Raw genomic sequence first — 353,354 nt, 5'->3', positions numbered from 1 at the left:
TTGCATGTGTTAGGCACGCCGCCAGCGTTCATCCTGAGCCAGGATCAAACTCTCTAAAAATTGTATTAAGACGAAGTTTCCTTCGTTTTAACCGACTTTAGAGTCTGACGTGTCACTTTGTTTTAACTGGAGTTGTGACTTCCAGCGATTTACCAAGAGTAAAAAACTCTAGAAATTTCAGGTTCGCACTACAACCTTGTTCATATCGAACAAAATTTTAAGCACATCGTTGTTTAATTTACAAGGTACAATCTGCTGTTTTCAAGCATTTTTCAGAACTTTTCGAAGTTCTTAACTGCTTTTCAACAGCTTATTTATTATATCAGACTGTTTTTCATTTGTCAAGAACTTTTTTAAAACTTTTTTCGAAGTTTTTGAGGCAGATCTTTCAAAAATCAAACTTTTCTGACCGCCGTCTCTTTCGAAACAGCTTATTTATTATATCAAACCGAAATCCGTTTGTCAAGAACTTTTTTCGTTCTTTTCAAACCGCTTTTCAGTTCGACCGCCGCGCCTCTCAGCGACAGCCTTAATAGAATACCACAGCAGTCCCCCTCCTGTCAACAAAAATTTTCAGGTTTTTTCATATTTCTTAAAACTTGTCGTTTTCTGTTTCCTCTGTTATAATAAGTATAGAACGCTGCGCATCAAACCGCAGCGTTACTTATACTTACCATAATCATTCTAAAGAGGTGCTTCTCTTGCCGATAAAAATTCCCGACAGCCTGCCGGCGCGTGCGGTTCTCGAGAGCGAAAACATCTTCGTTATGACCGAACACCGCGCGACGACCCAGCGCATTCGTCCGCTCCGCATCGCCATTCTCAATCTGATGCCGCTCAAGATCGTGACCGAGACGCAGATCCTGCGCTGTCTGTCCAACACACCCATTCAGATCGAGGTCGACCTCATCCAGACCAAGACCTATCACTCCAAAAACACGCCCGAGGATCATCTCCTGACGTTCTACAAGACCTTTGACGACATTCGCGACCAGAAATACGACGGCTTTATCATCACCGGCGCACCGGTCGAGCTGATGCCGTTCGAGGAGGTCGAGTACTGGGACGAGCTGGTTGAAATCATGGAATGGACGAAAACGCACGTTCATTCCACGCTGCACATCTGCTGGGGCGCACAGGCCGGTCTGTACCACCATTACGGCATCCAGAAATATCTGCTGCCCGAGAAAATGTCCGGCATTTTCCGCCATCACGTTCTCTACCCGAAGGAGCCGCTCATGCGCGGCTTTGACGACGTGTTCTGTGCGCCGCACTCGCGCCACACCGAAGTCCGCGCCGACGACATCCGCAAGCATTCCGAACTGCGCCTGCTCGCAGAGTCCCACGAGGCCGGTGTTTATATCGTAGAGGCCGTCAACGGCCGGCAGATTTTTATACTCGGCCACGGCGAATACGACTCGGACACGCTGAAAAAGGAATACGAGCGCGACCTCGCGAAGGGTCTGAACCCTGATGTGCCTAAGCACTATTTCCGTAACGATGACCCGTCTGCGGACGTTCTCGTCACCTGGAAAGCGCACGCCCACCTTTTCTACACCAACTGGATCAACTACTACGTCTACCAGACCACTCCTTTCCAACTGGAAAAACTGTAATAAAAAGGCTCTGTTCTGCCGGTTTACACCGCGAACAGAGCCTTTTTTAATTCATTTTCGGGAACAGCTCCTGATCAATGACCGCATCGAGCGTCATGCCGGCATATGCGACCTGCGCGAGGCCGTCGATAAAGCGGGAGACTGCCGCGAGCAGCACGGAGATATTATCCGCCACAAACGGGATGATCTTGTCCAGCTCGAGAGAGCCGTCAACGAGCGTATTGTGCTTGAGGTAGATCTGGCCCGCCTGCTCATAAAAGCCGAATGCGCCGAGCGCACAGAAGCCGTTGCAATAGTCGCAGGCACGGTGCAGCTGCACCTTGTGCTCCTCGGGAGCGCCCTGAAAGAGCGTCACGAAGAATTGGAGCAGACCCATGTTTTCGTCCGGAAGCTGCATCGGGATAAAGCATGCCTCGATCACAACGTCCTTCGCGACCTTGCCCTGTCGCATCGCCTCGCAGCGGAGAATGGTCGGCGCGCCCTCCTGCTGCATGATCTCCGCACGGAAGCCGTTCTGGTTCAGTACGTCATTCATACAGCCTAAAATCTGATTTTGCTGTTCAGTTTTCATTTCTTTTCCCTTTCTTCCATTAACGCAGAATACAGGGTGGGCCAAGTTCAGCCCACCCTGTAATAAAGCGGAATTTTTACTTTACACCGATATCCGTGCGGTAATGCACCTTGTCAAAGTGGATCTTCTTCACATCGGCATAGGCTTTGCGGATAGCCTCATCGAGCGTGGGCGCAGTCGCAGTCACGCCGAGGACACGGCCGCCGTTCGTGACGAGCCTGCCGTCCTTGACAGCGGTGCCTGCGTGGAACACGAACGAATCGGTCACATCGTCCAGACCGGTGATCTCCTTGCCCTTCTCGTAAGCCTTCGGATAGCCGCCGGACGCCATGCAGACGCAGCACGCTGCGTTGTCCGCCCACTTGATGTCGATATCCTCGAGCTTTTCGTCGATGACCGCATTGAAAATATCGAACAGGTCGGTGTCCAGGCGGGACAGGACTGCCTGCGTCTCCGGGTCGCCGAAGCGGGCGTTGTACTCGATGACACGAGGGCCCTTCGGGGTCAGCATCAGACCGAAATACAGCACACCCTTGAACGGACGGCCCTCTTTTTCCATCGCAGCAACGGTCGGCTTGAAGATAGTCTCCATACACTCCGCCGCGATGTCGTCGGTATAGAAGCGGGACGGCGAGAAAGCGCCCATACCGCCGGTGTTCGGGCCTTCGTCATGGTCGTAGGCGCGCTTGTGATCCTGCGCAGACGGCATGGTCTTGAGGTGCTTGCCGTCCACGAACGCGAGAACAGAGACCTCGGGGCCGGTGAGGAACTCCTCGATGACGACGCGCGCACCGGCGCCGCCGAATGCACCGCCGTCGATTGCGTCCTTGACCGCCTCAATGGCTTCTTCCTCGGTCATGGCGACCGTAACACCCTTGCCGAGCGCAAGGCCATCCGCCTTGACAACGATCGGCGCGCCGTTCTTCTTGATGTACTCGATCGCGTCCGCCGAGTTCTCAAAAACAGCGTAGCCTGCGGTCGGGATATTGTATTTCTGCATCAGATCCTTGGCAAAGGACTTGCTGCCCTCGATGATGGCAGCGTTCTTGCGCGGACCGAAGGCGCGGATGCCAGCGGCCTCGAGCGCGTCAACCATGCCGAGCGCGAGCGGATCATCCGGCGCTACCATAACGAGATCCGGCTTGTTCTCCTTCGCGAACGCGACCATGCCGTCGATGTCGGTCGCCTTGATGGCAACGCACTCCGCCTCAGCGGCGATGCCGCCGTTGCCCGGGGCGCACCAGATATGGTCAACCTTGGGGCTTTTTTTCAATGTATGGACGATGGCGTGCTCACGGCCGCCGCCGCCGATAACCAAAACTTTCATTTATTGTTCCTCCGTTTGTAGGTATATGCGCTGTGCGCGGAACATTTCAACGATGAGTGCCACACCGCCGATGGAGATGAGGCTGTTCGCCAGTGTCCAGACGGTGTTGAACAGATAGTCGTTCAGCCAGCCGGGTGCGCTCACGAGCACGAGGATGTAGCCTGCGCTCCAGACTGCCAGCAGTGCCCATTCGGGCAGCGTGCTGTGCTCGATCTTCTGCATCTGCTCTTTCACGCCCAGCAGCAGCATACAGCCGGTGAGCAGCAGCGGCACAAGGCCGATGTAATACAGCGCGATGCGGAGTAGTCCCACCGGGATAACGGCCGGGCCGAGCACGAGCGAGAACACCATCTTGACATCGGCGGCAACGCTCGCGCGCATATACCAGCGCGACACACCTTGCAGCGACAGCGCACCGGCCGAAATGAGCCCGTATGCCAGCATTTGCAGCGCCCAGTTGTCCTTTGCGGCAAAGCTGAGCAGGAATCCGCCCGCCACAGCTAAATAGGCATAATACCCTTTGAGCAGTTTCATTAATGATGGAACAGGCGCATACCGGTGAACGCCATCGTGATGCCGTACTTGTTCGCGGTCTCGATCACGTTGTCGTCGCGGATGGAGCCGCCCGGCTGTACAATGTACTGAACGCCGGACTTGCGTGCGCGCTCTACGTTGTCACCAAACGGGAAGAACGCATCCGAGCCGACGGTAACGCCGGTGTTCTTCGCGATCCACGCCTTTTTCTCCTCTGCGGTGAGCACCTCAGGCTTTACCTTGAAGGTCTTCTGCCATACGCCCTCTGCGAGGACATCCTCGTACTCATCCGAGGTATAAACGTCGATGGCGTTGTCGCGGTCCGGGCGGCGGATGCCGTCAACGAACTGAAGGCCGAGCACCTTCGGATGCTGACGAATGAACCAGTTGTCCGCCTTGCTGCCCGCGAGACGGGTGCAGTGGATACGGCTCTGCTGACCCGCGCCGACACCGATGGTCATGCCGTCCTTGACGTAGCAGACCGAGTTGGACTGGGTGTACTTGAGCGTGATGAGCGCGAGGATCATGTCGTGCTTCGCGCTCTCCGGCAGATCCTTGTTCTCGGTAACGATGTTGTTCAGCAGGCTCTCGCTGATCTCGTAGTTGTTGTAGCCCTGCTCGAAGCGGATGCCGAAAATGTCGCGCTGCTCGATCGGCTTCGGCTCGTAGTCCGGGTCGATCTTGACCACGTTATAGCCGCCCTTGCGCTTGGTTTTCAGGATCTCGAGCGCTTCTGCGGTGAAATCCGGGGCGATGATGCCGTCGGAAACCTCGTGCGCAAGATAGGATGCGGTGTCCGCGTCGCAGATGTCGGACAGCGCCGCCCAGTCGCCGTAGGAGCACAGACGATCCGCGCCGCGTGCGCGGATGTAGGCGCAGGCAATGGGAGACAGCTCCTTGTCGGTATCGACAAAGTACATCTGCTTCTCAATATCGGTCAGCGGCTTTCCGAGCGCCGCGCCGGCCGGAGAAACGTGCTTGAAGGAGGCTGCTGCCGGCATGCCGGTCGCCTTCTTGAGCGCGCGGACGAGCTGCCACGAGTTGAAAGCGTCGCAGAAGTTGATATAACCCGGCTTGCCGTTGAGAACCTCGATGGGGAGCTCGCCCTCGGTCATGAAGATGCGGGCCGGCTTCTGGTTCGGGTTGCAGCCGTACTTTAAGGCTAATTCTTTCATAAATAGTCCTTTCTGCTCATCAGATCGCAGTTATTCTGCGTTCTTGTTGCGGATCTCCTGCTCATATTCGCCGGTCTCGAGGTCGACGTAGCGGACGAAGAGCGAGACCTTGTTCTGCTCGTTGAGGCTGTTCCAGAGCAGGTTGGTGAATTCCTTGATCGGCAGCTCGATGCGGATGCACTTCGGCTCGCCGCGGAACGGCGGCAGCGGATCGCCGTCGCACTGGTAGGTATGGATGAAGTGACCCAGACCGGCAACCGGCTTGTCATACTCGTAGAAAAAGCGCTTGTTCGCGGTGCGGTCCGAGGTGAAGTTCTTGAGGATGGACAGGCTGTAGGAGCCGTCCGGATTGACCACGCCCGAGATGCGGGAGGTGTAGTTGGGTGCATCCGGCTCAAACTGACGGGTGCGGAGCGCCTCAAAGTAGCTCTTGCCCTGCTTGAGGAAATCGACGATGGTGTCGGTCTGGTCACCGTTGGTCACGACGAGCGTGCCGTCATACAGGCGGACCGGATGATAGATGATCAGTGACGGGTCGACCATCTTGGACGGGTCGAACGCCTCGGTGCGGATGCCGTCCTCGGTCTCGGTGAACACGCGGTTGCGGCTGTTCTCCGAGCGGCCCATAATGAAATATGCGATCACATTTTTCTTATTGTCCGGCGTGCGGCCGAGAATGATGCCGCGGCCCGGATATGCATTGCTCATCAGCTCCTGGCCGATGTCAAAAACGTTCTTGCTCATAGCTGTCACTCCTGTCTTGTAACGATGGCGCCGCTGACCGAAAGTCTGCCGGCGCAGAAATCCGACACTGCCTGCGGCAGCAGGATCCATTCCGCATTCTGCATCACGCGCTTCTGAAGGCTCTCCGGGGTGTCTCCCGGCTCAACCTCGACGGCCTTCTGCGCGATGATCGCGCCGCCGTCTACGACCTCGCTGACGAAGTGCACGGTCGCGCCCGTGACCTTGACGCCCTTGGCGAGCGCCGCCTCATGCACGCGCAGGCCGTAAAATCCCTCGCCGCAGAACGACGGGATGAGCGACGGGTGGACATTGATGATGCGGTTTTCATACTTTGCACAAAAGCTGTCGGGCAGCACGGTCATAAAGCCCGCCAGGACGATAAGACCGATCTCCTTTTCGCGCAGCAGCGCGTCGAGCGCCTCGCCGTAGCGCTCCGCCGAGTCGTATTCCTTTCGGCGCAGCACGGCGGTCTCGATGCCTGCCTTCGCCGCCCGCTCGAGCGCGAAGGCGTTCGGATTGGACGAAACGACAAGACGGATGCCGCCGTTTTCGATCTTTCCTGCCGCCTCGGCGTCGATGAGCGCCTGAAGGTTGGTTCCGCCGCCCGAAACCAGAACTGCAATATTAGTCATTTGTATTCTCCAGAATTTTCGCACAGTCGTGCGCGTTTCGATGGGAAACGGGCGGCAAAGCGCCCGTTTTCTCCTGTTATACCAGCTCTACGCCCTTTTCTGCGCCGGCAGTGCACTCGCCGATGACGAACGCCGTCTCGCCCGCAGCGGAGATCGCTGCGACCGCACGGGAAACGTCCTCTGCTGCGACAGCCAGCACCAGACCTGCGCCCATGTTGAACGTATTGTACATATCGCGCTCCGGGATCTTGCCGGTCTTTGCGATCAGGTCGAATACCGGCGGAACCGGAACGGCCTTCTTCTCGATCTTCGCGACGATGCCCTCCGGCAGCATGCGCGGCACGTTCTCATAAAAGCCGCCGCCGGTGATGTGGCTGATGCCCTTGACGTCTACCTTGCCGATGAGCGACTGGATCGCCTTGACGTAGATCTTGGTCGGGGTCAGCAGCTCCTCGCCGAGGCTCTTGCCGAACTCATCGATATAGCGGCGGACCGACTTCTCGTTGATGCCGAGGGTCTTGCGCACGAGGGAATAGCCGTTGGAATGTACGCCCGAGGACGCAACGCCGATCAGCGCATCGCCCGGCTTGATGGTCGTGCCGTCGATCATCTTCTCCTTGTCGACCATGCCGACCGAGAAGCCGGCCATGTCGTACTCGTCTACCGGATAGAAGCCCGGCATCTCGGCGGTCTCGCCGCCGATCAGCGCGCAGCCTGCCTGACGGCAGCCCTCTGCGATGCCCGATACCATCTGCGCGATCTTTGCGGGCTGGTTTTTGCCGACTGCGATATAGTCGAGGAAGAACAGCGGCTGTGCACCGCAGCAGGCGATGTCGTTGACGCACATGGCAACGCAGTCGATGCCGACCGTGTCATGCTTGTCCATCAGGAACGCCAGCTTGAGCTTGGTGCCCACGCCGTCCGTGCCGGAAACCAGAATGGGGTCGGCCATGCCCTTGAACTCCGGGCGGAACAGACCGCCGAAGCCGCCGAGCGTACCCATAACGCCCTTGACGTAGGTGCTCTCGACCATCGGCTTCATCAGCTTGACTGCCTCGTAACCTGCGGTGACGTCTACACCGGCTGCCTTGTAGCTCTCAGAACGGCTCTCACTCATATTTACACACTCACTTTCCAGAAAGTCTTTACTCTTTGCTGCCGAGAGGGATTTCCATCTCGAACATGTTCTTCTCCGCCTCGTCCGGTACCGGGATGGGGTACTCGCCCGAGAAGCACGCATCGCAGAAGCCGAGCTTGCAGCCGACTGCGATCTTGCGGCAGGCCTCGAGCGACAGGAAGCCGAGCGAATCGACGCCGATGATCTCGCGCATCTCTTCTACCGTGCGGTTGTGCGCGAGCAGCTGGCTGCGCTCGGGGATGTCGGTGCCGAAGAAGCAGGGGTGGCGGAACGGGGGCGCAGAAATGCGCATATGGACCTCGGCCGCGCCTGCGTCGCGCAGCAGCTTGACCAGACGGCCGCAGGTCGTGCCGCGAACGATCGAGTCATCGACCATGATGACGCGCTTGCCCTCGATTGCGGTGCGCAGGGCGTTCAGCTTGAGACGCACCGAGCGCTCGCGCTTGTCCTGACCGGGTTGGATAAAGGTACGGGCGATATAGCGGTTCTTGATCAGGCCCACGCCGTACGGGATGCCCGAAAACTTCGCGTAGCCGATCGCCGCCGGGATGCCCGAGTCGGGCACGCCGATGACGACATCTGCGCCGACCGGATGCTCGATGGACAGATACTTGCCGGCCTCCTGACGGGCAAGCTCTACCGACGCGCCGTCGATGATCGAGTCCGGACGGGCGAAATAGATATACTCAAATACGCACGCAGAGGTCTTGCACTTGATGTCGCAGTGCATGCTGCGCAGCTTGCCGTTTTCAACGACACAGACCTCGCCCGGCTCCACGTCGCGGACGAACTTTGCGCCGAGCGCGTCGAGCGCGCAGGTCTCGGAGGCGAATACATAGCAGTCGCCGTCCAGCAGACCGATGCAGAGCGGACGGAAGCCGTGGGGGTCGCGCGCAGCGATCAGCTTGCGCGGGGACATGACCACGAGCGAATACGCGCCCTCGATGCGCTTCATGGTGCTCAGCACGGCCTCCTCGATGGAGGCGCACTTGAGGCGCTCCTTGACGATGGTGTAGACCAGGACCTCGGTATCGTTCGAGGAACGGAAAATGCCGCCGTCCAGCTCGATCTCGCGGCGCAGCTCACCCGCGTTTACGAGGTTGCCGTTGTGCGCAACGGCGAGGTTGCCCTTGACATGGGTGATGGAGATCGGCTGTGCATTCTCGCGGCGCGTGTCGCCGGTCGTAGAGTAGCGGACATGGCCGATCGCCATGGAACCCGGCATCCTGTCGAGCGTTTTCTGGTCGAAAACCGAGCTGACCAGACCAACGTCCTTATGGCAGTGGATCACGCCGTTTTTGTTGACGGCGATGCCGGCTGCCTCCTGACCGCGGTGCTGCAATGCGAACAGCGCGGTGTAGGCGTCGTGTGCGGCGGAGATTTCCTTGCCCTCGGGCGCCGCGATGCCGAATACGCCGCACTCCTCGTGTACCTTGTCAAACGGAGTGCTGCTCTGTCTTTTAATACGATATTTCATAGAATATTTAGCCTTTTCCTGTCCGTGCGCGCGGCTTACTTGCCCATGACGCGCTTCATGATCTCCTGATATGCCTCTTCGACACCGCCCAGATCGCGGCGGAAGCGGTCCTTGTCGAGCTTCTCCTTAGTGGTCTTGTCCCACAGGCGGCAGGTATCCGGGGAGATTTCGTCCGCCAGAACGATCTTGCCGTCGGCGGTCTTGCCGAACTCGAGCTTGAAGTCAACGAGGATAACGTTCAGCGAGTCGAAGTACTGCTTCATGACCTCGTTTACCTTGAACGCCATGGACTTGATGGTCTCGATCTCCTCGCGGGTCGCCGCCTTGAGCGCTACAGCGTGGTAAGCGTTCATCAGCGGATCGCCGAGGTCGTCGTTCTTGTAGGAGAACTCGATGGTCGGCTCGTCGAACACGATACCTTCCTCAACGCCGAAGCGCTTGGCGAAGGAACCGGCGGAAATGTTGCGGATGATGACCTCGAGCGGCACGATGGAGACCTTCTTGACCAGAGTCTCGCGCTCGGAGAGCTGCTCAACGAAATGCGTCGGCACGCCCTGCTTCTCCAGCAGCTGGAACATATGGTTGCTCATGACGTTGTTGATGACGCCCTTGCCGGCGATCGAGCCCTTCTTGAGGCCATTGAATGCGGTCGCGTCGTCCTTGTAGTCTACGATGACCAGATTCGGGTCGTCGGTCGCAAATACCTTCTTGGCCTTGCCTTCGTACAGCTGTTCTTTCTTTTCCATGTCCAATTCCTCCATTTTAATATATGTGTGTTAATTTGAAACTGCTCCGGGACCGGAAGCGCTGCTCCCGGTCAGCGTTTGCAGGTTGTACGCCGCGCCGTCAATGGAAGCGGCGGAGCGCCTTTACCTCGCCGGGGATACGGGTTACGCGAACTGTGCGCGAACCTTTTCGTCCTTTGCGGTCACTTCTGCTGCCATGTCGGCCTTGAAGGCCGTGAGTCTGGCTGCGAGAGCCTCATCCGACAGCGCGATCATCTGCGCCGCGAGGATGGCTGCGTTGTCCGCGCCGTCGATCGCGACCGTTGCGACCGGGATGCCCTTGGGCATCTGCACGATGGAAAGCAGGCTGTCCATGCCGCCCATCACGCTCGTCGCCATCGGAACGCCGATGACCGGGAGCGTGGTGTAGGCTGCGAGAACGCCGCCCAGATGCGCTGCCTTGCCTGCCGCCGCGATGATGACGCCGAAGCCCTCCGCCGCCGCATTCTTCGCAAGCTGCTCTGCGACAGCCGGGGTGCGGTGTGCCGAGCAGATGCGGACCTCGACGGGAATGTCGAAGGACTTCAGGCGATCGACGCATTTTTCCATCACCTTGAGATCGCTGTCCGAGCCCATGACGACCAGAACCTTTTTCATGTGATATTCCTCCTCAAAAACAAATTAGGACACGGAGATATACCCGTGTCCTAAAGATGCTCAATTAGCTGCACCGATGCCAAAAAAATTGCAGTAATCCCCGAAAACGCAGAACTGTGCGATTGCATCTCGCTTTAAGAATACGCTGCCGGTCATGTGCTGCACCTCTTTCCTGAAACTATCGGTGGTGTTACAACAATATTCTATCGAATTAAACCTTGCAATGCAAGGCTTTTACACGTTTTTTCTTTTCTTTGTGCAAATGCCCAAACTTACCCGTTACTTTTCCGGGCTTTCGTGCAGAACGCCCTTTTTATACAGGACGTCCTCCATCTGCCGGACGCGCTCGGTCCACGAGCACTGCTCGCCGTAGGCAAGGCGCTTTTCGACCTTTTCCGGTGCATTTTCGCACGCCGCCTCGTCGCACAGCGCGAGAAATTCGTCCGCATCATGCGCGATATACACCACATCCCTGAAATCCTCGACCTGAAGCGGCTCACGGGTCGAAACGACCGGCTTGCCGGTCGCGAGATACTCATAGAACTTGAGCGGCGAAACGTCCTTGGAAAGCGCGCCCGCCCGGAATACGTTCAGACAGACGTCCATCTGTGCGAGGTAGGCCGGCAGCTCGGGCTGCGGCACGAGTCCGTGGAACACGATATTTTTGTACTGCTTCAGATGCGACAGATCGACGCCGGGCAGCGTGCGGCCGATGAGGAAGATGGTCGCGTCCGGGCGCTCCTTCGCGAGCTTTTCGATGAGCGCGTAGTCGATGCACTCCTGCAGCATGCCGACAAAGCCGTAGACCGGGTGCCCCAGCTCCTTCATGTCCTCCGGACAGGAGAGCGCGTCCTTTTCGGTCTGCACGCGCGAGAAGATCTCGTAGGCCGCGCCGTTCGGGATCATTTTCGTGGTCGGGTTGATCTTTTCGAGCGTCTCCGCGAGACCGACCGCAGTCGCGAACACCTGATCCGCCGGCTTCGCAAGGTCGCGCTCCATGCCGTCCACGACCTCGGGCGTAATGTGGCCCTTGTAGGCGGAATGGCGGTCCACGCAGTCATAGACCAGACTGCTGTGCGGCACCTGCTCGACGATGTCGCAGGAGGACGGCGAATAGCACCACAGCACGGTCTCGTCTCCGAAGCCGTGCTCTCGCATCTTTCTGCGCACGAAAGCCGCCTGACGCTTCTGGTTGAGCCGGTTCACCCAGCGGAACTTGTTGAAGAACGGCAGCACGGGCGGCAGGGCATAGACCGTGATGTTCTCATGCCCCTCGACCTTTTCGCCGGGCTGCCTGTATTTACTGATATAGGCGGAGGCCTTTTTATCCTTGAGCGGCGCGATGATCGACACCGGAGGGTCGAAATACAGCACCTCGCTGTTCCGCAGCCGGCTCATGACGTTCTGCTTGCGCGTCGGCAGCGGATGATAGTTGGTTGTCGAAAGACAAACGACATGGTTTTTCATATCATAACCCCTTTTGGTTGTTTAAGCGCGAAGAAAACACAGACTGCCGGTCAGATATCAGTCCCCGGACAGACGGAGCAGCGCGGCTGCCCCCTTTACGTTTTCCTGTTCCCTGTCGCGCAGCATTTCCGCCGTGCGGTGTACCTCGCTGTCGAGCGCGCCCGAAACGCACTCGTCGATCAGGCGGCACAGCTCGTCCGCTCGGACGGACGAGAGCTGAAGGCAGGTCCGGCTGCCGATATACTTGAGGAAACCGTCCACCTTGATGTCGTAGCTCATGCCGACGACCGGCACGCCCTGCCCTGCCGAGAACATCAGCGAGTGCAGGCGAATGCCCACGACGGTTTTCATGCGCGCGAGAATGCCGATGGTCGTCTCGATCGGCTGGCGGATACGGACCGCGTGCCACGGGCAGTGCAGCAGCGCGCCCACGCGCTCGGCCGGCATGAGGTCGCTCGGGAACTCGATGGGCACGAACACCGGCGTGAGGCCGTGCTTTTCATAGGCATAGTCCGCCGCCGCCGCGATCTCGGGCAGCGCGTCGTCCAGTCCCTTCCAGTTGCGCAGGCCGAAGCCGATATAGCTCCCGTCCGGGTCGATGCCGCACTTTTCGAGCGCGAGATTGACGATCTCGTGCGGCGCTGGCGTCAGGATGATGGTCGGGTCGGCAGACACGCAGATATCCGGATGCACAACGCCCATTTCGCTCAGCAGCGCACGGGAATTGTCGTCGCGCAGCGTGATGCGGTCGACCGAGGCGTCGATGGTCTTTGCGGCCATTTTGCGGTTGGCCGCGCGGTTGATCGGGCCGATGCCGCAGCCGTACATCATGACCTTGCAGCCGCGCTTTTTCGCCGCGCGGAGCGTGTAGCAGTAATACCACAGCGAGCGCGTCGAGGTGACGTCCTGCATGAGCGAGCCGCCGCCGTTGATGTAGAGCGCGGCGCGGCGGAACTTCCGCAGCACGGAAAACACGTTGAATGTATAAACCGCGTTCGTGCGGTAGACCACACGGGTCTCGCGCGGGCGGCGCGACATGACCGTGATGGTGCGCAGCGGATCGAGCTCACGCATCTCCTGCACGATCGCCTCAAGAATGGCGTCGTCGCCCGCGTTGCCGCGTCCGTATGCGCCGCAGATGACGATGCTCTCGCGTTCGTCCTTCGGCCGGTGAAAGCGCGCGATGACATGGCGGTAGTTCGCCTCCTGCCGCTCACACATCTTGTCCTTGGAGAAATCCCGGGACGCCTTGGCGTAGAGCGCCTCCGCGAAGGTATGGCGGAGCGCCGCGTCGTTCGCGAGCCGCGCCATGTATTCCGCGAGCTTTTTGTCGTCTCCGACCGGGAAGATATAGCCGTTCTCGCCCGTGTCGATGAGCTCCGGCATGCCGCCGACGTCCGAGCAGATGGTCGCGCAGCCGGCGCACACGCCCTCGAGAATGGAGTACGGGAAGGTCTCGGACACCGAGGACAGCAGATTGATGTCCATCGCACGGAAAAACGGCATGACGGGCGAAACCCAGCCGCAGAACGTCACGCGCTCGCGCACGCCGAGCTGGTCGCACAGCTTTTTCAGCATATCCGCATCCTCGCCGTCGCCTGCGATGAACAGGCGCAGCTGCGGCGCGGTCTTGAGCGCCTCCGCGAAGCCGCGCACGGTCGTCGCGATGTCCTTGACGGCGGTCAGACGCGCCGCGATGCCGCAGAGCACATCCCCCTCCTCGATCTCCGCGCCGTAGGTCTCGCGGAGGTAGGCTGCACGGTCGAACTCGCCCTCCGGGCGGTTGAATTCCATGCCGTTGTAGATCTTTACGATGCGCTCCGGGTCAAAACCGCGCTCGATGAGCGTGCGCGCCATGCGGTCCGCGACCGGCTGATAGAAGTCGAGAAAGCGCAGCGCGATGGCGTTTGCCGTGCCGAGGGTGTGCTGCTTGAGCGGACTGCCGAGGTAGTCCAGACGGTAGTCCGAATGCACGGTCGTTATGATGGGGATGCGGCGGCTGCGCCGCACCATCGCGCCCATCAGGTTCGCGCGCCCGCCGTGGCAGTGGATGATGTCCGGCTTGAACTCGTCCACCAGATCGCGCATGGTCCGTGCCGCGCGGAACGGATTGTGCCGCTCGATGACGCGCACATCAATGCCCCGTTCTCTCGCCTCGTCCGCGAACGGACCGGCCCGGAACGAGATCAGCATGACGTCGTTTGTCCGGCTCAGTCCGGTTACGGTATTCATAATCTGGGTCTTGGCGCCGCCAACGTCGCCGCCGCCCATCACATGCATCACTCGCAAGTCTGTATCCTCCCAGCTGTATACGTTCAGATGATATCAGTATACCACACTGTCCGGCCAAATGCAAAGAAAAGGAGCCTTCCGCGCGGCCGTCGGCGCAAAGGCTCCCCTGATTTTCGCTGTTTACTTGTCCTTGAGCAGGGTGTTCAGCTCGTCCATAAAAGTATTGATATCCTTGAACTGACGGTAGACAGACGCAAAGCGCACATAGGCCACCTCGTCGACCGAGCGCAGCTGCTCCATGACCAGCTCGCCGATGGTCTTGCTCGAGACCTCGCTCTCGAGCGCACTGAATACGCGCTGCTCGACATTATCCACGATCTGCTCAAGCTGCATGAGCGAAACCGGACGTTTCTCGCACGCCTTGACCAGACCGCCGAGCAGCTTCTGCCGGTCATAGGGCTGCCGCGTGCCGTCGCGCTTGACGAGCATGAGCGGCATGCGTTCTACGGTTTCGTATGTGGTAAACCGCTTGAAACACTTGAGGCATTCGCGCCGGCGCCGGATGCTCGTTCCCTCATCGGTCGGTCGAGAATCAACAACCTTGCTGTCATCATGGCCGCAAAACGGACATTTCATTCGGCTCCACCCCTTCATGATACAATAACCTGTAATACTCTGCGGATATTATACCACCCGTTGTATCTCCATGTCAACAACTGCACTTCAATTTAGGGCAATACCGCATAATTGAACAAGAGTGATTTGCGAGTGAATTTTGCGTACTGACGAGGCACAGTTTTGCGGTAATACTTGATGTATTACCGTGAAACTGCAACAAAGTCAGGGCACAAAATTTCCGCAAAGCACCGCCGCTTTAATTGTGCGGTGTTGCCTTAGTATACAAGCATGCAAAAAGGACACCCGAAGGTGTCCTTTTTTTCATGATTAGATGCGCTTCTTGCGGAACTTCTTGCGGAATACGTTCCACAGGCTGCACGAGAGCAGTACCGAGGACCAGCCGCCTGCGAGGATACCGACGATCAGCGGCAGGGTGAACTGCTTGAGGGACGGTACGCCGAGGATGAATACCATGCCGATGGTGAACAGCGTGGTCAGCGTGGTGTTGATGGTACGGCCCATGGTCTGCCATACGCTGCGCTCTGCGACGGATGCGAAGTCCTCGCGGCGCGCGGTGCGCAGGTTCTCACGAACGCGGTCAAATACGATGATGGATGCGTTGATCGAGTAGCCGAGGATGGTCAGCGCCGCTGCGATGAAGTTGCTGTCGAGCGGAATCTGGAGCCATACATAAACGCTCAGCATGATCAGCAGGTCATGCATCAGGCAGCATACAGCCGCCATGCCGCTCGTCATTTCGAAGCGGAAGGTGATGTACAGCATCATGAGAACGATAGCGAGCACCGAGCAGATAACGGCGGAGCGCTGAAGGTCGGAGCCGATCGATGCGGATACGTCGTTGTTGTTCAGGATGTCGGTATCAGCCAGGCTGTACTTCTCGAGCATCTTGTCGATGACTGCGGCGCGCTGCTCGGAGGTGATGGAGGTCGAGCGGATGAGCACATCCTCGTTGCCGTCGCCGGAGGAGGTGACCGAGGAAGCGTCTACGCCGGTCGCGTCCTTGAACAGGCCGGAAACCTCGGTCTGAACGTCCTGCGTTACCTCGGTGTGCATATTGAACTCCATCTCGGTGCCGCCCGCGAAGTCAATGCTCAGGTTGAACAGGTTCTTGCCGAACGGCAGCAGGATGAGAGCGACAAGACCGGTAACGACGAGCAGTGCGGAGATGCCGCCGAAGATCTTGAAGTTCTTGAGGATCGCAAAGCGCTGCTTGCCTGCCTCGCGGTCGCGCAGGCCGTAAGCCTTCGGGTTGCGGATGCGGAAATCGACCATGCGGTTGAGCAGGAAGTGGGTAACGGTCAGCGCGGTAAACATGGAAACGATAACGCCGATGCCGAGCGTGGTGGCGAAGCCGACGATCGTACCGGTGCCGAGGAAGAACAGCACCGCACACGCGATCAGGGTGGTGATGTTGGAGTCAAGGATCGCGGTGAACGCACGCTTGAAGCCGGAGTCGATCGCGCTCTTGACGGTCTTGCCGTTCTTGAGCTCTTCCTTGACGCGCTCGAAGATGATGACGTTCGCGTCTACCGCCATGCCGATGGACAGGATAATGCCTGCGATGCCCGGCAGGGACAGGTTGACACGTACCAGGCTGAAGATCAGCGCCTCGATCACCATGTAGAAGCACAGAGCGATGGAAGCGACGAGACCCGGGATGCGGTAAACGATCAGCATGAACAGCATGACGAGCACGATGCCGATCGCGCCTGCGATCAGGCTGGTGCGCATTGCGTCAGCGCCGAGCTGCGGGCCGACCGAGCGGAGCTCTACCTGCTTGAGGGAGAACGGGATCTGGCCTGCGTTGATCAGGTCAGCCAGCTCGGATGCGCTGTCGCGGGTGAACGAGCCGGAGATGACGCAGCTGTCGCTGTCGATCTGAGAGGAAACGGACGGAGAGGAGATGACCTGGTTGTCCATGACGATGGCCATGATGTTGGTGCCGTCGGTGCGGGCCGCGATATTGCCGGTCGCCTCAGCGAACTTCTTCTGGCCCTCGGAGGTAAACTGCACCTGAACGTAGTGAACGTCGGTGACCTCGTTGCCGGTCGGACGGCCATAGCCGTAGGTTGCCTTCTTGATGTCCGAGCCGGTCAGCCATTCCTTGCCGTCAGCGTCGATAAAGGTCAGCTGTGCGGTGGTACCGAGGGTCTGGACAGCCTCCTCCGGGTTGGTGATCTGCGGGATCTCGACCGTTACACGGTTGTCGCCGGTCAGGGTGACGGTCGCCTCGGTGAAGCCCTTGTCGGTCAGGCGCTGACGGATGACCTTCTGAACCGAGTTCATGTCGTCCGCGAGATTGGCCTGATTATAGCCGTCCGGGATCTCTGCCTCGTAAACGATACGGGAGCCGCCTACCAGGTCAAGACCCAGACGGATGCCGTTGTCGGTGTCGAGGACGCTCGGGATGATCGCCTTGAGGGACGATGCAGCGGTGGTGTCGGCGGACTGCGCCGTATCAGCCGAACCGGTGGTGGTGTCGGCGGAAGTATCCGTGCTGTCGGATGCTGCCGCGTCAGACTGCGTGTCCGCAGAATCGGACTGGGTGGTCTCTGCATTCCGGAAGGGCATGGTCCAGCCGCCCGGAATGTACACTCCCGTTACCGCCGTAACGCCGAGAAAACAGATCAGCAGCAGTACAGCGATAAAGGAAACTACACTCTTTTTCAATGAAAGTGCCTCCTTAATGGTTTATTCGTAACTGAATAAGTATAGCGCAAAAGCGCAGAAAAGTCAATCACACAGTCGTGCATCCGAGACGGTTTTCCGCCCCGGATGCTGCGGGTTTTACAGATTGATCTCTACCTTGATCTCCTCGCCGGTCAGATAGGGCGCGATCGCCGGGCGAACGCACTCGGAAAGGAACTCATCGACCTGCGACGGGCAGCGGCCGATGTAGGCGGACGGGTCGAGGTGCTCGAGGATCTGCTCGCGCGTCATGCCGAACATCGGGTCGCCTGCGATACGGTCGACCATATCGTTCTCGAGTCCCTCCTCCTTGATGCGCTTGCCGGCCGCCATGGAGTGCTCGCGGATGCGCTCATGCAGCTCCTGACGGTTGCCGCCGCGCTTTACCGCGTCCATCATGATGTTCTCGGTGGCCATGAAGGGCAGCTCGTTCATCACATGCGCCTCGATGACCTTGGGGTAAACGACAAGGCCGGAAACGACGTTGATCATAATGCCGAGGATAGCGTCGACCGCGAGGAACGCTTCGGGAACCGAGATGCGCTTGTTCGCGGAGTCGTCGAGCGTGCGCTCGAACCACTGGGTCGCGGAGGTGAACGCCGGGTTAAGGCTGTCGGTGATAACGTAGCGCGCGAGTGCGCAGATACGCTCGGAGCGCATCGGATTGCGCTTGTACGGCATGGCAGAGGAACCGATCTGGTTCTTCTCGAACGGCTCCTCGACCTCCTTGAGGTGCTGGAGCAGGCGCAGGTCGGTCGCGAACTTGGACGCGGACTCCGCGATGCCGGCGAGGGTCGCGAGGGTCTGCGCGTCGATCTTGCGCGAGTAGGTCTGGCCGGAAACCGGAACGACGCCCGCGAAGCCGAAATCGTCCGCAATGCGCTTCTCGAGCTCCTTGACCTTGCTCTCGTCGCCGTCGAACAGCTCCATGAAGGAGGCCTGCGTGCCGGTCGTGCCCTTGCTGCCGAGCATGCGCAGGTTCTCGATGCGGTATTCGACCTCACCGAGGTCCATCAGCAGCTCGTTCATCCAGAGCGTCGCGCGCTTGCCGACGGTGGTCAGCTGCGCCGGCTGGAAGTGGGTGAAGCCGAGGGTCGGCTGCGCCTTGTGCGCGTCGGCGAACTGCGCGAGCTTGTCCAGAACGGTCGCGAGCTTTTTGCGCACGAGCAGCAGACCCTCGCGGATCTGAATGATGTCGGTGTTGTCGCCGACATACGCGCTCGTCGCACCGAGGTGGATGATGCCTGCGGCCTTGGGCGCGACCTTGCCGAAGGTGTAAACGTGTGCCATAACGTCATGGCGCACCTCCTTCTCGCGCTGACGGGCCACATCATAGTCGATATCGGTGATGTGCGCCTCCATCTCGTCCACCTGTTCCTGGGTGATGGGCAGGCCGAGCGCCATCTCAGCCTTTGCCAACGATACCCACAGGCGGCGCCAGGTCGAGAATTTCATGTCCGAGGAGAAGTTATACAGCATCTCCTTCGAGGCATAGCGCGAAGAAAGCGGGCTTTCGTACACGTTGTTCATGTCTTTTTTCGTCCTTTCCGGTGTAGTTTACTGATTATTCGAGCAAAACAACAGCCTTGTGGCAGTCTGCTTTCAGTTTACCACTTTATCGGTCGATTTTCAAGATTAACCGCCCTTCTTTGCGCTATCTTGTAGCAATAAACAAAGAAACGCCTATACTGTCGAAAAACTTCGTTTTTCCGACAATATGTGTTCTGACTTCGCAGAACACGAGTCGTCCGAAAGTTCCCATGCAGAAACTTTCTCCCTACAGAAGTATCAAAACCGAGGTACACGCCCCCGGTTGCTCTCATTGAATATTTTAAGGATAGAGGCCTGCGGGCTTATGAAATCGCATAGCGATTTCTATTTTATGCGCGCTGACGCGCGGCTGCTGTGCTCTTATAAAGAAACGAAAGCGGCACTCCTTCCGGAGTGCCGCAACAGCATCCTAAATTTTTAGGCGTTCTTGATAAATACTTCCAGACGGTCGAGGCCCTTGTCGATCTCGGTCAGCGAGGTCGCATAGCTCCAGCGGACAAAGCCCGGAGCCGCAAACGCGGTGCACGGTACGGTCGCAACCAGGCCCTTTTCCAGGAACAGCTGCGAAAAGTCCTCGGCGGACTCGATGACCTTGCCGTACATGGTCTTGCCGATAAAGCCGGTCATGTTCATCATGACATAGAACGCGCCCTCCGGCTTGATGCAGGAAACGCCTTCGATCCTGTTCATGCGCTCGACAAGATGGTCGCGGCGCTTCTCGAACGCTTCCTTCATGACCTGCATATCCTCCTGCGGGCCGGTCAGCGCAGTGATGGCCGCGTGCTGAGAGATGGTGCTCGGCGCAGAGGTGGAGTGGCTGAGGTAGTTCGCCATGACCTTGGCCAGCGCGGGGTTGGAGGCCGAATAGCCGATACGCCAGCCGGTCATTGCATAGCTCTTGGATACGCCGTTGACCAGAATGGTGCGGTTTTTCGCGTCCTCACTCAGCGAAGCAAAGGAAACGAACTCGTTGTTGTCGTATACGAGGTTGCAGTAGATCTCGTCCGCGATAACGTAAACGTTGCGGCGGCAGCAGACCTCTGCGATCGCCTCCAGCTCCGCGCGGGTGTAGACCATGCCGGTCGGGTTGGAGGGAGAATTGAGCATGAATACCTTGGTGTTGTCCGTGATGGCGGCGTCAAGCTGCTCTGCGGTGATCTTGAAGTCCGCCTCCTCGGTCGCCGCGACGATGACCGGGACCGCGCCCGCCTGCTTGACCATCTCGGAATAGCTGACCCAGTACGGCGCCGCGATAACGACCTCATCGCCCGGGTTGCACAGCGCCATCAGCGCGATATAGACCGAGTGCTTTGCGCCGGAGGCAACGACGATCTGCGTCGGCTCATAGTCCAGACCGCAGTCCTCCTTCAGACGGTAGCACGCCGCCTTGCGCAGATCCATCAGGCCTGCGGCCGGGGTGTACTTGGTCTGGTTGTTCTCAATAGCCTCGATACCGGCCTGCTTGATGTGCTCCGGGGTCGGGAAATCCGGCTCGCCGGCACCAAAGCCGACAACATCCTTGCCTTCTGCCTTCATCTGCTTGAACAGCGAGTCGATGGCGAGCGTCGTAGACGCCTGTACACCCGCTGCAATTCTGGAAATCGGTTTCAATGCCACTGCTCAGCACTCCCTTATGTCTCTCAAGAAAAATTGTCTTTTGTATTTTTTATTATATGCTTCCCATTGTGATTTTGCAAGTCTGCGCTGCAAAAACTGCAAAAATATTCAGATAGAAAAAACCGCCCTGAGGGCGGTTTTGTTTGTGGAAACAGTCTAAATTCAGGGGCGGCGCGCAGGGTCATGCGCAAAGATGATGAGCGCCGCACCTTTTTCGATCGTCACGGCAAAGCTGCTGCCGGGCGCCGCTTCGTTTGAGATCGAAACCATGCCGGCGCGCGTGACCCGTCCGTTTTCGAGCGGATACTTTGCATTTTCAATCGTAACGCCCGTCAGCACCGCGTCCAGAGGCACAATGGAGAAATACCTGTAAGCTGACGGCATTATGAATTTTTCCCGTCCTCCCTCATGCAAAACGATGCGGTTGCAGCTGTCGAGGATGGTCAGTCGCCCTCCCATCTCTCGCGCCTCCTCGAGCAGCGAGAGATTTGCGAGCATATGGTCGATGCGTCCGCCGGTCGCGCAGACGAGCGTTGCCTCGCGGCAGCCGCGGCGGAACACCTCGCGCAGACAAGACTGCGTGTCGGTGTCGTCCTTCTCCGGCTTCAGGCGGATGACCTCGTCTCCCTCGGTCTCGGGCATGGAGTCGCAGTCCGAGATCATGAAGTCCGGGTGCAGGCCGAGCGCGCGCGCATGGCGCAGACCGCCGTCAGCGCAGGCAATGAGCGCGTCCGGATGCTCCCCGAGGAACGCGCGGATGTAACTGTAGTCTGTTTCGGGCGCGGCTGCAAAGATCAGCGCGTGCCGCCCTTCGTAAGCTCCCATTCCTTCAGATCCTTTACGCTTTCATAGAGTTTGACATAGCTTTCGTGGCGCGTTTTCGCGATCTCGCCGTTTTCGACCGCCGCAAGGATGGCGCAGCCCTTTTCCTTGACATGGGCGCAGCCGGTGAATCTGCACTGGCCGAGATAGGGCGCGAACTCCGGAAAGGCGTATTCCAGATCGCGCGCCAGCACGAGATCCATCTGCTCGGTCTCGAACGAGGAAAAGCCCGGCGTGTCCGCGATATAGCCGCCGCCCTCGATGGGGTGCAGCTCGACATGGCGCGTGGTGTGGCGGCCGCGGCCGATGCGGTCGGAGATCGCGCCGACCTCCGCGCCGAACGAGCTGTCGAGACGGTTGAGCACGCTCGACTTGCCGACGCCCGAGTTGCCTGCGAAGGCGGAGACCTTTCCGCAGATGCGCTCGCGCAGCGCGTCGATGCCCTCGCCCGTCCGCGCGCTCACGCGCAGCACCTCGATGCCGCTCTTCCGGTAGGTCTCATACAGCTCGTCGCCCGCGTCCGCGTCGGTCTTGTTGATCACGACGAGCGGCGTGATCTCCTTGTGTACCGCGATGGCCGTCACCTTGTCGATGAGAAACGGGTCGGTCACGGGAGGCGCGGCGCTCGCGACCGCTACAACAAGGTCGAGGTTCGCGACCGCCGGACGGATGAGGCTGTTTCTGCGCGGCGCGATGCTCATGAGATAGCCCGTCCCGTCCGGCTGCACCTCAAGCTGAACGCGGTCGCCCACGATGGGTTTTCCAACGGTCTTGCGGAATTTTCCGCGCGCCTTGCACTCGATCAGCCCTTCCGGCGTATCCACATAATAAAATCCGCCGATGCCCTTGAGAATAATGCCTTCGGTCAAAAATACGCTTCCTTTCCTCATTCTGCAAGGGACGCAGCCGCGCAGTGTGCGGTGCGTCCCTTTGTGTCGTTTAATTGAAACTGTACGTCTGCGTCGTGGACGAGCCGTCTACGCTCACCGTGACCTCATGGTCGCCGGCCGTAGACTGCACGGTGACGGCGATGCTGCCCTGACTGGTGGACGGAGTGTCGTCATACTGAATGACGCCGTCTACATAGATCACGACATGGGCGGTATCCGCGCTGTCGGGCAGCGCCACCGGAATGGTCGCGCTTCCTTCCGCCGGTGTGGGCGGAAGTTTGCCCGGCGTGTCGTCCTCGCTCGAACCGGTGTTGCCGCCGGTCGTGCTGCTGTCCGGCTTCTGCTCGTCGGCCTTTTTGCCCTTGGAGATCTGGATATTGACCGTCGTGCCCTGATTTACCGAGCTGTTCGCGTCGATCGACTGCCATACGACCGTGCCCTCCGGCTTGTCGCTCTCGACCTGATCGACCGAGCCGAGGCTCAGGCCGCGCTCGGACAGCGCACGCTGCGCCGCCTCCTGCGTCATGCCGGTCAGGCTCGGCACATCGGCAGATTTCTGCTCCTTGCCGAGGCTGATATAGACCGTCAGCGTCTCGCCGCGCGCCAGCTCCGTGCCGGCCTCGGGGTCGGTACGGATGACCTTGCCCTCCTCGACATCGTCGCTGTATTCCTTTTCTTCCTTGAGCTCGATGCCGTGCGCTTCAAGCGATGCCGCGACATAATCGAGCGACTTTCCGGTAAAGTCGACCACCTTGTAGGTATCCTTGACGTTGTCACCGCCGGCCGAGACCGTGACGGTGATGACCGAGCCCTTGATGGCCTGCTGGTCCTCGCCGGGGTCCTGGTCAAGGATCTCTCCGGCCGGACGGTCGGACTCCTGCCGCGAGGGCGCTTCCTTGATCTCGAAGTTGTTCATGACCTCGGAATCGGCGTAAACGTCGTCGATCGTGCGGCCGATGAGGTCGGGAACGTCGATCTTCGCGGATTTGCCGCTGCCGGTGAACATGAGCACCGCAACGACGAGCAGCGAGATGGCCGCGACGACCGCGACGGCCATGCCGGCCGCCATCGCCGGGCGCTCGCTCAGCTTTTCGAAGAAATCCGACGACTCCCGCTCGCGCACAGAGGTGCGGCGGCGCGCCGGAGCCTCCCGGCGTGCGCTGTGCGGTTCACTGCGGCGGCGCGGTGCCGCCGGGATGGCGGCCGTATCCTCTGCTGCCGCATGACGGGCCGCGCGCTGCACCTCCCGTCCGATGACCTGCGTCTCGCCCGAGCTGTCGTCCGAGGCGGTATAATAGAACTGCGTGTCCGGGTCCTCGCGCACGCGCGCAAGGTCGGCGCACAGCTCGTCCGCCGAAGCATAGCGTCTGCTGATGTTCGCGCACATCGCGTGCATGACGATGGCGTCCAGGCCCTTCGGGATGTCCGGGACCAGCTCGCTCGGCATCGGCGGCACGGCGTTGATATGCTGCATGACGATCTGGAGCGCGGTCTCGCCCTCGAACGGGAGCCTGCCGGTCAGCATCTCGTACATGACCACGCCGAGCGAATAAATATCCGTCCGGTAGTCGATCTTGCTGCCCTTGGCCTGCTCGGGCGAGATATAGTGCACCGAGCCGATGGCCTCCTGCACCACGCGCGTCTCCTGCGTCGTCGCGAAGGACGCGATGCCGAAATCGGTCAGCTTCGCGGTGCCGTCGCGCAGGATGATGACGTTCTGCGGCTTGATGTCCTGATGGATGATGCCGCGCGAATGCGCATGAACGAGGGCGCTTGAGATCTGTTCTGCGAAGAAAATACTCTCCTGCCACGACAGGCGGCCCTTCTGCTGCAAATATTCCTTAAGGGTCACGCCCTCGATGAGCTCCATCACGATATAATCCGTGCCGTCCTCGTTTCCGACGTCATAGACCGAAACGATATTGTGATGGCTGAGCTTGGCGACAGCACGGGACTCGATGGCGAAGCGCTTGCGGATGTCGGGGTCCTTGGCGAACTCCTCCTTGAGGATCTTGATCGCCACATATCGTCCGAGTATGGTATCGCGCGCGCGGTAGACTACCGCCATGCCGCCGACGCCGACCACATCGATCAGCTCATAGCGGCCGCCGAGCAGCCTGCCGATATACTTGTCGTTTTCCATGAGGATCACGCCTCCTGTTTCGCGCCGCAGGTAAACAGCGCGACCGTAATATTATCGCGGCCGCCGCCCTCGAGCGCGAGGGTCAGCAGCTCCCGGCCCTTATCTTCGAGCGTGCCTGCGCCCGCAAGCACCTCGGCGATCTTCCCGTCCTCGACCATGCCGGTCAGGCCGTCCGAGCAGAGCAGAAGGATGTCGCCGTCCGCGAGCGTCTGCTCGAACAGGTCGCCATCCACCGTCGCATCCACGCCGACCGCCCGGGTGATCAGATTTTTCTGCGGATGGGAGCGCGCATCGGCTTCGCTGATGCGGCCGAGGCGGCGCATTTCCTCAACGTAGGAATGATCCTCGCTGATCTGGCGCAGCGTTCCGCCGCTCATGATGTACGCGCGGCTGTCGCCGACGTTCATGATGCTCGCGTCCCTGCCCTGCACGAAGGCGCTGACGAGCGTCGTGCCCATGCCGCGGAACTCGGGCTGGCGGCCGGCGAGACCGAACACGGTGTCGTTCGCCCGGTCGAGCGCGCGCCGCAGCGTCTCGTGGCGCGTCATCTCGTCCGCACCGGTCTCGAGCGCCGGCTTTGCCTCCTCGACAAAACACTCCGCCGCAAAGCGGCTCGCGACGTTGCCTGCGTTCGCGCCGCCCATGCCGTCGCACACGAGGACGAGCGCGCTGTCCCTGTCCGGGCACGCTTCGATTCGGTAAATATCCTGATTGGTCGGACGCACGCGCCCCTTATCGGTAATTCCGAAGTATTCCATTGCCTTCTGCCTCCTCAGACACAGGTTATCCTTGCTCCTTCATCTCGCGCCGGCGAAGCTGACCGCAGGCTGCGTCGATGTCCGGGCCGAGCTTTCTGCGCACGGTCGCGGTCACGCCGCGCTTTTCGAGCGCCTGCTGAAAGCGGCGCACGGTCTCCGGCTTCGAGGGCAAGAGCGGACTTTCCTCCACCTCGTTGAGCGGGATGAGGTTGACATGGCCCGGCCGGCCGCGGAGCAGCTTCGCGAGCTTTTCCGCCTGCCACGGCCGGTCGGTCTTGTCCCGTGCCATCATGTACTCGTAGGAAATCCGGCGGCCTGTGGTATCGAAGTAATACCGGCACGCCTGCATCAGCCGTTCCACGGGATAGGCGTCGTTGACCGGCATGATGGACGAACGGGTCTCGTCGTCCGGCGCGTGCAGCGATACCGAAAGCGTGATCTGAAGCTTTTCCTTTGCCAGTGTCTCTATTTTATCAGCAATTCCGCTCGTTGACAAGGATATATGCCGCTGTCCGATGTTAATTCCCTCCGGGCAGCTGACAAGGTGCAGGAATTTCAGCACGTTGTCGTAGTTGTCGAGCGGCTCGCCCGTGCCCATCAGCACGATATTCGAGACTTTTTCGCCGCTGTCCTTCTGCATGAACAGGATCTCGTCCAGGATCTCACCGGCGGAAAGATTGCGCTTTTTGCCGTTCAGGCCGGACGCGCAGAATTTGCAGCCCATGCGGCAGCCGACCTGCGTCGAGACGCAGACCGAAACGCCGTGCTCGTAGTGCATGAGGACGGACTCCACGCAGTCGCCGTCGCGCATGCGCCACAGATACTTTACCGTGCCGTCGACCCTGCTGACCTGCTTGCGCGCGACCTCGGGAACGGTCAGGATGAAGTTCTCCGCGAGCCGCGCGCGCAGCTCCTTGGAGAGATTGCTCATCTCGTCGAAGGACTGAACTCCCTCGTGCAGCCACTTGAAGATCTGTCCTGCGCGGAACGGCTTTTCCCCCATGTCCTTCAAAGCCGATTTTAATTCATCTATCGTTAAACATTTGATTTCTGTCATGGCTCTTTCAATTTCCAATCCGTTTTAATTTCGCAATAAAGAACCCGTCCGTGTCGTGCTCAGGCGGCAGGAGCGTCACCATGCCGTCCTCCCGCCCGCCGCAGACCGGATGCGACCACGGCGCGGGCGCGAACTCCGGATGCGCCGCAAGAAAGGCGCGCACAACGTCCTCATTCTCGCGCCGCAGGATAGTGCAGGTCGAGTAGACGAGCGTACCGCCCTTTTTGACGTACCTCGCGCAGTTTTCCAGAATGGCGCGCTGCAGGGCAGGCAGCTTTGCGATCTCGTCCGGGTCCTTGTAGCGCGTTTCCGGCTTTTTGCGGATGATGCCGAGGCCCGAGCACGGCACGTCGCACAGCACGGTATCCGCGCTCTCCGCCCACTCCGCGCGGAACGCGGAGGCGTCCTGAAGCTCGGTGCGGATGTTCGGCAGACCGAGACGCGCGGCGCCCTCCTGAATGCGCTTCAGCTTGTGCTCGTAGATGTCGCACGAGGTCAGGCTGCCCTTCCCCTGCATTTTCTCCGCCATGGCGAAGCTCTTGCCGCCGGGGGCGGCGCAGCAGTCGAGGACGGCCGTGCCCGGCTTCGGGTCGGCGACGAACGCCGCGAGCGCACTCGCCGCGTCCTGCACGGTGATGCGTCCCTCGCGGAACGCCTCGGTCGCGGCCGCGTCGCCGCCCGTGCACAGCAGGATGTCCGCGAACGCGCGGTGCGGCGTGACCGTCATCCCGGCGCGCTCGAGCTCGGCCTTCGCCTCGTCCGGCGTGGTCTTCATCCTGTTGACGCGCACCGAGACCGGCGTGTCAGCGTTGTCCGCCTGACAGATGCGCTCGGTCAGCTTCTGACCGAACTGCTCGGAGAGCAGGCGCACGAGCCATTCAGGATGGCTGTACCGGAGCGCGTAGTAGCTTTCCTTGTCCGGGCAGTCGAGCCGCGGCAGCGCGTTCTTTTCGACCGCCTCCGCCGCTTTTCGCATGACGGCGTTGGCGAAGGATACGGTGCGGTCGTTCGCGTGGCAGTAGTGCCGCACGAGCGAGACCGTCTCCGCAACCGCCGCGTGCGCCGGGATCTTGTCCATCAGAATGAGCTGATACAGTCCCATGCGCAGACACGCAAGCACGCGCGGCGCGATCTTTTTAAGCCGCAGAGAGGAAAAGCTGCGCAGATACCAGTCGAGCAGCAGCTCGTTCTGCACCGTGCCGTAGGTCAGACGCGCGGCAAGCGCAGCGTCCCGGCCGTCCAGACCGGCGCGGGAGAGATAATGATGCAGCGCGCCGTCCGACCACGCGCCCTCCTCCGCCATGGAAAACAGCGAAAAAGCGGCGACCTCGCGCGGCGTTTTGGGTCTTTTATCGATCATCGCGGTTTCTTCCTCCGAAAATGAGCAGCAGTCGGAGCAGCTGCGCGAGCGATACCGCAAGCGCCGCCACATAGGTCATCGCAGCCGCCGTCAGCGTTTTTTTCGCCATGCCGTACTCGTCCTCATCGAGCATATGCGTCTGTCCGATCGCCGCGAGTGCGCGGCGCGAGGCGTTGATCTCGACCGGCAGCGTCACGAGCTGGAACACGGTCGAAAGTGCGAACGCGATGATGCCGACCTTGATGAGCACGCCGAAGTTCAGCACGAGACCCATCAGAATGAGCGGCATGGCGGCGGTCGCGCCGACCTGCGTCAGCGGAACGATGGCGTTGCGCAGGCGGATGGGCGAATAGCCGACCGCATACTGCACCGCATGGCCCGCCTCATGCGCGGCCACGCCGATGGACGCGACCGAGGTGGACTGATAGACCGACGCGGACAGGCGGATCGTGTTCGTCCGCGGATCAAAATGGTCGGTCAGCTTTCCGGCGACATATTCGATGCTGACGCCCGTCACGCCGTTCGCACGCAGCACGGCCTGAGCCGCCTGCGCGCCGGTCAGCCCCCGGCGGCTCATGACGCGCGAGTAGCGGTTGAACGTGCCGTTGACCTGCGACTGCGCCCAGAACGCGAACAGCACGCACGGCAGTACCAGCACGATATAGTACATATCAATTCCGTAATAACCCATATACGGCATGGAAAAACCTCCCTTGATTGCTGGGATTACTCGCCCAGTCTGCTGCCCTTTTCGACGGCATGGCCGCGCAGGAAATCGGTCGCCTTCATGCGTTTGCCGCCGACGAGCTGAATTTCGGTCAGCGTCAGCGCGCCCTCGCCGCAGGCGACCGTCAGACCCTTTTTCGGGTCGGCCTCGAGCACCGTGCCCGGCTCGCCGCAGCCGTCCGCCGGCTCAGCGGCGTAGACCTTGAGGCGTTCGCCTGCAAGGCTGGTCAGTGCGATCGGCCACGGATTGAGGCCGCGCACCAGACAGTCGAGCTCGCGCGCGGACTTCGACCAGTCAATGACCGCCATCTTCTTGTCGAGCATATGCGCGTAGCAGCTCTCCGCGTCGTTCTGCGGACGCGGTGTGATCTCATCCAGTCTGACGAGCGTTTCGGTCAAAAGTTCCGCGCCCGACTGCGCAAGGCGGTCGAACAGCTCGCCGGCAGTCTCGCGTGCGCCGACCGGCGTCTCGCTCGTCAGCAGCATATCGCCGGTGTCCAGCCCCTCCGCCATCAGCATGGTGGTAACGCCGGCCTTCTCGTCGCCTGCGATGACCGCCCACTGAATCGGCGCCGCGCCGCGCCAGCGCGGCAGGAGCGAGCCGTGGACGTTGATGCAGCCGCGCGGCGGAATGTCGAGCACAGCCTTCGGCAGCAGCTTGCCGTAGGCGACGACGATGATGACCTCGGGAGCAAGCTCGCGCAGACGCGCCTGCTCCTCCTCTTTTTTGAGCGTATCCGGCTGAAAGACCGGGATGCCGTGCGCGAGGGCAAGCTCCTTGACCGGCGGCGCGGTCAGAATCTGCTTGCGGCCCTGCGGCTTGTCCGGCTGCGTGTAGACCGCCGCGACCTCATGTCCGGCGTCCAGAAGCGCCTGAAGGCTCGGTACGGCGAAATCCGGCGTACCCATGAAAACGATCCGCATTACTCTTCCTCACCGTCCTGCATCTGCTCGACATCGACATATTCCTCGACCTTTTCGATGAACAGGTGGCCGTCAAGGTGCTCGGTCTCGTGGCAGAAGCACTGTGCGACGATGCCCTCGCCCTCGCGCTCGAACCAGTTGCCGAAGCGGTCCTGTGCGCGGATCTTCGCCCATGTCGGACGGGTCACATAGCCGTAAACGCCCGGAACAGACAGGCAGCCCTCTACGACGCGCTCCGCGCCGCGCTGCTCGATGACCTCGGGGTTGACCAGCTCGACCATCTCCTCCGGGTCCTTGTTGACGTCGAGGAGCACGACGACGCGGCGCAGGATGCCGACCTGCGGGGCGGCAAGGCCGACGCCGCCCGAGTTTTCCAGCGTCTCGCGCATATCGTCGATCAGTACATGCAGGCGGTCGTCGAACTTTTCGACCGGACGGCAGTGCTTTGCCAGCTGTTCGTCGCCCTTGGTAAGAATTTTGCGAAGTGCCATGATTATTTATCCTCCAAATTCAGCTTTTCTGTGTAAATATTGAGTGTTTTCTGTATAATGTCCCCGTCAAGCTCGGGAAACGGAACGACCGGCTTCGGCTCGCCCCCGCCCACGTGCTTTTCAAACCACGCGACGTCGTGCCATGCGCCGAACTTCCAGCCGGAGCTATGCCAGACGCCCGCATCCTCAAAGCCGAGCCTGTGCTGCATGCCGACGCTTCTCGGGTTCGGCATGGTCACGCAGCTGTAAAGATGGCGAAGGCCCTGCATCTCGAGCAGCTCGATGAGGCAGGCGAGCAGCACCGTGCCGATGCCGCGCCCGTGCGTACCCTGCTTCAGGTAGACAGACAGCTCCGCATCCCAGTCGTACGCCGCGCGCTCACGGATGCGGTGCGCGTAGGCGTAGCCGATGATTCCGCCGTCCTTTTCGCACACGAGATAGGGAAACTGCGCGGCGGTCTCGCGGATGCGGTCGGAAAACGCCGCGTCCGTCGGCACCTCGTACTCAAATGTGATGGTCGTGTCCGTGATGTACGGCGCGTAGATTGCGCAGAGCGCCGCGCCGTCCTCCGCCTTCGCTCTGCGAATAATGAACCTGCTCATGGGTATCGCTCCTTGCCGGGATCAATGAAATAGAAGTCCGGAATCCGATTACAGATCCGGATTGCTGTCTGCGAAAACGGTCACGCCGCGATTGCGGCTGTCGAGCATGAACTCGCGCAGCACGCCCGAGACCAGACTGCGGAACCGCGCGCTGTCTCTCGCGCGCATGGTCAGATGGTAGCGGTAACGCCCCATGACCTTGACGACCTGCGCCGCCGCCGGGCCCAGAACGGGCGCCTTTACGTCCGCATACTGGCCTTCCATCAGGCTGAGCAGGCGGTTTTTGAGCGCGAGCAGGCTTTTCAGCACCTGCTGCTCGACCTCGCCCGCCGCAGTCAGCACCGTAAACGTGCAGACCGGCGGACAGCGCAGCGCCTCGCGCGTTTCCATTTCGCTTTCATAGAATTTTTCGTAGTCCTGCCGCGCCGCGGTCAGAATGACCGGATGGGTCGGGCTGTAGGTCTGAATGACCGCACGGCCGGTGTCGAAGCGCCGTCCGGCACGCCCCACGACCTGCGTGATGAGGGAAAACGTGCGCTCCCTCGCACGGTAATCCTGCGCGTAAAGGCTCTGATCCGCGTCGAGCACGCCGACGAGCGTCACGTTTTCGAAATCCAGTCCCTTCGTGACCATCTGCGTGCCGAGCAGGATGTCCGCTTCGCCGCGCGCAAAGGCGGAAAACAGCTTTTCGTGCGCCCCCTTGGTGTTCATCGTGTCCGCGTCCATGCGCAGCACGCGCGCGTCCGGGAAGCGCTCGTTCAGCTCCTGCTCGACGCGCTGCGTGCCGGGGGTCTCGGTGAACAGCTCCTCGCCGCCGCAGACTGGGCAGGTGCCCGTGATCTTGATGGACGCGCCGCAGTAGTGGCACATCGCGCGGCCCGAGGCCGAATGATAGGTCATGTTCGTCGAGCAGTGCGGGCACTCAGGCACCCAGCCGCACATCGCGCAGCCGATGACCCGGCTGTTGCCGCGGCGGTTGAGGAACAGGATCGCCTGCCGGCCTCGGTCGAGCGTGTCGAGCAGCTCGCGCTCGAGGTCAGCGCCGATGACGCCCGAGCGTCCGGCGCGCGTCTGCCCGCGCATATCCGAGATGAGCACCTCGGGCAGGCCGGCGCCGAGAAAGCGCTCGGTCAGACGGAAGACCGGGTATTTTCCCTGTTTCGCGCCGTAATATGTCTCGACAGACGGCGTTGCCGAGCCGAGCACGAGCAGCGCGTCCGTCTGCACGGCGCGGTATTTCGCGACGTCGCGCGCATGGTAGCGCGGACTCTGCTCGGACTTGTACGCGCCGTCCTGCTCCTCGTCGATGATGATGACGCCGAGGTCGCGCACGGGCGCGAACACCGCAGAGCGCGTGCCGATCACGACGCGCGCACGGCCGGTCTTGATCTTTTTGAAGCTGTCGCAGCGCTCTCCGGCGGACAGCGCAGAGTGCAGCACCGCGACCAGATCGCCGAACTGTGCGGCGAACTGCCGCAGCACCTGCGGCGTCAGTCCGATCTCCGGGACGAGCACGATGGCGCTCTTTCCGGTCTCGAGCGCGTGCGCGATCAGGCGCAGATAGACCTGCGTCTTGCCGCTGCCCGTCACGCCGAACAGCAGCGCGGCCTGCGCCTTCGGCTCATCCATGAGCGCGGCCATGCCGTCATACGCCTCCTGCTGCTGCGCGGAGAGCACGGGCTTCGCCGCGCGCGGCACATCGGAAAAGTCCGGCGCACGCATGCGTTCCTCGTATTTCACACGCAGGATGCCCTTTTTGATCATATCGCGCAGGGCGGCATCGCTCGCGCCCGTCATATAGGACAGCTCCTTCTGGCTCATCCAGATGCCGTCCGCGAGCGCGGACACGACGTCCTGCCGCGCAGCGCTGCGCCGCACCCGGCTCATCGCTTCATCGGACTCCATGTCGAGCGCGAGCATTTTTTCGGTCTTGTCGCCGGTCTTCTGCACGGTGTTGCTGTGGTAGACGAGGATGCCCTCGCCCGCGAGCGCATCGAGCGTGCGCCCTGCGCCCTTTCCGAGGCGTTCGCGTATCTCGGCGAGCGAAAGCGTCTGCCCCGCCGTGTCGAACAGGCGCAGTACCTCGCCTTCCTCGCCCTCGCGCGCGTGCAGCGCCGCCGGGTCTGCATCCGGGGCAAGCGTGTACATCTCGTTCCGCCTGAACCACAGTCCGGCCGGGAGCATGGCGCGCACGCAGTCGAAATAGGTACAGTACAGCCGCTCCCGCATCCACGCGGCGAGCTTCAGCTGCTCCTGCGTCAGCACCGGCTGCTCATCGAGCGCTTCCACGATAGGCTTGAGGCGGTATTCGCCCGTGTCCTCGCGAAAGGCGAGCACAACGCCTTCTGCCCGTTTATTGCCAAAGCCGAACGGCACGAGAACACGGGTGCCGATCTGCACCTGTTCCCGCAGCTCGTTCGGCACACGGTAAGAATATAGCTTGTCGATCGCGTAGGTCGCCGCATCCAGAGCGACAGCACAAATGGTTTCCGCCAAGGATCGTCACGGCCTTTCCTGCTGTTTATAATGGTTTATGCCGCAAAAGGCGGAGCCGGTCACTCCGCCCTTGCAGTCTGTTATCTCCGGCTCATGCCGAGCAGACGGTCGAGGATGAGGTCCGCGAGGTCTGCCTTGCTCATAATGGACGGCTGTTCCCGGTGTCCGTCCGCGAACAGGAGCGTTGCGATGTTGGTGTCCGTGCCGAAGCCGGCACCCTTGTCGCGCAGCGAATTCGCCACGAGCATATCGCAGTTCTTGCGGCGCAGCTTGCTCTCCGCGTTGTCGAGCAGGTTCTGCGTCTCCATCGCGAAGCCGCACAGAAGCTGTCCCGGCCGCTTGTCCGCGCCGAGCGCCGCCAGAATATCCGGGTTCCGCGCAAGGCGGATGTTCAGCTCGCCGTCGCCCTTTTTGAGCTTTTCGTCCGCTGTCGCCGCAGGGCGGTAATCACCGACAGCGGCGGCCTTGATGATAAAGTCCTGCTGCGCGGCGCGGGACAGGACCGCATCGTACATATCGCGCGCCGACCGGATGTCCACGCGGTTAACGCCCTTCGGCGTGTCGAGCGCGGTCGGGCCGGACACGAGCGTGACCTCGGCACCGCGCATTGCCGCGCGGCCCGCGATGGCGTAGCCCATCTTGCCGGTCGAGTGGTTGGACAGAAAACGCACGGGGTCCATCGCCTCCTGCGTCGGCCCTGCGGTGACGAGCACGTGCTTTCCGGCAAGATCCTGCCCGGTCAGCGCCTTTTCGATGCCCCAGAGCAGGGTCTGCGTGTCGGGCAGCTTGCCGCGTCCGCTGTCGCCGCAGGCGAGATGGCCTGCCGCCGGGTCGATGATATGGAAGCCGCGCCCGCGCAGCGTTTCCAGATTGCTCTGCGTCACCGGGTTGTCATACATGCCGGTGTTCATGGCCGGCGCAACAACGACCGGCGCCCTGGTCGCGAGCAGCGTCGTCGTCACCATATCGTCCGCGATGCCGTGCGCCGCCTTGGCGATCACGTTTGCGGTCGCGGGCGCGATGACGAACACGTCCGCCGCTTTGGCGAGCGAGATATGCTCGACCTCCCACGGAAAGCTGCGGTCGAAGGTATCGACGACCGCGCGGCTGCCCGAGAGCGTCTCGAACGTCATGGGCGAAATGAACTGTGCGGCGGACTCGGTCATGAGCACGCGCACCTCCGCGCCGTTCTGATGCAGCTTGCTCGTGAGGTCGGCGGCCTTGTACGCCGCGATGCCTCCCGTCACGCACAGAACGACGGTCTTTCCTGCAAAGCGCATCGCTTAGCGGTCCTCCTCCGGAATATCGCCGTCGTCGAGCTCCTCGTCATCGAACTCGTCCATGCGGCGGCGGGAAACCGTCGTTTCGCCGTCCTCATTCTCCTCGTCGGAGTCCGACGCGCGCTCCTCGTCGTCGAGGTCGTCGTCAACGTCTACCATTGCGGCAGCGATCGGGTTGTTTGCGGTCTTGACCGGCTCTACGCGCGGACCCGGACGGTAAACGATCTCGCCGGCTGCGATCTCATCGAGCGCGAGCTTTACCGCCTTGTCGGTCAGCGGCACGCCGCTCTGCTCTGCCTCGTCGGCAATGTCGCGCGCGCGCTGTGCGGCCAGATTGACCAGCAGATAGCGGTTGCCTACTCGTTTCATCAGTTCCTGCATCGAAGGGTTCAGCATTGTAATCAAATCTCCTTATATTACCCAGTGTATAATTTTATCTGTGATTGCCTGTGTTATCGACGGGAGGCGAGAATGCCCTTGATCTCGTCTACCGCGCGGTCTACCGTGTCGTTTACGACCACATAGTCGAATTTATCCTTCTGCTCCAGCTCGCCCTTTGCGGTCTCGAGACGCTTCTGCACCTTGGCCTCATTCTCGGTGCCGCGGCCGCGCAGGCGGCTTGCCAGCTCCTCGAAGGACGGCGGCGCGATGAATACCATCACGGCATCCGGGCGCTTTTTCTTGATCTGCATCGCGCCCTGCACCTCGATCTCCAGAATAACGTCAAAGCCCTCGTCGAGCTTTTCGTTGACCGGCGCCTCGAGCGTGCCGTAGTAGTTGCCGACATACTGTGCGTGCTCCAGAAACGCGCCCTGCGCGATCCGGTTCTCGAAATCCGCCTTTTCAAGGAAATAATAGTGCACGCCGTTCTGCTCGCCCGGACGGGGCGCGCGCGTCGTCGCGGAGATCGAGAAAAACAGTCGGTCGTCCTCGGCAAGCAGCCGGCCCAGCACCGTACCCTTGCCTGCGCCGGACGGGCCGGTGAAAACATACAGTGTTCCCTTACGCATCCTCTGTTGCTCCTTCCTCGGTGTCGCCGGCGAAGCGCGCGGCGACGGTTTCGGGCTGAAGTGCGCTCAGCACAACATGGTCGCTGTCCATGATGAGCACCGCGCGCGTGCGGCGGCCGTAGGTGCCGTCGATGATCATGCCGCGGTCACGTGCCTCCTGTACGGTACGCTTGACCGGCGCGGAATCCGGGCTGACGATCGCGATGAGACGCGACGCCGCCACCATGTTTCCGAAGCCGATATTGATGAGCTTCACTTCGGTCTGCCCCCTTTTCTCATGCCGCGCCGCGTTTTTCAGGCGGCACAGCCGGTTTGATACGATATTTTATTCGATATTCTGAATCTGCTCGCGAATTTTTTCAATTTCGCTCTTGATGTTCACGACGGTCTGCGCCATCTCGACATCGTTCGCCTTCGAGCCGATGGTGTTCGCCTCGCGGTTCATCTCCTGCACCAGAAAATCCAGCTTGCGGCCGACGGGCTTTACCTCGTTCAGCATGCCGTCGAGCTGATGCAGATGGCTGCGCAGGCGCACGGTCTCCTCGTCCACCGCCGTCTTGTCCGCGTAGATCGCGGCCTCGGTGACGATGCGCGTCTCGTCGATGTCCGTGCTCTCGAGCACCTCGCGCATGCGTGCGAGCAGCTTTTCGCGGTACTCCGCAACGCGCTCGGGCGAGCGCTTCTCGACCTCGCCGACCAGCGTCTCGATGACCGAGGCGCGGTTTCTGACGTCCTCCGCGAGCTTTTCGCCCTCGCGCTCACGCATCTGGTCGAAGCCGTCGCAGGCCTCGGCAAATACGGTCAGAACGTCCTGCGTCAGCTCGTCCGCGTCCTGCTCGATGCGTTCCGAGCCGAGTACATCGGGGAGCTTTGCGAGGCTCATGACGGTCACATCGTCGCGCAGGCCGTACTTTTCGGACAGCTCGCGCAGCGCCGCCAGATAGCGCTCTGCGAGCGCGTGGTTTACCGTGACGGAAAGATCGCCGCCCTCGTCGGTCTCGACGCTGACATAGATCTCGGTCTTGCCGCGTGCGATGCGCGCGGCGGCCGCCTTCTTCACGGCGTCATCCAGAAAGCCGAACTGGCGCGGCGCCTTTACCGTGCAGTCCAGATAGCGGTGGTTGACGGCGCGCAGCTCGACGGTAACGGTGCGTCCATGCAGCACCTGTCGCGCGCGGCCGTAGCCGGTCATACTCTTCATTTTATCTCTTCCCCCTCAGGAAAATCCATGTAATATAAACGCATTTCCATGCGGAACCGTCAAATTTTCGGCAGATACCGCCGCACAAAGCGGATGAACCGCGTCAGAACGGCATCAAAAACGGCAAATCCGATGTTCGCCGCGAACCAGAACGCCGCGAGTGCGAAAAATCCGGGCATTTCCAGCTGCGGAAACACGCCCTTTGATACGAGCGCACCCAGCACGGCGAGCACAAGATTCGCATATGCCAGCTTGAGCGCCATGCGTGCGCCGGGGCGGACGCGGCTCTCGATGAGGTATTTTACAATGGGATACAGGCCGCAGACGGCGATATAGGCCGCCGCGATGCTCTTTCTCGGCACGAGCATGAGCGACAGCGCACTCACCGCCGCATAGACGGTGAGCGAGGTGCGCAGCGCGAAGCTGCGGATGAGCGGCACCGCGGACACGACGCCGGCCGAGATGCACAGCGCAGGCGCTGCCTGCGGAATGAGTCCGCCGATATACAGCAGCACGACGGCAAACCCCGCGAGCAGTCCGCCGCGCGCAATTTCCCGTGTGTTCATATCAGCAGCCGCCTCCTGCGCAGCAGCCGTTCAGACAGGTATTGCAGCAGCAGTTGCAGATGGCGAGCTGAACGCAGAAGTCACAGGCGCTCATCTCCTGCATCGGACGGTAGCCGCCGTAGCCGCCGGTCATGTTGAGGTTGTTCAGCGCGTTGTGGTATTCCGCGTTGCCCGGGTCGAGCTCGCAGGCCTTGATGTAGGCGCGCTGCGCCTCATCATACCAGCCCTTGCGTGCGTAGATCGTACCGGTCAGGAAGAACCACTCGGCGTCGCGGCCGGATGCACGGGTGAGCAGGCTCTCGGCCATGTTGAGGTTGCCCTGATTGATGGCCTGGCGCACCTGCGCATAGAGCGCGGCGTTCGGACCGGCATAGGTCCGCTGGCCGCCGTAGGTCTGACCATTATAGCTCTGACCGGTGCTGCCCGCACCGGCGCCCGTTTTGCCCGAGCGCTCGCTCATGATCGTATCGTAAGCCTCGTTGATCTCCTTCATGCGTGCTTCTGCCAGGTCGGCGAGCGGATTATTGACATAGTTGTCCGGATGATACTTGCGCGCAAGCTCACGATAGGCGCGTTTTACATCGTCATCACTCGTCTGCGGCGTTACACCGAGTACCTTATAGGGATCCATGCTTTCCCCTGCCTCCGTTCGGTTGGTATGTGCCGTCGAGCACCTGTCTCGTCACGGTCGGCATACCAAGAAAAATGATATTGCGGATGATCTCCGCATCGCGCTGCGCATCCAGAAGGTCGAAGGCCGTGCATACGTCGGCGAGCGACCGCTCCAGTGTGCGCTCCAGCGGTTGTTTTATGTCTGTGATGTCAGGCGTTTTCAGCGCGTAGCGCTGAACGAGCGGATTATACGCGCCTGTTTTCATGTCCTCCGGGACGTCCTGCGCCGCGTCGAGCAGGTAAAGCCATCGTCCGGCATGGTAGAACATCTGCCGGAGAACGCGCTCCCGTGCGTCGCCCGTGTGCGGCACGACCGCCGCCGTCATTCGGGCGGAGGCGTCCGCTGCGCGGTCCATCGAAGCGCAGTTTTCGTTTTCGAGTGCGTGCAGCTCGTCGAGCGCCGCGCGGATGTCGCGGTCGGCCTCGGGCAGGCGCGCCCTCGCTTTTTCGTAGCCGCGCCGTCCAAGGCGGCACAGCACGGCGGCGAGCAGGCGCTTTGCGCCCTTTTCGTCCGCAAGATTGTCGCGGAATTTATGATAGCTCAGCAGCACGCTCGCATCCGCCGCGAGCGCGAGCGCGTCATCGGGCGAGGCGCAGACCCGTTTCGTCACCGGGTGCGCATCACAGCGGCGGCGCTCGGTCTGTGCCTTCGGCGTCTCGCCGCTGCCGACGACAAGAGCATAAAAGGTCATGTCATAGCTGAGAAACATTGTATAGAACCGGCCGTACCGTGCGCGGATGGCGTGGCACAGACCGCAGTACACCTGCTGGAAGCGGTCCGCTTCTTTCACCTTCAGCTCGGACTTCACCGGTCGGATAAAGCCAAACATCGCATAACCCTTTCGCGCCGTCTTTTCGACAGCAGAATTTCCGCGAGGAAAGCCATAATTTTCCACTCAGTGTTCATAACAATACTGACCTTCTCGCGGTATCAATTTATTTTACCGAACTTTCGCGCATATGACAAGGGCGAACACGGAAAATTGGCGAAAATTCATAAAAAGTTCAGAGAATTCATGCGGCCGGATGGCTCGTTTCCGTTCGCAGGGCCGCGCACTTTCCCTCTCACAGCACGAAAACCGAGATCATTCTCCCGGTTCCCGCATAATTTCTGTTTGCTCCGCGCTCTTAGGGCAATACCGCATAATTGAACAAGAGCGATTTGCGAGCAAATTTTGCGTTCTGACAAGGCGCGGTTTTGCGGTAATACTTGATGTATTACCGTGAAATCGCAACAAAGTCAGGGCACAAAATTTCCGCAAAGCGCCGCAGCTTTAATTGTGCGGTGTTGCCTTAAAGCTTGTGCGTGATCTCGAACGGGACTTCGCCGTTCTGCTTCATCCTTCTGCTGTAAAAGATCGCGCCGATGATGCCGAGCGCGAACAGCACGCCGCCGACGAGCGCACCGGACGCACCGCCGCCGGCCGCATTGCCGATGGCGTAGCCGATGAAGAACAGCACGAGCGGCAGCATGTAGACGAGCGCCGCAAGGCCGAGCACGCGGCCGGTCTCGCCCTCGATGAGCACGCGGTCGCCGATGCCGGCATCGGTATGGTTGCGCGCGGTGACGTAGAGCGTCTGGGTCTCCAGACCGCCGCAGCCGCCGCACTTGGCGCAGTCATGGCCGCACGCCGAACGGCGCGTTACCTCGACCTCTGCCCTGCCGCCGGGGAGCAGCTTTTTGATGGTTCCCTGTTGGGTCATTTTGATTCAGTCCTTATTTTCACTCTGGTAATTGCTTACTCTGGTTTATATTCTTCCATGATGCGGAACGCTGCGCGGATGCCGTCGACTGCGGCGGACATGATGCCGCCTGCGTAGCCTGCGCCCTCGCCGCAGGGAATGAGTCCGGCGACGCCGAGGCCGAACAGGTCCTCGCCGCGCTTCATGCGTACCGGGGATGAGGTCCGCGTCTCCGGGCCGGTCAGCAGTGCGTCCGCCGCGTCATAGCCGCGGATCTTCCTGCCGAAATACGGCAGGCTGTCGCGCAGCATAGTCTGCGCGAAATCCGGCAGGCTCGCCGCCGCGCGTCCGGGCTCCACGCCGACCGGATAGGTCGGCTCTACCGCGCCGAGACTTTTCGTCGGCCTGTCCGCAAGGAAATCGCCCACGCGCTGACACGGCGCGCGGTACGAGCCCGTCTGCGCATACGCCGCGTGCTCGATCTGACGCTGGAGCGCCACGCCGCCGAAGGGCGTTCCGTTCTCGAAATCCTCGGGGTCTACCGAAACGGCAAGCGCCGCGTTGGCGTTTTTGCCGCTGCGCGCATGATAGCTCATGCCGTTGGTCACGACCGTATTCTGCTCGCTCTGCGCCGCGACGACCACGCCGCCCGGGCACATGCAGAACGAATAGCACGCGCGTCCGTCCGCGCGCCGCGACAGGTTGTATTCTGCCGGCGGCAGCAGCGGATGACCGGCGAATTTTCCGTAAAGCGCCCGATCAAGCTCGCTCTGAAGGTGCTCGATGCGCACGCCGACCGAAAACGCCTTCGGCTCGAAGTAAACGCCGTTTTCATGCAGCGCGAGGAAGGTATCGCGCGCCGAATGACCGACCGCGATGATTGCCCGCTCGCAGGGGATGTCCATGCCGTCCGCGCGGACGGCGGTCAGCGCGCCGTTTTTCAGTGAAACACCGGTCAGCGCCGTGCGGAAATGCACCTCGCCGCCGTTCTTCACGATCTCGCGCCGCATCTCGCGCACGACATCCTTGAGGATGTCCGTGCCGACATGGGGCTTGGCCTTTTTCACGATGTCCGCCGGAGCGCCATGCGCGGCGAGCGTTTCGAGCACGGTCTCGCACAGCGCATCGCCGATGCGCGTGGTCAGCTTGCCGTCCGAGTACGCGCCCGCGCCGCCCTCGCCGAACTGGATATTGCAGTCCGGGTCGAGCGCGCCGCCGCTCCAGAACGTATCTACCGCCCTGTCGCGCTCGTCCATATCGCCGCCGCGCTCGAGTACGATCGGACGGAAGCCGTGCCGGGCGAGCGTGTACGCCGCGAACAGTCCGGCAGGGCCGAGACCCACGACGACCGGACGGTGCGCAAGGCGCTTTTCGCCGTGCGGAACGGCAGGACTTGCATTTTCTTTATAACGCACAGACGGCATCTGCAGCTTTTCCGCAAATGCCTTCTCGTCGCAGGGTGCGTCCAGACGCACCGAATATACGCGGGAGATCTGGCCGCGGCGCGCGTCGATGCTGACGCGGCACACCGCAGCCTCGGTCTCCGAAGATAGCAGTCCGGTCAGACGGCGGGCCCTGTCGAGCGCCGCCGTCTCCGGCTCGTCAAACGGCAGCCGGATGCCGGTCACAAGCAGGCTCATTCGCTGTCCTCCCCGTTCTCGCCGGTCCAGTCAGAGGAACCGCTGTCCGCTCCGCCCGAGCCGTCCCCTGTGATCTGAATTTCCACCTCGATGTCCTCTTCCACGAGCGTCACGTCGCTCGGCAGACCGATGGCCGCCGCGATGCCCTTGACCTTGTGTCTGCCGGTACCGAGCGATACCGAGTCGAACGTCAGGCCGATCGACAGGCTGTCGGTCTCGACCTCCTGCAGCTCGCTCTCGTTGCCGCGCAGCTCGATCTCGACCGAGCTGGTGAGGATCTTGACGCTGTACGGCGTGGTATCCGCCGAGGTATCGTTCGGGGCGAACTTGGAGACCTGCACCTTGCGCGTCGCGATGCCGTCCACGGTTATCGTCACCTTCGCCTTGTCCGGCTGACCGTTTTCGAGCGAAACGCCCTCCGGCAGCTTGTCGCGGATGGACAGCTCGATCGGCACGCCCGTGCGCACGCTGCCCAGATCGATCTCGCCGAGATTGAGCTCCCTGAGGTCGCCGAGGGACGCCTGGTCGCTCGTCACGACCTTGACGCTCTCCGGATTGATGCTGTACTTGACCTGCTGCGCGGTCAGCTTGCCACCGTCCTTGAGCGTGACGGTCAGCGGCAGCGTGTCGATGTTGTACATCGGCACCGTGACCTTGATCTTCTCGGTCTTGCTCGTAATGTGCTGCGAGGTGACGGCCGTGCCGTCCCTGTCATACAGCGTGACCGGACATTCGATATTGGTCAGCGTAGACTCCGCGCCCGTCACATCGATGACCGCGACCGCCTTGGCCACGTTCGCAAGCTCGGCCGCCGGGCCCTGCACCGTGATGGTGCTGACCGGCGAGGATGGCTTGCCGGCGCGGCAGCCGTCCGCCGGGGTGCCCGTGACGTTCACATCGACCGGGATGTCCTTCGTATCCACCTTGTCCACGCGTACATGCACCTTGGACGGGGAGATGTATTCCACCTCGAGTCCGGAGCGGCTGACCGTGACCGAAACCGGCAGGTCATACTCGTTCGCCTCGGTCAGGCCGGAAACATCGACCGACGCCGCGATCTGGCTCGCCTTGATGTCGCCGAGCGTCTTGCTCGGGCCGCGCAGCGTGATCTTTACCGTCGAGTCGGCGCCCTCGATGAGCGAGAGGCCGGTCTGCTGCTGGAGCACCGTCGCGCCGCTGATGCGCACCGGAATGTTGTCGAACGTGCGCGGACGCTCCGGGTTGTCCATGTCCATGACGACCGCCCACAGAACGACCGACAGCAGCAGCGAGAGCAGGCGCAGCGAAATATCATGCTTCTTCAGAATGTTCTTCATTTGCCTGCGCCTCCCTTCCACATATCACGAATCGCGGCAAGTCGGCTCTTTTCCTGCTTTTCGCTGTCGAGCAGCTCATTTTCGAGCAGCTTGCGCAGCATATCGGGGGACAGATGGCGCTTGAGCATGCCGCCGATGGCGACCGAGATCGAGCCGGTCTCCTCGGAGACGACCACGAGCACGCTGTCCGCGCTCTCGCTCATGCCGACCGCCGCGCGGTGGCGCGTGCCGAGATCGCGCGACAGGCTCTGGTTGCCCGAGAGCGGCAGCACGCAGCCTGCGGCGCAGACACGGCCTGCGCGCACGATCATCGCACCGTCATGCAGCGGACTGTTCTTGAAAAAGATGTTTTTGATCAGCTCGGCGGACGGCGCGGCATCGACCATGGTGCCCGTCGAGATGATCTCGCCCAGACGCTCGCGGCGCTCGAACACGATGAGCGCGCCGGTCTTGGTGCGCGACATATCCGCGCAGGCGGAAACGGTCGCGGTGATCATGCTCTCGACCTCGTCCGGTGCGTCTGCCGGCACGATCAGCCGGCTGAAGTTGCCCTTGCCGATCTGCTCGAGCAGACGGCGCAGCTCAGGCTGAAACACGACCACGATCGCGAACAAGCCGACATTGAGCGCCTGCTGGAGCAGCCACGAGATCATGGTCAGATGCAGCATGCTCGCCAGCAGCATAATGCCGACAAGGATGATGATGCCCTTGATCAGGCGCTCTGCGCTCGTGTCCTTGAGCAGCTTCATGATGCGGTAGATAATATACGCAACGATCAGTATATCGATAATATCAATAAAGGATATGGTGCGGAACTGGTTGAACGCGCTGAAAAACGAGTCCAGCACCGTTCTCCAGTTCATCCTCCCGATATCCTGGGAAAACAATGTCTGAAATGTACTCATAAAGTCTCCTGTCCCTTTTATGCCGCTGCCCCTGCGCATAGGAAGGGGCAGTGTTTTGAAAAATCACAGCAGGCCGCTGCGGTTTTCCTTTCTTCGATCCCCGTTCGGCCATACTTATATTATCGTATCACAAATCCTTCTTTCTGTATAGCGCGTTCACAATTTTTTTACCAATTTGAAAGCTTCGGCCGCCTGCTCAGCCTGCCCCGGCGTCGAATAAAAGGAGAAAGACAGACGGACTGTGCCGGTCTCCTCCGTGCCTGCGGTGCGGTGGGCGAGCGGAGCGCAGTGAAGACCGGCGCGCACGGCGATGCCTGCGTCCGCCAGCTGCGCGGCAGCCTGCTCCGCAGGAACGCCCTTGACGCGGACCGAGAGCACGCCGGTCTGCGAGGGATGGCTGAATACCTCGAGCCTTTCGTTCGCCTCGAGCGCCCGGGCAAGCTCGCGCACGAGTTTTCTCTCATGTGCGGCGATGTTCGCCGCGCCGACCGAGCGCACGAAGCGGATACCGGCGGCAAGCCCGGCGATGCCGGGGACGTTGGGCGTGCCGCTCTCCTGCGCGTCCGGCAGAAAATCCGGCTGGTTCATGCTTTCCGACAGGCTGCCCGTGCCGCCTGCCATGAGCGGACGCGAGGCCAGACGGTCATCGAGCGCGAGCAGCAGTCCCGTCCCCATCGGGCCGTACAGCGCCTTGTGACCGGGCATGCACACCGCCGCGAGGCAGGGACAGCGCGAGACATCGAGCTCGAGAACGCCTGCCGACTGCGAGGCGTCCAGAATGAGCGGCACGTCGGCCGCGCTCAGCAGCCGCCCGATCTCGTCGAGCGGACAGACCGCACCGAACACGTTGGAAACATGGTTCAGGATGAACAGCTCCGTCCCTTCCCCGAGCGCCCTTCTGACCTCCTGCACCATGCGCTCCGGCTGCCAGAGCGGCGTGTGCAGCACGGCCGGGTCGATGCCGTGCAGCGCGAGCGGCCGCATGACCGCGTTGTGCTCGAAGCCGCTCACCGCGACCTTCATCCCCGGTCTCGCGAGTGCATGGATGGCGATGTTGAGCGCGTGCGTGGCATTCTGCGTAAATACGACGCGCGACGGGTCGTACAGGCCGAACAGTGCCGCCGCCTGCTCGCGGCAGTCGTACACGAGGTCTCCTGCGCGCTGCGCCGCCGCATAGCTGCCCCTCGCGTACCCGGCGGCGCCTGTGAGCGCACGATGCACCGCTTCCCCGACCGCGCGCGGCTTGACGAGCGTCGTCGCGGCGTTGTCCAGATAGTTCATCCTTTCTCCCCCTCGTATTCTATGCGGCAGGGCACGATCCCCAGCACGCGCAGCCGCGCGAGCGCTTCCCCGGTCTGCCGTGCCTCGATGCGCACCGCCCAGCCGCAGGATTCGGTGCGTGTGTGACGCGGCGGCCTCACTACCTCCGCAGGAATGCCGAGCCGCCCGAGCTGATGCTGCATCCCCGAAGCCTCGGTCTGTCCCCGACAGACCAGCAGAGCAAAATTCATATCAGCGCCTCCCGTTGTCCACAGCCTGTGGATGTTTCCGTGCATTCAGATTTTCCGTGCACGTGAACTTTTCTCTTTCATCTTATGTTGAAAACCGTGTCCGGGTGTGTTATCCTAAAAGCAACGTAAAATATATAAAGAGGTGTCACCCATGCAACTTTCCGACCTTTCTCTGCGTCTGCACGCGCTTTCCGTTCTGCGCGGCGTACTCAGGCTCCCGCTCGTGAACGCATACGCCGAGACGCTTTCCGCCTTTGACCGCTCTGCGGCCGATTTCGCGGACCGCTACGGTGCGCTGTGCGCGGCACGCTTCGCCTGCGGCGATATTCCCCGCTCCTTTCTGAACGCGGTCCACTTTGACGTCAACACGCTGACCGACACGATCGACGCCCCGGCGGATGCGCTGCTTGCCGCCGCGACCCACGACATCGAGGTGCTGAACGGCCTGCTCGCTCTCTCCGGCAGTCAGCTGTGCGAGGCGGCAGCTCTGCATTTTGATGCGGATGCGCTGCGTTCGCTGCCCGATTTCGCGCCGTCCGCCGCGCTTCCGTTCACCACCGGCGCGGAGCTTGCCGGCTACTACCGGAGCGAGGGCTACGGCTTTTTCGCGCAGTCCTCTGCGTTCTCCATGCAGGACGACGGCTCGGCGCTCCCGATCGTCCATCCCGACACCATCCGCCTGCATGACCTGCCGGGCTACGAACGCCAGAAAAAGCAGGTGCTCCAGAATACCCGCGCCTTCCTCGACGGCAAGGACGCGAACAACATCCTGCTCTACGGCGACAAGGGCACCGGCAAATCCTCGACCGTCAAGGCGGTCGCCAACGAGTATGCCGACCGCGGCCTCAAGATCATCCAGATGTCGCCGCGCCATATCACCTGCTTCCCCAAACTGTTCGAGCAGACGCTCCGCTCGCCGTTCCGCTTTATTGTATTCCTCGACGACCTGACCTTTGACCGTGAGGACGACAATTTCGCGGCCCTCAAGGCGTTCATCGAGGGCGGTCTCGCCGGCAAGCCGTCCAACCTTGTCATCTACGCGACCTCCAACCGCCGCCACCTCATCCGCGAAAGCATGGCCGACCGTCAGGGCGACGACGTCCGCGTTCGCGACACGCTCGAAACCGTCACCTCCCTGTCCGACCGCTTCGGTCTCGAGATCACCTTCTCCGTTCCGGACAAGGACGAATATCTGTACATCGTCGAGCAGCTCGCCGACGAGAGCGGTCTTGCGCTCGAGCGGGACGAGCTGCACCTGCTCGCTGAGCGCTTTGCGCTGCGCCGCAACGGCCGTTCGCCGCGCACCGCACGCCAGTTCATCAGCCAGCAGCTCGCCGAGCAGTACGGCAACGCATAAAAAAGGAAAACCGGGGCAATGCGCCTCGGTTTTCGTGCTTTTACAGGGGGAAAGCCTCCGCACGGGAGCTTTCGGACGGCCGTGCTCCGCGCAGGCAAGACACAGATCATCAGGAAAGCGTCGGCTGCGCCGACAAAAAAAGAGAGACTGAAAAGTCTCTCTTTTTTGATGTCTATTAAAGGCCGGTCGGGGTGATCGCCTCGAAGTCCTCGAGCTTGCCGCCGTTCATGAAGCAGTCGATGATCTGCTTGCCGAGCGGATCGAGCTCCGGCGTATCGAACTTTGCCAGCTCCTTGCGGAAGAAATCGGTCAGGATCTTCGCGCCTGCGTCGTAGCCGTCGGTGCCTACGCGGTCCTGCGTATCGACGCGCAGGTACTTGGAGCGGATCTTCTGGCCGTCGATGGTCAGATCCTTCATCGCATAGCCGAGCAGCGGGCAGCGCGCCGGCTCCAGATGCTCTCTGCGGATCTTGGCGCCGCCGTGGCGGGCCAGATACTCACGGGAGATCCATTCAGCCGCGAAGCCGACCTTGTATACGCCGATGTGCTGGTTCGGGATGAGCACATAACGGGTGTTCGGGCTGTCCACGATCTGATGCAGCAGCAGGTTTGCCTGTGCAACGCGCTTGCCGGTCGCGAACGGCCAGTAGGAACCTACGCCCTCGCTCTTGAGCTCATTGCCGGTGACGATGGACGGGTTGTTGAAGCCGCGCGGCGCGATCAGACGCCACAGCCATGCCAGTGCCGGCGGAATGATATGCAGCATGCCCATGATGCCGTAGTTCGGGTTGTCACGGGTGGAGGGAGGCATACGGACGCCGAAGGAGCGTACGTCTACTTCTACCGGCTCCTTGACGATGTTCGGAACGTCCCAGCGCGGAACGATGGCGCGCGGATTGGAGCACGGCTTGCCGTTGGAATCCAGCGTGTGCTCCCAGATCAGCAGGGTCGCGCCCGGATGGCCTTCCATGTTGAAGAAGCACAGCGGCTCCTTCGGCTCGGTGCAGATGCGCTCGTAAACCGGGTCGCAGCCGTAATGGGTTACGCCGTCCATGCGGAGGAACCAGCCGTCCTCGCCGTCGACGAGCACGAGCTTGCCCGACTTGTTCTGAACCGTCGGGTAGCAGGTCGCCATATCGTCGCATACCGGCTCGATCTTACAGGTGGAGCCGATGTGCAGGTAGGTCTTCTCGCCCGTTACCGTGTTGGTGGAGAGGAGGACCTCGCCGTCCGGCTCGCGCGCGATGTCCTGAAGCATCTCGCTCTTGCCGCCGCCCGAGGCGCCCTCGTGCATGATGACCAGCTCGTTCTCATACGGGGTGATCAGACGGCCTGCGGAGGTATGGCAGGTGGTCCAGCCCTCCTGCTCGCCGATGTCGAGCAGAACCGAGTAAACGCCCTTCTTCGCGGACGGACCCGGATAAAGGTTGTAGGAAAATACTTCGTGGCAATCGTCCAGACGGTTGTGGACGACGACCTGCTTGCCCTCGAAATGGGTGTGACGGAACGGGGGCGCAACGTAGATGATGGCGCGCGGCTTGTAGCCCTCGGTCTCCTCAGCGTTGACAAAACCCTGAAGATGTGCCAGCGCGAAGGCGAAGAACGCGCACTGCTTCGGGCAGACGAGCATAGAGCCGTAGCCGTATTCGTTGCCGCCGGAATTGAACGGCATCAGAATGAGCTCCTGCGTCTTGAACCATTCCATGGTCTCCTGACGCAGCTTGTCGAACTTGTAGCCGTAAACGTCAGCAAAGCGCTTTTTGTCGGTCGGCTTGTCGTCCGCGATGCGCATGCAGTCCGGCTCGCGGCGGCGCATGTAGTCCTCGGTGAAGTTAACGGATGCACCGTTCTTGCAGCGGACAACGTCCGCTTCCTTGAACAGACCCTTGCCGGGTACATCAAATACAACGTCGTACACATCAGCATGCTCGGGACCGAATACCATGTCGTACAGCTCTGCCTTGCTGGTCGGCACGGAAACGCCCTTGCAGTTTTCGATCACGTCGGTCAGTTCCTCTGAGAACGTGAATTTCTTGAGCAGCGAGTTCATCAGTATATTCCTCCTTACACACCGGAAGCGCTCTTCCCAAAACAGCTCCCGATGCTGTCCATAGCCTTGGCGGTCAGTACCTAAGGCCCATTGTTGTTCGTATATAGCATACCGCAAAACCCTCGGTCTCGTCAACCGATTTTGCGCAATTTTGCAAGTTCCACTTCAACTTCTTGCAGAATGTACAAAAGTATTCTATATTTCGAGTGCTTTCTTGTCACGGACACTTGTCCGCGGGAATGCGCATCTGCGCACAGCCTCAGCGGACCTTGTATTCCTTCCACACCCGCTCGACCGATACGCATTTTCCGCCGCGCTCGATCTCGAACACCGCGCCCGACACCGCGCAGTCGCCCGGCGCGGTCTTGAAATACTCGGTCAGATCGCCGCGGAACATGGCGATAGACTGCTCGATGCGCACGCCGAGCACGGAATGATACGGGCCGGTCATGCCGAGATCGGTGATATAGCCGGTCCCCTTCGGGTTGACGCGCTCGTCCGCGGTCTGCACATGGGTATGCGTGCCCCAGACGGCGGAAACGCGGCCGTCCAGATAATACCCCATCGCGAGCTTTTCGCTCGTGGCGTTCGCGTGGAACTCGACGAGGGCGACGTCATACCGGCCCTCGTTTTCCTTCAAAATGCGGTCGACGCACAGGAACGGGTTGTCCGGGCCGTATTTCATATCGCAGCGGCCGATCAGGTCGATGACGAGCAGGCGGCTGCCCTGCGGGCCGTCAAAAATGCCCCAGCCCTGCCCCGGGCTCTGCGGCGCGAGGTTGGCCGGACGCAGGATGTCGCTGTGCTCGTCGAGATACGGAACGATCTGCTGCTTGCCGAAGGCATGATTGCCGAGCGTCACCACATCCGCCCCGGCATCAAAGATGTCCTCTGCCTGCCGCGGCAGCACGCCGTTCCCGGCGGCGTTCTCGCCGTTGACGATGACAAAATCCGCGCCGGTATCGCGCTTTATCCTGCGCAGCAGCGCGTGCAGCGCGTCAAGGCCGGCCTCGCCGACGACATCGCCGATGGTTAAAATCTTCATAGATACCTCTTTCTGAAAATATAAAAATAGCTGCTGCAAACTGTGCAGCAGCTATTCCATCCATAAGATTAAGTTCATGCCGCGCGCTTCGTGCGCAGCACGCATAAAATAGAATTTGCAAAGCAAATTCATAATTTCCGGGAGCATGTATCACGGAAATTATACAAGGGACGAAAAAATGTGTCCGCAGGACGCGGTTTTTCGTCAATCCTCGATTGAAACCGTGGTTTCAATCGAAAGCGGCAGCTCAGTCGAACAGGGTAGAAACCGAGGTCTCCTCGTAGATGCGTGCGATCGCCTCGGTGAATACCGGCGCGACGGACAGCACGTTGATGTTGTCGAGCTTCTTCTCGCTCGTCAGCGGAATGGTGTCGAGGATGGTCAGCTCCTTGATCGGGCTCTCCTTGATGCGCTCGATCGCCGGGCCGGACAGAACGCCGTGGCTTGCGCACGCATAGACCTCGGTCGCGCCGCCGCGCTCTACGAGCGCCTCAGCTGCATGCACGAGGGTGCCTGCGGTGTCGATCAGGTCGTCGACCAGAATGCACTTCTTGCCCTTGACGTTGCCGATGATGTTCATGACCTCGGAAACGTTCGCCTTCGGGCGGCGCTTGTCGATGATCGCGAGCGGCATGTCGAGCTTCTGGGTGAACTTGCGCGCACGGGTAACAGAACCCAGATCGGGAGATACGATAACGGTGTCCTCGGTGCCGACGCCGAACTTGCCGGCGATGTACGGGATGAGCACGGACGAGCCGAGCATATTATCCACCGGAATGTCAAAGAAGCCCTGGATCTGCGCTGCGTGCAGGTCCATGGTCAGCACGCGGTCTGCGCCTGCTGCGGTGATGAGGTTCGCTACGAGCTTCGCGGAGATCGGGTCGCGCGCCTTGCTCTTGCGGTCCTGGCGTGCGTAGCCGAAATACGGGATGACCGCGGTGATACGGCCTGCCGAGGCACGCTTGCACGAGTCGATCATGATGAGCAGCTCCATCAGGTTGTTGTTGACCGGGCCGCAGGTGGACTGAACGAGGAATACGTCAGAACCGCGAACGGACTCCGAGATCGAAACCGAGATCTCGCCGTCAGCGAAGGTCGAGATGGTTGCCTTGCCGAGCGGCAGACCCAGAGCGGATGCGATCTGCATCGCAAGCGCAGGATGGGAGTTGCCGGAGAAAATTTTGATATTTTTTCCGTGAGAAATCATTGATTTGCCTCCGTCATAGTATTTTTTATCCGGTGATTTATTTATCTGTATCTGTTATTTCTTTTCATGCGCTGCACGGCGGCGGTCATTCCAGCCGTCGAGCGTGGTCTGACGCGCGCGCGCGACCGCGAGCGCACCGTCCGGTACGTCCTTGGTGACCGTGGTGCCGGCCGCGGTGAACACGCGGTCGCCCAGCTTGACCGGGGAGACCAGATTGGTGTTGCAGCCGATGAAGCAGTCGTCGCCGATGACGGTCTGGTTCTTGACATAGCCGTCGTAGTTGACGACCACCGTGCCGCAGCCGAAGTTAACGCGCTCGCCGACCGTCGCGTCGCCGATATAGGTCAGATGCGAGACCTTGGTGCCGTTGCCGATCGTCGACTTTTTCAGCTCAACGAAGTCGCCGATGCGGCAGCCGTCGCCGACCACGCACTGCGGGCGGATATAGGCGAACGGGCCGACCGTTGCCTTTTCGCCGACCTTCGACTCATAGACCTGCGAGCTGTTGACCGTGGTGCCCGCGCCGATCTCCGCCTTTTCGAGGATGGAGTTCGGGCCGATGACCGCGCCTGCGCCGACCTTGCAGCCGGGGCGGATGTGGCAGCCGGGCAGGATGACCGCGCCGGGCGCGATGTCCGCGTCGGGTGCGATATAGGTGTTCGTGGGATCGAAGATCTGCACGCCCTTTTTGATCAGTCCGAAGTTGATGCGCTGCATCATCGTGACCTGCGCCATGAAGGCCGCAGCGCCGTCGTTGATGGCGTAGATCTTGTTGGTGACGGCGACGCCCTTCTGCGCGCCTGCCGCGACAGCCGCCGCGACCAGACCGTCCAGATCCGCCGCGCCGCTCTCGAGCGCCTTCATGAGCATCTCATAGGTGAACAGCGCCGCGAAGCAGTGCGTATCGCGCGGAACAGGCTGACCCTCCGCGTCAAAGCCCTGCTGCTCGGCTGCGAGCACGCTGACGCCGTAGCCGGTCGTGACATGCGTCTCCGCCAGATGGAAGAGCGCGTCCTCCTCCGCGAGGCCGAACGGCGCCGCGAGCACCAGCACATGACCGCATTCCGGCAGCGCCTTCAGCGAGGCGAAGCGGTTGGTCTCGTCGAGCGCAAGGCTCTCCGCGCCGTCGAGCGCCGGCTCCCGGTCGTCATGTACAAAATAGCACTTTTCCACTGCATCCGGCAGCGCATCCCGCACCGCGTCGCCTGCCGTACCGAACAGCACCGGACGCGCGTAAGCGGAAATGCCGCTTTCGTCAAACAGGCCGCCAACAAGGGCGGCAGTCATATTGTCCATTTCAGAAGTCCTTTCGTTCCATAGGGTCTGTCGACCCGATTTTCCGATGATAACCTTATTATACAACAGGACATGGCAAATTGCATCATCATTTTTTGATAAATTTCCGGTTTTGTTGGGAATATTTTCGTCCGTGCAGATAAAAGGAGCTGTCCGCACTCGGCGGACAGCCCTTCTGTTCCAGTTTTTATCAGTTTTCCGCGATGCGGAGGTCCATCGTATAATGGCCGGTTTTTCCCTCTTCGGGCCAGTAGATCCTGTTCTCGCCCTCGCCTATCACGGTGCAGTTCTCGAATGTGACCTTCTGCGTGATGGTCAGCGAGCCGAGCGTCGCCGTAAAATCCTCGGTGTTCTGGAGCATCTCATCGGTCATCGCGAGCATCGTTTTCTTTTCGTGCGGCAGCGCATAGCCGTAGTACAGCATTTCCTTGACGTCCGTGCCCGTCCCGATGACGACATCATCCGTGTCGATATGCAGCTCGACCGCCGTCACATAGCCGTCCGCGTCGGTCTCCGCCGTGACCTCGGGCGTGTACGTCGCGCTGTCAATCGTGATGATGCCGCCCTCGGAGTCCCAGCCCTGACCGAGACTGCCGTCCGGAAGCATCGAGCGCCCGAGTTCATGGTATTTCAGCACATTATTGCAGTTATCCACATACTGTGCAAAAGTCAGCCGTCCGGTGTTTCGCGGCAGGTCGGCGTACAGGCTGATGCCGACTTCCGCCGCAAGAACGAGCAGCCACGCGAACAGGAACGCCAGCACGCGGTACCATTTCGTCTTGCGCTCGTGCATGACGATATGGCAGCCGTTGTCAATGTCCCACGGCGGCTCGCCTGCCGTGATCGCCTGATAGCTCTTATACAGCCTGTACCAGCTCCAGATGGGAATAACCCAGCCCATGCCCCCGGTGAACACCTGCCACGTGCGGTAAAAGCCGGTACGGATGGCGAGCTTTTCGCCGTTCGGCGTGCGTATCTCCATGCCGAACAGCCACTTTCCGGGCGTTGTTCCCCAGAAATGCAGCAGGAACGGCTCGATAACGACCATGAGCACCACGCCGACCATGATGCTCAGCACATTCAGCATGGCATACAAGCCGCCGATGTTGAGCCGCAGCCCCCACTGCGCCGCAAGGCTCCACAGGAGACCGTACAGCGCGAAGTCGAATTTCCGCGCGAAATACCGCCGCCACGGGAAAGGCGCAGAGAGCGTCTGCATTTCGGGCGCGTCTGCGAAAAACATACTCATAGGAATCCCTCCTTTGCATTCTCTATCCTGCTTCCAGTATAGCAGAACAGGAACACAAAAGATATTGCTGTTTTGCACAGGCATCGCACCCAGTTATTGTAAAAACAGACAAAAACCGCGGCAGATATTCTCCGCCGCGGTTAGACTGTCGAAAAACTGCGATTTCCCGACAGCTTACTTGACCTCTTCGGCCGGGATGCTCTTCAGCAGCTCGCTCGGGCCGCAGCCGGAGCACTTCGCGCAGTCATGCATGCACGCCATCGGGTCATCCGGGTCCTCCTCGCGGCCGATCTCGAGCAGGGTCGGGTCGCCCTGCTTCTCGCCCACGAGGAACTTCGCTACCGCCTCCTCGGCCGGGCCTTCGCAGCCGGGCACGAGCAGCACGCCGATCATCTCGAGCGCGTTGCGGATGGCGAGGCCGAGCGAGCCGCAGATCAGCACATCGATCTGCTCCATGCTCGCGAGCTTGATGAGGTCGGTCGTCGAGGTGCCGCGCACCTCCGCCATGTGCTTGCTGACCGGCTCACGGCCCTCGGTCGTGACGACGAGCACCTGTTTGCAGGAGCCGAGGTTGGCCGCGATCTGACCTTCGTCGAATGCTACGCCGATGTTCATAACAGACCCTCCACGGTCGAAAGCGCGCCGGAAAGTGCGTCCGGCAGCTTCGCGTCCTCGATCTTGCCGGCGTCGACCGCCTCAGCAAGCTTCGGATCGATCGGCAGCTTGGCCAGAACCGGCAGCTCGTAGTGCGCCGCGACCTCGTCTACATGGCTCTCGCCAAAGACGGAAATATGCTTGCCGCAGTCCGGGCACTCCAGATAGCTGTAGTTCTCGACGATGCCGAGCACCGGAATGTTCATCATCTTGGCCATCTTGACCGCCTTGCCGACGATCATGGAGACCAGATCCTGCGGAGAGGTGACGACGATGATGCCGTCTACCGGCAGGGACTGGAATACGGTCAGCGGTACGTCGCCCGTGCCGGGAGGCATGTCGACGAACAGGAAGTCTACGTCCTCCCATACAACGTCCGACCAGAACTGCTTGACGGTCTCCGCGATAATCGGACCGCGGTAGATGACCGGGTCATCCTCGTTCGGCAGAACCAGATTGATCGAGATCATCTGCACGCCGCCCTCGCTGCGTGCCGGGATGATGCCCTCCTCGCAGCCCTCGAGCTTGTCGTGCACGCCGAAGGTCTTGGGGATGGACGGACCGGTAATGTCGGCATCCAGCACGCCGCAGGTGTAGCCCTTGCGCGTCATGCCGACCGCCATCATCGAAGTCAGCAGGCTCTTGCCTACGCCGCCCTTGCCGGAAACAACGCCGATCACCTTGCGGACGGTCGCAGCCTTGTTAGCCGCGACCTTGAGGCTCTTCTCGCCGCCGCAGTTCGACGAACAGCTGTCGCAGTTGTGCGAGCAACCCATATAAAACATCTCCTAACATATCGTTTCTTGCTATGTATCAGTATACCCTATTCCTCTCTTTTTCGCAAGCAGAGCCGCCCCTTTTATTTTTGAAAGCAACGAGAAAGCACCGTCTCGCCGGGGGAAGCGAAAACGGTGCCTGCTCATCCAGTATACAGATTTGAAAAAGGGGGTAAAAAAGAGAAATAAAAAGATCGGTAGGTCGTCAGCTTCATCGGGATTGCGGCTTCCCTTGCTGACAATGTTAGTATACCGCACTCCGCGCCACAATGTGTGAACAGTTTTTGAACAGAGTTTGAAAGATTTGTTTCGGCGGAAAAACGCCCCTCCGGACAGACGAAAACGCTCCGCACCCGGCAGGGGGATGCCGGATCTGCGGAGCGCTTTCGCTGTTCGAAAAAAGAGGGGAAAAGAAAAAGAAAAAAGAATCAAACTTGTCTGTCGATCGGAAGAAGGGGGAACTTCCTTTCGACATATTCAGTATACCGCACTTTCCGCGCCGATGTGTGAACCGTTTTTGAACAGTCTTTGAAAAATTCTTAACAGCGCTGACGCGGCGATCAGAGCACATTTTCCTGCAAACGGACAGAAAAACACCCCGGCTCGCGGGGGAACGAGTTCGGGGCGTTTTCCGTCATTCACAAAATAAAAGGGGGTAAAAAAGAGAAATAAAAAGATCGGTAGGTCGTCAGCTTCGGGATTGCGGCTTCCCTTGCTGACAATGTCAGTATACCGCACTTCGCCCCGTAATGTGTGAACAGTTTTTGAACAGTCTTTGAAAGATTTTTAACGGTTGTGCATCCGGCTCTTGAGCATGCGGATGTCGTCTCCGAAAAAGCGCAGCTGCTTGAATTCGCCGAGCAGGCGCGACGCCACGGCAGGCGAATAGCGCTTTTTCAGCTCGTCGGGCAGCAGATTGGTGTTGACGATCATCGGACGGTGCGCCATCAGGCGGTTGTTGATGAGGTTGTAGAGTGCGGAGACCGTGAACGCGGTGCCCATTTCGGTGCCCATGTCGTCGATGATGAGCAGGTCGGCGCGCTCATACCGCGCCGCGCGCTCCGCCGCCGCCGCGCCGTCGCCGTTGCCGAACTTGATGGTCTCGTAGGCGGCGATGATGTTGATGGCGGTGTCGTAGGCGACCGAAAAGCCGCGCGCCGAGACCGCTTCCGCCACGCAGGTGGAGAGGAAGGTCTTGCCGAGTCCGGTCGAGCCGTACAGCAGCAGATTGGGCGAGTTTTCGCCGAAATTCCGTGCATATGCCTTGCACTCAAACAGATTGACCTTTATGTTTTCCAGCGGTGAGTCGTGCATATTCGGGTCGATCCGCGGCGAGTAATAGCTGAGATTGAACTTTTCAAAATTCTGATCCTCGATGGGAAGAACGGAGGAAAGCTGCTGCTTGAGCAGACGGGCATAGCGGCGCTTGACGCATTCGCAGGTCGCCGCGCCCTCATATCCGGTGTCGCCGCATTTTTCGCACATCGGCCTGTTCGTCAGCCAGTCGGCCGGCAGACCCAGACCGCGCAGCAGGCGCGAACGCTCCTCCTGCAAACCCAGGTTGCGTTCCCGCAGCGACGCGATCGCCTTTTCCGGGTCACTTCCCTGCTCGAGCGCCGCGCGGAGCACCTGAATAGCGGTCGCAGAAAGCTCGCGGTCGATGGCGCGGATACGCGGCTCCCTTGCATAGACGTCCCGGCGGCGCGCCTCCAGCTCGTCCTCATGCGCCTCGCGGTCGCGCTCCAGCTCCCTGCGCGCCGCAGAAAGCAGTTTCCTATCATAAGCCATTCGCTTCCGCCTCCTTCATTCTCCGTCTGATCTCTTCCTTTTGCGCGAGCCATGCCTGCTCCCAGTCCGCGAGCGTACCGCTGTCCGTCGGCTGCGCCTCGGTCTGGCCGACAGCGACCGCCGCCGTGCGGCTCTCCGGCTCGAGCGCCGTGATCTCGCTGATAGTATGTACGCCGCTCTTTTCCCACTGGCGCAGGATGCCGAGCGTATAATCCAGACTGCGATGGCCCTGATGCGCCTCGGTGCGGCGGACAGCCAGCTCGACCGACTCCGCCGGGAAGCCGTGCGCGAGCGCAAAGCGGCAGACGCGCTGCTCCTTGGGGGCCGGCTGCGCCGGGTCCGCGCCGAGCGCACGGTAGAGCGCCTCGATGAACGGCTTTTCGTTGACGCGCCGCGCCAGATACTGCTGCGCGTCCTGCGCGTTGACGATGCCCATGTCCGCCCACTGATAGGTCTCGCGCTTGATGTCGGACAGGCGCACCTCGCCCTTTTCGTTCTTGAGGTAGCTGAGCAGCTCGATGATCGCGCCGCCGTCCAGTCCGAGATGGTCATAGGCGGTCAGCAGGCTGCGCAGCATGCCCTCGGTGAGCGCGCGGCCGAAGGCATTCTCCGCGGCATCGCATACAGCGGAGAACTCGCCGTCCTCGTTTCGTGCGCGGCGAAGCTCGGCTGCTGTGTACTGCGGCGCGGCATTTTCGCTCTTTTCGGTATTTTTCGTCTCGGCAGCCGGCGCGCTCAGATTGTTGAGCGTGAACGCCGCGCGCTCGTAGCGCTCGTCGGATAAATGGAGCGCACGCGCAGCCGTCCGGCCGTCCTCGCTGCCGTGACGCAGGATATAAAGGTAAAGCAGCGCAGCGTCGCCGTCACCGACCGCGATCAGCTTGTCAAGTGTATCGCACCGCGCCACGCGCAGCTCGCCCTCGGGCAGCAGCACAGAGGTCATAGGCTTGTCCTTCCCTTCCGTCGATTTTTCTTTGCATTCCATTATAGCACAGTTCCCCCGTCTTTTGAAAGGGAAACAATTTCATGAGCCGACAGGATATGATAAAATAAAAAGGAAAAGGCTTCAGCACGTTTCGCACTGAAGCCCTTTTTTTATTTCAGACCGGATTACTTGACCTTTTCTTCCGGCTTTACGTCCTTCATGGACAGGTTTACGCGGCCCTTGTCGTCGATCTCCATGACCTTGACCCAGACCATGTCGCCTTCCTTGACAGCGTCCTCGACCTTCTCGATGCGGTGGTCAGCCATCTTGGAAATGTGAACCATGCCGTCCTTGCCCGGCAGCAGGTTGACGAACGCGCCGAAGTTCATCAGGCGAACGACCTTGCCGTAGTAGATCTCGCCCGGCTCCGGCTCCTTGACGATCGCTTCGATCATCTTTCTTGCCTTGTCAGCGTCGGTCGCCTTGACAGCGGCGATGGTGACGGTGCCGTCGTCCTCGATGTCGACCTTTGCGCCGGACTCAGCAACGATGTTCTGGATCACAGAACCGCCCTTGCCGATAACTTCGCGGATCTTGTCCGGGTTGATGTGCATGGTGGTCATCTTCGGAGCCCAGTCGGAAACATCCTCACGCGGCTGCGGGATAGCCTTAAGCATGATCTCGTCCAGAATGCCGTAACGGGCAACGCGGCACTTTTCGAACGCCTGCTTGATGATGTTCGGGGTCAGGCCGTCGACCTTGATGTCGACCTGAATCGCGGTGATGCCCTTCTTGGTACCAGCTACCTTGAAGTCCATGTCGCCGTAGAAGTCCTCAACGCCCTGAATATCGGTGAAGGTGGTCTCCTGACCGCCGTCGGTGATCAGACCGCAGGAAATGCCGGCAACCGGCGCCTTGATCGGAACGCCTGCATCCATCAGAGCCAGCGTGGAACCGCAGACAGAGCCCTGAGAAGTGGAGCCGTTGGAGGAGATGACCTCGGAAACCAGACGCAGAGCGTACGGGAACTCGCTTACCGGCGGGATGACCGGCAGCAGAGCGCGCTCAGCCAGAGCGCCGTGACCGATCTCACGACGGCCGGGGCCGCGGGACGGACGGGTCTCGCCAACAGAGAAGGACGGGAAGTTGTAGTGATGGATATAACGCTTTTCCTTCTCCTCGAAGATGGTGTCGAGCTCCTGTGCATCGCCCAGCGTGCCGAGGGTGCAGAGCGTCAGAACCTGGGTCTGACCGCGGGTGAACATGCCGGAACCGTGAACGCGCGGCAGAACGTGAACCTCAGCAGCCAGCGGACGGACTTCCTCCATGCCGCGGCCGTCGACGCGCTTGCCGTTTGCCAGCCAGCGGCGGACGATCTTCTTCTGAAGCTTGTCTACGCACTCAGCGAGGTTTGCGTCGTGCTCTTCCTTGTACTCGTCGGACAGGGTCGCCTCGAATGCGTCAACGATCTCGCGAACGCCTGCGTCGCGGACGGTCTTGTCGTCGGTATCCATAGCGGCCTCGAACTTGTCGTTGCACTCTGCCTCGAGCTTGTCGAACAGGTCGTGGTCGATGTCGTGATGCTCATACTCGAACTTCGGCTTGCCGATCTCGTCCTTGATGGACTGGATGAACGCGCAGACCTTTTTCAGCTCCTCATGAGCCTCCATGAGGGCGTTAAACATCTCGTCCTCCGGAACTTCCTTCGCGCCGGCCTCGATCATGACGATCTTGTCCTTGGTCGCGCACAGGGTAACATCCATCTCGGAAACCTTGCGCTGCTCGGAGGTCGGGTTGATGACGGTCTTGCCGTCGACGATGCCGACCTGGCAGCCGGCTACAACGTAGTCGAACGGGATGTCGGAGATGGAGACCGCGATGGAAGCGCCCAGCAGAGCGACTACCTCGGGAGAGTTGTCATAATCGTTCTCGAGAACGGTGCAGACGATGGAAACGTCGTTGCGCAGGTCCTTCGGGAACAGCGGACGCATCGGGCGGTCGATCTGACGGGAGGACAGGATCGCCTTCTCGGACGGACGGCCCTCGCGGCGCATGAAGGAGCCGGGGATGCGGCCTACGGCGTACATGCGCTCCTCGAAGTCAACGGAGAGCGGGAAAAAGTCGATGCCGTCGCGCGGCTTTGCGGATGCGGTGGCGGTAACGAGGACTGCGGTCTCGCCGTAGCGGACGAGGCAAGAGCCGTTTGCCAGCTGCGCCATCTTGCCGGTCTCGACGGTCAGCTTGCGGCCGGCGATCTCGGTCTCAAAAACGCGGTAGTTTTTGAAGTCAAAGTGGTTGATATTTGCCATTTTGTTTCCTCCTTTGATTTTTGGAGGGCGGCACCGGCTTTTAGCACTTGAAACAGGAGCGAAGCTGCCCTCGTCCCTCTTTCAAACGCTAAAAAGCAGGTTTATGCCGCCCGGTTGATAAACTTCCTTGGGGAAAGCAGATGCTTTTTTCGCAGGTATAGAAACAGGGGAGCAGACTGCTCCCCTATAAAACGTTTCTTACTTACGGATACCCAGCTTAGCGATCAGAGCGCGGTAGCGGTTGATGTCCTTCTTCTGCAGGTAAGCCAGCATGGAACGGCGCTGACCAACCATCTTCAGCAGGCCGCGGCGGGAGTGGTTGTCCTTCTTGTGTACCTTCAGGTGCTCGGTGAGCTCCTTGATGCGGGCGGTCAGAATTGCAACCTGAACCTCCGGGGAACCGGTGTCGGTAGCGTGGGTGCGGTTTGCCTCGATAACGGCAGTCTTGTCTTCCTTACGGATCATGTTCGTTTTCACCTTTCGAAAATATGATTTTTGTACCCTCAGGCTGGGCCGCGGCTTGGTGAAATGGAGCGATAGGAACGCGTCCGGTTATCCGACAGCTAAGCATGGGGCAACAGTATATATAGGATAACACACCGCATGCCTTTTGTAAAGAGAAATCCGCGTAAAATCTCTATCTTTTCTACCGAAAAACGCGCTCTTTTCCTGCGTGCTTCCGTTGCGCGCAGGACGGCCTGTAACCGTCCTGTAATTTTGTACAAATGTTGAAAAGGTGTAAACTCGATTTTGTGAATTTTTTATCTTGCCGTCCGGCCGGGAATCGATGTATAATGTGTTCACAAGTTCGGTGGTAGGTTTGAGACTACTCCCTGCCGCCGTTTTTATTTATTGCCAAGAAACGCGACGGGGCGGTGCAAATGCGCGGCCTGATGTCGCGTTTTTCTTTTAAGCAGTCGAAAAACTTCGTTTTCCCGACAAGCTGTGTTCTGACTCCGCAGAACACGGACGTCCGAAAGCTATCAAATAAAAGGCACGCCGACGGCGTGCCTTTTGCGCGCTTTGCGCGCTTTCTCCTGCCGCATTTTGCCTTCGGCAAAACAGGCAGGACAGGCGCTCCGCGGAGCGCCGCTTAAAAATCTCCAAGAAAGTCGGGGCGTGTACCTGACTTTCTTACCTCTGCCCGCGCCGCGGCGGCGCGGCCTCGTCCGCTGTGCGGACGAGAGGGGGTTATCGCCCCCGGTTTCGTCAGGAACCGGGGGCGTATCTAAGGGGGACAGCGTCCCCCTTAGAGCAGCTCGAGGTTATACGAGAGCAGCGATCGAAGCCGCTTCATGCCGCGCGACTTGTGCCGCGAAACCGCAGACTGCGTGATGCCGAGACGCGCCGCGACCTCCTTGCCGTTCATCCCCTCGACCGTCTCCAGCCGCAGCACCTCGTACTGCCGCGCGGTCAGTTCGCTGCGCATCGCCTCGAAAAATGCCGTCCGGAACGCCGCGCGCAGCGTGCTGTCCTCCTGTCCGAGATCGCGAATATAGCTTTCATATGCACAGCGGTCATACTGCCGTTCGCCCGACATACGCCCCCTCCTTTTCATAATAATTCTCCATTTCGAACGCCGCCAGACGGCTCTCGTTTATCATTTCGTTCAGCGTGCGGATGCGCCGCATCAGCCTGTATTTCACCTCGTACTGCTTCGCGTGACGCTTTGCCGCCAGAAGCTGTTTCTTGCGCAGTTCGAGCAGCGCCGTGTTGCGGCGGTATTCCTGAGCCATTTTGCAGAGTTCCATGTTGTACCTCCCGTTCGTACCTTCGTTATCGAACATCTGTTCGTTCTTTCTTAATTCCATAATACTTCAAATCAGAAGCAATGTCAATAGAAAACCGTATGCTTGTGTCCTGTTTTTCGGACTCATTGCATATACTGTCCCAGAAGAACGAAGGGAGATGAGACCTGTGCGCCGACTGCTGTTTACCGCCGTGCTGCTCGTGGCGGCGCTTTTCCTGCTGCCCATGCTCTGGCCGCAGGATATTTCACATGAATCTGCCGAAGGCGCCGCCGAAACGGCGGCCGTTTCCGAAAACGAAACGCTGACTGTGCAGATCGACGGCAAACCGACCGAACTTACGCTCGAAAGCTATGTAGAGGGCGTCACCGCCGCGGAGATCCCGGCAGATTTTCCGCGTGAGGCGCTGCGCGCGCAGGCGGTTGCCGCACGAACCTATGCGCTGTGCAAGCTGTCCCGCGGACGCCCGGACGCCCATCCCGACGCCGATCTGTGCGACGATTACCGCCACTGCGCCGCCTACCGCAGTCCCGCAGTCTCCGTATTCGGCACGGATGAACTCTCCGCCATCCGTGCGGCAGTCCGCGACACCGAAGGCGAAATCCTGACGAGCGAGGGCGCTCCCATCGCGGCGGTGTTTCACTGTGTCAGCGGCCCACGCACCGAGTCCGCCGCCGATGTCTGGGGCGAGGATGTCCCCTACCTGCAAAGCGTGGTCAGTCCCGGCGGCACGGCTTTTGACGGCTACGAGAGCGCTGTCACTGTTTCAGCGGACGATTTCCGCGAAAAGGCCGGCTCCGCCTTCCCTGCCGCCGATCTTTCCGGCCCGCCCTCCGCCTGGTTCAAGGCCTCGGTCCGCTCGGACGCCGGCGGCATCAAAACCGTAAAGCTCGGCGGCGTCACGGTCGAGGGTACGGCGGTGCGCGAGCTGTTCGGTCTGCGCTCGACCAATTTCACGGTCACGACCGCTGATGACTCGCTTACCTTCCACACCATCGGCTACGGCCACGGCGTCGGTCTGTCGCAGTACGGCGCGAAATACATGGCCGAAAACGGCGCGGACTACCGCGAGATCCTCGCGCACTACTATCCCGGCACCGAGCTTGTCTCGCTGAACGAAAAAGCAGCCGCTTAGCTGTCGCGAAACTGACGTTTCGCTGACAAGCTGTGTTCTGACTGCGCAGAACACGAGTCGTCCGAAAGTTCCCATGCGGAAACTTTCTCCCTCCAGAAGTAAAAAAAACCGAGGCACATGTCCTCGGTTTTTTTGAAATCGCTGTGCGATTTCTATTTCATGCGCGCTAACGCGCGGCAGCATATTCTTCGATTATATTAAGCGTTTTCCGAGAACTCCGCCAGACGCAGGCCCTCATTGTGGTCGGTCGCGTAGGTGATGTTCCACGGCGAGGTGAACAGCAGGAGCGTGTTGCCTTTGAGATCCTCGACGATCTTGGTGTCGCTCGTCAGCTGGAGGCGCTTCACATCAAAGTCCTCCTCGTCGTTCTCGACCCAGCGGACATGCTCATACGGCAGGTTCTCACGGATGATCTCGACATTGTACTCGTTCTTCAGACGGTACTCGAGCACCTCGAACTGGAGCACGCCGACAACGCCGACGATGACCGACTCCATGCCGGCATTCGGCTCACGGAAGATCTGAATCGCGCCCTCCTGCGCGATCTGCTCAACGCCCTTGACGAACTGCTTGCGCTTGAGGGTGTCCTTCTGGCGAACGACGGCGAACAGCTCGGGCGCGAAGGTCGGGATGCCGGAGAACACGCACTTATGCTTGGGGTCGCACACGGTATCGCCGATGGAGAACACGCCCGGGTCAAAAATGCCGATGATGTCGCCTGCGTAGGCCTCGTCTACGATCGAGCGGTCCTGCGCCATCAGCTGCTGCGGCGCAGCGAGCGACATTTTCTTGCCGGACTGAACGTGGAGAACCTCCTGACCGCGCTCGAACTTGCCTGAGCAGATGCGCATGAATGCGACGCGGTCGCGGTGCGCCTTGTTCATGTTCGCCTGGATCTTGAACACGAATGCGGAGAAATGCGGGTCGAACGGGTCGATCACGCCGATGTCCGCGGTGCGTGCAGTCGGCGGCGGCGTCATCTGAAGAAACTTCTTCAGGAACGGCTCGACGCCGAAGTTGGTCAGAGCGGAGCCGAAGAATACCGGCGAAAGCCTGCCCTCGTGCACGGCCTTGAGGTCGAACTCGTCGCCCGCGCCGGAAAGCAGCTCCACATCGTCGATGAGCGTCTGATACTGATCCTCGGGCAGCAGACCCTCGAGAATGGGGTCATCAATGGACAGGCGCTGCGCCTTGACCTCGTGGCGGAAGTCCGCGCCCTCGAAGGCGATGACCTCGTCATCCATGCGGTCGTACACGCCCTTGAAGCGCTTGCCCGAGCCGATCGGCCAGTTTACGGCATAGGTGCCGATGCCGAGCTCGTTTTCGATGTCCTCGAGCAGCTCATACGGGTCGCGCGCCTCGCGGTCCATCTTGTTGATGAAGGTGAAGATCGGCACGCCGCGCATCGCACAGACCTTGAACAGCTTGCGCGTCTGCGCCTCGACGCCCTTGGATGCGTCGATGACCATGACGGCGGCGTCCGCCGCCATCAGCGTGCGGTAGGTATCCTCGGAGAAGTCCTGATGGCCCGGGGTATCCAGAATGTTGATGCACTTGCCCTCGTAGCGGAACTGAAGGACGGAGGATGTGACCGAAATACCGCGCTGCTTCTCGATCTCCATCCAGTCGGAAACCGCATGGCGGCTGTTCTTCTTGCCCTTGACCATGCCGGCCTCCTGAATCGCTCCGCCGTACAGCAGGAATTTCTCGGTTATGGTCGTTTTACCGGCGTCAGGATGCGAAATGATCGCAAATGTGCGCCGATTTTCAATTTCTTTTTTCAGATCAGCCACAGGCTTTTTTCCTCCCAAATATAAATTTCAGCGAAATGTTCACAGAATGTACACAATTATTCCGTATCATAAAAAATGTGGAAAGCGTAAGATCCCCCCACATGTTCTTGCTTTCTACTCTCTATCCTACCTTTTATTGCGGGAGCGGCTGGGCGAAAGCCCGGCTGTTCCTGTTTTTTTGCGCTCTTCGCGCGCGATAGGGGGTATCCAATACCCCCTATCTACAAAATCCGGTTCCGCAGAAACCGAATTTTGATACCCCCGGACGCGCCCCAAGGGCGCTGAGTCGAGGTATAAAATGACCGGCAAAGCTGGTCATTTTATAATATTACACAATATACAGCAAGATTGAGAGCCGCTTACAGCTCCCGGCGGCCCTCGAGGGCGCGTGTGAGCGTGACCTCATCGACGAACTCGAGATGTCCGCCGACCGGAATGCCGTAGGCAAGGCGCGTGATTTTAATGCCGAACGGCTGGAGCAGGCGCGAGATATACATCGCGGTCGCTTCGCCCTCGGTGTCCGGATTGGTCGCGAGGATGACCTCCTCGGTGCCCTCGTCGGCGATGCGCTGCACCAGCTCGCGGATGCGGATATCGTCCGGGCCGACATGACCCATCGGCGAGAGCGTGCCGTGAAGCACATGGTACAGGCCGCGGTACTCCTTTGTGCGCTCGAAGGCGATCACGTCGCGCGGGTCTGCCACGACGCAGATGGTCTTCTGGTCGCGCGACTTGTCCGCGCAGATTGGGCACTCCTCGCTGTCCGTGAGGTTCTGACAGCGTTTGCAGGTGAAGGTCTTTTCCTTCGCCTCACGGATGGCGCTCGCGAAGCGCTCCGCGTCCTCCTTTGGCATATCGAGCACATGGAACGCCAGACGCTGCGCGCTCTTCTGGCCGATGCCGGGCAGCCTGGCAAACTCCTCGATCAGCCGCTCGACCGGTGGTGCGAAGTAATCCATTACAGCAGGCCGCCCAGACCGCCGCCGAGGCCGCCCGTCAGTGCAGACATCTGGCTCTGCGACTTCTCGGTCGCCGCCTTGAGCGCCTCGTTGACCGCCGCGACAACGAGATCCTGAAGCATATCGATGTCGTCCGGATCGACAACATCCGGCTTGATCTCGATGCTCTTGAGCGTGGAGGTGCCGGTAACGACTGCGGTCACCATGCCGCCGCCCGCCGTGCCGGTGGTCTCCATGACGGCGATCTCCTCCTGTGCCTTGAGCATGTTCTCCTGCATCTTCTGCGCCTGCTTCATCATTGCCTGCATGTTCATGCCGCCGCCGAAGCCGCCGAAATTCTTACCCTTTGCCATCTTAAGTGTCCTCCTTAAAGTGTCTTGATTTCTATGTCAAGTTCCTGCGCATGGCCGATCAGCTCATCGACCTTCGCGTTATTTTCCTGTATAATCTCGTCTCCCGCCTCACGCACGCGGACCTTGATGGGGCCGCCGTTCAGCTTCGCCGCCTGTTCACGGATGACCGCGAGCGTCTCATCCTTGTGCGCGAGGATATAAGCCATTCTGTCCTCGCAGAGGATGACGAGCGCGCCGTCCTCGATCGCGCCCTTCGCGCCGAGCTTGATGTTCGTCAGTGCGCCGACGTTGATCTTTCCCATCAGGGCGTCGAGCAGCCGCGCCCACTGCGGCCAGAGCGTCAGCGTCGGGCCGGCCGGTTTGCCCGGCTTCGCCTGCGGTGCCGGCTCCCCGTCGATCAGCGGCGGCGCGTCCTCGTCGCCCGGCGGAGGGGGGGCGTCCTCATCTCTCGGCGGCGGAGGTGTCATGCCGCCGCTCTGCGGCGTCTGCACGACCTGCACCGGCACGCCGTTTTTGAGCTTTTCCTCGAGCGCCTCGACGCGGCCGCCGAGGGTATCATAATTCTCCGCGCCCAGACTGCACAGCCGCACGGCGCACAGCTCGGCCTCTACGCGGCGGTTCGCCGCCGAGCGCATCCGGTCGAGCGAGTCGCCGATGATGCGGCTCCACGCGATGAGCGTCGAGGCCGCGAGGCCGTCGCACAGTCCCTGAAGCGTTTTCACTGTATACGCCGGTGAAATGAGCGCGGAAACATCGGTTCTGCTTGTCTTGACGAGCAGCGCGTCGCGTATCAGGCCGAGCATCTGGTCAAATACCGCCGCAAGGTCGCGGCCTGCGCTGTAGTATTCCTCCAGCAGCGTCACCGCCGCCGCGAGATCGCCTGTCTTGAAGTGCTCCGCAAGATGAACGCCGTCGTCCTGCCCCATCACGCCGAGCGCGGCTGTGACCGTCTCCTCGTCGACGGCGCCGGCCGCCGCTGCGCGGTCGAGCATGGACAGCGCGTCGCGCATCGCGCCGTCTGCGAGGCGGGCGATCAGCCGCGCCGCCCCCTCGGTCAGCTCGATGCCTTCGCCTGCCGCGACGTCGAGCAGTCGACGCGCGATGTCCTCCGCGCCGATGCGGCGGAAGTCAAAGCGCTGACAGCGCGAAAGAATGGTCGCCGGGACCTTGTGCAGCTCGGTCGTGGCGAGGATGAACAGCACATGCTCGGGCGGCTCCTCGAGCGTTTTCAGCAGCGCGTTGAACGCGCCGATCGAGAGCATATGCACCTCGTCGATGATGAACACGCGCTTTTTGACCTGCGCAGGCGTATAGCGCGTCTCGTCGCGCAGGTCGCGGATGTTGTCGACGCCGTTGTTGGACGCCGCGTCGATCTCGGTCACGTCGAGCACCGAGCCGTCCAGAATGCCGCGGCACGCGGCGCATTCGTTGCACGGGTCGCCGTTCACCGGATGCTCGCAGTTGACCGCCCGGGCGAGAATTTTCGCGCAGGTCGTCTTGCCCGTGCCGCGCGTACCGGTGAACAGATACGCATGGCTGAGTCTGCCGCTCTGAAGCTGAGCGCGCAGCGTGTCGGTGACATGCTGCTGTCCGATCACGTCCGCAAAGGTCTGCGGCCGCCATTTACGGTATAAAGCCTGATACAAAGCGAAACCCTCCCTCCGCAGTTCCTGTTATAAAAAAGAGACGGGCGTAAGCCCGCCTCAAAGCCTGTCGATAAAGCTGATTTCCGCGCAGATATATCACTCGCGCGGCAGCGCGCATTCAATGCGTTTGCTTCGCAAACGCATAAAAACCGGGGACATGCGCCTCGGTTTTTATACAGGTCGGAGCAAAAGTTTCGACCATCGGGAGGAACTTTTGTCCCGTCGGGATATATCCGAGCCGCAAGGATCGGTATATCCCATTCGATTGAAAGCGTGGTTTCAATCGAATTAGTTCAGTGCTCCACAAGACCGCACGCAGGCAATTCGAAAACACACACCCGGCTGCCTTTCCGCATTTCGGACTCAAGATCGGCAGCTCTGCGGCACACGATGGTTTCTGCTTAATGCTGCTCGGTTCCCCGCCTGACATGGTTCACAGTCCTCCGTTGCGCAGTACCGGTCTCTCATCGTCCTGTGAGTGGCTGCCTCGCCGCATATGCGACCCTCTTTGTCTGCACGACCCCTGCTGAAGCGGATTGCAGGTTCAAGGCACCGCTAACGCCCCGGTCTGTGCGGCCTTGTGCAGCACTGAACGTTTTTCGGGAGGAGAACTGCTTTCGCGGCCCTCCGCCCGTCTGTATTTACTTTTCTGTGCCGGACTGTCCGGCATGCCGAGGATCAGCTCTCCGGGTCTTCTTCTGCCGGATCGGGCGCCGGTTCAGGATCGGGCGCCGGTGCAATGTTGCCGCCGTCATCTCCGCCACTGCCGCCGTCGTCGCCGCCGTCATCACCGCCGCTGCTGTCGCCGTTGTCGCCGTTTTCATAACTGCTGTCGCCGTTATCGGTCGAGTCGGTGCTGCTGTCGGTGTTCGAGCTGTCGTCGCTTTCCTCGTCGTCATACTCGTCGTAGTAGTCATCCATGCCGCTCGTCTCGAAGTCGTACTTCTCCTCGATGTTTTCATGGCTGCAGGTCTGCGTCGGAACCTTGTCCTTCCAGAAGCGGCCGGTCGCCGCGCGTCCTGCCTCACGGCAGGCGCCGGATGCCAGCAAGCCGGTATCCATGCAGTAGGTCTCCTCGACGAAATCCTGCGGATGCGAGTCAAAGACAAGACCGCTGTCGCCGGCATGAACCTTTTCCATGACCTTGAGCCAGATCTCCGCCGCGTTTCGGCCGTACAGGCCGTCCAGACGGTAGTTATGCTCATAGCCTACCCAGACCGCCGCAGAGTATTCCGGCGTTACGCCGCAGAACCAGATATCCGTGTTCGAGCTCGTGGTACCGGTCTTGCCCGCGGTCTCCACGCCGTCGATCTGAATGCCGTAGGCGGTACCGTGTGCGGTAACGTTCTGCAGGCAGTCGAGCATATCATATACGGTATGGACGTTGGTAAAGCCCTTGTCGGTATAAGGAGTGTTTTCAAGAACGGTGTTGCCCTCGTTGTCAAGCACCTTCGTATAGGTGCGCGTACCGCCGAACACGCCGTCGTCGATGAAGGTAGAGTAGGCGCCGGCCATTTCGCGGACCGTCACGCCGTCGGTCAGCGCGCCGAGCGCCAGAGGCGCCAGGGCAATATCCGACTGGACTGTGCCGTCCTCATTGGTACGGTTGCCGACCAGCTTGATGTCGAGCTGGCTGGTGAGGAAATCATAGGAAGCCTGCGGTGTCAGTGCGTTGAGCACCTGTACCGAGACGGTGTTGAGCGAGCGCGTAATACCTTCCTTGATGGTCAGGGAGCGGCCGGTCGGGTACTTGCCGTCGTTCATCGGCCACGGCATGCCGTCCTCGCCCTCGGAGAAGGCGCGGTCGTAGATCGTCGTGCTCGGAACGATGATGCCCGCATCCATCGCCGGGCCGTAGCTTGCCAGCGGCTTGAATGAGGAACCCGGCTGGCGGCGTGCATCGGTCGCGAAGGAGAACGAGCGGCTGAGCGTTTTCTGGCCGCGTCCGCCTGCGATCGCGACGATATCGCCCTGCTTGTCCGTGATGACCATGGCGCTTTCCGGCACTTCGCCGTACTTTTCCGTATTCGGGAACGCGGAATCATCGGTATATACGCTGTCCAGAGCATCCTGAACCTTGGTATCAATGGTTGCATGGATCTTGAGGCCGCCGGAATATACCATATTCTCTGCGACCAGCTCGGAATAGCCCTTCTGCTCCTTCAGATCGTTGATGACGTCCTTGATGACCTCATCGGTGAAGTAGCTGTAGGTGGACTTGACGTCCTTCTGGTATTCCTCGTAGGGACGGTAGTTCAGCTGCTCGGAAACGGCCGCATTGTACTCGTCCTCGGTGATCATGTTCTGATCGAGCATCTGCGACAGAATGGTCTCCTGACGCGATTTTACCTTGTCGGAATGGTTATATACGTCGTAGATGGACGGATTGTTGGTCAGTCCGGCCAGAACGGCGCATTCCGCCAGGTCGAGCTGCGAAACATCCTTGCCGAAGTAACGGTCTGCCGCGGTCTGCACGCCGTAGCTGTTGTAGCCGAGGTAGATGGTGTTGAGGTACATGACGAGGATGCGGTCCTTGTCGTCGATCTCCTTTTCGAGCGCAAAAGCACGGAAGATCTCGTTTACCTTGCGCTTGATGGAGTAATCCTTGTCCTCAGTGATGTTTTTGATGAGCTGCTGCGTGATCGTCGAGCCGCCGTACTGGTCGCCGCCGAGCACCCAGCCCTTGACCGCGCCGAGCGTGCGCCACCAGTCTACGCCGTGATGCTTGTAGAAGCGCTCGTCCTCGATGGCGACGACGGCGTTCTTGAGATTGTCCGGAATTTTGTCGCTGTCGACCCATTCGCGGTTCTCGCGGCCCTTGATGGTCTCATAAACGGTCTCCTCGCCTGTCTCCGCGTCCGTCGTATAGATGAACGAGTTGAGGTTCAGGCCGAGACCTTTGCTGATTTCGGAAGCAGTTTCCTTCGCGGACGGGTTGATGTTCGTATGAACATAGAACGCAAACGCAATGCCGCAGAAGCAGCCGCACAGCACGCCGACGAGCACTAACGTCAGCAGCAGGCGTCCGAAAAACCGTCCGATGACCGATCCATTTTTTCTTTTTGACAATTCGGTATCCTCCTTGCCCGGCAGCCGCAGGCCGCAGGGTATGCCCGGCAGAATGCGCACGGGCAGCTGTCATTTACCTGTACAGGTACGGACGTTTTCACCGCCCGTTTTGTTCCCGCACGGCTGAAAAAACGCCCGCAGAATGAAATATCCCCATTTTCGCCCCTGTGCCGGGACAGAGCGGGAATACAGTATTATAGCGGTCTATGCCATTATAACACACAAGAGCCGAAATGCCAAATTATTTTTACAGAACTTCGCGGAATAGACAAAAATTTTGTGGGAATACTCAAATCACGCAGTCTCTCTCTTCTCTATTTTAGGAATTACATCTGTAACGGAGGTTTTGTCAATGATACAGGGATTTTTTCTGCTCGCACGCCGTCAGGCGCGGCAGCGCGCCGCCGCGCTCCTGATCTTTCTGCTCCTTGCCGCCGTCATGCTCGTCCTTGCCGTGCGCGCCGTCCGTGCGCCTGCCGCCGTTCCCGCAGACGCCGCCTCGCTCGTCGCCGGTACGGACGGCACGCACCTGACCATCTCGCAGAACGGCGAGGTCATCCTTACGACGGCGATCGATGTGCGCACGCTGCCGAGCGCCGACCGGGAAGCGCTCCGCCGCGGCATCACGCTGCGGAGCGATACCGAGCTGACGCAGCTGCTCGAGGACTACTCGTGACGCGCGTTCATTCCGCTCTTTCGCCCGCGAGCTCCTCGAGCGAGGCGAAGCGGTAGCCGAGCGCCTCCCACTTTGCGAGCAGTTCATCGAGGATGCGCGCGTTGGTCGCGCTCGTCGAGTGCAGCAGCACGACCGCGCCCGGATGGATGCGCGGTACGAGCTTGGAAAACGCCTGCTCATCGGTCGGCTGATCGTCGGTATACCAGTCCACATAGGCGAGCGACCAGAAGATCGTGCGGTAGCCGAGTTTCTGCGCCATGGCGAGATTGCTCTCGCTGAATTTTCCCTGCGGCGGACGGTAGAATCTCTTCATCTCCTCGCCCGTGAGTTCCCGGTATTTGTCCGCAAGGCCGTCAAGCTCCGCCGAAAACGACGCTTCGTCCTGTATCGCGGACATATCCGGGTGGTGCAGCGTGTGATTGCCGACGATGTGCCCCTCCTGCACCATGCGGAGCACGAGCTCGGGCGCGGTATCGATATAGTTGCCGACGACGAAAAAGCAGGCCGGTGCGCTGTGCTTTTTGAGCGCGTCCAGAATCGCTGTTGTGCAGCCGTTCTCATAGCCGGCGTCAAACGTCAGATAAATGACCTTTTCCGCCGCATCGCCCACATAATATGCATCCCACTGCCGCAGCTCTCCGGCGGAGACGTTGCCTTCGGGCTGCTGCCCCTCCGCGCGGAACGACAGTCCCCAGTTTCCGTCCGCTGCTGCGGTCTGCTCGGTCTTTCCCTGCGGGAACATCATGAAAAGCGCCGCGACGACCGCAAAAGCCGCCGCTGACGCCGCGACACGGCGCAGCATGGAGCACGTGATGGTGATGAACATTTCTCTCCCCTCCCTCTCTCCATGCTACGCGGACGCCCCGGAAATCATGACGGTTTTTCGCGCCGAAATCCGTTCAAAAGGGCAATGGACAGTGCAGCGTCAGGTATAGTACAATATTTCTATATAGTGTAATCAGCCAGCCTTCCGCATCTAAGGGGGATCTCTATGAAGCACAAACGACTGTTCACTGCCGCTCTCGCGGCGTCTCTTGCCGTGTCCTCGCTGCCCGCAGCGCTCGCGCTCGACACCGCGCCGCCCATGTACCAGCAGTTCGGCTACGACAGCGAGGAGGCGTACACCTCCTCCTATGACTGGTGGTTCGACAAGCTCAGCTACGACCAGGCGAGCGACTGCTACCGCCGTCATCTCGACGAGATACATAACGACCCGTCCGTCGCGCTCCGCTTCCATGATGCTGAGCAGAGCGACCTCGAGGAATGGCTCGACAGCGGTTACTGGGACGACCGCGAGGCCTTCTACCGCAGTACGGCGCTCGACATGACGCTTCAGGACGATTTCTACGCCGTCCCCGCGCTCAGCGTGCAGCTTTCCGGCAAAACGCTCACGTTCCCCGACGTTCAGCCGTTCTTCGAGGACGGCCGCACCATGGTCCCATTCCGCGCAGTCGCAGAAGCGCTCGGCGCCGAGGTCGGCTTCGACGGCGGCACGGTTTCCGCTTCGCTCGGCGGCAAGGTCTGCCGCTTCGCAATCGGCGGCGACACCCTCACCGTTTCCGACAGGGCGACCGGCAAGGTGCTGAAAACCGTTCCGCTCGACACCTCGCCCATCGAAAAGGACGGCCGCACCTGCGTTCCCGTGCGTTTTCTCGCGGAAAGCCTCGGTCTGACCGTCGAATGGGACGACGGTGCACAGTGCGCGGTGCTGTATGACCGGGATGCGCTGCTCGAGAGCATCGACAGCGGCTTTACGACCGCGAACCGCTGGCTCGCCGCCGTGCCCAGACTGCAAAACGCTGATGCCGTGCGCATGGCGCTCACCGCAAAGCTAGACTGCACTGCGTTCGACACGATCAGCGGCGACAGAAAATACAGCGCTTCTGGCACGATGACGCTCATCTCGGACGGAAAAAGCGCCTCGCTCTCTGCGTCCGCCGATCTTTCTGCACTCGCGGGCCTTCTCTCATCCGACCTCATCAGCAGCGCGGACGGCCCGACCTCGCAGCTCTTCTCCGCGTCCATGCTTTCCTATTATAAGAGCGCGCTCAGGAACGCGGCGTTCGATCTGATCTACAACGCCGATACGGACACGCTGTATGTGCGCAGTCCGCTGCTGTTCTCCGCGCTCACTTCGAGCAGCGGTACGGACAAAAAGACGGACGGCTGGTATTATGAGGAGCATTTCAGCGAAAAGACCGCGCTCGGCGAGCTTTTGACGCTGTACCGGAACGCTGATACCCAAAACACCTGCGGCGCGGCGCTTCTCGCCTCCGCCGAGGCGTATGCGGAGGAATACGGCGGCTGGAGCGGCTTTTACAGCTCGCTCGAGGACAGGCAGAAGAACCTGTCCGCTGTACTGGGCGATGCGGTGTTCACGCGCTCGGGCGACCGCTGTACTGCGCAGCCCTCGGTCAAATCTCTGCTCGGCGGCGAAGAGGATGATATGGTCGGCGTCAGCGGAAGCTATACTCTCAACACGGCCACCGGTGCGGCGTCGGGAGATCTGGCCCTCGACATCAAGGGCAGTCTGTTCCCGGTTGCCAACCGCACCCGTCTGACCTTTGATCTCTCCGGCACGAGCGGCAGAATGACCCTCTACAACCACCTGCGCAATCAGGGCACGCTCACGTTCGATCTCTCGCTCAGTCTCGCCCCGTCCTCGGCACCGGTTTCCGCGCCGCCGAAGAACGCCGTGCTGACGCCGCTCGATGAGCTGAACGGAATATCCGGCCAGACCAGATGGAGAAACTGAAATGAAAGAATATCAAGACCTGATCGGCAAGATCATCATTGCGGCCGCCATCATCATCGCGGCGGTCATCATCGCCGGTGCGATCGAAAGCGCAGGCGTCAACATCCATCAGGGACTTGCCTATGCGGGCGAAATGCTCCGGTAACATAGCCGCCTCCCTCTTTCGACAGTCTAAGGGCGCACCTCGGTGCGCCCTTTTCATATGCACCTGCGCGTGCTATAATAAATAATTGTTCAAAGTATGTTCACATTGTTTTCAACAAACTGCCACACAGCAAATCTACAATAGAGACAGTAAACGATAAGGAGGCCATTCCAATGGACGACTTCAACAATAAATATGAAAATGAAAACAAAAATGCGGAAACGTCGATAAACGAGACCCCGGCCGAGCCGCAGGCGCAGCAGCCGAATGAAACGGCGCCGCAGCAGACCGAAACGCCGCAGGCGCAGCAGCAGCCACAGTCCGGCGAGGAGCCGCGCACCCCGTTCCAGACGCCGGTGCAGCACCCGGAGTATCAGTCTCCGCGTGAGCGCAGCAATGCACAGCAGTTCCAGTCCTCCCAGCAGCCGCCGGTTCAACAGACACCGCAGCAGCAGAACGGCATTCCGTACAGCGACGCATGGCATCAGCAGAATCAGCAGAGCGCAATGCCGCACCGCAGCAGAAAAAGCGGCCGCAGGCTCGTCATCGGCCTGTGCAGCGTTGCCGCGGCCTGCCTTCTGTTCGCCGGAGGCGCGGTAGCCACCTATTTCGTCACCGGCAGCAGCCAGACGGACAGCTCCGCATCTGCCTCGACCGACAGCGGCTCCACGCCGACCATGCAGATCAACAGCAAGCCCTCGGACAGCAGCTCGAGCTCCTCGGACGGCATGTCCGGCGAGGACATCTACAAAAAGGTCAGCCCCTCGGTCGTATCCGTTATCTCGACCACGAGCGAAGGACAGGGCAGCGGTTCGGGCGTTATCATGAGCAGCGACGGCTACATCATCACCAACAACCACGTTGTCGAGGGCGCGCAGTCGGTATCCGTCCAGCTGAATGACGGCACTTCGCTCGACGCGACCATCGTCGGCACGGATGAGCAGACCGACCTCGCCGTTATCAAGGTCAACTCCTCTGCCGAGCTGACCGCCGCAGAGTTCGGCGACTCGGACGAGCTCCAGCCGGGCGAATACGCCTACGCGATCGGCTCTCCCGGCGGCGTTCAGTTTGCGAACACCATCACCGGCGGCCGCATCTCCGCGATCAACCGCGACCTTACCGTCAATGACCGCGTCATGAGCCTGATCCAGACCGACGCTTCCATCAACAACGGCAACTCCGGCGGCGCACTCATCAACGAGTACGGTCAGGTCGTCGGCATCACCTCGGCCAAGCTGTCCGGCAACGCCTTCGGCAGCGCGACCGTTGAGGGCATGGGCTTCGCCATCCCGATCAACACCGCAAAGGATATCGTCGACGAGATCATCCAGAACGGCTACGTTTCCGGCCGGCCGTCCATCGGCATCACCGGCCGCAATGTCTCCTCGCAGGACGGCAGCATCTCGGGCGTTCAGGTCTATTCGATCGACTCGCGCGCCAAGGCCGCCTCTGAGGGTCTCAAGGTCGGCGACGTCATCACCGCAGTAAACGGCACTCCGACCCCGACCATGGACGAGGTAAACACCGTCAAGGCCGACAAGAAGGCCGGCGACAAGCTGACGCTTTCTGTCTACCGCATCTCCGAGGACAAGACCATCAACCTCACCATCACGCTGACCGATGCGCACGATCTGGAGGGCGACGATCCGGCTGAGACGCAGCAGCAGAACCAGAGCCAGAATGATAACTCCGGCAATTACGGTAATTACGGCAATGGCTACGGTAGCTTCGGCGGTTTCGGCGGCTTCTCCTCCCCGTTCTCGAGCTTCGGCTGGTAAAAACACAATATATAACAAGGGCATGGACCAAAGTCCATGCCCTTGTCTGTCGATAAAGTCTGTTTTCGCACCAAAACAGCAATCGCGCATCAGCGCGCATTCAAAAGCGTTTGCTGCGCAAACGCATCCAAACCGGGGGCGTGTACCTCGGTTTGGATACTTTGAGAGGGAGAAAGTTTCCGCATGGGAACTTTCGGACGTCCGTGTTCTGCGTAGTCAGAACACAGATTGTCGGCGAAACGTCAGTTTCGCGACAGTCTTTTTTATATCTTCGCGAGCGGAAGCGTAAACTCGAATTCGGTCTCGCCGCCGTCCGAGCGGACGGAGATCTCTCCGCCGTGCAGGTTGATGATATTCTTGACGATGTACAGACCGAGGCCTGCGCCGGTCTTGTCCATCGAACGCGAACGATCCGCCTTGTAGAAGCGGTCGAACACGTGCGGCAGATCCTCGGCGGAAATGCCTGCGCCGGTGTTCGAGATGGAGAACGCACAGAAGTCGCCCTCCGGATGGGCGCGGAGCGTCAGCCTGCCGCCCTCGTCGATGAACTTCACCGCATTGTCCACCAGGTTGTATACCGCACGGTACAGATGGTCGCGGTCGCCCATGACGATCAGCCGGTCATCAAGCTCGCACTCCACCTCCAGCTTCTTTTTCTCGATCTTCTGCTCGAAGGAGAGGATGATCTGGCTCGTCATGGCGGAGAAATCGAACGGTGCCGGACTGAGCAGCAGCTCACCCGACTGGATCTTCGCCGCGTCGAGCATACGGTTGACCATGCGCGACAGACGGCGCGTCTCCTCCGCGATGATGCGCAGATACTTGTCGCGCTGCTCCTCGGGAATGGTGCCGTCGATCATGCCGTCCACGAAGCCGCCGATCGTCGTCATCGGCGTTTTGAATTCATGGCTGACATTCGAGATAAAGCCGCGCGTCAGCTCTTCGAGCTGATCGAGGTCGCTCGCCATATTGTTGAACGAGACCGCCAGCTCGTCGATCTCATAGCAGTGATTATCCTCGGGGACGCGCACATCGAAGTTGCCGGAGGCAAATTCCTTCGCCGCCGCCGCGATATTCTTGATCGGGCGCGTGATATGCTGCGACAGAATGAACGAGATAATGAGCATCGCGGCGAGCGTCACGAGCAGGATGAGCACGAGCGTCTGCGTCGAATGCCGCACAACGCCGGCCGTTGCCGGGTCCTCGCAGGATACAAAGATGAGCGCCGCGACATTGCCGTCGCTGTCGCGCACGCAGCTGCCGACCGTGTAGCTCGTCGCCTCAGTCAGCACGCCGACCGAACCGACCGCGGCATAGCTGCCGCTGCGCGTGAGCTCGGAGACCACCTCGGCCGGCACGCGGTAGCCGCTGACGCTGTAGGTGGAGCCGTTCGGATGCGCCGCCATCTGCACCTCGCCGCTCTCGTTCGTGACGAGGACGGTCAGCTCGTCCTCCTTGGCGATGCGCGCGATGGAAAGCATGTACAGCTCGCGTATCACGTCCGAGTCCGTGCCCTGCATGACCTTGCTCTGCTCGGCAAGGCTCTGCACCGTGGTCTTCAGCTCGGTCTGCTTGGCGCGCAGCGCGTAGCTCGCCATCTGATGATAGAACACGCTGCCGGCGAGCGCGAACGCAACGACGATCAGAATAAAGTGGGTCAGGTACTCCTTGAAGAAAAAGCTGCGTTTTTTCATCGCTTACTCCTTGGTCTCGAACTTGTAGCCGACGCCCCAGACCGTTTTCAGCTCCCATTTATCCGACACGCCCTCGAGCTTTTCGCGCAGGCGCTTGACGTGCACGTCGACCGTGCGCGTATCTCCGAAGTAGTCGAAGCCCCACACCTCATCGAGCAGCTGTGCGCGTGTGAATACGCGGTTGGGACTGGAGGCGAGAAAGTACAGCAGCTCGATCTCCTTCGGGGGCGCGTCCACGCGCTTGCCCTTGATGACGAGATCGTAGGCCTGCTTGTCGATCACGAGATTGTCGAACGACAGCTTTTCGGGTGCGTCATCGGGCGCGATACGCCGAAATACCGCGCGCACGCGCGCGATGACCTCGGGCATTTCGAGCGGCTTGACGATGTAGTCGTCCGCACCCATCTCCAGACCGGAAACACGGTCGGCCGTTTCTCCCTTGGCGGTCAGCATGATGATCGGCACGTCGCTTTCCGCGCGGATCTCCCTGCAGACCTCCCAGCCATCCATGACCGGCATCATGACATCGAGCAGCAGCATATCCGGCTTGTCCGACTTCCATTTTTTTATGCCCTCGACGCCGTTTTCAGCCTCGAGGACGGTATATCCCTCGCGTTCGAGATACAGGCGCAGCAGCTCGCGGATGTTGGCCTCGTCCTCGACAATGAGTATCTTTTTGGGCATAGTTCTCCCCCCTGCTTTCGATAAAAATATCTATGATAATTATAACGCAGCCGGAAAGCGATTGCATTAACAAAATGTTAAACCGGTCAAACTTTTTCCGCCGAGAGCACGGTCAGCACGCCGTCCGCAACGGTGAAGCGAACCTCGAAGCCGCCGAAGGGAAAGCCGTAGACGCGGCCCGCCTCATGCTGATAGCCGGGACGGGGGTCCTGCGCGAGAACACGCAGCAGAGTCTCTCGTTTTTCCTGCGGCAAGGCGTCCAGAACGCCCTCCGCGCACTCGACGCGCACGGCGTCCCCCGCGAGGGCAAAGCTGCCCGACGCCTCGGGATGCGAATCGGTGTAGGCGAGATAGGGCTTGATGTCGAAGATCGGCGTACCGTCCATCAGATCCGCGCCCGAAATATGCAGCACCGCCCCCTCGGGCGTGCCGTATTCGACGCGGTGCAGGCGGACCGAGGACAGGCCGATGGCGTTCGGCCGGAAGGGCGAGCGGGTCGCGAACACGCCGACGCGGCGGTTGCCGCCGAGCTTGGGCGGACGGACGGTCGGAGACCAGCTCTCGCGCACCGCTTCGGAGAACTGCCAGATGAGCCAGAGATGCGAGTATTCCTCGATGCCGCGCAGCGCGTCCGCGTTGCGGTATTCCGGCTCGAAAACGATGCGCGCCGGCACGTCGGCAAGGCCGCTCTGGCGCGGGATGCCGAACTTGGTCGGAAAATCCGTGCGGATGCGCGCGATGATATGTGTCATGACGGTTTCAGACATAGACGTACCTCTTTTCGGAAACGACGGCTGACGGCGGGCGGCAGCTCGGCTTTTGTTTGTCTGCACTCAGAATTTTTGAAAAAAGAAAACCACTCACAGAAGTGAGTGGTTTCGTTGGTGGAAGTTAACGGGCTCGAACCGCTGACCCTCTGCTTGTAAGGCAGATGCTCTCCCAGCTGAGCTAAACTTCCATTTGGTGACCCGTGGGGGAATCGAACCCCCGTTACCGCCGTGAAAGGGCGGTGTCTTGACCGCTTGACCAACGGGCCAAGAGAAAAAAGTGGTAGCGGTAATTGGACTTGAACCAATGACCTTCCGGGTATGAACCGGACGCTCTAGCCAACTAAGCTATACCGCCGTTTGCTTTTCTCATCGTCGCCCTCTCGCTGACGACTTGTTTATAATACACCATAATCCGCGAAGTGTCAACACTTTTTCGAAAAAAACTTTAAGAAATTTTTAAAAAGATTTTCCGGCCCGTTTTCCGCTTTCGGAACGCGCTCCTCCCCGAGGCTGTCGAGCGCCTGCTCGCAGAACACACGGTCCCACTCATGCGTCTCAGCAAGCTGCGCCGCGTTCACCAGGAAGAACTCCTCGGAGACGTACTGTCCCCGGTCGGGGACCGGATCGTCAAACGTGCAGTCGATGAACCAGGTCCTGCCGTCCAGACGCACGGCATTCCAGCCGTGGTTCATCTGCTCGGAGGCAACGTAGACCGCCGGGATGCCTGCCGCATCGCACAGCATGGCGTAGGCGCGGCCGTAGCCGGCGCACACGGCCCTGTGGTCGAGCAGCGCGCCGTCCGCCGAAAACGGCGCCGTCGAGCCGTCAGGCTGCTCCTGCTGCTCGGTATCGACATCGTATTCGCACATCCGCACGAGGGCGTCATGCAGCGCGCGCAGCTTCTGCTCGGCCGTCATGTCCTCCGTGATGCAGTCCGCGGCGAGCGCCGCAGCATAGGCCTTCGCCTGCGCCTGCCGTCCGGGGCGCGACACCTCCACGCGCAGGTCGGTCGTTTTGTTCGCGCGCACGGTCGCGTGCAGCGCAAAGGCATACGGCCAGCGCGCCTCCAGCGCGCGGTAGACCGTGTCCGGGTCTACCTCCGACGAGCGGAAGCGCACCGGCTCCTCTCCTGCCTGCTGGAGCAGCTCCGCCGCCTCGAACGGCGTACTCACGCGCTCCGCCGACAGGTACGGATACCACACAAGTCCTGCGCTCACCGCGAGCAGACACAGCAGCAGCGCCCAGACTGTCCTGCGCATCCGTGTTCCCCCCTTCTCAAAAGCAAAACGGCGGACGACTGCGTGAGCCATCCGCCGCATTCTGCGAACAAATAGATTACATCAGCTTGACCGTGTAGTAAACCGCGGTCACGAACAGGTATGCCGCTGCCGCACCCATCACGACGAGCATATGCGCCGGAGCGAACAGGACGACTGCGGTCAGCACCGTCATGAGGATCGGCGTTACGGTCATCATCAGGAAGGCGTTGCTGCTGAAGCGTGCCTCTGCCTTTTTTCCGGTGTTCTTCGCCTTGCCCTGTCTGCCGCGAACGGAATTGACGACAGCGATCTGCGCAACGGTCAGAACCGCCGCCGCGATCAGAACGGCATACGCCATCCAGGTGAAGTTCGAGGAAACGAGGGCGCGGTGTACGAGCCACATCATGCCGAGCGCCGCACCGCAGTCCACGGTGATCACGAAGAACTCGGTCGAATAGGAATGGTAGACCAGATAGAATACCGCGAGAACGGGCAGGATCACATAAAGCGCCTTAATCGGAGCGATGCCGATGTAGCTGATCGCGCTCATGCAGACCGTCATGACAACGCTTGCGATCAGCAGATTGCGTCCGCAGATAATGCGGCGGGAGCCGTTTCTGCGGCCCGTGCGCTCCATGCCGAGCATGACCAGACCGCCGACGACACCGATGATGCCGATGGCGAGCAGGATTCTGGTAACGATGAGACCGATCATGAACGTGCTGCCGTAGTTGAGCAGGCGCTGAAGGATCATCAGCACCAGAACGCCGAGCAGGCACACGCTGAACACGGTCAGCACCTTGTTTGTTGTATATTCTTCCTCAGAAATTGGCTTTTTGCCCACATTGCTTTTTGCCAACGAAGTACACTCCCTCTTTTTACATATTTCCGCCTGCGTACAGCACTGCTGCCAGCGCTGCGACAGGCGCGGTCTCACACCGCTTATCGGCCTTTTGGCAAGGGAACAATCAACAAATCATTCCAAAAATCATTTTTTCGCGGTAAACGCGCTCCAGTCGTCGCTCTTCGCGTGATTTACGACCTCGAAACCCGCCTTTTCGAGCGCCGCACGAACCTCGTCCGCGCGTTCGTTCAGGATGCCCGAGCAGATGAGCGTGCCGCCCTCGGCGGTTTTCGCGAAGAACATCGGCGCCATGCCGATGATGACGTCCGCCACGATGTTCGCAACGATGACGCTGTAGCCGCTGCCGATGTCCTCTGCGAGCTTTTCGTCGCGCAGCGCATCGCCGCACAGGCCGCGGCCGATGCTGACATGGTTCTTTTCGGCGTTCTCCTGCGCCGTGCGCAGGCAGTTTTCGTCGATGTCCACGACCGTACGCACCTCCGCGCCGAGCATGGCCGCCGCGATGGCGAGGATGCCCGAGCCGGTGCCCATGTCGAGCACGGTGTCGCCCGGCTTTACGTTGTCCTCGAGCGCGCACATGCACAGCTGCGTGGTGTCGTGGCTGCCGGTGCCGAACGAGGACGCCGGGTCGATCTCCAGAATACGGCGGCCCTGCGCGTCGTCCACGGTCTCCCACGACGGCTTGATCATAAAGGAATGGCCGACCGGGAACGGCTTGAAATACTGCTTCCAGCCCCACTCCCAGTCCTCCTGACGGGTGAGCGCGGTCTCGGTGACCAGACGGCCCCAGGCGTGCTCCTCGTCGCGCGCCTTGAGGTTTTCGAGCGAGGTACGCAGCGCCGCATACTGCTTCGCGCCGGCCTCATCATCCGAAAGATAAATCTTCAGACAGGTCTCCTGTGCGCGCTTTTCGCGCACCAGATCCTCGTCAACATAGTCCCAGTAGATCTCGGTATCCTTGAGAAATTCCTCAAAGTCTGCGGCATCCTCGAGCACATAGCCCTCGATGCCGTTGTCCTCCAGAACCGCCTCGACCGGGCCGATGCCCTCGGTGGTAGTGTAGATGGTGACTTCTCTCCAGTCCATCCGTTCTCTTTCCTCCTTGTTATCGCCTCATTATAGACGTATCCGGGTCTGTTTTTGTTCCCCTTACAGGCGAACCAGACCGTATTTTCTTTCCCAGTAATGCACGACCTCATCCGGCTGCTCCCAGGTGCCGTCGTACAGCGCCAGACCGGGGAACACGCGCAGGCCCTTTTCGAGCAGGTCTGCGTTCTCCGCGCACAGGCAGATCGGGCGCGAGATCATATACCGGCATTCCTCGAGCGCCACAAGGTCATCCTCGGTCTCGAGCACGAGCTTGAACGCGCCGGAGTCATCCTCCGCCTCGAGCAGATCCTCGCCCAGACGCGGGCCGCATTCGATCTCGTCGGAAATGTCGATCGTCGGATCGATGAAGTGCGCGTTGGTGCCGTCGGGAGCAAGGATAAAATCGTCGTGGTCGCGCACGATGCTGCGGCAGTCCGCCTTCTCGTCGAGCGCGCGCAGGAGCGCCGGAACGCTGTCTCCCTCCGCCGGAACAACGATCTCCGTGTTGTAAAACGGCAGGTTTTCGTCGATCCATGCGGACGGAACGCACACGCCGAGCGACAGCCGCGCATAGGGCGCGGTCTTTTCGAGCGCTTCGGAGAGCTCCTCCATACTGCGGGCGCGCAGGATGACGGTCGTCACGCCGATGCGCTGCAGAACGCCGATGGCCGCGCGCACGTCCGTGCCGTCCGCGAGGTGTCCCTCATCGTCCTCGAGCGTCAGCTCCGCGATGACCGTCCGGCCGCAGATGTCGCCGAGCGCCAGCACCGCTGCGCGCAGAGCCGCAAAGGTCTCCGAGCCGCGCAGATAATAAAACGCAGCGTCCTCGTGCAGCCTGCCGCGGAAAGCGTCCTTGCACAGACCGATATAGTACAGCGTTACCGGGCGTTCGGTGTCCTCATCCTCTTCGTCGGGTACAGGCGGGCAGTCGAGCGCAATACCGACCGGAAGCGGATCGAGCGTCCTCTCCCATTCGTCGCAGGCGGCTCCGTCCGGGGCGACCGCCCCGGCAAACCGGTCCGGGTGTTCCCGCCATAAGGGAACGTCGTCCGGAGAAGTGAGCATAAGCTGCGGCTTTCGGCCGCTCTGACTTAAAGGTACGTCCACGATAGTTGTTCCTCCCATGCAGACATTTTAATATATCTTTGTGTCGTTTTTATGAATTTCGTTTCCATGTTCCGTCCGGACTCACGGTATACTGCTGCGGCTTTGCCGCCGCGAGACGGCAGATCTCGAGCGCCGACTGCATCTGCATATCGAGCGTGTAGGTCTTGCCGGAGAGCGCGGAGATCGCGTCCGAAAGCGCGGAGAGCATCTCAGGCGAAGCGCAGGCCGCCGCCGGCAGGTCATAGCTGCTGCAGAAGCCGGTCACGGCATCGAGCACATCGCCGTTAAAGGTGTTCGTCGGCTCGCCGATGAGGCCGAGCAGCTGAAGACGCTCGGTCATCGCGTAAATATTGTCCGAGACCTCGCCGAAGCACATGGTCCTGCTCGTGTCGAGCGCATGAAGGGCGTCCTCACGCACGCTGACCGTGCTGTTGCCGACCTGGATGTCCGGGGTCAGGCCCCTGCCCTCCCAGCAGCCCTGGCCGGGCAGCTCCATTTCGAGCGTTGTGATGACCAGCTTGTCGCCGTTGATGAGCGGCAGGTGCATCTGACCCTGCCCCTTGCCGTAGGTCTTTTCGCCGACGACGGTCACGTTTTCCGCGGTATCCTGAAGGATGCCCGTGAGCAGCTCAGCCGCCGAGGCCGTGCCGCCGTTGACGAGAACGACGATCTTGTTCAGCGGCAGACCGCCGCCGGTCGAGACGGTCTCATCCAGACCGCCCATGTCGTCGCGGTAGCGCACGCCGGCGAGCGTCACGCCCTTGTCCGGCGTCATGGCGTTGGCGATTTTGAAGGCGACGTCGATCAGACCGCCGCCGTTCCCGCGCAGGTCGAGCACGACCGCACGGGTATTCTTCTTCGCAAGGCCGTTCCAGATCTCAGAGAACGCCTGCCAGTCGTTTTCCGAGGCGAACGAGCTGATCTTGATATACTCGACGCCCTGCGTCAGCGTGCTGTTCGAGACGTAGACCTGATTGACCTGACGGCGCATGATCGAAACCGTGATGTCGCGGCCCTGACGGCGCACGGTCACGCTGACCGTCGTGCCCTCCTGCCCGCGCAGCTTCGAGGCTACATCTGCGGTCTCCGCGCCGCTGACGTCCTCGCCGTCGATCTTCACGATAAGGTCGCCGATCTGAAGGCCGGCCTCCTCGGCCGCGGAATAGCGCATGACCTCGCCGATCTGCACGCCGCCTGCGGTCTGCTGCAGGCCGACGCCGATGCCGACAAAGCCCTCGAGCGTGGAAAAGCCCTGCGAATACTCCTCGCTCGACAGATACATCGAATGGGTGTCGAGCAGGCCGAGGATATCGTTGATGACATCATACATCTCCTCGGGATGCTTTTCCAGATATTTGTTGATATAATTCTGAAGCACATACGGGTCATGCTCGGTCTTGATGCTGAACGCATCGATCAGGCTCCACACGCCGTCGAACCACGTTTCGCTCTGTCCGTCCGCCGTGATGGCGCCTGCCGGCGCGGTCAGCATGGCCGCCGAAAGCGCCAGTGCCGTCAGTCTTTTTGCTGTTTTCTTCATGAAATATTCTCCTCACGCGCTCCGCGTGACGATTGTCTGCTGCCTGTCAGTCAACTCCACAGCCTGTTACATCGACTCCGGCGCCTCTACGCCGATGAGCTTCAGCACGTTCCCGATGGTCTGCTTCGCTGCAAGGCACAGGGTCAGACGCGCGTCGCGCACCGCCGGCTCCGCATCCTTGATACGGCAGGCGTTGTAGAAGTGGTGGAACTGCTGCGCCAGAGCGACGGCGTACTTATTGAGGCGGGACGGGTCGCGGCTGACGGCCGACTGCACGATCTCCTCGGGCAGCAGCGCGATCTGCTTGATGAGCTGGCGCTCGTCCGAACCGCTCAGCACGGACAGATCGGTCTTTTCTGCGTCCGGCAGCGCGATGCCGCTCTCCTGTGCGTTTCTGAGCACGGAGCAGATGCGCGCGTGCGCATACTGAACGTAGTACAGCGGGTTGTCGGAGTCCTGCTTGATGGCAAGGTCAAGGTCGAACTCCATCTGGGTCTCAGCGGCGCGGCTGTTGAAGAAGAAGCGCGCTGCGTCTACCGGGATCTCGTCGAGCAGGTCGGTCAGCGTCAGGCTCTTGCCGGTGCGCTTGGACATGCGGACGACCTCGCCGCCCTGCATCATGCGCACGAGCTGCATGAGCACGATCTCCAGACGGTGCGAGCCGTCGAGACCGAGCGCGTCGAGCGCGCACTGCAGGCGCTTGACGTGGCCGTGATGATCCGCGCCCCAGATGTTGATGACGCGGTCAAAGCCGCGCTTCTCGAACTTGTTGCGGTGGTAGGCGATATCCGCCGCAAAATAGGTGTAAAAGCCGTTCGCGCGGCGCAGGACGTCGTCCTTGTCGCAGCCGAAGTCGGTCGAGCGCAGCCAGAGTGCGCCGTCCTCGGTCTCGTAGGTCGCGCCCTTCGCAGTCAGCAGGTCGATGGTCTCCTTGACGTAGCCGCTCTCATGCAGCGTCGACTCGCGGAACCAGACGTCATAGTTGATCTTGTAACGCTTGAGGTCGCGCTCCATGCGCGCGATATTGGTCGGCAGACCGTAGCCCTCGATGATGGCGAAGCGCTCCTCCGGGGTCTTTTCGAGCAGGCTGTCGCCGTACTGCTCGACCAGATCGTGCGCGAGCGCCTTGATGTCGTCGCCCTGATACCACGAAGCGTCGAACTCGATCGCGTCCTCGCCGCGGATCTCCTGAATATAGCGGCCCTCGACCGAGTGCGCGAACTTGTCTACCTGATTGCCCGCGTCGTTGATGTAGAACTCACGGGTCACGTCGTTGCCGGACCAGTCGAGCACGGAGGAAAGGCAGTCGCCCAGAACGCCGCCTCGCGCGTTGCCCATGTGCATCGGACCGGTCGGGTTGGCGGAAACGAACTCGACCATGACCTTTTCCGGCTTTGCGGCCTTGGTGCGGCCGTAGTTTTCGCCCATCTCGAATACGCCGCGGACGGCCTTCTCGTACCAGCTCTGGTTCAGAGTAAAGTTCATGAAGCCCGGGCCTGCGATGGTCACGGTGTCGAAGATGCTGTCCTCGAGCTCAAGGTTCGCGACGATGCCCTCTGCGATCTTGCGCGGTGCCATGTGCAGCGGCTTTGCGCACTGCATGGCAAAGGTGGACGCCCAGTCGCCGTTGGAGGAATCCTTCGGGGTCTCTACTGCGACCGGCGGGATGCTGCCCTCGGGCAGCTCGCCTGCTGCAACAGCCTTGTGATAAGCTGCCTCGACGACACGGGTCGCCTCAGCGCGTGCGATTTCATATGCGTTCATTCGTACACTCTCCGTTTTATTTTAATGATTGACTTTTATTTATATGATTTATGATACGACCATTTCAAAATGGTGTTCGCCCATCAGCGAGTTGTCCACCTCGACGGTGTAGTCGATGACGAGGCGGCCGCCGTTTTCGCCGACCGTGTTGCACACGTGCGACGTATGCGTCGCGATCGTCATGTCCTGCCCGATAGGGGTCTGATACAGACCGACATGGCGCTCATCCTCGGAAAACAGCATGTGCGAGGGGAAGGTTCCCGTGCGGATGAGGGTCACGGTCTTGCCGTCGAGCTTGACGGTGGTCTTGGTGCCTTCGAGGCCGGTCAGCTCGCTTTCCTCGTAGGCGATATAGTATTTTCCGCCGCGCTCATAGAGCGTCGCTGCGGTTTCAAGGTTGACGCGCTCCTCGTCGCAGCCTTCGAACTGCTGCCGCGAACGGATGGTCAGCCAGACATCTTTTTTCATGCTGTCAAATGCTCCTAATCAAAACCTGGAAATATCGACGAGTCCGGCGTTGGTCTCGACGTCCTCCTGCAGGAACAGTCCTGCAAGGCGGTCGAAGCCGGCCGGGTCGTCCGAAACATAGTACCGCGTGCCGCCCGGGCCGTCGTTCGGGTTGAACTGGGTCGAGGCGAGGTTGGCGGCCTCCGCGCCCGAGTCGATGAGCGTCACGTCCGGACCCATATAGTCGGAAATGACCTCCTCGAGCAGCGGATAGTGCGTGCAGCCGAGGATGAGCGTATCCACGCCCGCTTCCTTGAGCGGCGCGAGGTATTCCGCCGCGACCGTCTCGATGACAATGTCGCCCCGATGCACTCTGCCGTTCTCGACGAGCGGCACGAACAGCGGGCACGCCTGCGTGTACAGGCGGAGCGTGCCGTCCTTTTTGTGCAGATATTTTTCGTATGCGCCCGACCGCATGGTCGCGGCGGTGCCGATGACGCCGACCCTGCCGTTCTGCGTCATGGTCATCGCGCGTCGGCAGGCGGGTTCGACCGTGCCGATGATCGGAATGTTGTTCTCCTCCGTGAGCAGATCGAGCGCCACAGACGAGACCGTGTTGCAGGCGATGACGATGGCCTTGAGGTCGAACTGCCGCAGGAACGCAACGTCCTGCCGCGCATACTTCACGATGGTGTCGCGGCCGCGCGTGCCGTAGGGTACGCGGCTCGTGTCACCGAAATAGATGATGTTTTCCTTCGGCATGAGCGCATGCAGGCGGCGCACTGCGGTCAGACCGCCCATGCCCGAGTCGAACACACCGATCGAGCGGTTGTCCGGCGCGCGCTTATCCATGATGCTCCTCCAGCGCCAGAGAGATCAGGCGGTCGAGCAGCTCCGGATAGCGGATGCCCTCATAGTCGAACAGCTTGGGGTACATGCTGATCGAGGTAAAGCCCGGAATGGCGTTCAGTTCATTAAATACGACCTCGCCGCCGTCGTGCGTGACGAAGAAATCGACGCGCGACAGGCCGCGGCAGCCGAGCGCGGTGTAGACGCGCAGCGCGTCCTGACGGACGGTCTCGAGCTGCTCGCCGGTGATGTGCGCCGGGATGTACAGGCGGGAGCTCTCGTCCTTGTACTTCGCATCAAAGGTATAGAACTCCTGCGTCGGCGCGATCTCGCCGACCGTGGACGCCTGCGGATGCTCGTTGCCGAGGACCGCACACTCGACCTCATGGCCGTCGATGAACTCCTCGACGAGGACCTTGCTGTCCATCTTGAACGCCTCGGTCAGGCCCTCGGCCAGCTCGAGCATGTTGTTCGCCTTGGCAACGCCGACCGACGAGCCCTGCGAGCACGGCTTGACGAATACCGGGAACGAGCCGAGCTGCTCGGCCGCCGTGCGGACAACGCCCTCGGGGTTGCACGCGAAGTCGCACGCGAGCGCGAGATAGTAGCGTGCCTGACGCACGCCCGTGCCCTCGACGACCTTTTTGGTCAGCGACTTGTCCATCGTGTTCGCGCTCGCCGCAACGCCGCAGCCGACATACGGGATGCCTGCCAGCTCGAGCACGCCCTGCATGGTGCCGTCCTCGCCGCCTACGCCGTGCAGCACGGGGAACACGCAGTCGAGGCGGACGAACTCGGTCTCGCCCTCGCGCAGCAGCACGAGGCCGTGGATGCTGCGGTCGGGCGGCAGCAGCGCCGGAACGAGATCGTTCCTGTTTTCCCATGCGCCGGACTCGATCGCGTCCGCGTCGCACTCCGGCAGATAGTACCACCTGCCCTCGCGCGTGATGCCGACCGCATGGATTTCATATTTCGATTTATCAAGATTGCGCAGAATGGATGCGGCAGACAGGCACGAAATGTCGTGCTCACTCGAAATGCCGCCAAAGATCACAGCCAGTTTCATTTTTCTGTTACGCCCTCCCAGTGTTTCGTACTCATACTTATACGGATACCATTATACGCCATCCCCCGTTCGATTACAATGTAAAAATACATTTAAACGCGCATTGTTCACACAAAATTTATATTTCTGCGGCGGTGTTTTTCTACAGTCTTTCGTCAGTCTCTTGACGAAACCGCGAAAACAACGTATGATAAGGAAAAGGAGCTTTGACTTATGAACGGTAAAAGACTGTATCGCAGCGAGAGCAGCCGCATGCTCTGCGGCGTCTGTGCAGGCATTGCGGAGTATTTCAACCTTGACCCGACGCTCATCCGTCTGGCCTGGGCGCTGTTCTGCATCCTCGGCGGCAGCGGCGTACTCGCCTATATTCTTGCCGCCATCATCATCCCGCCCGAAAGCCGGGTCTGACAAGCAAAGGAAGTGACCGCCATGAGCGAAAACGATAAGATCACAGAAGAAACCGCAAACGACACCCTGCCGGCCGAGGTCGAAACCGACCTTGCAGAACAGGAGACCGATGTCATGCCTGCCGAGCCGGAGGAGGAGGAAATCGCCCCCGAGGACGTCAAAATCTTCGGCATGCCGCGCCATGTGTTCCACTGGACCGCGATCGGCGCCGCCGGCGGCTATATTCTGGCCGGCGTTGTCGGCATCATCGGCGAGCAGCTGCCCGGCTCGCTCTTCGAGACCATCTCGGGCAAAACGAATGCGACCGTCTGGGCGGTCGTTGTAGGCGCGATCGGCTACTTTTTCAGCTCCCGTGCGTACAAAAAGCGCAAGGCCGCTGAGGAATCCAAGGAAAATACAGAACAACTGTGAGCAAAAGCAGCGGAGCGCAAAAATCCGCTGCTTTTTCCTTATGAAATGGAAAAGGAGATTTATCATGCCGATTTTTGACCGAGATCATGCCGACTCCCCCGAAAAAGCCTATGTCTATATCCTGCGCTGCGCGGACGGGACGCTGTACTGCGGCTGGACGAACGACCTTGCCGCCCGTCTGGACGCACACAACAGCGGAAAGGGCGCGAAATACACGCGCGGCCGCGGTCCGGTCGAGCTCGCGTACAGCGAAATGTTCGACACGCAGAGCGAAGCCATGCGCCGCGAGGCCGAGATCAAAAAGCTGACCCGCTCGCAAAAACAGGCGCTGCTCGACAGCCAGACCGGCGGCGAAATGCTGACCGTCTACGACGCGGCCGACCGTCCCTGCGGCGCGCGTCCGCGCCGCATCGTCCACGCGCAGGGTCTGCGCCACCATGTCTGCCATCTGTGGGTCGTGGGCGTGCGTGACGGCGTGCGCGGCATCTGGCTGCAAAAACGGCAGAACGACCGGCCGCTCTATCCCGGCTTCTACGACCTGACCGCGACCGGCCACATGGACCCCGGCGAAACGCCGCTCACCGCCGCGCTGCGCGAGGCACGCGAGGAGATCGGACTGCACGCGGACGAATCCGATGTCGCGCCCGGCGGCAGCTTCCGCCAGCGCTATGTCCGCGCGGACGGCGGCTTTGATGACGAGCTTTCGTTTGTCTTTCTCATGCGCCGGGACGGCGTGCCCCCGTTCACGCCCGGCCCCGAGGTCGCGGAGATGATGTTCGTGCCGCTCGAGGACTTTGCCCTCGCGCATCTCGACCCTCACGACCTCCCTGCGCGCGGCATGGACGGCGCTCCCCTCACGCTGCCGCACGAAAAGCTCGCCTGCCTGCACGGCGAGGAATGGAACGGCGTGCGCGAGATCATCGAGCACCTGCTCGATGATGACCATTTGTAATATCTTCAAATTTTATTACATACAGGTAATAAATCACCCCGGTGCAGACCTTGTGCACCGGGGTGATTTTATACTTTTCGTCATATTATACGCTGCGTTATTTTTTAAGGCTGCCCTTTGCGATGTTCTCCTTGAGGATGCAGTCGGTCAGCTCGTACAGCCTTTCCGAGCCGAGGCGGCTCTTTCGCTGGCGGCCGTAGACCTGCTCGGCGTTCACATCATGCTCCGCCCAGTCGCTGCCGCCGTTCGAGTTGTTGAGCAGGAGCGGCTGGAGATTGTCCATCGTGTGCGCAAAATGCGCCTCCGGGGTCTCGTCCGCTTCGAATTCATCGAAGATCGCGCTGAGCGTCTGCTTCTGATCGTCAGGCAGCAGCGAGTACACGCGCTCCTTTGCGGCCTCCTCCCGCGCCTTCTGCGTCGCAAGCCCCTCCCTGTCGTAGGCGTAGGTATCGCCAGCGTCGATCTCCACAACGTCGTGAATCAGGCACATCAGCATGACCTTCGCCACATCCACCCGCTCGTTCGAATATTCCTGCAAAAGATATGCCATAATGGCCATATGCCAGGCGTGCTCCGCGTCGTTTTCGCGGCGGCCATGCCCCGAGAGATGGGTCTGGCGGAATACGTTCTTCTCCTTGTCAAGCTCGAGAATAAAATCAAGCTGGCGTTTCAGCCGTTCGTCCATGTTTACCGCTCCTCGCTGTATTTTCGTTCTCTCACAGTATAGCACACTGCGCCCGCCCCGGCCAGTCCTCCGACGTTCATTTTTCGCCCGTTCTTCGACGTATCTCTACATTTTCTTGACATTTCGCATAATTCCCTATAAGATGTAAACAACAATATTAAATTACCGCCCCAAATAGAGCCGTTTTCCCGCTCGGTTTGGGGCTGCATCCTGTCTGGAGAGTGATATAATTGGCTGACAGCTTGATTGAACTGCATGACCTCAAAAAAGAATTTGACGGGACCCCGGTGCTCCGGGGCATCTCGCTCGACATCAAAAGCCGCGAGTTCGTGACCCTGCTCGGTCCGTCCGGCTGCGGCAAGACCACCACCCTGCGCATCATCGGCGGCTTCGAGCAGCCCGACAGCGGCGACGTTCTGTTCGAGGGCAGGCGTCTGAACGACGTGCCCCCCTACCGGCGCGAGATCAACACCGTTTTCCAGCGCTACGCCCTGTTCCCCCATCTGAACGTTGCGGAGAACATCGCCTTCGGCCTGCACATCAAGAAGATGAACCCTGCCGAGATCAAGCTGAAAACGCGCGAAATGCTCTCGCTCGTCGGCCTTTCCGGCTTCGAGGCGCGCGATGTGACCAGCCTGTCCGGCGGCCAGCAGCAGCGTGTCGCCATCGCGCGTGCGCTCGTCTGCGAGCCGCGCGTGCTGCTGCTCGACGAGCCGCTCGGCGCGCTCGACCTCAAGCTGCGCAAGGATATGCAGATCGAGCTCAAGCGCATTCAGCAGCGCACCGGCATCACCTTCATCTACGTCACCCACGATCAGGAGGAGGCGCTGACCATGAGCGACCGCATCGTCGTCATGAACCACGGCGTCATTCAGCAGGTCGGCAGCCCGACCGACATCTACAACGAGCCGGAAAACGCCTTTGTCGCGGACTTCATCGGCGAGTCCAACATCATCGACGGCGTCATGCTCGAGGATCGGAAAGTCGAGTTCTGCGACCGCGAATTTGAGTGCGTGGACAGCGGCTTCGGCCATAATACCCCGGTCGACGTCGTCATCCGTCCGGAGGATCTGCGCCTCGTGTATGCGGGCGACGGTCTGCTTCAGGGCGTGGTCGAGTCCATCGTGTTCAAGGGCGTGCACTACGAGATGATGGTCCGCACTGAGCACTTCACCTTTACCGTTCATTCGACCATGGCTGAGCCGGTCGGCAAGACCGTCGGTCTGACCGTGATCCCGTTCGACATCCATATCATGCACAGGAGTGCGGAGGCGCAAGCGTGAAAAGATCATTTGCCTACCCCTACGGCGTATGGATGGCGGTCTTTATCATCGCGCCCATCCTTCTCGTCGTGCTCTACGCCTTCCGGTCCGCGGACGGCGGCTTCACTCTGTCGAACTTCAGCTGTCTGCCCGGCTGTCTGCCGATCTTCGCCCGCTCGTTCTGGCTCGCGCTGCTCTCGACGGTCATGTGTCTCGTCCTCGGCTACCCGATGGCGTACATCATGAGCCGCCTGTCCCCGAGCCGCCAGAGCCTGTGCATGATGCTCATCATGCTGCCGATGTGGATGAACTTTCTGCTACGCACCTACGCATGGATGTCCATTCTGGAGAACAACGGCTTCATCAACGGATTTTTCCGCTCGATCGGCCTGATTTCCTTCCTCCAGACGCATTTCGGCTACACGCTCGACTATATTCCGCTCATCAACACACAGGGCGCGATCGTGCTCGGCATGGTCTACAACTTCCTGCCGTTCATGGTGCTGCCCATCTACACCGTGCTCATCAAGCTCGACCGCAGGCTGATCGAGGCGGCGCAGGATCTCGGCGCACCGACCCATCTCGTGTTCCGCCGCGTCATCGTACCGCTCAGCATCCCGGGCGTCATCTCGGGCATCACGATGGTGTTCGTGCCGTCGGTCTCGACCTTTGTCATCTCCCAGATGCTCGGCAGCGGCAAAAACCTGCTCATCGGCGACCTCATCGACCTTCAGTTCATGGGCGGTGCCTACAATCCGCATCTCGGCTCGGCGATCGCGCTCGTCATGATGCTCCTCATCTTCCTGTGCATGTGGATCATGAACAAGTTCGATGACGGCTCGGGCGAGGAAGGAGGTCTGCTGCTGTGAAAAAGTTCTTCCGAAATTTTTATCTGCTGCTGATCTTCCTGTTCCTGTACGCGCCGATCGCGGTGCTCATGCTCTATTCCTTCAACGATTCCAAGTCGCGCCGCATCTGGCACGGCTTCACGACAAAATGGTACGTCGAGCTGCTCGGCGATGCGGATATTCTGCACTCGCTCTACGTCACCCTGCTCGTCGCGGTCATCGCCGCGGTTCTGGCGACGCTGCTCGGCACGGTCGCGGCCATCGGCATCCACAACATGCGCCGCCGCACGCGCACCGCCTACCTCACGGTCAACAACATCCCGATGTCCTCCTCGGATACCATCATGGGCGTAACGTTCATGCTGCTGTTCGCGGCCATCGGTCTGGACAAGGGCTATCTGACGCTCATTCTGGCACACGTGACGTTCTGCACGCCCTACGTCATCCTCAACGTCATGCCCAAGCTGCGCCAGCTCGACAAGAACGCTTATGAGGCGGCGCTCGACCTCGGCGCGACGCCCCGTCAGGCGCTGCACAGGGTCATCCTGCCCGAGATCATGCCCGGCATCGTCACGGGCGGCATCATGGCGTTCACGATGTCGGTAGACGATTTCGTCGTTTCCTACTTCACCGCCGGCACGACCAGTCAGCCGCTTTCGGTCGTCATCTACTCGATGACGCGCCACCGCATGACCCCGAAGATCAACGCAGTCTCGACGCTGCTGTTTCTGTTCGTCCTTGTGCTGCTCATCGTCATCAATGTACGCCAGTCGCGCGACGAAAAGCGCCGCGAGGCCGCGCGAAGGGAGGCTGCATCATGAAACTGCTCAAGCGAACGCTCGCTCTGACGCTCTCCGCCGCCATGGTGCTCGGGCTGCTGTCCGGCTGCGGCAGCGACGTCTCCGCGAATGTCCTGAACGTCTATAACTGGGGCGAATATATCGACACAGACCTGCTCGACCGGTTCGAGCAGGAGACCGGCATCAAGGTCATCTACAACACCTTCGACTCGAACGAAAACCTGTATTCGCGCATCCAGACCACGAGCTATGACGTGATCATCCCGTCGGACTACGCGATCTCGCGCTTTATCGACGAGGATATGCTCCAGCCGCTGAACTTCGACAACATTCCGAACATGAAGTACATCGACGAGAAGTACACCCATCTCGACTTCGACCCGGAGCAGAAATACTCGGTGCCCTACACCTGGGGCGTAGTCGGCATCGTCTACAACACGAAATATGTGGATGAGGCCGACACCGGCTCGTGGGATCTGCTGTGGAACCCCAAATATGCGAACCGCACCGCGATGTTCAACAACTCGCGCGACGCGCTCGGCATCGCGCTGATGTACCTCGGCTATTCGCTCAACACCACCGACAAGGACGAGCTGCGCGAAGCGGCTGACCTCATCATCGCCGGAAAACCGGTATATCAGGGCATCTGGATGGATCAGATATTAGAGAAGCTGCCGGCCGAGGAGATCGTTGCTGCGCCCTACTACAACGGCGACGCGGTCACGATGATCGACGAGAACCCCGATCTCGCGTTTTACGTCCCGAAGGAGGGCACGAACCTGTTCGTGGACGCGATGTGCATTCCGAAGAACGCGAAGAACGTGGATGGTGCGGAGAAGTTCATCAACTTCATGTGCTCGACCGAGGCGGCGATGGCGAACTGGGAATACATCGGCTATTCCAGTCCGCACACGGGCGTATACGAACAGCTCGACGAGGAGACCAGAAACGATCCGCTGTACTTCCCGGACACGAGCGCCTACCCAACCGAGGCCTACACGAACCTTCCGAAGGACATTTCGCAGTATTATAATGATCTGTGGGTGGATATCCTGACCTAAATTCCAGGGGGGACGCTGTCCCCCCTGGATACGTTTTCGGTTCCGGAGAAACCGAAAACGATACCCCCCTCGCCCCTGCACGGCAGGGACGGCCGCGCCGCCGCGGCGCGGGCAGAGGTATAAAAGTCCGGCAGAGCTGGACTTTTATGGGGAATTTGATGCGGCGCTCTGCGAAGCGCCTGTCCTGCCTGTTTTGCCGAAGGCAAAATGCGGCAGGAGAGCGCGCCCTTTGGGCGCGAAAAAGGCACGCCGTCGGCGTGCCTTTTCGTTTAATAGAATTTGCTTTGCAAATTCCAGCCCGTAGGCCTCTAACCTTGAAAATATTAAATGAGAGCAAATCCGGGGGCGTGTACCTCGGATTTTTGACTTTGAGAGGGAGAAAGTTTCCGCATGGGAACTTTCGGACGTCCGTGTTCTGCGAAGTCAGAACACACTTACCGGCAGAACATGAGTTCTGCCGGTAAGTAAAAGAGTAAAAGCGGTATGGTTTTGTTTATCAGTCGAACTTTTTGTACAGCATGCGAACCGAATTGAGTACGCACAGCATCGCGACGCCGGTATCTGCGAACACCGCCAGCCACATGGACGCGATGCCGGCAAGGCCGAGCACCATGACGAGCAGTTTGACTGCCAGCGCGAAGATAATATTTTCCTTGGAGATAATGTCCGCGCTGCGCGCAATTTTGACCGAGGTCGGGACCGAGGACAGGTCGGCCTTCATGAACACGACGTCCGCCGCCTCGATGGCTGCATCCGCGCCGCTGCCCATCGCCGCGCCGACATCCGCGCCTGCGAGTACGGGCGCATCATTGATGCCGTCGCCGACGAACATGACCGCGCCGTTCTTTTCACGGATTTCATTCAGTGCAGCCAGCTTATCCTGCGGCAGCAGGCGTGCGTGCACCTCGTCGATGCCGACCGACTGCGCGACCGCATCCGCGCTCGCCTGACCGTCGCCGGTCAGCATGGCCGTGCGCAGACCCTGCGCCTTCATGCGGCCGATAGCCTGCTTCGCGTCCGGCTTTACGGTATCCGCGATGTCGATATGACCGAGGAACCTGCCGTCGAGCGCCAGCAGCACTTCCGTGCTGCCCGGCGTGCCGTGGTAGCCGGAAAGGTCAACATTGCTGTGCTCCATGAGCTTTACGTTGCCGCAGAGCACGGTTTTGCCCTCGAGCGATGCAATGACGCCCTCACCGGCCTGCTCGCGGATGTTTTCTACCGTACTATTGCCGTGCTCGGCGCCGCGCTCCTCATAAGCGGTGAGGATGGAACGCGCGATCGGGTGGGTGGACGCGCTCTCGCACTTCGCCGCAAGCCACAGCAGCTCGCCCTCGTTCAGCGGAACGCCCTTCGCCGGGACGATATTCTGAACGACGAAGTTGCCCTTTGTGATGGTGCCGGTCTTATCCATGACGATGGTCTTTACGTTATTGAGCGCCTCGAGCGACGCGCCGCCCTTGAACAGGATGCCGCGCCTCGAGCCTGCGCCAATGCCGGAGAAGTAGGTCAGCGGCACGCTGAGCACCAGTGCGCACGGGCACGAGATAACGAGAAAAGTCATGGCGGTGTATACCCATTTATGCCACTCGCCGGTGAACAGGCTGGGCACGATGGCGGTCAGCAGCGCGATCGCGACGACCGCCGGGGTGTAGACACGGGAGAAACGGGTGATAAAGCGGTCGATCTTCGGCTTGCGCGCCGCGGCATTTTCCACGCTGTCAAGGATGCGCTGCACCATGCTCTCCGCAAGCACATGCGTGACGCGGATCTTCACGGCGCCGTCGGTGTTGACGCAGCCGGAAGTCACCCTGTCGCCGACGGTCACGCGGACCGGGACCGGCTCGCCTGTGACAGCCGAGGTATCCAGACGGGTCTCGCCCTCGCTCACCTCACCGTCGAGCGGCACGCGGTCGCCCGGACGGACGAGCACGATGTCGCCCTCCGCTGCGTCCTCTGCCGGGATGACCGAAATGCTTCCGTCTGCCCCGACAAGGTTTACGGTCTCCGGACGCAGGTCGATGGCATCCATGATCTGTCTGCGCGAGCGGTCTACGGCGCGGTCCTCGAAGTATTCGCCAACGCGGTAGAACAGCATGACGCCGACCGCCTCGTCGAACGATCCGACCGCCCATGCGCCGATGGTCGCGACAGCCATGAGAAAGTTCTCGTCAAACACCTGACCGCGTCCGATGTTTTTGATCGCGGTCAGCAGAACATGACGGCCGAGCAGCAGATACGCCGCAATGAGCAGAACGAGCTTGACGGCCATGTTCGGGACGGCGAGACCGGCGGCAAACAGGCCTGCGCCGACAAGCATTTCCGCGAGCGGATGACTCTGTTTTTCGTCCTCCTGCTCCTGCTCGGGTGCGATGACCTTGACCTCGCTCTCGATATTCGAGCAGATCTCGCGGATTTGCGGCAGCAGCGCATCCGGGTTTTCGCCCTTGACGCGCAGCTGCCTGGTTTCATAGACGAGTACACAGTCGTCGATACCGTCGAGCTGGCTGATCTGGTGCTGCATTTTCGCCGCGCAGTGTGCGCAGCCGAGATTTTCGAGCGTGTAGACACGCTGGCCGTTTTTGCCGTAGTGTCTGGGCGCCGGTGCGATGACCTTCGCCTCGCTCTCGATGCCCGAGCAGATTTCTCGGATCTGCGGCAGCAGTGCATCCGGATTTTCGCCGGTCACGCGCAGCTGCTTGGTCTCAAAGACAAGCACGCAGTCTTCAACGCCGTCCAGTTCGCTGATGCGCTCCTCCATCTTCGCCGCGCAGTGTGCACAGCCGACATTCTGAAGCGTATAAACGCGCTTGACGCTGTGGCCCCCTGCGGCGTGCTCGTGATGATGGTGGTGATGCTCGTGCTCGTGGTCGTGACCGCAGCAGCAGTCGTCATCATCGTGATGGTGGTGATGATGCTCGTGCTCGTGCTCGTGGCCGCAGCAGCAGTCGTCGTCATCGTGGTGGTGATGATGATGCTCGTGCTCGTGGTCGTGACCGCAGCAGCAGTCGTCGTCATCATGGTGATGGTGATGATGATGTTCGTGCTCGTGGTCGTGGCCGCAGCAGCAGTCGTCGTCATCATCGTGATGATGGTGGTGATGCTCGTGCTCGTGGTCGTGACCGCAGCAGCAGTCGTCGCCATCTTCGTGATGGTGGTGATGATGCTCGTGCTCGTGGTCGTGACCGCAGCAGCAGTCGTCGCCATCTTCGTGATGGTGATGATGTTCGTGCTCATGCTCGTGCGCTTCTTCTATTTCCTGTGCGTCCGCAGCGGCTTTTTTCTTCTCCTCTTCTGCCATTGCTGTCGCCTCCTTATTCGGAATAACATATGAACAATTGCTCATATGTTCATGTATTCATATTAAAACACACAGGCTGCTTTGTCAATATCCCCTGTCTAAAAATATGCACAAAAGAAATCGACCAAAACTGCACATTTTGCAGGATATTCCGCGTGCCGCGTCATCCCTCTCCTCCGTTTTCTTCTTCTGCGGCGGCTGATGCGCGGAGACAGGCGTCCGTCAGTCTTCGTTATGCAGGATATATCTCAGTATTATTCATTTTCGTTTTGTTTTTCCTTAATTATCACCTCTCAAACGATTGCAAGTGAATTATTTTTCTGTTATACTTGTATATATTAAATACAGGAGGATATTCAGGATATGAGAAACATCTGGCATGACATCGACCCCCACGCGATCACCCCGACGCATTTCACCGCCGTTATCGAGATCCCGGCCGGCAGCAAGAAAAAATACGAGCTGGACAAAAAGACCGGGCTGCTGCGTCTCGACCGAATCCTGTACACCTCGACGCATTATCCGGCGAATTACGGCTTTATTCCGCGTACTTATGCCGATGACGGCGATCCGCTCGACGTTCTGGTCTTTTGCTCGGAAACGCTCGACCCCATGGTCGAGGTCGACTGCTACCCCATCGGCACGATGCGCATGATCGACGGCGACGCGATCGACGACAAGATCATCGCCGTTCCCTTTCAGGATCCGACCTGGAACTTTTACAAGGACATAAGCGAGATTCCGCCGCACTGCGCCAGCGAAATTTCGCACTTTTTCGAGATCTACAAGGCGCTCGAACACAAGCACACCGCGACCTCGGACGCACTCGGCAGCGAGCAGGCGCAGGAGGTCATCCGCCGCTGCATCGAGCAGTACGAAATTCATTTCTGCGGCAGGGTAGAGCCGGCGCTCGAACCGTAAATGCCCAAGGAGGACCGCATGAACTATTACTTTGCCCCGATGGAGGGCATCACCGGTGCAGTATTCCGCCGCACCCACCACGAATTTTTCCCCGGCATCGACAAATACTTCATGCCGTTCATCACCCCGACGACGCAGGAAAAGCTGACGCCGCGGCAGAAGCGCGATGTGCTGCCCGAATACAACGAGGGCGTGCCGGCTGTGCCGCAGCTGCTCACCCGGACGGCCGCCGACTTTATCTGGGCGGCGAACACCCTCGCCTCGCTCGGCTATGCCGAGGTCAACCTCAATCTCGGCTGCCCGTCGGGCACCGTGACCGCGAAGGGCAAGGGTGCAGGCTTTCTCGCCCATCCCGACGAGCTCGACCGCTTTCTGGATGCTGTTTTCTCCGCCTGCACGGTTCCGATCTCTATCAAGACCCGGCTCGGCGTACACGATCCGGCGGAATTCGAGGCGCTGCTCGAGATTTACAGCCGCTATCCCGTTGCGGAGCTGACCATTCATCCGCGCGTGCGGCAGGACTTCTACAAGGGCCGCGTCCGCGAGGACGCCTTCGCCGCCGCGCTGCCGCACTGCCCCATGCCGGTCTGCTATAACGGCGATCTGGTCAGTGAGCGCGGCATACAGGAAACGATCGAACGCTATCCATCGCTTTCCGCGCTCATGCTCGGCCGCGGCCTGCTCGGCGACCCCTCGCTCGTGACGCGCGTCCGCGGCGGCGAACGCGCCGGCAGCGCCCGGCTTCAGGCGTTTCACGACACCCTTTTCGCGCGCTACTGCGATGCCTTCGGCGACAGCCGCATTGCCGTGCTGCGCATGAAGGAGCTGTGGTTTTACTTCGGAAACCTGTTCGAAAACAGCGAAAAGCTCCAGAAATCCATCAAAAAGGCAAAAAATGCCGAGGAATTCGAACGTGCGGCGGCGGCGCTCTTTTGCTCGTGCGAGGTGCGCGGGAATGCCGTTCCGGCGTGGTTCCGCCCGGCGTAACGCTGTGCGCCTTCGCGCCGAAACAGACTATGCACAATATCCAAATCAGACAAACGATGCGAAATACTTGCCATGTGCAGGCGAACGCATCGTTTTTCTTATGCAAAAATACCGACAAATGCCAAGAATAATTCTCCAAACCGCCGTTTTTTTACCCCGAATGCAGTTTCCGTCTGTTTGCGCCTGTTTTTTTCGGCGTTTTGCCCGCTTGCCTGCACCGCGCTTTTGTGCTAACATAGTGGCAGACAGATTTCCTGCAACTGACGGACAAGGTGGAGCGCAAACCACCGGGGAGCAGGAAGTTCCGTATCAGAGACAGGTGCGCCTGTACCTGTTTTCATGCCGACCGTCTGGGCAGTGTCGTGATTATTTTTAACGCGATGCTGTCCTTTTTTTGTTGCTCTTTTCGGGGCAGAATAAAAGGGACAGCGACCACAAATGGGAGGAATATTGCAATGAACGCATGGAACAACTTCAATGGCGGCGACTGGGAGACCGGGATCAACGTCCGCGACTTTATCCAGAAGAACTACACCCCGTATGACGGCGACAGCGCTTTCCTCGCGCCGGCTACCGCACGCACGACCGCTCTGCGCGAGAAGTTCGATGCCCTGCTCGCCGAGGAGCGCGAAAAGGGCGGCGTCCGCAACATCGACACCGAAACCGTCATCACCATCACCGCGTTCGGTCCCGGCTACCTCGACAAGGACAGCGAGATCATCGTCGGTCTCCAGACCGACGAGCCGCTGAAGCGTGCATGCAACCCGTTCGGCGGCATGCGTATGGTGCGCGACGCCTGCAAACAGTACGGCTACGAGGTCTCCCCGAAGATCGAGGAGGAGTTCAAGTATCACAAGACCCACAATGACGGCGTATTCTCTGCGTACACCAAGGACGTCCGCGAGGCGCGTCATGTCGGTCTGCTGACCGGTCTGCCGGACGCCTACGGCCGCGGCCGCATCATCGGCGACTACCGCCGCGTTGCGCTGTACGGCGTGAACCGTCTGATCGAGGAGAAGCAGAAGGACAAGGATGCCCTCGGCGAAGTACCCACCACCGAGAAGGAGATCCGCTGTGCAGAGGAGCTTTCCGACCAGATCAAGGCGCTGAAGGACATGATCGCGATGGCGGCGTCCTACGGCTTCGACATCTCCCGTCCGGCTGAGAACGCGAAGGAGGCCGTTCAGTGGCTGTACTTCGGCTATCTTGCCGGCATCAAGGAGCAGAACGGCGCGGCGATGAGCCTCGGCCGCACCTCCACCTTCCTCGACATCTACTTTGAGCGCGACATTGAGGCCGGTCTGATGACCGAGAGCGAGGCGCAGGAGATCATGGACGATTTCGTGCTGCATCTGCGCATGGCGCGCCACCTGCGCACCCCGGAGTACAACGAGCTGTTCGGCGGCGACCCGATGTGGATCACCGAGGCCGTCGGCGGCATCGGCGAGGACGGCCGCCACATGGTCACGAAGAACAGCTACCGCATGCTGAACACCCTGTACAACCTGAACGCCGCAGCCGAGCCCAACCTCACCGTTCTGTGGAGCGAAAACCTGCCGGAGAACTGGAAAAAGTTCATCGCAAAGGTCTCCATCGACACCGATGCGCTCCAGTATGAGAACGACGACGTCATGCGCCCGTACTACGGCGACGATTACGCGATCGCTTGCTGCGTCTCCGCGATGCGCGTCGGCAAGGATATGCAGTTCTTCGGCGCACGCGCCAACATTGCGAAGCTGATGATGATGGCGATCAACGGCGGCCGTGACGAGAACAAGTTCGAGCAGGTCGGCCCGGAGATGCCGGTCATGGAGGGCGACGTTCTCGATTACGAGGAGGTTCTCCGCCGCATGGACATCTACCGTCCGTGGCTGGCCAAGACCTATGTCTCCGCGATGAACACCATCCACTATATGCACGACAAGTACGCCTACGAGAAGAGCCAGATGGCGCTGCATGACACCGAGGTCCGCCGCCTGATGGCGTTTGGCATCGCCGGCATGAGCTGCATGGCAGACTCGCTCTCCGCGATCAAGTACGCGAAGGTAAAGCCCATCCGCAACCCGGAAAACGGCATTATCGTCGATTTCGAGATCGAGGGCGACTTTCCGAAGTTCGGCAACGACGATGACCGCGTAGACAGCATCGCCTGCGAGCAGGTCGAGAAGTTCTATCAGGCGCTCACCCAGTTCCCGCTGTACCGCGGTGCGATCCACACGATGTCCATCCTGACCATCACCTCCAACGTCATGTACGGCAAAAAGACCGGCAACACCCCGGACGGCCGCCGTCACGGCGAACCGCTCGCGCCGGGCGCGAACCCGATGAGCGGCCGCGACGTTTCCGGCGCGCTCGCCTCCCTCAACTCGGTCGCAAAACTGAGCTACACCTACTGCCGCGACGGCATTTCCAACACGTTCTCCATCACGCCGGGCGCACTCGGCAAGACCGAGGACGAGCAGGTTAATAACCTCGTCTCCATCATAGGCGGCTATTTCGCGCAGAACGCGCATCATCTGAACGTCAACGTTCTCAACCGCGAGACGCTGATGGCGGCCTACGAGCATCCGGAGCAGTACCCGAACCTGACCATCCGCGTTTCCGGCTATGCGGTCAACTTCTACAAGCTGAGCCGCGAGCAGCAGCGCGAGGTTATCTCGCGTACGTTCCACGAGGCGATCTAAAACCTCTAAGTGGGACGATACCCCCCTCTCGTCCGCACAAGGTGAATTGCCCTGAAAGGGCAAGAGAAGGTGCCCTGGGGTACAGCGGACGAGGCCGCGCCGACACGGCGTGGGCAGCGGTATTGTTCCGCGGCAGAACTGCGGAACAATATATATGGGGGCACAAAGCATTTTACAGGAAAGGAAGCGGCGGAAATGACCGGTTTTGTCAACTCCATCCAATCCCTCGGCGCGGTCGACGGGCCGGGCGTGCGCTATGTGGTGTTCATGCAGGGCTGTCCCCTACGCTGCGTCTACTGCCACAACCCCGACACCTGGCTGACCGAGGGCGGCACGCCGACCGACGCGGACGAGCTGGTGCGCAGGGCGCTGCGCTTCCGTCCGTACTGGAAGAACGGCGGCGGCGTGACAGTAACAGGCGGCGAGCCGCTTCTGCAGGCTGATTTTGTCGCGGAATTCTTCGAAAAGCTGCATGAACACGGCGTTCATACTGCGCTCGACACCTCGGGCGTCGGCAATCTCGCACAGGCCGAGAAGGTGCTGGAGCACACCGACCTTGTGCTGTGCGACCTTAAATTCCTCTCTAAAGCCGACTACCTCAAAAACTGCCGCGCGGATTACGGACAGATCGAGCGCTTTTTGCAGCTGACCGCGATGAAGGGCGTACCGCTGTGGATTCGGCATGTGGTCGTGCCCGGCCTCACCGATAGCCTCGACCATCTCCGCCGCGTCAAGGCGAAGGCGGAAAGCTATCCGAACTTCGAAAAGCTCGAATTTCTGCCTTTCCACAAGCTGTGCATAGAAAAATACGACCGGCTCGGCCTCGAATTCCCGCTGCGCGATACCCCCGCCATGACAAATGAACGTTTAAGCGAGCTGCTCGCGCAGCTGTAACGAAAAAGCACCTCTCCGAGGTGCTTTTTGCTATTCTAACAATAAACTCTGGCTTTCGCACAGAAATATTAGCCGCGCGGCAGCGCGCATAAAATAGCGTTTGCTGCGCAAACGCAAAAAAACCGAGGACATGCACCTCGGTTTTTTTACTTTAGGAGGGAGAAAGTTTCTGTATAGGAACTTTCGGACGACTCGTGTTTTGCGAAGTCAAAACACAGATTGTCGGAAAAACGAAGTTTTTCGACAGTCTTTTAAAACGCGAAATTCGTCTTGACGCGCCAGATGTTCTGCGCATATTCTGCGATGGAACGGTCTGCCGCGAAGCGGCCGGAGTTTGCAATGTTCATCAGAGCCATGCGGTTCCACTTCTCCTGATCGCGGTAAGCCTCGCTTACGCGCTGCTGCGCCTCTGCATAGGACGCGAAATCCTTGAGGCTCATGTAGCGGTCAGCCGGGCCGCCGTTGCCGCCGTGGAGCAGGAGATTTGCGATATCGGTGTAGTCTACGCCGTCGCCGAAGCCGCGGATCATCTGATCGAGCACGCGGTGGATGACCGGGTCGTTCTGATAAATGAGCATCGGCTCGTAGTTGCCGGAGGCGGCGAGTGCCTCAGCCTCGGGCGTCTCCATGCCAAAGATGAAGATGTTGTCACGGCCGACAGCCTCACAGATTTCGACGTTTGCACCGTCCATGGTGCCGATGGTCAGCGCGCCGTTCATCATGAACTTCATGTTGCCGGTACCGGATGCTTCCTTGCCTGCGATGGAGATCTGCTCGGAGACCTCAGCCGCCGGCATGATCATCTCAGCGAGCGATACCTTGTAGTCCTCGATGAATACGACCTTGAGCTTGTCGCGGACAGCCGGATCGTTCTCGATCATGTTGGAGATCGAATTGATGAGCTGAATGGTCTTCTTCGCGACGGCATAGCCCGGTGCAGCCTTGGAGCCGAAGATATAGGTGCGCGGAACGAAAGCCATATCCGGATTGTCCTTCAGCTTGTGGTACAGGCTGATGATGTGCAGGATATTGAGCATCTGGCGCTTGTACTCGTGCAGACGCTTGACCTGTACGTCGAAGATCGAGTCCATGCTGACCTCGATGCCGTTGTGCGCCTTGATGTAGTCGGCAAGGCGCTGCTTGTTGTGGCGCTTGATCTCGCCGAGCCTGCTGAGCAGCTCCTTGTCGCCGGCATAGTTCGCGAGAACCTGAAGCTCGGACGGATGGGTGCGGTAGCCGGTGCCGATCTTACTCTCGATCAGCTCAGCCAGCTCCGGGTTTGCCTCGCACAGCCAGCGGCGGTGTGCGATGCCGTTGGTAACGTTGCAGAACTTGGAGGAGTAGATCTTGTAGAAGTCGTTGAATACGCGCTCCTTGAGGATCTCAGAGTGCAGTGCGGATACGCCGTTGATGGAGAACGAGCCTGCGATAGCGAGGTGCGCCATGCGGACGCGGCCGTCGGCGACGATCGCGAGCTTGGAGATCTTCTGGAAGTCGCCCGGGAAGTAGTTCCACAGCTCCTTGCAGAAGCGCTCGTTGATCTCATGGATGATCTGCATAACGCGCGGCATGAGCTCCTGAACCAGGCTTTCCGGCCAGCACTCCAGCGCCTCGGGCATGACGGTATGGTTGGTGTAGGCGACAGACTGGCTCGTGATGTTCCACGCCTGCTCCCACGACATATCGTTCTCATCCATCAGGATACGCATCAGCTCGGGGATAACGAGCGTCGGATGGGTATCGTTGATGTGGAGCACATGCTTGTGCGCGAAGTTCTCGAGCGTGCCGTACTTTGCCTTGTGCTTCGCGCAGATGTCCTGCAGCGTTGCAGAAACGAGGAAATACTGCTGCTTGAGGCGGAGGGACTGACCCTCGCGGTGGTTATCCTCCGGATAGAGGATCATCGAAATGGTCTCGGCCATTGCGTGCTTTTCGACCGCCTTGAGGTACTCGCCCGAGGAGAACAGCTTCATGTCGAGCGCGATCGGGCTCTTTGCCTCCCACAGACGCAGGCGCGCGATATTGTTCGTGTCGTAGCCGGAGATCGGCATGTCATACGGCACAGCGAGGACCGGGGTATAGTCGTGGTAATCCACGACCAGCTTGCCGTTCTCGTCGAAATGGGTGTCGATGGTGCCGCCGATCTTGACCTCGCGGGTCTCGTCCATGGCTGGGATCTGCCATACATCGCCGGAGGCGAGCCAGGAGTCCGGCAGCTCGACCTGCTTGCCGTCCTCGATCTTCTGCTTGAAGATGCCGTGCTCGTAGCGGATGGAATAGCCGGTGCCGCGCACGCCCGTGGTGGCCATGCCGTCCATGTAGCACGCCGCCAGACGACCCAGACCGCCGTTGCCGAGGCCCGGGTCAGCCTCCTGCTCGAAGATGTCCGCCATCTCGAAGCCCATGTCCGCGAGCGCCGCGGTCAGCGCGTCGAGCATGCCGAGGTTGTAGGCGTTGTTGCGCAGGCTGCGGCCTACCAGGAACTCCATGCAAAGGTAATGAACCTGACGGTCGCCGTCACGCTCTACCTCGTTCTGGGTCTCGATCATGTGTTCGGTCAGCGCGTCGCGGATAACGAGTGCGCATGCCTCATAGATCTGATCCTTCTTTGCGTCCTTGACTTCGCACGCGAAGTGGCGCTGCAGCTTGCCTGCGATGGCTTCCTTGAGCGCGGCCTTGGTGTACTGTGTCTTTGCCATTGTTTCTCTGTCTCCTCACATATATTTGGCGGCGCCGCGGCCTTTGGCGCCGCGGAACCGCTCTAAAAGCGCCGATTGCGCTTTTACTGCTTGCCCTGCGTTACAGAACCCCTTTCCGTTCTGCTTTTGAGGCAGTAACCGCTTTCATTGTGCGGTGCTGCCTTGCTGTTTACCAGCCCAGTGCGGTGTGGTAAACCTCGATGTAGCGGTCAGCCGAGCTGTCCCAGCTGAAGTCGCTCTCCATGCCCTGCACCATGAGCTTCTTCCATGCCGGCTTGTTGAAGCGGAATACGCCGCAGGCCTCGCGGATCACGTGCAGCATGTCGTGCGCATTGTAGCTTGCGAAGCTGAAGCCATTGCCCGTGCCTGCGTAGTCGACGAAGGCATGGACGGTGTCCTTGAGGCCGCCGGTCTCGCGAACGATCGGAATATTGCCGTAGCGCAGCGCGATCATCTGCGCCAGACCGCACGGCTCGAACTTGGACGGCATCAGGAACATATCCGCGCCCGCATAGATGCGGTTGGCCAGATCGCCCGAGAACATGATGGATGCGGAGACCTTGTCCGGCCAGCGGCGCTTTGCCTCGATGAACATCTGCTCATACTTCCAATCGCCGGTGCCGAGCACGACAAGGCGTACATCGTCCGAAAGGATGTCCGGCAGAACGGCTTCCACGAGGTCGAGGCCCTTCTGGTCGACGAAGCGGGTGACGATGCCGATGACCGGCGTGTTCGCGTCGCCCTCCAAACCGCAGAGCTTCAGCAGCTCGGTCTTGTTGACGAGCTTGTCCTCGGGGGTCTTCGGGCCGTACTGCTTAAAGATCTTGGTATCCGTCTGCGGATTGAAGGCATCCATGTCGATGCCGTTGAGGATGCCGTGCAGCTTGTAGCTGTTCATGCGCAGCACCGAGTCGAGACGGTAGCCGTAGTATTCGGTCTGGATCTCCTCGGCATACGAGGGCGATACGGTGGTAACGGCGGTAGACGCGACGATCGCAGCCTTCATGAGGTTGACGTCGCCGTCCATCGCCATAAAGCCGGAGCGGAAGTGCGCGTCATCGATGCCGAGCACGTACTCCAGGATCTCGCGGCCGTAGCGGCCCTGATACTGGATATTATGGATGGTGAAAACGGTCTTGATGTTCTCATAGAACGGACGGGACGCGAACATCAGATTGTAGTAGACCGGCACCAGAGCGGTCTGCCAGTCGTTGCAGTTGATGACGTCCGGCTTCCAGTCGAGGTCGGGCAGCACCTCGAGCACCGCCTTGGAGTAGTACGCGAAGCGCTCTGCGTCGTCGTACTCGCCGTAGATCTGACCGCGCGCGAAATAGTACTCATTATCAATGAAGTAATAGGTCACGCCGTCCTTTTCGTAGCGGAAAATGCCGCAGTACTGGTTGCGCCAGCCGAGACGGACATAGGCGTTCTTGATGTAGAAGAACTTTTCCCGCATCTCCTCGCTGATCGCGGAGTACAGCGGACAGAACACGCGCACGTCATGTCCCTTTGCCGCGAGGGCCTTGGGCAGAGAGCCTGCCACGTCGCCCAGACCGCCGGTCTTGATGAACGGAGCGCATTCGCTGGTTACATACATGATTTTCATAAATGCCGAGCCTCCCCTCAGGCTGAGGCATGGGGACCGAGTGTCCCCGTCCTCATCAGCAAGTGCGCCGGGACAGCGTTCACCGCCCGGCGCACTGCTTATATCTTTATTATACTCGTTTCCTGTATCCTGCAATATAGGGATTTTTCACGAACATTTCTCCTGCCGGAGCCGTTTTTTCGCCCGTCCCCTGTACATTTTACAGAAAACACTCAGATTGTGGAGTTTTTGGCGATCGTGATGGGATAGTCCTCGTCACCCATCATCGTGCGGCCGTTGCGTACCACAACATTGCGGTCGGTCACGACATGCTTGAGCGAAGCCTCGCTCAGGATGCGGCCGCCCTCCATGATGATGCAGTCCTTGAGCACGGCGCCCTTTTCGACCTCGACATCGCGGAACAGCACGCAGTTTTCAACATGACCCTCGATGCGGCAGCCGTCAGCGATCAGGCAGTCGTCCACCTCAGCCTCATCGCCGTAGTAGGTCGGCGCTTCGTCCTTGATGCGCGTCAGGATCGGACGGGTGCGCTTGAATACCTCGTCGCGAACGTCCTTGTCGAGCATATCCATGTTGGAGCGGAAGTAATCCGCGGTATCCTCGATCTTGATCGCATATTCGTTGAACAGATAGCCTGCTACCGTGCCGTCGATCAGCGCGCGGGACAGGAACTCGCGCTCGAAGTGGATGCAGTTATGGGTCACGCAGTCGGACAGCATGTGGATGAGGTACTGGCGGTTCATAACGTAGACGCCGAGCGAAACATGCTTGCACTTGCCGTCGTTCGAGTCGCCGACGCGGATGTCGACCGCCTCCTTCTTGCGGTTGAGCTCAACATAGGTGGTGAACGGCGAATCCTTCTGCTTCTTGGTGCAGACCATGGTCAGATCCGCGCCCGATTTCTCGTGGCGCTCGATGACCTCGTCGAGCGGAATATTGGCAACGATGTCGCCGTCCGCGATGACAACGTAGTCCGCCTTGTTCTTCTGGAGGAAGTCGACCGCGCCGGCCAGCGCGTCGATCTTGCCGCGGTACTCGCCGGTCACGAGCGGAGACGCCTTCTTGGAATAGGAATACGGCGGAAGGATGGTGACGCCCGAGTTCTTGCGGGACAGATCCCAGTCCTTTGCGTTGCCGACGTGGTCGATGAGGGACTGATACTTGTCCTTCATCAGGATGCCGACGCGGTAGATGCCGGAGTTCACCATGTTGGACAGCATGAAGTCCACGATGCGGTAGCGGCCGCCCCACTGGACTGCGGCGACCGTGCGGTGCTCGGTCAGCTCGCGCAGATCGTTATCGTTATCAAATGCAATAATAATGCCTAAAACACTTTTCATCCTGCGTTCTCCCCCTTACTCGGCGTCCGGAATATCTTCGTCAGCCATTTCCTTTGCGGCGAGCTTGACGTTCTCGCCGATGCGGACGTTCTCCGCGACAACGGCAACGCCCCACTTGTCTACGTCGCATTCGGACGGGCCTGCGCCGATCGATGCGCCCTTTGCGATGACCGCGCCGGAGGCGACGATGGCATAGCGCACGTTCGCACCCTCCTCAACGACTGCGCCCGGCATCAGAATGGAGTATTCGACGTTTGCGTTCTTCGCGACCTTGACGTCCGAGAACAGGACCGACTCGGAAACGTTGCCCGCGATCTCGCAGCCCTCGCTCAGCAGAGTATGCTGTACCTTCGCGCCCTTTGCAGTGAAGTGCGGAGGCGAACCGGTGGTGCGGCCGTAGATCTTCCAGCTGTCGTCCGACAGGTTGAGGCCGGAATTCGGAGAGAGCAGATCCATGTTCGCCTCCCACAGACTCTCGATCGTGCCGACGTCCTTCCAGTATCCCTCGAAGCGGTAGGAGACCATCTTTTCGCCGTTTGCGAGCATCGCCGGGATGATGTCCTTGCCGAAGTCGTTGGAGGACTTCGAGTTTGCCTCATCCTCCTCAAGATACTTGCGCAGCTTCTTCCAGGAGAAGATGTAGATGCCCATGGAGGCGAGCGTGGACTTCGGCTCCTTCGGCTTCTCCTCGAATTCGTAGATCGTGCCGTCCGGCCTGCAGTTCATGATGCCGAAGCGGGAAGCCTCGGAGAGCGGAACATCGAGCACCGCGATAGTCGCGTCCGCGCCGGTCTCCTTGTGCTGGCGGAGCATCTTGTTGTAGTCCATCTTGTAGATGTGGTCGCCGGACAGGATGAGAACATATTCCGGATCATAATCCGCGATAAACGGGATATTCTGATAAATTGCGTTCGCCGTGCCCTTGTACCACTCCGAAGCCTTGCCGCGCTGATACGGAGGCAGGACGCTGACGCCGCCGCGCAGGCGGTCGAGGTCCCACGTCTGGCCCGAGCCGATGTAGGCGTTGAGCACGTGCGGCTCGTACTGGGTCAGCACGCCGACCGTGTCGATGCCGGAGTTGATGCAGTTGGAAAGCGGGAAATCAATAATGCGGTATTTGCCGCCGAACGGTACAGCCGGCTTTGCAACATTCTTGGTCAGAACATACAGGCGGCTGCCCTGGCCGCCTGCCAGAAGCATAGCGACGCATTCCTTTTTACGGTACATTTTACCTCTCCTTTTTTGCCTTTATCTGTATAAATAAATTTTATTTATCCTCTTTTACCGTTGTGACCGCGGTCTCGCTCTTCACGGCAACGGCCTTTTCACCCTTGATCGCGACAGCCTTTTCGCCCTTGACCGCGACCTCCTTCGGTCCGGTCCGCGCCACCGCCTTTGTACCGGTTTTCACGACCGAGGTCTCGCCCTTGACCGCGACATCGGCTTTCGCCTTCACCGCGACCTCGGCCTTTGCCTTGACCGCAACCTCGGCCTTCGCCTTTTTCGTTACAGCCGTCTTGGCCGCTTTGGTCTTTGCAGCCGTCCTGCGCGCCGGCTTTTTCTCCTGCTTTTCCTGCTCCGCGAGCTTTTTCGCGGCCTCGATCTCAGCCTTGGTGCGGCGCTTTGCCTTGGGCCTGCCCTTGAAGAACAGCACGCCGAAGCGCGGGATTTTAATATTGATGGACTGCTCCTGACCGTGCAGCGGCTTGCTGTCGGTCTTGACCTTGCCGTTTGTGATGCCGCTGCCGCCGAACTCGGACTTGTCCGAGGTGAAGATCTCCTCATAGGTGCCCATGATCGGCACGCCGATGCGGTATTCCGGCTGCTCCTCCGGGGAGAAGTTGACAACGGCGACAATATCCGAGCCGTCCTTCGCGATGCGGCGGAAGGCGATGATGTTGTTGCGGTTGTCCTCGTGGCTGATCCACTCGAAGCCGTGCCAGTCGGTGTCCTGCTCCCAGAGCTGCGGCGTTTCCAGATAGAAATGGTTGAGCGCCTTGACGTAGGCCTGCATCTGCCGGTGCGCCGGATAATCGAGCAGCATCCAGTCCAGGCCGCGCTGATACGCCCACTCGGAGAACTGCGCGAACTCGCCGCCCATGAACAGCATCTTCTTGCCCGGATGCGCGGCCATGTAGCCGTACAGCGCGCGCAGACCGCCGAACTGGTTTTCATACGGGGGCGGCATCTTGCCGATGAGCGAGCACTTGCCGTGCACGACCTCATCATGCGAGAGCGGCAGGATATAGTTTTCGGAGAAGGCATACATGAACGAGAACGTGATCTTGTCGTGCATGTCCTTGCGGAAGAACGGGTCGGCCGAGCAGTAGCACAGCATATCGTTCATCCAGCCCATGTTCCACTTGAAGTTGAAGCCCAGACCGCCGTCATAGCCGGGTTTCGTGACCATCGGCCACGCGGTGGACTCCTCCGCGATCATCATGACGTCCGGATGATCGGTCAGTATGTACTCGTTGAGCAGGCGCAGGAAGTCGACCGCTTCGAGATTCTCGCGTCCGCCGTGGATGTTCGGCCGCCATTCATTCTGGCGGTTGTAGTCCAGATACAGCATGGACGCGACCGCATCTACGCGCAGGCCGTCCATGTGGAACTTCTCGATCCAGAACATCGCGGACGAGAACAGCAGGTTTCGCGTCGAGGTCTTGCCATAGTCGAACACGCGCGTGCCCCATTCCTTGTGCTCCATCTTGAGCGGATCGGCGTACTCGTACAGATGCGAGCCGTCGAACTCGACCAGACCGCAGCCGTCCTTCGGGAAGTGAGCCGGAACCCAGTCCATGATGACGCCAAGACCGGCCTGATGCGCCTTGTCGATCAGGTACATGAGATCCTTCGGCGTGCCGTAGCGGCTGGTCGCGGCGAAATAGCCGATGACCTGATAGCCCCACGAGCCGTCGAACGGATACTCGGTCAGCGGCATGAACTCGATATGCGTGTAGCCCATTTCCTTGACATAGGGAACGAGCTCGTCCGCGAGCTGGCGGTAGGAATAGAAGTTGCCGTCCTCGTGCATCTTCCATGAGCCGAGATGGCACTCGTAGATGTTGACCGGACTGGAATACGGCAGGTGGTTTTTGCGCCACTGGAGCCAGCTGTCGTCGCCCCATTCGTAGCCGCCGATATCATATGCCTTGGTGGCGTTGCCCGGGCGGGTCTCGAAGTGGAAGCCATACGGGTCGGACTTGTCGAAAACGTCGCCCGATTTGGCCCATACGCTGTACTTGTACGCGGTATATTCCGCGATATTCGGAATAAATTTCTCCCAGATGCCCTGCTCGTCGCGGGTCATGTAATCGGCTTCCCGGTCCCAGCCGTTGAACTCACCCATGACCGACACATTCGCCGCCTCCGGCGCGTACACGCGGAACAGGTATCCCTGCTCGCCGTCCTGCACGAAGGGGTGTGCGCCCATGTAGTCATAAGCTCGGCAATCCCTGCCCGAGTAGAAAAGCTCGCTGCGCTTCTCTATGGCCGGGGATGCGGATTTCTTCCTCATACTGCATCTCTCCCTTATTTTCTCTGCCGGAAGCAGTGGATTTCGGAAACATTTTCCGTTTTTTCCAGTTTCTCAGCAGTTCCCTTTTCCTCTTTAGACATATCCAGTATAACGCAATAAAAAAGAAAAGTCCAGCAATTTTACACAATCACCGGACTTTTCTTTTTTATTTTTTGTTCGCTTTACACAGTGTTTGCCGGGAAATGTCGAGAAAACGTACAAATTACCGACAAAGTGTTTATAAAATATGACGACGGATCAGATCGAGCGCCGTGCTCGCTGCCTGCATTCTGACGCGGTCGCGGCCGAAGGAGGAATTGGTCTTGCGCGTGAAGAACTTTCCGTCGTACCACACACTGATATAGACCAGACCGGCCGGCTTGTCCTCGGTGCCGCCGCCCGGGCCCGCGATGCCCGTGATGCCCACGCCGATATCCGCGCCGAGCGCCTTCGCCACGCCCGCTGCCATCTGCTCTGCGGTCTCTGCGGAGACTGCGCCGACCGTGTCGAGCGTTTCCTTTCTGACGCCGAGCACGTTCATCTTGACCTCGTTGGCGTAGGAGCACACGCCGCCGAGATAATAGTCCGAGCAGCCGGGGATATCCGTGATGCGCTTGGAGAGCAGGCCGCCCGTGCAGCTTTCCGCGACAGCGAGCTTGAGACCCTTCGCACGCAGGCCGTCGCCGACGACCTGTTCGAGCGAGTCGACATCCACGCCGTATACGTCGTCGCCGAGCAGCTCGACGATCTCCCTGACCACCGGCTCGAGCAGCTTCTCGCACTCCTCGGTCGTGTCCGCCTTGGCGGTGACGCGCGCGAAGCACTCGGACGTCTTTGCGTAAGGCGCGATGGTCGGGTTCTTGCTCTTCTCCATCATGTCGTGCAGGATGTGCTCCATGCTGCTCTCGCCCAGACCGAATACGCGGATGTTGTGCGAAACGATGCAGCCGCCCGCCAGCTTGTACAGATACGGCATCGCGCATTCCTTCCACATCGGGTTGCACTCGCGCGGAGGACCGGGCAGCATGAGAACGTGCTTGCCGTAGGCCTCAAAGGCGCAGCCGGGCGCCGTGCCCCAGAGATTGGTGAACACGGTGCAGCCCTCGGGCAGCCACGCCTGTTTTTCGTTGTTTTTGGTCATTTCACGGCCAATCTTGTTGAAAAACTCGGTCAGACGGTCGAGCGACGGCTGATGCAGCGCCATTTTCTTGCCGAAAACCGTCGCAAGGGTCTCCTTGGTCAGATCGTCGAGCGTCGGCCCGAGGCCGCCGGTGGTGATGATGATGTCCGCACGGTCGCGCGCGGTCTCGATGACATGGCGCAGACGGGCCGGGTTGTCGCCGACGACCGTCTGATAAAATACGTTGATGCCCAGCTCGGAAAGGCCCTGCGAGATCAGCTGCGCATCCGTGTTCACGATGTCGCCGAGCAGGATCTCCGTTCCGACTGCAATAAGTTCTGCGTTCACTGTAATTTCTCCTTCGTGGGTATCGGCAGCGCGCGCACGCGCCGCCATATGATTCTCGATAAAAGCGCAGCTCTGCCGCGCTTTTATTCCGCTGCCCGCGCCGCAGCGGCGCGGCCTCGTCCGCCGTGCGGACGAGAGGGGGTTATCCGATTTGGTTTCCCCGGGAACCAAATCGGTATCTAAGGGGGACAGCGTCCCCCTTAGACTTTTCTCACGGCAGGTGTACAATCTCCACGCCCTTGACCGCCTCGTCCACGAGCGTCTCCACATCCAGATTGCTCTCCGCCTCGAGAATCTTCGGCATCTTTGGCTTGGTGTTCGGGTGCTTGGGCGTAAAGACGGTGCAGCAGTCCTCATACGGCAGGATCGAGGTCTCGAACGTGTCGATCTTTCGCGCGATGCGGACGATCTCCTCCTTGTCCATGCCGATGCAGGGACGGAATACCGGCAGCTCGCATACCGCGCCGGTGACAGCCATCGCCGGCATGGTCTGGCTCGCGACCTGACCGAGCGACTCGCCGGTGATGAGCGCGCCGCAGCCGTACTCGACCGCGACCTTCTCCGCAATGCGCATCATGAAGCGGCGCATGACGAGCGTGAACAGCTCCTCGTGGCACTTGTCGCGGATCTCCTCCTGAATTTTCGTGAACGGCACGACCATGACGCTCATGCGGCCGCACCATGCGGTCAGCTTGCGGCCGAGCTCGAGCACCTTTTCCTTGGCCCGCTCGGAGGTATACGGATAGCTGAAGAAGTGGATGCCGACAAGCTCCAGACCGCGCTTGGCCATCATCCAGCCCGCGACCGGAGAGTCGATGCCGCCGGAGAGCAGCAGCGCCGCGCGGCCGTTCGAACCGATCGGCATGCCGCCTGCGCCCGGGACCGGGCCTGCATGAACGAAGGCATACTTCTCGCGCATCTCGACATTGACGACAAGGTCGGGATGGTGCATATCCGGGCGAACCTCCGGGAACAGGTCGGCGAGCTCGCCGCCGACGTGCTGGCTGATCTCGGTCGAGGTCATCGGGAACTTCTTGTCGCCGCGCTTGGTCTCGACCTTGAAGGTCTTTGCCGCCGCAAAATTGGCCGCGAGATAGTCCTTTGCGGTCGCAATGACGCTCTCGAGCGTCTTTTCCGGGCAGACCGCCGCGCGGGAGATGGTCGCAAAGCCGAACACACGGCTTGCGCATTCCATGACGGCGTCTGCGTCTGCGTCGTCCGGGATCTCCACATAAACGACCGACTGACGCATGGAAATCTCACAGTCCGCAACGTGCGCCATGCGGCGCTTGAGGTTTTTCAGCAGACGGTCCTCAAAGGTCTTTCGGTTGAGACCCTTGAGCACGATCTCGCCGCACTTGAGCAGTAATACTTCTTTCATTTATTGTCTCCTTAATGGTGATTTTTTGATATTATCGGACGGTTTCCCGTTCCTCAGCGGTCATCACGCCGTCATGTTCCGCGCTCTCGCCGCCGAACGCCAGCTTTGTTCTGACGAACCCGTCATCCGGCAGGTTGAACACCTGCGCCAAATAGTTCAGGTAAACGTCGGCCATCATTTCCAGCTTGCCGTAATCGGTCTCCCACGGTACGAGCGACTGCGTGCCGACGCTGACCGTGCCGTCCGCGCGGCGGTCGATTTTGACCGGCAGACTGCATTCCTCCGCGCGCTTTTCCGCGGTCTCCGGCAGGCTGTCGTAAATGCCCTCCATCCAGAAGCGGCATTTTCCGTCATATACGGCGAGCTTCTGCTCCGAGCCGTCCGGCCGGGTGATGGTTTTGTATTCCATGTTATTCTCCTTGTTTTTCCTGTACTTCAATCTGTCCGCGTGCCGCCGAAACGACCACGCAGTATCTTTCTCCGTCTTTGAAGGCGCGGAAACCGTACCAGCCGAGCGGATCTTTTTCCTCCGGCATGGTGCAGCCGATAATCTCCGTATCATTGTTTATCACCTGCGCGAACCGGATCGCGTCCCAGTCAACGGACTGAAAACGGTACAGGTCAGTGTAACCGGCCTGCTCGACCAGATTGCGTGCCTGCGACACCGTGATCGGATGCACGATCAGTAGAAACGCGCCGAGTGTGAGCAGCATCCAGAGCATCATGAACGTCGCAGTCCACGGTTCCGCGCCGTTATCTCCTTTGCGAAGGAAGAAAATGACGCAAACCACGCCGTATACCACGCAGAACCAGCACAGAACGTCATACGGTTCCTCGATGGTGACGAACAGAACGCTGCCGAAAAGGATGCAGTACAGCAGCTGCCACAGACGAACGCGCACAGCGGTATGCGGACGAATCTTCGGCTCCAGCGTGCCGGAATAGCCGGCAGCATGCGCGATCCAGACGGCGCAGAACAGCCCGGTATAGCCCGGACTTTTCAGCAGCACACCGCCATACACAATAAAGTGCAGCAGGAAAATCAGTGCGGTGCAGCCGCAGCAGATGAGGGTGTTGAAAACATACGATTTCTTCATAACTCGCACCTCCGTCCACGTTTCTAACGGTTAACGTCTGAACATTTTTGCGCCCTTCTTGACCGCTGCGATGAATGCGTCTACATCTTCCTTTGTATTGAACGGTGCAAACGACACGCGCAGTGCGCTGTCCGTGCGCGTTTTCGGCAGACCGAGCGCCTTGAGCACACCACTCTGCTTGCCCTTGGAGCAGGCTGAGCCGCTGGAAATGTAAACCTCGTCCCCCTCGAGTACATGCAGCATGACCTCGCTCTTGCAGCCGGGCATGGAAAGATTGACCACATGCGGGATATCGCCTTCGCCGTTGATGGCAGCGTCCGGCAGCTCAGCCGCGACCTGCTGCCTGAGGTAGTCGGCCAGCTCCTGCACATGGGCGTAATCCTCGTCGAAATGCGCCATGCGGATCTCGCACGCCTTGGCAAATGCGGCAATATTCGGCACGGCCTCGGTACCCGGGCGCATGCCGCGCTCCTGACCGCCGCCGAACGTCAGCGGCGGCAGACGCAGCCCCTTTTTGACGTACAGCGCACCGATGCCCTTGGGTGCGCCGATTTTGTGGCCGGAAACGCTCATCAGATCGCAGTTCCATTTTTTCGGCGTCAGGCGTACACGGCAAAGACCCTGCACCGCGTCGATGTGGAACAGCGCCTTGGGTGCTTTGGCCTTGAGCAGCTTTCCGAGCTGCTCGACCGGCTGTACCGTGCCGATCTCGTTGTTGACCAGCTGGCAGGACAGCAGGACCGTGTCCTCGGTCAGCGCTTCGCTCAGCACCTCGGGCGTGATGTGGCCGGTCGCGTCGGGCGCGAGGAATACCACATCAAAGCCGCTGTCCGCGAGCTGCTTTGCGGTGTTGATGGTCGCGGCGTGCTCGATCTCGGTCACGATGATGCGGCCCTTTTTGTGGCGGTTGAGATGCGCCGCGCCGTGCAGGCTGATATTCGTGCTCTCCGTGCCGCAGGCGGTGAAATAGACTTCCTCGGTCAGGCAGCCGAGCGCAGAGGCAACCGTTTTGCGGCTGTCCTCGAGCAGATGTGACGCCTCGAGACCCATGCGGTGCAGGCTCGACGGATTGCCGAATTCCTCGAGCATCGCGTGCACTGCCGCTTCGGCGGCCTCGGGCAGTACGCGGGTCGTCGCCGCGTTATCCAGATAATGCATAATAAAACGAACTCCTTACCGGGTGCGCCGTCCTGTGTCGCAGCACACCTTCTGTTATAGATATTTTACAACGCAGTGCCGTCTTTTACAAGACAAAAACGTGCAAAACAGGTTGAAAACCCTTGTGGTCTATGCTATACTTTATCATGTATGACGTGATAAATCTACGTCCCATATAGAAAGGAAGGAAACCTCATGCCAGGTAAGGTTATTCTCGGCGCTCAGTGGGGCGACGAAGGCAAGGGCAAGTTCATTGATATTTTCGCAGGCAAGGCTGATCTTGTCGTGCGCAGCCAGGGCGGCAACAATGCCGGCCATACCGTTGTTGCAGGCGGCGAAAAGTACAAATTACAGCTTATTCCGTCCGGTATCCTGTATCCGGAGTGCGTAAACGTGATCGGTCCGGGCGTTGTCGTCAACCCGAAGGCAGTCCTCGGCGAGATCGACGGCCTGCACGACAAGGGCGTTTCGACCGACAAGCTGTTCATCGACGCGCGCTGCCACTGCATCATGCCGTGGCATCTGGAGCTTGACGCGCTGAGCGAGGCGGAGAAGGCCAAGGAAGGCACCGCCATCGGCACCACCAAGAAGGGCATCGGCCCCACCTACATGGATAAATCCGAGCGCAGCGGCATCCGCATGCACGACTTCATCGACGCAGAGCGCTTCGAAGAGGTCATCCGCGAGACCTGCGCGCGCAAGAACCGCGTGATCACCGGCGTTTACGGCGGCGAGCCGCTCGATGCAGACGCGATCATCGAAGAGTACAGGGCCTACGCAGACCGTCTGCGCCCGATGGTACGCGATACCACCGTTATGACCTATGAGGCCGTCAAGGCCGGCAAGGAAGTGCTGTTCGAAGGCGCACAGGGCACCCTGCTCGACCTCGACATGGGCACCTATCCGTATGTCACCTCGTCCCATCCGGTCGCAGGCGGCTGCTGCATCGGCTCGGGTGTCGGCCCGACCGCGATCGACAAGATCATGGGCATCTTCAAGTCCTACACCACCCGTGTCGGCGAAGGCCCGTTCCCGACCGAGCTGTTCGATGAGACCGGCGACTATATCCGCAATGCAGGCGGCGAGTTCGGTACCGTTACCGGCCGTCCGCGCCGTACCGGCTGGTTCGACGCTGTCGTTGCACGCTATGCTGTCCGCGTAAACGGCCTGACCGACGTTGTCATCAACAAGATCGACCCGCTGCGCGGCCTGCCGAAGCTCAAGGTCTGCGTAGCCTACAAGCTGAAGAACGGCGAGACCGTTACCGAGTTCCCGGCGAACTTCATGGATCTCGTTGACTGCGAGCCGGTTTATGAGGAATTCGACGGCTTCACCGAGGATATCACGAACTGCCGCTCCTTCGACGAGCTGCCCGCGACCGTTCAGGCATATATCAAGGAGCTCGAGCGCATCATCGAGTGCCCGATCACCATGCTCGGCGTCGGCCCGGCACGCGATCAGGTCATGGAAATCAGCATCTAAACTGTCGCGAAACTACAGTTTTACGCAAAGAAAGGGACTGCCTGTGGCAGTCCCTTTTCATATTCGCAGCAGCAAAGCAAAACCCCTGCACTATTTTTTCGCCGCGGCGGGGCAATCGCCCTGCACCGAATGGCCGCGCACTGGCAGCGCTGCAGATCACGCAAAGTAAATTCAGGGCGGCCATGCGTCCCACAATCACCCCGACGTCCGGAACCGAGCCCCCGCGTCCCACGTTTCGCTGCACATCTTCGATGTGTCAGCGCAAAAGGAAGATTCGGGGTGTCAAGAGGGGCAAGGAAACCATTCGGTGTCCTTGCCCCTTTTGTCTCCGCCGGTAGACACCGGCCTTCTCCGCCGCCAGACGGCGGCGCTTATTCTTTTTCCTCTGCGGAAGAAGCCTCCGCGGCATGCGCCGCCTTCTTCGTCCTCTTCCCCGGCTTGCCGATCACACTCTCTATGTACGCCGGAACCTCGTGAAACGGAATCCCCAGCGCCACCGACAGCTCGCCGTGCAGCAGCTCCTCCGCGCGCTTGCGGTAACGCTGATCGACCTGACTCAGCCGGCGGCCGCTGCGCCTGCTCTTTGCGTAGACCGTCTTGATGAGCTGCACCAGATCCCCGCAGTCATGGCTCTGCAGTACCTCCTGATAGTGCTCGCTCGACAGACGCATGCTGTGGCTCGTGAAATGGTCGACCTCGATATTCGGAATATCACGCACAAGCGTCTCAGCCTGCTCCCTCGAGATGACCGGGCGCATGAAAACCGGCGAGTCCACCGGAATATAGATGGTCTCCGTGCCCGTAACGGGCGTCAGCGTGTAATACTGCCGATCCGCTTCATCCTCGAAGGGCGACGGCTTGACCTCGTCCACGCGGCACACGCCGCTCGTACCGTAAACGATATAGTCCCCCGCTTGATACATGATAAACCTCCTCGCAGCAACGCAAAATAACATTCTGTCTGTTATAATTATAGCACATTTCGCAGAAAAATGTAAGTTTTATTTTGCATTTGCCTGCAAGGCTTCGTGCGGCAGATAAAAAAGCAGATGGTCGCGCACCTCGCCGTTCCACAGCAGCTCCGCACGGTGCAGCCTGCCCTCATACGCAAAACCGCACTTTTCGAGCACGCGGCGCGAGCGCGCATTATCCGGGTAGCAGGTCGCAGAAATGAGGTCGAGCGACATCCTTTCAAAGCCGTATTCCGTGACCGCGCGAAGCGCCTCGGTCATATAGCCCCTGCCCCAGTACGCCGTGCCGAGCGAATAACCGACCGAGCGCACTGAGCCGTACTGCCGCGCACTGTCCGCGATCAGACCGATCGAGCCCATCAGCTGCCCGTCCCCGCGCCGCTCGATCGCCCATACCGTCGGCTGGTCGAGGAACATGAGGTGCAGCACATCATACGACTCCGTCAGGCTCTCGTGCGGCTTCCACCCTGCGTTCAGGCCCACCTCGGGCGCGGCGGAATTATCGTAAATCGCCTGCACATCGTCCTCCCGAAACGGGCGAAGGCGCAGTCTCGTCGTTTGAAGCGTCATTGCTGCATCTCTCCTTTTCTTTTTTATTCTATCATGTCCGGACAGCGTTGAAAAGAGACTGTCGAAAAACTGCGTTTTCATTTTTCGCCATAAAATTCATTTCTCCTATTGCTTCTCCAGTCCCTTCATATTACAATTAAGACAATACTGCAATGCCCTGAACAGAAATGACCCGGGAGCAGATTTTGTGCATCGACGAGATACGGCTTCCCGTGATCCGGGAAGCCGCCGCACGGTCAGAACACAAAATTTCCGCAAAGCGCCACAGCTTTTATCGTGCGGCGCTGCCTTAAAATATCAAATCAATACAGGAGGCAATGAGAAATGACACTGAAAGAATTCTATGAACAGATCGACGGCAGCTACGAGGATACCCTCCATCGTCTGACGAGCGAGGCGCTGGTGCACCGCTTCGTCCTCAAGTACCCTGCCGACCCGAGCTTTGCGCAGCTGCGCGAGGCCGTCGCAGCCGCAGACTGGGAAAGCGCGTTCCGCGCCGCCCACACCCTCAAGGGTGTCGCACAGAACCTCGGCTTCGACGCACTCTACCGCGCGTCTTCCGCTCTGACCGAGCATCTGCGCGGTGGACAGCCGCTGACCGAACCGCAGCTCCTCGACGCGACCGCCGCCGAGCATGAGCGCGTTATGAACGCTATCGAAGCGCTCGGTTAAAACCATATAAATACAAAGAGAGCACAGATTTTCATCTGTGCTCTTCTTTTATGCCTTCGCGACAGTCTCATTCAAATTTCAGCTGATCCTCGGTCAGCAGTGCGCCGATGGACGGGATGCTGCGGCAGCGGTAGCGCGCCTGGTCGAGCAGGTTCGCGTCTTCCGTGCGGCAGGCGCGGGTCACGGTGTGCTTGCCGCGCAGCACCATAGTCTGCACGCCCTGCGTCGAGCGCGTCGCCTTGATGTCGAGCATGCCCGCGCGGAAGGTCAGCGCGCGGTTTGCGGTCGAGAACATGGTGATCTCGGTCTCGTCATCGACCGGGAAGAAGAAGCCGACGGCCGGGGACTTGTCCGAATATGCGCCGCTCAGGCGGCGGCGGTTGGTCTTGGTCTCGAACGACTGGAGCGAGAAGCGCGCCGCCTTGCCGTTCTGGAACGCGACGACCATGCTGCCCTTGTAGTCGCCCGGGAGCAGCGCGTAGAGCGGCGTCTCTCCCTCATCCATGCCGAGCTTCGCCGGCAGGTAATCGCCCAGAACGGACGCCTTGCTGTCGTCGAAATCATACAGACGCGCCTTGTACGCCTGCTGCATGCTGGTGAAGAAGATGATCTCGCTCTTGTTGGTCGCCTCGATGCTCCAGACGACCTCATCACCCTCCTTGAGCTTGTGATCCTGCGACATGCGCCACGACTGCGGCGTGATCTTCTTGAAATAGCCCTCGCGCGTCATGAACAGAAGCACCGGATAATCCTCGATGTGGTCCTCTTCCGCGAACTCAGTCACCTTGTCCGCCCGCACGATGCGCGTTCTGCGCTCGGACGGATACTTTTTAATGACCTGCTCGAGCTCCTTTACGATGATATTCCGGATCTTCGTCTTGGATTTTACGATCTCCTCGAGCTTTTTGATCTCGTTCTCGAGCGCCTCGGTCTCCTGCGTGCGCTTCAGGATATATTCCTTGTTGATGTTGCGCAGGCGGATGTCCGCGATGAACTCGGCCTGGATCTGGTCGATGTCGAAGCCTTCCATCAGGTTCGGGATGACCTTCGCGTCCTCCTCGGTGCCGCGGATGATGGCGATCGCCTTGTCGATGTCAAGCAGGATCCTGCGCAGACCGAGCAGCAGATGCAGCTTGTCCTTTTTCTTGCCGAGCTCGAAGAATACGCGGCGGCGGACGCATTCCGTGCGCCACGACGTCCACTCCTCTAAAATCTGCTGTACGCCCAGAACGCGCGGCATGCCGCCGATGAGGACGTTGAAGTTGCACGAGAAGCTGTCCTGGAGCGTCGTCAGCTTCATCAGACGCGCCATCAGCTTTTCCGGGTCGGTGCCGCGCTTGAGGTCGATGGCGATCTTGAGGCCGGAAAGGTCGGTCTCGTCGCGCACGTCCGCGATCTCGCGCACCTTGCCGGTCTTGACCAGCTCCGCGATCTTGTCGATGATGGCCTCGATCGTGGTGGTGTACGGGATCTCCGTGACCTCGATAAGGTTTTCCTTCTTGTCGTACTGCCATTTCGCGCGCACCTTGAACGATCCGCGGCCGCTCTCGTAGATCGCGCGCATCTCGCCCTCGTCATAGATCAGCTCGCCGCCGGTCGTGAAGTCCGGCGCCGGCATGGTCGAGAGGATGTCGTGCTCCGGGTTTTTAATGCACTCGATCGTCGTGCGGCATACCTCCTCGAGGTTGAAGCCGCAGAAGTTGGACGCCATGCCGACCGCGATGCCGGTGTTGGCGGAGACGAGGATGTTCGGGAAGGTCGTCGGCAGCAGCGTCGGCTCCTTCATCTCGCCGTCATAGTTATCCACAAAATCCACAGCGTCCGTGTCGATGTCGCGGAACAGCTCGGCGCAGATGCCGTCGAGCTTGGCCTCGGTGTAACGCGGCGCGGCGTAGGCCATGTCGCGCGAATAGACCTTGCCGAAGTTGCCCTTGGAGTCGACAAACGGCGTCAGCAGCGCCTCGTTGCCGCGCGTCAGACGCACCATCGTCTCATAGATCGCCGCGTCGCCGTGCGGATTGAGCTTCATGGTCTGGCCGACGATATTCGCGGATTTCGTGCGGTTGCCGTTCAGCAGACCCATTTTATACATGGTATAGAGCAGCTTGCGGTGGGACGGCTTGAAGCCGTCGATCTCCGGGATGGCGCGCGACACGATAACGCTCATCGCGTAGGGCATATAGTTCTCGCGCAGCGTATCCGTGATGCGCCGGTCTACCGAGGGATGCTCTTTATATACTTTCGGTTCATCATTTTTCTTTTTTGCCATTTATAAATCTCCTGTTCGGGATCGTTTTTTCCGGTGAGCGCCGCCGAGCAGCGTACCGAAAGGCAGGAAGGACAGCAGCACCGCCGCAGCGAGGCCGCCGCCGAACCCCAGCAGATACATCTGCGGCAGGCGCAGGTAAATGACAGGGTCGTGATGGGTCGTCCAGACGTTCCACAGGCGCAGCACCATGGGATGAGCGAGGTACAGGCCGAAGGAATGTCGGGCGATAAAGCGCACGGGCGCCGGAAGCGTCCGGCACCGGCTGCACAGCGTCCACAGCATGAGCCACGTCGCAAAGACGTAGACCAGAAGGTCGGGGCGCAGCGAGGATGCGCTGAGCGAGGGGAACATATGGTTTGTCAGCAGCACGCCGAGCGCCGAGAGCAGCCACACCGGCACGCTCACACAGAGCGGGCAGCGCTGCCATTTCTCATGCAGGCGCAGCCAGATGCCGCCCGTATAGAACAGCGTCCAGCCGAAAAAGAGGCGGACCAGCGAAAGCGGCGCGTGAAACATCAGCATGCCGTTCGCCTGACACGCGATCAGCAGCTGCATGCCGAACGTCGCGGCCGCCGCGCACAGCATCAGCCGCCGCGGATATCTCTGCATCGCGATACAGAAGAAATCCGCCAGCAGGACGAACTGCACAAGGATGAATATGTAATACAGATGGACATACGCGCCGCCGGTCAGCAGGTCGAAAAGCGGATGGGCGTGCGGCATGCCGCACAGCGCCTCGAGAACGAGATACGCCGCCGACCAGAGAAAATACGGCGGCAGCACGCGCGACAGGCGGCGGCGCACTGCCGTCCAGCCCTGCGGCTCGAATTTCCCCTCCGCGAGCGCGCCTGCGTGACCGAATCCGGTCAGCACGAGGAACATCGGCACTGCAAAGCGCGAAAGCTGATTCCAGACCAGCTCCGCGTCGGTCGTCTGCCCTGCCGAAACGTGTATCATCACGACCGCGAGCGCCGCCGCCGCCCGCAGTCCGTCCATTTGTCGAAACCGCATTGTTTTCCCCCTGTGAAATACTTAGGGCAACACCGCACAATGAAAGCTGCGGCGGTATTGCCTTAGGAAATATCCGCCAGCTCGAGATAGTCTGCGCCGTGCTCCGCAATGTATTCCTTGCGGCCGGAGAGGTTGTCTCCGAGCAGCAGGTCGAACATCTCGCTCGTTGCGGCGGCTTCATCCGGCGTGATGCGGATGAGGCGGCGCGTTTCAGGGTTCATGGTGGTCTCCCACATCATGTCCGCCTGGTTCTCGCCCAGACCCTTGGAGCGCTGGATGAGGATCTTCTTGCCCTCGAGCTTTTTGAGGATAGCCGCCTTTTCGGTCTCGTCGAAGGCAAAATAGCTCTTGTCGCGATAGGTGATCTCGTAGAGCGGAGACTCCGCGATATAGACATAGCCCTGCTCGATGAGCGTCGGGACGAGGCGGTAGATCATGGTCAGGATCAGCGTGCGGATCTGGAAGCCGTCTACATCGGCATCGGTGCAGATGATGACGCGGTGCCACCGCAGGCTGTCGAGGTCGAACGCCGACAGATCCTTCGCCGCCTTGCCGCGCACCTCGACGCCGCAGCCGAGGACCTTGAGCAGGTCGGTAATGATGTCGTTCTTGAAGATCTTGTCGTAATCCGCCTTCAGGCAGTTCAGGATCTTGCCGCGCACGGGCATGATCGCCTGAAATTCGCTGTCGCGGCCCTGCTTGACCGAGCCGAGCGCGGAGTCGCCCTCCACGATGTACAGCTCGCGGCGCGCAACGTCCTTCGTGCGGCAGTCGACGAACTTCTGAACGCGGTTTGCCAGATCGATGTTGCCGGACAGCTTCTTTTTGATGTTGAGGCGCGCCTTTTCCGCCTGCTCGCGGCTGCGCTTGTTGATCAGGATCTGCTCGGCGATCTTGTCCGCCTCGGATTTGTTCTCGATGAAGTAGATCTCGAGTCCCTCCTTGAGGAACTCGGTCATCGCCTCCTGAATGAACCTGTTCGTGATGGCCTTCTTGGTCTGGTTCTCATAGGAGGTCTGGGTCGAGAAGCAGTTGGTCACGAGTACAAGGCTGTCGAAAATATCCTGATACGTTACCTTGCTCTCGCTCTTGTTGTACTTGTTGTTCTGCTTGAGGTAGGCATCGATGGCGGAGACGAACGCCGAGCGCACCGCCTTGTCCGGCGCGCCGCCGTGCTCAAGCCACGACGAGTTGTGGTAGTATTCGATGCGCGAGACCGCCGAGGAGAAGCAGAACGCACAGGACAGCTTGACCTTGTATTCCGCCTTGTCCGCGCGGTCGCGGCCGCGCCGCTCGCCCTCAAGGAACTGCACCGACGTCAGCGGCGTTTCGCCTGCCAGCTCGCCGACATAGTCCACGATGCCGTTCTGGTACAGAAATTCGGTGGTGTCGAATTTGCTGCCGCTCACCTGATTTTTCAGCACGAATTTGATGTGGCTGTTGACGACTGCCTGACGCTTGAGCGTATCGAGGTAGTAATCCACAGGGATGTTGATGTCGGTGAAAACCTCAAGGTCGGGCTTCCATCGGATCGTCGTGCCGGTCTTTCTGGCGTTCGTCGGCTTTTTCGTGAAGCCTTCCTTTGTGCCGGTCCTGTTTTCGCCCTTTTCGAAGTGCAGGCCGTACTCGAAGCCGTCGCGCACGATGGTGACGTCCATGTATTCCGAGGAATACTGCGTCGCGCAGGTGCCGAGACCGTTCAGGCCGAGCGAAAACTCATAGTTTTCGCCTGTGTCATTCTTGTACTTGCCGCCTGCGTACAGCTCGCAGAACACGAGTTCCCAGTTATAGCGCTGTTCCTTTTCGTTCCATTCGACCGGGATGCCGCGGCCGTGGTCGGAGACTTCGATCGAGCCGTCCGCATAGCGGACAGTCGTGATGTCGGTGCCGTAGCCCTCGCGCGCCTCGTCGATGGAGTTGGAGAGGATTTCGAACACTGCGTGCTCGCAGCCCTCCAGACCGTCCGAGCCGAAAATGACGCCCGGGCGCTTGCGCACGCGGTCCGCGCCCTTCAGCGAGGATATACTGTCGTTGCCGTAAGACGGCTTTGCTTTACTCATATACTCTAACCCCTATTTGAAGTTCTGAAATCCATAACTAATATATTATACGCTATTTTTGCGTTTTTTGCAACATTTATTCCGCTGCTGCGCGGGATGCCGCCGTCCATGCCGAAAAATCCGATGCCATCACCGCAGAAAACGCCCCTTTTAGTATAGCACAAATGTTCGTCTTTTCAAGACAAAAAAAATGCGCATCTCTCGATGCGCACCGGCTTGCCGAACTTTACGGAGACTTCGGCAGGCCCATCTATCTGAAAGGAAGCGAAAGGGGGAGAAAACGCTTCTTATGTTTGGACTGTCCGGGAGCCTGCGCGGTATTCCGTCCCGCAGGGCCGAACAGATTTTATGGTCGGCACTCTAAAAGCACCTCAGAAAAGAATTTCCCATGAAATATCTATTTTCAAAGGGGATTGTTTCATTCCCTTGCTGTGATTCTATGATACCGGTTTTTCATGTCTAAAGTATGATAGAATTTTGAAGAAATCGTAAACACTCCATGTCTGTTCCGTGAACAGGTCTTCTCTCCCTGCCGCATTCCGGCAAAGCCGGAACAGACAGGGCAGGCGCATCGCAGTGCGCCGCATGAAATTCTCCATAAAAGTCCAGCTTTGCCGGACTTTTATGCCGCTGCCCGCGCCGCGGCGGCGCGGACGCCCCTGCCGTGCAGGGGTGAGGGGGGTATCGTTTCCGGTTTCTTCGGAACCGGAAACGTATCCAGGGGGGACAGCGTCCCCCCTGGACTTTTGCAAAAGAAAAGAGCAGATGCAAAGCATCTGCTCTCTGGAAATTCTATTTTAGCGGAACTTCTTCTTCTTAGCGCGTGCAGCCTCAGACTTCTTGCGGCGCTTGACGCTCGGGCTTTCATAATGCTCACGCTTACGGAGCTCGGAAAGCGTACCCGCCTTTGCACACGAACGCTTGAAACGACGCAGTGCGCTGTCAATAGATTCATTTTCCTTGATGCGGATCTCCGACACAGTTTTCCCTCCCTCCGCGCGTTCCTCTATGGAGGACGCTTTGCACAGCTTCATCTGCCACAGGCACATAAAACCGTAAGAATATTATATCTGTTTTTCCCGCCCGTGTCAACAAAAATCTTTCACGAACGAGCAGATTTTGCGTTTTTTATTTTACGACCAGGTTTACGATCTTGCCCGGGACAACGATCTGCTTGACGATCTGCTTGCCCTCGATGGCGTGCTGTACCTTTTCCTCGGCCAGTGCCGCGTCGATTGCAGCCTGCTTGTCGGCATCTGCTGCGAGCTTGATGGTGCCCTTGAGCTTGCCGTTGACCTGAACCGCCATCTCGACCGTGCTCTCGACCGTCTTTGCCTCGTCGTATGCCGGCCACGGCGCGACGGACAGCAGGCCGGTCTCGCCGAGCTGCTGCCACAGCTCCTCGGTGATGTGCGGAGCAAACGGATTGAGCAGCGCGAGGAAGGTCTTGTACTCGGCCTTGTTTACGCCCTTGTCGTAGAACTCGTTGAGCATGGTCATGAGCGCTGCGATCGCGGTGTTCGCCTTGAGGCTGTCTGCGTCCTCGCCGACCTTCTTGATGGTGCGGTGCATGAGCGCCTCGTGCTCCTTGGAATACTCGTCGCCGTCCTGTACCTTTTCGGCCAGAGACCAGACGCGCTCGAGGAAGCGGCGGCAGCCCTTGATGGACTTCGGGCTCCACGGAGCAGCCTTCTCGAAGTCGCCGATGAACATCTCATACAGACGCATGGTATCCGCGCCGTAAACGTCTACGATCTCGTCCGGATTGACGACGTTGCCGCGGCTCTTGGACATCTTCTCGCCGTTCTCGCCGAGGATCATGCCGTGGCTGGTGCGCTTTGCATACGGCTCCTTGGTCGGCACAACGCCGATGTCATACAGGAACTTGTGCCAGAAGCGGCTGTACAGCAGATGCAGCGTGGTGTGCTCCATGCCGCCGTTGTACCAGTCGACCGGAGACCAGTATTCGAGCGCTTCCTTGGAGGCCAGCGCCTTGTCGTTGTGCGGGTCCATATAGCGCAGGAAGTACCAGGAGGAGCCTGCCCACTGCGGCATGGTGTCGGTCTCGCGCTTTGCCGGGCCGCCGCAGCACGGACAGGTGGTGTTCACCCAGTCGGTCATGTGCGCGAGCGGGGACTCGCCGTTGTCGGTCGGCTCGTAGGTGTGCACGTTCGGCAGCTCGAGCGGAAGCTGATCCTCCGGCAGCGGAACGTAGCCGCACTTGTCGCACTTGACGATCGGGATCGGCTCGCCCCAGTAACGCTGACGGGAGAATACCCAGTCGCGCAGCTTGTACTGTACCTTTGCGCGGCCGATGCCCTTCTCGCCCAGCCATTCGATCATGGCCGGGATCGCGTCCTTGACGGTCTTGCCGTTCAGGAAGTCGGAGTTTACGAGGATGCCGGTCTCGTCCTTTGCGGTGAACGCAGCCTTCTGCACATCCTCGCCGCCGGAAACGACCTCGATGATCTCGCAGCCGAACTTCTTGGCGAACTCCCAGTCGCGGTCATCATGCGCCGGAACGGCCATGATAGCGCCGGTGCCGTAGCCCATCAGAACGTAGTCGGAAACGAAGATCGGGATCTGCTTGCCGTTTACCGGGTTGATCGCGGCAACGCCCTCCAGCTTGACGCCGGTCTTGTCCTTGTTCAGCTCGGTGCGCTCGAAGTCGGACTTGCGGGCCGCCTCCTCGCGGTAAGCGCGGACGTCCGCGATATTATTCAGCTTGTCCGCCCACTGCTCGATCATCGGGTGCTCCGGAGAGATTACCATGTAGGTCGCGCCGAACAGGGTATCCGGGCGGGTGGTGTAAACGGTCAGGGTGTCGCCCTCGGTGGTCTTGAAGTCGACCTCAGCGCCGGTGGAGCGGCCGATCCAGTTCTTCTGCTGGATCTTGACACGCTCGATGTAGTTAACGTCGTCCAGATCGTCGATCAGGCGCTGTGCGTACTTGGTGATGGCGAGCATCCACTGGCTCTTGGTCTTGTGAACGACCTCGCTGCCGCAGCGCTCGCAGACGCCGTTGACGACCTCTTCGTTCGCCAGAACGCACTTGCAGGAGGTGCACCAGTTTACGCTCATTTCCTTCTTGTAGGCGAGGCCCTTCTTGAACAGCTGCAGGAAGATCCACTGGGTCCACTTGTAATAGCTCGGGTCGGTGGTGTTGATCTCGCGCGACCAGTCGAACGACAGGCCGAGGCTCTTCAGCTGGCTCTTGAAGCGTGCGATGTTCTTCTTGGTGACCTCAGCCGGATGCACGTGGTTCTTGATGGCGAAGTTCTCGGTCGGCAGGCCGAAAGCGTCCCAGCCCATCGGATACAGCACGTTATAGCCCTGCATGCGCTTTTTGCGCGCAACGATGTCGAGCGCGGTGTAGGAGCGCGGATGACCGACATGCAGGCCCTGACCGGACGGGTACGGGAACTCGACCAGTGCATAGAACTTTTCCTTGTCCGAGCCGTTCTCGGCCTTAAAGCACTGCTTCTCGTCCCAGATGTCCTGCCACTTCTTTTCTACTTGTTTATGATCGTACTTCAACGGATTTTCCCCCTAAAGTGTTTTATATAAAAGCGCGACAATGCGGCGGACACGGTCTATGCGCGCCGCCGCCTGTCGATTTTTACTTGTCCTCGATGCCGAGCTCCTCGAGCGATACCGGCGTGCCGTCCTTCCACAGGTTCTCCAGATTGTAGAACTTGCGTGCCTCCGGCATGAATACGTGCAGCACAGCGCAGCCGTAGTCGAGCAGCATCCACTGCGCGGACTCATAGCCCTCGGTGTGGTCGACCATGACGTCGTGGTCATACTTGAGATGCCACTCTACGTTGTCTGCCAGCGCCTTGACCTGCGTGGTCGAGGTCGCGGAGCAGATGACGAAATATTCGGTCAGCTCGGTCAGGCGCTCAACGTGCAGGACCTCGATGCCCTGCGCTTTTTTCTCGATCAGCGCTTCACAGATCGCCTTTACAGTTTCTTGTGCAGTCAAATTCATAAACTCCTTTTCATGGCGCGCGCCGCGCCTGTATCCTGTCGGGGAGCCGCAGATCGTCTCTGCGGCTGCCGTTTTTCTTTCTTTATGGATCACGCCTCGGGATCTACCGTGCCGCCGCCTTCGCCGCCGGTCTCACCGCCGGTCTCGCCGCCCGAATAGTCTCCGCCGCTCTCGCCGCCGGATTCACCGCCGCCGGTCTCGCCGCCCGAGATCGAGCCGCCGCTCTCGCCGCCGCCCGAATAGTCTCCGCCGCTCTCGCCGCCGGTCTCACCGCCGCCGGTTTCGCCGCCCGAGTAATCTCCGCCGCTGTTATCCGGCTCTTCGTAGCCGCCGGTTTCGCCGCCGGAGTAGTCTCCGCCGCTCTCGCCGCCCGAATAGTCCGAATCGTCCTCATAATAGTAGCCGCCGCCGGTGTCGCCCCAGACATCCTCATCCTCGCCGGCGCTGACGCCGCCGCTGTAACCGGAGGACGAGCTCCCCGCCGGGCCGGTGACCATGTCGAGCTTGGTGATCGGCTCCTCATAGGGGTTGAAATACTTGTTGACGAGCTCGAGCGTTTCCTTTTCCTTCGGGAAGAAGAAGGAATACTTGTACGGGTCGCTGCCCGCATAGCTCATCGCGCCGTAGCCCGGCAGGGTGTAGAATTTAAGGTTGGCGTTGTCGATCTGAAGCGCCTGCTTGCCCATCCAGAGCAGCTCGCCGGTCGTGAAATCGGTCTTTACGTTCTTGGATACCGCCTCGGCGATCTTCGGGATTTTGGACGCATTTTTGACCTGAAGGACCTGCCGCGCCAGCTCCTTGAGGAATTTCTGCTGGTTTTCCACGCGGCCCTCGTCGCCGTTGACATACTGCTTAGAGTAGTCGTTGTTGTGGCGCCAGCGCAGGAACTCGACGGTCTGCTTGCCGGTCAGATGCTGCATGCCCGGCTGAAGGTCGATCTCCAGATGCTGCGACGGGTCGCTGTACTGCATGCGGAACGGAACGTCATAGTCCACGCCGCCGATCGCGTCCACGATGGCCGCGATGCCCTCGAAGTTGACGATGACATACCTGTCCGGCTGGAAGCCCATCAGGCGTTCGATCTCGACCTTGGTCTGCTCGATGCCCTTCTTGGTCGCGTAGGCCGCGTTGATCTTGCGCCATGCGCCGCTCTCGCCGTTGTTGCACATAGTGTCGCGCGGAATATTCATAATGTTGATGGTCTTGTCCTTGGTGTTCATGGTCGCGACCATCAGAGCGTCCGTTCGCGTCTGATCCTCGTCGACCGCGCCGACGACAAAGGTGAACACATCTTTGATGCGCGTGCCCTGATTGAGCAGGCTGCTCGTATCGACCTTGTCGCCGTTGGTCTTGTCGTGGATCGTGTCTGTTGGCGGGCGCACGAAGAACACATAGTACGCCGCGCCGCACGCGCACAAAAGCGCGATGAGCACCGCGATCACGATCGCCGCGATGCGTTTTTTGCTGTGCTTCTTCGGTGCGGCTGTCCTGCCGCCCTTTTTCCCTTGAGGCTTGGGCGCAGTCTGCGCTTTCGCGCCGCTCTGCGCCGCGGCCGGTCGTTTTTTTGTCTGTCTGTCCGAGCGGCCGTTATGCTCGCCGCTGCCTCCGAAAAGTTTCAAACGGTTCCTGCCTCCAGTTCAGTTCCGGGAAGGCTTTTCTGTCTCTCAGGCCTTCTCCTCGTCGCGCCAGCGTACTCCCTGCCGGATCATGTCATTGTATGCGGCAATGGTGTCGCTGTGGATCAGCTTGCCTCGCGTGATCAGCTCGATCAGCGTTTGGTCATAACAGTAGAGCAGCGCACGGTCCATGCTGGTCTCGGCCAGCTCCCGCGCCTTTTCGACGCCGGGAAAATCGCGTGTCTCCTCTATGTAGTCCGCCAGATAGAGAATTTTGTCCAGAATGGTCATCTTCGCCCTGCCGGTCGTGTGACAGGCGATGGCGTCGCATACCTCGTCCGGCATGTGATATTCTCTGCGTGCGATCGCTGCGGCCGTTTTTCCGTGCAGCATTTTCGGCTCGCTTTTTTCGACGGTACACGGTATTATACCGTATTTCTCACATAAATTCAACTGTTCCTGCGGAGAAAGATGTTTTGTTATGTCATGAAGGATGCCTGCGGCTCCGGCAAGAGCCGGGTCGCCGCCGTATTTCTTCGCCAGGGCGATCGCGCAGCGTTCCACCCCGAGAGAGTGCTCATAGCGGTAGCCGTGGAGCCTCGAAAGGATATCCCTGCGCATTTTCTCATCACATAACATAACTTTTGCCCGCCTTTCTGTGTATTTGAGGTTGAATTATGTATTTCAGGCACCGCGTTTTTCTGTTGCCCTAAAACCCGTAAAGGTGCTCCCGCTCGATATAATCCGCGACCGCAGGCGCAGTGAAGCGGTGCAGATCGCCGCCCTGCCGCAGCTCGGTCGAGGAGACCGTGAGGCTGTCGCCCGGGACGAGTTCGATCCTCGCGTCCAGCGTTTCTCGCAGCTGCGCCGCCTTTTCGCGCAGCGCGTCCCAGTCCTCGTTTTCCCGTGCGCACACGGCGAGCGTCGCCAGACGCGCGATCTCGTCCGGCGCGCGCCAGCTTCGGTCGAACGAGAGCAGCATATCCGTTCCGATGATCAGATAGAGGTTGGTCTCGCCGCGCCCGTGCAGCGCGCGCAGCGTGTCCACCGTGTAGCTCGCGCCGCCGCGGTCGATCTCGAGCGTATCCAGCTGCGCCCACGGCCTGTCCGCCGTCAGGCGGCGCACCATTTCACACCGCGCCTCGGGCGAGGCCGTGTTTTCCGGCAGCGCCTTGTGCGGCGGAAGGTTGGTCGGGATGAACAGCACCCGGTCGAGCCTCAGCGCATCATGCGCCAGCTCGGCGGCGTGCAGATGGCCGAGATGCGGCGGATTGAACGTTCCGCCGAGTATTCCTGTCCTCATTTTACAAGAACGATCCTGCGCTTATCCTCATCGCTCGACTGACGGTAGACAACGAACTTCGAGCCGATGCACTGTACGGCATCCGCGCCGGTCGCCTCGCAGAGCGCCTCGGATACCGTGCGCGGCGTGAGCATCGCGCTCTCGAGCACCTTGCCCTTGACCAGCTCGTGGGACTCGAGCAGAGCGTCCAGCTCGCGCTCGACCGCCTCGGTCACGCCCTCCTTGCCGATGATGAGGGTAACTGCGAGCGGATTTGCCAGTGCACGAAGCTGTGCACGCTGTTTGGTGTTAAGCATGTATTTTCTCCTTGAAATCAGTTAGATTTTATCCTTCAGTACGTCTCTCAGCCTGCCGAGCGCACGCGCACGGTGCGAAATGCGGTTCTTCACCTCGGGCGCGAGCTCACCGAACGTGCACTCGTACTCCGGCACATAGAACAGCGGATCGTAGCCGAAGCCGCCTGCGCCGTGGTTTTCGTGCAGCAGCTCGCCCTCGCATTCGCCCCGTACCGTGACGGTCTCGCCGTCCGCGAGCACGCACGCGATCGCGCACACAAAGCGGCACGCGCGGTCCTCTTTGCCCTCCATGTTCTTCAGCAGGAACGCATTGCGGTCCGCGTCCGTTCCCTCGCAGTAGCGGGCGGAGCGGATGCCCGGCGCGCCGCCGAGCGCGTCCACGCACAGGCCGCTGTCGTCCGCGATGGCCGGCAGGCCGGTGAATTCCGCGGCGGCTTTCGCCTTGATGCGCGCGTTTTCCTCAAACGTCGCGCCGTTTTCCTCCGGCTCGGGCGCACCCTCGGGCAGAGACGCGACCTCGATGCCGAGCTCGCCCAGAATGGCCGCCATTTCCTTCAGCTTTCCTTTATTATGGGATGCCAGTACAAATTTCATGTTTGGTTTTCCTCTTTTATTCGCCGAGCACGCTTTTCTGAATCTCGCACAGTCTGGAGCAGCCCTGCTCGCCGAGCGCCAGCAGCTGATCCAGCTCGTTCCGTGTGAACGGACGGCCCTCGCCCGTGCCCTGTACCTCGATGAACTCGCCCTTCGAGGTCATGACGACGTTGCAGTCCACGATGGCATGGCTGTCCTCTGCGTAGTTGAGATCGAGCACGGCTTCGTCCTCGAAGATACCGACCGATACCGCCGAAACCGCTGCGGTGAGCGGCATTTTCTCGATCACGCCCTCGTCGACCAGCTTTCTGCACGCGAGATAGAGCGCCGCATAGCCGCCCGTGATGGACGCGCAGCGCGTGCCGCCGTCCGCCTGAATGACGTCGCAGTCGATGGTGATCTGACGCTCGCCGAGCGCCTCGCGGTCGACGACTGCACGCAGCGCACGGCCGATCAGACGCTGGATCTCACTCGAACGGCCGTCCAGCTTGAGCGACTTGATGTCGCGCTTTTTGCGCGTATTGGTCGAGCGCGGCAGCATCGCGTACTCCGCCGTGACCCAGCCGAGGCCCTTGCCCTCGAGGAAGGGCGGAACCTTTTCCTCGACTGACGCGGTGCAGATGACCCTGGTGTTGCCCATTTCAGCCAGCACCGAACCCTCCGCATACATGGTAAATCCGGTCGTCAGCTTGACCGGGCGCATTTCGTCCTTCGCTCTTCCGTCAGGTCTTGTCATTCCTGCTCCGCTCCTTCTTCTTCATTTTCGCTGTCACCTGTCATCTGCTCTGCCGGCGGCAGGATGGCCTCGAGGAACGCCGCGCGGTCGAAGTCGATCAGATCATCGATGCCCTCGCCGACGCCGACGAGCTTGACCGGGACGCCGAGACCGGCCGAGATGGCGATGACGATACCTCCCTTAGCGGTGCCGTCGAGCTTGGTGAGGATGATGCCGGTCAGCTCGGCCGCCTTGTTGAACTCCTCCGCCTGATGGACGGCGTTCTGTCCGGTGGTCGCGTCGAGCACGAGCAGCGTCTCGCGCGAAGCGTCCGGCAGCTCGCGCGAGATCACGCGGTCGATCTTCGCCAGCTCGTTCATCAGATTTGCCTTGTTGTGCAGGCGGCCTGCGGTATCGACGATAATGATGTCGCTGCCGCGCGCCTTCGCCGCCGAGATCGAGTCAAAGACGACCGCCGCCGGGTCTGCGCCCTCGCCGTGCCGGACGATGTCCGCACCCGCGCGCTTCGCCCAGATCTCGAGCTGGTCGGCCGCCGCCGCGCGGAACGTGTCCGCCGCGGACAGCATGACCTTTTTGCCCTCGCTGACATAGCGCGCCGCCAGCTTGCCGATCGAGGTGGTCTTGCCGACGCCGTTGACGCCGATGACCAGAATGACCGCCGGCCTGCCCGAGACATCGAGCGGCTGATTGTCGAGCATATTGTCGGTCAGCACCTCGCGCAGCAGGTCGCGCAGCTCGGAGGCCGTCGTGGTCTTGCGCAGCTTTGCGCGCTTTTCCACCTCGGCAACGATCTTCGCGGAGGTCGACGCGCCTACATCCGAAAGGATGAGCGCTTCCTCGAGCTCCTCGAGGAGATCCTCGTCGATCTTGACGAACGCTGCGAACACGCTGTCGAGCGAATGGCTCACCGCATCCGAAGTTTTCTTAAAGCCCTGCTTGATCTTATCAAAAAATCCCATGTTCTGCTCCTGTATCTATAAGATTGTTTCTGCCGGTCTGCGTTACAGACCGTAGTAATTCACGCGCCAGTTTTCCCAGTCCGTGCGGTCGATGCGCTCGCCCCAGAGGACATAGCCGCGTGCGTGTGCCCAGTGCCGGAATTCCGCCGGATGATGCGCCGCGTAGCCGTGCGTCGTGATGCATCCGTTCGGCAGCCGCGTTTCCACATCCAGCCGGTACGGGTATTTTGAACTCCGCATATCCATGCTTCACACCCCACAGTCCTGCGTCATTTTATCGTGTTCTTCAGCCGTTTCTCCGCCTCTGCGAGATTGAGCATGAGCAGCTTTGAAACACCCTGCTCCTGCATGGTCACGCCGTAGAGCATATCTGCTTCTTCCATTGTACCACGTCTGTGCGTAATTACAATAAATTGTGTGAAATCTGTTAATTTTCGTATATATTTCGCATACCGCTGCACGTTCACATCGTCGAGCGCGGCTTCGATCTCGTCGAGCACACAGAACGGCGCGGGGCGCAGCTTGAGTATCGCAAAGTACAGCGTGATGGCCACAAACGCCTTTTCGCCGCCCGAAAGCAGCGTGATCGTTTTGACCGCCTTGCCGGGAGGCGACACGCGGATGTCGATGCCGCACGAAAGGATGTCGCTCGTGTCCGCGAGCGCAAGCTCCGCATGGCCGCCGCCGAATATCTCGCGGAAGGTCTGCCCGAACAGCACGTTCAGCCGGGCAAACTCCGAGGCGAAGATCTCCTTCATGTTGACCGTCAGCCGGTCGATGACCCTGTACAGCTCGCGCTGCGCCCGCTCGAGGTCGTCCTTCTGCCCGCCCATGAAGGCATAACGCTCGCGCACCCGGCGGTATTCCTCCACCGCGTCCGGATTGACGCTGCCGAGCGCCCGTATTTCCCCGCGCAGCTCGTGCGCGCGTTCGCGTGCGGCGGCCGGGTCGTCAAGCGGCTGCGCAAGCGCAGCGGCCGGTGTAGGTGTCAGCTCGTAGCTTTCCCACATCCGGCCGAGGAGCTGTGCCTCCTCAGCCTTCAGCTGTCCTGCGCGGTTTTCCAGACGCGAGGCCTCACGCTCCATGCCGAGGATCTGCTCGCCTGCGTCCTGTGCGTCCCGGCGCACGGCAGTCCGCCGTTCCTCGACCTGCTCGCGGCGCTTTCCGGTCTGTTCCAGCTGCTCCCGCAGCGTGCGCGTCAGCGTCTCCGACCGTTCGTGCGCCGCCTTCTCCTCTGCAAGCTCGTCCTGCATGCGTTCGCACTCGCACTCGTAGCGTTTGATGCTGTCCGCCGCGCTCGAAAGACCGGCGTCCGTCTCGCATCTGAGCGCCCGCATCTGCTCGAGCGCCCGGTTTTCACCGGACAGCTCGGCCTCCGTGCGCGTAAGCGCGGTGCGCTGCCCGGCAAGCTGCGCTTCCTGCTCCGCAGCCTCGGTACGGAGCCGCGCGAGCGCGTCCCGGCAGGTCTGCACGCGCGTTTCCGCGTCGCGCAGCTGCGTTCCGGCCTGCGCTTCCCTCGCGTCGAACGACGCGAGCACCTCCGCGCTGCGCTGCTTTTCGGCCTCCATGCTGCGCTGCTGCTGCATCAGCTCCTCCTGCCGCGCCTGTGCGTTCCCGAGCAGCGCCCGGTGCTGCGTACACGCGGCGGCAAGGGCGGCCTGTGCTTCTGCCTGCCGCCGCAGGGCTGCATTCTGCGTTTCGCACGCGGTTTCACAGGCGTGCAGCCGCTTTTCTGCGGCACGAAAGCGCTGCTCTGCCGTTTTTCGCGCGGCTTCACAGCGTTCCGCCTGCTCTTCGGCAGCCCTCAGCCGTCCTGCACGCGCCAGCGCGCCCGTTCCGCGCGATGCCGAGCCGCCCGTCATCGCGCCGCCCGGCTGGATGATCTGGCCGTCGAGGGTGACGATGCGGAAGCGGTGTCCGTGCGAACGCGCGAGCGCCAGCGCCGCATCCATATTCTCGCACACGACCGTGCGCGCGAGCAGGCTGCGCACGACTGCGCCGTATGTCTCATCAAACTGCACCAGCGTGTCCGCCGTGCCGCAGCAGCCGCGTTCGCGGTCAAGTCCGCTCTCTCGGAGCGACGCCGGGCGGATGGTGTCGAGCGGCAGAAAGGTCGCCCGTCCGCCGTCCGTGCGGCGCAGATATTCGATGCACGCCCTGCCGTCCTCGGCAGAGCCGACCACGATCGACGATGCAGATGCGCCGAGCGCAGTGTCTATCGCGGTGACAAAGCGGTTTTCCGTCGAAAGGAGTGCCGAGACCGGCCCGTGCACGCCCGAAAGCCTGCCGCGCCCGGCCTGCTGCATGACCGATCTGACCGACCGGGCAAAGCCGTCGTAATCGCGCTGCATATCGCGCAGCATGGCCGCACGGTTTCTCGCGTCGGTCAGCGCGCTCTCTGCCTGCCGCAGCGCCGTGCCGAGGGCGTCAGCATCCGCCTTCGCCTGCCGCAGCGCGGCGTCTGCCTCGCCGGCCTGTGCCTGCGCCTGCCGCAGGGTGGTTTGCCCCGCGGATACGCGGCTTTCGAATGCGGACTGCTCCTCCTGTACAGCCTTCAGGCGGTCACCTGCGTTTTCGAGCGCGCGATGCAGATCATCCTGCTGTCCGTCCATCCCGGCAAGGCCGGTCTGCGCGGCGGTGCGCTCGAGCGCAAGCGTATGCTGTTCGTTCTGCGCCGCGGCGCGAGCCTGCTCCGCCCGCTCCAGCGCGGCGGCCGCCGCACCTTCCGCTTCCCTGTGCTGCGCCAGCCTGTCTTCCTGCGCCGCAAGGCGCTCTCGCGCCTCTGCGCTGCTCTGCTCCAGCTCTGCGATGCGGGTTTCCTGCGCAGAAAACTGCTCTGCGAGCTTTTCCGCCTGCTTTGCGCGCTCCTCGTTCTCTCTGTGCACGCGCTCGAGGTTCGCGCGGCAGTTTTCGAGGTTTGCGCGCAGCACCGCAATGCGGCTCGCCTGCCCGGCCTCGCGGCTCTCCGCCTCGCGCAGCGACGTGCGCAGCGCTTCGGTCTCGCGGTCGATGCCATGCAGATCAGCCGTCAGCTGCTCCGCCTGCTGATAGCGCCTTTCCTGCTCGGATTTTGCATTTTCCAGCTGTCCGCGGCAGACTTCTGCGTCGCGTGAGCGTTTTTCCGCCTCGCTTTTCAGCCGTTCAAGCTGTTCCAGCCACAGAGACACCTCGAGAACGCGCAGTTCATCGCGCAGAACAAGGAATTTCTCCGTTTTTTTCGCCTGTTTTTCGAGCGGCTCGAGCTGCCGCCCCAGCTCATCATACAGGTCGCGAATGCGCGTGAGGTTGTCCTCGGTCGCGGCAAGGCGGCGCTCGGCCTCCTCCTTGCGGGCGCGGAATTTGGTGATCCCGGCCGCTTCCTCGAATACGCCGCGCCGATCCTCGCTCCTGAGCGACAGGATTTCATCGATCCGCCCCTGTCCGATGCTGGAATAGCCGTCGAGGCCGAGACCGGTGTCCATGAACAGCTCGCGGATATCCCTGAGGCGGCAGTGCTTTTTGCCGAGGCTGTATTCGCTCTCGCCCGAGCGGTAGTAGCGGCGCGTGACCATGATCTCGGCAAACGGCGAGCGGAAAACGCCGGTGGAGTTGTCGAGGATGAGCGAGACCTCGGCAAAGCCGACCGGACCGCGCTTCGCCGTGCCGCCGAAGATGACGTCCTCCATCTTCGCGCCGCGCAGCGACCGCGAGGACTGTTCTCCGAGCACCCAGCGGATCGCGTCCGAGATATTCGATTTGCCGGAGCCGTTCGGACCGACGATCGCGGTCATGCCGCCGAGAAATTTGATCTCCGTGCGGTCGGGAAACGACTTGAACCCCTGTAAGATCAGGCTCTTGAGAACCATGTGCCACCTCAAAGATATAGATAAAATATTTTACCACTTCCGATTTAACACTGTCAACCGAAACGTGAGCGTACGGATTCATCGTAATGTTGATATCCGAATGTCCCATGATATATTGCAGGCTTTTCGGGTTAATATGTTTTTCCGAGTCCAAGCCCAATTTCAGATATAGAGGACTAATAACTTCAAAATTGTAATGAAAAATCCCACTTGAACTTTGTGAGATCAAGTGGGATTTTATGAATGTAATCATTGTGTTGAAATTAAGATTATTTCCTCATCAACTTATCAAAAGATTGTCCCCAGCTATGAACGACTTGCTTGTCAACATTTAGCGGCCATGTTGATGGAAATAGTTCCGCTTCTGCCACTTCATCATGGCTTAAGCGGTTATCCACTTGATCAATAATATCCAGATCCAGCTGTACATGAATAGCAGACATACATATTTCCCCGTCAGTAAAGGCAACAATACTCTGAAGATGAGCACCTTCAGGCATTTTGAATTCAAGCGGAAATTCATATACATATACAGCTTTCTTTGATTCACCAGCGATATGGATATTGCTTTCTTGCAGAAAGTGCGGGTCTATACCTTTTATATTACCGCTAGACTTGGCTATACCTAAGGAATTATCTTCATTTGTTAGGTGGTTGTACATTTCACAAAAATCTTGTAGGGATATCTGATATGCATTAACATCTTTTGAACTTTGAATTGTCCACCCAAATGATGTGGTCATCATAGACGCGATATCTTGCATAGTGTACTGATCTTTGGCAAATTGATTAGTCCAACCCCCTGCAAAAAAAGCACAGCACATGGACAAAAGCCAAATTACAATGATGAGGATCTTTTTCATTAAACACCTCTTGGTGGTCAGACGATATTGATATATCCGATACCACTTTCTCAATATAATCATCTCTTAGGTTAATTAAATTTTTATACTGTTATCATATACTCTTTCCTGAAAAATAGCAATTCGGAAGTCAAACAAAAACAAACAGAATTTATTGGTACATATTTCTAAAATCTGCGATATATAAAAGAATAAAAAAACCGGCACAGTTTTTCACTGTGCCGGTTTGCCGGTTTGGTTGTCTTCTAAAACTTTTAGCATCCCATGATTTCCAAAGCCTTCTTGGCGGCAAGCTGTTCCGCTTCCTTTTTGCTTCGGCCTGTGCCGGAGGCAAATACGTTGGAGTTGAGCAGCAGCTCCATGGTAAACCGCTTGTCGTGATCCGGGCCGGACTGACCGGCGAGCCGGTACTCCAGCGTTTCCTGCTTGTTCTTCTGCACGATCTCCTGGAGCATGGTCTTGTAGTCCTTGAACGCGCCGCCCGCAATGGCGACGTCTACCTTGTGCGGGATGAAGCGCAGCACGAACGCGCGCGCCGGCTCGATGCCGCCGTCCAGATAGATCGCGCCCAGAAGCGCCTCGGTCGCATCGGCCAGGATGGACGGACGCTTTCTGCCGCCGCCGTTCTCCTCGCCGTGACCCAGACGGATCTCCTCCGGAATACCGAGTTCCCTCGCGATCTCGCACAGCGCGCCTTCACACACGACCGCCGCACGCAGCTTGGTCAGCTCGCCCTCGGGCAGCTCAGGATAATGCGTGAACAGGTAATCCGCCGTGACAAAGCCCAGTACGGAATCGCCAAGAAACTCCAGCCGCTCGTTGCAGTCCAGATGCGTGCCGTGGTGCTCGTTGGCATACGAGGAATGCGTCATCGCTTTCTGCCGCAGGCTGACGTCCTTGAATTTATAGTCGATTTTGAGCATGGTTTCACCTCCTTTCGCCGTTTTTTTGCTTATTCAACCGTCATGTACTGAATATTTTCCTTGACCGCGTCGATCATGCCGGACTTCGTGTAGGCGATCGCGCGGCGGACAGCGTTCATCACCGCGATCTCGTTGGACGAGCCGTGCGCCTTGATGACCGGCTTTGCGATGCCGAGGAAGGGCGCGCCGCCGACCTTGTCCTGATTGAACATCTCGCGGAAGTCATCCATGCCCTTTTTGCACAGCAGATAGCCGATCTTGGTGCCGGCCGAGGCGGTGAACACCTTCTTGATCTCGTGCGCCATGAATTTCGCCGTGCCCTCGACCGTCTTGAGCAGAACGTTGCCCATGAAGCCGTCGCAGACCGCGACGTCGCACGCGCCGAGCGGTACCTGACTGCCCTCAACGTTGCCGACGAAATTGAGCCTGCCTGCGTCGCCTGCGGCCTTGAGCAGCGCATACGCCTCCCTGCGGAGCGGATCGCCCTTGGTGTCCTCGGTGCCGTTGTTGACCAGACCGACGCGCGGCGACTTCAGGCCGTTGTTCTTCTCCGCGTACAGAGACGCGAGGAAGGCGAACTGGAGCAGCATTTCCGCCGTGCACTCGGTGTTCGCGCCGGCGTCGCACAGCATGACCTCGCCGCCCTCGCAGGGCAGGACAGGCGCGAGCGCCGCGCGGCGGATACCCTTGATGCGGCCGCCGTACAGCGTCGCGCCGGTCAGCAGCGCGCCGGTATTGCCCGCGGAGACGAGCGCATCGCCCTCGCCTGCCTTTAGCAGCTTGAACGCGACCGCCATGGACGAGTCCGGCTTGCGGCGCAGAACGGTCGCCGGGTCGTCGTGCATGTCAACGATATCCGAGGCCGGCATGATGGTCAGATGCTCGGTGTTCTCCAGTCCATGCGCGCGCAGCACGGCGGTGATCGCCTCGGGCTGGCCGACGAGCAGGATATCCTCGCCATATTCCTTCGCAGCGAGCGCCGCGCCCCGGACGGTTACGTCGGGGGCGTTGTCGCCGCCCATCGCGTCAACGATGATCTTCATTCTCAAAGCTCTCCCTTCAGACTTTCGATGCGTTCGAGTGCCCGCTCGGAAATCTTTGCGTTTTTCTCCCGCTTGCCCTTGATCTTGCAGCCAAGCGGCTCAATGATGCCGAAATTGATGTTCATCGGCTGGAACTTCGTGACCGTGTGGTCGGAAATATAGGATGCGAGCGCGCCGACGGCGGTAAAGCGGTCGAGCTGCGGCATCGGTCTGCCGAGCACCTCCATCGCGGCCGCCACGCCTGCGGTCCAGCCGGAGGCGGTGGACTCGATATAACCCTCGACGCCGGTCATCTGTCCGGCAAAGCGGATGCGCGGCTCGCTTTTCAGCGCGTAGGTCGCGTCGAGCAGACGCGGCGAGTCGAGGAACGTGTTGCGGTGCATCACGCCGTAGCGCACGAACTCCGCGTTCCGGAGCGCCGGGATCATGGAGAACACACGCTTCTGCTCGCCGAATTTGAGGTGGGTCTGGCAGCCGACCAGATTGTACAGCGTGCCGTTCGCGTTATCGCGGCGCAGCTGAAGCACCGCATAGGGGTCTTTTCCGGTCTTGGGGTCGGGCAGGCCGACCGGCTTGAGGATGCCGAAGCGCAGCGTATCATAGCCGCGGCGCGCGTTGACCTCGATGGGCATGCAGCCCTCGAACACCTTGGAGTCCTCGAAGCCGTGCACCGGCGCCTCCTCGGCGGTGGTGAGCGCGTTCCAGAATGCGTCATACTCCTCGCGCGAGAACGGGCAGTTGATGTAGTCCGCCGTGCCCTTGCCGTAGCGGGAGGCCTCGTAGGCGGAGTCCATGTCGATGCTCTCCGCGGTCACGATGGGCGCGGCCGCGTCGTAGAAGTGCAGGAAATCGCCGCCCACCCTGGCGTGGATGGCGTCGAACAGCGTATCCGAGGTCAGCGGGCCGGAGGCGATGACGACGCGGCCCTCCGGGATCTCCGTTACCTCACCGTAGACCACTTCGATATTCGGGTGGTTCCTGATCTTTTCGGTGACGGCTGCGGCGAACGCCTCGCGGTCCACCGCCAGTGCACCGCCTGCCTCGACGCGGTTCGCGTCCGCGCAGGACAGAATGAGGCTGTCCAGACGGCGCAGCTCCTCCTTGAGCAGGCCCGCCGCGTTGGTGAGCTCATCCGAGCGCAGCGAGTTCGAGCAGACAAGCTCTGCGAAATCGTCCGAGTGATGCGCCGGGCTGTGCTGCGACGGCTTCATCTCGCACAGGCGCACGGAAACGCCGCGCTGCGCGAGCTGCCATGCAGCCTCACAGCCGGCCAGTCCCGCGCCGACGACGGTAACGGTATTATTCATCCGGGTTCTCCTTTGCCGTAGTCTTTTTCCTTGCGGCAGGCTTTTTCGCCGCCGCCTTTTTCTCGGCGGCCTTCTTCGCCTTCTCCGCGGCCTTTTCGGCCTCATATTTTGCGAGCGCCTTTGCATACTGCTCCTGCTGCTTTGCAGTCAGCTCCTGCACGGCCTCGTCCTTGAGCTTTTTGAACCTGTTCGTGGTCTTGGTCATCCACGGAAGCGTCTTTTTGACCGTTTTCTTTTTCGCCGCAGGCTTTTTCGCTTCCTTCGGCGTCTTTTCTGCGGTCTCGCCGTTCTTTTCGGCGGCTTCCTTCGCGGCGGCGCGCTCCGCAGCCTTGGCCGCGCGCGCCTCACGCATTTTGCGGCGCTTCTCGGTCTCCTCGGGCGGCAGGCCCTCCTTGACCAGCTCGACAAAGCCGCAGCCCTCGCGCAGACATACGTCGGTGACCTCCTTGGAGTCGCGGTCGGTGTGGCGGAACAGCGAGGAGTCGCAGTTCGGGCACTTGGTCTTGAGCGGCTTGTCCCAGGTGATGAACTGGCACGCCGGATACTTGTCGCAGGAATAGTAGACAAAGCCGCGCGCGGACTTTTTCTTGACGACCTTTGCGCCGCAGACCGGGCAGGCTGCGCCCGTGTCCTCGGTGATCGGCTTGGTGTTCGTGCATTCCGGGAAGCCCGGGCAGGCGAGGAACTTGCCGAAGCGGCCGGACTTGATGACCATATTGCGGCCGCACTTGTCGCAGATGACGTCGGTCACCTCGTCCTGGATCTTGATGCGCTTGCCCTCCAGATCGATCTCGGCCTGCTTGAGCGCCGCCTCGAAGCCGTCATAGAAGTTGTGCAGCAGCTGGATATAGTTCAGCCTGCCGGCCTCGACCTCGTCGAGCTCGTGCTCCATGTTCGCGGTAAACTCGTAGTCCGCGACCGACTTGAACTCGTCCACGAGCAGACCGGTAACGCCCTCGCCGAGCGGCGTCGGACGCAGCGCGCGGCTCTCCTTGGTGACGTAGTCGCGGTCGATGATGGTCGAGATGGTCGGCGCATAGGTGGACGGACGGCCGATGCCGCGCTCCTCCATCGCACGGATGAGCGACGCCTCGGTATAGCGTGCGGGCGGCTGCGTAAAGTGCTGCGACGGCTCGAGCTTCTCGGCGGTCAGCCGGTCGCCCTTGTCGAAGCGCGGCAGCGGCTTTCCGGCTGCGTCCTGCTTCTTTTCGTCGTCCGTTCCCTCTTCGTAGACCGCCGTAAAGCCCGGGAACGCGACCGTATGGCCGGAGGCGCGGAACACCTGTCCCTCGCAGACGATGTCCGCGGAGACCGTGTCGAGGATGGCGTCCGCCATCTGGCAGGCGACAAAGCGCGACCAGATGAGGCGGTACAGCTTGAACTGGTCGGGCGAAAGGTACCTGCGGATCTCCTCAGGCAGCAGCTGCACGTTGGACGGGCGGATGGCTTCATGCGCGTCCTGCGCGCCCGATTTGGTCTTGTAAACGCGCGGCTTGCCGGGATAGTAGTCCTCGCCGTAGCGGCCCTTGATGAAGCCTGCCGCAGCAGCGGTCGCCTCGTCAGCCAGACGGAGCGAGTCGGTACGCATATAGGTGATCAGACCGGTAAGGCCGTACTCGCCCAGCTCGATGCCCTCATACAGCTCCTGCGCGATGCTCATGGTGCGGCGTGGCGTCATGTTCAGCTTGCGGCTCGCCTCCTGCTGGAGGGTCGAGGTGATGAACGGGGGCGCCGGGGTGCGTTTTTTCTTGCCGCGCTTGATCTCGCCGACGGTGAACGGCTTTCCGGTGACGGCGTTCACCACGCGCATCGCCTGCTCCTCGTTCTTCAGCTCGGCCTTGCCGCTGCCGTCGCCATAGTAGCGCGCGGTGAACGTTCCGCCGTCCTCGGTCGCGAGCAGCGCCTCGATCGACCAGTATTCCTCGGGCACGAACGCGCGGATCTCGTTTTCGCGGTCGACGACCAGACGGGTCGCGACGCTCTGCACACGGCCTGCGGACAGGCCGCGCTTGACCTTGCGCCACAGGAACGGCGAGAGCTGATAGCCTACGATACGGTCGAGGATACGGCGCGCCTGCTGCGCGTTGACCAGATCGATGTCGATGTCGCGCGGACTTGCGATGCCCGAGCGGACAGCCTGCTTGGTGATCTCGTTGAAGGTCACGCGGCGCGAATTGCTGTCCTTGAGCTTGAACAGCTCCTTGATGTGCCACGAAATCGCTTCTCCCTCGCGGTCAGGGTCAGTCGCGAGATAGACGAAGTCCGCCTTGCGGATCTCGCTGCGGATTTCCTTGATGACTTTATCTTTACCCTCGATCGGCACATATTCCGGCTTGAAATCATGCTCCAGATCGATGCTCATTTTCTTTTTCGGCAGATCGCGCAGATGTCCCATGGACGCCTTGACCACGTAATCCGCGCCCAGATACTTGCCAATGGTCTTTGCCTTGGCAGGAGACTCCACGATTACTAACTTAGACATAAAAACCTCCGGGTTTTCGGAAAACGGCTTTCCGTTTCCTGTTTGGTGCGCACGATGCGCTGACAGGCGCTGCGCCTGTCATATTATCTTTCTTTTCTTCTTACTCATTCCTGTCCTGCGAGACGGACGTTCGCCGCGTCGCGCTCGAGCACGCCCTCCATCTCGAGGGTCGTGACCATGCACATCAGCCGCGGCGCGGGCAGACCGCAGCACTCGACCAGCTCCTCCAGACTGTGCATGCCCTCCGCGACCAGACGGACGATCTTCTGCTCGTTCTCATCCAGTCCCTCCGGCATGGCAAACGCCGGCTTTTCTGGCGCCGGAGCCGGTTTTGCAGGCGTGCGCCGTTCGGGCGCGGTGCGCTGCTTCGGCACCGTCCGCGCGACGGGCGGGCGGGTATAGGCATGAAATGCGGCCGCGCCGCCGGGCAGCAGGCTCGCATACTCGCGCACGAGCGCTCTCGGGTCGTTCAGCAGGGCGGCCTCGCACCGCTCGATGAGGGCGTTGCACTCTCTGGACTGCGGCGCGCCCATCGCACCGGGGACCGCATAAACGTCGCGGCTCTGGTCGAGCGCGTGACGCGCGGTGATGAGCGCGCCCGAGCGCGCGCTTCCGGCCTCGACGATGACCGTCGCGACGCACAGGCCGCTGATGATGCGGTTGCGGCTCTTGTAGTTGAGGCCGTCCGGCTCGGTCCCGGGCGGATATTCGCTGATGACCGCGCCGGAAAGCAGGATATCGCCCATGAGGGCGCGGTTCTGCGGCGGATAGCACACATCCGGGCCTCCGGCGAGCACCGCGACCGTCAGACCGCCTGCGCGGAGCGCGCCGCGATGCGCCGCCGCGTCGTTGCCGAGCGCCATGCCGCTGACCGTGACAAAGCCGGCCTTCGCCAGCTCCGCGCCGATCGTCCCGGCGACCTGCACGCCGTAGCTCGTCGCCTGCCGCGTGCCGACGACCGCGATACCCGGCATGGTGTCGAAATCCGGCCACCGGCCGCGGATATACAGCACGACCGGCGGGTCCTCGATCTGCCGCAGGCGGTCCGGGTAGGCGGCGTCCGAAACGGGCAGGATGCGGATGTCCTCGCGTGCGCACTGCGTGATGACCTGTTCGGCCTCGTCCGTCGATTTGTCGCACAGCAGCTCGATATGCTGCCGCCGCAGACTGGGACAGCTCTGCGCGAGCATTGTGCTGTCCGCGGCGTAAACCGCCTCGGGCGAGCCCATGCGGCGCAGCACCTCCGCGCGCAGATAGTTTCCCAGGCCTCGCTTGAGGGATAACCAGACATAGCTCAGCAGTGACGACATGCCCTTCCGCCTCCTTATTTCGTCATTTCATAGATCACGATCGCCGCCGCGACGCCTGCGTTGAGCGACTCGGCGCGGCCGTGCATCGGGATGATCACGCGCCGGTCGGACAGGCGCAGCGCGCTCTCGCTCACGCCCCTGCCCTCGCTGCCGATGATGACGGCGGCCCGGCCGAGCGAAACGCTCGAGAGCGGCACGCTGTCCTCGTGCAGCGCAGTCGCGTAGACCGGCAGTCCGGCCGTTTTCAGCCGGGCGAGCGCGTCCGCGAGCGGCAGCTGCACACAGGGCAGGCGGAACACCGCCCCCATGGTCGAGCGGACGACCTTGGGCGAAAACGGGTCGGCACAGCCTTCGCACAGCACTACGGCTCCGAGGGCGAACGCCTCTGCCGTCCGCAGGATCGTGCCAAGGTTGCCCGGGTCCTGCAAGCCGTCGAGCAGCAGTACCTGCTCCCTGTCATCGAGCGCCGCTGCGTCCCACTGCGGCTGCATGCAGGAAAAAATAACGTTCTGCGGACTTTCCACCTCGCTCGCGAGGCAGAACAGCGCGTCCTCCGCGCAGTACATCGCTGCGCCCTGCTTTTCCGCCTGCCGCAGCTCCCCGCTCTCGAAGCCGCGCCGCACGAGCACGGTCTTGATCTCCGCGCCCGAGCGCAGCGCCTCGGTCAGCATTTTTTCGCCCTCGCACAGCATTTCGCCGGTCGAGCGGCGGTATTTTCTCTCCCGTCCGAGCCGCGCCAGATGCTTGAGCGCAGCGTTCTGACGGCTCTGTATCTCTATCACTTCAGTTCCACCACTTTATCTACTTTATCGTTCGTACCCAGTATGACCAGCAGGTCGTTCTCACTGATGCGGCCGTCCGCCCCCGGCGTTACATCCGTCACGCCGCCCTCGCCGTGCCGGATGGCCAGAACGTTGATGCCGTACCTCGCGCGCACGCCGAGCTGTCCGATCGTTTTTCCGATCCAGCTGCGCGGCGTTTTGATCTCCAGAATAGAGAAATCGTCCGAAAAGCCGATGTAGTCGATGACGTTCGTGCGGCCGAGATGCTGCGCGAGCCGCTGCCCGATCTCCTTCTCCGGCTGAATGACGCGGTCCGCGCCCACGCGCTCGAGCACCCGGGCATGCAGCGCGGACAGCGCCTTGCAGACGACCTGTTTCGCGCCGAGCTCCTTGAGCATGACTGTGACGAGGATGCTCGCCTCGATGTCCGTGCCGATGGCCACGACGCAGCAGTCAAAGTTGCGCACGCCGAGCGAGGTCAGCACGCTCTCGTCCTGCGCGTCTCCGCAGACAGCCTGCGTGACGCTGTCCGCGATGTGCTGCACGTTTTCCTCGCTGTTGTCGAGGGCGAGAACCTCATGTCCGAGCGAGCCGAGCTCGCACGCGACCGCCCGGCCGAAGCGGCCGAGACCGATTACCAAAAAGGATTTCATTGCTTTCTCCCTTTTATCCACAGGCTGTGTGTAATCTCTGCGGATTTTCTTTTTTTGTTCAGCCGATCATGACATTGCCCGAGGGGAATGTCAGCTTGGGCGGCTCTCTGCGGCGCAGAAATACCGCAACGCCGAACGTCAGTACGCCCACGCGGCCGAAATACATCATAACGATCAGCATGATATGCGAGACCGCCGAAAGCGCCGGCGTGAGCGACATGGTGAGACCCACCGTGCCGAAGGCGGAGGCTGTCTCAAACAGACACAGGTTCATCGGCACGTTTTCGATAAACGAAATGGTGCACGCACCGCCGAGGATGATCGTCACGCCGACGACCGTGAGCGCGACCGCATTCATGATGCTGCGCGGCTCGATGGTTCGTCCGAAGGCCGTGACCGACGTCCGTCCGCGCAGCGCGCTGACCGCGCTGAGCGCGAGCACTGCCACCGTCACGGTCTTAAGGCCGCCCGCCGTCGAGCCGGGCGAGCCGCCGATCAGCATGAGCACGCACGCGACCGCCTGCGAGGGGTCGGTCAGCGCGCTCTGGTCGATGGTGTTGAAGCCCGCCGTGCGCAGCGTCACCGTCTGGAACGCCGCCGCGAGCAGCCTGTGCGGCACGCTCATGCCGCCGAGCGTCGCCGGATTGCTCCACTCAAACAGCAGCGTCAGCACAAAGCCGCCGCCGAGCAGTACGCCCGACATGGCGAGTACGAGCTTGCTGTGCAGGCTGAGGCGGCGGAAGCGCCTGTGATCCCACACATCGCTCCATACAAAAAAGCCGAGACCGCCGAGCACGATGAGCGCCATGATGGTCAGATTCACGAGCGGGTCCCCCGCATAGTGCACGAGCGAGCAGAACGGATCGTCCGGCGTGCCCATGAGGTCGAAGCCGCCGTTGCAGAACGCCGATATCGCATGGAAAACACCCATGCCGACGCCGCGCAGCAGCCCGAACTGCTGCACGAAGCGGATGGACAGCAGCCCCGCGCCGACGCCCTCGAACAGGAACGTGCCGACCAGCACGCGCCGCATCAGCCGCACGATGCCGCCGCTCGAATCCAGACCGAAGCCGGCTCCGATGACCATGCGTTCGCGCAGCGTGATCGTGCGCCGCAGCAGCAGCGACGCCGCCGTCATGACCGACATAAAGCCAAGGCCGCCGATCTGGATGAGCAGGAGAATGACGCATTTGCCGAAAAGCGACCAGTGCACCGCCGTGCTGACCGTGACCAGACCGGTGACGCAGGTCGCGCTCGTCGCGGTGAACAGCGCATCGATGAAGGGCGTTGCGCGGCCGCTCTTCGCGGCGCACGGCAGCATGAGCAGCAGCGCTCCTGCCAGAATAATGAGCGCGAAACCAACAGCGATCACCATCGCCGCGTGCATCGCGCGGCTCTTCGGCGCCCGCCTTCTAAGGCCTGTCACAGCCGCATCCCCCCTTGCCTTTCCTATATATAATAGTCTCATTCAGCGCTTGTATCACATTTAATAAAAGCAGATTGCGCGTCTCCTGTCAAGGCAAATTTTCTGAATTTTTACGTTTTCCCCCGATCCGACCCCGAAAAAAAGCAACATACTGTCCATTTTCCGCCTTCGTTTTTCATCCATAAAATCCATATATCTCAATAAAATGTCAAAAAAGGCACGCTTTCGCGTGCCTTTCCGCGCCCCTGGGGGCGCAATCCCCTGCCGACTTTTGCCGAAGGCAAAACAGGCAGGGCAGGCGCTCCGCAGAGCGCCGCATAAAATTCCCCATAAAAGTCCAGCTCTGCCGGACTTTTATACCTCTGCCCGCGCCGCGGCGGCGCGGCCTCGTCCGCCGTGCGGACGAGAGGGGGGTATCACCTCCGGTTTCTCCGGAACCGGGGGTGTATCCAGGGGGGACAGCGTCCCCCCTGGAGGAAGCTCAGTGCGACAACAGCATCCTGTCATTATCCAGCTCCGCGCCGCACGCCTCGCGGTACAGCGCGAGCAGACCCGGCACATCCAGCCTGTCGCGCGTCTCGCCCGACAGGTCGAGCACGATCCTTCCGCGCTCGAGCATGATGGTGCGTGTGCCGAGCGACAGCGCCGCGCCGATGTTGTGCGTGACCATCATGGTCGTGATGTGATTTTCCGCCACGATGTCCTGCGTGATGTGCAGCACGCGCTCCGCGACCACCGGGTCGAGCGCCGCCGTGTGCTCGTCGAGCAGCAGCACGCGCGGCGTGTTGATCGTCGCCATCAGCAGCGTTACCGCCTGCCGCTGTCCGCCCGACAGCAGGCCGATCCGCGTTTTCATGCGGTCCTCCAGCCCCATGTCAAGCCGCGCGAGCTGCTCGCGGAAAAACGCGCGCTTTTTGCGCGGCAGCGCCGGTGCGAAAAGGTGTCCGCCTGCTCTTGCATACGCGAGCGCCACGTTTTCCTCCAGCGTCAGGTCGGGCGCTGTGCCGCGCATCGGGTCCTGAAAAATACGCGCGATGCGCTTTGCGCGCTTGTGTTCGGGCAGGTAGGTGATGTCCTCGCCGTCGAGCACAATGCGTCCCCTGTCCACGAAAAAGCTGCCGGAGACCGCGCCGAACAGCGTGGACTTGCCCGCGCCGTTCGAGCCGATGACCGTGACGAACTCGCCGTCCTGAAGCGTGAGGTCGATGCCGCACAGCGCATGATGTGCGCTCGCCGTGCCTGCGCCGAAGGTCTTGTCGAGCTGTTTGAGCGTCAGCATACGCGGTTCTCCTTTCTCTCGCGGCCTGCACGGACCGCTGCGGCCGCTGCCGGTACGGCGAGCGTTGCCGCGACGATGAGCGCCGAGAGCAGCTTGAGCGAGTTCGCGCTCATCAGATTGTAACGCAGCGCGAGCGCGATGATGATGCGGTAGACGACCGAGCCGAGCACCGCACTGACGATGCCGATCACGATGCCACGTCTGCCGCAGATGACCTCGCCGATGATGACGGACGCGAGACCGATGACGATCATGCCGCTGCCTGCGCCGACGTCGCCGAAGCCCTGACACTGGGCGAGGATCGCGCCCGAGAGCGCGACCAGCGCATTCGCCAGCGCGAGCGCCGCCCAGCGGACTGCCGTCGTGTTGATGGAGGAGGCGCGCACCATGTCCTCGTTCGAGCCTGCCGCGCGGATGCACAGGCCGCCGACCGTCTGGAAGAACAGCGTGACCAGCACGACGATCACCGCCGTTACCAGACCCACCGCAGGCGCTTTGCCGCCGAGCACCTCGAAGAACTTGGGCGCGTCGAGCAGCGATACGTTCGGGCCGCCCAGCACCGTGATGTTCACGGTATACAGGCCGCTCATCGTCAGAATGCCTGCGAGAATGGGATGGATTTTACAGTGCGTCTGCAAAAATCCGGTCACAACACCGGCGGCCGCGCCGGCCAGCGCACCGGCCAGCAGACCGGCAAACGGATGCGCCGCCGCGCACAGCACGGTCGAGACCGCCATGCCGAACGTGAACGAGCCGTCGACCGTGAGGTCGGGCAGGTTCAGGATGCGGAACGTGATGTACACGCCGACCGCGAGCAGCGCGTATTCAAGACCGAGCAGCGCCGAGTCCAGAAAGAAGTTCATGGTTTATCTCTCCCTTTTTTGCGGCGTCTCAGCCGCCGATCAGCGTTACCGAGCCGTCCTCCGGCAGCGTGATGCTGAGTGCATCGGCTGCGGCCCTGCTGCAAACGTACTGGAAGTCGCTCATTGCCTCGGCCGGGACCTCGGAAACGTCCTTGCCGTTCAGAATATCATATGCCATCTCTGCGGAGCGCTCACCGAGCTGCGTGTTGGAGACCGATACGCAGGCCAGCGCGCCGGACTTGACCATGACCGGGTCAGAGCCGTAAACCGGGATACCTGCTGCGTTCGCCGCCTCGACGACCTGCGCCATCGCGGACTGCACGGTGGAGTCGATCGGGATATAGATCGCGTCAACCTTGCCTGCGAGCGACTGCGCCGCCTGCTGTACCTCGTTCGAGGAGGCAACGGTGACTTCCTCATAGGTGTAATCCGTGGTATCGAGGTATGCCTTTGCCTTCTCGGCGGTCAAAACGGCGTTCTTCTCGCCCGAGCAGTACAGGATGCCGATGTTCTTGACGTCCGGGGTCAGCTTGCCCGCGAGCGTGAAGATCTCATCGACCGGAACGATGTTCGAGGTGCCGGTCGCGTTCTTATCCGGCTTTGCCATGTCTCCCATGATGCCTGCCGCCACCGGGTCGGTCACGGAGATGAAAACGACCGGCGCGGTCACGCCCGCATTGACGACCGCCTGCGTCGCCGGGGTAACGATCGGAACGACGAGGTCGTAATCCGCTGTCTTGAGCTCGGACGCGATCGAGTTGAGCGTGGACATATCGCCCTGCGCGTCCTTCACGTCATAGGTCACGCCGTCGCCGTACAGCTCGGTCAGCTTGTTCTCGAAGCTGTCGATCATCTCGGTGAACGCATCGTTGTCGACCAGCTGAACGACCGCGACCTTTGCGGTGTCGCCTGCTGCGGCGCCGGTGTCCGCATTTGCGTCCGCGCCGGTATCCGCAGAGGCATTGCCGCCGCAGGCGGTCATGGTCAGAAGGCTTGCGCCTGCGAGAAGTGCTGCTAAAAACTTGTTTTTCATGGGGTATCTCTCCTTTGGCATGTCGTCGAGGACAAACAAAAACGCCCGTCCTCAGAATTTCTTCCAAGGACAGGCGATAAAATCATCCTGCGGTGCCACCTTGCTTCGCGCCGTGCGGCGCGCACTCATCGGAACGCTAACACGCTCCTTCTCCGTAACGGGGAGTTCCGTTGCACTATACTGGGTCCGAAGACCGTTCCCATGCACCCTCTGCGGTCCATTTGTCCGATGCGCTGCTGCCGGGCTTCCACCGCCCCCGGCTCTCTGCAAACCCGCTTACCGGTTTTACTTCCGCTTCTTCGGTTTGTGATGGGTCTATTGTATCACGCACTTCAGCACGTTACAAGACTTTATTTTTATGAATTTTTGCTATATCATAGAAGCAGTGTTTGTACAGTTTTTATAATATGCCGCGCAAGCATTTCATATCCGATCAAAAAAGAAGGAATTGACCCATGATACGACACATTTTGTTCTGGAAGCTTCAGGAGGAGTACCGCGAGGGCGAGAAGCGCCGTGAAGCCGAAGCGCGCCTTGCGGCGTCCGTCGAGACGCTCGCCCCCATTCCCGGCCTGCACAACGCAAAGATCGGCCCGAACCTCGCCGGCGGCGAATACGATCTCGTGTTTTACGCCGACCTGGACGACAGGAACGCGCTCGCGGCCTTCCGCGACCATCCGCTTCACGTCGCGCACCGCGAGCGCTGCGCGTCGCTCGTCACCGGACGCCTCGCCGGAGATCTTGAGGTCTGAGCAGCCGGGGACGATACCCCGGCTTGAGACTGTCGAAAAACTATCGTTTTTCCGACAATCTGTGTTCTGACTGCGCAGAACACGGACGTCCGAAAGTTCCCATACGGAAACTTTCTCCCTCTTAAAGCATCAAAACCGAGGTGCACGCCCCCGGTTTTGATATATTTGCTTCGCAAATATTATTACATGCGCGCTGCCGCGCGACAGCGCCAGCATCGCGAAAACGGACTTTATCGACAGATTGCAGCCGGGGATGATACCCCGGCTTTCGTGCTTTTTGACGTTCCTGTCCGGCGTTCGGCTGTTACAGCATCCTGCCGCGCAGCAGGATGGTATGAATATTCAGCTCGTCGTCGAGCAGAACCACGTTTGCGAGCTTTCCGGCCTCGAGAGATCCGTAATCGTGCTCGATGCCGAGCGCACGGGCCGGATTTGTCGAGGCCGCCTGCACGGCCTGACCGAGCGGAATGCCCATGCGCACCGCGCTCCGGACGCAGTCCATCAGATTGGTGGCGGAACCGGCGATCGTGCCGTCGTGCAGCGTGGCGAGATTGCCGCGCACGGTGACAGCCTGTCCGCCGAGCGAGTATTCGCCGTCCTCGAGACCGGTCGCCATCATGCTGTCCGAAATGAGGATGACACGGCCGCCAAACAGGGTAAAGACCGCGCGGACGACCGAAGGATGAATGTGCACGCCGTCCGCGATCAGCTCGACCGCGACGTTTTCGCTGTCAAAGGCCGCGCCGATGACGCCCGGAGCGCGATGGGAGAACGGCGGCATGGCGTTGTACAGGTGCGTGACCTGCCGCGCGCCGCGGCGGAATGCCTCGCAGGCCGTGTCGTAATCCGCCTCAGTGTGGGCGAGCGAGATGCGGACCTCGCCGGACAGCTCCTCGATGGTCTGCATCGCACCGGGCAGCTCGGGCGCAAGGTCGCACAGCTTGAACAGACCGTTCGCCTGCGCCTGCACGCGGCGGAACATCGCGGCGTCCGGTGCGTGCAGATAGGCGCCGTTCTGCGCGCCCTTTTTCTTTTCCGAGATGAACGGCCCCTCCATATTGATGCCGACGAGCGCGGCCTCGTGCGGCTGTGCGCTCCATGCGGCGGCAGCCTGCGCGATCTGCGTCAGCTTTTCCTCGGGATAGGTCATGGTCGCCGGACAGATGGCGGCGACGCCGTTCTGCGCCTGATAGGCGGCAAGGGTCGAGATCGCTTCGGCCGTGCCGTCGCAGAAATCGCGTCCCATGCAGCCGTGGAAGTGCAGATCGACCAGGCCGGGGATAGCGTAGAGACCGTCCATGTCCACCGCGTCGCCGGTCTCCCCGGCGGCAAGGATGCGGTCATCCGCGACCGCGAGACTGCCCGTGCGGAACGTGCCGTCGGGCTGATAGATTTTCAAATTGCTGAACTGCATGAAATCTCACCTCAGAGAAGATCGGTACAAAGAGAGAGCGCAGCTTCGTCCGCGACAATGGAAACGTCGGTATGAAGCTGAAGGATGGATGCCGGAACGCGCGGCGTTACCGGGCCGAAGAAGGCTTCGCGAACGGTTTTCGCCTTGTTTTCGCCCGAAACGACCAGAACGATGCGGCGCGCGAGCATGATGGTCTGCACGCCCATGGTGTACGCCTGACGCGGCACATCATCGGCCGAGGCGAAAAAGCGCTTGTTCGCCTCGATGGTGGACTCGGTGAGGTTGACGCAGTGCGTGCCCTTGGAGAAATACTCGTCCGGCTCATTGAAGCCGATGTGGCCGTTGAGGCCCATGCCGAGCAGCTGGAGGTCGATGCCGCCCGCCGCTCTGATGGCCGCGTCATAGCGGTGGCACTCCCGCTCGGCGTCAAGCTGTGCGCCGTCGGGCAGGTTGATGCGCTCGTCCGGAACGTTCACTGCATCAAAAAAGTTCTTGTGCATGAAATAGTGGTAGCTCTGGTCGTGATCCGGGGTCAGACCGCGGTATTCGTCCAGATTGAAGGTCGTGCAGGCGCCGAAATCGACGTCGCCCTTGTGATACCACTTGATGAGCTGCTCGTAAATGCCGATGGGCGAGGAGCCGGTCGCGAGACCGAGCACGGACTCCGGCTTCAGGATGACCTGCGCGGAGATGATGTTCGCGGCCTTGCGGCTCATGTCGTTATAGTCTTTTGCGCGGATGATTTTCATAATGCATTACCTCTTTCGTTTTTCGTTTTGTCAGAAAACAGAAGGGGCAGGCTTTCGCCCGCCCCTTCCATTGCGCGGAGCGCAATCTGGTGATATGCAAACAGATATGGTCAAATGGATTTTAGAGCATCTTTGCCATTTCGTCGGCTACGAACTGAACCTTGGTGCCAATGATGACCTGAATCGCAGTCTGAGACGGGCGCATTACGCCTGCAACGCCTGCTTCCTTGATCTTCTTCTCGTTGACCTGCGTGCCGTCCTTGACTTCGATGCGCAGACGGGTGATGCAGTTGTCGAGAGATGCGACATTCTCCTTGCCGCCGAGGCCTTCGAGAACGGCCGCAGCGATCGCGGTGAAGTCATTGTTCGCGAGAGTCGCGTTCTTGTCTGCCTCTGCGAAATCAGCCTCCTCATCCTCACGGCCCGGGGTCTTGAGGTTGAACTTGGTGATGGCAAAGTAGAATACCAGATAGAATACGACGAATGCCGCGATGCCGAGCGGGATGATCATCAGGGTGTTGTTCGCCGCCGGCAGGAAGGACGAGAATACGAGGTCGGTCGCGCCTGCGGAGAAGCAGAAGCCTGCGCGGAAGCCGACGTAGTAGGTGATGACGGTGAAGATGCCGTACAGAGCTGCATATACAATATACAGCGGGAAGCACAGGAACATGAAGCCGAACTCAAACGGCTCGGTAACGCCGCAGATGAATGCGCAGATCGCAGCGGACAGAACCAGACCGATGGCAGCCTTCTTGTTCTTCGCGGTCTTGATCATAGCCAGAGCCGCGCCGAATACGCCGAACATCATGCAGGGGAAGAAGCCGGACATATACATGCCGAGGCTCCAGGTAACGCCGTTCTGACCGGTAACGTCGCCAGCCCAGTAGTGCGACAGGTCGCCGAGGCCGATGGTATCGAACCAGAATACGTTGTTGAGTGCGTGGTGCAGGCCGGTCGGAATGAGCAGGCGGTTGAGGAATGCGTAGATGCCTGCGCCGATGCCGTCCATGCCGATGATGGCTTCGCCGACAGAAACGAGCGCGCCGAAGATGATCGGCCAGACGAACAGCAGAACGACGGATACCACGATGGAAACCAGACCGGTTACGATCGCAACGCAGCGCTTGCCGCTGAAGAATGCCAGCCAGTCGGGAAGCTTCGCGCTCTTGAAGCGGTTGTAGCACGCAGAACCGATGATGCCTGCGATGATCGCGATAAAGACGTTCTGGATCTTATCGAACGCGAGCGTCTTGACCGGATCGTCTGCGATGGCCGGCATGAGCGTGGTGACGACGCCGGTGCTCAGCAGATTGGTCATCATCAGCCAGGAAACCAGACCGGCGAGAGCGGATGTACCGTCTCTGTCATCGGACAGACCGACCGCTACGCCGATAACGAACAGCCATGCCATGTTGTCGATCAGCGCGCCGCCCGCCTTGATGAGCAGGAAGCCGATGTTGTACAGCGCACCGCTCGTCGCCGCGCCCGGTACGCCCATAACGCCCGGAGCGATCGCATAGCCGAGGCCCATCAGAATACCGCAGATCGGGAGCGCTGCTACCGGCAGCATGAGTGCCTTACCTAATTTTTGCAGCTTTTTCATCATAATAGAGTCCCCTCCTCTTTGTAAATGCCGCATTTTTGCGGCGCCTTGTGAATGACGATGTATTCCATAACGAACTGTTTTGAGGAAAATACATCCGAACGCCGTTTTCCGAGAGCCGAACAGGGAAAACGGCTTATTTCATCGCCCGCAGGGCGAAATGAAACCGCGTTTACAGGTTATCCTGAAGAAACTTTTCGAGAGAAGCAGCAGCCTCCGCCTCGTCCGCGCCCTCGATGGTGAGCTTTACGGTGTCGCCCTTCTTTGCGCCCATGCTCATCACGCCCATGATGCGCTTGGCGTCGACCTCCTTCTTCGGAGAAGCGATCATGATTTTGGAGGCGAACTTGGACGCCTCCTTGACGAGCATGCCGGCCGGACGGGCGTGGATGCCGAGCTCATCGGTAATCGTGTATTCGAATGTTTTCATGGTGAAATATCTCCTTTTTACTTCTTTACTTCTTTTCGAGCGTCAGCAGATCGTCGCCTGCCTGAACGCTTCCGGCGTCTTCGGTCTTGACCGAGGCGAACGCATCGGGGTTGCATACGATGACCGGCGTTACGACCTCGTAGCCAGCCTTGCGGATGGCGTCGATGTCGAATTCGATCAGCGTATCGCCCTTGCGGACGGTGTCGCCCGATTTGCATTTTGCGGTGTAGTGCTGTCCCTTGAGGCTGACCGTGTCGATGCCGACATGGATGAGCAGCTCAGCGCCCTCCGACGTGGTCATGGAGACCGCGTGTCCGGTATCGAACATCATGTCGACCGTACCGTTCGCCGGGGCAACAATTCGTCCCTCGCTCGGCTGTACAGCGGCTCCGGGACCGAGGATGCCCTGCGCAAAGGTCGGATCGGGAACCTCCGCCAGCGGCACGACCGTTCCGGAGACCGGAGAGGCGATCGTGATGCCGGGCTGGGAAAACAGGTTTTTCAGCTTGCCAAACATGATACATTCACACTCTTTCTGCATTGGACTGTCGTCCACATAGTATGTCGGTTGAGCAGATAAAACATGCGAAAAAAATAAAAAACCAAATTTCATCGCCTATATACCGTCTTACTGCAAAGACTGGTGCGAGAAATCTGGTTTTGCCCGCCGAAGCGGTAACAATCCATTAAAAGTCGAAGGGACGCTGCCCTTCTGGAAATGCCTGCTATCTACTTGTTGTTTTTATTGTAACAGAATAAAAATCCGTTTGCAAGCACAAATCGACGGTGGACCTGCCAAAAAACAGCGCCGTTTTTCTACACTTTGCACAAAAGCAGCCGTCACCGCCTGCTTCCGGGCAGAGGCGAGGTCATTTCGCGCTGCATCCAGAACAGCAGCATGCCGACGATGTATTCCTGCTCGGCGGCGGTCAGCGCGCGCCCGGAAGGGATTTTATGCCATTTTTCCAGACAGCCGCGGCAGCAGCAGGCGGTCGCGTGCTGCGCGATAAAGACCGGATGGCCGCGCATGGGCGTCTGTTTGCCGTCGTTCGGGATAAAGGCGGGCGCGAGCCGCTCTGCGACCAGCTCGGCGGCGTGGCGGCGCATGGTCTCCCATCCCCTGTCGCAGATATACTGGCGGTCCTTCAGGCCGAGACGGAAGCGGCTGCGGAAGCGCGAGCGCGAAAGTGCGGCGGAGATCTGCGCATAGCGCACGGTGTTTTCTTCAAAATTCATGGAAGCTCGTCTCCTTCTCTTTCTTATTGTAGAACATGACGAAGAAAGATGCAAGTGCCGCCGGCGAGATGGCTATTGTGCTGTGAAAGCCGCGGTTCATCCTGCCTTCATTTGGCAAAACGACCGCAGAGTAGCGAAGAGCGCAGTGCGTGCACGGGCACGCATACGCAAAGCGTTTTCGGAAATTTACACAAAAAACAGCTTGCGTATACGCTCTCAGTAGTGTATAATTACAAGCAGGGAAGCAATCCCGTCAACAAACGCCCGTGCGACAGGCAGGGGTAAGGGAGTGTATATCAATTATGGCCAATTATCCGGTAAACAAGATCCGTAACGTATGTCTCATGGGCCACGGCGGCGACGGCAAGACCTCGCTCGTCGAGAGCCTGCTTAATATCTCCGGTGCGACCGACCGCGTAGGCAAGATCGCCGACGGCAACACGGTCTGCGATTTCGACCCCGAAGAAATCCGCCGCAAGTTCTCGATCTCGACCGCAGTAGCGCCCGTAGAATGGAACGACTGCAAGATCAACCTGCTCGACACCCCGGGCTTCTTTGATTTTGAAAGCGAAGTGCAGTGCGCGATGCGCGTTGCAGAGTCCGCTCTGATCGTCGCGACCGGCAAGTCCGGCCCGGGCGTCGGCACGGAAAAGGCGTGGGAGCGCTGCGAGGAGCAGGCAATGCCGCGCATGTTCTACATCTCGAAAATCGACGAGGAAAACTCGGATTACTATACCTCTCTGCACAAGCTGCAGAAGCAGTTCGGCGTATCGGTAGCGCCGATCGTTGTCCCGATCTTCGAGGGCAACCGCGACACCGTCGGCATCGTCGACTGCGTTATCCGCAAGGCCTACCGCATGGACGGCAACAAGCGCGTCGAGATCCCGATCCCCGAGGACATGAAGGACCGCATCGACCAGCACCGCGCGGCGCTGTGTGAGAACATCGCGGAGCTGTCCGAGGATCTGATGGAGCGCTATTTCGCAGGCGAGGAGTTCTCGGATGAAGAGCTGATCGCCGGCATCCGTCAGGGCGTCAAGGATCTGGTCCTCGCGCCGGTATTCTGCGGCACGGCTGCGACCGGCATCGGCTCCTACGCGCTGCTCAAGGGCATCGCGGACTACATGCCGTCCCCGGACGAGAAGCCGGTAGAGCTGTGCGAGGACGAAAAGGGCGAGCTGATCGAGATCAACTGCGCCCCGAACGGTTCGACCTGTGCATTTGTATTCAAGACGGTCGCTGACCAGTACGGCCGCTTCTCCTACTTCAAGGTCATGTCCGGCGAGGTCAAGCAGGATATGACGCTCGTCAACAAGCGCGCGGACGCGAACGAGAAGATGGGTCACATCTTCACCGTCTGCGGCAAAAAGACGTCCGAGGTTCCGGTCGTCGGCTGCGGCGACATCGGCGCGGTCTCCAAGCTGGTCACGACCAGGACGGGCGACACCCTGTCCATGAGCGTGCGCAAGGTCGAGCTCGAGCCGATCGAGTTCGCGCCTCCCTGCTACACGCAGGCGATCGCAGCCAAGGTCAAGGGCGCCGAGGAGAAGATCTCCACCGGTCTGTCCCGTCTGCATGACGAGGACCCGTCCTTCGAGACCGAATTCAACCCCGAGACCAAGCAGCACCTCATCTCCGGTGCCGGCGATATTCAGCTGGACGTTCTGTGCTCCAAGCTCAGAGACAAGTTCGGCGTAGAAGTCACGCTGTCCGCTCCGATCGTACCGTACCGCGAAAAGATCCGCAAGCCGGTCGTCGTCGAAGGCAAGCACAAGAAGCAGTCCGGCGGCCACGGTCAGTACGGTCACGTCAAGATGGAGTTCGCACCGTATGCAGAGGGCGATTATCTGTTCCAGGAAAAGATCTTCGGCGGTTCGGTTCCGAAGAACTTCCATCCGGCTGTCGACAAGGGCATCCGCGAGGCCATGGAGCACGGCGTGCTCGCCGGCTATCCGATGGTCGGTCTGCGCGCAACGTTGCTCGACGGCTCGTATCATGACGTAGACTCCAACGAGCTGTCCTTCAAGATGGCAGCCCGTCTGGCCTACAAGGCCGGCATCCCGCAGGCATCTCCGGTTCTGCTCGAGCCTGTCTGCTCGATGAAGGTCGTTATCCCGGATTCCTACATGGGCGACGTCATCGGCGACCTCAACAAGCGCCGCGGCCGCATCATGGGCATGAACCCGCTCGACGGCGGCAAGCAGGAGATCGTTGCAGAATGCCCGATGGCAGAGCTTGGCGACTACGCGATCAAGCTGCGTTCGATGACGCAGGGCCGCGGCTCGTTCGTTTCCAAGTTCGAGCGCTACGACGAGGCACCGGCTCCGGTACAGGAAAAGGTCATCGCCGAAAACAAGGCCCGCATGGAAGCGCTGAACAAGGACTAAACGATACTGAAAATCCCCCAATCATAGGATTGGGGGATTTATTTTGTCGAAAGGCTTCGTTTTTTCGCCAGTCTCTCTCAGTTGTCCTTCATCACTCGCGCGATATGTATCGTCAGATACAGCAGCTCGTTGTCCCCGGCGCGAAAGCCCTTTTCGGTCAGCACATAGCTGCATATCTTTTCGGCGCAGGCGAACGCGCAGGGATACTTGAAGCGCACGACCTCGAGCAGATCGGTGTCCTCATCGCCGTATTTCTGGCTGCCGACGATGCGGCGCGCAAAGAATTTCAGATGCGTGATAAAGCGGTAGTATTCGATGGTCGAGCTGTCCGGCTCAGCGCCGTAGACCTCGCGCACGATACGCAGCGCGGCCTGCATCAGGTAGGTCATGTCGTAGACCTCGCGAATCTCGCCGCCGATCTGCGCGTTGACAAAGTGCATGGCGATAAACCCGGCTTCATCCTCGGTAAAAGCAACGCCGGTCTCCTCGAGCACGATCTCGTTCGCCTTGAGGCCGACCTGATATTCGTCCCTGTAGAACTGCTGAATGTCCCAGAGCAGCGGATTCTGAAGGCGGATCCCCTCCCTGTAGCGCGAGATCGCGCCCGAAATATGGTCGGGAAGGGTGACATAGATACTGTCGGACAGCTCGCGGCCGAGCGACAGCTTCGCATGGTTGATGATGCGCTCGCTCATCATGAAATGCGGCAGAGGGATACTGGTGACAAGCTGCTGAAAACGACTCGAAAGCTGGTCGGAATGCATGGAAAAGCGTTTTTCGACCTTCGCCTGACAGACCTCGCCGCCCGGCCTGCACCCGAATCCGAGTCCCCGTCCCATGAGCACGGTCTCCGCGCCGTTTTCATCAAGGGCAACGACAACATTGTTGTTCAATACTTTTTGTATCTGCATTCAGTTTTCCTTTCGCGCGGTGCAGACCGCATCCAGAGCCTCGCGTGCAGCGCGCACTGCGCCTTCGTCGCACCGCCAGAGCTCAAATTCATTCAGTCCGGCCGCGCCCATCGGAACCGCCTCGCGGCGGAACTCCATGCTGCTCGGCACGACTGCCTTCGCCGACAGATGAAAAGCGTCGGCACCGGTCTGCGGTGCGAGCGCGCGGATGACGTCCGCGTTCACGCCGCCGCCGATCAGGATGCGCAGCCCTTCCCCGCTCTCCGAGACCAGCTCGCGCAGCAGCGGTGCGCCGTCTGCGCAGCGAGCCTGCTGCCCTGAAGTGAGGATGGTGTCCACGCCGAGCTCCTTTGCCGTGCGCAGCGCCTCGTGCGCGTCGCGGCAGACGTCGAACGCGCGGTGGAGCGTGACCCCGCAGCCGTCGCCGCAGGTCATGAGCGCACTCATGCGCTCGGCGTCGAGCGTACCGTCCGGGTTCAGCATGCCGATGACGATGCCGTCCGCACCCAGGCCGGCAAAGCGCGCCGCCTGACAGCAGAGCAGTTCAAACTCGTCCTCATCATACAGAAAATCGCCTGCGCGCGGACGCAGCAGCACACGGACGGGAATATCGACCCGTTCGCGCACCATGCAGAACAGATCCTCGTCCGGCGAAAGTCCGCCGAGCGGCAGCGCGGAGCACAGTTCAATGCGGTCCGCCCCTCCCCTTGCTGCGTTTACCGCAGAGCAGACGCTGTCTGCGCAGACCTCGAGCAGTCCAGCCATGCGCATCATCCCTTTCCTTCTCTTTTCCTTACATATTTGATTAAGTATATCACTCCGCAGCGATACGGTCAATGAATTTTTCTCTAAGAAAGCGGTAAATCTGTAAATTCTACTTGCAACCTATCGGAAATTTGATACAATAGATTTGTGCCGTCCGTCCCTGATGGGGACGGCGGAAAAAAGATCGGACGGGGACGCTCCCCGGACCGGGGAGGAGACATGAAAACCTATGAGCAAGGTGGAGCAGTATATCACGAGCATCCCGGACTACCCGAAGGCCGGCATCATCTTCCGTGATATCACGAGCGTACTCAAGGACGCGGACGGACTGCGGCTGGCGGTAGATGAGATGACGGCGAAGATCGGGGATACGGAATTCGATGCGATCGTCGGACTGGAGTCGAGGGGCTTCCTGTTCGGCATGCCGATGGCATACAATCTGCACAAAGCCTTTATTCCGGTCCGCAAGAGCGGCAAGCTGCCGCGCGCGACCTCGCGCATCGCGTATGACCTCGAATACGGCTCTGCGGAGATCGAGGTGCACCGCGAGGACATCACGCCGGGACTGCGCGTGGTCATCGTTGACGATCTGATCGCAACGGGCGGCACGCTCGAGGCGGCGGTACATCTGGTGGAGCAGCTGGGCGCGAAGGTCGTCAAGATCGTCTGTCTGCTCGAGCTGAAGGGTCTGCACGGCCGCGACCGCCTGACGTCCTGCCCGACCGAGGCCGTCGTATCCTACGAAGGAAACTAAGGCAACACCGCACAATTAAAGCTGCGGCGCTTTGCGGAAATTTTGTGCCCTGACTTTGTTGCGATTTCACGGTAATACGTCAAGTATTACCGCAAAACCGCGCCTCGTCAGTACGCAAAATTTACTCGCAAATCGCTCTTGTCCAATTATGCGGTATTGCCATAAATCCGTAATCAAGGCGAAAGCCTAAAAATTAAAAGGGGGAAAAACGATGTTTGAACGCATATTCAAGCTATCGGAACACAAAACCACAGTCAAGACCGAAGTCATGGCCGGTATCACTACCTTTATGACCATGGCGTACATCCTTGCCGTAAACCCGAGCGTGCTCGGCTCTACCGGCATGGATACCACCGCGGTCCTGCTCGCGACGGCTCTGGCGTCCTGCCTCGGCACGCTGTGCATGGCATTCATGGCGAACCTGCCGTTCGCGCTGTCGGCCGGCATGGGCCTGAACGCCTTTATGGCGTACACCGTTGTTGCAGGCTATGGCTACAGCTGGCAGGTCGCGCTGCTCGCGGTATTCATCGAGGGTCTGATCTTTATCGTCCTGTCGCTGACCAATGTCCGCGAGGCGATCTTCAACGCCATTCCGCTCACGCTCAAGAAGGGCGTTTCGGTCGGCATCGGCCTGTTCATCGCGTTCATCGGCCTGCAGAACTCCGGCCTGTGCGTAGACTCCGCAACGCTGGTCGGCATCATCAGCTTCCCGGAGAACTTCCACACCGCAGGTATCTGCGCACTGCTGACCCTCATCGGTCTGTTCTTCACCGCGGTATTCTACACCCGCAAGATGAAGGGCGCCATCCTGTACGGCATTCTGCTGACCTGGATCCTCGGCATGCTCTGCCAGGTGACCGGCCTTTACGTTCCGACGCCGGACGCAGGCTTCTATTCCCTGTTCCCGAGCTGGGGCATGACCGACTTCTCCAAGCTGGGTCTGACCTTCGGTCAGTGCTTCAACGTGGATTTCAGCGCAGTCGGCATCGTAAACTTCATCGTTGTCATCTTCTCGTTCCTGTTCGTTGATATTTTCGATACGCTGGGCACGCTGATCGGCGTTGCCACCAAGGCGAAGATGCTCGACAAGGACGGCAAGCTGCCGGGCATCAAGCCGGCTCTGTTGGCAGACTCCATCGCGACCTCCGCAGGCGCAATCCTCGGCACTTCCACCACCACCACCTTTGTCGAGTCCGCATCCGGCGTCGCTGTCGGCGGCCGCACCGGCCTGACCGCGCTCGTCACCGGCATCCTGTTCCTCGTTTCCACGCTGTTCGCCCCGATCTTCACTGCAATCCCGTCCTTCGCGACGGCTCCGGCGCTGATCATGGTCGGCTTCCTGATGGTCGGCACGGTTACCGAGATCAGCTTCGATCTGGACAACCTCACCGAGTCCATCCCGGCATACCTCGCCATCATCGCGATGCCGCTGTTCTACAGCATCTCCGAGGGCATCTCTCTGGGCGTTATCTCCTATGTCCTGCTCAACCTCGCAACCGGCAAGGGCAAGAAGGTCGCTCCGCTGATGTACGTCCTAGCAGTGCTGTTCGTACTCAAGTATATCTTCCTGTAATAACCATACAGAAAATAAGCAAAGGGGCCGCTCTGCGGCCCCTTTTACTGTCGAAACGGCTTCGGTAACGCGATGTTACCGGTCTGTTTCGGCATTCTTTTTATATTCCATTATATCTTCTACCCGGCAGTCGAGGATTTCGCAGAACATTTCAATGGTATGCGTGCTGACACTCTCGTTCCGCTTCAGCCGAGTGATCTGTGCAGGGCTGACTCCATACTTTTTGATCAGCGCATATTGGGAAATCCCCTTTTCCTTCATGGTATCCCAAAGCTTTTCAAAGGAAATCATACATTCAAGCCTCACTTTCTACTTGAATGTTAACCGTATCTGGTGTATATTGATATTAACCAATATCGGTCAATATCAAACAGGAGGAACAAGAATGAAAAAGAGCGCTGCGATATTTCTGCTATTCGCCATGCTGCTGCTCAGCGCCTGCGGAGGCGGGACAGACTCGAACGCAAGCAAAACGCAGATTGATGTAAAAGGCGTATTTCTGCTGGAGCCGTCCGACCAGCTCAATTTGTCTACGGAGGGACTGGACACGGTTCAGCGGTATCTGTTTGCAGTCTACGATGTGGACAACAGCGGAAATGACAGCAACGTGGAGCTGTCGGGCTTCAGCGATGCGGTCGAAGTGACGCTGAACGACACGAACACTTATGAGCAGTGCAGCGGCAGTACGCTGATACGCAATTTTATCGACAACAGCGGCTATACCACACCGGGCGAATGCGGTACGCTTTGGGGCGGCAGCGAACCGGTCCGCATGATTTCTGCATTTGCGGTCAATCAGAATGATATGAAAGATGGCTGCACCGCAAAGCTGAACTTTAATCTGTCGCTGAACGCGCAGCTGCGATATACGGCGGAGGTTGCCGGGACAGATATTCAGACGATTGCATGGCCGGACGGCGTTTTTGCGGTCGAGGATGATCCGGATGCATGGCAGCTGGTTCATTCGGTGAAAATTCGTGCGCAGATCTGCAAAAACAGTCTGGAAGCGGCCTCGAGAGCGGAACAGAACCGGGATACCGGCACGCGCGACCTGAATTTGACGATATGCAAGTCCATGCTGGAAGACAATCTGTGGGGTGTGTCCTGTGTTGCGGATAACAGTGTAACAACAGAACTGCCTGTTTTCAGCCTCGCAACCATTCAAGAATGCGAACCGGAGCTTGCAGGGCAGGTCAGCACGGTCAGAGACGCCGTTGAGACCATGCGGAGCGAACTGGCCAAATCCTCGCCAGATTATGATGCGGTAAACAGCGCGCAGAGAACGGCGTACAGCACCCTCAACGCAATGCTCGGATAAACAGACCGGCCGTTGCCGCTGTTTTTTCGTCTGTCTCCGCGCACATCTCCACTGGACGCGCGAACGAAAATATGCTACAATTTCGTTAGTTAAAAAACACGGAGGTGTCGTGCGATGCACAGTACCAGAAAGATCAAGGAAGATCTCATTTATGTTGGCGGCAGCGACCGCCGCCTGAGCCGATTTGAAAACCTTTTCCCCATTCCGCGCGGTGTGTCCTACAACAGCTATGTCCTGCTCGATGACAAGACCGTGCTGATGGACACAGCGGACGAGTCCATCAGCCGCCAGTATATCGAAAACGTTGTCCACGCGCTGGACGGCCGCCCGCTCGATTACATGATCGTGCAGCATATGGAGCCGGACCACTGCGCGATGATCGACGCGGTCATGAGCCGCTATCCCGAGGCGAAGATGGTCTGCACTGCAAAGGCGGCGCAGATGTTCGCGCAGTTCTACGACCTCGATGTTTCCGACCGCACGCTCGTCGTCAAGGAAGGTGACAAGCTCTCCACCGGCGAGCATACCCTGCATTTCGTGCTCGCGCCGATGGTGCACTGGCCGGAGGTCATGGTCACCTACGACGAAAAGGACAAGATCCTGTTCTCTGCGGACGCATTCGGCACGTTCGGTGCACTGGCAGGCAATATTTTCGATGACGAGATCACGTTCGACGACGTCTGGATGAACGACGCGCGCCGCTATTACACCAACATCGTCGGCAAGTACGGCGTTCAGGTGCAGGCTGTCCTCAAGAAGGCTGCGGCACTCGATATTCAGATGATCTGCCCGCTGCACGGCCCGATCTGGCGCGAGAACCTCGGCACGCTGCTCGAGAAGTACCAGAAATGGAGCACCTACGAGCCGGAGGACAAAACCGTCATGATCGCCTATGCGACCATGTACGGCAACACCGAGAACGCGGTGAACGTTCTGGCGAATATGCTCGCGGACAAGGGCGTTAAGAATATCGCCATGTACGACGTTTCCGAGACCGACGTCTCCGAGCTCGTCGCAGAGAGCTTCCGGTGCAGCCATATCGTGCTCGCAGCGCCGACCTACAACGGCGGCGTTCAGCCGAAAATGGAGGCATATCTGTCCGACATCAAGGCGCTCGCTCTCCAGAACCGCACCGTCGCCATCATCGACAACGGCACATGGGCGCCGACGGCGGGCAAGCAGATGCGTGCCGTCATCGACACCATGAAGAACATGACCGTGCTCGAAAACCCGATCACCCTCAAGTCGGCCCTCGCAAAGAACCAGCTTGCATCGCTCGATGCACTGGCAGAGGAGCTGGCCTCTCAGGTCAACGGCTAACGCCTGTCGCGAAACTGACGTTTCGCCGACAAGGTGTGTTCTGACGAACGCAGAACACGAGTCGTCCGAAAGTTCCCATTCGGAAACTTTCTCCCTCCAGAAGTATAAAAACCGAGGTACACGCCCCCGGTTTTTATGCGTTTGCAGCGCAAACGCTGTTTCATGTGCGCTGCCGCGCGGCTGCTCCTGCATCGTGAAAAATGGATTTTATCGACAGACTGAGCTCCTCCGTTTTTTTCGGGGGAGCTTTTGTTCTACTCGCCGCCTCCCCCGCATAGGATAGACCAAAAGCAGGAGGGACGTTCCATGATCGTAATTGCGGCAAAGGTTTCGGTAAGAAAAATCCTGGCGTGCGTGCTGGCAGCCGGCACGGTTCTGACAGGGGCGGCTGTGCTCCTGCCGGCGGACGCGCAGCCGGCGGCGGCAGCTTCGGAGAATATGCGCCTGGACGTCAAACTGCGCACGAATGAGCAGCGCGTTGCCCTCCTGCGCGACTGCGGCTGGGAGGTCATCGAGGAGCCGCGCGGAGAACGGGAGGTGCAGATCCCCGAGGAATTTGACGAGGTTTACGAAAGCTATAACCAGATTCAGCTCGCGCAGGGGCTCGACCTCACTCCCTGCCGCGGCAGGCGTGCGACGCTCTACACCTACGAGATCACAAACCACCCGAGCGGCGAGCAGGGCGTTACAGCAAATCTGCTCGTCCGGCGCGGGAAGCTGATCGCGGCCGATGTATCCTCGCCGCAGGCAGACGGCTTCGTGCACGGTCTGCGCGAGCATCCGTCCGAACCGCAGGATACCCCCTGACAGGCCGCCGACAAAATGCACAACTGCTGGAAATCTGTGCAATTCAACGAAAACGTGTTCGACATATTAGCGTATGTATAGAACATTTTCGGGGGATTGCACTTTTTTTATATTTCCCTATTGTGCAAAATGCAAAAAAGCGTTATACTATATTCAGTATTCGATTGGCGGGGGAGACAAAATGCCGAAGATGCGATTGGACAAGCTGCTCAGTCACCTGAACTGCGGCAGCCGAAAAGAAGTGCAGAGCTTCATCCGTGCAGGCCGCGTTGCGGTGAACGGCACGGCGGAGCGCGACCCCGCAGCCAAGGTCGACCCGGATGCGGACCGCGTGTCGCTCGACGGGCGCGAGCAGACCTATTGCGCACAGCGCTACTATATGCTCAACAAGCCGGCCGGCGTCATCACGGCGAGCCGCGACGAGCGGCACGGCACCGTGCTGGAGCTGTTCCCCGAGAGCCTGCGGCGCGGCCTGTTCGCGGTCGGGCGGCTCGACAAGGACACCGAGGGCCTGCTGCTTGTGACCGATGACGGTGCGCTCAGCCATGCGCTGATGAGCCCGTCGAGGCACGTTTCCAAGGTCTACGAGGCCGAGCTTGACGGCACGCTCGTCCCCGACGCGGCGGAGCGCTTCGGCGCCGGACTGACGCTGCGCGACGGCACGGTCTGCCGCCCGGCGCTGCTCGAGCTGCTGCCGGACGGGCGCGTGCGCGTGACGCTGCACGAGGGCAAGTACCATCAGGTCAAGCGCATGATCGCGGCGTGCGGCGCAACGGTCACGTTTTTGAAGCGTGTGCAGCTCGGCGGCGTGCGGCTTGACGAAAGCCTTGCGCCAGGCGAATTCCGCGAGCTGACCGAGGAGGAGCTCGGCGCGCTGCGGCCGCCGGACGGCCTGTAAAAGAAAGGCCGAAACCGGCGTCTGCCGAAAAATCGACAAAAATTTTTAAATATTTTGTACAAAAACGCGGAGACATGTGATATAATGTCTTAAAATACACACGAAACACAGAATGTTCTTGTAGAGAATGTTCATAGAGGGAACATCGAACGGCGCGGGAGAGCGCCGTTTGCATGACAGAAGAAGTTGAAAAAGACGGGAAAGGTGATGGAAATGGCTTCGAGATTGTTCCAGTCGATTGTTTTACAGATGAAGGACACGGTGGATCGCACCATTGGCATTGTGGATGCGAGCGGCGCGGTCGTCGCGTGCACCGATCTGCCCCGTATCGGTGAAATGCGCGAGGAGGCGATCACTGAGCTGGGTTTTGCAGGAGAGATCGTCCGATTCGGCGGTTATACCTACCATATTACGGGAGACCGTTCCTCGCGTCTGGAGTATGCGGTATTCGTGCAGGGCGAGGACGAGCTGGCGCGCAGCATCTGCTCGCTGGTGGCGGTATCCATCAACAACATCAAAACGCTGTATGACGAAAAGCACGACAAGGCAACCTTTGTCAAGAATATCATTCTGGACAACATCCTGCCCGGCGATATTTACATCAAGTCCCGCGAGCTGCATTTCGGCAACGATGTGCCGCGCGTGGTCTTCCTCATCCGTCAGCAGGAGCCTGCCGATGTAGCGGCGATCGACGTCGTGACCGGCATGTTCCCGGACAAGCAGAAGGATTTCGTTCTGCATATCTCGGAGAGCGACATCGTTGTCGTCAAGGAGGTCAAGGCAGGCAGCGAATCCAAGGAACTCGTCAAGCTCGCCTCCTCCATCGAGGAGACGCTGATGAGCGAGCTGTCGGTCAAGTGCCTCATCGGCATCGGCTCGGTATCCTCCCAGATGAAGGATATCGCAAAGTCCTTCAAGGAGGCGACCACCGCCATCGAGGTCGGCGCGGTATTCGACACCGAAAAGAACATCATCAGCTTCGAAAACCTCGGCATCGGCCGTCTGATCTATCAGCTGCCGATCACGCTGTGCGAAATGTTCCTCAGCGAGGTGTTCAAGAAGGGTTCGATCGACTCGCTCGACCAGGAGACCCTGTTCACCATCCAGAAATTCTTCGAAAACAATCTGAACGTTTCCGAGACCTCGCGCAAGCTGTTCGTACACCGCAACACGCTGGTCTACCGTCTCGAGAAGATCAAAAAGCTGACCGGTCTCGACCTGCGCGAGTTCGATCACGCCATCGTTTTCAAGGTCGCGCTCATGGTCCGCAAGTATCTCGCAAGCCGCGAGGAAGGCGTGCGCTGACAGGCAAAACGGACAAAAGCCGGCATAAGTTCACAAAAATTTCACGGAAAATCGTCATTTTGCGCAAAATCTGCGTTGTTTCGCTTCTTGCGCATCGGGCATTTATCTGTTATAATTATCAGAGGTGTGTGGGGAAATGCACACCTCTGTATTTTTTTGTTTGTTACGAAGTCATCGAGGAGGAACGCTTTTGATCCGGATGAACGATGTCACCGTCGTATACGACAACGGTATCCGCGCGGTGAATAAAGCCAGCCTGCGTGTGGACGAGGGAGAGTTTGTCTTTCTGGTCGGCGCGTCCGGCTCGGGCAAGACGACCATCATCAAGCTGCTGACGGCCGAGGTCCGCCCGACCGAGGGCAAGGTGCTGGTCAACAACTACAATATCGGCGAGATGAAAAAGAGCCGCATCCCGTATCTGCGCCGCACGCTCGGCGTAGTCTATCAGGATTTCCGTCTCATCAAGACCAAGACGGTTTACGAAAACGTCGCGTTCGCGATGCGCACCATCGGCGCGAAGAACAAGGCGATCAAGCAGCGCGTGCCCTATGTGCTCGATCTGGTCGGCCTCGCGGACAAGGCGAAGGAAAAGCCGATGAATCTTTCGGGCGGCGAGCAGCAGCGTGTTGCCATCGCGCGCGCCCTCGTCAACAACCCGCGCCTCATCATCGCGGACGAGCCGACCGGCAACCTTGACCCGGCGCGTTCGCTCGAGCTGATGACGCTGTTCGAGAAGATCAACGAGCTGGGCACTACCGTCCTGATCGTCACGCACGAAAAGGGTCTGGTAGATGAGTTTGAAAAACGAGTCGTCATGATCGACCACGGTTCGGTCGTCAGCGACCAGACAGGTGGGTACTATCAGGCATGAGACGTTTTGGTTACTATTGGAAGGAAGGCCTGCGCAACATCTTCAAGCACGGGTTCATGTCGATCGCGGCGATCGCCATCATGGTCGCCTGTCTGATCCTGACCGGCACGGTGACGCTCATCGCGTACAACATCGACCTGAGCATTGTTGATCTCCAGCAGTCCAACGAGATCGTCGTCTGGATCGACGAAAACCTCACGACGCGCGAGGCGAAGGACCTTCAGCCGCAGTTTGAGAAGATCAGCAACATCGCGACCGTGGAGTTCGAGGACCGCGACGTCGCGCTTGAAAAATACCGCGAGGAGCTGGGCGCGGACGCGAGCATCCTCGAGGACTACAATTCCTCGAACAACCCGCTGCGCAACAGCTACATCCTGACCCTCAAGGACTCGACGCAGGCTGAGGAGACCATTTCGGACATCGAAATGATCGAGGGCGTAGCAAATGTCCGCGCGGATGAGGCAGTCATCAGCAAGCTCATCCAGATCCAGCACGTATTCAATATCGTCGCTCTCGCGATGGTGGTCGGCCTTGCGGTCATCTCGATCTTCATCATCTCGAACACCGTAAAGCTCGCCATGTTCGCGCGCCGCGAGGAGATCTCCATTCAGAAGATGGTCGGCGCGACCAACTGGTTCATCCGCTGGCCGTTCGTCATCGAGGGCATGATCATCGGCCTTGTGGCCGGCGGTCTGGCGTTCCTGGCCGAGTGGGGTCTGTACACCGAGCTGTACAGCGTCGCAGGCGGCGTCATCCCCTATTTCGAAATTCTGCCGTTTGAAAGCCTGAAGTGGCTCGTTCTCGCCGTTTTTGCCGGCGCAGGCGCGCTGTTCGGCATCGGCGGCTCGGTAACGAGCATCCGCAAGTTCATGGATGTCTGAGAACAAGGAGAACGATCTTATGATGAAAAAGAAAACCGTGCGCCTGATATCCGGCGCTGTCGCAGGCATTCTGGTCGGCGCAATGCTCGTGTCGGTCGTTGCCTCTGGCATCGTTTATGCGGGCGCGGCCTCGAGCTCAGAACTCAAGGACAAGCTCTCCTCGCTCGAGGACCAGAAGGCTGAGATCAAGAAGGAGCTCGACTCGACTGCAAACAAGGTCAGCGACGTCGAAAAGACCCGTGCAGCGCTCCAGAAGGAGATCACCCTCACCAAGGAGGAGATCGAGACCGTAAAGGCGTACATCGAGCGCCTCCAGCAGCAGATCGACGTCAAGTCCACCGAGCTCGAGAGCGCGCAGAAGGCGCTCGAGGCGAAGGAAGAGAATTTCTCGCAGACCGTCCGCACGACCTACGAGCAGGGCGACATCAGCTATCTCGAGGTGCTGCTCAACTCGTCGAGCTTCTCCGATCTGCTCAACCGTCTCGACATTGTGTCGACCATCATGGACGACAACAAGAAGATCGTCGCGGAGTATACGGCAGCCAAGGAGGACATTCAGCAGAAGCGCGATGACCTCCAGAAAACGCAGGACGAGCAGGTCCAGTATCAGGACAACCTGAACTACAAGGCCGAGGAGCTCAAGTCCAGCGAGGAGCAGCAGAAGGCGCTTCAGGAGAGCCTTGAGGCTTACCAGAAGGAGCAGAAGGCCGAGTACGAGCGCATCACGAGCGAGATGGACACGGTCAGCGACCAGATCGCCGAGCAGTCGCGCAAGGAGGCTGAGGCGGCCGCCAAGGCTGCCGCTGCAGCAAAGGCGCAGAAGAATTCCTCGGGCAGCAGTCCGGTCACGACGACCGGCTCGGGCTCCGCTACCCGTTACAGCGGCACGTTCACCTGGCCGCTGCCGGGCTACACGAACGCTTCGAGCGCATACGGCTGGCGCACCCATCCAATCTTCGGCACGCGCAAGTTCCATAAGGGCGAGGATATTCCGGCGCCGACCGGCGTCGCGATCGTCGCGGCGGCTTCCGGCACGGTCACGACCGCAGGCTGGGTCTCCGGCTACGGCAACTACACCGTTATCAATCACGGCGGCGGCGTCATGACGGCCTACGGCCATCAGTCCGCGATCTACGTTTCGGTCGGTCAGACGGTCTCCGCAGGTCAGACCATCGGTGCGGTCGGCTCGACCGGCAACTCCACCGGTCCGCATCTGCACTTCGAGGTCTACGTTAACGGCGCAACGCAGAACCCGATGAGCTATTTCAGCTAAGTACATCAATTCTTGGGGAGGGCGGTCCACGCTCTCCCTTCTTTCATGGAGGAAAAACGATTGAAAAATCTGCGAAAAATACGGGTGCCGCTCGCGGCGGCCGTGCTGCTGTGCTTCGTATCCGCCGGCGCGTCGCTCGGCGCGGAAAGGCTGCTCTGCGGCTGGAAAACGAGCGCTGTCGAGACCAAACTGCGCGAGATCGACCGTCTGGTCTCGGAAAAATATATCGGAGAGACCGACAGCGGGAGCGTTGCGGATTACGCGGCGGTCGGCTATGTGACCGGTCTGGGCGACAAGTGGTCGAGCTACATCCCGGCCGACCAGTACGAGGCCTACCGTATGAGCAGCGAGGGTACGGGCTGCGGCATCGGCGTTTCGGTCACGAGCACAGCGGACACGGTGCGCATCTCGATCGTCTACGATGACTCGCCTGCGGCGCAGGCCGGCATTGTCAAGGGCGATTACATCCTCGGCGCGGAGGGCCTCACGGTCGAAAAGGACGGCGCGAATGCGGTCATCTCCGCGATACGCGGCGAGGAGGGCACGGACGTCTCGGTCACGATCCGGACGGCGGCCGGCGAAACGAAAACGCTTGCGATGAAGCGCGCGACCGTAACGCAGAAGATGGCGTGGGGCGAGATGCTGTCGGGGGGTACCGGCTATATCCGCATCGAAAACTTCCACACGGGCGTGTCCGGGCAGTTCCGGAACGTACTCGACACGCTGACCGGCGAGGGCATGACCTCGCTCGTTATCGATGTGCGCCACAACGGCGGCGGCAAGGTCAAGGAGATGAGCGAGATACTCGATCCGCTGCTCCCGGAGGGCACGATCATGACGCTGCGCGAGAAGGACGGCCACGAGACCGTCTACTCCTCGGACGCGGATATGATCGACCTGCCGATCGCGGTGCTGATCGACGACCAGAGCATTTCGGCGGCCGAGTTCTTCGCGGCGGCCTTGCAGGAATACGAGCGCGCGACGCTCGTCGGCACGCACACCACCGGCAAGGGCCGCGCACAGCGCACTTATGCGCTCTCGGACGGCTCGGCGGTCAACCTGTCGGTCGAGGAATACTTTACGCCTAAGGGAAAGAGCCTCGCGGACACGGGCATCGCCCCCGACATCGAGACCGCGCTCACCGATGAGCAGACCGCGAACTTCTATTTTCTCGGGACGGACGGCGATCCGCAGCTTCAGCGCGCGCTGAGCGAGGTGCAGAGTCTGAAAAACTGACCTGTAAGGCAGGGCAAAAGACAGTTTTTTCTGCCGAATATGTGGAAAATGCGTCTGCTGCCTTGACACATCGCGCGGCTTTACATATAATAAAATGTACTGTACAGTCCCTTTGACAGCGTCTGCGCGCCGGAGGAGACTGATTATTGATGAATAAGAAGGGTTTGCAGATATGGCTAAAGAAATCAAGCTGACACAGGAAAGCCTGGACGCTTATAAGGAAGAACTCGAATACCTCAAGACTACCCGTGCGGACGAAGTCGCAGAGCAGCTCAAGGAAGCGCGCTCCTTTGGCGACCTTTCCGAGAACGCCGAGTACGATGAGGCGAAGAACGAGCAGGGCAAGCTTTACTCCCGCATCGCAGAGCTCGAGGAGATCATCAAGCTGGCGGTCGTCGTTACCGGCGATACCTATGCCGCAGACGAGGTCTCTCCCGGCTGCCGCTTTGTTGTAAAGGATCTGGAGTTCGACGAGGAGGAGGAGTACCACTTCGTAGGCTCGCAGGAGGCTGACCCGATGGACGGCAAGATCTCGGACGAGTCCCCGTTCGGCAAGGCAATGCTCGGCAAGAAGGTCGGCACGGTCGTCGAGGTCGAGGCTCCGGCCGGCGTGATCAAGTACCAGATCGTCAAGATCGAAAAGTAAGCGCGGAAAAACTCCGTTTACAGGCGCGTTTCCTTAAAAACGCAGATAAATGATACAGAAAGATGGGGAAACTATGGCAGAACAGCATCAGGCGCAGGAGCAGCACGAGCAGACCGCAGAGGAGCTGCACGAGCTCAAGCGCATCCGACGCGAGAAGCTGGCCGAGCTGCAGGCTGCGGGCAACGACCCGTTCCAGCAGGTTCGCTTCGAGCGCGATCACTATACCAGCGACATCCACGAGCATTTTGACGAGCTCGAGGGCAAGACCGTCCGCCTCGCAGGCCGCATGATGTCGAAGCGCATCATGGGCAAGGCGTCCTTCTCGGACATGACCGACCGCTACGGCCGCCTTCAGCTCTATATCAAGCGCGACAACGTCGGCGAGGACGTATACAAGGGCTACAAGAAGTTCGACATCGGCGACATCATCGGCATCGAGGGCGAGGTTTTCCGCACCCAGAAGGGCGAGATCTCGGTCGCTGTCACCGAGCTGACCCTGCTCTCCAAGAACCTCAATCCGCTGCCCGAGAAGTGGCACGGCCTGAAGGATACCGATATGCGCTATCGTCAGCGCTACGTTGACCTGATCGTAAATCCGGGTGTGCGCGACACGTTTGAGAAGCGTTCCGCCATCGTGCGCGAGATCCGCAACTTCATGGATTCCCGCGGCTTTATGGAGGTTGAGACCCCGTGCCTCAACACCATCCCAGGCGGCGCGGCTGCCCGTCCGTTCATCACCCATCACAATGCGCTCGACATCGATATGTACCTGCGCATCGCGACCGAGCTGCACCTCAAGCGCCTGATCGTCGGCGGTCTCGAGCGCGTGTACGAGATCGGCCGTATCTTCCGCAACGAGGGCATGGACACCCGTCACAACCCGGAATTCACCACTATCGAGCTGTATCAGGCCTACACCGACTATCAGGGCATGATGGACATCACCGAGGACATGGTCATCCATGTCTGCGAGAAGGTCCTCGGCAGCACCAAGGTCATGTATCAGGGCGTTGAGATCGACTTCTCCAAGGGCTGGAAGCGCATGACCATGGCCGAGGCGGTCAAGGAATATGCCGGCATCGACTTCATGGCTCTGTCTCCGGAGGAGGCGCTCGAGGCCGTTAAGGCCAAGGGTCTCGAGATCGAGCCGGGCAAGGAGAGCTGGGGCGACCTGATGGCACAGTGCTACGACGAGTACGTCGAGGCAAACCTCATGCAGCCGACCTTTATCACCGATTATCCGGTCGAGATCTCTCCGCTGGCAAAGCGCAAGCCGTCCGATCCGCGTCTGACCGAGCGCTTCGAGTGCTTCATTTACGGTCGCGAGCTGTGCAACGCATTCTCCGAGCTGAACGACCCGATCGACCAGAAGGGCCGCTTCGAGCGTCAGGTCGCGCTGCGCGCCGCAGGCGACGAGGAAGCGGGCATGATGGACGAGGACTTCATCAACGCGCTCGAGTACGGCATGCCTCCCACGGGCGGCATGGGCATGGGCATCGACCGTCTGGTCATGTTCCTCACCGACGCCGCTTCCATCCGCGATGTCCTGCTGTTCCCGACAATGAAGCCGCTGGACTCCGACAAGAAGGCTGAAAAGGCGGCTCCGGTTCAGGCGGAGGCTGCTCAGGCAGCTCCCGAGGCGGAGGAAAAAATCGACTTCTCGAACGTGGAGATCGAGCCGCTGTTCCAGGATTTCGTTGATTTTGACACCTTCTCCAAGAGCGATTTCCGCGCTGTGAAGATCAAGGAATGCGAAGCGGTGAAGAAGTCCAAGAAGCTCCTGAAGTTCGTTCTGGATGACGGAACCGGCGAGGACCGCGTTATTCTGAGCGGCATTCATGAGTATTACGAGCCGGAGGAGCTGGTCGGCAAGACCTGCATCGCTATCACCAATCTGCCGCCGCGCCCGATGATGGGCATCGACTCCTGCGGCATGCTGATCTCTGCCGTTCACCACGAAAACGGCGAGGAAAAGCTCCATCTGCTGATGGTCGATCCTCACATCCCGGCAGGCGCAAAGCTGTACTAAGCACCCCCGGAAAACGCATCAGAAAGCCTGTCTGATGCGTTTTCCAATATAAAGCAGCCCCGCAGAAGTAATTCTGCGGGGCTTTAGGCTGTCGAAAAACCATCGTTTTTCCGACAATCTGTCTTTTGCCTGAAACGTACTTTATCGTCAGACTGCCAGCCGCGCGGCAGTCCTCTACTGCGGGATCAGCCAGATGCCGCGAACCTGTTTTGCGCCCTTTATCCTCCCCTCCGCGCAGCGGCGGCGCAGCTCCTCAGCCTCGATGTGCCACAGGCGCGATGCGTCGTGTATGGTCAGAAAACGCTTCTCTTCCATCGTGTCCTCCTCCCTCCTGCGTTCAGCATCTCTTTTTTTCGTATTATACACGCTCTGCCGCCGTTTATACCTGATACGGCGGCCTTGTTTTTTCGCCTGCGGCAATTCCGCTCTTTTCTTTTTCCCGTTTTTCCTTTATAATGACAGTACAAGCGTAAATACAAGGCTGTACCCGAACGGTACAGACGAATACCGGAGGGAGTAATGTTATGTCAGTGCAGGAAATTTGCCGCGTTGCGGAAAATACGCAGCTTGGCGACGGTTTATTTTTGATGGTGCTGCACGCACCGAAGACCACGGAGCTGGCGCAGTGCGGCCAGTTCGTTCACATTGCCTGCGGCGAGGGTCATCTGCTGCGCCGCCCGATCTCGATCTGTGCATGGAAGGCGCCCGAGCTGCGCATCGTCTTTCAAGTGAAGGGCGAGGGCACGAAGTGGCTCAGCGAGCGCAGGACCGGCGACGAGCTCGATGTGCTCGGCCCGCTCGGCCACGGCTTTGACGTCGGCGCGCTCGGCAGCGCTCCGGTGTTCATCGGCGGCGGCATCGGCGTGCCCCCCATGCTCGGCTGCGTGCGCGAGGCGGTAAAGCAGGGCGCAAAGCCTGCGGCCATCCTCGGCTTCCGCAATAAGGGCGCCGTTATCCTTGAGGGCGACTTCCGCGACGAATGCGAGACCTTCGTCACGACCGACGACGGCTCCTATGCCCGCCACGGCTTTGTCACCGATGTGCTGAAGGAGCAGATTGCCTCTGCTTCCGGCGTCGCGGCCTGCGGCCCGAAGCCCATGCTGAAGGCCATCGCCGCCATCGCGAAGCAGGCCGGCGTTCCCTGCCAGGTTTCGATGGAGGAGCGCATGGGCTGCGGCATCGGCGCGTGCCTCGTCTGCGCGTGCGCGCTCAAGGCGAAGGACGGCGAAACCCGTTACGGTCACGTCTGCAAGGACGGTCCGGTATTCAATGCTGAGGAGGTCGAGTGGTAATGGCTGATTTAAGAGTAAATTTCTGCGGCGTGGAGCTGAAAAACCCCATCACGACCGCATCCGGCACGTTTGGCTTCGGTCATGAATACGGCGAGTTCTTCGACCTGTCCCAGCTCGGCGGCATCGGCGTCAAGGGCCTGACCCCGACCGAGCGCCTCGGCAATCCTGCGCCGCGCATCGCAGAGACCCCGCAGGGCATCCTTAACTGCGTCGGCCTGCAGAACCCGGGCATCGACCGCTTCATCAAGGAGCAGATCCCCTTCCTGCGTCAGTACGACACGAAGATCATCGCCAACGTCTCGGGCAACACGGTCGAGGAATACGAGGGCATGGTCGAAAAGATCTCGGACGCGGACGTCGACCTCATCGAGATGAACATCTCCTGCCCGAACGTAAAATGCGGCGGCATGGCCTTCGGCACGCAGCCGAAAATGGTCGAGGAGGTCGTTTCGGCGGCAAAGGCAAAGGCGAAAAAGCCGCTCATCGTCAAGCTGTCCCCGAACGTCACCGACATTGCCGAGATCGCCCGTGCGGCCGAGTCTGCCGGCGCGGACGCGCTCTCGCTCATCAACACCCTGCTCGGTATGCGCATCGACATCGAAAAGCGCCGTCCGATCCTGTCCAACGTCATGGGCGGCCTGTCCGGCCCGGCGGTGTTCCCGGTCGCGGTCCGCATGGTCTATCAGGTCCGTAAGGCGGTCTCCGTGCCCATCCTCGGCATGGGCGGCATCCGCACCGGCCGCGACATCGTGGAAATGCTGCTCGCGGGCGCGGACGCGGTCGCCATGGGCACCGTGATGTTCAACGACCCCACCGCTCCCGTCAAGGCGCTGCGTGAGCTTGAGGAATGGATGGACGCACACGGCGTCAAGAGCGTTTCCGAGCTGTCCGGCGCGGTCGAGGTCGGCTGATGGCGGCGACGGTCTACATCATCCGTCACGCCGAGGCCGAGGGCAACATCTACCGCCGCTGCCACGGACTGTATGACAGCCTGCTCACGCCGCGCGCATATCAGCAGCTCCCCTGTCTGGCGAAGCGGTTCGAAAACGTGCCGCTCGCGGCGGTCTACGCCTCCCCCCTGTTCCGCGCACGCGCGACCGCGCAGGCGGTCGCAGCGCCGCACGGTCTGACGGTCGAGCTGCGGAATGATCTGCACGAGATCGACATGGGCGACTGGGAGGATCTCCCGTGGGCCGAGCTGCCGCACGGCTGGCCTGACCAGTACGCGAAATGGTGCGCCCGTCCGTGGGAGGCTGCGCCGCCGCACGGCGAGACCGTCATGCAGGCAGGCGCACGCATGCTGAACGAGGTGCGCCGCCTTGCACAGGAAAACGACGGCAAAGCCATCGCCGTCGTCACGCACGGCTCCGCCATTCGCGGCGCGCTGACCATCGCGCACGGCTTTCCGCCCGAAAAGATGAACGAGATCGGCTGGGGCGACAACACCTGCGTGGCGCGGCTCGATTTTGCCGACGACGGCAGTATCGACGTTGTATATGAAAACGACGCCTCTCATCTGCCGCAGGAGCTTTCGACCTTCGCCTGCATCGGCTGGAAGAACGCCAAAGGCATCCCGGTCTCGCCGCAGATCTGGTTCCGCCGCGCCGACCCGAACAATCCACAGGATGTGGATAAGATCGTGGAATTCATGCGCGAGCTGCACCGCAACGCCTACGGCACGGACGAGGGACTTGACCCGGCCGCCCTCCTCCGCGATGTGGAGCGAGCGCAGCAGGTATCGCCGCGCTCGTGCACGTTCGGTCTGCTCGAGGACGGAACGCCCGCCGCGCTCGTCTACCTCAAGACCTGGTACGACGAGGAGCCGGACGTCGGTCTGCTCGGCGGCTTCTGCATCAGCAGCGAATACCGCGGCTGCGGTCTGAGCGCACAGATCCTCGGTCAGGCCATCAGCGTATACCGCTCGCTCGGAAAGACCTGGCTGTGCGCCCATGTGGCCGAAAAAAACCTGCGCGCGCAGGGCTTTTATCACAAATTCGCCTTCGAGCAGCGCGGCGAGCACCGCGATGCGAACGGCCTGCACTACCGCATGTTCAAGCGCCTGACGGCGGAATAATCCGCCTTGACAAAGCCGCCTCGCCGTTATACACTTTATCTGAATAAAATTAGCAACAGGGGGCACCCACTCATGTTTGATACCGTACTCGTTGCCGGACTCGGTCTGATGGGCGGCTCGATGGCGAAAACCATCAAGGCGCGCACGCTCAGCCGCGTTCTCGGCTGGAACCGCACCCGCGCGACCGCAGAACAGGCTCTCGCTGACGGCTCGATCGACGCCATCGCGACCGAAGCACTGTTCCGCGAGGTCGATCTTGTCATTATCGGCCTTTATCCGCAGGCAACCGTGGACTGGCTGCTTGAAAATATGCCGAAAATGAAAAAGGGCTGCGTGATTGTCGATATGGTCGGTGTCAAGCAGTTCATGGTCGATCATCTCGAGCAGGCCGCGCTCGACGCAGGCGTGCACTACGTCGGCGGACATCCGATGGCCGGCCGCGAGTTCTCCGGCCTCGACTACGCCCTTCCCACGCTGTTCGACGGCGCGAGCATGATCTTTGTGCCGACAAGGAGCAGCAGCGAGCGCATCCTGTCGCAGCTCGAGGCGTATTTCATGTCGCTCGGCTTCGGCCAGACCGTGCGCTGCACGGCCGAGCAGCATGATCACATGATCGCCTTCACCTCGCAGCTCGCGCACGTCGTTTCCTCGGCCTACATCAAGAGCCCCGAGGCCGACAAGCACAACGGCTACTCCGCCGGCAGCTACAAGGACCTCACGCGCGTCGCGAAGCTGAACGAAACCATGTGGAGCGAGCTGTTCCTCTGCAATGCCGAGCCGCTCGCGTGCGAGATCGACGAGATCATAAGACACCTTGACGAATACCGCCGCGTCATCCGCGCCGGCGACCGTCAAACGCTCACCGAGCTGCTGCGCGACGGCCGCATCCGCAAGGAAAATCTGGGCTGATATTCAAGAATGCAGGAAAACCGAGGCGCATGTCCTCGGTTTTTCTCTCATTGCCGCGCGAAAACAAACGCTGCTGACAGGCTGTCTTTTTAAAATTTTTGCTTTTCTGCACTGTTTTTCCCGGTTCTGCACCGTAAATCTTTACATGACAAACCGTCTGTTATGGTGTATACTATATTAAGCATAATCATAATATGAATATCTGTCGATTTATCATAAAAAGGAGTATTTCATGCCGAAATTAGGACTTATTTCGCTCGGCTGCGCCAAAAATCTGGTGGACAGCGAGCATATGCTCTCCCTTATGCGCGACGCGGGCTGGGAGATCACGGAGGATATGAGCGAGGCGGACGTCGGCGTGGTCAACACCTGCGGCTTCATCGAAGCGGCAAAGACCGAAGCCATCGAGACCATCCTCGAGACCGCGCAGTACAAGCAGACCGGCAGCATGAAGGGTCTGGTCGTCACCGGCTGTCTCGTGCAGCGCTACGCGGACGAAATGCGCAGGGAGCTGCCTGAGATCGACGTATTCTGCGGCACCGGCAGCTATGACAACATTGTGGATGCCGCGACTGCGGCGCTTCGCGGCGAACAGGCCGCCTACATGGCGGACATGACCGCCGCCGCGCTCGACGGCGGCCGCAGCCGTCTGACCCCCTCCTACACCGCGTACTTCAAGATCGCGGAAGGCTGCTCGAACACCTGCGCCTACTGCATCATCCCCAAGCTGCGCGGACGCTACCGCAGCCGCGAGATGGCGTCTCTGCTCGAGGAGGCGCGTGCGCTGAGCGATGCAGGCGTCAAGGAGCTCATCGTCATCGCGCAGGACATCACCAAGTACGGCATGGATCTGCCGGAGCACAAGCGCCTGCTGCCCGAGCTGCTGCGTGAGCTGTGCAAGCTGGATTTCACATGGATCCGCCTGCACTACCTCTACCCCGACCAGATCACGGACGAGCTCATCGACGTCATTGCTGAGGAGCCGAAGATCGTAAAATACCTCGATATCCCGCTCCAGCACGTTTCTAAGCGCATCCTGCGTGCCATGCACCGTCCGGGTGACGGCGCGGAGTTTACCGCGCTCATCGAGGATATGCGTCGCCGCATCCCGGGTCTCGTGCTGCGCACGAGCCTGATCGTCGGCCTGCCCGGCGAGACCGATGATGAATTCGCTGAGCTGTGCGAGTTCCTCCAGAATGCCGCCATCGAGCGCGTCGGCGTATTCGAGTATTCGCCCGAGGAGGGCACGGAGGCCGCCGAAATGCCCGACCAGATCGACGCCGAGACCAAGCAGAACCGCCGTCTCATCGTCGAGGAGCTTCAGTCCGGCGTACTCGACGACTACAACACCTCGCGTCACGGCGAGGTCATGCAGGTGCTCGTCGAGGGCTTCGACAACGAGCAGCAGCTGTGGTACGGCCGCACCTACGCGGACTCGGTCGAGGTAGACGGCCACGTTTACTTCGACGCGATGGACACCGAGCCCGGCGAAGGTGAATTCGTTTCCGTTCTCATCACCGAGAGCCTTGGCCCCGACCTGCTCGGCGTTCGTCAGAAGGAGGCATAACATATGACTACCGCTAACAAGATCACGCTCACCCGCATCGCGATGATCCCGTTTTTCATCTATTTCGCGGCGCAGCCCATGCTGATCATCGACAGGGGGAACTATATCGTTTCGTTCCCGACATGCACAGTCATCGCGCTCGTTCTGTTCTGCGTGGCGTCGTTTACCGACTTTCTGGACGGCTACGTCGCCCGAAAATACAATCAGGTAACGGATTTCGGCAAGTTCGTCGATCCGCTCGCGGACAAGCTGCTCGTCGCGTCCGCGCTCATCCTGTTCGTGGAGCAGAAGGCCATGGCAGGCTGGATGGTCTGCGTCATTCTCGCGCGTGAGCTTATCATCACCTCGCTTCGCGTCGTCGCGGCCAACAAGGGCGTTGTCATGGCGGCGACCTGGACCGGCAAGGTCAAAACCTGCGTGCAGATCGGCGGCATCATCGTCATTTACCTGCACTATATCATTTTCGGCGCGCTGGCAAGCCAGCCTAACACCTCCTTCAGCGCGATTTTTGCTATTCGCACGGATGGCGCCGACCTCATCCTGACCATCGTCGGCTGGGTGGTAACGCTCGTCACCATCTACTCCGGCTATGATTACCTCAGGAAGAACTGGGATCTCATCAAGGACGGCGCAGTAAAGGCAAAGTAAACACGTTTTTCGGGGACGGCTTCGGCCGTCCCTTTTGCTTTTCGGCGCTTTTGTGACAGAACTTTCCTCGCGTTCCTCTTTTCGAGTGATTGACTTTCACCGCACGATATGGTAAATTAAATATATATACCATTCGGATATAATAACAGGGCGGCTGTGAACGTTTTTCGCGCTCCGCGCGACGCCGCGCCGCATCACCTTTGAGAGGAAGTGGATACCGTGAAAAATTCTACCAAGCTGAAAGCGGGTCTGCTGCTGACCAGTCTGGCCTGTGCCGCTGGTGCAACGGCTGCTCTGGTTTTGCTTCAGAAGAAGCGTGAAGAAGAGGTTTATCATGAGGCCGAGCTCAAGGCCATGGACGAGCTGGAGGAAATGATGCGCAGCGAGTCCGACTGTGCTTCCTGCGCCTGCGCGGAGGAATGCCCGGCGCCTGAAACCTATGCCGCTGCGAAGAACGACGCCGCGGCCGCCGAAACACCGGCAGAGCCGCCAGAGGAGGAATCTGACGGCAAACCGGACATCGAGATCGAAATCGTGGACGGCGACGAGGAAACGGACGAAGATGACGACGAGCCGGAAACCGCCGGTCTCGAGGACTGAGACATAAACGCAGACGGGCAGAGTACGCTCTGCCCGTTTTATTTCAGGAGGAAACACTATGTTTGAATATGAGGGCCGCGTATTCCGTCCGCCTTCCGAGGCGTACAGCCTGATCGTTCAGGTCACGATCGGATGCAGCCACAATAAATGCACGTTCTGCGATATGTACAAGGAAAAGCGCTTCCGCGTGCGCAAGCTCGAGGACGTCAAGGCGGATTTCGACGAGGCGCGCCGCATGTACCGCCGCGTCGACCGCATTTTCCTTGCCGACGGCGACGCGCTGATGTGCCGCCCCGAGCATATGGCGGAGATCCTGCGCTATATCAAAAAGCTGTTCCCCGAGTGCGAGCGCGTCACGAGCTACGGCTCCCCGGCGTCCATCCTGTGCAAAAAGCAGGAGGATCTTAACCTGCTGCACGAGCTCGGCCTCGAGATGATCTATCTGGGTCTGGAATCCGGCTCGGATGAGGTGCTGCGCCGCGTCAACAAGGGCGAGACCGCCGACGAGATCGTCCGCGCCGGTCTGATGGTCAAGGAGGCCGGCATGAAGCTGTCTGTCACCTGCATCGCCGGTCTCGGCTCGCTCGAGCTCTCCGAAGAGCATGCCGTCAAGACCGCCGAGGCGCTCTCCCGCATGAAGCCGGAGTACATCGGCCTGCTGACGCTGCTGTTCGAGCTGCCGACGCCGCTCATGCGCGACTGGCAGGAAGGCCGCTTCTATCTGATGAACCCGATCGAGATCGCGCACGAAACGCTCATCCTTCTCGAGCATATCGACTCCGATGGCAGCATTTTCCGCGCAAACCACGCCTCCAACTACGTCAACCTCGCTGGCACGCTCAACCGCGACCGCGACGCGATGTGTCAGCGCCTGCGGCAGGCGCTCGAGGGCAAGGTCAAGTTCCGCAGCGAATCCTTCCGTGCAAGATAACCAAACGAAAACGTTTTCGTTTGTGTGATTCGTGTAAATTGTGAATCTTTTGTGTTTTTTGTGTTACAATTTCTGAAAAAGCGGGACAGGATAGCTTTTTTATGCTATACTGTTCCTGTTGTAAAGTTCAAGTTTGTACACGCACTGCGCGTTAAGAATTTGTTAAGGCGTTCGCCTTAGGAACCGTTCCGTCTGGAGGATTGTTGATGGATTCCGTATCTCATATTCGTGTCGCAAATCTGCTTATGGATTATGTCGAGCAGACTTGCGGCGTAACCTTTGACCCGAGCGGCTTCGTCTACGGTAATTTGAAGCCCGACCTCACTGGCACCTACCTTACCAAGCGCCACAATCCGTCGATCATGATGGACGAAGTAATGGATAAAATCCGCGCTTTTGCGGAAAAGTACACGATCGCTCCCACGAACGGCCGCGAGCTGTCGGTCGATCTCGGCGAGATCTGCCACTACATGACCGATTTCTTTACCTATCCGCACAACGATGACATCTACACGCACAACCTGTTCGCGCACTATGTCTACGAAAAGCGTGTCGCGTTCGTGATCCGCCGCCGCATGACCGAGGCGAAGTTCGAGCAGTGGGTCAACCCGATCATCCCGCCGACGAGCGTGGATGCTCTGCTGAACCGCATCACCGATATGCACGACGCTTACCGCGCTGCGGGCCGCCATCACGGCATTGACGACGATCTGGTGCATATCTGCCGCGCGACTGCAACCGTCGTGCTCTCCATCATCAGCATCGTTTACGAGCAGGTCGAGGAGACCGCTCCCGCGCTCGCATAAAGCCCATCTGCGCCCTGTAAAAAGACCGCAAAAATGCGATCTGAGACTGTCGAAAAACGATCGTTTTTCCGACAATCTGTGTTCTGACTTTGCAGAACACGGACGTCCGAAAGTTCCCATGCGGAAACTTTCTCCCTCTTAAAGTATCAAAACCGAGGTACACGCCCCCGGTTTTGATGCGTTTGCAGGGCAAACGCTTTTCAATGCGCGCTGCCGCGCGGCAGCGTCAGCATCGCGAATATGGACTTCTTCGACAAGCTGAGACCGCAAAAATGCGGTCTTTTTTTCGTTTTGACGCGGCCTTTCTTGCCCTTTTGCACAAATTTATCATTTTATCAAGAAAAACTGCATCGGGGTCTTGTCAAGCCAGCGAATACCAGATAAAATAGTATATAATTGCAGGCTCAAAAATCCAATCCTGCATAACTGGGGGAAAATAAATATGGATATCACGGCAACTGTATGGACGCTTCTGCCTCCGATCATCGCGATCGCGCTGGCGCTCATCACCAAAGAGGTCTACTCCTCACTGCTGATCGGTATTCTGGCAGGCGCACTGCTGTATACCGGCTTCAATCCGCTCCATGCGGTCGAAACGACCTTCGAGATCATGGGCGGCAAACTCGGCGACAACATCAACATCTGCATCTTCCTGGTGCTGCTCGGCATTCTGGTGTCGCTCGTCACAAAATCGGGTGCGTCGCGCGCCTACGGCGAATGGGCGGTCAAGACTATCAAGTCTCGCCGCGGCGCCTCCTTCGCAACGTCCTTTCTCGGCATCTTCATCTTTGTCGACGACTATTTCAACTGTCTGACCGTTGGCACGGTCATGCGTCCTGTCACCGACAAATACAGCATCACGCGCGCAAAACTCGCCTACATCATCGACGCAACGGCGGCTCCGGTCTGCATCATCGCCCCGATCTCCTCGTGGGCGGCGGCAGTCGGCTCCTCCCTGCCTGAGTCGAGCACGATGGACGGCTTCTCGCTGTTCATGAAGACCATCCCGATGAACCTGTACGCCATTCTGACGCTGCTGTTCCTCATCTGGCTGATGGCGGCGGATTTCGATTTTTCCGCTATGGGCAAGTATGAGCGCGAGCACAAGGACGACGACCTGTCTCAGCTCGAGGAGAACTACGTTGTCGGCGGCGCAGGCAAGGTCTACGACCTTATCCTCCCGATCGCGGTGCTGATCGTGCTTTGCATCGGCGCGATGCTGTACACCGGCGGCATTCTCGAGGGCGCGAACATCATCGACGCTTTCGCGGACTGCTCGTCCTCGACCGCTCTGGTCCTCGGCTCGTTCTTCACGCTCATATTCACCTTCCTGCTGTACATTCCGCGCAAGGTCCTGTCCTTCGGCCAGTTCTGCGAGGCGTTCACCGAGGGCTTCAAGTCCATGGTGCCGGCCATCCTGATCCTGACGCTCGCGTGGACGCTGTCCGGCGTATGCTCGGCTGACTACCTCAACATCGGCGGCTTCGTTTCCTCTATCGTCAGCGCGGACTCGGTTATCTCCATGCTGATGCCGGCGATCTTCTTCCTCATCGCGCTCGGTCTCGCGTTCGCGACCGGCACGAGCTGGGGCACGTTCGGCATCCTTATCCCGATCGCCGTTGCGGTATTCGGCGACAGCGCGACCACCATGCTCGTCATGACCGTTGCGGCCTGCCTGTCCGGCGCGGTCTGCGGCGACCACATCTCTCCGATCTCGGACACCACGATCCTGGCGTCCGCAGGCGCACAGTGCCACCACATCGACCACGTTTCCACGCAGCTTCCCTATGCGCTGCTCGTTGCGGCGATGAGCTTCGTCGGCTTCCTTGTCGGCGGCGTCACCGGCAGCGGCGTGATCGCTCTCATTGTCGGTCTGGTCCTGCTCGCGCTCACCATCTTCGTCATCTCCGCCAAGCACAAAAAGGCGGCGAACTAAAAAAGTCTGCGGCTTTTGGCTGCACAACAAACCCAAACGGCTCTCTCCTGTCACAGGAGGGAGCCTGTTGTCTGAAAAAGCGAAAGAAGGCATCCCATTTTGATCACTGATTTGACCGAAGGCAGTCCATCGAAAAAGCTGTTCTGGTTCTCCATGCCGCTCCTGCTGAGCGTTGCATTCCAGCAGCTGTACCAGATGGCGGACTCCATGATCGTCGGCCGTTTTGCGGAGTCGGCACAGGCCGGTGAGCTTGCGCTCGCCGCCGTCGGCGCAAGTTATCCGATCACGCAGCTGTTCGTTGCTGTTGCGACAGGCATCAACATCGGCACCTCCGTCCTCGTCTCGCAGCTGTTCGGCGCGAAGCGCTACCTGCGCATGAAGACCGCGATCTCGACCGCCCTGATCACCACGACCGTCGTCTCGCTGCTGCTGACGCTGTTCGGCGCGGTCTGCACCAACGGTCTGATGAGTGCGCTCAATACCTCGGCGGATATTTTCGCGGACGCCTCGCTCTATCTGCGCGTCTATGTGTTCGGTCTGCTGTTCCTGTTCATCTACAACGTGTGCACCGGTATTTTCAACGCCATGGGCGACAGCCGGACGCCGCTGTTCCTGCTCATCCTGTCCTCGGTCGGCAACGTCATCCTCGACGTCGTATTCGTTGCCATGCTGCACTGGGGCGTTGCAGGCGTTGCATGGGCGACCTTTATCGCGCAGGGCGCATCGGGCGTGTTCGCCTTCTTCCTGCTCATGCGCCGCGTGCGCACCTTTGACACCGGCCATCATTTCATCCTGTTCGCACCCGAAATGCTGCGCCGTCTGACCAACTACGCCATCCCCTCCATCGCGCAGCAGAGCTTCGTCTCGGTCGGCAATCTCATCATTCAGTATTACGTCAACCTGTGCGGCCCGACCGTCATCGCCGGTTTCTCGGTCGCAAACCGCATCAATATGTTTGCGCTGACCTGCTGCATGTCGTTTGCGTCCGGTCTGTCGAGCTACGTCGCACAGAACATCGGCGCGCGCAAGCTCGACCGTGTCGGCCCCGGCCTCAAGGCCGGCGGAACGTTCTCGGTCGGTCTCGGCATCGTGTTCATGATGATCTATCTGCCGCTCGCAAACCGTATCATCAGCCTGTTCCTGCCTGCCGGCAGTGCATCGGGGGTCGTTGATGTCGCCCGCGGCTATCTGTTCACCGTCGTGCCGTTCTACGTCGTCGTCTGCATCAAATTCGTCTGCGACAGCGTGCTGCGCGGCGCAGGCGCGATGCGTCCGTTCATGATAACGACGTTCTCCGACCTTATCCTGCGCGTTGTCCTGTCCATCGCCCTGTTCTACGTCATCGGCAACGAGCACGGCATCTGGATGAGCTGGCCGATCGGCTGGTTCCTCGGCTCGGGTCTGTCCGTGTTCTTCTACAAGACCGGCGCATGGCGCAAGGATCTGCCCACGCTGTAACTGTCGAAAAACGCTTTATCCTCCATCGAAAGATGGAGGATTTTTTTGTCGGTAATATCCATCTTTGCGCTAGCAGCGCGTTAGTTTCGCGACAGTCTCTTGCATCACAGAGCAAAAAAGGGTATACTGGTACTATCTGAACATCTGGAGGAAATCCGAATATGCGAGATGGATTTATCAAAATCGCCGCCGCGACGCCCGATCTTCACGTTGCGGACTGCGAATATAACGCTGCGGAGATCGTGAAGCAGGCGAAGCAGGCCGCCGCCAGGGGCGCGAAGCTCATCACCTTCCCTGAGCTGTGCCTGACCGGCTACACCTGCGGCGACCTGTTTTTGCAGGAAACGCTGCTCGAGGGCGCGCTGAAGGCGCTCGAAACCGTCCGCCGCGAAAGCGAAGAGATTGCCGCCGTCATCGTCGTCGGTCTGCCGCTGCGCGTCAAGGGCAAGCTGTACAACGTCGCGGCTGTCGTGAATGCAGGCGATGTACTGGCGTTCGTCCCGAAAACATACATTCCGAACTACTCGGAGTTCTACGAGCAGCGCCATTTTGTCTCTGCCGACACGCTCAGCGGTATGGAAAACGTGCTGATCAAGGCCGCGGACGGCGAGCCGTGCTGGGTTCCGCTCGTCACCGATACCATTTTTCAGTGCGATGAGCAGCCGCTGTTCACCTTCGGCGTAGAGATCTGCGAGGACCTGTGGGTGCCGAATCCGCCGTCCACTGCGCTGGCGCAGATGGGCGCGCACATCATCGTCAACCTGTCCGCGTCGGATGAGATCATCGGCAAGGCGGGCTACCGCCGCGACCTCGTGCGTCAGCAGTCCGGCCGCCTGCTGTGCGCCTACCTGTATGCGGACGCCGGCTTCGGTGAGTCCACGCAGGACCTTGTCTTCGCCGGTCACGACCTCATTGCCGAGAACGGCGCCATGCTCGCGGAGAGCCGCATGTTCGAGCAGGGCATCATCTACGCCGACATTGACCTTCAGCGCCTCGCCCACGAGCGTCAGCGCATGAATACCTTTGAAGCGGTCGAGGGCGGTGTATTCTCGTTCTCGCTCGCGCCGGCAGAGAACGACCTTGCTGACCGCACGTTCCCGCGTACCCCGTTCGTTCCGGCAAACAAGGCGCTGCGCGACGAGCGCTGCGAAGAGATCCTGACGCTTCAAGCGACCGGTCTGGCGACCCGTCTGCGCCACACGCACGCAAAAACGGCGGTCGTCGGCCTGTCGGGCGGTCTGGACTCCACCCTCGCCCTCATCGTCCTCGTCCACGCATTTGATATGCTCTCGCTCGACCGCAAGGGCATCCTCGCGGTCACGATGCCGTGCTTCGGCACGACCGCGCGCACCAAGGGCAACGCCGAGAAACTGGCGGAGGCCTACGGCGTGACACTCAAAACCGTGGACATCAAGGCGGCTGTCGACCAGCATTTTGAGGACATCGGCCAGTCCAAGGATGACCTGTCCGTCACCTTCGAGAACGGTCAGGCGCGCATGCGCACCCTCGTTCTGATGAACCTTGCCAACAAGACCGGCGGCATGGTCGTCGGCACGGGCGACCTCTCCGAGCTTGCGCTCGGCTGGGCGACCTACAACGGCGACCACATGAGCATGTACGGCGTCAACGGCTCGATCCCCAAGACGCTCGTGCGCTATCTCGTCGCCTATGAGGCTGACCGCGTGCAGGGCGAGCTGTCCGATGTACTGCGCGACGTACTCGACACGCCAGTCTCGCCCGAGCTGCTGCCCCCCAAGGACGGCGAGATCAGCCAGAAGACCGAAGATCTGGTCGGCCCCTACGAGCTGCACGACTTTTTCCTGTACTACATGCTGCGCTTCGGCTATCCGCCGCGCAAGATCTACCGCGCCGCAAGGAAAACCTTCGCCGGCGTGTACGATGACGCGACCATCAAAAAATGGCTGACGACCTTCGTGCGCCGCTTCTTCACGCAGCAGTTCAAGCGCTCCTGCCTGCCCGACGGCCCCAAGGTCGGCACGGTCACGCTCTCGCCGCGCGGCGACTGGAGAATGCCGTCTGACGCAGTCTCCGCGCTGTGGCTGCGCGAGGCAGAAAATCTCTGACAGCAAAAGGAGAGACTGTCCTTTTGAAAACCTTACTTCGCGGCGCAGCGACGCTGCTCACGGCGGCGCTGCTGTGCTTCAACCTGTTCTACGAGCTTGCGCCGAACCTCGTTGTCGGTCCGGAAAAGAAGTTCGCGTTCGCGGCGGCGTTTGCGGTCCTGCTGCGCATTGCGCTGTTCTGCGGCATCCCGGAGGCGCAGCGGCAGCGCCGCAGACGGCTGTATATGCAGCTGCTGCTCTATTATTATATGTGGGTGCTCGCAAATGTGCTGTTCTTCGACAACGCCTTCGGCCGCGGCTTTACGACGCACGCAACGCTCGAGGCGATCAACCTTGAACCGCTGCGCACCATCAAGAACTACCTGCTGGCCTACGGCTACGGGAATATCTCGCTGCGGCTGGTCATTCTCAATCTCGCCGGAAACCTCATCGCGTTCGCGCCGATGGGCGTGTTCCTGCCCGCCGTATTCCGCTGGCAGCGCAGCATCTTCTTCTTCACCGCGACGCTGACGCTCGCCATCACGGCGGTCGAGGTCGCGCAGGTCTACACGGGCACCGGCTCGTGCGACATCGACGACCTCATCCTCAACCTCGCCGGTGCACTCATCGTCTACATTATCTGCCGCGTGACGCCCCTCTGTCACCGCATTTGCAGCATCACCCCGCGCCCGAAAAAAGAGTAAAAATTTCATAACACGAAAGCAGTATTTCAGCTTCCGCGCGGCAGCGCGCATGAAATACAATTTGCTTGCAAATTGATAAAAACCGAGGGCGTGTACCTCGGTTTTTATACTTATAGAGGGAGAAAGTTTCCGCATGGGAACTTTCGGACGTCCGTGTTCTGCGGCGCAACGCGCTGTCAGAACACATCTTGTCGGCGAAACCGTGGTTTCGCGACAGGATAAAAAAAAGAGACGCAGAGCGTAAACTCTGCGTCTCTTAAAATTCAAGCGATAAAACTCAAATTACTTGAGCTCAACCTTAGCGCCTGCAGCCTCGAGCTTCTCCTTGATCTCGTTAGCCTCAGCCTCCGGAGCAGCCTCCTTGATGGTCTGCGGAGCGGTGTCAACCTTCTCCTTAGCTTCCTTCAGGCCCAGGCCGGTGATCTCGCGGACAACCTTGATAACACCGATCTTAGAGGAGCCAGCGTCAACCAGAACGACGTCGAAGTCGGTCTTAGCCTCAGCAGCAGCAGCACCGTCACCAGCAGCAGCGCCACCAGCAACAGCAACGGGCGTAGCGGATACGCCGAATTCTTCCTCGAGAGCCTTTACCAGCTCAGAGAGCTCCATAACCTTGAGCTCTTTTACAGCTTCCATAATCTCAGCAACAGTCATGGGATAAACCTCCATTTAAGTTATTTTTAAAATTTAATGTGTTTTGCTGTCCTGTTTGACAGCTTTGGGGACAGGAATTACTCCGCAGCTTCTTCAGCAGCAGCTTCCTTCGGGGCTACCAGCTCGGCAACCTTCATCTCCTCATTACCCTCTGCCTTCTTAACGATAGCATCGCAAGCAATAGCAAGCTGCATAATGGGGAAGTTGAAGCTGTACAGAACCTGAGCGATAAGGACTTCCTTGCTCGGCATAGCTGCAAGCTTCTTGACCTCGTCCTCACCGATTACCTTACCTTCCAGGTAACCAGCCTTGAGGTTGAAGTTCTCATGGGTCTTCGCAAAATCAGCGAGGATCTTAGCGGGTGCGACAACGTCGTCAGTGGTGGAGATAGCCAGCGCGGTAGTACCGTGCAGGTTCTCGTCCCAGTCAAAGCCCAGCTCCTTCGCTGCAAAGCGGATCAGGGTATTCTTGATGACAGCATACTCAACGCCAGCTTCACGAAGCTGCTTGCGGAGCTTGGTATCATCCTCAACGTTGATGCCCTTGTAATCGACCAGTACGCCAGCGGGAGAATTCTTGATCTTCTCAACCAGGGACGCAACTACGGCCTTCTTCTCTTCCAGAACCTTTGCATTCGGCATCATTTTCACCTCCTATGAAATAAAAGTACCCTCCCGGCGCAAAGACACAGGAGGGTACACAGAAAACATCGTAACGATGCAATATACATTTCCATGTTGACCTCGGCGGGCGGCGAAAACGCCATTTAAAACCTTGCGGCTGCCAGCTGTCTTTGACCAAGCTCATTTAGTATAACCGATAAAAAGGCATTTGTCAACCTGTTTTTTCGAAAAATCGAAAATTTTTATTTGCCGAGCTCGTAGGCGCGCGCGGTGCACTTATCGCAGGCCTCCGCGACCATGCCGTACAGGTCGCGCTCCTCGAGCACCTGCATGCCGGCGAGCGTCGTGCCGCCGGGCGAGCAGACTGCGCGGATCAGCTCCGCCGGGGTCTTTTCGCCCTGCATGAGCATCTTCGCCGCGCCGATCATGGTCTGGCAGAACATCTGAAGCGCATCCTGTTCGTCGATGCCGTGCTTTTTCGCGCTCTGCACCATCGCGTCCGCATAGGCGTAGATATAGGCCGGTGCGGAGCCTGCATACGGGATCGCCTCGTTTATCATGTCTTCCTTATCAAATACCGTCGTCACGCCCATCTCGTCGAACAGGCTGCGCACGGCGGCGAGCTGCTTTTCGCTCGCGGCGGCGTTCCTGACCAGCTGCGTCGCGCCCACGCCGAGCATGAGCGGCGTATTCGGCATCGCGCGGATGATCGGGGTATCTGCGCCGAGCGCCGCCTCGATCTTCGCAAACGAAATGCCTGCGGCGATCGACAGCACGAGCGGCTTGTCGCACTTGCATGCGGCGAGCTGCGGCAGCACCTCGGCAAAGTTCTGCGGCTTGACCGACAGCAGCACAGTATCGCACGCGGTGTAGACCTCGGTGAAGTCGCCGGTCACGGCGTAGCCCTCCGCCCTGTTCGCCGCACGCTTTTCCTCGCTGCGGTTGAACAGCAGCACCTCGTCCGGACGGAACAGACCGGCCCGTACCGCACCGGCGGCGATGGTCTTGCCCATGCTGCCTGCTCCGAGAACGCCGAAACGGTAAGTTTTCATATCCATGCACACTCCTTATAACAGACAAATCGTTTTCAATGCTGTGATTATAGCACAAAGCATCCCTGTCCGCAACGCGCGCTTTATTTTTCTATGGGTTTTCGGATTTTTCCTGTCTTTTTTATTTCAGGTGTTGGTTTTTGCGGAATAATGTGATATAATAAAAATAATTTTTACGGCGACGCACGAGATTCGGACATGCGCCGCTTTTCTGTTGCACCGCGCAGCCGGTGCGATTTCCGCGGCGGGAGCATCCCCTGCCGTGCACAGGCCGGAAATCCGGCCAAAAATAGAGAAGTATATCAGGAGAGGATAACAAACTATGGAAAAACAAGAGAGAAGCAGTTTCTCCAGCCGCGTCGGCTTTGTTCTGGCGGCGTCGGGATCGGCTGTCGGTCTGGGCAATCTCTGGCGCTTCCCGTATCTGGCGGCGCGTTACGGCGGCGGTATCTTTCTGCTCGTGTATCTGATTTTGGTCGTGACCTTCGGCTTTTCGCTGATGATCACCGAGTTCGCGATTGGCCGCAAGACCAAGCTGTCGTGCATCGGCGCCTACGGCGCGCTCGACAAGCGCTTTAACTTTCTCGGCTGGATCGCAGCCTTTGTCCCGCTCATCATCACCCCGTATTACTGCGTCATCGGCGGCTGGGTCATGAAGTACCTGTGGACGTTCATTTCGGGCGGCGCGCTCGAGGCAGCGGACAACGGCGGCTTTTTCAGCCGCTTCATCGGCTTCGACGCCGGTTCGCTCCCGGCGACCATTCTGAACTTCAGCGGCCCGACCCCGTGGTTCGTGCTTTTTGTACTCATCACCGGTCTCGTCGTCATCTTCGGCGTGCAGAAGGGCATCGAGAATGCAAGCCGCCTCATGATGCCGGTGCTCGCCGTTCTGATCGTCGTCATCGCGCTCTATTCGCTGACCATCCCGGGCGCTCTGGCAGGCGTCAAGTACTATCTGATGCCGGATTTCTCGCAGTTCTCGGCCTCTACCGTGCTCGGCGCGTGCGGCCAGATGTTCTACTCCATGTCGCTCGCGATGGGCATCACGATCACCTACGGCTCGTATATGCCGAAGGAAAACCTGCTCGAGCATTCGGTCACGCAGATCGAGATCTTTGACACGCTGTTCGCGTTCTTCGCCGGTCTGATGATCATTCCGGCGGTCATCGCGTTCAACGGCGGCGACCCGTCTCAGGTCAACAGCGGCCCGAGCCTGATGTTCATCTCGCTGCCGATGGTATTCGATTCGATGAAGTTCGGCACGGTCATCGGCGCGGTGTTCTTCCTGCTCGTCCTGTTCGCGGCGCTGACCTCCTCCATCGCGCTGATGGAGACGCTCGCGTCGGTCATCATGGACAAGTTCAAGCTCAAGCGCATCCCGGCAACGCTCATCATCATTGCGATCTGTCTGGTTGTCGGCATGCTGTCCTGCCTCGGCTACGGCCCGTGGGAAAGCGTCACGATCATCGGCATGCAGTTCCTTGATTTCTTCGACTTTATCTCGAACTCGGTGCTCATGCCTATCGTTGCCGTGCTGACCTGCGTGCTGATCGGCCATGTCGTCGGCACCAGGGTCGTCGCAGACGAGGTCAAGTCGGGCGCAGGCTCGTTCCACCGCGAAAAGCTGCACCGCGTCATGATCCGCTGGATCGCGCCGATCCTGCTGGTCGCTATCCTTGCTTCCGAGCTCGCAAGCAAGATCTTCGGCGTGTTCAGCATTTAATTCTTCCTGTCGAAAAACTGCGTTTTTCCGACAAGATGTGTTCTGACTTCGCAGAACACGAGTCGTCCGAGAGTTCCCATACGGAAACTTTCTCCCTCTTAGTGTAAAAAAACCGAGGCACATGTCCCCGGTTTTTTTATTTGCTCCGCAAATGTTTTAACGCGCGCTGACGCGCGACTGTCTTAAACGAGCTGTCTGCGATGTATATTGCATAATTTAGCTTTCCCTGCAAAAAATACATTCAAAAACCTCTGGGAGGGAACGTTATGCAACCGGATAAACGAAAATATGCGGCGCTGCTGGCGCGGAAAAGTCCGCCGTCGCCGCTCGCACGAGACTGCCTGCTGGCGTTTGTGTTCGGCGGCGCGATCTGCACGGTCGGCGAGGGCGTGCGCATGTTCTGGCTGTCGCGCGGTCTGGATACCGACGGCACCGCCGCCGCGACCGCCATCACCATGGTGTTCCTCGGCGCGCTGCTGACCTGTCTGCACCTGTACGACAAGCTCGCAAAACACGCCGGCGCCGGCACGATCGTCCCCATCACCGGCTTCGCGAACGCCATCGTCTCGCCTGCCATCGAGTACAAAAGCGAGGGCCTTATCCTCGGTCTCGGCGCAAAGCTGTTCGTCATCGCCGGGCCGGTTCTCGTCTACGGCATCACCGCGAGCGTCCTCTACGGCCTTGTGCTGCTCGTGCTGAGGGGAGGCGGCGCCGGATGATCACACACGCCGGAAAACGCACGCTCACGCTCGAAAACCGCCCGTATCTGCTGTCGCACGCCGCCGCAGTCGGCAAAAAGGAGGGCGAGGGCCCGCTCGGCAGCCGTTTTGACTTCGTCACGCGGAACGACCGCATGGGACAGAAGTCGTGGGAGCTTGCGGAAAGTGAGCTTCAGCGCACCGCCATCGACCTCGCGCTGCGCAAGGGCAGTCTGCGGCACTGCGACCTCGACCTGATCCTCGCCGGAGACCTGCTCAACCAGTGCATCGGCTCATTTCTCGCCTCCATGCACTCGGATGTCCCCTACCTCGGTCAGTACGGCGCGTGCTCGACCATGGCGCAGGGACTTGCGCTCGGCGGCGTGCTCGTCGAGGCAGGCGCAGCCGCACGCCTTGCCGTCTCTGCCTCCTCGCATTTCTGCTCGGCAGAGCGGCAGTACCGATTTCCCCTCGCCTACGGCGGTCAGCGCACCCCTACTGCGCAATGGACCGCGACAGCGGCCGGCGCGGCCGTGCTCGGCGCTGAAGGCGGCTCCTCCGTCCGCATGACCCACGTGCTGTTCGGAAAGATGATCGAGCTCGGCGTCAAGGACGCCAATAATATGGGGGCTGCGATGGCGCCCGAAGATGTGAATTTAGACCCATACATTTTTCGGCGCGCTGAGCGCTGTGTTTTGCAGAAAATCCGCTATTATCATAACCATTCACTGGTATTCCCGTTAGAACGAACAGAAACAGAAAACAGACAATCCCACTTGATACCGTACCTGACATCAAGTGGGATTTTATCTGCGCAAATGTTTTTCTTATCCAAACACCGGCGGTGAGACCTGCCGGTTTCCGTGTTCCCTGCTTTTTAGACTGTCCTGCTGTTTAATCGGCCCAGACTTCTTCTGCAATCTCCTTGACGAGCGCCAGCTTGCTCCACTGGTCCTCATCGGTCACAAGGTTGCCTTCCTCGGTGGAAGCAAAGCCGCACTGCGGGCTGAGCGCCAGCTGCTCGAGCGGCACATATTTGGAAGCCTCGCGGATACGCGCGATAACGTCTCCCTTGTTCTCCAGCTTGGCATCCTTGGAGGTTACCAGACCCAGAACGACCTTCTGCTTGCCGATGTAGCGCAGCGGCTCGAAACCGCCTGCACGGTCGCTGTCGTACTCGAGGAAGAAGCCGTCCACGTTGCAGTGGCCGAACAGGATCTCCGCTACCGGCTCATAGCCGCCGGTGGACGACCAGGTCGAGCGGAAGTTGCCGCGGCAGATGTGCATGGTGATAACCATGTCCTCCGGCTTTGCTTCGAGGATCTTGTTGAGCACATAAACGTACTTGCGGCCGACCTCATCTACGTCGATGCCGCGCTCTGCGTATGCCTTGCGCTTCTCAGCCGAACAGAATTCGCCCCAGGAGGTATCATCGAGCTGTAAATAACGGCAGCCGGCAGCATAGAACGCCTTTACCGCCTTCTGGTAAGCAGCCGCCAGATCGTCCAGCAGGACCTGCTCGTCCCTGTAGCGCTCGATTGGCTGGTAGTCGGTCGAACGAACACAGCAGATCAAATGCAGCATGGACGGAGACGGAATGCACTGCTTGGGCTGTACGAGGTCGGAGGCCACGCTCTGCAGGAACGCAAAGTGCCTGAGGAACGGATGATCATCCGGGAAGTCCAGCTTGTCCACGATCTTTACGGTCTCAGCCTTCGGCTGGAAGCCCTTGAATGCGACGGAGAAGTGCTCAGACTTGACCTTCTGCGTACCGGTCAGACCCCAGAGGAAGTCCATGTGCCAGAAGGAACGGCGATACTCGCCGTCGGTAACAGCGTGCAGACCGACATTCTCTTCCTTCTTTACCAGACCGGTGATCTCGGCATCTTCGACCCTGGCCAGTTCTTCAGCGGAAATTTCGCCGGCTTCAAACCTGCTGCGTGCTTCGTGGATGGCCTTCGTGCGCAGGAAGCTGCCGACAATATCGTAACGATAAGGAGCGGGATTTTTCATGGGGGTTGTCCTTTCTGATCTATACAATGAGCGGTGGCTCGTTTATTTTATGATATTAGTATAAAGGCTGATGACCCATTTGTAAAATACGAGAAACTCGTCATTGTCCATAGTTTGAAGCTATAGGCAGCGGTTCAACGCAGGTATTTATTGGATGGCATATAATCAAGTTTTCAAAAGCGAACAGGCAATAGACAAGCCATCCGGACTCTGAACTGCACCCCATTTTAGCAGATGAGGACTTTCAGGATGCAATCGCGAATACTGTGGATGAATTTTTGGGCAACGCACCCGAAGCCGACATATTCTGATTTGTGCACCGTCGTGCGAACAATGCGCAAAAGTAAAGGGCGCTCCTGCTGGAGCGCCCTTGGACTTGTGAGAAATTATGCAGTTGGCAAAACCGTGGCAAAACCGGTGAATTTATTACGGTTTTCGGTGATGAAATCCGTAGCTGCGCCGGTCAGGTCGAGCGTGCCGAACGAATCGCGTTTGACGCTGGCCTTGTATGTGGGATTGTAGCTTTTCAGCGTTGGTGTGCCTTTGATTTGGAGGGTCAGGTTTCTGGTAACGGAGCCGCCGCTTTGTTCGCCGAGGAACTGATTCAGCTTGACGCCGTCTGCAACATGGAACGTTACATTGCCGTCCAGTGTCGCGCCCATGTACGCGCCCGCAAGCTCGACCTCCGCGCTGCCGCCGACGGCAACGTCCACGTCAGCCTTATGCGTCGTGCTGCCTCTGCCGCTGGCGATGACCGCAAAATCCCCGGCCTGCACGCTGATGTGCTGCGTGCTCGCTGCGGTGCTGTTCACGGTACTGCCTGCATACAGACTGTAATCCGTGAAGCTCCACGCAGTCTCGACATCGTTCGAGACCGTGAGATCATGCCCGTTCGCGTACAGATTTCCGAGCGCATAGGAGATGTTCGACAGGGTAAGATCGGCGTTCATCGTCATCGGAGAGCCGCTCAGCCTGTATTTGGTCTCGCCGTCTGCCGAACGGATGGTGCACGCGACATCCGGGAGCTTGTCCTCCTCGGTCAGCTGCACATCATCATTGAGCACGATCGTGCCGTCTTTCTTGACGGCGGCGGCCGCCGCAGACCAGCTCTGATAATTCGTCCCGTCCACCACGAAGGCATTTTCCTTGACGCCCTTGGCGAACGTCAGATCCTTGCGAACGATACCGGACCATTTGCCGTCCTTTTTCGCCGCCGCGCGGATGTACAGCGTTCCGCCTGCAATGTCCCCGATGGACTCCGAGAGCGAATTTTCGTACTTCGTGCCGGTTTTGGTCGGGTCAGAGAGCGTGGAACCGGTCATGGTGGTGCTGTTGTCGACGGTATAGTAGATCTCCGCGCCGTTGGTCGGGCAGTCAAGCGTTACCGTTACCGCATCCGCATTCGCGTAGGTGGTTTTCTCCGGCGAGACGGTGAGCGTCGGCTTGGAAGCCGTCAGCGCCTTATTCAGTGCCGCCTGCACTGCTGAGAGGACAGCTTGGCTCTCTTGCTCGTGCCCCTCGATTGGCTTAACGCCTTCGGTGGTCTGCGCGAGATAAATGCGGCTGAACAGCTCGGGGAGAAAGTCTGCGTACTGTTCACTGTGTGCAGAATCCAGCTTCAGCGAAGTGATGTAGTTATAGTTGTCATAATTCGGGCTTTCGGTCACGATGGTAGCCGTAATGCCGTCTGCTTCGGCGGAAACGCCGCTGTATGTTGCGGTATATGCCGCGTTTTTCAGCGGATTTGCGAATATATAGAACTGCCGAACCACATCCGAGCGGTTTCCATCCTTGTCAAAGGCGGCGGCGCGCACTTCAATGACCTGACCGTTCGGATATTTAGTCAAATCGGGTTTCAGACGAACGCCAATGTCTCCAGACCAGCCGATTTTCGCCGCTTCCGGGCTGTTTTTGTCCGGGTCGGTGCTGTCGAGAGTATAGCGAATGGTACAGTCCTTGTCGGCCGACATGGCAACGTCGATATACTTATAAGAAGCATTCGGTACGCAGGTCTGTGCCGTGAGGGTCGGGGCGAGCACGGTGGATTCGCTTTCGCTGACAGGCGCGGAGCGCAGTGCCGCGATGGTGGCATGACGGATGGCATCCGACCAGACAGTAGCGCCGGAAACGGCGTCTACGTTGTGGGCATCGTCATCCGGTACGGTCTGCATGTTCAGTACATTTTCCAGCGACTTGCCGCGCAGCTTGGCGGGCATACCGTCGGATTCCATTACGCTGTAACCGGACCAGAACGCATGGTCGGAATCATCGTCAATGCTGCCCTCGGTGCCGTTGTCCTGCACACGGGTGATCTTGCCGTTGGTAGTTGTTACGCGCACACTGACCTGATACGGGCCGCCGGACACACCGCCGTCCGTCACTGTGCCGATGTAGGTGCGCGTGCCGGAGGTCAGACTGGGAATCGCGACAAACTGCACGGTCTTTTCGGTGACATCGGAAACCTTGCCGTCCTTGACGGCGATGGCCTTGACGGTAACGGTGCTGTCTGCGTTGCTGTTCGGCTGGATGGTCAGCGTTGTGCCTTCAAGGGTTTTTGCAGTGTTCCCGTCTACACTCGGAGTGCTGCCGTCGGTGGTATACCGGACGATACAGCCATCCCCGGCCGAAACGTTAAGTTTCGCCGGGGATGTTGCTGCATATAACAGCTGTGTCCGAGCGTCTGCCGCTTTCAGGGCTGGCGCAGAGGGCGACTGCTCACTTTCCTATTTCGAGAGAGCGTCCTTGACGGCTTCCTTTACAGCGTTCATAGAAACCGTTGCACCGGAAGTGGCATCGACACTATCTACAGTGTCTTTGGTTTTGCCGTTAAAGCGGTCAAAGCAGTTCAGTGCTATATCCCAGTAATCGCTATTGGAGCCAGGTTCAGTGCGGTTATCCTTTACAGAAACTACCTTGCCGTCAGAATCAAAGGTAACAGTGACTTTCGCCTGATAAGAACCGGCAACATACTTGCCGTCAGTACTAGTTACGGTTGCTTCGCCGTTAGCCGTCTTGGTAGTAACAGACTGATTAGCGCGCTCAGTCCGCACATTCGTGATATAGCCTTCCACCTCAGTAATCAGGTCAGCTGCTTCCGACTGGGTTGCATCGGTCTTTGCGAGCATGTCCGGAATATCGTTCGTGATATGGTCGTTCAGGATGTTTTCTGCATCTGTCAGCTTATCGGCGTTTGCAGCAGAAGCAATCAATGCTTCACCGGTCTTTTTCAGCTCTTCCAGCTTGGTTTTCTGCTCGTCCGTCATCGGCTCGGTCTTTTTCGGCAGATTTTCTGCGGTTACGTTTACCGTATAGGTCGTATCCTCGTAGCCGAGAGCATAAACCGTAAGCGTCCACTTGCCCGTGCCGTCCTTGCCATCCGGCAGCTTGAAGCGCAGAGAATCCGTCAGACCCAGCTGGATACCCATGGACTTGTGCATCCAGTCATCGGCTGCAAACTTGGTGCCGTAGGTCGCAAGCACGGTATCGCCATCGCCGTAGTATTTCCATACAACGGTCTGCATATGGCTGCCGAGGTCACCATAATACTTGGTGCTATCCTTCGTGTTATCCAGATCAACACGCAGCATTTCGCCGAAGCTGCCGGAGTAATCCTTGACTGCGGCCGTAATACCGGCATCCGCAGTTTTCAGAGACTGTCCCTGAATACCGGAACCGGTGCCGGTCTGGCGCTTGCCAAAGGTATAGCCGTTTTTGCCCTTGGTAACAGCCTTCAGGCCATTGGTATTTGCATCAACAGCAGCAACTAAATCAGTATAAGCAGACAGGTTGTTTTCGCTGTAACCGCCCTGCATGGTTTCGCCGTTCCTGGTAACAGTGTACTTGGTGCAGAAGTCAGCAAAATCAGAAGCGCTGACCTTTACCGGAACATACTTGATGCCGGTGATGTTGTAGCTGGTAATGCCGATCTCAGTCTTATTATAGGTATTTCCGTCGGCATCGATAAAAGTATTGCCTTTACCCTCATCCGGCCAGCTGACCGGATGATAATCTCTGTCTGCGGTATGGATAACTACATCCTGCTGGAAGCTGCCGCGGTGCAGACCGTGGTTCTGGGTCGCACGGGAAACCGCATCGAATGCGCCCTTGTCGTGCTCTTCGGTAACACTGCCATCTTTATTGGTGGTAGTGCGGTCAGCAACATCCGAAGAAGCAGTCCAGTTATTACCACTCAGGTAAACACCCTCGCTCTGCCAGTATTCATCATACGGAACAGAAGCGTAAGCGTAAACATTCAGCTTGATCTGAGCGGTAATATCGGCATATTTGCCGCTGTCATCATGGATTACCAGCTGATAGGTACCGCTCGGAATATCGGAAGCGCTCTCGTCCCAAGTAATCTTACCGTCTGCATAGGTAAAGAAGTTGGACGCCTCACCGTTCACCGTAAAGCTGTAAGCTGCGGTGAAATCGCTCGGCAAATCATTGGAAAGTGTTACAGTAGTTTCGCCAGCAGCAAAATCTGCTTCCGTAACCGTAACAGTTGCCGCCTGTTGCGGAATATACTGCTCCTGCGCCAGATTGAGCTTGATCACGCCGTTATCGGTGTAATAGGTGATGGTCTTGATGGTCTTGCCGACAATCGGAGAGTCAGCCTTGAAGCCAAGCTCGGTCGCGCGCCAGATTTCAACAACATGACGCAGGCCGTAGCTGTTGCCGTCCGTGTCGGTCAGGACAACGGCGTAAACCTTCTGGCCCTTCTCGATTTTGTCGCTTTCGACCTTTATTTCGTAGTCGGCGTGATGGCCGGGGGCCTTGAATTTGGCAATGGTTGCGGTATCCTCGGACGCCGCACCGGTCGCCTTGCCGAACGACCACTTGCCGTTGGTCAGGGTCGCTTCCTTGTAGTAAGACGGGGTGGAGCTCAGAGCGTAGTAGGAGTAGCTTGCGCTTTCAAACAGCGCTTCCCTGCCGGTATAGGTGGAGGTTTCATCCTTGCCGCTTTTTTTAACCGTGATGCTTACGGAGTCGCTGTCTGTTACCTTCTTGAGGCCGGAAAGGTCGCTCGTCTTTACGCGAACCGGATAGGTAACGCCGGTAATATCCGAGCCGTCGGGATTGACATGATACGAACCGCCTGCCAGAGTACCGATGCGGGTCTTATTCTTGGTCGCCGACGAAACTGCGTCAACGGCTGCGGCATTTTCGTTCAGCTCCGCCTTGTAGAACTCGTCATACGGGATATTCATCAGCACATAGCTGTAATCGCTGCGGGACGAGCTGCTGCCGCCGCCGGAGGAGGAGCCGCCGCTCGAAGTCGAAGTGCTGCCAACAGTTTCGGTCTTTCCGGCCTCTACGGTCTTATCGCCCGCCTTGACACCGGAAACGCCGCTGCCGGCTGTTACCTTGGCACCCTTGCTGGTGACGGTAACATTGTTCGCGTTGGCCTGTACGTTCGTTACCTTGCCGTCGCCCGTTACCTTGGAGCCTGCCGCAGATACGGTGACAGTGCCGACGGATGCGTTCTTTTCGACGGTCAGGGTAGCCTTATCGGTAACAGCAACATTGCTTACCGAGCCGGACAGGGACAGATCGGACTTCGCGGTCACAGTGCCGACGCTGCCGCCCGATACCGAGATTGCCGCCGCGCCGTTCGGGCTGCTGACCAGCACGCCCTTTCCAGCCGTGGTATCCTTGATGCTGACCGCGTCCGCACCGCCGCGGATGACGATGCGGCCGGTAACTTTGACGTTATCCAGCGACACCTTGTCCGCGCTGTCCGCGATGATGAGGTCGCCGTTGATGGTCATGCCGGAGAGCGACGCGCCACTCTCGCGGACGATCACGTTGCCCTCGACTGTCTTGCCGGAGACGCCCTCTGCGCCGACATAGGATGCCGCCATGCCGGTGATGACCTTGGCGAATTCCGCGCGAGTGATGTTGTTCTTCAGGTTCAGCATTCCGTTCGCGCCGTTGACATAGCCGCCTGCGACCAGCGCCGCAACGCTCTCGGACGCCCACGAGGACACCGTGCCGCCGTCAACAAAGTCCTTCAGCGTGGCGCTGCCGCCGCCCTCGAGCGCAAAGGCGCGCGCCAGAACAGTGAACGCCTCCTCGCGGGTGATCGGTGCATCCGGGTTCAGCAGGCCATTCGCGCCCTGGAACGCGCCCATCTTGACCGCCTTGCCCATATCGCTGTAATACCATGCGCTCGGCAGTACGTCTCTGTAGTCGTCCAAAGACGCCGTCTTAGCCGCGCCGAAGGAACGGGAGACGATCGCCGCCATCTGTGCGCGGGTCAGCAGTCCCTTCGCGTCGATCATACCGTTCGAGCCGTTCAGCAGGCCGTTGTCGATCGCCTGCTCGAGCGACTTCGCGGACCAGTCGTTCGGGAAATCCTTGTACTGGCTCAGGTCGGCAGCAAAGGCATTGCTCGGCAGGAGCATCGCGCCTGCCAGCACCATTGCAATGGTGTTTTTACACTTCACTTTTCGGTTCCTCCTTTTTGTTAGACAAAGCTAACCATCACGTCGAAAAATAACATTTTTCCTCGCGCGTTTTTGCTGCCTGAGAAAAAATGCTATGGTTAGCTTTTGCTAACATTATAAGCTGACCTTAGTCTACACCAGCGCTTTTTATTTGTCAACCGCACTTTTTCGTGAGATGAACCGCGGTTTATCAAGATTTCGCAGCTTGACAAGTCTTTTTTGCCGTGATATGCTATTTTATAGTAAGCAAACGCTAACTTTCGGAGGATATTTGTTTATGAAGAAAAAAATCAAGGCGCTGCTGCTGCTCGGGCTTGTTTTTCTGGGCGGCTGCGGACAGACTTCCGCTCCCTCGGTCTCGTCCGCCGGCACAGACTCCCAGTCGATCGACCTGTTCGCGATGGACACGGCCATGACGCTGACCGCCTACGGAGACCATGCCGGAGAGGCGCTCGACGCGGCGAAGAGCGAGATCGAGCGTCTGGACGCGCTGTTCTCCATCAGCAGCGAGAGCGGCGACATTTACGCGCTCAACCACAACCACACCGTCGCGCTGCACGAGGATACCCGCGCGCTACTTTCCCGTGCGCTCGAGGTCTCGGCCTCGACTGGCGGCATTTTCGATTGCACCATTGAGCCGGTCATGCAGGCTTGGGGCTTCACGACGCAGCAGTACCGCGTGCCCGACCCGGCAGAGCTGTCCGCCCTGCTCGCGCACGTCGATTACACGCAGGTGCAGCTCGACGGCAGCACTGCGGCCATTCCGGATGATGTGCAGGTCGACCTCGGCGGTATCGCAAAGGGCTACACATCCGACCGGATGATGCAGGTATTCAGCGAAAACGGCGTCACGAGCGGCATCATCTCGCTCGGCGGCAACGTGCAGGCGCTCGGCCTCAAGCCGGACGGCAGCCGCTGGCGCGTCGCGGTGCAAGACCCAGAGAACAGCGAGGAAAACTTCGCCGTCATTGAGATCGAGGACGAGGCCGTCATCACCTCGGGCGGCTATCAGCGTTATTTTGAGGAGGACGGCGCGACCTATCACCACATCATCGATCCACGCACCGGCTATCCGGCCGACAGCGGCGTCATCTCCTCGACCATCATCAGCCATGACGGCACACTCGCGGACGGTCTCTCGACCTCGCTGTTCATCATGGGTGTGGACGATGCGCTGGATTACTGGCGCGCGCATTCGGACGAGTTTGATGCGATTTTGATGGACGAAAACGGGACGGTGTATGTGACGGACGGCATCGCAGACCGCTGCTCGCTGCTTGAGGACCGCAAAATGCAGGTTGTTCACTAAATCGCAATTATAATATTAGCCAAGGCTTGTCTCATGTACCGGGATAAGCCTTTCGCTATTATTATATATCATGTTATTCCTGTGAAATTATAATTTGATTACGCTCTCAACAATGGAATAAAGGCAGTTCAGATGAAATTTCTAAATTTCAGTTTTGAACGAGAATTCTATGTTCAGGAGTGAAAATTATGACAAACAAACAGGAAAAGATGATATGCAATAGCTTTGGTATCGCAAAGCTGAAAGCGTTTCAGAAGGATGTAATTACAGACTTACTCAATGGTAAAGATGTTCTTGGATTAGCACGGACTTCGGAAGGCAAGTCGATCTGCTTTCTCTCGATGATTGCTATGCACCCGAACGATCTGATGATTGGTATTCTCCCGACGGTTGCATTGATGCGGGACTTAGTGCAGCGCTGCGAGGACAGCGAAATCCGAGCGGGCTGCCTGTACAGCGGCAATGCGGAGAATACCAATATTATTGAAAGATTAAAGCATGGTAAACTCCAAGCGCTCTTTGTTGCACCGGAACGGCTGAATGATCCGCATCTGTGGAAGGCAATTCTGAAGAACAAGGTGCACACGATCGTTGTGGATGAGGTGCATTGTCTGACGGAATGGGCTAATGAATTTCGTCCAATGTATCGCAATATCGGTAAATTTATCAAGGATTTGCCCTCGTCCCCTGTTGTTGCTGCGTTCAGCGCAACTGTTATGCAGGAAGATATTTCATATATTGCGAAAAGTCTGCATATGAAAAATCCGGCGGTACATATCGGCAAACTCAAGCGATCTAACCTTTCTCTGGGGAAAGTGTTCGTGAAAACGGAGGCAATTCGTTATGGGAAAGTCAAGAAAGCAATTCTAAAATATGCTAACAAGGGCAGAATCGTTATCTACTGCACCCGTGTCTGTGATGTGGAAGAGATGCGCGATTACTTAATTGAAGATTGTGATATCGAGGCTGATGAGATTGCCATCTGCCACAGCAAATTATCCAACCGAGCGAAGCAGGAGCAGCGCTTTCGTTCCGGCAAGGCGCGTATTATGATTGCAACTTCTGCGTTCGGTATGGGCGTGAATATCCCGGATATTCGTCTGATTATCGTCTCTCAGCTGCCGTTCAGCGCTGCGTCGTTCTACCAGATGGCAGGCAGAGCCGGGCGCGACGGCAGACGCGCAAAGGCGCTGCTGCTCTGGAATGACGCTGACTTTCAGATGAACCTTGACATCATCTGCAATACGGATGAACGCGCGATTGATGCCGTAAATGAACTGTATGCAATCTGCGAGTCGTCGGACGATTTGCACGATGCAATCATCGAGTGCTTTGCGAAGGACGGTGAGTGAAATGGACTTTCGCTATGGCATCCACACAATCGAATTATTTCACAGGGTGTCTAAGAAGGACTTCAACAAGGTGTTTCAGCATCTAAAAAGTGTGAATTCCGGCATTTTTTATCCGGACCCGACATATCATTCCGAGAAAGGTCTGACGAAGTATATCTGTACCTCTTATTGCGGTCAGGGCGTGGTGCTTTATCTGTACCAGCAGGTGCGCAGCAAGAACAAAACAAAGAAAAATCACGCCCCCTTTATACATTTCCGTCTCAATCCGCACACTTTGCTGCACGAAGAATATTCGCCCAAGAAGGTATTCCACGCGGAAGATAAACAGTTGAAATTGCTCGACAAGGAAATGACCAAGCTGCTGCATGAAATCGGTCTGAACTGCGAGTTTGAGCAGCTGACACTTTCACGCATTGACTGCTGTCTGGACTACTTTCCCAACTCGCAGGACTGGGTTGACGAGGCGCTGCGCGTCGTTCGCCGCAGTCCGTACATGAAACAGTACAAGCTGTGCACATTCGGTAAAGAATTCTCAAATCGTAAGAAAAAGAACGCACATTCGTGGCGTATTTGCTGCAAAACGACCACATTGACGGTCTATGACAAGACGTTTCAGCTGATGGAGGAGGATCTGCTGGAGCAGTATGATGCGCCGATGCTCCGGTTCGAGGTGGCCCGCTCGGGAGCGAAGTTCAAGCGCGGACTGTCCGATGAAGTCAAGGGCAGCAACAAGAAAATCCTGAAAACTGTCATGGACGAGTCCGAGGACACCATCCGTTCTTATATGGAAATGCTGCACGCAGACCTGCCGTTTGTGCGGTATTCGGACTGTATGGCGAAGATTGAGACCGTGAAACATGCTTCAACTCGCAAAAATATGCGGCTGCTTGTCAAAAAGCTGTCCGACTGCAAATGTTATGCACAGGCTGTGAAAAACAGCGAGCTGTCCGAAAGCCAGCTCCGCACTGCGCGCAAGCAGTTTGAAAAACTCGGCATTCAGCCTGCGACATTGAAGGATAAATCAGAGATTGAAGAATTGAAATTTGTTCTGTAAATTGCGAAACCCATGCCTTTTCAATGGAATTGGCATGGGTTTTGATTGCCATTTTTGAAATGAAATCACTAACATAGCTATAAGATGGCATGAATTGCGGTGAACTGTGATCTGTGCTGTCAAATCTTATATGTAAAAGGATGATTTTTATGAAGTATCTGGATTATCGCGGGATGAAGGAGTTTTACACCATCGACGAGGTCTGCCGACAGTTTGAAATCAGCAAGCAAGAGCTCAAACACTACGCGGACAAGTACAGCATTCAGCCGCAGGAGGACCAGTACGGCAACTGGGGTTTCCGCAAGGTTCTGGTGCGCAAACTGCACAATTTCATATACAAGGAGCAGTATAATCAGCCTCGCACTTCGTCGCAGCCCGATTCGAGGAAGGACCCGTGGGCATGAGGAACGACGAAATTCTGACCGTCAAGGAGACGGCTGACCTGCTCAAAACCACGCGCCAGCAGGTCCGCAAGATGATCGCAAACGAAGAACTCCCTGCCGTAAAGGTCGGCAGGGAGTGGAGAGTGCTCAGAGCGGGAATTATGAAGTTTTTTGAGGAAAATCTGTGATCACTGATTGTCCGAAACGCTTGCAAAGTAATCTATAATGCCATTACAAATGCCTTGTGCCAGTTTGTCACGGTATTCTTCCGTTTCCATACGCGCATCCTCATCGGGATTGCTTAAAAATCCCATTTCAATCAAAATCGTTGGAACTTCCGCAAAATTAAATCCGGTTAAATCGGAACGTTGTACGATACCATTGTTTTTCGCACCGGTCGCGGCGAGCGCTGCGTTCAACACACATTCACCCGCAGCTTGGCTAGGCTGCACAATGTCCTGCGAAGCCAGCTGATCGCCATAAGGAACAAGCATGGACATACCGTACACCGAAGCGTCCGACGAGCCGTCCGCATGGATGCGGATACACAGATCAGAGTGATTTTCGTTCGCCATTTGTGCGCGTTTATAGCTGGTCATATCGCTTTCATGCGTTGTTCGCGTCATGATGACTTTTGCCCCCTGTTCTTCGAGCAGGACTTGCAGCCGCAGCCCGACTGCAAGGTTCAACTGTTCCTCGGTTTGATTTCTGCCGGAAGCACCGCCGACAAAGGCTTCTTTGGTCGCGTTGCTGTGTGGCGAAATCGGCTCCTGCACACGCTGACTGGTCACTTCATGTCCGGGATCAACGCAGATGATTTTCTCCGCAAGCGGCAGAACAGGTTCTGGCTCTTCTGTTTCGGAGGGAACATGATTCGAAGGCGCATTATCGACTTCAATTTTTGTCGATTGCTGCGGTTCCTGCGGCTGTTGCTCAGTCAGCGTTTGCCGATTACGGCATCCGCCTATACACAGGAATGCAAGCAGCATACAAATTAGTCGTTTCACTGATTCCATCCCTGCGCTTTCTCATAAGCTGTGATTGTATCAACATTCTGCTTTTCGCTCGAACTGAGCATATCATTGGAGAACGACGAATCCGGGTAATACCAGTCTGCGGTATTGAAGTAATCACTCCATTGAGAAGATGAGAATACATATCCATGTCGCGCAAAGATTTCATTGCGGATTTCTGCAACTTCAGTGCGCGTTAATACGCTCAAATCGCTGTTAGTGATTGTCAGTGTGTCCGTCGGCCATAGATGATTGCTGCCAATATAATCGCTGCTGACATCATTGATCCCCCGCGAAACGGTTTGTCCATCTGAATAATAGTCATATCCGGACTCGGAGTAAGACGGCAGGTCGGGATCTGCATATTCCTCCTGCACACCGTTGGGATCGAGCGTACAGTGCTCGTGTTCCATCGTCATCGCCCAGTCTCCGCCGCTTCGACAGGTAACAGTCAGATAAAGCTCACCATTCTCGAAATCCAGAACAATATTGCCGTCGTTGCCACGGTCATCTTGGTAATAACCACCGGCCTGTGTACCGTCATAATTCATATCAAGAGAAACCGTATCGATTGTGGTCACACGGTCGCCCTGATTCCATACAGCCTGTGCAGAGAAGCAGAGAATGTCATTGTTGCTTTCCAGATTGAAGCCTACATAACCATCCAGATAGCTGTTATAGCGGTCTACCGTCCAATAGCCAAGGTAATCGTATACATCCGTACCAGTGATTGAGCCGGAGGTATCCGGTGCGGTAGCATCTGTATTATCGTGATCCTCAGCGGCCTCATCGTAAGCAGAGGAGTCGTTGATATCCGTATCGTCATACGTCGAATCATCCGCTCCTGCCATCAAACTGCCGACGCTGAGTGCACCGATAATAATGCCGACCATCGTATAGCCTGCTGCATAGGCAAAAATCGATGCAATAACACGTCCTCCGGATGGATCAGGCGTGAAGTCCTGTTGCGCGATTTTCTTTTCAACATGTTCCAGATATACGCGATTAAAATTTTTAGCGAATAGAATATTGGCAATGATCCACCAGATTCCGCCGCAGATTGCGATGACTACAAAGAAAATAGCAACACCCGGATAGTAACCAATCGTAGCGCTCGCAATCAAACCGGAACCGATTGCAATTAGGAGCGACCACATGACTGCACGTAGCCATTCGCGCCAGACACCACGGTAAGCGGCATGGTACAGTGAGAGAAAGAACGATGCCCAGTTCATCTTGTTTTTTTCACCGTATAGAATATTTTGGAACTGACTTAGATAATAATCTGCATTGTTACAAATAATCTTGCGATATACGGATTCATCTGTGACATGTTTCGGGGATGTAGTGCGCTCTGCTGACTGCTGGTTTGACGGCTGTGAAGACGGGGCTTCTCGGACAGGCGATACAGATGATGATGCGGACATCTCTGCCGATGGTTCTTCCTCCAGTTGTTTAGCGCCGCAGTTAGGACAGAATATACTGCCCGGTGCTAATTCTTTTCCACATTTATCACAAAACATATTAAATCCCTCTTTTAACTGTAGATGGCTGCCATAGCAGCTGAAATAGATAAATTATCGGAATAAGTATCGCCGTCCCAGCGACAGCTTATGGCCTGTGCGTACACATGGCTGCCGCTGTAGGTGGCTTCAAAGGTGATCGACATTCTTCCGCCGCCTTCGATATAGTAGCCGGAAACGGTTACATAATAATGCTTGCTGTCGATTTTGGAAGAGGTCCATTCCGGATCGCTCAGAGAATGTTCGGCAGCTTCACCGATTTCAATGACACCCCAGTCATCGAATACGATACTTTTTACATCAGAAACCGGGTGATTGGTGAATAGATAGATTACAACGATAATCGTAATGATCGTACTGATCGCGCTGCCGATTGCTTTCCAGTTGATGCCGTGGGACTCTGCTGACGGCACAGGATTTCCGCCTGTATTGGGCGGTGTCTGTGTGGTATTCTCCGATTGAGAAGAATTGCCGCCTGTGGTCTGTTGCTGTTCGTTGTGTGCGTTTGCCTGCTCAGACTCCGGCGGTTTCTCTGACTCTTTTTGCAGTGGCGCACCACAATACCGGCAGAATTTCGAGTCAATTGGCACGGTGTTGCCGCACGACGGACAAATCTGCTCTGTTGGCGGAGTAGGCTCCGGTTCAGGCGATGTGTTAGATGCGCAGGTCTGCTCGTTCATCTCTGTGCCGCAGATATTACAGAAATGCGCAGTGTCCTCAACTTCGTTGCCGCAATTCAAACAAATCTTGCTCATTTTATCCCCTCTAACTGTATTGATAAATAGAAATTATTATGCTATTAGTGGGAAGATGAAGACTTCCGAGAACGCAATTCAGCACCGGCTTTCCGGCTCTCAGAATAGGCGCTGAATTTTTCGTAGGTAGTAGCAAGGAAGTAACAAAGTGCGAAGAAGGCAATGACTGCACCGATAAAGTTGAATGCAAAAATGGCTGCCGCAGCCATAATGCCAAAGCATACGATTGCTCGTATAATCGTCATAAAGACGATGGAGACTATACTGCCTGCGGGCACTTCCTGTACTTTCTGCTGAAGATTTTCTACGGTTTTTCGTTCTTCTTCTGCCATCATATTATAGCGGTAAATAGAATCACTTAATTTATCAACAATCTCTTTGGATTCTGCTTTGTCATAGTTTTTCTCGATATAATGCCGAAGATTGACCAGCTTTCGATGGTTCTCCTGCGACATATCGTTGAAATCTATATCACTGCCGAAGCGTTTCATGTTTTCTGCGTTTGCTGCTTTCAGTTCGGATTTTTTAATAAAATCATTTAATTCATCTACGATATCCTGTATCAGTAGATCGGAAAAGCCTTTTGAAAGATCTTGCATCTTTGGAACCATATTTTTCATTTCAGCAATAGATTTGTTCTTGGCAGCCGATAACATATCTTTAGCGGAATTACGAATTCTACGGGCTTCTTCTGCCTGCTCAAAGGTATCGAACGTGACAGTATGAACGGTCCGGCGTTTCAGTTCCTCTTTGTTGGCTGCGCTGCAGTAATCATCAACTGTCTTAGGAAACTGAAGGTCACATTCCTTCAGTTGATCAATAAGTGTGACAAGCTGTTCGTAGGTGATCTGGGACAGATTGCTGACCTGATGTGTAAACTTTGACCGGGCATCTCTTGCTTTCTCTGCTTCCGCAAAAGAAGGGTAAGTATGATTGCAAACCGTTGTTAATATAGATTTGATGTTTTGAAGTTTTGCTTGATAGTCAGCATGATCTTTCATAATAGAAGGAGCAAAGGTTTGCTCTAATTCTTCGGTTGCTTCAGCCAAAATCTTCCTGTGCGTAGAATCCGATGCAGCCAAATCAGCTGGCGTAATATCGACATTTTCAATCAAATGATATATCAAGCCCTGTTCATCATAAACCGGAAAAGCCTGAAGCAAGGTATACACTTCTGCCTGAGGATCACCATATTGGGTCAAAAGCTGTTCGTATGCTTCACTGCAATAGGGATTCAGCTGGAGAATTTCGATAAGAACATCTAACTGCTTGTCTAATTCAATATACTGGAGATTCCCTAACAATGCGTCCGCACGCTTGCGGTCTTTCGGAAGATAATCTTCGCGGTGAATGTCATACAGGCTTTCCTCTGATTTTCTCAAAGCAAAAATAACATTCTGGAAGCTGTCTAAAATTTGGTCTTTAAACTCATCGTTCTGATAACACTGCTGCATCTTCTTCTTGATTTTAGAATAATCAGATGAAGTGGCGAGGCTGTTGATAAAATCGTGCATCAAGCCGGTAGCTGCGTTGGCTGCCTCATTGGCGATGGCGGCACCGATTGCTCCCTTGACACCGAAGCCTACCGTGTTCACACGACTGCGGTTTTGCTTGCGGAGATTGCGAAAATTCTGTACATCTGTATATTGTTCACAAACTTTCGTCAGGACATCTTCGATATCAAGCCATAGACTTTTCCATTCAAAGTATTCTTTGCAGCCGCACAACGCTTCGTCGGCTACATAGTCATATGTTCCATGGGCTACATAGGCTTTAACGACTTCTTCAGCTGCTTCGGCAATATATTTGTTGCCCACCGATTCGCCTTGTTCCCAAAATGTTTGCCAATCACCGAAGTTGTTATATGCTGTTTCATATTTCTTTCGGTACTGCTCAGAGAGCCGTGTATATTTTCTGAGTATCTCGGTGTATTTCAGTTCTTTTTCTGTAAACGTAAGTGTTTTCCCAAACAACGGAAATGTTTTCATTTGAATCCCCTGCCTGTCAAAGAGTATAAGCTTCAACTATCTATAGGTATTATTATACAATACCTATAGCATTTTGCGCAATACTAATTGTCAAGATAACCTAGTATCAAAGGGTAGGTGACGATGATGTATTGCGAAGTCAATGTAGGCGAGCGAATCCGATATTTCCGAAATTTACGCGGCTGGAGCCAGGAAACGTTGGCGCTACAGGCGGAAATCAACCCGGCTTTTCTCGGGCATCTGGAGCGCGGACTCAAAAGTCCGACCATCAAGACGCTGGAGAAAATCGTGCGGGCGCTCGACATTTCACTGGCGGAGCTGTTCGCCGATCCACAACCTGTGGATAATGCGAAAGATGCCGTCATCGCACAGGTGTGCGACCAGATCCGCGACCTCCCGCTCGAAAGCATCGAGCGCATCAACGTGATCGTGCGGAATGTTCTGGCGATTGAAAAGTAATTTACAGGTATATTATAGCAAATAAGGTGGACAGAGATTGTCCACCTATGTTATTTCACAAGAGCACCGCAACTTCATATGGACTTTCCTGTCATTTTAGTCGAAACGTACAATATATAAACTTGCACAGAATTAGCGCATGTGCTCACGAAACGTACGAATAAAAACGGCGATATCCATCATATTGCTGCATATAATATCATTTTTATGGCACGAATTGTATATCAGACCAGTTGCACACCTATACAGCTTATGGTACAATAATTAAGAACTTAAGCACGGTGCCTGAGAAATAGGCAAACCCGTCGAAAGATGGGGACGCAAAGCCAGAAGGGTCTAAAGCGGCGAAAGCTGCAATGACAGCCGGTTGCAAGCATCAACGAGGACGCTGTTAACCTCTTCTGCGTTTTATTTGGCAGAAGGAGGTGTACACCGTGAAAAAGAACTTGACAGACCGATTCGCGGTGCAATACACTGCTCACAGCACAGAGCAAGTAAAACTCTACCCTTTTGTGCTGTTCCAAAAAGATATGAAAACGCTTTTAAATCATGGGTAGCCATGTCTTGAAAGCGTTTTTTTATATTGATGCCGTTAAGGCTGATAAAATAAGGAGGAAAAGTTATGAAAAAACGATTGTTATCGGCAATATTGTCATTTTGCATGCTATTGACAATGGCGCCGACCGTGGCGTTTGCGGCAGATGGGGATGATGAAGCCGCACCTCAAAACAACTCTGTCCTGGAGGGCAGCTGCGGCGCAGCAGGCAGCGAAAGCAACGTCACATGGAAATTGACGCCAAACAATGAGGACAATGAAAATCCTACATATACCCTGACCATCTCCGGTTCTGGCGCTATGGCGGATTATACTGCCAACATTAACAATGCAAAGGCCACACAACCCTGGCGAGCAAGTGCAACAGGTGTTGAAATCAAAAAGATTACCAACGTGGTTGTGTCCGAAGATGTTACTTCTATTGGTGCCTTCGCGTTTAACGGCTTGACAGGCGTTTCGGAGTATGACATTGGCGCAAATGTGAGTACCATTAAACGGTGGGCGCTCGAGACCTCTGCTGCTAAGGTGTTTAACCTGAATGAGAATACCAATTTCAAAACAGACGATAATGGCGTTTTATTCAACAAGGATGGCACAACATTGATCGCTTATCCGGGTGACTCTACTGTGCGAGATGAATATACAGTACCTTCTGCTGTGACCGCCATCTCGGACGGCGCTTTTGTCGGTTGCCCAATTAAAAAACTCACGATTGGTAACAATGTGACAACAGAGCTCCCCAGCTGGTCTTTCAATGGCGGCGAATTGGAAGAACTCGATGTAAACTGTCCCTTTGGCTCAGATACTTTCGCACAGATAACGACCTTGAAAAAGGTGACGTTGAGAGATTCTATCACAAAAATTCCCGAGAAGGCTTTTCTCAACTGCACAGGACTGCAGACGGTGAGTATTCCCTCTGGCCTGACAAAGATCGGCTCACAAGCATTTTTCGGATGCTCCAGCCTGCAAGATGTTACGCTGCCCGCATCCCTTACAGAAATCGGTTATCAGGCCTTCCGTGATTGTGACGCGCTGACAAGCATCATATTCCCTGACAGTCTCACGAAAATCGGCGAAAGTGCTTTTTCTGGCTGTACCGGACTGACATACATCTCCTACGGAAATGGGATCGATGATATTGGCGGCAATGCCTTTGGCGGATGCACCGGCGTAAAAGTGATTGACCTGCATCGTGCGACGCAGATCGGTGAATTGTACAATAACGGGGCTAATAACGGAGATTCCGCTCTTACACACGCTTGTATTAAGGACACCCAATATGTAAAGTATTATCTCCGCACAGAATCTCAGGCAAATAGCGTAAAGGGCAATCTTGAATGGGGAAAGGGTGGTGCCGGCAAGGGCAATACCACCAACACCTATTATATTTTGACCGCGACAGATGCCGTTCCGGATTATACTGGCCAAACAGAAACGCCCAAGAGAGCGGGATATACGTTTGGCAAATGGGAAGCAGTCGACGACGTGAGCCAAGGCTCCACCACCACAAAAAATGTTTTTACAGATGCCGATAGCTGGTCTTTGGCTTCCCCCGCTGTCACTGTGTCCCCTGCGTCTGCCAATACCTACGTCGGCGGTAGTGCGGTGACCCTGACCGCCACGGTGTCTGAGCCTGTTGACGGCTTTACCTACTCTTATCAGTGGTACAGCAACACCAGCAACAGCACCGAGGGCGGTACCAAGATTTTCGAAGCCACAAGTGCAACGTATTCCCCGAACATCACCGCCGTTGGTACGACTTATTATTACTGCGTTGTAACGGTTAAGAATGGTTCTGATACCGCTTCTGCAACCACTGCGGTCGTTCCTGTTACCGTAGCAAAGCAGGCAGGCAGCGTCACGATTTCCAACAACAAGACCGCCGCTACCTATGGCGATAAGCCGTTTACCTTTACCTATACAGCAAATAAAGCAGCCACTGTGACAAGCTCCAACACTTCCGTTGCTACTGTTCAGGACAATAATGGAACCGTAACGGTTACTATCGTCGGTGCAGGCACCACGGAAATTTCTGTAGGTTTTGCTGGTGGCACAGATTATAGTGCTGCGTCTGACAAGTTTACTCTGACTGTCAATAAGGCTACACCCTCTATCAAGATCTCCGCAACTCCGGATACGCTTACCGGCGGCGGCTCGGTTGAGCTGACGGTTTCCGGTGTCCCGACCGAGGGCCAGCTCGCTGTCACCTGTGACAACGACATCAAGGTAACCGAAAAGGACGGCAAGTATACTGCTGCCCTGCCGAACGAGACCAAGGATTACACCTTTAAGGCCGCTTACACCGGCACCGATCTGTATAACAACGCTTCGGACACCTGCGTCGTTTCCGTAACCTACAAGGGCAGCTCTCACCATTCTTCCAGCTCTTCCTCTTCCAGCACCTCCAACACCGTTTCTGCATCCACTGCATCGAACGGCAAGGTTTCTCTGGACAAGAGCACGGCGAAAAAGGGCAATACGGTTACCGTAACCGTCACCCCGGATGCAGGCTATCAGCTCGACAAGCTGACTGTCACCGACGCAAAGGGCAAAACCGTTGACGTGACGGACAAGGGCAACGGCAAGTACACCTTCACCATGCCAGAGGGCAAGGTAACGGTTACCCCGACCTTCAGCAAAATCGAGGACGTCAAGCCCTCGAAGAACGGCTTTGATGACGTTGCTTCCTCCGATTGGTTCGCTGACGCGGTCAAGTACGTTTCCGACAAGGGCCTGATGAGCGGCACGGGCAGCGACAAGTTTGCGCCGAGCGCAACCACGACCCGTGCAATGCTGATGACGGTTCTCGCGCGCTACGCAGGCGAGGATACCACCGGCGGCGCTACCTGGTACGAGAAGGGCATGGAGTGGGCAAAGGCTAAGGGCGTGTCCGACGGTACGAACCCGAACGCCAACATCACCCGCGAGCAGCTCGTTACCATGCTGTACCGCTATGCCGGCTCTCCGAAGGCAGACGGCAAGTTCGACAGCTTCTCTGATGCAGCTTCCGTCAGCACCTATGCAGCAGATGCAATGCAGTGGGCAGTAGCTAACGGCATTGTCAACGGCTCCGACGGCAAGCTGAACCCGCAGAATAACGCAACCCGCGCAGAGGTTGCCGCAATCCTCATGCGCTTCTGCGAGATGAGCAAGTAAACCTCGTACAGACAAAAAGCACAGCTTCGGCTGTGCTTTTTCTGTTTCTCCCCCATTTTGATCTATATATTATATCAGTAGAAGCTCCCAGAAATATTCCGGGAGCTTTATTTTATACAGCCTGCAAATAAAAAGTCAAGTCTAAATTAAAGAACATTGAAAATTGAATAATTTATACGGGTTGAAAATTGAGCATCAAAATAAGGCCACCACACTAGTGCTAGCCTGAAAGTTGTAATGAATAAGTGGATAATCAGGATTCCGGAAGAGATGCAAAATATTCCTTTACTCGTCCGTAATAGATCCTTAGAAACTTGTTGGCACCTGCGGTCATATAGACATAGTAAGGCTTGCCTTGAGCGCGTTTCTTGTCTAAGAACTGGTATACAGGGTCATCCTGTGGATGCGTTTTAATTAGGACATCCATTACTTGAAATAATGTTTTCCTAAGGCTAGAAGAACCTCGCTTTGAAGTTGAAACGCTCTTTTGCACATAGGTTCCGGACTCATTAACGCCAGGGTCTACACCGGCAAAAGCAGTAATAGCACCTTTGTGAGTAAAACGGGAAACATCACCGATCTCAGCCATCAATTGAGGACCGAGCGAAGTTCCGACTCCTTTCATAGCCATAACGATGGAGTATTCGGGGAGTTTAGCAGCAATTTCATTCATAAGTGTGCGCAGCGACTCAACGGTTGTAGAAGCACTATTAAGTTGGTCTACAGCCTGCTTGATAATAATCTTTGTAATGTCATCCTTAGGAAGTACAGGAACAAGTTCCTTGGCTTTTCCATAGATTTCTTCAGCTTTCAATTGACTGAAGTTGTACTTCTTGCGTTTGCACCAGTTTTGATAATGACCGATAAAGGCATTCCGGGACATTTTACGGACACAATCCACGTGCCAGTATGTAGAGGCAAAATCGACCCATTTCTGACGGCCATCACTGCGCGCAGGGCTGTCAAAGTAGGTGTTAACACCAGGATAGGTTTGGTCAAGGATTCCGATAAGATTATTCTTCATAGCCGTCCTGTGCTTCATGTAAAACCCAAACTGACGGTTCATGGTTTTAAGCTGATTGCGTAGTTCATCCATAACACTATACTGTTTAAGATTTTGCCACTTGTCAAGAGCATATCTGGCGATTTTAACTGCATCAGCTTTATCAGATTTAACTTTACGAAGAGAATCATTATCAAAATCTTTGATAAGTTTTGGGTTAATGGCACTGACAAAAAGGTTTGCCTGCGAAAGCTGATGAGCAAGGGCTTCATAATAACGCCCTGTATGTTCCATTACGATTCGGGACTCACCTTCAACAGAGTTGATGAGCGCTACAAGTGAATTGATAGCGCTGCTTGTGTGTTTGACCTCGAAGGGTGCAGAAACAATTTCGCCATAAGGCCGCATGATAGCAACCATACTTTTCCCCTTTGAAATATCAATACCTACTGCGTTCATAAATTGTCACTCCTTAAGATTTTGGCAATGGATAAGTGCCAGTTTTACTCATTGCCTATTCAATCTACTGTGGTGTGACACGAATGCGCCTATGACGATTCAACCTGCATAAAACGAACGCTGCGAATGAGGAGCTGGTTATCAGTCTGCATTACGGACGCGTAGTCCAAGAAAGGAGAAGATATCCAATTGCCTCCTACATTCTAACAGCTTAAGCAATAAGATGGATAAGTCCTTACTGGCCGTAAGGAATATTAACCATAAATACATTGTAGTAGAAAGGAGCAATCAAAGATGTTCGAAAATCAAAAATTCCTAACGCGCGGGATAGAAAGCGAGATTCCCGCATGGCTTGTTCATCTTATGTGGCACATGGTCTTGACGATGGAAGTCAAGGAAAAAGATTACCTGCAGGTATTCCAGCTGACAAAAACGCCGGTCGGTCAGCACATCGTCCACGAGCAGGAACAGCCGCCGTACCGTTACGAGCTCGATGTACCGTGTGACGATGCCGTAAATGCGAAAGTGTTTGTCATCGACGATTTAACGCATTCTACTATGCTGCTTGCTGAAGAATATTAAGATTTACTAAACGAAATGGAGGAACAACCAATGAGTGAAACAAGAATTTGTGCAAACTGTGGTGCGGAGCATCCGATTGACGAAATGTTCCAAGTAGAGAATGACTGGCTCTGCGAGGACTGCGCAGATCGCCTGACCGTAATCTGCGACCACTGCGCTGAGCGGGTCTACGAAGAAAACGCCGTCGAGGACGATACGCACACGCTTTGCGACCACTGCTTTGATGAGTACTACGTCCGCTGTGATGACTGCGGCCGGATTATTCACCGCGACCGCGCGTACTGGGACGATGACGACAACGCTTACTGCGCGTCCTGCTGGGGCGAACACTGCGAAGTTATCCACGAGTATAGCTATACGCCCGACCTCGTGTTCCACGGAAAAGGTCTGCGGCATTTCGGCGTAGAGCTTGAAATCGACGACGGCGGCACGGTAAACAGCAACGCCCAGAAGCTGCTCGACATTGCGAATAAGAATGCCGAGAACTTGTACATCAAGACGGACGGCAGTCTGGATGAAGGCCTTGAGCTCGTCACGCATCCGATGACGCTCGAGTATCAGCTGAACGAAATGCCGTGGGCGGAGGTGTTGCGTAAAGCGCAGAGCATGGGATACCTCAGCCACGCCGCCGGAACCTGCGGGCTTCACGTTCACATCTCCCGGTTAGCATTCGGCTGTACTTACGAACAGCAGGAAGCCGCGATTGCCCGCCTGCTGTATTTTGTCGAGAAATTCTGGGCGGAGCTGCTGCGGTTCAGCCGTCGTACGCAGTCCCAGATGAACCGCTGGGCGGCACGGTACGGTATTCGTCTTACGCCGTCCGAGCAGATGAACCACGCGAAGAATTCCTGCGCGGGGCGATATACTGCGGTCAATCTCACGAATGCAGATACGGTTGAAATCCGTATGTTCCGCGGCACGCTCAAGCTGAATACCCTCAAAGCCACCTTGCAGATGGTAAATCATCTGGTTGAGGTGGCTGTTTCCATGTCGGACACCGCTGTACAGGAACTTAGCTGGTTTGACTTCCTTGACGAAATCAACGAGCCGGAGCTTATTCAGTATTTGAAGGAGCGCCGTCTTTACGTTAACGAACCGGTTAATGCCAATACGGAGGAGGCTTAAAATATGTGCAGTTTGTTTGGTTTAATCGACTTTAAGGAGTGCCTGAGCACCCATACGAAGAACAAAATCCTGAATACCCTCGCAAGAGAATGTCAGGTGCGCGGCACAGACGCGACAGGCATCGCCTATAACTTTAACGACCGTCTGCGGATTTATAAGCGCCCCCTTCCCGCTCGGAAAATGAAGATTCACATTCCGCACGGCGTAAACGTGGTCATGGGTCACACCCGTATGACCACACAGGGCAATGCACAGTTTAACCAGAATAACCATCCGTTCCTTGGTCACGTTGACGGAAACAGCTTTGCCCTCGCTCACAACGGAGTGCTCTGGAACGACAAAGAACTCCGTATGGAAGAGAATCTGCCGATGACGAGTGTTGAGACGGACAGCTACGTTGCGGTGCAGCTTCTCGAACAGCAGAAAGCCCTCGACTTTGACAGCCTGAAAGCCATGGCTGAAAAGGTCGAGGGTTCTTTTGTGTTTACGGTTCTGGATAAGGATAACTCCATCTGGTTCGTCATCGGGGACAATCCGCTTTGCGTGATGTTCTATGATGGCTTTCTGATTTACGCTTCCACTCAGGAAATACTCTGCAAAACCATCAAAAAGCTACGGCTGAAAGCGCCCACCGACATTCTAGAACCGCAGGAGGGCGAAATCATGAAAATCGACCGCACCGGCCGTATCACTACCGGGGCCTTCACACCCCACACGACATTCGAGCACTGGTGGCGCAAATATCCCTTTTATCGCAGCTACTACGAGGACACACCGACAAATTATGACGACCTGTTCAGCGTGGCGAAATCATTCGGCGTAACCGCTGATGAAGTGCAGGCACTCTTGGATTACGGCTGCTCCGAGGAAGAAATCGAGGAGATGCTGTACGACCCGGAACTCTTTCACGAGATGACCGGTGAACTGTTATATGCATATTGATTGAAAGGAGGCGATGCGCATGATTGCACTCGGCCCGATCTTCCAAGCTATCGGCGCAGTGGTTGACCTCATCATCGAGGCCGTCGAGAACTTTTCAGATGACTGAAACGAGGTGAAAGTTTGAACCCAGGCAAAATCATTCTCGGCGTGCTGACTGTTATCGGCCTGCTCGCCGACATCATTGACGATGATTGAACACAAAAATGCCGACTCATCAAGAGCCGGTATTTTTTGAGCATGTCAATAGAGTATACCCATCTGAAACAACGAAAAACTATGTCAATAGGGTCGCTTTCGGACTTTTGAAATATGTCAGAATGTGTGGCGATCCTATTGACATAAATGAGTTTCAAAGGTATTTTGCATTGATCTTATGCAGGCAATCCTGTAAAGTTGTGCTGCCGTTATAGATAGCAAGGCACATTGCCCGTATTTCATCGGTCATCTCCAGTCCTTCCATGCGGCAGGACATGGCAATGTTATTAAGAATTTCGGTAATCTTAGTCTGTTGTATATTCGGCATAGTAAGCAATTCTCAAATTAACCGCATTTCAACTGCTCAATAAGTTTATCAAACAGCGACATAAACTCGCTCTCAATCTGCGAGTAAATTTCCTGCGCGGTTGCATCATCATAAAGGTGCGAGGTCTGGTTGCGGGCATTCAGCAGTGCAATCCACGCCTGTTCATCATCAATCAGGCCATACGAGAACGCCTTGCGCATCGTTGCTTTCGGGCTGTTCAACTCTGTAAAACCTTGGTCAAGTAAGAACTCACGAGTGGTTTTCCATGCCAGTTCGCAGGTGAATTCAAAGCGCTGGGTTACACCGTCGCGGATGATTTTAGCCGGGTTCTCTTGATACGCCTGCACGCCTTCGCGCAGACGCTCAACAGCATTGGTGAGATTTTCGAATCTCGTATTGTAACGGTCCAGCAAGCAAATCCCGTCCTTCTCTATATTTTGAAGCAATGCGGCATCGGTGTGTTCGCTGACAAACACCAGATCAACCGAATACAGCGAGTCCAAATCGTTTTCGACAGCATCGCTGAATTGCGCACGCTGTTGCGGCGTACATCCCCAGACCGCGAAATCATAATCACTGCGGACGTGATGATCGCCGCGGGCACGCGAACCGAATAATACCAGTTTCGGCACTCCATAACGGTGCGCTAACTGTTTTACCTGTTCGATTGTCTTATCCATCAGCGTCACCGTCCTTATTATTTTCATTATACCATACTTAAAGGAGAGATACACCATGAAGATTGGATATATCCGCGTCAGCACCGAGGAGCAGAACACAGCTCGGCAGGAAGTCCTGCTGCGCGAACTTGATGTTGACGAGATTTTTATCGACAAGGCGAGCGGCAAGAATGCCGACCGGCCGGAGCTTACCCGTATGATGAATTACGTCCGGCGCGGCGACACGGTTATCGTCGAGTCCATCAGCCGTTTTGCGAGAAACACGCGCGACCTGCTTGACCTCGTGGAACGGCTGACCGAGAAACAGGTGGAATTCGTCAGCCGCAAGGAGGCAATCGACACGACTACGCCTACCGGCAAGTTTATGCTCACCGTGTTCGCGGCAGTCGCAGAACTCGAACGTGAGTACATCTTGCAGCGCCAGCGCGAGGGAATTGCTATCGCTAAAGAGCAAGGTAAATACACCGGCCGCAAGCCAATGCCCCTGCCGGACAACTTCGAACGGGTGGTTTCCCGATGGCGTGCCGGGGAAATCACCGCCGCAGAAGCCATGCGGCAGACAGGGCTGAAGCCGAACACATTTTACCGCCGGTGCTCCCAGACGTCTCTTGCACTTAAACGCATCAAATCCATATAATGCGAATACGAGTAAGCACTATAGAACGAGCGCAGACATTTCTGCCTGCGCTCGTCAGATGTTGTATTGGAATTTTACTGAATCAGCCATTGATAATCCTGCCGTCCATCAATCACGTATTCAACAAAAACTCGTTCGCCTTTAATTTGATAAATGAGTAGATACCATTTACCAAACACCATTTTGCGATACTTTTCTGTTACGAAAACACTCGAACGCAAGATTGGGTTTCGATATGGAAAGCTTTGCAGAGAATCTGCCGCTTTCCTGAAGTCAGCTGCCAATTGGCGTGCCAATCGTTCTTCTAACCGTGCCATGAATACTGCATGCTCAACCAGCTGCTGCGCTGCTCGCTTGGATACGATAACCTGGAATTTGTTTTCAAGCTCCGGCATGACAGGTCTCCCGAATTGCCTGATCCATCATGGAAGCGACTTCATCCACCGAGTAGTCCGGTGCACCGTGTAAGCGGTCTTCCTCAACAGCAAGCAGTTCCTCGCGCAGCTTTAGCATTTTTTCGCGTTTTGTAAATGAATTGATATCCATTACAACGAGATCACCTTCGCCGTTCTTGGTCAGATAAACCGGCTCTCCGGTGGATCTGCACAGCTCGGCAATATCATTGTAATTCTGACGAATACTTGCACTCGGCTTGATATTCATAAAAGCACCTCCATATAGTAATATCATAATTATATTATACTCTAATAGTGCTATGATGCAATAGCTGTTATCTCGAATCTCAGGATAAAATACCGCCGGGTCTCCCAAATACGGGGAACCCGGCGGCTGCATGTTACTGATTTACTTTTTCAGTTTTTACTTGCTCATTTCGCAGAAGCGCATGAGGATTGCGGCAACCTCAGCACGGGTTGCGTTATCCTGCGGGTTCAGCTTGCCGTTGGAGCCGTTGACAATGCCGTTGGCAACTGCCCACTGCATTGCATCTGCTGCATAGGTGCTGACGGAAGCTGCATCAGAGAAGCTGTCGAGCTTGCCGTCTGCCTTCGGAGAGCCGGCGTAGCGGTACATCATGGTAACGAGCTGCTCACGGGTGATGTTGGCGTTCGGGTTTGTACCGTCGGACACACCGTTGGTCTTTGCCCACTCCATACCCTTCTCGTACCAGGTCGCGCCGCCGGTGGTGTCTTCGCCTGCGTAGCGAGCCAGAACCGTCATCAGCATTGCACGGGTCGTGGTTGTGCTCGGCGCAAACTTGTCGCTGCCCGTGCCGCTCATCAGACCCTTGTCGGAAACGTATTTGACCGCGTCAGCATACCAGTCGCCGGTCTTGACGTCAGAGTAAGACTTGTTCTCGGTCTGACTGCCGTTGTCTGCGACGAAGGTCGGGGTAACCGTTACCTTGCCCTCCGGCATAACGAAGGAGAACTTGCCGTTGCCCTTGTCGGTCACTTCGACGGTTTTGCCCTTTGCGTCGGTGATCGTCAGCTTGTCGAGCTTGTAGCCGTCCTTGGCCTTTACGGTAACAGTAACCGTGCTGCCCTTGGAAGCCGAGGTCTTGTCGATCGAAACCGAACCGTTATCCGACTTGGAAGCGGAAACCGTGGTGCTCGAGCCGGAGGACGAGCCGCCGCCGCTGCTCGAATGATGCACAGTGAAGTTTGCGGTGATGGTGGTGTTGCCGTTGATGGTGAAGGTCTTCGTAGCGCCGCCCTCGACTGCCTCGCCGTTTACCGTCCAGCCGCTGAAGTCATAGCCGCTGTCTGCGGTCGCGGTGAGGGTGACAAGCGAATTTGCCTCCATCTGTGCGCCATTTTTCTTATCAGCAGTTACCGTGCCGTTTGCACCGGCAGAATAGTTCAGCGTATAGAAGCTGTTGACCGGAATCTCAGCGTAGGTTTCGGCGTTCTGGAACGTATAACCGTAATTCTCGGAACAAGAAGCCATATTCGGGTCATAGGTAAACAGAACCAGTGCCAGCTTGTGGCCTGCCTTGACCGTATAGTGGGTCGGCTGGAGATACAGAGTATAATCATAATACTTGCCGTCCTGCAGTTCAACCTTGTTTGCCGCAGAAGCGGAGTCAAAGCCTGCATCCGGGTTTGCAAGGTCCATCCAGCCCTGTGCAATTACTTTATATTTAGAATTGCTTGTTACAAAGTTAATGACCTCATAATCCTGTGCACCACTGCCGAACCAGTTGATTTCACCCGTTTTCTGCTTAGTAACGCTAGTGGGATAGGTCGTGAATTCAGTATCAGACATATCAACCAGCATTGCGCTCATCATCAGCGCATCGCGGCTGCCGCTGTCCGCGCTCATAACGGCAATATCAGAGTCGTCATTATTCGCGCGCTTAAGCGGATTCATAGCTTCCTCATGGTTAACACCACGCGGAGCAACTGCCCTCGTATTCTCATCAGAAGCTACAGCAGCCTGCTGAGTCAAATGCTGAATCGGGGTTGCCCTTACATGAACCTTAGTCGTGCCAACAATAACAGTGTCAGTATCCACATCCATCGTGTAAATAGCACGTGCCGAAGTCGAATCCGTGTTATCGAGGAAATGTCCATAATCGGCATAGCTATAATTGCTGTCAACGGTGGTTTTGCCATCGTCGCCGCAAGCAAGACGCAGGGTTTCGGTATTTCCATCCCAATCGCTAAGAGTAGTCCAACTGCCGTCCGTATTGTTCTGAACCGTAACAGCCGCCATGTTCTCAGCACCGTTGTTCTGGTTATACAGATAATGGCTGAACCACTTGTTCAGAATACCGTTATAGGATTCTCCATCAATCAGCAGAGAGACCTTGTAAGAGTCATAGTCCGGGGTGATATGTGCGCCCTGATGGAGCAGCAGCTTAACATTCTGGCCTGCATTCTTAAATGCATCATACATCAGCTGGAACTGCTTAGTGCGAACGTTCGTATCGTTCAGACCATGAACAATCAGCGCCGGGCAATTAAAGTTGTTGTACTTCGAGGTAGATGCAGTGCCTGCCTTGCCCTCATTGCCCGCGGTGTAGTCACGGGTTGCCCAGTGCGTGCCATAGTCACCGTTCAGCGTCTTCTGATCGTTGTAAATACGGTTGAGATATGCCGGGTAAATATCCTTGATGGGTTCCCATTCCGTATCATTCGCATACACACCAGCGTTAATATAGCGGCCTGCGCAGAAGAACGCCAGATGATCACTATATGCTACACCGCCGGTGGCAATACCCTGCGAATTGGTGTACTCGTACCAGCTTGCAATGCCTGCAACCGGAACGATGGTCTTAAGGCCCTTAACACCGGTGGAAGCGACTGCGAAGTCAGTCGTGCCGCCGTAGGAACGGCCGGTCATGGCAACATTGCCGTTCGACCAGTCAGCTTTAATTGCAATATTGCTGGTTCTGTCGGTATAAGCAGCACGGTCACCGGTGAGCCACTCAATAACGCACTTGAATGCGTCGGTCTCAACGTCAGCGCCGCAAGTCTCCAGACCCTCAGAGCCGAGCGTGCCCAGACCGCCTACCTCAATCGCTGCATAGCCGCGAACGAGGAAGTAGTCGTACCAGTCGAGGTCCTCGTAATCGTAGAACGGGTATTTAGGAGAGCTTTCATATGGACTGAGATAGTACCACTCGTCTGCCGTTGCTTTATTAGCAGTGTCCATAGTATTTGCCGTGCCTTTAGCCTCGCGTGCAGCAGGCTGCGCGTACAGCTTGTTCAAGTTATATCCCTGATCGCCCTTGGTATAATCGATGCCGCGAGCCTCGCCGTTATCCGTGCAGCCGGTGATGTACGGACGTGCATCATAGATGGCTGCAGCCTTGTACTTGCCCTCAGCGGCAGCACGGGGAAGCTGCACCAGCGCCTTTACGAGGTCGAGCTTGCCATCGCCGTCGGTGTCGTAGTTGGTCTCAACGTAAACCGAGTAGCGGATGATGTCGCTGTTATCGTTGCTGTAGCCGTCCTTGGTCGGAACACCGCTCGTGTACGGAAAAATCGGCTGTGCCACACCGTCTACGAACAGCGGAGTGCCGTTCTTTACTGCATTGCGCAGGTTAACAGCTGCCGTGCTGTTTGCCATCGTGTACAGCTCTTCCAGCGAGCAGGCTGCGGAACCGTCGAACTTGTCATCTGCGATGCCTACGCTCTTCGCCATAGCGATGTAGTCGCTGTCGCCGCTCGGGAACTGCGTTTCCTTCATGCCGCAATCCAGCAGAATGTACTTGACCGCATTCAGCTTGGTCAAGCCGCCGCTCTGTGCCGAAGCTTCGAGCGCCGCATAGGTCGATACCTGCTGTCCGTCATCGCCGCTGTTTGCATCAACAGCGCCCGCCTGACAGGTGAACGACAGGATCATGGAAAGCACCAGCGCGAGGCTGGCCGCTCTCTTCTTCATGTGTACTCCCTCTTTCGTGGTAAATATAGGATTTTTGCACCTGCCTTTATCATTCAAAGATGGATATTTTACCACTCCTTCGAATTTTAATACAAATGCTTTTTAAGCATACTCGTTTACTATGGAAAAGTCAAGGAATTTTGAACAGAACAGGTGAAAAATGTCTAAAAATTTCGCCCAGAAAACCAAAACAAGAGCCGACAGAAAATCCATCAGCTCTTGCAAGAGGATAAATGTAAGCGTATCCGGCAATGACTCAATCAGTCGTTGTAGAAATCCAGACGGTCGGTCAGCGGAACAGCCTCAATCAGGCCGGACTTCTGGCTCTTCAGGCAGGAGTCCGTAGTAACAGCTGCACAGTAGCCGTCCCAAGCAGAAGCAGCAGCCTTGCAGTGAATTCCCTGCTCACGGCATCAATTCGTCAATTTTCTTCAGCAGAATGTCGCGTGCGCCCTTTATCAATCGCTGCTGGATAATCGTTTCCATCAACACACTGTACAATTCGTCAGAATTCATCTCACGAGTCAACCAGTGTTCGCCGTTCTTGCTCTGCGCGTTCCATTTCTCCATCCACGCATCGATATTCTTTCTTCCGTTGTTTTCTGCTGCTTTCAGGCAGATCTCTTTCATATGCGTTACATCTGGACATCCAGAGTCCCACTCTTTTAAGTATTCTGCTATCGTTTCGTCTGAAATACGAATTTGTCTCGATTCACCACTAATATACCGTGCAAAATCTGCATTATTCATCATTGTCCAGAAACCATCAATATGTACGGGGGAAGCCGCCTCGCAGCAATATAATTCGCTCGGATCGAATTGCAGGCATTGCTGAGCATTTTCGTAATACCTCCACGCGAGGCTCACCGGATTATCCATTAGCCCGTACTTTTCAAGCGCCGTTCTCCAGAGTTCTGCCTCTTCCTCAGACAGAATTCTGTAGCCGTGCAATTTAAGAAAATACAGAAGATTGTCTCGCACCGTTTCTCCATCGTCATGGAAGAATTCACAAACGTCGAGTAGCAGCAGCAGCCGTGCTTTCCGTTGTTTTTCCGCGCTTGGTTTCTCTTGATATACGTTTTCAGGAAATGGCACTTCATCCAGGCTAAAATCTCGTTTCCCATCTTTACGAGCAGCAATACAGTCTCTCTTTTGAATGCAGATCAGCATAAACACGAACGCAGTGTGCTTGGCAGCATTTCGAGCAAGCTGCAGCGCCTCTTTTATATTCTCCATATCCGGAACATTTTTACCTCGTGTCGCCTTAAGATAAGCTGTCACGCTCTTTTTCAGATACTCAGCATCACAAACGTTACTGCAATCACTCCATTCACCTATAACCTCGAACGTAGTTTTGCTGTGGCTGTTCCATTCTGTGCAGAATTCTCGGTATTTGTTCAGACATTTCCGGCGTTCCAGATACTGCTTCAGCGCTTCTGCGTCGCGCTTCATATATTGACCCTCGAATTTTTTATGATCCTCTTTCAAACGTCGGTGCTCCCGATAAGCGCTCATAAACGCCGAAAAGTAGCGCACATAGAAATCCACGGCCCGGTTTTCCGTCAACACAGCATCCGGAACCCACTGCTTAATCTGCGCTGTAAGCGCCTGCGCCTCCTGTCCGTCGGGCGCGTTCTCGTTGGCATTATGCAGCTCTCGCGCATAATACTGCATGCCGTTCCGCGTCGCGCGAGCATATTCCGCCAGCGCTTTCAGCGTGCTTTCATACATTGGACGAACCATCTGCTCCAGTTTGTCGATTTGTTCCTGTTTCTTTGCGCTGCAATATTTGTCCCAAGCTCGCTCGACACAAACAGCATATGCCTGCTGCGTACCTTCTCCATACTGCCTCAACAGCTCATGCAAATGCGAACGATTGACCCGGTTGTCTTCATAGTTACTGCTAAAGAGTGTGCTGCGATCCGCAAGCAGTGCATCCACGGTTTTCATATCCGTAATGTTTTCCTCATAGCTGTTGATGAAAGCCGCCTTGTGCCCCAGTACCCGATATACCTCGTTGGGTCGGCTGTGCGGCAAACCGCATGCTGCGGCAAACGCAGTGCGCGCGTCATTGATGGCGTCTGCCTGCTCCACACTCGCGCAGCTCATATCGTTCGCCAGAATTTTCCTTTTCTCCAACGTGTACTGTCTTTGGCTGCCCCTTGGCCTGATTTCAACGAAATGATTGTCTTTTTGCATTCTCATATTCCCCTCTCATCGGCTATTTTCGATGAATTGCGTGCTCCGTTGTATGCTTCATCGAATATTTCCGAACTTTTTCGTCTTATAAATCTACATTTTCCTCGTAAACACCGAAATTTACATTAAAACGACGTCTCAATCCCGTTTTTTTATTTTCACCCTATAATAGAGTTATCAACCAAATTCTTCGGGCAGCAATGCTGGAAACAGCGGAATTTCCGGGAAGTTTTCCCGGAAAAACGCGAAAGGAGTAAAGACCCTATGCAACATGTTAAGCATTTCAACCGTTGGTCAGACCCACCGCATGACGGCAAGAAGGCTGCGCGCCGCCGCGATGTCGGCAACATCAACCTTTTCATTGTCCCCTCCCTGCATCCGAAGCAGGAGCCGGACAAGACCGCCGTCGAGGCGCCGCCCGATGTGATCGCTGCTGACACCGCAATGGAGGAGCTGACCGAGCGCCCGGCGCTTCCGGCATCCGCTGAGGACGAGGCAGCAGGCTGGGACTGGAACGAAACCAATATCGACGAATTCGAGGAGGACTAACAAATGGATGTTTATAGCATTGACTACACGCTGTATGTTCAGGACGGCGAGCATGAGCCCAAGCAGATGACTAACTTCACCCCGGTGATTGAAACCGCGTACTATCCTCTGGAGGGTTCACAGGACGACATCCCGGCATACCTGGGTATCCAGCTGATTTTAGAGGACGGTTCCGTGCGCAGCCTTACCCTGCCCATGACCTCAAATCTGGCACGCACAATTGTCGCCGAAGAGCCGCGCGCTGTGCTCCTCAAGACCGGCTATGCACCTCTCGTCCAGAAGTACATCGTCGACCAGCTTTCCAAAACTGGGCGCCCCGGTGAGTGCCAGCGCGGCGTTTACCTGCCGGGCAACGGCACCTACCGTCTGGCGGATGGTCAGCATGTCACCGTGTGGAACGGACGTGTCGCAGGTTCGACCAAGCTCGAGGTTCCGTATATGATCAAGCCGACCAACACCTATCGCATTACGAATAGTATCGACAGACCGGTGCCGACTCTGGTCAGGACGTTGCTTGAGAACGATGCAGCTCTGATTTTGCCGGTTGCATATGCCTTTCTTGTCTCGCGCCGCGATGTCCTGACTGCCGAGCAGCATCCGTTGCAGGGCGGTCTATACATAACCGGTGTTCAGTCGAGCGGCAAGACGACGCTTGCCCGTCGTGTCTTCGGATACACCGAACGCATCGGAACCCCAGGTAAACCGGCACTTATGCTGGAGGCGGTGAGCACAGAAGCATCCGTGCGCGACACGCTTTCGGAGAACCCGGGATGTGTGGTCATCATCGACGACCTCGCCCATTCCTCCTCGCGTACCATCGAAGCGCATCGCAAGACGCTCGGCGGAGCCATGCTCCGTCTGGCTGCCAACGAAGGCGACTCTACCAAGAAGGGTAAAACCGGGAAGACCGATCATCGCGATTGCACCTCCGGAATTGCCTTGACAGCTGAGTTCGTGCTGGACGGCGTTTCCGAGCTCACACGCAGTATTTTCGTGTACCTTGAAAAAAAGTTAAATCTGACCGATGACGTCTGTCCTGCTCTGATTGGAGCGGTCCTCGAGGAGTTCGCCGACTGGTTTGCGGACAACTATGACCACGCTATCGAACTGCTTCACAAAATCGTCAATTCACCGAATATTCCAATCAATCTCCGCGCCGACGGTGCAGACGAGTTTACGGAGCTGCTCACACGCGAGCGCCGCATTCAGGACAACCTCGCTCTGCTCCAGTGGGCCTTTGTGGGTATGGTTGAGATGATCAAAGCGCGCATGGAATTGCCTTCCAGTGACGAGCATGCTCTCAACGAGAAGTTTTGGGAGGCGATTCACCGCTCTGTCCGCAAGCAGGTTACGGAATTCCGCAGGATTCAATCACAGCTCAAGGAAGGTAACATCGCTTTTCTGCTCTGTGAAGCGATAGAGAGCGACGAATTTAAGCTCTGTCGTAAAAAAGAAAAACTTTTCAAGCGAAACGGCATCATCTGGAAGGAGAAGAAGGGCGTCATCAAACAGGTCGGCATCAAGCAGACCGCGCTTGTCCAGTTTATCCGCAATCAGAACGGCTATCAGAACTACTCCAGCCGAAAGATTACCGACTATCTAAAGGATATCGGCTGTCTGACCATAAATGAGGATAAGAGCAATACCGTTCACCTCGGCAAGATCAAGGACGGCAAACGTTCCCTGCCTCGTGTTCTGCTGATTGATGTAGAGACGCTGCGTGACAACGCCGAGAAATATGAACTTTTCGCAGAACAGGCGCGCGAGTAATCCCGTTCTCAGTATAGCACCTGCGACATCGAGCCGCAACACAGGCGCGGTTCCGCAGGTGTCTGATATGGCGAAATCCGATTATCCCCACCAGCCGCATATATAGTATAACAATGGAAAGAATATACAATGTCTCCGTTATCCACCCAAACCAAAGGAGGTTACCCTCATGCTCAAGTCCACACCCACCTGCCCGCTCCCCGACATCCGCGAGGCGCGCATTGACCCGACCCTGCCGGTGAACGAGCGGCTGCGCCTGTTCGCCGCCGCCATCGGCGACCCGCACCGCTTCCGCGTCGGCGACACTGAGGTCGAGGTACTGTTTGACGACAGCGCGCCCAGCCTGCAAGCCTGCCTGACCGGCATGTGCAGACAGCTGCAATAGTGTCAAAAACCGGATAATATATCTTGAAACTTGCGGTACGCTGCGCGCTGTGGTACAATAAATGTGCAAACACAGTCATCAGCGTGCCGCCTGTTTTTTGGAAGGAGGCACCCCAATGGCTCGAAAAAGTAAATATGGACAACCGTCCGCAAAATTATCCACAACCCTGTGGGCACCCGCACTCTATATTCGTCTCTCACGTGAGGACGGCGACCGCGAAGAAAGCAACAGCATCGCCAGCCAGCGCGAGCTGCTGACCGAGTTCGTAGACACGCAGACCGACATGGCTGCGCCCCGGCTGTATACCGATGACGGCTGCACCGGCACCGACTTCGACCGGCCGGACTTTCAGCGCATGCTCAATGACCTGCGCGCCGGCATCGTCAACTGCGTGATTGTCAAGGATCTGTCCCGATTGGGCCGTAACTACGTCGGCGTCGGCGAGTATTTGGAACACGTTTTTCCCCTGCTGAACGTGCGCTTCATCTCGGTCAGCGACAACGTGGACAGCTACCTCGACCCACGCTCGGTGAACAATCTCGTCGTACCGTTCAAGAACATCCTCAACGATGAATACGCCCGCGACATCTCGAACAAGGTCCGCGCTTCGCTTGATTTGAAGCGCCGGCAGGGCAAATTTATCGGCTCGTTCGCATCCTACGGCTACCGCAAAGACCCGAATGACCACAGCCGTCTGCTAATTGACGAAACAGCCGCTGCGATTGTACGCGATATTTTCAACTGGTTCATCGGCGGCACGAGTGTGCTCGGCATCGCAAAGCGACTGAACGAACAGGGCGTCCCGAATCCATCCGCCTACAAACGGCAGCAGGGCATGAACTACTGTCACCCCGCATCGGATAAACTGGACGGTCTGTGGCCGGACAGCTCGGTACGCCGCATTCTACGCAATCCGCTGTACACCGGCACGATGGTACAGGGCAAAAACCGCACAAAAAGCTACAAGCTACACGTCAGCGAGGCCGTTCCTGAGGAAGACTGGATCACCGTTGAGCAGACACATGAGGCCATCATCCCCATCGAACTGTTCGACAAAGCACAGGCGCTTTTTGAGCGCGACACGCGCACCGCACCGGCGCAGCCTAAAGTCTACCTGTTCTCCGGTTTTCTCCGCTGCGCGGACTGCGGCAAGGCGATGAACCGCAAGCAGATTTCCCAGCCCTATGGCAGCTACCACTACTACATCTGCTCGACGTTTAAGAAGCAGCACAGCGGCGCCTGCACGAAGCATACCATCCGCAGCGACCGTCTGGAACAGGCCGTACTCGAAACGCTCCGCAGCCAGATCGCGCTGGCGGTCGAGATGGATGAACTGATTGCCGAGATCAACCGCAGCGGCGCGCGCAGCCGTTCCGCAGACCATCTGCAAACCGAGCGGGCACAGCTTGAAACCGAGCGTGAACGCATCGAACAGATGAAGCTGTCCCTGTATCCGGACTGGAAGGCCGGTGACATCTCCCGCGAGGAATACCATCGGCTGAAGGAGCAGTTTGAGCAGCAGCAGGCCAGGCTGGACACGCGCCTTGCGTCCCTGCAAACGCGCATCGACGAGGCGCAGAACGGCGTAGATGAAACCAACTCGTTCCTGTCGCAGTTCGTCAAATACCGCAATCTGCAAACGCTGACGCGCGAAGTCATTGTCGAACTCATCGACATGATTTATGTACACGAAGGCGGTAAAATCACGATAAAATTCAAATTTTCGGATGCCTATGCGGCAGCACAGGACTATATCCGCAAGCATGGAAAGACCGCATAGTCCTAAAACACCATCTTCCCCCGCTGCCTGCGACACGCTTTCCTGCCTGCTGCGCGAGCTCGGCGCACAGCCGACCGACTTTGACTGCATCGTGACCGGCGACCTCGGCAGGGTCGGCGCAGATCTGCTGCTGACGCTGCTGCGCGAAGACGGCATCGACCTTTCCCCGGTCTATTCAGACTGCGGCATCCTGCTGTTCGGTGATACACAGGATGCTCATGCAGGCGGGTCAGGCTGCGGCTGCTCGGCGGCTGTACTGTGCGGACCGCTTCTGCGCGATATGCACGAGGGGAAGATACGCCGCATGATATTCGCCGGGACCGGCGCGATGATGAGCCCGACCTCGGTGCAGCAGTCACAGCCGATCGCCGGAATCTGTCACGCAGTCGTGCTGGAAAGGAGCGGCGCATGAATTACTGGAACGCATTCTGGGTCGGCGGCGCGATCTGTGCAATCTGTCAGATCTTCATCGACCGCACCAAACTGACGCCCGCCCGTATTCTGGTGTCGCTCGTCGTGCTCGGCGTATTCCTGCAGGCCGTCGGCGTCTATCAGCCGCTTGTCGACTATGCCGGAGCCGGCGCGACCGTTCCCCTACTCGGGTTCGGCTACTCGCTCGCCAAGGGCGTGGCCAAGGCGGTCGCGGAGAGCGGCCTCATCGGCGTGTTTACCGGCGGCGTGACCGGTGCGGCCGGCGGCATCGCCGCCGCCATCACCTTCGGCTGTCTGTTCGCGCTGATCGCGAAACCGAAATCTAAAAGCTGAAAGTCCGGAGAACAGGTTCATTTCCCCTGTTCTCCGGACTTTCTATTGCTTTATTTCAACAAAAAAGACACCCTGTCGGGTGTCTTTTTGTTTGTGATCAATTAGCCGATCATCTTAGCGGTGCTTACCTTGATGCCGGGGCCCATGGTAGAAGCTACGACGCAGGAGCGTACGTACTGGCCCTTTGCAGCAGCCGGCTTAGCCTTGATGATAGCGCCCATCAGTGCGTTGAAGTTGTCAGTCAGCTTCTCAGCGCCGAAGGATGCCTTGCCGATCGGGCAGTGGATGATGTTGGTCTTGTCGAGACGGTACTCGATCTTACCAGCCTTGGACTCCTTGACAGCCTTGGTAACGTCCATGGAGACGGTACCAGCCTTCGGGTTCGGCATGAGGCCCTTAGGACCAAGCACGCGGCCCAGACGGCCGACAACGCCCATCATGTCCGGAGTAGCGATAACTACGTCGAACTCGAAGAAGTTCTCCTTCTGGATGCGCTCCATCAGGTCCTCTGCGCCTACGATGTCTGCGCCGGCAGCCAGAGCCTCATCAGCCTTCGGGCCCTTCGCGAAAACAGCTACGCGAACGTTCTTGCCAGTGCCGTGCGGCAGAACGATAGCGCCGCGAACCTGCTGGTCTGCGTGACGGGAGTCAACGCCAAGCTTTACGTGCAGCTCGATGGTCTCATCGAACTTAGCCTTGGCGGTGGAAACAACGGCGGAAAGCGCGTCAGCCGGCTCGTACTGCTTGCTGCGGTCGATCGTCTTTGCGCTGTCTACATACTTTTTACCTTTATGCACAATAAATCCTCCTTAAGTGGTTAAGCGGGAACTAAATAACCCTCCCACTGTATGCGGCAGGTAGCCGCAAATGCGTTCAACTAACAAGTAAGGTCTCTCCGGAAAAACGCCGCCGGGGCGCGTCATGCGTCTCGTGCAGAGGCTTCTCCGTTTGCTCGAGAGCCCTTTTCAAAATCGAAGATTACTCCTCGACGGTGATACCCATCGAACGAGCGGTGCCTGCGATCATGCTCATAGCAGCCTCGAGGGATGCAGCATTCAGGTCGGGCATCTTGGTCTCCGCGATCTTCTGGCAGTCAGCCTTGGACAGCTGAGCGACCTTGGTCTTGTTCGGTACAGCAGAACCGGACTCGATGCCGCATGCCTTCTTGATCAGAACCGGAGCCGGGGGAGTCTTGGTAACGAAGCTGAACGAACGGTCAGCGTAAACGGTGATGATGACCGGGATGATCATGCCTGCTTCGTTCTTGGTGCGCTCGTTGAATTCCTTGGTGAACGCCATGATGTTGACGCCGTGCTGGCCGAGAGCCGGACCTACCGGGGGAGCCGGGGTTGCCTTGCCTGCGGGAATCTGGAGCTTGATATAACCTACTACTTTCTGTGCCATGTTGAAAGGTTCCTCCTTCAAAAAATGTGGTGGCTGGCGAGTGTGCGTTTACACTCTCCCACTCTGGCAGAGAGTCTTTCTCTCTGCGTAAAGCACCTTGCGCGGTGCTGTTTCAGGCTGCGCGGGGCAGCCAGTAATCACTCGTCGAGTGTTTCGACCTGATCGAGCTCGAGCTCGACCGGGGTCTCGCGGCCGAACATGGAGACGGTAACGTCGACCTTGTTCTTATCCGGCTCGACCGACGATACTACGCCGATAAAGCCTGCCAGGGGGCCGTCGATAACGCGAACACTGTCGCCGGCGGCATAATTTACTTCGATCTCGCGCTTCTCAACGCCCATCGCGATGATCTCTTCCTCGGTCAGCGGGATTGGCTTGGAGCCGCCCGACTTGTCCTGACCCAGAAAACCGGTACAGCCGCGCGTGTTGCGCACCAGATACCAGGTCTCGTCGGTCATGACCATCTTGACGAGAACGTAGCCCGGGTAGAGCTTGCGCTCAACCTCGCGGCTCTTGCCGTCCTTTACCTCGACGACCTTCTCGGTCGGGATGTTGACGGCGGTGATGAGATCGTGCAGACGGCGGTTTTCGACCGCCTTTTCAATCGAAGAGGCTACCTTGTTTTCGTAGCCGGAGTATGTGTGTACTACATACCATTTTGCAGCGTCTGCCATATTGCCTCCTTATTTAGGCGGCAGTGGTATGCGTAAGCAGCGTCTGGATGCCAAGACCGAATACGATATCAAGTACCCAGATGAAAATGCCGATGATGACGACGCTTGCCAGAACGACGAGCGTGTTATTGATCGTCTGCTCACGAGTGGGCCATACGATCTTGCGGCATTCGCTTTTCAGCTCGCGGAACCACTTGCCGATGCGTGCAAAGAGACCGGGTTTTTTCGCCTTGGTTTCTTCAGCCATGCAGCTACTTCCTTTCTCTTACTTCGTCTCGCGGTGCAGCGTGTGCTTACGGCAGAAACGGCAGTACTTCTTCATTTCCAGACGGTCCGGATCGTTCTTCTTGTTCTTCATTGTGTCATAGTTTCTCTGCTTGCACTCGGTGCAGGCCAGCGTGATCTTAACGCGCATTGATAACGGCACCTCCTTTAATATTTCGTCCCATCCTGCACCCCTTTGGCACAGGCGAGGGACACATTGCCTCCCTCTGACAGCATTCTCAGCTCTTTTTCAGACACATGAAAAATGAGCGCAAAAAAAGAACCTGCATAGGTGTATTTAGTATAGCATGGACACCTCGTGCGGTCAAGTTTTTTTTCGTAAAAAGTGCTGATTTTTTTATTTTTCCATGATATAATCTTTTATATCATCACAGGCAGCGCAAAGCTGCCCAAGAAACAGGAGCAGGGATATGCGTATTTTGGGCATTGATTACGGAGACGCGCGCACAGGTCTTTCGATTTCCGATCCGTCGGAATTTCTGGCCGGCTCGCCGAGCGTCATTCATGAATGGAATTATGATAAGCTCGTGGAAAAGCTCGTGGCTTTTATCGAGCAGAATAAAATCGGCGAGATCGTTCTCGGTCATCCGCTGAACATGGACGGCACGGTCGGCCCGCGGGCGGAAAAGTGTCAGGCGCTCGCGAAGGCACTCGAGGAGCGCACAGGGCTGACGGTGCATCTCTGGGACGAGCGCCGCACGACGGTCGCGGCGCATGAGATCCTGCATCGCGCGGGGAAAAAGGAGAAAAAGCACCGGGAGAATGTGGACGCGGTGGCCGCGACGCTGATCCTTCAGGGGTATCTCGATAAAAAACGCAGAGGATAAGTTCTTGAGCCTTTTCAAGGCTCGGGGAGATTGCCGCCGTTCGGCGGCGGAGAGGCCGGTGCCCACCGGCTGGGGCAAAAGGGGACAGGACACCAAGCATGGTTTCGGCCGTAGCCCACTATCCTCTTTTCCGCGCCGTGCGCGGATTAAATGAGTACTAGTCCCCTCTTGACTCCCCTTACCTTCCTTCGCGCTGACACATCGGAGATGTGCAGCGAAACGAGGGTACGGGGCTCGATTCCGGGCGTCGTTTCGCTCATGTGCGGCTGTAATGCCCTGAATTTGCTTTGCGTAGCTCGCCGCGCATAACAGTGCGCGGCCATCCGGTGCAGGGCGCGAACTCCGTCGCTGCGAAAAGTTCCGCTTCAATCAAGGGTGATGCCTGTGGAGCACCAAATACATCTGTGGGCCCCTCGCTTTTAGACGCGCGACCGAAGGGAGTCGCGTCCTAAGGAAGATGAGGGGGAGTCAAGAGGGGCAAGGAAACCATTTGGTGTCCTTGCCCCTTTTGCTCCCGTCGGTGAGCACCGACATCTCCGCCGGCAGACGCCGGCCCTCCCGGCCGCCGAAGGCGGCCAAATGTGCACGCTCACTTCGAGCGTAAAGCAGTCTCCAGCGGCGCACCGCTGTATCGGCGGAAGGTCTGCCGTCAGCAGACGGTAAAATTTCTTCTAACGTTCTTTCTTAAAGAACGTAAACCTGCGTCGTCTCGTAGACCTCGTAAACTTTCTTGAGCGATGCCATCTCGGTGCCCGCAAGGCGTGCGCATGCGCGTGCGGTCGCAACCGCATACCGCGCCATCTCGTCAAACTTCAGACCCGACTGCATGGAATTCGCGATCGCGCCGACCATTGCGTCGCCGGTGCCTACCGCGCCTTCATCATAGACCTTCGGGTTGGTGTTGACATAAAGCGCCTCGGACTCGTCCTTGGAGACGAGGACCGCGCCCTCCTGGCTCATGGAAACGCAGACCGCGCGCGCGCCCATGTCGAGCATCTTGCGCGCCGAATGTACCACGACCTCCGGATCTGCGGACGGCTTGTCGCCTACCGCCTCAGCCAGCTCGAAAATATTCGGCTTGACGAAATCCGGCTCGCACTGGAGCGCCTCGAGCAGCAGGTCGCCCTGCGCGTCGATGATCAGCTTGCAGCCGTGGCGCTTGATGGTTTTGCACAGCTTGCGGTAGTTCTTGAGCGGGAAGTCCGGCGGCGTCGATCCTGCCAGAACGAAAATATTGCCCTCGTCGAGGTAATTCTCCATGCGGTCGATCAGACGCAGGAAATCTGCGTCGTCCAGCTTGCTGCCCGGCTCGTTTACCTCGGTATGACCGCCCTGCGCGTCAAGGATCTGGGTATTGACGCGAAGCTGACCGGCCACATCGACAAAATCATAGTGGATGTCTGCCGCCGTCAGCATGTCCTTCATAACGCGGCCGTTCGTGCCTGCGGTGAAGCCAAGTGCGATGCTGTTGCCGCCCAGCGCCTTGACTGCGCGGGAAACGTTGATGCCCTTGCCGCCCGGCTCAAGGTGACTCGAGCTCGAACGATTGAGCTTGCCGACCTCAAGCGGATGCTCGATGCGCAGCGTGCGGTCGAGCGCCGGGTTCAGCGTAATCGTGATAATCATGGAAACGCCCTCCTGAAATATTTTCCCCATATCGCGGTCTTCACATCATATCCGTGCGAATAACCGCGCTCTTCTCTACTGTATATTTTACAAAATCTTATGAATAAAGTAAATGGTTTTTTCCTGATGTTAGACGGAATTAACCGTCCTGTCTCTGTACCCGGATTTCATTTAAGCCATCCGCTGTCTCCGCACCACGGGCATTCCCACTGTTTGCCCGTGATCTGCTCCTGCGTCATACCGTTCCGCTCCTCACTTATGATACTTGCCGCCGGCGGCGATATTGAGCGCGCGGTAGACCTGCTCGAGCACCATAACGCGCGCGAGATGATGCGGGAACGTCATGGGCGACATAGACAGCCGCAGCGCCGCCCTCTGCTTGACGCGCTCGGACAGACCGCACGAGCCGCCGATGAGCAGGCATATTTTGCTTGTCCCCGAGACTGTCAGGCGCGAAAAATAGTCCGCGAGCTGCTCGGAGGACATCGGTTTTCCCTCGACGCACATCGCGATGACGGCCGCGCCCGGCCAGATCCTGCTCTCGATGAGCGCAGCCTCGCGGTCGAGCGCCTGCGCGATTTCGCCCTCGGAGGGCGTCTGCGGCAGCCGCTGCTCGGGCAGCTCGATGATCTCTAATTTACAATATGCGCCGAGGCGCTTCTCGTATTCCTTTACCGCCTGCGCCCAGAATTTTTCTCCGAGCTTGCCGACGCAGATCAGCCGGACACCAAGCATGCCGCCCCCTCCTCTCCGAGCACGACCGGCGACTCCATGCAGTCGCGCGGCGCGACGCAGACCGTGCAGCCTTCCCTGCCGCGAAGCGCGTTCTTCGTCTGCTGCAGCGCGAGCGCCGGCATGTTGTTCTTCTCGCTCAGATGTGCAAGAACCAGCTTTCGCGTGCCGTTGTCCGCGAGGAACGCCGCGAAAACCGCACAGTCCGGGTTGGACAGATGGCCGTTCGGCCCGGCGACGCGCTGCTTGAGCGCATAGGGGTACGGCCCGGCCTGGAGCATATGCGGATCGTGATTGCTCTCGAGCACGACGGTCTCGCAGCCGCGCAGCAGCGCCGCCGCGGACTGCGGCACAAAGCCGAGGTCGGTAGCGAAGCCGAAACGGCGTCTGCCGTTTTCCAGTATGTAGCCCACGCTGTCTGCCGCATCATGCGGCGTAGCGAACGAGCGGACCGTGGTCTCCCCCACGCGGAAGGCGTCGCCGCTCTCGAACGCAGTCAACCGTCCCTCGAACGCCGGCTCCTTCGCGGTCAGCGCCGCCGCCGTGCCGCGCGAGGCGAAAACCGGCACCTCGGTCTTTTTGAGGAACATCGCAAGTCCCTTTACATGGTCGATGTGCTCGTGCGTGATGATGAGCGCGTCGAGCTCGCCCGGCTTCATGTCGAACGCCGCGAGCGCCGCTGTGAGCTTGCGGAGCGAAACGCCGACGTCGATCAGCACCGCCGTGCCGTCCGAGACGTACAGGCCGCAGTTTCCGCTCGATCCGCTCGCGATACTGTAATAAAAATGCTCTGCCATGGTACTCCTTCCGTTATTTCCGGGTATTGCGCACGAAATCCGCGCGCTTCAGCAGGATGGGCGTGACGCGGCCGCGATAGAACGTGAACGGCTCCCCGGCGATCTGCGCACCGAAGCCGCGCAGGATATGCACGGTCGCATCGCGCGCCTCCAGAAAGATTTCATCCACACCCTGTGCAAAAACCTCGGTCAGCACGCTTTTCATCAGAAAGGTTCCCCTGTGCTGACCGCGCAGGGACGGCGCGACCGTAATGCGGCCCATATGCCACCTGCCGCCATCGCGGTAGACCGCCGCCGTTCCCGCGAGCACGCCGTCCTGCTCCATGCAGAACCACTGCGGCTGCTTTTCCGCCGGGATAACATTCATTACGCGCGGGATCTGCTGCTCGTCCGCAAAGATCTGCGCCGCGAACGCGAGAACAGCCTGCATCTCCGCCTGTTCGGCGCGGCGCACGCTGCACCGCATTTCTCTTTCGCCGTTTGGCATCCTGCTTTTCCCCTTATTTTGCAAAAAAGGCGAAAGGATTGCCCCCTCCGCCTTTTATTTCGGTTGAAATGTGCGCTTATGCGCGGTTTGCGCTCTCTGCACCGTCCGGAATTTCGCTGCGGTACATATCAGCGCCGAGCGCTACGAACTTCTCGACGAGCGTTTCATAGCCGCGCTCAATGTTCTGAACCTGCTCGACCTCGGTCACGCCCTTGGCCGCAAGGCCTGCGATGACCATGGCTGCGCCTGCGCGCAGATCGTGTGCGCGGACCGGTGCGCCGTTCAGCTCCTTGACGCCCTCAACGACCGCGATCGCGCCGTCCACATGGATGTTCGCGCCCATGCGGCTCAGCTCCTCGGTGTAGCGGTAACGGCTGCCCCAGATGCCCTCGGTGATGATGCTCGTGCCCTCTGCGAGGCAGAGCGCGGTCGTCATCTGCGGCTGCATGTCGGTCGGGAAGCCCGGATACGGCAGCGTCTTGATGTTGGTCTTGGTCAGCCTGCCCTCGCGGCGAACGAGCACCGCGTCGTCGAACTCGGTGACCTCAACGCTCATCTCGCGCAGCTTTGCCGTGATGCACTCCAGATGGCGCGGAATGACGTTCTTCACCAGAACCGAACCGCCGCAGGCAGCAGCCGCCGCCATGAAGGTGCCCGCCTCGATCTGGTCCGGAATGATGGAGTAGCTGCCGCCGTGCAGGCTCTCCACGCCGCGGATCTTGATCACGTCCGTGCCCGCGCCCTTGACGTCTGCGCCGAGCGCGTTCAGGAAGTTCGCCAGATCGACGATATGCGGCTCCTTTGCGCAGTTCTCCATGATGGTCTGGCCCTTTGCCAGAACCGCTGCGAGCATGATGTTCATGGTCGCGCCGACGGTGACAACGTCGAAATAAATATGTGCGCCGTGCAGGCCGTCCTCGGGCGCCTCGACCCGGATGTAACCGCCCTTGGGCAGAGTGACCTTGGCGCCGAGCGCCTCGAAGCCCTTGATGTGCTGGTCGATCGGACGAACGCCGCCGAAGTTGCAGCCGCCGGGCATCGCTACCTCAGCGAAGCCGTACTTGCCGAGCAGCACGCCGAGCAGATAGTAGGAGGCGCGCAGCTTGCGCTCGAGCTCGTGCGGCTTGAGCGACGGATTCTGGGTGTTCTGGATCTCCACAGTCGTGGAATTGATCAGACGGATCTGTGCGCCGAGCTCGCGCATGATCTCCATCTGGAGCGTCACGTCGATGATCTTCGGCACGTTTTCGATGCGGACCGGGCCATCCGCGAGCAGAGCCGCCGGTACGATGGCCACTGCTGCATTCTTCGCGCCCGAAATCGTTACTTCACCGTTCAGCGTCTTGCCGCCGTTGATTACATATTTGGTCAAAGTCAACCTACTCCTCACTGTACTGTCCCACATCCCACGTGGGCGTTTTTCTGACATCCCATTTTATGAAAGCGGACGCTCTTCCGTTCGTCCGTGCAGTTTCCTTGTTCCGCACACAGGCGGAAAATTTTTCCGGCTGCGTTAAAAACGCTTTGCCGCAAAATATCACTCATACATTGTATCACAATTTTGGATAAAAGAAAGTTTTTTTTCGGCTTTCCCGTCCATATCGCGGTTTTTTGGCGAAATCAACAAATTACACCCCGTTTTCACGGAGGAATTGCCACGCTCTCCGCCAAAGCCGGACGCTGTGCGGCCGCACAGCCTTCTTTTCAGAGGGTAACGAGCGTTTTCTTGTCGCAGTCCATGAAGTAATCCGTTCTGTCTGTCACGATCTTCCACGTCGGGATCAGCTGAAGCCGGCGGCTGCTGTCCATCTGCATCCGGTAGCCCGCCGTCATCGAGCGGATGGTCTCCCCGGCTTCGAGCGAGGAGGCGAACTGAAGCAGCGCGTCCGCCGCACGGCAGTCTGCGCCGCGTCCCGTGACGGTCGTGTAGGGCGTGCCGAAGCTCCATGTGCCCGAAAGCGTCGCCGTGCCGTCTGCGTTGAACGTCAGCGTCAGCTCACGATTGTGCACCGGGCGGTTTGCGACCGGCGCGGTCTGCGTGACCGAAAGGCCGCTCACCTGATAGGACGCGCCGTCTCCGGCGAGACCCCATTCAGAAAAGCACTTGCGCGCCGCGCGAATGGCGGCGGTCTCGTCGTCCGGCGTTTCGCCGGGAATCGGGCATACGCCGTTCACACGGCCGTCCGCGTACCAGGTCACGGTGCCGTCCCCGCTCTGAAAGCGGACGGTGCCGTCCTCCAGCTCGGTCCGTTCCATATCCGCGCCCAGCATGACCGACGCGGCGTTTTCCTCGTCCGCACGGCTGCGGTCGAGGTTGAGCTCGGGCAGGAATACATCCTCGGGCAGACGAAAGCTGTCCGCGAGCGTCGAGCCGCAGCCGCTCACCAGCGCGCGCAGATCTGCGTCCAGCCCGGATGCGCGGCTGTAATTCTGCCAGAGCCGGAAGCCGAGATTGCCGAGCAGAAACAGGTTGACCGCCAGGAGAATGCCGATCAGCACATTTTTTACCTTGTCCCACTGCAAGCGGTCTCACCTCCGTTCAGTCCGTTTTTCCGTCCTTCAGATAAAAGCGCGAGGGCGCATAAACGCCGTTTTCCTCGCGGTAGGCCGCCATCATGCTGCGCTCGCCCGCCGAGGCGCTCGCCGCCGCCTGCTTCGCCGGCAGGACGATGCGGTTCTCTCCGGTCGCGGCAAAGCGCTGGAGATTGACGGTCGCCGCGCGCAGCACGCCGCCCTCGAATTCAAATGCTGCAAAATCCGTGCTCCCGAGCACGGGGACACCGCTGTACAGCTGCAAAAAGACCAGCGTCGTCCTGTGCTCGGTCTCGTTCACGGCGTAGAGCGACGCATGGGTGTCGGTCTCGCCGGCGCGCAGCACCGTGTCGAGAATGACGCGCGCGCAGTCGATCTGCGCGTCGAGCGCCGCCGAGCCTGTGACCTCGCCGCTCTCGAACGCCGTCACCGTGCTCTGATCGCCGGCCGTCGCGTACTGCATCAGCCCGGTCTTTGCGAGCCGCAGTGTGCTCGCGTCGTCCACGAATACGCGCACCGTGTCGTTCTGCTCGCTGTAGAAATCCGTGTAGGCGGAAAAGCCGAACGCCCCGAGCAGGTTTGCGAGTCCCGTTCCGCTCTGCGCGGCGAACAGGTCGAGCGCTTCGTTTTTCAGCACCGGAAGCGTCAGGTTTTCGCCCTCAAACAGCAGCGTTTCGGGATAAACGTTCGTATCCGCGCCTGCAAATGTACAGTCCGTGCCGTGAAAGTCCTCCAGTGCCCGGTCGAAGGCGCCGCGGTCGGCCTCCGCATGAGAAAGATAGAGCGCGCCGTCCGGCGTGCGCACAAAGAGCGTGCCGCTGTCCGCGCTGTAAAACAGCGTTTCGACCTTGATCCTGTCGTCCGCAAGCGTGCCGCCCATCCAGCCGGACACCACACTCAGCGGGAGCGCGCCGTGGTACCGCAGCAGCACCTTGCGCTCCGCGCCCAGCTCACCGGCCAGCGTCTGCTCGTCGGTCTCCATGAGCGCATCACCCGAAAGCGCCTGCGTCCAGATGCTGCGCACCGCTCCGAGCGAGGCGTCAACATCGGTCGTGCTGTACTGCACGCCGACGAACTCGCCCGAAGCGCCGAGCGCAAGCTGCGCCGGCGATGCCGCCGACACGCCCGACGAGCGGATCTCATAGCCTGCCGCACCGCCGAACAGGCGGTCATGCACCCGGCGCAGCGGATTGTCCGAGCCGAGCGACGCCGCCGAAACACCGGCGAGCCAGTTCGCCGCGCACAGCACCGCCATCAGCACCGCGAGCACGATGAGCGCGATATTCTTGGCCGTGTTTCCGGCCGAACGCTCCGCACCTCTCATGCTCTGCCCTCCTTTTCATCGGGGGCAAGGTCGGTCGGCAGGGTGATGTGCACGGTCGTGCCCTTGCCATATTCGCTCTCCAGCTCGATTTGACCGCCGTGCTTTTCGACGATCTCCTTCGCGATGGCAAGGCCGAGGCCCGTGCCGCCTGCGGCGCGCGAGCGCGCCTTGTCCACGCGGTAAAAGCGCTCAAACAGGCGCGGCACATCCTCCGCCGGGATGCCGATGCCGTCGTCCTGCACCGTGATGCGCACTGTGTTTTTTTCTCCCTCGCAGGCTGCAAGGCGGATATGTCCGCCCGACGGCGTATACTTGACCGCATTCGAGAGGATGTTGACCACGACCTGCTCGATGCGTTCGCGGTCGCCCGTGATCTCGGGCAGGCTGTCCGGCGCGTCGACCGTCAGCTCATGGCCGCTGTCCTCCGCGGTGAATTTCATCGCGTCCGCGACCTTGTGCAGCAGCGCGGAGAGCGAAAAGCGCGTCATGCGCAGCTCCATGCGGCCGTAGTCCAGACGCGAAAGCGTCAGCAGGTCGGTCACGATACGCGCCATGCGCTCGCTCTCGCTCGAGATCACGCCGAGGAACTGCTTTTCCGTGTCGAGCGGAATATCTCCGGCCGCGTCAAGCAGGGTCTCGGTGTAGGAGCGGATGTTGGTGAGCGGCGTGCGCAGCTCATGCGAGACGTTCGCCACGAACTCGCGCCGCGCGTCGTCCAGACGGCGCTGCTCGGTGATGTCGTGCAGCACAGCGATCACGCCGCCCTTGCCGTCGAGCGCGCCGTAGGGCGCGAGCGTCACGGACAGCACCCTGCCGCGGCGCGTGATCTCGCTGGTGAGAAAGGTGCGCATCGCGGTCTCATCCGAGCCGACCATCTCCAGATCCTCGAACATCTCGTCGAACGTGAGGCTGTCCTGCATCCGCACACCGAGGAGATTTTCGGTCGCCGGGTTCATATGGATGAGGCGTCCGTCGGTCGTGAAGGCCGCAACACCGTCGGTCATGTGCAGGAACAGGGTGTTCAGCTTGTCGCGCTCGCCCTGCACCTCGCCGACCGTTGTCTTGAGACGGCGCGCCATGTAGTTGAACGAGCGCGTCAGCTCACCGATCTCGTCGCTCGACTGCACGCCGAGGTCCTGATCGAAGTTGCCCTCCGCGATCGACCGCGCGCCCTCGGTAATGCGCTCGATCGGGGTCGTGATGGTCTTGGACAGCAGAAAGGACAGCAGGATCGCCGCGAGCAGACCGAACATCATCGCCTGCATGACGATCTGGAAAAAGCGCCACGACAGGTCGGAGATCTCCTGCTTGTCGTCCGCGATATACACGATATAGTCCACCGTTCCGTTGCCGTCGTGGTCGAGCGGAACCGCGATGTCCATCACGCTGTCCGAGACCGACGAGCGCGTGCCGGCCTCGCCGGCCATCGCCGCGATGATGTTGCGCGTGCGCGTGACGCTGAGGTTGGGGTTGGAGCCGTCCACAAAGCGGCCCTCGCCGTCGAGGATATAATAGTTGCGGTAGTCGTCGATGCCGAGACGGCTGCGATGGGCATCGATGATGGTCTTGAGCCCCTCCGCGTCCGGCGCTGCCGCCGCCTCCTGCATGGAGCGGATGGTATCGGTCGTAAAAACGCTCTGCATCTGGGTATAAAAGCTGTCGATGTAGAACGTGCTGACGCTGTTGATGAGGAAGGTGCCGACGACGGCCATGACCGACACGATCATCAGGACCAGAATAAGCACCAGCTTCATGTGCAGAGAACGAAACAAAATGACACCCCCATGGGAATGGATTGGAGCAGAGCGCTCAGCCCTCCGCAAAGTAATAGCCCATGCCGCGCTTGGTGATGATGTGCTTCGGGCTTGCCGGCTCGTCCTCGACCTTTTCGCGCAGACGGCGGATGGCAACATCCACCGCACGCAGGTCGCCGTAGTAGTCATAGCCCCAGACATGCTCCATCAGCTCCTCGCGTGAGAACACGCGGCCGGGAGAGGCCGCCAGAAAGCAGAGGATATCGAATTCGCGGGCGGAAAGCTCGAGTGCGCGCCCGTTCTTGTAGACCATGCCGCTCGAACGGGAGATGCGCAGGCCGTCCCCGGCCTCCGCCTGCGGCTTTTCGCGCTCCTCGCCCGAAAGTGTGCGGCGCATGTTCGCCTTGACGCGCGCCATCAGCTCGCGCATGGAGAACGGCTTTGTGATATAGTCGTCCGCCCCCAGCTCGAGGCCCATGACCTTGTCGGCCTCCTCCTCTCGCGCGGTCAGCATGATGATCGGAATGTCGCTCTGCGCACGCACGCGGCGGCAGACCTCGAAGCCGTCCATCTCGGGCAGCATGACGTCGAGCAGAATGAGGTCGGGCGACTCGGTGAGCGCCTTGTGCAGACCCTCCGCGCCGTCATAGGCCGCCATGGTATCGTAGCCCTCGCGGCCGAGGTTGAACACCAGGATATCCGCGATCGCCTTTTCGTCCTCGACAACGAGGATTTTTTTCTTATCCATATCTTTCCCCCTTAAACGATCAGGAGTTCATGATTTACAGATCTCAAAACAGGTTTTTCAGCCGTGCGCGGTACATCGCCGCGATGGTCTTTGCGTCGCGCAGCCTGTCCTCCGCGATCAGCCGCTCCACCTCCGCGATCGGCAGGCGGACGGTCTCGACGAATTCGTCCTCGTCCGGATGCGTCTCGCCCTCGGTCAGGTCGAGCGCCGCGAACAGGTACGTCACCTCGGTCAGAAAGCCGGGCGAGGGATACATCGCGCCGAGCGGCACGATGCGGCCGGCCGTGCAGCCGGTCTCCTCCGCAAGCTCGCGCACGCCGCATTCCTCGGCGTTTTCCGGGCCGTGATCCATCTTTCCGGCCGGCATTTCGAGCGTTTCCGTGTCGAACGGGTAGCGGAACTGGCGCACGAGGATGATATTTCCGTCCCGGTCGATGGGCAGCACGCCCACGCCGCCGACATGCTCGCACACCTCGCGCGACGCCTGCTTTCCGTTCGGCAGGCGCACCTCGTCGACGCGCGCCTTCATGATGCGTCCTTCAAAAAAGTATTCGCCGGAAATCCGGGTCTCTCTCATATCCATATCGTTTTCTCCTTATTCTGCGCTGCCGAAGCACTGGAGCAGATACGCGGTCTCCGCCGGTACGGTGATCTCGATGCCGCTGCTGTCCTCGCAGTCAAATTCCCTCTGGGTCAGCAGATCGAGCGCGTAGAGCGCGTTCACGCCCGTGCGCACCTCCTGTCTGCTGCGGTTGACGAGTACGATGATGCGCGAGCGCCCCAGCGTGCGCTCATAGCGCAGCAGCGCGTCGTTTTCGCCCGTGTCGAAGCGCAGCTCGCCGCGTATCAGTGTTTCGCTGTCTGCGCGGACCTCGCACAGACGGCGGTAGAATGCGAGGATCTCTCTGTCCTCCGCGCCCCACGGATAGGTGCGGCGGTTGAACGGGTCCTCAAAGCCCTGCCGTCCGGCCTCGTCGCCGTAGTAGATGGTCGGCGAGCCGGGCATGGTGAACTGAATGACGGCCGCAAGGCGCAGACGGCGCTTCGCGGTCTCCAGCCGGTCGGGCGGCAGCTCATAATGCGCCCGCTCGTCGCGGCTCTTCTTCCAGTCCTCGCTCATCACGCCCAGCACGGTCAGCGCACGCGCAGTGTCGTGCGTGCCGATGATATTCATCAGATTATAGAACACATCGCGCGGATAATTCTCGCGCAGGGTCTCCATGGTCTCCGCAAAATGCTCGGCCGTGCCGCCGTTCAGATAGGCGAGGATGGCGTCGCGCAGCGGATAGTTCATCACGCTGTCCAGCTCTCCGCCTCCGAAATAGCGGCGGCGCTCGGAATAGGCGATCTTGTTGGAGGCATCCTCCCAGACCTCGCCGATGACGAGAGCGTCCGGTTTTTCCTGTTTTGCGGCGACGTTCAGTCCGGCGATAAAATCGTCGGGCAGCTCGTCTGCGACATCCAGCCGCCAGCCGGACGCGCCGAGCCGCAGCCACCGGCGCACCACGCTGTCCGCGTCGCGGAAGATAAAGCTCTGGTAGTCCGGGTTGCGCTCGTTGACCTGCGGCAGGGTGTAAATGCCCCACCACGAGCCGTATTGATCCGGCCACTCGCTGAATTCGTACCACGGGCAGTACGGCGAGTCCTTGGACTGATGTGCGCCGAGCGAGTCATAGCGGCCGCGGCCGTTGAAGTAGCGGCTGTCGTAGCCGGTGTGGTTGAACACGCCGTCCAGCACGACGCGCATACCGCGCTTTGCCGCCTCGCTGCACAGCGTTTTGAAGTCCTCCTCGTTTCCGAGCAGAGGGTCGATGCGTTTATAGTCGCCCGTATCATAGCGATGGTTGGAGTACGCCTGAAAGATCGGGTTGAAGTACAGCGTGCGCACATGCAGGCTCTCAAAATAGTCGAGCTTGGACAGCACGCCGCGCAGCGTGCCGCCGAAAAAGTCGTTGTTCAGGATCTCCCCGTGCTCATCAGGGCGGTAGACCGGAAGATCGTCCCAGTTTTCGTGCAGCACACGCGGCGCGATGCCCTCGCCCTCCGGCTGCACCGGGTCGCGGTCCCGGCAGAAGCGGTCGGGGAAGATATTATAGGTGATGCCCTCGCCGAACCAGCGCGGCGGCCGGTACGACGGATCGTAGACCGTCAGCTGAAAGCGGTCTCCCATGCTGTCGAGCACCTCGCAGCGTCCGCCGTAGCCGCGCGCGCAGAAGCGCGGGCCGTCCGCCGTATCGAAGGTGAACCAGTACCAGTACAGACCGGCGTGCGGCGGCGTGAAGGACGCGCCGTATTCATCCCGCGCCCCGGCGAGACCGAACCACCGCATCGGGTACGCCTCGGCCTGCTGTCCGTCCTCCTCGACCCACAGCGTCATGCGGGAGATACCCTGCTCTCGGCGCGGATAGGCGGCGAACTCGACCTTCTTCCCGGCCGGCGCGGCGCCGTATGGCTTTTTGCACGCGAGCGAGCGCGAATGGAACAGACACTCCGGAATTGACTTCAACAACGTTTCCCCCAGACTTCGCCAGCAGTCTGCTGACAGCGATACAGTATTATTATAGCACAGCCTGCCTTTGTTGTGAAGAATTTGTGCAAAGCGCGAAACACATATGGCTGTCAGACCGATATGAAAAAACCGCCCTCTTTTCAGAGAGCGGTTTGAGATGATCGAATTTTTTTAGCCTTCGATTGCAGTGTAGTCGTCCGGAATGGTGATGCCGAGCTTCTCGCAGTTTGCCTTGTTGTACATCTTGGTGAAGGTCGGAGCGGCCTGAACCTCCATGTCGCCCGGGTTTGCGCCCTTGACAAGAATCTCATATGCCATCTCGCCGGTCGCCTGACCCAGCTCGTTGTAGTCGATGGACAGCGTAGCGACGCCGCAGCCGCTGCAGATGCCCTGCTCGCCTGCGATGACCGGAACCTTGGCCGGGATCACGACATTAGCGATCGCCTCGGTGCAGGATGCGGCGGTGTTATCGGTCGGGATGTAGATAACGTCGCTGCCGGAAGCTGCGTTCTGCGCAACGGATGCAACATCGTTCGAGTCGGTGAACGCGAACTCGGTGCAGGTGTAGCCCTGCGCCTCGAGCAGCGGCTTGATGGTGTCGATCTGGTACTTGGAGTTCGGCTCAGCCGAGCAGTACAGCAGACCGACGTTCTTCGCATCCGGGAACAGCTCCTTGAGCATGTCAGCCTGACCGTCGAGCGGAGCGAGGTCGGTGGTGCCGGAGATGTTGGTGCCGGTCTTGCCGGTCCAGTCGGAGATGCCCAGCGCGGTGCCGTAGTCGGTGACCGAGGTGCCGAGGACCGGAATATCAGAGGTAGCGGCCTGCGCAGCCTGAAGCGCTGCGGTCGCGTTTGCCATGATGAGGTCGTCGCCTGCGGAAACAAAGCCGTTTACGATGGTCGAGCAGTTCGCAGACTCGCCGGAAGCGTTCTGAACATCGAACTCAACCTTGCCGCCGTCTGCCTCGACCAGCTCGGTCAGCTTGTCCTGGAAGCCCTGGGTCGCAGCGTCGAGCGCAACGTGCTGCACGAGCTGTACGACGCCGACCTTGTAGCTGCCGGCCTTTGCGGAGTCGCTGCCGGAGGCCGCATTGCTGTCGTCACTGCCGGAGCTGCTGCCGCCGCATGCGGTCATGCTCAGCGCCATGGCGCCTGCCATCAGCGCTGCGAGTAATCTCTTTTTCATGGAAAGCCCTTCTTTTCTAACGATTTTACGCATTCAGCGTATTGCAGCGGACGATTTTCCGTCCGTTACTTTTACATTTTATCAGTTAAAAGCGCCGCGGTCAAGAGCTGCCGCCGCTTTTTTTGAAAACTTTCCGCGCAGGCGGTCATGTTCCACAAGAGAGCCGTGTCAAATTGTAAATAAACTGTAAGTATTGTCCCTTTCCGGTTGACCTCATTCGACCTTCATCGTAAAATATAGTCAAGAGAGTATGGCCCTGCCGATGCGGGCCGGGTAATAGAGCGGGCGGCTCCGGGCCGCCGAGAGGTAACGCATATGAACGTATCCTTTTTTCTCAAGCCGAAGGCTGAAGTAGTTTATGTTTACGACACCGATCCGGTCAGAACGGCGCTCGACCGGATGTTTGAGAGCGGTTTTACCGCCATTCCGGTCCTCAGCGCCAAGGGGCGCTACGTCGGCACGATCACCGAGGGCGATTTTCTGCGCCTGCTGCTCGGGCACACGCCCGAACAGGCCGGAAACATGCTGCTCTCCGAGGTCACGCGCCGCATCCATCACCGTTCGGTCACGATCGACACGCGCATTGAGGATCTGGTCGAGCTGGTCGCCGGACAGAACTTTGTTCCGGTCACGGACGGCCGCGGCATGCTGTGCGGCATCGTCACGCGGCGCGACGTCATCTGTCAGCTTTCCGAGCGCTGCAAGGCGCTGGAGATCCTGAAGGACGAGCAGTAAACGAATCATACAAACGGGGGAATACATATGGGCAGATCAGGCGGCAGCAGCGGCGGCGGCGGTTTTTCCGGAGGCGGCTTCTCGGGCGGCGGACGCTCCTCGGGCGGCTTTTCCGGCGGCAGCCACAGCGGCGGACGAAGCGGCGGAGGCAGCTTTGGCGGAGGCGGCTGGGGCGCACCGCCTCCCCCTCCCCGCAGACCATACCGCACCGGTCCCATCATCATCGACAACTCGCGCCGGTACTATGGCGGCGGAGGCGGCGGGAACGGCGGCGGGAACAACCGCGGCGGTTCGGGCTGCGGCACGACGCTCATCGTCGTGCTTCTCGTGCTGTTCCTGTTCGGCGGCATCGGGTTTTTCCTGATGGGCACGCCGTCGAGCAGCATCGCGAAGTCCACCGTCGCGCGTGAAGCGCTCCCGTCGAACGCCGTCACAGAGACCGGCTACTATACCGACGCAGACGGCGACTGGATTCATGATCAGAGCGAGCTGACCGCCGGACTCCGGAAATTCTATCAGGAAACCGGCGTGCAGCCCTATGTGTACATCCTGCCGAACGGCGAGAGCACCTCGGTTTCCGACCCTAAGAGCCGCGCGGAAGCCCTTTATCCGCAGCTGTTTTCGGACGAGGGTCATTTTCTGCTCGTGTTCTGCGACGACGGCCGCGGCGGCTATAACTGCGGCTATACGGTCGGTTCGCAGGCGAAAACCGTGATGGATGATGAAGCGGTCAGCATCCTTGCCGACTACCTCGACCGCTATTACAACGACTCCTCGGTCAGCGAGGAGGAGATCTTCTCGAATGCGTTCGCCAAAACGGCGGACCGCATCATGACCGTGACCCAGTCGCCCGTTGTGCCCGTCGCGGTCTGCATCGCGGCCGTCATCGTCATCGCGCTGCTCGTCTTTTCGCTCCAGAAGCGCCGCGAGGCGAAGGAGCGGCAGCGGCAGGCGGATGAGAAGATGTGGAGCACGCCGCTCGAGAGCTTCGGCGCAGACGAGGCGGCCGAACGCGCAAAAAAATACGAAAATACAGACACACATACACAATAAAACGGAAAGGAACGAAGAAAATGAGTATTCTGGAACGCTTCTCCACGATCATCAAGGCGAACATCAACGACCTGCTCGACCGTGCCGAGGACCCGGCGAAAATGATGGATCAGTATATGCGCCAGCTGATGAGCGACCTCGCAGACGTCAAGCGCGAGACCGCTTCCGTCATGGCGGAGGAGAGCCGCATTCAGCGTCAGCTCGAAGAAAAGCGCCAGGAGAGCGCAAAAAACGCCGACCTTGCGCGCCGCGCACTCCAGCTAAGCAACGAGGATGACGCGCGCGTATTCCTCGCGAAAAAGCAGGAGCTCGAAAAGCGCATCGAGGAGCTCCAGAAGATGTACGACGTTGCGCATGAAAACTCGATGCGTATGCGTCAGGTGCACGACAAGCTGGTTTCCGATGCGGAGACGCTGCGCCAGCGCCGTGAGGCCATTCAGAGCAAGATGGCGCTCGCCCGCGCGCAGGAAAAGGCCGCGAACGTGATGGGCAGCCACACCGGCGCCGACGAGAGCAGGCTCGGCGACGCGATCGCCCGCATGGAGGACAAGGCCGACGCGATGCTCGACCGCTCGAACGCGATGCAGTCGCTGAACGAGACGCCGCTCGACCCGGCTGCTGAGCTGGAAAAGAAGTATGCGGACGGCGCAAAAAATGCCGCTGTCGAGGATGAGCTCGAGAAGATGAAAAAGGAAATGGGACTTTAACCTGTCGCGAAACTGCGTTTTTCCGACAAGTTGTGTTCTGACTTCGCAAAACACGAGCCGTCCGAAAGTTCCCATACGGAAACTTTCTCCCTCTTATAAGTAACAAAACCGAGGCGCATATCCCCGGTTGCTCTCATTCAATGTTTTTGAGGATAGAGGCCTACGGGCTGATGCGTTTGCACAGCAAACGCTTTTGAATGCGCGCTGCCGTGCGGCTGCTGTTTTGCGTAAAAATAAATTGTATCGACAAACTGAGACCGAAGCGTAAACGCTTCGGTCTTTTCGTTTTTCCGCTGTTTATTTTTTCTTATGGTTTTCCCGGCCGACGCGGCAGCAGTCGAGCGTTTCGCTGCCGAAGGCAGCCTTGTTCTGGCTCGCCATGCGGTTCAGCCAGTTCGACCACGCCTGTTTCAGTTTTTTGAACAGCATATCGGATACCTTCCCTGTTTATATTCCTACCAATATTATAGGCTTTCTCCCGTATGTTGTCAAGAATCACCGCCGCTCAGTCCAGCTCGGCGTAAACGCCGTAGATATAGCCTTCGGCCGCCGCCTGCTCGTCGGTCAGCACTTCGCCGGTAAGGCTCGGACCGGACGCTTCGCTCTTGTATTCGACGGCGAGTTTTCCGGTGTGGAGCGTCATGGACTGCATCTGCTCCGAGCCGTCGGTGAATGTGACCGTAACGTTCAGCTTCGCGCCCTCAAAGCCGTCCACCGACTTATGCCACGAGTCCTGAAGGTCGTCGTCCTCGCTCTCCTGCCGGCTGGGCAGCCACAGACCGTAGCTGACGTCCGGGTTGTACTCGTCGGTGAAGCCGTTGTCCAGCTTCCAGCACAGGTCGGCGTACATCTGCTCTGCGCCCTCAAAGCCGTTACCCCAGACCATCACGGTATCCGCGCCGTCGAGTTCAGGGTTCGTGCCCTGATGCATCGTGCGCACCCATTCATCGCGATCAGCCGAGGTATCCTTAACGGTCTTTGTGCGGTAGACCGCGCCCCTGTCGATGGTCGCGGAGACGGTTTTGATGTGCTCGCCCGTCACCTTGAACAGGCAGCCGGAGAAAAATCCCTTGTCCGGGTCGTCTGCGCCGCTGCCGCAGTCGAACACGATCCTGCTGTCCTTCGGCTGACGCATCTCGCCCGTATCGGCAGCATATGCCACCAGACCGAACGTGTGCGCGATGTCCGTCACGGGATCGCTTCCGGTCTGTCTGCTGTGCAGGGCCGCGCCGCCGAGTACGACCGCAAATGCGCACGCTGCCGCGAGCAGCCGCTTCATGCCGCCCCTCATGCTGCGGACCGGCTGCCGCGCTCTGCCTTTTTCCTCACGCACCGCCGCGCGAGTCCGCGCCTTCAGCTCGTCCGGCGCCTTGATATTCTTCATTTCGTCCCACATGTTCATCATTCAGCTCTCCTTCCAGTTCGGTTTGCAGTTTTTTGCGTGCGCGATGCAGCCTTGTCCGTACCGTCGCCGGACGGCAGTTCACGATTTCCGCGATTTCGTCCGTGCCGTAGCCCTCGACATAGTGCAGCCACACGGCGGTACGCAGATCGGCCGGCAGCGCTTCGACCGCCTGCCAGAGCGCGCCCTTCTCCTCGCTCAGCGGCGCGGCGGCATCCGCGGCGGCTTCCAGAGGCGCGGTGCGCTTCCACCACGCCGAGCGCCGCAGATCAACGCAGCAGTGCAGCGTCACGCGCAGCAGCCATGCCTTGAGATGTTCACCGTCGCGAAACGCCGTCGTATCGCGCAGCAGACGCAGAAAAACATCCTGATAAACGTCCTCCGCATCCGCGCGGGAGCCGAGGCGGCAGAGCGCGAGCCGGTACACGGCGTCGCCGTATCGCTCCATCGCATCCTCCAGGAATGCGTCCTCGCGCAATTCATCTGACATGTCTCTCATCCTCCTTTCACTCATAACACGGCTTTTCCCCCGGAAATGTTCCCATATTCCCATATTTTCCGGCAAATATCCAGTATTTGTGCTTTACTTACATTTTACATCTTTTTAATTTGTGCTTAATATACAAAAACCAAGTGATTTTCTTTGATTATATTAAACAAAATTCGAATTGCATTTTTATATAAAATGACTATAATAATACTCGTCAAGGGAAACCGGACAAAATTAAAAAGAATTCATTGAAACGGAGGTCAACCCCTTATGAAGAACACTCGTGGTTATTTTGAGACGCTTGCAGCGATGCTTACCAATGGTTATCGTGTAGATTCTGCGCTGATGGGCCGTGACCGTGAGGAAGCGTTCTACAACCGCTTCGCCCGTTAATCTGCTTATATCTCTCATTATTTTTTCTTTCTTTACTCTTTTTACCTACTCTTTGTGGAAAAGGCCGTCTGTGAATACAGGCGGCCTTTTTCCGTGCCTGCGGGCTTTCTTCCAGGGGGGACGCTGTCCCCCCTGGATACGTTTCCGGTTCCGGAGAAACCGGAAACGACACCCCCTCTCGTCCGCACAAGGTGAATTGCCCTGAAAGGGCAAGAGAAGGTGCCCTGGGGTGCGGCGGACGAGGTCGCGCCGACGCGGCGCGAGCAGAGGAATAAAAGTCCGGCAGAGTTGGACTTTTATAGGGAATTTTATGCGGCGCACTGCGGTGCGCCTGTCCTGCCTGTTCCGGCTTCGCCGGAATGCGACAGAAAACTGCGCCCTTTGGGCGCAAAAAGGCACGCCGACGGCGTGCCTTTTTCTCTTACTCTTTTACTCTTTTTCCTTGTCTGCGCTTATTCCCCGGCGAAAAGCTCGCGCGTCTGGCGGACATTTTCGTCGATCGCGTTCTTGAGCGCCTCGACCGACTCAAACTGCATCTCCGGGCGCAGGAACTTATGCAGCTCGACATGGATCATCCTGCCGTACAGGTCGCCCGAAAAGTCGAGCAGATGCGGTTCGATGGTCGGCGCGCCGCCGTCCAGAAACGTCGGCTTGACGCCGATATTGGTCGCGGCGATATAGCTTTTTCCGTCCACGAGCACGCGCGTCGCGTACACGCCGTAGGGCGGCAGCGCCATTTCAGCTGGCAGGCGCAGATTGACCGTCGGTACGCCGAGCACGCTCGTGCCGACGCGGCGGCCATGCTCCACGATACCCGTCACGGTGTACGGATGGCCGAGGAACTTCGCCGCGCCCTCCATGTCGCCCTGCGCGATCAGCTGGCGGATATAGGTCGAGGAGACGACGATGCCGTCTACCTTGACGTCCTCGATGCAGTCGTAGCCGATACCGGCCTTCTCGCACTCGACCGCCATGCCCTCGGCGTTGCCCTGACCCTTGTAGCCAAAGCGGTTGTTGCGGCCGGAGATGATCCAGCCGGCATGGAACTGCCCGATGAGCAGTTTGTGAATGAAATCGCGCCAGTCCATATGCTGCATCCGCTCATCAAAATGGCCGAAGATCACCTCGTCCACGCCGCCAAGCTGCTTGATCTCCTCGCGGCGGTAGGCGTTCGCGGTCAGCAGCGGCACCTGACGGCCCATGACGACCGAGTCCGGATGCACGTCGAACGTGAACACGGCGCTCGTGCCGCCGATCTGCTTCGCGCGCTCGACCGCCTTCTGCATGAGCGCACGATGACCCAGATGCACGCCGTCAAAATATCCGAGCGCGATCGCACGGGGTTTTGTAACTTCTATCATCGGGCTATCCCCCTGAAATTATCGAAAGTTTTTATAGACAAACAGACCCAGACCGCCCTTGTCGAGCTCGCGGACCTGACCGAGCATGAGGAAGCGTCCCTCATGGTACACACGGCACAGCGTGCCTGCGGTTTCGGGCAGGCTGTCTGTCTGCCGCGGAAAGACGACTGCGCCGCGCGCGATGCGCTCCGCGCCCTCAGCGGTGAGCGCGACGGCCGGACAGTCGGTGAACAGGCTGTCGGTCGGCAGCAGGAGCTGCTGCATCGTGCCGTCGGCCATCGCCCGCTCGCAGTCCTCGAAGCTGCGGCAGCGGTCGAGCGGATACGCGCCCGAGCGCGTGCGCACCAGACTGTGCAGCACGGCGAGCGTGCCGAGCTTTTCACCGAGGTCGTTCACGAGCGTGCGCACATAGGTGCCCTTGCTGACTACACAGCGCAACGTGCCCTTCTGGGCGTTCTCGTCGAAGTCCAGCAGCTCCATTTCATGCACGATGATGTCGCGCGCCGGGCGTTCGACCTCCCTGCCCTTGCGTGCAAGGTCGTACAGCTTCTGGCCGTTGACCTTTACCGCGGAGTACATCGGCGGGATCTGCTGCTGCGGTCCGACAAAGCCGCGCACCGCACGCTTCACCGCATATTCCGCCGCGATCCGGTCGCCGGTCTGCACGATCTCGCCGGTCACATCCTGCGTATCCGTGCAATAGCCGAGCGTAAAGCCCGCGACGTACTCCTTGTCCTGCGCTGCGGCGAAATCCGCCGCCTTGGTCGCGCCGCCGATGAACACCGGCAGAACGCCGGTCGCGAGCGGATCGAGCGTGCCGCCGTGACCGATTTTCCTCGTGTGCAGGATGCCGCGCAGCTTGGCCACCACATCATGCGAGGTGAAGCCCTGCGGCTTGTCCATCAGCAGGATACCCGAAAGCTCAGTCTGCTGCATGGAACTGCTCCTTCGCTACGCGCAGCATCTCGGCCTTCGCCTCGTCCATGCCGCAGGTGAAGCTCGCGCCTGCCGCACGGACATGGCCGCCGCCGCCGACCCGTTTGCAGATCGCGGAGGCATCCATTTCCTTGGTCGTGCGCACGGAAACGCGAACGGTTCCGTCCGCCTTTTCGGTCATCGTAATGCCGATCTGCACGCCCTCGATCTGCCGCGTGAGCGAAGCGATCGAGTCCAGATCGTCCATATCCGCGCCGACTCGGTCGATGTCCTTCCGCCAGAGCACCGCGACCGCGATCGCGCCGTCCTCGTGAAACTCCATCGTGTCGAATACGATGCGCTCCATCTCGAAGCGCGGACGCGACTTGGTCTCGAACAGCGCGCGGTTGATCTCGCCGCCGTCGATGCCGGCGGTCAGGCACGCCGCCGCGACCGCATGGGTGTGCGCGGTCGTGTTCGAGAACTTGAAGCAGCCGGTATCGGTCGAGACGCCGACATAAATGCACTCCGCGATCTCGCGCGTCAGTCTGCATCCGAGCGCCGTCAGCACATCGTACAGCACCTCCGCGCATGCGCCCGCATCCGCACGGATGAGGTTTTTCGCGCCGAAGCCTTCGTTCGAGCCGTGGTGGTCGATGACCAGATCCACCCTGCCCTTATACTGCTCCGCCGTATCGGGGAACAGCTTTTCCTCTGCAATATCGGTCGAAACGATATACCGAGGGTTAAAATCATCCGGAGGATAACAGTCGGTAATCATCGGCGCATAGCGTCTTGTAATCTCCGGATTCTCCAGAATATACGCCCGCTTGCCGATCTGGCGCAGACCGCGGCACAGAGCGCCGGCGCAGCCTGCGGTATCGCCGTCCGGGCGGCGGTGGGTCAGGATGAGAATATCGTCATGCGCCTGCAAAGCGGCAGCCGCTTCAGCAACGTGAACGATCATTCCTCGTCCTCCCCTCCGAGCTTCCCTTCGTTTTTCAGTTCATGCAGCATTTCCGAGATGTGCGCACCGCGCGTGATCGACTCGTCGAGCTCGAACACCAGCTCGGGCGCGTAGCGCAGCTGGACCTTGTGGCCGACCTCGCGGCGCAGCCATCCGGCCGCAGACTTGAGGCCCTTCATGACGTCCTTCGCCTGCTGCTCGCTGCCGAGCACGGAGATATAGCACTTTGCATAGCGCAGATCGTTGGTCACATCGCAGTGCACGACCGAAACCATCGCGTTCTGCACGCGCGGGTCCTTGACCGACCGCAGCGCCTCCGCCAGCGCCTTCATCACTTCTTCGGAAATACGATCAATTCGAGTAGACATAATAAATCAAACCTCCCTCTTGAGGATTGGTTAATTCTTGCTAAAAGGAAATGCGCAAAGCGCATTTTCAGGCACGCGCCGCAGCGCGTGATTCAATTCCCCATAAAAGTCCAGCTCCGCCGGACTTTTATACCACTGCCCGCGCCGCGGCGGCGCGGCCTCGAATGTATTCATTCGAGAGGGGGTTATCGTTTCCGGTTTCCCTTGGGAACCGGAAACGTATCTAAGGGGGACAGCGTCCCCCTTAGAAAAGCAGTTTACTGCTTTACTTCCTCCATCACGAAGCACTCAATGATATCGCCTTCCTTGATATCATTGTAGTTCTCGATGCTCATGCCGCACTCGTATGCAGCAGCGACTTCCTTGACGTCGTCCTTGAAGCGCTTGAGGGTGTTGAGATGACCCTCATGGAATACGATGCCGTCGCGGACAACGCGGACCTCAGCGTTGCGCTGGATCTTGCCGTCCTGAACGTAGCAGCCTGCTACCGCGCCTGCGCCGGTGATCTTGAACACCTGACGAACCTCTGCGTGACCGAGCACGACTTCCTTGAACTTCGGCTCGAGCATGCCCTTCATCGCCTGCTCCATCTCCTCGATGGCATCATAGATGACGCGGTACATGCGCATGTCAACGCCCTGCTGTGCAGCGGATTCGGTCGCGGTGCGGTCCGGACGAACGTTGAAGCCAACGATGATCGCGCCCGAAGCGGCGGCGAGCATAACGTCGGATTCGTTGATCGCGCCGACAGCGCCGTGAATGACGCGGACGCGAACCTCATCGTTCGACAGCTTCTCGAGCGAGGAGCGAACCGCCTCGACCGAGCCCTGTACGTCGGCCTTGACGATGATGTTCAGCTCCTTCATCTCGCCCTGCTGGATGGAATCGAACAGGTTGTCGAGCGTTACCTTGTGGAACAGCTTGTTGCGCTCTTCCTTCTCCTTGTCCTTGCGCTGCTCGACCAGCTCGCGCGCCATCTTCTCGTCGTCTACGGCGTCGAAGATGTCGCCTGCGCCCGGGACCTCGGCCAGACCGATGATCTCGACCGGAACGGACGGGCCTGCGGACTCGATCTTCTTGCCATCGTCGTTGGTCATCGCGCGGACGCGGCCGACAGAGGTGCCCGCGATAACGGTATCGCCTGCGTGCAGGGTGCCGTTCTGAACGAGCAGGGTAGCGACCGGGCCGCGGCCCTTGTCGAGCTTGGCCTCGATGACAGTGCCGTGCGCCTTGCGGTTCGGATTTGCCTTGAGGTCAGCCATCTCTGCGGTCAGCAGAACCATTTCGAGCAGGTTGTCGATGCCCTGACCGAACTTCGCGGAGATATTGCAGACGATGGTGTCGCCGCCCCACTCCTCCGGTACGAGTTCGTACTCGGTCAGCTGCTGGAGCACGCGGTCCGGATTTGCCGCCGGCTTGTCGATCTTGTTGACCGCAACGATGATCGGAACGCCTGCCGCCTTGGCATGGTTGATCGCCTCGATGGTCTGCGGCATGATGCCGTCGTCGGCTGCTACGACCAGGATCGCAATGTCGGTGACCTGTGCGCCGCGTGCACGCATGGAGGTGAACGCCGCATGGCCCGGGGTGTCGAGGAAGGTGATCGGCTTGTCGTTGATCTTGACGCGGTATGCGCCGATGTGCTGCGTAATGCCGCCGGCCTCGTCTGCGGTGACCTTGGTCTTGCGGATCGCGTCGAGCAGAGAGGTCTTGCCGTGGTCAACGTGACCCATAACGACAACGACCGGATCGCGGGGCTGAAGCTCCTCTGCCTTATCCTCGTGCTCGTCGAACAGCTGCTCCTCGATGGTAACGTGAACTTCCTTCTCGACCTTGCAGCCCATTTCCTCCGCAACGATCGCTGCGGTATCGTAGTCGATGACCTCGGAGATGGACGCCATGACGCCGAGCTTGATGAGGCCCTTGATAACGTCCGCTGCGGTGCGCTTCATGCGGGAAGCGAGCTCGCCGACCGAGATCTCGTCCGGGATCATGACCTTGACCGGGATCTTCTTGAGCGCTGCCATCTGCTGCTGACGCTGCAGACGGCGCATCTTCTCCTGCTCCTCCTGACGGCGCTTGTTGCCGAACGGCTTGGAGCGCTGATCGGACTTCTTGGTGAGCTTCTGCTTCTTGGGGCCCTTGGACTCCATGCGCTCCGCCTTTGCGTCGACCAGCTTATCGACATGGTCGTCGTACTTTGCAAGGTTTACGTCGCCGGTGCCGCGCGTATCGATGCGGTGCACCTGCTTGACCTTGGAGGAAGCCGGAGTCTGCGCCGGCGCCTTCTCGGCCGGCTTCTCCTCCTGCTTCGCGGCAGGCTGCTCCTTGCGCTCGGACTGCTGTGCGCCGAGCAGGCTTTCCATGTTCTTGACCTGATGATGCTGGGTCATATATTCAAAAATAACCGACAGATCGGCATCGTCGAGCACCTGCATATGGTTCTTCGGCTCGGTGCGATACTTGGTCAGAATTTCCGTGATCTCCCTGGTGGATACGCCGAAGTCCTTTGCGACCTCGTGTACCCGGTATTTATTGTCTAATGCCATGGGCAATACCTCCAATTTATTTCGCTCGAAACCACGCTTTCGAGCGAGCATAGGCTGTGCCGCGCAAGGCGCGGACAAATCCTTGGCGCAGTTCTGCGCGTCGCTTCGCGGCACACAGAACCGCTTTCCTGTATAAAAACCGTGATACATGCTCCCGGTTTTTATGAGCCTGCACGGCAGGCTCTATTGAATGCGCGCTTTCGCGCGTTCGTTACGTTTTGTTGCGGAAGCTGCGCTTTTCGCCTGTAAAATGCGGTTTCCGTGCGCTGTCGCGACGGAAGGGGCGCTCGCCATCCTTACGGTACGGGCGCTTTTCGCCGTCCGCCCTGTAGAAGGGGCGCTCACTGTCCTTACGGTACGGGCGCTTCTCGCCATCCGCCTTGCGGAAGGGGCGCTCGCCGTCCTTGCGGTACGGACGCTTTTCGCCGTCCGCCCTACGGAAAGGGCGCTCGCCGTCCTTACGGCACGGGCGCTTTTCGCCGTCCGCCCTGCGGAAGGGGCGCTCACTGTCCTTGCGGTACGGGCGTTTTTCGCCGTCCGCCTTGCGGAAGGGGCGCTCGCCGTCCTTGCGGTACGGGCGCTTTTCGCCGTCCGCCTTGCGGAAGGGGCGCTCGCCGTCCTTACGGTACGGGCGCTTTTCACCGTCCGCCCTGCGGAAGGGACGCTTCTCCGCCGGTTTCGGGCGGCTTTCCTCACGTTTTTCCGGTTCATCCGGCTTTTCCGTCTCGGTTTCCGCCTTGTTCTTCTGCTTTTTGATGCCCTTGCGGGACTGGATGCGTGCATTCTTCTCGCTGAGGAGCTTTGCGGTCTCCGCATACTCCTCGTGCTCGCTCGCCAGCTTTTCAACCGCGGACGAGGCGAGTCCGATATCCGTCACGGCAACGATCGCGCAGCCGGACTTGCCGACCGCCGTGCCGAGTTCGATCTTGCCGTGGGGCAGTTGCACGCAGGGAACATTCGCCTTCTCGGCGTAGAACGCACCCTTTTTCGCCGTGCTCGCGCCGGCGTCGCCTGCGAGGAACACGCATCTTGCCTTGTGGGCAAAGCACACCTCGCGCACCAGCTCATCGCCGTAGGCGAGCTTGCCTGCGCGGCGTGCAAGGCCGAGCATTCTCAGTACAGGATCATTCGCCATGTGCGCCCTCCTGTTCCATCTGCTGCTCGAGCTGGTCATAGACCGTTTCGGGCACGGTGACGCTGAGCGCGCGCTCGATCGCGCGGCTCTTGCGTGCCTTCTTGAGGCATTCCGGCCTGCCGCACAGATACGCGCCGCGGCCGGGTGCCTTTCCCTTGAAATCGAGCGCAATCTCACCCTCGGGCGAGCGCACAACGCGGATCAGCTCCCTTTTCGGGAACATTTCACGGCAGCCAAGGCACTGCCGCATGGGAATCTTCTTTTGTACCATATTCTGCCGCACCTCCGCCTGCTTATTCAGCCTGCGGCTCGGTCTGCGGCTCCTCGACCGGCTCCGCCTCCGGCTCAGCCTGTGCCTGAGACTGCGGCGCAATGTCGATCTTGCAGCCGGTCAGCTTGGCAGCGAGACGGGCGTTCTGACCCTCCTTGCCGATCGCAAGGGACAGCTGATCGTCCGGAACGATGACGCGGCAGGACTTGCCGTCTGCCTGCATGGAAGCGGAGATAACGTCCGCCGGTGCGAGTGCTGCGGATACGAAGGTTGCCATATCCTCGTTCCACTTGATGATGTCGATCTTCTCGCCGTTCAGCTCTGTGGTGATGTTGGAAACACGCGCGCCGCGGGTACCGACGCAGGCGCCGATCGGATCAACGTTCTCGTCGTGCGAGGTAACGGCGATCTTGGTGCGGTTGCCTGCCTCACGAGCGATGGACTTGACCTCGACCACGCCGGAATGGATCTCCGGTACCTCGAGCTCGAACAGGCGCTTGACCAGACCCGGATGGGTGCGGGAAACGATGACCTGCACACCGCGCGTGCCGCGGCGAACCTCGATGAGGTAAACCTTGACATGCTGACCCTCGACGAGCGTCTCGCCGCGGACCTGCTCGGAAGCCGCAAGGATGGCCTCGCTCTTCTCGCCGCCGGAAACAACGTCCAGATAAGCGCTGCCGCTGCGCGGATCGATGCGGGCGACCGTAGCGTTCAGGATCTCGTGCTCCTTGCTCTCGAACTCGGAGATGACCATGCCGCGCTCCGCCTCGCGGATGCCCTGAATGATGACCTGCTTTGCGGTCTGGGCAGCGATGCGGCCGAACGACTTGGTCGGGATGTCGATGTCGATGATGTCGCCGACCTGCGGATTTACCTTGTAGTCAGCAGCCTCCTCGAGGGTGATCTCCTCGTAAGGCTCATAAAGGTCCTCGGTGCGGACGACCGTCTTGCGCACGTACATGCGGATGGTCTTTTCCTCGCGGTTCGGCTCGACGTAAACGTTGTCAGTCATGCCGTCGTTGTCGCGCTTGTAAGCGGTGATGAGTGCCTGACCTACGCGGTCGAGCATGTAGTCCACCGGGATGCCCTTCTCTTTTTCGAGCTGTTCCAGGGCGTCAAAAAATTCTGCGTTCACCATTTTTTCCAATCCAACTCCTTTTTATATCTCGACCGCGAGACGAACCGCGGCAATGTCCTTCGACTCAAATACGATGCGCTCCCCGCCGACGTCGAGCGTTACCGCGCCGTCGTCGTAGCCTGCGAGCGTGCCCTCGATCTGCTTTGCGCCGTTCAGCGCCTTGTACAGACCGACCTCGACCGTCTGTCCCATGAAGGCCTCGAAATGCTCGGGGCGCTTGAGGCGGCGGGCAAGTCCCGCCGAGGAAACGCACAGCGTGTAGGACGGCATATCGTCAAATTCCTTTGCGTCCAGCATGGGGTCAAGCGCGCGGGAGACCTTCTCACACTGGTCGATATTCACGCCCTCCGGGTGGTCCACGGTGACGGTCAGCATATACTGTCCGCCCTCTTTTTCAAATTCTACATCCCACAGAGAAACGCCGGCCTGTTCGCACAGGGGTCTGACCAGCTCTTCCACGCGGGCGACGATCTGCTTTGCCTGCAAAGCCGTCCCTCCTTCGGTTATCGAAAAATTTTGTATAAGCAAAACGTAAGGAGTGGCACTTGGCCACTCCCTACGGTTACTTTCATTCTTACATTGATAGTATATCACGTATCCCGCGCTATTGCAAGCTTTTTCAAAAGAAAAGCATGGATTTCCGCCGTTAAAATGCACAAAATCGGACATGCAGGCGGCGAAAACGTGTCTGCGTGATATTTTTGACCGGTCACTTCGGGTCGGTTACGATCTTGATCTTGGCCGTAACAGCCTTTGCTGTAGTGAATGTGATGCTGTAATCACCGGAATTCGGAGCCGTCATGCGTGCGGACTGTTCCTCGGTGAGCGTGCCGGCGATGCTGTCCCCCTCGGAGGAGCGGAGTGCACAGGTGAACTCCGCGCCGTTCGGCGTGGTATCCATGGCTTTTACTTCGACAACGGTTCCCTTCGTAAGAGCAGGCGCCCACGCTTTCAGCGTTACGGAACCGCCCGCCGGAATCGTCACCACATACTCGTTCGAAGCGCCCTTCACCTGCTCGTTCTCGGCCGGAAGTCCTTCTCCGATTGTGATTTTGATTTTTGCCGTTACGGCTTTCACCGCATGGAAAGTAACTCTGTAATTACCATCCGTCGTGGCCTCTATTCGTCTTGTCTGCTCTTCGGCAAGGCCGTAGGTAAAACCGCCGCCGCCGGAGGACTGGAGCGAAAACGTCAGATTTTCGCCAGACGGCGTGGTATCCATGGCCTTTACGGCGATGAATGTTCCCTTTTTGATAGCGGGAGCCCATTCAGACAGCGCCACGGTGCTGTTCGCCGGAATTACCACCACGTACTCGTTCATGACGCTTCCCGGCTGGGACGGCTGTGTGTTATCCGCCGGGAGAATATTCTTTCCGGTATCGTCATATTCCTCAGACGTCTGAAACGGCCGAAACTCTCCCTCGGCTGCCGGTGCATCTGCCGCTGCGGCGAACATGCCGCCAAAACAGAGTACAGCAAGCAGTACGCTGAGTATCTTTTTGAATAACGTTTTCATGTTTGTCCCTCCTCACTGATCGCATTAAGGTCTACTGCCTCCAATTTTAGTATAACAGATTATGGTTTGCAGTCAATTCTCAGAATATCAAATTTTTCCCATGCCCAATTGTACAGATTGCCTTACAAATATTGATTTCACGTTGTCTTTTTATCGTTTTTGTTCTGATTGCCTTTATTTTCCTGTTGTGGGCAAAAGAAAAAGGTTATCCAATAAGCACGCTACTGGATAACCTTTTTGAAAATCATTTTTTCCCGAGCCTGCGCTCAGGTCGAGTCGTCAGTATTCCGTCAGGAATTACTTAACCAGCTCGATGATTGCCATCTCTGCGCAGTCGCCGCGGCGGGGACCGATCTTTACGATGCGGGTGTAGCCACCGTTACGGTTAGCGTACTCCGGAGCGATCTCAGAGAACAGCTTAGCAACAACTGCTTCCTTGGTGACGTAAGCCATAGCCTGACGACGGGAAGCCAGAGTGTTCTTCTTGCCGAGGGTAATCATCTTCTCGGTCATCGGGCCTACTTCCTTAGCGCGAGCGAGGGTGGTCTCAACCTTGCCGTTCTCCAGCAGGTAGGTTACCAGCGCACGCAGCATAGCCTTACGATGGTCAGTAGGACGGCCGAGCTTGCGATTGTTAGCCATTCGTGTTTACCTCCAAATTAAAGTAAAAGCGGCGGCGCGGTAAAACGTACCGCCGCGTCAGTTCAGTTACAGTGCCTCACGGCACACAGTTTGTCCGTTTTCGGTAATCAGGCAGTTTCACTTGCAGCTTCTGACGAAGCTGTGGGCGAAAGTACGAAGATTACTCCTCAGACTTTGCAAGATGCAGGCCCATAGCCTCCAGCTTGCCGATGACCTCTTCCAGGGACTTGCGGCCCAGGTTACGAACCTTCATCATGTCCTCCTCAGAGGTGTTGATGAGATCCTCAACCGTGTTGATGCCTGCGCGCTTGAGGCAGTTGAAGGAACGAACGGAGAAGTCCAGCTCCTCGATCGTCATTTCAAGCACCTTATCGTGCTGCGCTTCAGCCTTTTCAACAACGGTGGACTTGGAGCCGATCTCCTCGGACAGGTCTACGAACAGATCGAGGTGGTCGCGGAGAACCTTTGCGCCGAGCGATACAGCGTCGCGGGCGGTGATGGTTCCGTCGGTCCAGATCTCGAGCGTCAGCTTATCATAGTCGGTCAGATCGCGGACACGGGTGTTTTCAACCGTGTAGTTGACCTTGTAGACCGGCGTGTAGATCGAATCCACCGGAATGACGCCGATGGAGGTCTGATGCTGCTTGTTCTTCTCGGCCGGAACGTAGCCGCGGCCGGAAGTCATCGTAATCTCCATGGACAGGCGAGCATCGCTCATCAGGGTAGCGATGTGCAGGTCAGGATTCAGGATCTCGACCTCACCGTCCGCGTGGATGTCACCGGCCTTGACCTCGCCCTCGCCGGCAGCCTCGATGTAGACCGTCTTGGGGCCGTCGCAGTGCAGCTTGGCAATGATGCCCTTGATGTTCAGCACGATCTCGGTGACGTCTTCCTTAACGCCCGGGATGGTGGAGAACTCGTGCTGCACGCCTGCAATCTTGATGCTGGACGCTGCCGTACCCGGCAGAGAGGACAGCAGAATGCGGCGCAGGGAGTTGCCCAGCGTGGTGCCATATCCGCGCTCCAGCGGCTCTACGACGAACTTGCCGTAGGAGCCGTCCTCGGCGAGCTGCTCACAGTCAATACGCGGTTTTTCGATTTCGATCATGTGGTACCCTCCTTCACGTTGGTTGGAAACTCTAAGCGGAACAGACGCAGCAGACGCCACGCCCGTTCCAAAAGCGAGGGTCTATTATTTCGAGTACAGCTCGACGATGAGGTGCTCAGCAACTTCGTAGTCGATGTCGTCGCGTGCCGGCATTGCTACAACCTTGCCCTCGAAAGCATCGTTAGCCTTCTCGATCCACTTCGGGCAAGCCTTCTTGCCGTTTTCCTCGAGCAGAGACTTGAACTTGGTGGTGGTGCGGGACTTCTCGCAGACTGCAACTACGTCGCCCGGCTTAACCTGGAAGGACGGGATGTTGACGCGCTTGCCGTTTACGGTGAAGTGGCCGTGGTTAACGAGCTGACGAGCTTCGCGGCGGGTGTTTGCAAAACCCATGCGGAAAACTACGTTGTCGAGACGGCGCTCGAGCTCCTGGAGCAGGATCTCACCGGTGATGCCCTGCTTGCGCTCAGCCTTCTCGTAGTAGTGATGGAACTGCTTCTCGAGAACGCCGTAGATAAACTTTACCTTCTGCTTCTCGTTGAGCTGCATGCCGTACTCAGACTGCTTGCGGCGAGTCTGCTTGGGCTGGCGCTTGGTAGACTTGGAGTAACCAAGTACCGCCGGGGAAAGACCAAGCGTCTTGCAACGCTTGAGAACGGGCTGGGTATTCTTAGCCATTTATTGGTTTCCTCCTTCTATTATACGCGACGACGCTTCGGCGGGCGGCAGCCGTTGTGCGGGATCGGGGTTACGTCCTTGATCATGGTAACCTCGAGGCCAGCGGCCTGCAGTGCACGGATAGCAGCCTCACGGCCGGAACCCGGGCCCTTAACATATACTTCTACGGTCTTCAGGCCGTGCTCCATGGCAGCAGCGGCAGCGGTCTCAGCCGCGGTCTGAGCTGCGAACGGAGTGGACTTACGAGAACCACGGAAGCCCATCTCGCCGGAGGAAGCCCAGGAAATAGCGTTGCCGTTCAGGTCGGTAATCGTAACGATCGTGTTGTTGAAAGAGGAACGGATGTGAGCCGCGCCCTTCTCGATATTCTTGCGCTCGCGGCGACGAGTACGGGTCGCTGCGCCCTTCTTCTGTACCTTAGCCATTTATACGTTCCCCTCCTTACTTCTTCTTGTTCGCAATGGTCTTCTTCGGGCCCTTGCGGGTGCGTGCATTGGTCTTGGTGCGCTGACCGCGAACCGGCAGGCCGCGGCGATGACGCAGGCCGCGATAGCAGCCGATCTCGACCAGACGCTTGATGTTCAGGCCGATCTCACGGCGCAGGTCACCCTCGACGTTGTAGTCGCGCTCGATGACTTCACGCAGCTTAGCAGCCTCTTCTTCGGTCAGGTCCTTGACGCGGGTATCCGGATTGATACCGGTCTTAGCAAGGATTTCGTTGGACGTCTTGCGGCCAATGCCGAAGACGTAGGTCAGGCCGATCTCCACGCGCTTCTCGCGGGGAAGGTCAACACCGGCAATACGTGCCATACTATTATAACCTCCATAGTTACACACTGAGGCGTGTTTGCAAACACAGTATAGGGACCGCCTCCGCCCCTGCAGCGTCGCGCTCGCCGCGCGTGCTTGTCGTGTTCGCGTAAACCATGATCCGCGCCCCTGGGCGCGCATTTTATGAGGCGATTAACTTAATCGCCATAAAAAGTCCAGCTCTGCCGGACTTTTTATTCCTCGACTCAGCCGCCTCGGGCGGCGTCATTTCGGTTTCGAAAATCAGTTTCTACTGGAACTGATTTTCGTATATAGGGACTTTTTGAAAGTCCCTATAAAGCACCGAAGGTGCTTCTTAGCCCTGCTTCTGCTTGTGCTTCGGGTTCTGGCAGATAACCATTACACGGCCCTTGCGGCGAATGATCTTGCACTTCTCGCAGATCGGCTTTACAGACGGTCTTACCTTCATGTTTGTTTTACCTCCATCAAGAATTTATGGTGGGATGGGACACCGGGGAGACCCCGGCGACCACTGGCGCGCAGGTCACATGCGTACCTCCGCCCGCTTTTATCACTTGGAACGCCAGGTGATACGACCGCGGGTCAGGTCGTAAGGCGACATCTGTACGGTGACCTTGTCGCCCGGAAGAATGCGGATAAAGTTCATGCGGAGCTTGCCGGAAATATGGGCCAGAATTTTATGGCCGTTCGGCAGCTCTACCTGAAACATAGCGTTCGGCAGCGCCTCTACGACGGTGCCTTCCAGCTCGATCACATCATCTTTTGCCATTGTTCGTTTCCCCTCCTCGGTCAAATGTTGTCCTCGTCCCCTGTCCAGAGGGCGAGTGCCTTGCGGATTTCACTGTTTGTCAGCCGGCCGCCCTCCTCGAGCTTGAGCCGGGTCCGCTCATCGCACGCCCCCTGTCGGGAAACGTGCTTTTCGCGTTTGCGCTTCGGGTTTTCCGCCCGCCGCGCGCGTCCGTTCGCCAGCAGGAGGAAATCCCCCTCCTCCGCGACGACCAGCATGAGCTGTCCTCTGTCCCTTCCGGTCAGAGAGAGCACGATGTCGGATAATCGGGCGCGAGACATCACAGTACCTCGCCGTCGATGCTTGTCAGGATCTCCGGCTCGCCATCCGTGATGGCAATGGTGTTTTCATAGTGGGCGGAAAGTTTACCGTCCCGGGTCTTGACGGTCCAGCCGTCGGGCAGGACCTTGACCGTGTAAACACCCACATTGACCATCGGCTCAACCGCGATGACCATGCCGCTCTGCAGGCGGATGCCATGGCCGGGTTTGCCGTAGTTCGGGACCTCAGGGCTTTCATGCAGGTTTTCACCTACACCGTGACCGACGTAGTCGCGCACGACCGAGAAGCCGTTCGCCTCGACGTATGCCTGAACGGCAGCGCCGATGTCGGAAACACGATAGCCCACACGGGCAAATTTAATGCCTTCAAAGAAACTCTGGCGCGTGACTGCGATCAGCTTTTTCGCCTCGTCGCTTACCTCTCCGCAGGGGATGGTAGCGGCGCAGTCACCGTGGTAGCCGCCGATGTAGGCGCCGACATCCACCTTGACGATATCTCCCTCGCGGACGATATGCGTCTTGGACGGAATGCCGTGGATGACCTCATCGTTGATGGACACACACGCACTGCCCGGAAAACCGCCGTAACCAAGGAAGGAAGGCTTTGCGCCTGCGTCCTCGATGGTCTTGCGGACGATCCGGTCGATTTCTTCGGTAGTAACACCCGGATGAACCGCGTCAGCCGCCGCCTTGCGCGCGAGCGCAGTGATTCGGCCGGCGACGCGCATCCGTTCGAGTTCTTTTTCTGATTTAATGTGAATCATAATTACAGACCCAATGCCTCAACCGCAAATTTCTCAGTTTCATGGATGCCCTTAGTACCGTCGATGCTCTTGAGCTTGCCCTGAGCATCGTAGTAGCCCTTGAGGGGCTCAGTCTGCTCGTGGTAGGTCTCCAGGCGGTGACGAACGACGTCAGCCTGGTCATCGCTGCGGATAACGAGCTTGTCGCCGCAGATATCGCAGACATCAGCCACGCGCGGCGGATTTGCCTCGACGTGGTAGGTTGCACCGCAGCGCAGGCAGACACGACGGCCGGTCATGCGCTTCTCGATGACCTCGTTCGGTACCTCGAGAGCCAGAGCACAGTCGATCTTTGCGATCTCGTCGAGTGCCTCAGCCTGCGGGATCGTGCGCGGAAAGCCGTCAAGGATGAAGCCGCTCTTGCAGTCGCGCTTTGCGATGCGCTCCTTGAGCAGGTCGATGACGAGCTGGTCCGGTACGAGCTTGCCGGCGTCCATGTACTCCTTAGCCGACTGGCCAAGGGGCGTATTGTTCTTGATTGCCTCGCGCAGAATGTTGCCGGTCGAGATGCTCGGAACACCCATCTTTTCGATCAGGTAGGACGCGAGCGTACCCTTGCCGGCGCCCGGTGCGCCAAGAAGAATCAAATTCACTTAAAATCAGCCTCCAGATTTATTCCAAAAAGCCCTTGTGATGACGCATGAGCATCTGCGCCTCCATCTGCTTGACCGTGTCAAGCGCAACACCGACGACGATGATGACCGAGGTGCCGCCCAGAGCCACATTGGAGAGGTTCGTGGAGATCGCACCGACGATCAGCGGTACCAGAGCGACGATGCCGAGGAATACGGCGCCGACGAAGGTAACCTTGCCGAGCGCCTTGGTGATGAAGTCGCTGGTCGGCTTGCCGGGGCGGAAGCCCGGGATGAAGCCGCCGTTCTTCTTCAGGTTGTTGGCGATCTCGATCGGGTTAAACTGGATGGATGCATAGAAATATGCGAAAGCGAGGATCAGCAGCGCGTACAGAACGATGTAGACCACACTTCTCTGCGAGAACAGATTGAGGATGTGGGCACCGACCGTACCAGCCTCCGGCTGCCAGAACATCGAAACGGTCTGCGGCAGCGCGAGGATGGAGGACGCAAAGATGATCGGCATAACGCCGGAAGCGTTGACCTTGATCGGCAGATGGGTGGACTGACCACCGTACATCTTGCGGCCGACAACGCGCTTTGCGTACTGCACCGGGATGCGGCGCTCTGCATTGGACATGAATACAATGAACACTACGATGAAGATACCGATAATGATCATCAGGATTGCGGAAACGATGCCGCTCGTGCCGGTCTGGAACAGGTTGCCCAGCGTGCGCATGAGCGACGGACCGCGGGATACGATACCTGCGAACAGGATGATCGAGATGCCGTTGCCGATACCCTTCTGGGTGATGTGCTCACCCATCCACATAATCAGCGCGGTGCCTGCGGTGAAGGTCATAATGATCGTAACGGCCGCCAGAACGCCCTTGTCAGAAAGGAAGCCCTGGTTGCGCAGCAGAGCGTAGTAGGACAGACCCTGCAGCAGGCCGAGCAGAACGCCGACGTAGCGGGTCCAGCTTGCGATCTTCTTGCGGCCCTCCTCGCCGCCGTCCTTTACCATGCGCTCGAGAGCGGGGATGGCGACGGTCAGCAGCTGAAGGATAATGGACGCATTGATATACGGAGTAATGCTCATGGCGAAGATCGTCGCACGCGACAGACCGCCGCCGGAGAACATATCCAGATAACCGAGCATCGAACCGTTGGTGCTTGCCTGCTCAAAATACTGAGCAAGCAGCTGGGTGTCGATGAACGGAACCGGAATGCACGAACCGAAGCGGAAGATCAGGATGATAAACAGAGTATACAGGATCTTCTTGCGCAGTTCGGGCATAGCCCAGGCGTTTTTAAGGGTTTGAAACACCTTAAATCACCTCGGCCTTTCCGCCTGCGGCTTCGATCTTCTCCTTTGCGGACGCAGAGAATGCTGCTGCCTTGACAGTCAGCTTCTTGGTGAGCGCGCCGTTACCGAGGATCTTGATGCCGTCGAGAGCATTCTTAACGATGCCGGCATTGCAGAGGATCTCTGCAGTTACCTCAGCGCCGTCTTCAAACTTCTCAAGAGCGGAAACATTGACCGGTGCGTAAGTGGTGCCGAAAATATTGTGGAAACCACGCTTCGGCAGACGGCGTGCCAGAGGCATCTGACCGCCTTCAAAACCCGGACGGACACCGCCGCCGGAACGGGCCCACTGGCCCTTGTGACCGCGGCCTGCGGTCTTGCCATTGCCGGAACCGGCGCCACGGCCCTTGCGGTATGCCGGCTTGGTTGCGCCTGCGGCGGGCGTTAATTCATGCAGCTTCATGGGTTACGCCTCCTCTACAACTTCGAGCAGGTAGCCGATCTGCTGGAGCTTGCCGCGGGTCTGCGCGTTGTCCGGCTGAACGGTTACGTCGTTAATCTTCTTAAGCCCCAAAGAATGAGCGGTCGCAATGTGCTTCTCCAAGCGGCCGACCAGGCTCTTTTTCAGGGTAATCTTCATGTTAGCCATTATAAGTTACCCCTTTCTTACAGTTCTTCTACAGCCTTGCCGCGTACAGCAGCAACCTGTGCAGCGCTGCGCATGCTCTTCAGACCCTGCATCGTTGCGGAAACGACGTTCTGCGGGTTGTTGGAGCGCAGGCACTTGGTGCGGATATCCTTGATGCCGGCAGCCTCTACGATTGCACGGACTGCACCGCCGGCAATAACGCCGGTACCGGGAGCAGCAGGCTTGAGCAGGACACGGCCTGCACCGAACTCGCCGATGATCTCGTGCGGGATAGTGGTGCCCTTCATGGAAATCTTAACGAGGTTCTTCTTGGCGTCCTCGATGCCCTTGCGGATTGCGTCCGGAACCTCGGCAGCCTTGCCGGTGCCGAAGCCAACGGTACCCTTGCCGTCGCCTACAACAACCAGCGCGGAGAACTTCATCACGCGGCCGCCCTTAACGGTCTTGGATACACGGTTGAGCGCTACGACGGTCTCGGAGTACTCGTCCTCACGCTTATCGTTTCTGTTAAACTGAGCCATGTTTTACCTCCTCCCCGACTTAAAACTGCAGGCCGCCCTCGCGGGCGCCATCTGCGAGCTCCTTCACGCGGCCGTGGTACACATAGCCGCCGCGATCGAATACGACGTTCTCAATGCCCTTAGCCTTGCAGCGCTCAGCAACGAGCTGGCCAATCTTCTTGGCTGCTTCCTTGTTGCCGCCGTACTCGGTGAAGTCCTTCTCAGCAGTCGAGGCGGATACCAGGGTAACACCGGCGACGTCGTCGATGACCTGTGCATAGATGTTCTTTGCGGAACGGAATACGTCCAGACGCGGACGATCAGCCGTACCGTTGATCTTAGCGCGTACGCGCTTGTGGCGCTGCAGACGCGCCTTGTTGGAGTCCTTCTTCGAAACCATTTACTTACGCCTCTCCTTTCCTTACTTCTTCTTAGCGCCGGTCTTGCCTTCCTTGCGGCGGACAAACTCGTCAGCGTAGCGAATGCCCTTGCCCTTGTAGGGTTCCGGCGGACGCTTCTCGCGGACTTCCGCTGCAAACTGGCCGACCTTCTGCTTGTCAGGACCGGAGATGACGATCGTGTTCGGATTCGGAACGTCGATCGTGATGCCCTCGACCTCGCTCATGGTAACCTGATGCGAGTAACCGAGGTTCATAACCAGATCCTTGCCCTGCTTTGCTACACGGTAGCCTACGCCCTGTACGCTCAGCTCCTTCTTGAAGCCTTCGGTAACGCCTACGACCATGTTGTGGATCAGGCTGCGGGTCAGGCCGTGCAGTGCACGGTTGTGCTTGTCGTCGTTCGGACGAGTGACGAGGATTTCGTTGCCCTCCACCGCGATGTTCATGTTCGGATGGAATTCGCGGGTAAGGGTTGCCTTAGCGCCCTTTACGGTAACAACGTTGCCGTCAATCTTGACTTCAACGCCGGCCGGAATGGCAATCGGCATTCTACCAATTCGAGACATTGTTTATACCTCCCTTACCAAACGAATGCGAGAACTTCGCCGCCGACGTTCAGCTCGCGAGCCTTCTTGTCGGTCATGACGCCTCTCGACGTAGAAACGATGGCAATACCAAGGCCGCGGAGTACCTTCGGGAGCTCCTGTGCGCCGGCGTATACACGCAGGCCCGGCTTCGATACACGCTTGATGCCGGTGATAGCCTTCTGACGGCCGTCAACGTACTTCAGAGCGATACGGATAATGCCCTGGGTGTTGCCCTCTACAACGTCGAAGGACTTGATGTAGCCTTCGTCAAGCAGGATCTGGGCAATAGCCTTCTTCATTTTGGATGCGGGTACATCCACGCTGGCATGACGAGCATTGCCGGCGTTGCGGATACGGGTCAGCATATCCGCGATGGGATCAGTGATCTGCATAAATGCTCTCCTTTACAAGAAGTTTGGGGGTAGTGCAGCAATCGAGCGCCGGTGGGTTAATCCGGTTCTGATTTGTCTGTTTGCCTCCCACTTTTCTTTACACTGCTCGTGGCCCTTCCACGGACAGCGGCTATGGGGATAAAAATACGCTGGCCTGAACGAACCAGACCAGCGTTTATTATAACACAGCAAAGCATTGACTACAATCGGGAAAAGTGCTGATTTTGCGTCTTTTTTCACGTTGTTTGCAGTCAAATCGCTAAGATACAGGTTATAACGGCAGGTCGGCCGTTTTTGGCCGCTCCAGAAACCACGCCGTATGAAACGGTTGATGGCTAATGGGCGTGGCGACGATTTTCGCCGCTCAGTACGCTTGATGCGCACTGTTATTAGTATACACTATCCCAGGCGTATCGCGCAAGTCTTTTTTTGAAAAAAAACCAAAAAATTTTAAGGAAGGCTCGCTTCGTATTTCCCGGTTGTCTTTCGCCTCCGGCAAAACAAGCCGGGACAGGCGAGCCGCAGCGAGCCGCGTAAAATTCCCCAAGAAAGTCAGGGCGTGTACCTGACTTTCTTACCTCTGCCCGCGCCGCGGCGGCGCGGCCTCGTCCGCCGTGCGGACGAGAGGGGGTTATCGCCCGCGGTTTCTCCGGAACCGGGGGCGTATCTAAGGGGGACAGCGTCCCCCTTGGAAGAAAGCGAAAAAAGGCACCCCATACAGGGGTGCCTTTTGAAGCGTCTTTACCAGGATGCCTTGCGAACGCCCGGAATCTGGCCCTTGTAAGCCAGCTCGCGGAAGCAGATACGGCAAACGCCGTAGTCGCGCAGGTAAGCGTGGGGACGGCCGCAGATCTTGCAGCGGTTGTAAGCACGAACGGAGAACTTCGGCTTCGCCTGCTGCTTGAGTACCATAGACTTCTTAGCCATTGATCAATTCTCCTCCTTACTTCTCGAACGGAGCGCCCATCAGAGTAAGCAGCTCCTTCGCTTCTTCGTCAGTGTTTGCGGTGGTGCAGATGACGATGTTCATGCCGCGCAGCTTGTCGATCTGCTCGTAGGAAATCTCCGGGAAGATCAGCTGCTCGGTGAGGCCGAGGGAGTAGTTGCCGCGGCCGTCGAACGCGTCGCCGTTAATGCCGCGGAAGTCGCGGACACGCGGCAGAGCTACGTTGAACAGGCGGTCGAGGAACTCCCACATACGGTCGTGGCGCAGGGTAACCTTAACGCCTACCGGCATGCCCTCACGCAGCTTGAAGTTTGCGATGGACTTCTTAGCGTGGGTGATGATCGGCTTCTGGCCGGAAATCGCGGTTACGTCGCGGACGATAGCCTCGATAACCTTGGAGTTACCGTTTGCTTCCTTGCCGCAGCCGACGTTGATGACGACCTTGTCGATCTTCGGGATCTGCATAACGCTCTCATACTCGAACTTCTTCATCAGAGCAGGCGCAACGTCCGCAGTATACTTTGCTTTCATATTCGGAACCATTTATTGCAACCTCCTCTTCTTAAAGTGTCTCGCCGCAGTGCTTGCACACTACGAGCTTCGCGCCGTTCTCAGCAAACTTGTGTGCCGAACGGGTCGGCTTGTTGCACTTCGGGCAGACCTTCATGACCTTGCAGGCACGAACAGCGCCCTCGCGCTCTACGATGCCGCCGGTCTCGCCCTGGCGGCGGGGCTTGGTGTGGCACTTAACCATGTTCACACCTTCGATTACTACCATACCCTTCTTCGGGTCTACGGACAGAACCTTGCCGCGCTTGCCCTTTTCCTTACCGGAAAGAACGACTGCGGTGTCGCCCGTCTTTACATGCAAATTGTTCATTTGTTGGCGACCTCCTTACAGTACTTCCGGAGCAAGCGACAGGATCTTCATGTAGTCCTTGTCACGCAGCTCACGAGCGACAGGCCCAAAGATACGGGTGCCGCGGGGGTTTTTGTCATCACGAATGATAACGCCAGCGTTCTCGTCAAAGCGGATATAGCTGCCGTCTGCACGGCGCAGGCCCTTAACGGTGCGGACGATGACAGCCTTGACTACGTCGCCCTTCTTAACGCCGCCGCCCGGGGTGCACTTGCGCACCGAGCAGACAACTACGTCACCGATGTTGCCGTACTTGCGAGCAGAGCCGCCGAGAACACGGATTACCTTCAGTTCCTTTGCGCCGCTGTTATCAGCTGCACGCAGAAAGCTTTCCTGCTGAACCATGTGCTCTCCTCCTTACTTTGCCTTCTCGATAATCTCGACCAGTCTCCAACGCTTGTCCTTGGACAGCGGACGGGTCTCCATTACCTTTACCTTGTCGCCGATCTTGCACTCGTTGTTCTCGTCGTGCGCCTTCAGCTTATAGGTGTGCGGAATAACCTTCTTGTACAGAGGATGTGCTACACGATCCTCGATTGCTACGACAATGGTCTTGTCCATCTTATCGGAAACGACCTTGCCTACTCGCGTTTTGCGTAATGCTCTTTCGCTCATAATATTCGTTTCCCTCCTTTATGCCTTCTCCGCGAGCTGCTTCTCACGGATTACGGTGTTGACTCGAGCAATGTCGTGCTTGACTTCATTGATCTTGTTGGTGTTGTCGAGCTGATTGGTAGCGAGCTGCAGACGGAGGTTGAAGAGGTCCTTCTTCAGCTCACCGAGCTTTGCAGACAGCTCCTCAGCCGTCAGTTCTCTGATCTCAGATGCCTTCATCATGCTTCACCGCCATTCTTCTGCTCACGGGCAACGAACTTGGTCTTGCAGGGCAGCTTGTGGCTTGCCAGACGCAGCGCCTCACGAGCAACTTCCTCGGAAACGCCTGCGATCTCGAACAGGACACGGCCCGGCTTAACTACTGCAACCCAGTACTCGGGTGCGCCCTTACCGGAACCCATTCGGGTGCCGGCCGGCTGCTGAGTTACCGGCTTGTCGGGGAAAATCTTGATCCATACCTGACCGCCACGCTTGGTGTAACGGGTCATTGCGATACGGGCTGCCTCGATCTGGTTCGAGGTGATCCAGCACGGCTCGGTAGCCTGCAGACCGAACTCACCGTTCGATACGAAGTTACCGCGGGTTGCCTTGCCGGTCATGCGGCCGCGCTGTACGCGACGGTATTTAACTCTCTTAGGGAGCAGCATTAGCGGTTGCCTCCTTCCTGACGGGGTGCGCGACGCTCGCCACGGTTGAAGTCACGACGGCCGCCGCGACGGTCATCACGGCCACCGCGACGCTCGCGGCGCTCGAATGCCGGCTTCGGAGCCTCGATGGAACGGCCCAGACGCGGACCGCCGTGGAGAACCTCACCCTTGTAGATCCAAACCTTAACGCCGATGCGACCATAGGTGGTAGCGGCCTCGGCAAAGCCATAGTCGATGTCCGCACGCAGGGTCTGCAGCGGAATGGTGCCTTCATGGTAGTGCTCGGTGCGAGCGATCTCAGCGCCGCCCAGACGGCCGCCGCAGGATACCTTAATACCCTTTGCGCCCATGCGCATTGCACGACCCATGCACTGCTTCATTGCACGGCGGAAACCGATGCGCTTCTCGAGCTGAGCAGCGATGTTCTCAGCTACCAGGGTAGCGTTGGTGTCCGGGTTCTTGATCTCGATGATCGAGCAGCGAACCTTCTTGCCGTACTTCTTGGTCAGCTCTTCCTCGAGCTTCTTGATGTCCTCGCCGCCGCGGCCGACAACCATGCCCGGACGCGCGCACTGGATCATGATCTTGATCTCGTCGTTCTTACGCTCGATCTCGATCGCCGGAACGCCTGCATCGAACAGACGCTTCTTCAGTTCCTTACGGATGTTGTAGTCTTCCACGAGGAGGTCGCCGAACGCATTGTCCTTTGCGAACCAACGGGAATCCCAATTCTTGATAACGCCGACACGGAGACCGTTCGGATTTACTTTCTGGCCCATTGATTACCCTCCCTTATTCTTTCTCGCCAAGAACCAGCGTGATGTGCGAGGTTCTCTTGAGGATTCGATATGCACGGCCCTGTGCGCGCGGCATAACGCGCTTCATAACCGGGCCGGGACCGACGTGAACTTCCTTGACAAACAGCTTGTCAGTGTTCATGCCGTGGTTGTTCTCAGCATTTGCGACGGCGCTCTTGAGGAGCTTCTCCATCGGCTCGCATGCTGCCTTGGGGGTATTCATGATAATGGCCATAGCCTCGCCCGCATCCTTGCCGCGGATCAGATCGCAGATCAGCTTGATCTTTCGCGGAGTCATGCGCACGTTGCGTACGATTGCTCTTGCTTCCATGTTACTTTAACTCCTCCTTACTTGCCGTTATTGGAGGTCTTGCTGCCCGCGTGACCCTTGTAGGTACGGGTGGGAGCAAACTCGCCCAGCTTGTGACCAACCATATCCTCGGTAACATATACCGGAACATGCTTGCGGCCATCGTGTACTGCGATGGTGTGACCGACGAACTCGGGGAAGATCGTGGAAGCGCGGGACCAGGTCTTGAGGACCTTCTTCTCGCCCTTTTCGTTCATTTCAACGACTCTTTTGATCAGCTCAGGAGCCACAAAAGGGCCTTTCTTAATGCTTCTGCCCATCTTAAGATAACTCCTTTCTTACTTGCCGTTGCGACGACGAGCGATCTGCTTGTCGGTGCGATGGTTCTTCTTGCGGGTCTTGTAACCCATAGCCGGCTTGCCCCACGGGGTAACCGGAGACGGACGACCGATCGGGCTCTTGCCCTCGCCGCCGCCGTGCGGGTGGTCACACGGGTTCATTACAGAACCGCGAACGGTCGGGCGGATACCCAGATGACGGGTGCGGCCGGCCTTGCCCAGCTGAACGTTGGAGTGATCGGAGTTACCGACAACACCGATGGTAGCCTTGCAGTCCAGACGGACGTAACGCAGCTCGCCGGAGGGCAGACGAACCATGCCCTTGCCGTTCTCCTTAGCCATCAGCTGAGCGCCGACGCCTGCGGAACGAACCAGCTGCGCGCCCTTGCCCGGGTACAGCTCGATGTTGTGGATCATGGTACCAACCGGGATGTTCTCAACCGGCAGGCAGTTGCCCGGCTTGATGTCGGCATCCTTGGAGGAGATGACCTTGTCGCCGATCTTCAGACCCTCGGGAGCGAGGATGTATGCCTTCTCGCCGTCCTCATACTGGATGAGAGCGATGTTGGCAGAGCGGTTCGGGTCGTACTCGATGGTCTTGACTTCTGCGAAAACGTCGAGCTTCTGACGCTTGAAGTCAATGATACGGTACTTCTTCTTGTTGCCGCCGCCGATGTGGCGAACGGTGATGCGGCCGTAGCTGTTGCGGCCGGCGGTCTTCTTGACCTTTTCGAGAAGGCTCTTCTCGGGCTTCACCTTAGACAGACCCTGATAGTTGAGCACAGTCATATTTCTGCGCGAGGGCGTCGTCGGGTTGAAAGTCTTAATAGCCATTTGGAATTTCAACTCCTTGATTCGTTATTATCGGGGTGGCTTCCCCATACAATTACTTCGTTTGAAAACACGTTTTCAAACGAGAGAGGTTTTACCGCGCAAGGCGCGGATAAAACCAAGGCTTCGAAAAGTTCCGACCAGCGAAACTTTTCTTCGCTCTTGTATAAAAACCGTGATACATGCTCCCGGTTTTTATGAATCTGCAAGCAGATTCTATTGAAAACCCGCTTTGCGGGAACACTCAGGCTCGCCTTAGCGGCCTAAAGTGATTTTTACATCATGTTCTCGAAGATCTCGATCTTCTTGGAGTCAGCGGTCAGAGTTACGACTGCCTTCTTGATGTCGGGGCGCTTGCCGACGTGGACGCCCATGCGCTTCCACTTGCCCGGCAGCTTGATGGTGTTGACCTTAGCGACCTTGACGCCGAAGATTTCCTCAACGGCCTTCTTGATCTCGATCTTGCCTGCGTCAACAGCAACCTCGAAGGTGTACTTGTTGTCCTGTGCACCCATCATGGAACGCTCGGTGATAACCGGCTTCTTGATAATGTCGTATGCGAACTTCATTATGCGTATACCTCCTGAAGCTTCTCAATTGCTGCCTTGTCGATGATGAACTTGTCAGCATTGAGGATCTCGTATACATTGAGGGTGGACGCGATCGTGGTGCGAACGCCCGGGACGTTAGCCGCAGACTTAACTACGTTTACGCGAACCTCCGGGGTAACGACCAGGCTCTTGCCGGTTGCCTCGATTGCATTGAGGAAGCCAACGAAGTTCTTGGTCTTGATCTCGCCCATGTCCAGACCGTCGATGACGATGATCTCGCCTGCTGCTGCCTTAGCGGACAGAGCGGAGAGCATTGCCAGACGCTTGGTCTTCTTGGTCAGGCTATAGTTGTAGGAACGCGGCTTCGGGCCGAGGGCAATACCGCCGTGGGTCCACTGCGGAGAGCGGATAGAACCCTGACGGGCGCGGCCGGTGCCCTTCTGGCGCCACGGCTTGATGCCGCCGCCGCGAACCTCTGCGCGGGTCAGCGTGGACTGAGTGCCCTGACGCTGGTTAGCCAGGTAATTCTTTACTGCAGCGTGTACGACAGTCATGTTCGGCTCGATACCGAAAACAGCTGCGTTCAGCTCCATTTCGCCGGTCTTCTTACCGGTCATATCAAAAACTGCTACTGTAGGCATGAGTTGCTCCTCCTTCCCTTACTTTCTTGCGGATGCCTTCTGCGGGTTCTTGCTGACGCCAGCCTCGCCCTTGACAAGCTTGTTGTTCTTAACGGTGTTCTTCAGAACGACGATGCCGCCCTTCGGACCCGGAACTGCGCCGCAGACAGCGATGAGGTTGAGCTCAGCGTCTACCTTGACAACGTCCAGGTTCTGAACGGTAACCTGCTCAGCACCCATGTGACCAGGCATCATTTTGCCCTTCATGATCTTGGAAGGATCAGAGCACGCGCCCATGGAACCAGCGTGACGGTGAACCGGGCCGGTACCGTGGGACTCCTTCAGACGGGAAGCGTTGAAACGCTTGATAACGCCTGCGTAGCCCTTGCCCTTGGAAGTGCCGGTGACGTCTACGAAGTCGCCCTCAACGAACATGTCAGCCTTGACAACGTCGCCGAGCTGGAACATCGTGCAGTCCTCGAAACGGAACTCCTTCAGGTACTTCTTCAGGGAGTCGCCAGCCTTCTTCAGGTGACCCTTCTGGGGCTTGTTCAGGCGAGCTTCCTTTACATCCTCAAAACCGAACTGAACTGCATTGTAGCCGTCCTTCTCTTCGGTCTTGAGCTGAGTTACAACGCAAGGACCTGCTTCGATTACGGTGCAGGGGATAACCTTGCCGTCAGCGTTGAAGATCTGGGTCATGCCGACCTTCTTGCCGATGATTGCTTTGTTCAGCATTTTGTTTTTCCTCCTTAAAGGTTATTGGTTGACGGCATTTAACCGCCAACATGACCTCGCCGCGCGTGTCGCGGCAGGGCTTTCAAATCTCCGGCGGGTTAATCCGGCGATTTGTAAACTTGTTTTGTGCAATCGACCTTGCGGCGATTGCGTTCGCGTCCCGCTCTTTAGATTAGAGCTTGACCTCGAACTCAACGCCGGCCGGCAGATCCAGGGTGGTCAGAGCCTCGATGGTAGCCTGGTTCGGGTTGATGATGTCGATCAGACGCTTGTGAGTGCGGCGCTCGAACTGCTCGCGGGAGTCCTTGTACTTGTGAACTGCGCGCAGGATGGTTACGATCTGCTTCTCGGTCGGCAGCGGGATCGGGCCGGAAACCTTCGCGCCGTTGCGCTTAGCGGTCTCGATGATCTTCTCTGCGGACTGGTCGATCAGCTCGTGATCATACGCCTTCAGGCGAATGCGGATTTTCTGTGCGTTTGCCATTGTGGAATATCCTCCTCGTATGTGTGCCATACATTAAAATAATGTTTTGACTCGCTACGGAGAGAAACTGCAACTCCGCCGCGCGTATCGCGAACGGACATGAAAATAACCGGGCACACTTACAGTGTAACGATCCGGTCACAATTAAAAAACGTAAGTGGTTCGTGCCATCGGCTTTGCGGCGCATCTGCCGCGAGTCCCGAATTTACGCAGGAACATTGCGTTTTGCCGAGGCCCTGTGCCTCAGCTGATAGCAGTTATCTCAACCGCCCGATTGTCGGACCTACTCCGCCGAAGTTACCTGCTTCCTGGAGCAGCAATCTCCGGCATCATCGCGTTGTCTGCGGTGTCTCTCGCAGAACCTTAACTATATTACTATATCCTCGGCATTCTGTCAAGGGGATTTCACGAAATTTACGAGATTTTTTTGTGCAGGCTGACAGCCCTTCTCCTGCCGCCCTCCGGCGTGCGGCGGCGCTCTATATATAATAGGTATGGCCTCGCGCGGCGCTTTTCTTTTTCTGCGTTTTATTTTTCGCACTTTTCACGGGATTTTCGACGTTTTTCACGCATTTTCCCAGAAAAATCTGCTCATTTCCGCTCTGTTACCATTCTGCAAGTTGCATTCCCTGTGATGTTATGGTAGAATAAACCGTAAATCAAATCTGGAGGGACACTATGCAGATCGGAACGGTAAAAATTGACGGACGGCTCGTACTCGCGCCGATGGCAGGCGTGACCGACCTCGCCTTCCGCCGCATCTGCCGCGAGCACGGCGCGGCTCTGACCGTGACCGAGATGGTCTCGACCAAGGCGCTGTGCTATCAGGACAGGAAAACGCCGCGTCTGCTCGAGCTTGCGCCGGACGAGCATCCGGCCGCCGCGCAGATCTTCGGCCACGAACCGGAGACTATGGCGGAGGGCGCGCGCATCGCGCTCGAAAAATCCGGCTGCGACATCATCGACATCAACATGGGCTGTCCTGCTCCGAAGATCGCCGGCAACGGCGACGGCTCGGCGCTCATGCGCGACCTGCCGCTCGCCTCGCGCGTCATCGAAGCGGTCGTCAAGGCCGTGAACGTCCCCGTTACCGTCAAATTCCGCAAGGGATGGGACGAGAAAAGCGTCAACTGCGTCGAATTCGCCCGTATGGCGGAGCAGTCCGGCGCAGCCGCCATCGCGGTCCACGGCCGCACCCGTGCGCAGCAGTACAGCGGCTGTGCTGACTGGGACGCGATCCGTGCGGTCAGGCAGGCGGTCTCCATCCCCGTCATCGCCAACGGCGATGTCGCCGTCCCGGAGGACGCAGTACGCATCCTCGAATATACCGGCGCGGACGGCGCGATGATCGGGCGCGGCGCACTCGGTGATCCGTGGATCTTCGAACGTGCGAACGCGCTTCTCGAAACCGGCATCTGCCCTCCCCTGCCGCCGTTTGCCGTGCGCATGGATACTGCCGTGCGGCAGATCGAGCTTGCCGCCACGCAGAAGGGCGAGCACATCGCCATGCTCGAGGCGAGACGGCACGTCAACTGCTATCTCAAGCAGCAGAGCGGCCTTAAGACCTTCAAAAACCGCATCTGCACCCTCGAGCGTCTCGAGCAGCTCTACGAGATCGTCGAGGAGCTCAAACAGACCGTCTCTGAGGAATGACACCCGAAAGGAGGGAGCACGGGTTGGACGACAAGCATATTCTGGCAAGGGCGCGTCGCGGCGAGCTGGACGCCTTCGAGGAGCTCGTGCGCCGCTACGAAAAGCGCGTTTATGTCATTGCGCTGCGCTCCTCCGGCAATCCCGAGGACGCCGCCGACATCACGCAGGAGGTTTTTCTGCGTGCGTGGCGTTCGATCGAGAATTTCCGCGGCGACAGCGGCTTTTCGACCTGGCTGTTCCGCATCACCATGAACATCTGCGTCGATCATGCGCGCCACCGGCAGGCGCAGCCGCAGACCACAACGCTGACGACCGAGGATGACGAGGAGCGTCCCATCCACGATACCGCTCCCACGCCCGAGGAGCAGCTCGACAACCGGGAGCTGGGGCGCGAGCTTGCCGCCGCGCTCGCCGAGATCAGCGAGGAGCACCGCCGCATCGTGCTGCTGCGCGATGTTTCCGGCATGAGCTATTCCGAGATCGCAGAAATCCTCGAGATCAGCGAGGGTACGGTAAAATCGCGGCTTGCGCGCGCACGCATTGCCCTGCGCAGGATTTTGCTGCAAAGAGGGAACATTCTGCCGCCCGCTCCGTCTAACCATGAGAAAGGAGGCGAGACGCATGAATGATGAAGAATATTTCGAACAGCTCTGCTCGAACAGCGTGGACGGCACGCTGACCGACAGCGAACGCGAAAAGCTCGAGGCGCATCTTGCAGAGTGCCCTTCGTGCGCCGCGCTGCTGCGTGATCTCCGGGAGATGCGCGCACTCTTTGCACAGGAACCCGAGGCGCCGGACAGCCTCCATGACGGGATCATGGAGCAGCTGCGGCAGGAGACCAAGCTGCACGTCGTTCAGCCGGAAAAGCCGGTGCGCCGCATGCCGGTGTTCACCATGGTCGGCGTTGCCGCGGCGGTCGTGCTCGTTGTGCTCGGCGGCGGTCTGATGCCGTCGTTCAGCACGGTCGGAAGCGGCAGCTCCGGTACGTCGGCAGACGCCGGTGACGCGGTGGCCGCTGTGACTGCGGACAGCTATTCCGACGATGCAGGCGCGGCGTCCAACGGCGCCGCCGCAGATATCGCAGAGGCGGCTGAAAATGCGGGCGTGAACAGCGCATCACGCAGCGTCCCCGAAACCGCCGTGCAGGGCACGAGTGATATTGCCGCAGGCGGCAGCGCGTCAGGCGAGACCGCGCCGCAGACGGCCGCAGAGGAGGATACGCCCTCTGTCTTCTCCCTCCCCGAGGCTGACAGCAGCACCGCCGCGCAGAGCGGCGGCATATCCGGCCGCGCGATCTCGGACGGCGATTCCGCCGGCATCGTTCCTGACGAGGATACCGGCGCGCTCACGCTCCCCGAGGCGGTACGCGGACTGCGCATCGCACACTGCTATATCGCAGACGGCGGCGAGCTGCCCGAGCTTGACGGCAAACTGCTGTATTCAGACAGCAGCGCAGCATGGTTCCAGCTCGACAACAACATGTCTACGCTTCAGAACACACTGAACGCGCTCGAAAAGTCCGGCTGCACCGTGACCGCCTATGAGGACATCGGTCTGACGCTCGACAGCAGAGCCGACTCGTGGCTGCTCATCGTTCGAAACTGAAAAACAGGTGTGACGCCGTTTTCTTGGCATCACACCTGTTTTTATTTTGACTGTCTCACATCACCAGCGTGAGTATCCTGTCGCTGAACAGATACCCGGCGGAGATGAGCGCGGTATTCCACGCCGCGATGCCGATGGCCGACCAGCCGACGAACCACTTGACCGGCATGCGGATGAGACCGGCCGGAATGGAAACGATCGTGCGGAGCATCGGGATGATGCGGCAGAGCGCAAGTCCGCGTCCATGCTGCGCGTCGATGAATTCATGGCATTTCTGCACGAACGAGCGGAATTTCCTGCTCTTTCCGAACAGCTTTTCCATGATCGGCTCGCCGCCCCAGTAGCAAAGGCCGTAAATGACCAGACTGCCGAGCAGTCCGGAAGCAACGCTCAGCACGAGCGTCAGCGGCAGCGACAGGCTGCTCTGCGCGATGAGCACACCGATGCACGGCATGATGACGCCCGCCGGAAAGCCGGGCAGATTCATATATTCACAGAAGATCACGCCGCAGACCAGGAGCAGTCCGTACTGATGAAAAAGTTCAAAAAATGCAGCAGCTGTCATGGTGCCTCGCCTGCCTTTCCTGCTGTCCGTTTTGTGTGGAATATAGTATACCGCTCTGCGCAGCCTCATGCAAGGCCGGCAGAGCGGTGTTTGCAATAAGTTCACAATTCAGACGCGGTATTTGCCGCGTTCAATCGGGCCGAACAGCCGGACAAGCAGGCGGTGCAGCAGTGCGAACAGACCTTCACGGGTATTTGCTTTCATGATAATTCCTCCCTTTTATCACTGTGCGGCGGTCTCTATCCCTTGTACCTACAGTATACCTCGAAAGCCCCTGTCATTTCCCTCACAAAACCGTGAAATTTTTCTTAATTTTTTATGAAGTCGGCTCGTCGTCCTCCGCCGCGCCGAGCACGCGCTCGGTTTCCGCCTCGGAGAGCTCGGTGACGCTCTTGAGACGGCGGCGGATGGCGCGCGTTCTCGTGCCGACCAGCTTGTCCAGCTCGCGGCTCGCCTGATCGAGACGGTTCTGCGTCTGCGTCAGGCAGGTCTCGAACTTGTCGAATTCGGTCTTGACCGCGCCCAGAACGTTCCACACCTCGCCCGAGCGCTTCTGGATGGCGATCGTGCGGAACGACATCTGAAGGCTGTTCAGCAGCGCCGCCATCGTGCTCGGGCCGGCGATATTGACATGATAATCGCGCTGGAGGATCTCGACCATGCCGCGCTGCACCGCCTCCGCGTACAGCCCCTCAAACGGCAGGAACATGATGCCGAATTCCGTGGTGTACGGCGGTGCGAGATACTTGTCGCGGATGTCCTTCGCCTCGCTCCGGAGCGTCAGAATGAGCTGCTTCGCGCAGGCGTCGATCTGCTCGCGCGAGCCGCTCTCATAGGCATCGCGCAGCGCGCCGTAGGTGTCGCCCGGGAACTTGGAGTCGATCGGCAGCCAGACCGCGCCGCCGTCCTCCGCCGGAAGGCGCACGGCGAACTCGACAACGTTGCGGCTGCCGGGCACGGTCACGACGTTTTCCGCGTACTGCTCGGGCGCGAGGATGTCGGACAGGATCGCGCCGAGCTGGATCTCGCCCACGATACCGCGGTTTTTGACGTTTGTCAGCACCTTTTTGAGGTCGCCCACGCCCTGTGCGAGCGTCTGCATCTCGCCGAGACCGCGGTAGACCTGCTCCAGGCGCTCATTTACCAGACGAAAGGACTCGTTCATGCGGTCGGACAGTGTTTTTTGCAGCTTTTCGTCCACAATACCGCGCATTTCGTCCAGCTTTTTGTTGTTGTCCTCGCGTAGCTCGCGCAGGTTGCCGTCCACGGCGGCGCGGATGCCGTCGAGCTGCTGCGAAGTTTCGACCGAAAAGCCGTGCAGGCGTTTTTCAAAGCGGTCGAGCTGGCCGGAGACCGACCGGTCCATCGCCGCAAGGCGGCTGTCCTGTGCTTCGCGGCCCTCGCGCAGATTCTGCGTGACGAGCGCGCCGAGCGCAGAGATCGCGCCGCTGTCGGTCGTTTTCGGCGGCTGCACCGGCTTTCGCGCGAGCAGGATGATGACGAGCACGAGCAGAACGGCCACGAGTGCGAGTGTGATGACGGGAATAAGTTCCATTTGGTTTTCCTTTCGCTGAAACAGGGATTAACGAAGGACGCCGAGATCCTTCGCGATGCGCTGCATGTCCTCGTCGGTCTCGGCGATGACGTCCGCGCAGTGCTTGAGGTCATCCGACAGGTTGGGCGGCACCTCAACGCCGGATTTGTAGCGCAGCTGATGCTCGAGGCTCGCCCAGAAATCCATCGCGATCGTGCGCAGCTGAAGCTCGATGCGCACCGGGACCGTGCGCTCGGACAGAAAGATCGGCACCTCAAGGATCAGATGCAGGCTGCGGTAGCCGTTCGGCTTGGGACTGCTGATATAGTCCTTTTTCTCGATGAGCGTCAGATCGCTCTGCCGCATGAGCATGTCCGCTACGGTATAAATATCCTGAATGAACGGACAGATCACGCGGATGCCGCCGATGTCGTTCAGGTTGTCCATCATGGACTGAAGCGTCACCGGAAAGCCGCGGCGCTTGAGCTTGCCCACAATGCTGCGCGGCGTTTTGATGCGGCTCTTGATCGCGTTGATCGGGCTCGGCTTGCCCGAAATGCGCGACTCGTCCGCCAGAATGTCCAGTTTGGTCTTGATCTCACGAATGCCGGACTCATACAGCATCATAACCTGCTGAAGCTGCATCGCAGACTCGACCAGTGTCTCTTCATCATGTTCGGAAAGTCTGTCGATCGCAAAAAAATCCGCCAGATCCATGTTATCTCCTCCTGTTCTCTTTCTCTGTCTTCAGTATAACATATATCCTGTTATCATTCAATGTCAGCACGGATACAATCTACCAGATATTGTGTTCTTACCGTACACCGCCGCGCAAAACTGCACGGAAACCGCACAGTCGGTAAATCTCTGTCCCCGTCCGGTGATGCCGTCCATGCGGGGCGAGAAAGGGGTTGACAAAGCGTCGGCAACGGGCTATACTAAGTTTTATCGAAGCTGTAGAAAAAGGAGAAAATCACTATGACCGTATCTCGAATGTACATGTGCATGATGCGTGATTTTGCTCGTTTTTCTGCCAGAAGGCTCCGCTGAGAGCACGGCGCAGACGGGCCGCTTGTCATGCGGCGCGGTATAAACAGGAAAACGAGCGGAAAGCAGGAAAAAGGCTTTCCGCTTTTATTTTTTCAGAACACATTTTTCATGTCAGGAGGAATGAACTTGGAACAGGACGCTATCGTTCGCATCCGAAGTCTCAACAAAACATTCATCGGCAGAGCCGGCAGGGTCACGGCGCTCGACGGCATCGACCTCGACATCCGCCGCGGCGAAATTTTCGGCATCATCGGTCTGTCCGGTGCAGGCAAATCCACGCTCGTGCGCTGCATCAACTTTCTCGAAAAGCCAACCGCAGGCACCGTCACCGTGGACGGTCAGGAGCTCGGCAGTCTCTCGAAAAAGCAGCTGCTCGAGGCGCGCCGCTCGATGGGCATGATCTTTCAGCAGTTCAACCTGCTCCAGCAGCGCACCGCGCTCCAGAATATCTGCTTCCCGCTCGAGATCGCGGGAACGAGCAAGGCGGACGCAGAAAAGCGCGCGAAAGAGCTGCTCGAGATCGTCGGCCTCTCCGACCGCGCGGGCAACTATCCGTCTCAGCTCTCCGGCGGTCAGCAGCAGCGCGTCGCCATCGCCCGTGCGCTCGCGACCAGTCCGAAGATCCTGCTTTGCGACGAGGCGACCAGCGCGCTCGACCCGACGACCACTCGCTCGATCCTCGCCCTGCTCAAGGAGATCAACAGGACCCTCGGCATCACCATCATCGTCATCACGCACGAGATGGCGGTCATCGAGGAGATCTGCCAGCGCGTCGCCATCATCGACTCCAGCCGCATCGCTGAGGTCGGCGCGGTAGACGACGTTTTCACCCGTCCGCAGTCCGCCATGGCAAAGCAGCTCATCTATCCGGACGGAAAGCGCCGCGCCCTCGCGACCGGAAAGCGCTACTGCCGCATCGTATTCGACGGCAATTCCTCGTTCGAGCCGGTCGTCTCCAATATGGTGCTCGAGTGCAAGGCGCCGGTCAACATCATGTTCGCGGACACCAAGAACATCGACGGAAAGGCCTACGGCCAGATGATTTTACAGCTGCCCGAGGACGAGCGCGCCGCCAAGCGCGCCCTTGCCTATCTGGAAACGCAGAACGTACACACAGAGGAGGTAGACGCAAATGCTGCCGTTTAATGTCTGGGCGCAGAGCCTTTGGGAGACCCTTTACATGGTCATCCTGTCCACCGCCATCTCTTATCTGATCGGCCTGCCGCTCGGCCTGACGCTCGTCGTGACCGACAAGAACGGCATCCGCCCGATGCCCGTGCTGAACACCGTTCTCGGCATCGTCACCAATATCCTGCGCTCGATCCCGTTCCTTATCCTCGCGGTCATGATCACCCCGGTCACGCGCGCCATCGTCGGCAAGGCCATCGGCACCACCGCGATGGTCGTTCCGCTGACATTCGCCGCCGCGCCCTATGTCGCGCGCATGGTCGAATCCTCCATCAAGGAGGTCCCGTTCGGCGTCATCGAGGCGGCGCAGTCCATGGGTGCGAGCCCGTGGCAGATCGTCTGGAAGGTGCTCGTCCCCGAGGCGAAGCCCTCTCTCATGGTCGGCGGCGCGATCTCCATCGTCACCATCCTCGGCTACTCCGCGATGGCCGGCTTCATCGGCGGCGGCGGTCTGGGCACGGTAGCCGTCAACTACGGCTACAACCGCTACAACTTCCCCATCATGCTCATCGCCGTCATCATCATCGTCGTCGTCGTGCAGATCTTCCAGGAGGTCGGCATGCGCCTTGCGCACCGTCTGGACAAGCGCAATCGTTAATTCTGTTATCATAAAAATTATGATATATATCTGAAAAGGAGCGAATTCCCATGAAAAAATCCATTGCAGCAATTCTTGCAGGCGCACTGTGCCTGTCCGCTCTGACCGCCTGCGGCGGCAGCACGTCCTCCTCTGACAGCAGCGCAGCGGCAAACACCGGCGACTCCGACAAGGTCATCACCGTCGGCGCTACCCCGACCCCGCACGCCGAGATCCTGAACGCGGCCAAGGACGCGCTCGAGGCTGAGGGCTACACCCTCAAGGTCGTTGAGTTCACCGACTACGTTCAGCCGAACACCGCGCTGGTAGACGGCGATCTGGACGCAAACTACTTCCAGCACACCCCGTACCTCAACAACTTCAACAAGGAGAACGGCACCGATCTGGTCGCAGCGTTCGACATGCACTACGAGCCGTTCGGCATCTACGCCGGCAAGACCGCATCCATCGAGGAGCTTGCTGACGGCGCCTCCGTCGCCATCCCGAATGACGGCTCCAACGAGACCCGCGCGCTGCTCCTGCTTCAGGACGCAGGCCTCATCAAGCTGAAGGACGGCATCGACCCGACCTCCGACGCGACCAAGCTCGACATCACCGAGAACCCGAAGAACCTCGACATTCAGGAGATCGCCGCAGAGCAGCTGCCGCGTTCGCTCGCTGACGTCGACCTCGCAGTCATCAACGGCAACTACGCGCTTCAGGCTGACCTGAACGCTGCCGAGGACTCCCTCATCACCGAGAACCCGGACTACGCAAAGGTTTATGTAAACGTTGTTGCCTGCCGCAGCGGCGAGGAGAACAGCGACAAGATCCAGGCTCTCAAGAAGGCAATGCAGAGCGACGACGTCAAGAAGTACGTCGACGAGACCTACAAGGGCGCAGTTGTAACTGTATTCTAAACACACAGCAGAAATCATTTCAGCAGGCAGAGCTCACGCTCTGCCTGTTTTGTTTTCCGAAAATGCTTGCACCAGCGGACAGTATGAGCTAAGATAAAGATATTATCCTTGTAATTTACGGAGGCACAGCATGACCGAACTCGATATGATACGCCGCGCACGAATGTATATGGAAAAGCTGTCGCACGGCATAAATCCGCTCGACGGGACGCCGGTCGCGGACGGCGACCTCATCCGGAACGGCCGCATGTCGCGCTGCTTTGCCTTTGTTGCGGAGGTGCTCGACAAGGTCGTGACGAACAGCGCGCCGCACGCTGAAAAACCGCAGCCTGCCGCACCGAAAAGCGCGCCTGCGGCTCCTGCGCAGAGCGGGCCGCGCAGTCTGCCGCCCGAGCTCGCCGCCATGCTCCGTCCGGCCTCCTCCATCAAGCCTGCGCCCCGCACCAAAGCCGTCCCCGCCGGCGGGAGCGAGGCGAAGCACCGGCTGCCGCCTGCCGTACCCTATAACCGCCGCGCGGATTTCGCCTATTCCGACCGGCCGCTTCCCGTAGAGGAGGTCGTGCAGCGCATTCACGCCCTCGAACCCGAGAACACAGAGCCGCTTTCCGTCTCTCCCCTGTTCGACTGGCTGACTGACGCCGGTCTGCTTGCATGGATGCCGGACAGCCGCGACGGGTACGCCTACCTGCCGACACAGAGCGGCGGCGAGGTCGGCATTCTGGTCGAACCCAGCGCCGGAGCCGTGCTCTACACGCTCTCCGCTCAGCATTTTATCATGGATGCGCTCGACGACATTCTGGACGAGGCCGCCCGTCAGCTTTCGCTGCGCCATACACCATGGACGCCCGAGGAGGACGCACGCCTTGCGCAGCTGCGCCGCGAGGGACAGCACCCCGAGGAGATCGCAGAAACGCTCGCTCGTCCGGCCTCCGCCGTTCGGCAGCGCCTGCTCGAGCGCGGTATTTAAGGAAATAATCAGGACCTGTAAACGGAGAAATCCGCATTACAGGTCCTTTTTTCTGCATATTCTGACTCGCGCGGCGAACATCGTTCTGCGCTCTCTATCCTGTACACCCCATGCATCCGCCGCAGTCAGCCTGTGCTTTCTACTGATTAGACGTTTGAGGGAGACAAAATGTGACAGGAGAAGCCGGAAAATGCTGCACAAATTTCAGTCTGCTGTTTTGTACATTTTTCAAGCAGGCTGCAAATAATACCCGATGCCGCTCTCCGCCCGGATGACGGCCTGCGAGCCGATCTCGCGCAGCCTGCGCCGCAGGCGGTGCGCCGGCCTCTGCCGGAAAGAAAGGCAGACGAAAAAAGCTGAAAAAGCCGGTCATGATCGCGGCGGCGGCCGCATCCGCATCATCACCGCACAGGCAAAGTAAAAATCACGCAAAAAGGCTCCACCCGTTTCTTGGATGGAGCCTTTGGCTTTCTCACAGGCTTTATCCACAGGCTGTTGATAAAACCTGTGTTTATTTGTAGTCGAGGAAGAAGCAGAAGCAGCTCGCGCGCGCTCTGCCCTCGTTGCGGTAGATATGCGGCTGGTCGGTCTCGAATTTGAACGCCTCCTGCCGCCCGATGCGCTGCACATGGCCGCGGCACTCCACGGTCAGCTCGCCGTCCGTAACGGTCAGATATTCGCGCGTGTTTTCGCCGTGTGCGCCGCTCATGTACACGCCGCCCGGCTCGACGTCGATGCGGTAGATCTCGACCAGCCGGGTATCCTCATACGGAAAGCATGTCCAGACACGGTACTGCCCCTCGATCTCCTTGGTCGGGACGAGCGCTTCCGGCTTCACCAGGCAGAAATCCTCCCTCGGAGTCTCGATCAGGCGCTGAAACTCGATGCGCAGACCGCTCGTGATCTTGCCGAGCACACCGAGGGACGGGTTTGCCGTGCCCTTTTCGATCTGTGCGAGCATGCTCTTGCTCACGCCGGTCTGCTCGGCCGCCTGCTCCAGACTCATCGACTTGGACTGGCGGATGCGTCTTAAATTGATCGAAATATTATGGGACAGATAATCCATGTCATTTTCTCCGTTTCCGTGCGCCGGAGGCGCGGTTTAGAGCGCTCTCCGGTACAGCATTTCAATATCGCTCTGTCGGGAGGCGCGCGGATTGACCGCGATGTTGCCGCTCTTCATGGCGTCCGCCGCCATCGCCTCGACCTTCTCCTCGATCGCCTCGCGGCTGACCGGGCCGTTCCGGCTCGCGTTGTTCACCGCCTCGACGATGCCGTTCGGGATGCCGATCTCCCCGCACAGCTCGCGGATCGCACCCGGCAGCAGCCCCGGCTCAAATTCGCCCGCGTCCACCTTGAAGGGGCTGATGTAATTGAAGATCTTGAAATAGCGGCCGTGGTCGGCGAGCGCGTTGTACTCCGCGATGACCGGCAGCAGGACCGCATTCGCCACGCCGTGCGGTACGTCGAAGTATGCGCTGATCGGGTGGCTCATCGCGTGGACATTGCCCAGACGGGCGAACGAGAACGCGATCCCGGCGAACAGCGAGCCGACGAGCATATTCTCGGCCGCCTCGATGTCCTCGCGGCACGCGACAAAGCGGCGGATGTTGCCGCCGAGCAGCTCCATCGCCTTTTCCGCCATCGCGTCCGAGAACGGCGACGCCGCGCGGGAAACATAGGCCTCCTCCGCATGGATGAAGGCGTCGATGCCGCAGGCCGCCGCGACGCTCGCCGGTGCGCTCGTCAGCAGCTCCGCGTCCAGAATAGCGCAGGCCGGCAGCAGCTCATAGCTGAATACGGTCAGCTTGTAGTCGCGCCTGTGGTCGGTGATGACCGAGAACGCCGTGACCTCCGAGCCGGTGCCTGCCGTGGTCGGGATGGCGATGAGCGGCACGATCTTGCCCGGGACCTTGTGCGCGCCCTCATATTCCTCGATCCTGCCGCCGTATTTTGCGACGACACCGACCGCCTTGGCGACATCCATCGGCGAGCCGCCGCCGAAGGCCACGATAAAGTCCGCGCCCGCCGCCTTGTAGGCCGCCGCCGCCTTTTCGACCGTATCCGTAGACGGATTGCCCTCGGTTTCGGTGAAGGCGTCGACCGCAAAGCCTGCCGCCTTCAGCGAGTCGGAGACCTTGCCCACCAGACCCATCTTTGTCAGATGCGGGCCGGAAATGATAAATGCGTGCGAGCCGCCGAGCTGCCTTGCGGCCTCGGGCAGCTTCGCGAGCGAGCCGCGGCCCACCATGATATTCTGCGGAACGGAAAAGGTAAAGTCGTTCATGATAAACACTCCTCTGTGAGAAATAAAAATAAGCGGATATTTCTAAAGATATTGTCTGTCGATAAAGTCAATTGTGCGATGGTGAAGCAGCTGCGCGGCAGCGCGCATGAAATAGAAATCGCGCAGCGATTTCATGCAGACCGGGGGCGTGTACCTCGGTTTGCATACTTCTGGAGGGAGAAAGTTTCCGCATGGGAACTTTCGGACGACTCGTGTTCTGCGTCAGTCAGAACACAGATTGTCGGAAAAACGAAGTTTTTCGACAGTCTTAGCAGCGCCGAACCGTAAAAGCCCGACGCTGCGCTTTTTGATGCAAATAACAGATTGATGAAGCCTTATGCCAGCCGCGCCAGTACGCGGTCGATCGCGCCGTCGATGACTTTGTCCAGCTCGCGCTCGTCCGCCTCCGGGAGCAGCGTTGCTGCGTCCTCGTCCGAGATGAGCTGAACCATGCTGCCGAAGGACTCTCTGTACTTGCTCTTGCAGATGGCGAAGAACACGACGCCGAGCGCGCTCCACGCCGCTACCATGCCCCATTCCGGCAGGATGAGCGTGCCGCCCGAGCCGGGGATGCAGTACATGACGACCATGAAGCCGCTCATCAGCACCGCGATGCCGCCCATCAGACGGCCGGCCGGAACCTTGTACGGACGTGGCATATCCGGCTGCTTTTTGCGCAGAATGAGGAAGGAGATCGCGACCATGCAGTAGGCGAGGCAGCAGCCGAAGTTGCCTGCGTCGCAGATCCAGACCATCATGACGCGGCCTGCGAACGGCGCGAGCATGGTGAGGATGCCGATGAGGATGAGCGCATTGATCGGAGTCTTGTGCCTGGGATGCAGCTTGGCGAAAACGCGCGGGATCATGTAGGACTCAGCCATCGAGTAGATGGCGCGCGAGCCGCCGATCATGAACGAGTTCCACGAGGTGATGATGCCGCACATGCCGCCGACGATGATGACCTTCGCCATGACCGAGGTCTTGAAGGCGAGCGCCATCGCGTCCGCCGTGACCAGACCCGTGCCGGCCTGCGAAGCGGTGATCGCGCCCGAGTTCATGACCAGACCGACCGCGATGATGACGAATGCGTAGAACAGGACCGCGAGGACGACCGACAGGATGAGCATGCCGCCGATCTTTTTCGGCGGAACGTTGATCTCCTCCGCCGCCTGCGGGATAACGTCAAAGCCGATGAGGTAGAACGGAGAGATGACCGCGACCGAGAGGATGGACTTGACGATACCGCCGCCGCCGACCTCTGCGAACATCTGACCGTCCAGATTGTCCACCGTGCCGTTGATGACCGATGCGACGATGAGCAGGATGCCTGCGCCGCCGATGATGATGGTGAGGATGGTCTGGAGCTTGGCAGCCGTCTTTGCGCCCACGATGTTGATGAGCATGATGCAGAACGCAACAATGATCGCCACGATCAGCCACGAAGCGTAAATGTCGAAGCCTGCGACCGTATACAGATATCCCTTGAGGAATCCCGGCCACAGATAGGAGATGATGGTCGGGAACGCGCACGCTTCAAAGCACGCAACGCCGACATAGCCGAGAACGATCGCCCATGTGCACACGAACGAGCCGGTCGGACCCATCGCACGATGGCTCCAGACGTGCTCGCCGCCGCACTGCGGCATGGCCGCCGTCAGCTCTGCATAGGTCAGACCGACGAAAAAGATCATGACGCCGCCGACCACAAAGCCGAGCGCCGCGCCGAGGACGCCGCCCTTCTGGATCCAGCCGCCCGAGGAGACGACCCAGCCCCAGCCGATCATTGCGCCGAACGCGATGACGAGGATGTCCCATGCGCTGAACACCTTGTTAAATTCGGATTGCTTCTTTTCCATGATGCTCTGCCCTCCTCAGCTGTTGAATACCTTCCGCGCGACCTCTTCGATGAGCGCCGCCGTGCCGTCCGGCCCGAGCAGGCTGCTGTCGATGAGCATATCGCGGTTGTGGCGGTCGCCGCGGTTCGCGCCGGTCAGCGCCAGATGACGCTTATGGTAGCGCTTGTCCTTCTCCTCGATGAGCAGCCTTGCGTCGTCCGCCGAGAGATTGTGGCTCTTCATGACGTTTTCGATGCGCACCTCGTCCGGCGCGTAGATGAACACGCGCAGGATGGGCTTCTGCTCCTTGAGGATATAATCGGCCGAGCGGCCGATGATCACGCAGGACTCGCGGTCTGCGAGCTTGCGGATGATGGTCTTTTGAACATGGATCGCACGCTCGGTCAGATCCGCATACTTGGAGAATGCGCCGCGCGTGTCGCCCTCCGCGCCCTTGCCGGCGATGGTGACGCCCTGTTCGACCTTTTCCATGATGTCCTTCGGGATGCCGACCTCTTTGATGATCTCATCTACGGTTTCGCGGTCGTAAAACTTGATGCCGAGGTCCTCTGCGACCCTGCGGCCGATCTGATTACCCTTCGCGCCGTATTCGCATCCTATTGTAATAACAAGATGTGCCATGTTCCGTTCCTTCCTGATTAAAAAAAGGGCGCACCAATCATTTCGATCGGTGACGCCCTTGTCACTGGTTTATTCCTTGTGTCCGCCGCTTACTTCGCGACAGCCTCAACGGCCTCGGTGATGATCTCGACGGCCTTGTCGCACTGCTCCTCGTTTACGATCAGCGGCGGCACCATGCGGATGGTGTGCGCGCCGATGGCGGTGATGAGCAGCTTGCGGTCGAGGCAGGCATGCTTGACCTCTACGCCCGAGACCGCGTCGTCGAACTCGACGCCGACGAGCAGGCCCTGATGACGGACCTCCTTGACATGCGGCATCTTCGCGAGCTTTTCGGAGAAGTAGTCGCCCATCTTCTTCGCGTTGCCCGCCAGATCGCGGTCGAGCAGCTCGCCGACCTCGGCATATGCCGCAGCGCAGCTGACCGGATGACCGCCGAACGTGGTGCCGTGCGAGCCCGGGGTGAACGCCTTGGCGACCTCTGCGGTCGCGCAGATCGCGCCGATCGGCATGCCGCCGCCGAGGCCCTTCGCCATGGAAACGATGTCCGGCTTGATGCCGTAGTTCATGTAGCTCATGACCGCGCCGGTTCTGCACCAGCCGGTCTGCACCTCGTCGATCAGGAGCAGCATGCCGTTCTCGTCGCAGAATTCGCGCAGACCGGTCATAAATTCCTGCGTTGCCGGATGTACGCCGCCCTCGCCCTGTACCGGCTCGATCATGATGGCGATGGTGTTTTCGGTGCAGGCGTCCTTGAATGCCTTCAGGTCGTTGTACGGCGCGTAGGAGAAGCCGTAGGTCATCGGGCCGAAGCCTACCTGGCAGCCGTTGCCCGGCTGGCCGGTCGCGCTCATCGCGCCGAAGGTGCGGCCGTGGAAGCCCATCTTTGCGGTAACGATATGGTACTTGTTCGGACCGTACTTCTCGATGCCGTACTTGCGCGCCATCTTGATCATGGCCTCGTTTGCCTCGGTGCCGGAGTTCTGGAAGAAGATCTTGTCCATGCCGATCGTCTCGCAGACCTTCTCCGCCAGCAGCGCCTGCGGAATGGTGTACGGATAGTTGAAGGTGTGCATGATGTCGTCCACCTGATCCTTGACGGCTGCGACGACCTTGGGGTTGCGGCTGCCGGCGTTGTTTACCGCGATGCCTGCGTAAAAATCGAGGTACGGCGTGCCGTTTTCATCATAGAGGTACATACCCTCTGCGGTCTCTGCGAGGAAATCAAAACGCTCGTAGGTCTCGATCATGTACTTGTTTACTTTATCCTTGATGTCCTGTGCGGTAAGTCCGGTATCCTTCAGTTTCATTTTGAAGCCCTCCCAAAAAGATTTATGTAAATGGTTTTTCATACAAATTCCCGGGGTCAGAACAACAAACAAAAAAGAGCAACGAGAGTCCTTTACAGGAGCCTCATTGCTCTTTGCATGTCCATTATTTTGAACAAGTACATAATATCACTCGTCCATCTCTGTGTCAACAGGAATTTTCATGTTTTCCGAAAATATTTCATTTTGCCGTTTGTCAGTTATGTTTTTCGGGAATTTCATCCGTATTCCGTTTTTCGCCAGCCTTTTCTGTGCCAAGTTTGGCATTTCCGTTATTTTGAACACCCTCGGATTTCCGTGCACTATATTGTCCGACGCCGTTTCGACCGGCCGCAGGCAGTCCATCCGGAATAAAAGCAGACTGCCGGTAAAATTAGAAAAACCGGTCATTTCTTACGAAATAACCGGTTGATCTGGTACGCCAGAAGGGATTCGAACCCCCGACCTTTTGGTTCGTAGCCAAACACTCTATCCAGCTGAGCTACTGGCGCATACCGCAGTTCCGACTGCCTATATATAATATCATTGCCGCCGCGAAAAGTCAACAGTTTTTTTCATAAAATCCGCAGTTTTTTTCGCGCCGTGTCCGTCAGCAAAAAGAAAAACCGGCTATCTCTTGCGAAATAACCGGTGTTCCTGGTACGCCAGAAGGGATTCGAACCCCCGACCTTTTGGTTCGTAGCCAAACACTCTATCCAGCTGAGCTACTGGCGCATACAGGATGTTTTCGTCTGCGATGTTCTCACTGACTGTTTTATATAATACCACAGTATGCGCCCCAAAGTCAAGCGTTTTTTTATTTTTTATTTCAGCAGCTCTTCCATCTCACCGATCAGGCTGTCGAACAGGGCGGTCGCGTCCTCGACCGGCTTCGGGCTTGCCATATCGACGCCTGCGCCGCGCAGCAGCGTGATCGGGTCGGCCGAGCAGCCGCCCGACAGGAAGCCGAGGTAATCGCGGACCGCCGGCTCGCCCTCACGCAGGATGCGGCGCGAAAGCGCGATCGCGGCGGCGTAGCCGGTCGCGTACTGATAAACATAGTAATCATAGTAGAAGTGCGGAATGCGCGCCCATTCCAGCGCGATCTCGTCATCTACGACCATTTCCGGTCCAAAATACTGCTCATTCAGCTTTTTGTACAGAGCGCACAGCGCGTCTGCGGTCGTGCCCTCGCCGCGGCGCGTCATCTCGTTCGCCTCCAGCTCGAACTCCGCGAACATGGTCTGGCGGTACAGTGTGCCGCGGAACTGCTCGAGGAAGTGGTTAATCAGGTAGGCGCGTTCCTTTTTGTCGGTCGTGACCGACAGCAGGTACTCCATCAGCAGCGCCTCGTTGCAGGTCGAGGCGACTTCCGCCACGAAGATCACATAGTCCTGATATGCGGTCGGCTGACGGGTGTTGGACAGGTAGGAATGGATGGAGTGGCCCATCTCGTGCACGAGCGTGAACACATCGTCGAGCGTGCCCTTGAAGTTGAGCAGCACATAGGGATGCACGCGCGCGCCTGCCGAATACGCGCCCGAGCGCTTGCCCTCGTTCTCGTAAACGTCGATCCAGCGGTTTTCAAAGCCCTCGCGGATGAGCGCGAGATAATCCTCGCCGAGCGGCGCGAGCGCCTTGAGCGCGATCTCCTTCGCCTCCTCAAACGTGAACTTCATCTCCACGCCCTCGACGACCGGCACATACAGGTCGTACATATGCAGCTCGTCCACGCCGAGCAGCTTTTTGCGCAGCTCGACATAGCGGTACATGGGACCGAAGGAGCGGTGCACCGCGTCGATCAGATTGCGGTAGATCTCGGTCGGGACCTCGGTGCCGTCGAGCGCCGCATCGAGCGTCGAGGGATACTTGCGCACCTTCGCATAGAACAGCAGCTGCTTGAGCTGCGCGGACAGCGTCGCCGCCGAGGTATTGCGGAACTGGCCGTAGACCGAATAGAGCGAGTCGAACGCCGACTTGCGCAGAACGCGGTCGTAGGACTGCATGAGCGGGATATAGGTGCCGTGGGTAACGGGATGCTTTTCGCCGTCCCCCGCCGTCGCGTCCGGGAATTTGAGGTCGGCGTCGTTGAGCATGGAATAGATGTCGTCCGGGCTGGCCGCCATTTCGCCTGCGGCGGCGAGGATCGCCTCCTCTTTATCCGAGAGCACATGCTCGCGGCGGCGGCGCACGCGCTCGATGCACAGACGGTAGTTCTCCAGCTCGGGCGCCTCGGCGTACAGACGGTTCAGCGTCTCGTCGTCGATGGCGAGCAGCTCAGGGGTCTCGAACGCGGCGGCCGACTGAAGCTCGACCGCAAAGCGCGTCACCTGCGCGACCATTTCCTGATACGCCGCCACGCGGGTATCCTCATCGCTGCGGCGCTGTGCATAGTGCACGATCGGATCGAACGCAAGACTGATCTCGTCGTCCAGACGGAAAAAGCGCAGCAGGGTCTCGCCGCTCTCCGCCAGATGGCCGCGGAAGGCGGTAACGCGCGGAATGAACTCCTTCGCTGCGGCAAGCGCTTCGCGCCATGCGTCGTCGGTCGCGAACAGGTCCTCGATCGCCCATTTATCCTGCGCTGCGACGTCCTCGCGTGCAGGGATCTTTCTGGTTTCCATATTGATCTTCCTTTCCGGGACGGCTGAAAGGCCGCCATGTTCGGATCATTTTTTCTTACGCTATTAGCATACCGCAACCGCGCAGAATATGCAAGCACGAGACGAAAAGCCGCGCTTGACCGTAGTCCGATTTCGGACTATAATAAAATACGGAAAATATTTCTTTCATACGGAGGTTTTTATGCAGATCAGACTGTCAGACCACTTTTCCTTCGGCCGTCTGCTTCGTTTTACGCTCCCGAGCATCGCCATGATGATCCTGACCTCGCTGTACAGCGTCGCGGACGGACTTTTTGTGTCCAACATGGTCGGAGACATCGGTCTGAGCGCGGTCAACATCATGTTCCCGGTCGCCATGCTGATCGCGGCGGTCGGCTTCATGCTCGGCACCGGCGGCAGCGCGGTCGTCGCGCGCACGCTCGGCGAGGGCCGTCCCGACATGGCGAACCGCTTTTTCTCGATGTTCGTCTTTGCCGTCATCCTTTTCGGCGGTGTTCTGAGCGCGGCCGGTGCGGCGTTCGTCGAACCCATCGCCCGGCTCGCCGGTGCGAGCGATATTCTGATGGACTCCTGCGTGTCCTACGGCCGTATTCTGTTCGCCGGCAGCCTCCCTTTCATGCTCCAGACCTCACTCCAGCCGTTTTTCGTTGTCGCGGAAAGGCCGAACATGGGTCTTATCCTGTCCATCGCCTCGGGCGTGACCAATTTCGCCGGCGACTGGGTGCTCATTCAGCTCATCGGCCTGCCGGGCGCGGCGTGGGCGACGGTCGCCGGCTACTGCGTCGGCGGCATCATCCCGCTCGTATTCTTCATCACGCACCGCTCCGGCCTGCACCTCACCGGCACAAAGCTGTATATCCGTGAGTTTTTGCAGGCCTGCGGCAACGGCGCGTCCGAGCTGATGAGCAACATCTCCTCGTCCCTCGTCGGCATCCTGTATAACCTCGAGCTGATGCGGCTGGTCGGTGAGCGCGGCGTTGCGGCGCACTCGGTCATGATGTACGTCGATTTCGTCTTTATCGCGGCGTTTCTCGGCTTCTCCATCGGCAGCGCGCCCATCATCAGCTATCATTTCGGCGCGGAGAACCACGATGAGCTGAAAAATGTATTTCGAAGGAGCATGTTCCTTATACTCGTCACCTCGGGCGCGATGGTCGTGCTGAGCGAAGCGCTCTGCCGTCCGCTGTGCGCGGCCTTCGTCGGCTACTCCCCCGACCTGATGCAGCTCACCGTGCACGGCTTCCGCCTGTTCGCGCTGTGCTATCTGTTCTGCGGCGTAAACATCTATGCGTCGGCGTTCTTCACCGCGCTGTGCAACGGCGCGCTGAGCGCCTTCATCTCCTTCCTGCGTTCGCTGCTGCTGCGCGGCGGTCTGGTCCTCCTGCTTCCGCCCGTGCTCGGTCTGGACGGCGTATGGCTCGCCGTTGTCGCGGCCGAGGGTCTTTCCGCCGCCGTCTCGGCGGCGCTCCTGTGGCGGCAGCGCACGCGGTATCATTATCTTTGATACTGCCGCGAAGCTGCGCAATTAAAGTTGACTTTTTCAACGGATATTGATATACTGATAACGTTATAATCGTTATTTATGCGATGACGCAGGAAAAGTAACCGTTTTTTCGCGTGCGAAAAGAGAGGAGCCTCCCGGCTGAAAGGGCTCTGTGCGCGGAGCGGCGAAGTGCGCCTGCCGAGCATCGGGGTCAAACGCCCCGCGGAACGCGCCCGTTACCGCGCGCACGAGTGAAAAATCGGAGTGGAACCGCGTCTCTACGCCTCCCGAGGGAACAATATCCCCGGGAGGCTTTTTCTGTATCCGGCACTCGTTTTTCTGTCGAAATCCATCAAAAGGAGATAAAAACCATGAAACTCTACAACACACTGACCCGTCAGAAGGAAGAATTCGTTCCGATCACGCCGGGCGAGGTAAAGATGTATTCCTGCGGCCCGACCGTATACAACTACTTCCATGTCGGCAACGCGCGTCCGTTCATCATTTTCGACCTGCTGCGCTGCTACCTCGAGTACCGCGGCTACAAGGTCAAGTTCGTGCAGAACTTCACCGACATCGACGACAAGGTCATCAACAAGGCCAACGAAGAGGGCGTTGACTTCAACACCATCGCAGAGCGCTATATCAAGGAATACTATGTCGACGCGCAGGGTCTCGGCGTCAAGAAGGCTTCCGTGCACCCGCGCGCGACCGAGACCATGGACGCCATCATCGACATCGTCGAGCGTCTGATCGAGAACGGCCACGCCTACGTTGCGGAGAACGGTGACGTTTACTTCCGCACCAAGTCCTTCCCGGAGTACGGCAAGCTGTGCCATCAGCCGATGGAGGAGCTTCAGGCCGGCGCGCGCATCTCGGTCGGCGAGGTCAAGGAGGACCCGATGGACTTCGCGGTCTGGAAGGCTGCCAAGCCGGGCGAACCGGCATGGGATACGCCGTGGGGCAGCAAGGGCCGTCCGGGCTGGCACATTGAGTGCTCGGCTATGGCGAACAAGTACCTCGGCAAGACCATCGACATCCATTCCGGCGGTCTCGACCTCATCTTCCCGCACCACGAGAACGAGATCGCGCAGTCCGAGTGCGCAAACGGCTGCACCTTCGCGCATTACTGGCTGCACAACGGCTTCCTGACCATCGACAACGAGAAGATGTCCAAGTCCAAGGGCAACTTCTTCATGGTGCGCGACGCGGCCAAGCAGTTCGGCTACGAGACCATCCGCATGTTCATGCTGAGCGCGCACTACCGCACCCCGCTCAACTATTCGGCGGAGTCGCTCGAGATGAACAAGGCGTCGCTCGCCCGTCTGTACGAGGCAAGAAACAACATGGAATTCCGCATCGAGAAGGCCTCCGGCGACACCATGACCGCCGAGGAGACCGAGAAGCTCGAGGCGCTGGGGGGCTACAAGCAGAAGTTCATCGACGCGATGGACGACGATCTGAACACCGCAGACGCGCTCTCCGCAATCTTCGAGCTGACCCGCGAGATCAACGCCTACAACGGCGCACATCAGGACGCGACCCGCGCCTTCCTCACCGCAGCGCATGATCTGTTCATGGAGCTGACCGGCGTGCTCAATCTGGTTCAGAAGCGCGACGACGCAGTCGACCCGGACGCAGAGAAGATCGAGGAGCTGATCGCGCAGCGTGCAGCGGCCAAGAAGGCAAAGGACTTTGCCGAGGCGGACCGTATCCGCGGCGTGCTGGCGGACATGGGCGTTACCATCAAGGATACCCGTCAGGGTACGCAGTGGAGCCGTTCTTAATTTCTTAAAAACGTTTCCCACGCGAAGGCGTGAGCTTTGCCGTTCCCACGGCAGGGGCAAAAGGGGGCAGGACACCGTATGGTTTCCTGCCCCCTCTTGACTCCCCCGACCTTCTTTTGGCCGCTCAGCAAAGCGTTCGCGGCTAAAGGCGAGGGGTGTACGGATATGTCTGGTGCTCCAAGGCTTTATACTTTATCGAAATCTGGCTGGTTCAGTCGATTTTTTGTACTTTCTGTGACGGCCGTGTAAAACCCGGCGTTTTCTGTGGAATTTCTGATTTCAATATGGTATAATAGCCGCTATACGGCTATTATACAAACTATTTAACAATTATACCATTAGCGGCAGCAAAGCTGGCGGCAGGGTTGGATTTTTAGCGCCGCTATGGTATAATAGCTCGGTACACAGTATGTATATCCGAAAACGAAACCAACGGAGGAAGTTTATGAAAATCATCAATGAAAAGGGCAAGCTGTTCGGTCTGATCAACATTGTCGATCTGCTCGTGCTGATTGCGGCTGTCGCTGTCGCTGCCGGCGTCGGCTACAAGCTGTTCGCGCCCCAGATCAAGGAGTCGGTCCAGCCGCAGGTCGAGCTGACCGCGATCGTCCGCGTGCGCGGCGCAACCCCGTTCCTCGTCACTGAGGTCGAGCGCAACAGCCAGGTCGGCAAGCAGCTCGTCAGCGGCAACTCCTATGTCAATGGCACCATCGAGGACATGAAGATCGAGGACTACGCGCAGCAGGTCACCACCGCTGACGGCCGCATCGTCACCGCGGTCGACCCGGACAAGAAGGACATCGTATTCACCATCAAGACCACCGTCCCCAAGGGCACCGCTACCCCGTCCATCGGTACGCAGGAGGTTCGCGCAGGCCGCACCTTCATCGTAAAGACCAACGACTTCGAGACGAGCGGCAACATCGACTCGGTCGATATCGCGGACTGAGCCGATGAAAGCGATTTTTGAAAACAGTCTTCTGGTACGGGCGATACTCTGCCTGTGCGCCTGGTATCACGAAGGCGCGATCGCGCACTTTTTCGCGCGCATCCGCGAGGCCTATGCCGACTCGCGGTTCCGCCGCCTGTGGGAGCGCTTCTGCGCCGCTCCGCCCTGCACGACGGCGAACAGCGGCTACGCACGCATCGCTGCGGCGCTGCGCCGTCTGGTCGTATGCATCGGCACCGCCGTGCGGAACAGCCTCATCTACCGTCTCTGTCTGGCCGTCTGGCGCCCCATCGTGCACGTGACCGAGGACGGCTTCGTCGGCCGGGCGCTCCGCTTCGCCGGCATGCGCGGCCTGCTGCTCATCTGTCTGGCGATGTACCTGCCGCTCGACTATTTTATCCGTCTGGCCGCGAATGCGGGCTATCTGCCCTCGTTCATCGCCTCCGGCTGGGATGAAATGCTCATGCTCGCGGCGGCCTGCTACCTGCTGTGGCACACCGCGATGAAGCGCGCGCCGCTCCAGCTGCGCACCACGCCCGTAGACGCCTACCTCATCCTGTTCATCGCCGTCGGCTTCTTCCTGATGTGCGCGGTCTCCCCCTACCCGTCTATCGCACTCGACGGATACCGCGCCGTCGTCGAGTACCTGTTCTGGTTCTTCCTTGTCACGCGGCTCATCGAGGATGACCGCGACTTCGCGATCTTCTACGGCGCGCTCATCACCATGGCGCTCTGCATCGCGCTGCACGGCATTTACCAGTTCATCATCGCCGCGCCTATCCCGGCCTCCTGGGTCTCCCAGACCGAGCAGAACGTGCGCACGCGCGTCTACTCGCTCACGGGCAGTCCGAACATCATGGGCAGCCTGCTCGTGCTGTTCGCGCCGATGGTCGCGGGACTGGCGTATTACAGCCGCAAAATGTGGGTCAAGGTGCTCGCCGTCTGCGGCACCGGCATGATGTGCATGTGCTGCATCTTCACGTTCTCCAAGGGCGCGTGGGGCGGCCTTGTGGTCGCGGTCCTCGTATTCGCGATCTTCCTCGACCGCCGTCTGATCGCGCTGATGGGCGTGGCCGGCTGCGGCGCTCTGCTCGCCATCCCCTCCATCGCCAACCGCATCACCTATATGTTCACCTCGGACTACGCCGCTGCGAGCCAGCGCGCAGGCCGCATGGTGCGCTGGGCGACCGGTCTGGATCTGCTGCATGAGAGCAATCCGCTCCTCGGCTTCGGCCTCGGCCGCTTCGGCGGCGCGGTCGCCATGCAGAACAAGATCATCGAGCAGAACGAGGAGTTCTCCTACTTCTACATGGACAACTACTACCTCAAGACGCTCGTCGAGATGGGCTATGTCGGCCTCATCGCCTTTATCATCCTGCTCGTCGGCATGTCGCTGTGGTGCCTGCGCTCGATCGGCCGCACCAAGCTCTGCGAGACCGACCGCACGCGCGTGCTCGCGGTCTCCCTGTTCTCCGGCATGTGCGGCGTCATGGTGCACTGCTATTTCGAGAACATTTTCGAGGTGCCGTACATGATGGCCTACTTCTGGAGCATGGCCGCCGCCGTGCTCTACCTCGGATATTTCCGAAAAACGCGAAAAGCATAAAACATTTAACACAGCACTTTACCTGAGCGCGGACGCAAGTCCGCGCTCTTTTTTGTGCGTTTTTACAAACGGTTTTTCAGATTTTTTTCATTTTACATATGTTTTACAAAGCTCCTCTTTTGGATTTTACACAGCTTTTGTAAGCTGTTACCGTACTGAAAAAGTGAACGAATGACAAAGGAGAAAACAATCATGAAGAAAAGTGTATCCATGCTGCTTGCAGCGCTCATGCTGACCGGCGCTCTGGCCGGCTGCGGCAGCTCCGCCTCCGGCACGCAGGCTGAGGACGGCGCAGACAGCGGCGTTTCCGGCGCGATCACGGTCATCTCCCGTGAGGACGGCTCGGGCACGCGCGGCGCGTTCATCGAGCTGACCGGCGTCGAGGAAAAGACCGCTGACGGCAAAAAGGTCGACAACACCACCGCCGATGCGGAGATCGCAAACAAGACCGATGTCGTGCTGACCAGCGTCGCAGGCAACGAGAAGGCCATCGGCTACATCTCGCTCGGCGCTCTGAACGATACCGTAAAGGCTGTCAAGGTAGACGGCGCTGAGGCGACCGTAGACAACGTAAAGGCAGGCGCCTACAAGCTGTCCCGCCCGTTCAACATCGCGACCAAGGGCGAGCCGACCGGCGTAGCCAAGGATTTCATCAGCTTCATCCTCTCCAAGGAAGGTCAGGCCGTTGTCACCGACAACAAGTACATCGCAGTCAACGACGCAGCAGAGTCCTTCGTATCCGACGGCTCCTCCGGCCAGATCGCAGTCGGCGGCTCCTCCTCTGTTTCTCCGGTCATGGAGAAGCTGATCGAGGCTTACAAGTCGGTCAACCCGAACGCCTCCATCGACCTCCAGACCTCTGACTCCACCTCCGGCATGACCGGCGCGATGGACGGCACGTTCGCCATCGGCATGGCATCCCGTGAGCTGAAGGACGAGGAAGCAGCCCAGCTGACCAGCACCGCAATCGCGCTCGACGGCATCGCAGTCATCGTCAACCCGGCCAACACCATCGACGAGCTGTCCATGGACCAGATCAAGAGCATCTACGTCGGCGACATCACCGACTGGGGCGACCTCGCCTGATACAACCGAACAGGGAAACACGGGGGCGGAACACTTCGTCCCCTTCCCTATGTATGGAGTGAAATCATGAAAAACCTTCGAGAAACTCTGATGCACATCGTATTTTTCGTCTGTGCGCTGACTTCAATCGCCGCGGTCGTGCTGATCTGCCTGTTTCTGTTCGCCAACGGCATTCCGGCCATGAAGGAGATCGGCCTGCTGAACTTCCTCACGGGCGCGAAGTGGAAGCCGGGCAACGACATTTACGGCATTCTGCCGATGATCCTCGGCAGCATCTACATCACCGCAGGCGCGGTCGTCATCGGCGTGCCGGTCGGCCTGCTGACCGCCATCTTCATGGCGTTCTACTGCCCGAAAAAGCTCTACGGCCTGCTCAAGCCCTGCACCGAGCTGCTCGCCGGCATCCCCTCCATCGTCTACGGCTTTTTCGGCATGGTCGTCATCGTGCCGTGTATCCGCACCGTCGCCGCGCTGTTCGGTGCGGACATCTCCGGCTCGTCCATCCTCGCCGCGTCCGTGCTGCTCGGCATCATGATCCTGCCGACCGTCATCGGCGTCTCCGAGGCCGCGCTGCGCGCGGTACCGTCCGCCTACTATGAGGGCGCGGTCGCCATGGGCGCGCGTCACGAGCGCGCGATCTTCACGGTCATGCTCCCGGCGGCGAAATCCGGCGTGCTCGCAGGCGTTGTCCTCGGCATCGGCCGCGCCATCGGCGAGACTATGGCGGTCATCATGGTCGCAGGCAACCAGCCGCGCCTGACCGGCAATATGCTCAAGGGCATCCGCACCATGACCGCGAACATCGTCATCGAGATGGGCTACGCCACCGGCCTGCACCGCGAAGCGCTCATCGCGACCGGCGTTGTGCTGTTCGTGTTCATCCTCATCATCAATCTGACATTCTCGATCCTGAAAAGGAGGAAACAGGCATGACAAGAGAAGCTGCCGGAACGGTCACCGTTCCCCGGGACAACGCGCGCTCCGAGCGCGTCTGCGGCGGCGTTTCCGCCGCCATCGAAAAGGGTCTGGTCTACGCCGCCGCGATCCTGACCTTCGCGGTGCTGCTGTTCCTCATCGGCTACATCCTCGTGACCGGCATCCCGCATCTCACCCCGTCGCTGTTCTCCCTGCATTACACCTCGGAGAACGTCTCCATGATACCGGCCATCGTCACGACCGTCGAGATGACCGCGCTCGCGCTGCTGCTCGCCGTCCCGCTCGGCCTGTTCACGGCCATCTACCTCAACGAGTACGCAAAGCGCGGCAACAAGCTCGTCGGCGTCATCCGCGTGACGACCGAAACGCTCTCCGGCATCCCTTCCATCGTGTACGGCCTGTTCGGCATGCTGTTCTTCGTCACCCGGCTGCACTGGGGCTACTCGCTCATCGCCGGCGCCATGACGCTCGCCATCATGATCCTGCCGCTCATCATGCGCACCGCTGAGGAGGCGCTCATGAGCGTGCCGGATTCCTTCCGCGAGGGCTCGTTCGGCCTCGGCGCCGGCCGCCTGCGCACCGTGTTCCGCATCGTGCTCCCCGCCGCCGTGCCGGGCATCCTGTCGGGCATCATCCTCAGCATCGGCCGCATCGTCGGCGAGACCGCCGCGCTCATCTTCACCGCCGGCACCATGGCGCAGATCCCCGGCCTCACCCAGTCCGGCCGCACGCTCGCCATCCATATGTATGTGCTCTCCGGCGAGGCGCTGCACATGAACGAGGCCAACGCGACCGCCGTCGTACTGCTCATCGTCGTGCTGCTGATGAACGCGCTGTCCGCCTTTGCGGCGCGAAAGCTGACCAAAAAGTGATATGAACCATGAAATGCATTCCATCCGCCGCTTCGCTCCCCTGTGCGCGACCGCGGCGGACTGCGACAGCGAGAGCGCTCTGCGCCGGGCGGAAAGCCGCGCCCGGCGCACCATCCATGAACAAGACAAAAGAGGGTTTTACATGAGTGAAAATAAAATTGAGATCCGGGACATGAACCTGTATTACGGCGATTTCCACGCCCTGCACGACATCAACCTGGACATCAAGGCAAACGAGATCACCGCCTTCATCGGCCCGTCCGGCTGCGGCAAGAGCACCCTGCTGCGCTCGCTCAACCGCATGAACGACCTCGTAGAGGGCTGCCGCATCACGGGCGACATCCAGCTCGACGGTCAGGACATCTACAAAAACTGCGACGTCAACCTGCTGCGCCGCCGCGTCGGCATGGTATTCCAGAAGCCGAACCCGTTCCCGATGTCCATCTACGACAACATCGCCTACGGTCCGCGCACCCACGGCATCCGCAGCCGCGTCAAGCTCGACGAGATCGTCGAGACCTCGCTCCGCCACGCCGCCATCTGGGACGAGACCAAGGACAGCCTGAACAAATCCGCGCTCTCCATGTCCGGCGGTCAGCAGCAGCGTATCTGCATCGCGCGCGCCCTCGCCGCCGATCCGGAGGTCCTGCTGATGGACGAGCCGACCTCCGCGCTCGACCCGATCTCGACCGCAAAGATCGAAGACCTTGTGCTCGAACTTAAAAAGGATTATACTATCGTTATGGTCACACACAATATGCAGCAGGCCACCCGTGTTTCGGATACGACTGCATTCTTCCTCCTCGGCGACATGATCGAAGCGGACGATACGGAGAAGCTGTTCTCCACGCCGCGCGACAAGCGTACCGAGGACTACATCACGGGGAGGTTCGGCTGATATGAGAAACCGTTTCGACAACCAGCTTGCAGAGCTGAACAATGAACTGATCTCGATGGGTGCACTGTGTGAGAACGCGATCGCGAGCGCGGTGAAATCCCTGATCGACGGCGACACCAAGCTCGCCGCCGCCGCGATCCGCATCGACCACGAGATCGACCGCAAGGAGCGCGAGATCGAATCCATGTGTCTCAAGCTGCTGCTCCAGCAGCAGCCGGTCGCGAGCGACCTGCGTCTGATCTCCTCGGTGCTCAAGATGATCACCGACATCGAGCGCATCGGCGACCAGGCGAGCGACATCGCCGAGATCGTCACCTGCCTGTCCGGCGCGTGCGGCCACAACGCCCACATCGACCAGATGGCGCAGGCGACTATTAAAATGGTCACGGACAGTCTCGACGCCTTCGTGCGCCGCGACCTGACGCTTGCATGGAGCGTCATCGAGTACGACGATGTGGTAGACCGCCTGTTCGACGAGTGCAAGCAGGATCTCATCGCGGAGATCGCGCAGAGCCCCGCGGACGGCGAGCGCGTGCTCGATGTTCTCATGATCGCAAAATACCTCGAGCGCATCGGCGACCACGCGACCAACATCGCGGAATGGGTGGAATTCTCCATCACCGGAACGCACAAGAGCGAAACGCACGTATAAAAAGCCAGGACCCACGAAATTCGTGGGTCTCAGCCTGTCGATAAAGTCTGTTTTCACGCCAAAACAGCAGTCGCGCGGCAGCGCGCATTCAAAAGCGTTTGCTGCGCAAACGCATAAGCCCGTAGGCCTCTATCCTCAAGAGATATTTAATGAGAGCAACCGGGGGCGTGTACCTCGGTTTTCATACTTTAAGAGGGAGAAAGTTTCCGTATGGGAACTTTCGGACGTCCGTGTTTTGCGAAGTCAAAACACAGATTGTCGGAAAAACGATAGTTTTTCGACAGTCTCGTCTATCCCCTCTTTTCCCGGATATTATCAACATTTTAAGGAGAGAAACCAAATGATCTACTGCGTGGAGGACGATGCAGGCATTCGTGAGCTTGTTGTCTATACCCTGCAAAACACCGGCATGGAGGCGCGCGGCTTCGCCGACGGCACAGCGCTGTTCTCCGCCCTGCGGAACGAAAAGCCCGACCTCATCCTGCTCGACATCATGCTCCCCGGCGAGGACGGCATTTCCATCCTGCGCCGTCTGCGCAGCCTGCCCGACACCGCCGCGCTCCCGGTCATCCTTCTGACCGCGAAGAACACCGAGTACGACAAGGTCATCGGTCTGGACAGCGGCGCGGACGACTACATCGCAAAGCCCTTCGGCATGATGGAGCTTGTCGCGCGTGTACGCGCCGTACTCCGCCGCACGCAGGACGCCGTTTCGCCCGCCGAGCACGTTCTGCTTTCCGACGGCCCCATCTCGCTCGACGAGCGCGCGCATACGGTCTGCGTTTCCGGTCAGCCCGTCCAGCTCACGCTCAAGGAATATCAGCTGCTGACGCTGCTGATGAAAAATCAGGGCGCTGTGCTCACGCGCGACGTGCTGCTCGAAAACATCTGGGGCTACGGCAGCGAGAGCGAGACCCGCACCGTCGACGTGCACATCCGCACGCTGCGTCAGAAGCTCGGCGACGGCGGCGCACTCATTGAGACCGTGCGCGGCGTCGGCTACCGCATGGGAGGAAACGCATGAGAAAGCGCGTTTTCGGCAGCATTTTCCTCACCGCTATCGTAACGCTCCTGCTGACCGCAGGTCTGTTCCTGCTCGTGGTACACGCAGGGCTGACCCGCGACCTGCGCGGCAGGCTCGCACGCGAGGGCGGATATATCGCCGCTACTGTCTCCGCCGACCGCGACCTGGAGGAGATCAAAGCGCTCGGTACGCTGTGTGCGGACCGCATCACCCTCGTGAAGAAGGACGGCACGGTGCTGTATGACAACGAAACGCCGGCCGCCGAAATGGAAAACCACGGCACACGCCCGGAGATCCGCAGGGCGGCAGAGACCGGCGTGGGCGAGGACAGCCGCCTGTCCGAAACGCTCGAGACCCAGACGTATTATTATGCGCTCCGTCTCGCAAACGGCGACATCCTGCGTATTGCCGCGACCGCCGACAGTGCCTTCGGTGCCCTTGCGGGCGCGTCCCCGTGGATCGTGCTCGTCGTGCTGCTCGCGCTGCTCGTGGCGGCGCTGCTCGCAAGCCGCCTCACGCACGTATTTCTCGCGCCGATCGTATCGCTCGACCTTCATGATCCGCTGAAAAACGAGGCATACGACGAGCTTTCTCCCCTGCTGCACCGCATCGACCGCCAGAACCGCCGCATCAGCATCCAGATGGATGAGCTGCGCCGCCGTCAGGCCGAATTCGATGACATCACCGCACGCATGGACGAGGGTCTGGTGCTGTTCTCCTCCTCCGGCGACATTCTGTCCGCGAACAATGTCATCCATCAGCTGTTTCCGCAGGATAAGGCCCGCCGGCAATTATCTGACGCTGTGCCGCGACGCGGCCTATGTCGAAGCGGTCGAGCAGGCGCTCCGCGGCGGAAGCGCGCACACGAGAATGGAGAAAAACGGCCGTATCTGGTCGCTCGCGGCCAGCTCGGTCGCTGAGGACGGCGCAGGCCACGCCGCCGTGCTGCTCATCGTTGACATCACCGAGCGCGAGCAGGCCGAACAGCAGCGGCAGGAGTTCACCGCGAACGTTTCGCACGAGCTGAAAACGCCGCTGACGAGCATCATGGGCTACGCCGAGATCATCGAGGCAGGTATCGCAAAGCCGACCGACGTCGTTCCCTTCGCCGGGAAGATCCGCACCGAGGCACAGCGTCTGCTCTCGCTCATCGAGGACATCATCCGTCTCTCGCAGCTCGACGCCGGCGGCGAAGAGATCCCGTTCGAGCCGATCGAGCTTCAGCCGCTCTGCTGCACGGTCCGCAGCCGTCTGCAAAGCAAGGCCGACCGTCTGGGTCTGAAGATCGAATGTGCGGGCGAAAACGCGACCGTTTCCGGTCAGCGCAGAACGCTCGAGCAGATGGTGTTCAACCTTGCGGACAACGCCCTCGCGTATAACCGCCCGAACGGCAGCGTGACGATCGAAACCGGCACGGACAGCGACGGCGCCCCCTTCGTCCGCGTCTCGGATACCGGCATCGGCATCGCCCCGGCCGACCAGAAGCGTGTTTTCGAGCGCTTCTACCGCGTGGACAAGAGCCACAGCAAAATGACCGGCGGCACCGGTCTCGGCCTGTCTATCGTCAAGCACGGCGCGGCCCTGCACGGCGCGGCGCTCACGCTCGACAGCACCCTGAATGTCGGCACCAGGATCACGCTGACGTTCCCGAAAAACAGGAAATAACGAAAAAAGTTTATTTTCATGCAGGAACGGCAGCCGCGCGGCTGCGCGCATGAAAAAGCGTTTGCTGCGCAAACGCATGCGCCCGTAGGCCTCTATCCTCAAAAATATTCAATGAGAGAAACCGGGGGCGTGTACCTCGGTTTGGATACTTTGAGAGGGAGAAAGTTTCCGTATGGGAACTTTCGGACGTCTGTGTTTTGCGAAGTCAAAACACAGATTGTCGGAAAAACGAAGTTTTTCGACAAACTAAAAAGGCACGCCTGAGGCGTGCCTTTTGATTGCTTTTCGAGTTCTTAGCGAGTCTTGCGGTTAACAGCGAACAGCTTTGCGGTGCCCGGATCGTTTGCCAGCTCGAACATTGCGGAACCCATCAGGAAATTACGAAAATTCTTCTTCATTTTTCATTACCTCTTTCTTGTGGGGAAGCACTCTTTCGTGTTCCCTCAGCTCATTTTTTATTCTGGTAGTATTATAGCGCGGCGGGACGCGATGCGCAAGCGCAAACGTGTACGGAATATACAAGCGGCGAAAAATATTTTTAGATAGTATAACCAAACAGTCCCATTAAATCCACTTTCACAATTAAATTCATATGAATTTTAACACCAGAAAACGTTTGCGTAAATTGAATTCCTATGAAATTTCATATTCCTCGGTCATTTGTGCTATTTTTTGCTCTGAAAAATTGTAACTTGCGTCATTGACAAGCAAGGTCTCTTGAATTATTATATAATATATCCAATCGCAAACGTTTGCGAATTTGTAAAATACAGCGTATTGTGCAAAGACGCTGAGCAGAAAGGAGGCTCTCCCAGGCAATCCCCCGCGCTGAAACGCACATTCCCCCGTGCAGACCGAGCCGAAAACACAGTTTCGCGCTCCGCTGCATCACCGATACGGAAAGAAGGTCAGGTTCTATGATGAAAAAACGATTGACAAGTCTCGCACTGTCCGCCATGATGGTGCTGTCAATGGTTCCCGCAACTGCATTCGCGGCGAAGGACGCAGGCACTCCGCCGACCTACAACAGCGCAACCGGCTGCTATGAGATCTCTACCCCGGCCCAGCTTCTATATCTTGCCGGCAAATGGAAAGACGGCGCTCCGCGCGATGGACACTATGTCCTGACCGCCGACATCGACATGACCGGCGTCAAGGGCTTCAAGCCGATCGCATCCAAAAAAGCCGAGGGCTTTACCGGCACGTTCGACGGCCAGTTCCACTCGATCAAGGGCCTTCGCATTGAATATGAAAAGAAATATGCCGGTCTGTTCGGCTATGTCGGCAATCAGGACGACCAGGCATATATCAAAAACGTTGCTCTGCTCGACTGCTATGTAACCGGTCAGCAGAACGTCGGCGCTCTGGCCGGCGTAAACTACGGCACGATCACCGACTGTGTCGTTACCGGCGAGGTCAAGTGCCTCGATCTGTCCAACTCGCATACCGCGGGCGGTATCTGCGGCAAGCTGAAGGAGGGCGAAGGCCCGATCGTCGGCCATGTCGAGGACTGCTACGTCAACGCCGACGTTTCCGCGCCGTATGACGCAGGCGGCATCGCAGGCATTCAGGACGGCGGCGGCTATCTGGCCCGCTGCTTCGCAGCCGGCACGGTCGATGCCACCGCGACGAGCGGCACGGTAGGCCACGCAGGCGGCATCGCAGGCTCCTTCAATGCAGGCGAAACGCTCAAGGACAGCGTTTCCGCACAGAGCATCATCAAGGGCGTACAGGACGTTGACAAGATCGTTGGCCAGCTCGATGACGAAGCTGCAACCAATATCACCGGCAACATCGCCTGGGAAGGCACGCAGCTTACCGGCAACGAGCCGACCGAGCAGCCCATCAAGTGGGAGGACGTTTCCACTGAAAAAATGACCAGCAAGGCGACCTACGAGGGTCTCGGCTGGGATATGAGCAAGGTTTGGGACTGGAGCGAAAGCAGCAAGCAGCCTGTCCTGCGCGGCTTTAACGCTTCTATCTTCCCGGCTGTCGATTACACCGTCAGCGGCACGCGCATCGTCTCCCGCGCACTCAACACCGCCCCCCACAACGGCAAGGCTGAGGTATCCGCGCGCATCGTCTCCACCGACAAGATCGAGAGCGCTACCCTGTACTACGGCTATGATTCCGCCAAGGTCGATACCGCTGTTGCCATGAAGGCCTCCGGCGATACCTACACCGCTTCCCTGCCGACCGATAAGGTAGGCGACATGTTCTACTACATCTCGGTAAAGACCGACAAGGAAACCGTCACCAAGCCGACGAACAGCGCAGAGCCCATCGTTCTGAACATCGACGACGGCAAGGTAAAGGGCGACCCCGACCAGATCACCATCACCCCGGACACCAAGCAGGGCGGCCTCCGCTTCAACTGGCTGACCGATCCGCGCGTCACCAAGACCGTGATCCAGTACAAGGTAAAGGGCGCTTCCAAGTGGGAGAGCAAGTCCGGCACCTCTTATGTTGAGTCCGTAACCGCAGGCTACAAGGAAAAGGCAGCGCACCGCGTTGAAATCACCGGTCTGACCCCGTCCGCTGAGTACGTCTACCGCGTAGGCGACGGCGGCGAGTTCATGAGCGAGGAGAAGTCCTTCACCGCACCGAAGTCCGCAGACGACAAGAATTTCAAGGTCATCTTCTACTCCGACCCGCAGTCTGAGTCCGTTGAGAACTACATGAGCTTCAAGTATTCCATCGACCAGGCGCTCAAGGTTTGCCCGAACCCCGACCTCATGATCTCCGCAGGCGACACCACCCAGAACGGCTACAAGTCCACTGAATGGGAAGCATGCTTCGAAGTCATGCATGACTACTACGCGAAGTACCCGACCGTTACGGTCGCAGGCAACCACGAGATGAAGGGCGACTGGAACTTCATTTCCTTCGCACAGCGCTTCAATATGTCCGGCGCAAAGACCGGCTACCCCGAGTTCGACCGCACCATGGGTTACTTTGAGTACGGCGACGCGATCTTCGTTATCCTGAACGGCGAGGTTACTCCGGCCGACAAGAAGCCAGAGATCATGAAGAAGGAGCTGCAGTGGTGCAAGAGCGTGCTCGACGCTTCCGACAAGAAGTGGCGCATCGTCATGACCCACGCAGGCCCGTACACCTCCAACCACGATCCGCTCGATGTCCGCGATTACTACATCAACGACAGCGAGTATTCGCTCGATAAGATGAACGTTGACCTGTTCCTCAACGGTCACGACCACATCTACATCCGCTCCACCGTCAAGAACGACATCAAGGTCAACACCGGCGACGGCACCACCTACATCACCGGCGGCACGGTCGGCAACAAGTTCTATGAGTACATTCCGGCACGCTCGGACTACTCCACCGACTTCTATGTAGATGAAGAGGATAAGCAGGTATTCTCCGTCATCGAGTTCTCCGAGGATTCCATCAAGGGCACCGCTTACCAGAAGCAGGACCCGGACGACTGGAACAGCTTCAAGGCAGTAGACAGCTACGAAATCCTCAACAACCGCCAGACCGGCAAGCAGGTCACCGATTACACCGACGTTTCCTCGAGCGCATGGTACTACGATGCTGCCAAGTACGTCACCGACAAGCAGCTGATGAGCGGCGAGAAGCCGTATGTATTCGGCGCAGACGAGGCTCTGACCCGTGCAGAGGTCGCTTCCGCCCTGTACAATCTGGCAGGTCAGCCCAAGGTTGAACTGGCATCCTTCACCGACGTTCCCGTGACCCATCAGGCACGCACCGCTATCGCGTGGGCGGCCAAGACCGGCATCATGAAGGGCGTTGGAGACAACAAGTTCGAGCCTGACCGCAGCGTATCCCGCGAAGAAATCGCAACCCTGCTCACCCGTCAGCGCAAGCTGTCCGGCGAGGACGTTTCCGCCGACAAGGCCGCTATCAACGAGTTCGCTGACAGTGCCAAGATTTCGAGCTGGGCAGTTGACGGCGTAGCATACTGCACCAAGTCCGGCCTCGTCAAGGGCAACCCGGGCAAGGTATTCGCACCCGCCGGCAACACCACCCGTGCGGAGCTCGCAACGATCATTCAGCGCATCGCTGCATAATCTCATTCATCCTTTCTGACAATCTCATTTCTCCTTACATGCGATCCCCTTTTGCAGCCTGCCGTCCGATACACTCTTCCCGTATCGGGCGGCAGGCACTTTTTAGAGACTGTCGAAAAACTTCGTTTTTCCGACAATCTGTGTTCTGACTTCGCAGAACACGAGTCGTCCGAAAGTTCCCATGCGGAAACTTTCTCCCTCCTAAGGGGCAAAAACCGAGGCGCATGTCCCCGGTTTTTGCAGACTTTGCTGCGCAAAGTCTGTTAAATTCGCGCTGCCGCGCGTAAGCTGTTTTTCCGTCAAACCGGACTCTATCGGCAGGCTTATTTTTATCGAAAGCAGTCGAGCAGGTACAGGCGAAACTCGACTGTTTCGCTGTTCTCCCCTTTTACGCTCTCGCGGCAGGCTATGGAGAACGCCGTTCCCCACCACGCTGCCTTTCTCTGTTCCGCCGGGGCGAACGCCGCCGTCACGAGCACGGTCAGCGCCGTCATCAGCGCGCAGGCCGCCTGTTTTCTTCTGTTATCCATGCAAAAAACCGCCCTTTCCGGTAACTGTGTTCACAGTCTGCCCGGAGGGCGGTCTTTTTATACGTATTTCGCGCTTACTGCACGGTTTCCGTGAGGAAAGTCTCGGAGAAGCGGCGCGCGAGCACGGTCGCGGCGGCATCGGCGGCGTTGCGGTCGGAGAACAGGCCGTAAACGGTCGGGCCGGAGCCGCTCATGAGGGTCGCGTCCGCGCCGTTCTCGCGCAGCACCGCGCGGATCTCGCCGATCTGGTGGCGCTTTGTCGCGGTAACGGTCTCCATCACGTTCATCAGTCGGCCGCAGACGCCCTGATAATCGCCGTTTTCGAGCGCCTGTTTCATGCCCTCGGTGTCCGGGCGCTGCGTCAGCGGCACGCTGTCGATCTCCTGATAGACCTCCCTGGTCGAGACCGCGAACGGCGGCTTGCACAGCACGACGTAGCAGTGCGGCATATCCGCGAGCTGCGTCAGCTTTTCACCGATTCCCTCGGCGAGCATGGTGCCGCCGCGCAGGCAGTACGGCACATCCGCGCCGAGCTTAAGTCCGATCTCGCACAGGCGGTCGCGCGACAGGCCGGTATCATGCAGCTGATTGAGCGCGCGCAGCACGGCAGCCGCATCGGTCGAGCCGCCGGCAAGACCTGCCGCGATCGGGATGCGCTTTTCAATGAAAATCTCGCAGGTCTCGAGCGTCGTGCCGGTCTCCTTATAGAACAGCTCAGCCGCGCGGTACGCGAGGTTGCGCTCGTCGGTCGGCAGGAACGGCAGGCTGCACGAGAGCACGATGCCGCGCGGCTTTTTCTCCCCGCGCACGACCGTGACGCGCACATCGTCATGCAGGTCGACCGACTGCATCACCATTTCCACCAGATGATAGCCGTCCTCGCGCTTTCCCGTGACGTCGAGCGTCAGATTGATCTTCGCGCGAGCCTCGATCATGGTGCGTTCGCGCGTTTCCTGTTGCTTTTTCCCGAAAATCATGAAATTTTCGCCCCTTTTTCCCTTTTTCTCAGCCAAGCGGCACGAAATGCGGCTTTCTCTCCCGGAACACGGTAACATAAGTGAAGCCGGCGTCCTGCGCGTTCCTTACGCTGTCGTCAAAGCCGCGTCCGACAGCAGCGAGGGTATGTGCGTCCGAGCCGATGGAGATGCGCTCGCCGCCCATGCGCCGGTATTCATACAGCACGTTCTGCGGCGGCCCGACGCGCTTCTGCCAGCCGCCCAGACCGGCCGCATTCAGCTCGAGCGCGTACCCGCGGTCGATGCACGAGCGCAGCACCTGCTCGACGCGGTCCATAAAATGGTCGAACGAGGGCGTATAGCCGTCGTACTTCATCACGCGCAGCGGATAGTCGATGTGCGCGAGCACATCAAAGCCGCCGTGCTCCTCCATTTTGAGCACCTCGTCGAAATATTCGTGCAGAAAGGCATCGCAGTCCAGCTTCTCGTATTCATGGAAGTAAATATCGAGATCGTCCGGCATGGCGTGCATCGAGCCGATGACCATATCGAGCGGATGCGTGCGCACGAAATCGTCCGCCGCCGGGTCGACATGGATCTGTCCGATCTCGATGCCCGCAAGCACCTCGATTCCGCCGTTCCCGGCCGGACGGCGCTTTTCCCACGCCTCGCGCACGCAGCTCTCCGCGTCGCGGTTCTCCTCCGGCGGACGGCGGCGGAAAAAGTCCAGATGGTCGGTCAGACCGATGATGTCCAGCCCGGCCCGCTCGCAGGCCGCGATCTTGTCGTCTATCGTCTGCGGAAAGTCGGCGTCCGCCGAATATCCGGTGTGCATATGCAGATCAACACGCATAGATTTCCCTCGTTTCGCTGAAGGCAATACCGCATAGCGGTGCTGCCCTCAAATATTAAAATGTGAGCGCGGTTTCGACAAAGCAGCCCGCGATGACCAGTATCATGCCGGCGTTGCCGAACACGGCGCGCATATCCGGCGCGCACGGACCGTGCAGCCAGATCTGGTCTTTGCGGCCGCGCACGAGCAGGATAACGCCCAGAACGACCGACACCATCCAGAACGCGCCGAGCGCCATGTCGGACGCCGCGCAGTCAGGCAGCAGCAGCGACACGACCGCCCCGAAAAAGTTCAGCACCATGTGCAGCGCGACCGAAACGCGCAGCAGACCTGTGCGGTAGTACACATAGGCGAGCAGCAGACCGAGCAGGAACGCATAGAAAAACTGCTCCAGATTGGCGTGGTACAGCGCAAACAGCAGGGCGGAAACGAAGGCGCCGGGCGCCTGTCCGTAGCGCGCGAGCCGTCCTGCGACCAGACCGCGGAACAGCAGCTCCTCGCACAGCGGTCCGAGCAGGCACACGCAGACGATGTTGACCGAGAGCGGCATCGCGTTTACCATATCGTCCACGATCGGCGCGGGCGCGCGGCCTGTGACCAGACCGACAAGGTCGGTCACGGCGTTGCCGATGAGCGAGCCGATCCACATGAGGGCGAAGCCGATCACCGCCCACCGGACGAACGTCCGCGCGCGCGGCAGCTCTTTGCAGAACGGCATGGGCGGCATGCCCTTGCAGATGCGGAACGCCGCGGGCAGCGAAACCGCGTAGCCGCCGACCAGAATGAGCGCGTAATAGAGCGTATCCGGCATGCGCACGGGCAGGACATACACATCGAGTGCGATGATGCCGTACTGCCACGCCGACGTCCAGATCAGCACGAAAAACAGCGCCGCGCCGATGCGCGAGCAGTAGCGCCGCTCCTGTTTCAGATCCATATCTTCCATATTTTTCTCCCAGAGACGAAAAAACAGGGCTGAGCCGCAGCCCGCCCCGTTTTTTCTGAAATTACTGTGCAGCGCTTACCAGACGCTCGGTGTCCTTCGCAATCATCAGTTCCTCGTTGGTCGGGATGACGAGAACGCGAACGCGAGCCCAGTCGATGGAGATGTCCATCTGCTTGCCGCGGTACTTGTTCTTCTCCGGATCGATCTTGATGCCGAGGTACTCGAGATGCTCGCAGACATCCCAGCGAACCGAACGGTCGTTCTCGCCTACGCCTGCGGTGAAGATGATCGCGTCTACGCCGCCCATTTCAGCAACGTAAGAGCCGATGATCTTCTTAACGGACAGGTTGAACATATCCTTTGCCAGAGCTGCACGAGCGTTGCCGTCAGCAACTGCTGCGTCCAGGTCGCGGAAGTCGGAGGATACGCCGGAGATACCGAGCATGCCGGACTTCTTGTTCAGGATGTTGATGACCTCATGTGCGTCCATGTGCTCGTGCTCAGCCAGGAACTCGATGATGGCCGGGTCGATGTTGCCTGCACGGGTGCCCATCGGCAGACCGTCCAGCGGAGTGAAGCCCATGGAGGTATCGAAGCTCTTGCCGCCGTTGATCGCGCAGATGGAAGAACCATTGCCGAGGTGGCAGGTGATCAGGCGCAGCTCCTCGAGCGGACGGCCGAGCATCTCAGCAGCCTGCTGGGATACGTACTTGTGGCTGGTGCCGTGGAAGCCGTAGCGGCGGATCTTGTACTTCTCGTAGTACTCGTACGGGATAGCGTACATGTAATGAGACTGGGGCATCGTCTGATGGAATGCGGTATCGAATACAGCGACCATCGGAACGTCCGGACCCATAACCTCGCGGCAGGCCTGAATACCGATCAGGTTGGGCGGGTTGTGGAGCGGCGCCAGCGGTACACAGTCCTCGATCGCCTTGAGGACCTTCTCGGTGATGATAACGCTGTCAGAGAAGAACTCGCCGCCGTGTACGACGCGGTGGCCGACAGCGTCGATCTCGCTCATAGAGGAGATAACGCCCTTCTCGGGATCGAGCAGCACGTTGATAACGGACTGGATCGCTTCCTTATGGGTCGGCATTGCGATGTCGAACTTGAACTTCTCGTCCGACTTGTTGCCGGTGTGGGTCAGCACGCCGTCAATACCGATACGCTCGCACAGGCCCTTGGCCATAACCTCGCCGGAGGCGGTGTCGAGCAGCTGGTACTTCAGAGAAGAACTGCCAGCGTTGATAACCAAAACTTTCATTTGCAAAAACTCCCTCATGCCGTATTTGGCGGCTTGCACAAAGCCGCGGAAGCCTATATAATAATGCTATATTCTTATTTTACACGATTTCGGTCAAATGTACAAGACCTTTTTGCGCTTCGCGCTCGCTGTAAAACCCGTTTTACAGCGAATAAGTGTCCGGACTTCGCCGGACACGGACGGAAAATAGTTCCCATGCGGAAACTATTTTCTCTCTCAGGGTCAAAAAACCGTGATACATGCTCCCGGTTTTTTGGAATTTGCAAAGCAAATTCTATTTTATGGCGCACAAATGTGCGCAGTTTTCGCGCTTCCGCGCGAGATGCGCTGAATGTAACTCTTTACGGGAGGTTTTTCGCTTTTATAATGGATACTGCTTTTCCTGTCTGCGGCATTGTCGCGGAATACAATCCGTTTCACAGCGGCCATATGTTTCACATCCGCCGCACGCGTGAAAGTCTCGGCGGAGACGCCGTCATCGTCTGCGTGATGAGCGGAAATTTCGTGCAGCGCGGCGACTTCGCCGTGCTCGACAAGTACGCCCGCGCAGAAACGGCGGTCAGGGGCGGCGCGGACCTCGTGCTCGAGCTGCCGCTCGCGGCGGCGCTCAGCTCCGCCGAAGGCTTTGCGCGCGGCGCGGTCGCGCTGCTGCACGGCATCGGCTGCCGGTATCTGTCCTTCGGCGCGGAAACCGCGGATATTTCGCTGGTTCAGCAGGCCGCCGAGGCGCTGAATGCGCTTCCCCCTGCCGCGGGCAACCGTTCCGGCCTGTCCTACGCCGCATACCGACAGCAGGAGCTTGCGGCGCTGAATCCCGCGGCGGCGGCGCTGCTCACAAGCCCAAACAACACCCTCGGCATCGAATACTGCCGGGCGCTGCGCGATTTTCCGATGCAGCCGCTCGCAGTCGCGCGGCGCGGCGCCGGTCATGACGAGGTTGCTCCTGCGGACGGCTTCGCCTCGGCGAGCCTGCTGCGCGGATACCTGCGCGAGGGCGGCGAGGAGCGGTGCGCCCCCTATCTGCCGGAAAGCTCCATCGAGGTCTGGCGGCGCGAAAAGGCGCGCGGCGCGGCGCCGGTGACGCTGCCGGAGGGCGCCATGCTCACTCTGCTGCGTGCGGCGCTCTTTCGCGGCGCGCTCGCGACCGGCTCGGCAGACGGCTTTGATGAACGCTGCGCAGCCGCGGTCTATTCCGCCGTTTCGTTCTCGGATGCTGTCGAAAAGGCGCAGACGCGCCGGTTTCCGGCCGCCCGGGTGCGGCGGACGCTGCTCCGCGCGGCGCTCGGCATCTCTCCGGACGCCTCGCCCCTGCCCTCGTATGCCCGCGTGCTCGCGTTCAGCGCGCGCGGCAGGACGCTCCTGCGGCGGCAGGACGGCCTCCCTCTGATCGTCAAGCCTGTCACCGAAAAGCAGCTGCCGGATGCGCTTCAGCCGTCTCTGCGGCTCGACGCCTTCGCGGACGACCTGTTCGGCCTTGCCCGCCCCGCGCCGCTCCCCGGCGGCGAACATTACCGCAAAACCCCATTTTACCTCACATAAGAAGAAGGAACCATCATGATCGGACTCGGAACTATCATCAACTGCGGCTCAGTGCTCGCCGGCGCGTCGGCCGGCATGCTGCTCAAAAACGGCCTGTCCAAACGCTTTGAGGACACCATCATGCAGGGCATCGGTCTGTGCACCATGTTCATCGGCATCGGCGGCGCGCTCAGCGGCCTGCTGACGCTCGAAAACGGCCAGCTCGCCACGCAGCACACCATGCTGCTCATCCTCTCCCTCGCGCTCGGCGCGCTCATCGGCGAGGCGCTCAACATCGAAAAGCATCTCGAGGACTTCGGCGTTTTCTGCCAGAACAGGCTGAAAAGCAGCGGCGACAGCCACTTTGTCGAGGGTTTCGTCAGCTTTTCGCTGCTCATCTGCATCGGCGCAATGGCCATTGTCGGCTCGCTTCAGGACGGCCTTTCGGGCGACGCCTCGCTGCTCATCGCGAAAGCCATCATCGACGGCATCGCGGCAGTCGTGTTCGCGGCCTCGCTCGGCAAGGGCGTGTTTCTCTCCGTCCTGCCGCTCGGCGTGTATCAGGGCGGCCTGACGCTGCTCGCGCGCTTCATCCGCCCGTGGATGACCGACGAGCTCATCGCGCAGATGTCGTGCGTCGGCTCGGTGCTGATCTTCGCGGTCAGCCTCAATATGATACGAAAAGACAAGATCAAGGTCGGCAATCTGCTCCCGGCGGTCTTTCTCCCGGCGGTTTTCTATCTCCTCGCCCGTTTTTTCCCCGTGCTCGGCACGCTCTAAGGCAAAACCGCGCCTCGTCAGTACGCAGAATTGACTTGCAAACCGCCCTTGTCCAATTATGCGGTATTGCCTTGTAAACAGTTTTTATCCACAGCCTGTGGAAATTTTCTGTGTATCACCCTCCCCTGTTTCTGAAAGGACACCTGTCATGAAAAAGCTCATCTCCCTGCTGCTCACCGGTCTCATGTGCGCAAACCTCACTGCACCGGCGCTCGCCGCCGAGGACACGGCGGACACCGCCGCGCCCGGCCAGACCGCCATCACCTTCACCGACATGCCGTCAAGCCCGGAATTCGTCGAGTCGATCACCTGGGCGGTCGAAAACGGCATCACCACCGGCATGTACGACGGCCAGTTCTGGCCGGACTACACCTGCAATATCTCGCAGATCCTCACGTTCATCTGGCGCATGAGCGGCTCGCCCGAGCCGGCCGGTGAAAACCCCTTCCGGGATGTGCCGAACGGCAAATGGTACGCCGCCGCCGCAGTCTGGGCGCACGACAAGGGCATCGTCTCCGGCGACACGTTGCACCCGGACGCGCCCTGCACGCGCGCCATGACCGTCACCTATCTCTGGCGGCTCGCCGGTTCGCCGTCTGCGTCCGCGTCGGCATTCCGCGACGTAAAGAGCACGGACGATTATGCTGCCGCCGTCGCGTGGGGCGCGGAGAACGGCATCATCAAGGGCATCACCCCGACGATCTTCGGCCCCTACAACACCTGCACGCGCGCGCATATCGTCACCTTCCTTTACCGTTACAGTGCCTCCATCCTCGCGGAAGTACCGGCTGAAACGTGAAGATCCACGCAAAAAAGCTCCCGTTCCGGAAAAGTGGAACGGGAGCTTTGTTATGCTTTTTTTAATCTACCAGCTTATCCAGCTCGGCAACGTGGTGCGTACCGGTCGCGACCTGATGCTCCGCCTGCTTTGCGTACATATTGACCGCAACCGACGACTTCTTGATCGACTGCATCGTGCCTGCGCCGGCGACACAGCCGCCCGGGCACGCCATGCCCTCGAGCAGATAGCCGTTATACTTGCCGGCCTTCGCCATCATCATCAGCTTGCGGCATTCGCTCAGGCCCTCCGCATTCGCGACCTTGATCTCGCGGTCGGGGTACTTTTCCTTGATGACGTTGACGACCGCCTGCGCAACGCCGCCGGAAACCGCGAAATTACGGCCGTCCGCGGATGCGTCGTTGACACCGTGCGGGTCCTCCTTGAGCGTGTTCACATCAATGTGACGCGCCTCGAAAATGCCCGCCATCTCCTCGAAGGTCAGAACGAAATCTACCTCGCTTCGAACCGTGCGGCGCATTGCCTCGAGCTTTTTCGCCGCGCAGGGGCCGATAAAGGCGACCTTCGCGCCCGGCTGATGGTGCTTGATGAGCCGCGCGGTCAGCGTCATCGGGGTCAGCGCCATCGAGATGCAGTTTGCCTGCTCCGGGAACAGCTTTTTCGCCATCACAGACCAGGCCGGACAGCAGGACGTCGCCATGAACGGCAGCTTTTCGGGGACCTCCTTGACGAAGTCCTCCGCCTCCTGCGCCGCACACAGGTCGGCGCCGATCGCGACCTCGATGATGTCGGCGAAGCCGAGCTGCTTCATCGCAGCGCGCAGCTTGCCCGGCGTAACCTTGGGGCCGAACTGACCGACGAACGCTGGCGCTACGGCAGCGTAAACGCGCTCGCCTGCCTGAATCGCGCGGATCATCTGGAAGATCTGCGACTTGTCCGCGATCGCGCCGAACGGGCAGTTGACCAGACACTGTCCGCAGGAAACGCACTTGTCGTAATCAATATCCGCGCGGCCGTTTGGGTCCGAGTGGATAGCGTCCATGCCGCAGGCCGCGGCGCACGGGCGCTTCTGATGGTTGATGGCCTTGTAGGCGCATACATCGACGCAGCGGCCGCACTTGATGCACTTGTCCTGATCGATGATGGACTTGCGGGTGAACGGGTCGATGGAGACCGCACCCTTCGGGCAGACCTCGACGCACGGACGCGCCATGCAGCCCTGACACACATCGGTCACGCGGACCTGATTTTCCGGGCAGGCGTTGCAGGCGAACTTGATGATGTTGATGAGCGGAGGGGTGTAGTAGGTCTCCTCCTTGGTCGCCGCGTCGATGTTGTCGGACAGCGGCGCATGCTCAGCCGCGTTGCGGCACGGCAGGCCCATCGCCAGACGCAGGCGCTCGCCTACGATCGCGCGTTCGAGAAAAATATCCTGACGGTTCTCTGCGACCTCGCCCGGCATAATGTCATACGGCAGCGCCTCGATGCGGCGGTCGGTCGGCCACTCGGTATGGTACGCCATACGCGCGACCTCGGTAAAAATACGGTGTCGAATGTCTCGAATTCGAGTTTCCACGCCTCTCATGAAATCATATCCTCCTTGTGTGTGTCCCCTGTAATCATTCTTATCCTTTGAAAAGCCGCAGAGTCTCAAAAGAAGCTCTGCGGCGGACTTTTGTCCTTATAGTGCCGTCTTTCGTGCGGACATAACAATCTATTATCAGAATACAGCATCAGAGGGAGGATGTAAAGAGTAATTGTAGATTTTTTAACAATATCTTTCGTACAATTTTCGCTGTTCTTTTTGTATGTTTTGCCCAGAATCTCTTCTGTGCCTATCTGTGCTCCTCCGCGCCGTTCGGGAACTCGCGCAGGATCTCCTGCGCCGGGGCGGCGATCGCGGACGGCACTGCGCCGGGACGGCTGAGAAAATAGCCCTGGAACAGGTCCGCGCCGAGCGCTCGCGAGGTGCGCAGCTCCGCTGCGGTCTCGATGCCCTCCGCAACGATCTGCATGCCGCGCTGATGCGCATAGGATACGATGTTGCGCACGACCTCCTGCTTGTCCGGGTCGCTTTCGATGCCGCGGATGATGGAAATGTCGATCTTGATGAAATCCGGGTCGAGCGTGATGAGGTTGCCCTCATTGCTGTAGCCGCTGCCGTAATCGTCGAGCGCATACAGACCGGACAGCACCGTGGAGCGCCGCTTCATGTTCAGTATTTCGAGGTCGAGATCCTCCTCCTCGGTGATCTCGATGACGACATTGCGTCCGATGCCGCTCACGCGGCGGCGCATTTCCTCGACGTCTGCGCCGATCAGGCAGACGCTCGCGATCGAATTGACGAACAGCCATGCGTTTTCCGCGAGCAGGCCGCTCTGCTGCCGCAGGCGGAAGAGCTCGGGCGCGGTGAACATGGTGAGCTTTTCGATGTCATACAGCCGTCCGGTCTCCTGCGCGAGCTTCATGACCGTGCCGGGCGAGCGGAGATTGGGCATTTCGGGGCGCATGAGCGCCTCATAGGCCGCCGCCTCGCCGTTCCGGTCGAAGATCGGCTGAAAATGATAGGTCACGCGGCTCTCCGCGAGCATCTGCTCGAATTCCTGCGCGATCTGGGTCTCATAGGAGGCCTCGTTGTATACGCCGATGTCGAATTCTTGCATGCCGCCCTTGTGCGAGCGCTTGACCTGATACATCGCGAAATCGGCGTATTTCTTGAGCGAGGCCATATCGTTCCCGTCATCGGGGTACCACGCCACGCCGCCCGAGATGCTGACGGCGAACGAATCGCCGTTCGGCAGGACGATGGACGCGCAGCGCAGACGGCTCTGCAGGCTGTTGAGGTCGCGTCTGAGCTGTTCACGGCTGTCGTAGCCGTAGAACAGCACCATGAACTCATCGCCCGACAGACGGCTGCATACCGAGTGCCCGGTCATCGCGTCGTGCAGCGTGCGGCCGGTCTCGCGGATATAGCGGTCGCCGGTGTCGTGGCCGTAGACGTCGTTCAGCGCCTTGAGGTTATCGAGGTCGAGCATCATGAGCGCCGCATGGCCCAGACGGGACGGTGCGCGGAACAGGCTCTCGCAGGTGCGGTTGAACGCCTTGCGGTTGTAAAGGCCGGTCAGCATATCGTAGTCGCGCTCGTGTTCGATGCGCAGCCGCTCCTCGGTCATGGCCGTCACGTCCTCGAGCAGACCGACCTGCGTCTGATTTTCAAAGGCGATGCGCAGCCGGATGTAGCGCACGCTGCCGTCCTTCTGCGGGATACGGAACACGCAGCCGCCGTCCGGCAGGCCGAAATTCTCGTTTTCCGTGATGATCCTTTCGATCAGCTTTTCAAAATCGTGCGGCGACAGCTCGCCCTCCGGCTCTCTGCGGCCGAGCATGGAAAAAAAGTTGTCCGTCGTATAGACCGGCGCACCCTCCCGCAGCTCGTAGCCGGCCAGCTCGACACTCGCCATGTCGATGATGCGCTGAAAGCGGGTCGAGGTGTTGATGATGCTGCGGCTGAGGTCGGTGAAGGCGGCCGCAAAGCGGTCCAACTCCGCGATGCCGGTGCGCGACAGGCGCGGAAGGTTTCCCGGGGCGAGCTTCGCGGACGCGGCGACCTCGTCCGACAGGCGCGTGATCGGCCCGGCCAGTCTGCGGCTGGAAAACAGGCAGCCGAGCAGGCCGACGAGCACGGTCAGCAGTATGGTGACGACCAGCCGCTCCTGCACGCTGCGCGAAAACGCGAACAGCCGGGTCGTCGAGACCGTTCCGACCAGCATCCAGTGGCTCCCCTCGGAGAACGGCGCATTGCGGCTGTACAGCGAGAGCGGCACCACGGAAGCATAGCAGCGCCAGCCGCCAAAGCGTGTCCAGCCGCCGCTCTCGCTCTGCATATCGACCGTAAAGACGTCCGGCAGGCTGCTGCCGCTGTCTGCGGCGGAGTTCACCACGCTGTGCAGCGTCATGCTGCTGTCCTGCGTGGTGTCCGGGGAACGGGCGAGAAGGTAGGTGCCGAAGCCGTCGTTCTGAAGCTCGGAATACGGCAGAAGGCTCTGCACGTAGCGCGTGAGCAGCTCGACGCCGATCACGCCGTAGACCGTCCCGTCCGGATAGATGAGCGGCTGCGTATAGGAGATGACCGGGCGGCTGTCGCCGGCGAGCGTGTAGCTCTCGGTCGACCATCGGCCGTAGTCTGCGGCGTTCTGAATGCCGCCGTCCTCGCGCGCGCGGTCATACGGCAGGCGGAAAAAGTCGTCCTGCGCGCCGCCTGTGACCGGAATGCCCGGCTCCCAGTTTTCGCTCGTCGAAATGCTCATTCTGTGCATGACCGCCGCCGGCGCGTGCTCGAGCAGCAGGTCGTCGTTCGTGGCGGAGGCCGGCGCGGACGGGTCGAGGTCGCGCAGGTAAAGACAGGGCAGCGAGCCGCCCGCCGTGCGGCTGAGCTCGCCCGTATGCAGCACGATATACACACCCGTCACGTTCTTTTCGCGCAGAATGCGCACCATCTGGTCGCTGACCGCGTCGAACAGCGGCGCGCTTCCCTCGTTCGACGAGGTGAGCGAAGCCACGGTTTCGCCCTCCTGAACAAGCTGCGCCGCCGCACGGTTTACCGCGCTGTCCAGACCGGAAAGATCCTGCGCCTCGATCAGCTGGCCGGAGATATAGGCGGCGCGGTTGACGACCTGCTTGTCCAGGATCTGCTCCGCATTGCTGTTCAGGCGCGAGGTGAAGCCGCTCAGCGTGAACGACAGCAGAAGCATGGCGATCTCGACCGCGAGCACGGCGACAAGCGCGAGAAAGACCGTGCTGAATACCGATCTCTCGCGGTCTTTTTCCGTCTCGTTTTCTCTTTTTATGTGCATGATATTCAAGGCCGTGCATTCCTTTCGCCGCCGTCCGTTCAGCCCTCGCAGCTCCTGAGCTTCTCCAGCGTCTCGTTGTACCAGTTCTCAAAGCACCCGTCGGTCAGAAATTCCGCTTCCGCGTCCGCAGCGCTCTGTCCCGCCGCGAGGCGCTCCTCGACCGTCCTGCGGTCGGCCGATGCACGGTCGCTCATGCAGGATTCCAGTATGCTGCGCGCATCCTTTGCGCCGGTGAACGCCGGCATGGTATACAGCTCGCAGCTGTTCACCGTGTCGATCGCGGTCGAGAGGATCTCCTTCATGCTGCCGCTCAGCGGCAGTCCGCTCTGCTCGATGGCGTCCATATCGCACGCCGCGTGCGTGACCGGCATATAGCCCGAGCCGACCGAAAAGCTGATATTGTTTTCCGGCTCGGTGATCCATTTGAGGAACTCGACCGAAGCCTCGATCTGCTCGTCGGTGCCGCGTGTCACGACCATGCCTGCGCCCTGCTGCACCGCCACCGGCTCGCAGCCCTCGAACGTCGGGCAGGGCAGCGCACGCATCGTGATGCCGTAGCTCTGGCCGTCGTCCCGGATGACCTGCGTCGGCAGGAAGGTCGCGCTCGCGTTCGAGCCGACATATGCAAGCAGGCCGCCGCTCTTGATCTCGTCGCTGCGGAAACGGCCGGACGCAGAGAAATACCCCTTGATAAAGGGCACATAGTAGTTGTCCCACAGTCTGCGCACGGCATCCCTGTCGAAATTCAGCGTCATCCTGCCGTTCTTTGCGCGGAAGATCGGGGCGCCCAGCTCCTTCGCGCCTGCGAGGATATAGTTCGCCATCGCATCGCGGCCGAACAGCGCCCTGCCGTCGTCCGGCGCGTCGGTCTGCGCATCCGTCCAGTCATAATACTTTTCCGCCGTCCGCACAACGCCCTCGACGGTCGAAAGGTCGCTGTAATCCGCGCCCGCTGCCTGCGCGAACTTCTGCCAGTCGGTATCGTTGAGGAACATCAGCTCGGTGCATTTTGCGGTCGGGAAGATCTTGATGCTGCCGTCCCCGTCGAAGTCGCCCTCTTCCAGATAGGCTTCGATATACTTTTCGCGCTCCTTCTCATCGAGATAAGGCGCGAGATCCACGACCAGCCCCATCCGGTCGATGGCATACGCCGTGTCTGCATAAGCGGAGAAAATATTCGGCATCGCCTCCGCGCCGACCTTGCCCTCCGCCGCATTCATCACATTGGTCTCGAGATCGTTCACGCTTCCCTGACCGGATGCGATGACCTCGATATTGCGTTCCCTGCCGACCGTGTCGTTGAACTCCTCGACGAGCCGGTTGAACGTCTCCAGCTGGTCGCCGTTATAGTACGTCCAGACGGTCAGCTCGACCGGAGACGCAAAGGATGCCGTTCCCTGCGTACCGCAGGCCGAGATGCCGAGCAGCAGCGCGCCCGCGAGCAGCGCCGCCGAAAATCTGGATCTTATGTTCATGTTCTTTCATCTTCTCTCCGAAATTACAATCCTCAGTCTGGCGAAAAAACGAAGTTTTTCGACAGGCTCAACATTGCCCTATTGTATCATATTCTGCGGCAGATGAAAAGCAGATGCGCCTGGCGAAAAAACGTTTTCGGCAGGCCGCGCTCTGACTGCACACAGCGCAAATGGTCCGGAAGCAGAAAAACCGGGGAATATCCCCGGTTTTCTCAGTTTCACACAGTTTTTCTCCTGAAAGACGCTTTACCGGCCGACTGCCGCCTGCAGTACGGCGGACGCTACCGTACCGGCAACGCGCGCGCCGCCGCCGCCGTTCTCGACCAGAACGATAAAGGCATACGGCGTGTCCTCGTCGCGCAGAAAGCCCGTGAACCATGCGTTCGGGGTCTTGTCCGCGCCGACCTCGGCGGTGCCCGACTTCGCGCAGATGTCCATGCCCGGGAAGCGGTCCTGACCGTAGGTCTCGATGACGTTGTTGTGCATGAGGTCCGCGATCGTGCCGGCGGTCTTTTCGTCGATCAGCTGCGCCGAGTTTTTCGTGCGGTAGATGCCGGTCGGCAGACCGTAGTCGGTCGTGGATTTCTCGATCAGGCGCGGCACGGCCGCCTTGCCGCCGTTCGCGATCGCGCCCATATACTGGAGCATGCTGATCGGGCACATGGTGTCCTGTCCCTGACCGACGCCTGCCCACGCGAGCTGGTTTTCGCTCACGTCGAAGTCAAAATGTCCCGAAGCGGTCTGGATGCCGTCCACGCGCAGCGACTCGGTCAGTCCTGCCGCATCGGCATATTTTTTCATGGCCGCCGAGCCGAGCTCAACGGCAAGCTGACCGAACACGCCGTTGCAGGAATTTGCGAGCGCGGACTCGATGTCCTGTTCGCCGTGCGCATACGGGCAGGTCACGGTGTCGCCGCCGATCTCGACCGAGCCGGTGCAGTTCCACTTTCTCTGGAACAGGTCGGGGATGTTCTCGATCGCGGCGTTCAGCGTCACGACCTTGAAGATCGAGCCCGGAATGGAGTTCGCGGACAGCAGGCGGTTGACGTAAACGCCGTCCCACGCCGGGTCATCTGCCGCGATATTCGGCGGATCGTCCGGGTCGAACGTCGGCGCCGAGACCATGCAGAGGATCTCGCCGGTCTTGTAGTTGTAAACGCCGACCGTGCCGTTCTGACCGCCGAGCGCCTCATAGGCCACGCGGTTGAGCTCGGAGTCGATGGTCAGATACACGCTGTTGCCCGTGCCGAGCGGCGAATACGCGCCCGTGAGCAGATTGTAGCCGGACAGCTTGTCCGCGAACGCAGTCAGCGCGCCCGCGCCGATGTTGCCGGCCGGGTCGCCGACGGCATGCAGCGTCGCACGGCGGATCGTGCCGTCCTCATTATAGACGCGCTCGCCGTCCTCGGAGAGCGTCGAGAGCACAACGCCCCGGCTGTCGATGATCGTGCCGCCCTTGAGCACGCCCTGATTGTTGTACAGATGGCGGTTGTAGGGGTAGGAGGCCCAGTCGTCGCCGTCCGCGACGAAGCGGAAGCAGAAAAACGCAAGGCCGATGCCGAGCAGCGCGGCCAGAATGAGGCAGAATACGCTTCTTTTTTCGATTTTACGCATGGCTTAGTCCTCCCCTCTCAGCTCTCGGCGGCTTGGCAGGCGCACCGCGAACGAAGCGTTCTGACGGGTGTCCGTCGCCTTGAGGAAGGCGAGCATGCCCCATGCCGACAGCATGGACGAGCCGCCGTTGGACACGAACGGCAGGGTGACGCCGGTGAACGGCAGAATGTCGACCGCGCCGAACACGTTCAGACAGGTCTGGAACACGAGCAGGCTGGTCGCGGCGCACGCCGCGATGGTGTAAAAGCTCGAACGTCCTGCGCGGCAGGCGCGCACCGCGAACACCGCGAGCGTGATGATGCACAGCACGGTAAGCACCGCGATGACCAGACCCCACTCCTCGCACAGCATGCCGAAAACGATGTCGGTATCCGCCGCCGGCAGGCCAGAGAGCCAGCCCTTGCCCGCGCCGACGCCGATGAGGCCGCCCGAGGCCGCCGCCGTCAGCGTATGGGTCTGTTGGAAGCCCTTGTCATAAACGTCCTCCCAGATATGACCCCACGACGCGAAGCGCGCCGCAACGTGCGGCTTGATGGTCAGCATGACCATGCCGCCGCCGAAGCAGCCGGCGCACACCAGACCGAGCGTCGCGAAATCGCCCGAGCGCAGGTACGCGATGACGAGAAAGGTCACGAAGAACACGAGCGCGGTGCCGAAGTCGTTCTGAAGCGCCAGACAGCCGCCGCACACGCCGGTAAGACCGATGAACATCCACAGGTTGCGTTTGTTGAACAGACGGTCGAGCGTCGCCGCACCGGCGAAAATGTAGCAGATCTTGGCGACCTCCGAGGTCTGGAGCGACAGAGAGCCGAAGCGCAGCCATGCCTTCGCGCCGCCCTCGCTCGAGCCGATGAGCAGCGTGATGGCGAGCAGGCCGACCGCCGTCGCGCCCATGAACCAGCGCACCTTCTGCGCGCGCGTCAGGTCGCGCAGGAAAAAGCCGAGAATGAGGAACATCGTCATGCCCATCAAAATCGCGATGAGCTGCTTGGGCAGCTCGTCCGGAACGGTCGAGCCCGTCACCGCGAGCGACAGCGTACACAGGAAGAACGCGATGGTCTCCATCTCGAAGCCGATGCGGCGGAACAGGCGCATGAAGATGAAATAGCCCCAGCAGACGCAGGTGAACACGAAGAAGGTCAGCGGAATGGTGACGTTCGCCTCGCCGCCGCCTGCAACCACGAGCTGCACGGCTGTGAGCACCTGAAACAGCGTCAGCAGCACCAGACTGCCCCACATGCCGGCCGGGCGGCCCTCCTCGCGGCGCTCCGCCATCTGCCAGCGCTTTTCCTCTGCCGAGATCGGCACCATCGTGGTCGGAATGCCGCCGAACGAGACCGTATCGCCGTCCTCGACGATCGCGTATTCGTCTACCGGCAGGTCGTTGACCTTGATGCCGCCCTTGGAATTCAGGTCGTACACCGTCCAGCTGCCGTCGTTTTCACGGATGAGCGCGGCGTGCTGGCGCGAGACCGACGGATATTCGAGCTGCACATCGCAGGCCGCAGCGCGGCCGATGATGTTTTCCCAGTGCGTGAGCGGCAGGCGCACGCCGTTGCCGAGCGTGAGATAACCCCAGACCTCGTCCGGATGCTTGACCTTCCACAGTGAGCGGATCGCACCCACCAGGATCATCAGCGCGAGCAGCGGGAACACGAAGCGGACGACCGTCGTGTACCACGCGCCCACGAGCGGATTTTCCGCAAGAAAACCCGACAGCACGTCAAGCGCGTGCTGCAGCGCATCTTTCATAACATTTCCTCCTCCCAGAACGGAGCATACAGTTAGCCATTTTACTTTGCCATTATACCACAGCGGCACTAAAAATGCCAACACATGACATCCATTTTTGCCGCCGCTGATGGTATAATGATTAAAAATAACCGGTACAATAACCGTTTTGCGGTTATTGTACCACAGCGGCACTGAAAACGCCAACACATGACATCCATTTTTGCTGCCGCTGATGGTATAATGATTAAATAACCGGTATAATAGCCGTCCAGCGGCTATTATACCATAAGTGTCAAGCAGAAGAAAAATCCATAAGGGTTTCGCGGCAGCTCAAAGGATAATCTTCTTTTTCCCCGGGCAAACTTCCCCAAAAGGGGGAATAGACTTGCTAAAACTCATTTCTGCGAGTAAAATATATGACAGCAGCGGTGTCACCGCACTGCGCCGCATCGATCTCCATGTCGCGCGCGGCGACTACGTTTCGGTCACCGGCGCATCCGGCTCGGGAAAATCCACCCTCATGCACATTCTTGGCCTGCTCGACACGCTGTCCGCAGGCTCCTACCTGCTCTGCGGCACGGATGTTTCCCATCTTTCGCCCGCCGCGCTCGCCGCCCGGCGCGCCTCCGAGATCGGCTTTGTTTTTCAGCAGTTTCAGCTGCTCCCCGGCCTGACCGCGCTCGAAAATACCGCGCTGCCGCTCGCCATCGGCGGCATTCCGCGCTCTGTGCGCCTTGCGCGCGCCCGGGCGGCGCTGCTCTCGGTCGGTCTCGGTGACCGCATGGAGCATCTGCCGAACGCGCTTTCCGGCGGTCAGCAGCAGCGCGTCGCCATCGCGCGCGCCATCATCACGCGCCCCTGCGTGCTGCTCGCGGACGAGCCGACCGCGGGCCTCGACCCGGTCTCCGCCGCCGATGTGCTCGCGCTGTTCGACAGCCTGCACGAGTGCGGCCACACCATCGTCCTCATCACGCACGACCCGGCGGCCGCCCGGCGCGCCACGCGCCGTCTCCGTCTGGAAAACGGCGTACTCTTTAACATACAATAAATATCCCTGCAAAAAGGAGAAAATCCCATGAACAGACGCGATAAGACCAACTATTATCTCGATATGGCGCAGGTCGCGCTCGAGCGCGGCACCTGTCTGCGCCGCAACTTCGGCGCGGTCATCGTCAAGAACGATGTCATCGTTTCCACCGGCTACACCGGCGCACCGCGCGGCCGTGCCAACTGCATCGACATCGGCACCTGCGTCCGCCAGAAAATGGGCATTCCGCGCGGCGAGCGCTATGAGTTCTGCCGCTCGGTCCATGCCGAGGCGAACGCCATCATCGCTGCGCCGCGTGAGCAGATGCTCGGCGCGACCCTTTACCTTGTCGGCCGCGATATGTCCACCGGCGAGATCATGCGCGATGCGAATTCCTGCACGATGTGCAAGCGCATGATCATCAACGCCGGCATTTCTCAGGTCATCATCCGCCGCGACAACGATACATACGACACGATCGACGTCGCGGACTGGGTCGCGCACGACGATGTGCTCGATGGCCAGACCGGCTATTAACCGTGACGCCCGTACAGACAGATAAGGAGGCGTTTTTATGACCGAAACCACACAGCTTTCCGGTAAAATCAAGCATAAATGCAGCAAAACCATGCTTTTGACGCCGCAGGAGCTTTTTGAACTCGACCGCTGTATCGAGTCCCTGCGCGCGTCCGGCAGCTTCACCGAGGACGAAAAACGTGCCGTCACGGAGAACGATTTTTCCCGCTGGGAGACGCTTTCCTGCGGCCTGCGCACATGGATCGCGGAAAAGCATTACGCGGAATTTCTCGCCGTACCGACCGTCCCCGTGGACGAAGCCTACCTCGAGAGCAGCGTTTTCGAGCTGTCGCTCGAAAAATGGGCGCTCGACCCGGCGTTCCGTCTTGCGCTCAGCGCACGCATCCTCGCAGACCGCCGCCGCAGTCCGAACACGGTCGGCGTTTACGAGCGCTGCGAGCAGAAGATGAACGCTTATCTGATGGAGCGCGCGCTCACCCCGAGTGCGGCAAACGATACGCAGCTTGCGCTTGCTGAGGCGCTGTTCCTTGCACAGCTCGGCGGCGTCGAGATCGTTCAGACCGCAAGGGGTCAGACCGGCTCGTATTTTCTCGGCGCGGAGGCGACCGTCACCGAGCCGTTCGCGCACGGCGGCCGCGTGGCCTTCCTGCTGCCTGCGGACACGGATTTCCGGGCGCTCCGCCCCTGCCCTGCCGTGCAGCATTTCGCGCTCCGCAAGGCGGACGGCACCGTGTTGCGCCGCCGCGCACGCGAGAGCGAGCATCCCGCCCGGCAGTACAGTGCCGATCTGGCGGATAAACACATCTATCTGCGCCCGTACAAGGGCGGCAAAGGCCGCTATGCCGCGCTGACGCTCGGCATCCAGAGCGACGCTCCGGGCGGCGTTTCCCCTCTCGGCCACGCGCACAGCGACTGGGCGCATTCCGAGCGCCAGAGCGGCTTTCTTTCCTGCCGCGAGACCGGCGTCGGCCAGCGCATCGGCGGCCGCATCATCGACCTCACGCCACTCTCCTGCGCGCAGCTGACCGCGCTCATGCAGGCATTTGCGCACGGATACCGCGCCCTTCAGGCGCAGCCGGAGGTGCCGGATGCCCTGCTCCGCGTGGGCAGCCTGCTCACCGGCGCACCACTCACGCGCGAGGAAATGCTCGCGCTCTGGTCGCATCTCGATGCAGATGACGCGGAAGCGCTCGGTGCAGCCTTTGACGCCTGCCGCAGCCGCAGTCTGGAGGCGCCCATCAAGCCGCCTCAGCTCAAGACCGGCGACGGCTGCACATTCGCGCCGCTCACGCCTGTTCATATCGAGCTCAGGCAGAACGAGGTGAACTGGTACAACCGTGTATTCGGCTGGCTGCCGTTCGTGGACAGCGCGGACGACATCCGCCGCGAAAACCGCCGCCTCCAGAACGAATACCGCGCCGCACAGCGCGCGTCCGACCTGTCGTTCGGCGGCAATCCCTTCGAAGACGAGATCGAGTACAGCGACGCGGTGCTCAAGCCGCGCTACCGTCTGCACCGCTGCGGCCTGCCGAAGGAACGGCTCGCCATCCCGGCACAGCCCGCCGCGCCCGGCAGAGAGCGGCCGCTCGACCGCAAGGGCATCCTGTCCCTGCTGCTCGACGACCGCCGCGAGCATACCCCGGAGCAGGAGCTTTTCCTTACCTATGTCAAGGGGCTGTCCGGCGTGCAGCGCATCGTGGACGGATATCTCGGCAAGAGTCAGAGTGCGCTCGTCAAAAACCTGCGCAGCAACCCGGACTCGTTTGCCCGGACTATCATGCAGACCATTTACAGCGATGCCCGCCGCAACGGCATCGACCACCTGCCGAGCCTCGCGCGCGAGCTGATCGAACCCGAGCTGCGCCGCCATGAGGCCGCGCGCCCCAAGCCCTCGCCCGAGCCGAAGAGCGAGGAATAAAAAAGCGGTAGACTTTATTATTGTGCTGCCGCACGGCAGCGCGCTTTCAAAAGCGTTTGCACAGCAAACGCAAAAAAAACGGGGACATGTGCCTCGTTTTTTTTCACTTTAAGAGGTAGAAAGTTTCCGCATGGGAACTTTCGGACGACTCGTGTTCTGCGCAGTCAGAATACAGGTCGTCGGCGAAACGAAGTTTCGCAGACAAGTCAAATCCCCTCCTGCGATGCGCTCGCAGGAGGGGATTTCAGCTTTATATGGTGCTTTTACTTCATGATGTCCTTGTCGTGCGCAGCCTTTGCGACCAGACCGGACAGCGCGAGGAGCGCGATCAGGTTCGGGAATACCATCAGGCCGTTGAACAGGTCGGACAGGTTCCAGACCAGATCAACGTGCAGCGCGGAGCCGATGACGATGCAGACAACAACGATCGCGGCGTAAGCCTTGACCGCCTTGTGGCCGAACAGCGCCTTTACATTCTGCTCACCGAAGAAATACCAGCCGATAATGGTGGAAAACGCGAAGAACAGCATGCAGATCGCAACAAATGCGCCGCCGAGCGTGCCGAGGGAGGCAGAGAAGGCAGCCTGTGCGAGCTCGGTGCCCTGCAGGCCGTCCGGAGCGCCCGGATTGAGCATGCCGGAGGTCAGGATGACCATCGCGGTCAGCGTCAGTACAACGAAGGTGTCGATGAATACGGAAACGATGGCGATCTCGCCCTGATCCTGCGGACGCTTTACCTTGGCCAGCGCGTGTGCGTGCGGCGTGGAGCCCATGCCGGCCTCGTTGGAGAACAGGCCGCGTGCAACGCCGTAGCGCATCGCCTCGCGTACCGTGATGCCGGCTGCGCCGCCGAGGATCGACTGCGGATCAAACGCCGCAACAAAGATGGACTTGAACGCCGGGATGATCGCCGCATGGTTGAAGCACAGGATGACCAGGCAGCCTGCCATGTAGAACAGCGCCATGATCGGGACGACCTTCTCGGTAACGGAAGCGATACGGCCGACGCCGCCAAGGAAGATGAACGCCGCGATGATCGCGCAGACGACGCCGACAATGATCTGCGGTGCGCCGAACGCGGTCTTGAAGGCAACGCTGATCGAGTTTGCCTGTACCATGTTGCCGGTGAAGCCGAGGGCGAAAATGATAGCGACCGAGAAGAAGCCGGCAAGGAACTTGCCGAAGCCGCCCTGGAAGCGTGCACGGATGTAGTAGATCGGGCCGCCGGTAACGTGGCCCTTGTCGTCGGTGGTCTTGTACTTCTGCGCGAGCACGGCCTCACCGTAGATGGTGGACATGCCGAAGAACGCAGACAGCCACATCCAGAAGATCGCGCCCGGGCCGCCGGAATACAGCGCGGTAGCCGCGCCCGCGATATTGCCGGTGCCGACCTGCGCCGCGATCGCGGTGGTCAGCGCCTGAAACGGGCTCATGCCGTCCTTGCCGGCCTTTTCACCGTTGAGCGAGAAGTGACCGAACAGATGCTTCCAGCCTGCGCCGAACTTGCGGACCTGAATGAAGCGTGTGCGGATGGTAAACACGATGCCGGTACCTACGAGGAGATACAGCAGCAGGCCGTTCCAGACGACGTTGCTGATCCTGCTTACCCAGTCTGCCAATACTTCCATTGTCATTTTTTACATTCCCCTTTTTTGTCTGCGGCAAACAAAAAACCGAAACCCATGGGTAAAATGGATTTCGGCTCAAAAGAACGACAGCAGAACAAGATTTCACGCGCTGATGGAACGCTGACCTCCTGTGCATTTTATCGATCCATACTCTGTCCTTTTGCCTGAGAGATTGGGCGCGGCTACTCTTACCCCCGCGCGCGTTGCACCTTCGGCAGTCCCCTTACATCCGGGACGTTCTCCAGAGCCACATCCGCTGACAGTCCTCATCCGGGTACACCGGACACCTGAGAGTTTCGCTCCTTCGGCAAGTCTTGTGGACTTTTTCCTGCCAGCTTCGTTTGTCGCTTTATGGTTTTATGGGATTAAGTTTAACATTTCTCTGCATGAATGTCAAGTTTTCCTTCCCGTCGGATTGCACAAATTAACTTCACATGAAAAAAAGTAAACCGTCGGAGAACGATTTCTCCGACGGTTTTTCCAAGGTAGTACCGCATAATTGAACAAGAGCGATTTGCGAGTAAATTTTGCGTACTGACGAGGCGCGGTGTTGCCCTAATATCAGTCTTAGTAAACGTACTCGAATTCGAGCTCGCCGATGATGACCGGCGCATTTTCCTCGATGCCCATTTCCTCGAGCTTCGCATAGATGCCTGCGGTCTGGAGCATGCGGTCCATATACTGACGGGACTCGTAGTCGTCGAGGTTGACCGAGCCCATGACCTTGTCCACCCATGCGCCGGTAACGACGTAGGCGTCGCCGTCGCGCTCGATGGTCCAGTCGTTCTCGGTGACGGGAGCCGCCTCGGTCTCGACGAACTCCGGCTCGTACACGAATACCGGCGGCAGCTGCTGCAGCTCGTGCCAGGTGAGGTTCATCAGCTCCCGGACGCCCTGATTGGTCGCCGCGGACAGCTCCGCGAACAGGAAGCCGTGCTCCTCGGCATACTTTCTCAGCTTTTCGACCGGCTCGCGGTCCTCGCCCAGCAGGTCGGTCTTGTTCGCCACGATGATCTGCGGACGCGCCGCGAGAAACTCGCTGTAACCGGCCAGTTCGGCATTGATCTTCTCGATGTCGTCGAGCGGATCGCGACCCTCGCTGCCCGCCGCATCGACCAGATGCAGCAGCAGACGGCAGCGGTCGATATGGCGCAGGAAGTCATGACCGAGGCCGGCGCCCTCGCTCGCGCCCTCGATGATGCCCGGGATGTCCGCCATGACGAAGTTCTGCTCCTCGCCCACGGAGACCACGCCCAGATTGGGCACGAGGGTCGTGAAGTGGTAATTCGCGATCTTCGGACGGGCTGCCGATGCCATGCTCAGCAGCGTGGACTTGCCGACGTTCGGGAAGCCGACCAGACCGACGTCCGCGAGCAGCTTGAGCTCGAGCACGATGTCACGCTCGACGCCCGGCAGACCCGGCTTCGCAAAGCGCGGCGCCTGACGGGTCGGGGTCGCGAAATGCGTGTTGCCCCAGCCGCCGTTGCCGCCCTTTGCCGCGACATACGGCTCGTTATCCGACATATCCTTCATGACCTGTCCGGTTTTCTGGTCGCGGATGATCGTGCCGCGCGGCACGCGGATGACGAGGTCCGCGCCGTCCTTGCCCTTGCAGCGCTTGCCGCCGCCCGGCTCGCCGGGCGCCGCGACATACTTTTTCTTGTAGCGGAAGTCCAGGAGCGTCGACAGATTGTCATCCACCTTGAAGATGACCGAGCCGCCGCGGCCGCCGTCGCCGCCGTCCGGTCCGCCCGCCGCGACATACTTTTCGCGGTGGAAGCCGACCTTGCCGTCGCCGCCCTTGCCGGAAACGATCTTGATCTTTGCAATATCAATAAACACAGTGTTGTCCTCCTTTCAAGTGGCAGTATGCAACAGTATTATGATCATTAAAACAAAATCCCAGACGCCTGTCTGGGATTTGTGTCTTGTTCGGTTTACTGCGGGTAAACGGAAACCTGCTTGCGGTCCTTACCCAGGCGCTCGAAGCGAACAACGCCCTCAACCTTTGCGAACAGGGTGTCGTCCGAACCACGGCCAACGTTTACGCCCGGATGGATCTTCGTGCCGCGCTGGCGAACGAGGATGTTGCCTGCCGGTACGGTCTGACCGTCTGCGCGCTTAACGCCCAGTCGCTTGGACTCGGAGTCACGGCCGTTCTTGGTAGAACCTGCGCCCTTTTTATGCGCGAAAAACTGTAAGCTAATCTTCAGCATCTGTGTGCACCTCCATTACGTTTAAGAAATCGGAATAATTTTGTTCCAGCTCGGAAAAATGCAGCTTTAGTGCCTGAAGTGCGTCCTGACCACGCTCCACCGTGTCTTTCGGCAGGGTAAAGCGGATGTGTGCGCCCTCGTCCTCGATGAGCGTGTCAACGGGGATGTGCTGTACGTCGTACAGCAGAGCATGCGTCAGCATCACCGCACTGGAGATCGCCGCACAAACGATGTCCTCCCCTTCCTCCGCATAGCCTGCGTGGCCGAGGATGTCCACCGAGAGGATCCTGTCCCCTTGCAGCGAAAAAGTGACCTTCGTCACGGCCTTACGCCTTGATGGACGCGATGGTTACCTTGGTGTACGGCTGACGATGGCCCTGACGACGGCGGTAACCCTTCTTGGGCTTCATCTTGAAGATGTTGATCTTCTTGCCCTTGCCGGTCTTCTCGACCGTGCCGGTTACGGCTGCGCCAGAAACGTAAGGAGCGCCGACGGTGAGCTTGTCGCCCTCGCCTACTGCCAGAACCTCGTCAAAAGTAACGGTTGCACCGTCCTCCACGCCGAGCTTCTCGACGTAGATCACGTCGCCCTCAGATACCTTGTACTGCTTGCCGCCAGTTTTCAGAATGGCATACATTATGATTTTCCCTCTCTTTCGTTGTAGAGTCACGCTTGGCACGGCGGAGCGTCGGAAAGACGCACACTTAACAAAAGCCTATGCACAATGCGGCTTGTAATAGCATAACACAAGCCCCTTCTTCTGTCAAGCGGTTTCCCGAAAATCCAAACGTAAAAGAGCGTACGATTTCCGCATTCTTTTCTGTGCATTTTTACCGCAGCGCGATATATTTGAACGTATACATCGGGTTATTGCCGTTGTAGAGCGAGGACGAGCTCAGCACGTTGAAGCCGTTCTCCGCGATCTCGACAGTCTTTGCGGGCGATGCCGCCGTCGCAAGGCCGCCGTAGATCAGATTCGCCTGCGAAAACGCGCCGTCCGTGCGGCAGATGAGCACGGCGCGCGGCGTAAAGCCGAGCGAGATGAACTGACTGGTCTCGCCGTCGCCCTCGTAGGTGCCGAACACAAAAAGCTGATCCACGCGCGCATTCGTCTCGGCGTCCGCGGCGTTCATCGCCTCCACCGTGCTCTGCATGCTGTCCGTGAACGAGCCGGACAGCGCGCTCAGCGACGCCTGCACCGCGCTCTGCTCAGCCTTGCCGGCGATCTCCTGCTGAAGCTCCTGCGCGAGCATTTCGCGCGTCACCGTGCCGCCGTAGGCGCCGATCACGAGCGACTCCATGCGCTCCTCGAGCGTTTTTCCGTCCGCGCAGACCCGGTTGAGCGCCTGCCGCAGCTGCTCGGGCGCGCTGTCGAACCACGCCTTGAGCGCGTCGGGCGCGAGCGTCGGCTGATCGGGCAGGTCGGCTATGCGCTTTTCAAAACGGCTGATCTGATGATCGAACATAACGTTACCTCCTGTTTTGTGTGAGGACGCCCCGTCGGCAGATACCGGAGCGTCCTCATTGTCTCAAGGGCAATACCGCATAATTGAACAAGAGCGATTTGCGAGTAAATTCTGCGTACTGACAAGGCGCGGTTTTGCGGTAATACTTGACGTATTACCGTGAAATCGCAACGAATGCAGGGTACAGAATTTCCGCAAAGCGCCGTAGCTTTCATTGTGCGGTGTTGCCCAAGACTTCATCCCCATGAAGCAAGCCTTAGAATAGGAATTTTTCTGCGTTTTGTCAAGCGTTTCGGGTGGTCAATCTTTTGACCAGCAGCAAAACCCTGCCGAGGATCCGCGTTTTTCGCGTTTCGGCAGGGTTTTTCGAATTTTTCAGTTGTCCTTTTCCTGCTTTGCCGCATCAATATCCTGTAAAAGCTGCGCGCGCGTGTCGTCGAACAGCAGCTTTTTGTTGTGCGCAAAGTAGGCGTCGCAGCCGAAATTCTGGATGAACCACGACGTGAACCAGTTCGCGGTCAGCTCGGTGGCGAACAGCACGAGCTCCTGCGAATCCGGAATGGCCGCATCGAGAAAGGCGAAGGCGTTCGTCAGCCCCTCGTCTGCGCGGTCGGCCGCCTGTGCGCGCGCCTCGACCTCGCCGCCGAACAGCGTCTTGAGCCGGTCGAACGCCTGACCGCGCGGCGTTTTTTCGAGCGCGAGCGTCTGCTGCCAGGTATCCAACAGCTCCGCCTCGCGCGCTGCGACGAACAGCGCGTCCCGGTCGGTCGAGCCGCTGCGGCGGCGCATCAGCTCCTCGCGTTTCTCGTCGAGCAGCGTGCCGAGCGTCTTTTCCCCTTCGCGGACGCACAGCAGGTCGCCGTGCAGCGCGTCGGTCAGCGCATCCTGCCGGTAAGCCGCGCGCGCCGTGTCCGCAAGACGCGAGAGCAGCAGGCCGAGCACGCCGAGCTTTTCGTCAAACGGCGCGTCGCGCAGCTCGGAGGCGCGCACCTTCTCCCATGTGCCCGAAACGATCTCGTCGACGCGGTAGACCTGACGGTACTTTTCGTAAAGCTGCAAATAGTTCGCGAAATCCGACGCGATCTGCGGCAGCTGGAGATACTGCTCGACGACCTGCCGGTCGACCGGGAGACCGAGCGTTTCATAGGTCTGCATCAGCTCGGACAGATCCTCCCAGCCGCGTGCGGTGACAAACTGCAAACCGTCCGCCGTCGCCTCGACGCGGTAGAAATTGTCGCGCCGGATCTCCAGATAGGACAGGATCGCGCCGTGAATGCCGCGTTTTCCGGCGTATTCCTTCCAGACGCCGAAGTCCTCCTCGATGTCGATCTTTTTCACGCGGTCGAGCGTCACAACGTCAAATTCGCGCACGGATTTATTGTACTCGGGCGGATTTCCGGCCGCCACGACCATCCATCCTGCCGGGAGCTGCTGATTGCCGAACGTTTTGCACTGCAAAAACTGGAGCATCATCGGCGTCAGCGTCTCCGAGATGCAGTTGATCTCGTCGAGGAACAGGATGCCCTCGGAAACGCCCGTGCGCTCGATCTCGCGGTAGACCGATGCGATGATCTCGCTCATCGTGTAGCTCGTCACCGTGCGCTCCTCGCCGCCGAGCCGCACCTTTTCGATAAACGGCAGTCCGAGCGCGGACTGGCGCGTGTGGTGGGTCAGCGTATAGGAAACCAGTCCCACGCCGGTCTCCTCCGCGATCTGCTGCATGATCTGGGTCTTGCCGATGCCCGGAGGGCCGATGAGCAGCACCGGCCGCTGCCGGATGGGCGGAATGCGCCACGCGCCGAACTCGTCCTTCGCCAGATAGGCGCGCAGCGCGTTCTTGATCTCCTGTTTTGCTCGTTTGATATTCATGAAAAGCACCTCGGCTTTGTTTCTGTCTATTCCCTACTATACCACGCCTCCCCCGGCCGCACAAGTGCCGCCTTGCCGTTGTCCGGCGCACGTGCTATAATTTACACGAGAAAAAGGCAAAGGAGCGGTAGCCATGCGCTGCATCGACGGCGAAAACGAACTTATCCTCACCTGCGAGACGCAGGCGGAGGGGGTGTGCATCCTGCGGTGCGAGACACGCGACCCGGTCGTGCTGCTGCCCGACGAGATCGACGGCGCGCCCGTCACCGCGCTCGGCAGGTATGTCCTGAGCGGCCGCGCCCCCGACCTCTCCGGCCGGGACACGTTTTCCGTGCGCGTGACCTGCGGCGGCCCGCTCCCCGTGCACGAAGCGGACAGCATCCGCGCAGTGACGCTGCCGAAGCACGCCAGAACCGTCGGCAGTTATGCGTTCTACAACTGCCGCTCGCTCGAGGAGCTGACCATGACGGACAGTGTTTCCGCGTTTGACGGCGGCTCGCTGATGAACTGCCTCAGTCTGCACCGCATCCGCCTGCTCGCGCCGCCCGGCGGCGCGACCTGCCTGCCGAAGATACTCGGCGAGACCGCGAGTGAGCTGGATGTGCGCTTTCTGCACGGCGACACGTGCACGCCGCTGCTGTTCCCGGCCTACACCGAAGAGCTCGAGGATCTCAGCCCGGCGCACATCTTTCAGCGCCGTATCCACGGCGCCGGGTACAGCTACCGCCAGTGCTTTGACGGCGCGGCGCTGAACTTCCGGCAGTACGACCGGGCGCTTTCCGAGCTTGCCGAGCGGCATGATTTCGCTATCGCCGCCCGGGTCGCGGTGCGGCGGCTCGCCGCGCCCTTTGCTCTGTCGGACAGCGCACGCGCGGACTATCTCGCCGTTCTGCGCGAGCACGGCGGCCCGCTCGCCTGTGCGCTCGCAAAACAGGGCGACAGCGTTTCGCTCCATGTGCTGCTGTCGCTTTCCGTGCTGTCGGATGCCGGCATAGACGCCGCCTGCACCGCCGCGCGCGAGGCCGGGCAGACCGCTGCGCTCTCCGTGCTGCTCGCCGCCGCCGGCCCGTCAAAGCCGCGCGGACGCGCAAAAACATTCGATCTGTAAGTCCAATGGTACGAAGTCAAGTAGATGATGCAAAAAAATTTGAAGAAAAACAGTGCAACTACACCGTACCGGCCGTAAAAAGGCAACACCTACCCAAGCCCTGCCTCTTCCAATTTTGAAACAGGGCCTGTTCATCAGAGCGGCAGGCGG

Annotated in this window: 332 protein-coding genes, 5 tRNA genes, 1 rRNA gene, 1 other RNA gene, 4 pseudogenes and 3 riboswitches; of the genes and pseudogenes, 105 read left to right on the top strand and 238 right to left on the bottom strand. The window is 58.9% G+C overall.

The annotated features are described in order from the left end of the window. Window positions 1-60, bottom strand: a 16S ribosomal RNA gene (locus H8S02_RS03490); the annotation flags it as partial. Between the two features lie 641 nt (window positions 61-701). Between H8S02_RS03490 and metA the strand changes: the two genes are divergently transcribed. After that, the gene (metA, locus tag H8S02_RS03485; protein WP_186969314.1) at window positions 702-1,616 is read left to right on the top strand and encodes a homoserine O-acetyltransferase MetA; all 915 of its coding nucleotides are present in this window, start codon (window positions 702-704) and stop codon (window positions 1,614-1,616) included. A 46-nt stretch (window positions 1,617-1,662) separates the two neighbouring features. Here the strand turns inward: metA and H8S02_RS03480 are convergent, their stop codons facing one another. From H8S02_RS03480 to H8S02_RS03280, 41 genes are all read right to left on the bottom strand, one after another. Continuing rightward, complete coding sequence (locus tag H8S02_RS03480) at window positions 1,663-2,151, bottom strand: type III secretion system chaperone family protein (protein WP_186969313.1); 489 nt, start codon at window positions 2,149-2,151, stop codon at window positions 1,663-1,665. Window positions 2,152-2,263: 112 nt separating this feature from the next. Continuing rightward, window positions 2,264-3,514: a phosphoribosylamine--glycine ligase gene (purD, locus tag H8S02_RS03475; RefSeq protein WP_186969312.1), complete on the bottom strand. Its 1,251-nt coding sequence runs from the start codon at window positions 3,512-3,514 to the stop codon at window positions 2,264-2,266. Continuing rightward, a complete protein-coding gene (locus H8S02_RS03470) occupies window positions 3,515-4,012 on the bottom strand; it encodes a hypothetical protein (protein WP_186969311.1) in 498 nt (165 codons plus the stop codon). A 35-nt stretch (window positions 4,013-4,047) separates the two neighbouring features. Beyond that, complete coding sequence (locus H8S02_RS03465; protein WP_186969310.1) at window positions 4,048-5,223, bottom strand: phosphoribosylaminoimidazolecarboxamide formyltransferase; 1,176 nt, start codon at window positions 5,221-5,223, stop codon at window positions 4,048-4,050. A gap of 30 nt (window positions 5,224-5,253) precedes the next feature. Beyond that, window positions 5,254-5,967 carry an IMP cyclohydrolase gene (locus H8S02_RS03460; protein ID WP_186969309.1) on the bottom strand — a complete coding sequence of 238 codons (714 nt, stop codon included), beginning with the start codon at window positions 5,965-5,967 and terminating at the stop codon, window positions 5,254-5,256. Between the two features lie 5 nt (window positions 5,968-5,972). Next, window positions 5,973-6,599 carry a phosphoribosylglycinamide formyltransferase gene (gene purN, locus H8S02_RS03455; RefSeq protein ID WP_186969308.1) on the bottom strand — a complete coding sequence of 209 codons (627 nt, stop codon included), beginning with the start codon at window positions 6,597-6,599 and terminating at the stop codon, window positions 5,973-5,975. A 76-nt stretch (window positions 6,600-6,675) separates the two neighbouring features. Further along, a complete protein-coding gene (purM, locus tag H8S02_RS03450) occupies window positions 6,676-7,716 on the bottom strand; it encodes a phosphoribosylformylglycinamidine cyclo-ligase (protein ID WP_186969307.1) in 1,041 nt (346 codons plus the stop codon). 28 nt (window positions 7,717-7,744) lie between these two features. Beyond that, window positions 7,745-9,214, bottom strand: a complete 1,470-nt coding sequence (gene purF / locus H8S02_RS03445; RefSeq protein WP_186969306.1) for an amidophosphoribosyltransferase — start codon at window positions 9,212-9,214, stop codon at window positions 7,745-7,747. A gap of 35 nt (window positions 9,215-9,249) precedes the next feature. Continuing rightward, window positions 9,250-9,960, bottom strand: coding sequence for a phosphoribosylaminoimidazolesuccinocarboxamide synthase (purC, locus tag H8S02_RS03440; RefSeq protein WP_118683818.1), 711 nt, complete (start codon window positions 9,958-9,960; stop codon window positions 9,250-9,252). A gap of 144 nt (window positions 9,961-10,104) precedes the next feature. Beyond that, window positions 10,105-10,596 carry a 5-(carboxyamino)imidazole ribonucleotide mutase gene (gene purE / locus H8S02_RS03435; protein ID WP_186969305.1) on the bottom strand — a complete coding sequence of 164 codons (492 nt, stop codon included), beginning with the start codon at window positions 10,594-10,596 and terminating at the stop codon, window positions 10,105-10,107. 279 nt (window positions 10,597-10,875) lie between these two features. Next, window positions 10,876-12,063: a glycosyltransferase gene (locus tag H8S02_RS03430; RefSeq protein ID WP_186969304.1), complete on the bottom strand. Its 1,188-nt coding sequence runs from the start codon at window positions 12,061-12,063 to the stop codon at window positions 10,876-10,878. A 57-nt stretch (window positions 12,064-12,120) separates the two neighbouring features. Continuing rightward, window positions 12,121-14,343, bottom strand: a complete 2,223-nt coding sequence (csaB, locus tag H8S02_RS03425; RefSeq protein ID WP_243166404.1) for a polysaccharide pyruvyl transferase CsaB — start codon at window positions 14,341-14,343, stop codon at window positions 12,121-12,123. A 132-nt stretch (window positions 14,344-14,475) separates the two neighbouring features. Then, window positions 14,476-14,931, bottom strand: a complete 456-nt coding sequence (nrdR, locus tag H8S02_RS03420) for a transcriptional regulator NrdR (protein ID WP_118683826.1) — start codon at window positions 14,929-14,931, stop codon at window positions 14,476-14,478. A gap of 309 nt (window positions 14,932-15,240) precedes the next feature. Further along, on the bottom strand, window positions 15,241-17,604 hold the full coding sequence (gene secD, locus H8S02_RS03415) for a protein translocase subunit SecD (protein WP_186969302.1): 2,364 nt from the start codon (window positions 17,602-17,604) through the stop codon (window positions 15,241-15,243). A gap of 117 nt (window positions 17,605-17,721) precedes the next feature. After that, window positions 17,722-19,152, bottom strand: a complete 1,431-nt coding sequence (gene purB, locus H8S02_RS03410; RefSeq protein ID WP_118683830.1) for an adenylosuccinate lyase — start codon at window positions 19,150-19,152, stop codon at window positions 17,722-17,724. 438 nt (window positions 19,153-19,590) lie between these two features. Continuing rightward, entirely contained in the window at window positions 19,591-20,784 is a 1,194-nt protein-coding gene (locus tag H8S02_RS03405) for a pyridoxal phosphate-dependent aminotransferase (RefSeq protein WP_118684473.1), read from the bottom strand. 168 nt (window positions 20,785-20,952) lie between these two features. Next, on the bottom strand, window positions 20,953-21,615 hold the full coding sequence (locus H8S02_RS03400) for a thiamine diphosphokinase (RefSeq protein WP_186969301.1): 663 nt from the start codon (window positions 21,613-21,615) through the stop codon (window positions 20,953-20,955). Further along, on the bottom strand, window positions 21,585-22,481 hold the full coding sequence (gene rsgA / locus H8S02_RS03395) for a ribosome small subunit-dependent GTPase A (protein WP_243166388.1): 897 nt from the start codon (window positions 22,479-22,481) through the stop codon (window positions 21,585-21,587). Before rsgA ends, H8S02_RS03400 begins: the two co-directional genes overlap by 31 nt. 70 nt (window positions 22,482-22,551) lie before the next feature. Then, window positions 22,552-24,645 (bottom strand): Stk1 family PASTA domain-containing Ser/Thr kinase, encoded by a 2,094-nt coding sequence (pknB, locus tag H8S02_RS03390; RefSeq protein ID WP_186969299.1) that lies wholly within the window; start codon window positions 24,643-24,645, stop codon window positions 22,552-22,554. A gap of 5 nt (window positions 24,646-24,650) precedes the next feature. Then, window positions 24,651-25,403, bottom strand: a complete 753-nt coding sequence (locus H8S02_RS03385) for a Stp1/IreP family PP2C-type Ser/Thr phosphatase (RefSeq protein WP_186969298.1) — start codon at window positions 25,401-25,403, stop codon at window positions 24,651-24,653. 25 nt (window positions 25,404-25,428) lie between these two features. Then, the gene (rlmN, locus tag H8S02_RS03380) at window positions 25,429-26,460 is read right to left on the bottom strand and encodes a 23S rRNA (adenine(2503)-C(2))-methyltransferase RlmN (protein ID WP_186969297.1); all 1,032 of its coding nucleotides are present in this window, start codon (window positions 26,458-26,460) and stop codon (window positions 25,429-25,431) included. Between the two features lie 7 nt (window positions 26,461-26,467). Then, on the bottom strand, window positions 26,468-27,820 hold the full coding sequence (rsmB, locus tag H8S02_RS03375) for a 16S rRNA (cytosine(967)-C(5))-methyltransferase RsmB (protein WP_186969296.1): 1,353 nt from the start codon (window positions 27,818-27,820) through the stop codon (window positions 26,468-26,470). After that, window positions 27,810-28,520, bottom strand: a complete 711-nt coding sequence (locus H8S02_RS03370) for a zinc metallopeptidase (RefSeq protein ID WP_186969295.1) — start codon at window positions 28,518-28,520, stop codon at window positions 27,810-27,812. The genes rsmB and H8S02_RS03370 overlap by 11 nt, the downstream gene beginning before the upstream one ends. 26 nt (window positions 28,521-28,546) lie before the next feature. Continuing rightward, complete coding sequence (gene fmt / locus H8S02_RS03365) at window positions 28,547-29,470, bottom strand: methionyl-tRNA formyltransferase (RefSeq protein ID WP_186969294.1); 924 nt, start codon at window positions 29,468-29,470, stop codon at window positions 28,547-28,549. Next, window positions 29,470-29,961, bottom strand: coding sequence for a peptide deformylase (def, locus tag H8S02_RS03360; RefSeq protein ID WP_118683847.1), 492 nt, complete (start codon window positions 29,959-29,961; stop codon window positions 29,470-29,472). The genes fmt and def overlap by 1 nt, the downstream gene beginning before the upstream one ends. A 2-nt stretch (window positions 29,962-29,963) precedes the next feature. Next, window positions 29,964-30,563 carry a GNAT family N-acetyltransferase gene (locus tag H8S02_RS03355; protein ID WP_186969293.1) on the bottom strand — a complete coding sequence of 200 codons (600 nt, stop codon included), beginning with the start codon at window positions 30,561-30,563 and terminating at the stop codon, window positions 29,964-29,966. A gap of 48 nt (window positions 30,564-30,611) precedes the next feature. Next, the gene (gene priA, locus H8S02_RS03350; protein ID WP_186969292.1) at window positions 30,612-33,059 is read right to left on the bottom strand and encodes a replication restart helicase PriA; all 2,448 of its coding nucleotides are present in this window, start codon (window positions 33,057-33,059) and stop codon (window positions 30,612-30,614) included. 80 nt (window positions 33,060-33,139) lie between these two features. After that, window positions 33,140-34,339: a bifunctional phosphopantothenoylcysteine decarboxylase/phosphopantothenate--cysteine ligase CoaBC gene (coaBC, locus tag H8S02_RS03345; RefSeq protein ID WP_186969291.1), complete on the bottom strand. Its 1,200-nt coding sequence runs from the start codon at window positions 34,337-34,339 to the stop codon at window positions 33,140-33,142. Window positions 34,340-34,342: 3 nt separating this feature from the next. Further along, window positions 34,343-34,735, bottom strand: a complete 393-nt coding sequence (gene rpoZ, locus H8S02_RS12395; RefSeq protein ID WP_207722053.1) for a DNA-directed RNA polymerase subunit omega — start codon at window positions 34,733-34,735, stop codon at window positions 34,343-34,345. Window positions 34,736-34,791: 56 nt separating this feature from the next. Further along, window positions 34,792-35,349: a guanylate kinase gene (gene gmk / locus H8S02_RS03335; RefSeq protein WP_186969290.1), complete on the bottom strand. Its 558-nt coding sequence runs from the start codon at window positions 35,347-35,349 to the stop codon at window positions 34,792-34,794. Then, on the bottom strand, window positions 35,342-35,605 hold the full coding sequence (gene remA, locus H8S02_RS03330; protein ID WP_118683857.1) for an extracellular matrix/biofilm regulator RemA: 264 nt from the start codon (window positions 35,603-35,605) through the stop codon (window positions 35,342-35,344). The genes gmk and remA overlap by 8 nt, the downstream gene beginning before the upstream one ends. A gap of 69 nt (window positions 35,606-35,674) precedes the next feature. Continuing rightward, entirely contained in the window at window positions 35,675-36,550 is an 876-nt protein-coding gene (locus tag H8S02_RS03325; RefSeq protein WP_243166387.1) for a YicC/YloC family endoribonuclease, read from the bottom strand. Between the two features lie 59 nt (window positions 36,551-36,609). Beyond that, window positions 36,610-37,116, bottom strand: coding sequence for a hypothetical protein (locus H8S02_RS03320; RefSeq protein WP_186969289.1), 507 nt, complete (start codon window positions 37,114-37,116; stop codon window positions 36,610-36,612). Window position 37,117: 1 nt separating this feature from the next. Next, a complete protein-coding gene (locus H8S02_RS12675; RefSeq protein WP_186969288.1) occupies window positions 37,118-37,747 on the bottom strand; it encodes a J domain-containing protein in 630 nt (209 codons plus the stop codon). After that, window positions 37,734-38,618 carry a DUF5685 family protein gene (locus H8S02_RS03310; RefSeq protein ID WP_186969287.1) on the bottom strand — a complete coding sequence of 295 codons (885 nt, stop codon included), beginning with the start codon at window positions 38,616-38,618 and terminating at the stop codon, window positions 37,734-37,736. The genes H8S02_RS12675 and H8S02_RS03310 overlap by 14 nt, the downstream gene beginning before the upstream one ends. 463 nt (window positions 38,619-39,081) lie before the next feature. Then, window positions 39,082-39,492, bottom strand: coding sequence for a SoxR reducing system RseC family protein (locus H8S02_RS03305; RefSeq protein ID WP_186969286.1), 411 nt, complete (start codon window positions 39,490-39,492; stop codon window positions 39,082-39,084). Between the two features lie 35 nt (window positions 39,493-39,527). Then, window positions 39,528-41,111 carry an NAD(P)/FAD-dependent oxidoreductase gene (locus tag H8S02_RS03300; RefSeq protein WP_186969285.1) on the bottom strand — a complete coding sequence of 528 codons (1,584 nt, stop codon included), beginning with the start codon at window positions 41,109-41,111 and terminating at the stop codon, window positions 39,528-39,530. Further along, on the bottom strand, window positions 41,108-42,427 hold the full coding sequence (locus H8S02_RS03295) for a CdaR family protein (protein ID WP_186969284.1): 1,320 nt from the start codon (window positions 42,425-42,427) through the stop codon (window positions 41,108-41,110). Before H8S02_RS03295 ends, H8S02_RS03300 begins: the two co-directional genes overlap by 4 nt. Then, the gene (gene cdaA / locus H8S02_RS03290) at window positions 42,424-43,290 is read right to left on the bottom strand and encodes a diadenylate cyclase CdaA (protein WP_186969283.1); all 867 of its coding nucleotides are present in this window, start codon (window positions 43,288-43,290) and stop codon (window positions 42,424-42,426) included. The genes H8S02_RS03295 and cdaA overlap by 4 nt, the downstream gene beginning before the upstream one ends. Window positions 43,291-43,488: 198 nt before the next feature. Continuing rightward, window positions 43,489-44,613, bottom strand: a complete 1,125-nt coding sequence (locus H8S02_RS03285) for an aminotransferase class V-fold PLP-dependent enzyme (protein ID WP_186969282.1) — start codon at window positions 44,611-44,613, stop codon at window positions 43,489-43,491. Further along, on the bottom strand, window positions 44,610-44,843 hold the full coding sequence (locus tag H8S02_RS03280; protein WP_118683877.1) for a putative Se/S carrier-like protein: 234 nt from the start codon (window positions 44,841-44,843) through the stop codon (window positions 44,610-44,612). The genes H8S02_RS03285 and H8S02_RS03280 overlap by 4 nt, the downstream gene beginning before the upstream one ends. 151 nt (window positions 44,844-44,994) lie before the next feature. On the opposite strand from H8S02_RS03280, the gene H8S02_RS03275 reads away from it, so the two are divergent. Then, on the top strand, window positions 44,995-46,200 hold the full coding sequence (locus tag H8S02_RS03275) for an ATP-binding protein (protein ID WP_186969281.1): 1,206 nt from the start codon (window positions 44,995-44,997) through the stop codon (window positions 46,198-46,200). Between the two features lie 175 nt (window positions 46,201-46,375). Here the strand turns inward: H8S02_RS03275 and H8S02_RS03270 are convergent, their stop codons facing one another. From H8S02_RS03270 to H8S02_RS03210, 13 genes are all read right to left on the bottom strand, one after another. Continuing rightward, window positions 46,376-48,250 carry a DUF4914 family protein gene (locus H8S02_RS03270; protein WP_186969280.1) on the bottom strand — a complete coding sequence of 625 codons (1,875 nt, stop codon included), beginning with the start codon at window positions 48,248-48,250 and terminating at the stop codon, window positions 46,376-46,378. A gap of 259 nt (window positions 48,251-48,509) precedes the next feature. Beyond that, on the bottom strand, window positions 48,510-49,295 hold the full coding sequence (locus H8S02_RS03265) for a TIGR00282 family metallophosphoesterase (protein ID WP_186969279.1): 786 nt from the start codon (window positions 49,293-49,295) through the stop codon (window positions 48,510-48,512). A 247-nt stretch (window positions 49,296-49,542) separates the two neighbouring features. Beyond that, on the bottom strand, window positions 49,543-50,502 hold the full coding sequence (locus H8S02_RS03260) for a ribose-phosphate pyrophosphokinase (protein WP_118683885.1): 960 nt from the start codon (window positions 50,500-50,502) through the stop codon (window positions 49,543-49,545). Between the two features lie 54 nt (window positions 50,503-50,556). Then, window positions 50,557-51,798 (bottom strand): DapH/DapD/GlmU-related protein, encoded by a 1,242-nt coding sequence (locus H8S02_RS03255; RefSeq protein ID WP_186969278.1) that lies wholly within the window; start codon window positions 51,796-51,798, stop codon window positions 50,557-50,559. A gap of 190 nt (window positions 51,799-51,988) precedes the next feature. Beyond that, window positions 51,989-53,047 (bottom strand): RDD family protein, encoded by a 1,059-nt coding sequence (locus H8S02_RS03250; protein WP_186969277.1) that lies wholly within the window; start codon window positions 53,045-53,047, stop codon window positions 51,989-51,991. 174 nt (window positions 53,048-53,221) lie between these two features. Next, window positions 53,222-53,662, bottom strand: a complete 441-nt coding sequence (locus H8S02_RS03245; RefSeq protein ID WP_186969276.1) for a NifB/NifX family molybdenum-iron cluster-binding protein — start codon at window positions 53,660-53,662, stop codon at window positions 53,222-53,224. Continuing rightward, complete coding sequence (locus H8S02_RS03240; protein WP_118723132.1) at window positions 53,659-54,477, bottom strand: Mrp/NBP35 family ATP-binding protein; 819 nt, start codon at window positions 54,475-54,477, stop codon at window positions 53,659-53,661. The genes H8S02_RS03245 and H8S02_RS03240 overlap by 4 nt, the downstream gene beginning before the upstream one ends. Window positions 54,478-55,263: 786 nt before the next feature. Beyond that, window positions 55,264-56,265 (bottom strand): ATP-binding protein, encoded by a 1,002-nt coding sequence (locus tag H8S02_RS03235; protein ID WP_186969275.1) that lies wholly within the window; start codon window positions 56,263-56,265, stop codon window positions 55,264-55,266. Next, window positions 56,255-57,250, bottom strand: a complete 996-nt coding sequence (locus tag H8S02_RS03230; RefSeq protein ID WP_207722052.1) for a DnaD domain protein — start codon at window positions 57,248-57,250, stop codon at window positions 56,255-56,257. The genes H8S02_RS03235 and H8S02_RS03230 overlap by 11 nt, the downstream gene beginning before the upstream one ends. A gap of 125 nt (window positions 57,251-57,375) precedes the next feature. Then, a complete protein-coding gene (locus H8S02_RS03225; RefSeq protein WP_186969273.1) occupies window positions 57,376-59,499 on the bottom strand; it encodes a polyribonucleotide nucleotidyltransferase in 2,124 nt (707 codons plus the stop codon). A 198-nt stretch (window positions 59,500-59,697) separates the two neighbouring features. Next, complete coding sequence (gene rpsO / locus H8S02_RS03220; protein ID WP_110435855.1) at window positions 59,698-59,964, bottom strand: 30S ribosomal protein S15; 267 nt, start codon at window positions 59,962-59,964, stop codon at window positions 59,698-59,700. 784 nt (window positions 59,965-60,748) lie between these two features. Next, window positions 60,749-61,039: a sigma-70 family RNA polymerase sigma factor gene (locus H8S02_RS03215; RefSeq protein ID WP_186969272.1), complete on the bottom strand. Its 291-nt coding sequence runs from the start codon at window positions 61,037-61,039 to the stop codon at window positions 60,749-60,751. Further along, window positions 61,017-61,250 carry a hypothetical protein gene (locus tag H8S02_RS03210; RefSeq protein WP_186969271.1) on the bottom strand — a complete coding sequence of 78 codons (234 nt, stop codon included), beginning with the start codon at window positions 61,248-61,250 and terminating at the stop codon, window positions 61,017-61,019. The genes H8S02_RS03215 and H8S02_RS03210 overlap by 23 nt, the downstream gene beginning before the upstream one ends. 166 nt (window positions 61,251-61,416) lie before the next feature. On the opposite strand from H8S02_RS03210, the gene spoIID reads away from it, so the two are divergent. Then, window positions 61,417-62,382: a stage II sporulation protein D gene (gene spoIID, locus H8S02_RS03205; RefSeq protein WP_186969270.1), complete on the top strand. Its 966-nt coding sequence runs from the start codon at window positions 61,417-61,419 to the stop codon at window positions 62,380-62,382. A gap of 197 nt (window positions 62,383-62,579) precedes the next feature. Here the strand turns inward: spoIID and H8S02_RS03200 are convergent, their stop codons facing one another. The 6 genes from H8S02_RS03200 to H8S02_RS03175 all read right to left on the bottom strand — a co-directional run bounded on the left by H8S02_RS03200 (window position 62,580) and on the right by H8S02_RS03175 (window position 70,202). Then, complete coding sequence (locus H8S02_RS03200) at window positions 62,580-64,175, bottom strand: peptide chain release factor 3 (protein ID WP_186969269.1); 1,596 nt, start codon at window positions 64,173-64,175, stop codon at window positions 62,580-62,582. A gap of 359 nt (window positions 64,176-64,534) precedes the next feature. Further along, entirely contained in the window at window positions 64,535-65,134 is a 600-nt protein-coding gene (gene recR, locus H8S02_RS03195) for a recombination mediator RecR (RefSeq protein ID WP_186969268.1), read from the bottom strand. After that, window positions 65,134-65,487, bottom strand: coding sequence for a YbaB/EbfC family nucleoid-associated protein (locus tag H8S02_RS03190; protein ID WP_118683913.1), 354 nt, complete (start codon window positions 65,485-65,487; stop codon window positions 65,134-65,136). The genes recR and H8S02_RS03190 overlap by 1 nt, the downstream gene beginning before the upstream one ends. Window positions 65,488-65,501: 14 nt before the next feature. Continuing rightward, window positions 65,502-67,133, bottom strand: coding sequence for a DNA polymerase III subunit gamma/tau (dnaX, locus tag H8S02_RS03185; RefSeq protein WP_186969267.1), 1,632 nt, complete (start codon window positions 67,131-67,133; stop codon window positions 65,502-65,504). A 309-nt stretch (window positions 67,134-67,442) separates the two neighbouring features. Then, window positions 67,443-67,709: signal recognition particle sRNA large type (gene ffs / locus H8S02_RS03180), an RNA gene on the bottom strand. Between the two features lie 102 nt (window positions 67,710-67,811). Then, on the bottom strand, window positions 67,812-70,202 hold the full coding sequence (locus tag H8S02_RS03175; protein ID WP_186969266.1) for a transglycosylase domain-containing protein: 2,391 nt from the start codon (window positions 70,200-70,202) through the stop codon (window positions 67,812-67,814). A gap of 352 nt (window positions 70,203-70,554) precedes the next feature. Between H8S02_RS03175 and H8S02_RS03170 the strand changes: the two genes are divergently transcribed. After that, on the top strand, window positions 70,555-70,878 hold the full coding sequence (locus H8S02_RS03170) for a BofC C-terminal domain-containing protein (RefSeq protein WP_186969265.1): 324 nt from the start codon (window positions 70,555-70,557) through the stop codon (window positions 70,876-70,878). A gap of 7 nt (window positions 70,879-70,885) precedes the next feature. On the opposite strand, the gene H8S02_RS03165 is transcribed toward H8S02_RS03170, so the two are convergent. Beyond that, window positions 70,886-71,704, bottom strand: coding sequence for a polysaccharide deacetylase family protein (locus tag H8S02_RS03165; RefSeq protein WP_186969264.1), 819 nt, complete (start codon window positions 71,702-71,704; stop codon window positions 70,886-70,888). A 165-nt stretch (window positions 71,705-71,869) separates the two neighbouring features. Here H8S02_RS03165 and H8S02_RS03160 point away from each other — a divergent pair, with 165 nt between their 5' ends. The 3 genes from H8S02_RS03160 to H8S02_RS03150 all read left to right on the top strand — a co-directional run bounded on the left by H8S02_RS03160 (window position 71,870) and on the right by H8S02_RS03150 (window position 75,556). Beyond that, window positions 71,870-73,633: a copper amine oxidase N-terminal domain-containing protein gene (locus tag H8S02_RS03160; RefSeq protein WP_186969263.1), complete on the top strand. Its 1,764-nt coding sequence runs from the start codon at window positions 71,870-71,872 to the stop codon at window positions 73,631-73,633. A 1-nt stretch (window position 73,634) separates the two neighbouring features. Then, the gene (locus H8S02_RS03155) at window positions 73,635-73,778 is read left to right on the top strand and encodes a hypothetical protein (RefSeq protein ID WP_186969262.1); all 144 of its coding nucleotides are present in this window, start codon (window positions 73,635-73,637) and stop codon (window positions 73,776-73,778) included. A 173-nt stretch (window positions 73,779-73,951) separates the two neighbouring features. Next, window positions 73,952-75,556: a S1C family serine protease gene (locus tag H8S02_RS03150; protein WP_186969261.1), complete on the top strand. Its 1,605-nt coding sequence runs from the start codon at window positions 73,952-73,954 to the stop codon at window positions 75,554-75,556. 263 nt (window positions 75,557-75,819) lie between these two features. Here the strand turns inward: H8S02_RS03150 and H8S02_RS03145 are convergent, their stop codons facing one another. The 15 genes from H8S02_RS03145 to H8S02_RS03075 form a co-directional block, all read right to left on the bottom strand. Then, on the bottom strand, window positions 75,820-77,250 hold the full coding sequence (locus tag H8S02_RS03145; protein WP_186969260.1) for a sensor histidine kinase: 1,431 nt from the start codon (window positions 77,248-77,250) through the stop codon (window positions 75,820-75,822). Between the two features lie 3 nt (window positions 77,251-77,253). Next, window positions 77,254-77,934 (bottom strand): response regulator transcription factor, encoded by a 681-nt coding sequence (locus H8S02_RS03140; RefSeq protein ID WP_118683928.1) that lies wholly within the window; start codon window positions 77,932-77,934, stop codon window positions 77,254-77,256. An 86-nt stretch (window positions 77,935-78,020) separates the two neighbouring features. Then, window positions 78,021-78,701, bottom strand: a complete 681-nt coding sequence (gene tsaA / locus H8S02_RS03135; protein ID WP_186969259.1) for a tRNA (N6-threonylcarbamoyladenosine(37)-N6)-methyltransferase TrmO — start codon at window positions 78,699-78,701, stop codon at window positions 78,021-78,023. A 115-nt stretch (window positions 78,702-78,816) separates the two neighbouring features. After that, window positions 78,817-78,892 (bottom strand) — tRNA-Val (locus H8S02_RS03130). 3 nt (window positions 78,893-78,895) lie between these two features. Beyond that, a tRNA-Glu gene (locus tag H8S02_RS03125) sits at window positions 78,896-78,970 on the bottom strand. Window positions 78,971-78,982: 12 nt separating this feature from the next. Next, window positions 78,983-79,059, bottom strand: a tRNA-Met gene (locus H8S02_RS03120). Window positions 79,060-79,126: 67 nt separating this feature from the next. Beyond that, complete coding sequence (locus H8S02_RS03115; RefSeq protein WP_186969258.1) at window positions 79,127-79,963, bottom strand: transglutaminase domain-containing protein; 837 nt, start codon at window positions 79,961-79,963, stop codon at window positions 79,127-79,129. 76 nt (window positions 79,964-80,039) lie between these two features. Beyond that, the gene (locus tag H8S02_RS03110) at window positions 80,040-80,822 is read right to left on the bottom strand and encodes a hypothetical protein (protein ID WP_186969257.1); all 783 of its coding nucleotides are present in this window, start codon (window positions 80,820-80,822) and stop codon (window positions 80,040-80,042) included. A 129-nt stretch (window positions 80,823-80,951) separates the two neighbouring features. Next, window positions 80,952-81,914: a 50S ribosomal protein L11 methyltransferase gene (gene prmA / locus H8S02_RS03105; RefSeq protein WP_186969256.1), complete on the bottom strand. Its 963-nt coding sequence runs from the start codon at window positions 81,912-81,914 to the stop codon at window positions 80,952-80,954. A 63-nt stretch (window positions 81,915-81,977) separates the two neighbouring features. Continuing rightward, window positions 81,978-83,024 (bottom strand): hypothetical protein, encoded by a 1,047-nt coding sequence (locus H8S02_RS03100; protein ID WP_186969255.1) that lies wholly within the window; start codon window positions 83,022-83,024, stop codon window positions 81,978-81,980. 49 nt (window positions 83,025-83,073) lie between these two features. Continuing rightward, entirely contained in the window at window positions 83,074-84,564 is a 1,491-nt protein-coding gene (locus H8S02_RS03095; protein ID WP_186969254.1) for a S41 family peptidase, read from the bottom strand. 66 nt (window positions 84,565-84,630) lie between these two features. After that, the gene (gene argS / locus H8S02_RS03090; protein ID WP_186969253.1) at window positions 84,631-86,328 is read right to left on the bottom strand and encodes an arginine--tRNA ligase; all 1,698 of its coding nucleotides are present in this window, start codon (window positions 86,326-86,328) and stop codon (window positions 84,631-84,633) included. Window positions 86,329-86,376: 48 nt separating this feature from the next. Continuing rightward, a complete protein-coding gene (locus H8S02_RS03085) occupies window positions 86,377-86,796 on the bottom strand; it encodes a DUF1934 domain-containing protein (protein ID WP_186969252.1) in 420 nt (139 codons plus the stop codon). Window positions 86,797-86,814: 18 nt separating this feature from the next. After that, entirely contained in the window at window positions 86,815-87,627 is an 813-nt protein-coding gene (murI, locus tag H8S02_RS03080) for a glutamate racemase (RefSeq protein WP_186969251.1), read from the bottom strand. Next, window positions 87,620-88,690 carry a D-alanine--D-alanine ligase family protein gene (locus tag H8S02_RS03075; protein ID WP_186969250.1) on the bottom strand — a complete coding sequence of 357 codons (1,071 nt, stop codon included), beginning with the start codon at window positions 88,688-88,690 and terminating at the stop codon, window positions 87,620-87,622. Before H8S02_RS03075 ends, murI begins: the two co-directional genes overlap by 8 nt. A 213-nt stretch (window positions 88,691-88,903) precedes the next feature. Between H8S02_RS03075 and H8S02_RS03070 the strand changes: the two genes are divergently transcribed. From H8S02_RS03070 to H8S02_RS03060, 3 genes are all read left to right on the top strand, one after another. Beyond that, entirely contained in the window at window positions 88,904-89,098 is a 195-nt protein-coding gene (locus tag H8S02_RS03070; protein ID WP_186969249.1) for a PspC domain-containing protein, read from the top strand. Between the two features lie 21 nt (window positions 89,099-89,119). Then, window positions 89,120-89,509: a hypothetical protein gene (locus tag H8S02_RS03065; RefSeq protein WP_186969248.1), complete on the top strand. Its 390-nt coding sequence runs from the start codon at window positions 89,120-89,122 to the stop codon at window positions 89,507-89,509. A gap of 64 nt (window positions 89,510-89,573) precedes the next feature. Further along, complete coding sequence (locus H8S02_RS03060; protein WP_186969247.1) at window positions 89,574-90,461, top strand: GIY-YIG nuclease family protein; 888 nt, start codon at window positions 89,574-89,576, stop codon at window positions 90,459-90,461. Window positions 90,462-90,558: 97 nt separating this feature from the next. Here the strand turns inward: H8S02_RS03060 and H8S02_RS03055 are convergent, their stop codons facing one another. After that, window positions 90,559-91,146 (bottom strand): HD domain-containing protein, encoded by a 588-nt coding sequence (locus H8S02_RS03055; protein ID WP_186969246.1) that lies wholly within the window; start codon window positions 91,144-91,146, stop codon window positions 90,559-90,561. 230 nt (window positions 91,147-91,376) lie between these two features. On the opposite strand from H8S02_RS03055, the gene potA reads away from it, so the two are divergent. From potA to H8S02_RS03035, 4 genes are read left to right on the top strand one after another with little or no spacing between them, the layout of a single operon-like run. Next, window positions 91,377-92,429, top strand: a complete 1,053-nt coding sequence (gene potA, locus H8S02_RS03050) for a spermidine/putrescine ABC transporter ATP-binding protein (RefSeq protein ID WP_186969245.1) — start codon at window positions 91,377-91,379, stop codon at window positions 92,427-92,429. Between the two features lie 32 nt (window positions 92,430-92,461). Beyond that, window positions 92,462-93,277 carry an ABC transporter permease gene (locus tag H8S02_RS03045; RefSeq protein WP_177278990.1) on the top strand — a complete coding sequence of 272 codons (816 nt, stop codon included), beginning with the start codon at window positions 92,462-92,464 and terminating at the stop codon, window positions 93,275-93,277. After that, window positions 93,274-94,077, top strand: a complete 804-nt coding sequence (locus tag H8S02_RS03040; protein ID WP_302655392.1) for an ABC transporter permease — start codon at window positions 93,274-93,276, stop codon at window positions 94,075-94,077. Before H8S02_RS03045 ends, H8S02_RS03040 begins: the two co-directional genes overlap by 4 nt. Continuing rightward, the gene (locus H8S02_RS03035; protein WP_186969244.1) at window positions 94,074-95,117 is read left to right on the top strand and encodes an ABC transporter substrate-binding protein; all 1,044 of its coding nucleotides are present in this window, start codon (window positions 94,074-94,076) and stop codon (window positions 95,115-95,117) included. Before H8S02_RS03040 ends, H8S02_RS03035 begins: the two co-directional genes overlap by 4 nt. A gap of 496 nt (window positions 95,118-95,613) precedes the next feature. On the opposite strand, the gene H8S02_RS03030 is transcribed toward H8S02_RS03035, so the two are convergent. Continuing rightward, window positions 95,614-97,275 (bottom strand): heavy metal translocating P-type ATPase, encoded by a 1,662-nt coding sequence (locus tag H8S02_RS03030; RefSeq protein ID WP_330601921.1) that lies wholly within the window; start codon window positions 97,273-97,275, stop codon window positions 95,614-95,616. 261 nt (window positions 97,276-97,536) lie between these two features. After that, window positions 97,537-97,908: pseudogene (locus H8S02_RS12760) on the bottom strand (heavy-metal-associated domain-containing protein); the annotation flags it as partial. Window positions 97,909-97,935: 27 nt separating this feature from the next. Here H8S02_RS12760 and H8S02_RS12670 point away from each other — a divergent pair. The 5 genes from H8S02_RS12670 (at window position 97,936) to pflA (ending at window position 103,904) form a co-directional block, all read left to right on the top strand. Further along, window positions 97,936-98,451 (top strand): hypothetical protein, encoded by a 516-nt coding sequence (locus tag H8S02_RS12670; RefSeq protein WP_279287263.1) that lies wholly within the window; start codon window positions 97,936-97,938, stop codon window positions 98,449-98,451. Window positions 98,452-98,781: 330 nt separating this feature from the next. Continuing rightward, the gene (locus H8S02_RS03025; protein ID WP_118722821.1) at window positions 98,782-99,339 is read left to right on the top strand and encodes an inorganic diphosphatase; all 558 of its coding nucleotides are present in this window, start codon (window positions 98,782-98,784) and stop codon (window positions 99,337-99,339) included. An 18-nt stretch (window positions 99,340-99,357) separates the two neighbouring features. Next, window positions 99,358-100,326, top strand: coding sequence for a tRNA dihydrouridine synthase (locus H8S02_RS03020; protein WP_186969242.1), 969 nt, complete (start codon window positions 99,358-99,360; stop codon window positions 100,324-100,326). Between the two features lie 246 nt (window positions 100,327-100,572). Continuing rightward, window positions 100,573-100,689: riboswitch (ZMP/ZTP riboswitch) on the top strand. Window positions 100,690-100,781: 92 nt separating this feature from the next. Then, window positions 100,782-103,010 carry a formate C-acetyltransferase gene (pflB, locus tag H8S02_RS03015; RefSeq protein WP_207722050.1) on the top strand — a complete coding sequence of 743 codons (2,229 nt, stop codon included), beginning with the start codon at window positions 100,782-100,784 and terminating at the stop codon, window positions 103,008-103,010. Window positions 103,011-103,205: 195 nt separating this feature from the next. Next, window positions 103,206-103,904: a pyruvate formate-lyase-activating protein gene (gene pflA / locus H8S02_RS03010; RefSeq protein WP_186969241.1), complete on the top strand. Its 699-nt coding sequence runs from the start codon at window positions 103,206-103,208 to the stop codon at window positions 103,902-103,904. A 251-nt stretch (window positions 103,905-104,155) separates the two neighbouring features. Here the strand turns inward: pflA and H8S02_RS03005 are convergent, their stop codons facing one another. The 10 genes from H8S02_RS03005 to H8S02_RS02960 form a co-directional block, all read right to left on the bottom strand. Then, window positions 104,156-106,603: a glycogen/starch/alpha-glucan phosphorylase gene (locus tag H8S02_RS03005; protein WP_186969240.1), complete on the bottom strand. Its 2,448-nt coding sequence runs from the start codon at window positions 106,601-106,603 to the stop codon at window positions 104,156-104,158. A 169-nt stretch (window positions 106,604-106,772) separates the two neighbouring features. Beyond that, complete coding sequence (gene glgA / locus H8S02_RS03000; protein ID WP_186969239.1) at window positions 106,773-108,209, bottom strand: glycogen synthase GlgA; 1,437 nt, start codon at window positions 108,207-108,209, stop codon at window positions 106,773-106,775. 212 nt (window positions 108,210-108,421) lie between these two features. Then, window positions 108,422-109,549 (bottom strand): glucose-1-phosphate adenylyltransferase subunit GlgD, encoded by a 1,128-nt coding sequence (gene glgD, locus H8S02_RS02995; protein ID WP_186969238.1) that lies wholly within the window; start codon window positions 109,547-109,549, stop codon window positions 108,422-108,424. A gap of 15 nt (window positions 109,550-109,564) precedes the next feature. Continuing rightward, window positions 109,565-110,776, bottom strand: a complete 1,212-nt coding sequence (locus H8S02_RS02990; RefSeq protein WP_186969237.1) for a glucose-1-phosphate adenylyltransferase — start codon at window positions 110,774-110,776, stop codon at window positions 109,565-109,567. 40 nt (window positions 110,777-110,816) lie between these two features. After that, window positions 110,817-113,066: a 1,4-alpha-glucan branching protein GlgB gene (gene glgB, locus H8S02_RS02985; protein WP_186969236.1), complete on the bottom strand. Its 2,250-nt coding sequence runs from the start codon at window positions 113,064-113,066 to the stop codon at window positions 110,817-110,819. A gap of 238 nt (window positions 113,067-113,304) precedes the next feature. After that, window positions 113,305-114,534 carry a competence/damage-inducible protein A gene (locus H8S02_RS02980; protein ID WP_186969235.1) on the bottom strand — a complete coding sequence of 410 codons (1,230 nt, stop codon included), beginning with the start codon at window positions 114,532-114,534 and terminating at the stop codon, window positions 113,305-113,307. Window positions 114,535-114,745: 211 nt separating this feature from the next. Then, entirely contained in the window at window positions 114,746-115,915 is a 1,170-nt protein-coding gene (gene thiI, locus H8S02_RS02975) for a tRNA uracil 4-sulfurtransferase ThiI (RefSeq protein WP_186969234.1), read from the bottom strand. A gap of 31 nt (window positions 115,916-115,946) precedes the next feature. Continuing rightward, window positions 115,947-116,324: a hypothetical protein gene (locus H8S02_RS02970; RefSeq protein ID WP_186969233.1), complete on the bottom strand. Its 378-nt coding sequence runs from the start codon at window positions 116,322-116,324 to the stop codon at window positions 115,947-115,949. Window position 116,325: 1 nt separating this feature from the next. After that, window positions 116,326-117,012 carry a hypothetical protein gene (locus tag H8S02_RS02965; protein ID WP_186969232.1) on the bottom strand — a complete coding sequence of 229 codons (687 nt, stop codon included), beginning with the start codon at window positions 117,010-117,012 and terminating at the stop codon, window positions 116,326-116,328. 30 nt (window positions 117,013-117,042) lie between these two features. Next, window positions 117,043-118,170 carry a cysteine desulfurase family protein gene (locus H8S02_RS02960; protein WP_207722048.1) on the bottom strand — a complete coding sequence of 376 codons (1,128 nt, stop codon included), beginning with the start codon at window positions 118,168-118,170 and terminating at the stop codon, window positions 117,043-117,045. 195 nt (window positions 118,171-118,365) lie between these two features. Here H8S02_RS02960 and H8S02_RS02955 point away from each other — a divergent pair, with 195 nt between their 5' ends. Next, window positions 118,366-119,652: an adenylosuccinate synthase gene (locus H8S02_RS02955; RefSeq protein ID WP_118722831.1), complete on the top strand. Its 1,287-nt coding sequence runs from the start codon at window positions 118,366-118,368 to the stop codon at window positions 119,650-119,652. Between the two features lie 371 nt (window positions 119,653-120,023). On the opposite strand, the gene H8S02_RS02950 is transcribed toward H8S02_RS02955, so the two are convergent. Both H8S02_RS02950 and H8S02_RS02945 read right to left on the bottom strand, forming a co-directional pair. Further along, window positions 120,024-120,575 carry a CarD family transcriptional regulator gene (locus tag H8S02_RS02950; RefSeq protein ID WP_158576986.1) on the bottom strand — a complete coding sequence of 184 codons (552 nt, stop codon included), beginning with the start codon at window positions 120,573-120,575 and terminating at the stop codon, window positions 120,024-120,026. Between the two features lie 78 nt (window positions 120,576-120,653). Beyond that, window positions 120,654-121,193, bottom strand: a complete 540-nt coding sequence (locus H8S02_RS02945; protein WP_158576987.1) for a GNAT family N-acetyltransferase — start codon at window positions 121,191-121,193, stop codon at window positions 120,654-120,656. A gap of 324 nt (window positions 121,194-121,517) precedes the next feature. Between H8S02_RS02945 and H8S02_RS02940 the strand changes: the two genes are divergently transcribed. Further along, window positions 121,518-121,865, top strand: coding sequence for an Hpt domain-containing protein (locus tag H8S02_RS02940; RefSeq protein WP_118722834.1), 348 nt, complete (start codon window positions 121,518-121,520; stop codon window positions 121,863-121,865). A gap of 67 nt (window positions 121,866-121,932) precedes the next feature. Here the strand turns inward: H8S02_RS02940 and H8S02_RS02935 are convergent, their stop codons facing one another. The 28 genes and pseudogenes from H8S02_RS02935 to H8S02_RS02805 all read right to left on the bottom strand — a co-directional run bounded on the left by H8S02_RS02935 (window position 121,933) and on the right by H8S02_RS02805 (window position 154,509). Further along, entirely contained in the window at window positions 121,933-124,134 is a 2,202-nt protein-coding gene (locus H8S02_RS02935) for a DNA gyrase/topoisomerase IV subunit A (RefSeq protein WP_186969231.1), read from the bottom strand. Then, window positions 124,135-125,145 (bottom strand): acyltransferase, encoded by a 1,011-nt coding sequence (locus tag H8S02_RS02930; protein ID WP_186969230.1) that lies wholly within the window; start codon window positions 125,143-125,145, stop codon window positions 124,135-124,137. Between the two features lie 62 nt (window positions 125,146-125,207). Then, the gene (locus tag H8S02_RS02925; RefSeq protein WP_186969229.1) at window positions 125,208-127,205 is read right to left on the bottom strand and encodes a DNA gyrase/topoisomerase IV subunit B; all 1,998 of its coding nucleotides are present in this window, start codon (window positions 127,203-127,205) and stop codon (window positions 125,208-125,210) included. A gap of 797 nt (window positions 127,206-128,002) precedes the next feature. Then, window positions 128,003-128,185, bottom strand: a complete 183-nt coding sequence (rpsU, locus tag H8S02_RS02920; RefSeq protein WP_031472056.1) for a 30S ribosomal protein S21 — start codon at window positions 128,183-128,185, stop codon at window positions 128,003-128,005. Window positions 128,186-128,333: 148 nt separating this feature from the next. Next, on the bottom strand, window positions 128,334-130,742 hold the full coding sequence (leuS, locus tag H8S02_RS02915; protein ID WP_186969228.1) for a leucine--tRNA ligase: 2,409 nt from the start codon (window positions 130,740-130,742) through the stop codon (window positions 128,334-128,336). Window positions 130,743-130,824: 82 nt separating this feature from the next. Further along, window positions 130,825-131,190, bottom strand: coding sequence for a ribosome silencing factor (rsfS, locus tag H8S02_RS02910; protein ID WP_186969227.1), 366 nt, complete (start codon window positions 131,188-131,190; stop codon window positions 130,825-130,827). Between the two features lie 95 nt (window positions 131,191-131,285). Continuing rightward, window positions 131,286-132,815 (bottom strand): LCP family protein, encoded by a 1,530-nt coding sequence (locus H8S02_RS12665; RefSeq protein WP_186969226.1) that lies wholly within the window; start codon window positions 132,813-132,815, stop codon window positions 131,286-131,288. Window positions 132,816-132,860: 45 nt separating this feature from the next. After that, a complete protein-coding gene (yqeK, locus tag H8S02_RS02900; RefSeq protein WP_186969225.1) occupies window positions 132,861-133,433 on the bottom strand; it encodes a bis(5'-nucleosyl)-tetraphosphatase (symmetrical) YqeK in 573 nt (190 codons plus the stop codon). Window positions 133,434-133,521: 88 nt separating this feature from the next. Next, window positions 133,522-134,115, bottom strand: coding sequence for a nicotinate (nicotinamide) nucleotide adenylyltransferase (gene nadD / locus H8S02_RS02895; protein WP_186969224.1), 594 nt, complete (start codon window positions 134,113-134,115; stop codon window positions 133,522-133,524). Then, entirely contained in the window at window positions 134,112-134,411 is a 300-nt protein-coding gene (locus tag H8S02_RS02890; RefSeq protein ID WP_186969223.1) for a YhbY family RNA-binding protein, read from the bottom strand. The genes nadD and H8S02_RS02890 overlap by 4 nt, the downstream gene beginning before the upstream one ends. Window positions 134,412-134,432: 21 nt before the next feature. Continuing rightward, on the bottom strand, window positions 134,433-135,005 hold the full coding sequence (gene rdgB, locus H8S02_RS02885; RefSeq protein ID WP_186969222.1) for an RdgB/HAM1 family non-canonical purine NTP pyrophosphatase: 573 nt from the start codon (window positions 135,003-135,005) through the stop codon (window positions 134,433-134,435). 16 nt (window positions 135,006-135,021) lie between these two features. Further along, entirely contained in the window at window positions 135,022-135,741 is a 720-nt protein-coding gene (gene rph / locus H8S02_RS02880) for a ribonuclease PH (RefSeq protein ID WP_186969221.1), read from the bottom strand. Then, complete coding sequence (gene ftsY, locus H8S02_RS02875; protein ID WP_186969220.1) at window positions 135,738-136,700, bottom strand: signal recognition particle-docking protein FtsY; 963 nt, start codon at window positions 136,698-136,700, stop codon at window positions 135,738-135,740. The genes rph and ftsY overlap by 4 nt, the downstream gene beginning before the upstream one ends. A 42-nt stretch (window positions 136,701-136,742) precedes the next feature. Continuing rightward, complete coding sequence (locus H8S02_RS02870) at window positions 136,743-136,940, bottom strand: hypothetical protein (RefSeq protein WP_186969219.1); 198 nt, start codon at window positions 136,938-136,940, stop codon at window positions 136,743-136,745. A gap of 29 nt (window positions 136,941-136,969) precedes the next feature. Then, on the bottom strand, window positions 136,970-140,545 hold the full coding sequence (gene smc, locus H8S02_RS02865; protein WP_186969218.1) for a chromosome segregation protein SMC: 3,576 nt from the start codon (window positions 140,543-140,545) through the stop codon (window positions 136,970-136,972). 34 nt (window positions 140,546-140,579) lie between these two features. After that, a pseudogene (locus H8S02_RS12490) lies at window positions 140,580-140,693 on the bottom strand (site-specific integrase); the annotation flags it as partial. A gap of 121 nt (window positions 140,694-140,814) precedes the next feature. Continuing rightward, window positions 140,815-141,408, bottom strand: a complete 594-nt coding sequence (locus H8S02_RS02860; RefSeq protein ID WP_186969217.1) for a hypothetical protein — start codon at window positions 141,406-141,408, stop codon at window positions 140,815-140,817. Window positions 141,409-141,662: 254 nt separating this feature from the next. After that, on the bottom strand, window positions 141,663-142,331 hold the full coding sequence (gene rnc, locus H8S02_RS02855) for a ribonuclease III (protein WP_186969216.1): 669 nt from the start codon (window positions 142,329-142,331) through the stop codon (window positions 141,663-141,665). Window positions 142,332-142,360: 29 nt separating this feature from the next. Then, window positions 142,361-143,374 carry a phosphate acyltransferase PlsX gene (gene plsX, locus H8S02_RS02850; protein ID WP_186969215.1) on the bottom strand — a complete coding sequence of 338 codons (1,014 nt, stop codon included), beginning with the start codon at window positions 143,372-143,374 and terminating at the stop codon, window positions 142,361-142,363. A 2-nt stretch (window positions 143,375-143,376) separates the two neighbouring features. Next, complete coding sequence (trmFO, locus tag H8S02_RS02845; protein WP_186969214.1) at window positions 143,377-144,681, bottom strand: methylenetetrahydrofolate--tRNA-(uracil(54)-C(5))-methyltransferase (FADH(2)-oxidizing) TrmFO; 1,305 nt, start codon at window positions 144,679-144,681, stop codon at window positions 143,377-143,379. Continuing rightward, complete coding sequence (gene topA, locus H8S02_RS02840; RefSeq protein ID WP_186969213.1) at window positions 144,674-147,163, bottom strand: type I DNA topoisomerase; 2,490 nt, start codon at window positions 147,161-147,163, stop codon at window positions 144,674-144,676. Before topA ends, trmFO begins: the two co-directional genes overlap by 8 nt. A 104-nt stretch (window positions 147,164-147,267) precedes the next feature. Next, entirely contained in the window at window positions 147,268-148,473 is a 1,206-nt protein-coding gene (dprA, locus tag H8S02_RS02835; protein ID WP_186969212.1) for a DNA-processing protein DprA, read from the bottom strand. A 14-nt stretch (window positions 148,474-148,487) separates the two neighbouring features. Continuing rightward, window positions 148,488-149,255: a TrmH family RNA methyltransferase gene (locus tag H8S02_RS12755; RefSeq protein ID WP_186969211.1), complete on the bottom strand. Its 768-nt coding sequence runs from the start codon at window positions 149,253-149,255 to the stop codon at window positions 148,488-148,490. Beyond that, window positions 149,252-149,908, bottom strand: coding sequence for a potassium channel family protein (locus tag H8S02_RS02825; RefSeq protein ID WP_186969210.1), 657 nt, complete (start codon window positions 149,906-149,908; stop codon window positions 149,252-149,254). Before H8S02_RS02825 ends, H8S02_RS12755 begins: the two co-directional genes overlap by 4 nt. Window positions 149,909-149,966: 58 nt before the next feature. Further along, on the bottom strand, window positions 149,967-151,334 hold the full coding sequence (locus H8S02_RS02820; RefSeq protein ID WP_330601918.1) for a TrkH family potassium uptake protein: 1,368 nt from the start codon (window positions 151,332-151,334) through the stop codon (window positions 149,967-149,969). A gap of 481 nt (window positions 151,335-151,815) precedes the next feature. Further along, window positions 151,816-152,613 (bottom strand): ABC transporter ATP-binding protein, encoded by a 798-nt coding sequence (locus H8S02_RS02815; protein WP_118723356.1) that lies wholly within the window; start codon window positions 152,611-152,613, stop codon window positions 151,816-151,818. Further along, on the bottom strand, window positions 152,607-153,476 hold the full coding sequence (locus tag H8S02_RS02810; RefSeq protein WP_186969209.1) for an ABC transporter permease: 870 nt from the start codon (window positions 153,474-153,476) through the stop codon (window positions 152,607-152,609). Before H8S02_RS02810 ends, H8S02_RS02815 begins: the two co-directional genes overlap by 7 nt. Before the next feature lie 28 nt (window positions 153,477-153,504). Then, on the bottom strand, window positions 153,505-154,509 hold the full coding sequence (locus H8S02_RS02805; protein WP_186969208.1) for an ABC transporter substrate-binding protein: 1,005 nt from the start codon (window positions 154,507-154,509) through the stop codon (window positions 153,505-153,507). 470 nt (window positions 154,510-154,979) lie between these two features. On the opposite strand from H8S02_RS02805, the gene H8S02_RS02800 reads away from it, so the two are divergent. Further along, a complete protein-coding gene (locus H8S02_RS02800; RefSeq protein WP_207722047.1) occupies window positions 154,980-155,261 on the top strand; it encodes a Dabb family protein in 282 nt (93 codons plus the stop codon). Window positions 155,262-155,565: 304 nt separating this feature from the next. On the opposite strand, the gene nagA is transcribed toward H8S02_RS02800, so the two are convergent. From nagA to H8S02_RS02770, 6 genes are all read right to left on the bottom strand, one after another. Then, a complete protein-coding gene (gene nagA, locus H8S02_RS02795; RefSeq protein ID WP_186969206.1) occupies window positions 155,566-156,675 on the bottom strand; it encodes an N-acetylglucosamine-6-phosphate deacetylase in 1,110 nt (369 codons plus the stop codon). An 11-nt stretch (window positions 156,676-156,686) separates the two neighbouring features. Further along, window positions 156,687-157,424 carry a glucosamine-6-phosphate deaminase gene (gene nagB / locus H8S02_RS02790; protein ID WP_186969205.1) on the bottom strand — a complete coding sequence of 246 codons (738 nt, stop codon included), beginning with the start codon at window positions 157,422-157,424 and terminating at the stop codon, window positions 156,687-156,689. Window positions 157,425-157,545: 121 nt separating this feature from the next. Beyond that, window positions 157,546-159,030 (bottom strand): PTS transporter subunit EIIC, encoded by a 1,485-nt coding sequence (locus H8S02_RS02785; RefSeq protein WP_186969204.1) that lies wholly within the window; start codon window positions 159,028-159,030, stop codon window positions 157,546-157,548. Between the two features lie 169 nt (window positions 159,031-159,199). After that, on the bottom strand, window positions 159,200-159,457 hold the full coding sequence (locus tag H8S02_RS02780; RefSeq protein ID WP_118684056.1) for an HPr family phosphocarrier protein: 258 nt from the start codon (window positions 159,455-159,457) through the stop codon (window positions 159,200-159,202). Window positions 159,458-159,482: 25 nt separating this feature from the next. Next, window positions 159,483-159,974 (bottom strand): PTS sugar transporter subunit IIA, encoded by a 492-nt coding sequence (locus H8S02_RS02775; protein WP_186969203.1) that lies wholly within the window; start codon window positions 159,972-159,974, stop codon window positions 159,483-159,485. Between the two features lie 323 nt (window positions 159,975-160,297). Continuing rightward, the gene (locus H8S02_RS02770; protein ID WP_186969202.1) at window positions 160,298-160,693 is read right to left on the bottom strand and encodes a DUF4186 domain-containing protein; all 396 of its coding nucleotides are present in this window, start codon (window positions 160,691-160,693) and stop codon (window positions 160,298-160,300) included. A gap of 302 nt (window positions 160,694-160,995) precedes the next feature. Between H8S02_RS02770 and H8S02_RS02765 the strand changes: the two genes are divergently transcribed. Further along, a complete protein-coding gene (locus H8S02_RS02765; protein WP_186969201.1) occupies window positions 160,996-163,080 on the top strand; it encodes an elongation factor G in 2,085 nt (694 codons plus the stop codon). Between the two features lie 77 nt (window positions 163,081-163,157). On the opposite strand, the gene licT is transcribed toward H8S02_RS02765, so the two are convergent. Continuing rightward, complete coding sequence (gene licT / locus H8S02_RS02760; protein ID WP_186969200.1) at window positions 163,158-163,991, bottom strand: BglG family transcription antiterminator LicT; 834 nt, start codon at window positions 163,989-163,991, stop codon at window positions 163,158-163,160. Then, window positions 163,992-164,765 (bottom strand): copper homeostasis protein CutC, encoded by a 774-nt coding sequence (locus H8S02_RS02755; RefSeq protein WP_330601917.1) that lies wholly within the window; start codon window positions 164,763-164,765, stop codon window positions 163,992-163,994. A 220-nt stretch (window positions 164,766-164,985) separates the two neighbouring features. On the opposite strand from H8S02_RS02755, the gene H8S02_RS02750 reads away from it, so the two are divergent. Continuing rightward, complete coding sequence (locus H8S02_RS02750; RefSeq protein ID WP_186969199.1) at window positions 164,986-165,510, top strand: adenine phosphoribosyltransferase; 525 nt, start codon at window positions 164,986-164,988, stop codon at window positions 165,508-165,510. A gap of 211 nt (window positions 165,511-165,721) precedes the next feature. Then, complete coding sequence (locus H8S02_RS02745; protein WP_186969198.1) at window positions 165,722-167,083, top strand: NCS2 family permease; 1,362 nt, start codon at window positions 165,722-165,724, stop codon at window positions 167,081-167,083. A 75-nt stretch (window positions 167,084-167,158) separates the two neighbouring features. On the opposite strand, the gene H8S02_RS02740 is transcribed toward H8S02_RS02745, so the two are convergent. Then, complete coding sequence (locus H8S02_RS02740) at window positions 167,159-167,374, bottom strand: helix-turn-helix domain-containing protein (protein ID WP_186969197.1); 216 nt, start codon at window positions 167,372-167,374, stop codon at window positions 167,159-167,161. 94 nt (window positions 167,375-167,468) lie between these two features. On the opposite strand from H8S02_RS02740, the gene H8S02_RS02735 reads away from it, so the two are divergent. The 11 genes from H8S02_RS02735 to lysS all read left to right on the top strand — a co-directional run bounded on the left by H8S02_RS02735 (window position 167,469) and on the right by lysS (window position 179,667). Next, the gene (locus H8S02_RS02735; RefSeq protein WP_186969196.1) at window positions 167,469-168,401 is read left to right on the top strand and encodes a hypothetical protein; all 933 of its coding nucleotides are present in this window, start codon (window positions 167,469-167,471) and stop codon (window positions 168,399-168,401) included. A gap of 114 nt (window positions 168,402-168,515) precedes the next feature. Further along, window positions 168,516-169,721 carry an FprA family A-type flavoprotein gene (locus tag H8S02_RS02730; RefSeq protein ID WP_186969195.1) on the top strand — a complete coding sequence of 402 codons (1,206 nt, stop codon included), beginning with the start codon at window positions 168,516-168,518 and terminating at the stop codon, window positions 169,719-169,721. A 306-nt stretch (window positions 169,722-170,027) separates the two neighbouring features. Continuing rightward, a complete protein-coding gene (locus H8S02_RS02725) occupies window positions 170,028-170,528 on the top strand; it encodes a DUF4830 domain-containing protein (RefSeq protein WP_186969194.1) in 501 nt (166 codons plus the stop codon). 181 nt (window positions 170,529-170,709) lie between these two features. Then, entirely contained in the window at window positions 170,710-171,426 is a 717-nt protein-coding gene (locus tag H8S02_RS02720; protein WP_243166385.1) for a pseudouridine synthase, read from the top strand. Between the two features lie 213 nt (window positions 171,427-171,639). Continuing rightward, a complete protein-coding gene (locus tag H8S02_RS02715) occupies window positions 171,640-172,731 on the top strand; it encodes a PucR family transcriptional regulator (RefSeq protein WP_186969193.1) in 1,092 nt (363 codons plus the stop codon). Between the two features lie 190 nt (window positions 172,732-172,921). Next, window positions 172,922-173,602: a cell division ATP-binding protein FtsE gene (gene ftsE, locus H8S02_RS02710; RefSeq protein WP_186969192.1), complete on the top strand. Its 681-nt coding sequence runs from the start codon at window positions 172,922-172,924 to the stop codon at window positions 173,600-173,602. After that, window positions 173,599-174,483, top strand: coding sequence for a permease-like cell division protein FtsX (gene ftsX / locus H8S02_RS02705; protein ID WP_186969191.1), 885 nt, complete (start codon window positions 173,599-173,601; stop codon window positions 174,481-174,483). The genes ftsE and ftsX overlap by 4 nt, the downstream gene beginning before the upstream one ends. Window positions 174,484-174,502: 19 nt before the next feature. Continuing rightward, the gene (locus tag H8S02_RS02700; protein WP_186969190.1) at window positions 174,503-175,756 is read left to right on the top strand and encodes a murein hydrolase activator EnvC family protein; all 1,254 of its coding nucleotides are present in this window, start codon (window positions 174,503-174,505) and stop codon (window positions 175,754-175,756) included. Window positions 175,757-175,816: 60 nt separating this feature from the next. Further along, window positions 175,817-176,992 carry a S41 family peptidase gene (locus H8S02_RS02695; RefSeq protein WP_186969189.1) on the top strand — a complete coding sequence of 392 codons (1,176 nt, stop codon included), beginning with the start codon at window positions 175,817-175,819 and terminating at the stop codon, window positions 176,990-176,992. Between the two features lie 172 nt (window positions 176,993-177,164). Next, the gene (greA, locus tag H8S02_RS02690; protein ID WP_118684095.1) at window positions 177,165-177,638 is read left to right on the top strand and encodes a transcription elongation factor GreA; all 474 of its coding nucleotides are present in this window, start codon (window positions 177,165-177,167) and stop codon (window positions 177,636-177,638) included. Between the two features lie 73 nt (window positions 177,639-177,711). Then, complete coding sequence (gene lysS / locus H8S02_RS02685; RefSeq protein ID WP_186969188.1) at window positions 177,712-179,667, top strand: lysine--tRNA ligase; 1,956 nt, start codon at window positions 177,712-177,714, stop codon at window positions 179,665-179,667. A 174-nt stretch (window positions 179,668-179,841) separates the two neighbouring features. Here lysS and H8S02_RS02680 read toward each other — a convergent pair whose 3' ends face one another. After that, complete coding sequence (locus H8S02_RS02680) at window positions 179,842-179,982, bottom strand: hypothetical protein (RefSeq protein WP_158576930.1); 141 nt, start codon at window positions 179,980-179,982, stop codon at window positions 179,842-179,844. A 209-nt stretch (window positions 179,983-180,191) separates the two neighbouring features. Here H8S02_RS02680 and H8S02_RS02675 point away from each other — a divergent pair, with 209 nt between their 5' ends. The 13 genes from H8S02_RS02675 (at window position 180,192) to H8S02_RS02615 (ending at window position 194,655) form a co-directional block, all read left to right on the top strand. Then, a complete protein-coding gene (locus H8S02_RS02675) occupies window positions 180,192-180,959 on the top strand; it encodes a dihydroorotate dehydrogenase electron transfer subunit (protein ID WP_186969187.1) in 768 nt (255 codons plus the stop codon). Then, window positions 180,959-181,870, top strand: a complete 912-nt coding sequence (locus tag H8S02_RS02670; protein ID WP_186969186.1) for a dihydroorotate dehydrogenase — start codon at window positions 180,959-180,961, stop codon at window positions 181,868-181,870. Before H8S02_RS02675 ends, H8S02_RS02670 begins: the two co-directional genes overlap by 1 nt. Continuing rightward, window positions 181,870-183,033, top strand: a complete 1,164-nt coding sequence (locus H8S02_RS02665; RefSeq protein WP_186969185.1) for a bifunctional histidine phosphatase family protein/GNAT family N-acetyltransferase — start codon at window positions 181,870-181,872, stop codon at window positions 183,031-183,033. Before H8S02_RS02670 ends, H8S02_RS02665 begins: the two co-directional genes overlap by 1 nt. A 72-nt stretch (window positions 183,034-183,105) precedes the next feature. After that, the gene (locus H8S02_RS02660) at window positions 183,106-183,942 is read left to right on the top strand and encodes a prephenate dehydrogenase (RefSeq protein WP_186969184.1); all 837 of its coding nucleotides are present in this window, start codon (window positions 183,106-183,108) and stop codon (window positions 183,940-183,942) included. A gap of 232 nt (window positions 183,943-184,174) precedes the next feature. Then, entirely contained in the window at window positions 184,175-185,509 is a 1,335-nt protein-coding gene (rimO, locus tag H8S02_RS02655; protein ID WP_186969183.1) for a 30S ribosomal protein S12 methylthiotransferase RimO, read from the top strand. A gap of 3 nt (window positions 185,510-185,512) precedes the next feature. Continuing rightward, window positions 185,513-186,157 (top strand): CDP-diacylglycerol--glycerol-3-phosphate 3-phosphatidyltransferase, encoded by a 645-nt coding sequence (pgsA, locus tag H8S02_RS02650; RefSeq protein ID WP_186969182.1) that lies wholly within the window; start codon window positions 185,513-185,515, stop codon window positions 186,155-186,157. A 219-nt stretch (window positions 186,158-186,376) separates the two neighbouring features. Beyond that, on the top strand, window positions 186,377-186,757 hold the full coding sequence (locus tag H8S02_RS02645; RefSeq protein ID WP_186969181.1) for a hypothetical protein: 381 nt from the start codon (window positions 186,377-186,379) through the stop codon (window positions 186,755-186,757). A gap of 58 nt (window positions 186,758-186,815) precedes the next feature. Then, complete coding sequence (locus tag H8S02_RS02640) at window positions 186,816-187,688, top strand: radical SAM protein (RefSeq protein WP_186969180.1); 873 nt, start codon at window positions 186,816-186,818, stop codon at window positions 187,686-187,688. Window positions 187,689-187,894: 206 nt separating this feature from the next. Continuing rightward, the gene (locus H8S02_RS02635; protein ID WP_118684133.1) at window positions 187,895-188,494 is read left to right on the top strand and encodes a zinc dependent phospholipase C family protein; all 600 of its coding nucleotides are present in this window, start codon (window positions 187,895-187,897) and stop codon (window positions 188,492-188,494) included. A gap of 442 nt (window positions 188,495-188,936) precedes the next feature. Continuing rightward, on the top strand, window positions 188,937-190,430 hold the full coding sequence (locus tag H8S02_RS02630; protein ID WP_207722046.1) for a Na+/H+ antiporter NhaC family protein: 1,494 nt from the start codon (window positions 188,937-188,939) through the stop codon (window positions 190,428-190,430). A 99-nt stretch (window positions 190,431-190,529) separates the two neighbouring features. Next, window positions 190,530-191,888 (top strand): MATE family efflux transporter, encoded by a 1,359-nt coding sequence (locus tag H8S02_RS02625; RefSeq protein ID WP_186969179.1) that lies wholly within the window; start codon window positions 190,530-190,532, stop codon window positions 191,886-191,888. A 161-nt stretch (window positions 191,889-192,049) separates the two neighbouring features. Beyond that, window positions 192,050-193,972: an NAD(+) synthase gene (locus H8S02_RS02620; RefSeq protein WP_186969178.1), complete on the top strand. Its 1,923-nt coding sequence runs from the start codon at window positions 192,050-192,052 to the stop codon at window positions 193,970-193,972. A gap of 23 nt (window positions 193,973-193,995) precedes the next feature. Beyond that, window positions 193,996-194,655, top strand: a complete 660-nt coding sequence (locus tag H8S02_RS02615; RefSeq protein WP_186969177.1) for a VanZ family protein — start codon at window positions 193,996-193,998, stop codon at window positions 194,653-194,655. Window positions 194,656-194,937: 282 nt separating this feature from the next. On the opposite strand, the gene rplL is transcribed toward H8S02_RS02615, so the two are convergent. The 3 genes from rplL to proC all read right to left on the bottom strand — a co-directional run bounded on the left by rplL (window position 194,938) and on the right by proC (window position 196,984). Continuing rightward, window positions 194,938-195,309, bottom strand: coding sequence for a 50S ribosomal protein L7/L12 (gene rplL, locus H8S02_RS02610; RefSeq protein WP_118684141.1), 372 nt, complete (start codon window positions 195,307-195,309; stop codon window positions 194,938-194,940). Window positions 195,310-195,386: 77 nt separating this feature from the next. Then, window positions 195,387-195,953, bottom strand: a complete 567-nt coding sequence (gene rplJ / locus H8S02_RS02605; protein ID WP_337612457.1) for a 50S ribosomal protein L10 — start codon at window positions 195,951-195,953, stop codon at window positions 195,387-195,389. Window positions 195,954-196,174: 221 nt separating this feature from the next. Continuing rightward, window positions 196,175-196,984: a pyrroline-5-carboxylate reductase gene (gene proC / locus H8S02_RS02600; RefSeq protein ID WP_186969176.1), complete on the bottom strand. Its 810-nt coding sequence runs from the start codon at window positions 196,982-196,984 to the stop codon at window positions 196,175-196,177. Window positions 196,985-197,306: 322 nt separating this feature from the next. Between proC and H8S02_RS02595 the strand changes: the two genes are divergently transcribed. The 3 genes from H8S02_RS02595 to H8S02_RS02585 all read left to right on the top strand — a co-directional run bounded on the left by H8S02_RS02595 (window position 197,307) and on the right by H8S02_RS02585 (window position 200,253). Beyond that, a complete protein-coding gene (locus H8S02_RS02595; protein ID WP_186969175.1) occupies window positions 197,307-198,707 on the top strand; it encodes a sodium-dependent transporter in 1,401 nt (466 codons plus the stop codon). A gap of 266 nt (window positions 198,708-198,973) precedes the next feature. Beyond that, window positions 198,974-199,426 carry a SpoVA/SpoVAEb family sporulation membrane protein gene (locus H8S02_RS02590; protein ID WP_186969174.1) on the top strand — a complete coding sequence of 151 codons (453 nt, stop codon included), beginning with the start codon at window positions 198,974-198,976 and terminating at the stop codon, window positions 199,424-199,426. Then, window positions 199,423-200,253, top strand: coding sequence for a beta-ketoacyl-[acyl-carrier-protein] synthase family protein (locus tag H8S02_RS02585; protein WP_186969173.1), 831 nt, complete (start codon window positions 199,423-199,425; stop codon window positions 200,251-200,253). The genes H8S02_RS02590 and H8S02_RS02585 overlap by 4 nt, the downstream gene beginning before the upstream one ends. 46 nt (window positions 200,254-200,299) lie before the next feature. On the opposite strand, the gene H8S02_RS02580 is transcribed toward H8S02_RS02585, so the two are convergent. The 4 genes and pseudogenes from H8S02_RS02580 to H8S02_RS02565 all read right to left on the bottom strand — a co-directional run bounded on the left by H8S02_RS02580 (window position 200,300) and on the right by H8S02_RS02565 (window position 207,864). Continuing rightward, complete coding sequence (locus H8S02_RS02580; RefSeq protein WP_186969172.1) at window positions 200,300-201,418, bottom strand: 5-methyltetrahydropteroyltriglutamate--homocysteine S-methyltransferase; 1,119 nt, start codon at window positions 201,416-201,418, stop codon at window positions 200,300-200,302. Between the two features lie 386 nt (window positions 201,419-201,804). Then, window positions 201,805-203,856, bottom strand: a complete 2,052-nt coding sequence (locus H8S02_RS02575) for an FN3 associated domain-containing protein (RefSeq protein ID WP_186969171.1) — start codon at window positions 203,854-203,856, stop codon at window positions 201,805-201,807. 12 nt (window positions 203,857-203,868) lie between these two features. Further along, a pseudogene (locus H8S02_RS12810) lies at window positions 203,869-204,084 on the bottom strand (chitobiase/beta-hexosaminidase C-terminal domain-containing protein); the annotation flags it as partial. 57 nt (window positions 204,085-204,141) lie between these two features. Then, window positions 204,142-207,864 carry a penicillin-binding Tp47 domain C-containing protein gene (locus H8S02_RS02565; protein ID WP_186969170.1) on the bottom strand — a complete coding sequence of 1,241 codons (3,723 nt, stop codon included), beginning with the start codon at window positions 207,862-207,864 and terminating at the stop codon, window positions 204,142-204,144. 277 nt (window positions 207,865-208,141) lie between these two features. On the opposite strand from H8S02_RS02565, the gene H8S02_RS02560 reads away from it, so the two are divergent. The 5 genes from H8S02_RS02560 to H8S02_RS02540 all read left to right on the top strand — a co-directional run bounded on the left by H8S02_RS02560 (window position 208,142) and on the right by H8S02_RS02540 (window position 212,150). Beyond that, entirely contained in the window at window positions 208,142-209,173 is a 1,032-nt protein-coding gene (locus tag H8S02_RS02560) for an FAD:protein FMN transferase (RefSeq protein WP_186969169.1), read from the top strand. Window positions 209,174-209,361: 188 nt separating this feature from the next. Continuing rightward, window positions 209,362-210,525 (top strand): RecQ family ATP-dependent DNA helicase, encoded by a 1,164-nt coding sequence (locus tag H8S02_RS02555; protein ID WP_186969168.1) that lies wholly within the window; start codon window positions 209,362-209,364, stop codon window positions 210,523-210,525. Between the two features lies 1 nt (window position 210,526). Then, the gene (locus H8S02_RS02550) at window positions 210,527-211,579 is read left to right on the top strand and encodes a hypothetical protein (RefSeq protein WP_186969167.1); all 1,053 of its coding nucleotides are present in this window, start codon (window positions 210,527-210,529) and stop codon (window positions 211,577-211,579) included. 149 nt (window positions 211,580-211,728) lie between these two features. Continuing rightward, window positions 211,729-211,983, top strand: coding sequence for a MerR family transcriptional regulator (locus H8S02_RS02545; protein ID WP_186969166.1), 255 nt, complete (start codon window positions 211,729-211,731; stop codon window positions 211,981-211,983). Beyond that, complete coding sequence (locus tag H8S02_RS02540) at window positions 211,980-212,150, top strand: helix-turn-helix domain-containing protein (protein WP_186969165.1); 171 nt, start codon at window positions 211,980-211,982, stop codon at window positions 212,148-212,150. Before H8S02_RS02545 ends, H8S02_RS02540 begins: the two co-directional genes overlap by 4 nt. On the opposite strand, the gene H8S02_RS02535 is transcribed toward H8S02_RS02540, so the two are convergent. The 4 genes from H8S02_RS02535 to H8S02_RS02520 are packed head-to-tail and all read right to left on the bottom strand — an operon-like array spanning window position 212,151 to window position 217,241. Beyond that, the gene (locus H8S02_RS02535; RefSeq protein ID WP_186969163.1) at window positions 212,151-212,978 is read right to left on the bottom strand and encodes an N-acetylmuramoyl-L-alanine amidase family protein; all 828 of its coding nucleotides are present in this window, start codon (window positions 212,976-212,978) and stop codon (window positions 212,151-212,153) included. Next, a complete protein-coding gene (locus H8S02_RS02530) occupies window positions 212,966-214,498 on the bottom strand; it encodes a YARHG domain-containing protein (RefSeq protein WP_186969161.1) in 1,533 nt (510 codons plus the stop codon). The genes H8S02_RS02535 and H8S02_RS02530 overlap by 13 nt, the downstream gene beginning before the upstream one ends. 14 nt (window positions 214,499-214,512) lie before the next feature. Beyond that, entirely contained in the window at window positions 214,513-215,253 is a 741-nt protein-coding gene (locus tag H8S02_RS02525; protein ID WP_186969159.1) for a zinc ribbon domain-containing protein, read from the bottom strand. 44 nt (window positions 215,254-215,297) lie between these two features. Continuing rightward, complete coding sequence (locus H8S02_RS02520) at window positions 215,298-217,241, bottom strand: hypothetical protein (protein WP_186969157.1); 1,944 nt, start codon at window positions 217,239-217,241, stop codon at window positions 215,298-215,300. A 123-nt stretch (window positions 217,242-217,364) separates the two neighbouring features. Between H8S02_RS02520 and H8S02_RS02515 the strand changes: the two genes are divergently transcribed. The 4 genes and pseudogenes from H8S02_RS02515 to H8S02_RS12470 all read left to right on the top strand — a co-directional run bounded on the left by H8S02_RS02515 (window position 217,365) and on the right by H8S02_RS12470 (window position 221,412). Next, window positions 217,365-217,700, top strand: a complete 336-nt coding sequence (locus H8S02_RS02515) for a helix-turn-helix domain-containing protein (protein ID WP_202183339.1) — start codon at window positions 217,365-217,367, stop codon at window positions 217,698-217,700. Window positions 217,701-217,985: 285 nt separating this feature from the next. Continuing rightward, a riboswitch (cyclic di-GMP riboswitch) is annotated at window positions 217,986-218,075 on the top strand. Window positions 218,076-218,249: 174 nt separating this feature from the next. Next, on the top strand, window positions 218,250-218,411 hold the full coding sequence (locus H8S02_RS12480) for a hypothetical protein (RefSeq protein WP_243166383.1): 162 nt from the start codon (window positions 218,250-218,252) through the stop codon (window positions 218,409-218,411). Beyond that, window positions 218,362-219,366: pseudogene (locus H8S02_RS12805) on the top strand (leucine-rich repeat domain-containing protein); the annotation flags it as partial. The gene H8S02_RS12480 and the pseudogene H8S02_RS12805, both read left to right, overlap by 50 nt. A gap of 495 nt (window positions 219,367-219,861) precedes the next feature. Next, on the top strand, window positions 219,862-221,412 hold the full coding sequence (locus H8S02_RS12470; protein WP_330601916.1) for an S-layer homology domain-containing protein: 1,551 nt from the start codon (window positions 219,862-219,864) through the stop codon (window positions 221,410-221,412). Between the two features lie 253 nt (window positions 221,413-221,665). On the opposite strand, the gene H8S02_RS02505 is transcribed toward H8S02_RS12470, so the two are convergent. Beyond that, complete coding sequence (locus tag H8S02_RS02505; RefSeq protein ID WP_186969154.1) at window positions 221,666-222,874, bottom strand: IS110 family RNA-guided transposase; 1,209 nt, start codon at window positions 222,872-222,874, stop codon at window positions 221,666-221,668. Window positions 222,875-223,168: 294 nt separating this feature from the next. Here H8S02_RS02505 and H8S02_RS02500 point away from each other — a divergent pair, with 294 nt between their 5' ends. Genes H8S02_RS02500 through H8S02_RS02490 form a run of 3 tightly spaced genes read left to right on the top strand, consistent with a single transcriptional unit; the run spans window position 223,169 to window position 225,523 of the window. Next, window positions 223,169-223,456, top strand: a complete 288-nt coding sequence (locus tag H8S02_RS02500) for a DUF960 family protein (protein WP_186969152.1) — start codon at window positions 223,169-223,171, stop codon at window positions 223,454-223,456. Window positions 223,457-223,486: 30 nt separating this feature from the next. Continuing rightward, window positions 223,487-224,581: an amidoligase family protein gene (locus H8S02_RS02495; protein ID WP_186969151.1), complete on the top strand. Its 1,095-nt coding sequence runs from the start codon at window positions 223,487-223,489 to the stop codon at window positions 224,579-224,581. A gap of 3 nt (window positions 224,582-224,584) precedes the next feature. Continuing rightward, window positions 224,585-225,523 carry a class II glutamine amidotransferase gene (locus H8S02_RS02490; RefSeq protein ID WP_186969149.1) on the top strand — a complete coding sequence of 313 codons (939 nt, stop codon included), beginning with the start codon at window positions 224,585-224,587 and terminating at the stop codon, window positions 225,521-225,523. 540 nt (window positions 225,524-226,063) lie between these two features. Here H8S02_RS02490 and H8S02_RS02485 read toward each other — a convergent pair. Further along, entirely contained in the window at window positions 226,064-226,726 is a 663-nt protein-coding gene (locus tag H8S02_RS02485) for an HI0074 family nucleotidyltransferase substrate-binding subunit (RefSeq protein ID WP_186969147.1), read from the bottom strand. A 55-nt stretch (window positions 226,727-226,781) separates the two neighbouring features. Here H8S02_RS02485 and H8S02_RS02480 point away from each other — a divergent pair, with 55 nt between their 5' ends. Continuing rightward, on the top strand, window positions 226,782-227,363 hold the full coding sequence (locus H8S02_RS02480) for a recombinase family protein (protein WP_186969145.1): 582 nt from the start codon (window positions 226,782-226,784) through the stop codon (window positions 227,361-227,363). A 74-nt stretch (window positions 227,364-227,437) separates the two neighbouring features. Here the strand turns inward: H8S02_RS02480 and H8S02_RS02475 are convergent, their stop codons facing one another. From H8S02_RS02475 to H8S02_RS02460, 4 genes are all read right to left on the bottom strand, one after another. Then, entirely contained in the window at window positions 227,438-227,758 is a 321-nt protein-coding gene (locus H8S02_RS02475) for a type II toxin-antitoxin system RelE/ParE family toxin (RefSeq protein ID WP_186969143.1), read from the bottom strand. Continuing rightward, the gene (locus H8S02_RS02470; protein ID WP_110435924.1) at window positions 227,745-228,026 is read right to left on the bottom strand and encodes a type II toxin-antitoxin system Phd/YefM family antitoxin; all 282 of its coding nucleotides are present in this window, start codon (window positions 228,024-228,026) and stop codon (window positions 227,745-227,747) included. Before H8S02_RS02470 ends, H8S02_RS02475 begins: the two co-directional genes overlap by 14 nt. 156 nt (window positions 228,027-228,182) lie before the next feature. Then, window positions 228,183-231,713 (bottom strand): CocE/NonD family hydrolase, encoded by a 3,531-nt coding sequence (locus H8S02_RS02465; protein ID WP_186969141.1) that lies wholly within the window; start codon window positions 231,711-231,713, stop codon window positions 228,183-228,185. A 405-nt stretch (window positions 231,714-232,118) separates the two neighbouring features. Then, window positions 232,119-233,912 carry a hypothetical protein gene (locus H8S02_RS02460; protein ID WP_186969139.1) on the bottom strand — a complete coding sequence of 598 codons (1,794 nt, stop codon included), beginning with the start codon at window positions 233,910-233,912 and terminating at the stop codon, window positions 232,119-232,121. A gap of 264 nt (window positions 233,913-234,176) precedes the next feature. Here H8S02_RS02460 and H8S02_RS02455 point away from each other — a divergent pair, with 264 nt between their 5' ends. The 6 genes from H8S02_RS02455 (at window position 234,177) to spoVAE (ending at window position 239,161) form a co-directional block, all read left to right on the top strand. Then, a complete protein-coding gene (locus H8S02_RS02455) occupies window positions 234,177-234,461 on the top strand; it encodes a hypothetical protein (RefSeq protein ID WP_186969137.1) in 285 nt (94 codons plus the stop codon). 3 nt (window positions 234,462-234,464) lie between these two features. Next, on the top strand, window positions 234,465-236,231 hold the full coding sequence (locus tag H8S02_RS02450) for a P-loop NTPase family protein (protein WP_186969136.1): 1,767 nt from the start codon (window positions 234,465-234,467) through the stop codon (window positions 236,229-236,231). Between the two features lie 169 nt (window positions 236,232-236,400). After that, window positions 236,401-236,616, top strand: coding sequence for a DUF6870 family protein (locus H8S02_RS02445; RefSeq protein WP_119190125.1), 216 nt, complete (start codon window positions 236,401-236,403; stop codon window positions 236,614-236,616). Window positions 236,617-236,731: 115 nt separating this feature from the next. Continuing rightward, a complete protein-coding gene (locus H8S02_RS02440) occupies window positions 236,732-238,396 on the top strand; it encodes a recombinase family protein (protein WP_186969134.1) in 1,665 nt (554 codons plus the stop codon). Beyond that, entirely contained in the window at window positions 238,380-238,808 is a 429-nt protein-coding gene (locus tag H8S02_RS02435) for a beta-ketoacyl-[acyl-carrier-protein] synthase family protein (protein WP_243166380.1), read from the top strand. The genes H8S02_RS02440 and H8S02_RS02435 overlap by 17 nt, the downstream gene beginning before the upstream one ends. Further along, window positions 238,805-239,161 (top strand): stage V sporulation protein AE, encoded by a 357-nt coding sequence (spoVAE, locus tag H8S02_RS02430; protein WP_186969130.1) that lies wholly within the window; start codon window positions 238,805-238,807, stop codon window positions 239,159-239,161. The genes H8S02_RS02435 and spoVAE overlap by 4 nt, the downstream gene beginning before the upstream one ends. A 101-nt stretch (window positions 239,162-239,262) precedes the next feature. Here spoVAE and rplA read toward each other — a convergent pair whose 3' ends face one another. The 5 genes from rplA to rpmG form a co-directional block, all read right to left on the bottom strand. After that, complete coding sequence (gene rplA / locus H8S02_RS02425; protein WP_118684199.1) at window positions 239,263-239,958, bottom strand: 50S ribosomal protein L1; 696 nt, start codon at window positions 239,956-239,958, stop codon at window positions 239,263-239,265. Window positions 239,959-240,139: 181 nt separating this feature from the next. Next, window positions 240,140-240,565: a 50S ribosomal protein L11 gene (rplK, locus tag H8S02_RS02420; RefSeq protein ID WP_118684201.1), complete on the bottom strand. Its 426-nt coding sequence runs from the start codon at window positions 240,563-240,565 to the stop codon at window positions 240,140-240,142. A gap of 137 nt (window positions 240,566-240,702) precedes the next feature. After that, complete coding sequence (gene nusG, locus H8S02_RS02415; protein ID WP_118684203.1) at window positions 240,703-241,239, bottom strand: transcription termination/antitermination protein NusG; 537 nt, start codon at window positions 241,237-241,239, stop codon at window positions 240,703-240,705. Window positions 241,240-241,252: 13 nt separating this feature from the next. Then, on the bottom strand, window positions 241,253-241,486 hold the full coding sequence (gene secE / locus H8S02_RS02410; RefSeq protein WP_186969128.1) for a preprotein translocase subunit SecE: 234 nt from the start codon (window positions 241,484-241,486) through the stop codon (window positions 241,253-241,255). 18 nt (window positions 241,487-241,504) lie between these two features. Beyond that, complete coding sequence (gene rpmG, locus H8S02_RS02405) at window positions 241,505-241,654, bottom strand: 50S ribosomal protein L33 (protein ID WP_118684207.1); 150 nt, start codon at window positions 241,652-241,654, stop codon at window positions 241,505-241,507. A 280-nt stretch (window positions 241,655-241,934) separates the two neighbouring features. On the opposite strand from rpmG, the gene ruvX reads away from it, so the two are divergent. Beyond that, window positions 241,935-242,351: a Holliday junction resolvase RuvX gene (ruvX, locus tag H8S02_RS02400; RefSeq protein ID WP_118684209.1), complete on the top strand. Its 417-nt coding sequence runs from the start codon at window positions 241,935-241,937 to the stop codon at window positions 242,349-242,351. Between the two features lie 684 nt (window positions 242,352-243,035). On the opposite strand, the gene H8S02_RS02395 is transcribed toward ruvX, so the two are convergent. From H8S02_RS02395 to H8S02_RS02340, 12 genes are all read right to left on the bottom strand, one after another. Then, on the bottom strand, window positions 243,036-243,977 hold the full coding sequence (locus H8S02_RS02395) for a 1-phosphofructokinase family hexose kinase (protein ID WP_118722488.1): 942 nt from the start codon (window positions 243,975-243,977) through the stop codon (window positions 243,036-243,038). A 252-nt stretch (window positions 243,978-244,229) separates the two neighbouring features. Then, window positions 244,230-244,712 carry a 23S rRNA (pseudouridine(1915)-N(3))-methyltransferase RlmH gene (rlmH, locus tag H8S02_RS02390; protein ID WP_186969126.1) on the bottom strand — a complete coding sequence of 161 codons (483 nt, stop codon included), beginning with the start codon at window positions 244,710-244,712 and terminating at the stop codon, window positions 244,230-244,232. Then, window positions 244,694-245,506: an MBL fold metallo-hydrolase gene (locus tag H8S02_RS02385; RefSeq protein ID WP_186969124.1), complete on the bottom strand. Its 813-nt coding sequence runs from the start codon at window positions 245,504-245,506 to the stop codon at window positions 244,694-244,696. The genes rlmH and H8S02_RS02385 overlap by 19 nt, the downstream gene beginning before the upstream one ends. Before the next feature lie 13 nt (window positions 245,507-245,519). After that, complete coding sequence (locus H8S02_RS02380; RefSeq protein ID WP_186969123.1) at window positions 245,520-245,993, bottom strand: GNAT family N-acetyltransferase; 474 nt, start codon at window positions 245,991-245,993, stop codon at window positions 245,520-245,522. 76 nt (window positions 245,994-246,069) lie between these two features. Further along, window positions 246,070-247,365 carry a UDP-N-acetylglucosamine 1-carboxyvinyltransferase gene (locus H8S02_RS02375; RefSeq protein WP_118722493.1) on the bottom strand — a complete coding sequence of 432 codons (1,296 nt, stop codon included), beginning with the start codon at window positions 247,363-247,365 and terminating at the stop codon, window positions 246,070-246,072. A gap of 332 nt (window positions 247,366-247,697) precedes the next feature. After that, complete coding sequence (locus tag H8S02_RS02370; RefSeq protein WP_186969121.1) at window positions 247,698-248,516, bottom strand: hypothetical protein; 819 nt, start codon at window positions 248,514-248,516, stop codon at window positions 247,698-247,700. A gap of 16 nt (window positions 248,517-248,532) precedes the next feature. Then, window positions 248,533-249,849, bottom strand: a complete 1,317-nt coding sequence (locus H8S02_RS02365; protein WP_186969119.1) for a hypothetical protein — start codon at window positions 249,847-249,849, stop codon at window positions 248,533-248,535. After that, a complete protein-coding gene (locus H8S02_RS02360; protein WP_186969117.1) occupies window positions 249,846-251,621 on the bottom strand; it encodes an ATP-binding protein in 1,776 nt (591 codons plus the stop codon). The genes H8S02_RS02365 and H8S02_RS02360 overlap by 4 nt, the downstream gene beginning before the upstream one ends. A gap of 37 nt (window positions 251,622-251,658) precedes the next feature. Next, a complete protein-coding gene (locus tag H8S02_RS02355) occupies window positions 251,659-252,351 on the bottom strand; it encodes a response regulator (protein WP_186969115.1) in 693 nt (230 codons plus the stop codon). 43 nt (window positions 252,352-252,394) lie between these two features. Continuing rightward, complete coding sequence (locus H8S02_RS02350; protein ID WP_118684231.1) at window positions 252,395-252,934, bottom strand: NUDIX hydrolase; 540 nt, start codon at window positions 252,932-252,934, stop codon at window positions 252,395-252,397. A gap of 12 nt (window positions 252,935-252,946) precedes the next feature. Then, entirely contained in the window at window positions 252,947-254,857 is a 1,911-nt protein-coding gene (locus H8S02_RS02345) for a glycoside hydrolase family 13 protein (protein WP_186969113.1), read from the bottom strand. Between the two features lie 174 nt (window positions 254,858-255,031). Beyond that, complete coding sequence (locus H8S02_RS02340; protein WP_186969111.1) at window positions 255,032-256,045, bottom strand: ABC transporter substrate-binding protein; 1,014 nt, start codon at window positions 256,043-256,045, stop codon at window positions 255,032-255,034. A 315-nt stretch (window positions 256,046-256,360) separates the two neighbouring features. Between H8S02_RS02340 and H8S02_RS02335 the strand changes: the two genes are divergently transcribed. Genes H8S02_RS02335 through H8S02_RS02325 form a run of 3 tightly spaced genes read left to right on the top strand, consistent with a single transcriptional unit; the run spans window position 256,361 to window position 258,540 of the window. Continuing rightward, complete coding sequence (locus H8S02_RS02335; RefSeq protein WP_186969110.1) at window positions 256,361-256,780, top strand: CBS domain-containing protein; 420 nt, start codon at window positions 256,361-256,363, stop codon at window positions 256,778-256,780. A 27-nt stretch (window positions 256,781-256,807) separates the two neighbouring features. Continuing rightward, a complete protein-coding gene (locus H8S02_RS02330; RefSeq protein ID WP_186969108.1) occupies window positions 256,808-257,833 on the top strand; it encodes a hypothetical protein in 1,026 nt (341 codons plus the stop codon). Window positions 257,834-257,853: 20 nt separating this feature from the next. Further along, window positions 257,854-258,540: a PspA/IM30 family protein gene (locus H8S02_RS02325; protein ID WP_186969106.1), complete on the top strand. Its 687-nt coding sequence runs from the start codon at window positions 257,854-257,856 to the stop codon at window positions 258,538-258,540. A 297-nt stretch (window positions 258,541-258,837) separates the two neighbouring features. Here the strand turns inward: H8S02_RS02325 and H8S02_RS12660 are convergent, their stop codons facing one another. From H8S02_RS12660 to H8S02_RS02315, 3 genes are all read right to left on the bottom strand, one after another. Next, window positions 258,838-258,969, bottom strand: a complete 132-nt coding sequence (locus H8S02_RS12660; protein WP_279287261.1) for an LDCC motif putative metal-binding protein — start codon at window positions 258,967-258,969, stop codon at window positions 258,838-258,840. Between the two features lie 76 nt (window positions 258,970-259,045). Continuing rightward, complete coding sequence (locus tag H8S02_RS02320; protein WP_186969104.1) at window positions 259,046-259,945, bottom strand: hypothetical protein; 900 nt, start codon at window positions 259,943-259,945, stop codon at window positions 259,046-259,048. After that, on the bottom strand, window positions 259,866-260,432 hold the full coding sequence (locus H8S02_RS02315; RefSeq protein ID WP_186969102.1) for an RNA polymerase sigma factor: 567 nt from the start codon (window positions 260,430-260,432) through the stop codon (window positions 259,866-259,868). Before H8S02_RS02315 ends, H8S02_RS02320 begins: the two co-directional genes overlap by 80 nt. 270 nt (window positions 260,433-260,702) lie before the next feature. On the opposite strand from H8S02_RS02315, the gene H8S02_RS12655 reads away from it, so the two are divergent. After that, a complete protein-coding gene (locus tag H8S02_RS12655; protein WP_279220456.1) occupies window positions 260,703-260,825 on the top strand; it encodes a hypothetical protein in 123 nt (40 codons plus the stop codon). A 452-nt stretch (window positions 260,826-261,277) separates the two neighbouring features. On the opposite strand, the gene ribF is transcribed toward H8S02_RS12655, so the two are convergent. The 43 genes from ribF to rpsJ all read right to left on the bottom strand — a co-directional run bounded on the left by ribF (window position 261,278) and on the right by rpsJ (window position 288,345). Continuing rightward, a complete protein-coding gene (gene ribF, locus H8S02_RS02310) occupies window positions 261,278-262,186 on the bottom strand; it encodes a riboflavin biosynthesis protein RibF (RefSeq protein WP_186969101.1) in 909 nt (302 codons plus the stop codon). 18 nt (window positions 262,187-262,204) lie between these two features. After that, the gene (gene truB, locus H8S02_RS02305) at window positions 262,205-263,122 is read right to left on the bottom strand and encodes a tRNA pseudouridine(55) synthase TruB (RefSeq protein ID WP_118684249.1); all 918 of its coding nucleotides are present in this window, start codon (window positions 263,120-263,122) and stop codon (window positions 262,205-262,207) included. Beyond that, entirely contained in the window at window positions 263,109-264,068 is a 960-nt protein-coding gene (locus tag H8S02_RS02300) for a DHH family phosphoesterase (RefSeq protein ID WP_186969099.1), read from the bottom strand. Before H8S02_RS02300 ends, truB begins: the two co-directional genes overlap by 14 nt. After that, window positions 264,065-264,436, bottom strand: coding sequence for a 30S ribosome-binding factor RbfA (gene rbfA / locus H8S02_RS02295; protein WP_186969097.1), 372 nt, complete (start codon window positions 264,434-264,436; stop codon window positions 264,065-264,067). The genes H8S02_RS02300 and rbfA overlap by 4 nt, the downstream gene beginning before the upstream one ends. A 30-nt stretch (window positions 264,437-264,466) precedes the next feature. Next, a complete protein-coding gene (locus H8S02_RS02290; RefSeq protein WP_186969095.1) occupies window positions 264,467-264,610 on the bottom strand; it encodes a hypothetical protein in 144 nt (47 codons plus the stop codon). Between the two features lie 83 nt (window positions 264,611-264,693). Then, window positions 264,694-266,985 (bottom strand): translation initiation factor IF-2, encoded by a 2,292-nt coding sequence (gene infB / locus H8S02_RS02285; RefSeq protein WP_186969093.1) that lies wholly within the window; start codon window positions 266,983-266,985, stop codon window positions 264,694-264,696. Window positions 266,986-267,196: 211 nt separating this feature from the next. Continuing rightward, window positions 267,197-268,120 carry a ribosomal L7Ae/L30e/S12e/Gadd45 family protein gene (locus H8S02_RS02280; protein WP_186969091.1) on the bottom strand — a complete coding sequence of 308 codons (924 nt, stop codon included), beginning with the start codon at window positions 268,118-268,120 and terminating at the stop codon, window positions 267,197-267,199. Continuing rightward, the gene (rnpM, locus tag H8S02_RS02275) at window positions 268,110-268,391 is read right to left on the bottom strand and encodes an RNase P modulator RnpM (protein ID WP_186969089.1); all 282 of its coding nucleotides are present in this window, start codon (window positions 268,389-268,391) and stop codon (window positions 268,110-268,112) included. The genes H8S02_RS02280 and rnpM overlap by 11 nt, the downstream gene beginning before the upstream one ends. Window positions 268,392-268,413: 22 nt before the next feature. Further along, entirely contained in the window at window positions 268,414-269,532 is a 1,119-nt protein-coding gene (gene nusA / locus H8S02_RS02270) for a transcription termination factor NusA (protein WP_186969317.1), read from the bottom strand. Window positions 269,533-269,553: 21 nt separating this feature from the next. Then, window positions 269,554-270,018: a ribosome maturation factor RimP gene (locus H8S02_RS02265; protein ID WP_243166379.1), complete on the bottom strand. Its 465-nt coding sequence runs from the start codon at window positions 270,016-270,018 to the stop codon at window positions 269,554-269,556. A 223-nt stretch (window positions 270,019-270,241) separates the two neighbouring features. Beyond that, entirely contained in the window at window positions 270,242-271,048 is an 807-nt protein-coding gene (locus H8S02_RS02260) for a hypothetical protein (RefSeq protein ID WP_186969086.1), read from the bottom strand. A gap of 297 nt (window positions 271,049-271,345) precedes the next feature. Then, window positions 271,346-271,690, bottom strand: a complete 345-nt coding sequence (gene rplQ, locus H8S02_RS02255) for a 50S ribosomal protein L17 (RefSeq protein ID WP_118684263.1) — start codon at window positions 271,688-271,690, stop codon at window positions 271,346-271,348. 160 nt (window positions 271,691-271,850) lie between these two features. Next, window positions 271,851-272,798 carry a DNA-directed RNA polymerase subunit alpha gene (locus tag H8S02_RS02250; RefSeq protein ID WP_186969084.1) on the bottom strand — a complete coding sequence of 316 codons (948 nt, stop codon included), beginning with the start codon at window positions 272,796-272,798 and terminating at the stop codon, window positions 271,851-271,853. 84 nt (window positions 272,799-272,882) lie between these two features. Then, window positions 272,883-273,476: a 30S ribosomal protein S4 gene (gene rpsD, locus H8S02_RS02245; protein WP_186969083.1), complete on the bottom strand. Its 594-nt coding sequence runs from the start codon at window positions 273,474-273,476 to the stop codon at window positions 272,883-272,885. Between the two features lie 20 nt (window positions 273,477-273,496). Continuing rightward, the gene (gene rpsK, locus H8S02_RS02240; protein WP_031472201.1) at window positions 273,497-273,901 is read right to left on the bottom strand and encodes a 30S ribosomal protein S11; all 405 of its coding nucleotides are present in this window, start codon (window positions 273,899-273,901) and stop codon (window positions 273,497-273,499) included. A gap of 16 nt (window positions 273,902-273,917) precedes the next feature. Further along, window positions 273,918-274,286, bottom strand: coding sequence for a 30S ribosomal protein S13 (rpsM, locus tag H8S02_RS02235; protein ID WP_031472203.1), 369 nt, complete (start codon window positions 274,284-274,286; stop codon window positions 273,918-273,920). 316 nt (window positions 274,287-274,602) lie between these two features. After that, window positions 274,603-274,716: a 50S ribosomal protein L36 gene (gene rpmJ, locus H8S02_RS02230; RefSeq protein ID WP_016148768.1), complete on the bottom strand. Its 114-nt coding sequence runs from the start codon at window positions 274,714-274,716 to the stop codon at window positions 274,603-274,605. 102 nt (window positions 274,717-274,818) lie between these two features. Beyond that, window positions 274,819-275,037, bottom strand: coding sequence for a translation initiation factor IF-1 (gene infA, locus H8S02_RS02225; RefSeq protein WP_110435387.1), 219 nt, complete (start codon window positions 275,035-275,037; stop codon window positions 274,819-274,821). A gap of 20 nt (window positions 275,038-275,057) precedes the next feature. After that, window positions 275,058-275,339, bottom strand: a complete 282-nt coding sequence (locus H8S02_RS02220) for a KOW domain-containing RNA-binding protein (protein ID WP_147358964.1) — start codon at window positions 275,337-275,339, stop codon at window positions 275,058-275,060. Then, window positions 275,336-276,100, bottom strand: coding sequence for a type I methionyl aminopeptidase (map, locus tag H8S02_RS02215; protein ID WP_118684271.1), 765 nt, complete (start codon window positions 276,098-276,100; stop codon window positions 275,336-275,338). Before map ends, H8S02_RS02220 begins: the two co-directional genes overlap by 4 nt. A gap of 2 nt (window positions 276,101-276,102) precedes the next feature. Continuing rightward, window positions 276,103-276,732, bottom strand: coding sequence for an adenylate kinase (locus H8S02_RS02210; protein WP_118684273.1), 630 nt, complete (start codon window positions 276,730-276,732; stop codon window positions 276,103-276,105). Window positions 276,733-276,751: 19 nt separating this feature from the next. Further along, window positions 276,752-278,041, bottom strand: a complete 1,290-nt coding sequence (gene secY / locus H8S02_RS02205) for a preprotein translocase subunit SecY (protein ID WP_118722500.1) — start codon at window positions 278,039-278,041, stop codon at window positions 276,752-276,754. 1 nt (window position 278,042) lies between these two features. After that, on the bottom strand, window positions 278,043-278,483 hold the full coding sequence (gene rplO, locus H8S02_RS02200; RefSeq protein ID WP_118684277.1) for a 50S ribosomal protein L15: 441 nt from the start codon (window positions 278,481-278,483) through the stop codon (window positions 278,043-278,045). Between the two features lie 3 nt (window positions 278,484-278,486). Further along, complete coding sequence (gene rpmD / locus H8S02_RS02195; protein WP_118684279.1) at window positions 278,487-278,669, bottom strand: 50S ribosomal protein L30; 183 nt, start codon at window positions 278,667-278,669, stop codon at window positions 278,487-278,489. A gap of 17 nt (window positions 278,670-278,686) precedes the next feature. Continuing rightward, on the bottom strand, window positions 278,687-279,190 hold the full coding sequence (rpsE, locus tag H8S02_RS02190; protein ID WP_118684281.1) for a 30S ribosomal protein S5: 504 nt from the start codon (window positions 279,188-279,190) through the stop codon (window positions 278,687-278,689). Between the two features lie 19 nt (window positions 279,191-279,209). Further along, on the bottom strand, window positions 279,210-279,569 hold the full coding sequence (gene rplR / locus H8S02_RS02185) for a 50S ribosomal protein L18 (RefSeq protein WP_118684283.1): 360 nt from the start codon (window positions 279,567-279,569) through the stop codon (window positions 279,210-279,212). 21 nt (window positions 279,570-279,590) lie between these two features. Beyond that, entirely contained in the window at window positions 279,591-280,136 is a 546-nt protein-coding gene (rplF, locus tag H8S02_RS02180) for a 50S ribosomal protein L6 (RefSeq protein WP_186969080.1), read from the bottom strand. A gap of 14 nt (window positions 280,137-280,150) precedes the next feature. After that, complete coding sequence (gene rpsH, locus H8S02_RS02175; RefSeq protein WP_186969078.1) at window positions 280,151-280,549, bottom strand: 30S ribosomal protein S8; 399 nt, start codon at window positions 280,547-280,549, stop codon at window positions 280,151-280,153. A gap of 741 nt (window positions 280,550-281,290) precedes the next feature. Next, a complete protein-coding gene (locus tag H8S02_RS02170) occupies window positions 281,291-281,476 on the bottom strand; it encodes a type Z 30S ribosomal protein S14 (RefSeq protein WP_118684289.1) in 186 nt (61 codons plus the stop codon). A gap of 16 nt (window positions 281,477-281,492) precedes the next feature. Beyond that, window positions 281,493-282,038, bottom strand: a complete 546-nt coding sequence (gene rplE, locus H8S02_RS02165) for a 50S ribosomal protein L5 (RefSeq protein WP_243030909.1) — start codon at window positions 282,036-282,038, stop codon at window positions 281,493-281,495. 19 nt (window positions 282,039-282,057) lie between these two features. After that, the gene (gene rplX, locus H8S02_RS02160; protein WP_118722501.1) at window positions 282,058-282,375 is read right to left on the bottom strand and encodes a 50S ribosomal protein L24; all 318 of its coding nucleotides are present in this window, start codon (window positions 282,373-282,375) and stop codon (window positions 282,058-282,060) included. Window positions 282,376-282,390: 15 nt separating this feature from the next. Further along, on the bottom strand, window positions 282,391-282,759 hold the full coding sequence (gene rplN, locus H8S02_RS02155; RefSeq protein ID WP_116704662.1) for a 50S ribosomal protein L14: 369 nt from the start codon (window positions 282,757-282,759) through the stop codon (window positions 282,391-282,393). Window positions 282,760-282,771: 12 nt separating this feature from the next. Further along, complete coding sequence (gene rpsQ / locus H8S02_RS02150) at window positions 282,772-283,029, bottom strand: 30S ribosomal protein S17 (protein WP_118684295.1); 258 nt, start codon at window positions 283,027-283,029, stop codon at window positions 282,772-282,774. 18 nt (window positions 283,030-283,047) lie between these two features. Then, window positions 283,048-283,248, bottom strand: coding sequence for a 50S ribosomal protein L29 (gene rpmC / locus H8S02_RS02145; RefSeq protein WP_118684491.1), 201 nt, complete (start codon window positions 283,246-283,248; stop codon window positions 283,048-283,050). After that, window positions 283,248-283,676, bottom strand: a complete 429-nt coding sequence (gene rplP / locus H8S02_RS02140; RefSeq protein WP_118684297.1) for a 50S ribosomal protein L16 — start codon at window positions 283,674-283,676, stop codon at window positions 283,248-283,250. The genes rpmC and rplP overlap by 1 nt, the downstream gene beginning before the upstream one ends. After that, window positions 283,676-284,455, bottom strand: a complete 780-nt coding sequence (gene rpsC / locus H8S02_RS02135) for a 30S ribosomal protein S3 (protein ID WP_118684299.1) — start codon at window positions 284,453-284,455, stop codon at window positions 283,676-283,678. Before rpsC ends, rplP begins: the two co-directional genes overlap by 1 nt. A gap of 13 nt (window positions 284,456-284,468) precedes the next feature. Then, the gene (gene rplV / locus H8S02_RS02130; protein ID WP_118684301.1) at window positions 284,469-284,804 is read right to left on the bottom strand and encodes a 50S ribosomal protein L22; all 336 of its coding nucleotides are present in this window, start codon (window positions 284,802-284,804) and stop codon (window positions 284,469-284,471) included. Window positions 284,805-284,821: 17 nt separating this feature from the next. After that, a complete protein-coding gene (rpsS, locus tag H8S02_RS02125) occupies window positions 284,822-285,103 on the bottom strand; it encodes a 30S ribosomal protein S19 (RefSeq protein WP_118684303.1) in 282 nt (93 codons plus the stop codon). Window positions 285,104-285,121: 18 nt separating this feature from the next. After that, the gene (gene rplB, locus H8S02_RS02120) at window positions 285,122-285,955 is read right to left on the bottom strand and encodes a 50S ribosomal protein L2 (protein ID WP_118684305.1); all 834 of its coding nucleotides are present in this window, start codon (window positions 285,953-285,955) and stop codon (window positions 285,122-285,124) included. A gap of 272 nt (window positions 285,956-286,227) precedes the next feature. Beyond that, window positions 286,228-286,521, bottom strand: coding sequence for a 50S ribosomal protein L23 (rplW, locus tag H8S02_RS02115; RefSeq protein ID WP_118684307.1), 294 nt, complete (start codon window positions 286,519-286,521; stop codon window positions 286,228-286,230). Then, window positions 286,521-287,144, bottom strand: coding sequence for a 50S ribosomal protein L4 (gene rplD / locus H8S02_RS02110; protein WP_186969077.1), 624 nt, complete (start codon window positions 287,142-287,144; stop codon window positions 286,521-286,523). Before rplD ends, rplW begins: the two co-directional genes overlap by 1 nt. Window positions 287,145-287,162: 18 nt before the next feature. After that, complete coding sequence (rplC, locus tag H8S02_RS02105) at window positions 287,163-287,858, bottom strand: 50S ribosomal protein L3 (RefSeq protein ID WP_186969316.1); 696 nt, start codon at window positions 287,856-287,858, stop codon at window positions 287,163-287,165. Window positions 287,859-288,033: 175 nt separating this feature from the next. Then, window positions 288,034-288,345, bottom strand: a complete 312-nt coding sequence (rpsJ, locus tag H8S02_RS02100; RefSeq protein WP_054326972.1) for a 30S ribosomal protein S10 — start codon at window positions 288,343-288,345, stop codon at window positions 288,034-288,036. A gap of 678 nt (window positions 288,346-289,023) precedes the next feature. Between rpsJ and dusB the strand changes: the two genes are divergently transcribed. Genes dusB through H8S02_RS02085 form a run of 3 tightly spaced genes read left to right on the top strand, consistent with a single transcriptional unit; the run spans window position 289,024 to window position 291,603 of the window. After that, window positions 289,024-289,998, top strand: coding sequence for a tRNA dihydrouridine synthase DusB (gene dusB / locus H8S02_RS02095; protein ID WP_186969075.1), 975 nt, complete (start codon window positions 289,024-289,026; stop codon window positions 289,996-289,998). Window positions 289,999-290,021: 23 nt separating this feature from the next. Beyond that, entirely contained in the window at window positions 290,022-290,627 is a 606-nt protein-coding gene (locus H8S02_RS02090; RefSeq protein ID WP_243166377.1) for an RNA polymerase sigma factor, read from the top strand. Further along, entirely contained in the window at window positions 290,620-291,603 is a 984-nt protein-coding gene (locus H8S02_RS02085) for an anti-sigma factor family protein (protein WP_186969072.1), read from the top strand. Before H8S02_RS02090 ends, H8S02_RS02085 begins: the two co-directional genes overlap by 8 nt. Window positions 291,604-291,658: 55 nt before the next feature. On the opposite strand, the gene H8S02_RS02080 is transcribed toward H8S02_RS02085, so the two are convergent. The 3 genes from H8S02_RS02080 to H8S02_RS02070 all read right to left on the bottom strand — a co-directional run bounded on the left by H8S02_RS02080 (window position 291,659) and on the right by H8S02_RS02070 (window position 294,419). Then, a complete protein-coding gene (locus H8S02_RS02080; protein ID WP_186969070.1) occupies window positions 291,659-292,168 on the bottom strand; it encodes a DedA family protein in 510 nt (169 codons plus the stop codon). A 316-nt stretch (window positions 292,169-292,484) separates the two neighbouring features. Beyond that, window positions 292,485-293,723 carry a DNA recombination protein RmuC gene (locus tag H8S02_RS02075; RefSeq protein ID WP_186969068.1) on the bottom strand — a complete coding sequence of 413 codons (1,239 nt, stop codon included), beginning with the start codon at window positions 293,721-293,723 and terminating at the stop codon, window positions 292,485-292,487. 27 nt (window positions 293,724-293,750) lie between these two features. Continuing rightward, a complete protein-coding gene (locus H8S02_RS02070) occupies window positions 293,751-294,419 on the bottom strand; it encodes a GTP pyrophosphokinase (RefSeq protein ID WP_186969066.1) in 669 nt (222 codons plus the stop codon). A gap of 453 nt (window positions 294,420-294,872) precedes the next feature. Between H8S02_RS02070 and H8S02_RS02065 the strand changes: the two genes are divergently transcribed. The 5 genes from H8S02_RS02065 (at window position 294,873) to H8S02_RS02045 (ending at window position 298,825) form a co-directional block, all read left to right on the top strand. Next, on the top strand, window positions 294,873-295,898 hold the full coding sequence (locus H8S02_RS02065; RefSeq protein ID WP_186969064.1) for a methionine ABC transporter ATP-binding protein: 1,026 nt from the start codon (window positions 294,873-294,875) through the stop codon (window positions 295,896-295,898). Next, window positions 295,885-296,538, top strand: a complete 654-nt coding sequence (locus tag H8S02_RS02060) for a methionine ABC transporter permease (RefSeq protein WP_186969062.1) — start codon at window positions 295,885-295,887, stop codon at window positions 296,536-296,538. Before H8S02_RS02065 ends, H8S02_RS02060 begins: the two co-directional genes overlap by 14 nt. Window positions 296,539-296,588: 50 nt before the next feature. Beyond that, window positions 296,589-297,437 carry a MetQ/NlpA family ABC transporter substrate-binding protein gene (locus H8S02_RS02055; protein WP_186969060.1) on the top strand — a complete coding sequence of 283 codons (849 nt, stop codon included), beginning with the start codon at window positions 296,589-296,591 and terminating at the stop codon, window positions 297,435-297,437. Between the two features lie 130 nt (window positions 297,438-297,567). Then, window positions 297,568-298,404 carry a hypothetical protein gene (locus H8S02_RS02050; RefSeq protein WP_186969058.1) on the top strand — a complete coding sequence of 279 codons (837 nt, stop codon included), beginning with the start codon at window positions 297,568-297,570 and terminating at the stop codon, window positions 298,402-298,404. Between the two features lie 271 nt (window positions 298,405-298,675). Beyond that, window positions 298,676-298,825, top strand: a complete 150-nt coding sequence (locus H8S02_RS02045) for a hypothetical protein (RefSeq protein WP_186969056.1) — start codon at window positions 298,676-298,678, stop codon at window positions 298,823-298,825. Window positions 298,826-298,915: 90 nt separating this feature from the next. Here H8S02_RS02045 and H8S02_RS02040 read toward each other — a convergent pair whose 3' ends face one another. The 8 genes from H8S02_RS02040 to pepF all read right to left on the bottom strand — a co-directional run bounded on the left by H8S02_RS02040 (window position 298,916) and on the right by pepF (window position 307,096). Then, the gene (locus H8S02_RS02040; protein WP_186969054.1) at window positions 298,916-299,470 is read right to left on the bottom strand and encodes a helix-turn-helix domain-containing protein; all 555 of its coding nucleotides are present in this window, start codon (window positions 299,468-299,470) and stop codon (window positions 298,916-298,918) included. A 36-nt stretch (window positions 299,471-299,506) separates the two neighbouring features. Next, window positions 299,507-300,691: an iron-containing alcohol dehydrogenase family protein gene (locus H8S02_RS02035; protein WP_186969052.1), complete on the bottom strand. Its 1,185-nt coding sequence runs from the start codon at window positions 300,689-300,691 to the stop codon at window positions 299,507-299,509. Window positions 300,692-301,026: 335 nt separating this feature from the next. After that, entirely contained in the window at window positions 301,027-302,547 is a 1,521-nt protein-coding gene (locus H8S02_RS02030; RefSeq protein ID WP_186969050.1) for an APC family permease, read from the bottom strand. Window positions 302,548-302,562: 15 nt separating this feature from the next. Next, window positions 302,563-303,168, bottom strand: coding sequence for a cytidylate kinase-like family protein (locus tag H8S02_RS02025; RefSeq protein WP_186969048.1), 606 nt, complete (start codon window positions 303,166-303,168; stop codon window positions 302,563-302,565). An 89-nt stretch (window positions 303,169-303,257) separates the two neighbouring features. Then, the gene (locus tag H8S02_RS02020; protein WP_186969047.1) at window positions 303,258-304,475 is read right to left on the bottom strand and encodes an aspartate aminotransferase family protein; all 1,218 of its coding nucleotides are present in this window, start codon (window positions 304,473-304,475) and stop codon (window positions 303,258-303,260) included. Window positions 304,476-304,907: 432 nt separating this feature from the next. After that, a tRNA-Arg gene (locus H8S02_RS02015) sits at window positions 304,908-304,984 on the bottom strand. Window positions 304,985-305,130: 146 nt separating this feature from the next. Continuing rightward, window positions 305,131-305,207: transfer RNA gene (locus H8S02_RS02010), tRNA-Arg, on the bottom strand. Between the two features lie 89 nt (window positions 305,208-305,296). After that, on the bottom strand, window positions 305,297-307,096 hold the full coding sequence (gene pepF / locus H8S02_RS02005) for an oligoendopeptidase F (protein WP_186969045.1): 1,800 nt from the start codon (window positions 307,094-307,096) through the stop codon (window positions 305,297-305,299). Window positions 307,097-307,277: 181 nt separating this feature from the next. On the opposite strand from pepF, the gene H8S02_RS02000 reads away from it, so the two are divergent. From H8S02_RS02000 to H8S02_RS01935, 14 genes are all read left to right on the top strand, one after another. Further along, window positions 307,278-308,600: an MATE family efflux transporter gene (locus H8S02_RS02000; RefSeq protein ID WP_186969043.1), complete on the top strand. Its 1,323-nt coding sequence runs from the start codon at window positions 307,278-307,280 to the stop codon at window positions 308,598-308,600. A gap of 350 nt (window positions 308,601-308,950) precedes the next feature. Further along, window positions 308,951-310,366 (top strand): cysteine--tRNA ligase, encoded by a 1,416-nt coding sequence (gene cysS, locus H8S02_RS01995; RefSeq protein ID WP_118684347.1) that lies wholly within the window; start codon window positions 308,951-308,953, stop codon window positions 310,364-310,366. Between the two features lie 445 nt (window positions 310,367-310,811). Beyond that, complete coding sequence (locus tag H8S02_RS01990; RefSeq protein ID WP_186969041.1) at window positions 310,812-311,315, top strand: DUF4330 domain-containing protein; 504 nt, start codon at window positions 310,812-310,814, stop codon at window positions 311,313-311,315. A gap of 4 nt (window positions 311,316-311,319) precedes the next feature. Continuing rightward, window positions 311,320-312,921, top strand: a complete 1,602-nt coding sequence (locus H8S02_RS01985) for an O-antigen ligase family protein (protein WP_186969039.1) — start codon at window positions 311,320-311,322, stop codon at window positions 312,919-312,921. Window positions 312,922-313,113: 192 nt separating this feature from the next. Further along, on the top strand, window positions 313,114-314,007 hold the full coding sequence (locus tag H8S02_RS01980) for a substrate-binding domain-containing protein (RefSeq protein ID WP_186969037.1): 894 nt from the start codon (window positions 313,114-313,116) through the stop codon (window positions 314,005-314,007). A gap of 66 nt (window positions 314,008-314,073) precedes the next feature. Continuing rightward, the gene (pstC, locus tag H8S02_RS01975; protein ID WP_186969035.1) at window positions 314,074-314,940 is read left to right on the top strand and encodes a phosphate ABC transporter permease subunit PstC; all 867 of its coding nucleotides are present in this window, start codon (window positions 314,074-314,076) and stop codon (window positions 314,938-314,940) included. Then, window positions 314,937-315,815: a phosphate ABC transporter permease PstA gene (gene pstA / locus H8S02_RS01970; protein ID WP_186969033.1), complete on the top strand. Its 879-nt coding sequence runs from the start codon at window positions 314,937-314,939 to the stop codon at window positions 315,813-315,815. Before pstC ends, pstA begins: the two co-directional genes overlap by 4 nt. A gap of 142 nt (window positions 315,816-315,957) precedes the next feature. Beyond that, window positions 315,958-316,713 carry a phosphate ABC transporter ATP-binding protein PstB gene (pstB, locus tag H8S02_RS01965; RefSeq protein WP_243166390.1) on the top strand — a complete coding sequence of 252 codons (756 nt, stop codon included), beginning with the start codon at window positions 315,958-315,960 and terminating at the stop codon, window positions 316,711-316,713. A gap of 1 nt (window position 316,714) precedes the next feature. Next, a complete protein-coding gene (gene phoU, locus H8S02_RS01960; RefSeq protein WP_186969032.1) occupies window positions 316,715-317,365 on the top strand; it encodes a phosphate signaling complex protein PhoU in 651 nt (216 codons plus the stop codon). A gap of 340 nt (window positions 317,366-317,705) precedes the next feature. Beyond that, the gene (locus H8S02_RS01955) at window positions 317,706-318,389 is read left to right on the top strand and encodes a winged helix-turn-helix domain-containing protein (protein WP_186969030.1); all 684 of its coding nucleotides are present in this window, start codon (window positions 317,706-317,708) and stop codon (window positions 318,387-318,389) included. Beyond that, entirely contained in the window at window positions 318,386-319,309 is a 924-nt protein-coding gene (locus H8S02_RS01950) for a hypothetical protein (RefSeq protein WP_186969028.1), read from the top strand. The genes H8S02_RS01955 and H8S02_RS01950 overlap by 4 nt, the downstream gene beginning before the upstream one ends. Further along, entirely contained in the window at window positions 319,260-320,054 is a 795-nt protein-coding gene (locus H8S02_RS01945) for a sensor histidine kinase (RefSeq protein WP_186969026.1), read from the top strand. The genes H8S02_RS01950 and H8S02_RS01945 overlap by 50 nt, the downstream gene beginning before the upstream one ends. An 18-nt stretch (window positions 320,055-320,072) precedes the next feature. Then, a complete protein-coding gene (locus tag H8S02_RS01940) occupies window positions 320,073-320,318 on the top strand; it encodes a hypothetical protein (RefSeq protein WP_186969025.1) in 246 nt (81 codons plus the stop codon). A 653-nt stretch (window positions 320,319-320,971) separates the two neighbouring features. After that, window positions 320,972-324,109: an S-layer homology domain-containing protein gene (locus H8S02_RS01935; protein WP_186969023.1), complete on the top strand. Its 3,138-nt coding sequence runs from the start codon at window positions 320,972-320,974 to the stop codon at window positions 324,107-324,109. 329 nt (window positions 324,110-324,438) lie between these two features. Here the strand turns inward: H8S02_RS01935 and H8S02_RS01930 are convergent, their stop codons facing one another. From H8S02_RS01930 to H8S02_RS01910, 5 genes are all read right to left on the bottom strand, one after another. Further along, on the bottom strand, window positions 324,439-324,639 hold the full coding sequence (locus tag H8S02_RS01930; RefSeq protein WP_186969021.1) for a hypothetical protein: 201 nt from the start codon (window positions 324,637-324,639) through the stop codon (window positions 324,439-324,441). Between the two features lie 74 nt (window positions 324,640-324,713). Continuing rightward, the gene (gene ispE / locus H8S02_RS01925) at window positions 324,714-325,616 is read right to left on the bottom strand and encodes a 4-(cytidine 5'-diphospho)-2-C-methyl-D-erythritol kinase (protein ID WP_186969019.1); all 903 of its coding nucleotides are present in this window, start codon (window positions 325,614-325,616) and stop codon (window positions 324,714-324,716) included. Between the two features lie 28 nt (window positions 325,617-325,644). Next, on the bottom strand, window positions 325,645-326,448 hold the full coding sequence (locus H8S02_RS01920; RefSeq protein WP_186969017.1) for a histidinol-phosphatase HisJ family protein: 804 nt from the start codon (window positions 326,446-326,448) through the stop codon (window positions 325,645-325,647). A 55-nt stretch (window positions 326,449-326,503) separates the two neighbouring features. Continuing rightward, a complete protein-coding gene (locus H8S02_RS01915; protein WP_186969016.1) occupies window positions 326,504-327,394 on the bottom strand; it encodes a CPBP family intramembrane glutamic endopeptidase in 891 nt (296 codons plus the stop codon). Between the two features lie 61 nt (window positions 327,395-327,455). After that, a complete protein-coding gene (locus tag H8S02_RS01910; RefSeq protein WP_186969014.1) occupies window positions 327,456-328,661 on the bottom strand; it encodes an acetate/propionate family kinase in 1,206 nt (401 codons plus the stop codon). A gap of 366 nt (window positions 328,662-329,027) precedes the next feature. Between H8S02_RS01910 and H8S02_RS01905 the strand changes: the two genes are divergently transcribed. The 3 genes from H8S02_RS01905 to H8S02_RS01895 all read left to right on the top strand — a co-directional run bounded on the left by H8S02_RS01905 (window position 329,028) and on the right by H8S02_RS01895 (window position 331,758). Further along, the gene (locus H8S02_RS01905; RefSeq protein ID WP_186969012.1) at window positions 329,028-330,200 is read left to right on the top strand and encodes a tRNA(Met) cytidine acetate ligase; all 1,173 of its coding nucleotides are present in this window, start codon (window positions 329,028-329,030) and stop codon (window positions 330,198-330,200) included. A 15-nt stretch (window positions 330,201-330,215) separates the two neighbouring features. Continuing rightward, the gene (locus tag H8S02_RS01900) at window positions 330,216-330,959 is read left to right on the top strand and encodes a DUF554 domain-containing protein (protein WP_186969010.1); all 744 of its coding nucleotides are present in this window, start codon (window positions 330,216-330,218) and stop codon (window positions 330,957-330,959) included. A gap of 148 nt (window positions 330,960-331,107) precedes the next feature. Next, window positions 331,108-331,758: an S-layer homology domain-containing protein gene (locus H8S02_RS01895; protein WP_186969008.1), complete on the top strand. Its 651-nt coding sequence runs from the start codon at window positions 331,108-331,110 to the stop codon at window positions 331,756-331,758. Window positions 331,759-331,819: 61 nt separating this feature from the next. Here the strand turns inward: H8S02_RS01895 and H8S02_RS01890 are convergent, their stop codons facing one another. From H8S02_RS01890 to H8S02_RS01870, 5 genes are all read right to left on the bottom strand, one after another. After that, on the bottom strand, window positions 331,820-333,343 hold the full coding sequence (locus tag H8S02_RS01890) for a 4Fe-4S dicluster domain-containing protein (protein ID WP_186969006.1): 1,524 nt from the start codon (window positions 333,341-333,343) through the stop codon (window positions 331,820-331,822). 250 nt (window positions 333,344-333,593) lie between these two features. Further along, entirely contained in the window at window positions 333,594-336,611 is a 3,018-nt protein-coding gene (locus tag H8S02_RS01885) for an EAL domain-containing protein (protein WP_186969004.1), read from the bottom strand. 38 nt (window positions 336,612-336,649) lie between these two features. Then, entirely contained in the window at window positions 336,650-338,086 is a 1,437-nt protein-coding gene (locus H8S02_RS01880; RefSeq protein WP_186969002.1) for an extracellular solute-binding protein, read from the bottom strand. A gap of 246 nt (window positions 338,087-338,332) precedes the next feature. After that, on the bottom strand, window positions 338,333-339,700 hold the full coding sequence (locus tag H8S02_RS01875; protein ID WP_186969000.1) for a penicillin-binding transpeptidase domain-containing protein: 1,368 nt from the start codon (window positions 339,698-339,700) through the stop codon (window positions 338,333-338,335). A 3-nt stretch (window positions 339,701-339,703) separates the two neighbouring features. Further along, a complete protein-coding gene (locus H8S02_RS01870) occupies window positions 339,704-341,452 on the bottom strand; it encodes an FtsW/RodA/SpoVE family cell cycle protein (RefSeq protein WP_186968998.1) in 1,749 nt (582 codons plus the stop codon). Between the two features lie 367 nt (window positions 341,453-341,819). Between H8S02_RS01870 and H8S02_RS01865 the strand changes: the two genes are divergently transcribed. Genes H8S02_RS01865 through H8S02_RS01855 form a run of 3 tightly spaced genes read left to right on the top strand, consistent with a single transcriptional unit; the run spans window position 341,820 to window position 344,916 of the window. Beyond that, on the top strand, window positions 341,820-342,482 hold the full coding sequence (locus tag H8S02_RS01865) for an ABC transporter ATP-binding protein (protein ID WP_186968996.1): 663 nt from the start codon (window positions 341,820-341,822) through the stop codon (window positions 342,480-342,482). Between the two features lie 27 nt (window positions 342,483-342,509). After that, the gene (locus tag H8S02_RS01860; protein WP_118684395.1) at window positions 342,510-342,998 is read left to right on the top strand and encodes a deoxycytidylate deaminase; all 489 of its coding nucleotides are present in this window, start codon (window positions 342,510-342,512) and stop codon (window positions 342,996-342,998) included. A gap of 37 nt (window positions 342,999-343,035) precedes the next feature. Next, window positions 343,036-344,916, top strand: a complete 1,881-nt coding sequence (locus H8S02_RS01855; RefSeq protein WP_186968994.1) for a hypothetical protein — start codon at window positions 343,036-343,038, stop codon at window positions 344,914-344,916. Between the two features lie 263 nt (window positions 344,917-345,179). On the opposite strand, the gene H8S02_RS01850 is transcribed toward H8S02_RS01855, so the two are convergent. From H8S02_RS01850 to H8S02_RS01820, 7 genes are all read right to left on the bottom strand, one after another. Then, the gene (locus H8S02_RS01850) at window positions 345,180-346,544 is read right to left on the bottom strand and encodes an alanine/glycine:cation symporter family protein (protein WP_186968992.1); all 1,365 of its coding nucleotides are present in this window, start codon (window positions 346,542-346,544) and stop codon (window positions 345,180-345,182) included. Window positions 346,545-346,686: 142 nt separating this feature from the next. Continuing rightward, a riboswitch (glycine riboswitch) is annotated at window positions 346,687-346,799 on the bottom strand. A gap of 312 nt (window positions 346,800-347,111) precedes the next feature. Continuing rightward, the gene (gene obgE / locus H8S02_RS01845) at window positions 347,112-348,386 is read right to left on the bottom strand and encodes a GTPase ObgE (RefSeq protein WP_118684399.1); all 1,275 of its coding nucleotides are present in this window, start codon (window positions 348,384-348,386) and stop codon (window positions 347,112-347,114) included. A gap of 95 nt (window positions 348,387-348,481) precedes the next feature. Beyond that, entirely contained in the window at window positions 348,482-348,760 is a 279-nt protein-coding gene (gene rpmA / locus H8S02_RS01840; protein WP_118684401.1) for a 50S ribosomal protein L27, read from the bottom strand. Continuing rightward, window positions 348,747-349,082 (bottom strand): ribosomal-processing cysteine protease Prp, encoded by a 336-nt coding sequence (locus tag H8S02_RS01835; RefSeq protein WP_186968990.1) that lies wholly within the window; start codon window positions 349,080-349,082, stop codon window positions 348,747-348,749. Before H8S02_RS01835 ends, rpmA begins: the two co-directional genes overlap by 14 nt. A gap of 4 nt (window positions 349,083-349,086) precedes the next feature. Then, window positions 349,087-349,398: a 50S ribosomal protein L21 gene (gene rplU, locus H8S02_RS01830; RefSeq protein WP_118684405.1), complete on the bottom strand. Its 312-nt coding sequence runs from the start codon at window positions 349,396-349,398 to the stop codon at window positions 349,087-349,089. Between the two features lie 193 nt (window positions 349,399-349,591). Next, window positions 349,592-350,227 carry a hypothetical protein gene (locus H8S02_RS01825; RefSeq protein ID WP_186968988.1) on the bottom strand — a complete coding sequence of 212 codons (636 nt, stop codon included), beginning with the start codon at window positions 350,225-350,227 and terminating at the stop codon, window positions 349,592-349,594. Window positions 350,228-350,602: 375 nt separating this feature from the next. Continuing rightward, entirely contained in the window at window positions 350,603-352,096 is a 1,494-nt protein-coding gene (locus H8S02_RS01820) for an AAA family ATPase (protein ID WP_186968986.1), read from the bottom strand. Between the two features lie 133 nt (window positions 352,097-352,229). On the opposite strand from H8S02_RS01820, the gene H8S02_RS01815 reads away from it, so the two are divergent. Beyond that, complete coding sequence (locus H8S02_RS01815) at window positions 352,230-353,204, top strand: leucine-rich repeat protein (RefSeq protein ID WP_186968985.1); 975 nt, start codon at window positions 352,230-352,232, stop codon at window positions 353,202-353,204. The last annotated feature ends 150 nt before the right edge of the window (window positions 353,205-353,354 follow it).

The sequence above is a fragment of the Agathobaculum hominis genome (genome assembly GCF_014288055.1).
GTDB lineage: Bacteria > Bacillota > Clostridia > Oscillospirales > Butyricicoccaceae > Agathobaculum > Agathobaculum hominis.
This window is presented reverse-complemented; position numbering and strand designations above follow the sequence as displayed.

Coding starts and splice junctions, on each gene's coding strand:
- H8S02_RS03480 (WP_186969313.1), bottom strand. CDS start 2,151: ATGAATGACGTACTGAACCAGAACGGCTTCCGTGCGGAGATCATGCAG.
- purD (WP_186969312.1), bottom strand. CDS start 3,514: ATGAAAGTTTTGGTTATCGGCGGCGGCGGCCGTGAGCACGCCATCGTC.
- H8S02_RS03465 (WP_186969310.1), bottom strand. CDS start 5,223: ATGAAAGAATTAGCCTTAAAGTACGGCTGCAACCCGAACCAGAAGCCG.
- H8S02_RS03460 (WP_186969309.1), bottom strand. CDS start 5,967: ATGAGCAAGAACGTTTTTGACATCGGCCAGGAGCTGATGAGCAATGCA.
- purN (WP_186969308.1), bottom strand. CDS start 6,599: ATGACTAATATTGCAGTTCTGGTTTCGGGCGGCGGAACCAACCTTCAG.
- purM (WP_186969307.1), bottom strand. CDS start 7,716: ATGAGTGAGAGCCGTTCTGAGAGCTACAAGGCAGCCGGTGTAGACGTC.
- purF (WP_186969306.1), bottom strand. CDS start 9,214: ATGAAATATCGTATTAAAAGACAGAGCAGCACTCCGTTTGACAAGGTA.
- purC (WP_118683818.1), bottom strand. CDS start 9,960: ATGGAAAAGAAAGAACAGCTGTACGAAGGCAAGGCCAAGAAGGTATTT.
- purE (WP_186969305.1), bottom strand. CDS start 10,596: ATGAAAAAGGTTCTGGTCGTCATGGGCTCGGACAGCGATCTCAAGGTG.
- H8S02_RS03430 (WP_186969304.1), bottom strand. CDS start 12,063: ATGAAAAACCATGTCGTTTGTCTTTCGACAACCAACTATCATCCGCTG.
- csaB (WP_243166404.1), bottom strand. CDS start 14,343: ATGCATGTGATGGGCGGCGGCGACGTTGGCGGCGCCAAGACCCAGATT.
- nrdR (WP_118683826.1), bottom strand. CDS start 14,931: ATGAAATGTCCGTTTTGCGGCCATGATGACAGCAAGGTTGTTGATTCT.
- purB (WP_118683830.1), bottom strand. CDS start 19,152: ATGAACAACGTGTACGAAAGCCCGCTTTCTTCGCGCTATGCCTCGAAG.
- H8S02_RS03400 (WP_186969301.1), bottom strand. CDS start 21,615: ATGGGAGCTTACGAAGGGCGGCACGCGCTGATCTTTGCAGCCGCGCCC.
- pknB (WP_186969299.1), bottom strand. CDS start 24,645: ATGGAAAACGACAAGTATATCGGCAGGCTGCTCGGCGGCCGCTATGAG.
- H8S02_RS03385 (WP_186969298.1), bottom strand. CDS start 25,403: ATGGAATACTTCGGAATTACCGATAAGGGGCGCGTGCGTCCGACCAAT.
- rlmN (WP_186969297.1), bottom strand. CDS start 26,460: ATGACAGAAATCAAATGTTTAACGATAGATGAATTAAAATCGGCTTTG.
- rsmB (WP_186969296.1), bottom strand. CDS start 27,820: ATGATCGATAAAAGACCCAAAACGCCGCGCGAGGTCGCCGCTTTTTCG.
- H8S02_RS03370 (WP_186969295.1), bottom strand. CDS start 28,520: ATGCCGTATATGGGTTATTACGGAATTGATATGTACTATATCGTGCTG.
- fmt (WP_186969294.1), bottom strand. CDS start 29,470: ATGCGGATCGTTTTCATGGGTACGCCGGATTTCGCCGTACCGAGCCTT.
- def (WP_118683847.1), bottom strand. CDS start 29,961: ATGGCACTTCGCAAAATTCTTACCAAGGGCGACGAACAGCTGGCAAAG.
- H8S02_RS03355 (WP_186969293.1), bottom strand. CDS start 30,563: ATGAGCAGGTTCATTATTCGCAGAGCGAAGGCGGAGGACGGCGCGGCG.
- coaBC (WP_186969291.1), bottom strand. CDS start 34,339: ATGCGCTTTGCAGGAAAGACCGTCGTTCTGTGCGTGACGGGAGGCATC.
- rpoZ (WP_207722053.1), bottom strand. CDS start 34,735: ATGCTGAACCCTTCGATGCAGGAACTGATGAAACGAGTAGGCAACCGC.
- gmk (WP_186969290.1), bottom strand. CDS start 35,349: ATGCGTAAGGGAACACTGTATGTTTTCACCGGCCCGTCCGGCGCAGGC.
- H8S02_RS03325 (WP_243166387.1), bottom strand. CDS start 36,550: ATGAAGAGTATGACCGGCTACGGCCGCGCGCGACAGGTGCTGCATGGA.
- H8S02_RS03320 (WP_186969289.1), bottom strand. CDS start 37,116: ATGAACACACGGGAAATTGCGCGCGGCGGACTGCTCGCGGGGTTTGCC.
- H8S02_RS12675 (WP_186969288.1), bottom strand. CDS start 37,747: ATGGATCCCTATAAGGTACTCGGTGTAACGCCGCAGACGAGTGATGAC.
- H8S02_RS03310 (WP_186969287.1), bottom strand. CDS start 38,618: ATGTTTGGCTTTATCCGACCGGTGAAGTCCGAGCTGAAGGTGAAAGAA.
- H8S02_RS03305 (WP_186969286.1), bottom strand. CDS start 39,492: ATGACCCAACAGGGAACCATCAAAAAGCTGCTCCCCGGCGGCAGGGCA.
- H8S02_RS03300 (WP_186969285.1), bottom strand. CDS start 41,111: ATGAGCCTGCTTGTGACCGGCATCCGGCTGCCGTTTGACGAGCCGGAG.
- H8S02_RS03295 (WP_186969284.1), bottom strand. CDS start 42,427: ATGAAGAACATTCTGAAGAAGCATGATATTTCGCTGCGCCTGCTCTCG.
- cdaA (WP_186969283.1), bottom strand. CDS start 43,290: ATGAACTGGAGAACGGTGCTGGACTCGTTTTTCAGCGCGTTCAACCAG.
- H8S02_RS03285 (WP_186969282.1), bottom strand. CDS start 44,613: ATGAACTATCTGGACAACGCCGCGACGACGCTCGTCAAGCCGCGCGCG.
- H8S02_RS03280 (WP_118683877.1), bottom strand. CDS start 44,843: ATGAATTTTGCTCTGCTGGTCTGTCGGGGACAGACCGAGGCTTCGGGG.
- H8S02_RS03275 (WP_186969281.1), top strand. CDS start 44,995: ATGCAACTTTCCGACCTTTCTCTGCGTCTGCACGCGCTTTCCGTTCTG.
- H8S02_RS03270 (WP_186969280.1), bottom strand. CDS start 48,250: ATGAACTCGCTGCTCAAGAAATTCACGTTCTCAGAGGAACTGACCGAC.
- H8S02_RS03265 (WP_186969279.1), bottom strand. CDS start 49,295: ATGAAGATTTTAACCATCGGCGATGTCGTCGGCGAGGCCGGCCTTGAC.
- H8S02_RS03260 (WP_118683885.1), bottom strand. CDS start 50,502: ATGATTTCTCACGGAAAAAATATCAAAATTTTCTCCGGCAACTCCCAT.
- H8S02_RS03255 (WP_186969278.1), bottom strand. CDS start 51,798: ATGGACAATATGACTGCCGCCCTTGTTGGCGGCCTGTTTGACGAAAGC.
- H8S02_RS03250 (WP_186969277.1), bottom strand. CDS start 53,047: ATGAGTATGTTTTTCGCAGACGCGCCCGAAATGCAGACGCTCTCTGCG.
- H8S02_RS03245 (WP_186969276.1), bottom strand. CDS start 53,662: ATGAACATCGGCGTAGCATTCGACGAAGGTCAGATCGCGGCCAACCTC.
- H8S02_RS03240 (WP_118723132.1), bottom strand. CDS start 54,477: ATGGGTTGCTCGCACAACTGCGACAGCTGTTCGTCGAACTGCGGCGGC.
- H8S02_RS03235 (WP_186969275.1), bottom strand. CDS start 56,265: ATGGCTTATGATAGGAAACTGCTTTCTGCGGCGCGCAGGGAGCTGGAG.
- H8S02_RS03230 (WP_207722052.1), bottom strand. CDS start 57,250: ATGGAATGCAAAGAAAAATCGACGGAAGGGAAGGACAAGCCTATGACC.
- H8S02_RS03225 (WP_186969273.1), bottom strand. CDS start 59,499: ATGGCAAATATCAACCACTTTGACTTCAAAAACTACCGCGTTTTTGAG.
- rpsO (WP_110435855.1), bottom strand. CDS start 59,964: ATGATCCGTAAGGAAGACAAGACTGCCGTTATCGAGGCAAACCGCACC.
- H8S02_RS03215 (WP_186969272.1), bottom strand. CDS start 61,039: ATGTCGGGCGAACGGCAGTATGACCGCTGTGCATATGAAAGCTATATT.
- H8S02_RS03210 (WP_186969271.1), bottom strand. CDS start 61,250: ATGGAACTCTGCAAAATGGCTCAGGAATACCGCCGCAACACGGCGCTG.
- recR (WP_186969268.1), bottom strand. CDS start 65,134: ATGGATTACTTCGCACCACCGGTCGAGCGGCTGATCGAGGAGTTTGCC.
- H8S02_RS03190 (WP_118683913.1), bottom strand. CDS start 65,487: ATGGCAAAGGGTAAGAATTTCGGCGGCTTCGGCGGCGGCATGAACATG.
- H8S02_RS03170 (WP_186969265.1), top strand. CDS start 70,555: ATGATACAGGGATTTTTTCTGCTCGCACGCCGTCAGGCGCGGCAGCGC.
- H8S02_RS03165 (WP_186969264.1), bottom strand. CDS start 71,704: ATGTTCATCACCATCACGTGCTCCATGCTGCGCCGTGTCGCGGCGTCA.
- H8S02_RS03160 (WP_186969263.1), top strand. CDS start 71,870: ATGAAGCACAAACGACTGTTCACTGCCGCTCTCGCGGCGTCTCTTGCC.
- H8S02_RS03155 (WP_186969262.1), top strand. CDS start 73,635: ATGAAAGAATATCAAGACCTGATCGGCAAGATCATCATTGCGGCCGCC.
- H8S02_RS03150 (WP_186969261.1), top strand. CDS start 73,952: ATGGACGACTTCAACAATAAATATGAAAATGAAAACAAAAATGCGGAA.
- H8S02_RS03145 (WP_186969260.1), bottom strand. CDS start 77,250: ATGAAAAAACGCAGCTTTTTCTTCAAGGAGTACCTGACCCACTTTATT.
- H8S02_RS03140 (WP_118683928.1), bottom strand. CDS start 77,934: ATGCCCAAAAAGATACTCATTGTCGAGGACGAGGCCAACATCCGCGAG.
- tsaA (WP_186969259.1), bottom strand. CDS start 78,701: ATGTCTGAAACCGTCATGACACATATCATCGCGCGCATCCGCACGGAT.
- H8S02_RS03115 (WP_186969258.1), bottom strand. CDS start 79,963: ATGCGCAGGACAGTCTGGGCGCTGCTGCTGTGTCTGCTCGCGGTGAGC.
- prmA (WP_186969256.1), bottom strand. CDS start 81,914: ATGGACTGGAGAGAAGTCACCATCTACACTACCACCGAGGGCATCGGC.
- H8S02_RS03095 (WP_186969254.1), bottom strand. CDS start 84,564: ATGAAGAAAACAGCAAAAAGACTGACGGCACTGGCGCTTTCGGCGGCC.
- argS (WP_186969253.1), bottom strand. CDS start 86,328: ATGAACGCATATGAAATCGCACGCGCTGAGGCGACCCGTGTCGTCGAG.
- H8S02_RS03085 (WP_186969252.1), bottom strand. CDS start 86,796: ATGAAAAAAGATGTCTGGCTGACCATCCGTTCGCGGCAGCAGTTCGAA.
- murI (WP_186969251.1), bottom strand. CDS start 87,627: ATGGATAAGCGCGCGCCGGACAACCGCTCGATCGGTGTGTTCGACTCG.
- H8S02_RS03075 (WP_186969250.1), bottom strand. CDS start 88,690: ATGAAACTGGCTGTGATCTTTGGCGGCATTTCGAGTGAGCACGACATT.
- H8S02_RS03070 (WP_186969249.1), top strand. CDS start 88,904: ATGAACGGTAAAAGACTGTATCGCAGCGAGAGCAGCCGCATGCTCTGC.
- H8S02_RS03065 (WP_186969248.1), top strand. CDS start 89,120: ATGAGCGAAAACGATAAGATCACAGAAGAAACCGCAAACGACACCCTG.
- H8S02_RS03060 (WP_186969247.1), top strand. CDS start 89,574: ATGCCGATTTTTGACCGAGATCATGCCGACTCCCCCGAAAAAGCCTAT.
- H8S02_RS03055 (WP_186969246.1), bottom strand. CDS start 91,146: ATGGACGAACGGCTGAAACGCCAGCTTGATTTTATTCTCGAGCTTGAC.
- H8S02_RS03045 (WP_177278990.1), top strand. CDS start 92,462: ATGGCGGTCTTTATCATCGCGCCCATCCTTCTCGTCGTGCTCTACGCC.
- H8S02_RS03035 (WP_186969244.1), top strand. CDS start 94,074: ATGAAACTGCTCAAGCGAACGCTCGCTCTGACGCTCTCCGCCGCCATG.
- H8S02_RS03030 (WP_330601921.1), bottom strand. CDS start 97,275: ATGGCTGTCGCGACCATCGGCGCATGGGCGGTCGGATCGTTCGACGAG.
- H8S02_RS03025 (WP_118722821.1), top strand. CDS start 98,782: ATGAGAAACATCTGGCATGACATCGACCCCCACGCGATCACCCCGACG.
- H8S02_RS03020 (WP_186969242.1), top strand. CDS start 99,358: ATGAACTATTACTTTGCCCCGATGGAGGGCATCACCGGTGCAGTATTC.
- pflB (WP_207722050.1), top strand. CDS start 100,782: ATGAACGCATGGAACAACTTCAATGGCGGCGACTGGGAGACCGGGATC.
- pflA (WP_186969241.1), top strand. CDS start 103,206: ATGACCGGTTTTGTCAACTCCATCCAATCCCTCGGCGCGGTCGACGGG.
- H8S02_RS03005 (WP_186969240.1), bottom strand. CDS start 106,603: ATGGCAAAGACACAGTACACCAAGGCCGCGCTCAAGGAAGCCATCGCA.
- glgA (WP_186969239.1), bottom strand. CDS start 108,209: ATGAAAATCATGTATGTAACCAGCGAATGCGCTCCGTTCATCAAGACC.
- glgD (WP_186969238.1), bottom strand. CDS start 109,549: ATGAAAAGTGTTTTAGGCATTATTATTGCATTTGATAACGATAACGAT.
- H8S02_RS02990 (WP_186969237.1), bottom strand. CDS start 110,776: ATGTACCGTAAAAAGGAATGCGTCGCTATGCTTCTGGCAGGCGGCCAG.
- glgB (WP_186969236.1), bottom strand. CDS start 113,066: ATGAGGAAGAAATCCGCATCCCCGGCCATAGAGAAGCGCAGCGAGCTT.
- thiI (WP_186969234.1), bottom strand. CDS start 115,915: ATGAAAGAAGTATTACTGCTCAAGTGCGGCGAGATCGTGCTCAAGGGT.
- H8S02_RS02970 (WP_186969233.1), bottom strand. CDS start 116,324: ATGGAATACAAAACCATCACCCGGCCGGACGGCTCGGAGCAGAAGCTC.
- H8S02_RS02965 (WP_186969232.1), bottom strand. CDS start 117,012: ATGAAGAAATCGTATGTTTTCAACACCCTCATCTGCTGCGGCTGCACC.
- H8S02_RS02960 (WP_207722048.1), bottom strand. CDS start 118,170: ATGCATTATCTGGATAACGCGGCGACGACCCGCGTACTGCCCGAGGCC.
- H8S02_RS02955 (WP_118722831.1), top strand. CDS start 118,366: ATGCCAGGTAAGGTTATTCTCGGCGCTCAGTGGGGCGACGAAGGCAAG.
- H8S02_RS02950 (WP_158576986.1), bottom strand. CDS start 120,575: ATGTATCAAGCGGGGGACTATATCGTTTACGGTACGAGCGGCGTGTGC.
- H8S02_RS02945 (WP_158576987.1), bottom strand. CDS start 121,193: ATGACGCTTCAAACGACGAGACTGCGCCTTCGCCCGTTTCGGGAGGAC.
- H8S02_RS02940 (WP_118722834.1), top strand. CDS start 121,518: ATGACACTGAAAGAATTCTATGAACAGATCGACGGCAGCTACGAGGAT.
- H8S02_RS02935 (WP_186969231.1), bottom strand. CDS start 124,134: ATGGCAAAAAAGAAAAATGATGAACCGAAAGTATATAAAGAGCATCCC.
- H8S02_RS02930 (WP_186969230.1), bottom strand. CDS start 125,145: ATGCGGTTTCGACAAATGGACGGACTGCGGGCGGCGGCGGCGCTCGCG.
- H8S02_RS02925 (WP_186969229.1), bottom strand. CDS start 127,205: ATGAGTAAAGCAAAGCCGTCTTACGGCAACGACAGTATATCCTCGCTG.
- yqeK (WP_186969225.1), bottom strand. CDS start 133,433: ATGCGCAGGGATATCCTTTCGAGGCTCCACGGCTACCGCTATGAGCAC.
- nadD (WP_186969224.1), bottom strand. CDS start 134,115: ATGAGGACAGGAATACTCGGCGGAACGTTCAATCCGCCGCATCTCGGC.
- H8S02_RS02890 (WP_186969223.1), bottom strand. CDS start 134,411: ATGCTTAACACCAAACAGCGTGCACAGCTTCGTGCACTGGCAAATCCG.
- rdgB (WP_186969222.1), bottom strand. CDS start 135,005: ATGAAATTTGTACTGGCATCCCATAATAAAGGAAAGCTGAAGGAAATG.
- rph (WP_186969221.1), bottom strand. CDS start 135,741: ATGACAAGACCTGACGGAAGAGCGAAGGACGAAATGCGCCCGGTCAAG.
- ftsY (WP_186969220.1), bottom strand. CDS start 136,700: ATGGGATTTTTTGATAAGATCAAGCAGGGCTTTAAGAAAACTTCGGAT.
- H8S02_RS02870 (WP_186969219.1), bottom strand. CDS start 136,940: ATGCGGAGTTCAAAATACCCGTACCGGCTGGATGTGGAAACGCGGCTG.
- smc (WP_186969218.1), bottom strand. CDS start 140,545: ATGGTTCTCAAGAGCCTGATCTTACAGGGGTTCAAGTCGTTTCCCGAC.
- H8S02_RS02860 (WP_186969217.1), bottom strand. CDS start 141,408: ATGAAAAAGATCCTCATCATTGTAATTTGGCTTTTGTCCATGTGCTGT.
- rnc (WP_186969216.1), bottom strand. CDS start 142,331: ATGCTCAAAATCGACTATAAATTCAAGGACGTCAGCCTGCGGCAGAAA.
- plsX (WP_186969215.1), bottom strand. CDS start 143,374: ATGAAGATCATCGTTGACGCGATGGGCGGCGACAACGCCCCCGACGTA.
- trmFO (WP_186969214.1), bottom strand. CDS start 144,681: ATGAATAATACCGTTACCGTCGTCGGCGCGGGACTGGCCGGCTGTGAG.
- topA (WP_186969213.1), bottom strand. CDS start 147,163: ATGTCTAAGTTAGTAATCGTGGAGTCTCCTGCCAAGGCAAAGACCATT.
- dprA (WP_186969212.1), bottom strand. CDS start 148,473: ATGTCGTCACTGCTGAGCTATGTCTGGTTATCCCTCAAGCGAGGCCTG.
- H8S02_RS02825 (WP_186969210.1), bottom strand. CDS start 149,908: ATGAAATCCTTTTTGGTAATCGGTCTCGGCCGCTTCGGCCGGGCGGTC.
- H8S02_RS02815 (WP_118723356.1), bottom strand. CDS start 152,613: ATGCTGACGCTCAAACAGCTCGACAAGACCTTCGGCGCAGGCACGGCG.
- H8S02_RS02810 (WP_186969209.1), bottom strand. CDS start 153,476: ATGAACTTCTTTCTGGACTCGGCGCTGCTCGGTCTTGAATACGCGCTG.
- H8S02_RS02805 (WP_186969208.1), bottom strand. CDS start 154,509: ATGAAAAACAAGTTTTTAGCAGCACTTCTCGCAGGCGCAAGCCTTCTG.
- nagA (WP_186969206.1), bottom strand. CDS start 156,675: ATGCAGTTCAGCAATTTGAAAATCTATCAGCCCGACGGCACGTTCCGC.
- nagB (WP_186969205.1), bottom strand. CDS start 157,424: ATGAAAATCATCCGCGCAAAAGACTATAACGACATGAGCCGCAAGGCC.
- H8S02_RS02785 (WP_186969204.1), bottom strand. CDS start 159,030: ATGATGAAAAAGCTGCAAAAATTAGGTAAGGCACTCATGCTGCCGGTA.
- H8S02_RS02780 (WP_118684056.1), bottom strand. CDS start 159,457: ATGAAAACATTCGAATACACGATTACCGATGAGCTCGGCATCCACGCC.
- H8S02_RS02775 (WP_186969203.1), bottom strand. CDS start 159,974: ATGTTTGGCAAGCTGAAAAACCTGTTTTCCCAGCCCGGCATCACGATC.
- H8S02_RS02770 (WP_186969202.1), bottom strand. CDS start 160,693: ATGAATTTTGAAGAAAACACCGTGCGCTATGCGCAGATCTCCGCCGCA.
- H8S02_RS02765 (WP_186969201.1), top strand. CDS start 160,996: ATGGCCAATTATCCGGTAAACAAGATCCGTAACGTATGTCTCATGGGC.
- licT (WP_186969200.1), bottom strand. CDS start 163,991: ATGCAGATACAAAAAGTATTGAACAACAATGTTGTCGTTGCCCTTGAT.
- H8S02_RS02755 (WP_330601917.1), bottom strand. CDS start 164,765: ATGATGCGCATGGCTGGACTGCTCGAGGTCTGCGCAGACAGCGTCTGC.
- H8S02_RS02750 (WP_186969199.1), top strand. CDS start 164,986: ATGAGCAAGGTGGAGCAGTATATCACGAGCATCCCGGACTACCCGAAG.
- H8S02_RS02745 (WP_186969198.1), top strand. CDS start 165,722: ATGTTTGAACGCATATTCAAGCTATCGGAACACAAAACCACAGTCAAG.
- H8S02_RS02740 (WP_186969197.1), bottom strand. CDS start 167,374: ATGATTTCCTTTGAAAAGCTTTGGGATACCATGAAGGAAAAGGGGATT.
- H8S02_RS02735 (WP_186969196.1), top strand. CDS start 167,469: ATGAAAAAGAGCGCTGCGATATTTCTGCTATTCGCCATGCTGCTGCTC.
- H8S02_RS02730 (WP_186969195.1), top strand. CDS start 168,516: ATGCACAGTACCAGAAAGATCAAGGAAGATCTCATTTATGTTGGCGGC.
- H8S02_RS02725 (WP_186969194.1), top strand. CDS start 170,028: ATGATCGTAATTGCGGCAAAGGTTTCGGTAAGAAAAATCCTGGCGTGC.
- H8S02_RS02720 (WP_243166385.1), top strand. CDS start 170,710: ATGCCGAAGATGCGATTGGACAAGCTGCTCAGTCACCTGAACTGCGGC.
- H8S02_RS02715 (WP_186969193.1), top strand. CDS start 171,640: ATGGCTTCGAGATTGTTCCAGTCGATTGTTTTACAGATGAAGGACACG.
- ftsX (WP_186969191.1), top strand. CDS start 173,599: ATGAGACGTTTTGGTTACTATTGGAAGGAAGGCCTGCGCAACATCTTC.
- H8S02_RS02700 (WP_186969190.1), top strand. CDS start 174,503: ATGATGAAAAAGAAAACCGTGCGCCTGATATCCGGCGCTGTCGCAGGC.
- greA (WP_118684095.1), top strand. CDS start 177,165: ATGGCTAAAGAAATCAAGCTGACACAGGAAAGCCTGGACGCTTATAAG.
- lysS (WP_186969188.1), top strand. CDS start 177,712: ATGGCAGAACAGCATCAGGCGCAGGAGCAGCACGAGCAGACCGCAGAG.
- H8S02_RS02680 (WP_158576930.1), bottom strand. CDS start 179,982: ATGGAAGAGAAGCGTTTTCTGACCATACACGACGCATCGCGCCTGTGG.
- H8S02_RS02675 (WP_186969187.1), top strand. CDS start 180,192: ATGTCAGTGCAGGAAATTTGCCGCGTTGCGGAAAATACGCAGCTTGGC.
- H8S02_RS02670 (WP_186969186.1), top strand. CDS start 180,959: ATGGCTGATTTAAGAGTAAATTTCTGCGGCGTGGAGCTGAAAAACCCC.
- H8S02_RS02665 (WP_186969185.1), top strand. CDS start 181,870: ATGGCGGCGACGGTCTACATCATCCGTCACGCCGAGGCCGAGGGCAAC.
- H8S02_RS02660 (WP_186969184.1), top strand. CDS start 183,106: ATGTTTGATACCGTACTCGTTGCCGGACTCGGTCTGATGGGCGGCTCG.
- rimO (WP_186969183.1), top strand. CDS start 184,175: ATGCCGAAATTAGGACTTATTTCGCTCGGCTGCGCCAAAAATCTGGTG.
- pgsA (WP_186969182.1), top strand. CDS start 185,513: ATGACTACCGCTAACAAGATCACGCTCACCCGCATCGCGATGATCCCG.
- H8S02_RS02640 (WP_186969180.1), top strand. CDS start 186,816: ATGTTTGAATATGAGGGCCGCGTATTCCGTCCGCCTTCCGAGGCGTAC.
- H8S02_RS02635 (WP_118684133.1), top strand. CDS start 187,895: ATGGATTCCGTATCTCATATTCGTGTCGCAAATCTGCTTATGGATTAT.
- H8S02_RS02630 (WP_207722046.1), top strand. CDS start 188,937: ATGGATATCACGGCAACTGTATGGACGCTTCTGCCTCCGATCATCGCG.
- H8S02_RS02620 (WP_186969178.1), top strand. CDS start 192,050: ATGCGAGATGGATTTATCAAAATCGCCGCCGCGACGCCCGATCTTCAC.
- rplL (WP_118684141.1), bottom strand. CDS start 195,309: ATGACTGTTGCTGAGATTATGGAAGCTGTAAAAGAGCTCAAGGTTATG.
- rplJ (WP_337612457.1), bottom strand. CDS start 195,953: ATGATGCCGAATGCAAAGGTTCTGGAAGAGAAGAAGGCCGTAGTTGCG.
- proC (WP_186969176.1), bottom strand. CDS start 196,984: ATGAAAACTTACCGTTTCGGCGTTCTCGGAGCAGGCAGCATGGGCAAG.
- H8S02_RS02595 (WP_186969175.1), top strand. CDS start 197,307: ATGGAAAAACAAGAGAGAAGCAGTTTCTCCAGCCGCGTCGGCTTTGTT.
- H8S02_RS02590 (WP_186969174.1), top strand. CDS start 198,974: ATGCAACCGGATAAACGAAAATATGCGGCGCTGCTGGCGCGGAAAAGT.
- H8S02_RS02585 (WP_186969173.1), top strand. CDS start 199,423: ATGATCACACACGCCGGAAAACGCACGCTCACGCTCGAAAACCGCCCG.
- H8S02_RS02580 (WP_186969172.1), bottom strand. CDS start 201,418: ATGAAAAATCCCGCTCCTTATCGTTACGATATTGTCGGCAGCTTCCTG.
- H8S02_RS02560 (WP_186969169.1), top strand. CDS start 208,142: ATGAAGAAAAAAATCAAGGCGCTGCTGCTGCTCGGGCTTGTTTTTCTG.
- H8S02_RS02555 (WP_186969168.1), top strand. CDS start 209,362: ATGACAAACAAACAGGAAAAGATGATATGCAATAGCTTTGGTATCGCA.
- H8S02_RS02550 (WP_186969167.1), top strand. CDS start 210,527: ATGGACTTTCGCTATGGCATCCACACAATCGAATTATTTCACAGGGTG.
- H8S02_RS02545 (WP_186969166.1), top strand. CDS start 211,729: ATGAAGTATCTGGATTATCGCGGGATGAAGGAGTTTTACACCATCGAC.
- H8S02_RS02540 (WP_186969165.1), top strand. CDS start 211,980: ATGAGGAACGACGAAATTCTGACCGTCAAGGAGACGGCTGACCTGCTC.
- H8S02_RS02535 (WP_186969163.1), bottom strand. CDS start 212,978: ATGGAATCAGTGAAACGACTAATTTGTATGCTGCTTGCATTCCTGTGT.
- H8S02_RS02530 (WP_186969161.1), bottom strand. CDS start 214,498: ATGTTTTGTGATAAATGTGGAAAAGAATTAGCACCGGGCAGTATATTC.
- H8S02_RS02525 (WP_186969159.1), bottom strand. CDS start 215,253: ATGAGCAAGATTTGTTTGAATTGCGGCAACGAAGTTGAGGACACTGCG.
- H8S02_RS02520 (WP_186969157.1), bottom strand. CDS start 217,241: ATGAAAACATTTCCGTTGTTTGGGAAAACACTTACGTTTACAGAAAAA.
- H8S02_RS02515 (WP_202183339.1), top strand. CDS start 217,365: ATGATGTATTGCGAAGTCAATGTAGGCGAGCGAATCCGATATTTCCGA.
- H8S02_RS12480 (WP_243166383.1), top strand. CDS start 218,250: ATGGGTAGCCATGTCTTGAAAGCGTTTTTTTATATTGATGCCGTTAAG.
- H8S02_RS02505 (WP_186969154.1), bottom strand. CDS start 222,874: ATGAACGCAGTAGGTATTGATATTTCAAAGGGGAAAAGTATGGTTGCT.
- H8S02_RS02500 (WP_186969152.1), top strand. CDS start 223,169: ATGTTCGAAAATCAAAAATTCCTAACGCGCGGGATAGAAAGCGAGATT.
- H8S02_RS02495 (WP_186969151.1), top strand. CDS start 223,487: ATGAGTGAAACAAGAATTTGTGCAAACTGTGGTGCGGAGCATCCGATT.
- H8S02_RS02490 (WP_186969149.1), top strand. CDS start 224,585: ATGTGCAGTTTGTTTGGTTTAATCGACTTTAAGGAGTGCCTGAGCACC.
- H8S02_RS02485 (WP_186969147.1), bottom strand. CDS start 226,726: ATGGATAAGACAATCGAACAGGTAAAACAGTTAGCGCACCGTTATGGA.
- H8S02_RS02480 (WP_186969145.1), top strand. CDS start 226,782: ATGAAGATTGGATATATCCGCGTCAGCACCGAGGAGCAGAACACAGCT.
- H8S02_RS02475 (WP_186969143.1), bottom strand. CDS start 227,758: ATGCCGGAGCTTGAAAACAAATTCCAGGTTATCGTATCCAAGCGAGCA.
- H8S02_RS02470 (WP_110435924.1), bottom strand. CDS start 228,026: ATGAATATCAAGCCGAGTGCAAGTATTCGTCAGAATTACAATGATATT.
- H8S02_RS02465 (WP_186969141.1), bottom strand. CDS start 231,713: ATGAAGAAGAGAGCGGCCAGCCTCGCGCTGGTGCTTTCCATGATCCTG.
- H8S02_RS02460 (WP_186969139.1), bottom strand. CDS start 233,912: ATGCAAAAAGACAATCATTTCGTTGAAATCAGGCCAAGGGGCAGCCAA.
- H8S02_RS02455 (WP_186969137.1), top strand. CDS start 234,177: ATGCAACATGTTAAGCATTTCAACCGTTGGTCAGACCCACCGCATGAC.
- H8S02_RS02450 (WP_186969136.1), top strand. CDS start 234,465: ATGGATGTTTATAGCATTGACTACACGCTGTATGTTCAGGACGGCGAG.
- H8S02_RS02445 (WP_119190125.1), top strand. CDS start 236,401: ATGCTCAAGTCCACACCCACCTGCCCGCTCCCCGACATCCGCGAGGCG.
- H8S02_RS02440 (WP_186969134.1), top strand. CDS start 236,732: ATGGCTCGAAAAAGTAAATATGGACAACCGTCCGCAAAATTATCCACA.
- H8S02_RS02435 (WP_243166380.1), top strand. CDS start 238,380: ATGGAAAGACCGCATAGTCCTAAAACACCATCTTCCCCCGCTGCCTGC.
- spoVAE (WP_186969130.1), top strand. CDS start 238,805: ATGAATTACTGGAACGCATTCTGGGTCGGCGGCGCGATCTGTGCAATC.
- rplK (WP_118684201.1), bottom strand. CDS start 240,565: ATGGCACAGAAAGTAGTAGGTTATATCAAGCTCCAGATTCCCGCAGGC.
- nusG (WP_118684203.1), bottom strand. CDS start 241,239: ATGGCAGACGCTGCAAAATGGTATGTAGTACACACATACTCCGGCTAC.
- secE (WP_186969128.1), bottom strand. CDS start 241,486: ATGGCTGAAGAAACCAAGGCGAAAAAACCCGGTCTCTTTGCACGCATC.
- rpmG (WP_118684207.1), bottom strand. CDS start 241,654: ATGCGCGTTAAGATCACGCTGGCCTGCACCGAGTGCAAGCAGAGAAAC.
- ruvX (WP_118684209.1), top strand. CDS start 241,935: ATGCGTATTTTGGGCATTGATTACGGAGACGCGCGCACAGGTCTTTCG.
- H8S02_RS02395 (WP_118722488.1), bottom strand. CDS start 243,977: ATGATTATCACGATTACGCTGAACCCGGCGCTCGACCGCACGCTGCGC.
- rlmH (WP_186969126.1), bottom strand. CDS start 244,712: ATGCTTGGTGTCCGGCTGATCTGCGTCGGCAAGCTCGGAGAAAAATTC.
- H8S02_RS02385 (WP_186969124.1), bottom strand. CDS start 245,506: ATGGCAGAGCATTTTTATTACAGTATCGCGAGCGGATCGAGCGGAAAC.
- H8S02_RS02380 (WP_186969123.1), bottom strand. CDS start 245,993: ATGCCAAACGGCGAAAGAGAAATGCGGTGCAGCGTGCGCCGCGCCGAA.
- H8S02_RS02365 (WP_186969119.1), bottom strand. CDS start 249,849: ATGAGAGGTGCGGAGCGTTCGGCCGGAAACACGGCCAAGAATATCGCG.
- H8S02_RS02355 (WP_186969115.1), bottom strand. CDS start 252,351: ATGGATAAGAAAAAAATCCTCGTTGTCGAGGACGAAAAGGCGATCGCG.
- H8S02_RS02350 (WP_118684231.1), bottom strand. CDS start 252,934: ATGGATATGAGAGAGACCCGGATTTCCGGCGAATACTTTTTTGAAGGA.
- H8S02_RS02340 (WP_186969111.1), bottom strand. CDS start 256,045: ATGAAAAAGAGATTACTCGCAGCGCTGATGGCAGGCGCCATGGCGCTG.
- H8S02_RS02335 (WP_186969110.1), top strand. CDS start 256,361: ATGAACGTATCCTTTTTTCTCAAGCCGAAGGCTGAAGTAGTTTATGTT.
- H8S02_RS02330 (WP_186969108.1), top strand. CDS start 256,808: ATGGGCAGATCAGGCGGCAGCAGCGGCGGCGGCGGTTTTTCCGGAGGC.
- H8S02_RS02325 (WP_186969106.1), top strand. CDS start 257,854: ATGAGTATTCTGGAACGCTTCTCCACGATCATCAAGGCGAACATCAAC.
- H8S02_RS12660 (WP_279287261.1), bottom strand. CDS start 258,969: ATGCTGTTCAAAAAACTGAAACAGGCGTGGTCGAACTGGCTGAACCGC.
- H8S02_RS02320 (WP_186969104.1), bottom strand. CDS start 259,945: ATGATGAACATGTGGGACGAAATGAAGAATATCAAGGCGCCGGACGAG.
- H8S02_RS02315 (WP_186969102.1), bottom strand. CDS start 260,432: ATGTCAGATGAATTGCGCGAGGACGCATTCCTGGAGGATGCGATGGAG.
- H8S02_RS12655 (WP_279220456.1), top strand. CDS start 260,703: ATGAAGAACACTCGTGGTTATTTTGAGACGCTTGCAGCGATGCTTACC.
- ribF (WP_186969101.1), bottom strand. CDS start 262,186: ATGATAGAAGTTACAAAACCCCGTGCGATCGCGCTCGGATATTTTGAC.
- truB (WP_118684249.1), bottom strand. CDS start 263,122: ATGCAGCAGACTGAGCTTTCGGGTATCCTGCTGATGGACAAGCCGCAG.
- H8S02_RS02300 (WP_186969099.1), bottom strand. CDS start 264,068: ATGATCGTTCACGTTGCTGAAGCGGCTGCCGCTTTGCAGGCGCATGAC.
- rbfA (WP_186969097.1), bottom strand. CDS start 264,436: ATGTCTACTCGAATTGATCGTATTTCCGAAGAAGTGATGAAGGCGCTG.
- H8S02_RS02290 (WP_186969095.1), bottom strand. CDS start 264,610: ATGAATACATTCGAGGCCGCGCCGCCGCGGCGCGGGCAGTGGTATAAA.
- infB (WP_186969093.1), bottom strand. CDS start 266,985: ATGGCATTAGACAATAAATACCGGGTACACGAGGTCGCAAAGGACTTC.
- H8S02_RS02280 (WP_186969091.1), bottom strand. CDS start 268,120: ATGGCGAATGATCCTGTACTGAGAATGCTCGGCCTTGCACGCCGCGCA.
- rnpM (WP_186969089.1), bottom strand. CDS start 268,391: ATGGTACAAAAGAAGATTCCCATGCGGCAGTGCCTTGGCTGCCGTGAA.
- nusA (WP_186969317.1), bottom strand. CDS start 269,532: ATGGTGAACGCAGAATTTTTTGACGCCCTGGAACAGCTCGAAAAAGAG.
- H8S02_RS02260 (WP_186969086.1), bottom strand. CDS start 271,048: ATGAAAACGTTATTCAAAAAGATACTCAGCGTACTGCTTGCTGTACTC.
- rplQ (WP_118684263.1), bottom strand. CDS start 271,690: ATGGCTAACAATCGCAAGCTCGGCCGTCCTACTGACCATCGTAAGGCT.
- H8S02_RS02250 (WP_186969084.1), bottom strand. CDS start 272,798: ATGATCGAAATCGAAAAACCGCGTATTGACTGTGAGCAGCTCGCCGAG.
- rpsD (WP_186969083.1), bottom strand. CDS start 273,476: ATGGCTAAGAATACCCAGCCCGTTCTCAAGCGTTGCAAGACGCTTGGT.
- rpsK (WP_031472201.1), bottom strand. CDS start 273,901: ATGGCTAAGGTACAGAAGAAGGGCGCAGCGACCCGTACTCGTCGCCGC.
- rpsM (WP_031472203.1), bottom strand. CDS start 274,286: ATGGCACGTATTGCCGGTGTTGACCTTCCCCGCGAGAAGCGCGTGGAG.
- rpmJ (WP_016148768.1), bottom strand. CDS start 274,716: ATGAAGGTAAGACCGTCTGTAAAGCCGATCTGCGAGAAGTGCAAGATC.
- infA (WP_110435387.1), bottom strand. CDS start 275,037: ATGGCAAAAGATGATGTGATCGAGCTGGAAGGCACCGTCGTAGAGGCG.
- map (WP_118684271.1), bottom strand. CDS start 276,100: ATGATTCACATTAAATCAGAAAAAGAACTCGAACGGATGCGCGTCGCC.
- rplO (WP_118684277.1), bottom strand. CDS start 278,483: ATGAAGCTGCATGAATTAACGCCCGCCGCAGGCGCAACCAAGCCGGCA.
- rpmD (WP_118684279.1), bottom strand. CDS start 278,669: ATGGCTAACATGAAGATTACCCTGAAAAAGAGCCTGGTCGGCCGCTTG.
- rpsE (WP_118684281.1), bottom strand. CDS start 279,190: ATGGCTCAGTTTAACAGAAACGATAAGCGTGAGGACGAGTACTCCGAG.
- rplR (WP_118684283.1), bottom strand. CDS start 279,569: ATGGTTTCGAAGAAGGACTCCAACAAGGCGCGTCTGCAGCGCCACAAG.
- rplF (WP_186969080.1), bottom strand. CDS start 280,136: ATGTCTCGAATTGGTAGAATGCCGATTGCCATTCCGGCCGGCGTTGAA.
- rpsH (WP_186969078.1), bottom strand. CDS start 280,549: ATGCAGATCACTGATCCCATCGCGGATATGCTGACCCGTATCCGCAAC.
- H8S02_RS02170 (WP_118684289.1), bottom strand. CDS start 281,476: ATGGCTAAGAAGTCTATGGTACTCAAGCAGCAGGCGAAGCCGAAGTTC.
- rplE (WP_243030909.1), bottom strand. CDS start 282,038: ATGGTTCCGAATATGAAAGCAAAGTATACTGCGGACGTTGCGCCTGCT.
- rplX (WP_118722501.1), bottom strand. CDS start 282,375: ATGAACAATTTGCATGTAAAGACGGGCGACACCGCAGTCGTTCTTTCC.
- rplN (WP_116704662.1), bottom strand. CDS start 282,759: ATGGTTCAGCAGGAAAGCTTTCTGCGTGCAGCTGATAACAGCGGCGCA.
- rpsQ (WP_118684295.1), bottom strand. CDS start 283,029: ATGAGCGAAAGAGCATTACGCAAAACGCGAGTAGGCAAGGTCGTTTCC.
- rpmC (WP_118684491.1), bottom strand. CDS start 283,248: ATGAAGGCATCTGAGATCAGAGAACTGACGGCTGAGGAGCTGTCTGCA.
- rplP (WP_118684297.1), bottom strand. CDS start 283,676: ATGCTGCTCCCTAAGAGAGTTAAATACCGTCGCGTACAGCGCGGCCGC.
- rpsC (WP_118684299.1), bottom strand. CDS start 284,455: ATGGGCCAGAAAGTAAATCCGAACGGTCTCCGTGTCGGCGTTATCAAG.
- rplV (WP_118684301.1), bottom strand. CDS start 284,804: ATGGAAGCAAGAGCAATCGTACGCAACGTGCGCATGACTCCGCGAAAG.
- rpsS (WP_118684303.1), bottom strand. CDS start 285,103: ATGGGCAGAAGCATTAAGAAAGGCCCTTTTGTGGCTCCTGAGCTGATC.
- rplB (WP_118684305.1), bottom strand. CDS start 285,955: ATGGCTATTAAGACTTTCAACCCGACGACGCCCTCGCGCAGAAATATG.
- rplW (WP_118684307.1), bottom strand. CDS start 286,521: ATGAAGTTCGCATACGACATTATCAAGAAGCCGGTTATCACCGAGCGT.
- rplD (WP_186969077.1), bottom strand. CDS start 287,144: ATGCCTACAGTAGCAGTTTTTGATATGACCGGTAAGAAGACCGGCGAA.
- rpsJ (WP_054326972.1), bottom strand. CDS start 288,345: ATGGCAAACGCACAGAAAATCCGCATTCGCCTGAAGGCGTATGATCAC.
- dusB (WP_186969075.1), top strand. CDS start 289,024: ATGCAGATCGGAACGGTAAAAATTGACGGACGGCTCGTACTCGCGCCG.
- H8S02_RS02085 (WP_186969072.1), top strand. CDS start 290,620: ATGAATGATGAAGAATATTTCGAACAGCTCTGCTCGAACAGCGTGGAC.
- H8S02_RS02080 (WP_186969070.1), bottom strand. CDS start 292,168: ATGACAGCTGCTGCATTTTTTGAACTTTTTCATCAGTACGGACTGCTC.
- H8S02_RS02075 (WP_186969068.1), bottom strand. CDS start 293,723: ATGGAACTTATTCCCGTCATCACACTCGCACTCGTGGCCGTTCTGCTC.
- H8S02_RS02070 (WP_186969066.1), bottom strand. CDS start 294,419: ATGGATCTGGCGGATTTTTTTGCGATCGACAGACTTTCCGAACATGAT.
- H8S02_RS02065 (WP_186969064.1), top strand. CDS start 294,873: ATGAACTTGGAACAGGACGCTATCGTTCGCATCCGAAGTCTCAACAAA.
- H8S02_RS02060 (WP_186969062.1), top strand. CDS start 295,885: ATGCTGCCGTTTAATGTCTGGGCGCAGAGCCTTTGGGAGACCCTTTAC.
- H8S02_RS02055 (WP_186969060.1), top strand. CDS start 296,589: ATGAAAAAATCCATTGCAGCAATTCTTGCAGGCGCACTGTGCCTGTCC.
- H8S02_RS02050 (WP_186969058.1), top strand. CDS start 297,568: ATGACCGAACTCGATATGATACGCCGCGCACGAATGTATATGGAAAAG.
- H8S02_RS02045 (WP_186969056.1), top strand. CDS start 298,676: ATGACGGCCTGCGAGCCGATCTCGCGCAGCCTGCGCCGCAGGCGGTGC.
- H8S02_RS02040 (WP_186969054.1), bottom strand. CDS start 299,470: ATGGATTATCTGTCCCATAATATTTCGATCAATTTAAGACGCATCCGC.
- H8S02_RS02035 (WP_186969052.1), bottom strand. CDS start 300,691: ATGAACGACTTTACCTTTTCCGTTCCGCAGAATATCATGGTGGGCCGC.
- H8S02_RS02030 (WP_186969050.1), bottom strand. CDS start 302,547: ATGGAAAAGAAGCAATCCGAATTTAACAAGGTGTTCAGCGCATGGGAC.
- H8S02_RS02025 (WP_186969048.1), bottom strand. CDS start 303,168: ATGGCACATCTTGTTATTACAATAGGATGCGAATACGGCGCGAAGGGT.
- H8S02_RS02020 (WP_186969047.1), bottom strand. CDS start 304,475: ATGAAACTGAAGGATACCGGACTTACCGCACAGGACATCAAGGATAAA.
- pepF (WP_186969045.1), bottom strand. CDS start 307,096: ATGGAAACCAGAAAGATCCCTGCACGCGAGGACGTCGCAGCGCAGGAT.
- H8S02_RS02000 (WP_186969043.1), top strand. CDS start 307,278: ATGCAGATCAGACTGTCAGACCACTTTTCCTTCGGCCGTCTGCTTCGT.
- cysS (WP_118684347.1), top strand. CDS start 308,951: ATGAAACTCTACAACACACTGACCCGTCAGAAGGAAGAATTCGTTCCG.
- H8S02_RS01990 (WP_186969041.1), top strand. CDS start 310,812: ATGAAAATCATCAATGAAAAGGGCAAGCTGTTCGGTCTGATCAACATT.
- H8S02_RS01985 (WP_186969039.1), top strand. CDS start 311,320: ATGAAAGCGATTTTTGAAAACAGTCTTCTGGTACGGGCGATACTCTGC.
- H8S02_RS01980 (WP_186969037.1), top strand. CDS start 313,114: ATGAAGAAAAGTGTATCCATGCTGCTTGCAGCGCTCATGCTGACCGGC.
- pstC (WP_186969035.1), top strand. CDS start 314,074: ATGAAAAACCTTCGAGAAACTCTGATGCACATCGTATTTTTCGTCTGT.
- pstA (WP_186969033.1), top strand. CDS start 314,937: ATGACAAGAGAAGCTGCCGGAACGGTCACCGTTCCCCGGGACAACGCG.
- pstB (WP_243166390.1), top strand. CDS start 315,958: ATGAGTGAAAATAAAATTGAGATCCGGGACATGAACCTGTATTACGGC.
- phoU (WP_186969032.1), top strand. CDS start 316,715: ATGAGAAACCGTTTCGACAACCAGCTTGCAGAGCTGAACAATGAACTG.
- H8S02_RS01955 (WP_186969030.1), top strand. CDS start 317,706: ATGATCTACTGCGTGGAGGACGATGCAGGCATTCGTGAGCTTGTTGTC.
- H8S02_RS01950 (WP_186969028.1), top strand. CDS start 318,386: ATGAGAAAGCGCGTTTTCGGCAGCATTTTCCTCACCGCTATCGTAACG.
- H8S02_RS01945 (WP_186969026.1), top strand. CDS start 319,260: ATGGAGAAAAACGGCCGTATCTGGTCGCTCGCGGCCAGCTCGGTCGCT.
- H8S02_RS01940 (WP_186969025.1), top strand. CDS start 320,073: ATGCAGGAACGGCAGCCGCGCGGCTGCGCGCATGAAAAAGCGTTTGCT.
- H8S02_RS01935 (WP_186969023.1), top strand. CDS start 320,972: ATGATGAAAAAACGATTGACAAGTCTCGCACTGTCCGCCATGATGGTG.
- H8S02_RS01930 (WP_186969021.1), bottom strand. CDS start 324,639: ATGGATAACAGAAGAAAACAGGCGGCCTGCGCGCTGATGACGGCGCTG.
- ispE (WP_186969019.1), bottom strand. CDS start 325,616: ATGATTTTCGGGAAAAAGCAACAGGAAACGCGCGAACGCACCATGATC.
- H8S02_RS01920 (WP_186969017.1), bottom strand. CDS start 326,448: ATGCGTGTTGATCTGCATATGCACACCGGATATTCGGCGGACGCCGAC.
- H8S02_RS01915 (WP_186969016.1), bottom strand. CDS start 327,394: ATGGAAGATATGGATCTGAAACAGGAGCGGCGCTACTGCTCGCGCATC.
- H8S02_RS01910 (WP_186969014.1), bottom strand. CDS start 328,661: ATGAAAGTTTTGGTTATCAACGCTGGCAGTTCTTCTCTGAAGTACCAG.
- H8S02_RS01905 (WP_186969012.1), top strand. CDS start 329,028: ATGGATACTGCTTTTCCTGTCTGCGGCATTGTCGCGGAATACAATCCG.
- H8S02_RS01900 (WP_186969010.1), top strand. CDS start 330,216: ATGATCGGACTCGGAACTATCATCAACTGCGGCTCAGTGCTCGCCGGC.
- H8S02_RS01895 (WP_186969008.1), top strand. CDS start 331,108: ATGAAAAAGCTCATCTCCCTGCTGCTCACCGGTCTCATGTGCGCAAAC.
- H8S02_RS01890 (WP_186969006.1), bottom strand. CDS start 333,343: ATGAGAGGCGTGGAAACTCGAATTCGAGACATTCGACACCGTATTTTT.
- H8S02_RS01885 (WP_186969004.1), bottom strand. CDS start 336,611: ATGCACATAAAAAGAGAAAACGAGACGGAAAAAGACCGCGAGAGATCG.
- H8S02_RS01880 (WP_186969002.1), bottom strand. CDS start 338,086: ATGAACATAAGATCCAGATTTTCGGCGGCGCTGCTCGCGGGCGCGCTG.
- H8S02_RS01875 (WP_186969000.1), bottom strand. CDS start 339,700: ATGCGTAAAATCGAAAAAAGAAGCGTATTCTGCCTCATTCTGGCCGCG.
- H8S02_RS01870 (WP_186968998.1), bottom strand. CDS start 341,452: ATGAAAGATGCGCTGCAGCACGCGCTTGACGTGCTGTCGGGTTTTCTT.
- H8S02_RS01860 (WP_118684395.1), top strand. CDS start 342,510: ATGAACAGACGCGATAAGACCAACTATTATCTCGATATGGCGCAGGTC.
- H8S02_RS01855 (WP_186968994.1), top strand. CDS start 343,036: ATGACCGAAACCACACAGCTTTCCGGTAAAATCAAGCATAAATGCAGC.
- H8S02_RS01850 (WP_186968992.1), bottom strand. CDS start 346,544: ATGGAAGTATTGGCAGACTGGGTAAGCAGGATCAGCAACGTCGTCTGG.
- rpmA (WP_118684401.1), bottom strand. CDS start 348,760: ATGCTGAAGATTAGCTTACAGTTTTTCGCGCATAAAAAGGGCGCAGGT.
- rplU (WP_118684405.1), bottom strand. CDS start 349,398: ATGTATGCCATTCTGAAAACTGGCGGCAAGCAGTACAAGGTATCTGAG.
- H8S02_RS01825 (WP_186968988.1), bottom strand. CDS start 350,227: ATGTTCGATCATCAGATCAGCCGTTTTGAAAAGCGCATAGCCGACCTG.
- H8S02_RS01820 (WP_186968986.1), bottom strand. CDS start 352,096: ATGAATATCAAACGAGCAAAACAGGAGATCAAGAACGCGCTGCGCGCC.
- H8S02_RS01815 (WP_186968985.1), top strand. CDS start 352,230: ATGCGCTGCATCGACGGCGAAAACGAACTTATCCTCACCTGCGAGACG.